This window comes from Streptomyces sp. NBC_00019 (genome assembly GCF_045041015.1).
Classification (GTDB): domain Bacteria; phylum Actinomycetota; class Actinomycetes; order Streptomycetales; family Streptomycetaceae; genus Streptomyces.
In genome coordinates this window covers 8,419,174-8,876,859 of the sequence record NZ_CP108302.1, presented here as the reverse complement: position 1 = coordinate 8,876,859, position 457,686 = coordinate 8,419,174, and the positions used below count along the sequence as shown (strand labels likewise).

Sequence of the window (457,686 nt, the reverse complement as noted above, 5' to 3'; positions counted from 1 at the left end):
CGGCTCGCTGCCGTTCCAGAAGATCGACGAGCCATCGCGCACGGGCGAGCGCGCCCGCCCGCACGTCGTCGAACGGGTCGTTCCTGCGGGCCTCGGCCACCAAGGTGTCGTAGAGCATGGCGGGATGATGGCAGGGGGCACTGACAACGCGATCAAGCGATGCAACGAGAAAGGGCCCTCACAGGCTCTCGCCTGTGAAGACCCTTCACACCGTCGGGACGACAGGATTTGAACCTGCGACCCCTTGACCCCCAGTCAAGTGCGCTACCAAGCTGCGCCACGTCCCGGTGTCCGTCTGACCTGGGCTTTCGCCCGGCCGAACGTGCAGGGAAACAATACCGCACTCAAGTCGGTGGTCGCGCACCCGTTTATTCGGGGCCGACGGTCCGGGGGCGGGCGTCGGCGCGCACGAGGTCACGTATGGCGGGGACCGAGAGCAGGGCGGCGCAGACGACGAGGCTGGTCGCACCGGCGACGAGGAGCACGTGGTCGGCGCCGAGGACCGCGGCGGAGGGGCCCGCGAGGGCCTGGCCGACGGGCATCAGGGCGAGGGAGCCCGCCACGTCGTAGGCGTGGATGCGGTTGAGGGCGTCGGCCGGGACCTGGGTCTGGACGCTGGTCGACCACATCACGCTCCAGAAGGCCATGCCCACCCCGGCGACCGCGGCGCCGGCCGCCATGGCCGGTACACCGAGGCCGGCACCGACGCTCGCCGGGAAGGCTCCGAAGCCGACCAGGGCGATCGCCCCGGCACGGAGCATCCGGCGGGGGCGCAGTCGCAGCGCGAGGAGTCCGCCGATCACCGTGCCGGCACCGAGGGCGGAGTTCACCAGGCCGTAGGCGCGGGGGCCGTGCTCCTGGACCACCTCCGTGGCGACCAGCGGGACGGTCGGGCCCGAGACGGCGATCATGTAGAGGCCCCAGATGGCGATCACGCCCCAGAGCCAGGTGCGGGATCTGAACTCCCGCCAGCCCTCGACCAGATCGGCCCCGAAGGTGCTGGTGGTGTGCGGGGGCCGGCCGTCGTCGGGGGCGCGCGGGGGCAGGCGGAGCAGGAGGAGGCACAGGGCGCTCACGGCGTAGGTGGTGGCGTGGGTCGCGAAGACGCCGCCGGGCGAGGCGAAGCCGACGAGCACACCGGCGAAGGCGGGACCGGCGAGCTGGGCGCAGGCCTCGGCGACGCGTATCGCGCCGTTCGCGCCCTGGACGTCGGTGGCGAGGCGGCGCACCGTGCTCGCGACGCCGGGCTGGAACAGGGCGCCGGCCACGCCGTTGGTGAATCCGATGGCGCAGATCTGCCAGAGCACCACATGCCCGGAGAAGAAGAGCGTGGCGGCCAGGGCCTGGGTGCCCACGCGGACCAGGTCGGCGCCGATCATCAGCCTGCGGGTGTCGAAGCGGTCCGCCATGACCCCGCCGAAGACGACGAAACCGGCGAAGGCGGCCGCCGTGGCGGCCATGGCGAGGCCGACCGCGCCCGCCCCGTACCCGTGCTGGAGCAGACCTGCGGCGAGGGCGACGGGCAGCATGGTGTCGCCGAGTCCGGCGACGGCCCGCGCGCCGAAGAACAGGGCGAAGTCCCGCGACCAGACAGTGGGACTCGCCGGCTTTCTCCCCTGGTCACCGGCGACGCGCTCGGCGTGCGACGACGTCCCGGTCACCTCTCACGCCCTCCCGGCAGGTCCGCCCCGGCTCTCACGGCTCCGGATCATGCCACGGGGGCCGACGGCGTCCGAGGGAATTTCAGTCCGCGGCCGGTCTGCCCAACTCGGGGTGGTCGTCGAGGAGTCGGGGCGGGGCGGCCTGGCGCCAGGAGTCGGCCAGGATGTCCCGCAGTTCGTCCTCGTCCTCCAGCGCGGCGAGCCGGGCCCGCACCCAGGCGAACTGTGCCTCGTGCTCGGCGATCCAGAACTTCTCCGGCTCGGCCAGCACCAGCTCGTTCCGCTCCTCCTTGGGGCAGCGCACCGCGAGGGACGTCTCCTCCTCGGGCAGCGTGGCGAACATCTTGCCCGCGACCCGGAACGTGGGCATGCTCCAGGCGATCTTCTCCGAGGTGTCCGGCAGGGACAGGGCGATACGGCGTACGTCTTCGGCATCCGGCATGGCAGGCACCGTAGCGGCTCGCACTGACAGTCACCTGGTGGGAGCGGCTGTTCCCAGTTGCTTGAAGTAGAGCGTGGTGGGCCGCAGCACCCCGGCCGGGTCGGCCGCGTAGTCCGGGATCACGCCGGCCCGAGTCCAGCCGGCCGTCGTGTAGAGGTGCTCCGCCGGGCTGTCGGTCTCGGTGTCCAGGTGGAGGAGGGTGACGCCGGCCGCGGCGGCGGCCTCCTCGGCGGTCGTCAGGAGTCTGCGGCCGAGGCCGTGGCCCCGGGCGTCCCGGTGCACCATCAGCTTCACCAGTTCGGCGCGGTGACGGCTGTTGGGTTTGTCGGGAAAGGCCAGGCTGACCGTGCCGACCACCTGCTCGCCGTCGTGGGCCGCCCAGATCGCGAGCGACCCGGCGGCCACACCGGCGGCCCGCTCCTTCCACCAGGCGGTGGCCTCGGCGTGGTCGAGGGGTCCGAGGAAGCCGATCGAGGCGCCCCCGTCCACGGTGTCGACCATCAGACCGGCCAACGCGTCCAGCCGGTCCAGGACCTCACTCTCGTCCAGGCGGGTCACGCTCACGGCAGTACCACCGCCAGGACGTAGCGCACCGCCTCGGACCCCGCGCACCGGAACCGCGTCGGCCCCCACACCCGCAGTCGCAGGCAGTCACCGGTGCCGAGGTGGTGCTCGACGTCCTGAGCGGTCACGTCGAGCGCCCCCTCCAGTACCCAGATGTGCTGTTCCAGGCCGGGGACGGGCGGCCGGTCGTAGGCGATGTCGGCACCCGCGGCGAGGCGCCCCTCTACGAGTTCGCCGCGCAGCCCGGTGTGCGGCGGGGACACGGACCGCCGCAGGAACCCGGAGGCCCTGTCCTCCCACACCGGCTGCTCGGCGGCCCGCACCAGCAGCGCGGGCTCGGCCTCGACCTCGCTGAGCAGCTGGGACATGGTCCGCCCGTACACCCCGCACAGCCGGTTCAGCAGCGAGGCGGTGGGGCTGATCTCCGCCCGCTCGGCCCGCGACAGGGTCGACCTGCTCACTCCGCTGCGTTCCGCCAACTCCCCCAGCGACCAGCCGCGTTCGGCCCGCAGCTCGGCGAGGCGGGCGCCGAGCCGCGCGTCGACGGGGTCGGGCCCGGTCGCGACGACGACATCCTGTTTCATATTCGGGATTCTATCCCGAATACGGGACGACGGTCTTCGTGACCCCTCTCACTCCCGCCCGCCGAACGCCGCCAGCGTCCGCTCCAGCGCCGGCATCGCCCGCACCACCCGCTGCGAGCGGATCAGCAGGTCCCACGCGGGCTCGAACTTCTTCCAGCCGCCCGAGTAGGCGAGGTGCCGCAGCCGCTCAGGACGGCCCGGCTGGGCCGCCGAGCCGCGCCAGATGTTGGACCAGCGATAGAAGTCGCGGTACGCGCGCCAGTAGCCGTCCTCCAGCTGACGTGGCGTCATCCCCTTGGGCCGGTAGACGACATGCCGGGTGTCGTACAGGTCCCAGTCGCGGTGGACGATCCGGTCCTCGGACTCCATCTGCTTCCACAGTCCCGTCGACGGATAGGGCGTCATGATGTGGAAGGTCGCGGTCTCGATGCCCTGCTCGACCGCCCATGCGACGGTGCGGTCGAAGACGTCCGGGCCGTCCTGGTCGAGCCCGAACACGAAACTGGCGTTGACCATCACTCCGGCGTCGTGCAGGCGCCGCACCGCGGCCGCGTAGTCGGCGCCGATGTTCTGGTTCTTGCGGCGCTCGGCGAGGTTGGCGTCGTTGACGGTCTCGAAGCCGACGAAGAGGCTGCGCAGACCCGCCTCCACGGCCTTCTCCAACAGGTCAGGCTTCAGTACGGAGTTGACCGTGCCCGCCGCCTGCCACAGCCGCCCCATGCCCTTCATGCCGTCGAACAGGGCTTCCGCGAAGCGCCGGTTGCCCAGCAGATGGTCGTCGAGGAAGTAGAGATGGCGGCCGGGCAGCCGGTCGATCTCGGCGAGGGCGTCGTCGACGGTCTGGGTGTAGAAGGACTTGCCGCCCTCGAAGAAAGCGTCCTTGTAGCAGAAGTCGCAGTGGTGGGGGCAACCGCGCGACACCACGATCGAGTTGGGGACGAGGTAGAGGTGACGCTTGATCAGGTCGCGTCGGATGGGCGGCAGTCCGGCCAGCGTGCGCTGAGCCGAGTCGTAGCGGCGGGCGGGGACTCCGTCGCGGAAGTCCTTCAGGAACAAGGGCCAGGTGTCCTCACCGGGGCCGGTGAAGATCGTGTCGGCGTGGGCCGCCGCCTCGTCGGGGAGCGAGGTGACATGCAGACCGCCCATGGCGACATGCACGCCCCGGGCCCGGAAGTGGTCGGCTATCTCGTAGCTGCGTCGGGCCGAGGTGATGTACGGCTGGACGACCAGGAGGTCGGGGGTGCCGAGTGCCTCGAGATCGATCCGCTCCACGTGTTCGTCGTGGAGGGTGACCTCGTCGTCGGGGTCCAGATAGCCGGCCAGGGTCGCCAGGCCCAGGGGCGGGAACAGCGAGTACTTGATGGGCCGGAACAGCGGGCTGGTCGCCTCGGTCAGGGCCGGGAGGATCATCGTCACACGCATGACAGCCCAGACTGCTTTCGGCCGGTGGCCGGTTCCCTACGGCTGGGACGCCTCTCCGAGCGCTTCGAGCACCGGGCGGATCAGCGGGTGCTCCTCCGCTCCACGCCGTACGGCCGCGAAGACCCGGCGGGTGGGCGCGACGCCGTCGACGGGCCGTACGACCACGCCGGTCAGATCCATGCCGATCAGCGCGGACCGCGGTACGAGCGCCACACCCGCGTCGGCCGAGGCCAGGGCGACGACGGCCCGGAAGTCGTCCGAGGAGTGCTCCAGGCGGGGCTGGAACCCGGCGCTCTCGCAGGCCAGGACCACCACGTCGTGACAGGGGTTGCCCGGGTAGGGGCCGATCCACGGGTCCTTGGCCAGCTCCGCCAGCGGCACCTCGCTCACGTCGGCCAGCCGATGGCGTACGGGGACGACCGCGTCGAAGGGCTCGGCGTACAGCGGGACATGGGACAGCCGGGGGTCGTCGGCGGGCGGCGCCCCGCGGTACTCCACCGCAACGGCGACGTCGACCTGGCGGTCCAGCACCATCGGCAGACTGGCGTCGCCCTCGGCGTCCTGGACGCGGATACGGATGCCGGGCGCGGTGTGGGCGAGACGGGCCACCGCGGGGGCGACGACCAGGGCGATCCCGGTCGCGAACGAGGCGACGGTGACCGTGCCGGCCTGCCCCGTGTCGTACGCGGCCAGCTCGGCCTCCGCCCGCTCCAGCTGGGCGAGGACGGCGTTGGCGTGCCTGAGCAGGATCTCGCCGGCCGGAGTGAGCCGTACGCCCTTCGCACCGCGCTCGACCAGGCGGCGCCCGGTCTCCTGCTCCAGCGCCGTGAGCTGCTGGGAGACCGCCGAGGGGGTGAGATACAGCGCGGCGGCAGCCGCCGTCACCGTGCGGTGGTCGGCCACCGCACGGAGGATGTGGAGCCGCCGCGCTTCGATCATGAGATCGATTGTCTCAAATGCACCCGTGTGCTCCGGCTCAGCCCTCCAGCTCCGCCCGCGCCGCGACGAAGGCGTCGACGGCCCGGTCGACGTCGTCCGTGGAGTGGGCGGCCGACAGCTGGACGCGGATACGCGCCTGGCCCTGGGGGACGACCGGGTACGAGAAGCCGATCACGTACACGCCGCGCTCCAGCAGCAGCTCCGCCAGGCGTCCCGCCTTGCCCGCGTCCCCGATCATGACGGGCGCGATGGCGTGGTCACCGGGCAGGATGTCGAAGCCTTCCTCGGTCATACGGCGGCGGAACAGCGCGGTGTTCTCGGCGAGCCGGACGCGCAGGTCGTCCGCCGCCTCCAGGAGGTCGAGCACCTTCAGCGAGGCGGCGGCGATCACCGGCGCGAGGGTGTTCGAGAAGAGGTACGGGCGGGAGCGCTGGCGCAGCAGGGCGACGATCTCCGCACGGGCCGCCACATAGCCGCCGGACGCCCCGCCGAGCGCCTTGCCCAGCGTGCCGGTGATGATGTCCACGCGGTCCATCACCCCGTGCAGCTCGGGAGTGCCGCGGCCGCCGGGACCGACGAAGCCGACGGCATGGGAGTCGTCGACCATGACCATGGCGTCGTAGCGGTCGGCGAGATCGCAGATCTCGCGCAGCGGCGCCACATAGCCGTCCATCGAGAACACGCCGTCGGTGACGATCAGCCGGCGGCGCGCGTCGGACGCGTCCTTCAACTGGGCTTCCAGGTCGGCCATGTCACGGTTGGCGTAGCGGAAACGGCGGGCCTTGGACAGGCGGATGCCGTCGATGATCGAGGCGTGGTTGAGGGCGTCGGAGATCACCGCGTCCTCGGGGCCCAGGAGCGTCTCGAAGACACCGCCGTTGGCGTCGAAGCAGGACGAGTAGAGGATCGTGTCCTCCTGGCCGAGGAACGCCGAGAGACGTGCCTCCAGCTCCTTGTGCACCTCCTGCGTCCCGCAGATGAAGCGCACCGACGCCATGCCGTAGCCCCAGCGGTCGAGGGCCTCGTGGGCGGCGGCGACCACCTCGGGGTGGTCGGCGAGACCGAGGTAGTTGTTGGCGCAGAAGTTGAGGACCTCGCCGGGGCGGCCGCCCGCGGTGACGGCGACGGTCCTGGACTGCGGGGTGCCGATGACGCGCTCGGGCTTGTGCAGACCGGCGGCGCGGATCTCGTCGAGGGTGGCGCGCAGGTCGTCGCGCACGGAGTCGAACATCTCAAAGCTCCTAGAAAAGCAGGTGACTTACGCAGTCCAGTCGAGGATGACCTTGCCGCCGCGGCCGCTCTCCGCGTCGGCGAACGCCGCCTCGAAGTCGCGGTAGCCGTACCGGCCGGTGATCACGGGGGCGAGGTCGAGACCGCCCTCCAGGAGCACCGACATCGCGTACCAGGTCTCGAACATCTCACGGCCGTAGATGCCCTTGATGGTGATCATCGAGGTGACGATCCGTGCCCAGTCGACCGGGAATTCCTGCGACGGCAGGCCGAGCATGGCGATCCGGCCGCCGTGCGTCATGTTGGCGATCATGTCACGCAGCGCCTCGGGCCGGCCGGACATCTCCAGGCCGATGTCGAAGCCCTCGCGCAGCCCCAACTCCCGCTGACCGTCGGCGATCCGACCCTGCGCCACATTGAGTGCCAGGCTCACGCCGATCTTGCGGGCCAGCTCCAGCCGTTCCTCGCTGACGTCGGTGACGACGACGTTGCGGGCACCCGCGTGCCGGGCGACCGCGGCGGCCATCAGCCCGATCGGACCGGCGCCCGTGATGATGACGTCCTCGCCGACCAGCGGGAAGGACAGCGCGGTGTGCACGGCGTTCCCGAACGGGTCGAAGATCGCGGCGACGTCGAGGTCGACGGGGACGCGGTGCACCCAGACGTTGGCGGCGGGCAGGGCGACGTACTCCGCGAACGCGCCGTCCCGTCCGACGCCGAGCCCGACCGTGGCCCGGCACAGATGACGGCGCCCGGCGAGACAGTTGCGGCACTTCCCGCACACCAGGTGGCCCTCGCCGCTGACCCGGTCGCCGACGGCGATGTCGGCGACGTCCCGCCCGGTCTCGACGACCTCACCGACGAACTCGTGCCCGAGCACCAGCGGTGTACGGATCGCCTGCTGCGCCCAGCCGTCCCAGGACCGGATGTGCAGATCGGTGCCGCAGATGCCGGTGCGCAGCACTTTGATCAGTACGTCGCCGGGTCCGACGGCGGGCTCCGGGACGTCCGCGAGCCACAGCCCGGGCTCCGCCTTCTCCTTGACCAGCGCCTTCAACGCTACGGCTCCTGTGGGTGCGATCCCCGTGCCCGGGCATACCGAAGAAGCCCGCGTCCGGGGAGAGGGGTGGGATCGCGTAGCAATCTGCCGTACGGCACCGCCCCGGGTCCATCGAGGTTTTCTTAACCCGCGCCGCAGCTCCGCTTCACGCCCTGCCACCGGTGAACCCTTCCGTGGGGAACACCGGACCCGGAATGCCCGTTGGAATCCCCGAGGACGCACTGGACCGACCGGGAGCCGCACATGAACACCGCACGTGATCTCGCTCTGCTCGCTCTGAACGCGGCGCCCGAGGCTCCGGTGGAGCAGGGCGATGTGTCGCTCGCGCTCGCGGGCTCCGAGCTGCTGGACCTCGTCGAGGCCGGTGCGCTCCAGGTGGACGATGACCGGATCGTGCCCGGTGCGCCGCACGTCTCGGGCGACCCGCTGCTGGACGAGGCCGCCGCCACGCTCATACGGGACGAGCCGTACGAGTCGGTCGGGGACTGGCTGTGGCGCCGGGGCGACGGGCTGTCCTCCGCGTACCACTCCGCCATGGAGCGGGAAGGTCTGGCGGCCCGGCCGAGTGGCCGGGTGATTCCGCCGCGGAGCGAACGGACTACGTTGGTCGACTCGCCCGAGCGGACTCGCGCCGAGACCCGCCTCGCGTCCGGCGACCCGGCCTTCACGGCCCTGGTGGCCGCTGCCGGAATCCGGGAGGAGCCGGCCGAGGCCCTCGAGGTCACCGACGACGTGGTCACGAGCGTGCTGGCCGCCGTCGGGGACGCGGTGATGGAGCTGGAGGCGGTGCGGCAGCGGCGGGCGATAGAGAACTCCGCGTTCGACAACATCTGGCGGGGTGGGGTCTGAGCCCACGGCTCGGCGAGGGCTTCAGAGCGGGAGGCCGTCCGCCTCCATCCGCTCCAGTCTCGCGACGAGTTCGGCCGCCGACGACTTGATGGTCTCCAGGCCGGGCCTCCCCCAGGGCCGCGGCTCCACGTCGACGACACACACCGTGCCGAGGACCATCCCGGTTCTGTCGATGAGGGGTGCGCCCAGATAGGAGCGGATGCCGAACTCGTCGACGACCGGGTTGCCGGCGAACCGCGGGTAGTCGCAGACGTCCTCCAGGACCAGGGCCTTGCGGCGGACGACCACATGCGGGCAGAAGCCGTGGTCGCGCTCCAGATGACGGCCGAGCTCCGGCTTGGTCTCCTCGGCGTGCACCACCACCGGCCGGGCGTCCGGGGTGTGCAGGCCGGCGAAGAACTGCCGCTTCTCGTCGATGAAGTTGACCATCGCGTACGGCGCCCCGGTCAGCTCGGCGAGCCGGTCCGCGAAGGCGTCGAGGGCCGGTTCCGGGCGCTCGCCCAGACCCAGCCCGTGCAGTCGGGCGGCCCGGGCGGGCGCCTCCTTGTCCTCGGGGGTGAGCAGCAGACGACCGGCGGGGCGCACCGGGTCGTAGCTCATGGGCGGCTTCCGTCGCTGTGGGTGTGGGTCATATGCGGCTCCGTGGCGTCGGGTGCGGGGATCACATGTGGGCGCCGTGGCTCGGCGCGGGTGCCGGAGCGTGGGCGATGAGGTGCCGTACGAGGGTCAGCAGGGTCTGGACGCCGGAGCTGGAGATCCGGGCGTCGCAGCGGACGATGGGGATCTCCGGGGCCAGGTCGATGGCGGCGCGGACCTCCTCGGGGTCGTAGCGGTAGGAGCCGTCGAACTCGTTGATCGCGACGATGAAGCCGAGACCGCGTTGTTCGAAGAAGTCGACGGCGGCGAAGCAGTCCTCCAGCCTGCGGGTGTCGGCGAGGATGACCGCGCCGAGCGCACCCTCGGAGAGTTCGTCCCACATGAACCAGAACCGCTCCTGCCCGGGCGTGCCGAAGAGGTACAGCACATGTTCCGGATCGAGGGTGATACGGCCGAAGTCCATGGCCACGGTCGTCTCGACCTTGTTCTCGACCCCTTCGAGGTTGTCGGTCGCGGCGCTGACCGTGGTGAGCAGTTCCTCGGTGCTGAGCGGCGCGATCTCGCTGACCGCGCCCACGAAGGTCGTCTTGCCTACTCCGAACCCTCCCGCCACCAGGATCTTGAGTGCGGTGGGGAAGGGGTCAGAGCTGTCGTCGTAGTCCATCGAGCACTGCCTCCAGAAGGGCCCGGTCAGTCGGGTTGTGGGTGAACTCGGGGGGCTTGGTGGTGAGCGCCCCGCAGTCGACGAGGTCCGACAGCAGCACCTTGGTGACGACCGCCGGCAGCTTCAGATGGGCGGCGACCTCGGCGACCGAGACGGGCGCACGGCACAGGTCGAGTGCCTGGGTGTGTTCGAGGCCGAGATACCCGAGGGGGGTGGCTCCGGTGACCATCACCTGTGACAGCAGGTCGAGCGCGATGGTGGGCCTGGTGCGGCCGTTGCTGACCGTGAAGGGGCGCACCAGGCGTCCGGCCGCGTCGTCGAGCCAGGGCCCGTCACCGGCCGCCGCCACGCTCAAGGCCTCATCGCCGTCGGTTCGCCTGCGTGCTGCCGGGGTGCGGTCACCAGATAGGGGCGCACGCTCTTGACCAGCATCGCCATCTCGTAGCCGAGGACGGCGGCGTCGGCGTCGCGCCCTGCGAGCACCGCGAGACAGGTGCCGGAGCCCGCGGTGGTCACGAACAGCAGGGTCGAGTCCAGTTCGACGACCACCTGGCGGACGTCTCCGCCGTCCCCGAAGCGGACTCCGGCGCTGCGGCCGAGGGAGTACAGGCCGGAGGCCAGGGCGGCCATGTGGTCGGCGCTGTCGGTGTCGAGACCGTGGACCGACTTCACGAGCCCGTCGCAGGACAGGAGCACCGCGCTGGTGGTGTGCGGCACACGCTGCACGAGGCCGCTCATCAGCCAGTCGAGATCGGATACATGGCCGGTCGGCGCTTCGCTCGCCATGGTGGATCGACTCCTTGAGGTACGAAGGTCTGCGGGAGCGCTGGGGGGTGGGGTGGAAACGGGGGTGGTCATCCGGCTGTTGCGCTCCCGTCGTGCCGGGTGGGGGTGTGGTCGGGGCGGGCCGCGGACCCGCCGTCGTGCGCGCCGCGCACCTCGGCTATCCGGCCCGGGTCCATGGCGGGGACGTCCTGGGGCGACGCGTCCCGGTGGGGGGTGTCCGGGTGCGTGAGGTCCAGGGGGGCCGGGGCGGGGTGCGGTACGCCGGGGTACATGGACCCCGTCCGGTCCGTGTCGAAGCGCACGGCCTCCATGTGCGGGGCCTCGAGGTGGCCCGCGTCCGGGTGGGGCGCCCCCGCGTGCTCGGCCTCCAGGTGCTGCTGCGCCTCGGCGAGGCCGATGCCGCGCTGGAAGGCCGCCATGAGACCCGGGTCGTGACCGGCGAGGTGGTCCGTCTCGGGACGCGGTGCCGCCGGGCCGTCGCGCAGCTGGGGTGCGATGTGTTCCTGGGCGCGGCGGCGGGGCAGTTGGGGCTTGCCCATGGTGCCGCGCACGGCGCCGGTGCGCGGGGTGGGCGGCCCGACGGTGCGGTCGGCGACGCGGTGCCGGTCGTCGGGGCGGATGCCGGGGATGGCCTCCGCCGGGGTGGGCCGCTCCCGGTGGTTGCCGCGCACGGGCAGCGGTACCGCGGCGCCGGTGTCGGGCGCCGGGGCGGCGGCTCGCGGGGCGTCCGGCTGCCGGCGGGGCGCGAAGGGTACGACGCGCTGCGGCCCGGTTTCGGCGACGGCGCCGACACCGCCGTCAACACCGGCTCCGGCTCCGGCTCCGGCTCCGGTGTACGGATACTGCTGCGGCGGTACGGAGATCCCCGTTCTGTCCGTCGCACTCTGCGGCGGCACGGGCGGAGCCGGCACGCCCGGATCCGGCGCTCCGGTCCCGCCCGGTGACCGCGGCATGGCACCCGGGGCGTCCGGGTCCCCGCCCAACAGCCCTTGCGGTACGACGAGTACGGCCTGTACTCCGCCGTAGATGTTGGTCTGGAGCCGCACGTTGATGCCGTGCCGCCGGGCGAGCTGCGAGACCACGAACAGGCCGATGCGGCCGTCCGCCAGCAGGCTGCCCACGTTGACCTGGTCGGGGTCGGCGAGCAGGGCGTTCATCTTGTTCTGCTCGCCGACGGGCATACCCAGCCCGCGGTCCTCGACCTCGATGGCGAGCCCGGAGGTGACGAGGTTGGCCCGCAGCAGGACCTGGGTGTGCGGCGCGGAGAACACCGTCGCGTTCTCGACCAGTTCGGCGAGCAGGTGGATGACGTCGGCGACGGCGTGCCCGCGCAGGGTTCCGTCGATGGGCGGCACGAGCTTGACCCGGGAGTACTGCTCGACCTCGGCGATGGCGGAGCGCAGCACCTCGGTCATGGAGACGGGGTGGCTCCACTGCCGGCGGGAGACGGCGCCGCCGAGCACGGCGAGGTTCTCGGCGTGCCGCCGGATGCGGGTGGCGAGGTGGTCGACGTGGAAGAGGCCCTTGAGCAGGTCGGGGTCCTCGATCTCGTTCTCCAGCTCGTCGAGGATGGAGATCTCGCGGTGCACCAGTGACTGGAGGCGTCGGGCGAGGTTGAGGAAGACCTCGAGTTTCTGCTCGCTGCCCGCCTGGCTGGAGAGTTGGGACGCGTGGACCACCGCGGTGACGGCGCCGTCGTGGGCGCGGGCCAGATCGGCGGCGAGCAGTTCGAAGTCGTCGGCGTCCTCGGGGGGACCGCCGCGCGGCTTGCGCTGGGGCGGTCCGTCGCCGCGGCGCAGCGCCTCGACGAGGGCCCGCAGATCGGCCTCGCCGCGCGCGCTGGTGCGGCGCAGGGCGCCGATGCGGTCGCTGACCGCCCTGGCGGCGCGGTCGGCGGCCACGGCGGCGATGAGAATGCCCGCGAGGGCGACCGAGAAGGCGCCGGCGAGTACACCCCACAGGGTGAGACCGGGTTGTGCGCCGGTGGAACGGACCGTGAAGAGGACGGCTGCCGAGCCGCTGAGGGCGACCGCGATGGGCGGCAGCACGGCGAGCCGCAGCAGCTGTGGCCGTATGTGCGTCTCGGGCAGCGCGGGTGCGGGCCGGGCGACCGGCCTTCCGTGCCGGCCTCCTTCGCGGCGGTCTGCGCGTGTCGCCGGTGCGCGGAGCTGAGCCATCGGTGTCCTCGTACTGGTGGTCCGTCGGGCCTGGTCGCCGGGCGGGCTCGGATGCCCGCGGGCGGGTTCCCGTGGCCCGGTGCGCGCTCCCGCCGGTTCCCCGGTGCGCTCGCTGCGGGCGGAGCGCACTCCGACGCGGTCGTCGGTCACCGGCTTCCCCCGGTGCCCGGTTGCGGTCGAGCTGGGGGGATCCCCATCGCGTCGACTCCCTCCTCCGGCTCGCGGCTGCACGTACCAGACCCCGCTCCCTGATCCGGTCTGATTCCCATGGCGCCCCCGGCGGGGTGCGCGCCATCGCGGCGTCGGTCGAGAGCGCCGAAAAAGCGGCCCTGCGTCGCCCGACGGACACTCACAGTAGTCGGCAAGGCATCAGGTGCGGTGGGCAGTTGACAAACTCGTACGGAGAGCGTCCCGCTCTGGTATGAGGCTTCGTACGACAGCCCGATAAGCCCCTCGGGCGTCCGTTCCTGAACGAGCGGACTTCGATCGAACCTGGTCAGAAGCGGTCACGACGAAACGGCGAGGGCCGGAGAGCATGACGCTCTCCGGCCCTCGCCGTCAGCCGTTGTTCGGCCCGGGATCAGACGGCGGGCACGGTTTCGGGCTCGCCGGTGCCCTCGGGCGCGGCACCGGGAATGTCACGGGCCGTGTCGGTCGCCGGGCCCGACTCGGTGCGCACCCCGTCCGCGGGCCATCCACCCGCCGGCTCCGACGCGACACCTCGCCACCACGGATCGCCCGGCACGGTCTCGGCGGTGGGCTCGAAGGGCTCGCCCGGCCGGGGCACGGCGACCCGGGCCCCTTCCCTGCGGGCGGCCGCGAGCGTGCCCTCCCCCGGGTCCGCCCACGCGTGCGTGGCCAGGTTGAAGGTCGCCCAGTGGATCGGCAGCATCGGTCCGGCCGACGGTCCGCCCTGGAGGTCGAGGTGGGCGCGCATGCCCTCCTCGGGTGTCATGTGGATGTCGGGCCAGAAGTCGCTGTACGCGCCGATCTGGATCATCGTGGCGTCGAACGGGCCGTGCTCGGCGCCGATGTCCTTGAAGCCCTCGAAGTAGCCGGTGTCGCCGCTGTGGAAGACCCGGTGCTCCTCGCCGGCGACGACCCAGGAGGCCCAGAGGGTGTGCTGGGTGTTGCGCAGACCGCGGCCGCAGAAGTGGCGGGCCGGGGTGGCGGTCAGGGTGAGGCCGCCGACCTTGGTCGCCTCGTGCCAGTCCAGCTCGCGCAGCCGGTCGGCGGAGACGCCCCAGTGCTCCAGGTGGGCGCCGACGCCGAGCGGCACCGCGAAGAGGGTGTCGGTGCCGGCCAGCGCCTTGATGGAGGGCATGTCCAGGTGGTCGTAGTGGTCGTGCGAGATGACGACCACGTCGACCGGGCCGAGCGCGGCCAGCGGCAGAGGGACCGGGTGCAGGCGCTTGGGCCCTGCGAAGGGGAACGGGGAGCAGCGCTCGCCCCACACCGGGTCGAAGAGCACCCGCTGCCCGTCGATCTCCGCGAGCACGCTGGAGTGCCCCATCCAGGTGAGCCGCAGTCCGGTGGCCGGCGGCCGGGCGATGTCGGCGAGGGTGGTGGGGTGCACGGGGATCCGGCCCCCGGGGGCGCGGCGGGGCCGCTCGTCCTTGTCGAAGAAGACCTTCGCGAACTCCACCGTCGAGCCGGAGGGCCGGGTGCGGGCGAAGCCGCCCGGGTTCTGGAAGACCCCGTCCTTGAAGTGCGGGGATCTACGGATGCGCGCGAGGCGCTCACCGCTCGGGTCCACGCCGAAGGCCGCGGGCTGCAGCGCGCGGAGCCCGGAGCTCAGGGAACGGAAACCGGACACGGTACCTCCAGGTGGAGTCGGTGAGGCACTCCATTATGGTCGGCCTCTCCGACAAACCAGGATCGCCCTGGTCACGCCCGCGTGAACTCCACCTCGGAAGCGCCCCACGCCGTGACGTCCACCTCGTCGCCGACCGCCATCTTGCCCTGCCGCAGCACGGAGACCTTCACGCCGAACACGGTGCCGACGGCGGCGCGGCGGTAGCCGGCCAGGGTGCGGATGGGTTCCGGGCCGCCCTTGGCGCCGCGCTCCTGGTCGACCAGGGTGACGGCACAGCGGACGGCGGGCTTCGCGTAGGCGAGCTCGGTGTCGCCGATCAGCATGCGGTGGGCGCGGTCCTCGGTGTGCGGGGTGTCCCAGCCGTCGACCACGATGTTGGGGCGGAAGCGGTTCATCGACAGGGGTTCCCCGCCACGCTCGGCGATCTTCTCGTTGAGCAGGTCGAGGCTGGAGCGCGACAGCACGTGCAGCGCGCCGCTGTCCGCCCAGCCGGCGGTGCCCGGCGTTCTGCCGTCGGTCACCCGGTCGTGCTCCGGCGGTACCCGGACGAGCCTGCTCGGGACGCCGAGCACGTCGGTGAGCCACCGCGCCACGGAGTCACCCTGGTCGATGCCCCGGAACGGCTTCCCGAACAGTTCGACGGGCCGGCGCTCTCCGGTGGTGTCGACGTCGGCGGCCACCTCGCCATGGTCCGGCGCGCGCAGCGTGAGCCGCTCGCCCGCGGCGTCGATACCGGGCAGGATCAGCGCGAGCCGCGGGTCGCGCCGCTGGGACCGGAACACCCCGTCGTCGCTCACGACCATGAAGGCGCGGTCGTGGGCGAGCCCGGCCGGCGTCACCATCGCCTCGCTCGCCGAGATCCCGGCGCATCCCTTGACCGGGTAGTACGACAACTCGACGACGTTCGCCACGTCCCCGCCCCCATCCGACCGACCAGTACGTTCCCAAAGGGAACCTAACAGCCCAGGCTCCGGACCCGTCAACCGGTTTCCCCTCGCATTGACAGCGCCCGGATCGCCTCCCAATACTGACCCACCATTCAGCAATCGACCAGGAGAAGCCCTCATGACCACCCCCCTGCTGTCGCTCACCTGGACCGACCACGTCACCGGCCGCCAGGGCTTCCTGGTCGTCGACCGGCTGGTGCGCGGCGTGTCCAGCGGCGGGCTGCGCATGCGCGAGGGCTGCACCCTGGACGAGGTCACCGGACTGGCCCGCGGCATGACCATGAAGGAAGCGCTGCACTACGACCCCGAGGGCCGCTACATCCCCCTGGGCGGCGCGAAGGGCGGCATCGCCTGCGATCCCCGGGAGCCGGATTCGTACGGGATCCTCGTGCGTTTCCTGCGCGCGATGCGACCGTACGTCGAGAGTTTCTGGACCACCGGCGAGGACCTCGGCCTCACCCAGGACCTCGTGGACCGGGCGGCGACCGAGGCGGGGCTCGTCTCCTCGATCCAGGCCGTGTACCCGCTGCTCGACGACGAGACGGCGGCCCGGCGACGGCTCGCGGAGGCGTTCGCGGTCGAGGTGGACGGCATCGGCCTCGACGAACTGGCGGGCGGCTGCGGGGTCGCGGAGTCGGTGCTCGCCGCCCTGGACCGGGCCGGGGTGCCGTACGTGGGGACGCGGGTCGCCTTGCAGGGGCTCGGCACGATGGGCGGAGCCACGGCACGGTTCCTCGCACGCGCGGGACTCGACGTCGTGGCCGTCGCCGACATCAAGGGCACGATCGCCAACCCCGCCGGCCTCGACGTCGAGGCGCTGCTCGCCGCGCGGGACACCTACGGCACCGTGGACCGGGCCGTACTGCGCCCCGGCGACCGTGAACTGCCGGGCGACGCCTGGCTGTCCGCCGACGCGGAGGTGCTGGTGCCCGCGGCGGTGTCGTACGCGATCGACGCCTCCAACCAGGGGCGGATCACCGCCCGCTGGATCGTCGAGGCCGCGAACATGCCCGTCCTGCCCGCGGCGGAGGCGCTGCTGGCCGCGCGGGGCGTCACCGTGCTGCCCGACGTGGTCGTGAACTCCGGGACGAACGCCTGGTGGTGGTGGACCCTGTTCGGCGACATCGGCGCCGACGCGGAGGAGGCGTTCGCGCACACCCGTCGCGCCATGCGGGCTCTCGTCGAGCTGATGCTGGCCCGCGCGGAGGCCGACGGGACGTCACCGCGCGCCGCCGCACACGCGATCGTCGCGGACCGGCTGCCGGTGATAGCGGAACGGTTCGGGTGGTACCGGTGACAGCGGCCCCTCGGCTGCCCGAGGGCCGCCCTGGATAGGGTGGCCGCGTGGCGAGAGTGCGGTTGAGCGTGGCCGAGCGACGCGAGGAGTTGCTGCGGGCCGCCGTCGAGCAGATCGAGGCGCGGGGCGTGGCGGCGGTCAGGATCGCCGACGTGGCCTCGGTGCTCGGGGTCAGCAACGCGCTGGTGCTGTACCACTTCTCGACGAAGGAGAAGCTCGTCGCCGCCGCGTTCCGGCACGCCGCGGAGGACGACCTCGCACAGCTGCGCAAGCTGCTCGGCCGCCGCACGACCGCGCTGCGCCGACTGCGGTCCGCCGTGCGCTGGTACGCCCCGACCGGCCAGGCCAAGGGCTGGCGGCTGTGGATCGAGGGCTGGGCGGCGGCGCTGCGCGAGCCCGCTCTGCAGGAGGTCACCCGGGACCTCGACAGACGGTGGAAGGCGGCGATCGCCGAGGTCGTCAGGGAGGGCATGACCGCGGGCGAGTTCCACTGCCCCGACCCGGACGGCACGGCCCTGCGCCTCACCGCCCTGCTCGACGGTCTCGCCGTACAGCTGACGTCCTACCCGGGAGCCGTGTCCCGGTCCCGCGCGCAGGAGTGGGTGGACGAGGCCCTGGCTCGGGAACTCGGCCTGGGAGCCGGGACGTTGAGCGCACAGGAGCGCTGAGGGGGCCGCACCGGCCCTGTGCATGGAGCGGCGCTCCGCAGAGCCGGATCCGACCTCGTCCACAGAGAGGGCCCCGCCCGTGGTCTCACCGACTGCCTCACCTCCCCTGCCCGGCACGACGAGGGTGCTGTCCGTCGGACTGCACCCGCGGGTGCTCGACTACAGCCGGATGCCCGAAGGTGTCGACGAGGTGGCCTTCACCGCCCGGATCGAGGCGGCGCACACGGCGCTGCGCGAGGCGGGGTTCGATGTGGTCGCCTGTCTGATCGACACCGATCCGGACCGCTCCGAGGCGGCCGTCCGGGAACAGCTGCGAGCGGATGCGTTCGGCTTGGCGATGATCGGAGGCGGCGTACGGATGATGCCGGAGAACACCGTGCTGTTCGAACGACTGGTCAACGTACTCACCGAGGAGGCTCCCGGGATCCGGTTGTGCTTCAACTCGTCGCCGGAGACCACGGTCGAGGCGCTGCGGCGGTGGATCCGGACGTAGCCGCCCCGGGTCCCTCGGCACACGGGCGGTTCCTCAGTCGAGTTCGTACACCGCCGTGACCGAGGCCGTCGCCCTGATCTCCCCCGGGGCGAGCGGTACCGCGCCGATGCCTGCGCCCGGCGCGTCCCCGGAGACCGGTGGCATCGGGAGGACGTACCCGGTGCCGCCCTCGCTGAGCGAGACGAGGCGGCCGAGGCGGTGGCCGCCGAGCTCGGCGTACTGCGCGGCCTTGGCGTGGGCGTCCTGGTACGCGGCTTTGCGGGCGCGGTCCTGGAGCGGGCGGCGGTCGTCGAGGTCGAAGACGACGGAGTCGATGCGGCCGGCGTCGCCCGTGGCCTCGGTGACGGCCGTGATCAGGGCGCCGGTGGCAGCCACCTTGCGCACCTTGATCGAGAAGGACTGCGCGGCCCGGTAGCCCGTCAGCGTCGACGCGCCGTCCTGGTAGTCGTGGACGGGGCTGAGGGAGACGTTCTCGGTACGGATGTCCCGGTCGGCGATCCCCTGCGTACGCACCGCCTTCAGCAGTGCGGCGGCCGCCTCGTTCTGCGCGTTCAGCGCGGCCCGGGTGGTCTTGGCGGTGGCCTCCACCCCGGCGCCGATCACCGCGATGTCGGGCTTTCCGACGGCGCTGCCCTCGCCCGTCACGGTGATGGTGGCGGGCGCCGACGTGACGTGCGCCGCGGGGACGGCACCGCCCGCGGCCGCTGCCCCGGGTGCGGCGACGGCGGGCAGGCCCAGGGCCAGGAGGATGACGGCGATCGCCGTGACGGTCGTACGGGGAACGGGCATGCGCGTCCGGTCCTTCCGGGAGTCGGGTGACGGTGTGCCGTCATCCCAACACCGGCCCCAGGACCGGACCGCGCACCACTCCCGCGCGGTCACCTCACTGGTCGAGCAGCCGCCGCGCAGCCCGTACAGCCGTCACGCCACCGAGGCGATCCGCATCTTGATGTCGTCCGGCGACAGCGCGCCCTTGGCCGTCACATGGTCGCCCGAGGACTCGCCGCGCAACCGCCGCCCGATCCACGGCACCAGGTACTCGCGCGCCCAGTGCACATCGTCGCGCCGTACGTCGAGCGTGCCGCGCGGCGGCAGCGGAGGCCACGGCTGGTCGGGGTCGGCCGGGACCTCCAGGCCGAGCACCTGACCGGCGCGCAGCGCCACGCGCGTGTGCCCGTCGGCGGAGAGGTGGAGCCGGTCGCCGTCCCAGGCCCTGCGGTCCTGGATGGTCTTCAGGGACCACAGGTCGAGGACGGGACAGCCGTAGCGGTCGGCGACCGCCCGCACATGTCCGTTGTACGTGGCGATCTTGCCGCGCAGGTGCTTGAGCACGGGCACACCACGGGTGTCGAAGCCGGTCGTCACGATCACGGTGCCGCACGTCTCGGTGAGCCGGGCGATCGCCCGCTCGAAGCGCTCGGCGACCTCGTCGGGGTCGGTTCCTGGTCGGAGGATGTCATTGCCGCCGGCGCAGAAGGAGACCAGATCCGGGCCGATGTCCACGGCCTTGGGCAGCTGGTCCTCCACGATCTGGTCGAGCAGCTTGCCGCGAACGGCGAGGTTGGCGTACGTGAAGGCGCCCTCGGGCCGCCGGTCCGCGAGAAGTACCGCGAACCGGTCGGCCCAGCCTACGAACGCCCCGTCGGGGCCGGGATCGCCGACGCCCTCGGTGAAGCTGTCCCCCACCGCAACGTACGACCCGATCACTCTTCTGCTGTCACTCTTCGAATCGTCTGCCACACCCGGCATGATTCACCTTCGAATGTGACCTACGCGACCGTAAGGAAGGGTTGACGGGCGGTGAGATAAGCCACTCCTAAAGTGTTGGCCAAGCCTGGAATACCTCTCCGATCAGCGATGTTGAGGGCTCAGCCGCCACACTCGGAAGTCGTTCAGACGGAAGTGGCTCCACGTCGTCCGGAAGGCGAAGTGCCCACTCGTGTACGGCTCGGGGTCGGTGTAGTCGAAGACGAGCCGCCCGTTGTTCCACCACCGCTGGGTGGAGCCGTCGGAGACGATCCGGACCCGGTGGGGCTCGTTCGCCACGAGCAGCGGCTCCGTGTAGTCGTAGATCAGCGGACGGACGCCGGCCTCACCGACGTACCGCCGCAGCCGGGTCGTGGTGTTGGTGTTGGCGCCGTAGCCGACGTAGTACGTCCTGAGGTAGTCGTACTCGGCCAGCGCCCCGCCCCGCTGGGTGGCGAAGAGGTCCTCGGGGGAACGGACGTCGACCGCGTTCCAGAAGTTGTTGAGGTCGGAGACCCGGTCGTTGACGCCGCCCTCGGACACGGGCGTGGCCGTGTACTCGATGACGTAGGGGCCTTCGAGCCGCTTCTTGAACCAGATCGTCGCGCCGGCCGGTACGTCGACCTCCAGGGTGCCTCGGGAGGCGGTGACGGTGCCGCCCTTCTCCAGCTCCACGGCCCATCGGCCGAGGCCGTGGCGGAAGTCGTCGTGGGCGATGAGGCGACCGCGGCGGTGCGAGGAGTGAGCACTGGCGGTCGTGGCGGGGGCGAGGACGGCCAGGGCGGCGCCCGCCGCCAGGGTTCCGAAGGCTCTACGCGTGGTCGTCACTTCGGACGGCTCCTTCCGGGAGGGTGATCGAGGGCTTCGGCACACGACGGGTCTCGGTGCCGAGGTAGTAGTCGGTGTACGTCGACTGCAGATAGCCGCGCACGGTCCAGCCGAGGCGGTACTCGGCGTTCTGTGCGAGCGTGTAGATGCGTGTCCTCGTCGGCTCGGTGGTGGTGTAGAGCCGCAGCGCGGTGTGGTCGGCGGTCTCGGCGAGGATCTCCTCGCGCCAGTCGCCCAGGATGTCGCCGTAGAACGGGGTGGCGTTGCGGGCGCCGGAGACGACACCGGACGGCTCGAAGATCTTCGAGGTGGTCTCGGTCGCCGGGTCCCACTTCTCCACGTGCGTGAAATTCGCGGCGTTCGGGCCCTGTCGCTCCCACTCGGTGAGCCAGGCCGCCGAGATGCCGCCCCAGTCGGTGCCGAAGCCGACCGAGAGCGCGTGCCGGTCGCCGGGCGTGCAACCGTCGGTGCGGACCTTGCGCTGCGGGTCGACCTCCAGGAACGTCCGCTCCACGTCGACGAGTTCGCTCAGCAGATCGCCGGTGCGCTCGTCACCGGTGAGGAAGTAGCAGAAGCGGCGGTTGGCGGCCGTGGAGATACGGACCTGCTTGGCGCTGTCCGCCCAATGCTGCACGCCGTGCCGGGTGCCGAGGCCCGCCCACTTGCCGAGGTGGTAGACATCGACCTCGCCGGTGTGCCGGGTCATGGCCTCCGCGAACCGGAAGACCTCGGCGGAGCCGGTGCGCAGGAAGTGGTACCAGAGCCACAGGTCGGTGCCCAACTCCGAGTTGTCCCAGGCGAATCCGCCGATGTCGTAACGCCAGACGTGCCGGTCGTTGTCGTAGGTGTGCTGGACGTCGCCGTAGTCCAGGAAGCCGTACCAGCGGTGCTGCTCGCGTTGGCCGACGTAGTAGGCGAACAGCTCGTCGAGGCGATCCTCGACGACCGTCCGAGCCTTGCCGGAACGGTCGACGGGCGCCCAGTCCCCGAACACCCCGGCCGCGTACAGCCGTTGAGGCGTGGCGGTGAGAAGCGGCGGCGTCGCGGTGGCGGCGGCCTGCGCGGCGAGCACACCGGCCGACGGCGTCTTCTCCACGGCCCAGAAAATCAGTTCACTGGTCCGTGCGATGCCGTACGGCGTACCGAAGCCGGGCTCGTAGTCCTCGTAGGTGATCTCCAGACCGCCGTCGGACTGCTTCTCGTACGTGTCCTGCCCCAGCCCGTCGTGGTAGAAGCGCAGGTCGAGCGGGAGCGCCTCGGGCGAGTACAGCCATACGGTGGCCTCGGCGGCGTCCCCCGCAGCCCCGCGTACGTCGAGCTGGGCCGGGTGGCGCTGCCAGAAGTCCCTGAGGCCGAAGGAGAGTCCGCCGCTCGCGCCACCGACGTAGCCGAAGCCGCCGGCGCGCCGCCCGGCGGCCGCGTGGATCCAGCCGTAACCCGCCTTGGTGCGCTTGCGGACGGTGTAGCCGTCGGCGTTGGGCTGGGTGAGTGTGTAGTCGCCCCAGGTCGGGATGTAGGCGAGGCGGCTGGAGACGCGGGTGTCCCAGGTGGCGGTGTCGGGCAGCTTCTCCCCGGCGATCTGGGCGCCGCGGACCGCCGCGCCCGGGTCGCGTCGCAGCCCCGTGATGCCCTGGACGGCCTCGCCGAACAGTCCGCCGTCGGAGTCGGCGAACCGTATGTGCCGGTCGTAGGGCTGATCGCCGAGCGGCACGGTGAAGCGGACACCGAGGCCGCGCAGGAAGTCGCCCTGGTCGGAGCCGGGCTTCTGCTCGCCGTCCCAGACGAAGGTGTGCACGAGGCGGAAGGAGTCCGCGCCGGCGAAGAAGGGGAAGCGCAGGGTGTACGGCAGCCAGTTCCGGCCGCCCTTGCGGTGCCGGCCCTCGACGCGGACGACGGCCCGGACCGGACCGTCCTGCTCGATCTCGACCTTCTCGACCCGGCCGGCGAAGCTCTCGACGTCGGCGCCCTCTCGCACGGACTCCTGTCGCAGGGCAACCAGCTTCCCGTCCCGCGCGATCTCGGCCGACCCGCGCCGCACGCTGCGGACGACGGTGTCGGAGCCCTTGGCGCCGAACACGGCTGTGATCACACCGGTCGACACCTCGACCCGGCCGCCGGACCGGGTGACGGTGACCTTCCGCTCGGGGGCCGCCGGGCTGCCCGCCGCGAGCCTGTACGCGGAGGCCTTCGGGGCGCCGGGCGCGATCGCGTGCGCGGTCCACTTCACCGAGCCGTCGGGCCAGTGGCCGGTGACCCAGCTCTGGACGGGGACGTCGTCGCCGGCGGCGGTGGTGGTCAGCCGGAACATCTGCTCCGGCCGGTACGCCCCGCGGGCCCACGGCACGCCCCAGGTGGTGCCGGCGTGGGCGTCGGGCGTCGCGCCCTCCAGCCAGCGGAGTTCGGTGTCGTCCGCGTCGGCCGCGGTGGCGGTGTGGGACAGGGCCCAGGAGAACTGGGCCGCGGCGGCCGCGGCTGCGGCGCCCTTGATGACGGCGCGTCGGTCGACGCCGGGCACGGGGACCTCCGGATGATGCGAATAGAAAGCGCTTGCATCGCTACGGAGATCACTGTGTCCCCACCTTCCCCTCACTGTCGACGCTTTGGACAGCCGTGCCACAAGAACGCAATAAAGTGATCATGAGCCCGCAAGAGCGAACACCGAAGGCCGGACCCGGGGATCGGGATCCGGCCTTCGGTGGCACAGGGGGAGGGCGTCAGCTGACGGAGACGCCCTTCGCGCGGAGGTAGGCGAGCGGGTCCACGTCCGAGCCGTAGTCCGGCGTGGTGCGGATCTCGAAGTGGAGGTGCGGGCCGGTCACGTTGCCGGTCGCGCCGGAGAGGCCGACCTGCTGACCCTCGGTGACGGTCTGGCCGGACGAGACCGAGAGCGAGGAGAGATGGGCGTACTGGGCGTAGTAGCCGTCGGCGAGCTTGATGACGACCTGGTTGCCGTACGCGCCACCCCAGCCGGCGGAGACGACCGTGCCCGCGCCCACGGCCTTGAGCGAGGTACCGGTCGGGACGACGAAGTCGACGCCCGTGTGGTAGCCGCTGGACCACATGCTGCCGGACATCCGGTACGGGGTACCGACGGTGGCGCCGGCCACGGGGAGGGTGAAGCCGCTGGAGCTGGTCGTCTCGCTGCTCTGCGTCACGGTCGTCGTGTTCGACGAGGAGGACTTGGAGGATTCGGAGGAGGCGGACGAAGAGGACTTCTGGGTCTCCGCCGACTTCTGCGTCCCCGCGGACTTCTCCGTGCTCGCCGCGGCCTTCTTGCCGAGGGTGAGCTTCAGACCCGGGTGGATCAGCGCCGGGTCGGAACCGACGGCCTCGCGGTTGTCCGAGTAGAGCTTCTGCCAGCCACCGCTGACATTCTGCTCGTCGGCGATCTTCGAGAGGTAGTCACCGGACCGCACCGAATAGGTGCGCACGGTCGCGGTGTTCGCGGCGCTCTTCTTCTCCGCGGTCTTCTTCTCGGTGGCCGTCTTCTCGGCGACCGGAAGGGACTGGACGGCCTTCTCCGAAACAGACTGCGGGGTGGCCGCGTGGGCGCCTGCGGCGCCCATCAGCGGGAGGGCGAGTGCGGCGCCACCGGTGCCGGCGACGGCGATCGAACGGGTCAGGCGCTGGGCCTTCGGACGGCGGTGCTTACCCTTCGCGGGCATGGCGAATTCCTCTCCGGCGCCTGCGAGGTGAGCTGTCGGGTTCGGGCTGGAGATGCCCGGCCGCACCGAAGTGCGACTTAACCCCTAGCCGTTCCGGAGACCGGAACAGGCGGTTGTACCTGTGGGTCCCCCGCTCCTGCCGTTCACGGGTGAGTTGTGCGGTCCCCGGGCGGCGGCAGGATTGGGCGTCCGTCCGGATTGATGGCGAACGTAAGCGAGCAAGACGCAAAGGGACAAGTGAGAGGTTCCAGGTGAATGCATTCCTCTTGATCCGCTGTGAGAATTACCGGTCACCCTGCGTGAATTGCGCACGCCTCCCGCCATGCAAAACCCCTGGAAAAGAACGGGAATTACGTGAACATGACGGGCGACGCACGGTCACGGATATGACGCTCCTCACGTGGCACTTTCACAGCTTCCCTTATTCCAGAGCGAGTTGGAATGAAGGATGAGGAAGGCGTCAATTTCGGACAGACGACTCAGATGCGACGCAGCCGGAGAACTGCCGCATCCAGGTCGCCGCGCAATCCGACGTGAAGTCCGTGATGCAGCAATACGGCACCCCTGTGAACTTCGCCCGTTTCGAGGCATTCGTACGACGCTGTCGGGTCGAGCCCACGCAGCCGCAGCGCCGGCACGGGCTCGCCGTAGCTCTGCGCCTGGAGCCAGGCGAGCACGACGGTCTCGTCCCCGAGGACGTACTGGACGGCACTGAGCCCGCCCCGCGGCGGTCGCAGCCGGTGGAGGTCACCGCGCTGCACCACGGGCCGGATCTCCTTGTAGAGCTCCACCCACTCATGGGCCTCGGCGAGCTCCTCCTCGCTCCACTGCGTGAGGTCGCCGCCGACGCCGAGCACCCCGGCCATGGCGCTGACGAACCGGAAGCGCAGCGAGCTGACCCGGCCGTTGAGCATGGCGTTCGGGCTGTCGGTCACCCAGGCGGCCATCACGCGCGCGGGGTGGATCTGGCCGAAGCCGTGCTGGATGGCGAGCCGGTCGAGCGGGTCGGTGTTGTCGGAGGTCCACACCTGGTCCGTACGGCCCATGACACCGAGGTCGATACGGCCGCCTCCGCCCGAGCAGGACTCGAACGCGACCCCCGGATGGGCGGCCCGCAGCCGGTCCAACAAGGCGTAGTAGGCGTGCACGTGGTCGACCCAGAGCCGCTGCGGGTAGGGCTCGCCGGGCCAGCCGGCGTCGGTGAAACTGCGGTTGAAGTCCCACTTCACATAGTCGATCGGGGCGCTGGTCAGGAGTGCGTCGAGGTGGCCCCAGAGGTACTCCTGGACGTCCTCGCGCGCGAGGTTCAGTACGAGCTGATTGCGGAATTCCGTCCGCTTTCGTCCCGCTTGGTGCTGAACCCAGTCCGGGTGCGCCCGGTACAGCTCGCTGTCCGGGTTGACCATCTCGGGCTCGACCCAGATGCCGAACTGCATACCGAGCGCGTGGACGTAGTCGGCGAGGGGCTTCAGGCCGCCTGGGAAGCGGTCGCGGTTGGGCGTCCAGTCGCCGAGGCCGGCGCGGTCGCTGGTGCGGGTGCCGAACCAGCCGTCGTCGACCACGAACAGCTCGACGCCGATCGCCGCGGCCCGCCGGGCGAGGGTGCCCTGCTGCTCCTCGGAGATGTCGAACTCGGTGGCCTCCCAGGAGTTGAACAGCACGGGCCGGTCCCGGTCGGCGTCCGGGATGACGTGCGCCCGCTGGTACGCGTGCCAGGCCCGGCTCGCCCCGCCGAAGCCGCCGTCGCTCCACAGTCCGGCGAAGACGGGCGTCGTGAAGGACTCCCCCGCCGCCAGCCGCAGCAGACCCGACTCGTCGTGTCCGACCCCGCCGGTGACCTGCACGCGCGCGTCGGAGAGTTGGGCCACGGCGATGCGCCAGGAGCCCGACCAGCCGAGGGCGCAGCCGTAGACCTCGCCGCGTTCCTCGGTGGCGTCCGTGTCCAGCGCCACCCATGGCAGGTACTGGTGCCCGGTGTGCCCGCGGCGGCTGCCGATGACCTTCTCGCCGTAGGTGAGCGGCGCGCTGGTCAGCCGGGACTCTGCGGCCCAGCGGCCGTGCAGATGGGACAGCCGCCAGTCCTCGCGGTCGGGCAGGGTCCAGGTGGCGGAGTCGGCGCGCAGGAGCTCCACCGTCTCGGGCCCCTGGTTGTCCAGGGTCACCCAGCGCTCCACCACATCGGCGCGCATCCGGTAGTGCAGCGTGATCGCCAGCCCGGCGTCACGGAACCGGAGCCGCAGCTCGTCGCCGTCGGTGTCGCCGGAGGTCTCATGGGACTCGAAGGTCCACTCGGTACCGCGCCGCTCGTCGGTCCGCACCGACAGCGCGGGCCGCACGAAGCGGGGGCCGCCCTCGACGGGGTACTCCTCGCGACCGTCGAGCGGGGACTCGAAGCCGCGTTCGGCGGGCAGGGGGCGGGCGGCGAGTTCCTCGGCGTCGGCGAGCTCGATTCTCGGGCCCCAGTGGAGGTACAACAGGACGTCGTCCCCGGTGAGGTGGACGGCATAACTGCTGGCAGGCCCGGAGAGAAGCCAGGTACGGCCGGTTTCGGAGATCTCCAGCATCAAATCCTCACAGATACAAACAGGTGCGCTCAAGTGCCAACATCATCAATGGCCGCGAGCCCTGGGTGCAACGCCTGTGGACAACTGATTGCCCCAGGAACCGATGTCGTATCGTCGAGGAGGTGCCCGCTGACGAGCCGTGACGGCGGGACCGGCTGGGAGGAGCCCCCGTGACGCAGCAGATCCCGTCGACCGAGCCCGAGCTGACCGGAGTCCGCAACTTCCGGGACGTCGGCGGTCTGCCGACGGTGGACGGACGGCGGGTGCGGTACGGAGTGCTGTTCCGCAGCGGTCACCTGGCGCACGCGACCGACGAGGACGCCGCGTTCCTCTCCTCCCTGGGGCTGCACACGGTCTTCGACTTCCGCAACGCCTCGGACCAGAAGCTCGAGGGCCCCGACGTCGAGCTGCCGGGCGTGCGCAATGTGAACCTCCCGCTGAGCGACCCGGCGGACGGCTCGGAGTTCTGGAAGATGGTCCGGGACGGCGAGATCGAGCAGCTGCGCGAGATCCTCGGCGACGACAAGGCGGCGAACCGGATGATCGCCTCGTACCGCAAGATCGTGAAGGAGCGCACCGCCGAGCACTCCCGCGTCCTGCACTCCCTCGCCGAGGAGAGCGTCCCCGCGCTGATGCACTGCGCGGCGGGCAAGGACCGTGCGGGCCTGTCCATCGCCGTGACGCTGCTCGCCCTCGGCGTGGAGCGGGAGGCGATCGTCGCGGACTACCTGGAGTCGAACGCCAAGCACCGCCGCTACAAGGTGCACCGCAGCAGCAAGTCCACCGCCGCCTACTCCCCCGAGGTGATGGAGCTGCTCGGCCCCCTCTTCGACGCGCGCGCCGAGTATCTCCAGGCCGCGTTCGAGACGATCGAGGAGACCTGGGCCAGCGTCGACACCTACCTGGAGCAGGGTCTCGGCCTGACCCCGCAGCTCCGGGACCGGCTGCGCGAGCGGCTCCTCGACTGAGGGCCGCCGGGTCTACTGCTTGGCCCCGAGCTCGAACAGCAGGTAGATGAAGGCCGCGAAGAGGTGCCCCACCGCGATGTAGATGATCAGCCGCACCCAGATGCCGCGCGGGAACCTCTCCTCCATGTCCTTCATGGCGTCTCTCCAGGGGTAGGGCCCAGGCACAGCGTGGCTGTGGGGCTCTGCAGCAGGGTGTGGACGAAGAGCAGCTCGACCCCGTCGGGGTCCTGGGCCGCGATGCGGTGCGGGGTCAGCGAGTCGAAGTGCGCGCTGTCGCCCGGGGCGAGCCGGTGGGTGGTGTCCCCGAGACGCAGCCGCAGCCGTCCTCTGAGGACGTACAGCCACTCCTCGCCGGGATGGACCCGCACGATGTCGCCCTGCGAGCCGTGGGGGACGTGCACGCGCAGCGCCTGCATGCCGCGTCCGGGCGCACCGGCCTGCCAGTAGGTCCAGCCGCCGGCGGCCGTCGGTTCCATGTCGGCGGCGCGCACGACGGCGTCCCGTTCGGCGACCGTCTCGCCGAGCAGCTCCGAGACGGTCGTACCGTAGATACGGGCGAGCGCGAGCAGCATCGGCAGCGAGGGCTGACGCTGCCCGGTCTCCAGCCGGGAGAGATGGGCGGGCGACAGCCCGGCGGCACGGGCCGCGGCCTCCAGGGTGAGGGAGGCGCGGTGCCGCAGCGCGCGGAGTTGCGGCGCGACGACGGGCAGGACGTCGCCGGGCTCGGGTTCCGGAGAGCTCATGCTCTCCATTCAGCCGCAGGTTTGCCTCCAGGGCAATTTTCTTGCCTCAGAGGCAAACCGCGCCGACTACCGGTTGGCCACCGCCTGCTTGACCAGCGTCTTCCCGAAGTCCCACATCAGTCCGCCCCCGCCGTGCGCGTCGTCCATGATGTCCGTGAAGGCGTCGACGAACCGGTCCACCTCCCGCTCCCCGACGGTCAGCGGCGGGATCAGCTTGATGACCTCCAGGTGGTCGCCGGAGACCTGGGTGAGGATCCGGTGGCGCTGGAGCAGCGGTACGACGACCATCTGCGCGAACAGGCCCTTGCGGGCGGCCTGCAGCATGGTCCAACGGCTGCGCAGACCGAGGGACTTGGGCCGGCCGAACTCGATGCCGACCATCAGACCCCGGCCCCGGACGTCGGCGAGCAGCTCGTACTTGTCGACCAGTGCCGCGAGCCGGTTCTTGAGCAGCTCGCCGGTGGCGCGGGCGTTCGCGGTGATCTGCTCGTTCTCCATGACGGACAGCACGGCGAGGCCGGCCGCCATGGCCTGCGCGTTGGACCCGAAGCTGGCCGAGTGGACCAGGACGCGGTCGATCGACGAGAAGACCTTCTTGAAGATCCAGTCCTTGCCGAGCGTGGCGCCGACCGGCACATAGCCGCCGGAGAGCGCCTTGGCCACACAGACGAGGTCCGGCTCGACGCCGTCCTCGTGCTGGTAGGCGTAGAAGTCGCCGGTCCGCCCGAGTCCCGTCTGCACCTCGTCCGCGATGAGCAGCGCCTTGTGCTTGTGCAGCAGCTCCTGCGCGGCGCGCAGATAGCCCGGCGGTGGCTCGAGGACGCCCTTGCCCTGGATGGGCTCGATGATCAGGGCGGCGACATCGCCCTTCTTCAACTCCCTTGCCAGGGCGTCGAGATCGCCGAGGGGTACGGCCGTGTCGGGCAGCAGCGGGGCGAAGCCGTCACGGAAGCCGTCCTCGCCGTTGACCGACAGCGAGCCCGTGGTGAGCCCGTGGAAGGCGTGGTCGCAGTACAGGATCCGCGGCTTGCCGGTGGCCCGCCGGGCGAACTTCAGCGCGGTCTCCACCGCCTCCGTACCGCTGTTCCCGAAGAACACCCGGTCCAGGTGCGGGCTGTGCGCGAGGAGCTTCTCGGCCAGCAGCCCGGGCAGCGGCTGGCAGTCGAAGCGGGTGAGATCGGCGAGCTCGGCATCGAGGACGTCGTGCAGCGCCTTGCGGACGACGGGGTGATGACGGCCCAGGCCCATCACCCCGAACCCGGCGAGCATGTCCAGGTAGTCGTTGCCGTCCGCGTCCCAGAAGTACGCGCCCTCGGCCCGCTCGTAGACCTTGTCGAAGCCGATGGTGTGCAGCATGCGCGGGAGCTGGTGGTTCAGGTACTTCGTGTGCAGCTCGTAGCGCTCGGCTCCGCGCTCGGCGAGGAGTCTGCCGAGGTCGAACTCCGTGGTCATTCAGCCTTCTCCCTGACAGGGCCGCCGGTCTGCTCGCCGACGGCCGACGTTCCCTCGGCCTCCTTGGCGGCCAACGTCTCCTCGGCCTCCTTGACCGCCAGGCTCGCGCTGATCCGTCCGGCGACCTCCACCGGGGTGAGCCCGATGTCGGCGAGCACCTCACCGCGCTTGGCGTGGGCGAGAAACTGCTCCGGAATCCCGAACCGCCGCACCGGTACGTCGACTTCGGCATCGCCCAGCGCCAGGGCCACCGCGGAGCCGACACCGGCGGCACGGCTGTTGTCCTCGACGACGGCGACCAACCGGTGCTCGGCGGCGAGGCCGGGCAGCGCCGGGTCGACGGGCTTGATCCAACGGGGGTCCACGACCGTGCAGTCGATACCGCGGGCCTCCAGCAGCTCGGCTGCCTGGAGACAGACACGCGCCATCACACCAACAGCCACCAGAAGCACCTCGGGCCGCGCTCCGCGGTGCAGCACGTCCATGCCGCCCACGCGGTCCACCGCGGGGATCTGTGGGCCCACCGACTCCTTGGGGAAGCGGACGAGCGTCGGCGCGTCGTCCACTGCCACGGCCTCCCTGAGCTGCGAGCGCAGCTGGTCGGCGTCGCGGGGCGCGGCGATCCGCAGGCCGGGCACGACCTGGAGGATCGACATGTCCCACATGCCGTTGTGCGAGGCCCCGTCCACACCCGTGACACCGGCCCGGTCCAGCACGAACGTCACCCCGCAGCGGTGCAGCGCGACGTCCATCAGGAGCTGGTCGAAGGCCCGGTTGAGGAAGGTCGCGTACACGGCGACCACGGGATGCAGCCCGCCGGTCGCGAGCCCGGCCGCGGACACCGCCGCATGCTGCTCGGCGATGCCGACGTCCCACACCCGGTCCGGGAACCGCGCGGCGAACTTCCCGAGCCCCACCGGGTGCAGCATGGCCGCCGTGATCGCCACGATGTCCTCCCGTTCCTCCCCGATCGCGGCGATCTCGTCCCCGAACACCGAGGTCCAGGAAGGCCCGTTGGAAGGCGCGAGCGGCTCGCAGGTGAGCGGGTCCATCACACCGACGGTGTGGAAGTGGTCCTCCTCGTGGGCGAGGGCGGGCTCGTAACCGCGGCCCTTCTCCGTCAGACAGTGGACGAGGACCGGCCCGTGGAACCGTTTCGCACGCCGCAGCGCCGACTCCACGGCCCCGATGTCATGCCCGTCGATCGGGCCGACGTACTTCAGCCCGAGATCCTCGAACATGCCCTGCGGAGCGAACGCGTCCTTGAAGCCCTTCTTCGCACCGTGCAGCGACTCGTAGATCGTGCTGCCCACGACCGGCGTCCGCAGCAGTACGTCCTTCCCCCAGGCCAGGACCTTCTCGTAGCCGTCGGTGGTCCGCAGGGTCGCCAGGTGGTTGGCGAGGCCCCCGATGGTCGGCGAGTACGAGCGCTCGTTGTCGTTGACGACAATGATCAGCGGCCGGTCCTTGGCGGCCGCGATGTTGTTCAGCGCCTCCCAGGCCATGCCGCCGGTGAGCGCGCCGTCGCCGATGACCGCGACCACATGCCCCTTGTCACCCTGGACCTGGCGGGCCTTGGCCAGCCCGTCGGCCCAGCCGAGCGCGGTGGAGGCATGGCTGTTCTCCACGATGTCGTGCTCGGACTCCTCACGCGACGGGTAGCCGGACAGACCACCCTTGCCGCGCAGCTTCGAGAAGTCCTGACGTCCCGTCAAAATCTTGTGTACGTAGCTCTGATGACCGGTGTCCCACACAATGCGGTCCACAGGCGACTCGAAGACCCGGTGGAGCGCGATGGAGAGTTCCACCACCCCCAGATTGGGTCCGAGGTGTCCGCCGGTCCTGGCCACGGCATGGACCAGGAACTCCCTTATCTCTTCGGACAGTTCACCGAGTTCCGCCTCGGACAGCGCCTTCAGGTCACGTGGTCCCCGGATGTTCTCCAAAATCGTCACGTCGGGCCCCCTTCGGTCCGTGCTGTTCAACTCACGGTGACGGCCGGCTCCCCCGACGCGACGCCGTCCTGCTCCATCTGTTCGGCGATCTTCATCGCCTCCTCGATGAGGGTCTCCACGATCTTCGACTCGGGGACGGTCTTGATGACCTCGCCCTTGACGAAGATCTGGCCCTTGCCGTTGCCGGAGGCGACCCCGAGATCCGCCTCCCGCGCCTCGCCGGGACCGTTGACCACACATCCCATCACCGCGACCCGCAGGGGCACTTCCATGCCCTCCAGGCCCGCCGTGACCTCGTCGGCCAGCTTGTAGACGTCGACCTGGGCGCGCCCGCAGGACGGACACGACACGATCTCCAGCCGCCGCTGCCTCAGGCCCAGCGACTCCAGGATCTGGATGCCGACCTTGACCTCCTCGGCCGGCGGCGCGGACAGCGAGACCCTGATCGTGTCGCCGATGCCCCGGCTGAGGAGCGCCCCGAAGGCCACCGCCGACTTGATCGTGCCCTGAAAGGCGGGACCGGCTTCCGTGACCCCCAGATGCAACGGGTAGTCGCACTGCTCGGCGAGCAGCTGGTAGGCGTTGACCATGACCACGGGGTCGTTGTGCTTGACCGAGATCTTGATGTCGCGGAAGCCGTGCTCCTCGAACAACGACGCTTCCCACAGCGCCGATTCGACGAGCGCCTCCGGCGTCGCCTTCCCGTACTTCTCCAGCAGCCTGCGGTCCAGCGATCCGGCGTTGACGCCGATCCGGATCGGCGTGCCATGGTCCGCGGCGGCCCGCGCGATCTCCCTGACCTTGTCGTCGAACTGCTTGATGTTGCCGGGATTGACACGTACGGCCGCGCAGCCGGCCTCGATCGCCGCGAACACGTACTTGGGCTGGAAGTGGATGTCCGCGATCACCGGGATCTGCGACTTGCGGGCGATGGTCGCGAGGGCGTCCGCGTCGTCCTGCGTGGGGCAGGCGACGCGGACGATCTGGCAGCCGGACGCGGTGAGCTCCGCGATCTGCTGCAGGGTGGCACCGATGTCGGACGTACGGGTCGTCGTCATCGACTGCACCGACACCGGCGCCCCGCCCCCGACCGCCACCGGCCCGACCTGGATCTGCCGCGACACGCGCCGCTCGGCGATCGGCCGGACCGGTACCTCGGGTACGCCCAAGGAGACGGCGGTCATGTCCTCACTCCCGGTTTCCGGAGACCGTCTCGCGCATCGCGCGCAGCGACTCCTTCAGCGAACCCATGGTCGCGAGGACGGCGGTGGGCTCGTAGCCGCAGTGCGCCATGCAGTTGGCGCAGCGCGGGTCCTTGCCACGGCCGTACTTGTCCCAGTCGGTCTCCTCGATGAGTTCGCGGTACGTCGGCACGTACCCGTCGCTCATCAGGTAGCAGGGGCGCTGCCAGCCGAAGAGGGAGTAGTTGGGGATCGCCCACGCCGTGCACGGGAAGTCGACCTTGCCCTCCAGGAAGTCCAGGAAGAGCGGCGAGTGGTTGAGCCTCCACTTCTTGCGGTTGCCGCCCGCGAAGGCCTTCTTGAAGAGCTCGCGGGTCTGCTCCACGCCCAGGAAGTGCTCCTGGTCTGGCGCCTTCTCGTAGGCGTAGGCGGGCGAGATCATCATCTCGTCGACGTGCAGGTCGTCGTTGAGGTAGTTGAGCACCTCGATGACGGTCTGCGGGGTGTCCGTGTTGAAGAAGGTCGAGTTGGTGGTGACCCTGAAGCCGCGCTTCTTGGCCTCCTTGATCGCCTCCACCGCCTCGTCGAACACACCCTCCTTCGCCACCGACTCGTCGTGCCGCTCACGCAGCCCGTCGATGTGCACGGCGAAGGCGAAGTAGGGCGAGGGCTTGAACTTGTCCATCTTCTTGCGCAGCAGCATGGCGTTGGTGCAGAGGAAGACGTACTTCTTCTTCGCCACCAACTGCCGCACGATCTCGTCGATCTGAGGGTGCATCAGCGGCTCACCGCCGGCGATGGACACCATCGGCGCACCGGACTCCAGCACCGCCCCGACGGCCTGCGCCACCGGCATGCGCTGCTTGAGCACACCCGCCGGGTGCTGGATCTTGCCGCAGCCCTCGCACGCGAGGTTGCACGCGAAGAGGGGTTCCAGCTCCACGATCAGCGGGAACTTGTCCCGCTTGCGGAGCTTCTGTTCGGCCAAGTATGTAGCGACCTTGATGGACTGACGCAGCGGCATGGCCATCTGGCTCACCTCCTGGGGAGCAGCAAGGAACGGTGCCATTCATAGAAAGCGGGAAGGACGGAACGAAGGACGCGGAAAGCTGATATTCCACCGCGCACCGTGCCGATCCGGACGAGTTCATGTTCTGGAGCGTCCACTACCACCCGGACGGCCGCAACGGGGCGTACTCCCGTCCGCACAGCGCTGTGGAGCGTGGCCGCGGACTCCATGTCGACCGCGATCGCGCCGGTCGCGAGCAGGTCGGACCGTTCGTGACCGCGTACGACGTGATCGGAGCCGGTGAGCGGTCCGGTGTGGACGGTGCGTCCGGGGGCCGCCCGTGCGAGCTCCTTGACGAGTAGGTCGGTCCCCACGCAGGGAACGGTTCCGTCCGGATCCCGGGTCTCCTCGGCGACGACGAGATCGCCGGGGTGCATGCCGGGGGCGAGCCCCGCGCAGAAGCCGGTGGCCAGTACCGCGGCGTCGGCGAGAGCGGGATCGGTGAGGGCGCGGGTGACGGCCCGCTCGGCCGCCCTGGGGCCCATGCCGGTGCGGAGCACGGTGACCGGCCCGTCGGCGCCGGCGCGGTCGCCGCTGCGCAGGGCGAGGTGCTCGATGCCGAGCGCGCAGGCGATCAGCAGCGGGGCGGAGGCCGGCCGGGTGGTCATCTCACGCCTCCCCCGCCTGGGCGAACGGCTCTCCGTGGACGTACCGGCCGAGTGCCGTGAGCGGGAAGACCTGCCGGTAGAGGTGGTAGTTGATGGAGAAGTCCCACGGGAAGCCGGTGCCGGTGAAGTAGGGCTCGTCCCAGGAGCCGTCCTCCCGCTGGGTGGCCGCGAGCCACGCGATGCCCCGCTCGACCGCCTTGGAGTCCTTCTCGCCTGCGGCCAGCAGGGCCATCAGCGCCCAGGCCGTCTGTGAGGCGGTCGAGGCCCCACGGCCGCTCCACGCCTTGGCCTCCTTGTAGGAGCGCAGATCCTCGCCCCAGCCGCCGTCGTCATTCTGGACGGACTCCAGCCAGCCCACGGCCCGCCGGATCGCCGGGTGCGCGGTGGGGATGCCGGCGGCGGTGAGCGCGGGCACCACCGACCCGGTGCCGTAGACGTAGTTGACGCCCCAGCGCCCGAACCACGAGCCGTCCTGCTCCTGTTCGGCGAGCAGCCACTCGATGCCGCGCCGGGTGCGCGGGTCGTGCGAGAGTCCCTCGACGGCCAGCATCTCCACCACATGGGCGGTGACGTCGGCGGACGGCGGGTCGATGACCTCACCGAAGTCGCAGAAAGGCAGCCGGTTGGGGAACGGGCTGGTGTTGTCGACGTCGAAGGCGCCCCAGGCACCGTTCTTCGACTGCATGCCGAGGTTCCAGCGCACCCCGCGCCCGATCGCGTTCTCCACCCGGTCCGGGTCGTGGTGCCTGACGCGGCGCAGGGCGAGGACGACCTCCGCGGTGTCGTCGATGTCGGGGTAGTTGTCGTTGTGGAACTCGAACGCCCAGCCGCCCGGGGGTAGTTGGGGCCGCTTGACGGCCCAGTCCCCGGGCCGGACGATCTCCTCGCCGAGCATCCAGTCCGCGGCCTTGACGAGTTGCGGATGGTCGGCGGGCACTCCGGCGTCGGCGAGCGCGATGGTGGCGAGGCAGGTGTCCCACACCGGCGACTGGCAGGCCTCGATCATCCGGGACCCGTCCTCGCGCCAGATGGCGAAGCGGTCCAGGGACTCCAGCCCCGCCCGCATGACCGGGTGTTCGAGGTCGTAGCCGACCAGATGGAGGGCGATGACCGAGTACACGGCCGGCGGCTGGATACCGCCCCAGCAGCCGTCGTTCTCCTGCCGCTCGATGATCCAGCGGGCGGCGGTGCTCACGGCCGCCTTGCGCAGCCGGCGCGGCACGACCTTGCGCACCTGGTGCAGCGCCTTGTCCAGACGCTGGAAGGCACCGTCCCAACTCGCCGCCGGGGCAAGGGGCTTGGCCGGGTTGGGGTCGGCCGGATCGGTGTGCAGTTCGTCGAGCGGGAAGGGGGCGGGCCGTACCGGCCGCTTCGCCGAGACGATCGTCAGCGGGACGATGGTCTGCCGGGCCCAGCAGCCGAAGTCGTAGATGTTGAGCGGCACCCACTTCGGGAAGTAGATGAGCTCGGGCGGGAGTTCGGGGAGGTCCTCCCACTTCCACCAGCCGAACAGGGCGAGCCAGATCCGGGTGAAGACGCGGGCGGAGGCGATGCCGCCCCGTGCGCGGATCCACTCCGACGCCCTCGCCATGTGCGGCTCGTCGGGTGCGTCACCTGCCAGCCGGAGAGCGACGTACGCCTCGATGGTGGTGGAGAGTTCGCCGGGTCCGCCGTAGAAGGAGGCCCAGGTGCCGTCCTCGCGCTGCTCGCCGCGGATGAACAGGCCGGCCGCGTGGGTGGTGGACTCGTCGCGGATACCCAGGAACTGACGGAGCAGCAGGTCCTCGGCGTCCATGGTGACGTTGGTCTCCAGGTCGCCCTTCCACCAGCCCTGTGAGTCCTGCCGTTTGAGCAGGTACTCCGTGGCGCGTTGCACGGCGCATACAGCGGCTTCTTGTACCCCGGCCGCCGCGGGGGTCTCGATGTCGGTTTCGCTGGCCGCGGCAGTCCGGGGCGGCAGAGCCCCGGTGCTTCCGTCGGTCGTCGCTGTCATGGCTTCCCCTTCGTGCAGTGTGCATGTGGTGCTCTGCTGTGGGTCCGCCGTCGGCCGGTGCTCGGTTTCCCGCGACACCGGCCGGCGACTACGCGAGGGCTATTCGACCGATAGTGATCATCTCTTTCGTACGACGACGAAGTCGGCGAGCGCGGTGAACCGGTCCCGCACCCGGTCGGGCATGTCGATGGCGTCGAGCGCCTCGACGGCGATGGTGTGCTGACGGCGCGCCTCGCCGGCCGTCCAGTCCCGGCCGCCCGCCTCCTCGATGAGGGCGGCGCGGGCCGCGAACTCCTCCTCGGAGAAGTTCTCGAAGTCGCTGCTCTTGGCGTCCGCGGCGAGGATCTCGCCGAGCCGGTCGGAGGCGGAGCCGCCCGCCGCGAGCGCGGCCACGACCGGCAGGGACTTCTTGCGCTGACGCAGGTCGCTCCAGGTCTGCTTGCCGGTGGAGACCGGGTCGCCCCAGATGCCGAGCAGGTCGTCGACGGCCTGGAAGGCGAGGCCGAGGTGGTAGCCGTACCTCTCCAGGGTGTCTGCGGTGCGGTCGTCCGCGCCGCCGAGCACCGCGCCGATGGAGCTGGCGCAGGCCAGCAGGGCACCGGTCTTGTTGCCCTCCATCTCCAGGCACTCCTCGACGCTGACGCGGTCGCGGTGCTCGTAGGAGATGTCCTGGGCCTGTCCGTCGATGAGGGCGCGGGTGGCGGAGGTGAGGCGCCGGGTGGCGCGGCCCGCCGCGACGGTGCCGAGTTCGAGGAGCACCTCGTTGGCCAGCGCGAACAGGGCGTCGCCGACGAGGATGGCCTGGGCCGGGCCGTGCACCTTCCAGACCGTGTCGCGGTGGCGGCGCTGCTCGTCGCCGTCCATCAGGTCGTCGTGCAGCAGCGAGAAGTTGTGGACCAGCTCCACGGCGACGGCGCCGGGGATACCGACCTCGGGTGCGGCGCCGGTGACCTCGGCGGACAGCACCGCGAGTGCGGGGCGCACGGCCTTGCCGCCGTCGCCTGCGGTCGGGTTGCCCTCGGCGTCGATCCAGCCGAAGTGGTAGGCGGAAACGGTGTCCATGGGAGCGGCCAGGCGGTCGATCGCCGCCCTCAGTACCGGAGTGGCCAGGGTTCGGCCACGCTCCAGCAGCGCGGTCACGTCCACCGCCTCGGCAGCCGTCGAGGCCGGGGGCACAGTGGGCACAGTCTCTCCTCTTGTTGCGGTACCGGGGGTGCGGGGGCCTGCCGCGTGCTGATCGAGCATCAGGCCGCCTCCTCCATGTCGAAGAGGCGGCTGGGGCGGGGCCGGCCCAGGGCGCTCAGCGCGGCGTCCGCCGCACTCACACCACTGCGGACCGCACTCTCCATGGTCGCGGGCCACCCTGTGGCGGTCCACGCACCGGCCAGGTACAGGCCGGGGGTTCTGGTGCGGGCGCCGGGCCGCAGCCGCCCGACGCCGGGTGCGGGATCGAACGTCGCCGTCCGTTCCCTGGTCACGAAGAAGTCCCTCACCTCGGCACCGCGCGCGCCGGGCAGCAGCCGCTCCAGCTCCGGCAGATAGCGCTCGCGCAGCACGGCGACCGGCTCGTCGATCTCGTCCTGCGCGGCCGACTGGGACAGGGCCAGGTACTGCCCGTCCCTGAGCCCGGAGGCGTCGGTGCGGTCGAACACCCACTGCACCGGGGTGCCGAGGGCGGTGAAGAAGGGACGGTTCAGCACCTTGCGGTCGTACACGACGTGCACGTTGAGGATCGGCGCGGTGCCGATCGCGAGCAGCTGCTCGGGGGCGTCGAGGGCGCCGTCCGGCAGCAGGTCGTACGTCTCGCGCTGGGGTACGGCGAGGACGACCGCGTCCGCGCGCAGCGTCTCGCCGGGAACCTGAACGCTCCAAGTCCCGTTCTCGTCAGTAGAGATGGAGGTGACGCGTGTACGGACCTCGGTACGCACGCCCGCGGAGTCGAGCGCCTTGCGGGCCAGCCGGTCATGCAGTTCACCCAGCGGGACGCGCGCCCATCCGATGTCGGCCGCGCCCGGGTCGGACAGCAGACCGGTCTTGAACACCATCGCGGCGAGCCCCAGCGAGGCGTCGCCCGCGACCGCGTTGAGAGTGGCGACCCCGACCAGGTCCCAGAGGGCCTCGACGGCACGCGCCGACTGACCGTGCGCAGTCAGCCAGCTGCCGAAGCTCTGTGCGTCCAGGTTCGGATCGGCGAGGTCGAGCCCCTTGAGCGCGAGCGCGGCCCGGCCCACCTTGGCCCGTTCGGCGAGCGAGAGATGCGGATACGTGGCGAGGCTGCGCCCCAGATGCAGGGGCACCGGCAGCGCGTCGCGCCGCAGCCTGCCGAGCCGCCGTCCCTCGGGCTTGTCGACGTCGACCACGGGCACGTCGAGACGGTCCTGCAGCGGCGCCAGCGCGGTTCCCTCGATCCGGTCGAGGAACCAGCGGTAGGCAGTGCAGCAGCGCAGATAGACGTGCTGTCCGTTGTCGACGGTCAGCTCGCCGCGCTGGAAGGAGAAGGCGAGCCCGCCCAGGCGCGGCCGGCCTTCGAGCAGGGTGACGCGGACCCCCGCGTCGGCGAGGGCGAGCGCTGTGGTGATGCCGGCGAGTCCGCCGCCGATCACGACCGCGTCCCGCCCCGACTGATGTCCGTCGGTCATCGTGCGCCCTCCCCTGCCCGGCCGCTGTGGTGTTTGAACGGTGCACAGCCGACCGTTGCAGTCAGGGACGCGCTCCCTGAGCGGAGGGTTGCGTGCCACTTTTCCCCGGCGGCATCACCTTGGACCGAATTGTCCATCAGGCGCGCCTCCTGACGGTCCGCCGCGTCACATGCCGGGCGTCGAGGCCGGAAAGGCCGCGCACCGCGACGTACGCCTTCTCGCGCCCGGGCAGCGAGACCCGGCCGCGCAACACCGCCTGAGGGTCGCGCTCGATGCGGTCGAGGAGCCGGCGGTAGATGCCGGCCATGGCGGCGACGCAGGCACCGCTGCGCCGGTCGAGCATGGGGAGCAGCCGGTAGCCCTCGGCGAAAAGGGCGCGGGCCCGGCGCACCTCGAAGTGCACGAGACCCGCGAAGTCGGAGCCCTCCGGTGGCGTCGGCCCGCTGAACCCGGCCGAGCAGCCGAACTTCGCGAGGTCGTCGGCCGGCAGATAGGTGCGCCCGCCCTCCGCGTCCTCACGGACGTCCCGCAGGATGTTGGTGAGCTGGAGCGCGAGACCGAGCGTGTCGGCATACTCCGGCGCGCGCTCAACGCCACGCGCCCCCTGTTCCGTACCGAACACACCGAGCGAGAGCCGCCCGATGGCGCCGGCGACACAGCGGCAGTAGACCTTCAGGTCGTCCCAGGTCTCATAGGTCTCACCGCGTACGTCCATCAGGACGCCGTCGATGAGCTCGTCCAGGCCCTCCAACGGGATCGGGAAGGCCTCGGCGGCATGGGCGAGGGCGACCGCGACCGGGTCGGTGTCGTCCTCGTCGACCGCGCCCTCGCGGACCCGGGCCAGCATCGCCCGGGTGTCCTCGAGTCTGACGCCCTTCACATCGTGGTCCAGCGCGCCGTCGCCGATGTCGTCGACGCGGCGCGAGAACGCGTAGAGCGCTGACATCGCGCGGCGCTTGGGCATCGGCAGGAGCCTGATGCCGTAAGCGAAGTTACGGGCCTGCTGTCCGGTGACGGCCTCGCAATAGCTGTAGGCGGCGAGTACCGGTGCGGACACGTGTGGTTCGGCCTCCACGGTCCGGATCACCCCTCTCCTCGCAGAGTCACGCCCACCTCGCGCAGCAACTGGAGCTTGCCGGGCTTGGGCGGGCCGGGAAGTACGTCGTATTCGGCGGCGGCAATCGCATGGATGGCCGCCCTTCCCCCCGCCACGAACCCCGCGAGCAGCAGCTTCAGCCTGCCGTGGACGCTACCCACCAGGGGGGCGCCTTCATTCAGGAGACCGCGGGCGCGTTGTGCTTCGTACGCGACCAGTGCGCGCACCGATGCGCCTGCGGTCTTCGTGGCGAGATCCGCCTCCTGGACATGGAACTGTTTCATGTCCTCGGCGGGCAGGTAGATGCGGTCGCGGCCGAGGTCCTCGGCGACGTCCTGGAGGTGTTCGACGATCTGCAGGGCCGTGCAGATCGTGTCCGAGTGCCGGATCCGCTCGGGGGTCGAGGTGCCGGTGACGCCGAGGACCAGGCGGCCCACGGGGTTGGCCGACAGCTCGCAGTAGGCGAGCAGATCGTCGTAGGTCTCGTACCGCTTGACCAGTTGGTCCTGGCGGTTGGCGGCGATCAGGCCGAGGAAGGGCTCGGGGGTGAGCGAGCAGCGGCGGACCGTCGGCCGAAGGCGGCGCAGCAGGGGGTGGCGGGGCTCTTCGGAGAAGACCCGCTCGAGGTCGGCCTCGAAGGCGTCCAGCAGGCGAAGCCGGTCCGCGGCGTCCTCGGCCGGCACGCCGAGCAGACGGGCGTCGGCACCGCCGGGGGCGAGGTCGCCGTCGCCGATGTCGTCGACAAGACGGGCGAAGCCGTACACCGCCATGAGATCGGCGCGCCAGGCCCGGGGCAGAAAGAAGGGAGCCACGGGGAAGTTCTCACCCGCGGCCTTGTCCAGCGTGCCGCGCTCCGGATCCGGGGCGCGCCCCGTGTCGGTTCCCGTCACCGCGGACCGCCCGGAGCGGGGACGGCACATGCGTTGAGCTGGGGAGTTTCCGTAGCCATAGCCGTCACATCTCCCGTTCTACACCGCCGACCCAATACACACTATTTCGGACACGCCGCCCAGCCTTCCGCGCAGCCGCTCCAACTGAAGGTGTCGGGCATTATCGCCCCACTTGCCGCGATTCGGGACCGGTACATCTTACGTTGTACAACTCAACGTGGTGAGTCGGGGTGTCCTGCACATCACAAGAACACACCGATTGGCTTCAAGATTCCTACGCCGTACCGAAGTTGACGTTTCCTTTGCAGACGCGGGGCCCCACCGGAGCAGTTCCGGCGGGGCCCCGCGAAGCGTCGTGGCCCCTACGTCCAGGCCCAGGTGGACTACTTGCCCGTGAACTTCTCGTACTCCTTGAGGACCTCTTCGGTCGGGCCGTCCATGCGCAGCTCGCCGCGCTCCAGCCACAGGACCCGGTCGCAGGTGTCACGGATCGACTTGTTGTTGTGGCTCACCAGGAACACCGTGCCGGCTTCCTTGCGCAGTTCACGGATGCGCGCCTCGGAGCGTTTCTGGAACTTGCGGTCGCCGGTCGCCAGGGCCTCGTCGATCATCAGGACGTCGTGGTCCTTGGCCGCGGCGATGGAGAAACGCAGACGGGCCGCCATGCCGGAGGAATAGGTGCGCATCGGGAGGGTGATGAAGTCGCCCTTCTCATTGATGCCGGAGAAGTCGACGATCTCCTGGTAGCGCTCCTTGATCTGCTCCCGGGACATACCCATGGCGAGCCCGCCCAATATGACGTTCCGCTCGCCAGTGAGGTCGTTCATCAGGGCCGCGTTGACGCCGAGCAACGAGGGCTGGCCGTCGGTGTAGACCTTGCCGCTCTCGGCGGGCAGCAGGCCGGCGATGGCGCGCAGCAGGGTCGACTTGCCGGAGCCGTTGGAGCCGATCAGGCCGATGGCCTCACCGCGGTAGGAGACGAAGGAGACGCCGCGCACGGCGTGCACCTTGCGGACGCCTCGCTCCTCGCCGCGCTTGACGATGCGGCTCAGGGCGGCGGTGGCGCTGCCCTTGCCGGACTTGGCGCCGTTGACGCGGTAGACGATGTGGAGGTCGTCCGCGATGACGGTGGGGCGGGGGTCCCGCTGCTGCTCAGCCACGGCCGTACCTCTCCTCGGCCTTCCAGAAGTAGACGAAGCCGAACGCACCGGCGAGCAGCGCCCAGCCGAGGGCGAAGAGCCACACGTGCGGGGGCAGGTACTCCGAGCCGTATCCGTCGATCATCGCGAAGCGGACCAGGTCCATGTAGATCGCGGCGGGGTTCCACTGCAGGACCTCGGTGACCCAGCCCGGCATGTCCTTGTCGGCGAGCATCGCCGGGATGCTGAACATGACGCCCGAGGCGTACATCCAGGTCCGCAGCACGAACGGCATCAGCTGGGCCAGGTCGGGGGTCTTGCTGCCCATGCGGGCGAAGATCAGCGCGAGGCCGGTGTTGAAGACGAAGTGCAGGACCAGCGCGGGCAGCACCAGCAGCCAGGACAGGCCGGGGTAGCTGCCGAACGCCACCATGACCACGACCAGCACGATCATCGAGTACAGCAGCTGCTGGAGCTGCTGGAGCGCGAACGAGATCGGCAGCGCGGCGCGCGGGAAGTGCAGGGCGCGGACCAGTCCGAGGTTGCCGGAGATGGCGCGCACACCGGCGAGGACCGAGCTCTGCGTGAACGTGAAGACGAAGACGCCCGTGACCAGGAACGGCACATAGATGTCGTGCGGGATGCCCTTCCGGGCGCCCAGCAGCAGGCCGAAGATGAAGAAGTACACGAGCGCGTTCAGCAGCGGCGTGGCCACCTGCCACAGCTGGCCGAGCTTGGCCTGGCTGTACTGGGCGGTCAGCTTCGCCCGCGAGAACGCGAGGATGAAGTGACGGCGGTCCCAGAGCTGGCGGACGTACTCGACGAGCGAGGGGCGGGCGCCGCTCACGGACAGCCCGTACTTGTCGGCGAGCTGTGCCGCCGTGAGGCCCTCGTCGGGCGACGGAGGCGCGGTCACCGCGACTCCGCCGTCATGCGTTGTCTCACTCACCAGTGGAAACTTTCGTCCTCGAGATGCGCAGCCTGTGCGGGCTGGGGGCATGAACCGGGGTCCTGGGTCGGGCCCGGTGGTGCTCTCAGTTTCGAGCTTGTCAGATGACCGGGGGCCGGCCCAGTCGGGTCAGCCGCCACACCGTACGCCACTTCATCGGCCTGCGGGGGCCGCAGCCGGTGCTCCACCCCTCCCGGAACCCGCCGAACCACGCCTTCAGCGCGGGCCGCGAGGGGCGGCGCAGCAGGGTGAGCAGCATCCAGACCCCGAGGTAGACCGGGACCAGGAGGGCGGGGAGGTTGCGGCGGGCGAGCCAGACGCGGTTGCGGGCGACCATGCGGTGGTAGACCGCGTGCCGCGAGGGCGCGGTCGTGGGGTGGTACAGCACCATGTCGGACCGGTAGTCGATCATCCAGCCCGCGTCGAGAGCCCGCCATGCCAGGTCGGTTTCCTCATGGGCGTAGAAGAATTCGTCCGGGAGACCGCCGACTTCGGCGAAGACCTTCGTCCGTACGGCGTTGGCGCCGCCGAGGAAGGTGGTGACCCGGGAGGAGCGCATCGGATCGGCGGCGCGCAGCCGGGGGACGTGGCGGCGCTGGGTCTCGCCGGTGTCCGGGTCGGCGATGCGGAAGCTGACGATGCCGAGCTCGGGGTCGGCCTCGAAGGCCTGGCGGCACAGCTCGGCGGTGTCGTGGTTCGCGAGCAGGCCGTCGTCGTCGAGGAAGAGCAGTATGTCGACGTCGCGGCCGCTGGGGCCGAAGGCCTCGATGCCGACGTTGCGGCCGCCGGGGATGCCGAGGTTCTCGGGCAGCTCGACGGTGCGGACGCCCTCGGGGACGTCCGGGACGGGCGAGCCGTTGCCGACAACGGCCACCTGGACGCGGTCGCCGTCCTGCTTGGCGACCGAGTCGAGCAGGGCCCGCAGTTCGTCGGGGCGGTTGCCCATCGTGATGATGACCGCGCCGACCTTCATGCCGCTCACTTCAGCCTGCTGGAGGCGAGGATGGACACGAGGTGCAGCAGGGTCTGGAGCAGCGCGATGCCCGCGAGGACCGCGACGCCGAGCCGGGTCCAGAAGAGGTCGCCGCGCATCTGGTCGACGATCGCCAGGACCAGGATCAGCAGGGACGCCTCGATGCCGAGGATCAGCCGGTGGAACTTCAGCAGGGCGGCGGCCTTGCGGGCCAGTGCCATGCCGGAGGAGCGCATCTCGGACGCCGATTCCTGGACCGGCGGCTTGCCGGTCTGGTGCCGGGCGACACCGACGAGGTCGGTCTCCGCCTTGATCAGGATGGCGCCGAGCGCGGCCAGGGTGCCGAGGAAGGCCCACAGCCAGTCGATCCGGCCGCTGCCCCACAGGTCGGCGGCGCGCAGGCCGAAGCCGACCAGCACGGCGGCGTCGGTCAGATAGGCGCCGACCCGGTCCAGGTAGACGCCGTTGAGCGAGTACTGCTTCTTCCAGCGGGCGATCTCGCCGTCGACGCAGTCCAGCAGCAGATACATCTGCACACAGACCACACCGAGCACGGCCCCCGGGATCCCCGGCACGAGAAGTGCCGGGGCCGCGAGGACACCGAAGACGGTCATCAGGTACGTGAGCTGGTTGGGCGTGACCCTGGTGTTGACCAGGTAGCGGTCGATCCGCAGGGACACCTCGCGCATGTAGAGGCGCCCCATCCAGTGCTCACCGCTGCGCCGGTCCTTGACCCCTGCGGGGTGCACGACCGGACGGAGTTCAGCTACCGATGGTCTTGACATAGTCGACGTAGAGATCCTTGATCTGGTCGGGCTTGAGGTCGAGGTGTTCGAGGATCGTGTACCGGCCGGGCCGGGTCTCCGGAGCGAACTCCACGGCGCGGACGAACTCGTCCACGGTGAAGCCGATCTCCTCCGGCAGCACCGGCAGTCCGTGCCGGCGCAGCACGGAGGCCATGTGCGCCGACTCCTCGTGGGCACCTCGCAGGAACATCGCGAAGGTGGCGCCCAGTCCGCACTGTTCGCCGTGGGCGGCGGCGCGCTTGGGGAACAGCAGGTCGAAGGCGTGGTTGATCTCGTGGCAGGCACCCGAGGAGGGGCGGGAGTCACCCGAGACCGACATGGCGATACCGCTGAGCACGAGCGCCTCGGCGAGCACCTGGAGGAAGTCCGTGTCCCCTATGCCGCCGGGGTGCCGGAGAACCGCCTCGCCGGCCTGGCGGGCGATCGCGGCGGCCAGGCCGTCGATCTTCTCGCCCTTGACGCGGTTGGCCAGCTCCCAGTCCGCGATCGCGGAGACGTTGGAGACGGCGTCGCCGATGCCCGCGCGCACGAAGCGGGCCGGGGCCTCGTGGATGACGTCGAGGTCGATGACGACCGCGATCGGGTTCGGCACACCGTACGAGCCGCGGCCCGCGTCGTTGTCGAGGGTCGCGACCGGGGAGCACAGGCCGTCGTGCGCGAGGTTCGTCGGTACGGCGACCAGCGGCAGGCCGACGCGCGCCGCGGCGAACTTGGCGCAGTCGATGATCTTGCCGCCGCCGAGGCCCACGACCGCGTCGTAGTGGCCGGCCTTTATGTCGCTGGCCAGCTGCACGGCGTCGTCGAGGGTGCCACCGCCGACCTCGTACCAGGTGGCGCCGGGGAGCGAGGGTTCGAGCCGCTGCCGCAGCCGGGCGCCGGAGCCGCCGCTGACGGCGACGGCGAGCCGGCCGGAGTGCGAGATGCGCTCGTCGGCGAGGACGCCCACCAGGTCGTCGAGGGCACCCGGGCGGATGTCGACGACGACGGGAGCGGGGATGAGCCGGGTCAGTAGAGGCACGCGATCTCCCGTCCGCGGGCGAGATCGTCGTGATTGTCGATCTCCACCCACTTGACGTCGCCGATCGGCGCCACGTCGATCCTGAAGCCGCGGTTCACGAGCTCCTGGTAGCCGTGCTCGTAGAACTGCTGCGGGTCCGTCTCCCAGACCGTCTTCAGCGCGTCGGCCAGCTCGGGGGCGGCGTCGCCCTCGATGAGGGTGACGCCGATGTACTCGCCGGTGGCCTCGGCCGGGTCCATCAGCTTGGTGATCTTCGTCATGCCCTTCGCGGGATCGACGACGACCTTCATCTCCTCGTCCGCGAGGGACTTCACGGTGTCGAGGGCAAGGATGACCTTCTTGCCGTCGCCGCGGGCGGCGAGCAGGGTCTTCTCGACCGAGACCGGGTGGACGGTGTCGCCGTTGGCGAGGATCACGCCGTCCTTGAGGGCGTCACGTCCGCACCACAGGGAGTAGGCGTTGTTCCACTCCTCGGCCTTGTCGTTGTCGATGAGGGTGAGCTTGAGGCCGTACTTCGCCTCCAGCGCCGCCTTGCGCTCGTACACGGCTTCCTTGCGGTAGCCGACGATGATCGCGACCTCGGTCAGGCCGATCTCGGCGAAGTTGCCGAGAGTGAGGTCGAGAACCGTAGGTTCGCCCTCTATGCCCGCGGGACCCACCGGCACCAGAGCCTTGGGAAGGCTGTCGGTGTAGGGGCGCAGACGCCGTCCGGCGCCGGCCGCCAGCACGAGGCCGATCATGCGGGTTCTCCTTCATCGTGTACGGCGGGCGCCCCGGAGGACACCCAGAAGCGGATGCTCTCGACGAGCACCAGCAGGGCGACGGCCACGGCGAGAGCCGTGAGCGCGACCGTGAACTGCGAGGCGGTGAGCGCGGCGGCCAGGACGGTGACGAGCAGCGTCCGCCCTTCGTGCCCCCCAATAGCGCGCACCAGCCAGGCCGGGGACGCGCCGGCGTTGCCGCGGATGCGGTACACCGTGTCGTAGTGATGGTAGGCGACCGCGGCCACCAGCCCGAAAGCCGCAGGAAGGGCTCCGTTCACATCGGCCTTGGCCGCCAGGACCAGGACGGTGCAGTACTCGGCTGCCCTGAAGAACGGGGGGATCAACCAGTCGAGGGCGCCCTTGAGGGGGTGCGAGACGGCCTCGGCCGACAGCAGGACGTAGAGCCCGGCGAGGAGGACGACCTGCCAGGCGGGGCCCCAGACCCAGGCCGCCAGGACCACGGCGACCGCGCCGGCGGCGGCGCTGAGCGGAGCGGTCCTGCGGACCGGGCCGGGCAGGAAGCGCACGATCAGTTCGGCCAGCGGCCCGCTGTCCGCGAGGTCCGCCAGGGCCTGTGCCGCGCGGTCCGTCCGCTTGGCCTTGCGGGTCAGCGAGCGCAGCACGCGGCCCGCCGTGGTGTACGTGGCCGCGAAGGCACAGCCGATGAGCAGTGCGTAGAAGGTGATCCGGGGAGTCGTGGCCGCCGTCAGAATCGCGATCATCGCCCAGCGCTCGCCGATCGGCAGCACGATCATCCGGCGGATCCACACCGTCCAGCCGACGCTGTCCAGCTTGTCGGAGAGCGCGGCGGTGGGGCTGGTGTTGGCGGTGGCGTCGTGGTTCGCCTCGTTGAAGGAGAAGTCGACGACATGCCGGCAGGTCTGCAGGATCATCGCGCCGAGCGCCAGCGCCCATACGTCGTCGCCGCCGCGGGCGGCTCCGAGGGCGAGGCCGGCGTAGTAGGCGTACTCCTTGGCCCGGTCGAAGGTGGCGTCGAGCCAGGCGCCGAGCGTGGAGTACTGCAGGGAGTAGCGGGCGATCTGGCCGTCGACGCAGTCCAGGACGAAGGACGCGATCAGCAGGACGCCGGCGGCGATGAAGCCGGCCCGGGTGCCGGTGGCCGCGCTGCCCGCCGCTATCAGGGCGGTGAGCAGGGAGGCGGTGGTGACCTGGTTCGGGGTCAGGCCCCGGCGGGCGCACCAGCGGGCGATGTAGCGGGAGTAGGGGCTGATGAAGTGGGTGGTGAAGAAGCCGTCGCGGGACTTCACGGCCGACTTCAGGCGTACGGCTTCGTCGTCGACGTCCGCGACGGCCTGCCGTGCCTCGTTGCGGGCCTGCGGGTCGGCGGGCACGGCGGCGACCAGGCTGCCGAGCTCGGGGTGGTGGACACCGGCGTTCTCGGTGTCCAGCGCGGTGACGATGCGGTCGGCGAGGCTGTCGACGGCGACCGTCGTCCCGCCGCCGGCGCTGCTCTCCCGGGCCATCGCACGGGTCAGGGCCTGCCGCCCGGCCGGCTGGGCGGTGACGGCGCCGGAGATCGCGGCGAGCGGGAAGCGGGGGTCGGTGAGGCCGAGGCGCAGGGCGTGCGGGTGGCCCACGAAGCGGGCGTCGACCACGGCGACCCGCTGGTCGCCCGGGACCTGGGCGAGGAGCGTCTCGGCGTCGGCGGCGTCCGAGGCGACCCGGACGTCGAAGCCGAGCGACCGCAGATCGCCCTCGATCGACGATCCGGGGACCGGCTGACCGGTGAGGATGGCGGTCGACAACCGAACTCACTCCCTGGGTGCCGACGCGGGGCGTCGGTCATCTGCATGGTGGGGGCGCCCCTCGGCGTGGCTCGGCGCGCCCGGGCGGCATGTCGGCAGAGGCTATCGGATGCCGGGAAGCCTGCGTTCACCGCCCGTTCATGGGCCGATCAACGCCGTCTCCCCCGGCCTTTGCCGCGATCATCATGGGTGATCACGGGCCTCGCCCACAAACCGCGGGCCATCGGACCGGGCATCTGGGACATTGCGGGGCCCACCATCGCCTCGGCATAGGGTGGGCGACCATGACATGGCTGATCACAGGTGGAGCGGGATACATAGGGGCCCACGTGGCGCGGGCCATGACGGACGCCGGGGAGCGCGTCCTCGCGCTGGACGATCTGTCGGCCGGGATCCCGGCGCGGCTGCCCGCGGACGTGACGCTGGTACGGGGTTCGTCGCTGGACGCCGGTCTGCTGAAGCGGGTGCTCGCCGAGCACGAGGTGACCGGGGTGGTGCACCTGGCCGCGCGCAAGCAGGTCGCCGAGTCCGTCGCCCAGCCGATGCGCTACTACCAGGAGAACGTCGGCGGACTGGCAACGCTCCTCGAAGCCGTCGCCGAGGCCGGGATCGAGCGCTTCCTCTTCTCCTCGTCCGCCGCCGTCTACGGCAACCCCGACGCGGAGCTGATCACCGAGGACACCCCGTGCGCCCCGGTGAACCCGTACGGCGAGACGAAGCTCACCGGTGAGTGGCTGGTGCGGGCGGCCGGGCAGGCGCACGGCATCTCGACCGTGTGCCTGCGCTACTTCAACGTGGCGGGCGCGGCCACGCCGGAGCTGGCGGACACCGGTGTCTTCAACATCGTGCCGATGGTCTTCGACCGGCTCACCCGCGACGAGGCCCCGCGGATCTTCGGCGACGACTATCCGACGCCGGACGGCACCTGTATCCGTGACTACATCCATGTCGCCGACCTGGCGGAGGCGCATCTGGCGGCCGCGCAGGGGCTCGGGGACCGCAGCGGGGACCTGACCGTCAACATCGGCCGCGGCGAGGGCGTCTCCGTGCGCGAGATGGTCACCGTCATCGGCGAGGTCACCGGGGACCGGCGGCCCGCCGTCGTGGAGCCCCGGCGCCCCGGCGACGCCCCGGTCTCGGTGGCCTCGGCCGCCCGGGCCGCCGAGGAGCTCGGCTGGACGGCCCGCCGCGGGGTGCACGAGATGATCGAGTCGGCGTGGCGGGGCTGGCAGCTGCACCACGCCAAGTGAGTCGGGAGCGTTCTGACCTGCGGATCGTTTCCGCAGGTCAGGGCACATGACAACGGTGTTCAGTGCCGCGTTGCCCCATACCCCCCACCCGTAGTTCACTGTGATCCCGGGCGGGCTGTTCCGGGTCGACACGTAGGAGGCGGCTTCCATGGGGGCTGGGCACGATCACGGGCACGCGCACTCGCATGCGCCGCCCGGCGGTACGGCGACCGCGGCGTACCGCGGCAGGCTGCGGGTCGCGCTGTCGATCACGCTCACCGTCATGGTGGTCGAGATCGTCGGCGGCATCCTGGCGGACTCGCTGGCCCTGGTCGCGGACGCGGCGCACATGGCGACGGACGCGCTGGGTCTCGGCATGGCGCTGATGGCGATCCACTTCTCGAGCCTCCCGCCGAGCGGGAAGCGCACCTTCGGTTACGCCCGCGCGGAGATCCTCGCCGCGCTCGCCAACTGTCTGCTGCTGCTCGGCGTCGGCGGGTACGTCCTGTACGAGGCGGTCCAGCGCTTCATCACGCCCGCCGGCACCGAGGGCGGGCTGACCATCGTGTTCGGCGCGATCGGCCTGGTCGCGAACATGATGTCGTTGTCGCTGCTGGTGCGCGGTCAGGCGGAGAGCCTGAACGTGCGGGGCGCCTTCCTGGAGGTCGCGGCGGACGCGCTGGGCTCGCTCGCGGTGATCATCTCCGCGGTGGTGATCCTGACCACCGGCTGGCAGGCCGCCGACCCGATCGCCTCCCTGGTCATCGGACTGATGATCGTGCCGCGTACCTGGAAGCTGCTGCGGGAGACCCTCGACGTACTGCTGGAGGCGGCCCCGAAGAACGTCGACATGGACGACGTACGGGCCCACGTGCTGGCCCTCGACGGCGTCGAGGACGTCCACGACCTGCACGCCTGGACGATCACCTCCGGGATGCCGGTGCTGTCCGCGCACGTGGTGGTGCGCTCGGACGTGCTGAGTGCGATCGGTCACGAGAAGATGCTCCACGAGCTCCAGGGCTGCCTGGGCGACCACTTCGACGTGGAGCACTGCACCTTCCAGCTGGAGCCGGTCGGGCACGCGGAGCACGAGGCGAAGCTCTGCCACTGAGAGTCCCGCAAGCATGCTCGAACGCCCCGAAAGTACGTTTCAGGCGGAATGCAGCGATCCGGTGACCGGCTGCGTCCTCCACCCCACAGCGCCACCCCGGACGGTTCCCCGTCCGCCGCGCCGGGCACGATCAACTGCCGGTAGTGCCGTATTTGTGCGGCACACTTGGTGCGCGAAAAACCGATGCGAAGGATGGGTATGCCGATCACACCTGCCACGGCGACACACAGTCCGTCGAACGGCACAGCTGACGCGATTCTGCTGGAACTCGTCGACGAGGACGGCGTCACGATCGGCACCGCGGAGAAGCTCGCCGCCCATCAGGCGCCGGGGCAACTGCACCGCGCCTTCTCCGTGTTCCTCTTCGACGAGCGGGGCCGGCTGCTGCTCCAGCAGCGCGCGCTGGGCAAGTACCACTCCCCCGGCGTGTGGTCCAACACGTGCTGCGGCCACCCCTATCCGGGTGAGGCGCCCTTCGCGGCGGCCGCCCGGCGGACGTACGAGGAGCTGGGCGCCTCCCCGTCGCTGCTCGCCGAGGCGGGCACGGTCCGCTACAACCACCCGGACCCGGACTCGGGCCTGGTGGAACAGGAGTACAACCACCTCTTCGTGGGCCTGCTGCAGTCGCCCCTGCGTCCGGATCCGGAGGAGATCGGCGAGACGGTCTTCGTGACGCCCGCCGAGCTGGCGGAGCGGCATGCCAAGGACAGCTTCTCGTCCTGGTTCATGACGGTGCTGGACGCGGCCCGTCCCGCGGTCAGGGAGCTGACGGGCCCGTCCGCCGGCTGGTGACGCCCGCTGCCTACGACACCCGCACGGGTACGAGCGGCAGGGCGGCCCAGATCACCTTGCCGCCGTTCGCCGTGTGCTCGACATCGCAGACGCCGCCCGCCTCGCGGGTGACCTCGCGCACCAGCAGCAGCCCGCGGCCGCCGGTCTGGCCGTGGTCGGCCTCCAGTGCGGTTGGGCGGTAGGGGTGGTTGTCCTCCACCGACACCCGCACCCACTCGGCGCCGACGGCGACCTCCACGGCGAGCATCGGCGACAGCAGGGCCGCGTGCCGCACCGCGTTGGTGACCAGTTCGGAGACGATCAGCAGGAGTCCCTGCACCAGGTCGTCCGAGACCGGTACGCCCTGGCGCAGCAGCAGATCCCGCACGGCGTGCCGCGCCTGCGGGACCGAGACGTCGACGGCGGGGGCGGTGAACCGCCAGACGCCCTCGTACGGCAGTGGCCCGGGCAGGCCGGGGGCCGGCTCCTCGACCTCGCCGGCTGCTGGACGTGGGCCGGACCCGCGCCCATGGTTCTCCATTGTCCGGTCGCCACCCTTGCGCTCGATTGTCACCACACGTCGAGTGTTGGCAGCGAGTCGCTCCGCGCCGAATGACTGAACAGAAGTCAGCAGATATCGAGCGTTTGTGATCGCTCTCGCTTGACACGGTCGACTATGAGACTGCCCATGTCCCACTTTTGCCGTGTTCGCGAACTATTCGGGTTGTACGGGTTTGGCGACCGCCTCGCCCTTTTCGCTCCGTGCGTCGTCCTCGGCGGCGAGCCGTTCGGAGACCATGCCGACGATACGCCGCCCGCCGAACCCGGTGGCGATCAGACCGAGTCCGTCGAACAGCAGGGCGAGCGAGAAGAAGCAGCCGATGACGTACTTGCTGCTGCTCGGCCAGGAGGCCAGCACGAGGATGCCGAGGAGCAGGCCGAAGGCGCCCTGCACCAGCGTCCAGCCGAACTGCGTACCGCGCACCACCAGACTGCCGGCCAGCCGGAACACCCCGCCGGTCAGGAAGAGCAGCGCGGCGAACATGGTCAGGGCCTCGGCGGCCGCCTCGGGTCTGCGGATGACGACCACACCTGCCGCTATGTTCAGGGCCGCGACCATGACGCCGAGCCAGAAGAAGTTGGTGCCGCGCGCCTGGATCGCGTGCAGCAGGCCGACGGCGCCGCCGATCAGCAGCAGCCAGCCGAACAGCAGCATCGAGGTGAGCGTGGCCACCCCGGTGTAGATGAGCCCGACGAGTCCGGCGAGCACCAGGATCACGCCGAGCGCGGCCAGCCAGCCGAAGCCCCGGCTCAGCTTGGCGGTCTCGTCCTTGGCCATCGGCGCCTCCTCGCACGGGACCCCTGCCCGATCGTACGAGCGTCGGGGGCGGTTAGCATCCGGCCATGGAGCCCCAGCTGCTGTACAGCGTGACCGATTCGGTCGCCACCGTCGTCATCCACCATCCGGCCAAGCGCAACGCGATGACGGCCGCGATGTGGCGGGCGCTGCCGCCGCTGCTCGACACCCTCGCCGCCGACCAGGACGTACGGGCCCTGGTGCTCACCGGGGAGGGCGGGACGTTCTGCGCGGGGGCCGACATCTCCACGCTGCGGGGGTCGCCGGACGAGGCACAGGGGCTCGCGATGGCGGCCGAGGAGGCGCTCGCCGCCTTCCCGAAGCCGACGCTGGCGGCGATCCGCGGGCACTGCGTGGGCGGCGGTTCACAGCTCGCGGCGGCCTGCGATCTGCGGTTCGCGCAGGAGGGCTCGCTGTTCGGGGTGACCCCGGCCAAGCTGGGGATCGTGTATCCGGCCTCCTCCACCCGGAGGTTGGTGGCGCTGGTGGGGCCGGCCGCCACCAAGTACCTGCTGTTCTCCGGCGAGTTGATCGACACCGATCGGGCGCTGCGCACGGGGCTGGTCGACGAGGTGCTGCCGGAGGGCGAACTGGGCAAGCGGGTCGCGGAGTTCACCCGGATCCTGGTGTCCCGTTCGCAGTTGACGCAGGCCGCGGCGAAGGAGTTCGCCAACGGGGCCGTGGACCGGGACGGTCACTGGGCCGAGCAGGCACGCGGCAACGGCGACACCGCGGAGGGCGTCGCCGCGTTCCTGGAGCGCAGGCAGCCGCGCTTCACCTGGACTACTTCAGGATGAACCGGCTCTTGGAGCGGAACTCCTCGACGAGGTGCGCGGGAGCCTTCTGGGGCGAGCCGGCGTCGTAGGGCGGCTGCGGGTCGTACTCCGTCAACAGCTGTACCGCCTGGGCGTGTTCGTCGCCGGCGATCCGGCCGAGCAGGGTGAGCCCCATGTCGATGCCGGCGGAGACGCCGGCCGCGGTGACGTACTTGCCGTCGAGGACGACCCGCTCCCCCGTGGGCTCGGCCCCGAACTGCTTCAGGTGGTCCAGGGCGAGCCAGTGGGAGGTGGCGCGGCGGCCGTCGAGGAGTCCGGCGGCGGCCAGCAGCAGCGATCCGGTGCACACGGATGTCGTCCAGGTGCTGGTGGCGTCGGCGGTGCGCAGCCAGTCCAGGAGGGTCTCGTTCTCCATCTGCGGGGTCTGTCCGGGGCCGCCGGGGACGACCACGATGTCCGGGCTCGGCACGTCGGCGAGCGTGCGGTCGGCGGTGATGGCGAGGTTGCCGGTGTCGGCGCGGACGGGGCCCGTCCGCTCGGCGACGAAGAACAGTTCCGCGTCCGGGAGGCGGCCGAGGGTCTCGTAGGGTCCCACGGCGTCGAGGGCGGTGAAACGGTCGAACAGGACGATGGCGATCTGCATCGGGATCCTTTCGGTGGGTGGATGCCGGGGGAACCGGTCGGCATCTCGGTGGGCGGATGCCGGGGGAACCGACCGGCGCATCAGCGGGCAGGTGGCGGAGGGAACCGACCGGCATCTCGGTGGGCGGATGCCGGAGAAGACTCGGCGCCCTCAGCGGGCAGGTGCCGGGCGGAACCGGCGGCGGTACTCGGCCGGTGACGTTCCCAGGGCTTTGACGAAGGCGCGGCGCATGGTCTCGGAGGTGCCGTAGCCGCTGGCGCGGGAGATCTCCTCGACGCCGTCGGCGGTCTCCTCCAGGAGGCGGCGGGCGTGTTCGAGGCGGACCCGGTCGACGTAGCGGCCGGGGGTCATGCCCGTCTCCGCCTGGAAGGCGCGGGCGAAGTGGCGGGGCGAGAGGCGGGCGCGGGCGGCGAGCGACTCGACGTCCAGGTCACCGTCCGGATGCTCGGTGATCCACTGCTGGACCTCCCGCAGGGGCTCCCGCTGCGCGGTCTGCGCGGCGAGCTGGGCGCTGAACTGGGCCTGGTTGCCCGGTCTGCGCAGGAAGACCACCAGATGGCGGGCGATGGCGAGGGCGACGTCCCGGTCCAGGTCCTCCTCGACCAGCGCGAGGGCGAGGTCGATTCCGGAGGTGACACCGGCGGAGGTGGCGACCGTTCCGTCCCGGATGTAGATCGGGTCGGGTTCGACGTCGATCGCCGGGTGGTCGCGGGCGAGCCTGTCGCAGTACGCCCAGTGGGTCGTGACGCGCCGGCCGTCGAGCAGGCCCGCCTCGGCGAGCAGGATCGCGCCGGTGCAGACGGAGACGAGGCGCTCGGCACGCGGTCCGTTCGCGCGCAGCCAGTCGGTCAGGCGCGGGTCGGGACGGCGGGTGCCCTGACCGCCCGGGACCAGGAGGGTGTGCGGGGCGGGCGCGTCCGGGAGAGCCAGATCCGGTACGAGGGTCAGGCCGCTGGAGGTGCGCACGGGGGCGCCGTCCAGGGAGGCCGTACGGATGCGGTACGTGCCCGGGGTGTGCGTCTCGGCCCCGGCGAACACCTCCAGGGGGCCGGTGACATCGAGGCTCTGCACGTCGTCGAAGAGGACGACGAGGACGGTTCGCTGCGTCATGCACTCGATTCTGGGCGGGCCGGCAGATGGCCGCAATGACGAGTACCCCACCTTTCCTGCCACGTCCTTCCCGGCTCTGGATGACATACCAAGCGGTTGGTAACCTGCCGGGCATGACTACCGCCGCCATCGAGCTCCGGGCCGTCCGCCGCTGCGCGAATGTGCTCAACTCCCTGCACGCCACCTCCTACTTCGCGCCCGAACTGGGCAAGGAGCTGGCCGGGATCGGGATCACGCACCCCAGGGCCGCCAACTTCGCGGTGCGGGCCGCCGCCATGGGGCCGGTGGGCGCCGGGACGGTGACGGCGACGTTCTACAACTACAAGCACGAGCTCGTGGCCCGGTACGTCCCCGATGTGTGGGCCATGGCCTCGCCCGAGGCCGTCCTCGCGGCACGCGTGCGTGGCGTCGACGCGGCGCTGCGGCGGCTGCTCGGCGCGCAGACGCTTCTGTCACCGGAGATGGCGGAGGCCGCGGAGCTGGCGCTGCGCGCCACCGAGGCCTGTTCGCGCGGTGCTCGTCCGCTGTACGCGGCACACGCGGACCTGCCGGTGCCCGAGGAGCCGCACCTGGCGTACTTCCATGCCGCGACCCTGCTGCGCGAGCACCGCGGCGACGGCCATCTCGCCGCGCTGACGGCCGCGGAGCTGGGCGGCCTGGAGGCCATGGTGGCCCACACGGCGACCGGCAAGGGCATGAGCCCCAAGTGGGTGCTCACCACGCGCGGCTGGAGCCAGGACGAATGGGACGCGGCCGTCGGACGGCTCCAGGACCGCGGGCTCCTGGACGAGGCCGGTGAGCTGACCGAGCGGGGTGCGGCACTGCGCGAGGAGATCGAGAACGAGACGGACCGGCTGGACCGGGCACCGTACGAACACCTCGGCGCCACGGGCGTGGCACGGCTGACGGAACTCGGGGCGGGCTTCGCACGGGCGGCGTTGGCGGCGGGGGCGTATCCGGCGGACCTGATCGGGAAGGGCTGAGTCGCCCCCGTACGCCGGACGCATGCCGGGGCGGAGACGAGGTACTCGGGCTTCCCGGTCGCGTGGCCGGGTGACGAAAGGGGAAGTTCGTGTTCCGAGCGATCGCAGACGTGCTCCGGCAGATCGGCGGCGCCATAGCCACCGTCGTGACGCTGCCCTTCCGGGCGCTGGCCCGGCTGTTCGGCGGTGCCTCGGGCTCCACGCGGAGTCGCCGGGCCTGATGTCCGCGCCCTGATCCCCGCCTGTCGGTGCCACCTGCCACAATTGCCGCGCAACCTCTGTGAGAAGGCGGTACGGCATCGTGACGACACGCGAGCCCATCGACATCGGATCCATCGAAGGAAGGATCGCCGAGGAGCTCGGCGTTCGGGAGCGGCAGGTCAAGTCCGCCGTGGAACTGCTCGACGGCGGTTCGACGGTGCCCTTCATCGCCCGCTACCGCAAGGAAGCGACCGAGATGCTCGACGACGCGCAGCTGCGCACGATCGAGGAGCGGCTGCGCTATCTGCGGGAGCTGGAGGAGCGGCGGACGGCGATCCTGGAGTCGGTGCGCGAACAGGGCAAGCTCACCGAGGAGCTGGAGGCGCGGATCCGCGGCGCGGAGACCAAGGCGCGCCTCGAGGACATCTACCTGCCGTACAAGCCGAAGCGCAGGACCAAGGCGCAGATCGCCCGGGAGGCCGGTCTGGAGCCGCTCGCCGAGGGCCTGCTCGCGGACCCGGGCGTCGAACCGCTGGCCGCTGCCGCCGCGTTCGTCGACGCCGACAAGGGCGTGGCCGATCCGCAGGCCGCGCTCGACGGCGCACGGGCCATCCTCACCGAGCGGTTCTCCGAGGACGCCGACCTGATCGGCGAGCTGCGCGAGCGCATGTGGGTGCGTGGGCGCCTCGCCGCCAAGGTGAAGGACGGCAAGGAGGAGGCGGGCGCCAAGTTCGCCGACTACTTCGACTTCGCCGAGCCCTTCAAGCAGCTGCCCTCGCACCGCGTCCTGGCGATGCTGCGCGGCGAGAAGGAGGAGGTCCTCGACCTCGTCCTGGAGCCGGAGGAGCCTTCCGAGCAGCCCGGTCCGTCCTCGTACGAGGGGATGGTCGCCCACAGGTTCCAGATCGCCGACCGCGGCCGCCCCGGCGACAAGTGGCTCACGGACACCGTCCGTTGGGCCTGGCGCACCCGCATCCTGGTGCACCTCGGCATCGATCTGCGGCTGCGACTGCGCACCGCCGCCGAGGACGAGGCGGTGAACGTCTTCGCGGCGAACCTCCGCGACCTGCTGCTCGCCGCCCCCGCCGGCACGCGCTCGACGCTGGGCCTGGACCCCGGGTTCCGGACGGGCGTGAAGGTCGCCGTCGTCGACGCCACCGGCAAGGTCGTCGCCACCGACGTCATCTACCCGCACGTTCCGGCCAACAAGTGGGACGAGGCGATCGCCAAGCTGGCCCGCCTCGCCAAGGAGCACGCGGTCGACCTGATCGCGATCGGCAACGGCACGGCGTCCCGCGAGACCGACAAGCTCGCCGGTGAACTCATCACCAAGCACCCCGAGTTGCAGCTCACCAAGGTGATGGTGTCCGAGGCGGGCGCGTCCGTGTACTCGGCGTCGGCCTTCGCCTCGCAGGAACTGCCGGACATGGACGTGTCGCTGCGCGGCGCGGTGTCGATCGCCCGTCGTCTCCAGGACCCGCTGGCCGAGCTGGTGAAGATCGACCCGAAGTCCATCGGTGTCGGCCAGTACCAGCACGACCTGTCCGAGGTGAAGCTGTCGCGTTCGCTGGACGCGGTGGTGGAGGACTGTGTGAACGGCGTGGGGGTGGACGTCAACACGGCGTCGGCCCCGCTGCTCGCCCGGGTCTCCGGCATCACCTCCGGCCTCGCCGAGAACATCGTGGCGCACCGCGACGCCAACGGTCCCTTCACTTCGCGCACCGCGCTGAAGAAGGTGGCCCGGCTGGGCCCGAAGGCCTACGAGCAGTGCGCGGGCTTCCTGCGGATTCGCGGCGGCGACGACCCGCTGGACTCGTCCAGCGTGCACCCCGAGGCGTATCCGGTGGTCCGGCGCATGGTGAAGACGGCGGGCCAGGAGGTCGCCGCGCTCATCGGCAACACGGGTGTGCTGCGGTCGCTGCGGCCGCAGGACTTCGTGGACGAGACGTTCGGTCTCCCGACGGTCAGCGACATCCTCAAGGAGCTGGAGAAGCCGGGGCGCGACCCGCGGCCCGCGTTCAAGACGGCCACCTTCAAGGAGGGCGTCGAGAAGATCTCCGACCTGACGTCCGGGATGGTACTGGAGGGCGTCGTCACCAACGTGGCGGCCTTCGGGGCGTTCATCGACGTCGGTGTCCACCAGGACGGTCTCGCGCATGTCTCGGCGCTGTCGAAGACCTTCGTGAAGGACCCGCGGGACGTGGTGAAGCCGGGTGACATCGTCAAGGTGAAGGTCCTCGACATCGACATCCCGCGCAAGCGGATCTCGCTGACGCTGCGGCTGGACGACGAAGCGGCTCCGCAGGGTCAGCAGCAGGGTGGCGGGGGCGAGCGCCGGCAGCGGGGCGGACGTCCGCCCCAGCAGCGGCAGCAGGGCCAGCAGCGGCAGGGCGGTGGCCGTGGTGGTCAGGGGGGCGGTTCGCGTCAGGCGGCGCCTCCGCCGGCCAACAGCGCGATGGCGGATGCGTTGCGCAAGGCCGGGCTGCTCGATCCGAAGAAGGGCAAGCGCTGACGGCTTCGCCGATCGGGCTGTGGGGAAACTGCGGGGCCGTCGTGGCTGGTCCCGCAGTTCGCTGCGCCCTGAGGAGGGCGCTTCGCGCCCATCCCGTTGCGCCAGGTGCAGTAGCTTGACCGGCTGCCCGGATCCGGGCGGGGCGAAGCTGGGCGGGTCAGTCCGCTCCGTCCCGTCTGCCCCGGAGAGTCCATGTCCGTCCCCTCCAGATTCCGTCGCCGCACGGCCGTCGCCCTGATCGCGGCCTCTCTGGCCGCACTGTCACCGACCGCCGCCGTCGCCGCCACGCCTCCCGGACCGCGCCCCGACACCGGGCTCCATCAGCAGCTCGAGGACCTGGTCGACGCGCCCGGCGGTCCGCCCGGCGTCATCGCCGTGCTCCGGGACGGCAGAAACAGCCGGGTCCTCAAGGCCGGGGTCGCCGATGTCGACACCGGCCGTCGGCCCGCGCCCCACGACCACATGCGTATCGCCAGTACGGCCAAGGCCTTCAGCGGCGCGGTCGCGCTCTCCCTCGTCGACTGGAACACCCTGGACCTCGACGACACCCTCGGTGAGCGGCTGCCCCACCTGCCCAAGGCCTGGCACGCCGTGACTCTGCGCCAGCTGCTGCACCACACCAGCGGCCTGCCCGACTACTCGCAGAGCGCCGGGTTCCTGAAGATCGTCCTCGCCGACCCCCGGCACCGCTTCGACTCCCGCAAGCTGCTGGACTTCGCCGCCGGCGAACCCCTGCGGTTCGAGCCGGGCTCCCGGTACCAGTACTCCAACTCGGACAACATCGCCGTGGCCCTGATGGCGGAGGCGGCCACCCGCATCCCGTACGAACAACTGCTGCACAAGCTGGTGTACCGGCCGCTGGGCCTGCGCGACACCAGCCTGCCGCAGGGGTACCGGATGCCGAAGCCGTATCTGCACGGCTACGACGTGATCCCGCCCGACCCGCCCGTGGACGTGAGTGAGGTCCTGGGCATGTCCGGTGTGTGGGCCTCGGGCGGAATCGTCTCCACGCCCTCCGACATGACGCGCTTCATCCGCGGTTACGCCGAAGGACGGCTGTACGGCCCGCAGGTCGTGGAGCAGCAGCGCGACTGGATCCCCGGCAACTCCGAGCCGAAGGGACCCGGGCGCAACGACGCGGGGCTCGGCATCTTCCGCTACACCACCCGCTGCGGCGTGATGCTGGGGCACACCGGCAACACCCTCGGCTACACCCAGCTGATCGCGGCCACGCCGGACGGGCAGCGGTCACTGACGTTCTCGGTCACCACCCAGATCAACCAGGCCCAGAAGCCCGACCTGCTGCGCCGGATGCGCGCCGTCCAGGAGAACCTCGTCTGCGCGCTGCTGCGCCACCGGTCCTAGCGTTCGGTCACCTTGCCGTCCGCGACCTCCAGACGGCGGGTGACATGGACCGCGTCCAGCATGCGGCGGTCGTGAGTCACCAGGAGCAGCGTGCCCTCGTAGGCGTCGAGCGCCGACTCCAGCTGCTCGATGGCCGGGAGGTCGAGGTGGTTGGTCGGTTCGTCGAGGACCAGGAGGTTGACGCCCCGGCCCTGGAGCAGGGCCAGGGCGGACCTCGTGCGTTCGCCCGGGGAGAGCGTGGCCGCCGGGCGCAGGACGTGGTTCGCCTTCAGGCCGAACTTGGCCAGCAGGGTGCGGACCTCGGCCGGTTCCGTGTCGGGGACCGCGGCGCAGAAGGCGTCCAGCAGTGACTCGGTGCCGTGGAACAGCTTGCGGGCCTGGTCGACCTCGCCGACCAGGACGCCGGAGCCCAGCGAGGCGGTGCCCGCGTCGACCGGGACGCGGCCCAGCAGTGCCCCGAGCAGGGTCGACTTGCCGGCGCCGTTCGCACCGGTGACCGCCACCCGGTCCGCCCAGTCGATCTGGAGGGTCACCGGGCCGAGCACGAAGTCGCCGCGGCGGACCTCCGCCTCCCGCAGGGTCGCCACCACCGACCCCGAGCGCGGCGCCGAGGCGATCTCCATGCGCAGTTCCCACTCCTTGCGCGGCTCCTCGACGACCTCCAGGCGTTCGATCATGCGCTGGGTCTGGCGGGCCTTCGCGGCCTGCTTCTCGCTGGCCTCGCTGCGGAACTTGCGGCCGATCTTGTCGTTGTCGTTGCTCGCCTTGCGGCGCGCGTTCTTGACGCCCTTGTCCATCCAGGAGCGCTGGGTCTGCGCCCGGTCCTGGAGGGCCGCCTTCTTGTCGGCGTACTCCTCGAAGTCGTCGCGGGCGTGCCGGCGGGACACGTCGCGCTCCTCCAGATAGGCCTCGTAGCCGCCGCCGTAGATGTTGATCTGTCCCTGTGCGAGGTCGAGTTCGAGGACCTTGGTGACCGTGCGGGTGAGGAACTCGCGGTCGTGGCTGACGACGACCGTGCCGGCGCGCAGGCCGCTCACGAAGCGTTCCAGGCGCTCCAGGCCGTCCAGGTCGAGGTCGTTGGTCGGCTCGTCGAGGAGGAAGACGTCGTAGCGGGAGAGCAGCAGCGACGCGAGCCCCGCCCGTGCCGCCTGGCCGCCGGACAGGGACGTCATCGGCTGGTCCAGGTCCACCGCCAGGCCCAGTGAGTCGGCGACCTCGGCGGCGCGCTCGTCGAGGTCCGCGCCGCCGAGGTCGAGCCAGCGCTCCAGGCTCGTGGCGTACGCGTCGTCCGCGCCCGGCGCCCCGTCGACCAGTGCCTGGGTCGCCTCGTCCATGACCCGCTGGGCCTCGGCGACGCCGGTGCGGCGGGCCAGGAAGTCCCGGACCGTCTCGCCGGGGCGGCGCTCCGGCTCCTGAGGAAGGTGGCCGACGGTGGCCGTCGGCGGGGAGAGCCGGAGCTCGCCCTCCTCCGGCGTGGTCAGCCCGGCGAGCAGCCTGAGCAGGGTGGACTTGCCCGCTCCGTTGGCTCCGACCAGCCCGATGACGTCACCGGGCGCGACGACGAGGTCGAGCCCGGCGAACAGGGAGCGGTCGCCGTGGCCGGCGGCGAGATTCTTGGCGACGAGTGTGGCAGTCATGAGGGGATCGATCCTAGCGAGGTGCCCGAGGAGGCTTCCCGCGGATTCCGTGCCGGGGGCCGCGCCGCCGGCACGGCGGGACGACGACGCGACGACAGCGAAGCGACGGCGACACGCGCCGACCTCCCCCGGTAGGCCGCACTTTTACGGTCAACTTCCTTGCACCGCATGGTCACCCGACCCACGTCACCCCTTCAGGAGTTCTGCGATGAGTACGAAGACGGGTCCCCAGCGCTATCCGGGCGCGAGCCGGGCGAACTGGTATCAGGACGACTTCGGCGGTGATCCGATGGAGGTCAACGTCGTCGTCCTGCACACCACCGAGGGCCGTACCCTGCCCGGCTACGGCGGCGGTGGTTCCGCTCCGAACCTGACGGCGGTGCCGGACTTCGACGCCAAGAAGCTGAAGTGGTTCCAGCACTTCGACATCGAGACCTCGTCCAGGGCGCTGGTCAATCTGCGGGGCGGCGCGGAGACCAACACCGCGAACGTGTGCCAGGTCGAGCTGGTCGGCACCTGCGACCCCAAGACGCACAAGAAGTGGAAGGCCGCGGGCCAGGCGCACATCTACTGGCCCGAGGCCCCGGACTGGGCGCTGCAGGCCGTCGCCGGCTTCCTGGCCTGGATGCACGAGCAGCACGGCGTGCCGCTGTCGGGGCCGAAGGAGTGGCCCGCGTACCCGAGCTCGTTCGGCAAGGGCAACGGGGCCCGGATGACGGTCGCGGAGTGGAACAAGTTCAAGGGGATCTGCGGGCACCTCCACGTGGTCGAGAACGAGCACGGCGACCCGGGGGCGATCGACTTCGCCGCACTCCTCAAGTACGCCAAGGCCGAGCTGGACGTGGACGACGACACCCCCGCGCCCACCACGCCCGCCAAGCCGAAGATCCCGGCGTTCCCGGGACGCAAGTACTTCGTGGCCGGCGCCTCGAACAAGTACGTCCTCCAGCTCGGCAAGCAGCTGGTGAAGCGCGGTTTCGGCGATCACTACAAGGTCGGCCCCAGCAAGACGTGGGGTGAGGCGGACCAGCTCAACGTGCGGGACTTCCAGAAGTCCCGCAAGGAGCTGCGCGGCGATGCCGACGGCACCCCCGGTCCGCTGACCTGGCGCCTGCTGTTCTCCTGAGTGCCCGGGGCCCCCGCCGAGGCGGGGGCCCTCAGTGCGCCATCGCCTCGACCAGCACGCCCCCCGACGTCCGCGCCACCACGAACGACTCCCCCTTCACCGCCCTCGCGTCCAGCGCGATGCGATGCCGGCCCGCCTCCAGAACCCCGTCGAAGACCTCCTGGGCGTGGGTGCGGAAGAGCCGGTCGAGGCGGTACGCCGTGAGGCGCACCCGGCACGGCGAGGTGACCTCGACGCCCGCCTCACCGTCGGCGGCGACCAGCCGGGTCAGGCGGCGCTGTTCCTGCGGGCTGCGGTCGAGGGCGTGCTCGATCTGGGCGACGAGGAGGGGGACTATCGGGGCGAGACCGTCGACATAGGCCACCTCGACGCCGGCGCGTTCGAAGGACCGGCGTACGGCGGCACGTTCCTGCTGAGCTACCGCACGGCCGAAAGCGACGGCACCGTAGGCGCGCAGTTCGTCGGCGGACACGCCCTCGGCGTTTTGGGTGATGTCGGCGCCGATGCCGATGGTGCGCAGGGCGGCGGCGAGCTTGGCGAGGAGGGCGACGCGGGCACCGATCAGCAGGACGCGGCGGCGCGGGCTCGCGGAATCGGGTCCCAGCAGGGAGTCCAGGGCCTGTCGGTACTCGGGGCCGTGGAAGCGGAAGGGGCCGATGCCGTAGTAGCCGTTGAGCTCCAGGTCGGCGAACTCTTCGGTCTGCCAGGCGAAGTCCCGCCAGATGAAGTCGCCGTGCTCCTTCTCGATCACGGCGGTGACGGCACCGCACCCGAGGTCCTCGCACTCGGGACAGCCGTATATGACGTAGCGCCCGCCCGGAAGCGGGGCGTCCGTCTCCAGCAGCAGGCTGCGGACCTGGGCGGTGAAGATCGAGGGCGGTACGTCGGAGGCCAGTGGGGAGACGGCGTCGAGGTCGGAGAGTTGGAAGAGCAGCGGTCGTCCGTCGACGATGAAGTCCATGAAGTCCCGGTGGACCTGGTACTCACCGTTGACAAGGACTCCACCGGCACGCATCGCCGGTGCCAGGCCGAAGGTCGCGTACTCGGCAGACATGCTGCGAGTATTCCCGCAGCAAGCGCGCTCTGCGCACGGCATACGACATTCCGCTAACGTCCCGGTGTGGACAGTGAGCCGAGCAGCGATGTCGTGGTGGTCGGCGGTGGGGTGATCGGGCTGACGACGGCCGTGGTCCTGGCCGAGCGCGGCAGGCGAGTGCGGGTATGGACCCGAGATCCTGTCGAGCGCACCACCTCGTGGGTTGCGGGGGCGCTGTGGTGGCCGCGCCGGATCGAGCCGGTCGCGTCGGCCCGCGTGTGGGCGCTGCGCTCGCTGGAGGTGTACGAGGCGCTCGCGGCGGACCCGGACCGTACCGGCGTACGCATGGTCGAAGGAGTACTCGGCGAGGCGGATCTGGACGAGGCCACGGCCTGGGCGGGCCGGCGGCTGCCGGGTCTGCGGGCCGCCACGGCCGAGGAGTACGCCGGGCCGGGGGTGTGGGCACGGCTGCCGCTCGTCGACATGGCGGTCCATCTGCCCTGGCTGCGGCAGCGGTTGCTCGACGCGGGCGGGACGGTCGAGACGCGTACGGTGTCCGACCTCGTGTCGGTCGGGGCGCCGGTGGTGGTCAACTGCACGGGGCTGGGCGCGCGGGAGCTGGTGCCGGACGCCTCCGTGCGGCCGGTGCGCGGACAGTTGGTCGTCGTGGCGAATCCCGGCATCCGCACGTGGGTCGTGTCGACCGACGCCGACGGGGAGATGGCGTACTGCTTCCCGCATCCGGACCGGCTCATGCTGGGCGGTACCGCGGATGACGGGGTCTGGTCGACGGAGCCTGATCCGGCGGTGGCGGAGGCGATCGTACGGCGGTGTGCGGCGCTGCGGCCGGAGATCGCCGGGGCGCGGGTGCTGGGGCACAGGGTGGGGCTGCGGCCGGTGCGGGACGCGGTGCGTCTGGAGCGGGAACCGCTGGCGGGCGGAAGGGCTCTGGTGCACAACTACGGGCACGGCGGGGGCGGGGTGACCGTGGCATGGGGGTGCGCGGAGGAAGCGGCGGCGCTCGCCTCCTCCTAGACCTGCCCGGCGGAGCCTAACCGTGGTCGTGGCCCAGGGGGTCGCCCTCCGTCTCCGTGCCGGCGCCCGGTCCGACCCTGATCTCGAAGTCGCCGTCGTACCTCTTGTGGCCCTCGATCACGGCGAGTTCCACGGCCTCGGATCCCATCTCGCCGCGCACGATGACCGGGTCGCGGCGCAGATCGCGCATGAGGGCGACGCACATGCCGATCATCACGAGGACGAAGGGCGCGGCGGCCAGGATCGTGAGGTTCTGCAGACCGGTGAGCGCGTCGCCCTGGCCGCTGCCGACGAGCAGCATGATGGCGGCGACGGCCCCGGTCACGATGCCCCAGAACACGACGACGAACCGGCCCGGTTCGAGGGCGCCCCGCTGGGAGAGCGTGCCCATCACGATGGAGGCGGCGTCGGCGCCCGAGACGAAGAAGATGCCGACCAGGATCATCACGAGCAGGCTGGTGGCGGTCGCGATGGGGAACTCCTGGAGGACTCCGAAGAGTTGCCCCTCGGGGGTGTCGGCACCGCGGAGCGCACCGCCCTCCTTCAGCTTCATCGCCGTACCGCCGAAGACCGCGAACCAGACCAGGCTGACGGTGCTGGGCACGAGGATGACGCCGCCGACGAACTGCCGGATGGTGCGGCCGCGGCTGATGCGGGCGATGAACATGCCGACGAACGGCGTCCAGGAGATCCACCAGGCCCAGTAGAAGACGGTCCAGCTGCCGAGCCAGTCCGCGACGCCCTCGCCGCCGCTGGCCTCGGTGCGGCCGGCGAGCTGGGGCAGGTCGCCGAGGTAGGCGAAGATCGAGGTGGGCAGCAGATCGAGGACGATGATCGTGGGGCCCGCGGTGAACACGAACACGGCGAGGATCAGCGCGAGCACCATGTTGGTGTTCGACAGCCACTGGATGCCCTTCTCCACACCGGAGACCGCCGAGGCCACGAAGGCCAGGGTCAGCACGGCGATGATGGCGACGAGCAGCCCCTCGCTGACGTCGTCCATCCAGTCCAGCTCCTGGAATCCGGAGCCGATCTGGAGGGCGCCCAGACCCAGCGAGGCCGCCGAGCCGAAGATGGTGGCGATGATCGCGAGGATGTCGATCACCCGGCCCGCGGTGCCGTTGGCGTGCTTCTCACCGATGAGCGGGGTGAAAACCGCGCTGATGGTCTGGCGGCGGCGTTTGCGGTAGGTGCTGTAGGCGATGCCGAGGCCGACCACCGCGTAGATCGCCCAGGGGTGCAGCGTCCAGTGGAAGAGGGTGGTGGCCATCGCCGTCTCCATGCGTTCCGCGGAGTCGGCGGGGGTGGTGCCCGGCGGTGGGGTCGTGTAGTGCGAGAGCGGTTCGCTCACGCCGTAGAACATCAGGCCGATGCCCATGCCGGCGCTGAACATCATCGCGACCCAGGACACCGTCTTGAACTCGGGTTCCTCGCCCTCGGCGCCGAGGTGGATACGGCCGTAGCGGCTGACCGCGAGCCACAGGGCGAAGACGACGAAGCAGGAGGCCGCCAGCATGAAGGCCCAACCGCCGTTGTGGATCAGGCCGTTGAGCATCTTCGTGGAGACGCTCTCCAGCGAGTCCGTCGCCGTCGAGCCCCAGATCACGAAGGCCACGGTGATGACGGCGGTGACGCCGAACACCACGCGGTCGGTGGTGTGGGGGCCGCGAACGTCCGAGGGACCTTCCCGGCCACCCCTCTTCTTCAAGTCTTCCGTCATGTGCGGCACCTTCTCCCGAAAATCATGGTTACGAAGTACCACAGGTGCCGCTGATCGATGCCGCTTCAGCAGTCGGTGTCGGGCTCCCCGGCCGTGAGGTGGTACGGGGCGCGTTCGTCGAGGAGCAGCGGGACGAGGGCGCGCAGGGGCTGGCGGAGGGGGACGTAGGGGCCCTTGGTCCGCACTCCGTGCAGGGCGAGTTCGTCCTTGACCTCCAAGTACTGGGCGTCGGTGAGCCGATAGCCGCAGGGCGGGTCCTGGATCACCTCGGCGGGTTCGGGCGGGTCGTTGTCGGCGCCGCCGACGTAGACGGGTCCGGTGTCGGCCCAGCCCTCGTGGCGGGCCGTGCCGGTCGCCGCCTCGATCCGGCCGCGACGCTCGTCGGCGAAGCCGAACAGGCCTTTCAGCGCGGCCAGTTGGGAGCTGACCCGGCGCCGGTTGTTCGTCGCCTCGTCGACGTCCGCGAGCGCGTCGACGCGGCTCTCGATGAGCAGGCCGACCGCGTGCTTGATGCCGGACATGTTCCGCAGGATGCGTTCCTGGCCGTCACCGGCGGTCTGTCTGATCGGATCGCCCGTGACGGGGTCGGTCCAGATGCCGTACGTGCCGGTCGTGTACCCGGCGTGCTGTGCGGCGGGGCGGACGTACGCCCGGGACAGGGTCTCGGCCTCGTCGTGGACCGCCTCGTCCGTGTTGAGGTTGCGGGGCCAGAGGTCGAAGAGGTCCTTGTCGTAGTACGGGGGCGTGGCGCCGTACTCGTGCAGGTCGTAGATGACATCGGGCTGCCGGTCGCGGATCACGGCGGCCAGGGCCCGCCCCTCGGCCGTCTGCAGGGCGAGGTGGTCGCGGTTGACGTCGATGCCGTCGCTGTTGCCGCGGGTGTCGGCGGCCCGGCCGTCGGGGTTGGCGGTGGGCACGACGAGCAGGGTGGTGCGGTCCAGGAAGCGCCGGGTGCCGGCGTCCTTCGCGTACGCCAGGTCGCGGACCTTGGAGAGACAGGCCTCGCGGCCGGACGGCTCGTCGCCGTGCTGGCTGCAGATGAGGAGCACCTTGTTCGGGGCGCCCTGTCTGCCCAGGCGGACCAGTTGCAGGGGGCGGCCCTGCTTCGTCGTACCGATGCGGGCGAGGGAGACCCGGTCGCTCCCCGCGTCGACGGCCGCCAGGAAGTCCTGTTCCTCCGTCCCGCCGGTCCAGCGGGCACCGTCGTACTGCTCGAAACCGGTCCGCGGCGGGGATTCGGTCGCGTGGGCCGGCACGGCGACCAGGGATGCGGCCAGGGCCGCCGTGCTCAGGGTGAGGGCTCGGATCATCGGCCTGCCCCCGGGACGCGCTGGAGGGTCCGCGGTGCCGTCACGCCGTCGAGCGGCGCGGTCTGCGGTACGGCGGTGGCGGCGCCCTTCGTGGCGTGCGCGAACGCCGAGGCGCCGCCGACGAACGGGACGCGCGCCGAGGTGCGGGACAGGTCGATCGTGAGCGTCGGGGTGGTCGACGGCGGGTCGATCAGATCCTTGTCCGTGCCCGCGACGATCAGGGCCAGGCGGTGACCGGCAGGGACGACATGGTCGGTGGCCGCCAGGTCGACGGTGATGGTGTACGCCTTGCCCGGGGTGAGCGGGACGCCCTTGCCGGGGTCGGCGTAGGTGCCGAGGTCGGCCCAGCCGCGGCTGACGACCGTGTAGTCGACGTCGGCGGTCTTGGCCCGGGTCTCCTTGAAGCAGGCGCTGTCACCGGCGGTGCTCGCGCCCCAGCAGGTGCGGTCGGTCAGCGTGGTGATGCCCTCGCCGGCGGTCGCGTAGTCGCGGATGGTGGCGGGGCCGAGGTCCACGAGGACGGCGGAGAGGTGGGCCGTCGAGGTGGTCGGGGTGGCGGTGACGGTCACCTTCGAGGAGCCGGCCAGACGCAGGTCCCGGGTGAGGGCGCCGGTGGTGAAGCCCGCCTTCTCGGGGGTGGACGTGTCGATCCGCGCGGACCAGTCGGTCTCGCTCAGCGCCGGGTCGTCGGTGAAGGTCTCGGTGCCGCGGTCGCGGGTCAGGCCGAGGGTGCCGACGCCGGGTCGGTCTCCCTGGGCGGGGCGCAGGGTCGCGGTGCTCGTGCCGCGCGGGGGCCAGGTCTTGGAGGTGACCCACTGGTCGGGGTGGCGTTCTATGTCGGCCATCGGCTCGCGGTCGATGCCGTTGTCGTAGCCGAGGAGTTCGTGGTCGAACCAGCGGTGCAGGGTGTCGACCCACTCGGCGCGACGGAAGTCGAAGGGGTCGACGTGGCCGGTCTGGGAGAGCCAGATCTTGCGCTCGACGCCGTTCCTGCCGAGGGCGTCCCACCACTGGCCGAGGTGCCGCATACGGACGTTGAGGTCCTGCTGGCCATGGATGGCGAAGACGCTCGCCTTCACCTTGGAGGCGTCCTTGAGGTAGTCCCGCTCGGTCCACAGGCCGGTCCAGTCGCCGGTGCGCGGGGCGCCGTCGATGAGCTTCTGCTGGACGGCGTCGCACTTGGCCTGGGCGTCGGGGCTGTTGACGTAGGTGGCCAGCCAGTCGGGGCCGGAGTCGTAGAGCGGGGCGCCCTGCTGGAAGTAGTAGTCGTACCAGGAGGAGATGGCGCTGATCGGGACGATCGTCTTGAGGCCCTTGACGCCGGTGGCGGCGACGCCGTTGGCGATGGTGCCGTCCCAGCTCTTGCCGATCATGCCGGTCCGGCCGTTGGTCCAGGTGGCCTTGGTCTTGGCGCTCCCGGTGCGGCTCGTGTAGGCGGTGGCTCGGCCATTGAGCCAGTCGACCACTGCCTTGGCCGAGAGGACGTCCGAGCGGCCGCCGACGTCGTCGCAGCCGTCGGAGCGGTTGGTGCCGGCGAGGTCGACTCCGACGAAGGCGTAGCCGCGCGGCACGAAGTAGTTGTCGTAGAACAGCGGCATCTGGACGACGTCGCCGTTCGCGTCGTACGTCTTGCGCTGGCCCTCATTGCCGCGCCCGCAGCAGGAGTAGTACGGGCTGGCGTCCATGACGACCGGCACCTTGCGGCCCTGCTGGGCGAGTTCGCGGGGGCGGACGATGTCGACGGCCACGCGGTCGCTCCTGCCGTCGCCGTCCCCGTCGAGTCCGGTGTCCACCCAGACGGCCTCACGGACCGCGTTCTCGTACGAGTAGACGGGTCGGCTCTCACGCGGGGCGGCCTGTGCGACGACGGGCGTGAGGAACGTGGCCAGCAGGGCGGCGGTGGCCGCCGTCGCGAGCGTTCTCCAGATCGTGAAGCGCGTGCGTATCGGCATGGCGCGGACGGTACAACGGTCAACTCCCGCGCAAAAGAGGGCCGATCGGGGCGGGCGGGATGTGGCTGGAAAGGTGCGTGGGGCGTGATCGCTCATGACGGCCGAATGGCGATCGTGTGACAGGGGCGGCTGTGGACACGCCTGTGCCCACAGGTGATGAATAGGCTCCGAACAGACTTCGTGCCCCTACGACTTGGAGCTTTCGTGCACCGCAGACTCATCGCGCCCGGCGCACTGGCCGCCGCGTCCGTCCTGCTGGCGATCCCGGCGTCGGCCGCGAGCCACTCCCCCGGCGCGCCGGGCATCGGCGACCCCTACTACCCGGCCTACGGCAACGGCGGATACGACGTCTCCCACTACGATCTGCGGCTGAAGTACCAGCCGGCGACGGACGAACTGGAGGGCACGGCGACCCTCCTGGCCCGCACCACCCAGGATCTGTCGCGCTTCAACCTGGACTTCCTGCTGGACGTCGACGAGGTGCGGGTCAACGGCGCGAAGGCGTCGTTCACCACGTCCGGTGAGCACGAGCTGGAGATCACGCCGAAGACACCGCTGGCCAAGGGCACGGCCGTCACCGTGGTCGTGGGCTACAGCGGGGTGCCGTCGTCGAAGCAGGCGTACGGCTTCACCAGCTGGCACCGCACCCCGGACGGCGGGGTCGGCGCCAACGAGCCCGAGGCCGCCTGGTGGTGGTTCCCCAGCAACGACCACCCGCTCGACAAGGCCACCTACGACGTGTCCGTGCTGGTTCCGGACGGCACCCAGGCCATCTCCAACGGCACGCTCCAGTCGACGAGTTCACGCCTCGGCTGGACCCGCTTCAACTGGCGGTCCAACAAGCCGCAGGCCACCTATCTGGCGACGCTGGCCGTCGGGAAGTTCGACATCACCACGGGCCGGACCGAGAGCGGGATCCCGGTCGTCAACGCCTACAGCAAGGACCTCGGCGACAACGCCGGTGCCGCGCGGGCGAGCATCGAGCGGACCGGGGAGGTCGCCGACTGGCTGAGCGAGTACTTCGGGCCGTACCCCTTCAACGCGCTCGGCGGGTATGTGCCGAACACGAACACCGGGTACGCGCTGGAGACGCAGACCCGGCCCTTCTACAGCCCGCGCCAGTTCGCGAACGGCTCCAACACCTCCGTGGTCGTGCACGAGCTGGCCCACCAGTGGTACGGCGACCTCGTCTCCGTCGCCGGATGGAAGGACATCTGGATCAACGAGGGCTTCGCCCGATACGCGCAGTGGCTGTGGTCCGAGCACGAGGACGAGGGCACGGCACAGGAGATCGCGGACTACGTGTACGCCTCGCACCCGGCCGACGACGCCTTCTGGACGGTGAAGCCCGGCGACCCGGGGCCGGAGAACCAGTTCGACATCGCCGTCTACGACCGGGGCGCGCTGGCCCTGCAGGCGCTGCGCCACGAAATCGGGGACGACGCCTTCTTCGCGGTGCTGAAGGGCTGGCCGCAGAAGTACGCGTACGGCAACGCGACGGTCGCCGACTTCCGGAAGTACGCCGAGGAGGTGTCGGGGCAGTCGCTGTCGGCGCTCTTCGACACATGGCTGTTCCAGCCGTCGAAGCCCACCGCCCCTGCGGCGGCTGACGCGTCCATCGCCAGGACAGCCGAGGCCGGGGCGCCGCCGGTGCAGCCGAAGTCGTGGAAGAAGATCGCCGCGACGAACGACGTGCACGAGCACTAGGTCCCCGAGTGCGGCGGGGCGGTCCGTTTCACCCTTCGACCCCGGTCGAGGTGTGGGCCGCCCCGACCGGCTTGGACTCCGGCGAGCCGCGCTGTCTGAGGTAGACGGACAGGACGGCCATGGACGCCACGGCGAGGAACTCGGACTGCCAGTTCTGCAGGGTCCGGCTCCAGAAGTCCGCCGAACCGACGTAGCCTCCCCAGCCGATGGGCGCCTGGAGCTGCCGAAGCTGTTCCTCGTTGTAGGCGGCGACACCGGTGATCGACTGGGACAGCCATGACAGGGCGAACAGCGTGCCCATCACCAGGCCGAGGGAGTGCGAGTAGACGTGCCGCCGGAATCCGCGCCCACGGGCCCAGCGCGGTGAATACCGGTGGGCGTATCTGCCCACCTGCTGGGCCTTGTCGGACTCCGTTCCGGCTTTGTGCATTTCCTTCGATTCGGGGGAACCCCGCTGCAGGAGCCACACGGTCGCGGTGATGTAGAGGAAGAACTGCAGATACTCGGACTGCCAGTTCTCCGTCACGTCGACGGCGAAGTCGGACGACATGAGGTATTCGCCGAATCCGACCTGGGCCAGTCCGTCGGTGGCCAGCTGGTTGTTGAACTCCGCGTGGCCCGCGATCGCCTGTCCCACGAGAGCCAGCAGGAATGCGATGCCGAAGCCGAGGCCCAGTCCGTTGTCGCGGAGGAATCCGCGCGTTCTCGTGGTCACCGGTTCATCAGCCCCACCGCACTGAAATAGACGAGGCCGCCGAGGACGAGGACCAGACAGAGCGTGAACATGATCCGCATACGCCCTCAGCCTCCCTGGAGCGTGCACTGGTAGGGCCGGCCCGAGCGAGGGACGCATCCGGCGGCGACGACTTTCCAGCCGTCCGCGAACCGCGACAGGAACAACGTGTCCGATTCGAGGACGACGCGGGCCTGTCTGCCGTAGACGTCCGTGGCGCGGATCTCGCCGCCGAGGGGTATTTCCTGAGCGGCGACGGCCTTCTCGCAATCCGCTTTCTCGGACTCCTCCAATGCGCCGCGGGTCTCCGGTGCGAGTGCCCCGCACAGACCTTCGGCGTCGTCGGAACTGAGCAGGCGCTCGAATCCGGTCGCCGCGGTGGAGGCCGCCGAGTCCCGCTGTCCGGCACTGTCACAAGCACCGAGAACCAGTCCGCAGAGGGACAGGATTACCAGCGTGCCGAGGCGGCGCACCTTTCTCACATGAGCCGGGTACCCGATTCCTCCGCGGGCAAAAAGCCGGCCACACGGGCGTGGAGTGCGTCCCGGTCGATCGCGTCCGTCTCCGTCGAGGGCACCGTGCAGGCGTGGGCGCCGGCGACCGCGCCGTACAGGGCGCACCGGTGCGGGGGCTCGCCGGACAGCCTGCCGTACAGGAACGCGGCCGCGAAGGCGTCGCCCGCTCCGTTGGAGTCCACGACCGGCGCGGGCGGTGTGACCGCGGGGATCCGGGTCAGCTCGTCGTCGGCCAGCAGATACGCGCCCTCGGCCCCCGCGGTGGCGACGACGACCTCGGCGCGGCCGCGCTCGACGATGCGGCGCATGGTGCGCTCGGGGTCGGTCAGGGCGGTGGCGGAGAGGAAGACCACGTCGGCCGTGTACGCGAACGGCTCGTGGTGCGGGTTCTCGCCGTCCCAGTCGTGCAGGTCGGTCGAGATGCTCACGCCGGAGTCGCGCAGTGCGGGCAGGGCGTGGGCGCAGGACTGGGTGATCGACACGTGGGCGTGCCGGCTGGCCGTGGCGAGTTCCCGGACGGTCGACTCCGGCAGTCGGTCTTCGGGGTGGCCGCGGCTGGTGTCGTACAGGGACAGCCGACGGCCGTCGGGGCTGACGAGGTTGACCGCGCGCTTGGTGCCGGCCGGCTGTGGGACGGCGGTGAGCGCGATGCCCTTGTCCCGGTGCAGGGCGCGGACGAGGTCGCCCTCGGGGTCGTCGCCGAGCATGTCGATGTGGTGGGTGCGCAGGCCGAGCGAGCTGAGCGCGACGGCGACGAAGTCCCCGGTCTGGCCCGCGCGGGTGCGGATCCCGGAGTCGATCATGTAGCTGTCGGCGTACGGCAACGGCAGCTCCGGCACGTACACGATGGTGTCGACGCCCGCGCCGCCCAGTACCAGAACGTCGGTGTCCCTGCTCAACTCCGGCCCTCCCCATGGTCGTAGACCGTGACCGCGATCCCCTTCCCGACCAGCCGCTCCCTGACGAGCGGCTCGACACGGGACCACTTGCCTCCGGCCAGTCCGCACCCTATCCGCGGCATGTCGCTCCCGCTGGGTGGGCGGGGATCTTTCGCCGTAGGCCATCCGGACAGTGACTTTCTGCGGGCCGTCGGTGGCTGGTCGCGCAGTTCCCCGCGCCCCTTCGGGGGCGCGACTACCCGCTGCACGACGTCAGGCGCACGACCGCGCAGACATGGGCAATCACGGGGATCAGCAGCAGGGTCCTGCGGCCGACCTTGGGGTCGTTGGCCATCATGCCGAGGCAGGCCAGGAGGAAGGCGATCGTGGTGTGGGCGGCCTGTGCCGTGTCCACGACGTCCTTGCTCACGAGTGGTACCGCTCTCTGGTGCGCCCGAGCGGATCGCGCTCGGGTATCCGGACGTACGTATGGCCCGGGACAGATCGCATGATCGACAGGGGTGCTCGCGAGGTTTCACAGCACTGGTGAGACAGCGATACTGCTGCACATGACGACCGAACCCACCGAGATCGACGCGACCGACCTCACGATCGACGAGCTGGCCGCGCGGGCGGGCGTCACGGTCCGCACGGTGCGCTTCTACGGCACCAAGGGGCTGCTGCCGCCGCCGGTGATCGGTCCGCGGCGGGTGGGGCACTACGGGCAGGAGCACCTCTCCCGGCTCGCGCTGATCGAGGAGCTCCAGCACCAGGGGATGACGCTGGCGGCGATCGAGCGGTATCTGCGTCAGCTGCCACCGGGCCTGAGCCCGCACGACCTCGCGATCCACCGTGCGGTCGTGGCCTCCTGGGCGCCGGACACCGCGCAGAGCGCCACCCGCGGGGAGCTGGAGCAGCGGGCGGGGCGGCCGCTCACAGACGCGGACGTGGAGCGGCTGGCCGCGATGAACGTCGTACGGGCGGACGGCGACGGCTACCACTTCGACTCGGGGCTGCTGCGGCTCGGCGTCCAACTGCTCGACGTACCCCTGTCCTTGGAGTCGATCCTCGCTGCGCGCGGCGTGCTCATCGAGCATGCGCGGGCCGCGGCGCACGAGTTGGCGGAGCTGTTCCGGGGCGAGGTGTCGGAGCGCGACACACAGGACGTGAGGTCGCTGTCCGCCCATATGCACCCGATCGTGGTGCAGGCGCTGCTGACCACCTTCCAGCGGTCGTTGAGGGAAGAGCTCAGCGAATGGGTTCCGTCCGCGTCCGGTCCCTCACAAGTAGGCTGATCCTCCCGACACGTTGAGGGTCTGCCCGGTCAGGAAGCCGCTGCCCTCGTCGACCACGTACAGCAGCGTCGAGACCAGGTCGGCGGGCTCCTGGGTGCGGGTGACGGCCTGGCGGTCGCGCACGAACGCGAAGCCGCCGTCCGCGCCGACCGTCCGTTCGGCGGTGGCGGTGCGGACCATGGTGGGCGCGATGGCGTTGACGGTGATCCCGTACGGGGCGAGCGCGGCGGCGAGTGCGCGAGTGAAACCGATCAGACCCATCTTCGAGGCGACGTAGGGGACCATCGTGGGCGGCGCGGTGAACACGGCCGCGGAGGCGATGTTGACGATACGACCCCACCCGGCCGCCTTCAGATAGGGCAGCGCGGCCTGCGTCACCAGGAACGGGGCCTCCAGGTTGACGCGCAGGACGTGCCGCCACTCCTCGGCGGTCGTCTCCTCGAAGGGCTTCGACGGGTAGACGCCGGCGTTGTTGACGACGACGTGCAGGGTGCCGAACTGGTCGATGACACGCTCCAGTTCGGCCCGGACGACCTCCTCGTCGGTGACGTCTCCCACCAGTTCCACGTAGTCGAGGATCCGGCCCGCGGTCTGTGGCTGCGGGACGAGATCGAACCCTGCGACCCGGTATCCGCGCCCTGCCAGCGCTACGGCGAACTCCTGCCCGAGGCCCTGTGCCGCTCCGGTCACCAGGGCGGTACGCGTCTCCATGGGCCGAGTGTGATGACCCGTCAGGCGCCCGGCAAGCGCGCATTCCACTCGCTGGAACGCCCGTGTTGCCGCCCGCGCCCCCTGGGGCCGACGCTGCGGCCAGTCGCCCGTGGGGGCGGCCTTCAGCTGCCGCCGTACGGGAGCCGTGCCCGATGACCGAGACCGAGCGTGCCGTGGACGACGCCGAGCGCGCCCGCGAACAGGACCCCGCACCCCGACGGCAGTGGCCGCTGCCGCGCCGGCTGGTGCGGGACGAGCTGGGCGTCCTGCTCGTGCTGGGGCTGCTCGTGCTGGCGATCGGCATCCCGTACCCGGACTTCTTCGACACGGACAACCTGCTGTCCACCGCCCACAACTCGGTCTACATCTCGCTGATGGCGTGCGGCATGGTCTTCGCGCTCGCCATGCGCGAGGTCGACCTGTCGGTGGGCGGCACCTAGCCAGGTCGCGGGCCAGCTGGCCCGGCAGGACCAGGGTGCGGGGGGTGAGACGGTGCAGGGTGCGGTGGGGCGGTCGGGGGTCCAGGGCGAGGAAGACCTTGCCGGTGGCGGTGCAGTGGGCGGGGAGGCGGCCGCCGGTGCGGGAGACGATCGGGGTGGCCCGTCGGCCCGTGATCTTCTCCAGGAACAGGGTGTCGGTGCCGTCCGGGACGGCGAGGTGGACGTTCTCGTGGGTGGCCTCGTGCAGGTCGCCCAGGTACGGCAGCGCCGCGTCCCGCAGTTCGCACACCGATGGCGCGGACTGGCCGAGGACGAAGAGCCCCAGGCCGATGCGGTAGCGGCCGTCCGGGGTGCGTTCGACCAGGCCGAGCCGGACCAGTTCGCCGATCAGCCGGTGCGCGGTGGGTTTCGGCAGCCCGGTGCGCAGGGCGAGTTCGGCGAGGGTGAGGGCGGTCCCGGAGTCCCCGCAGGCACGCAGCAGGGTCACTCCGCGTGCGAGTACCGACTTGGGCAGAGGACCGTCGTCCGTCATGGACCGAATGGTGATGCCTGGGTGTGCGGGTGGCAAGGTGTGCGTCGCTGTGAGTGGCGGATCACCGCCTCGGCCGCGGGCGCGGTTCCCCCCACGGTTGTGGCTCATTGCCTCAGTGGTACGTCGACCAGCAGTGGACCCTTCAACTTCCCTGCCCCGGCGACCAGTTCGCGCAGATGCTTCGCGCTCTCGGCGCGGACCGCCTCGACGCCGAAGAAGGCGGCCGCGCGGGTGAAGTCCAGGGGGCCGATTTCGGTGCCGGGGCACAGGCCCGGGCCGCCCATCGCCTCGTAGGTGTCCTGGAGGGTGCGGTAGACGCCGTTGTTCATGACCACGAACAGGACGGGGGACGACTGGCGGGCGGCGCTCCACAGTCCCTGGAGTCCGAACAGGGCGCAGCCGTCGCCGAGTACGGCGACCACGGGGCGTCCCGGCTCGGCGAGCGCGCGGCCGACGGCGGCGCCGATGCCCCAGCCCAGGCCGCCGCCGACGGTGTGGGTGTAGCTGCCGGGGCGGTCCAGGCGTACGAGACGACGGAGCAACAGCCCTACGGTGATGGCCTCTTCGACGATCGCCGCGCCGGGCGGCAGACCCCGGGCGACGGCGTGGGCGGCGGCCCAGGGGGCGAGCGGGGCCGGGGAGTACGCGGCGCGGGCGGCGGACTCGGCGCGGTCGCGGTCCGCGGCGTGCTGTTCGCCGGTGCGCAGGACGCGGCCCTTGGCGGTGTGGGCGGGCACGCGTTCGCGCAGGAGGTCGGCGAGGCGGTGCAGGGAGGGGCCGAGGGAGCCGACCAGCCCGGTTTCGGCGGGGAAGTTGCGGCCGATCTCGTCGGGGTCGGAGTCGAGTTGGACGACGGTGACGCCGGGCGGCAGTGCGGGGCCCGGGGTGTAGTGGTGCGGGGTGAAGGCGTGGGCGCCGGCGATCAGCAGGACGTCGTGCGGGGCGAGTGCGGCGCGGATGGCGTCGTGGCGGGGCGGCAGCATCCCGGCGTAGAGGGGATGGGTGGTCGGGAAGTTCAGGCAGTCGGCCATGGGCTGGTGGTGCACGGTCGCGCCGCAGGCCTCCGCCGCGCGGACCAGGGCGGCGACGGCGTCCTCGCGGCCGACGCCGTCGCCGGCGACGATCGCGGGGCGGGCGGCGCCGCCGAGCAGGACGGCGGCGCGTTCGATGCCGGGGGCCGGTCCTGGCGGGGGCGGCGGGGTGCGGGCCGGGACCTCGACCTCGATGTCCTCGGCGAACACGTCCATGGGGATGGACAGGAACACCGGTCCCGCGGGCGGGCGTACGGCGAGGGCGAAGGCCCGGCGTAACGCCAGCGGCAGGTCGCGGGCGTGCTGGACGTCGTACGCCGCCTTCACCGCGGGCGTCGCGAGGCCGACGAGGTCGCCGGTGAGCATGGGGTCCTGCTGGAGGTGGCGGCGGTCCTGCTGGCCGGCCGCCGCGACGAGGGGGGTGCGGGAGCGGCGGGCGTTGAGGAGGCCGATGAGGCCGTTGGCGAGGCCCGCGGCGACGTGCAGGCTCACGAAGGCGGGGCGGCCGGTGGCGCGTGCGTAGCCGTCGGCCATCGAGACGACGGCGCCCTCGTGCACCCCGAGGACGTACTCGGGGGCGTCCTCGGTCTCCTTGAGCGCGGCCAGGAAGGGGAGTTCGGTGGTGCCGGGGTTGCCGAAGACCCGGTCCACGCCCTCGCCGCGGAGGATGTCCAGGAAGGCGAGGGCGGGACGGGTTCCCATGGGGGGCTCCTCGGTGGGGACGGGGACGGGTTCGCAGGTCAGCGTCGGCGTTCCGTCCCCCGGGGAGCAAGCGCGTCGTGTCGCTCAGCGGTACGGGGTGTGCGGGGGCGGTGTCCCGCCCCCGCACACCCCGTCACGCGTCGCCGAACCGCTCCCCCTTCTCCGCCTTCTCCACCAGCAGCGCCGGCGGTGTGAAGCGGTCCCCGTAGCGCTCGGCGAGCTCACGCGCGCGTGCCACGAAGCCCGGGAGGCCGCCCTCGTAGCCGTTGATGTACTGGAGGACGCCACCGGTCCAGCCCGGGAAGCCGATGCCGAAGATGGAGCCGATGTTGGCGTCGGCGACGGAGGTCAGGACGCCCTCCTCCAGGAGCTTCACCGTGTCGAGGGCCTCGGAGAAGAGCATGCGTTCCTGCATGTCCGCAAAGGGGATCTCGGAGCCGGGCTTCGTGAAGTGCTCGCGCAGACCCGGCCACAGGCCCGTGCGCCTGCCGTCCTCGCCGTACTCGTAGAAGCCGGCGCCACCGCTGCGGCCCGTGCGGCCGAACTCGTCGACCATGCGGTCGATGACGGCCTCGGCGGGATGCGTGGGCCACACCCCGCCCGCCTCCTCGACGGCCCGCTTGGACTCGTTGCGGATCTTGCGCGGGAGCGTCAGCGTGAGTTCGTCCATCAGGGACAGCACCTTCGCCGGGTAGCCCGCCTGTGCCGCCGCCTGCTCGACGGACGCCGGCTCGATGCCCTCGCCGACCATCGCGACGCCCTCGTTGATGAAGTGGCCGATGACGCGGGAGGTGAAGAAGCCGCGCGAGTCGTTCACGACGATCGGCGTCTTCTTGATCTGCCGCACCAGGTCGAAGGCGCGGGCCAGGGCCTCCTCCCCCGTCCGCTCGCCCTTGATGATCTCGACGAGCGGCATCTTGTCGACCGGCGAGAAGAAGTGCAGCCCGATGAAGTCGCTCTGGCGCTCCACGCCCTCGGCGAGCACGGTGATGGGGAGGGTGGAGGTGTTGGAGCACAGCAGCGCGTCGGGCTCGACGACGTGCTGGATCTCCTGGAACACCTTGTGCTTGAGCTCGGGGTTCTCGAAGACGGCCTCGATCACCGCGTCACAGCCGGCGACGTCGGCGGGGTCGGACGTCGCTGTGATGCGGGCCAGCAGCGCGTCCGCCTTCTCCTGTGTCGTACGGCCCCGGGAGACCGCCTTCGCGCAGAGCTTCTCGGAGTAGGCCTTGCCCTTGGCGGCCGCTTCCGCCGAAACGTCCTTCAGGACCACGTCGATGCCCGCGCGGGCGCACGAGTAGGCGATGCCCGCGCCCATCATCCCGGCGCCCAGGACGGCGACCTTGCGGACCGTGCGCGGCTCGATGCCCTTGGGGCGGTTGGCACCGGAGTTGACGGCCTGGAGGTCGAAGAAGAACGCCTGGATCATGTTCTTCGAGATCTGACCGGCCGCCAGCTCCACGAAGTACCGCGCCTCGATGACCTGTGCGGTCTCGAAGTCGACCTGGGAGCCCTCGACGGCCGCGGCGAGGATGTTGCGCGGGGCCGGGTAGGGGGCGCCGCCCGTCTGCTTGCGCAGGTTGGCCGGGAAGGCGGGGAGGTTGGCCGCGAACTTGGGGTTGGCGGGGGTGCCGCCGGGGATGCGGTAGCCGGGCTTGTCCCAGGGCTGCTGCGACTCGGGGTTGGCCTCGATGAAGGCGCGGGCCTTGGCGAGCAGTTCCTCCTGGGTGGCGGCCACTTCGTGGATCAGGCCGTTCTGGAGGGCGCGCTGCGGGGTGTACTGGGTGCCCTGGAGCAGCACCTTCAGCAGGGCGTCGGCGATGCCGAGGAGGCGGACCGTGCGGGCGACGCCGCCTCCGCCCGGGAGCAGGCCGAGGGTGACCTCGGGACAGCCGATCTTCGAGCCCGGCGCGTCGAGGGCGATGCGGTGGTGGCAGGCGAGGGCGATCTCGTAACCGCCGCCGAGGGCCGCGCCGTTCATCGCGGCGACGACCGGCTTGCCGAGGGTCTCGATGCGGCGCAGGTCGCGCTTGATCGCGAGGCCGCCGTCGAAGAGCTCCTGCGCGGTCTCCGGGGTGACCCGGATGAGGTCGCGCAGGTCGCCGCCGGCGAAGAAGGTCTTCTTGGCGGAGGTGAAGATGATGCCGCGGACGGAGTCCTTCTCGGCCTCCAGGCGGTCGGTGACGACGGCGAGGGAGTCGCGGAACGCCTGGTTCATGGTGTTCGCGGACTGAGAGGGGTCGTCGAGGACGAGGGTGACGACGCCGGACCGGTCCTGTTCCCAGCGGATGGTGGTGGACTCAGTGCTCATGTGGAGGTGCTCCGTGTGATCCGTCGGGAGGGGGGTCAGATGCGCTCGACGATGGTGGCGATACCCATGCCGCCGCCCACACAGAGCGTGGCGAGGCCGTACCGCTTGTCCTGGCGCTCCAGTTCGTCGACGAGCGAGCCGAGGATCATCGCGCCGGTCGCGCCGAGGGGGTGGCCCAGCGCGATGGCGCCGCCGTTGACGTTGACCTTGTCCAGGGACAGGCCCATGTCCTTCACGAAGCGCAGGACGACCGCCGCGAAGGCCTCGTTGATCTCGACGAGGTCGATGTCGTCGATGGTCAGCCCGGCCTTGGCGAGCGCCTTGCGGGCGGCCGGGGCGGGGCCGGTGAGCATGATGGTCGGCTCGGAGCCGGAGACGGACGCGGAGACGATCCGCGCGCGCGGGGTGAGGCCGTAGCGCTCGCCGACCTCCTTGGAGCCGATCGCGACGAGCGAGGCGCCATCGACGATGCCGGAGGAGTTGCCCGCGTGGTGGACGTGGTCGATCTTCTCGACCCAGTGGTACTTCTGGAGCGCGACGGCGTCGAAGCCGCCCAGGTCGCCGATGTCCGCGAAGGACGGCTTGAGCTTGGCGAGGGAGTCGGCGGTGGTGCCGGGGCGCATGTACTCGTCGTGGTCCAGCACCACCAGGCCGCTGCGGTCCTTCACCGGCACGACGGAACGGTCGAAGCGGCCCTCCTTCCAGGCCGTCGCCGCCCGCTCCTGCGACAGCGCCGCGTACTCGTCGACGTCCCGCCGCGAGAAGCCCTCGATGGTGGCGATGAGGTCGGCGCCGATGCCCTGCGGCACGAAGTTCACGGACAGGTTGGTCATCGGGTCGTTGAACCAGGCGCCGCCGTCCGAGGCCATCGGCACCCGGGACATGGACTCCACGCCGCCCGCGAGAACCAGGTCCTCCCAGCCGGAACGGACCTTGGCTGCGGCCATGTTGACGGCCTCCAGACCCGACGCACAGAAGCGGTTCTCCTGTACGCCCGCGACCGTGTCCGGCAGTCCGGCGGCCACGGCGGCGATCCGGGCGATGTCGGAGCCCTGGTCGCCGACGGGGCCGACCACGCCGAGCACGATGTCGTCGATGGCGGCCGGGTCCAGGCCCGGGAAACGGTCGCGGATCTCGTGGATGAGTCCGACGACCAGGTCGATGGGCTTGGTGCCGTGCAGGGCGCCGTTCGCCTTGCCGCGACCGCGCGGGGTGCGGATCGCGTCGTACACGTACGCTTCGGTGCTCACTGGGAGGCCTTTCGGGGGTGAGGGTCAGCCGTGCGGAAGAGCTTTTCAGCCGAGCAGGGAACGCCCGATGATCTCCTTCATGATCTCGGTCGTCCCGCCGTAGATGGTCTGGATGCGGCCGTCGGTGAAGGCCCGGGCGACGGGATATTCGCTCATGTAGCCGTAGCCGCCGTGCAGTTGCAGACAGCGGTCGGCGACCCGCTTCTGCAGCTCGGTCGACCACCACTTGGCCATGGAGGCGTGGACGGCGTCGAGTTGCCCGTTCGAGTGATCCTCGATGCAGCGGTCGAGGAACGTGCGGGTGACGGCGCACTCGGTGGCCATCTCCGCTATCTCGAAACGGATGTGCTGCTTGGTCGCCAGCGGACGGCCGAAGGCCTCGCGCTCCTTGACGTACTCCGTGGTGATCTCCAGCAGGTGCTCCGCGGCGGCGATCGCGGAGACGGCGATGCTCAGACGCTCCTGCGCGAGGTTCGTCATCAGGTGGACGAACGCGCCGTGGAGCTCGCCCAGGAGGTTCTCCTTGGGCACGCGCACGTCGTGGAAGAACAGCTCGGCCGTGTCCTGTGCCTTCTGGCCGATCTTGTCGAGGTTGCGGCCGCGCTCGAAGCCCGCCATGCCGCGCTCGACGACGAGCAGCGACAGACCGTGCGCGCCGCCTTCGGGGGTCGTCTTCGCGACCACGATCACCAGGTCGGCGAGGATGCCGTTGGAGATGAAGGTCTTGGAGCCGTTCAGGACCCAGTGGTCGCCACGGTCCTCGGCGTGGGTGCGGATGCCCTGGAGGTCGGAGCCGGCGCCGGGTTCGGTCATGGCGATGGCGGTGATCAGGGTGCCGTCGCAGAAGCCGGGCAGCCAGCGCCGCCGCTGCTCCTCGGTGGCCAGGCCGGTCAGATACGGGCCGATGATGTCGTTGTGCAGACCGAGAGCGAGCCCGGGTGCGCCCGCGCGCGTGAACTCCTCGGCGAGGACGGCGCTGTAGCGGAAGTCGGCACTGCCTCCGCCCCCGAACTCCTCGTCCACGGCGAGCCCGAGCAGACCCTGCTTGCCGGCCGCGCGCCAGGCCTCGCGCGAGACGATGCCGTCCTTCTCCCACTGCGCGTAGTACGGCTGCACCTCCCTGGCCAGGAAGGCCCGCACGGTCTCGCGGAACGCGTCGTGCTCGGGGGCGAAGATCTGCCGCTTCATTCAGGGCCCTTCGTCTCGGGGCCGTCCGGATCGGGGCCCTTCAGGAGATCGGGTACGTCCCAGTCGCGCGCCACGTCCCCGGTGTCGGCGCCGGGTCGGGCGGGGCCGGTGCGTACGGCGGTCGGGGTCGCGGAGAAGCGCGGGGCGGGCGCGGGCTGGGTGAGGCCGCCGTGGTCGGTGAAGGTGCCGCGCGCGGCGAGGTGCGGATGGTGCGGGGCCTCGCGCAGCGACAGGACGGGGGCGACGCACGCGTCCGTGCCGTCGAAGGCGGCCGTCCATTCGTCCCGCGTGCGGGATTTGAAGCGGGCGGCGACGGCCTCGCGCAGCTCGCCCCAGCGGGTCCAGTCCTTGCGTGCCCCGGCGTGCTCCTCCAGGTCGAGCAGGCGTACGAACTCGGCGTAGAACTGCGGCTCCAGCGGTCCGACCGCCATGTATTTCCCGTCGGCGGTCTCATAGGTGCCGTAGTACGGGCAGCCGCCGTCCAGGAGGTTGGCGCCGCGCCGGTCCTGCCAGCCGCCGGCGGCGAGCATGCCGTGGATCATCGCCGAGAGGTGGGCGGTGCCGTCGACGATGGCGGCGTCGACGACCTGGCCGGCGCCGGTGGCGCGCGCGTGGTGGAGGGCGGCGAGGACGCCTACGACGAGGTAGAGGGAGCCGCCCGCGTAGTCGCCGAGGAGGTTGGCGGGGGCCGGCGGGGGCGCGTCGGGGCTGCCGATCATGCCGAGGGTGCCGGTGAGGGCGATGTACGCGATGTCGTGGCCGGCACGCTGGGCGAGGGGGCCCTCCTGCCCCCAGCCGGTCATCCGGCCGTAGACGAGCCCCGGGTTGCGGGCGTGGCAGGCCTCGGGGCCGATACCGAGGCGCTCGGCGACACCGGGGCGGTAGCCCTCGATCAGGACGTCGACGCGTTCGGCGAGGTCGAGGACGCGGGCGGCGCCGTCCGGGGCCTTGAGGTCGATGATCACCGAGCGTTTGTTGCGGTTGGTGACGTCGAACTCGGGGTCGATGGCGAGCCCGGGTCCGCCCGGCCGGTCCACGCGGACCACGTCGGCGCCCAGGTCGGCGAGGAGCATGGCGGCGAACGGGCCCGGCCCGATACCCGCCAGCTCGAGTACGCGCACGCCGGTCAGCGGGCCCTGCCCCGGCGTCGTTGCCGTTGTCATCCAGCCCCCATTGGCGTGACACAACCGATGTAACACCAGTGATGCTAAGAACCTGTTCCACCGGACACAAGACCTGAACGAGCAAGCGCTTAGACAATCAGCCTCTCACTGCTCGTCCAGCTCCGCTATCAGCCGCTTCGGCGCGATCACGCGATAGCTCTCCTCCACCCAGTCGCACAGCAGCTCCGCGGCCGGGGCGCCCTTCTCCTCCAGCGGGACGCGCACCCACCTCGCCTTGCCCAGGCCGTACCCGGCGGGTTCGGCGCCGGGGCAGGTCAGGGCATGCGCATGCGCCTCGTCGTCCTTGAGCTTGACCGTGACACCGAGCGGATAGCCGCCGTCGCCGACGCCGAGGAAGACGAACACCTTCTTGTTGACCTTGGCGACCGACTCACCCCAGGGGAACTCCTCGACGGCGCCCGGCATCCCGAGCGCGAAGTCGCGTACCTTTTCCCATTTCTTCAGGGCATTCTTGGGCGCGGCCACCGCACACCTCCGGCCTCGTCGTCGGGCTCCGCACCCCTCACGCTAGCCTCGGCCACCGACAACGGCGCGTGGTGCGGAACCGAGGGGTGTCATGAGCAGGCTGAACAGGTCAAAGCGTCCTTACGACATCGTGCTCTTCGGAGCCACCGGGTTCGTGGGGACGCTCACCGCGCAGTACCTCGCCGCACACGCGCCCGAGGGACTGCGCTGGGCGATCGCCGGTCGCAGCGAGGAGAAGCTCCAGGCGCTGCGGGAGCGGCTGCCGGGCGGCGCGGAGGTCGGGGTGCTGCGGGCGGACGTGGCCGATCCGGCCTCGCTGCGGGCGCTCGCCGAGCACGCGCGCGTGGTGGCCACGACGGTGGGCCCCTATGTGACCTACGGCGAGGAGCTGGTCGCGGCCTGCGCGGAGACCGGGGCGGACTATCTCGACCTCACCGGTGAGCCGGAGTTCGTGGACCGGATGTACGTCCGGCACGACGCACGCGCGCGTGAGACCGGTGCACGGCTGGTGCACGCATGTGGCTTCGACTCGGTGCCGCACGACCTGGGGGTGTACTTCACGGTGCGGCAGCTGCCGGAGGGGGTGCCGCTCAGGGTGGACGGGTTCGTGACGGCGGACGCGACCTTCTCGGGCGGTACGTTCGCCTCGGCGCTGGGCCAGTTCGCGCGCGGACGGCAGATGATCGCCGCCGCGCGGGACCGTGGTCGGCACGAGCCGCGGCTGGTGGGGCGGCGGGCGTCGACCCCGAGCGGTGCCCCGCGGTACGTCGGTGCGGTCGACTCGTGGGCGCTGCCGCTGCCGACGATCGACCCGCAGATCGTGGGGCGGTCGGCCCGCGCGCTGGAACGTTACGGCCCCGACTTCCGCTACCGCCACTACGCGGCCGTCCGCCGACTGCCGATCGCGGTGGGTGGAGTCGCGGCCGTGGGCGCGCTCTTCGCGGCGGCCCAACTGCCGCCCGCCCGACGCTGGTTGTCCGACCGGCTCAAGCCCGGGGACGGGCCGAGCGCCGAGAAGCGCGCCAAGAGCTGGTTCAGGATCCGCTTCGTCGGCGAGGGCGGCGGCCGCCAGGTGTTCACCGAAGTGGCGGGCGGCGACCCGGGCTACGACGAGACGGCGAAGATCTTCGCCGAGGCGGCCCTGGCCCTGGCCTTCGACGACCTCCCGCCCACCTCCGGTCAGGTCACCACGGCGGTGGCGATGGGCGACGCGCTGACCGAACGGCTGCAGCGCGCGGGGATCGTCTTCCGGGTGGCCAAAAGCCGCTGACAGCGCCGGTGACAGCGCCCTACAGCGGCCAGGTCGCCACGGTGTAGATCATCCCGCAGATCCACGCGAGCCCCGCGAGCACGGCCAGGATGAGCGCGGCCATCACGGCCCGCTCGACGGGGCGGTTCGGGTCGGCGAGCGGCTTCGGAGAGCGGTGCCGGGGCATGCGGTGCGTCGTCATGGGCCACAGCCTGCCGATCGATGCGGGGCGCTCACATCCGTACGGATACTCAGATCGGGTACTCAGTCGGCCGGTCCGAGCGCCGCCTCGATCCGCTCGCGTGCCGCGGGATCCTGCGCTGCCTCGGCGATACGGCGGGCGAGCGGGCCGATCTGCCAGCCCACGTGGTAGTCGTAGTACGGCGGCGGCCCGGCCGCGTTGTAGGCGATCTTGGCGACGATCTCGGCGATGCGGAACAGCAACTCCTGCTCCGCCGACAGCCGTTCCTCGCCGGTGGACAGGCGCCCGCGGACCACGCCGAACACCTCGCTCCCCCGGTGCCACCGCTCACGGTCCCCCGCCAGTTCCAGCGCGGCGTCGATCTCCGGCGTCCGGCCCGGCCCCTGCGCCGCCGCCTCCAGGACGCGGCCCGCCCAGGTCACCGGGTCGGCCTGCCGCTCGTACAGCGTGCGCCCCCAGCTCCGTTCGGGGTCGGCCGCCGCCCGTGCGGCCTGCGGGTTCCTGACCTGCGTCGCCTCCTTCAGCGCCCTCCGGCACAGTGAATCCGCTCGGCGGGTCGTCTCCGGGAGGCGGTACTGCGGTGTCAACGCCAGTGTGTGGGCGCAGGCGTTGTCGAGGCTCACTCGGTGGCCGACCGAGACGAAGACCGGCTTGACGCTCTCGCGGGTGCGGAGCGCGCGGCCGACTTCCTCGGTGCCCGCGAGGAGCGGGGAGGCGCTGCCGCGTGGGGTGTCCGGGTCGTCGTAGGCGAAGGTGAAGGGGTTCTTGGCGACGCCGATGGTGGGGAGGCCGGTGAGGACGCCGAGGTGGCTGGCGAGGCCGAAGCGGCGGGGGTGGGCGAGGCCGTAGCCGTCGCAGACGACGAGGCCGGGCGGGCACGGCAGGGCGTCCAACGCGGCCATGACCGTGGGGATCTCACGGAAGGCGAGCAGGCCGGGGACGTACGGGAAGGAGATCCGGCCGACCGCGGTGGCCTCGGCGACCACTTCGAGGGTCGCGGCGTCGAGCACGACCGCCGCGGCCGCCACGACGTCCCGCTCGTCGTCGTACGCCACGTCCACTCCGGTCACGTGCCCCGTGCCGGGCGGCGGGCCCGGCTCGTCGAGCACCACCTTCGTCCGCAACTCGTCCTGGACGGCGCGGGCCTGCTCCTCGGTCGCGGGCCAGCCCGCGGGAATGCTTACGGTCCTCATGGTGGGACGAGCGTACGTCGGCGTAGGCTCGCGATCATGTTCGTACTGGAGCTGACCTACACCGCCCCGCTCGACCAGGTCGACGCCGTGCTGGAGGCACATGTGGCATGGCTCGACGCACAGTACGAGCGGGGTGTCTTCCTCGCCTCCGGGCCCAAGAACCCCCGCGAGGGAGGGGTGATCCTCGCCGTGGCGGAGGATCGCGCGCGGATCGAGGAGATCGCGGCGACCGACCCGTTCGTCACGGCCGGCGTCTGCGCCTACCGCATCACCGAGTTCACGGCGACGAAGACCGCACCGGAGCTGGAGCGGTACCGCGAGTCGCCCTCCTGAAGCGTCACTTGCCGAGGGCCCGCTGCAACTGGCTCTTGTTCATGTCCGAACGCCCGCTGACGTTGCGGCGCTTGGCCTCCTCGTAGAGCTGGTCGTAGGTCGGGCCCTGGGAGCCCTTCCCGGACCGCTGGCCGCCCCTCTTCCCAGACGACATGTCCTGGGTCGAGGTGCGGCTCGCGGTCTTCGACTCCCCGGAGCGGGCGCGTTCCTTGTTGACCGTCCGCGCGGCGATCTCCTCCGCGCGCTTCTTGCTCTCACCCCGGTCCTGGGCGCTCTCCTTGATGTGTTCGTACTGGCGTTCCCTCTTCGGGCTCGAACCACGTGGCATGTGGGCTCACTCCTTCCGCGCTCGGCGACCGGGTACCCACATCCCGGTTCAGCTCTCCAGCCGGGCCACCCGCCCCTTCTCGCCGGCCGCCCAGCAGCCGAGGTCGGGGGCGCAGTCCACGGTGTCGTACGAGCCCGTGTCGACCGTGCGCCAGGTGCGGCCGCCGTCCGTCGTCAGGTCGGTGCCGGTGGGGCCGACCGCGAGGGCGGCGGTGCGGCTGTACGGGAGCCAGGCGACGCCCGAGCGGTAGGCGGGCGGCGGTGTCGCCGAGGGCTGCCAGGTGCGACCACCGTCCCGGGTCACTGCGCCGGCCTGCGGGGACGTCTGGTCGGGGCGGTAGTCGCCGCCGACCGCGAGGCCGTGGGTACGGTCGCGGAAGGCGAGCGCGAAGACGCCCTTGGCGGGGTCGCCGGCGGGGATCGGCGTGTCGGTGGCCGTCCAGGTCAGGCCGCGGTCGGAGGAGTGCAGCACGCGTGCGCGTGCCGCTCCGCCGGTGGCCAGCCAGACGTCCTTCGGGCCGGAGCCGACCAGGCACTGACCACTGGCCGCGAACCCGGCCTCGCCCTCCAGCGCGGCGGGCATGCCGTCGTTCGGCAGCACCTTCCAGGAACGGCCGCCGTCGCTCGTCGACAGGATGCGGAACTTCCCGTCCACCGGGTCGCTCATCGCCAGGCCGTGCTTGCGGTCGAGGAAGGTGAGGCAGTCGTAGAAGGCGCGGGCGTCGGTGTTGCGGAAGGACTCGGTCCAGGTCGCCCCGCCGTCGTCGGTCCGGTACACCCGGGACGCCTCGCCCTCGCCGATGGCCAGCACGACGGCCCGGCGTGCGTCGAACGCCTCGATGTCCCGGAACTGGAGCTCGCCGGCGCCGGGCGGAGAGACGTTCCGCCAGGTCGCGCCGGCGTCCGTGGTGCGCAGGACGGTCCCCTGGGTGCCGGAGACCCAGGCGGTGGTCCGGCTGACGGCCGACAGTCCGCGGAAGCGCACCTCCGGGGTCCCGCTGTCCTTGAGTTCCCAGTACGGCGCCCGGTGCTGCGGCTGTGCCTGTGCGGGTACGGCCGTCAGCGCGGCCAGCGCCGCCGCGCACGCCACCCCCGCGGCGAGCCGTCTGCCGGTACGTCCCCTGTGTCGCGTGCGTCGCGTGCTCCCCATGCGCCTCATGGCGGGCGAAGCTAGTCCACGCGCCCGTGGCCGTCCAGACCGCCGCCGGACGGGGCAGGGGTCGCCGCAAGTGCCCATCGCGGCACGGAAGGTGGTCTGCGCCACTTGTGTGCATGAAAAACGGTGACCGAGGTCACTCGACTTTCGTGTACACGGATTGGCCGATTCCGTCGTCTCTACCAGTACCCGGCCCCATCCGTCCGGAAGTCAGTCCAGCCGTCACTAGGGAGCAACGCGTTGTCAACTGTCATCGAGCAGCCCGTTGAGGCCCGTCTCGTCGCCGCCGCGCCGCGGATGCCGAGCATTCCCGCCACGCTGCACTACGACCGGCGCGATCCGTTCGCCGTCCGCATGACCTTCCCTGCTCCGGCCACGCTGGAGGGCGTGGAGGTCTGCTGGACCTTCTCCCGCGAGCTCCTCACGGCGGGTCTGGAGACCGCCGAGGGGCATGGCGACGTGCGGGTGCGGCCGTACGGGTACGACCGCACCGTTCTGGAGTTCCACGCGCCCGAGGGCACGGCGGTCGTGCATGTGCGTTCGGGGGAGGTACGGCGGTTCCTGCAGGCTACGGCCGAGTTGGTGCCGGTGGGGCTGGAGCATCTTCAGCTCGACCTGGACGAGCAGCTGGCGGAGTTGATGCGGGACGCGTAACGCTCTGCGGGGGGCGGCGCGTTCAGCGCACGGTTCCCAGCAGCCCGTTGAGCCTGCCGTAGTCGAGGCCTCCCTCCAGCGACTCGTACGTTCCCGCCCCCAGCAGCTCCCGTGCGGCGCGGTCGACCAGTGCGAGTGCGGCCTGCGCGATGCCCGAACCGGCGCTCACGCGCGCGACGCCGAGTGCGGCCAGTTCCGCGACCGGCGGGGCGCCCGGGCCGACCATGACGTTCAGCGGGCCGTCGATGCCGTCGACGAGCAGCTTGACGGTTCCCGGGTCGACGGCCCCGGGGACGAAGATCCCGTCGGCGCCCGCGGCCCGGAAGGCGGCGGCCCGTTCCAGGGTGCGGTCCACGTCCCCGGCGCCCCGCAGGAACGTGTCGATGCGGGCGTTGACGAACAGCGGCACACCCTCGGCATCGGCGGCCTCCCGGGCGGCGGCGATCCGCTCGGCCTGTTCGGCGACCGCCCGCAGCGGCCCGGCGCCTTCCCCGTACAGCGCGTCCTCGATGTTCACGCCGACCGCTCCCGCCGCGAGCACCGCGCGGACGGTGGTGGCGACGCCCTCCGGATCCTCGGCGTAGCCGCTCTCGACGTCCGCGCTGACGGGCACGCCGACGGCGGCCACCATGTCCGCGACGACACCGAGCACCCGCTCCCGCTTCACCCGGTCGCCGTCCGCCGCGCCCAGGGCCCAGGCGAGCCCCGCACTGGTGGTCGCCACGGCGGCGGCACCGGCGTCCTCGACGACACGGGCGCTCGCGGTGTCCCAGGCGTTGGGCAGGACGAGCGGCCGCCCCTGCACGTGCAGGGCGTGGAAGGCGAGGGCGCGGTCACGGAGCGAGGTCTGGTTCGTCATGACGTCCAGCCAAGCAGCGGGAGCCGGGGCGGGTCCGGCAGGAATCCGACATGGACGTTCCGACGCCTCGATACCGTCCACTGCGTGCAAGGGCGTGGGCACTGACCGACCCCGGGGGCGCGGGGAACCGCGCGACCAGTCCTCACCGGCCCGCAGCGCCCCACCGGCCCCGGCAAGACCTCACACCGCTTCCGGTCCCCCGAGCCCCGTCCCCTCGCGCCCTCAGACCCCCGTCGGCGCGGCGGTCGCCGTCAGCGCCGTACCCAGCTCGTCCATGATCTTCCGCAATCCCGGCGCGGCCGTCCCGCTGCGCTCCCACAGGTCCGCCAGCCGCTCCTTGTGCTGTCCGCGCTCCTTGCGGGCGACCAGGGCGCTCACCCCGGCCGCGGCCGCCAGCACGACGACGGCCGCGTCCCGGTCGGAGACGTCCGCGGGCCGCACGGGCCCTTCGAGGACCTGCCGTGCCTCCTCGCGCAGCGCGTCCACGGCGGCGACGCGTTCCAGGGCGTACTCGACGGTCGGGAAGAGGCCGAGGGCCCGGCGCTTGTCCGCCCGCAGATACCCCTCCGCGGCGAGCTGTTCCCGTACGGCCTCCGCCGTCACGCGCGCGTGCAGCGGCACCCAGCTGCGCCACCGGTGCGGCCGGGACTCGCGTACGAGCTCCAGGAGCCCGTCGAGGACGGCGTCGCCGGTGCCGGAGTCCATGTCGACCGGGGTGGCGATGCCGTCGTCGTCGACGAGCAGACCGCGCTGGGCCAGCTCGGTGAGGGCGCCGGCCCGCACCAGGTGGGTGGTGCCGGCGAGCTCGTTCCTCGTGGTGTCCCAAGCCAGCAGATAGAGCCGGGCCGGCAGCGACAGCGAGCCGTTGGGCACGGGGCCTCCTCAAGGTGCGATCGGGTCTCACGTTAATTCGTTGACAGCCTTCACGCCCTCTCCTACGGTGTATGACGGTCCTGTTGCCGTCGATTGGAGAAGGACGTTGCTCGTCTGAGGTCCTGAGACACCGCGTCACACACCACATGTGTGTGTGCGCTGCGTGCGACCTCGGCGTTCGAGCCGTCCTCCGGTGCAGGGCTCTTCTCATGCCCGCGGAGTCTGCCTCCCCCTTGGTCACAGGTGTCTCGATACGCGTTTGCCCCCTGCCGCATCGAGCAACCGCGAGGCCCGTATGTCTACTTCCATCACTTGCACGTCCCTCTCCTTCACCTGGCCCGACGGCACCCCCGTCTTCGAGGACCTGGACATCGCCTTCGGTCCGGGCCGGACCGGGCTGGTCGGCGTCAACGGGTCGGGCAAGTCCACCCTGTTGAAGCTGATCGCCGGTGAACTCGCCCCGGCCGACGGCGCCGTGCGCGTCGCGGGCGAGGTGGGCTACCTCCCGCAGAGCGTCACGCTCGACACCGGCCTGAAGGTCGACGAGGCGCTCGGTATCGCCGGCCGGCGCGCCGCGCTGCACGCCATCGAGGCGGGCGACGTGGCGGAGGAGCACTTCGAGACCGTCGGCGACGACTGGGACGTGGAGGAGCGCGCCCTGGCCACGCTCGGTGAACTCGGCCTCGGCGACATCGGGTTGGACCGCACGATCGGCGAGGTCTCCGGCGGCGAGTCGGTGCTCCTGCGGCTGGCAGCGCTGCTGCTGCGCCGCCCGGACGTACTGCTCCTGGACGAGCCGACGAACAACCTGGATCTGTACGCCCGCCGGCGGCTCTACGAGGCCGTCGCGTCCTGGCCCGGCGTCATGGTCGTGGTCAGCCACGACCGTGAACTCCTGGACCTGGTGGACCAGATCGCCGATCTGCGCTCCGGCGAGGTCACCTGGTACGGCGGCACCTTCTCCGCCTACGAGGAGGCCCTCGCCGTCGAACAGGAGGCTGCGGAGCGGATGATGCGGGTCGCCGAGGCGGATCTGAAGAAGCAGAAGCGCGAACTGTCGGATGCCCAGATGAAGTTGGCCCGCCGCAAGCGGTACGGGCAGAAGATGTGGGACCAGAAGCGTGAGCCGAAGATCGTCATGGGGGCACGCAAGCGCGCGGCGCAGGAGTCCGCGGGCAAGCACCGCATCATGCACGAGGAGCGGCTCGCCGAGGCCAGGGAACGGCTGGACGAGGCGGTGGAGGCCGTACGGGACGACGACGAGATCCGCGTCGAGCTGCCGTACACAGCCGTACCGCCGGGCCGGAACGTCCTGACCCTCATGGATCTGGAGCTGGCCTACGGGGCCCAGGTACGAGGCGGCTTCGACCTGCGCGGGCCCGAACGGATCGCGCTGATCGGGCGCAACGGCGCGGGCAAGACGACGCTGTTGCGGACCGTCGCCGGGGAGCTGGAGCCGGTGGCGGGCGAGGCGACGGCACATGTGCCGCTGCGTTTCCTGCCCCAGCGTCTGGACGTTCTCGACGACGAGCTCAGCGTCGCCGAGAACGTGGCCCGGTTCGCGCCGGGCGCCACCAACAACCGGGTGCGGGCCCGTCTCGCCCGCTTCCTGTTCCGGGGCGCCCGAGCCGACCAGCAGGCGGCGACCCTGTCCGGCGGCGAACGCTTCCGGGCGGCGCTGGCCGCGCTGATGCTGGCCGAGCCGGCGCCGCAGCTGCTGATGCTGGACGAGCCGACGAACAACCTCGACATGGCGAGCGTGCGGCAGCTGACGACCGCGCTGGAGTCGTACGAGGGGGCGCTGATCGTGGCCAGCCACGATCTGCCGTTCCTGGAGTCGATCGGCATCACCCGCTGGCTGCTGCTGGACGGAGAACTGCGGGAAATCACGCCAGAGGCTGTCGGGTATCCCGCCTAGCGTCGGGTGCATGCCCGATTTCATCACCCTTACCGGAGCGACCGAGAACAACCTCAAGGACGTCACCCTCCGCATCCCGAAAGGCCGGCTGACCGTGTTCACCGGCGTTTCGGGATCGGGGAAGTCGTCGATCGTCTTCGACACGATCGCGGTCGAGTCGCAGCGCCAGCTGAACGAGACGTTCACCTGGTTCATCCGCAACCGGCTGCCCAAGTACGAGCGGCCGCACGCGGAAGCGCTGGAGGACCTCTCGCCCGCGATCGTCGTCGACCAGCGGCCGATCGGGGGCCACTCCCGGTCCACCGTCGGCACCATGACGGACGTCCACCCGGTGATCCGGGTGCTGTTCTCCCGGGAGGGCACCCCGAGCGCCGGGCCGGCGACCGCGTACTCGTTCAACGACCCGTCGGGCATGTGCCCCGAGTGCGACGGCCTGGGAAGGACGGTACGTCCGGACTGGGACCGCATCCTGGACCCCGAGCTGTCCCTCGCGGACGGCGCGGTCCGCTTCCCGCCGTTCGCCGCGGGGACCTGGCAGGGACAGGCGTACACGAACACCACCGAGCTGGACCCGCACCGGCCGGTGGCCCGGTTCACCGACACCGAGCGGGAGTTCCTGATGCGCGGCCGTCCGGGCAGCAAGGTCACCGTGAACGGCACGGGCGGCACCTGGACCACCGACTACGAGGGCCTGGCGGACCGTTTCGAACGGCTCTATCTGAAGCGGGACCTGTCGGCGATGAGCCAGAAGACCCGTGATCTCGTACAGGAGTTCCTGGCGGAGGGCACCTGCCCGGTCTGCGAGGGCGCCCGCCTCAACGCGGCGGCGCTCGCCACCCGGATCGGCGGCCTGGGCATCGCCGACTGCACCCGTATGCAGATCAGCGACCTGATCAGCGCACTGCGGGGCATCGGCGGGCCGATCGCCTCGGCCGCCGTCACCGCGCTGGAACGGATCGCCTCGATCGGTCTCGGCTATCTCAGCCTCGACCGCGAGACATCCACGCTCTCCGGCGGGGAGGGCCAACGCCTCAAGACCGTGCGCCACTTGGGCTCCAGCCTGACCGGGATGACGTACATCTTCGACGAACCCAGCGTCGGCCTGCACCCGCGCGACGTCGGCCGCCTCGGCGACCTGCTGCTGCGGCTGCGCGACAAGGGCAACACCGTGCTGGTCGTGGAGCACGACCGGGACGTCATCGCGCTCGCCGACCACGTCGTCGACATGGGCCCGAGGGCCGGGGCGGACGGCGGACGGGTCGTGTTCGAGGGGACACCGGCCGAGTTGGCCGAGTCGGGCACGCTGACCGGACGGTGTCTGGGACGTCGTACGGCGGTCAAGGAGGACGTACGACGGGCCTCGGGCGGCCTGTGGGTGAAGGGCGCCGACCGGCACAACCTGAGGGAGGTGACCGTGGAGTTCCCGGCCGGGGTGCTGACCGTGGTGACGGGGGTCGCGGGGTCCGGGAAGAGCACGCTGGTACGGGAGTTCACGGCCGCGCACTCCGACACCGTGGTCGTCGACCAGTCCGCGATCGGGATCTCCGCGCGCTCCACCCCGGCGACCTATCTGGGGATCATGGACACGGTTCGGAAGATCTTCGCGCGCGAGACCGGCACCGAGCCCGGCCTGTTCAGCTTCAACTCCACCGGCGCGTGCGGGACGTGCGAGGGGCGCGGGCTCATCTGTACCGACCTCGCCTTCATGGACCCGGTGACGACGACCTGCCAGGACTGCGAGGGGCGGCGGTTCAAGGACGAGGTGCTGCGGCTGACGGTCGACGGCAACTCCATCGCCGACGTACTGGAGATGACCGCCGAGCAGTCGCTGGAGTTCTTCGAGGACCCGGGCGTACGACGGCGGTTGCGCGCCCTGCGTGACGTCGGCCTCACCTATCTCGCGCTGGGGCAGCCTCTGTCCACCCTCTCCGGCGGGGAGCGCCAGCGCATCAAGCTCGCGACGCGGCTGCATCGCAAGGGGGCCGTGTACGTGCTCGACGAGCCGACGACCGGCCTGCACATGTCGGACGTGGACGGGCTGCTCGCGCTGCTGGACCGGCTGGTCGACGCGGGCAACACGGTCGTGGTCGTCGAGCACCACCTGGACGTGGTGGCGCACGCCGACTGGATCGTCGACCTGGGGCCGGACGGGGGCCGGGACGGGGGCGAAGTGATCTTCGAGGGGACGCCCCGGAAGCTGCTCGCGGCGCCGGGCTCGGTTACCGCCGCGTATCTCAGGAGGGCCACAGCCTGACACCGGGGGTTTTGTGCGCGCGGGCCCGCCCTGCATGATGGCTGACCGGTGCCGCTTTTCCGGGGTGCCGTCCATGCCGCCGTTACGGAGTTCCTCGTGCCCAGCAAGAAGGCCCTCGTCCGCCGCCCCAGCCCGCGCCTCGCCGAAGGACTGGTGACGCACATCGAGCGCGAGAAGATCGACCTCGATCTCGCGGTCGAGCAGTGGGAGGCCTACGTCGAGACCCTGCGCGCGCACGGCTGGGACACGGTCGAGGTGGATCCGGCCGACGACTGCCCGGACTCCGTGTTCGTCGAGGACACGGTCGTCATGTACAAGAACGTCGCGCTCATCACCCGGCCCGGCGCCGAGTCCCGGCGCGCGGAGACCGCGGGCGTCGAGGAGGCGGTGGCCTCGCTCGGCTGCTCGGTGAACTGGGTGTGGGAGCCCGGCACGCTCGACGGCGGCGACGTCCTGAAGGTCGGCGACACGATCTACGTCGGGCGCGGCGGCCGGACCAACGCGGCCGGCGTGCAGCAGCTGCGGGCCGCCTTCGAGCCGCTCGGGGCGCGGGTCGTCGCGGTGCCGGTGAGCAAGGTGCTGCATCTGAAGTCGGCGGTCACGGCGCTGCCCGACGGGACGGTGATCGGGCACATCCCGAAGGTGGACCGGCCCTCGCTCTTCCCGCGCTTCCTGTCGGTGCCCGAGGAGGCCGGCGGCCACGTCGTGCTGCTCGGCGGCCACAAGCTGCTCATCTCGGCGAGCGCGCCGAAGACGACGGAGCTGCTCGGCGACCTCGGCCACGAGCCGGTCGTCGTCGACATCAGCGAGTTCGAGAAGCTCGAGGGATGTGTGACATGCCTCTCGGTCCGGATGCGGGAGCTGTACGCCTGACCCAGTGAACGGATCATCCGTTCGGCCCCGGACCTGCGGTCCTGGAGCCTTTGGGGCGGGCCCTGGAACATGTGCTGATCAGGGATCTTTACAGCGCTCTTAACCTACGGTCTCGTAACCTACGGATTCGTAGCCTACGCTTTCGTAAGTTCCGTAGGATCCGGCAACCGCTCGCCGGTTTGTTCAGCTTTGTCACACGTCCCCCTGGAGTCCCCGTGACGATCGCCACCCCTCACCTCGGCAGCCCTTCCGTCTGGACCGACGCCAAGCTGCTGTACGCCCTGGAGGAAGTGGTCGAGCAGGAACTCAACCGGCATCTCAAGGTCACCAAGGACTGGATGCCGCACGAGTACGTGCCATGGAGCGACGGCCGTAACTTCCCCGGCTTCTTCGAGGACGGCGAGGCCTGGGACAAGGAGCAGTCGAAGGTCACCGAGATCGGCCGCATCGCGCTCGTGGTGAACCTCCTGACCGAGGACAACCTCCCCAGCTACCACCACGAGATCGCCTCGCTGTTCGGCCGCGACGGCGCCTGGGGCACCTGGGTGCACCGCTGGACCGCCGAGGAGGGCCGCCACGGCATCGTGATGCGCGACTACCTCCTCGCCTCGCGCGCGGTGGACCCGGACAAGCTGGAAGCGTTCCGCATGTCCCACATGAGCGAGGGCTTCGAGTCGGACAACCGGCACTCGATGCTGCACTCGGTCGCCTACGTCGCCTTCCAGGAGCTGGCGACCCGCGTCTCGCACCGCAACACCGGCCACCAGTCGGGCGACCCGGTCTGTGACCGCATGCTGGCGCGCATCGCGACCGACGAGAACCTCCACATGGTCTTCTACCGCAACCTCCTGAAGGCCGCGTTCGAGCTGGCCCCCGACCTGACCATGCAGGCCGTGCGCGACGTCCTCGTCAACTTCCGCATGCCCGGCCACGGCATGCCCGGCTTCGAGCGGTTCGCGGCGCAGATGGCGATCGGCGAGGTGTACAACCTGCGCATCCACCACGACGACGTCATCCAGCCGGTGCTGCGGTTCCTGAAGGTCATGGACATCGACGGTCTCGGCCCCGAGGGACAGAAGGCGCAGGACGAGATCGGCCTGTACATGGGCGCTCTCGACTCGGAGGCCTCCAAGTTCGACGAGAAGCTCGCCGCGCGCAAGGCACGGATGGCGGCGCGCGCCGCCGGCTGACGTCGCCCAGGAGCACACGAACCGGCCCGCGCGGAGAAATTTTCCGCGCGGGCCGGCTTCTGCCTGCGGCATCATGCGGCCATGCGGCAGAACAGCAGGGTGGAACAGGCGGTCGGCTTTCTGCTCGGCCTGGTCGACGGGGAGACCGCCGAGCGGGTACGGGCACGGACCGGGCTGCCCTCGCCCGAGCGGCCCGAGGCCACCGCGGAGCGGTTGCGACGGGCATGGACGTGGGCGACGCACCTGCCGGCCTCGGTGGCGCTGTGGATTCTCGAGAACGACGATCCGGCGCTCAACGCTGTCGTGTGGAGGTACATCGGGACCGACTCCGGGCTGCGCAGGGCCGTCTCGCGCGGTGTGCCGTTCGGCCCCGGCCGCACCGGGACCATCCCGGTCGACCGCACGCTCCCGGGGGCGGAACACGAGATCCCCGAGAGCTACGTCCGCCATGGCCTCGTCGGCAGTCTGCGCGAGGTCGATTCCATGGCCGCGGGACGCGCCGCCGCCTCCATGGTGCTGACGCGCGCCGACTGGCAGACCGTCGGCGAGGCCGACGGCGAGCACCCACTGCCCGGTTACACGCGCTGGGCGCTCTCCGTACGCCCGGACTGCCCGCCGTCCGTGCGGGCGGGATTCGGCTCGCACGCCAAGTTCACCCATCGGCTCCGCCAGGCGGGCGTGTACGACGGTCCCGCCGAGTACGTGATGTCCGAGGGGCCGGCCGTCCGCGTCCTCGAGGTGCTCGCGATGGGGCACGTACTGTTCCCGGCCCGCGTCCAGGAGGCGGAGAACGCGCTCCGCCCGCTCGTCCGGGAGCACTTGGGCGACCGTGAGGAGGCGTGGGCGGTGCTGGCCCAGCTGATGGAGAGCTTCCACGGGAACGTGCCCGAACTCGTGGTGACCGCCGGCGCCATCGCTTAGGGGGGCGGGGCGGCTGGATTCGAACCAGCGTGTTCTGGTTTTGGAGACCGGTGCGCCTGCCTCTGCGCTACGACCCCGCCCTTGACGCCAGATCGTAATGCCTTGGCCCGATGTCAGTGGGCCCTGGTACCAATGAGGCACGGGGGCAGGTCAGTACGGGGGGCACGAGATGGCGTACGGAGAGCGGGGGCGGCGTCCTCCGGTGGTCGACCTCGCCGACCGCAGGGCACTGGAGGCGTACCGCCCGGCGGATCCGGAGGTGGTGGAGGAGGCGCGGCGGCTCAAGGAGGCCGCGCTGCTGGACTTCGGGCTGACGCAGTCGGCGGTGGCGTCCTGGCTGTACGCCAAGTGCCACCACCAGATCCCGACGACCGCCATCGACACGGCGGCCGTGGTGGCGTCCGGCGACGGCACCTGTCTGCTGCTGTTCAACCCGGACTTCTTCGTCGGACTCGGCCTGGACGGCGTGAAGTTCGTCCTGTTCCACGAGGCCCGCCACCTCGTGCACCGCCATCTGTTCGCCGACCCCGAGCTGCACGACGACCCGGTCTTCGAGCTGGCCGCCGAGGTGTCCATCAACCATGTGGCACTGGTCCGGCTCGGCAGGCGCGAACTGCCTCTGCTGGACGGCCGGCCGACGGGCATCGACCCGCGCAAGGTGTACGAGCACTACCGCGCGGACCTCACGGCCCACGGCCTGGAGCCGGTGTCGTACGAGACGTTCACCGAGACGGACCTGCGGGTCTACGGCGAGCTGAAGCGGATGCACCGCCCGCCGGTCCCGGAGCGCCGGCTGTGCGTGCATCTGGCGGACGGCGCCCCGGTCCCGGCCGACCAGGAGACCGTCGACGCGGTGGCCTCCTCCGCGCTGCTCAACTCCCTGCTGGCAGCCCGGCGCGGGCACGCGGGCGCGGAGCGGGAGCTGCTCGACCTCATGGACCGCACCCAGGACGGCAACGCCCGGGCGGCCCGGATCTGGGGGAACCTGGGCGCGGGCATGCTGCGCGGCGAGACCACGCGCACGCGTACGGTCGACTGGTGGCAGCGCTGGCTGGTCGACGTCCTCGGCTCCAGACTGCGCGACGGCGAGCGGCTGGTGTACCCGAAGAAGCGCGGTGTCCTGCTCGCGGCCCTCGGCCAGGATCCGATGCTGGCGCGGCGCGGCCCGGTGCGGGACAAGGTGCTGGTCGTCGCGTACGACACCTCGGGCTCGATGCCGCACCATGTGATCACCTGGCTGACCGAACTCGTGGGCAGGATCGACGGCGTCCAGGCGCACTGGCTGTCCTTCGACGCCGTGGTGATGCCCTTCGTGCCGGGCGAGCGGGTCTACGGCGGTGGCGGTACGAGCTTCCAGGTCGTCGCGGACTACGTGGAGGGCCGTACGGAGGTGAACGGGCGGCCTTTCGAGGAGACCCCGGACGCCGTCGTGGTGCTCACCGACGGATACGCGCCGGCGATCACGCCCGCCGAGCCGGACAAGTGGATCTGGCTGATCACGGAGGGCGGCGACGAATGGCCCGAGAGGCACACACCTGCGATGGACTGCCATCGCGTCACCACGGGATCGCGGTAAATGACCACGGAAACAAGGCAATCGACGACCGTCTCGCGGCTCGAGTCCTTCATCGACGCGATGATCGACATGGGCCAGACGGGCCAGATCTTCGGCGAGCACGGCATCGGCAAGACGGCGACGTTCTTCTCGCACCTCGCCCGTGCCCACCCGGACACCGCCCTGGTGTACGTGCCGGCGGCGAACCTGACGCCGGACGACCTGCTCGTCAACGCGCCGGTGCGCGATCCGCACACCGGTGAACTGGTGCTGCGCCAGCTGGTGATGAGCCAGCTGAAGCCCGGCACTCCGTTCGTGCTGCTCATCGACGACTCGCTGCAGGCGGGCGACACCATTCAGTCGCAGCTGATGCAGATCGCGTGCAACTGGACGCTGGGCGAGCACGATCTGCGGGCCCTGGGCTGCGTCGGGGTGTTCCTGACGGACAACGAGTCGCTCACGGAGACCTCGTCCCGGCGCGGGGACCTCGCGCTCCTGGACCGCATGGTCACGATGCGGATCACGGCCAACGACACGTCCTGGCGCAAGCACCTGGCGGCCAAGTACCGCCCGTGGGACCTGCGTCCGGTGTTCTCGCTGTGGGCGTCCCTCTCCCCCACCCTGCGCGAGCAGCTCTCCCCGCGCACCCTCGACCATGTCCTGGCCAACGCGAGGGAAGGCTTCCCGCTGCGCTGGGGCCTGCCCCTGGTCGACGGCGAGCGGCTGCGGCTGGCCGAGCCGGGCCCGGACGGCAAGCCCGGCCAGAACCGTACGCACGAGATCCTGGACCGGATCGCCGAGTCGGTGGGCGTGGCCAACCCCTCGACGATTCCCGACCCGGTACGACAGGTGGTGCGCGCCGCGCTGCGCAACCGCTGGACGGTGCTGCTCCAGGGTCCTCCCGGGTGCGGCAAGACGGAGCTGGTGCGGGAGACGGTGCGCGAGGGGCTCGGCCGGGACGCGCTGTACTTCTCGCTGCCGGTGACCAACGTCGAGGACCTGTGCGCGCCGATCCCGTCGGCGGACGGCACGCTGGACAACCTGCTCGCAGCGCACTTCACGGGTCCGCAGCCGAAGGTGATCGTGTGGGACGAGTACAACCGGCCCAAGGACAAGGCCGCGTTCGCCAAGCTCATGGAGATCACCCAGGAGTGGTCGCTGGCCGGGCGGCGGATCGAGAACCTGCGCGCCCAGATAGCCGTCCAGAACCCGCCGTACCACCTCGGCCGCAAGCTGCTGGTGTCCCGGAACAACATCGCCCAGGCGACGCGCTTCACGGCCTCGCTGACCGTCGAGCCGGAGGACATCCCGGCCAACGAGTGGCTGCTCGCCCACTACGGTTCCGACGCGGAGACGGTCCTGGAGTGGTGGAAGCACGACATCGACGACGAGGGCCGGGCCTGGATCACCAAGCGGACGCTGGAGCGGCTCATCAAGCTGCACCGGCGCGGGCTGCCGCTGGAGATGGGCACGGTGTATCTGGGCGACGGCGAGTACGCGCCGGTTCCGCTCACGGCCCTCATGGATCGCTTGAAGGGCCGCCAGGTCACGGGCCTGCGCGAGCTCGCCCGTGACGCCGACGCGTGGGAGGCCCGGCTGCGTCGCGCCGCCGCGCACTCCGGCGAGGGCGGCGACGACAGCGACGTCGTCCACCAGATCCTCGCCAACGCGGAGCTGTCCCAGCTGAAGAAGCACCGCGCGGTGGTGGCACGTCTGGTCGCGCTGCTGCCGGCGAAGCTGCGGGCGACGTATCTCGTGGGGGCCTCGGAGCGGCAACAGCGGTTCTGGACGAAGGTGTTCGTGGGGATGCGAAAGCGGTGAGTGTCAGGCGTCGGGCGGGGCTGTCCTGTGCACGCTCCGCACGGCGGCCACGTCGGAGGGGACCGCCGGCCGCGGAAGGTGTGCGCTGAGCGCCTCCAGGCGGCGTTTGACGCTGGCGGCGATGCCGTGGCCCAGGACGAAGCGCGTGGCCGTGACGGCGCGGGGTGCGGTGTCGAGGAGGCGGTGGGCCTCGCGGCTGCGCATGCCGGTGTGGGTCAGGACCAGGTGGGTCAGGCGGTGCTCGGCGGCGGCCAGGGCCTCGGCCATCGTCTCGGCGGCCGTCAGGTCGATGTGGTTGTCGGCGGCGCCCAGGACCGCCGCCGCGCGCACCCGGCCGAGGTCCAGCAGGGTGACCCCGGCCGCGGTGGCCGCCGTCACCAGCCGGGCGGCGGCCCGCGGTCCGATGCCGTTGCTGGCGACGGCGAGTCGGGTGAGCCGTCCGTGCGGCGCCCGCTCCAGGGCGTCGGCCAGGCGGAGCGCTCCCGCGTCCCCCAACCGGGCGGCGGACACATACAGTTCGTCGATCGCGCCCGCCGCCACGACCGCGCCGAGCGCTTCGGCCCCCGCCTCCCTCAGCGGGTTGCCGCCGACGAAGAGCCGCTCGATACGGCGCCCGTTGCCGGCGGCCGCCAGCAGCGCGTCGGCGAGGACGACGGCACCGGCCGCGTCGAGGCCGGTCTGCACGAGGTCGAGGGTGCGCAACGACCGTGCGGACTCGATGAGTTCGGCCGCCGCCCGCCCTCCCCCGGCGCCCAGCGGGTTGCGTTTGAGCCACACCCCGGTGACGACCTGCGGCGAGGCCCGCAGCTGGTCGGCGATCCGGCAGGCGCCGCCCGCGGTGATCCCGTTGCAGCCGAGGTAGAGCGTCTCGACGTCCTCGCTCGCCCCGGCCACGACGGCCGCCCCGGTGTCGCCCAGCCCGTCCGTGCCGAGCAGCAGATGCCGTACCGGAGAGGGCCCCTGGGCCAGCGCCTCCGCTACCAGGGCCGCTCCCTCGGCACCGAGCTCCTGCTTGCACAGGTCGAGGCGGCCGTCGGGCAGCGCCGTACCCGCCGGGAAGTCCAGCCGTTCCCCGGCGGGGCGTCCGGCGCGCAACCAGTCCAGCAGCGGGGCGAGTTCGGCGACCGGGCGCGGCACGACGGACGGCACACCGGCGAACCCGCCCGCCGCCGGCCGTTTCCCCTCGTCCGGTGTCACCACTGCGCCTCCCGATAGTCCTTGAGGAACACCCCGGAGACCGGATCCCCCGCCTCACCCCGCACGATCGGGTCGTACACCCGGGCCGCCCCGTCCACCACGTCCAGCGGTGTCCGGAACCCGGCCTCCGCCATCCGCGCCTTCTTCGGCGCCGGGTTCTCGTCGGTGATCCAGCCGGTGTCGACGGCGCACATGTGGACGCCCTGGTCGGCGAGTTCGGCGGCACTGGTGCGGGTGAGCATGTTGAGGGCGGCCTTGGCCATGTTGGTGTGGGGATGGCCTGCCATCTTGTTGCGGACGGCGAAACGGCCCTCCACCGCGGTCACGTTGACCACGTACCGGCGCGGCTGCGGCGAGGCGAGCAGCAGGGGCAGCAGCCGGTCGCACAGCAGGGCCGGGGCGAGGGCGTTGACGAGCTGGGTCTCCAGCACCTCGGCCGGGTCGAGGGCGCCGAGCCGGGCGGACCAGGAGTTCTCCGGGGACGGATCGGGCAGCAGTCCGGCCTCGTCGGCCTCGCGCAGGGCCGCCGGCAAGGATGCCGCGCCGCTCGCCAGCATCCGCATCGGCGTGAAGCCGGGCGCCTTGCGCGCTCCCTCGGGCAGCGCGTCGTACTCCCCGGAGGCGAGCAGCGCGTACGACTCGGGCGGCCGCCGTACGGTCTGCGCGGCGTTGTTGACGAGGATGTCCAGCGGTTCGCCCTCCTGCCGCAACTCCTCGCACAGTCCGAGTACTTGGCGTGGGTCGCGCAGGTCGACGGCGAGCACGCTCAGCCGGTCGAGCCATTTCCCGCTGCCCGGCTCGGCGCGGAAGCGGCGCAGGGTGTCGTGCGGGAAACGCGAGGTGACAAGGACCTCCGCGCCGTCGCGCAGCATCATCAGCGCCAGCTGGAAGCCGATCTTCACCCGGCCGCCGGTGAGCAGCACGCGGCGCCCGTCGAGGTCGGTGCTCAGCTCCCGCCGGGCCGTGTTGTCGGCGGCGCAGGCGGGGCAGAGGCGGTGGTAGAAGGCATCGACGTGTTGATAGGGCGACTTGCAGACATAGCAGGTGCGCGGCTTACGGAAGACACCTGGATCGCCGGACCCGGCCAGGGGTGCGTCCTCGCGGCGGCTCAGCGCGCCGGTCGCGGTCGCGGCCATGGCCTGCGCGTCGGCGGCGGAGGCTTCGGCACCCCGCGTCTTGCGCCGACGGAGCCGTCCGTCGCGGGCGAAGGAGGCGGCGACCTGCTCGGCGCGCAACCGCACCGGGTCGTCGACGGGCAGGGAGCGCAACTTGCCCACGACCTGGTGGAAGGCGGCCAGTTCCGCCTCGGTGACCGCCTCGTGCCCCGAAACGGACAGTCCCGACTCCATGATCGCCTCGCCCCTGTGCCGTCCCGCCCATCACCGCCGTACCGCGGTCCCGACCGGATTCGAACCGGCGTATCCGCCCTGACAAGGCGGCGAGTCTGCCTCTGCTCTACGGGACCCCGCGCACGCATCCGGACGACCGGATTCGAACCGGCGTAACCGCCTTGAGAGGGCGGCGCGTCTGCCTCTGCGCTACGCCCGGACCGCGCCCCCGGATCCTAACCGCACCCCGAACGGCCGGTCGCACGGATTTACGGGAGGCTCCGTCGGTGCAACGGTGCCCGAAGGGGGTGACACACCATGGCCCAGACCCATGAGTGGATGTTCTACGAGGTCATGTGGCGCGCCTGGGCGGGTCGGGAACAGGTCCCGTACCCCGTGCCCTGGTGGGCGCAGCAGGCCTTCCGACGCTGGAGCGACGACTTCGACTCCGGCACCTACGAGTCCAAGGAGGCGGCCTTCGCCTCCAACGCCCTGTACCGGTACTGGCACATGGTCGGCGTCAAGGACCACCGGCAGGAGTCCCTGATCGGCCAGGCGGGCGAGATCGAGCCCGTCTACGACAAGTACAGCCTTTCGTTCTTCCTGCACGATCCGGCCACGGGCGCCGTGCGGCTGCCCCAACTCCCGGACGGCGGACAGGTGGAGCAGCGGCTGGAAGCACCGCATCTGCCGGTCGTGCTGACGACGTTCCGCACCGCGGACGACGTCGAGTTCGTGCAGCGCACCTTCGCCGGCACCGTCGGCGCGAGCCAACGGGACCTGGTGGTCACACGGGTGACCGTGGGCAGTCCGACGGGCCAGGAGCGCACCGGGCTGCTGTGCGCGGCGGTACTGCCGGCCGGGCCCAGCGGCTTCCAGCGGCACGACCGCAACGGGCGGCAGATCACCGACCGGCGGCTGACGTTCCTGCGCCATCTGCCGAACGAGCAGCGGGTGGAGACCAACTCGGGCTGGGGCCCGGTCTTCGACACCGCGCCCCAGCAGTACGGGGTCTACGGCAACGCGGACTTCTCCTCGGACCCCGACACGTATCTCACCCGCAGCGCCTTCCACGACCTGGCCGTCGGCGGCAAGCTCAACGGCGCCCTGGAGGCGCAGGACCAGGTGGCGGGGCTGTGCAGCGCGGTGTTCGCGTGGCCGTTCCAGATCGCCGAGGACGAGGTCTTCGAGATCGACGTACGCCTGCCCGTGGACCAGTTCTCCGGCTCCGCCGACCTCGCCGAACTCAGGGGCACACCGACCGCTGAACTGGAGTCCGCCAACCGGGACTTCTGGACGGCGAAGCTTCTCGGGCAAGGCCTCCAGCCGGGGCTGCCGCGCCCGGTGGCGCACCTCACCGACCAGTTCCGGCAGGCGCGTTCACAGCTCCTGATCCTGTCCGACCACGGTGAGATCCATCCCGGCCCGACCGTCTACGACTCCTTCTGGATCCGCGACTCCTCCGTCGAGGCGACGGCATGCTCGCTCGTCGGCGACTCGGCACTGGCCGAAAGGCAGTTGGGCACCCACTACCCGCTCAAGTTCAACCGCGGGACGGGCCGGATCGGTCCGTGCGCCGAGTACGGCTTCTACGGCGGCCCGCACGAGAAGGACGACCGCGAGTGGGACAGCAACGGCCAAGCCCTGTGGGCGATCGGCCGGTTCGACCGCACGAGCGGCCGACAGGCGGCGTTCGGGACCAGGTTGTACGTCCCGTATGTGCGCGACGCGGCCCGCTGGCTGCGGGACAACCGCGACGAGAACGGCCTGCTGCACAGCGGCTGGAGCGCCGAGCATCTCGGCGAACGCCACCAGCCGCACTACTGGGACGACTTCTGGGGCCTGGCCGGGCTCTACGAGGCCGCACGGCTCGCCGAGCGCATCGGTGCGCCGGAGGTCGGTGAACTGTGGGGCACCTTCGACGACTTGAAGCGCGCCACCGCCGGATCGATCCGCTGGGTGCTGGGCGAGCAGCAGCGAAGCGGCGCCTGGGAGACGTACATCCCGACCGGCCCCGGCCCCGGCGACGTCGGACGGCGCGACTCGACGATGATCGGCACGGCCGCCTACTTCCACCCGCTGCGTCTGCACATGGGCAGCAAGTTGGGCGACGACATCGACCGGGCGGCCCGCTACACGCTCGACACGATGTACGCGCACTTCGTCACCGGCGGCTTCCGGCACGACGCCGCCTGGTACGCGTACGGGCCCTACCTGACCATGCAGTTGGCGCACGCCTATCTGCTCGCCGGTGATCCGGGACGGATGGACGAGCTGCTCGGCTGGACGGTCGGCGCGGGCTTCCCCCACACAGCAGGGCGCGCGGCGGCGCTGGGCGCCTGGAACGAGCAGCACGCGTACCCGGTGGCGTCCGACTTCGCCGAAGCCCCGTTCGGCCGTTGGTACATGGGCGACATCCCGCACGGCTGGGCGGCCGCCGAGTACCTGCTGCTGATCCGCGACATCCTCTTCTTCGAGGCCGACGAGGACCACGACCCGCACCTGTACATCGCTCCCGGCGTACGACCGCACTGGGTGCCGGGGGACGAACGGGTCACCGTGGACGCGGCCCCCACGCTCTTCGGCTCGCCGTTCGGTTACCGGCTCGCCCACGACCCGGCCGCGCGGACGGTGACCGTGGACATCACCCAGGCGCCGCAGGGGGTGCGGTTCGTCTATCCGTGCCAGTTCGGCGAGGTGCGCTCGGCCGAGGCCAACGGGCAGGAGCTCGCCGTGACCGGCCAGGACGTCCGGGTGCCGGCGGGGACGTGGCGGTTCAGTGTGACGTACGCCTGATCAGTGAGATGTACGCCTGATCTCCAGGCGTTCCTTCTCCGACAGACCGCCCCAGACACCGAAGCGTTCGTCGTTGTCGAGGGCGTACTCCAGACAGGCGGAGCGGATCGGGCACAGGCCGCAGATCCGCTTCGCCTCCCGTACGGAGCTGCCCGGCTCGGGGAAGAAGAAGTCTCCACCGGTCTGCGCGCACAACGCCTCGTCCTGCCAGTCCAGGCCGGGCGGGGTGATCGTTTCGATGAGCATGCTGAGGATCGTGCCGGGCGGCGAAAAACGTTCGATCAACGCGGGATCAACGCCGCGTTCGCAGGCCCCCGGCCGCCTTGATGGTCCTCCGCCGCACGGCGTGGCGCACGGCGGCGCGCGGAATCGCAGGAAAACTGGGAGCGGTCTGCCGGACACGGATGGCCACCGCCCGGGGCGATTGTCAGTGGGCGGTGCAAGACTCGGCAGTGCAGTGGACGGGACCCTTCAAAGGAGGGCAACGATGCTCACCACCCGTTATGTCACCGGCGCCCCGAACTGGCTCGATCTCGGCACCCCCGACATCGACGGCGCCGCTTCCTTCTACGGCGCGCTGTTCGGCTGGCGGTTCCAGCCGGGGCCGCCCGAGGCCGGCGGATACGGCTTCTTCCAGCTCGACGGCAGGACGGCCGCGGCCGGCATGCAGAACCCACCGGAGCAGGGCCCGCCCTCCTGGACGGTGTACTTCCAGACCCCGGACGCGGACGCCACGGCGAAGGCCGCCGAGCAGGCGCACGGCGCGGTGCTGATGCAGCCCATGGACGTCATGGACCAGGGCCGCATGGCCATCCTCGCCGACAAGGCGGGTGTCCCCTTCGGTATCTGGCAGCCCGCCCGGAACAAGGGCCTCGACGTCGTGCAGGAGCCCGGCTCGCTGTGCTGGCTGGAGCTGTACACACCGGACCAGCCCGCGGCCGCGTTCTTCTACAACGCCGCCCTCGGTCTGGAGACCTACGGCGTCGACTTCCCCGGCGGCACGTACACCACCATCAACCCCGCCGGTGCGTCCGAGGACGCCATGTTCGGCGGCATCGTGCCCCTGGCCGAGGCTCCCGGGGAGACGGATCCGTACTGGCTGCCGTACTTCGAGGTCACGGACCCGGACGCGGTGGTGTCCAGGACGCAGGAGCTCGGCGGCACGGTCCGGATGCCCGCCACGGACGTGGAGGGCGTCGGCCGCGTGGCCAAGCTGGCCGATCCGTACGGGGCGCGGTTCGCGGTGATCAAGAGCGTGCCGGGACAGGGCTGACGAGGGCCGCGAGGAGGCCGGCCGGCGCCCTTAGCCTGTCAGGATGTTCAGGACGTTCACCGAGCGCCGGGCTCGGAAAGAGCAGGAGCGGCAGCACGAGCTGTCCGTACGGCTGAGGTCGCCCGAGCCGGAGGTGCGGGCCACCGCCGCCGGCGAGATCGCCCAGGCGAGGGACATGGCCTGGGCGATACGGGAGCTGGCGCAGGCGATGGACCGGGAGCCGTCTCCCATCTGGTTCGACGCTGTCGCGGGGCCGTTCTGCGATGCCGTGTGCCGGGACCGGGCGGTGCGGGAACGCGTGGAGCGGATGTTCGCCGCCCATGCCGATGAGCCGGTTGAACTGGTGCGTGCCTGGACCGCCTTGCTGGCCGAGTTCGGGGCGGGTGCCGCGCTGGACACCGTCGACGACGAGTTGGCCGCCGAAGTGGGCGCTCGGCTGCGGCGCGTACGTGAGCAGGGCGGGATGCTCCATGAGCTGTCCGGTACGGCCCCGGACTCCCTCGACTACGTGGTCACGTTCGGCGTGACCGTCGAGCTGCTCCACGACGCCGTACGCCGCTACGTTCCGCTCCCCGCGGACGACATCGAACGCACGCGACGCGAGACCCGGGAGACCTTGGAGCGGGCCCTGGCGCACCCGGCGAGGAGCGACCACCGCCACGCGCTGCTGGTTTCCCACTGTGAACCGCCTGATGACGAGACCTGGGCGGATCGGCAGCTGGCCGCCCTGCACATCAGGGAGGCCCTCGACCTGTGCGGGAGTGCCGAACCGGATCGCGTGGCGCTGGGCGTGGAGGCCCTCTCCGTCATGCTCCGGTTCAACCACGTGTGCCTGAACAACGCCGTCCGCGAGACGCTCGACAGGCTCTGTGTACCGGACCAGGATCCGTTCACGTTCAGCGAGGTCCTGAGCTGCTATCCCTCGCTCCACGCCGGCCGGCGCCTGGACGACCCGCCGGTGGAGATGTTCCTCGCAGCGCTCGGCCACGCCGACCCGCTGGTGAGGGCGAACGCCGCCGCCGGGCTGGACACCATCGCTGCCGGACTGCCCGAGGAGTCACGGGCGGTCGCCGCCCTGATCGAGGCCATGGAGCACGACCCCGACATCGAGGTCGTGCGCTCGGCGGCGTACGCCCTCGCCACGATCCCCTGTAGGGAGGAGGCCGACGCCCGTGCTGCCTCCGCGGCGCTCGCGGGGAAGGCCGGATCGGCCGACCCGGGTCTGCGCGTGGCGAGCGTGGACGGGGCGATCCACCGGGACGAGCCCGGAGCGTTCGACCTGCTGACGGCCGAGCTCCGACGGCCCGATGTGGAGGCCCGGTTCGTCAGCTCCGTGGACCTCTTCCTGGATCTCGGAAAGCTGCCGCCGAAAGACGTGACCGCGCAGTGGGCCCGTCTGCTGGAGCGGCTGCGCCAGGACGGCTGGCCCGACCGGCCGAACGAGCACGAGGCCGGCGGCGACACGGAGCCCGACTTCCGGGTGGCCCTCCTGGAGCTGACGCTGGACAAGCTGCGCGCCCACACCTAGGCGGACGCCCGCCGCACCAGCGTCGTCCGCAGCACGACGCTGGACGCGGCGCCGTCCGTTCCCAGCAACAGCCGGGCCATCAACCGCCCCATCTCCTCGATGTCCTGACGGATCGTCGTGAGCGGCGGATCGGTCTGCTCCGCCACCGTCAGCATGTCGTCGAACCCGATCACGGCCACGTCGTCAGGCACGCGCCGCCCCTGCTCACGCAGCACCCGCAGCGCCCCGGACGCCATGAGGTCGTTCGCGGCGAACACGCCGTCGACGTCCGGGCAGCGCTCGAGCAGCTCCCGCATCGCCCGTTCCCCGCCCCCGGGAGTGAAGTCCCCCTCGGCCACCAGCTCCGGACCGGTGTCCCCCATGACGTCCCGGAACCCCTCCAGCCGGTCCACCGCCGACGTCTGGTCCAGGGCACCGGTGATGTGCGCGACGCGCGTGCGGCCGAGGCCCAGGAGATGGCGTACGGCGTCCCGCGCCCCACCCCGGTTGTCGCTGTCGACGAACACCACGTCACGGCTGCCGTCGCTCCATCCGGGCCGGCCGCCGAACACCGTCGGGATACCGGCCCGTTGGATCAGTTCGGGCAGCGGATCGTCGAGGTGCAGGGAGAAGACGAGCGCCCCGTCGACATGGCCGCCGGCGAGGTACCGGCCGACCCGGGCGTGGTCGTCGCGCCCTTCGGTCAGCAGCAGGACCAGCTGGTTGTCGTGGGCCGTCAACTCCTTGCTGATGCCCCTGAGTTGCAGCGCGAAGAAGGGGTCGGCGAAGACCCGGGTCTCCGGCTCGGCGACGACGACGGCGATCGCGTCGTGCCGGCGCGTCACCAGGCTGCGGGCGGCCTGGTTGGGCACGTACCCCAGCTCCTCCACCGCCCGCCGGACCCGCTCGACGAGAGGCTCCCGCACCCCGTCCCCACCGTTCACCACCCGGGACGCGGTGGCCCGCGACACCCCGGCCCGCTCGGCCACGGCCTCCAGCGTGGGACGCGGCGCTGTCTCGGTCACTTCGGGGCCCTCCTCGCGGTTGCGGATCAGGATAGCCCTGGCCCGGAGAGGCGTGAGAGCGCTCTCCGGGGACCGAAATCCGGTTGCTCACGAGATCGGGACGGCCAGATCATCGGCGTATGACCACGAGAAAGGCCCATGCCTGAGCGCGGTTCGGCTGCGTCACCCGATGATCGGCGCCCTGCCCGCCGGCGGCTTCGACGAAGGCGTCCTGGGTGATCGACTCAGCGCACCCGGCGTACGTCGGTGGAGCAGCACGGGAGAGCCTTTGTGGGCGTCCGGCCCGGCCCCAGGAACTCGCCACGTCGTCGACTGCTGCGCCCTCGACGTGGACCGCCACGCCACCTGGGCGTACCGCGGGTCCGCACTTCACCGGTCAGGTATGCCCATGGCGTCCTCGTCCACGGCGAGCACGTCGCCTTCTTCGGCGGCACCCGCCTCTACGTCCAGGAGCAACCCGCCACCGAATGGACCCTGTTCGACCTCTCCCGTCAGTGAGCGTGCTCGTGCGGCTCGTACCCCGGGATCGTGCCGTCCGTCTTCTTCACCAGGAACAGCCCGACCATCCCCATGTCGGAGTGGCTCTGGACATGGCAGTGGTACATCCACGCGCCCGCCCCGACGCCCTCCCCCGCGATGACCTGGAAGCCGAAGGAGTCCGCGGGGCCCACGATCTTGTTGTCGATGACCTGGCTCGGGTCGTCGGGGCCGGTGAGCATGCCCGTGCGGTTGTCGGCCCAGCGATGACCGTGCATGTGGAACGTGTGGTAGTACTCGCCGTGGGTGATCATCACGATCTCGACGCGATCGCCTACCGTGGCCTCGAAGTTCGGCCCGGAGTGCGCCGGCTTGTTGTTGATGAGCATGTCGTTGAAGACGATCGTGTACGTCTTGTCCGGGAGGACGTCGCCCTTGCGCCGCACGATCACCGGACCGTAGAGGCCCTTGCGGATACCGCCCGTCCCGTGCTCGGTCCCCACCACGTGGTCGTGGTAGTGCCAGTAGCCCGCGCTGCCCGCCCGCCAGGTGCCGTCCTTGCGACGGCCTGGGGCGTGGGTGCGCCAGGTGTAGGTGCGGGTGCCGCCGGGCTCGACGTCGCTCTTGTTCAACTTGGTGCCGTCGCTGGTGATTTCGTAGTCGAGGCCGTGAACGTGGAGGCTCGCCGTGACGTCCATGGTGTTCTCGAACTCGATGTGCAGGGTGTCGCCCTCGTTGAGTTCGATGAGCGGGCCGGGGATCGTCGCCTTGCCCTTCTCGAAGCCGTAGCCCATCTGCCCGTCGGCGAGCTTCTCGGCGTACAGCTTGATGCGTCTCACCTCGCCCCCGGCCGGTGCGGTCCTGGCCGGTCCGTCGGCGCTCGCGGCGTCCGGCGCCAGCGACAACGATGTCGCGACGGCCCCGCTGCCCACGACGGCCGCGCCACCCAGCAGTACTCGTCGATTGAACCCGCGTCTGTCCACGTGGAACTCCCCACCCTGATACGGAACTTGCGGAGACGCACCTGTGATGAACCTGTGAGACGGTACCGGCCGTTCCGCTGTTTTTCCACGCTCAGGACAAAGTTGACCCCAACTCGGTCATAGGTATTGGCGAGTTGCGCAAAGAGGTCTAGCTTCCAACGCGCTGTTGCTGTGACCGAGGAGGTGCCCATGCACTTACGAGGACTGAGCGCGAGAAGACGGGTCGGCGTGGCGGGCGTGACCGCCGGGATCGTCGTCGCCGGACTGCTGTCGGGTCCCGCCGCCAGCGCGCGTCCGGCCCCGGAGCCACCCCTGACAACGATGTCCGTGAAGTCGCCGCCAGGCGGCGCGAATGTACGTGTGCTGGTCTTCTACGGTTCCGCGGCGGCCGGGGAGGAGTCGCCGGTCGTGAACGCGGGGATCGAGACGATCGAGAAGATCGGCCTGTCCGGGCCGACGGACCAGCGGTTCAAGACTGTGGCCACCGACGACGCGTCGGTGTTCACCGACGAGACGAAGCTCGGGCGTTACAACGCGATCGTCTTCCTGACCGGCGGCGGTGACATCCTCGATCCGGAGCAGGAGGCCGGTCTGGAGGCCTATATGGAGGCCGGCGGCGGTTTCGTCGGCGTCCATGACGCGGCGCGCGCCGAGCCGTACTCGGACTGGTTCACAGGTCTGGTCGGCGCCCGTCCGGCGGCCTCCAGTCCGACGGCCGTACAACGGGCCGTCGTCGAGGTCGGCGACCGCCGGCATCCGGCGACCAAGGATCTGCCGGTGCAGTGGAAGCGGCCCGATCAGTGGTTCAACTGGGCCAAGAACCCCTCGGGCGAGGTCCACACCGTGGCCCGGGTCCGCGAGTCGACGTATCAGCCGGGAGCGGGCAAGAACGGCTGGGACCATCCGGTGAGTTGGTGCCGTGACTACGACGGCGGCCGTTCCTTCTACACCGGCATGGGCGGCACGGTGTCGTCGTACGACGAGAGCGACTTCCGTACGCATCTGCGCGGTGCCCTGTTGTGGACCTCGCGGCTGGTGCAGGCCGACTGCAAGGCGACCATCACCGGCAACTACAAGGCGGAGCGCCTCACCCAGCCCAACCAGGCCGGGCGGAACGACCAGATCGGCGAGCCGCACGGCCTGGTCACCGCGCCTGACGGCCGGGTGCTCTACATCGGCCGGGGCGGCGCGGACTCCTCTCAGCCCGTGGTCACCGACTGGAACAACCCCGACATCGGCAAGGGCAGGGGTGAGATCCATGTCTACGACCCGAAGACCAAGAAGGTCACCCTCGCGGGGGCGTTGACGGTCTTCGGCAACAAGGGCGGCGGCGACGAGCTGGTCAAGGTCGAGGAGGGGCTTCTCGGCATCGAGCTCGATCCGCGGTTCGAGGACAACGGGTGGGTGTATCTCCACTACACACCGCACGCGCAGATCAACCGCGAGACGCGCATGGCCGAGCGACGGGTCTCCCGGTTCACGCTCGACCCGGCCGCCAACAAGCTGGACCTGGGCAGCGAGAAGGTGCTGCTCAAGTGGCCGGTGCAGATCCACAGTTGCTGCCATGCGGGCGGCGGGATGACCTGGGACTCGAAGGGCAACCTGTACATCGCGACCGGTGACAACAACTCCAGTGGCTTCAGCGGTGGTTACTCGGGCAACAACCCGGAGCCGAACTACAAGGGCGTCTCCTTCGCCGACGCGCGGCGCACCGCCGGCAACACCCACAACCTCAACGGCAAGATCCTGCGCATCCACCCGGAGCCGGACGGGACGTACACCCTGCCCGCCGGGAACCTCTTCACCGGGCAGGAGACCGACGAGGGCGGCGGCAAGACCCGCGGCGAGATCTATGTGATGGGGGTCAGGAACCCCGCCCGTATCTTCGTCGACCGGCAGACCGACATCCTGTACGCCGGTTGGGTCGGCCCGGACGCCTCGGCGCCCTCGACGACCTGGGGCCCGGCCAAGTACGACACGTTCGCCGTCATCACCAAGGCGAGCAACCGGGGTTGGCCGTACTGCATGGGCAACAAGCAGCCCTACCGCGACCGCAACCTCCCCGACCCGACGAAGCCGCTGGGCTGGTACGACTGCGACCACCCGAAGAACGAGTCCCCGAACAACGACGGCCTCGTCAACCTCCCGCCGGTCACCGGCAACAACATCTGGTACTCGCCCCAGGGCGGCGCACCGGACTTCCCGCGCGACGCGAACGGCATCCCCTCCTACAAGCAGGAGGAGTCCACGTATCTGCTGCCGTGGCTGAAGGGCGGCGGACAGGCCGCGATGAACGGACCGGTCTACCGCTACGACACGGCGAGCACCAGCGAGGTCAAGTGGCCTTCGTACTGGGACGGCAAGTGGTTCGTCGGTGACTTCTACGACGCCGACCAGCCGCGCAACGCCGTCATCACCGACCCGAAGACGCACGGGGAGGGCGGACTCCCCGTGCACTCCGAGTCGTTGAAGAAGATCGTGCCCATCGGCAACGACGGCATCAAGAACCTCATGGACTGGAAGTTCGGTCCGGACGGCTCGCTGTACGTGCTCGACTACGGCCGCGGCTTCTTCACCTCGGACGCCAAGTCGGCGCTGTGGCAGGTCACTTACAAGGGCGGCGGTCCCACTCCGGCCGCCGATCAGCTGGCGAGGGGGGCTGCTCGGTGACACCGCGACGAAGAATCTGGACGGCCCTGCTGGCCGCCGTACTGATCATGCTCGGGCTGCAGACGGCACCCGTCTCCGCCCAGCAGCCCGTGGCGCAGGCGGCCGCCGCCCAGACACTCACCTGGACGGCCGGCGACGACATCACCAAGTACACGTCGGCGCCGGTGACCGCGGTGGCGGGTCAGGCGACGATCGTCTTCGAGAACAGCGTGGCGACCGGCAACACCACCGGCATGCCGCACACGTTGACGTTCGTGACGTCGGACCCCGAGTTCAACAGCGATGTGGAACTCAACATCCTCGCCAACCCGAACGACGACATGGGCGGCCGCCACACCGCCGAGGTCACCCTCACCCCGGGCCGCTACTTCTACCACTGCACGATCCCGGGCCACGGACAGATGCAGGGCATCCTCGTGGTGACCGAGGGCACCGGCGAGGACACCGTCCCGCCCACGACGGCGGCGCAGGTGACCGGGACACAGAACGCGCAGGGCGAGTACGTCGGCTCGGCGAGTGTCGCGATCAGCGCGACGGACAACGAGGGCGGGTCCGGGGTCGACGGTATACAGTACGCGGTCGGCGATTCGGGCGACTGGCTGCCGTACACCGCCCCGGTCGTCGTCGACCAGGTCGGCAGCCACAAGGTCCGCTACCGGGCGCTCGACAAGGCGGGCAATGTCTCCGCCGAGAAGAGCGTCCAGTTCACGGTGGTCCCCCCGCCCTCCGACGACACCGCTCCCCCGGACACCTCGGCGACGGTGACCGGCGAGCAGAACGCCGACGGGGCGTACCTCGACATGGCGACGGTGACCGTGTCCGCCTCGGACACCGGCTCCGGCGTCAACACCATCGAGTACGCCGTCGGCGACGGGTCCTGGCAGGCGTACACCGCGCCCGTGATGGTGCACCAGCTCGGCACCCACACCGTGCGCTACCGGGCCACCGACAAGGCGGGCAACGTCGCCGCAGAGAAAAGCGTGCGCTTCACGGTGGTCGCGACACCCACCCCGGACACCACGCCGCCGGTGACGGGTGTGACCGTCGAGGGCACGAAGAACTCGGCCGGGGCCTATGTCGGCAACGCCAAGGTGACCGTGAGCGCGACGGACGAGCACGGTTCCGGTGTCGACCGGATCGAGTACTCGATCGACGGTGGACCGTACATCGCATACACCACTGCGGTGATCGTCGACCGCGCCGGCACCCACACCCTCGCCTACCGGGCCACCGACAAGGCGGGCAACACCGCCGCCGCTCGCACGGTGACCTTCACCGTCGTGTCGAGCCAGGTCCCCGCACCTAACTGCCCCGAGTTCGACGAGCGGTTGACGGTGATCGTCGGCGAGGTCGACTCGGGGGTGCCCAACCGGCTCACCAACAGCCGGTGCCGTATCAACGAGTTGATCGAGGACGAGAAGGAGTGGACCTCCCACGCGCTGTTCGTCAAGCACGTGAAGACGGTCCTCGACAAGCTCCTCAAGGAAGGGGTCCTCGACCAGCGCGAGTACAACGCCATCCAGAAGGCCGCCCGGCAGTCCGGGATCGGCAAGCCCGGGCAGACCGAGGGCTATCGGAAGATCCTCGACGGCAGCGCCGAGTCGTTCGCCAAGTGGCAGCAGGTGGGCGGCGGTTCGTTCGGGCTGAACGCCGACGGGTCGATCACCTCCGGCACGACCAAGGACGGGCTCGGCATGCTGTGGTTCCCGGAGCGCAAGTACGGCGACTTCTCGCTGCGGCTCCAGTGGCGGGACGACGCACCGGGCACCGGCAACGCCAACTCCGGTGTGTTCGTGCGCTTCCCGTGGATCCACGACCATCCGGAGGAGCCACGGCCGGAGTGGGTCGCCATCAAGTACGGGCACGAGGTGCAGGTCCTGGACCGGCCCGACGGTGACATGTACAAGACGGGCTCGGTCTACGGCTTCGACCGCGTAGGCCTGGCCGGCGCGGGCGTGACCCAGAAGGGCACCTGGAACGACTACGAGATCCGGGTGGTCGACCAGCACTACTCGGTCTACCGCAACGGTGTGCTGATCAACGAGTTCGACAACATCGGCGGCCAGGACTTCACCCCGCCCCGCTCGGACGACCCGGGCACGGACGGGCGACGGTTCGCCTCCGGCTACCTCGGACTCCAGGTGCACGGCACCACGGACGTGGTCTCGTACCGGGACGTCAGGATCAAGGAGTTGTGAGCGCCGCTCTCCGGTGATTCCCAGGGGTGCGGCCCACCGCGGTGACGGTGGGCCGCACCCCGCAAACGGTTTGCCCGGCGGCAAGGGCACGTGCGAGCCTGCTGCCGTCCCCTCCGAACGCCCCGACAGGACAGGTCATGACACTCGGCATGGTGCTCGGCGACGTCCCCGCTCGCGCTTCGACGCGGGAGCGGTAGCCCCGGCGCTCACCCAGAGCCCACCTGCCCTTTCACCCGCGGCCACGCCATCGCGTCGGCCGCTTCTCGTGCTCCTCGTCGAAGTGCTCTTCGTGTATCCGCACGTTCGACCACGAGGAGTTCACCGTGTCCACCATCTCCTGGACCGAGCCCCGCACCGACACCGTCCGACACGCCCGCTGGCACTCCGAGAGCGCGGCCCCCGCACCGCGACGCGTCGTCGCCGCCGACGACCGCATGCGCGCCGACACCGCCCACCGTCTGGCCTGCGAGGGCACCGCGCTGCTCTGGCAGGGCGACTTCCACAACGCGCGCCGGCTCCTGGAGGCCGTCGGCCGTCGCATCGACCGCAAGCCACCACGGCCCGGCGACAGCCCGAGCGAGTCCTTCCACCTGTACCGCAGGGCGCGCGGCCACCGTGCCCGGGTCCTGGGCCGTCTCGTGGTGCTGCTGGCGGACGACCACGCTCTGACCCTGCGCAGAGCCCCGGACGTGCGCGAGGCATGCGCCGCGGCCTACGGTCCGCCCCGCGGCCCCGTGGTCGTCTCCCTCAGGGAGTTGCTGGGCGTGCTCGGAGCACACGAGTGGCGTCGCAAGGGCGTCGAGGTACCCGCCCTCGGCGGCGCCCGCGTCCACCCCCACTACGGCGTGTTCTCCCCGGTCAGGGGCGAGTACGTGGACCTCGTCGCGACGGCGCCCCTCCCCGTGCCGGCTCCCCGCACCGCGTTCGACCTGGGCACCGGGACGGGCGTGCTCGCCGCCGTGCTGGCCCGCCGGGGGGTCGGCCGCGTCACAGCCACCGACATCAGCCCGCGCGCCCTGGCCTGCGCCCGTGAGAACGCGCGCAGGCTGGGCCTTGCCGAGCGCGTCGAGGTGACGGGTCCGGGACTGTTCCCCGAGGGACGCGCCGACATCGTCGTCTGCAACCCGCCCTGGCTCCCGGCCCGGCCGTCCTCCGCGCTGGAACAGGGCGTCTACGACCAGGGCCGCACCATGCTCCACGGGTTCCTGGACGGACTGGCCGGCCATCTCGCGCCGGGCGGCGAGGGTTGGCTGGTCCTGTCGGACCTGGCCGAGCATCTGGGGCTTCGCACACGCGGCGAGCTGCTGTCGGCGATCGAGGGCGCGGGGCTGCGGGTACGCGGGAGGCTCGACACCAGGCCGCGTCACCACCGCGCGGCGGACCCCGGTGATCCCCTCCACGCGGCCCGTGGCCGGGAGACGACCTCGCTGTGGCGGCTGGCCGCCCGCGGCTGATCCACGCTCACGTGTCGTCGTGTCTGGCCCGGCTCGGCTGTACCCGCTTGGGCTCTCCCGGCATCTTCGGATACTCGGGCGGGTACGGCAGGTCTCCCAGACCGTGGTCGTGTTCGTCCTGGCGTGCCAGTTCCAGCAGCGCGTCGAGGGAGAAGGCGTGATCGTCCATGTCCGCGTGCACATCGCCGAGTTCGGCGAAGCGCGCGGGCATGGTCGCGAGGTCGAAGTCCTGCGGGTGCGCCTCGCCGACCTCGTCCCAGCGCAGGGGTGCGGAGACAGGGGCGTGCGGGCGGGGCCGGACGGAGTAGGCGGACGCGATGGTGCGATCTCTGGCGGTCTGGTTGTAGTCGATGAAGATGCGCTCGCCGCGCTCCTCCTTCCACCACTTGATCGTCACCTGGTCCGGCATCCGCCGTTCCATCTCCCGGCCCACCGCGATCGCGGCCCTGCGGACCTCCGTGAAGGTCCAGCGGGGCTCGATCGGCACGAACACATGCAGGCCCCGTCCGCCGGACGTCTTCGGCCAGCCGCGCAGTCCGCCGAACTCCTCCAGCACGGCGCGGAGTTCACCCGCCGCACGCACGGCGTCGTCGTAGTCCGTGCCGGGCTGCGGGTCGAGGTCGATACGGAGTTCGTCGGGTCGGTCGACGTCGTCGCGCCGTACCGGCCAGGGGTGGAAGGTGAGCGTGCCGTACTGGGCGGCCCACAGGACGGCGGCCTCCTCGGTGGGACACATCTCGTCGGCGCTGCGGCCGCTGGGGAAGGTGATGTGGGCGGTCGGGATCCAGTCCGGCATGTTCTTCGGTGCCCGCTTCTGGAAGAAGGACTCGCCGGTCACGCCGTCCGGGTAGCGCTCCAGGGTGGTGGGTCGGTTGCGCAGGGCACGCAGGATGCCGGGGGCGACCGCCTGGTAGTAGCGGGCCAGGTCGAGCTTGGTGAACCCGCGCTCCGGGAAGAAGATCTTGTCCGGACTGGACAGCCGGACGGCCCGGCCGCCCACCTCCAGTTCCACCGCTTCACCCATGCGAGCCACGGTAGGCGTACCGCGTAAACCTCGCACACCGGGCATATACGGCTTCGCGAGCGCAGAATCGACAGCATGGATCTGCCGGTGATGCCGCCCGTGAAGCCGATGCTCGCCAAGTCGGTGGCCAGGATCCCGCCGGACATGCAGTACGAGGCGAAGTGGGACGGGTTCCGGGCGATCGTGTTCCGCGACGGGGCCGAGGTCGAGCTGGGCAGCCGTACCGGCAAGTCGCTGACCAGGTACTTCCCCGAGCTCGTGGCCGCGCTCCAGGAGAGAGTCCCCGAGCGCTGTGTGCTGGACGGGGAGATCGTGATCGCGCGGGACGGCCGCCTGGACTTCGACGCGCTCACCGAGCGCATCCACCCGGCGGCATCCCGGGTCCGTACGCTCGCCGAGCGGACACCGGCGTCCTTCGTGGCCTTCGACCTGCTGGCCCTCCAGGACGAGTCACTCCTGGACGTCCCGCAGAGCGACCGCAGAGAGCTGCTGACCACGGCGCTGTCCGGGGCGACCGCCCCCGTGCACGTGGCCCCGGCGACCACGGACATCGAGGTCGCTCAGCAGTGGTTCGAGCAGTACGAGGGGGCGGGCCTCGACGGGGTCATCGCCAAGCCGCTCGGCCTGCGCTATCGCCCGGACGAGCGTGCCATGTTCAAGATCAAGCACGAGCGCACGGCGGACGTCGTCGTCGCCGGCTACCGCTTCCACAAGAGCGGCCCGATCGTCGGCTCGCTCCTGCTCGGCCTCCACGACGACGAAGGCACCCTCCAGCACGTGGGCGTGTCGGCCGCCTTCCCGATGAAGCGGCGCGCCGAGCTGGTGACGGAGCTGGAGCCGCTGCGCATGGAGGACGCCACCGGACACCCCTGGGCGGCCTGGTCGGAGGAGGCGGCCCACGAGAGCGCCCGGCTGCCCGGGGCGCCGAGCCGCTGGTCGGGCAAGAAGGACCTGTCGTGGGTGGCGATCCGGCCGGAACGGGTGGCCGAGGTGGCGTACGACCACATGGAGAACGGCGTACGGTTCCGGCACACGGCCCGCTTCCGCCGCTGGCGCCCGGACCGGGAGCCGGAGAGCTGCACCTACGCGCAACTGGAGGAGCCCGTCAGGTACGACCTGAACGAGATCCTGGGCTGACCCACAGGGGACCTAGGGCCGCATCAGCACCTTCACCGCGCCGTCCTGCTTCTTCTGGAACATCTCGTACGCGTGCGGTGCGTCCGACAGCGGCACGTGGTGGGTCGCGAAGTCGTCGACGCCGAGCGGGTCCTCGTCGGTCAGGTACGGGATGATCTCGTCGCTCCAGCGCCTCACATTGGCCTGCCCCATCCGGATCTGGAGCTGCTTGTCGAACATGGTGAGCATGGGCAGCGGGTCGGCCGTGCCGCCGTAGACGCCGGACAGGGAGATCGTGCCGCCACGGCGTACCAGTTCGATGGCCGTGTGCAGGGCGGCGAGCCGGTCGACGCTGAACCGTTCCGCGAACGGTCCGCTGATCCTGCGCGGCAGCAGGGCGGAAGCCTGCTGGGCCAGCCGGGCGACCGCACTGCCGTGGGCCTCGGTGCCCACCGCGTCGATCACCGCATCGGGGCCCCGGCCGTCGGTCTCGTCGCGGATGGCCTGGACGAGCTCCTTCTCACTGTCGAAGCTCCTCAGGTCGTACGTCTGCACACCACGCGCGCGTGCCCGGCGCAGTCGCTCGCTCACCAGGTCCACCCCGAACACCTGCCCAGCGCCGCGCACCTGGGCGATACGGCAGGCCATGTCGCCGATGGGTCCGAGGCCGAGCACGGCGACGCTGCCGCCCTCGGGGACGTCCGCGTAGGCGACGGCCTGCCAGGCGGTGGGCAGCACGTCGGAGAGGTAGACGAAGCGGTCGTCCGGCGGGCCCTCGGGCACCTTGATGGGGCCGTACTGGGCCTGCGGGACGCGCAGGTACTCGGCCTGGCCGCCGGGGACCGCGCCGTAGAGGCGGGTGTAGCCGAACAGGGCCGCGCCCATGCCCTCGCTGGTGACCTGTGTGGTCTCGCACTGGGTCGGCAGCGAGTTGAGGCACATCCAGCAGTTGCCGCAGGCGATCTGGAACGGCACCACGACCCGGTCACCCGCCTTCAGATCCGGTACCGCCGCGCCGACCGCCTCGACGATGCCCATCGGTTCGTGTCCGAGGATGTCGCCCGGCGTCATGAACGGGGTGAGCACCTCGTACAGATGCAGATCGGAGCCGCACAGCCCGGTGGAGGTGATGCGGATGACCGCGTCCGTGGGTTCCTGGATCCCCGGATCGGGCACGTCCTCCACCCGTACGTCCCGCTTGCCCTGCCAGGTCACTGCCTTCATCACGCCACTCCCTTCGGGCCCTGCGCAGGGGCCCCGGGTACCCGGGGCGCCTGCGCCGAACCGCGCTGTGGGCCGCTCGGCGTAGCAACGCGCTCCTCAGAGTTACTCACCTCGACCGATCAAATCCCACCGGGTATGGCCATCAATAAACACATAAGCGCACAATCAGTGAAACGAGACTTGGGTGGCGACGGTGGGCATGGGACGAAGGGCGCGCAAGAGACGCGCCATGACTACGGCGGCGCTCCTGACCGCCGCACTGACGATTTCCCTGGCGGCGGGCTGCACAGGCACCAAGCAGCCCGGCCCGGTCGACGACGGACGAGGAACGGAGCAGGACCAGGACCCGAGCCAAGAGCCCTCGCAGAGTGGGCTGACCGGTGAGTCCGCGCTCGCCGTGAAGATCGACAACGCACGGGCGGCCCGTCCGCACACGGGCACCGATTCCGCGGACATCATCTACGCCGAGCAGGTCGAGGGCGGACTGAGCCGGCTGATGGCGGTGTACGCGACCAAGCTCCCCAAGGTCATCGGGCCGGTGCGCAGCGCCCGGGAGTCCGATCTGGAGCTGCTGCGCCAGTTCGACCATCCGACGCTCGCCTTCTCCGGTGCCCAGGGGAAGCTGATGCCGCTGATCAACAAGGCGCCGCTGAACCCGCAGACACCCGAAAAGACGTCGGGCGCCTACTACCGGGGCACCGACAAGCCCTCCCCGCACAACCTCTATCTGCGTCCGGACCGCCTGATGCCCTCGGTTCCGGGCGCGGACGCCCTGACGACCGGTTTCACCTACGGCGCCGCCCCGTCGTCCGGCGGGACGAAGGACACCTCGGAGACCGTGCGCTACCCCGCGGCCGCCTTCCGGTTCACCTGGTCCTCGAGCCGGGACCGCTATCTGGTCTCGATGGACGGCACACCGACCGTGACGACCGCCGGCAAGCGGCTCGCCCCGGCGACGGTCGTCGTGCAGTACGTGAAGATCCGCAAGTCCGACTTCTATGACTTCCTCGGCAACAACACGCCGTACACCGAGACGGTGGGCTCCGGGAAGGCGAAGGTGCTGCGCGGCGGGAAGGCGTACACCGTCGACTGGAAGCGTGAGAAGGCGACGGACGGTACGACGTTCACGACGAGTGACGGCGACCCGGTGAACTTCGCCCGGGGGCAGGTCTGGGTGCTCTTCGCCAAGGCCTAGCGCTGGGCGACGAGGGGTTCCGCGGGGTTGCGGAGCCCCTCGGCCGCGTCCGAGACCCGCTGGATCAGTTCGAAGAAGACGGACTGCTCCTCGGCGGAGAGCGGGGCCAGGAAGACCTGGTTCATCCGGGCCGTGCGCACGGTCAGTTTGCGGTGGGTGCGCAGCCCGTCGTCGGTGAGGCGCAGCAGGAACCGCCGGCCGTCCTGCGGGTCGCGCACCTTGTCGACCAGCCCGCGGCGGCCGAGACGGCTGATCACCTCGGCGATGGTGGACCGGTCCAGACCCACCCGCTCCCCCACCGTGCGCTGGTCGAGGCCCGGCTCGGCGACGAGCGCGTTGAGGACCGCGAACTGCGGCGAGGTGATCTCCTCCGAGACCATCGTGTTCCAGAGCAGGTAGTGCGCCTGCTGGAGCCGCCGGGCCAGGTGCCCGGGGTGGGTGGTGAGATCCACCGCGGCCATGTGCGCTCCTGAGGTCGGATTCGTAAGTGCACTGAACGATACCCGGCGAGGCACAGACTGTCTGCAACGTCGCTCACCCTTGTGACCTCACACTTCTCTCAGGTCTTGACGTCGTCCCCGTCCGGTGACAGCGTGAAGGAAACTTCACGGAAATACTCAGTGCCCTGATTAATCAGTGGGATGGAGCTTCACGCATGGACAAGGTGGTCGCCACCGCCGCCGAGGCGGTGGCCGATGTGCCGGACGGCGCGACACTCGCCGTCGGCGGCTTCGGACTCAGCGGTGTGCCGAATGTGCTGATCCAGGCCCTGTACGAGCGTGAGGTCAGCGGCCTCGGCGTGGTCTCCAACAACTGCGGGGCCATGGAGTCCGGGCTCGCGGTCCTGCTCGCCGCGGGCCGGATCGCACGGGTGACCGGCTCCTACATCGGGGCCAACAAGGAGTTCGCGCGGCAGTACCTGTCCGGCGAGCTCGAGGTCGAGATGATCCCGCAGGGCACGCTCGCCGAGCGGCTGCGCGCCGGTGGCGCGGGCATCCCCGCCTTCTTCACCCCGGCCGGGGTGGGCACCCAGGTCGCCGAGGGCGGACTGCCGTGGCGCTACGACGGTGAGGGCGGCGTCGCACTCGCCTCGCCGCCGAAGGAGGTGCGGGAGTTCGACGGCACCGAGTACGTGCTGGAGCGCGGCATCCGCACGGACTTCGCACTGGTGCGGGCGGCCAAGGGCGACCGGCACGGGAACCTCGTCTTCAACAAGTCCACGCGCAACTTCAACCCCCTCGCGGCGATGGCCGGCCGGGTGACAATCGCCGAGGTCGAGGAACTCGTCGAGCCGGGCGAGATCGAACCGGACGCGGTGCATCTGCCGGGGATCTTCGTGCAGCGGGTGGTGGCACTGACTCCGGAGCAGGCCGCCGACAAGCGGATCGAGCAGCGGACGGTGAGCAACTGATGGCCTGGACACGCGAGCAGATGGCCGCGCGGGCGGCGCGCGAGCTGCAGGACGGGCAGTACGTCAATCTCGGCATCGGCCTGCCCACGCTGATCCCCAACTACCTCCCGTCCGGCGTCGAGGTGATCCTGGAGTCCGAGAACGGCATCCTGGGCACCGGCCCCTACCCCACCGAGGAGCAGGTCGACCCGGACCTGATCAACGCCGGCAAGGAGACCGTCACGGTCCTGCCCGGTGCCTCCTTCTTCGATTCGGCGCTGTCCTTCTCGATGATCCGCGGCGGCCACATCGACGTCGCCGTGCTGGGCGCCATGCAGGTCTCCGCCAAGGGCGACCTCGCCAACTGGGCCATCCCCGGCAAGATGATCACCGGGATCGGCGGCGCGATGGACCTCGTCCACGGCGCCCGTACCGTCATCGTGGTCATGACCCACACCGCCAAGGACGGCTCCGCGAAGATCCTCGAGGAGTGCGCGCTGCCGCTGACCGGCAAGGGGTGCGTGAACCGGATCATCACCGACCTCGGCGTGATCGACGTGACGCCGGAGGGGCTCGTGCTGATCGAGGCCGCCCCCGGAGTCCTGGTCGACGAGATCATCGCCAAGACCGACGCCAAACTGACCGTCGCGGAGGAACTGCTGTGAAGCCCGTCTACCTCGTCGACGCGGTCCGCACCCCGATCGGCCGATACAACGGCGGCCTGTCCTCGGTACGCCCGGACGACCTGGCCGCCCACGCCATCCGCGAGCTCCTCGCCCGCACACCCGACCTGGACCCCTCCCGCATCGAGGACGTCTACTTCGGCAACGCCAACGGCGCCGGCGAGGAGAACCGCAACGTCGCCCGCATGGGCGCCCTGCTCGCCGGCCTGCCGACCTCGGTCCCCGGCGTCACCGTCAACCGGCTGTGCGCCTCCGGTCTGGAGGCGGTGATCCAGGCCGCCCGCGCCATCGCGGTCGGGGACGCCTCCATCGCCGTGGCGGGTGGCGTGGAGTCGATGACCCGGGCACCGTACGTCCTGCCCAAGAACGACCGGGCCTTCCCCGCCGGGCACACCGAGCTGTACTCGACCACGCTCGGCTGGCGCATGGTCAACCCGCGGATGGACCCGCAGTGGACGATCCCGCTGGGTGAGTCGGCCGAACTCATCGCCGACAAGCACAAGATCACACGTGAGCAGCAGGACGAGTTCGCGCTGGCATCGCACCAGAAGGCGGCCAGGGCGCAGGAGGCAGGGCTCTTCGACGCCGAGCTCGCACCTGTGTCGATCCCGCAGCGCAAGGGCGACCCGGTGGTCTTCGGCGCCGACGAGTGCGTACGGGCCGACGCCTCCCTGGCCGCGATGGCGAAGCTCAAGCCGTCCTTCCGTCCCTCCGGGGGAACGGTCACCGCGGGCAACGCGTCCCCTTTGAACGACGGTGCGGCGGCGCTGCTGCTGGTGGATGAGGAGGGCCTGCGGGCCACGGGGCGGGAGCCGCTCGCCCGGATCTCCGCGACCGGCGTGAACGCCCTCGATCCGGACTACTTCGGCCTGGCCCCCGTCGAGGCGGTCACGCGTGCGCTGGCCAAGGCGGGCAAGGGGTTTGACGATCTGTCGGTCCTGGAGCTGAACGAGGCGTTCGCCGCGCAGGTGCTCGGATGTGTTGCCGAGTGGCCCGAGTTCGACCCGGCGATTCTCAATCCGCAGGGCGGGGCGATTGCGCTCGGCCATCCGCTGGGTGCGTCGGGTGCCCGCCTCGCCGGTACTGTCGCCCACCAACTTGCTCGCAAGGGCAGTGGAGTTGGTGTGGCCACGTTGTGTATCGGTGTCGGTCAAGGACTCGCTCTCGTCTTGGAGCGCTAGGCATCGATTGCGACTGCGGGCCGTCTGTGGCTGGTCGCGCAGTTCCCCGCGCCCCTTCGGGGGCGCGACACCGCCCCCGAGTTTCAGAGAATCCAGGACCTCCCCATGACACTCACCCAGCACGACATCGACCAGGAGATCGCGGCCGAGCACGCCGCCTACGAGAAGCGGATCGCCGACGGTGCGCCCGTCGAGCATCAGCCGCGCCGCGACTACGCGCCGTACCGCTCCTCGGTCCTGCGCCACCCCAAGCAGCCGCCGATCACGATCGACGTGTCCAAGGACCCGGAGCTGGTGGAGCTGCACTCCCCCGCCTTCGGTGAGCGGGACATCACCGAGATCGACAACGACCTCACCCGGCAGCACAACGGTGAGCCGATCGGTGAGCGGATCACCGTCTCCGGGCGGCTGCTCGACCGGAACGGGCGCCCGCTGCGCGGTCAGTTGGTCGAGATCTGGCAGTCCAACTCGGCCGGCCGGTACGCCCATCAGCGCGAGCAGCACGACGCCCCGCTGGACCCGAACTTCACGGGCGTCGGCCGCACCCTCACCGACGGCGACGGCCACTACCGCTTCACGACGATCCAGCCGGGTCCGTACCCGTGGCGTCAGCACCTGAACGCCTGGCGCCCGGCACACATCCACTTCTCGCTCTTCGGCACGGCGTTCACCCAGCGGCTCGTGACGCAGATGTACTTCCCGGCCGACCCGCTGTTCCCGTACGACCCGATCATCCAGTCGGTGACGGACGACGCGGCCCGGCAGCGCCTCGTGGCGACGTACGACCACAACCTGTCGGTGCCGGAGTTCTCGATGGGCTACCACTGGGACATCGTGCTCGACGGCCCGAACGCCACCTGGATCGAAGAAGGGCGCTGACCTGCCATGACGAAGATCGACACAAGCCGTCCCGAGACGGTGCTGCCCACTCCGTCGCACACGGTCGGGCCCTTCTACGGCCACGCCCTCCCCTTCCCCGGCGGCGGCGACATCGCACCCGTCGGCCACCCCGACACCATCGCGCTCCAGGGCTACGTCTACGACGGCGAGGGCAACCCGCTGCCGGACGCCTTCGTGGAGCTGTGGGGCGCCGACCCGGACGGCAACGTATCGACGGTCGACGGCTCCATGCGGCGCGACCCGTCGAGCGGCGGCTTCCTGGGCCGCAACGGCGTGGAGTTCACCGGCTGGGGGCGCATCCAGACGGATGCCAACGGCCACTGGTCCGCGCGGACGCTGCGGCCGGGCGCCCGAGGTCTGAGCGCGCCGTACCTCAGCGTGTGCGTCTTCGCGCGCGGGCTCCTCGTGCACCTCTACACCCGGATCTACCTCCCGGGCGACGACGCGGCGCTCGCCGCCGACCCGCTGCTCGCCCAGGTGGACGAGGCGCGCCGGAACACACTTGTCGCCACGGACGACGGCAAGGGGACCTACCGTTTCGACATCCGCCTTCAGGGCGAAGGCGAAACGGTCTTCCTGGAGTTCCAGTGACTTCTGCCGAACCCGACGCCGGTCTGCTCGCCCCCGGGTGGGCCGGCTCCCCCGCCGCCTCCGCGACGAGCGACGCCGCGTATCTGCGCGCGCTGCTCGACGCGGAGTCCGCGCTGACCCGCGCCCAGGCCGCACTGGGCCTGGCGCCCGAGGAGGCGGCCACGGCGGTCGCCACGGCCGCCCGGTCCGGGGCCTTCGACGCCCGGGACATCGCCGTACGGGCCCGTGCGGGCGGCAATCCGGTGATCCCGCTCGTCGCCGACCTCACGAAGGCGGTCGGCGGACAGTACGGGCCGTACGTCCATCGGGGTGCGACGAGCCAGGACATCATGGACACCGCGACGGTGCTGGTGGCCGTGCGCACCCTCGACCTGGTCCGTGCCGACCTCGGGCGGACCGAGGCCGCGCTGGCCCGGCTGGCCGCCGAGCACCGGGACACCGTGATGCCGGGACGCACGCTCACCCAGCACGCCGTGCCGACGACCTTCGGGCTGAAGGCGGCCGGGTGGCGGTCCCTGGTACTGGACGCACGGGACCGGATCACGGCCGTAAGGAACGCGCTGCCCGCCCAACTCGGCGGTGCGGCCGGGACCCTGGCCGCCTTCACCGCGTACGGCGCCACCGATCCGACCGCGCTGCCGGCGGCGTACGCCCGGGAGCTCGGCCTCCAGGCGCCCGAGCTGCCCTGGCACACTCTGCGCACCCCGATCGCCGATCTCGCCGGATGTCTGGCGTTCGCGGCCGGAGCCCTGGGGAAGCTCGCCACGGATGTGCTGACGCTGGCCCGTACCGAGATCGCCGAGGTCTCGGAGGGCAGCGGCGGCGGTTCGTCGGCGATGCCGCACAAGGCGAATCCCGTACGGTCCACGCTGATCGCGGCCGCGGCCCGGCGGGCGCCGCAGCTCGCGGCGACGCTGTACGGGTCGCTGACCTCGGAGGACGACCGGCCGGCCGGGGCCTGGCACGCGGAGTGGGAACCGCTGCGGGACCTGCTCCGGCTGGTCGGCGGCGCCGCCCGTGACGCCGCCGAACTCACCGAAGGGCTGCGGGTGCACGCGGAGGTCATGCGTGCACACCTGGACCTCACCCATGGGTTGATCGTCTCCGAGCGGCTCTCCGCCGAACTGGCGCCGGTGCTGGGCCGGGCGCGCGCCAAGGCCCTGCTGACCGAGCTGGCGAAGCGCACCTACGCCGAGGGGCGCGGTCTGGGCGAACTCCTGGCGGAGGAAGCGGAGTTGAAGGGTGTCGACCTCGACAGCCTCACCGACCCCGCCCGTTACACGGGGGCCGCCGCCACCCTCACCGATCGTGCTCTGGAGCGACGTTGACCGAGACACTCCTCAACCACCATGCCGAGGGCCCCGCTTCGGCTCCCCCGCTGATCCTCGGACCGTCGCTCGGGACGTCGTACGCCTTGTGGGACAAGGTCGCGCCCGAGCTCTCCATCACCCACCGGGTCGTCCGCTGGGACCTTCCGGGGCACGGCGGCGGCGCGGCCGACCTGATCGGTCCCGGCGCCGGCATCGGTGATCTCGCCGACCTGGTGCTCGCGCTCGCGGACTCGCTCGGCATCGAGCGGTTCGCGTACGCGGGGGTGTCGCTGGGCGGTGCGGTCGGGCTGCACCTGGCCGTGCACCACCCGGAGCGGGTGTCGTCGCTGGCCGTGATCTGCTCGTCGTCGCATTTCAACGGCTCCAAGTCCTGGGAGGAGCGGGCCGCGCAGGTCCGCGCCGAGGGCATGGAGCGGCTCGTGGAGAGTGCCGACGCCCGCTGGTTCACGCCCGGCTTCACGGTGCCCCGGCTCGTCCAGGACCATCGGGACGCCGACCCCGAGGCCTACGCCGCCTGCTGTGACGCGCTCGCCGCCTTCGACATCCGGGAGCGGCTGGCGGAGATCTCCGCGCCCACCCTGCTCGTCGCGGGCCGGGACGATCCCGCGACCCCGCCGGCGCATCTGCGGGAGATCGCGGACGCGGTGCCGGGCGCCGCGCTCGTCGAGATCCCCGGGGCCTCGCATCTGGCGGTCGCGCAGTGCCCGGAGGCCGTACTGACCGCTCTGCGCGCGCACTTCGACGGTGGCGCCAAGCGGGGCATGGAGGTGCGGCGCGAGGTGCTCGGCGACGCACACGTGGACCGGGCGCAGGCCCGGCAGTCGCCCTTCACCGCGCGTTTCCAGGACTTCATCTCGCGCTACGCGTGGGGCGAGATCTGGACCGACCCGACGCTCAGCCGCCGTGAGCGCAGCATGATCACACTGACCGCGCTGGTCGCCCACGGGCACTACGACGAGCTGGCCATGCATGTCCGGGCGGCCCGGCGCAACGGTCTGACGCCCGAGGAGATCGGCGCGGTACTGCTGCAGACGGCCGTGTACTGCGGGGTTCCGGCGGCCAACTCGGCGTTCGCCGCCGCGCAGCGCGTGCTGGCGGAAGAAGAAGGGTGACCCTGCCGGTCGTAGCCTCGACAGCACCACGCACATGCCTCCACCGCGGGCCTACGGTGGAGGCATGTCCACGATTCTGATCACCGGCGCCACCTCCGGACTCGGCCGCCACCTCGCCTTCGAGCTGGTCCGCTCCGGCCATGTCGTCCTCGCCCACGGCCGCGATCCGGGCCGTACCGAGCGGCTCGTCGAGGAACTGCGCACCGAGGGCGACGCCGAGGCGTTCGTGGCCGACCTGGCCTCGCTGGCCGAGGTGCGGGAGCTGGGCGCGCAGGTCTCCGACGCCCGTCCCGACCTGGACGTACTGATCAACAACGCGGGCGTCGGAGCGGGCGCGCCGGGCACGGGACGCGAGTTGAGCGCCGACGGCCACGAACTGCGGCTCGCCGTGAACTACTTGGCGCCGGTGACCCTGACCCGTGCCCTGCTGCCGGTGCTGCGCGCGAACGCGCCCACCCGGATCGTCAACGTGGGCTCGGTCGGCCAGGACCCCGTCGACTTCGACGACATCGAGTTCCGGCGCGGATACGACGGCTTCGCGGCGTACCGACGCGCCAAGTTCGCCCTGGCGGCCCATACGTTCACCCTGGCCGAGGAGTTGGCCGGTACGGGCGTCGCGGTGAACGTCCTGCACCCGGCGACGTTCATGGACACGGCGATGGTGCGCGAGGGCGGCGTCACCCCCTGGAACACGGTGGCGGACGGCGCCCCGGGCGTCCTGGCCCTGGCCACACAGGACTTGGGGACGGGCGGCTACTTCGACGGGACGAGCCCGGCGCGGGCACACGAGGAAACGTACGACAGGAAAGTACAGAAGCGACTGGTGTCGGTCACCGACCAACTACTCGCGCTGTAGCGCCCCGAGAGGGGCGCGGGGCTGTATCTATATGCGGCTCCGCCGCGTGGGCGCGACCAGCCCCATCCGGCCCGCAGCCGCCTACGACCAGAGCTGCCGAGCTCTCTAGCGCAATCCCCGACCCGTCTCCAACACTTCCCGCGCCTGCGCGACCAGCCCGTCCGCCCCGCACGACCGCGCAAGCGCCAAGCCCCGATTGATCTCGGCAACAGACCTCGCGGCGATCCCGTACTCCACCCGCGCGGCCGCATGCTCGTACTGACACGGCGAGGACTCCAGATACGTCACCGCCTGGGACAGCAACCGCACCGCCCGCTGCCCTGTCTCCAGCGCGGCGGCGCACCGCAGGGCCTCCCCGATCGCCGTGTCCGTGCCGAAGCGCTCGGCGCGGCGCCGGGCGTCGGAGGCGAGCTGGGCCGAGCGGACCGGATCCGTCGTGGCGAGGGCGCGGGCGAGGTCGAGCGCCCAGGGGACCATCACCGGGTTGAGGTGGCCGCGGGCGGTCGCCGCCTTCTCCGCGGCCTCCAGCTCGTTGACCGCGTCCTGGGTGCGGCCGACGGCGAGCAGCAGCCGGCCGCGTACGGATTGCGGGTCGGGCAGCACGATGGTGGACGGGTAGGGCGGGGCGAAGCCGTACTGTTCGGCGACCTCCCAGGCCTCGCCGACGTGGCCGCGGGCGAGCAGTGTGTCGACGAGGTTGCAGGTCGCCGACCAGTACAGGGGCAGTCCCCGGCCGACGCGCTCGGCGATGCGCAGGGACTCGCGCAGCGTGGACTCGGCCTCCCTGAGGCGGCCGCGGCGACGGTGCGCGAAGCCGAGGAAGGCGTGGGCCAGGGCGAGGTGGCCGCCGCTCCAGCCGGCCGACTCGTAGGTGCGCAGGGCCTCGGTGAACATGCTCTCGGCGCGGTCGAGCCGGTCGGTGTAGGTGTAGGAGCTGGCGAGCATCATGAGGATCTCGAGGCCCCACTCGGTGTCGGTCCAGCCGAGTCCGGGTGCCAGGCGGCCGTTGACGAGGGCGCGGTCGCTGAGCTCGACGACGATCTCCGCGTTCTCGCCGTGGGTCATGGCGTCGAAGCCGCGCAGGATGAGCAGGGCGCGCTCGGAGTTGTCGCGCCCGGTGCAGGTCGCGGCGAGTTCGGCGAGCCGCTCGGAGCGTCCCGGGGAGCTCGCCTCGCCCGCGTGGATGCCCTCCCACATGTACTGGACGGCCCGCAGCCGCAGCTGTGCGGGCCCGGGTCCGAGGCGGGCGGCCTCCGCCTCGACCGTGCGGACGGCGTCCTCCAGCTGGTCGTTGTGGAGCAGGGCCTGGGAGAGGCGGAAGACGGCTTCGATGCGTTCGGCGCCGTCCAGGCCGGGCATGGCGAGCGCGGACTGGAGGTGGTCGACGGTGGTGGCGGGCGCGGTCAGCAGGGTGGCGCAGCCGAGTTCGTAGAGCACGCGCGCGTGGGTCTCGGGACGGGGCGGTTCCCGCAGTGCCCGTTCCAGACAGCGGCGGGCCGCGTCGGGGGCGCCGACGGCGACGTGTTCGCGGGCGGCCTCGCGCAGCTGCTCGACGAGTTCCTCGTCGTCGTCCGGGTGCACCTGGAGGAGGTGGCGGGAGGCCATGGCGGCGCCGAGCCCGGAGTCGGCGACGACCTGGGCGGCGATGCCGTGCATGGCGGTGCGCAGGGCGTCGGGGATGGAGTTGTAGACGGCGGTGGCGATGAGCGGGTGGACGAACTCCAGGTCGCCGTCGTCGGCCGGTACGACGGCCTGGTCGGGTTCGGTGAGGATGCGGGCGTTGCGCAGGAGTTCGGCGCAGCGCACGGAGTCGTCGCGGCCCATGGTGGCGAGCTTGGCGACGAGGTCGACGGAGATGCCGGTGCCGAGGATGGCCGCCGCCCAGGCGAACCGGGTGGCCTCGATGCCGAGTCCCTCCAGGCGGGCGACGAGGCCGCCGCCGCGCGCGGAGCGGTTCAGGGCGCGCAGTTCGCAGGCCTGGGCCTCGACGGGTTCGAGTTCGCTGTCCTGGACCTTGGCGAGGAGTTCGACGGTCTCGTAGGGGTTGCCGCCGGTGACGGCCCAGACCTCGCGGCAGAACGGGGCGTCGGCGTGCGCGCCGAGGGTGGCGCGGGTGAGGCCCGCGGTGGCGTCCGGGGTGAGCGCGCTGAGCGTGGCGACCGGGCCGCCCGCGGCGGCGGAGACGGCGTCGAGGTGACGGGCGCTCTCGCCGGTGACGTCCCCGGGGCGGCGGGCCACCACGAGCAGGACGGAGAGGTCGTCGAGGCGCTCGGCGAACGCGGCGAGCCAGCGCAGGGTCTCCTGGTCGGCCCAGTGCGCGTCGTCGATCACGAGGACGAGCGGCCAGTCGCGGCGGGCGAGTCGGCGCACCGCGGCGACCAGACCGTCGCACACGCCCTGCGGGTCGGCCTGGCGCTCGCCGGGATCCGTGACACCGAGGGCGGGGCCCGCGATGTCGTACCAGTCACCGAGATACTCGCGCGCCTCCTCCGGCATCAGGGAGACCAGTGCGGGCTGGAGCAGTTGGCGCACCACATTGAAGGGGACGGACCTGAGGGTCTCGCCGCCGCGGGCGGACCAGACGGTGCAGCCGCGTGCCTCGGCGATCCGGCGCGTCTCGGCGAGCAGTGCGGTCTTGCCGAGTCCCGCCTCGCCGCGGAACACCAGGAGGCTGCCCGAGGAGGACTGGTCCGCGCGAAGGATGTCGATCGCCCGCTCCACGGCGGCGACCTCCTCGTCGCGCTCCCAGAGGGGAGCCGAGGCGGCCGACGTGGGCCCTTCCTCCGTCATCCCATTACCTCCCCAAGTCGCCCGAACGACGTACAGACCTCGAGCGTAGCCGTCCGATTGGGTGAGTGGAGGGCGGTCCGGGCAGCTGTTGCCTTGATGGGTGACGGTGGTTTCGGAGCGTCGACGCACCAGGCCGCTGACCTGCCGAGCCCTGCCGTTTGACTGATGGTCAAAAACCGGAGGAGGAGCCCACGAACGGCCGCGCGCGCTCAGAACCCACCCGCAGGGCGCAGCAGTGCGGCTGTGGCTCGCTGGAGGGGATTCGATCCGGCCTGCCCCTTGGCGGGCTTGCGGCGGGCCATCATCCGGTTGTACCTGGACAGCTTCTTCTCGGCCTTCCCGCCGTGCCTTGCGTGCGGGAGATCGTGAGTGTCAGACGTGGTGGTGGCGGTCTCCTTCACACGCCAGTTGAGGTTCCCCCGTCATACGGGAGCCGCTGATCAGCTGGTCAGCAGGGGTTGACGGGTGTTGAGGTTCGTTAGTTCGGCCGTCGCCTGCTCGGCGTAGTACTTCTCCTCGAACTCGATCGGGCTGAGGAAGCCGAGCCGTTTCTGGATGCGGCGGGAGTTATAGAAGCCGTCGATGTATTCGAAGAGCGCGAGGTTCGCCTCGGCCCTCGTGGTGAAGGTGCGGCCACGGAGGCCCTCGGTTTTGATGAGCATCCAGAGGTTCTCCGCGAGGGCGTTATCGTACGAGTCCCCGACGGAGCCCATGGATGCCTCAACTCCCGCTCGCATCAGACGGGTTGTGAGCTTGATGGATGTGTACTGACAGCCGTGGTCGGCGTGGTGGATGAGCTGCCCGGGCTCGACCTCGCGGGACGCGAGTGCGTACTCCAGGGTGGTCAGGACCAGGTCGGCGTCCGCGCGGGCGGAGGTCTCCCACGCGACCACCCGGCGGGAGAAGGCGTCCCGGATCGCAGAGAGCCACAACGGTCCCTCGCCGGTGGAGATCATCGTCAGGTCGGTGACCCACAACCGGTTCGGCGCCGGTGCGGTGAAGTCCCGGTTGACCAGGTCCGGGGCGAGGCTGGCCGTGGGATCGCGGCGCGTGAAGCCCTTCCGCCGGGGGCTGATCCCTGCGATGTCGGCCTCGCGCATCAGGCGCTCGACCCGCTTGCGGCCCACGTGGACGCCCTCGCGTTTGAGGACGGCGTGCACGCGCGGTGAGCCGTAATTGCCGCCGGACTCGGTGTGGATCTCCTTGATCCGCTCGGTCAGTTCGACGTCGCGGCGCCGCCGTTCGCACGGCTCCTTCTCCGCACGGCGCCACCGGTAGTAGGTGGAAGAGGCGATATGCAGTTCCCGCAGGACGCACTCGACTCCCAGGCGGGGATGCTCGTCAACGAGCGCCGTCACCTGGGCCGGGTCGGGTCGAGCTGCGCCGCGAAAAAAGCTGAGGCCGTCCGCAGGACGTCGTTGGCCCGCTTGAGCTGGGCGTTCTCCTTGCGCAGCGCGGCGAGCTCGGCCCGCTCGTCGGTGGTGAGACGGTCGTCGCGCTCGCCGGCATCGGCCTCGGCCTGCCGGATCCAGCCGCGCAGGGCCTCAGGATGCACACCGAGGTCGACGGCCAGCTTCTTGATCTGTGGCTTCGGCTCGGTGGTGCGATACATCTGCACCGCACGCTCACGCAACTCCAGCGAGTATTTCCTGGGGGCAGCCATGGTCATAGGTCCTCTCATGAGTCCCATCTGACCGGCTGTCAGCTTCCTCCGCATCTCGGGGGAACTTCAAGTCGATCCCGATCACCCGGCCGGTTTCCGGCAGCTGATCGACGGCGGCGGGAACGACGAAACTGGCGTACCAATGCCCGAGGCTGTCCTGATACACGCGCACCGAGGACGGGTCGGCCGGAAGACCTCGCGACCACACCACCGAAAAGACGATGCCGCCCGCCAGATGTAGCCAGCCGTCCTTGAGACGAAAGCCACGCCGGGTGTAGTTCAGTGTCGGCAGCGTCTCACGCTTCTTCTTCCACTTCGGCATTCCTGCCCGGCGGTGCTGCGGCACCACTTCCCGGATGTCCTTCTGCGCCTTGGCTCTGGACTTGCCGAAATCCCGGATCAGCTGTTGCTGCGGAACGCTGGAACCCTCACGCAGCCACGGGACGTGCGCACGGGCGTCGGTCAACATCCTGTCCAGCCGCGCAGGCCCGCACGTGAACTTGTCGGCGCCCTCGGGACGGTTCTTATTCCAGGCATGGACCTGCTTCGGCTTCGCCACACACTCGTTCCACACCCACCGACACCGGTCCCACTCCGCTACCAGCAACCTGTGAGCGGCAGACGACACACGAAGCCGGAACGTGTACCGGGCATACCCCGCCCCATCGGCCCCCGTTGCTTCCACCACGTCTCCCGCCCCGCCCACGTTCCGGGCTCCCAACCACTGCCAGACGACCATACGTGCGAGATCCGCACATCAGCACCCATCCGCGTTGCGATCACCCCCATCAGCGAACTTGAGCACAAGCGTTCGCCCGCGCTGGCTCCGCCGGGCACATCACAGCAGCGCGCCGCGCGCGGAAGGCAGGATGTGTTTCTCCCCCACCAGCTGGAGGCCCCCTCGTAAACGCCCCCGCAGACAACCAAGTGACCGGAATTCGGTCCGCCCCTCTCATCCGACTTTCACCGACGCCTCATACGGTGGGGGCATGACGCAGGTGACTCCTCCCGGGTGGTACCCCGATCCCGGGCAGACAAGTGACGGTCCCGCCACCGAGCGCTGGTGGGACGGCAAGGCATGGACGGACCAGACCCGCCCCGCGGGGTCGGCCGCCCTCTGGGGTCCCCCGGCGCAGGCGCCCGCCGACGGGGCGTATCCCACGTATCCGGCCTATCCCGGTCAGCCGCCGGCCGGCGAACGGCGCGGTCTGCGCACCGGCATAGCCGTGGCGGTGGCGGTCGCGGTCCTCGCCAGCATCGGTGTGGGCGTGTGGGCGCTGGCCGGCAACGACTCGGACGGCGGCAGCGCCGGCTCGCAGCAGGGACCGGGCGGCGGGCAGGGCGGCACCGGGGGCCAGGACGGCTCCACGGGTGGCCAGGGCGGGCCGGGCGGAAACGGCGGCCCGGGTGGCTCCGGCGGTTCCGGCGGGGCCTCGCCCTCGCCCGAGCAGTCCGAGGCGCCGAAGATCGAGAGCGGTTCGGTGACCGACGCGATCAGCGGGATCAGCATCCCGATCCCGGACGACTGGTACGGCCAGCAGATCCAGGCCGGTGCGTCGGTCACGTCGAACGACTCCTACCAGTGCCCCGGCGACACCTCCCAGAACTGCACGAAGGGCGGTGCGTACTCGGCCCCCGCGACGCTGCTCGGCACCGCCGGCTCGACGGCCGAGCAGATCGCCAAGGCGGACATCGAGGCGAACGCCGAGCAGTCCTACGGCGGCAAGACCTACGGTTCGATCACCTCGCACGACGTGCTGGCCTCCAAGGCCGTGACCGTCGCCGGGCAGAAGGGCTACCTGGTCCGCTGGAAGGCGGTCACCAGCAAGGGCGCCGACGGCTACGTCGAGTCGCTGGCCTTCCCCTCCCCCGCGAACGCGCAGCAGATCGTCGTCGTGCGCTTCGGCGTCGACGTCGGCGAGAAGCAGTCCGTCATCGACGAGATCACCAAGGGGATCAAGGTGTCCACGGGCGGCGGCAGCGGCCAGGACGTCTGACACCCCGGGGAAACCCGTCGGCCGGGTGGGGCGCCTCTCCGCTCAAGAGGAACCCCACCCGGCCGGGGGGTGCGCGCCGCCCCCGTCCCCACGGTGCGGCGCGAGCAGGTCACCGTCCAGTCATCCCGTGGACGGCGGCCTGGGTCTCAGGTGAGCCCCAGTGCGGGCAGTACCGCGGCCTCCACGAAGCAGACCAGGTAGCTCGGATCGGCGTACTCCCCGTCCACGATGGGCCGCGCCCGGATCACGCCGAACATCTGGGCCGGGATGTACTCCAGGGCCGGATGCCCGGCGGCGACCTCGCCCCGGTCGACCCCGCGCTGGAGGATCTCCTTCAGCGACGCGATCTCCGGGTCGACGAGCGCCTCCCGCAGTGCCTTCGCCAGCTCCGGGTCCTGCGTGACGGCGTGTCCGAGGGCCTGGAGCAGCTTGGTGTCACTACTCGACCAGCGGCCCGCGGCCCGCGCCACCTCGCGCAAGTCGTCCGCAAGCGATCCTGTATCGATGCCGTCGAACTTCGACTGGCGCCGGGACCGCAGCGCGGCCACCACGAACTGCGGCTTGGTCTTCCACTGCCGGTAGAGCGTGGACTTGCTGCACCGGGTGCTGGCGGCGACACCCTCCATGGTCACGGCCTCATAGCCGCATTCGCGGACCTGTTCGAGCACTGCGTCGTAGAACTCCTGCTCACGCTCGGGCGTGATTTTGGAGCGGCGCGAGGCGGCGACCGTCTCCGGTCCGTCCGCGGCCTGCGACGTCATCGGCTCTTCTCCTCGTTCGACTGGGGCTTGAGCGACTTCATACAAGGTGGTGCGGGGCTGCTTCCAGTGTGGCGTACGCCTATCGATACGTGAGTGTACCGGTACACGACCGTATCGGTACACTGGCGTATCGGTACGCACCCGTATCGATGAGCGCGATGAGTTCGCCGCACCAGTCGAGTCACAAGCTCAGCCCGCACCACCGTCAGCGAAGGGGCCGGGGGATGAATGCCCGCACCGAGCCTGCAGAAGCGGAGATCCGCGCCATAACGCGGCCGCCGCTCGTCCGTGAGCTCCTGCTCGTCGCAGGACTCTTCCTCGTCTACAAGTTCGGCCGTCAGCCGGCGACCGGCCACACCGGCGAAGCGTTCCGCAACGCCCACCGCGTATGGGACCTGGAACGAGCCGTCCACCTGCCCGGCGAGGGCGACGTACAGAATCTGCTGCTGCACGGCGACACTCTCGTGCACATCGCCAACACCTACTACGCCACGATCCATTTCCCGGCCACCGCGGCCTTCCTGGTCTGGCTCTATCTGCGTCGGCCGACGCACTACGTCTGGGCCCGCCGGGTGCTGGCCGCCGTCACCGGTGCCGCACTCGTGGTGCACCTGGTCTTCCCGCTCGCCCCGCCGCGCATGCTCGCCGCGACGGGCCTGGTGGACACCGCGCGCGAATACGGACCGTCGGTGTACGGCCCGCCGCAGACCGACCACCTGTCGAACCAGTTCGCGGCGATGCCGTCGCTGCACTTCGGCTGGGCCCTGATGGTGGCGATCGGACTGATCGTGGCGACCCGGTCGCGCTGGCGCTGGCTGTGGCTGCTGCATCCGCTGCTGACGCTGACGGTGATCGTCGGTACCGCGAACCACTACTGGCTCGACGCGATCGTGGCGGCGGCCATGCTCGGCATCGCGCTCGCCGTGATCCTCCCCCGGACTTCGTCCGGGGGGACCCCCATCTCGCTTCGCTCGCCGCGGCGCACGGCGACGCCCGCGGGGCAGCCTCCCGAAGCTCAGGAAAATCCGGCGCCGGTCGAGGAGAACGTCCTGGTCGGAGCAGGCCGATGAGCGCCACCGCCCTCGCCGTCGTCCTGTCCCTGTTCTCCGCCGTCGCCTACGCGGGCGCGGCCGTCGCCCAGGAGCGGCTGGCCTCGCGCAACCCCGGTTCGGGGATGCTGCGGCTGCTGGGCTCGGGCGCCTGGTGGTGGTCCGTCGCCCTCAACGCCTCCGCCGCGCTGCTGCACGTGGTGGCCCTGAAGTACGGCCCGCTGACCGTGGTCCAGCCGCTCGGCGCGCTCACCCTGGTCGCCGCGGTGCCCATGGGCGCGCGGGTCGCCGGGCGGCGGGTCAGTGCGACGGAGTGGCGGGGTACGGCGTACACCCTGATCGGCCTGGCCGCGATCCTCGTCACGGCGTCCGGGCCGGCGCCCGACGACGTGCTCAGCATGCCGGAGGCGGTGGCGGTCGCCGGTGTGACGGCCGCGGTGATCGGCCTGCTGGCGCGCCGGGGCAGCCGTCCCGGACTGCGCCACGCGTCCGGGTCCGGCTTCGCCTCCGGGGTCGCCTCGGCGCTCACCCAGACCGTGACGGTGGCCGCGACCGACCGCTCGGACTCCCTGCTGAGCGTGCAGGTCATCGGTGTCGCGCTGCTCGTCGCGGCGTTCGCGGCGGGCGGTCTGCTGCTGTCCCAGGTCGCCTACCGGGGCGGCCTCGGCGCTCCGCTGGCGGTGGTGACCCTGGCGAATCCGGTGGCGGCCGCGGTCATCGGACTGTCACTGCTGGGCGAACGCCTCCAGGGCGGCGCGTCGGGCATCCTCCTCGCACTGGCCGGGGCGGGACTCTCGGCGTGGGGTGTGGTGCTGCTGAGCCGGGTGGCGCCGGACGTGGTGGCGGTGGAACAGGCGCACGACGACGTGGTCGCGGCGGATCAGCCGCACGACGACGGCATCACGGTCTCCGATGCGGAGCACCCTGTCGCGGCAGTCCTGGCGCTGGAGGCCGCGAAGGTACCGCCCGAGTCGGTGCTGATGCCCCGGCAGCCCGGCCAACCGGGGCACCTCACACCGTTCTGACCTGCGCGGTTCCGGCCTACGCGGTGATGATCGCCGGGTCGCTCACCCCGGGCCGCCCGTTCTCGACGTGCCCGGCGAACCTCCGCAGGAACGCCGGGTCGGTGTCTGACGTGACGGTCAGGTCGTACCAGCGCCTGCTCCCCGCGAGGTCCACGCAGTGCCTGACGGTGGTGCCGGGCCGCACGGTGAGGGTGCGGGTGCGACCGCCGTAGCCGCTGGTGACCTTGAGCCGGGCCGTTCTGGCGCCCTTGTTGGTGAAGGTCAGCTCGACGTCGTCACCGGTGTGCCGTGCGGTGATCTCGGGTCCGGCCGCCTCGTTCGCACCCTTGAAGGAGCGCACAAAGCCGTTCGGTCCGTGCACGGTCAGGTCGTACGAGCCGCCGGAGTACGCCGAGTTCCAGGTGTCCGCGATCGTCTTGCCGGCCTCCGTGGTGTAGGTCCACGGGCCGTCCGTGCGGTTGCCGGAGGTGACGTGGAAGGCGGCACCGGCCTTGGCACCGGAGGCGAAGCTCAGCGTGACCTTGCCGGCCGCCGCGTCCACGGAACCGTCCACGTGCGGGGCGTACTTGAGCGGGCGGGACGGACGCAGACCGCGCTCCTGCTTCGGCATGTCCGGGTCTGCCGGCGGCGTCGGCCGGTAGTCGGGGTGCCGCTCACGGTCCTGCGGCTCGTACTCGTCCGTCTCCGGCAGCGCGGCGGGGCGGCTGTCCTTGCGGGAGAAGTCGAAGGCCGAGGTCAGGTCGCCGCAGATGGCCCGGCGCCAGGGCGAGATGTTCGTCTCCTTGACGCCGAAGCGGCGCTCCATGAACCGCAGGATCGAGGTGTGGTCCAGGGTCTCGGAGTTGACGTAACCGCCCTTGCTCCACGGCGAGACGACCAGCATCGGTACCCGGGGGCCGAGGCCGTAGGGGCCCGCCGGGCGGTTGCCGTCGCCGGGGTAGAGGTCGAGCGAGACGTCGACGGTCGACTTGCCCTGCGCCGCGGACTTCGGCGGCAGCGGCGGCACCACGTGGTCGAAGAAGCCGTCGTTCTCGTCGAAGGTGATGAACAGGGCCGTCTTCGACCAGACCTCCGGGTTGGAGGTGAGGGCGTCGAGGACCTGCGCTATGTACCAGGCTCCGTAGTTCGAGGGCCAGTTGGAGTGCTCGGAGAAGGCCTCCGGGGCGGCGATCCAGGAGATCTGGGGCAGCGTGCCGGCTTTGACGTCGGCCTTCAGCCGGTCGAAGTAGCCGTCGCCGTTCTTGGCGTCGGTGCCGGTGCGGGCCTTGTCGTACCAGGGGTCGCCGGGCTGGGCGTTGCGGTACTTGTTGAAGTAGAGCAGCGAGTTGTCGCCGTAGTTGCCCCGGTAGGCGTCCGCGATCCAGCCCCAGGAGCCCGCCGCGTCCAGGCCGTCGCCGATGTCCTGGTAGATCTTCCACGAGACGCCGGCCTGCTCCAGACGCTCGGGGTAGGTCGTCCAGCCGTAGCCGAGCTCGTCGTTGCCCATGACCGGGCCGCCGCCGGTGCCGTCGTTGCCGGTGTACCCCGTCCACAGGTAGTAGCGGTTCGGGTCGGTCGAGCCGATGAACGAGCAGTGGTAGGCGTCGCAGACGGTGAAGGCGTCGGCGAGGGCGTAGTGGAAGGGGATGTCCTCACGGGTCAGGTACGCCATCGTCGTGGTGCCCTTCGCCGGCACCCACTTGTCGTACTTGCCGCCGTTGTAGGCCTGCTGGCCGTCGGTCCAGCCGTGCGGCAGACCCTCCAGGAACTGCATGCCCAGGTCGTCGGCTTCCGGGTGGAAGGGCAGGACGTCCTTGGTGCCGTCGGACTGGTGCCAGATCGACCTGCCGTTCTCGTGCTTCACCGGGCGCGGGTCGCCGAAGCCGCGAACGCCCCGCAACGCGCCGAAGTAGTGATCGAAGGAGCGGTTCTCCTGCATCAGGACGACGATGTGCTCCATGTCCTCGATCGACCCCGTGCGATGGTTCGCCGGGAGCGCGGCGGCGCGCTGGATGCTGCTCGACAGCGCGGTGAACGCCGAGGTGGCGCCCGCGAGTTGAAGGAACCTGCGCCGATTGACTTCGGGCATGGGTGGGTACTGCCTCTCATCCAGGGGTGCGGATGGCCGGAACATGACGGAATGCGCGCGCTGCGAGTGTTCCAAGGGCACCAAACGTCAGGGAAGGGTCCGGTGGCGCTCGTGTGAAAGTCAGCGGTACGGGAGGTGCGCCGGGGCGGGTGCCCGGGGATGGGGCGCGGTGCCGCCGTCCGGCCGCACCCCCGCGAGGGGCCGGGGCGGCTGAGTCGCTTGCCGCCTCCTGCCTGACCTGCCTTTCCACGGAACGTCTTCCGCCTGACAGAAGCCGCCTTGCCGAGCCCCCGTACACCTCACGAACCTGGGTCCAACCACGGCACGCGGGGCGACGGCGCCTCGCCGACAGGGACGGGAACTGCCATGCCGCACATGACCGCTTTTGCCAGGAATCAGTGGTACGTCGCCGCCTACAGCCACGAGGTGGGCCGCGAGGAGCTCCTCGGCCGGACGATCCTCGGTGAGCCGCTCGTGTTCTACCGGACCGAGGAGGAGGGCACGCCCGTCGCGCTGGCCGACCGCTGTGTGCACCGCCGGTTCCCGCTGCACGAGAAGCCGAGCCGGCTCGACGGTGACCGGATCGTGTGCGGGTACCACGGGTTCACGTACGACACGACGGGCACGTGCGTGTACGTGCCGGGGCAGAAACGCGTCCCGCGTACGGCGCGCGTCGCCTCGTACCCGATCGCCGAGCTGGACTCCCTGATCTGGGTGTGGATCGGCGACCCGGCCCTCGCCGACCCCGACACCATTCCGCGCGCCAGGCACCTGGACTCCCCCGGCTGGACGACCGTGCGCGGCATGGAGCCCATCGACGCCGACTACGGGCTCCTCGTCGACAACCTCCTCGACCTCTCCCACGAGACGTATCTGCACGGCGGCTACATCGGGACCCCCGAGGTCGCCGAGACGCCGATCACGACCGAGGTCGACGAGGGCGCGGGGATCGTCCGGGTGAGCCGGCACATGGACGATGCCGAGTGCCCGCCGTTCTACGCCAAGTCCACCGGCATAGAAGGCCGGATCACCCGCTGGCAGGACATCGAGTACAGCGCGCCCTGTCTGTATCTGCTCCACAGCCGCGTCGCCCCCGTCGGTGTGGTGCCCGAGGAGGACGGCAGCGACCCGAACGGCTTCCACACCGAGGTGACGTACGCGATCACGCCGTCCTCCGACGGCAAGGTGTACGACTTCTGGATGGTCTCGCGCGACTGGGCGACCGAGGACCACGAGGTCACCGAGTTCCTGCGGAAGAACAACCACACCGTCGTCATGCAGGATGTGGACGCGCTCAACCTGCTGCAGAGGACGCTCGGCACCGAGCGGACGGGGTACCAGGAACTCAGCATCAACATCGACACCGGCGGCCTGGCCGCCCGCCGTATCCTCGCCCGGCTGGTCGAGGAGGGCGCCAAGCCCGTGGAGAAGGTCCAGTGAGCAGTCCGACGGGAGAGATCTACCGCATCGACTGGCTGCCCGGCACGGACGTGCTGCACGGCACCTGTCACTGCGGCCGCGAGCACACCTCGCAGGACCCGATCGAGATGTGGGAGTGGATGCTCGCCCACCCGCAAGGACACGAGCCGCGAGGAAACACTTCATGAGTGACGTGTACGAGGCCGAACTCGTCGTCGGCGAACGGGAGTCCGCGGCCGACGGCGTGCTCGCCCTCACCCTGCGCCACCCCCTCGGCGAGCAGCTCCCGGCCTGGGAGCCCGGCGGCCACATCGACGTCGTGCTCGGCCCCGGACTCGAACGCCAGTACTCCCTGTGCGGCGACCCGGCCGACCGCACCGCCTGGCGGATCGCCGTACTCCGCGAGCCGGACGGACGCGGCGGATCCGCCCATGTGCACGAGCAGTTGAGGCAGGGCGACAAGGTGCGGGTGCGCGGGCCCCGCAATCACTTCGCCCTCGAGCCCGCGCCCCGCTACCGGTTCATCGCGGGCGGCATCGGCATCACGCCCATCCTGCCGATGCTGGCGGAAGCGGAGTCCCGGGGCGTGGAGTGGACCCTGCTGTACGGCGGACGCACCCGCAACTCCATCGCGTTCACCGAGGAGTTGGGCCGCTACGGCGACCGGGTGACCGTAGCGCCGCAGGACGAGACCGGGTTGCTCGACCTCGCGTCGGTGCTCGACGACGTCCCCGAGGGCACGCTCGTCTACTGCTGCGGCCCGGGTCCCCTGCTGGACGCGGTGGAGGCGCGCTGCCCGGCCGGGGTGCTGCGCCTGGAACGGTTCACGCCGAAGGAGCAGGAGACCGGCGAGAACACTGAGTTCGAGGTCGAGTTGGCGCAGAGCGGCCGGACGGTGACCGTACCGGCGGACGTCTCCGTGCTGGACGCCGTGCGCGGCGCCGGTGTGGAGGTGCTCTTCTCCTGCACCGAGGGCACCTGCGGGACGTGCGAGACCGATGTCCTCGAAGGAGCCCCGGACCACCGGGACTCGGTGCTCACGGACGCGGAGCGGGAGGCCGGGGAGACGATGATGATCTGTGTGTCCCGGTGTCGGGGGAAGCGGCTCGTCCTCGACCTGTAGCCATCCGCAGGTCCCGCTCGATCGCGGCGACCGTGTCCAGCAGATGCGGCAGCAGATCACGGCGGACCGACGCCACGGTGTTGCGGCTGGCGTGCACCGGGATGTTCACCGCCGCCACCACCTCGCCGCCCCGGTCCCGCACCGGGGCGGCGACCGAGCGCAGCCCCTCCTCCAACTCCTGGTCGACGACGGCGTATCCGCGCGCCCACACCTTCTCGAGCTCGGCGCGCAGCAGGTCCGCGTCGGTGATCGTGCGCGAGGTCAGGGGATGGAGGTCGGCCCGTGCCAGTCTCGATTCCCGTTCCTCGTCCGGTAGATGGGCGAGGATCACCCGGCCCACCGACGTGACGTATGCCGGGAAGCGGGTCCCTACGGTGATCGCGGCCGTCATGATGCGGCGCGCCGGCACCCGGGCGACGTACACGATGTCGTCCCCGTCGAGTACGCACAGGGACGACGACTCCCTTGTGCGGTCGACCAGTTGCTCCAGATGCGGTTCGGCGATCTGCGCCAGCGAGAAGCCCGCGAGATAGGAGTAGCCGAGTTCCAGCACGCGTGGCGTGAGCCGGAACGCCCGGCCGTCGGCGTGCACGTATCCGAGGTCGACGAGCGTGAGCAGGAATCGTCGGGCCGCCGCGCGGGTCAGTCCGCAGGTGCGCGCGACCTCGGCGAGCGTCAGTTCGGGGTGGTCCGCGTCGAATGCGCGGATCACGGCGAGGCCCCGCTCGAAGGAGCGGACGAAGTGCGGGGCGCGGGCTGTTGCAGGCATCGTCGCCTCCACCTCAACAACTGTCAACAATATTGTCAGCCAAAGGCGTTGACCGCAGAGAACAAAAACTCTACCTTTCGCACTGTGCACTATTGTGCGCTGTGCGCACACCCTATCGGAACAATGAAGTCTGCGCAGGAGGAGCCATGCGTCGTCTGCTCACCGCTCTGGCGGCCGGAGCATTCCTGGTCACCGTGTCGGCCTGTGGCTCGTCCGGGGACAGCACGGGGTCGGACAAGTCGTCGTCCGGCGGCACCACCAAGGTCAAGGTCGGCGTGATCCCCATCGTCGACGTCGCCCCGCTCTATCTGGGGCAGGAAAAGGGCTTCTTCAAGAAGCAGGGTCTGGAGCTGGAGGTCTCGCTCGCGCAGGGCGGCGCGGCGATCGTGCCCGCCGTCGCCAGCGGCCAGTACCAGTTCGGCTTCTCCAACTCGACCTCGCTGATGGTCGCCCAGTCCAACAACGTTCCCGTGAAGGTCGTTTCCAACGGCATCGCCTCAACGGGCGTGCAGGGCAAGGACTTCGGCGCCCTCACCGTGAAGGGCGACAGCTCGGTCAAGTCGGCCGACCAGCTGGAGGGCAAGAAGGTCGCCATCAACACCCTGAAGAACATCAACGAGACCGCGGTGCGCGAGTCGGTGCGCAAGGCGGGCGGCGACCCGGACAAGGTGAAGTTCGTCGAGCTCGCCTTCGACCAGATGCCGGCCGCCCTCGACAGCGGGCAGATCGACGCGGCCATGGTGGTCGAGCCGGCCCTCGCGACCGTGAAGAGCCAGGGCGCCCGGGAGATCGCCTCGCCCCTCGTGGACGTCGCCCCCAACCTCACCGTGGCGATGTACTTCACGTCGACGTCGTACGAGCAGCAGAACGCGGCCGTCGTGAAGAAGTTCCGGACCGCCCTCGCCGAGTCGCTCGCCTACGCGGACGCCCACCCGGACGAGGCCCGCCAGATCGTCACCACGTACACGAAGATCCCGGCGGCCGTACTGGCGAAGGTCACCCTGCCCGCATGGCCGGCCGACCCGGACCGTGCCTCACTCGACGCGCTGCAGAAGCTCGGCCAGGACGACGGCCTCTTCAAGACGGCACCCGACCTGGACAAGCTGCTGCCGTGAGAGGACTCAACATCGTTCTCGGCGCCGCCGGACTCGCGGCCTTCCTCGCCCTGGGTGAGGCGGTGCCGCGGCTCGGCCTCGTCAAAGAAGCCTACTTCCCGCCGACCAGCCGTATCGCCGACGCCCTCGGCACCGAGCTCTCCGACGACACCTTCTGGACGGCACTCGGCGACACCCTCACCGGCTGGGCGCTGGGCCTGCTCATCGCCTCGACGGCGGGCATCGTCCTCGGCGTCGCCATCGCGGTGGTGCCGTACCTGCGCGAGACCACGGCCTCCACGATCGAGTTCCTGCGCCCGATCCCCTCGGTCGCCCTGATCCCGCTCGCGGTGCTGATGTACGGCACCGAACTGCGCTCGGTGCTGCTGCTCGTCGTGTACGCCTCGTTCTGGCAGGTGCTCATCCAGGTCCTGTACGGCGTCCAGGACGTCGACCCGGTCGCCGAGGAGACGGCACGGTCCTACGGTCTCGGACCCTGGGCACGGGTCCGGCACGTCCTGTGGCCGACCGCGCTGCCGTATGTCATGACCGGCATCCGGCTGGCCGCCGCCGTCGCCCTGATCCTCGCCATCACCGCCGAACTCGTCATCGGGGCACCGGGGTTGGGCGCCCGCATCGCGGTCGCGCAGAACTCCCAGGCGGTACCGGAGATGTACGCGCTGATCGTGGTGACCGGTGTGCTGGGACTCCTCATCAACGTGGGCGCGCGTACCGTGGAGCGGCGGGCCCTGGCATGGCATCAGTCGGTGCGCGGGGAGGTGGCGGTGTGAAGGGCGTTCTGCTGCGGCTGTTCTTCGTGCTCGCGCTGCCCGCGCTGCTGTTCACGATCTGGTGGTTCGCGTCCGACGGCAGTACCGACGTGTTCTGGCCGCCCCTGCGGACCATTCTGCAGACCTTCCCGGACGTGTGGACGGGCGAGCGGTTCAAGGACGACGTGCTGCCCAGCGTGCTGCGGCTCTTGGCCGGGTACGCCGTCGCCGCCGTCGTGGGGGTCGGCGTCGGCATGGTCATCGGCTCCTACCGGCGAGTGCGGGCGGTGTGCGAGCCGGTCCTGGAGTTCCTGCGGGCGGTGCCGCCGCCGGTCCTCGTCCCGGTCATCATGCTGTTCGCGGGCATCGACCACACGATGAAGATCGTCGTGATCGCCAGCGGCTGTGTCTGGCCGGTCCTGCTCAACACGGTCGAGGGGGTGCGCGCGGTGGACTCCGTGATGACGGAGACGGCCCGCTCGTACGGCATCACGGGCATCGCCCGCCTCAAGGACGTGGTGCTGCGCTCGGCCAGTCCGCAGATCTTCGCGGGGCTGCGGCAGGCCCTGTCGATCGGCATCATCCTCATGGTCATCAGCGAGATGTTCGCGGCCAGCGACGGCCTCGGCTTCACCGTCGTGCAGTTCCAGCGCAGTTTCGCGGTCCCCGAGATGTGGACCGGCATCCTCGTCCTCGGTCTGCTCGGCTTTGTGCTCTCCGTCGTCTTCCAGCTGGTCGAGCGGCGGGTCCTCGGCTGGTACCACGGTCTGCGGGCCTCGGCCAGGCGGTCCCCGTGACGCTCACGAAAGGGCGGTCCATGCTCGACATACGCGGCCTGCAGAAGGTCTACGAGGGGTCCGGGCGCCGCGTGGAGGCGGTGCGCGACCTCACCTTCACCGTCGAGGCGGGCGAACTCGTCTGCCTGGTCGGCCCGTCGGGCTGCGGCAAGACGACGCTGCTGAAGTGCATGGGCGGCCTCCTCGCGCCGACCGGCGGTGAAGTCCTGCTGGCGGGCAGGAAGGTGAACGGCCCGCCGCCCGGTATGGCGTTCGTCTTCCAGGAGTACGGGCGCAGCCTGTTCCCGTGGAAGCGGGTCGGCGAGAACGTCGAACTCCCCTTGAAGCAAAAGGCCTTGAGCAGGGAGCGGCGCCGGGAGCTGGTCGCCGACGCGCTGGAGTCAGTGGGTCTCGCGGACGCCGCCGGAGCGTATCCCTGGCAGCTGTCCGGCGGGATGCAGCAGCGGGTGGCGATCGCCCGCGCGCTGGCGTACGAGCCCGAAGTGCTGCTGATGGACGAGCCGTTCGCGGCCGTCGACGCCCAGACCCGCGCCGACCTGGAGGACCTGGTACGGCGGCTGTGGCGGGAGCGCGGCATCACCATCCTGTTCGTCACCCACGACATCGACGAGGCGGTGTACCTGGGCGAGCGGGTGATCGTGCTGTCCGCCTCCCCCACCGTCGTGCAGGAGCAGCTGAAGGTCGATCTCCCCGACGAGCGCGACCAGTTGCACACACGGGTGGCCCCGCGCTTCGCCGAGCTCCGGACCCATGTGTACGAGCAGATCCAGGCGGCGAAGCGCGGGGTCCCGCAGGACGCGCTCACGAAGTCGGATACGCCTCCACCTCACTGAACTGACCTGCGGGCCAGCCCGTGTTGGCGCTCACGGACAGGCGCAGGTAGCGAAGGCTCGTACTGCCGGGAAGGGAGATGGTGGCCGTGTTGCCGGTGGCGGGGTCGAAGCGGTAGCCCGCGGACCCCACGACCGTGGCGTAGGTCGAGCCATCGGTGCTGCCCAGCACCGTGATGGTCTGCGTACGTGCACCCCACGCGGAGGAGGGCGGCAGCTTCAGCACCAGCCGCCGTACGGTTTCCGTGGAGCCCAGGTCGACGGTCCAGGACTGCGGGAAGGCGTTGTTGGAGGACTCCCAGTAGCTGTTGGCGTCGCCGTCGACCGCCTTGCCCGGCGTGTAGACGTCCTGCGATCCGGTGGCGGTGGCCGGCCGGCCCTTGGCGAGGTTGCGGTTCGGGTCGGGGTCCGGGTTGCCCTGGCCGGGCTGCGGCCAGGTCGAGCAGTCCGACCAGGTGCTGCTCCAGCCGGAGTTGCCGCCGCCGTCGGTGAGGTTGAAGGTCCCGGAGCTCGCCGGATAGGGGCAGTTGTAGATGCCGGCGGCCCCGACGCCCGTCGCCGTGACGTTGTGGAAGGTGGCCGCGCCCTGGGCCTCCGCCTGCACCACGACCGTCCCCGTGTTGCGCACGGTGGCCCCGTCCACGGTGACATTGCGGACCGGGTACCCCTGTCCGCCGCCGGACACGAACTCGAAGGCGCTGTACGGGCTGTCGGTGATGGTCGTGTCGGTGATGGTGATGTTCGCGTTGATGGCGCTGTCGTAGGAGTCGACGCGCAACGCGCCCATCGGATGGTTCCAGTTGGGGTTCATCGCGCCGGTGCGCACCAGCGTGTTGCCGTCGACCGTGATGGTGCCGGACAGCGGGTGGAAGGGGTCGAGGAACTTCTGGTTGGAGATCGCGATGCCGCTGCCCAGGGCGTTGGTGTCGGAGATCAGGTTGTTCTTCACGGCGATGTCGGTGCCGCCGTAGATCGCGATGCCGTTGGCCAGGTTCGGCTGGCTGATGGTGTTGTTCTCGAAGCTGCTGTCGGTGTCCGGCGCGTACAGGGACCACATGGCGAGCGCGTCGTCGCCCTGGTTGCGCAGGAAGTTGTTGCGGACGCGGACGCCTCGGGCGTTGCCGTTGAGGTTGAGGCCGTCGGCCGTCATGTCGAGGAAGCGGTTGTTCTCGACGATGAGGTTGTCGTTGTTGCCCAGCAGCCAGAGGCCGACCTTGAGGTGCTGGAGCCACATGCCGGAGACGCTCGAGTTCGGGCCCAGTGATCCGTTGACGAAGTTGTCGGGGTTGGAGTCGACGCGCTCGGTGACCTCGCCGATGACCGCGAAGTTCTTGATGTGCACGCTGCCGGACGAACTGGACTGGTCGATGAAGCGGGAGGTGTGCACGACCGAGTGCCAGCTGCCCGCTCCCTGCAGGGTGACGTTCTGGACGCCGCTGAGCGCGGAGGTCAGCCTGTAGTCGCCCGGCGGGATCCAGACGACTCCTCCTTGGGCGGACGCGATGGCGTCCCGGAAGGCCGGTGTGGAGTCACCGTTGCCGCTCGGGTCGGCGCCCTTGGAGACGACGGACACGGATCCGGCGGGCTGTGCGGCGGCCGCGGCTATTTGCTCGAAGTCGGCCACGTCCACGGTCACCTGGGTGCCCGTGGACTGGAAGGCCACCTTGTCGCCGGCCTGTACGTTCTGGCCGAGCACCAGGCGTGCGTTGTCATAGAAGTGGTGGGTCCTGGCGCCCGGGATCCAGGGGGTGTCGACGTACGAGTACTTGGAGGTGACCGGGAGCGTCCGGGAGATCCGGGTGCCGTTGACGTACACGTCGAGCGTGCCCGACTGGCCGTCCGGGACGCTGTAGGCGAGGTTCACCGCGTTGGCCGCGCTCGGCACGGTGAACTCCACACGCTGCCCGGAGGTGATCCTCACGGCCTGGCGCCCCGACGCCTCCGAGGCGAGGGTGCCCTGTGTGTGGTCCGGGCCGATCTTCGAACCGGTCGTGGTCGCGGACTCCGCCTCGACCGAGGTGAACGGGAGCGTGGCACCGGCGGCCGCGTGCGCGGTGGGTGCGGTGGCGGTGAGCAGCCCGGCGGAGAGGGCCACCACCAAGGCTGCTGGCATGCCCCTGACAGTTCTGTGCATGTGCTGATCCCTTCGGAGTGGGGGTGCAAGGGGATAGCGGAGTGCGTGCGGCCGGGCTCAGATGCGGAGCCAGACCGCGGTGTCCCTCGGCAGACTGCCGTCCGTATGCAGTGGACCGCTGGCGAGGAGCAGTTCGGCGTGGGCGGGCAGCTCGGCGGGAGCGTCGGCCAGGTTCACCACGCACAGGACGGTGGCGCCCCGGGTGAAGGCGAGGACGCCCTCGGGTGCCGGGAGCCAGGCGAGCGGGCCGTCGCCGAGTGCGGGACGGAGGCGGATCGCCTCGCGGTAGAGGGCGAGCATGGAGGAGGGATCATCCTGCTGTCGGTCGACTGCATACGATGTCCAGTCGACCGGCTGCGGTAGCCACGGTGTCTCCCGTGACCCGAATCCCGCGTACGGCGCCTCGGCCGTCCACGGCAGCGGCACCCGGCATCCGTCGCGTCCCGGATCGACGCCGCCCGACCGGAAGTGCATCGGATCTTGTATGCGGTCGACGGGAACCTCCGCCTCGGAAAGGCCCAGCTCCTCCCCCTGGTACACGTAGACCGCCCCGGGCAGCGCCAGCGACAGCAGTGCGGCGGCGCGGGCGCGTCGGGTGCCGAGGGTGAGGTCGGTCGGGGTGCCGAAGGCCTTGGTGGCGAAGTCGAAGCCGGTGTCGGTACGGCCGTAGCGCGTCACCGTCCGGGTGACGTCGTGGTTGCACAGGACCCAGGTCGTGGGCGCCCCCACCGGGGCGTGCTCGGCGAGTGTCTCGTCGATGGACCGGCGCAGTCGCCGCGCGTCCCAGGGGCAGGTCATGAAGGAGAAGTTGAAGGCCGTGTGCAGTTCGTCGGGGCGCAGATAGCGGGCGAAGCGTTCGGTGTCGGGGAGCCAGACCTCGCCCACGAAGATGCCGTCGTACTCGTCGGCGATCGCGCGCCAGGAGCGGTAGACGGCGTGGAGTTCGTCCCGGTCGACGTACGGGTGCGGGTCGCGGCCCTCGACGAAGTCCGGCAGACGCGGGTCCTTGACCAGGAGGGCGGCTGAGTCGATGCGGACGCCTGCGACGCCCCGCTCGAACCAGAAGCGCAGGATGTCCTCGTGCTCCTGGCGGACCGCGGGGTGGGCCCAGTTGAGATCGGGCTGTTCGGGGGCGAAGAGATGCAGATACCAGTCGCCGTCGTCGAGGCGGCTCCAGGCCGGTCCGCCGAACTGTGACCGCCAGTCGTTGGGCGGGAGTTCGCCCTCCGCGCCGCGCCCGCGCCGGAAGTGGAACAGCTCGCGTCCGGGTCCGCCGGCCAGGGCGGCGCGGAACCAGGCGTGCTGGTCGGAGACGTGGTTGGGGACGATGTCGACGATGACGCGGATGCCCAGTTCGCGGGCCTCGGCGATCAGCTTCTCGGCCTCGGCGAGGGTGCCGAAGGCGGGGTCGATCGCGCGGTAGTCGGCGACGTCGTAGCCGCCGTCCTTCATCGGGGACAGGTACCAGGGGCTGAACCACAGGGCGTCCACGCCGAGTTCGGCGAGATACGGCAGTCTGGCGCGGACGCCGGCGAGGTCACCGGTGCCGTCGCCGTCGCCGTCCGCGAAGCTGCGGACGTAGACCTGGTAGATGACGGCGGAGCGCCACCACTCCTTCGGGGCATGGGTGGGCTGTCCCACTGAGCTTCCCTTTCTGTAGACGGGGCGTCGGCGTCAGCCCTTGGTGCTGCCCGCGCTGATCCCGGCGATGATGTGCCGCTGGAAGACCAGGAACAGGGCGACCATCGGGATGCTGGCGATCACCATCGCGGCGATGAGCACGGTCAGTTGGATGTTCTGGGACAGCTGCACGAGTGCCACGCTGATGGGTTGTTTGTCGGTGTCGGAGAAGACCATCAGCGGCCACAGGAAGTCCTGCCAGACGGCGACGAGCGCGAAGATCGACACCACCCCGAGGACCGGCCGTGACATCGGCAGCACGATCGACCACAGGATGCGCAGTTTTCCGGCGCCGTCGATCTCCGCGGCCTCCAGGACGTCGCGCGGGATCTGGTCGAAGAACCGCTTGAGCAGGTAGAGGTTGAAGGCGTTGGCAACGGCCGGGAGCCAGATGGCGAGAGGGTCGTTGAGCAGGCCCAGATCGGCCACGGTCAGGTACTTCGGCACCACCAGGGCCTGCGCCGGCACCATGAGGGTGGCCAGGATGCCGCCGAGGATCACCTTGCCGAAGACCGGGTTCAGCCTGGACAGCGCGTAGGCGGCGGCCGTGCACAGGACCAGCTGGAACGCCCAGGCACCGGCCGCCTGGACCACCGTGTTCCACAGGTGCTGGGGCAGTTGCATCAGGTCCCAGGCGTCGCGGTAGCCGTCCGGGTGCCACCGCTCCGGGACGAGGGTGGGCGGTGTCCGCGCCACCTCGTCCGGGGACTTCACCGCGCCGGTGACCATCCAGTAGACGGGGAAGAGGAAGGCGAGTGTGAAGAGCAGGACGACGCCCGTGAAGACGGTCCAGTACAGGGCCCTGCCGCGGGGGCGGGCCAGGGTCGCCGGGGAGACGAGGGTCCGGGTGCTCACGCGCCGTCCTCCTCTCCGGAGCGGGTCAGGCGCAGATACACGGCGGAGAAGGCCCCGAGCAGGATCAGGAGCATGACGCTCAGCGCGCAGGCGCCGCCGAAGTCGTTGTAGAGGAAGGCGTACTTGTAGATGAGGTAGAGGACGGTGACGGTGGCGTTCTCGGGGCCGCCGCCGGTGATGACGAACGGTTCGGTGAAGACCTGCATCGTCGCGATGATCTGAAGGAGCATCAGCATGAGGATGACGAAGCGGGTCTGGGGGATCGTCACATGGCGGATGCGCTGGAGGAGGCTCGCGCCGTCCAGCTCGGCGGCCTCGTACAGTTCGCCGGGGATGGACTGGAGCGCGGCCAGGTAGATCAGGACGGTGCCGCCCATGTTGGCCCAAGTGGCCACGATGACCAGGGAGATGAGGGCGGTGTCGGCGCCGTTGGACCAGTTCGAGGTGGGCAGGTGCAGGAACCGCAGCGCCTCGTTGGCGAGGCCGGTCCCGGGGTCGTAGAACCACTTCCACAGCAGGGCGCTGACCACCGGCGGGATCATCACGGGCAGATAGACCACGACTCGGAAGAAGGCCTTCGCGTGTCTCAGCTCGTTGAGCACCAGGGCGAGTACGAAGGGGATCGCGAAGCCGATCAGCAGGGCCAGCACGGTGAAGGTGAGGGTGTTGCGCCAGGCCGCCGTGAACTCCGGGTCGTGCCACACGCGGCTGAAGTTGTCGGTTCCGACCCACTCGGGTGACGAGCCCGGCGTGTACTTCTGGAAGGCGATCACGATGGCGCGGAGCGCCGGGTACCAGGAGAACACGGCGAAGCAGAGAAGGCCGCCGAGGAGGAAGGCGTGGGCTCGGAGTTGGTCGGTGCGGCGGCGCCGCCTCCGGTCCCCTGCCGGGGGCGGCGCCTTGACCGGTCGTACGGGGATCGTTTCGACCGGTCGTCGATGGGCCGTCCTGGTCATCGGGGTCAGCCCCGGGCCAGGATGCCGTCGATCTTCGCGGAGGCGTCCTTCAGGAGCCCGTCGATGTCGGCGTCCTTCTTGGTGAGGACGGCGGAGACGGCGCCGTCGAGGACGGAGTAGATCTGCTGGGCGTGCGGTGGCTCGATCTTCATGTCGAGGTCCTGGTTGCCGTCGAGGAAGGCCTGGTAGTTCTCCACCGGGACATTGGCGTTGGCCTTCTTGACCTGCTGGTCCTTGGTGTCGGCGGCGCCGGTGAACAGACGCGGTTCGGGGAGGCCGACCGGGGCGTCGCTCTTCTTGGCGCGGGCGTAGTCGCCGAGGAAGCCGTCTCCGGGGGTGAGGAACATGTGGTCGAGCCACTTCAGTCCGGCGCGGATCTGGGCGGGGCTCGCCTTCTTGCTGAACATGTAGCCGTCCCCGCCGATGAGCGTGCCCTGTCCGCCGGGCATGGGGGCGAGGGCGAGGTCCTGATACTCGCCGCCCTTCTCCTTCACCAGGATCGGGATGTTGTCGGGCGCGGAGAGGTACATGCCGAGCTTGCCCGAACCCATCATCTGCTGGACGTCGTTGATGACGAGGAGCTGCTTGCTGCCCATCGAGTCGTCGGTCCAGCGCATGTCGTGCAGGTTCTGGAGGACGGCCCGGCCCTCGGGGGTGTCGACGGTGGCCTTCTTGCCGTCGTCGCTCACGACGTCGCCGCCCTGGGAGTACAGCTCGGCGGTGAAGTGCCAACCGCCCTGGTTCTGGGCGCTGTAGTCGGCGTAGCCGACGGTGCCGTCGCCGAGGGCGGCGATCTTCTTGGCGGCGGCGCGGAGTTCGTCCCAGGTGGCCGGGGGCCGGTCGGGGTCGAGGCCGGCCTTCTCGAAGAGGGCGCGGTTGTAGATCAGCCCCATGGAGTAGCCGGTGCGCGGGATCCCGTAGACCTTGCCGTCGACCGTGTACACGTCCCTCAGCTGCTGCTGGATGGTGTCGTAGCTCTTCAACTCCTTGACGTACGACGTCAGATCAGCGGCCTGGTTGATGTCGACGACGTGCTTGGCGTCGGTGAAGTACGTGTAGAAGACGTCCTCCATCTGCCCGCCGGCGAGCTTGGCGTCGAAGGTCTTCGGGTCCTGGCAGGGGAAGGCGTCGTGGGTGACGACGTCGATGTCCGGGTTCTGCTTCTCGAAGGCGGCGACGTCCTCCTCGAAGAACGCCCGGTCGACCTTGGCGCTCTTGGGCGGCATGCAGTTGACCGTGATACGGGTCTTGCCGCTCCCCGAGTCGTCGTCCGACCCGCAGGCGGAGGCGGTGAGGACGAGGGAGCAGATGCTGAGCGCGACGAACGTACGGCGGAACCCGGTGCTTCTCATCGGTGGACCCCTCTGGGCATGAGCAAGGAGGGCACGGCGACGGGCGGAGCAAGCCCGCCGTGCTGGCGCCGCACACTCAAGCACCGGCGACATCTGTACGCAAGATGTCGCGCAGAATATGGAATTATTCGACAGGCGGGTGGATCTCAGCTACGAGGCGCCTGGGCCGTGGAGCCCCGGACCACCAGTTCCGGCTCGAAGAGCAACTCCTCCGGGGTCACGGACCCGCCGCCGATCTGTGTGTTCAGCAGTTCCACGGCCGCCCGGCCCATGGCCTCGATGGGCTGGCGGACCGTGGTCAGCGGGGGTTCCGTGCAGTTCATGAACGCGGAGTCGTCGTAGCCGACGACCGACACCTGCGCGGGGACCTGGAGTCCCTTGCGGCGGGCGGCCCGGACCGCGCCGAGGGCGAGCGGGTCGCTGGCGCAGATGATCCCGGTGACCCCCCGGTCGATCAGCCGGGAGGCGGCGGCATGACCGCCCTCGATGGAGAACATGGCCCGGGCGACATGCTCGTCGGGGAGCTCCCCCAGAGCGCGGGCGGCGGCGAGCTTGCGCGCCGACGGCACATGGTCGTCGGGTCCCAGCACCAGCCCGATGCGCTCATGGCCCAGCGAGGCGAGATGGCGCCAGGCCTGCTCGACGGCGACCGTGTCGTCGCAGGACACCCCGGGGAAGCCGAGGTCGGCGATGGACGCGTTGACGAGGACGACCGGGATGTTGCGGTCGGCCAGCAGCCGGTAGTGGTCGTGCGGGGCGTCGGCCTGGGCGTACAGGCCGCCGGCGAAGACGACGCCGGAGACCTGCTGCTGGAGCAGCAGCGCCACGTAGTCCGCCTCGGAGACGCCGCCCCTGGTCTGTGTGCACAGCACCGGGGTCAGGCTGAGCTGGGCCAGCGCCCCGCCGATGACCTCGGCGAACGCCGGGAAGATCGGGTTCTGCAGCTCGGGCAGCACGAGGCCCACGAGCCGCGCGCGCTCCCCGCGCAACTGTGTGGGCCTCTCGTAGCCGAGCACGTCCAGGGCGCTGAGCACCGCCTGGCGGGTGGTCTCGGAGACTCCGGGCTTGCCGTTGAGCACCCGGCTGACCGTGGCCTCGCTGACCCCGACCTTCTTCGCCACCTCGGCAAGTCGTCGCGTCATGCGCGCAAGAATAGCGCAAGAAACGCAAACGGCTTGCGTTCCTGTTGTCGGCCCTTGCGTGCTTTCCAGCGCTCCGGAGTGCCGCTACTTCGCCGCCCACAGACCGCGGACGTGCCCGAGGTGACGTGTCATCACTGCGCGCGTCGCCTGCTCGTCGCGTGCGATCAGCGCGTCGATGAGTTCGAGGTGCTCCTCGGCGGAGGCCAGCAGACGGCCGGCCTCGACCAGTGCCGTGAGCCCGTAGAGGCGGGACCGCTTGCGCAGGTCGCCGACGACCTCGACGAGATGGGCGTTGCCGGCGAGGGCGAGCAGGCCCAGGTGGAAGCGGGTGTCGGCCTCGACGTACGCCACGAGGTCGCCGGCCGCCGCGGCCCGCACGATCTCCCGGGCCGCCGGGCGCAGCGCCTCCAGCGAGACCGGGTCGGCGGTCCTGGCCAGCTCCGTCACCGTGGGGATCTCGATGAGCGCACGGATGTGGGTGTACTCGTCGAGCTGTCTGTCGGAGACGGCGGTGACCCGGAAGCCCTTGTTGGGGACGGTGTCGACCAGGCCCTCCTTGGCCAGGTCCAGCATCGCCTCGCGCACCGGCGTCGCCGAGACACCGAAGCGGGCTGCGAGGGTCGGCGCCGAGTACACCTCGCCGGGCAGCAGTTCACCGGCGACCAGTGCGGCCCGCAGGGCGTCGGCGACCCGTTCCCGGTAGCTGCTCTTCTTGCCGCCGAGAACGGGCAGGGCCGGGGCGGTGGCAGGGGTGGGGGCGCTGGTGCGCTGGGCAGCCATGAGGGCGGTCTCCTAGTGGTGCAATGTCACGCGACATCGTCATTATCGGCCTCCGGAGAACCTGCCAGGACGCCAAGGGCGGCCGGGGGAACGCCTAGAGGACGAACCCGGCCGGGAAGGGGTCGGTCGGATCGAGCAGATACTGGGCGGTGCCCGTGATCCAGGCCCGGCCGGTGAAGCTGGGCAGGACGGCGGGGATCCCGGCGACCTCGGTGGTACCGAGGAGGCGGCCGGTGAACTGTGTCCCGATGAAGGACTCGTTCACGAACTCGGTGTTCAGGGGGAGTTCGCCGCGCGCGTGGAGCTGGGCCATGCGCGCGCTGGTGCCGGTGCCGCAGGGTGAGCGGTCGAACCAGCCGGGGTGGATCGCCATCGCGTGCCGGGAGTGCCGGGCGGTGGCGCCGGGGGCGTACAGGTGGACGTGGTGACAGCCGCGGATCGAGGGGTCCTCCGGGTGGACGGGCTCCTCCTCGGCGTTGATCGCCTCCATGAGGGAGAGGCCGGCCTGGAGGATGTCGTCCTTGCGGGAGCGGTCGAAGGGCAGCCCGAACTCCTCCAGCGGCAGGATGGCGTAGAAGTTGCCACCGTATGCCAGGTCATATGTCACCGTGCGCCCGTCGGCGAGTGCGATCTTGCGGTCGAGGCTCACGGAGAAGGACGGCACGTTCTTGAGCGTGACCGTCTTCGCGGCGCCGTCCTCGACCTCGACCTCGGCGACGACGAGTCCCGCCGGGGTGTCGAGCCGGATGGTGGTGACCGGCTCGACGACCTCGACCATGCCGGTCTCCACCAGCACGGTGGCCACCCCGATGGTGCCGTGTCCGCACATCGGCAGATAGCCGGAGACCTCGATGTAGATGACGCCCCAGTCGCAGTCCGGGCGGGTGGGCGGCTGGAGGATGGCGCCGCTCATCGCCGAGTGGCCGCGGGGTTCGTTCATCAGGAGCTGCTTGATGTCGTCGCGGTGCTCACGGAAGTACAGCCGCCGCTCGTTCATGGTCGCGCCGGGGATCGTGCCGATGCCGCCGGTGATCACGCGGGTGGGCATGCCCTCGGTGTGCGAGTCGACGGCGTGCAGGACGAGTTTGCTGCGCATGACGCTCCTGATGAACCTGGGGGATCCGATGGGACGGTCAGGCGAGTCCGGCGGCGACCGCCCGCTCGGTTGCCGCGCGCACCGCGGCCTCCTGCTCGGGCAGCAGCGGGACGCGCGGCGGACGGACGGGGCCGCCGTGCCGGCCGACGATGTCCATGGACAGCTTGATGGACTGGACGAACTCGACCTTGGAGTCCCAGCGCAGCAGCGGGTGCAGCTGCTCGTACAGCTTCTTCGCGGTGGCCAGGTCGCCCGCAACGGCCGCCCGGTAGAGCTCCACGCTCGCGCGGGGCAGCGCGTTCGGGTAGCCCGCCACCCAGCCCTTGGCACCGGCGATCGCCAGCTCCAGGAGGACGTCGTCGGCGCCGATCAACAGGTCCAGCCCGGGGGCGAGTTCGGCGATCCGATAGGCGCGGCGGACATCGCCGGAGAACTCCTTGACCGCGTGGATGTGGCCCTCGGCGTGCAGCTTTGCCAGCAGCTCCGGGACCAGGTCGACCTTGGTGTCGATGGGGTTGTTGTACGCCACGACCGGGACGCCCGCCTTCGCGACCTCGGCGTAGTGGGCCAGCACGGACCGCTCGTCGGCGCGGTAGGCGTTGGGCGGCAGCAGCATCACGGAGGCGCAGCCGGCGTCCCTGGCCTGCTCGGCCCAGCGGCGGGCCTCGGCGGAGCCGTAGGCGGCGACACCCGGCATCACGCGCTCCCCTCCGATGGCCGCCACGGCCGTCTCGACGACCTTGGCCCGCTCCTCGGGGGTGAGGACCTGGTACTCGCCGAGGGATCCGTTCGGTACGACGCCGTCGCAGCCGTTCTCGACCAGCCAGACGCAGTGCTCGGCGAACTTGTCGAGGTTGACGGAGAGGTCGTCGTTCAGCGGGAGGGCGGTGGCGACGAGGACGCCGCGCCAGGGGCGGCTGCCGGTGTTCTCGGTGCTGGTCATCTGGGATCCCGTCTCATCAATAGGGTGTGACATTTTACTGGTGGCTCAGCCGTTCTCGGGCTCGGCGGCCAGGACGCCGAGGGGCACGGGTCCGGCGAACGGGCGACGCGTCGGCGTGAGCGCGCACCCGGCGAGCCCCGCGACCGCGGGTCCGCACACCCGTCCCTGACACCAGCCCATCCCGGCCCGCGTCAGCAGTTTCACGGTCCGTACGTCCCCGGCGCCGAGCTCGTCGACGGCCTCGCGGATCGCACCCCCGGTGACCTCCTCGCAGCGACAGACGACGGTGTCGTCGGTGATCCGCTCGGTCCAGTGGGCGGGCGGTGCGTGGACGGCGTCGAGCGCGGCGAAGAACGCGCGCAGCCGGGTACGGGTCCGCGCGGCCGCGGCCCAGTCGCGCGCGTCGGGCTCGATGCCGCGCAGACGCGCCGCGATCGACCGGCCGGCGATGTGCCCCTCGGCGAGGGAGAGGGCGGAGCCGCCGATGCCGGTGGTCTCGCCCGCGGCCCAGACGCCGGGGACGTCGGTGCGCTGCTCGTCGTCGACGTGCACGTCCATCCCGTCGAGCCGGCAGCCCAGCGTCTCCGCGAGGTCGGTGTGCGGGAGCATGCCGTGCCCCACGGCGAGGGTGTCGCAGGCGATGCGGCGCTCGGTGCCGGACCTGACCCGCCCGTCGGCGTCGAGCGCGGCGACGGTCACCGCCTCCAGACACTGCGCGCCGTGCGCCTCGACGACGGTGTGGCGGACGAGGGTGCGCACCCGGTGCCGGAGCAACTGGGCCGCGTACCGGGCGCCTTCGGCGACTTTGCCGGGCTGGACCGCCAGGGCGCGGGTCCGCCGTACGAAGTCCTTCGGGTCGGCGGACTCGACCAGCGCGGCCACCTCCACCCCGGCCGCGGCGAGACCCGTGGCGACGGGGAGCAGCAGCGGGCCGGTGCCGGCGACCACGGCGGTGCTTCCGGATACGGCGAGGGTGCCCTTGAGCATGGCCTGGGCGCCGCCCGCGGTGACGACGCCGGGCAGGGTCCAGCCGGGGAACGGCAGGACCTTCTCGTAGCCGCCGGTGGCAAGGAGGACGGCGTCGGCGCGGACCGCGACGGGGTGCTCCTACTCGGGGCCGAGCAGGGCGTGCACGGTGAAGCCGACGTCCTGCCGCTCGACGAACCACACGTGATGATCCGTCAAGTGCCGTACCGCGCCCTCCTGTACGTGGGCTTGCAGGCCGTCCCTCAGCCGCTCCCAGGTGCGCCATTGGTGGTGCAGGGCCTGCGGGCGGCGGGCCCGGAGGCCTGCGGCGGGCCGGCGGTAGAACTGTCCGCCGGCTTCCGCGGCCGAGTCGATCAGGGTGACCCGTACGCCCCGTGACGCGGCGGCGACGACGGCGGCGAGCCCGGCGGGGCCCGCGCCGATCACAGCGAGGTGCGGCCGGTCAGCCATCGTGGCCCGTCCCCTCCTGCGTACGGATCGCGTCGCCCGGGTGCAACGGCACCAGGCACGCCCGTCGGTTGGGGCGGTCGTTGACGGTCACCAGGCAGTCGAAGCAGACGCCGATGCCGCAGAAGACGCCGCGCGGCCGGCCCTCTCCGCGGGTGGTGCGCCAGGAGGTGACACCGGCGGCCCAGAGCGCTGCGGCGACGGTCTGTCCGGGCAGCGCCTCGATCTCGCGGCCGTCGAGGGTGACAATGAAGGCCGGGTCCGGCCGGGCGTCGGCCAGTTCGAGCGGGGATCTCACGCGGTCTCCTCCACGGGGGCCGGGAAGCGGTCGGGTCGGAACGGCGTCAGGTCCAGCTCGGGCGTCTTCGCGGTCAGCGCCTGGGCGATCAACTGCCCGGTGCCGGTGGCCAGTCCGATGCCCGCGCCCTCGTGCCCGCAGGCGTGGTGCAGGCCGGGGACGCGCGGGTCGGGGCCGATCGCGGGGAGGTGGTCGGGCATGTACGGGCGGAATCCGAGGTAGGCGCGCATCGCCCGGACGTCCGTGAGGAACGGGAACAGCCGGGTCGCGCCCGCCGCAAGGGCCCGTAGGACCGGCAGCGAGAACGACCGGTCGAAGCCGACCCGTTCCCGGCTCGCGCCGATCAACACCGGCCCCGCAGCCGTCCCTTCCACGACCGGCGAGGTCTGCAGCGCGGCCGAGTCGCTGGCCACGTCGGCCACGTAGTCGGCGGCGTACACCTTGTGCCGGACCATCCGCGGAAGGGGTTCGGTGACCAGGACGAAGCCGCGCCGCGGGAGGACGGGCAGGTGGGTTCCCGCGAGCGCGGCCAGTTCGGCGCCCCAGGTGCCGGCCGCATTGACGACCGCCGGGGCATGGATGTCGCCCCGGTCCGTGCGGACGCCGCACACCGCGCCGTCCGGGGTGAGCAGTACGTCCGTGACGGTCCGGCCGGTGAACAGCCGTGCGCCGGAGGCGCGGACGAGGTGGGCGGCGGCCAGTGCGGGCATGACCTGGCAGTCCTGCGGATAGAGCACCCCGCCGGGCAGACCGGGGGCGAGGTGCGGTTCGAGGTCGTACAGCCTGTCTCCTACGACGGTTTCGGCGGCGACCCCGGCGGCGCGCTGTGTGTCGGCGAACCGCTCGAGCGCGACGAGTCCGTCCGGCGTCGAGGCGACGACCACACCGCCCTTGGCCTCGTACTCGACGGCCTCCCCCAGCTCCTCGGCGAGGTCCGCCCACAGGCGCCCCGACAGCAGGGCCAGGTCCAGTTCCGGTCCGGGTTCCTTGTCGGAGACGAGGAGGTTGCCCTCACCGGCTCCGGTCGTGCCGCCGGCCACCGGACCACGGTCCACGGTGATGACGTCGAGGCCCGCCCGGGCCGCGTACAGGGCGCAGGCAGCGCCCACCATTCCGGCTCCGACGACCACGACATCGCAGGTCAGTCGCTTACTCACGGCAGTACTATGTCACATACCTCTCTATCTGGGAACGCCACCACGCAGAGGAAGACGCCGCGGGGTGAGTGCGGCGGGGGCACCCCCACACAGGGGTGCCCCTCGTCAGACCCGGCTCCCGGTCGCGGTGTCGGAGGCCAGTCGCTGGGCGACGTAGATCGGGACGACGGAGAGCAGGACGAGCACCGCCGCCACCACGTTGACCACCGGGGCCTGTTGAGGCCGTGTCATGTTGTTGAAGATCCAGATCGGCAGGGTCTCGACACCCGGTCCGGCGGTGAACGTGGTCACCACGACCTCGTCGAAGGAGAGCGCGAAGGCGAGCAGTGCGCCCGCGAGGAGCGCCGAGCGCACCAGCGGGAAGGTGACGTCCACGAAGGCGCGGAAGGTGTGGGCACCGAGGTCCATCGCCGCCTCCTCGTACGAGCCCGAGGTGCGTCGCAGCCGCGCGACGACGTTGTTGAACACGACGACGATGCAGAAGGTGGCGTGCCCGACGACCACGGTGAACAGCCCCAGACCGACCCCCAGCGGCTCAAGTACCGTGCCGAACGCCGAGTTGAGCGCGATGCCCGTGACGATGCCGGGCAGCGCGATCGGCAGGACGACCACGAAGGAGATGGCGTCGCGGCCGAAGAAGCGGTGCCGGGCGACGGCGAAGGCGATCAGCGTGCCCAGCACCAGTGCGATCGCGGTGGCCCCGAGGCCCGCCTTCACCGAGACCCACAGCGCCTCGCGGGCGCCCTCGTTCTTCCAGGCGACCGACCACCAGTGCCCTGTCAGCCCCTGCGGGGGCCAGCTCGCGCTCCGGTCGGGGTTGAAGGAGTTGACGAGGACGAGCACGAGCGGGACGTAGATCACCGCGAAACCGAACCCGGCGGCGACGCGCAGGGCGATACGCGCGGAACGGGAGAGCTGCATGACATACCACCCCCTTTCTTCGAAAGCCTCGTCAGAGGCTGCTCAGTGCGCCCGTGCGGCGCATCGCCAGCAGGTACAGCACGATGACGACCACCGGGACCGTGCCCAGCGCGGCGGCCATCGGCAGATTGAGTTCGATGTTGGAGTAGACGAGGTTGCCGATCAGCTGCGTCTTGCCGCCGACGATCTGCACGGTGATGTAGTCACCGAGGCTCAGCGAGAACGTGAACACGGACCCGGCCGCCACCGACGGCAGCACCATCGGCAGCACCACCGACCGGAAGGTCCGCCCGCCGTTCGCCCCCAGATCCGCCGACGCGTCGAGCAGGTTGGCGGGCAGCTGCTCCAGTGCCGTGTGGATCGGCAGGATCATGTACGGCAGCCAGAGGTACGTCAGCGTGAGCACCGCGGCGGTCAGCCCGTACCCCGGGCCACTGAGCCCGAACGGCTTCAGCATCCAGTCGGCGAGCCCTCCCTCGGAGAGGATCAGCCGCCAGGCGTACACCTTGACCAGGTAACTCGCCCACAGCGGGGTGAGGATGGCGACCACGAGCAGGGGGCGCCACCGGGGCTCGGCGACACGCGCAGTGAAGAAGGCGAGCGGGAAGGCGATCACCGCGCACAGGGCGGTGACGGCCAGGGCGACACCGATGCTCCGCAGGATCACCTGCCGGAACACCGGTGTCGTGAACAGGGCGTGGAAGTTGTCCGTCGACCAGACCTTCACGACCTCGGAGGTGAAGGAGTTCGTCGTCCAGAACGCGGAGACGAACAGCACGCTCAGCGAGCCGAGATAGAGCACGGCCAGCCACAGCAGCGGCGCCGCCAGCAGGAGGGCCAGTCGGAGACGGGGGCGGCGGTGCAGCGCCCCCGCGGTCCGGGTCGGTACGGTCACGCCTCAGCCCTTGATCTCGGTCCAGGCCTGGACCCACTTCGCGTACGGCACGCACGTGACGTCGGTGCGGCCGTCGAGACACTGCTCGATGGGCGTGTTCCAGAAGGCGATGTTCTTCCAGTAGCTCTCGTCGGTGGCGTGGTAGGTCGTGCAGAAGCTCTTGTCGCTGGTCAGGGCGCAGGCCTCGGAGTTGGCGGGCGCCTCCCCGAAGTACTCGGCGACCTGGGCGTTGGTGTCCGGCGAGACGATCCAGTCGAGCCACTTGTAGGCGCAGTTGGGGTGCTTGGCCTTGGCCGAGATCATCCAGGTGTCGGACCAGCCGGTGGAGCCCTCCTTCGGCACGAACGCCTTGACCTCGGCGCCCTCGTCGGCGGTGAGGTTGGCGATGACCTGCCAGGTGGTGCCGACGACGGAGTCACCGCTCTTGAAGGCGGAGATCTCCTTGAGGTAGTCGCTCCAGTACTCGCCGACGTTGGCGTTCTGCTGCTTCAGCAGGTCCACGGCGGCGTCGAACTGCTTCTGGTCCAGGGCGTAGGGGTCCTTGATGCCGAGGTCGGGCTCGGTCGCCTTCAGGTACAGCGCGGCGTCGGCGATGTAGATGGGCGAGTCGTACGCGGTGACGTGGCCCTTGTACTTCGACGCGTCGTCGAAGACCGCGGCCCAGGAGGTCGGCGCGGGGGTGACCTTCTCGGTGTTGTACATCAGCAGGTTGGCGCCGCGGCCGTGCGGGATGCCGTACATCTGGCCGTCGACGGAGTTCCAGTCGCCGTCCTTCAACCCGCTGAAGATGTCCTTGTAGTTGGGGACGAGGTCGGTGTTGACCGGTGCCGCGTCTCCGGAGGCTATGAGGCGCAGGGAGGCGTCGCCGGAGGCGGAGACGGCGTCGTACTGGCCGGTCTTCATCAGCTTGACCATCTCGTCGGAGCTGGCGGCGGTCTTGGCGTTGACCTGGCATCCGGTCCGCTTCTCGAAGTCGCTGACCCAGTCGACCTTCGGGTCGTTGGAACCGTCCTCGACATAGCCGGCCCAGGCGATGAGGTTGACCTCGCCCTCGGTCTTGCCGAGCTTCGACTGCGCCTTCAGATCAGGGGGGTTGAGGCCGGTGGCCGAGGAGCCGTTGCCGCCGTCGTCGGAGGATCCGCAGGCGGTGACGGCGAGGAGCAGTGCGGCGGCCGCGGCCGCCTTGAGGGTGAGGCGCACGACGTACTCCATACGTGAGGGGACGAGCGAAGCTGGGCGTCAGTCGGGGACGGGCACGGCGACGGCATGGCGACGGTGCCATTGCAGTCGCACCCGTGTGCCGCGGTAGGCGGCGACGTCCTCGGAGGAGGTCTCCAGGTTCTGCTGGAGCGCGATGAGCCGGCCGCCGTTGTCGAGGTCGACGAGGAAGCGGGTCGCGTCGCCCAGGTAGACGACCTCGGCGACCGTGCCGACGGCGGTGGAGTGCTCCGGTTCGTCGGCCTCGGCGCAGTCCTTCAGGACGCGGATCTTCTCGGGGCGGATGCTGTAGGTGCCCGGGGTGCCGACGATCCGGTGGGCGGACTCGCCTTCGAGGAGGTTGGAGGTGCCGACGAAGGACGCCACGAAGGGGGTCGCGGGGCGTTCGTAGATCTCGGCCGGGGTGCCGACCTGTTCGATGCGGCCCTGGTGGAAGACGGCGATCCGGTCGCTCATCGTCAGGGCCTCCTCCTGGTCATGGGTGACGAAGACGAAAGTGATGCCGACCTCGCGCTGGAGCGCCTTGAGTTCGACCTGCATCTGTTCGCGCAGCTTGAGGTCGAGGGCGCCGAGCGGTTCGTCGAGCAGCAGCACGCCGGGGCGGCCGATGAGGGCGCGGGCGAGGGCGACGCGCTGGCGCTGGCCGCCGGAGAGCTGGCCGGGGCGCCGCTTGCCGAACCCTTCGAGGCGGACCTCGGCGAGTGCCTTGCGGGCCCGTACCAGCCGTTCCGCCCTGGGCACCTTGCGGACCTTCAGCGGGTAGGCGACGTTCTGCTCCACGGTCATGTGCGGGAACAGGGCGTAGTCCTGGAAGACGGTGTGGACGTCCCGCTCGAAGGGTGCGAGGCCGGTGACCTCCTGCCCGGCGAGTTCGATGCGCCCCTCGGTCACGGCCTCGAACCCGGCGATCATGCGCAGGACCGTGGTCTTGCCGGAACCGGAGGGTCCGAGCATCGAGAAGAACTCCCCGTTCCGGATCTCCAGGTCGACCCCGGCCACGGCGGTCGTCTCGCCGAACGACTTCCGCAGACCCTGCAGCCGGATCGCCATTCCCTCCATGGGCGGGAACCTTTCTGGAGCTGTCCTGCGTTGAACTGTTGACCTGAAACATATGAAGTCATAGTTCAAAGCTCAAGGCCCCCTTAGGGTAAAGCTTGAGTCAATGCGCAAGGTGGTGCCCGTGAAGCAGCAGCACATGAACGGCGGCGCCCGCAGAGCCGTCTTCGCCCCGGTCGACAGCCGGGCGCGCGTGGACACGGTCGTACGACGGATCGGCGACGCCATCGAGCTCGGGCTGCTCGCCGACGGGGAGCAGCTGCCGGGCGAGAGCGAGCTCGCCGGGCAGCTCGGGGTCTCCACGGTGACCTTGCGGGAGGCACTGATGGCGCTGCGCCAGCAGGGACTGGTCACCACCCGCCGGGGCCGCGGCGGCGGTTCCTTCGTCTCCCTTCCCGAACTCCCCGGCGAGGACCGGCTCAGGGTCCGGCTGCGCGGCTGGAGCACCGAGGAGCTGCGCGACCTGGGCGACCACTGGGCGGCCCTGTCCGGTACGGCGGCCCGGCTCGCCGCCGAGCGCACGGACCCCGACGACCTCGTACAACTGCGCCGTACGTCCGAGGAGTTGGCGCAGGCCGCGGACGCGGCGGCGCGCAGCCGGGTGTACGGGCGGTTCCATGTGGAGCTCGCCGCGGCCGCGCAGTCGGCGCGGCTCACCCGGGAGCAGGTGGCGCTGCAGACGGAGGTCGGGGCGCTGCTGTGCCTTGTGCTCGGGGACGACGAATATCGTGAAGAGGTGTCCGAGCGACTCCGATTCGTCATCTCGGCCGTGCAGGATGGGGCCCACGAATCGGCCAGGGAACTCGCCGAGCGGTGCGTCCAGGAGTCGACGTCGCGGCTGATCGCCCTGCGTCTGACGCTGTAGCCGCACCGGCCGCCCGGTCCCCCGTCCGCAGGAGGGCATCCATGAGCCTGGCGACGGCAACACGCGACAAGGCGCCCGAGGAATCGGTCACGGCCCGGGTCCGCGAGGCCCTGGAGGCGGTGTTCGAAACCGTGGCGGCGACCCGTGGCGACACGACGGCCCTGCTGGAGCGAGTGGCCGCACAGGGCCGCCGCCCGGCGACCGTGGACCTCGCCGCGCTCCGCCCCGGCCTCCATCTGCGGCTCGCCCGCGAGGAGTTGGTCTCCGGGGTCGGCTTCGTCGCCGCGCCGGGGCTGCTGGGCGACGTGCCGGCGTGGCTGGAGTGGTGGCAGTCAGGGCGGGACGGGGACGTACGTCCGCTGCTCCTGGACCTCGATCCCGAGCACTCGGCGTACGCCGACTACACGCACTGGGACTGGTTCGCCCTCCCCCGCGACACCGGGGAGCGCGCGGTGGCCGGTCCCTACGTCGACTACCTCTGTTCCGACGAGTACAGCCTCACCCTGTCCGCACCGGTGCAGGTGGCGGGGCGGTTCGCCGGGGTGGCCGCCGCGGACGTGTATCTGCGGCACTTCGAGGCGGCCGTCATGCCGATGCTGCGCCGGCTGCCCGGTCCGGCGCGGCTGGTGAACGCGCGCGGCCGGGTCGCGGCCTCGACCGACCCCCGGCATCTGGTCGGTTCGCTCAGCAAGGGGCCGGACTTCGCGCGGGCGCTCGCGTCGGGCCGCCCGGGGCACACCGACGGGCTGCGGCTGGTGCCGTGCGACGGGGTGCCCCTGGTGCTGGTGACCGCCGTTCGGTGACCGGGGGCGGGGGCCGACACGATCACGCCGAAGGTGCGCGGCAGTCGGCCGGCCGGCGGCCGTCAGGGCCGGGAATGCCAGGACGTCCCCCGCACTCACTCCGCTGCGGGGACCACCGTCAGGTGGGCGGCGGAACGGCGTGCGCCGCGGGACCTGGCCGGCGTGGGGCGCGTCTCGCGGAGTACCAGGGTCAGGCGGGTGTAGCCCAGCTCCCGGAGAGTGGAGGACGTCTCGTCGACGACACGGCAGTCGGTGGCGCCCCAGCGCGGGTCGGGGTGCAGGACCGGGCGGACCCCGCCGTCGTGGGCGAAGGCCCGCTCGCCGACCGCGCGGATCCAGTGCGGCAGACCGTGCCGGTAGGCGGCCTCCATGATGGGGTCCTGGGCGATGTCCCGGCGGATCGACTGCAGCCCCTGGTCATGGCCGTGGCGCTCCACGGCGGCCGCGAAGTGGGCGAGCATCGGCAGGCACCAACTGGACTCGTGCTCACCGAGAACCGTGCCCGCGTCCGGGTGGAACAGGACGAACCTGAGGAAGTTGTCGTCGGGCATGGCGGTGGGATGCGGGCCCACACCACGGAAAAGTGTCTCGAAAGCAGTGTTCGACAGCACGACGTCCCACCGGTGGTCGAGAACGACCGAGGGAAAGGGGACCGCTTCCAGGAGGGTGGCGTAGTCCTGCAGATACGCCCGGGCCTCAAGACTCTCGGGGACGGGCCGCGGCTCCGGCCGCTGCCCTCCTGCCTGTTGTGCCATCGGGAGGTCACCCCTCTTGCCTATGCGGCCTTCACGCGGCGCCCTGATCCTGCTGCCCGGGCGCGAGGCGTGTCAACTATCGTGGCATTTCGTGCCTGTTGACGGCTGAAATTGGCCACAGTTGTGGCGAGACCTGGATGTAAGTTCGAACGAGGGGCTACTCTCCCGGGAGTTCACGGCAACCGCTTGTGATGATCTTCTTGTGAGAAGCCAGTGAGAGACGTAGGAGATCTGTCGGTGACGGATGGCTTCGCGAGTCCGGCCGCCGCGGTGACGGCTGCGCTGCCGGGCGTCGTCGCCCGGGTCACCGTGCTCGCCGACCGGCTCGGTGTGCCGCATGCGGAGGTCTTCCACACCGGCCGCCTGTCGGTGGCCTCCGGCGTCCCCGAGCCCGTGGTGAAGTCCCTGCTCAGCGGCCGCCCCGCGGGCGAACCCGACGTACAGGCCCGTTTCCTGCAGCGCCTGGACCTGCTGCGCCGCACCCGGCTCAAGCCCAACGGCCGCAAGTACACCCAGCAGGAGATCGCCGACGGCGCCTTCATGTCACGGCAGCAGGCGGGTGCCCTCATCAACGGCGACCGGCGTCCCACCATGGAGCACTGCGACGCCATCCAGCGCTTCTTCCGTGTGCACGCCGGTTTCCTCACGGCCGAGGACCCCGAGGCGCTCGCCGGGGCCCTGCAGCGCACGGAGCAGGAGCTTCTGCAGAAGCTGGCCGACCGTGAGAAGGAGGCGACGGCGACGGCAGGCGATCCGCTGGAGCGGCTGCTGCAGGACCACGGCGTCCGCGGGATCGCCTGGCGGGCGGCACAGCTGCCCACCGACCAGCACCGAGACAAGGTCGCCGAATGGCTGGACATGCTCCTGGAGAGCGTCAAACGGCCCGAGTCGTGAGCCGGGGGGTAACTGTGGGCATCGGTAGGGAAATGCGCCGCCTGTGCGGCGAGCTGGTAGCGGAACTCACCCTCCCCGCACCGGCGCGTCCGGCGGACCTGTACACCGAACTCTGCGCGGCGATGAGCCGGCGCCGCGGCCGCCCGGTCCACTTCCGTACGGCCGCGTTCCCGCCCGACACCGCGAGCGGGCTGTGGCTCGACATGGCCGACCAGGACCTCGTCGTCGTGGAGGAACGCACGGCTCCCGGCCACCAGTTGGTCATCCTCGGCCACGAGCTGTGGCACATGAAGGCCGGGCACTGCAGTCACCATGTCGAGGGCGCCGCGGTCGCGGCCCGCATGCTCAGCGACGACGCCGACCTGCGGGCCACGGTCCTGAAGGTCGCCGCCCGCAGCCGCTTCGACCAGGCCGACGAGAAGGAGGCCGAACGCTTCGGCCTGCTTCTCGCCAGCAAGTGCCTGACCTGGCTGGACGGTTCGCCGACGCGGGGGCCGGTTCAGCGCGACCGTCTCGCGGGCCGTATCGAGGCGTCGCTGGGTTACCTCGGTCCGCAGAGCTGACCGGCACCGCCGCCGGTCAGGTCGCGCTGCGTTCGCTCGCCTCGCGCAGGTCGCGTTGGGTGGCACGGCTGAGCGGGATGCCGGGCCGTCCCTCGCACAGCAGCTCGCGCCAGTGCTCACGGCTCCAGTCCGCCGGAGCCGTGGTCGCGGTGAACTCCTCGACCAGGGAGACGAAACGCCCCGGATCGGCGTGGAACGGGAAGTGCCCCGCCCCTTCGAAGATCTCCAGCCGGCTCCCCGGCATCGCCTCGTGCGCCCCGAACGCGTGCCGCACCGGCACCACACTGTCCCGGTCGCCCCACAGCAGCATCGTCGGCATGCCCTCGGTCAGATAGCACCGGTCGAGCATGGTCACCACCTGCCCCCGCCAGTCGACCACCGCGCGCAGCGTGCGGATGAAGGCGTTGCGTGAGGTCTCGTCCGGCAGCGCGTCCACGAGGTTCAGCAGGTCGGGTGCGTCCTGCCCGAGATCGGTGTCGAGCAGCTTCATCAGCCCTACGGCGAGCCCCACTTGCCACCGCATCCCCGGCAGCCGCAACGACGACAGCATCAGATGGGCCCCGGGCAGCGACACCATCCGCAGCACGGGATTCACCTCGCGCCCCACGCCGCCCGCGCTGACCAGAATGAGCCGCTCGGTGCGCTCGGGGAACTGATAGGCGAACTGCATGGCCACACCACCGCCCAGCGAGTGCCCGACGAGAGTCGCCGACTCGATGCCGAGGGTGGTCAGCAGATCGCGCACCCCGTTGGCGTACGCGGCCACCGAGTAGTCGGCGCGCGGTTTGTCCGAGGCGCCGTGGCCGAGCAGGTCGGGGGCGATGACGGTGTGGGTGCGGGCGAGGTCGGGGATCAGCTCGGCCCAGGTGGCGGAGGAGTCCCCGATGCCGTGGATGAGGACCAGCGCGGGCCCCTCGCCGGCCATTCGGAAGGCACGGCGGTAGCCGTGCACGACCCGGTACTGCAACTCGAGTTCACCGTCGCCCACCGAGCGCAGCCGTACGGTGCGCGCCGGGCGCCGGTGCGGGACGTCGACCACGCACGTGCCTCCCCGTTCCCTGGGCCGCCGAGCAGCGGCCGAAAGCCCTTGCTCCCAGCGTAGGACGGCTTTCCCACCGGGGATTTCGTGGAGGTTTCACCTCCGCTAAGCGGGCGAACCGGGGAGTGGGCGGGCCTCATTGTCAGTGGTGGGCGGCAAGCTGGAGTTGCACCCCCTTGTACGGGTGCGTGACCGATGAGCCGACTTGGGGAGAGCCGACCGATGCACACCGCCGTACTGACCGACCGCGAGCGCACCGCCGTCCAGGCCTACCTGCGGCTTCTGCACACCGTGCGCGCCGCCTTCGACGGTCCGCCGGACGCGCCGCGGCCACCGGTCGTGCCGCCCGCCGTGCTCGCGGAGGCGGAGCAGGCGCTGGCGGACGCGGGTCTCGTGGGCAACGAGGAGGAGTTCTTCCGGCTGCTGCAGAGCTGGTTCCCGCGTCCGTGAGAGCCCGGCTCAGTCGTGCGGCACCACGACGGCCGTCGCGACCAGCCCGCGCCGGACGGTCCAGCGGCCCTCGAAGCGGCCCAGCCGCCGGCCGCCCACCGTCGGTCCGGGTACGAGGAGTTCGGCGCTGAGGCCGCCGCTGAGCCGTTCGCCGGGGTGGGCGAAGAGCTCGATGTCGGCCTCGGTGAAGTCGAGCCACTTCCCGGTCAGCGGGAACCACGCCTTGTAGACGGACTCCTTGGCGCTGAACAGCAGCCGGTCCCAGTGGATGTCGGGCCGCTCCTCGGCCAGCCTGCGCAGCCGGGCCGCCTCGGCGGGCAGGGAGGTGCAGGCCAGGACCCCTTCGGGGAGCGGCTCGTGGGGCTCGGCGTCGATGCCGAGGGAGGCCAGGTCGGCGGCGCGGACCAGGGCGGCGGCACGGTAGCCGTCGCAGTGGGTCATGCTGCCGGCCAGTCCGGTAGGCCACCCCGGAGCGCCGCCGACGCCGGGCAGGACGGGCTGAGGCGGGACGCCTAGCTTCTCCATGGCCCGGCGGGCGCAGGAGCGTACCGCGGCGAACTCGCGTCGGCGTTTGTCCACCGCCCGCGCCACGACCGCCGCTTCCTCGGGGTACAGCGGCGTGGTCTCGTCGTCACCGTACGTCTCCACGGCCACCACCGTGTCCGGCAGCAGCTCCTCGATCACTGGGCCCGACCTCCTTGGGCAGGATGCGGCGCAGCCGTCCCGGCGGGTCGGGGCGCTTGCGCCACTCCCGGGGGTATCCGACCGACACCTCTTCGAAGCGGACACCGTCGTGCCAGGTGGTCCGCGGGATGTGCAGATGACCGTAGACCATGGTCTCGACGCGGAACCTGCGGTGCCAGTCCGCGGTGAGCGCCGTGCCGCACCACATGGCGAACTCGGGGTACCAGAGCACCTCGGTCGGGTGCCGGTCCAGCGGGTAGTGGTTGACGAGCACGGTGGGCAGGTCGTCGGGCAGCTCGGCGAGTCTACGGGCGGTCGCCTCGACCCGGGCCCGGCACCATGCCTCGCGGCTCGGGTAGGGGTCGGGGTGCAGCAGGTGCTCGTCGTTGCAGACGATGCCGGTGCCGTACGCGTACTCCAGCCCCTGCTCCTTGGTCGTGCAGCCGGCGGGCAGGAAGGAGTAGTCGTACAGCAGGAAGAGCGGGGCGACGGCGACCGGGCCGCCGGGGCCCTCCCAGACGGGATAGGGGTCCTCGGGGGTGGTGACGCCGAGGTCGCGGCAGAGCGCGACGAGGTGTTCGTAGCGCTCGACGCCGCGCAGGGTGACCTCGTCGTCGGGGTGGGTCCACAGTTCGTGGTTGCCGGGGGCCCAGACGACCTTGCGGAAGCGGCCGGCGAGCGTCTCGAGGGTCCAGCGGATCGCGGACACGGTCTCGGCGACGTCACCGGCCACCAGGAGCCAGTCCTCGTCCGTCCCGGGGCGCATCCCCTCGACGAGGGCGCGGTTCTCCGGGTAGCCGACATGCAGGTCACTGATGGCCAGTAGCTGTCCGGAACCACCGGCCCTCGACGTCACCTCTGTCCCCCTCCGAGCACACGAATGGGACCACGACAGCACATTCACGGCGCCCGGACAAGCGGGCCCGGCCCGGAGAGGGATCGATCAAGATCGAATAATCCGTAACACGCGCGTTGCACGCCGGGCCCTCGGGAAGCCGTATGATCGCCCCAACACCACCGCCATGAACTTCCCTTCGCGCAGGGCGGTTTGGTGACCCTCCTCACACCCTGGCCGGGTTCGGCCTGCTTCGCCGTGCCCGAAAACCCCGAAAGGCGGCCTGCATGATCTCTCGCGTACGCGTCTGGCTCAACCGCACGTACGCGGAGAACGTGTTTTTCATGGATCAGCTGCGCCGAAATCCCTGTGATCGCGCCGTCAAGATCCATGCGACGCACGGCGACGCGGACTCCCCCGTACTGGCCGCCGCCGACACCGCCGAGCTGGAGCCGGAGGGCTTGTCCCCGGCCGCGTACGTCGAGTACGCGCTCGACCAGTGCACCCGCCGCGGCATCGACGTCTTCGTGCCCCGGCTGCACCAGTCGGCGATCGTGGCGCACCGCGCGGACTTCGCGGCAGCCGGTACGGCTCTGCTCGCTCCGCCGCCGGAGGCCGTGGCCGTCTTCCACGACAAGGTGATCGCGTACGAGGCCGTCCAGGCCATCGGGGTGCCCGTGCCGCCGTGGTACCGGGTGCGGACCGCGGAGGAACTCGTCGTCGCCGTCGAGAAGTTGGAGGCGGACGGGTACAAGGCGTGCTTCAAGCCGGCGTCCGGTGCGGGCGGGGTGGGCTTCCGCGTGATCACGCGCGCCCCCTTCTCGCTCGATCACCTCAACGGCTTTCCCAGCCCGTACGTACCGCTGGACACGGTCGTGGAGGCGCTGACGCAGGCCGACGAGCCGGTGGACTGGCTGGTCATGCCGCGTCTGGAGCAGCCGGAGGTCTCGGTCGACTGCCTCACGGGGACCGACAACCGGATCCGGCTGGCGGTGGGCCGCACCAAGAACGGGCGCCGCCGTGGGTTCACGCTGCACGAGCAGTGGCTGGAGCCGGCGCGGATGATCGCGGAGGGGTTCGGGCTGCACTACCTGTCCAACATCCAGTTCCGGATGTTCGGTGACACGCCGGTGCTGATGGATGTCAACACCCGGCCTGCCGGTGGGCTGCACCAGCTGTCGCTGTGCGGGGTCAACGCGCCTTGGGCGGCTGTGCAGTTGGCGCTGGGTGAGGACCCGGGGGAGATGGCTCCGCCGTTCCTGGGTCAGGACTACACGGTGGTGTCGGGGCCGCGGCAGCTTCGGCCGGTGGCCATTCCGCATCAGAGGGCGGAGGTTTCCGAACCTCTTCCTGTGCCGGCACCTGCGGAGGCACAGGCGGTTGCCGTCGACTCCGTCTCGGCTGCGGGTCAGGTACTGCCGCTCTAGCTTGTCGGCCGGGTGCGGGTTCGTCGTGGCTTGTCGCGCCCACGCGGCGGAGCCGCACGTCGACACAGCCCCGCGCCCCTCAAGGCATCTCCACTCACCGGTATGGACCAATTCCCTCCCTCACCCTTGACAGGTGGATTGGTCCATACCAACTTGTGTTGCGCACTTCCCTGTACTCCCGAACACCCCATTTCTTCAGGGAGATCATGTGCGCACTCCACTTCTACGGCGCTCCAGACGTCTCTTCGCTCTCCTGGGTACCGCGGCTCTCGCACTGGCCGGGGCCGTCGCTCTTCCCGGTACGGCCCAAGCGGCCAATGTTCTGACCAATCCCGGATTCGAGTCGGGGGCCCTGAGCCCCTGGTCCTGCACCGGCAATCTCGGGTCGGTCGTCTCCTCCCCCGTGCGCGGCGGCTCCAGGGCGCTTGCCGGTGCGGTGAGTTCGAGTGACATCGCCAAGTGCAGCCAGACCGTCGCCGTGCGGCCGAACGCCGCGTACACGTTGAGCGGCTGGGTGCGCGGCAGCTACGTCTACCTCGGCGTGGACGGCGGTTCCTCCACATGGACCTCGTCGCCGTCGGCGTACAGCCAGCTCAGCGTGTCCTTCACGACCGGTGCCTCGCAGACGAGCGCCACCGTCTACACCCACGGGTGGTACGCGCAGGGCACCTACTACGCCGACGACATCAACCTCGACGGCCCGGGCGGCAGTTCGGACACGCAGGCGCCGACCGCGCCGGCGAGTCTACGGTCCACCGGGAAGACGTCGTCGAGCGTGTCGTTGGCGTGGAACGCCTCGACGGACAACGTCGGTGTCACGGCGTACGACATCTACAGCGGGTCGAACCAGGTGCTCAGCGTCTCCGGTACGAGCGCCACCGTCAGCGGGCTCTCCGGCAGCACCGCCTACACGTTCACCGTGCGGGCGCGGGACGCGGCCGGGAACTCCTCGGCGGCCTCCAACCCCGTGAGTGTCACGACGGACGCCGGTGGCGGGGGCGGGACCGGGTTCAAGCAGGCCGCGCCCTACCTCTACCTCGGCTGGGGTGATCCGCCGAGCGCCACCTCGGTGATGAGCTCGACCGGGATCAAGTGGTACACGATGGCGTTCATCCTGTCCTCCGGCGGCTGCAACCCGGCCTGGGACGGCAGCAGGCCGCTGACCGGCGGAAACGACCAGAGCGTCATCAACTCCATCCGTTCCGCGGGCGGCGACATCGTGCCGTCGATCGGCGGCTGGAGCGGCAACAAACTCGGGCCGAACTGCTCCACCGCCGAGGCGCTGGCGGGCGCCTACCAGAAGGTGATCGACGCCTACGGGCTCAAGGCGATCGACGTCGACATCGAGAACACGGACGAGTTCGAGAACGCGACCGTGCAGGACCGGATCCTGAACGCCCTGAAGATCGTCAAGGCGAACAACCCGGGGCTGCGGACCATCCTGACCTTCGGGACGTCGACGACCGGTCCCACGTACTGGGGCAACCGGCTCATCGAGCAGGCCAAGGCGCTGAACGCCGGTATCGACGTGTTCACGATCATGCCGTTCGACTTCGGCGGCGGCGCCGACATGTACGGCAGCACCGTGAACGCGACGGAGGGGCTGAAGACCAAGCTGAAGTCCACCTTCGGGTGGGACGACGCGACCGTCTACGCCCACATCGGCGTCTCCGGTATGAACGGGCTCTCCGACCAGCAGGAGCTCACCTCGACCGCGACCTGGACCTCGATCCGGGACTGGGCGAACTCCCACCACATCGCGCGGCTCGCGTTCTGGTCGGTCAACCGTGACCGGCCGTGCCCGGGCGGCGGCGTGGTCAGCAACTGCTCCGGCATCAGCCAGAGCAACTGGCAGTTCACCTCGATCACGGCCGGCTTCACCGGCTGAGCCGGCTGACCGCGTATCCCCACGCCTGCGCCGACTCGGCCAGGCGTGGGGTAGTTCGACGGCGGCTCGGCCTGGCGGGCCCGGGGACCGTCGTCCCGTGGCGTCGTCAGAACCGTCCCGCGCCTCGGTACAGCTCCAGTTCCCCCTCCAGTTCGACCGCGAGCACCGTGGCGTGCGGGTCGAGGTCGGCCTCGGCGGGCGGGTCGATCCACAGCACGCCGACGGCCTCGTGCAGTCCGCCGACGACACGGTGGGCGAGCTCCGTGCCGGTGCCGAGGACGGTGACCTTGCGGACCGGGGTGGCCAGGCCGCGGACGCCGATCTCGGCGCGGGGGATGTCGAACAGGGTGAGGTAGAGCGTACGGCCGTCGGCGGACAGGGTGCTGGGTCCGTAGTGGTGCCCGGCCGGCAGCCCGCGCACCGTCCCGTACACCGCCTCCGCGTGTTTCGCGATCCACTCCCCCAGCCCTTCGAGGCGCTCCACCTGCGGCTGCGGGATGGTGCCGTCCTCCATCGGGCCGACGTCGAGCAGCAGGTTGCCGCCCCCGCCGATGGTCTCGGTGAAGTAGCGGACGAGCTGGGTGAGCGACTTGTGGTTGTGGTCCTGGTGCTGGTAGCCCCACGAGTCGTTGATGGTGAGGCACAACTCCCAGGGGCCCTCAGGGGGTTCGATGGGGGCGCCCTGTTCGGGGGTGGCGTAGTCGCCTTCGCTGAGCATGCGGGCGTTGAAGACGACGTCGGGGTTGTACGAGCGTATGAGCGCGGCGAGTTCGCGAATACGCCACTGCTCCTCGCTGCGGTCCCACTCGCCGTCGAACCACATCAGGTCGGGCCGGTAACGGGAGGCCAGCTCGCGGATCTGGCCGTCCCGGTAGGCGATGAACCTCTCCCAGGCCGCCAGATCCTCGTCCTCGGCCGAGCATTCGGAGTAGCGGTTGTCCTCCTGCTCCGGTGGGCGGCCCGGCTTGCGGGTGGTGGCGTAGTCGGGGTGGTTCCAGTCGGAGTGCGAGTAGTAGAAGCCGACCTTGAGGTCCTTCTCGCGCAGGGCCTCGGCGTAGGGGCCGATGTAGTCCTTGCCGAGGTTGAGGTCGCCGAACTCCGTGTCCCACAGGGCCACTCCGTCATGGTGACGGGTCGTCAGGACGGCGTACCGGGCGCCGGCACGGGCGAACAGGTCGGCCCACTCACGAGGGTCGTACTTGGCGCCGGTGAAGCGCTCCAGCTGGGACATGTACCGGTCGTGCGGGACGATGTCGTCGTAGAACGACCAGGACTCCTGGACGCCGTCGACGGCGTAGATGCCCCAGTGGACGAAGATCCCCAACTTGGCGTCGGTGAACCAGGGTTGCATGGGCATGGGTCAGTTCACCTCGGCACGCTTCAGTCGCAGGGTGAGGATCTGGAAGGGGCGCAGCGTCACGGGGACCGTGCCGTCGACGGCCGCCTCGTCCTCGGTCAGGGGTCGCTCCAGCAGGTCGGTCACCCTGGCCCCGGCGAGCGGGAAGCCGGTGCGCAGGACACCCTGGGCGCGGCCGCCGCGGGACTCGTAGAGCCGTACCACCACATCGCCCGAGGTGTCGTCGGCGAGCTTGACCGCCTCGACGGTGATGCCCTCGCCGTCGACGGAGACGACCGGCTCCGGCTCGCCCGCCGAATCGGCCACGCGCAGGGGCAGGTTGAGGGCATATCCCTCGGCGACCGCGTCCTCGATGCTCGCGCCGGGCAGCAGGGAGTAGGTGAAGCGGTGCTTGCCCTGGTCGGCCTCCGGGTCCGGGACGCGCGGGGCGCGCACCAGGCTGAGGCTGACCTTGGTCGTCGTACCGCCGTCCTCGCGGACCGTGCGGGAGACGTCGTGGCCGTACGTCGAGTCGTTGATGACCGCGACGCCGTAGCCGGGCTCCCCGACGTGCACCCAGCGGTGGCCGGAGACCTCGAAACGGGCCGCCTCCCAGCTGGTGTTGGTGTGGGTGGGGCGCTGGATGTGGCCGAACTGGATCTCCGCGGAGGAGTGCGGGGCGCGGATGTCGACCGGGAAGCCCGCCTTGAGGATCTTCTCGGCCTCGTGCCAGTCGATCTCGGTCTCGAAGTCGATACGGGGGCTGCCGGCGCGGACGGTGATCGTCTGGGTGATCTTCGAGCCCTTGCCGAAGGAGCGGGTGACGCGGATCGCCCCGAGCAGCGGGTCCTGCTCGACGACCGTCACCGCGTCCGCCTCCAGCAGGTCGGTGAAGCGGTTCTTGTAGTGCTTGTCGATGTCCCAGGCGTCCCAGTAGTTCGGGAGGTCGGTGTGCAGGCGGAGGAGGTTGCCCTGCTCCGCGAGGACTTCACGCTTCGCCCGAAGATCGTATACAGACGACAGTGTTCCGTCTTCTGCCACCTGCACACGGACGAGACCGTTGTCGAGGACGCGGCCCTCGACCGTCACCGGGTGCGCGGGCTCGGCGGCGGCGAGGGGCGCGCTGCCGCTCGCGGGCACCGTCACATACGTCGGTACGCCCGAGCCGTCCCGGACCACGTCCGTGCGGTCGTACGGGCTCGTGTTGAAGACCCGTGCCCCACCGCCGCCCAGGGCCGCGACCGCCTCCGTCGTCAGCACCTCCAGCTCCTCGGCCACCCGCGCGTATTCGGCCTCCGCCTCGCGGTGCACCCAGGCGATGGACGATCCCGGCAGGATGTCGTGGAACTGGTGCAGCAGGACCGTCTTCCAGAGGCGGTCCAGCTTCTCGTACGGGTACGCGTAGCCCGGCGCGTGCAGGGCGGCCGTCGTCGCCCACAACTCGGCCTCGCGGAGCTTGTGTTCGCTGCGGCGGTTGCCCTGCTTGGTGCGGGCCTGGGAGGTGTACGTGGCGCGGTGGAGCTCCAGGTAGAGCTCGCCGTTCCAGACGGGGGCGTCCTCGTACTCGGCGCGGGCCTTGGCGAAGAACTCGTCGGGGTGCTCGACGACGACCTTGGGCGAGCCCTCCAGGTCCGCGAGGCGCCGGGCGCGTTCCATGATCTCGCGGGTGGGGCCACCACCGCCGTCGCCCCAGCCGAAGGGGGCCAGGGAGCGCGAACCGGCGCCCTTCTCGGCGTAGTTGCGGACGGCGCGGTCCATCTCCTCGCCGCTGAAACGGGCGTTGTAGGTGTCGATCGGCGGGAAATGCGTGAAGATGCGGGTGCCGTCGATGCCCTCCCACCAGAAGGTGTGGTGGGGGAACTTGTTGGTCTGGTTCCAGGAGATCTTCTGGGTCAGGAACCACTCGTTGCCGGCGAGCTTGGCGAGCTGCGGGTAGGCGGCGTTGTAGCCGAAGGAGTCCGGCAGCCAGACGCCCTTGGTCTCGATGCCGAAGTGCTCGATGAAGAACCGCTTGCCGTGGACGAGCTGGCGGGCGATGGCCTCGCCGCCGGGGAGGTTGCCGTCGGACTCGACCCACATGCCGCCGACCGGGGCCCACTGGCCCTTCTTCACGGACTCCTGGATGCGGGCCCACACGTGCGGGTAGTTGTCGCGCACCCACTCGTACTGCTGGGCCTGGGAGCAGGCGAAGATGAAGTCGTCGTACTCGTCGGCGAGCGAGGTGACGTTGGAGAAGGTGCGCGACGTCTTGCGCTTGGTCTCGCGGATGGGCCACAGCCAGGCCGAGTCGATGTGGGCGTGCCCGACGCCGGAGACCGTGTGCGCGCTGGCGTGGGCGGGCTTCGCCAGGACCGGGGCCAGCACCTCGCGGACCGCCGCCGCGCTGCCGGAGATGTCGTCCAGGTCGAGGGCGTCCATGGCCCGGTCCAGGGCGTGCAGGATCTCGTGGCGGCGCGGCTCGTGATCACCGAGGTGGACCATGACGCCGAGCAGCACCTGGAGGTCCAGGTCGAGGTGCCAGACCTCCTCGTCGAGGACGGCGATGTCGGCGCGCTGGAATGTATACAGTGGACGGTCGCCTGCCGTCAGTACATCGCCGAGCAGTGTCGGAGCCTCGAAGTTGTTCGCCAGGATGTCGGGGTTGGACGCCGCCTCGACCAGGTAGTCGATCTGCTCCCCGCCCGTCGCCGGGTTGGCGATCGGCACGTACTGGTTGAGCGGGTTGACCGCCTTCAGGGGACGGCCGTCGGGCAGGTGGACCAGCGCCTCGGCCTGGTTGCCCGGCCAGTCGCCCACGAAGCCGAGGTCGATGACCGCCTCGACACGCTTCCCGGCGAACTCGGCGGGCACTTCGCCCCGCATCCGGAACCAGGTGGTGCCCCAGGGCGGACCCCACGGGGTGTCCATCGCGAAGGGCGCGTACCGGGCCGCCGCGGCCTCCTCGAAGGGGACCGGCTCCCCCGGCGCCTGCCAGGCCTCGACCTCGAAGGGGACGGTGGCCGCGTAGATCGCGGGCTTGATGCGCTGGTTGTGGAGGCGCTCTACGCGTTCCTCGATCCGGCGGCGTTCGTCGTGCATGAGAGGTCTCCAGGAAGGGAGCGAGCGGGTGGAAGCGGAGGCAGGCGGGCCGGGCGGGGCACAACGAGGGAGAAAGCGCTTTCCCCTCGTGTGCTCACTTAAGGTACGCCAGGCCCGGATGGACCTCGGTGTAGCCCTCGACCAGTCGCCGGGCGACGTTCACGGAGTCGACGAGCGGGTGCAGCGCGAACGCCTTCACCGCCGTCGTACGGGAGCCGGACTCGGCGGCGGCCAGCACCTCGCGCTCGACCGCCTTGACCGAGCAGACCAGGCCGCTCGCGTGGTCGGGCAGCGGGGCGACGGCGACCGGGTGGGCGCCGTTGGCGTCGACGAGGCACGGGACCTCGATCACGGCATCGTTGTCGAGCACCGAGAGGGTGCCCTGGTTGCGGACGTTGAGGATCAGGGTGGTGCGCTCATCGCGGGCGATGGCCCGCATCAGGGCGAGGGCGACCTTCTCGTAGCCGCCGGACAGGTCGTCGGCGTCGCGCTCACCGGCTCCGGCGCTCTCGCGGTTCTCGGACATGTAGGTGGCCTCGCGCTCGGCGCGCGTGCGGTCCCAGGCGGTGAGGGCGGCCGCGTCCGGGCGGCGCATCTCCTCGTAGAAGGCGGCCTGCTGGTCGGCGAGGAAGGCGCCGCGGGTCTTCTCGGCCTGCTGGTAGGCGCGGACGGTCTCGCGGTTGAAGTAGTAGTAGTGCAGGTATTCGTTGGGGATCGCGCCGAGCGACTGCAGCCAGTCGACGCCGAAGAGCTTGCCCTCCTCGAAGGAGCCGAGCAGTCCGGGGTCGGCGAGCAGCCGCGGGAGTTCGTCGCGGCCGGCGACACGCAGGCCGCGGACCCAGCCGAGGTGGTTGAGGCCGACGTAGTCGATCCACGCCTCGTTCGGGTTCGCGCCGAGCACCCGGGCGATACGGCGGCCGAGGCCGACCGGTGAGTCGCAGATGCCGATGACGCGGTTGCCGAGGTGGCGGGACATGGCCTCGGTGACGAGACCTGCCGGGTTGGTGAAGTTGATGACCCAGGCGTCGGGGGCGAGGCGGGCAACCCGCTGGGCGATGTCGACGGCGACGGGGACCGTGCGCAGACCGTAGGCGATACCGCCGGCGCCGACCGTCTCCTGGCCGAGGACGCCTTCGGCGAGGGCCACCCGCTCGTCGTCGGCGCGGCCCTCCAGGCCGCCGACGCGGATCGCGGAGAAGATGAAGTCGGCGCCGCGGAGCGCCTCGTCGAGGTCGGTGGTGGCGGTGACCGTGGGGGCGTCGTCGACGGTCGATGCCTGTTCAGCCAGTACCCGGGCGACTGCATACAGTCGGCTGTCGTCCAGATCGTGCAGAACGACTTCCGTGACCCGCCCCTCGGCGCGGTCCGTCAGGAGCGCCCCGTACACGAGCGGCACGCGGAATCCGCCGCCGCCCAGAATCGTCAGCTTCACGCTTGAACCTTTCCTGCCACGACCACCTCGACGCCCGCCTCCTCCAGGGAGGCCCGCGTCGCCGCGTTCACCGGCGCGTTCGTCACCACCACGTCCAGGTCCTCGGGACCGCAGACCTTCGCCATCCCCGTACCCGGGAACTTCGCCGCGTCGGCGAGCAGCACGATCCTCTCGCTCGCCTTGATCATGGCGCGCTTGACCGGCACCTCGACGACCGTCGTGTCCATCACCTGCCCACCGGGGCGCACTCCACTGGTGCCGAGGAAGAGCCAGTCCGCGTGCAGCTGGCGGAGGTTGTCCTCGGTGAGGAAGCCGACCAGGGAGCGGTACTCGCGGCGGACCATGCCGCCGAGCAGGACCAGTTCGATGCCCTCGTCGTCGGCGAGTTCCTCGTAGACCACCAGGTTGCTGGTGATCACGGTGAGACGGCGGCCGTGCAGCTGGCGGGCCAGGCGGTAGGCGGTGGTGCCGATGTCGAGCAGCACCGACTGACCGTCCTCGATCAGCCCCGCCGCATGCGCGGCTATGACGTCCTTCTCGGCCACCCGCACCTCGGCGACCTCGGCGAAGGGCTGGTCGCCCTCCTCGGCGCGGGCGCCGCCGTGGACACGGGTGAGCAGCCCGTCCTCCTCGAGTTTGACCAGGTCACGTCTGATCGTGGCGGGGCTCACACCCAGCTGCTCGGAGAGGTCGGTCACGGCCGCGGGACCGCCGGAGCGCAGGGCCCGCAGGATGAGTTGATGTCGTCGTTCTGCCAGCACGACGTGAACAGTACTCGTCATTGCCAATCATTTCCATGCTCACTTCTGCTCAGGTATTGACCAATGTCGCGGAGCGGCGCACGATTCCGGTCATCGAATTTGAAGAGTTTTGACGAGCTCCGTCGTGGAGCGCCGGACGAGAGGATGTGCGCGTGGACGACGACCGGCCCGATGTACTGCTGACCGGGCTGCTCTTCTACGACCTCGTCCTCACGGGTCTGGGCAGGCCGCCGACGCCGGGCGAGGAGATCTGGACGGCCGGCATGGGCTGCGGCCCCGGCGGCATCGCCAACCTGGCGGTCGCCGCGTCCCGCTTCGGCCTGCGGACCTCCCTGGCGACGGTCTTCGGCGACGACTTCTACGGCGAGTACTGCCGGGACGTCCTCGACGACCAGGAGGGCGTCGACCTCTCGCTCTCCCGCACCGCGGACGGCTGGCCCACCCCCGTCACCGTCTCCCTCGCCCACGGCGACGACCGGGCCCTGGTCACCCACGGCCAGGAGCCCCCGTTCTCCCAGGACGCGCTGATGGGCGACCCGCCCGAGGCGCGCACGGCCCTCGTACACCTGGAGGCCGAACCGCGCGACTGGCTCACCAAGGCCGCCGCGAACGGCACGCAGATCTACGCCGACGTCGGCTGGGATCCCACCCAGCAGTGGTCCACGGACCTGCTGGACCAGCTGAAGCTGTGCCACGCCTTCCTCCCCAACGAGACCGAGGCGATGGCCTACACCCGCACCGACAGCGCGGTCGCGGCGCTCGGCACGCTCTCCGAGCTGGTGCCGGTCGCCGTGGTCACGCGGGGCGGGGACGGCGCGGTGGCCGTGGACCAGACCACGGGCGAGTACGCGGACGTCCCGGCCCTCGACATCGATGTCCTGGACGCGACGGGCGCCGGGGACGTGTTCGGCGCGAGCTTCGTCGCGGCCTCGCTCGGCGGCTGGCCGCTCGAGGAGCGGCTGCGGTTCGCGGTGCTCGCGGCCGGGCTGTCCGTCCAGCATCCGGGTGGGGCGCTGGCCGCACCCGGCTGGTACGGCGTCGACCGCTGGTGGCGGTCGCTCGCCGACCGCGAACTGAAGACTGCATACGGTTTTCTGTCCGACCGGATCCCGGCCGACCCCGGGCCTCCCGTCCAGTACGCCCCCGTCACTCCCCCCGCACGGCAGTTCTGACCCCCCGTACATATGCGAAGACCCGAAAACCCCCGAAAGGCGGTGGGAGCTGTGCGGCTCTCACGAAGAGGCCTGCTCCGCGCGGGCCTGGCCGGTACGGCCGCCACGGCGCTCGGCGGCCTGGCGTCCGGCTGTGCCGTTCCGACCGGCTCGACCGGCCGGAACATGGTCCTGTGGTACTGGAGCGGCGGCCTGAGCGACACCGTCGTCAAGAACGCCAAGGCCCGCTACGACAGTTCGGTCGACCTCCAGGCCATCCAGATCGGCGGCCAGTACCGCTCCAAGCTCATCACCACGATCACCGGCAAGGCCCACATCCCCGACATCGCGGGGCTCAAGGGCGAGGACATGGCCGCCTATCTGCCGAACGCGGACCAGTTCATCGATCTGCGGACGCTGGGCGCGGAGAAGTACAAGAGCCAGTACCTGTCCTGGAAGTGGGACCAGGGCATCGCCGACGACGGCACGATGGTCGGATTCCCGATCGACTGCGGGCCGGTCGCGCACTACTACCAGTACGAGATCTTCCGCAAGGCGGGGCTGCCGTACGAACCGGCCGACGTGTCCAAGGAGTTGAACACCTGGGAGAACTTCTTCGCCGCGGGTGAGCAGCTCAAGAAGCGGATCCCGGGGACCATGCTCCTCACGGACGTCAACTCCGTCTTCGAGAACGTCGTACAGCAGGGTTCCAAACGGTACGTCGACAAGGACCGCCACTTCATCGGCGACCAGGAGCACGTACGCAACGCCTGGGCGCTCGCCGTGGAGGCCAAGCGTCGCGGGATCGTCTCCGACCTCGTGAACGGCACCCCGGACCAGCTGTCCGCCAAGCAGGACGGCAAGCTGCCCAGCGAACTGGGCGCCTCCTGGGCGGCCTTCGACATCAAGAACGGTGTGCCGAAGACCAAGGGCAGGTATCGGGTAGCCGACATGCCGGTGCGGCCGGCCAACAACGGCGGCTCGTTCCTGTCGATCACCAAGGCGTGCCGCGAGCCCGAGCAGGCCTTCGAGATCATCACCTGGATCCTCGACGCGGCCAACCAGGCGCAGGGTTACGTCGACGCGGGCCTCTTCCCCTCCACGCCCGCCTCGTACGCCCTGAAGCAGATGCAGGAGCCGGACGACTTCTTCGGCGGCCAGGTCACGACCGACATCTTCGGGCCCGCCGCGCAGAAGATCGCCGTCGCCTACAACAGCCCGTACGACGTCGCCCTCGGGCAGCCCATCAAGGACGAGATCAAGAACGTCGGCGTCCTCGGCAAGGACCCGAAGAAGGCCTGGAGTGACGCCATGAGCAAGTGCCGTCGCATCGCGAAGCACCTGGGGGTGAGCTACTGATGGCCGTACTCGAGCAGACTCCGCCCGCTGTCGCACAGCCCTCCTCGTCACAGCCGAAGAAGGGCTTCCGCAAGTACTGGCACCTGTACGCCGCCATCTCCCCCTTCTACCTGATCTTCCTCGGCTTCGGTCTGTTCCCGGTCGGCTTCTCGCTCTATCTGTCCTTCCACCGCTGGGACGGCCTCGGCTCGATGGAGTGGGCCGGGCTCTCGCAGTACCGGTACCTGCTGAGCGACAGCGACTTCTGGAACTCGATCGGCAACACGATCACCATCTGGGCGATGGCCACCTTCCCCATGATCCTGCTGGCGATGATCACGGCCGTGATGCTCAACTCGGCGGTCCGGTTCAAGAGCCTGTACCGCGTCGCGTACTTCCTGCCGAACGTCACCTCGGTCGTCGCCATCGCGATCGTCTTCGGCTCGATCTTCTCCACCAACGCCGGCATGGTGAACGCGGTCCTGCACGCGGTCGGGATCGACCAGGTCGCCTGGCTGAACACGCCCTGGGGCATCAAGGTCACCATCGCGGCGCTGATGACCTGGCAGTGGACCGGCTACAACGCCATCATCTTCCTCGCCGGCCTCCAGACCGTCCCGAGCGACCTGTACGAGGCGGCGCGCATGGACGGCGCCGGGCCCGTCCAGACCTTCTTCCGGATCACGCTGCCCCTGCTGCGGCCCACGCTGCTCTTCGTACTCGTCGTCTCGACGGTCACCGGCCTGCAGAGCTTCTCCGAACCACAGGTCCTGCTCCAGACCTCGTCCAACGACTCGACGTTCGCGGGCGGTCCGGGCCACTCGGGCCAGACGATGGTCCTCTACTTCTTCCAACAGACCTTCGACAACAACGACTTCGGGTACGGCGCCGCCGTGGCGTGGGGCATCTTCCTCGTCGTCGTCCTCTTCTCGATCATCAACTGGCGCCTCGTGCAGCGCCGGGGCGACTAGGAAGGGCGCATCATGCCATCCATCAAGGGGTCCCACCGCAGAGGGATCGCGCTGCACCTCCCGCTGATCCTCGGCACGCTGATCTCGGCCTTCCCGTTCTACTGGGCCGTGATCATGTCGACGCACAGCTCGACGGAGATCTTCTCGTACCCGCCGAAGCTGCTGCCGGGCACGCACTTCCTGGAGAACGTCCGCAATCTCTTCGACGCCATCGACTTCTTCGGGTCGATGTGGAACTCGCTGCTGGTCGCGGCGTCGGTGACCTTCCTGGTCCTGCTCTTCGACTCCCTCGCCGCGTTCGTCTTCGCGAAGTTCGAATTCCCCGGCAAGGGGCCGCTGTTCGGGCTGCTCATGGTCATCTTCATGGTGCCGGCGCAGCTGTCGGTCATCCCGCAGTTCGTCCTCATGGCGAAGATCGGCTGGATCGGCTCGATGACCGCGCTGATCGTGCCGGCCGCGGCCAACGCCTTCGGCATCTTCTGGATGCGCCAGTACATGAAGACCGCCATCCACGACGAACTGCTCGACGCCTCCAGGCTCGACGGCGCCAACTTCCTGCGCCAGTACTGGCACGTGGCGCTCCCGGTGGTCCGCCCCGGCCTCGCCTTCCTCGGCATCTTCACCTTCATGGGGCAGTGGAACGACTTCGCCTGGCCCCTGATCGCCCTCACCAACCCGGACAACGTGACCCTCCAGGTCGCGCTGTCCCAGCTCAACGGCACCCACGGCACCACCGACTACGGCATCGTGATGACCGGTGCGCTGCTCGCCCTCGTCCCGCTGCTGATCGTGTTCGCGGTCGGCGCCAAGCAGATCATCGGTGACCTCGCGAAGGGGGCCGTGCGCGGATGACGAGCGATCCCCTGCTCGCCCTGCGTCCCTGGGAGGCACCCGAGGTGACCTCCTGGGGGCGACTGCCCATGAACGCCGTCGACCGGCGCTCCGGAGCACTCCCCCTGGACGGCGACTGGAACTTCCAGCTGCTGCCAGCTCCGGACGCGCCGGTCGGCGGTCCGTGGTCGACGGCGTACGTGCCGGGTGTCTGGACGATGCAGGACACCGACGACCTTCCCCAGTACACGAACATCCGTATGCCGTATGCGGAATTCCCGCCCCTGTCGCCTGTATACAGAAACCCGACGGGTGTGTACGAGCGCACGGTCGGCATCCCCGCCGAGTGGACCGGCCGCCGGATCGTGCTCCAGGTCGGCGCCGCCGAGAGCGTGCTGCTCGTGCAGGTGGACGGGCGGCCGGTCGGCATCTCCAAGGATTCCCACCTCGTCGCCGAGTTCGACCTCACGCCCTTCGTCCGGCCCGGCGAGCGCGCCACCGTACGCCTCACCGTCGTCAAGTGGTCCGACGCCTCGCACATCGAGGACCAGGACCAGTGGTGGCACGGCGGGATCACCCGCTCGGTGCTGCTGTACGCCACCGACCCGCTGTATCTCGCGGACGTGACCGTACGGGCCGCGTACAGCGGTGAGCTGCGGGTCGACTGCCGGGTGCGGGACGCGGCCGGCGCGCTTCCCGACGGGTGGTACGTCACCGGCGAGCTGGACGGACGGCTCCTCGCCCAGGACGCGGAGTTCGACCGCGCCAACGTCGAGGACGAGCGGGTCTCCGACTTCCTCGGCGAGGTGCGGCTGCACACCACCGTCCCCGACGTGCGCACCTGGAACGCCGAGACGCCCGAGCTGTACGGCCTGACCGTCCGCCTGCACCGCGCCGACGCGACGGTCGCCGACACCTCGTACCACCGCATCGGCTTCCGCGACGTCGAGATCGTCGGCCGCAACCTCCTCGTCAACGGCGAGCGGGTGTTCATCCGCGGTGTGAACCGGCACGACTTCCATCCGCTGACGGGCCGGACGGTGTCGTACGACGACATGCGCGCGGATCTCGTCCTGCTGAAGCGGTTCGGCTTCAACGCGATCCGCACCGCCCACTACCCGAACGACCCCGGGCTGTACGACCTCGCCGACGAACTCGGCTTCTACGTCGTCGACGAGGCGGACATCGAGTCCCACGACCATGCCCATGAGATCGCCGACGACCCGCGCTATCTGAACGCCTTCGTCGACCGGGTCTCGCGGATGGTGCTCCGCGACAAGAACCATCCGTCGGTGATCATCTGGTCGCTGGGCAACGAGTCCGACTACGGCGCCAACCACGACGCCGCGGCGGGCTGGGTGCGCCGGCACGATCCGACGCGGCCGATCCAGTACGAGGGTGCGGCCAAGCTCGACTGGGCGGCGACGGACGACGCCTCCGACATCGCCTGCCCCATGTACGCGCCGCTGGAGGACTGTGTCGCCCACGCCCTGTCCGGCGAGCAGACCAGGCCGCTCATCCAGTGCGAGTACTCCCACGCCATGGGCAACAGCAACGGCACGCTCGCGGACCATTGGGCGGCCATCGAGTCAACGCCAGGTCTTCAGGGTGGGTTCATCTGGGAGTTCTGGGACCACGGCATTCTCCAGCGTGTGAACGACGGAAGACCGGTCGGGCGTGGGGGCGCCGGGCTCTGTGACAACGGTGTCGCCGCGCCTGGCCATCGCTGGGCGTACGGCGGCGACTTCGGCGAGACCATCCACGACGGCGCCTTCATCGCCGACGGCGTCGTGTTCCCGGACCGCACTCCCAAGCCCGCGATGTACGAGCACCGGGAGATCTCGGCGCCGGTGCGTATCGAGTGCTTCAAGCACGAGGGCATCGTGCTCGGCAACCATCAGCACTTCCGCGGCCTGGACTGGCTGGCCGGCGAGTGGGAGCTGTCGCTCGCCGACGGTCACACGCTGACCGCGCCCGCCGAGCTGCCGGATCTGCGGCCCGGTGAGACGGCGGTCGTACCGCTCCCCTTCGAGGTACCGCGTGGGGGCGGCGAGGCCTGGCTGACGTTGCGGGTGACGACCGCGCGGGACGAGGCATGGGCGCCGCGGGGCACGGTGGTGTGTCTGCCTCAGGTGCGGCTGCGCGAGGCTGCCCCGGTCCCCGCTTCCCCGGAGAACCGTTCCGTCGAGGTCGACGCCGACGGGCTGCTGGTCCACCCCCTGCTCACCGCCGCCCCCACCTTGTCCCTGTGGCGGGCGCCCACCGACAACGACGAGCTGGGCGGCATGGCGCTGCGCTGGCGGACCTGGGGGCTCGACTCGCTCGTCCGCAAGGCGGTGTCGGTGCGGGAGGACGACGGCCGGACGACCGTGGTCGCGGAGTACGCCGGCACGCTCGGCGTCGTGCGGCACCGGCAGGTTCTCACGCCGGTCGAGGGCGGCGTACGGATCGACGAGGAGGCCGAGCTGCCGGCGGAGTTCGACGACGTGGCGCGGGTCGGGTCGGTGTTCGAGACGGTGGCGGGCCTGGATCTGCTGGAGTGGTTCGGGCAGGGGCCCTGGGAGTCGTACCCGGACCGGAGCGTTGGAGCGCCCGTGGGTCATCACTCCGTGCCGGTCGACGAGTTGTTCACCCCCTATCTGCGTCCGCAGGAGAGCGGCGGTCGCCACGGCGTACGGCGCTTCACGCTCTCGGCGCCCGACGCGACCGGGCTGACGGTCGCGCTCGACGAGCCGCGCCAGGTCTCCGTGACCCGCTACCGCGCGGAGGACCTCACCTCCGTCACCCATCACGACCAACTGGTGCCGCGCGCCGGGTGCGTGGTGCACCTCGACGCGGCCCACCGGGGTCTCGGCACGGCTTCGTGCGGCCCCGACACCTTCCCCTCCTACCTGGTCGCACCGGGTGTCCACCGCTGGAGCTGGACCCTGCGCACTCTCTGAACTCCACCGGATTTCACCCCTTTTACGGAGCACACGTGTGCACTTCGCATGAGCACGGGTCCGACCATGCCCAGGCGGGCGCCGGACGCCGTAGTTTCCTCCGGGCGACCGCGCTGCTCGGCGCCGCCGCCACGGCCGGCGTCGCCCTGCCGGGCGTGGCCGAGGCCGCCACGCAGAGCCGTTGGCGGCCCGACACCGACAGTCGGCGCTTCACCCTCGCGGTGATGCCCGACACGCAGTACCTCTTCGACGGGCCGAGCATCGACAAGGCGCCTGTCGAGGCGTCCCTGCGCCATCTCCTGGAGCACGGCAAGGACGAGAACCTCGTCTTCCTGTCCCACCTGGGCGACCTCACGCAGAACGGTGCGGCGGCCGAAGTCGCCGCGATCAGCGAGGCGTTCAAGCTGCTGGACCGGCGCGGTGTCGGCTACAGCGTCCTGGCCGGCAATCACGACGTGAAGTCGTCGACGGACGACCAGCGCGGCTCGACGCCGTACCTGGACGCCTTCGGGCCGGACCGGTTCAAGGGCAAGCCGACCTACGGCGGCGCCTCTTCCGACGGCTACAACACCTTCCACCTGTTCACGGCCGCGGGCCGCGAGTGGATGGTCCTGGCGCTGGACTGGCGGCTGTCGACGAAGGGGTACGCGTGGGCGAAGGACGTCCTCGCCCAGCACCCGAGGACACCCGTCGTCCTCACCACCCACGAGCTGGTCGTCGAGGACGACACCCTGTCGGACTACGGTCAGCAACTGTGGGACCAGCTGATCGAGGACCACGACCAGATCTTCCTCACCCTCAACGGCCACTACTGGCCCGCCGGCCGCGCAACCCGCAAGAACGCGGCAGGACATGACGTCCACCTCCATCTCACGAACTACCAGAACCGCTACTTCGGCGGCGCGGCGATGATCCGCCTCTACCGTTTCGACCTCGACCGGAACGTCATCGACGTCGAGACGGTCTCGCCGTGGATCCTGGGCCGGGCGGGGAAGGGCCTCAACGAGCTGGAGCGGCAGGAGAGCGAACTCAGCGGTGACGCCGACCGGTTCACGGTCGAGGTCGACTTCGCCGAGCGGTTCTCCGGATTCGATCCGGTGCCCGCGCGGGCGGAGCGTCCGGTGTCACGGCTGCTGATACCGGGCACGGTGGCCTACTGGCGCTTCGACTCGGCGGCGAAGGACACCGTCCGCGACCTGTCCGGCCGCGGCAACGACCTCTGCCTGGTCACCGTCGGCGGCGGCACGCTGGGCTGGTCCGCCGACCACCACCCCGATCAACCCGGGCACGGCAGCCTGGAGTTCCAGGGCTACAAGTCCCCGCTGAAGGGCGCGTATCTGCGCACGGTCGACGGCGCCCCGCTCAACTCGGCGACGTTCAAGGCCGGTTACACCATCGAGGCCTTCTACCGTCTGCCCGCCGACTGGGACCCCTCCCATCACGCCTGGTCCGGCATCGTCAGCCGCACCGGCACGGGCGGCGCCGCCGGCAAGACGGGCGACGACCCCGACGAGCCGCTGGCCACGCTGTCGCTGTCCAACGACCGCGAGCCGCAATGGGCGATGCGCCCCCTCAACCAGCAGGGCATCGCCACCAACTGGGGCCAGGAGACCCCGCTGGAGACCTGGTGGCACCTCGCGGTCGTCAACGACGGCAGGCACACCACGCTCTACGTCGAGGGCTGCCCCGTGGTCCGCAATCCGAGGGCCACCTCGATCGGCATCGCCTCCGTCGGACTCCCCTGGCTGCTGGGCGGTTACGAGTACGGCGGGAAGATCGACCAGATCCTGCGCGGACGCCTCGGTGACGTCCGCGTCGTCGAACGGGCGCTGCCCGTCACCTCCTTCATGACGCACTGACCCCCTTCTCGAGGATCACCATGACCGAGCAGCAACTGCCCGACTGGGCCGACCCCTCCGTCTCGCCCGCCGCACTCGATCCGCAAGGGCTGTCCAGGCGCGGACTCCTGCGCCGCGCGGGCCTGTTCGGCGCCGCCTTCACTCTCGGCTCGGCCGCCGTGCCCGCCGCCGCCTCCCCGCAGCGCCTTGGCGGCGACGACCCGAGGCTGGCGTATCTGGTGGGCGACCACCACGTCCACTCCGTCTACAGCCACGACGCCAAGTACACGTTCTCCCAGCAGGCCAAGGCGGCCGCCCAGTACGGCCTGGACTGGATGGTGTTCAACGAGCACTCCAACTTCGGACATGCCTACTACGGTGCGAAGCTGGAGCACGAGGAGATCCTCGAGGCCCGTGCGGAGAACCCGCGTCAGCTGATCTTCCAGGGTCTTGAGTGGTACATCCCGGCGGCCGAGCACTGCACGGTGTTCGCGGCACCCGGCCCCCACGAGGTGGACCTGCTCACGCAGTTCGAGCTCGCCTACGACGGCAAGCTCCTCAACTACACCGAGGGCTCCGCCGGCGCCACCGACACCGCCCGCAACGAGGCGCATGCCGTCAAGGCGATCAAGTGGCTGGCCGAGCAGCGCCGTTCGGGCTATGTCGACGACGTCCTCGTCCTCGCCAACCACCCGCTGCGGCTCGGTATCGACTCCCCGCACGAGATGCGCAACTGGCGGGACGCGGCCCCCGAGATCATGATCGGCATGGAGGGCGCACCGGGCGCGCAGGGCGCGGCCATCCCCGGCTGGCGCGGCGCGACCTCGATCCGCGGCGAGTACGAGAACAAGCCGACCGCCCAGTCCTGGTCCGGCTATCCGGCGGACGCCTACCTCACCTACGGCGGCTTCGACTGGGCGACGGCGACCGTCGGCGGGCTGTGGGACGCGCTGCTGGCCGAGGGCAGACTGTTCTCGATCACCACCAACTCCGACAACCACCGGACCGTCTTCGACACCTGGAAGAACGGCGACTGGCCGACCGGCCGGAACTTCGACAACACCGGCAGGCTCCCCGACCCGGTGAACACCGACACCCCGCAGCCCGGCAGCGACTTCTGGCCCGGCCAGTTCAGCCGCACCCACGTCGGCGTCACCCGCTACGGCTACCGCGCCGTCATGGCGGGCCTGCGCGCGGGCCGCGTCTGGCTGGACCACGGACATCTGCTCGACGGGCTCGACGTACGGGTCAAGCGGGACTGCGACGCCGGGCGGGGCATCACGCTGGGCGGCCGGCTGCGCGTCCGCAAGGGCGAGCGGATCAGCCTGTACGTCACCGTCACGACCGCATCCCGGCCCAACCCGCAAGGAATCCTGCCCGAGTTGGCGCACGTGGACGTGATCCGGGGTGCGGTGCGCGGCGCTGTCACCGACCGGGACGCGTGGAGGGCGCCGGACACCAAGGTCGTACGCGCGGTGGACGTCAGCGGCCGCAAGGGGACGTACACCCTGCGCATCCCGCTCACCGCCGGGGACGAGTCCTTCTACGTCCGGCTGCGCGGCAGCGACGGCAACCGCCATGGCGCGGGGTACCTCGGTGCCTCGGTCGACCCGAACGGGCCGATCCCGCACGAGCCCGGGAACGGTGACCCGTGGGCGGATACGTGGTTCTATTCCAACCCCGTATTCGTCGACGTGGCAGGTGCCTGATGAAGCGTCATCTTCTGTCCCTGGGGTGCTTATTGGGACCGCTCGTGCTCGGCGCGGCGGGCACGGCGGCGGCGACCGGTGAACCGCGCTGGGCCGAGACCGGCACCGCCTACACGGACACACTCGGCGGCGGCCAGGGACTGGCGAGCCGCGCGAACGGCACGCTGCTGTACCGCGGGCTCGCCTCCATCCCGCTGGACCTGCGGCTCAAGGGCTGGAACCACGTCGGCGACCCGGACATCGCGCGCGGGTACACGTTCGACGCCTACCAGGGCGCGGACACGGCCACGTCGAAGATGTTCGCGGTCACCACACCGGCCGGGAAGCGCTACGAGTACGTCCACCAACTCAACCCGGGCGAGAAGCTGAACAACTCCTTCGCGACCGTCTCGCCGGACGGGCAGTGGCTGGTGTCGGGCGAGTGGGGCGACCAGAACAGACTCCAGGTCTTCCCGGCTCCCCTGCTCAACCCGGCCACCCCGCCCACCGGCGGGGCGCTGAAGGAGGCCTGGCAGATCACCCTGGACAAGCCGGTGCGCGACATCCAGGGCTGTGACTTCGTGACGGACACACGGCTGGTGTGCGCCTCGAACGACGCCACGGGGACACTGTTCCCCGAGATCCGTCCGCTGCTCCAGGTCGACCTGCCCCGCAAACTGGACGGGCAGCCCGTCACGGGAACGGTGAGGAGTCTGTTCGCGCTGCCGCAGCGCAGTGTGTGCACGGGCGCCTTCGAGACGGAAGGCGTCGACTACGACGTGCGCGGCGGCACGCTCCGCGCGGAGGTGATTCCGCCGGGCGTGTGCGCGGTGAGCACGGCGGTGTACTCGTACCGGCAGGTCACAGGCTGATCGGGGCGAGGTACGGTGGCCGCGTGACCACGGAAGAGTCGCTGCGGCCCCAGTCCCTCATGCTCACGTTCCTGGGCGACCAGGTGCTAGGGCGTGACGTGTGCGTGTACTCGGGCAGCGTCATCGACGTGTTCGCCCGCGCCGGGATCGGCGAGCAGGCGACGCGCTCGACGCTGACGCGGATGGTGAACCGCGGCCTGCTGCGCCGCCAGCGCGAGGGCCGCCGCATGTATTTCGGGCTGACCGAACACTCGGAGGCCGTGCTGCGCGACGGTGAGCGGCGCATCTGGCAGACCGGGGCCGTCAACCGGCAGTGGGACGGCACCTGGACGCTGCTCGGCTTCTCGCTCCCCGAGTCCTGGCAGCGGCAGCGCCACGACCTGCGCTCCAAGCTCACCTGGAGCGGCTTCGGCCCGCTCTTCAGCGGTCTGTGGATCGCGCCCGGCGAGGTCGACGTCGCGGAACTCGTCGCCGACCTGGGCCTCTCCGCCCATGTGAAGGTCTTCCGCGCGCACGCCGACACCGGCATGGACATCGGCGCGATGATCGACGAGACCTGGGAACTGGCCGAACTGGCCGAGCGCTACGAGCAGTTCGTACGACGCTGGCAGCCCTGGGAGACGGCCACGGCGAGCCCCGAGGAGGCACTCGCCCGACGACTGGTCCTGCAGTCGGAGTGGCTCCAGACCATCCGCCGCGATCCTCGCCTCCCGGTGAAGCATCTGCCGGACGACTGGCCGGCCGAGCAGGCGGAGAAGACGTTCCGCGCGGTGCACGAGCGGCTCACCCCGCCGGCGCGGGACGCCTCGGAACGTCTCCTCGACCTGGTGCCCGTACGCCCTGATCAGGCGTAGAAGCGGGACAGGCTCTGCAGCACTGCCGCCGGCTTGGCCCCGCCCTCGATCTCGATCGTGCCGTCGACGGTGATCTGCACCCCGCCCGCCACGTCCTCGACCTCGGCCAGCCTGCCGACCAGACGGATGCGCGAGCCGACCTTCACCGGCGAGGGGAAGCGGACCTTGTTCAGGCCGTAGTTGACCTTCGTCGTGACGCCCTGGACGTCCAGCAGCTCGGTGAAGAGCGGGATGAAGAGGGAGAGGGTCAGATAGCCGTGCGCGATGGGGGCGCCGAACGGTCCCTCGGCGGCCTTCTCGGGGTCGACGTGAATCCACTGGTGGTCACCCGTGGCGTCGGCGAACGTGTTGATGCGCTCCTGGGTGACCTCGATCCACTCGCTGGTTCCGAGGTCGCTGCCCGCCAGCTTCTTGAGTTCGTCGATGCCGTTCACGGTGATGCTCATGAGGTTCCTTCACTGTTGCCGTACCGGGTACGGACACGGGACTTGAGGAGCTTCCCGGAGGCGGTGCGCGGCAGTTCGTCCGCGATGACCACCGACTTCGGGATCTTGTACTTGGCGAGGCGGCCGGACAGGGCGGCCAGCACCTCGTCGGCGTCGAGCGAGGCACCCTCGCGGGGCACGACGACCGCGCGCGGCACCTCGCCCCACTTGTCGTCCGGCACGCCGATGACCGCGCACTCGACGATGTCGGGGTGGGAGAGGAGCAGGTCCTCGATCTCGGCGGGGTAGACGTTCTCACCGCCGGAGATGATCATGTCCTTGATGCGGTCGACGATATACACATAACCGTCTTCGTCGACCCGGGCGGCGTCCCCGCTGCGGAACCAGCCGTCCGCGAAGGAGGCGGCCGTCTCCTCGGGCAGCCCCCAGTAGCCGGGCATGACATGCGGTCCGCGGACGTGGACCTCGCCGGTCTCGCCGACGTCGGCGGGGGTGAGGTCGGGCCTGACCACCCGTACGTCGCTGAAGAAGTGCGGTACGCCCGCCGAGCCCGCCTTGCTGAGCGCGTGCTCCGCGTCCAGGAACAGCGTGCCGGGGCTCGCCTCCGTCATGCCGTAGCCCTGGAGGAAGGTGAGACCTCGCTCCTGGTAGGCGGCGATCAGCGGTGTGGACACCGGGGAGCCGCCGCAGGTCAGGATCCGCAGGGAGGAGAGGTCGGCGTCGGCCCAGCGCGGATGCCGGGCCACCTGCTCGAACATCGTCGGCACCCCGAACATGAAGGTGATCCGGTGCCGTTCGATGAGGTCGAAGGTGGCCGCCGGGTCGAAGGCCTCGACCAGGACACAGGTGCCGCCCTTGAGCAGGACCGGCAGCGTCAGCATGTTCAGCCCGGCCGTGTGGAACAACGGGGCGGAGACCAGGGCGCGTTCGTCGGCGATCAGGTCGGTGTCGACGAGGACGTTGATCGCGTTCCAGGTCAGGTTTCCGTGGGTGAGCATGGCGCCCTTGGGGCGGCCGGTCGTCCCCGAGGTGTACATGATGATGCAGGTGTCGTCCGGGGTGACCGGCTGGTCGATGGCCTCCTCGGAGGCCGATGCCAGCGCCTCCTCGTACTCGGCGCCGACCTCGACGTACATGCGCACGTCGGTGCTGCCCGGGAGCCCGGCGACCAGCCCGGCGTGCGACGGCCCGTAGACGAGGGCCTTGGCCCCGGAGTCGGCGAGCTGGTAGGCGATCTCGGGGCCCGCCAGTCGGGTGTTGAGCGGGACGAAGACCGCGCCGAGGGTGCCTGCCGCGAACAGGGTCTCCAGGTAGGAGGGGTGGTTCGGGCCGAGGTAGGCGATGCGGTCGCCGCGGCGGATGCCCCTGGCGCGCAGGGCGTGGGCCAGGCGCGTGGTCCGTGTATGCAATGTGCGGTAGTCGGTCGACTGTTCGCCGTGGACCAGAGCCGTGCGGTGCGGGGTCTTGCGGGCCCGGCGTGCGGGCCATGACCCCAGTCCCTCGTTGCGCATGCGGGGCCCCTTACGGCTTCGTCAGCCCGAGCAGACGGGCGGCGTTCTCCTTGAGGATCTTCGGCTTGACCTCGTCCTTGATCGACAGCTTCTCGAAGTCCGCGAGCCAGCGGTCGGGGGTGAGGACGGGGAAGTCGGAGCCGAAGAGGACCTTGTCCTTGAGCAGGGTGTTCGCGTACTGCACCAGCTGCGGAGGGAAGTACTTCGGCGACCAGCCGGACAGGTCGATGTGGACGCCCGGCTTGTGGGTGGCGACGGCGAGGGCCTCGTCCTGCCAGGGGAAGGACGGGTGCGCCAGGATGATCTTGAGGTGCGGGAAATCGGCCGCCACGTCGTCGACGTGGAGGGGGTTGGAGTACTTGAGCCTGATCCCGCCGCCGCCCGGGACTCCGGCGCCGATGCCCGTCTGCCCGGTGTGGAAGAGGGCGATCGTGCCCGTCTCCTCGATGACCTCGTAGAGGTCGTACGCCACCGAGCGGTCGTTGGGGAAGAAGCCCTGGATGCTGGGGTGGAACTTGAAACCCTTCACCCCGTACTCCTCGACCAGCCGGCGGGCCTGCTTGACCCCGGCCTTGCCCCGGAAGGGGTCGATGGAGGCGAAGGGGATCAGCACGTCGGAGTTGGCGGCGGCCGCCTCGGCGACCTCCTCGTTGGGGACCGGCGCGGTGCCGGTCGCGGACTCGGCGTCCACCGTGAAGATCACGGCGGCCATCTTCCGCTCGCGGTAGTAGGCGGCCGTCTCCTCAAGCGTCGGCTTCCGCTTGCCCTCGACCTTGAAGTAGGCGGAGGAGGCGTCGTGGAGGTCGTCGTCCAGGGAGGAGTGCCCCTTGGAGGAGACCTCGGCGTGGGTGTGGACGTCGATGGCGACCAGGTCGTCGACGTTCATCGAGGGAGCGGTGTTCGTCGAGGGAGTCATCACGCCTCCGGAAGCTTCGGCGCCGGGATGCCGACGGACTGGAGTTCGGCGCCGACCGACGTCGGGAAGGCATCGGCCAGCGTGTCGGGGGTCCAGCCGCCGTCGGCGTACGCCGTCTTGATCTCCTGCGGATGCGACCAGAGTGCCACCTTGTCGCCGCCGATGCCGATGGCCTGGCCGGTGATGCCCCGGGCGGCCTCGGAGGCGAGGAAGGGGACGAGGGCCGCGCAGTCCTCGGGGGTGCCGAAGCCCTCGCCCTTGCGGAGGAAGTCGGGGAGCGCCTCACCGTTCTTCATGGCCTCGATGTACGGGGCGAAGGCGGGGATGGTCTCGGTCATCGCGGTCGCGGCGACCGGCACGATCGCGTTGACGGTGATGCCGGCGCGGCCCAGTTCCATGGACCAGGTGCGGGCGAAGGCGGCGATGCCGGCCTTGGCGGCGGCGTAGTTCGTCTGTCCGAAGTTGCCGCGCTGCCCGGCCGGGGAGCCGACCAGGATCAGGGAGCCGCCCTCGCCCTGCTCGCGCATCCGGACGGCGGCGGCGCGGGCGCAGGTGAAGGTGCCCTTGAGGTGGGTGGTGATCACCGCGTCGAAGTCGTCGTCGGTCATCTTCCAGAGCACCTTGTCGCGCAGGATGCCCGCGTTGGTGACCAGGATGTCGATCCGTCCGAACTCCTCGACGGCCCTGTTCACGAGCCGCTCGGCGGCCTCGGTGGTGCCGACGGGGACGACCTCGGCGACGGCGCTGCCGCCGGCCTCGGTGATGGACTTCACGGCCGCCTCGGCCACCGCCTCGTCGATGTCGTTGACGACCACGGACGCCCCGTGGGCGGCGAGGGCGTGCGCATAGGCGAGGCCGAGGCCCCGGCCGCTGCCGGTGACGACGGCGACCTTGCCGGAGAGATCGATGCTGGGCACGGGGGAAGTCCCTTCACGAGCTGATGCGGGTGGTGCGGAGGCCGCCGTGCGGCTCCGCTGCCGAGATCGAAGCTAAGAGCAATAATTGTTGACGTCAATAGTTGTTGATGACCTACGGGTGCGTCATGCTGGAATCTGCACGACAGACCGACCCAGGGAGCCCGCCATCACCAGCCAGCACGTCACGAACCCGAACCTGATCGACGCGGACGAGCCGTGGATGCGCGGGCTGCACGCGGACGCGGGCTATCTGCTGTATCGCCTGGGGCTGCGCTCGGGGCAGCTGTTCAACGCGTTCCTGCAGGAGTCGGGGCTGCGGCTGCGCCACTACGCCGTGCTGCGCTTCCTCGCCGGTTCCGACGGCGCGCTGCAGCGCGAGCTGAGCAATCGGCTCGGCTACGACCCGAGCGCGATCGTCGGCCTGGTCGACGACCTGGAGAAGCTGGGCTTCGCCGAGCGGCGCCCCTCCCCCGACGACCGCCGCAGCCGGATCGTCGTCCTGACCGCGGACGGCCGCGCGTTCCTGCGCGACACCGACGAGGCCGGCCGGCGGGTGACGAACGAGCTCCTGGATCCGCTGGACGCCACCGAGCGGGAGGCCCTGCACGGACTGCTGCTGCGGATCACGGAGGACGGGCTCAACTGATGTTGTGCAAGTGATTGACGGCGATACGAGAGTTGCCTAACTTCACTCGCGTCCCCCACCCCCGCCCCCGCATCGGAAGGGACCCCGAGTTGAGAACCCCCACCGCTCTCGCCGTACTGACCGCGACCCTGTGCACAGCCGTCGCCGTCCCCGCCCAGGCTGCCGCCACGGACACCCACCTCGAAGGTCAACTCCCCTCGGGCGCCAAGTACTTGATGGACGTCCCCGCCGACTGGAACGGCACCGTGCTGCTCTACAGCCACGGCTACCGCCCCGCCGCGGCCCCTATCTCCGCGCAGAACGCGCCCAGTTCGGCCACCCTCACCGAGCTCCTCGACGAGGGCTACGCGCTCATCGGTTCCTCGTACGCGACGAACGGCTGGGCGATCACGGACGCCGTGCCGGACCAACTGGCCACGCTGGACCTGTTCACGGAGAAGTTCGGCAAGGCCCGGGAGACCATCGCCTGGGGCACGTCGTACGGCGGTTTCGTCACGACGACCCTCGCCGAGCGGCACGCCGACCGGTTCGACGGCTCGCTGTCGATGTGCGGTCTGGTGCAGGGCGGTGTCGCGAACTGGAACAGCACCCTGGACCCGGTGTTCGCGCTCAAGACGCTGCTCGCGCCGGACGCCGGCATCCAGCTCACCGGGTTCGCCGACCAGTCGGCGGCCGTCGGTGCCGCGAACGCGCTCTCCGCGAAGGTCACCGCCGCTCAGCGGACGCCCGAGGGCCGGGCCCGTATCGCACTGGCCGCCGCCCTGCACAACATCCCCGGCTACAACGACACCTCCCAGACCGAGCCGGCCCCCACCGACTGGAACGCCCAGCAGGCCAACCAGTACGCGGCGGTCTCCGGCCTCCTGAGCCTGCCCGCCTTCAGCTGGCGGCAGGAGGCCGAGAGCCGGGCGGGCGGCAACATGTCCTGGAACACGGGCGTCGACTACACGGCGATGCTCACCCGGTCCCCGCTGTTCAAAGAGGTGACGGAGCTCTACAAGGAGGCGGGACTCGCCCTGCGCACCGACCTCGGGACCCTCAACCGCGCACCCCGGACATCCGCCGACACCAAGGCCGTCCGGTGGATGCGGCAGACCAGCGCGCTCTCGGGCCGGCTCACCGACCCCCAGCTGAACATCCACACCACCGGCGACGCGCTGATCCCCGTCCAGGCCGAGAGCGCCTACCGACGGGCCGCCACGGCCGCGCACTCCGGCAGGCTGCTCAGCCAGGCCTACGTCGACGGGCCCGGCCACTGCACCTTCACCACGGGTGAGATGATCGGCGCCCTGCGCACGCTGGAACACCGCCTGGACACCGGCCGCTGGGACGCCTCGCCGCAGGCCCTCAACGCCCGTGCCTCGCAAGAGGATTCCACGACGGAACCCCGCTACGTGAGCTACCGCCCCACCGCCTACCCCCGCCCGTACGACCTCGCCCACCCGGGAGACGCCCGGCCATGACCGTCCGCTCCGCGCCCGACCGACTGCTGTCCGTGCTCGCCGCGTTCGACCACGAGCATCCGGCACTGAGCCTGACGGACATCAGCCGGCGGGCCGGGCTGACCCTGACCACCGCACACCGGCTCGTGGGCGCCCTCACCGAGTGGGGCGCCCTGGAGCGGGACGAGTCCGGCGTGTACCACGTCGGACTGCGGCTGTGGGAGGTCGCGGCGCTCGCCCCGCGCGGGCTCGCGCTGCGCCAGATCGCGCTGCCGTACCTGGAGGACCTGTACGAAGCCACCCACGAGAACGTGCAGTTGGCCGTGCGGGACGGCGCCGAGGTCGTCTACATCGAGTGGCTGTCTGGCCGTTCGTCGGTCGGCGTCCACATCCGGGTCGGCGCCCGCTGGCCGCTGCACGCCACCGGCGTCGGCCTCGCCCTCCTCGCGCACGAGAGCCCGGAGTTCCAGGAGCGGTACTGCGCGGGCCCGTTGACCTCCTTCACCCCGTACACCATCACCGACCCGGCACAGTTGCGCCGGGTCCTGGCCGACGTACGGCGCACGGGGGTGGCGGTGAGCGACCGCCAGGTCACCGACGACGCCCTGTCGGTGGCCGCCCCCGTACGCGGGACGGGCGGGGCGGTGGTGTCCGCGGTGTCGATCGTGGTGCCGCAGGTCGACGCACAGGTACCGGTGCTGGTGCCGGCGGTGCGGGTGGCTGCGCGGGGGATATCTCGGGCGTTGGGGTGGAGGCCGGAGGCGGGTGCGGCGGGGTGACCCTCCTGGCCGCGGAACACCGGGCGCGGCCGTGGTGTCACCGGTGGAGCCATCTGGTGTTCCTGTTGCGGCTGTTCGCCTCTTCCAGCAGGAGGGCCTGGTCGGGCATTCCCTCCTTGCGCAGGACGTCGGCCAGGGCCGCCACGTCCGAGACATGGGATCGCCGTACCACCTTCTGGACGACCCTGGCGGCCATGTCGTCCATCCGTGCACCGCACAGTACGGCCAGAACATCAGGCAGCCACCCGTTCAGCGGACGGCGTCGCACAGCGGCGGAGACGACCCACTCCGCGTCGTAGTCCCGTTGCCGGGCAACGAGTGCGATGAGAAGCTCCCCCAGTTCGTGCGGCTCCAGAGTGCGCGCCGCATCGGTCAGGACGGAAGCCCGGAAAAGGCCCGCGGCCTGCTTGAGGACCCCGTCGACGGCCACGCCGCCGCTCCAGGCGTCCGGCTCCGCCGCCGCGCGCCGGATCCGCATCGCGTCCCCGCGTGACAGTCCCGAGGCACGCAGGGCCTCCAGCACGGCGGGCAGGTCCGGTCGGTGACGGAGCCCGGAGAGCACGGACGGATCGGCGGAACGTCCACTGCGGACCAGCACGCGGTGAACCTCCACGATCCGACTCGAATCCCCGCTCCGCATGAGTGCACACAGCTCATCGGTGATGTGCGGAGCATGTCGCGCGTCTTCGAACAGTCGGGAGAGCAACTGCGCGGCGTCCTCGCGCTTGGCCAAGGCTGTTCCGAGCACCCAGAGCAGCGGATCCTGCTCCTTCGGCCGGGGCGGGCCGGGACGGGGGTCCCTGAGCGCCACGATCAGGACCAGCAACGCGGAGACGGACACGAGGACGAGGCCCTCCGCCACGGCACCTGCCAGGTGGCTCCTGAGCACATCGGCGCGAAAGACGGGCAGATCCGGCTGGAGTACGCACGTGGTGACGCGTACCAGCACCGGTAGGTCGAGACGGGGAATGGTGGCGATGAACCACGATCTCGGCTCGGTCACCGAGTGCTCGGGCCGCCCGGCGAGCGGACGCCGCCGCAGGCGGACGTCCATCAACTCCAACAGCGTCTCCTCCAGGCGGGATGGCTCATGCCCGGCGAGCAGACCGAGGAGCCGTTCCGCGTCCGCCTGCCGCCCGCTCCCCCAGTACTCCACGAGGAGCGGCACCAGGTGCTCGGCCCGCGCCGAGGAGGCGATGTGCGCGTAGAGGGTGTCCACGTCGACCTCCCCGGTGATCAGGGGGAGTTGAGCGAGGAGGTCCTCCGCGGGGTTGCTCAGGAGGTCGTCGAGTATCCGGGCTGCCTCCCCGCGGGCGCCGTGTCTGCGCAGCGCGGCAACGAGTGCGATCCGGTCCACGACAGAGCGTTCGAGAGCCCGTTCCACGAGTCTCGACGCCTCGTCGCCCCGCCCGAGGTGCAGCGCGTGAATGAGGAACGCGGCGTTCTCGAGATCCGCGTCGGCGGCCTCGGTGAGCACGCGCAGGGCGTCCAGCGGCAGGCCGTATCTGCGCAGTGCCGTGCTGAAGGCCAGGATGTCGGCGGCGCTCCGGCCGTCGCCGATCGCCCATCGCACGACCATGAGGAGACCGGCGGGGCGGGTGCGCCGGATCTTCTCCATGATGCGCAGCACGTCGTCCGCGGAGGCTGTGCCCAGCAGGTCGCGGGCGCTCTCGTCGGCCCAGTCGAGGCTTGCGATGCGCAGGGCGAGCGCCCAGTCCACCGGACCCTCCTCACCGGAGACGCCGAGAAGGGCGCCGAGCAGTGCCATCGCCGGTTTCCGTGCCCCGCTCTCCGCCATGGAGCGCAGCAGCCAGGCCGTCTCCTCCGCGGGACGCGACGCGGCGAGTGCTCCCGGAAGGGCCGCGTACAGCTCGTATGCGGCGTGGTCGGCGCCGTCCGCCAGCAGAGCGTCGGCGACCCCGACGTACATGGACAAGGGGCGCAGCGAGATCAATTCGCGCAGGATCGTCAACGCCTCGTCGCCGAGGCCGTGTCGATACAGCGTGGTCACCAGGTCGGCCGAGCGCTCCGGCCCGCTCTCCAGGAGCGCGACGCGCACCAGGCGTTGCGTCATCCACGGCCCCTGCTCGCGCAGCTTTCCCGCCACCTGCGCGACGGTGGCAGGGCCCCTGTGGAGCAGGGCTCCGAACACCGTGTCGATGACCTGCGCGGCACCCAGCTGGTCGAGGACATGCAGGCACGCGGCGGCTTCCTGCGCGAGTCGGCCCGCCACGGCGTGGCAGGCGACGGTCGTCTCCCGGCCCATTCCCACGTGATCGAGCTCGATCAGCAGCGCCGCGGTCTGTAGGACGGCGTCCGGCGCCTCACCTGGGAATTGACCGCGCCGTACACATCCGTGGCGCTCCGGAACCGCCGCGGGGGAAGACGACGGCCATGGTCTCGACCGCGTACCCAAGGCGACGCGTGGCCACGGGCGTTGGTGGCTCGCGGCGCCGCTCGCACGGGGTCGCGGACGCTGGGCCGACCGAGCGGCGGCACATATCCCTCTCACCGGCGAGGCCGGGCCCCTCACCCGTCGCGATACTGGTACGGCCCTTGCCCCGAGGAGCCGCTCATGTCCGCCCGGTCCTGGTTCACGCCGGTCGCCGTACGGCTGCGTACGACGCATCCGTACGTCGTCGACACGGCGCTCGCCGCGCTCGTGCTGTTCGCCGCCTCGCTCCAGTGGATCTTCCCCGACGAGGGGGACGACCCGCTCAGCCGGCTCGGCTGGCTGCTCGGCGCGGCCACGGCCGTTCCGCTGGTGTGGCGCAGCCGCGCCCCCTTCGTGACGGCGTGCGCGGTGTCGGTGGCCACGCCCGCCCAGGCCGTCCACCACGCCCCGCCGCCGGACGTCATGTACGGCGGTCTCGTCGTCCTCTACACGATGGCCGCCCGGGGCACGCCCCTGCAGCGGCGCTTCATGCTGGTGGGCTGGGCGATCGGCGTCTCGGTCACCATGCTCCACAAGGAGGGCGCACAGCCCTTCGAGTACGCCTTCCAGCTGCTGAGCGTCGCCTGCGCGTACGCCCTCGGGATGCTGGCCCGCGTCCAACGCGCCTACACCGCCGAACTGGAGGACCGGGCCCGGCGGTTGGAACGGGAGCGGACCGCGGACACGGCACGGGCGACGGCGCAGGAACGCGCCCGGATCGCCCGGGACATGCACGACATCCTGGCGCACGCGGTGAGTTTGATGGTGGTGCAGGCCGAGGCCGGGCCGGTCGTGGTGCGCAGTGATCCGGCGCGTGCGGAGGCCGCGTTCGAGGCGATCGCGGCGGCCGGGCGGGACGCCATGTCGCAGCTGCGGCGGATCCTCGGCGTCCTCAAGGAGGAACAGTGCAACGGGACTTCACCGCAGCCGGGCATCAAGGGACTGCCCGCACTCGTCCGGCAGGTCCGCGAATCGACGGGCCTGCGCATCGAGTTGAGGGCCGAGGGTGAGCCACGGCCGCTGCCGCCGGACACCGACATCGCGGTCTACCGCGTGACCCAGGAGGCCCTCACCAACACGGTCAAGCACGCGTACGCTTCCTCCGCGACCGTGGAACTCGACTGGACGGAGGAGGCGTTGACGCTGACGGTGACGGACGACGGGCGGGGCCCCGCGGTCCCGGGCGGTGGACACGGGCTGATCGGCATCCGGGAACGGGCCGCGGCCTGCGGCGGTGACGCGCGCACCGGGCGGGGTCCCGACGGCGGGTTCAGGGTCGTCGTACGCCTTCCGGTGGGGGACCGGCAGGCGGCGCCGGGGTGAGCATCCGGGTGGTCGTCGCGGACGACCAGGAGCTGGTCCGCAGCGGCTTCAGCATGATCCTGGAGGCGCAGGCGGACATCGAGGTGGTCGCCGAGGCCGGCGACGGGGCGGAGGCGGTCGCCGCGGTGCAGCGGCACACGCCCGACGTGCTGCTGCTCGACATCCGCATGCCCGTGATGGACGGCCTCCAGGCGGCCCGGCGGGTGTGCGCGCAGTCCGCGTGCAAGGTCGTCATGCTGACCACGTTCGACCTGGACGAGTACGTGTACGAGGCGCTGTACGCGGGCGCCAGCGGCTTCCTGCTGAAGGACGTGCGCCGCGACGACCTGGTGCACGCGGTACGGGTGGTCGCGGCCGGCGACTCGCTGCTCGCGCCCGCGGTGACCCGGCGGCTGGTCGCGGACATCGTGAAGCGGCGCCGGGAGGAGGCCGCGGCCGACGTCACCCCGCGGCGCCTGGACGTGCTGACCGCGCGCGAGGTGGAGACCCTGCGGATGCTCGCCCGCGGCCTGTCCAACGCCGAGATCGCGACGTCCCTGTTCGTCAGCGAGCACACCGTGAAGACCCATGTCAGCAATGTGCTCGGCAAGTTGGGGCTCAGGGACCGGGTGCAGGCGGTGATCTGCGCGTACGAGACCGGGCTGGTGACGCCGGGCGCGCCCTAGGCCTGGTCGCCCAGCTCGGTGAAGAGGGTGAGCTGGAGCGCGCCCGGTGCCTCCAGGCGGGAGTTGAGGGAGTTCCAGGGGGTGCGGGTCGGTTCGGCGATCACCTCGGCGCCTGCCTGTGCCAGTCTCGCCGTGGTGGCGGTGGAGTCGTCGACCTCGAAGGCGACCCGGATGGGTCCGGCCACCCGGCGCCCGACCTCGACCTCGTCGATGAACGCGGCATGGTTCGGGTCGGTGATCTCCAGCGTGGCCCGGCCGGCCTCGAGGATGGTGACCCGGCCGTCGGGCGAGGAGAACGCGGCGCGTTCGGGCAGGCCGAGGACGTCGCGGTTGAAGCGCAGGGCCTCGTCGTAGTCGTCGGCCGTGACGACGAGACGGAGTTCGCGGACGGCGGGTGCGTCGGTCATGGCGGCCCCTCGGGATCGCGGATGGTGATGTGATCAACTCCGGTACCGGTGCGGTTCATTCCTCCCTCTGGGGAGTGAGACGGGGGGGTCGTCTCCCCCGCGCGACGGAGCCCCGGAAACCGCTCCCTCCGGCGATCCGGCACCACCCCCTCCCGCACGAGTCTGGGGGCATGTCAACCGATGCCCCGCCGGGAGGGACCGTGCTCTCCACACTCGCCCGGACGGCCACGCGCCGTCCGCTCACCGTCATCGCGCTCTGGGTGCTCTTCCTGCTGCTCGGCTTCGGGCTCGGGACGGGCGTCTTCGGGCGCCTGTCGGACAACGTGCCCGAGGTCCCCGGCACCGAGTCGGAGACGGCCGCGCAGTATCTCGACCGGGTCGACCCCGCCGGTGAGTCGATCACGGCCGTCGTCGAGGGAACCGCCGTCTCCGACCCGGGACTTCGCGCCCAGGTCGAGCGGGCCGTCGCCGAGGTCCGGGAGGTCGCCGGGGTCGCCGCCGTGCCGGATCCGTACGAGACACCCGGTCTGCTCGCCGAGGACGGGCGGGCGCTCATCATCCCCGTCGCCCTGGAGGGCGGCCTGGACGACGACGCCGAGGAACGGACGGTGAACGACGCGGCCGACCGCATCAAGGAGATCGACGCGCCCGAGGTCCACGTCAGCGGCGGCCCGTTGCTCGGTCTGCAGATCGGCGAGAAGGCCCAGGAGGACGTGAAGAACGCCGAGCTGATCTCGCTTCCTGTCGTACTCGCCCTGCTCCTCGTGGTGTTCGGCGGGCTGCGCTCGGCCGCGCTGCCCCTGGTGATCGCGGTGAGCGGCATCGCGGGCGCGTTCCTCGCCCTGTTCCTGTTCAGCGAGGTCACGGACATCTCCGTGTACGCGATCCAGGTCACCACCATGCTGGGCCTCGGACTCGCCGTGGACTACGCCCTGTTGATGCTGGTCCGCTTCCGGGAGGAGCGCAGGAACACCGATGACGTGGCCGAGGCCGTGCACCGCACGGTCGCCGCGGCCGGGCGGACGGTGCTGTTCTCCGGACTCACCGTGGCGGTCAGTCTGACCGGGCTGCTGGTCTTCCCCAGCGTGTTCCTGCGCAGCATGGGGCTGGCCGTGGCCGCCGTGGTCGTCGTCGACATGCTGGCCGCGCTCACCCTGCTGCCCGCGCTGCTCACCCGCTTCGGCGGGAAGATCCCGCCGGCGAAGGTGCGTCCGGAGGGCGAGGAGGGCCGCGTCTTCGCCCGTCTGGCCCGCTTCTCCGCCCGCAACCGGATCGCCGTCCTCGCGGTGGTCGTCCCGGCCCTGCTGGTGCTCGCCCTGCCGGTCGCCGGCATGCGGATCAACCTCGGGGACGCCCAGCAGCTGCCGTCGAGCACCGAGGCACGACAGCTGTACGACACCGTCGACACCCACTTCCCGCCCGGGACCGGGGTGTCAGCGGTGACGGTCGTCATGAAGCCGGGCACGGACCGGTCGACCGTCGACCGCATACAGTCGCTCAGCCCCCGCGCCGAGTCCCGCGACGTGCCGGGCGGCATCACCGTCGTGGAACTGCCGCCGCCCGGCAGCGTGGACGGCGACGGGGCCACCGACCTGGTGGAGCGGGTACGGGACATCCGGGGCGACGACCCGGTCGAGGTGACCGGACCCGCGGCGCGGCTCGTCGACTTCCGCGCGATGCTCGCCGACCGGGCCCCCTGGGCGGCCATCACCGTCCTGGCCGGCATCTTCCTCCTTCTGTTCGCGTTCACCGGCTCGGTGCTGATCCCGCTGCGCACGATCGCCACGACCCTGCTCAGCCTGGGTGCCGCGCTCGGCGTGGTGGTGTGGGTCTTCCAGGACGGTCACCTGGCCGGGCTGCTGGGCGCGGAGGGACTCGGTGCGCTGAGCCTGACCGCACCGCCGCTGATCATCGCGATCGCCTTCGGCCTCGCCATGGACTACGAACTGTTCATCCTGGCCAGGATGCGCGAGGCCCGGCGGCGCACCGGCGACGACCAGGAGGCCGTGGTCACCGGACTGCGCCGCTCGGGACGGGTCGTCACCTGTGCCGCGCTCCTGCTCGCCGTGGTCTTCGGGGCCTTCATGACGGGCGGCTTCTCCCCCATCCTCCAGATCGGACTCGGCCTCACCCTCGCGGTGCTGATCGACGCCACCGTCGTCCGCATGCTGCTCGTCCCGGCGACGATGGCGCTGCTCGGGCGGCGGGCGTGGTGGGCGCCGAAGCCGCTGCGGCGGGTGCACGACCGATTCGGGCTCAGCGAGCAGGAGGCCCCCGAACCGCAGGTGACGACGAACGTCTGACAGCAGTCGGCGCACAGGGGACCTGGCCCGAGGGCCGGGTCCCCCGCCCATGGGGCGGTTACAGTGCCCGCCATGGGCAACGGGGGGGGACCTCCCGGGTCGGCATGTAGTCCGTCAACTGGGAGACCTCCAGGTGCCCGTGGCTGCGCTCCACGTCCGCGCAGTGCGGGTGCTGGTGCTGGTGCTTCCACAGCCACCACACCTCGTCGTCCCACTCCGGGTAGGGGCCGCCGTACTGCACCGCCTGGTAGCCCAGCCCCCGACGGGTGGGAAGGTCGACCCCGCTGAACTCGGCCAGGTCGCAGGAGACCAGTCGTCCCAGCCCCTTGAGGAGGGACGGTGGCGGGAACTCGTCGGATTCGTCGTGCCACCCGACGGTACGCCCGTCCGTGCCCCGGCGAGGCGACCTCTCGGCACATTCGCGGCTTCATGGGGTGAACTCCCCCGCCCTCGAAGGACTTTCACGGTTACACCTCTTGACGGCCGGAGTGGCCGAGAGCACATTGGGCCCACTTTGAGAGCGCTCTCAGACAGTCCTGGGCGTGCTGTCGAATCACCCGCGCACCCCCCTCCGTACCCGAGAGGCACACCCCATGAGTGCACCCTCCGGAACATCCAGACGCCGACGCGCCCTGATCGCCGTACTCTCCACGTTCGGTCTGGCGGCCGCCCTCGCCACGGCCGCGACCCTGCCCGCGAACGCCAACGCGCCTACGCCCCCCACGGGTTGGACACAGGTCTTCGTCGACGACTTCAACGGCACCGCGGGCACCGGCGTCAACACCTCCAACTGGCAGTACGCGACCGGCACCGGCTACCCGGGCGGCCCCGCCAACTGGGGCACCGGCGAGGTCGAGACGATGACGAACAGCACGTCCAACGTCTCGCTCGACGGCAACGGCAACCTCCGCATCACCCCGATCCGCAACTCGGCCGGCAACTGGACGTCCGGCCGCATCGAGACCAACCGCACCGACTTCCAGCCCCCGTCCGGCGGGAAACTGCGCGTCGAGGCACGCATCCAGATGCCCAACGTCACCGGCACGGCGGCCGAGGGCTACTGGCCGGCGTTCTGGATGCTGGGCGCGCCCTACCGGGGCAACTACCAGAACTGGCCGAGCGTCGGCGAGCTGGACATCATGGAGAACGTCCAGGGCATGAACCGCGTGTGGGCCACGATGCACTGCGGCACCAACCCCGGCGGTCCGTGCAACGAGACGACGGGCATCGGCAACAGCACCGCCTGTCCGGGCTCGACCTGCCAGTCGGCGTTCCACACCTACACCATGGAATGGGACCGCTCGGTCACCCCGGAGACCATCCGCTTCTCCGTGGACGGCACCCAGTTCCACTCCGTCAACGCGAGCCAGGTGGACGCGACGACCTGGTCCAACGCCACCAACCACGGCTTCTTCATCATCCTCAACGTGGCGATGGGCGGCGCCTTCCCGGACGCGTTCGGAGGCGGTCTGGACAGCGGCACCCAGTCCGGCGTACCGATGACCGTCGACTACGTGCAGGTGCTGTCGGCCGCCGGGAGCGGTACCACGCCGCCGCCCACGGGCTCGCGTGACGCCTACTCGGCCATCCAGGCCGAGTCGTACAACAGCCAGAGCGGTGTGAGCACCGAGACCACCACCGACAGCGGCGGCGGCCAGAACATCGGCTACCTCGCCAACGGCGACTGGGCGCTCTACCAGAACGTCAACTTCGGCTCCACGGCTGCCACTCAGTTCGTCGCCCGGGTCGCCAGCGGTGCGGCCTCGGGCGTGAGCGGGCTGATCGAAGTCCGTCTGGACAGCCGGAGCAACGCGCCGGTCGGGAGCTTCTCCCTGGCCGGCACGGGCGGTTGGCAGACCTGGCGGACCGTGCCGGCGAACATCGGCTCGGTGACCGGCACGCACGACGTGTATCTGACCTTCACGAGCGGGCAGTCGGCGGACTTCGCGAACCTGAACTGGTTCAACTTCGGGCACTGACGCGTCACTTGGGTGAGGGGCGCCGCGGGTCGGGGCCCCTCATCGCAGTTCCGCCCGGAATCCCACCGGCGTCTGCCCCGCGTGCAGCTGGAAGAACTTCGAGAAGTTCGCCGCGTCCGGGAACCCCACCGCCGCGCCCACCCGCCCGATCGGCATGTCGGTGTGCGCGAGAAGCCGTTTCGCCTCCAGGACGACCCGCTTGTCGATGAACCCCTTGGGCGTCTCCCCGGTCGCGGCGCGCACCGCGCGGACCAGGGTGCGGCGGGAGTAGCCGAGGGTGTCGGCGTACGCGCTGACACTGTGGTTCGTCGCGAAGTCCTTCTCCACCGCGTCCCGGAACAGCGTGAACGTCGTGTCCGACTGCCCCCGTGCCGCCTCCTGCGAACTCGCCGCCAGATGGGCCAGGCGGAGCAGGAAGGCCGTCAGGGAGTGGCGGAGCACGGCCGTATGCAGGCTCAGGGGGAGGGTCGCCGTGTCCTTGTACTCGCGCCGCAGCTGCGCCAGCGCCGCCCCCAGCCCCGCCAGTTGCGCCGTGTCGGGGTGCAGCAACGGCGGCAGGTCGTAGCGGTAGAGCCCGGTCGCCTCCACCGTCGCCCGGGGCAGAAAGCCCGGTTGCATGGTGAGGACCGTTCCGCGGTACCCGCTGGCCTTGGAGAAGCGGTGGACCTGGCCCGGGCGGATCCAGAGCACGTCGCCGGCGTACGCCTCGTACTCGGCGAAGTCGATCATGTGGCGGACGGGGCCCTTGTCGAAGAGCATCACGACATGGAAGTCGATCCGGTGGACGCGGTGCAGCGGGGCGTCCGCGTGCCAGGTGCGGTGCGGACCCATCGGGCCGACCTGCATGCCGACGCCGCCGACGCTGAGCTCGATGGGAAAGGGGAACGTTCGGATCCCGTTCACACCGCCGTCGCCGTCTCCGCCTTGGATGGTTCTGTCCGCCATGTCCTACTCGTGCCGCCTCGCTCGAGCCGTCCGTGTCCCACTTTCACCACAGGCTGACACACCTCGACCTTCCCCCGTAAAAGTCAGACTTTTAGATTTGAACGCGTCAGAGCAGCTCCCCGCTCCAACCGAGGACTTCTTGAAGATGAGCACGCAGACACCGGACAGCTTCGAATGGACCGAACTCGACCGGCGTGCCGTCGACACCGCCCGCCTGCTGGCGGCCGACGCCGTGCAGAAGGTCGGGAACGGACACCCGGGCACCGCGATGAGCCTGGCCCCGGCCGCGTACACGATCTTTCAGAAGGTGATGCGTCACGACCCGGCGGACCCGGAGTGGACCGGCCGTGACCGGTTCGTCCTGTCGCCCGGCCACACCTCGCTCACCCTCTACACCCAGCTCTACCTCGCCGGGTACGAGGTCGAGCTCGACGACCTGAAGGCGTTCCGGACCCAGGGTTCCAAGACGCCCGGCCACCCCGAGTACGGGCACACCGCCGGCGTCGAGACCACCACCGGACCGCTCGGACAGGGCGCCGCCAACGCCGTGGGCATGGCCATGGCCGCCCGCTACGAGCGCGGCCTGTTCGACCCCGAGGCACCGCAGGGCGAGTCCCCCTTCGACCACACCATCTGGGCGATCGTCTCCGACGGCGACCTGGAGGAGGGCGTCTCCGCCGAGGCCTCCTCCCTCGCGGGCCACCAGAAGCTCGGCAACCTGGTCTTCCTCTACGACGACAACCACATCTCCATCGAGGGCGACACCGCGACCGCCTTCTCCGAGGACGTCCTGAAGCGGTACGAGGCCTACGGCTGGCACACCCAGCGCATCGAGCCCGCCGCCGACGGCGACATCGACGTACCCGCCCTCCACGCGGCGCTCAAGGCCGCCCAGGGCGAGACCGAGCGGCCCTCCATCATCGCGATGCGCACGATCATCGCCTGGCCCGCCCCGAACGCGCAGAACACCGAGGCCTCGCACGGCTCCGCCCTCGGCGACGACGAGATCGCGGCGACCAAGCGCGTCCTCGGCTTCGACCCGTCGCGCGCCTTCGAGGTCGGCGACGAGGTCCTCGCCCACAGCCGCCGGGCCCTGGACCGGGGTGCCGAGGCGCACGCGGCCTGGGACAAGCAGCTCGACGAGTGGCGCGGCGCCCAGCCCGAGCGGGCCGAGCTCTTCGACCGCGTGGTCGCCGGCCAGCTCCCCGAGGGCTGGGAGTCCTCGATCCCGGTCTTCGAAGAGGGCAAGGCCGTCGCCACCCGCGCCGCCTCCGGCAAGATCCTCCAGTCCCTCGGTGCGGTCCTGCCCGAACTGTGGGGCGGCTCCGCCGACCTGGCCGGCTCGAACAACACCACCATCGACAAGACCTCCTCCTTCCTCCCCGAGGGCAACCCGCTGCCCGAGGCGAACCCGTACGGCCGAACGGTCCACTTCGGCATCCGCGAGTTCTCGATGGCCGCCGAGATGAACGGCATCGCGCTGCACGGCAACACGCGGATCTACGGCGGCACCTTCCTGGTGTTCTCCGACTACATGCGCAACGCCGTCCGGATGTCCGCGCTGATGCAGCTGCCCGTCACGTACGTGTGGACGCACGACTCCATCGGTCTCGGCGAGGACGGCCCCACCCACCAGCCGGTTGAGCACCTCGCGTCGCTGCGGGCCATCCCGGGCCTGAACATCGTCCGCCCGGCGGACGCCAACGAGACGGCCGTGGCCTGGGCCGAGATCCTGAAGAGGCACGCCACGAACCCGGCCCCGCACGGCCTCGCGCTCACGCGTCAGGGCGTGCCGACGTTCCCCGTGAACCCCGACGCGGCGAAGGGCGGGTATGTGCTGAAGGACTCCTCGTCCAAGGCCGTGGACGTCGTGCTGATCGCCACCGGCTCCGAGGTGCAGCTCGCCGTGGCCGCCCGGGAGCTGCTGGAGGCCGAGGGGCTCGGCACACGCGTGGTGTCGATGCCGTCCGTGGAGTGGTTCGAGGAGCAGCCCCGCGAGTACCGCGAGAGCGTGCTGCCCCCGGCCGTGAAGGCGCGTGTCGCGGTCGAGGCCGGGATCGGACTGACCTGGTACCGGTACGTCGGCGACGCCGGACGCATCGTCTCCCTCGAGCACTTCGGCGCCTCCGCCGACGCCAAGACCCTCTTCGCCGAGTTCGGCTTCACCGCCGAGAACGTCGCCGCAGCAGCCAAGGAATCCGTGGCCGCCGCGCGCGGTTGATCCGATCGCCAGAAAGAAGATGATCACTGTGACCGAAGCAACCGCGACCGCGGGAGCACTCAAGCGCCTGTCCGACGAGGGCGTCTCCATCTGGCTGGACGACCTGTCGCGGCGGCGGATCGAGTCCGGGAACCTCGCCGGACTCGTCGAGAACAAGAACGTCGTGGGCGTCACCACCAACCCGTCCATCTTCCAGGCCGCCATCGGCTCCGGTGAGGGGTACGAGGAGCAGCTGACCGACCTCGCGCTGCGCGGCGTCACGGTCGAGGAGGCCGTACGGATGATGACGACGGCCGATGTGCGGTCCGCCGCCGATATCCTGAATTCTGTATACACGGCGTCGAACGGTCGCGACGGCCGGGTCTCCATCGAGGTCGACCCCCGCCTCGCCCACAACACGCCGGCGACCATCGCCGAGGCCAAGCAGCTCGCCTGGCTCGTCGACCGCCCCAACGCCATGATCAAGATCCCGGCGACGAAGGCCGGCCTCCCGGCGATCACCGAGGTCATCGGCCTCGGCATCAGCGTCAACGTCACGCTGATCTTCTCGCTGGAGCGCTACCGCGAGGTCATGGACGCCTACCTGGCCGGTCTGGAGAAGGCCGCCGCGAACGGCATCGACCTCTCCACCATCCACTCCGTCGCCTCCTTCTTCGTCTCCCGCGTCGACTCCGAGATCGACAAGCGGCTCACCGTGCTGGGCACGGACGAGGCCCTCGCCCTCAAGGGGAAGGCCGCGCTCGCCAACGCACGGCTCGCCTACGAGGCGTACGAGGAGGTCTTCGGCGGTGAGCGCTTCACCGCCCTCGCCGGCGCCAAGGCCAACAAGCAGCGCCCGCTGTGGGCCTCGACCGGGGTGAAGGACCCGGCGTACAAGGACACCCTGTACGTCGACGACCTGGTCGCGCCCGGCACCGTCAACACGATGCCGGAGGCGACGCTGAACGCCACCGCCGACCACGGCGACATCACCGGCGACACCGTCACCGGCGGCTACGCCCAGGCACGCGCCGACCTGGCCGCCGTGGAGGCTCTCGGGATCTCGTACGACGAGGTCGTGCAGCAGCTGGAGGACGAGGGCGTCGCCAAGTTCGAGGTGGCCTGGAACGACCTGCTGGCCACCGTCACCAAGTCGCTGGACAGCAAGGGGGTGGACGCGGAATGAGCGAGACTCCTGCCGACGAGATCATCGAGGCCGTCGCGACCCACGAGGCCTTCGACTGGGAGAACCCCCTTCGCGACGCCCGCGACCGGCGGCTGCCCCGCATCGCCGGTCCGTCCGGGCTCGTCATCTTCGGTGTCACCGGTGACCTGTCCCGCAAGAAGCTGATGCCGGCCGTGTACGACCTGGCCAACCGCGGCATGCTGCCGCCGGGCTTCTCGCTCGTCGGGTTCGCCCGGCGGGACTGGGAGGACCAGGACTTCGCGCAGGTCGTGCACGACTCGGTGCGCGAGCACGCGCGGACGGAGTTCCGCGAGGAGGTCTGGCATCAGCTCGCCGAGGGCATGCGGTTCATCCCCGGCGACTTCGACGACGACACCGCCTTCAAGCAACTGCGGTCCGCAGTCGACGAGTTGGACGCCTCCCGGGGCACCAGCGGCAACTACGCCTTCTATCTCTCCGTACCGCCGAAGTTCTTCCCGAAGGTCGTCCGGCAGCTGAAGAAGCACGGCCTTGCCAAGGCCCCGGAGGGCTCCTGGCGGCGCGCGGTGATCGAGAAGCCGTTCGGCAGCGACCTGGCCAGCGCGCGGGATCTCAACGCGCTGGTGCACGACGTGTTCGACCCGGAGCAGGTGTTCCGGATCGACCACTACCTGGGCAAGGAGACCGTCCAGAACATCCTGGCGCTCCGCTTCGCCAACCAGATGTACGAGCCCATCTGGAACCGGTCGTACGTGGACCACGTACAGATCACGATGGCCGAGGACATCGGCATCGGCGGCCGCGCCGGCTACTACGACGGCATCGGCGCCGCCCGTGACGTCATCCAGAACCACCTCCTCCAGCTCATGGCCCTCACCGCCATGGAGGAGCCGATCGCCTTCGACGCCGAGTCGCTGCTCACGGAGAAGCTCAAGGTGCTGAAGTCGGTACGGCTGCCGGAGAAGATCGGCGAGCACACCGTGCTGGCGCAGTACGCGGAGGGCTGGCAGGGCGGTGCGAAGGTGCCCGGGTACCTCCAGGAGGAGGGCATCGACCCGCAGTCGAAGACCGACACGTACGCGGCCATCAAGCTGGAGGTCGACAACCGGCGCTGGGCGGGCATCCCGTTCTATCTGCGCACCGGCAAGCGCCTGGGCCGCCGGGTCACCGAGATCGCGGTCGTCTTCAAGCGCGCCCCGCACTCCCCCTTCGACTCCACGGCCACCGAGGAGCTCGGGCAGAACGCCATCGTCATCCGCGTCCAGCCGGACGAGGGCATGACGGTGCGGTTCGGCTCCAAGGTGCCGGGCACCTCGATGGAGATCCGGGACGTCTCGATGGACTTCGCCTACGGCGAGTCGTTCACCGAGTCCAGCCCGGAGGCGTACGAGCGACTCATCCTGGATGTCCTCCTGGGCGACGCCAATCTGTTCCCCCGTCACCAGGAAGTGGAAGAGTCCTGGAAGATCCTCGACCCGATCGAGGCGTACTGGGCACGGCACGGCAAGCCCGCGCAGTACGCGTCGGGCAGCTGGGGTCCGAAGGAAGCCGACGAGATGCTCGCACGAGACGGACGGAGCTGGCGCAGGCCATGAAGATCGACCTGACCGACACCACGGCAAGCAAGATCAACAAGGCGCTGGTGCAGGGGCGGCGCGCCATCGGCACCCCTGCCGTGGGCATGGTCCTGACGATGGTCATCGTCACGGACGAGGAGAACGCCTACGACTCGATCAAGGCGGCCGAGGAGGCCTCGCACGAGCACCCCTCGCGCACCCTGGTCGTCATCAAGCGGCACGCCCGCACCCCGCGCGACCGGCAGTCGTCCAAGCTGGACGCCGAGGTCAGGGTGGGCGCCGACGCGGGCACCGGTGAGACGGTCGTGCTGCGGACGTACGGCGAGGTCTCCGACCACGCCGACTCCGTCGTGCTGCCGCTGCTGCTGCCGGACGCGCCGGTCGTGGTGTGGTGGCCGGTGGAGGCCCCGGAGAACCCGGCGAAGGACCCGCTGGGCGCCCTGGCGCAGCGCCGGATCACCGACCTGTACGCCGTGGAGAACCCCCTCGACGTGCTGAAGGCCCGGGTCCGCTCCTACGCGCCCGGCGACACCGACCTCGCCTGGACCCGGCTCACGCCGTGGCGCTCGATGCTGGCCGCCGCCCTCGACCAGGCCCGCGCGAAGATCACCTCGGCGGCCGTGGAGGCCGAGGAGGAGAACCCGGCCGCCGAGCTGCTGGCCCGCTGGCTGGAGGCCCGCCTCGGCGTCGGTGTCGACCGCGTGGTCACCGACGGTCCGGTCGTCACGGCCGTCCGGCTGGGCACCGCGAACGGCGAGATCGTCATCGACCGCCCCGAGGGCCCGCTGGCCACGCTGTCGCTGCCCGGCCAGCCCTCGCGCACCCTCGCGCTGAAGGTCCGCACCACCTCCGAGCTCATCGCCGAGGAGCTGCGGCGCCTCGACGCGGACGAGATGTACGCCGTCGCCCTGCGGGGCGAGGCCACCAAGGAGAACGGCTGATGTCCGACACCCCGAACCTCACCCGGCGACCCGAGTGGACCGCCCTGGAGGACCACCGCGCCGAGGGGCTCGCGCAGCTGCGGGAGTTGTTCGCGACGGATCCGGGGCGCGCGGAGCGGTACGTGGTACGCGTCGGCGATCTGCGGATCGACTACTCCAAGCACCTGATCACGGACGAGACGCTGGCCCTGCTCCAGGAACTGGCCACCGCCACCGGCGTGTTCGGCCTGCGTGACGCCATGTTCCGCGGCGAGAAGATCAACCTCACCGAGGACCGGGCCGTCCTGCACACCGCGCTGCGTGCCCCGGCCGACGCGGTCGTCGAGGCCGACGGCGAGAACGTCGTGCCGCAGGTGCACGCCGTGCTGGACAAGATGGGCGGCTTCGCGAACCGGGTCCGCTCCGGTGAGTGGACCGGCCACACGGGCCGTCGTATCCGCAATGTCGTCAACATCGGCATCGGCGGCTCCGACCTGGGTCCGGCGATGGCGTACGAGGCGCTGCGCGCGTTCACGGACCGCTCGCTCACCCTCCGGTTCGTCTCCAACGTCGACGGCTCCGACCTCCACGAGGCCGTGTACGACCTGGACCCGGCGGAGACGCTGTTCATCGTCGCGTCGAAGACGTTCACCACGATCGAGACGATCACCAACGCCACCTCGGCCCGCTCCTGGCTGCTGAACGGCCTCGGCGGTGAAGAGAAGGCGGTCGCCAGGCACTTCGTGGCGCTGTCGACGAACGGCGGCAAGGTCACCGAGTTCGGTATCGACCCGGACAACATGTTCGAGTTCTGGGACTGGGTCGGCGGCCGCTACTCGTACGACTCGGCGATCGGCCTCTCACTGATGATCGCCATCGGCCCGGACCGCTTCCGGGAGATGCTCGACGGCTTCCGCATCGTCGACGAGCACTTCCGCAGCGCCCCAGCCGAGGCCAACGCCCCGTTGCTCCTTGGCCTGTTGGGCGTCTGGTACGGCAACTTCCTGGGCGCCCAGTCGCACGCGGTACTGCCGTACAGCCACTACCTGTCGAAGTTCACTGCGTATCTCCAGCAGCTCGACATGGAGTCCAACGGCAAGTCGGTGCAGCGCGACGGCCGGCCCGTCGACTGGCAGACGGGGCCGGTGGTGTGGGGCACGCCCGGCACCAACGGGCAGCACGCGTACTACCAGTTGATCCACCAGGGCACCAAGCTGATCCCGGCGGACTTCATCGGCTTCGCCAGGCCCGTGGCCGAGCTGAGCGACGAACTCAAGGCGCAGCACGACCTGTTGATGGCCAACCTGTTCGCGCAGGGGCAGGCGCTGGCGTTCGGCAAGACGCCGGACGAGGTGCGCGCGGAGGGTGTCCCCGAGGAACTGGTCACCCACAAGACGTTCAAGGGCAACCACCCCACCACGACGATCCTGGCGAAGGAACTGACCCCGTCGGTCCTCGGTCAGCTGATCGCGCTGTACGAGCACAAGGTGTTCGTCCAGGGCGCCGTCTGGAACATCGACTCCTTCGACCAGTGGGGTGTCGAGCTGGGCAAGGTGCTCGCCAGGCGGGTCGAGCCCGCCCTCACCGAAGGCGCCGAGGTACCCGGCCTCGACGCATCAACCGCCGCCCTCGTGGCCGCATACCGTGAACTGAAGGAAGTGCGCTGACATGACGTCGATGCAGCTCGGCCTCATCGGCCTCGGCAAGATGGGCGGCAACATGCGCGAGCGGGTCCGCCGCGCAGGTCACACCGTCATCGGCTACGACCGCAACCCCGAGGTCTCCGACGTGGCGAGCCTCGCCGAACTCGTCGAGAAGCTCGAAGGCCCCCGCGTGGTCTGGGTGATGGTGCCGGCCGGCGCCCCGACCCAGTCCGTCGTCGACGAGCTCGGCGACCTCCTCTCCCCCGGCGACACGGTCGTCGACGGCGGCAACTCCCGCTGGACGGACGACGAGAAGCACGCCGAGGAGCTGGCGGCCAAGGGCATCGGCTTCGTCGACGCCGGTGTCTCGGGTGGCGTGTGGGGTCTGACGAACGGCTACGCCCTCATGGTCGGCGGCGACGCCGAGCACGTCGCCAAGGTGCAGCCGGTCTTCGACGCGCTCAAGCCCGAGGGCGACTTCGGGTTCGTCCACGCGGGCAAGGTGGGCGCGGGGCACTTCGCGAAGATGGTCCACAACGGCATCGAGTACGCGATGATGCAGGCCTACGCCGAGGGCTGGGAGCTCCTGGAGAAGGTCGACTCCGTCACGGACGTGCGCGAGGTCTTCCGCTCCTGGCAGGAGGGCACGGTCATCCGTTCCTGGCTGCTCGACCTGGCCGTGAACGCCCTGGGCGAGGACGAGCACCTGGACAAGCTGCGCGGCTACGCGGAGGACTCCGGCGAAGGCCGGTGGACCGTCGAGGCGGCCATCGACAACGCCGTACCGCTGCCCGCGATCACGGCCTCCCTGTTCGCACGGTTCGCGTCCCGTCAGGACGACTCGCCGCAGATGAAGATGATCGCGGCGCTGCGCAACCAGTTCGGCGGCCACGCCGTCGAGTCGAAGTAGGCGCACGGTGGGGGATCTCCTGCTGGTCCGCCACGGGGAGACGGAGTGGAGCTTGTCGGGCCAGCACACGAGCTGGACGGACCTGCCCCTCACCGCACACGGTGAGGAACAGGCCAAGTCCCTCTCTCCGCTCCTCTCCGGACGGACCTTCGCCCTCGCGCTCAGCAGTCCGCTGGATCGCGCGATACGCACCGCGGAACTCGCGGGACTGTCAGGGGTGTTGCCCTATGACGACCTCCACGAGTGGGACTACGGCGGCTACGAAGGCGTCACCACCGTCGACATCCACCGGACCCGGCCCGACTGGTACCTGTGGACCGACGGCGTGCCGCCCGGGCCCGAGGGACACCCCGGCGAGTCGCCCGCCGAGGTCGGGGCACGCGCCGACCGGGTGCTCGCCCGGGTGGACGCGGCGCTCCCGGACGGGGACGTGGTCCTCGTGGCACACGCCCACTTCCTGCGGGTGCTGACGGCTCGTCGGTTGGGTCTGGAAGCGGCGGCCGGCCGCCTGTTCCAGCTCGCGACGGCCACCCTCAGCCGGCTGTCCACGGAACACGGTCGAGCGGTCGTCGCCGAGTGGAACACCCGACCGTAGCGACCTGCCGACGGCCCGGGCCATCTGGTGGCCCGGGCCGTCGTCGTCGAGGGAGCGACTAGAGTCCCGCCCTGTGGAGATCAACGATCTGACACCGGCCGAGCGGCAGGTGTGGGAGGCGTTTGCGACGGGGACGGCAGTGGATCTGCGCGACACCCCCGAAGGGACCGTCCGTGCCACCGTGTTGCGGGCACTCATGCTCAACGGGCCTCAGTCGGAAGGGGAGATACCCGGGCTGAAGGTGGCCGGGGCTCGCATCACGGGCGTACTCGATGTGCGCTATGGGACGGTCGAGACGTATGTGCGACTGAGCCGGTGCCACTTCGAGGAGATGCCACAGCTCTATGGCTGCCGTTTCCGGCAACTCAACCTCAGTGGCTCCGAGCTGCCTGGTCTCGCGGCCTCGTCTGTGCGAGTGGAGGGCGGCGCGCTGAGGCTGACAGAGTGCCGGTTCCGGGGGCCTGTGAACCTCGCCGGATCCCAGATCTCCGGGGCGCTGTTCATGGACCGGGCCGAGTTCCGGGCGCCGGACGACAGCGAGGATCCCGCGCTGCGGCTCAACCACTCCTCTATCGGGGAGGATCTGGTGGCGACCGGGATACGCGTCCGTGGCCGGCTGGTGTTCAACAGCGCCTCCGTCGCCGCGTCGGTCAACTTCAACGATGCCCGGCTGGAGAATCCCCGCGGCACGGCGATCGACGCCCAGGCACTCTCCGCGAACACGGTGCACGCCCGGAACCTCACCGCGCTCGGCCGCGTCGAAATGCGCGGTGTGCACATCGCCGGCCAGCTCAACCTCACCCGCGCCCGACTGTCGAACCCCCGAGGCACCGCCCTGCGCGCGAGCAGCGCTGTGATCGGCGAGCTGTGGCTACGGGACGCCGAACCCGTCGAGGGCGCGGTCAACCTGCGGCGCGCACAGCTCGAACTCCTGCACGCGGCACCGCAGATCCTGCCCTCCGAAGTCCGGCTCGACGGCCTGACCTACACCACCCTCGCCCCGCACGTCACAGCCGAGCAGCGCCTGTCCGTCCTCGATCGAGACGCCGACGGCTATGTCCCCCACGCCTACGAACAGCTGACCGCCGCCTACCTCCGCATCGGCGACGACTACGCCGCCCGCCAGGTCCAACTCGCCAAACAGCGCCGCCTGCGCGCCACCCGCGCGTGGTACGGGCGTCTCTGGGGCTACCTCCAGGACGTCACCGTCGGCTACGGCTTCCGCCCCCTGCGCGCCTGCGCCTGGCTGGTCTCCCTGCTCGCCGTCGGTTCCCTCGTGTACGCCCTCCACGAGCCGCCCCCGCTGAAGGCCTCCGAACACCCGGACTTCGACCCGGTGTTCTTCACCCTGGACCTGCTCCTGCCGGTGATCTCGTTCGGGCAGGAGGGTGCGTTCGCCCCGGAGGGCGGGTACCAGGCACTCTCCTACGCCCTCGTGATCACCGGCTGGATCCTGGCCACGACGGTGGTGACCGGTGTGACCCGGGCGGTCAGCCGCCAGTGACGCCGTGCTGGGCGGCCAGTCGCACGGGGGCGTTCTGGGCGCCGTAGCCGCGGTAGCCGTCGCGCTGGACGAGTTCGAAGAAGACCCGGCCGACCGTGTGGGTGTAGCAGTGACGGAACTCGCCGTACGCGTCCCGGTCGTAGAGGATGCCGAGCTCGCGGTACGTCTCCAGCTCACCGTCGGCGAACTCGAAGCGGGCGGCGAGGTCGTCGTAGTAGTTCGCGGGGATCGGCAGGACGCGGCCGCCCGCGTCCCGGAAGCGACGTACCGCCGTGACCACGTCGTCCGTGGCGAACGCGATGTGCTGGGCGTGCACCGTGTCGTCCGTGGGTGCCGCGCCGACGCTCAGCGCGATCCGGACGCTGCCGTCCGGGTTCGTCACCACCCGGCTGCGCATCAGCCCGTACGGGTCGGCGACGTCCACGCTCTCCTGTGCGTGCAGCCCGAGCACACTGCGGTGGAACAGTGCCGCCTCGTCGAACTGGTGCCAGGGCTGGACGAGGGCCAGATGGTCGATGCGCCGCACGCCCGTCGCCCCCGCTTCGTGCGCGACGTCCTCGAAGTCGGCCCGCCAGTTGGGCAGTTCGGGACGGCCGGTCGCGCAGAAGAAGAGTTCCGTGCCGTCGGGCGCCGCGACGACGTCCAGCGGGGCGTCCTCGACGGCGCGGCGCCGCGGCAGCACCGGGGCCAGCAGGGCCTCCGCGCGGCGGGCCGCGCCCGCCGGGTCCGGTGACTCCAGGCCGATCGCGGCGAGGCCCGTGCCGTCGCGGCGGCCGGCCGGGCCGGTGTTCAGGAGCAGCCGGGCCTCGCCCTGCTGCCACAGGTCCACCGGCTTGGTGCGGTGGCGCGCGGTGCGGGCGAAGCCCAGTGCGCCGAGCACCGCGGAGACCGGCTCGGCGTCGGGGGTGACCAGTTCGGCGAAGGCGACGCCGGTGGGGACGACGGCCGCGGGCGGGGTCGTCACGCCGACCGTCTCCTGGAGGAGCAGGAGCGAGCGGTGCGCGTCCACGGCCGTCCGACCGGCGTCGGCCTGGCGGTAGACGTCGTTGAAGACTTCGAGAGAGAGCGGACCGTCGTAGCCGGTATGCAATACACGGCGTACAAGATCCGCCACATCGAATCCACCCTGCCCGGGGAAGCAGCGGTAGTGGCGGCTCCACTGGAGGACGTCCATCGCCAGCAGCGGGGCATCGGCGAGCTGGAGGAAGAAGATCTTCTCGCCGGGGATGTCCGCGATGGCTTCGAGGCTCTTGGGTTCAGACTCCCGGGAGAGGATGTGGAAGCTGTCCAGGCAGGTGCCGAGCGCGGGATGGTCGGCGGCGCGGACGATCTGCCAGGCGTGGTCGTACGTGCTCACGTGCCGGCCCCAGGCCAGTGCCTCGTAGGCGACCTTGATCCCGAACTCCTGGGCCAGGTCGGCCAGTCGGCCCAGCTGTTCGGCGGCGAGGGCGTCGTCGTCCACGGCGAGGGGGTGGACGCTGGAGCAGACGAGGACCGTGTCGGTGCCGAGCCGGCCCATCAGCTCGAACTTGTGCCGGGCCCGGCGCAGATTGCCGGCGAACTGCTCCTCGGGGACCGCCTCCATGTCCCGCATCGGCTGATAGAGGTCGATGCCGAGACCGAGGTCGGCGCAGCGGGTGCGGATCTCCTCGGGGGTGAGGGGGCTGGCGAGGAGGTCGTTCTCGAAGATCTCCACGCCGTCGAAGCCGGCCCGGGCGGCGGCCGTGAGCTTCTCGGTGAGGGATCCGCTGAGGGAGACGGTGGCGATGGACGTACGCATGGGGCAAGCTCCTTCGACCTGCGGTCCGACGGTGCCCCGTCGGGGGCGCGGGGCTGTGTACATGTGCGGCTCCGCCGCGGGGCGCGACCAGCCGTCGGCGGCCCGCAGCATGGATACGGCCTAGCCCGCCGAGCTCTCGACGGCTCCGGCCATCTCCGCGATGTCGGCCAGCATGCGAGCACTGTCGGGCTCCAGCCCGGTGAAGAGGCGGAAGGCGTCCACGGCCTGGAACACGGCCATTCCGCCCCCGTCCAGAGTGGCGCAGCCCATCGCGCGGGCGGTGCGCAGGAGTTCCGTCTCGAGGGGGCGGTAGACGACCTCGGCGACCCACAGGCCGGGGTGCAGGAGTTCGGCGGCGAAGGGGAGGCCGGGGTGGGCGGCCATGCCGGTGGGGGTGGCATGAACGATTCCGTCGGCGCTCGCGAGCAGGTCCGGGAGCCGGTCCGGGGTCGCGTGGGCGGCCCGGCCGTCGCCGAAGTGGCGGTTCAGGGAGGCGGCGAGGTCGGCGGCCCGGTCGGCCAGCGCGTCCACGACCGTGACCCGCTCCGCGCCGAGGGTGAGCGTGGCGTGCGCGACGGCCGCTCCCGCGCCGCCCGCGCCCAGCTGCACGACCTTCTCCAGCGGTACGTCGGGCAGACCACGGGCGAAGGAGGCGGCGAAGCCGGTCACGTCGGTGTTGTGGCCGATGGCCCGGCCGTCCTCGAAGACGACGGTGTTGACCGCGCCGAGCGCCTCGGCCTGCGGGGAGAGCGCGTCGAGGTGCTCGATGACGAGCTGCTTGCAGGGGTGGGTGATGTTGAGCCCGTCGAAGCCCGTGTCCCGGGCGGACCGCAGCAGATCGCCGACCGCCTCCGGACCGACGCCGAGGACGTCGATGTCGATGAGCCGGTACAGATAGCGCAGACCCTGGCGGTCGGCCTCCCGCTCGTGCAGGGCCGGGCTGAGCGAGGGGCCGATGCCCGCGCCGATCAGTCCGACGAGATACGAGTCCTTGGCCACGGCGGACCTCCTGAGCGGCTCACTAATGTACGAACTAGTGAGTTAGTCATAGCACCCGGAAACCGCACTTGGGAAGCCCTGACCCGTTCCGCGGGGCGAGTGGGCTTCTAGAATCGCGGCACTGGCCGCACACCCGAAGGAACCCGATGACCAGCGTCGAAGAACCGGCACGACCCAACGGGCGCATCCGTGACGCCGCGCGCACCAAGGCCGAGATCCTCGACGTGGCGACCCACGAGTTCGCCCGGGTCGGCTTCGCGGGGGCGCGGGTCGACGACATCGCCGCCCGCACCAGCACCACGAAGCGGATGATCTACTACTACTTCGGCGGCAAGGAGCAGCTGTTCACGGCCGTCCTGGAGCGGGCGTACGGCGTGATCCGGGAGGCCGAGCAGGAGCTGGACGTCGAGCATCTGGACCCGGTCGCGGCCATCCGCAAGCTCGCCGAGGTCACCTTCGACCACCACGAGCAGCACCCCGACTTCATCCGTCTGGTCAGCATCGAGAACATCCACGAGGCCGAGCACATCGCCGCCTCCGAGAAGCTCGGCAAGATCGGCTCGCCCGCCCTGGACGTGATCCGCCGGATCCTGGAGTCGGGCCAGAAGTCCGGCCTGTTCACGGCCGACGTGGACGCCGTCGACCTGCACGCGATGATCAGCTCCTTCTGTTTCTTCCGGGTCGCCAACCGGCACACCTTCGGCGCCCTGTTCGGCCGCGACCTCATCGACCCCGCACAGCGCGAGCACTACCGGAACATGCTGGGCGACATGGTGATCGCCTACCTGACGGCGGAGCGCATCGCCGGCTGAAGATCCTTTGGCAGGGCCTCTTGACACGCGGGAAACGCGGGCGCAACATCCCTACCCAAGCGCTACTAACTACCTAGTGGGTTAATTAACCACAGCCCCCGAGGATCTCAGCGCGGCCGACCCAGCACCCCAGGGCTCAGGCACCTTCTCCCCCGCCGCTCACTCCGCATACGTTGGAGTTCCCTCGAAGGAGCACGCTCGTGTCCGTCCCCGCCGAAGCCGTCGGGCAGCCGAAAAAGGCGGCCACTGCCGCTTGGATCGGCAGCGCGCTGGAGTACTACGACTTCTTCATCTACGGCAGCGCGGCCGCGCTGATCTTCCCGGAGATCTTCTTCGACAAGTCCGACCCGGCCACCGCCACCCTGCTGTCGCTGGCCACCTTCGGTGTGGCCTACGCCGCCCGGCCGATCGGCGCGCTCTTCCTGGGTCACTTCGGTGACAAGGTCGGCCGCAAGAAGATCATGGTCTTCACGCTGATCCTGATGGGTCTGTCGACGTTCCTCATCGGCTGTCTGCCCACCCGCGACCAGGTCGGCACGCTCGCACCGGTCCTGCTGGTGCTGTGCCGTGTCCTGCAGGGCATCTCCGCCGCCGGCGAGCAGGCGAGCGCCAACTCCATGACGCTCGAACACGCACCGCCGAACCGGCGCGGCTTCTTCACCAGCTTCACCCTCAGCGGCACCCAGGGCGGCCAGCTCCTCGCCACGCTGGCCTTCATCCCGATCGCCGCGCTCCCCGAGGACCAGCTGCTGTCCTGGGGCTGGCGGATCCCGTTCTTCCTGAGCATCGCGGTCGCCGTCGTCGGCTACGTCATCCGGCGCAAGCTGGAGGAGACCCCGGCCTTCGAGCAGCAGACCGCCTCCGAGGGCGTCGTGAAGATGCCGCTCGCGTTCCTGGCCCGCAACCACTGGGCGGACGTCCTGCGGGTCGTCGCGGGTGCGCTGATCGCCTCGGTCTCGACGATCTTCACGGTCTGGGCGCTGGCGTACGCCACCAGCGACTCGGTCGGGATGAGCCGCTCCTCGATGCTGTGGGTGGGCGCGCTGGCCAACCTGGTCGCCCTCGGCGCGATCCCGGTGTGGGCCACGCTCTCGGACCGTATCGGCCGCCGCCCGGTCTTCCTGATCGGCGCCGCGGGCAGCGCGGTCATGATGTTCGTGTACCTCTGGGCGATCTCCACGGGCAACTACCCGCTGACCCTGGTGCTGGGCATCGTCACCTTCGGTGTCGTCTACAGCGCCGCGAACGGGGTGTGGCCCTCCTTCTACGGCGAGATGTTCTCGACCCGCGTCCGGCTGTCGGGCATGGCGATCGGTACCCAGATCGGCTTCGCCGTGGCCGGGTTCGCGGTCACCTTCGCGGCGCAGATCGCGGGCCCCGACGGCAGCGACTGGTCGGCGGTCGCGTTCTTCACCGCCGCGCTGTGCGTCCCGCCGGTCATCGCCGTCCTCACGGCCCGCGAGACCCACAGCATCCCGACGGAGCAGCTCGGCGAGCGCACGCCGAAGCCGGCGGCGGAGCGGGAGACCGTGACCGCCTGATCTCCGACTCGCAGGACTCCCGGGTCCCCGGACGCCGTAACGGCTCCGGGGACTCGGGCTTTCGCGCGCCTAGGCGCGCGGATGACGCGGCTCGTACAGGCCGACCTCGGCGCCGCCCGGAAGCCGGAAGCCGGTCACCCGTCCCCAGGAGGCGTCCTGGAGCGGGCGGGTGAAGCCGACGCCCTTGTTCCCGAGCTCGGCGGTCGTGGCCTCGATGTCGTCGCACATCAGCATCAGCTCGTACGCAGCCGCACCCTCCGTGGGATGACAGGCGACCTCCGTCGGAGGTGCCTTGAAGATCAGCCAGCCGTGCCCGGCGTCGACGTGGGACCAGCCCAGCACCTCGCGCAGGAAGTCACGGTCCGCCTCGGCGTCACGGCTGTGAATCACCACATGTGCCCCATGGATCACGCGCGGAGGCTGGTGAGGCGCGGCCCGGGAGGCAAGCACCGCCGCCCCCGCCACGGCCCCGTCAGTTTTCGAGAAGCGCCCGCCCCGGGACCGCGCCTAGCGTGAAGCGCATGGACCTCACCCTTCACGCGAGCTTCCTCCCGCAGGACGACCCGGACGCCGCGCTGGCCTTCTACCGCGATCTCCTCGGTTTCGAGGTGCGCGGCGATGTCGGCAAGGGCTCGATGCGCTGGATCACGGTCGGTCCCGTCGGTCAGCCCGACACGTCGGTCGTGCTGCATCCGCCGGGCGTCGACGCCGACCTCACCGAGGACGAGCGCCGTACGGTCTTCGAGATGATGGCCAAGGGCACGTACGGGGGCATCGTGCTGGCCACCGCCGACCTCGACGCCGTGTTCGACCGGCTTCAGGCGAGCGCCGATGTGGTCCAGGAGCCGATCAAGCAGCCGTGGGGCGTGCGTGACTGTGCCTTCCGTGACCCCGCGGGCAATCTGATCCGTGTCCAGGAACGGAACTGAGCGGGCTCGAAACGACGCGGAACGCTTTGTTCCCCCAGGGAAATCAGACCTAATGCTCGGAGCCGGTGAGATCGAGCCGAACGATGGAGAACAGTCAGCATGGCCACCAAGAGGACGACCCCCCAGCCGCCCGCGTCGCACCCCGCCGACAGCCACGATCTGATCCGCGTGCACGGCGCGCGCGAGAACAATCTCAAGGACGTCAGCATCGAGATCCCCAAACGCAGGCTGACGGTGTTCACCGGTGTCTCCGGGTCGGGCAAGAGCTCGCTCGTGTTCGACACGATCGCCGCGGAGTCGCAGCGGCTGATCAACGAGACGTACAGCGCCTTCGTGCAGGGCTTCATGCCGACGCTGGCGCGGCCCGAGGTCGACGTACTGGACGGACTGACCACGGCGATCATCGTCGACCAGGAGCGGATGGGTGCCAACGCCCGCTCGACCGTCGGCACCGTGACCGACGTCAACGCGATGCTGCGCATCCTCTTCAGCCGCCTCGGCACACCGCACATCGGCCCGCCCAACGCGTACTCGTTCAACGTGCCCTCGGTGTCGGCGAGCGGTGCGATCACCGTGGAGCGCGGTGGCAAGACCAAGGCCGAGAAGGCCACCTTCCACCGCCTCGGCGGCATGTGTCCGCGCTGCGAGGGCATGGGCTCGGTCAGTGACTTCGACCTGACGGCGCTGTACGACGACAGCCTCTCGCTCAACGAGGGCGCGCTGACGATCCCCGGCTACAGCATGGACGGCTGGTACGGCCGTATCTACCGGGGTTGCGGCTTCTTCGACCCGGACAAGCCGATCCGCAGGTTCAACAAGCGGGAGATGCACGACCTGCTCCACAAAGAGCCGACCAAGATCAAGGTCGAGGGCATCAACCTGACGTACGAGGGACTGGTCCCGAAGATCCAGAAGTCCTTCCTCTCCAAGGACGTCGACGCCCTCCAGCCGCACATCCGTGCCTTCGTGGAGCGGGCGGTGACGTTCCAGACCTGTCCCGAGTGCGACGGCACCCGGCTCAGCGCGGAGGCCCGGGCCTCGAAGATCAAGCGGAAGAACATCGCCGACGTCTGCGCGATGCAGATCGACGATCTGGCCGACTGGGTCCGTGACCTGAAGGAGCCGTCGGTGGCGCCGCTGCTGGCCGCGCTGGGGCACTCGCTGGACTCGTTCGTCGAGATCGGGCTCGGCTACCTCAGCCTGGACCGCCCCTCGGGCACCCTCTCCGGCGGTGAGGCGCAGCGCACCAAGATGATCCGCCACCTCGGGTCCTCGCTCACCGATGTGACGTACGTCTTCGACGAGCCGACGATCGGGCTGCACCCGCACGACATCCGCCGGATGAACGAACTGCTGCTGCAGCTGCGCGACAAGGGCAACACCGTGCTGGTCGTGGAGCACAAGCCGGAGGCGATCGAGATCGCCGACCATGTCGTGGACCTCGGCCCGCGCGCCGGCACCGCGGGTGGCGAGGTGGTCTTCGAGGGCACCGTCGAGGGGCTGCGGTCCAGCGACACGCTCACCGGACGGCACCTGGACGACCGGGCCTCGCTCAAGCCCACGGTGCGCAAGCCGTCGGGGGCACTGGAGGTACGCGGCGCCGGTACGAACAACCTCCAGGACGTCGACGTCGACATCCCGCTGGGCGCGCTGGTCGTCGTCACCGGGGTCGCCGGTTCCGGCAAGAGCTCGCTGATCCATGGCTCGGTGTCCGGGCAGGACGGCGTGATCACGGTCGACCAGACGGGGATCCGCGGTTCGCGGCGCAGCAACCCGGCGACGTACACCGGGCTGTTGGAGCCGATCCGCAAGGCGTTCGCCAAGGCCAACGGCGTGAAGCCGGCCCTGTTCAGCGCCAACTCCGAGGGCGCCTGCCCGACGTGCAACGGCGCGGGCGTCATCTACACCGACCTGGCGATGATGGCGGGGGTGGCCTCCACGTGCGAGGAGTGCGAGGGGAAGCGGTTCCAGGCGGCGGTCCTCGAGTACCACCTCGGAGGCCGTGACATCAGCGAGGTGCTCGCGATGCCGGTGTCCGAGGCGGAGGAGTTCTTCGGCGCGGGCGAGGCGCGTACGCCGGCCGCGCACAAGATCCTGGAGCGGCTCGCGGACGTCGGGCTGGGCTATCTCACCCTCGGGCAGCCGCTGACCACACTGTCGGGCGGTGAGCGGCAGCGGCTGAAGCTGGCCACCCACATGGGCGAGAAGGGCGGGGTCTACATCCTCGACGAGCCGACGACCGGACTCCATCTCGCGGACGTGGAGCAGCTGTTGGGCCTGCTGGACCGGCTGGTGGACTCCGGGAAGTCGGTCATCGTCATCGAGCACCACCAGGCGGTCATGGCGCACGCCGACTGGATCATCGACCTCGGCCCCGGCGCCGGCCACGACGGCGGCCGGATCGTCTTCGAGGGCACCCCGACGGAGCTGATCGCGGACGGCTCCACGCTCACGGGCCGGCACCTGGCGGAGTACGTCGGGGCCTGAGCGGGCGCAGGAGTGGGGACCGGCCCGCTTGGAGCCGGGCCGGTCCTCGACGAGTCGCGCCGGCTCATCCGCCGGCCGGGGTGGTCCCGAGCCGAGTCGGGACCGCCTTCGATTCGGTCCCGTCCGGCTACGAGTCGGGGCCACCTCCGCGCCGGTCCCGGCCCGTGACGAGTCGGGCCGTCTCCGATTCGCGCCCGTCCCCTACGAGTTGGACCACGCCCGCTCGCACAGCACCAGCCGGTATCCGTCCGGGTCCTCGATCGTCACGCCCCACTCGTTCCAGTAGGGGTTGGGCGAGGGGACCCGCTTGCCGCCGTGCTGTTCGAGCCGGGCGACCAGGTCCTGCGGCACGGGACCGTCGACGTAGACGACCAGGAGGTCCTCCTCCGTGGGGCGGGGTTCGACGGGGTGGGCCGACTCGTGGACGAGTTCCAGATGCCACTCGGCGTCGGGCCAGCCGAGCATGAGCAGATCGTGGTGGCCCGGTTCGGCGCCGCCCTCGGCCCTCCATACGACGGCCAGACCGAGACCGTCGGCCCAGAAACGCTCCGCCGCGGCGAGGTCGCGGGACGGGCGGGCGATACGGATGTGACTACGGCCGTGGACCGGCATCGTGACCTCTTCCTGAGCGTGGCGTCTCCTCGGCCAGCCTAGGCAGCGCGTGATCGCGAAACCATCGGTCGTCCGCCCTGCGCCCCGGGTCCTAGGACCGCTCGAACCGCCCCACCCCGTTGACAGTTGACGTTTTCAGCAAGAACATCGGCCGCAACGAGCAGAAAAGAACAGACGCTCGTCACGCGCAGCCGGTCCGGGGGGAGGGCTCCGCGCGTACCGGCCGGGTTCAGGGGCGGCCGGTCCGCGCGGAGATGCCGGCCCGGTTGGGCCCGGCTCCAGGACCGGGCCGTCGCGGTCGCCATGGCCGGCGTGCGGGTGGGGGCGCCCACGGGGACGTATCTCGGCGGGGCGCTGGGCCGGCGGACGGCGTTCGCGGTGATGTTCGTGCCCGCGCGCACGGTGCTGTGCGCCCGAGCACGCGGCTGGTCGGGTGCGCCGACAGCCAGGCCCTCAGGTACGTCGCCACGTGAGGGAGAACGGCGTCGCCGCCAGGATCCCGGACCGGCCGCGACGCCCAAGGACTCAGCCCCGGTTGGCGCCCGCAGGGATGCCGTACGCCCGCTCCACCTTCAGTCGCAGCACCACCCGCCGGTCGCGGACCATGGCGGCTCGGAAGTCGTCCCAGTCGGGGTGTTCGCCCACGACGTCGCGGTAGAGCCGGACGAGCTCCTCGACCGTCTCGTCGTACGGGTCCTGCGCCACCGGCGTGAGCTCGGCCGTGCCCTCGGCGACCGTGTACGCCCGCCGGTCCGCCGCGGTCACGTGGTAGGACGCCCTCGGATCGCGGCGCAGATTGCGGGTCTTGGCGCGGTCGTCCGTGATCGAGATCCGGATGATCCGCTCGTCGGGGTAGTAGGCGTGGCTGACGTTCGACAGCTGGGGCCGGCCGTCGCGCTTGAGGGTGACCAGCACCCCGCCGCGGCCCTCGGAGAGCAGCCCGAGCAGTGCGTTCTGCGTCGCGTCCTGAGTCATGCCTGGGTCAACCGGTGCACGAGGTGCGCGCATTCCCGGAGAGGAAGCCGGTAGACGCTGTCTACGAACGCCTGGTAGACACTGTCTATGCATGAACCGGAGAGCGGGCTGCGGGCCCGGCTGGTCGAGGTCGGGGTGGAGTTGGTGGCCCGGGAGGGCGTGCAGGCGCTGACTCTGCGGGAGATCGCCCGTCGGGCGGGCGTCTCGCACGGTGCGCCGCGCCGCTACTTCCCGACCCATCTGGAGCTGCTGTCGGCCATCGCGCGCCGCGGCTTCGGCGAGCTCGCGGAGCGGGCGGGGACGGCCGACGACGGCACCGCGAGCCCGCGCGACCGGCTGACGGAGCTGGGGCGGGTCTATCTGCGGTTCGCGCTGGACAACCAAGGCATGTACGAGCTGATGTTCCGTCACGATCTGCTGGAGAGCGGCCATCTGGGCCTCAGGGACACCAGCCTGCCGCTCTTCGGCCGACTGGTGGAGCTGGTCGCCCTGGCCCGCCCGGACGCGGACGCCCGTCTCGTCGCCGGGGCGTTGTGGGCGAACCTGCACGGCATCGCCCAGCTGTGGGGCTGGGGCAGCCTCCAACTGGCCACAGGAGCCGATGACTTCGCACCTCTCCTGCGCAACGCCCTCGACGCGCACCTCGGCCGGGAGGACGGGTGAACCCTCGTCTCGTCCTCGCGGGCAGCGTGACCGGAGCCGTGATCGTCGCCCTCGACGGCACGGTCCTCACCATCGCCCAGCCCACCCTGCAACGGGACCTGGACGCCTCCTTCGCCCAGGTCCAGTGGACCAGCACCGGCTATCTCATCGCGGTGGCGAGTCTGCTGGTGTTCGCCGGGCGGCTCGGCGACCGGTACGGGCACCGGCGGCTCTTCGGGATCGGCATGCTCGGCTTCGGCGTGGCGTCGGCGGGCATCGGACTGGCGCCCGGTGTCGGCTGGGTGATCGGACTGCGGGTCGTCCAAGGGGTGTTCGGGGCGCTGCTGCAACCCGCGACCCTCGGCATGCTGCGCGTCGCCTACCCGCCGGACCGGCTGCGGGGGCCCATCGCCGTGCGCACCGCGGCGATCGGAGTGGCCGCCGCGGTCGGCCCGTTGGTCGGTGGAGTGCTGGTGGCCGGGTCCGGGTGGCGGGCGGTGTTCTTCGTCAACGTCGTGCCCGCGCTGGTGTTCGGCGTGCTCGCCCTGGCGGTGCGGGAGCCGGAGCGGGCCACCGAGGTCCCGCTGGACCTGCCCGGTGCCGCCCTGCTCGCGGTGACCCTGGGGTTCCTGGTCCATACGCTGGTCTCCCCGCACTGGCTCGGCCTGGCGGTGACCGCGGTGACCGGCGTCGCCTTCGTACGCCACGAGCGCCGCACAGCGAGCCCGCTGATACCGCGTACCGTCCCCGGCGCACCGCTCGGCGTCCTGGTCGCCGCCTCGGCCGCCCTGTCGGGCACGCTGTTCGTGAGCACGTACGCCCTGCAGTACACGCTCGGTCTCGACCCCTTCCAGAGTGCCCTGCGCTGCCTCCCGTTGGCGGTTCTGATGGTGGCCGCCGCCGCGCTGTGCCCCGTGCTGCTGCGCCGGGCGGGAGCCCGCCGCACGACGGCGACCGCGATGGCGGTCCTCGCCGTCGGGATCCTGGTGCTCTCCCACGCGTCGGGCGCGCTCACGCTGGGCGCCGGATTCGCCCTGCTCGGGGCCGGGTTCGGGACCGTCATGGTGGCGGCCACCCATGTCGTCGTACGGGAGAGCCCGGTCGGCTCGGCCGGGGTGGCGGGCGGGCTGCAGCAGACCGCGATGAACGTCGGGCCGACGCTCGGGGTGGCCCTCGCCGCCACGGAGGTGTCACTCGTCACGTTCGCCGCCGTCGCACTGGCGGGCGCGGTGCCGGCGGCGGGTTTCCGTGCCACGATCACCGATCGAGGTCGACCGGGCAACCGTTCGGAGATTCCTGCGCGACGATGAGGTCTGAGGTCGTCGCGGCGGGGTATGCCGGATCGCACTTCGAAGGACGCGAGCGGAGGAGAGCGATGGCACAGCTGCGGCAGGAAGTCGACCCGGGTGAGGCCGGACTGGACGCGAAGGCGCTGGACCGCCTCGACCAGCACTTCGCCCACTACGTCGACGAGGGACGCATGCCCGGCTTCCTCGTGGCCGTCGCCCGCGGCGGCCGCGTCGCCCACTTCACGGCGCACGGCCACCGCGACCTCGCCGCCGGACTCCCCGTCGAGCCGGACACCCTGTGGCGGATCTACTCGATGACCAAGCCCGTCACCGCGGTGGCCGCGCTGATCCTGGTGGAGGAGGGGAAGCTGTCGCTGGACGACCCGGTCGCCCGGCATCTGCCGGCCTTCGCCGACGCCCGGGTGCACGTCAGCGGCTCGGGCTCCGACATGGTCACCCGGCCCGCCGGACAGCCCATGCTGATACGGCACTTGATGACCCACACGGCAGGTCTGACCTTCGCCTTCTACCACTCCCACCCGGTCGACGCCCTGTACCGCGAGGCCGGTCTGGAGTCGTCGGTGGTGCCGGGCACGACCCTGGCCGAGACGGTCGACGTGTACGCGAGCCTGCCGCTCCAGTTCGAGCCGGGCACGCAGTGGAACTACTCGGTCGCCTCCAATGTGCTCGGCCGGGTCATCGAGGTGGTGTCCGGGCAGCCACTGGACGCCTTCTTCGCCGAGCGGGTCTTCGGACCGCTCGGCATGACCGACGCCGGCCTGAGCGTCACGGGCGAACAGGCGGGCAGACTCTCCGAGTTGTACGGCGAGAAGGACGACGGCGGCATCGAGCCGGTCCCCGGACTCCCGCTCCACGGCCGGCCCCGGTTCCTCTCCGGCAGCGGCGGCATGGCGGCCTCCGCGCACGACATGCACCGCTTCATGGAGGTGCTGCGCCGTCGCGGCGAACTCGACGGCACCCGTCTGCTCGCTCCCGAAACGGTGGACCTGATGGCCAGGAACCACCTTCCCGGCGGCGCCGACCTGCGCGCCTTCGGCAGCAGACCGGCCCACGACGAGCCCAACAACGACGGCGTCGGCTTCGGTCTCAGCGTCTCCGTGGTGATCGACCCCGCCCGTACGCTCGCGCCCACGAGCCCGGGCACGTTCGGCTGGAGCGGAGCCGCTTCCACGACCTTCTGGGTCGACCCCAGCCGTGATCTGACCGTGCAGTTCTACACGCAGGTACGACCGAAGACCCTGAAGCTCAACCCGGACCTCAGGCGCCTGGTGCACGAGGCCGTGATCGAGTGATCAGGCGTCCACACGCAGGGTGAACTCGACGCCCTCCAGGGCGAGTTCCCGCAGCCACTCCTCCGACCGGGCCGCCGTCTCGGCGGCTCGGCTGAGGCCGGGCGGCAGCGAGCCGTCCAGGACGTGGCCCACGCCGAGAGCGAGAGTGCGGGAGACACAGCGGGCCATCGCGCTCTCCTCCTCGTCCCCCACCAGGTCCAGCAGATAGCTGCCCGACCACGCCTGCCCCGCCGGTCCCCGCACATCCAGCGACACGGCGAGCACGACCCGGTCCCGGTCGGTGTCCGTGGTCGGGTAGGCCGCCGCCAACTCCCGTGCCAGCGCGGCGATCCGGGTGTCGTCGCCGCCCTTGAGCTCCTCGAAGACGGCGCCCCAGGCCCGCAGCCACCCCTCCAGCCGCAGGGTGCCCCGCACGAAGGACTGCGCCTTCCAGGCGGGCGGCATCCCGTACTGCTCGACGAACGGCACGCTGTCGCGGTTCGGATAGACCTCGAAGCCCTCCCCGTCGACGACATGGCGCCGGGTCGCCTCCCACGGCCGCGCGGCGGTGGTCTCGGCGCCGTCCTCGATGTAACGGGCGGGTGAGCGCAGGGCGCCCAGGACTCCGAGGGGCGCCCAGCTGAAGCGGTACCGGAAGTCGTTCGGCACCGCGGGGATGCCACCGCAGTAGGAGGTGAGGCGGTACGAGGCCGCCGTACCGTCGCCGATCGCGTCCCGGGCGCGGGCGACGAGGCTGTGCGCGAAGAGGTGGTCGATGCCCGGGTCGAGCCCGGCCTCGGTGAGGACCACGATCCCGGCCGCGAGGGCCGCGGGCACCTGTTCCAGCACGGCGTCCGACACATAGCTGGAGCAGGCGAAGTGCGCCTTCTGCGCGACGCACGCGGCCAGGATCCCCGCGTGCTCCGGTGCGGGCAGCATCGACACGACGACGTCCCCGGGCGCGAGTTCCGCCGTCAGCGCGGGAAGGGTGTAGGCGCGGGGTTCGGCGCGGCCGGTGACACCCAGCCGGTCGAGGGCCTCGGCCGCGCGCTCCTCGGTGCGGTGCCACACCCGCACCCGCTCGGCCGTTCCGCACACCCGGGCCAGACCGCTGCCCGTGGACAGTCCGGTACCGATCCAGTGGACGGTGCCGCTCGCCGGAACCAGCTCAGACATTCCGCGACTCCCCTTCTACGATGCCGAGTTCCCGGCAGGTCGCATGGAACCGGTCCAGACAGCGCCCCCACGGGCCGTCGGTCCCGAAGTCCAGGAGCAGCGGCAGCAGTTGCCCCGAGAAGCCCTCGCTGGACTCCTTCGGCAGCAGCGACGGCAGGTTGTCGATGGCGATGAGGTCGAGAGGGGGGCGCGGGGGCTCCTCCTTGCGGAGTCGGCGTACCGGGTCGTCCCACTCGGTGGTGCGGTCGTAGACCGGCAGGACGTTCAGGGGTGAGCCGACGTCGCAGGTGACGTCGGACAGCGTGCGCAGCCGGCGGGTGGGGGCGTCGAGGTCGGCTTCCTGGAGGAAGGGCGGGACCGGGGTGGTGGCGAGGACGCAGTTCACCATCACGTCGTGCTCCAGCAGGGCCGCGCGGTCCAGGTCGCGGGTCTCCTCCAGGTCCCAGCAGGTGGGGTCGAGCCCGGCGGCCTGGAGGGCGACGCGGGCGCCGCGTCCGCTGCGGCCCAGGGCGCCGATGACGAGCGCGGTGAACTCCTCGTCCCCGGCGGCGGGCAGGAGGATCTCGTCGAGTTCCTCCTTCGAGGTGGGCGTGAGCGGTGCGACGAGCCGGCCCCGGTGCTGGAGCACCGCCAGGGCCGCGCCCAGGTAGCCCGCCCAGTACCCGAAGGCGGCGAGCCGGCGTCCGTGGTCGTCGACCAGGTACTCCAGGTCGAGGAGTGCCCCTCCCCCGGCGGCGAACCGGCGGAGCAGGTCCGTAGCGCCCGGCTGCTGCTTGTAGGCGTGCCCGAAGAAGACGTGCCGGTGCGTCAACCCGGCCGGAGCGTCGGGGAGTTCCTTCAGACCGAGGACGACCGCCGCCGGCGGCGCAGCCACCCATGAGGCCGTGGGCGCGACCCGGGCGCCGACGGCCTCGTACTCCTCGATCGGGAAGATGCGCTGCGGGGACTCCTCGACTGTCAGGGTCACCCCACTCTCGACGAGCCTGCGTGCGTCGGACGGCACGACCGGTGTGCGCCGTTCGGTGGGACGGTCCTCGTGGCGCAGCCACAGATGGAGCTCGGTCATACGCAGTTGGCCTCCGGGCGCGGGGCGTCGGCCGCGAACCGGCCGGCGCTCAACGGTCTGACGTCCACGAAGGGTACGCGGCCCAGGCACAGGTCACGGACGACCTCGCCGACGGCCGGTCCCTGGAGGAAGCCATGACCGGAGAAGCCGGTCGCATACAGAAAACGGGATACCGAAGTCGCCTCGCCGATCAGGGCGTTGTGGTCCGGGGTGACCTCGTACAGGCCCGCCCAGCCGCCGGTGCGACGCAGGTCCAGGAGGGAGGGGGCGCGGTGCTCCATGGCGGCGGCGAGGCGGGGGATCCAGCGGTCGTGGGTGTCGGTGGCGAAGCCGGGGCGCTCGTCGGGGTCGGACATGCCCAGGAGGAGGCCGGGGCCCTCGCGGTGGAAGTAGAGGGTGCTGCTGAAGTCGATGGTCATCGGCAGGCCGGGCGGCAGGCCCTGGACCGGCTCGGTGACCGCGATCTGGCGGCGCAGCGGCTCCACCGGCAGATCCACGCCGACCATCTTCCCGATCGCGCGCGACCAGGCGCCGGCCGCGCAGACCACCGTGTCGGTGGAGATGGTGCCGAGCGTCGTCTCGACGGCCCTGATGGTGTCGCCCTGCACGGTGATGCCGGTGACCTCGGTGTGCCGCAGGACGCGGGCGCCCAGGGCGCGGGCGGCGGAGGCGTAGCCGTGGACGACGGCCTCGGGGGTGCAGTGGCCGTCGTCCGGCGAGAAGGCGGCGGCCAGCAGCCCGTCGGTGCTGATCAGCGGCGAGAGCTTGCGGGCCTCCTTCGGGGTGAGCATGCGGCTGGGCACGCCGAGGGAGTTCTGCAGGCGCACTCCCGCCTCGAAGGAGGCCACGTCCTCGGGCGTCGACAGCAGGAACAGATAGCCGACGCGGTGCAGGCCGATGTCGTGGCCGATCTCCTCGCGGAACCGGCCGAACGCCTCCAGGCTGCGCGCGCCGAGCTGCACGTTGAGGGCGTCGGAGAACTGGGCCCGCACCCCTCCGGCCGCCTTCGAGGTGGACCCGGAGGCCAGTTCGTCGCGTTCGACGAGGACGACGTCGCGGACGCCTGCGGCGGCGAGGTGGTAGGCGATGCTCGCGCCCATCACTCCGCCGCCGATCACCACGGCGTTTGCCTGCGTCCTCACGAGCGAGCCTCCCAGGGGTGTCGGGGCCGGTCCCCTCTTCCTGTCCGGACTCCGGTGCCCGTAATCAGGACAGGTGGGCCACCGCGTCCAGATGCGGCAGGTGGTGGTCCAGCCGTTCCCGCTTGGTGCGCAGATAGGTGATGTTGCTCTCGCACGGCGCTATCAGCAGCGGCACGGTCTCGGCGACCTCGATGCCGTGGCGCACCAACGCCTCGCGCTTGTCCGGGTTGTTGGACATCAGACGCACCGAGCGCACGCCCAGGTCGTGCAGCATCCCGGCGGCGACACCGTAGTCGCGGGCGTCCACCGGCAGGCCGAGGGCGAGGTTCGCCTCGACGGTGTCCAGGCCCTCCGCCTGCAGGGCCATGGCGCGCAGCTTGGCGAGCAGTCCGATGCCGCGGCCCTCGTGGCCCCTCAGGTAGACGACGATGCCACTGCCCTCGGCGACGACGGCCCGCAGTGCCGAGTCGAGCTGTTCGCCGCACTCGCAGTGCCGGGAGCCGAAGGCGTCGCCGGTCAGGCATTCCGAGTGCAGCCGGGTCAGGACCTCGTCCGTGCCGATCTCGCCGTAGACCAGGGCCACTTGCTCGTCGCCGCGATCGTGGTCGAGGTAACCGATGGCCCTGAATTCACCGTACACGGTGGGCAGCGGAGCATTCACGACGCGTTCCACGCCCGTACGCTGTGGAGTCTTCTTGCCGAGTACGCCAACTTTTTCTGTCATGATTCTCGAGTTCCTAAGCAGAGACGAAAGGCCGTGAAAGAATGAGTGGTTCGCAAACGCGGTCGGCGGAGCACGGTACGTTGCCGGCGGACACCACGGAAGACGTACGGGCGCGGGGCGAGGGTGTCTCACGACAGGTCGCCGTCCTTCCCGTCGGGAGCTTCGAACAGCACGGCCCGTTCCTTCCGCTGGCGACCGACACGCTCGTCGCCTGTGCCGTCGCCCGGGAGATCGCCGCGGCATACCCGGTGCACCTTCTCCCTCCCGTGACGATCTCCTGCTCGCACGAGCACGCGGCGTGGGCGGGAACCGTCAGCATCTCCTCGGTGACCCTTCACTCGGTGATACGGGACATAGCGTCTTCGCTCCGCCGGTCCGGCGTCGAGACCCTGGTCGTGGTCAACGGGCACGGCGGAAACTACGTACTGGGCAACGTCGTTCAGGAATCCTCCGCCCGCGGCGAGCGAATGGCGCTGTTCCCGGCCGCGGAGGACTGGGAGGCGGCCCGGGAGCGGGCGGGGGTGGTCACCTCGCTCCTCACCGACATGCATGCGGGGGAAATCGAGACCTCCATCCTTCTGCACGCTCATCCCGAATTCGTCCGACCCGGTTATGAGACCTCCGATTTCGTCGCCGACGACCGACGTCATCTGCTCACCCTCGGTATGTCCGCCTATACCGATTCCGGTGTCATCGGCCGTCCTTCGCTGGGTTCGGCGGAAAAGGGCAAAACGCTGCTGGCGAGCCTGGCGGATTCCTTCGGCACGTATTTCTCGCTGCTCACCTCCGACGGCGATTCGGCGCGCGGATAGCGGGCGAGCAGGACGATGACGCCGGGCAGGCTGGCCGCCAGCGAGAGCACCCCGTAGACGACGGCGACGGCCAGCCCGCTGCCGGCGCCCAGACCGGCGGCGCCGAACGCCCAGGCGGTGACGCCCTCGCGGGGGCCCCAGCCGCCGACGTTGAGCGGCAGCCCCATGGCGAGCAGGGCGAGCACGGCGATCGGCAGCAGGACCGCGACGGAGGCGGCGGAACCGGCGACGCGGGCGGCGAGCACGAACATCGCGAGGTGTCCGGCGAGGACGACGGCGGAGGACAGGACGACACCGGGCCCGTTCTGCCGCGACAGCAGTCCCTCGCGGGCCTCACGCAGGGCCTTGCCGGCCCGTGAGGGCGCCCGGTTCATCCGCAGGGCGAGCACGACGGCCAGCGCGCCCAGCGTGGCGAACAGGAGCAGCGGCGCGAGATGGCGGGCCTGGGAGAGCACCGGTGACGGCATGGTCAGCAGCACCGCGGCGCCGACGACCGCCAACGCGAGCTGCCCGGCGATCCGTTCGAGGACAACGGCCCGCACACAGCGCCCGAGCTCCTGGGTGCTGCGCCCGTGCCGTACCGCCCGGTGCACATCGCCGAGAACGCCACCGGGCAGGGCGGCGTTGAGGAACAGGGCCCGGTAGTACGAGGCCACGGCCGCACCGAGCGGCAGCCGGATCTTCAGGCCCCGGGCGACCAGCTGCCAGCGCCAGGCGCTGAAGACGGTGGTGACCACGCCGATCCCGAGCGCGGCGAGCAGGGTGGCCCCGTCGATCCGGCGCAACCCGTCGAGGAAGACGCCGGTGCCGAGCCGCCACAGCAGAACGGCGAGGATGATCACGCCGACGGCGCTGCCGACGTGGGTGCGTACGGCGGGCGACTTGAAGCGGGCGAGAACGTTTCGCCACCAGGAGGCGCCGGGGGCGGCCGGGGTGGTGTCGGGCCGGGGGGCGGAGACGATCACGCCGATGCGGTCCTCGGAGACGGCGACGGGCGGCGGCGGGACGGCCTTGGCGGGCGGAAGGGCGACGGTGGCGGGGGCGGCCTCGGGACGTGCCCCGCCGGTCGCCGTGTCGGCGTACCGTTCCGCCACCGCCGTACGCGCCGGGAAGTCGGCCACGCCCAGCACCGACGCGGTCGCGTCCACCGGCGTCACCGCGACGCGGCCGCGCCCCCGTGTCACCCCGGCCCACCGCCTGCGTCGACCCGGCCCCCGCAGGCCCGCGTGGGCCGCCCGTACCGTCTCCACGCTCATGCCGCCCCGCCCGTCGGGCGGGACAGTGCCAGCAGGTCGGTGTGGTGGACGACCACGCTCAACTCCCCCGCCTCGCAGGCCTCCAGGCGGGCGCGGAGGTAGCGGTCCGCGCGCTCGCGCAGCTCCGGGCGCTGTTCCACCGCGGCGCCGACCCAGCCGCGCAGCCACTGGGCCGTGAGCGCGGACTCGGCGGGGCCCAGCCGCCAGGGGCTCGGGTTCAGCCGTACCGTCGCGCCGAGTTCGGAGAAGGCCTCGCAGGCCACCGTGATCGCGTCCGGGCCGAGCATGCCCGAGCGCCGCTGGTGGGCGTTGAACGCCTCGGCGATCTCGGTGTCCATCGGGTCGGACGGGGTGAAGTCGACGCGGCCGGCCACGGAGAGCGTGAGCAGGGCCGGGCAGCCGGCGCCGGCGCAGGCGGCGGCCAGGGTCTCGATCTCCTCGCGGGTGAGGACGTCCAGGAGTGCGGAGGCCGTCACCAGGGAGGCACCCGCGAGGGCGTCCGGGGTCAGCCGGCCGACGTCACCGCGCCGGGTCTCGACCGTGACCCGGCTGCCGTCCGCGGCGACCCGCGGGGAGGCGACGGCCGCGAAGTGCAGGAGGTAGGGGTCGCGGTCGTGCAGCACCCAGTGCTGGGGGCCGTCGAGGCGGGGCGCGAGCCAGCGGCCCATCGACCCGGTGCCGCACCCGAGGTCGTGCACGACCACCCCGGCCTTGCCGGGCAGGTTGGCGAGCCGGATCCGCAGCGGGTCGAGCAGATCGATCGAACGCGCGCCGGCATCGGCGGGTTCCCGCAGCTCCAGCCACTCGGGCGCGTACCGGGGCTGCTCCTCGGGCCCGTCCTCGCGCAGCCGTACGGTGGGCCGCTCACCGGGGCGGGCGGCGGGGCCGGCGCCGGGGATCACGGACTCCGCGTCGGTGCCGGGGTCGGCGGACGCCGTTGACACCGAGGACGTCGGGGTTTCGCCGGCCATCTCGGACTCCACCCCTGCCACGTCCCTCGGTCCCGCCTGCGCCGGAATCCTTCCCGCGCGCTGTGTCGTCGTAGCCGTCTTCCTCATGCCGCCCTCCTGGGTTCGCTCGGCAGTCGGCCCAGTACTCCGGCCAGGCTGCGGGCCGTGGTCGCCCAGCCGTCCAGGGCGGCCCGCCGGCCCCGGGCAGCCGCCTTCAGTCGGCGTCGTACATCCGCCTCGCCGAACCAGCCGCGCAGTTCCGCGGCGAGGGCGGCGGGGTCCTCCGGCGGGACGAGGATGCCGGGCACGCCGCCGTCGGGGGCGCGGCCGACCGCCTCGGGGAGACCGCCGACGTCGGTGGCCAGTACCGGGATGCCGCGGGCGAGGGCCTCGGTGACCGCCATGCCGTAGGTCTCGGCGTAGGAGGTGAGGACCATCAGGTCGGCGGCGGCGTAGCTGGCGTCGAGTTCGGCGCCGGCCTGCGGTCCGGCCAGGTGCAGCCGGTGTTCCAGGCCGTACTTCGCGATCAGGGACCGCAGGTCGGCCACGTACTCCGGGTCCTGGCCGAGGCCGCCCACGCACACACAGCTCCACGGCAGGTCCCGGACCGCGGCCAGCGCCTCCACCAGGCGGTGCTGTCCCTTGCGGGGTGTCACCGCGGCGACGCACAGCAGCCGGGAGAGGCCGTCGGTGCCGGAGGCGAGGGGGGCGATGTCGGCGCCGGGGGCGGCGACGTGGACCCGCTCGGGGGCGAGGCCGTGGTGGGAGACGAGGCGGCGGACCGCCCAGTCGCTGGTGGCGACGACCGCGGGGACCGCGCGGAGCACCGCGCGCTCCTTCGCGTCCAACTCGGCGGCCAGGACGGGGTCGAGGCCGGTCTCGTCGCCGAGCGGAAGGTGGACGAGGACCGCGAGGCGCAGCCGTTCCGCCTCCGGTACGACGATCTCCGGGACGGCGCAGGCGACCAGTCCGTCCATCAGGACCACGGTGTCGTCCGGCAACCCCCGCAGCACAGCGGCCAGTTCCGCGCGGGCCGAGGCGCCCGGCCGGGGCCACTCGCCCGAAACCGCGTGCTTGTGGACCTGCCAGCCGAAGCCCGGCAGGTCCAGACTCACGCGCCGGTCATAGGCGTTGCCGCCGCTCGGCGCGGCCGGGTCGTCGACACCGCCGGGCATGACGAAGTGCACGGAGCGCAGGGCCATGGGGACGATGTCCGCGTTCTTGAGAGCCGAATGCTGCACGGGCACATAGCCCAGGGCCGCCTGCGGGGCCTTCTCCAGGGTCACGTCGGTCACAGCGCACGCTCGTAACTCGCCCACGCGACATGCGACTCGTGCAGGGTGACGGCGATCGCTGCGATGCCCCGGGCGCCGTCGCCCAGCGCGCCCTTCTCGATCCGCTCGGCGAGCCGGTCGGCGATGACCTTGGCCAGGAACTCCGTCGACGTGTTGATCCCGGCGAAGTCGGGCTCGTTGTCGAGGTTTTTGTAGTTGAGCTCGGTGACGACGGCTCCGAGTTCCTGCGTGGCCAGTCCGATGTCGACGACGATGTTGTCGTCGTCCAACTGCTCCCGCCGGAAGGTGGCGTCCACGAGGAACGTCGCTCCGTGCAGGCGCTGCGCGGGTCCGAAGACCTCGCCGCGGAAGCTGTGGGCGATCATGATGTGATCGCGGACGGTGACACTGAACAACGGACGACCCTCCAGGTGCGGCACGTCTGATCCCCCCGGCTGATCGCCGGCGGGGATGCCGAGTAGTACGGCTCTTCGCTTCCCCGCGTTCAGCCGTCTCTCACTCTTTTCTCAGGTCAGGCGCTCTTGCCATACCTCACGCGGTGACAAAGAGCAGGAATTTCCCCGGAAGTGAGCCTGGGCATCACCTGCGGCAGCTCCTCGAACGCGCTTTCCCCCGTGACGAGCGCGTCGAACGCCGGGTCGGCGAGCAGTTCGAGGGCGAGGGCCAGCCGGTCGGCATACGTACGGCTGGAGCGGCGGGCCGGGGAGACGGTGCCGACCTGGCTGCTGCGGATGACGAGCCGCCGCGAGTGAAAGGCCTCACCGAGCGGAAGGCTGACCTTCCGGTCGCCGTACCAGCTGAGTTCGAGGACCGTGCCCTCGGGCGTCAGCAGCTCCAGGGAGCGGGCCAGTCCCTGTTCGGTGGCGCTGGCATGGACCACGAGGTCGCACTCCCCCAGCGCGTCCCGCGGCAGCGCGAAGTCGACGCCCAGGGCCTTCGCGACGCTCGCCCGCGCCGGGTCGGCGTCGACCAGCTGGACCCGTACGCCGGGGAAGCGGGCCAGCAGGGCGGCGACCGAGCAGCCGATCATGCCGCCGCCGACCACGGCGATCCGGTCGCCGACCAACGGCGCCGCGTCCCAGGCCGCGTTGACGGCGGTCTCCACCGTGCCGGCGAGGATCGCCCGTTCGGCGGGCACGTTCTCGGGCACCCGGGTCACGGCGGTCACCGGGACGACGTAGCGCGTCTGGTGCGGGTAGAGGCAGAAGACCGTGCGGCCCACGAGGTCCGCCGGGCCCTCCTCGACCTCTCCGACGCTGAGGTAGCCGTACTTCACGGGTGCCGGGAAGTCGCCCTCCTGGAACGGCGCCCGCATGGCCGCGTACTGGCTCTCGGGGACCCCGCCGCCGAAGACGAGAGTCTCCGTGCCGCGGCTGACGCCGGAGTACAGGGCGCGGACCAGCACTTCCCCCTCGGAGGGGGCCGGGAGGGTGACCTCACGTATCTCACCCGCACCCGGGCTGTTGAGCCAGAAAGCACTCGCGGTGCGCTTCATGGGCATCCTCCTGAACGCTTGGGAAGTAGTTCACGTACCGAGGTGTGCACAGGTCGCGCACAGTACGCGGCGTTGATCGACTCTGTCACACGGCCGGAGGATGTTCGGTGGCCCTGAACAACACTTACGACGCAAGGCTGGTCCAGCAGGAGACCGCTGTGGGAGCGGGTCTGCAGATCCTGTTGCTGGCTCTGCTCGGGACGGCGATCGGTATGGGACCGGCGGGCTGGCTGACCGGCCTCGTCTTCGCCGTCGCCACCTGGGCGGTGCTCTCCCGGGCCCTGCACCGCCACCGTCCGCGCTCCTTCGGCCCCGCCAACCGCGTGACGCTCGGCCGGGCCACCCTGGTCGGTGGGGTAACGGCCCTGGTCGCCGACTCCTTCCAGAGCTCACCGCCGGTCACCCTCTTCGTCGGTCTGACGGCCGTGGCCCTGATCCTCGACGGCGTCGACGGCAAGGTCGCCCGCCGCACCGGCACCTCCACCCCGCTCGGCGCCCGCTTCGACATGGAGGTCGACGCGTTCCTGATCCTGGTGCTCAGCGTCTACGTGTCCATGGCGCACGGCCCGTGGGTCCTGCTGATCGGCGGCATGCGCTACGCCTTCGTCGCCGCCGCCCGTGTCTGGCCGTGGCTGAACGCCCCGCTCCCGCCGAGCACGGCCCGCAAGACGGTGGCCGCCCTCCAGGGGGTGTTCCTGCTGCTGGCCGCCTCGGGCCTGCTGCCGTACGCCCTGGAGTTCGGGGTCGTCGCGACGGCGCTGGGCGCGCTGGTGTGGTCGTTCGGCCGGGACATCCTGTGGCTGCTGCGCACCTCCCGGATCGAGGAGGTCCTGCTGGAGGACGTGCGCGAGCTGGTCGCCGGATGACCTACGGACGGCGCGGCAGCAGCGCGATCGCCGCGGCCGGCACGGCGGCCAGCACCAGCCATGGCACGGCCGCCGGCAGCCCGCTGTCGAGGAGTGTGCCGGTCAGCGAGCTGCCGACGAGCACGATCAGGCCGGAGACCGAGGACAGCGCGCCGGTGTAGAGGCCGAGCCGCCCCTCCTCGGCGAGATCGGGGACCCAGGCGCGGGCGACGGGGGCGACGAGCATCTGGCCGAGGGTGAGCAGCACGACGAACCCGGCCGCGGGCAGCAGCCCCGCCGTCCCGGTCCAGCCGGCCGGCCGGGCGAGCGCCACGACGGCGAACCCGGCGGCGATCAGCAGCAGCCCGGCCGTCATCGAGCGGCGCAGTGCGAGCCGGTCCCCCACCCAGCGGGTGACGGGCAGCTGGGCGGTCACCACCAGCAGCGAGGACAGGGCGAACAGCCAGGCCAGCGCGGACTGGGAGCCGGTGGCCCGCTCCACCTCGGCGGGCAGGGCGAGATAGAGCTGGTTGTAGGCGAGCAGATAGGCGCCGTACGCGCAGCACAGCGCGAGGAAGCGCCGGTTGCGCACCAGCACCCGCATCCCGCCCCTGACATGGACCCGCCGGCGTCCCGGAATGTGCTGCGGCAGCAGCCACGCGTGCCCGGCGAGGACGAGCACGAAGATCCCGGCACCGGCGAGACACACGCTCCGGAAGTCCACCGACAGCAGCAGCGCGCCGAGCAGCGGCCCGACGAACGCCCCCGCCTGTCCGGCCACGGTGAACAGCGCGAGCACCCGGGTACGGGATCCGCCGCCCTCCTCCTCGTGGACGACGGCCTGCCGGGCCACCTCGGACTCGACCGCGGGCGAGAACAGCGCGGCGGCGAACCCGATCAGCAGCACGGCCCCGATGACCGCCCAGGTCGCCTCGGCGTACCCGAGCCAGGCGAACCCGGCGATCCGCAGCGCGCAGCCCGCGAGCACGACCGGCCGGATCCCGTACCGGTCGGCGAGCGCCCCGCCCACCACGAACAGCCCCTGCTGGCTGAAGGTCCTCAGCCCCAGCACGAACCCGACCGTCCACCCCGCCATGCCCACCGCCGTACCGAGGTGCTCGGACAGGAACGGCAGCACCGCGAAGAAGCCGACGTTGAAGGCGAGTTGGGTGAGGATCAGCAGCCGCAGGAGGGGCGTGAGGCGGGTGCGGTCCGGCGTCCGGTGCAGGGCGGTCGACAGCGAGCTGCTCATCGGGCTTCCACCAATTCCCTTGTACGAGGCTGCTGTTCGGGTTCGGTCACGGGTGGGCGCGGGGTGCGGCGGGGCCTGCGCACTCCGCCCGCCGCGGTGACCGCCAGCGCGCCGAGCAGGGCGAGCACGGCGGCCGGGGCGAGGACGGCCCAGGGGGCGCGCTCGGCGTAGGGCTGGTTCTCGGCGAGCAGCAGGCCCCACTCCGGGGAGGGCGCCTGGGCGCCCAGGCCGAGGAAGGCGAGGGAGGCCAGGGCGAGGGCGATGCCGGGGAGCCGTACCAGGGCGTGGCGGGTGACGGGCGGCAGGACGGCGGGCAGGAGTTCGTGGCGCAGCAGGTGCCAGGGGCCGGCGCCCAGGCCGAGGGTGGCGGTGATGTGGAGGGCGGCGCGTTCCTGGCGGAGCAGTGCGGAGGTGTGGGCGGCGAGGGGCGCCCAGGCGACGGCGCCGACGGCGAGCGCGGGGGTGGCGGGGCCGCTGCCGGCGACGGCGGTGACGAGGAGGGCGACGGGGACCGGCGGCAGGGCGGTGACCGTGTCGACGAGCGGGCCGGACAGACGGGGCAGCAGTCCGAGCAGGACGCCGATGAGCAGTGCGGCCGTGCCGATGGCGAGGGCGAGCAGCAGGGTTTCCAGGGCGCCGTGGCCGACGCGGGCGAGGACGTCGCGGCCGAGCGCGTCAGTGCCGAAGGGGTGCGCGCGGGACGGCGCTTTGAGGCGCTGTTCCGTGTCGAGGGCGAGCGGGTCGCGGGGCAGGCCGAGCGCGATGACGACCGCCAGCAGTCCACCGTATGCAATCGGCTGTACACCGCGTACCGGCGGCTTCGGTCCGTGGAGGGACGGCAGGGCGCCGTCCCGGAGGGCGGTGCCGATGAGCAGGCGGGCGGTGAGGGCGGCGAGGCCGGCGAAGGCGGCGGCGAGGAGGACGAGGGCGAGGGTGCCGGCCTGGAGGACGGGGAGGTCCTGGGCGAGGGCGGCCTGGAGGGTGGTGCGGCCGAGGCCGGGTATGTCGAAGATCCGCTCGACGGCGACCGAGCCGCCGGTGAGGCCGACCGCGAACAGGCCTGTGTTCGGCAGGAGTCCGGGCAGACAGCGGCGCAGTGCCTGGCGGGCGATGCTGCGGCCGGGCAGTCCGCGCGCGGCGGCGGCCAGCGCCCACGGTTCGGCGAAGGCGCCGGGCAGCAGGTCGTCGAGGAGGCGGCCGAGCACGGCCCCGGCGGGCAGGCCGAGGGCGAGGGCGGGGAGGATCGTCCACTTCGATCCGTACCAGCCGAGGGCGGGCAGCCAGCCGAGCTGGACGCCGACGACGGTGGCGAGCACGGACGCGGTGAGGAACTCGGGCAGCGCGGCGAGGACCGCGGACCCGCTGCCGCCGACCCCGCGTCCGCCGAGCCGGTGGTGCGCGCCGAGCCACAGGGTGCGGGCGCAGATCAGCGCGGCGGTGACGGTGGCGAACACGAGGGTCACCGCCATCAGCAGCAGGGACGCCCCCAGTGCTTGGAGCACGGCGGGTGTGACCTCGCCGCCGGAGATCCACGACCGTCCGGCGTCCCCGCGCCACAGTCCGCCCAGCCACTGCCCGAGGAGACGGAACGGGCCGTCGTCCAGACCGAGTCGGTCCCGGATGTCGGCCAGCACCTGTGGGTCGGGGTCGCGTTCGGCCGACCGGGCCTTGAGCACGGTCAGCCCCGGGTCCGTGCGCGTGAGCCAGGGCAGCAGGCCGATGGCGCACACGAGGGCGGCGGCGATCCCGGCCCGCCACAGGAGCGTGCCCGCTTGCTGCCGCATACGTCAGCGCCGGGTGCCGACGCCGACGAGGGTGCGCTCGTACGGGTCGAGGAGGGCGCCGCCGACCTTGGAGCCGACGCCGGTGATGACGCGCTGGTGGACCAGCGGGACGACGGCGTCGGTGCCGAGGATCTTCGCCTCGGCCGCCATGACGGCGTCCTGGCGCTCGGCGGTGCCGGCGACGCCCTCGGCCTTCTTCACCGCCTTGTCGACGTCCTTGTCGCACAGCAGCGCCAGGTTGTAGCTGCCGTCGCAGGTGAAGTCGCTGGCCAGGAGCGAGACGGGGTCGCCGGTGTCGAGGAGGCTGTTGCGGGCACCGACGAAGGCGTCGAACCTGCCCTCCAGCACATCGCTCTCCAGCCGCGAGTACTCGCGCACCTCCAGCTCGACCTCGAACCCGGCCTTCTCCAGCTGCTGCTTCAACACCTGGGCGACCTCGGGGAGTTCGGGCCGGTTGCCGTACGTCGCGAGGGTGATCGTGGCCCCGTCGGGGGCAGTGGCCCTCGCCCGGCCGGCCGGCTCGGTCCGCTTGCCCTCGGCCCAGGTCACGGCGGGTCCGTAGAGGCCGGCGCCGGCGTCGGCGTACCCCTCGTAGACGCCCTCGGCGAGTGCGGCGGTGTCGACCGCCTGCCGTGCGGCGGCCCGGAGGCCGGCGTCCTTGAACACGTCCGAATCGGTGTTGAGGAGCAGGCTCGTGGTGCGGGTCGTGGCGGTGGCCTTGCGGATGCCCTTGTCGAGGGTGACGGCCTGGGCGACGGGGATCGCCTCCGCGAGGTCGACCTGGTCGGTGCGGAGCGCGCTCGCACGGGCGGTGCCGTCGGCGACGAACTTCACGTCGATGCCCGAGGCCTGGGCACGGCCGCCCCAGTAGTCGTCGTAGCGGTCGAGGGTGGCGGCGGTGGCACCCATGACCTTGGTGAGTTCGAAGGGGCCGGTGGCGTGGCCGATCGGGTCGACGCGGTCCGTCCTGCCGTAGGCCTTCGCGGAGAGAACGGCGAGGCTCGGGCTGGACAGCCGCAGCGGCAGTGCGGGGTCGGGGTCCTTCGTGGTGACCCGGACGCCGGTGGTGCCCTCGGCCTTCGCGGTGAGGGGCACGCCGGAGAGAGCGGCGGGGGCCGGGCGGGCCTCGGTGGCGTGGGTGAGGGCGGTGGCGACGGCGGCCGGGGTGACGTCGGTGCCGTCCTGGAAGGTGGCCTCGCGCAGGGTGAACAGCCAGGTGCGGTCGTTCTCGCGGGTCCAGGACGCGGCGAGCGCGGGGGCCGCGGCACCGTTGGCGTCCAGGGCGGTCAGGCCCTCGGTGACGCCGAGGCGGCTGAGGAGGGTGGCGTCGGCGCCGTACGGCGAGAGATTCTCGGCGGGCGGGAAGGCGAGGGCGACCCGCAGCCGGGAGCCGTCACCGACGTCGTCGGACGAGCCGCCCGAGCCCTCGGCGGCGAAGCAGCCGGTGAGGGCCGGGGCGAGAAGGAGGGCGAGGAGGAAACGCGGTCGGGTCATTCGGGTCATCGCCCCATCGGGATCTCGAAGTGCAGGACGCCGGACGCGCCCTCGGGGTCCTCGCGCTCGTCGTGCACGAGCTTGCCGAGCGATCGCCAGAAGGCCTCGGCGCCCGGGACGGCCGGGTCGGTGTGCAGATACGCGGAGCGGTAGCCGCCCTCGGCGACGGCGAACTCCATCAGCTCCGCGACCAGTCGCCGGGCGAGACCGCGCCTGCGGTGCCCGGGGCGGACGTAGACGCGGCGCAGTTGTGCGGTCTGCCCCGAGGGGTAGCGCTCGGCGACATGGCGCGGGTTCGGCGGGTGGACCGGGCCCCGGGAGTCCAGGGCGCCGGTGGCGACGACCTCGCCGCTGTGCGGGTCGAGCGCCACGAGGAGGGTGTGGCGCTCGGGGACCAGGTAGACGGCGGCCGGGTCGATGACGTCGCCGTGCCAGCGGGGCACATAGCCGGAACCGAAGTCGCGGTAGACGGTGTCGAGCATCACGGCTCGCGCACTCTCGAGGTCGTCCGGGCCCGCGGCCCTGATGCTGTAGTCACGCACTTGCACATCATATGCATTAAGCGCACGAGCTTGATCCACGTCTCCCGGGTGACGGTTTGACAGCGTCGCGGCGACGCCCTACAAATCTATCGACATGACATCCATTTTCAAAAAGCCCTTATCCGAAAGGGCGGAGTGCTGATGCGCATCGCTTTCGTCGGCAAAGGTGGCAGCGGCAAGACCACCCTGTCGGCACTCTTCTCCCGTCACCTCGCGCGGTCCGGCGCTCCCGTGCTCGCCGTGGACGGGGACATCAACCAGCATCTGGCCGAGGCGCTGGGTTACGACGGGGATCTGCCGGCCGCCCCTCCGCTGGGCGCACACCTGAACGCCGTCAAGGACCACCTGCGCGGCACCAACCCGCGCATCGCCTCCGCCGAGGCCATGATCAAGACCACTCCGCCGGGCCGCGGCTCCCGGCTGCTGACCCTTCTCGGCGACGACGAGCTGCACGCCCGGCACGTCCGGCGGGTGGGCGACGTGCCGCTGATGGTGACCGGCGAGTTCGAGGAGAGCGACCTCGGGGTGGCCTGCTACCACTCCAAGCTCGGCGGGGTGGAGCTCTACCTCAACCATCTCGTCGACGGTCCCGGCGAGTACGTGGTGGTGGACATGACGGCGGGCGCGGACGCGTTCGCCTCCGGTCTCTTCACCCGCTTCGACCTCACGTTCCTGGTGGCGGAACCCACCCGGAAGGGCGTCTCGGTCTACCGCCAGTACCGCGACCACGCCCGCGAGTTCGGCATCCGGATCGCCGTCGTCGGCAACAAGGTGACCGGCGAGGACGATCTGCTCTTCCTCAAGGAGGAGGTGGGGGACGACCTGCTGACCCACCTGGTCCACTCACCGTTCGTGCGGGCCGCCGAACAGGGCCGGGAACAGGGCGGGCTGGAGTCCCTGGAGTCGCACAACCGGCATGCCCTGAACGTCCTGCGGGAGACCGTGGACGCCTGTCCCCGCGACTGGGTGACGCTCCATCGCCACGCCGTCGAGTTCCATCTGCGCAACGCCCGGGCCTGGGCGGGCGAGGACCTGGCCTCCCAGGTCGACCCCGACTTCGTACCGGGTCCCGCTTCCCTCATCTGACACCCCTCTTCCTCCCCCTCACCCCCCACTCAACGCACAGACAGGACAAGCACCTTCATGTCTCTCGACGTCTCCCCGAAGCTCCTCGCCGAAGCCGAGAACGGCGCCGTCCGCGAGGAGGACTTCGTGGACACCGTCCGTACGTCCCTCCCGTACGCCTACGACCTGATCGCCTCTCTCGCCGGCGAACTCCACGACGGCAAGGCCGAGTTCACCGACAACCAGACGCCGCCGCCGTCCGAGAAGGAGCGCGGCCAGCTGCTGCGGGCCCTGGCCAGCGACGCGATCCGCGGCAGCCTGGAGCGGCACTTCGGGGTGGCCCTGGCCTTCCAGAACTGCCACCGGGTGGCGGCGTTCCGGCCGGGCGCGCAGGACGGTGAGACCTACGCGCGCTTCACCTCGACGCGCTCACAGATCCTGAACCAGTCGCCGGAGTTCAGGGACTGCTGACCCGTCCGCGCGGAACCGTCACCCCCCGACGGTTCCGCGCCCCCTCCCCCGGCGGCGGGTCAGTGGGTGCGCAGTTCGGTCAGTTCCTCCCGGCTGCGCGACGACGGTCGTCAGGGCCAGGAACCGGACGACTCCCTGGTGCGGTTGCGCCGACGTGGTCAGGCCGCCGCCGACCGAGGCCTCGTGGGCCCCACGCATCTGGCCGGGCGCTGCGGGACGAATTCGGCTGTACGGCGGCCGAGTTGAGCCGCGGGGCCCGGGGAGGACCGTAGTCGTCAGCCCGCTCTCCCGCTCCCTATCTGCCTGAGGATGGACGGGTCGGTGATCTCGGTGTCGGCGGCCAGCAGCAGGGCCTTGCTGAGGATCACGGTGAGCCGGTCGTCCTCGAACGGCAGGAAGACCTTGCCGTTGGCCTTGCCGCGCGAAGGGACGATGCACAGATAGGAGTTGTCGGGCTCCATCAGGATGTTCGCCGAGCCGAGATGGATCCGGTACGTCCGCAGGTCGCCCCGGACCACCAGGAAGCGGCCGTCGAGGGTGCACCGGTCGGCGATCTTCAGGCGCGGCAGGATCCGCGCGAGGGCGTCGCGGCGGGCCTCGGCGCTCTCGCTCAGCTCGGCGAACCCGGCCCGTTCCCAGTAGGCGCGGGCCGGTCCCTGCTCGGTCCAGTCGGGGTCGGCGGCGATCGAGGTGACGCCGACGAAGAGGTCCACGTCGCGCATCGCCTCGCTGAACACCAGCGGCGGCACCTCCGCGAGGGGCGCCTCCCGCCAGGCTCCTGCCACCCGGCGCTCGAAGCGGACCCGGTCGGTCGAGGCCACCCCGTCGCCGTCCGCCCAGTCCACGTACGTGTGGAAGAAGGCGGCCCGCCACTCCCCCGCGCCCAGGGTCCGCAGGGCCGCGTCCCCGTCCCCGGCGTCCCAGGGCCCGAGCAGCCGGCTCGTCCACCCCCGGGCCCGGAACAGCGCGAACATCCGGCGGTAGTGCACGAGATGGGCGGCGAAGCGCAGGGAGTGGACGCGGGTCTCCTCCTCCGCCGGGGTGAGCCGGTAGATCTCCCGGAACGCCTGCTTGAACGGCTGCCTCAGCTGCCCGTCGACGAGCCGGTCCCGCCAGACCCGTACGGTGTCGGCGTCGGAGCGGATCGGGTGCCACAGCCGTACGGACGCGTCGTCGGCTGCGTCGGGGAGGTCCTCGGTCGACGGCAGGACCGCCCGCCACTCCCCGGGCGCGACCTCGATCTCCCAGATCAGCCGGCGTACGGCGGACCGGGCGAGCGGATGCCCGGCCAGTTCCGCGCGCCACCAGCCGTACGGATGGACGGCGTCGACGGTGAACCCGCCCTCCAGCGCCCGGGCGAGGGTGCCGAGCTGGATGTTCACTCGCTTCACCAGGTCGCGCAGCTCCTTGACCAGGCCGGCGTGGTCGCGGCGGACGGGCGCGGGGACGCTCTTCAGGGGGCGGCCGTCCTTCTCCCAGGTCAGCTCGGCGGTCTCGGTGACCGTGACGACGGCCGTGTACCCGCTGCCCGCCTCCCTGCGCAGGACACCTTCGTCGTCGAACCCCGCCCTCGACAGCCGCAGTGCCACCTCGGTCCGCTCGGCCAGGGCCGGTTCGACCTGCTTGAGCAGCTTGTCGAGCTGCCGGGGTATTCCGGCGTGGCGGGTCACCGAGCGCGCGGTGCGGATCGCGGCGACCAGCTCCGGCGTCGGGAAGTCCCGGGCGGCGCGGACCAGTTCGTACAGCAGGGCCTGCGAGGGGACCGTCTTCGCGGACGTCGGGGCGACGGCGATGCCGGGCAGCAGCCGGTCGAGGAGGTCCGGCAGCCAGGGCTCGTCGCGCAGCAGCGCCACCCGGGCGGCCTGTCCGAGCATGTCGACCTCGCGGGGCGTGAACGCCTTGTCGGCCCGGTAGGGGATCTCGCCGCGCTGGAGGGCGTCGGCGCGGTCGGCCGCGGCTTCCAGCGCACGGCGGGCGAAGGCGACGTAGGCCGGGATGCCGGCCACCTGCCGCCAGATGTCCGGTGCGTTCGGCGGCGGGTCGTAGGTGTTGAGCCCGTCGACCTGGACGAGCAGTGTCCGCTCGGCGGGAGTGAGGGCGATGACGACATCGATCCCGTCCATGGCTATGGCTCCGTTGTCGCGTCGCAGGAGGTCGGCCGCCGTCCGCAGCGCCTCGTCGTCCCCGAGGCTCGCCACCATGAGCAGCGAGTACGGGTGGGTGGCGTCCCCCTTCTCCACCAGGAAATCGGTCAGGGCACGGGCCGGTCCGGAGAGGTCGGGCCACGGCCCCGTGCAGTGCACCAGCGCGTCCACGATCGGCCGGAGGCTCACCACGTCGTCGGGGTCCTCGCTGCAGGCGACGACCGCCTCGAACATCCGGCGGCACGCGTCGGGCGTGTAGCGCGGTTCCCTGTCCCTGACGGCCAGGTGCACCGCCGTCCTCGCGCCCTTCATCGCGTCCGTGGCCTCGGGCCGGGCCCGGTAGGCCGTGGCGAGCAGCCCGCCGACCTCCTCGTCGGAGAGGCCCACCAGGTCGGCCGCCCGGACGTCGAGTGCGAAGGCTGGGTCGGTCAACGCCCGGACCAAGTCGTCGTAGAGCATGCCTCGGATCATGACAGGCACCACTGACAACGCGATCTACGCGAAGAACCTCGCGGTCTCCGCCACGAACCGCCGCGCGTCGTCCAGCCAGGGGAAATGCGCCGCTCTCTCCTGGACCACCGACTCGGCCTCCGGGAAGAGCCCGGCGTACTCGGCCATCGCCCGCCGGGGCCCGGCCACGTCCACCTCCCCGGCAAGCACGAGCACACGCCCCGCGAACCCGGCCAGTGCCGCCCGCGTCGCCTCCGGGTCGAAGGCGCCCTCGGAGCCGTAGGCCGCCGCCGCCTCGTCGTTGCGCTGCTCGTCCTCGGCCGCGCGGACCGCCTTGGCCTCCTCGTCCCAGCGGGCGAACCAGAAGGGGGCGATGGCCTGCCAGGCGTCGGGGGCGGGACGGCCCGCGTTGAGGGATTCCAGGGCCGCGTACGCCGTGGCGAACCACTCCTCGTCCTGGCGCAGACGGGCCGTGCTCAGGCGGTCCTCGGCGGTGACGGCGATGCCGACCGCGTAGACGCTCGGCGTGATCAGGGCGAGGCGTGCGACGCGGTCGGGGTGGCGGGCCGTGTAGAGGGCGGCCAGGTTGGCGCCCGCGCTGTGGGCCAGCACGTCCAAGTGGTCCAGGCCCAGTTCCTCGCGCAGTGCCTCGACGTCGTCGACCTGACGGTCGCAGCGGTACGACGCCGGGTGCTCGGGGGTCGCCGAGTCGCCGGTGCCTCTGAGGTCCAGGCGGATCAGGGTGCGGTGGGCGCCGAGGCCGCCCAGGTCGCCGAGGTAGGCCGAGGCCTGCATCGGGCCGCCGGGGAGGCAGACCAGGGGCGGTCCTTCGCCGGTCGCGTGGTAGGCGAGGGTGGTGCCGTCGGGGGTGGTGAAGGTGGGCATGGCGTGAGGCTTTCACCCGGCCTGGCCTGCGGCAACGTATTAAGTGCGGCTCGCGCGGCGCAGGGAAGAGGGCCGGGCGATCCGCCCGGCCCTCCCCCTCTCCACGACGCTCAGCTCGGCGACTCCGCACCCTTACGGGCGTAGTACCACCAGGTGACGCCGCCCGCCTGCTCAGGCCGCGCGTCGCGCACGTCCCCGATGGTTGCGGATGATCTCCGCGTACCGGTGTCCGGAACCCTTGATGGCGCGGGTCTGGGTCCGGTAGTCGACGTGCACCAGGCCGAAACGCTTGTCGTAGCCGTAGGCCCACTCGAAGTTGTCCAGCAGCGACCAGGCGAAGTAACCGGCCAGCGGCGCGCCCCGGCGGGCGGCGGAGGCACAGGCGGCGAGGTGCCCGGCCAGGTAGTCCTGCCGCTCGGGGTCGTCGACGGTGCCGTCGGGGCGTACGACGTCCGGGTAGGCGGAGCCGTTCTCGGTGACGTACAGCTTGCGGGCGCCGTACTCGTCGGTGAGGCGGAGCAGCAGGGTCTCGATGCCGCCCGCGTCGATCTCCCAGTCCATTCCGGTGCGGGGCACGCCGAGGCGGTGTACGGAACGGGCGTGCGGGGCCGGGCCGCTGGGGTCGTCGGCGACGGTGGCCGGGAAGTAGTAGTTGAGGCCGAGCCAGTCCAGCGGGGCGGCGATCGTCTCCAAGTCTCCTTCCCGTGCGGGTAGTTCGACGCCGTACAGCTTCTGCATGTCCTCCGGGAAGCCGCGGCCGTGGATCGGGTCCAGCCACCAGCGGTTGGTGTGGCCGTCCATCCGGCGGGCGGCCTCGAGATCCTCCGGACGGTCGGTGGCCGGGTGCACGGTCGAGAGGTTGTTGACGATGCCGACCTCGGCGGCGGGGACGGCCGCCCGGATGGCCTGGGTCGCCAGTCCGTGGCCCAGCAGGAGGTGGTACGAGGCGTGCACCGCGGCGGTCAGGTCGGTGAACCCGGGGGCCATCTTGCCTTCGAGGTGGCCGATCCACGCGGAGCACAGGGGTTCGTTGAGCGTGGTCCAGTGGCTGACCCTGTCGCCCAGACGTCCGGCCACGACCGAGGCGTACGCGGCGAAGTGCTCGGCGGTCTCCCGCTCGGGCCAGCCGCCCCGGTCCTGGAGCGCCTGGGGCAGGTCCCAGTGGTAGAGGGTGACGGACGGGGTGATGCCCGCCTCCAGCAGGCCGTCGATCAGCTCGTCGTAGAAGTCGAGGCCCTTGGCGTTGACCGGTCCGTCGCCGCCCGGCAGCACGCGCGGCCAGGCGATCGACAACCGGTAGGCGTTGGTGCCCAGTTGGCGCATGAGCGCGATGTCCTCGCGCCAGCGGTGGTAGTGGTCGCAGGCGACGTCGCCGTGGTCGTTGCCGGCGATCTTCCCGGGGGTGTGCGCGAAGGTGTCCCAGATCGACGGCGAACGGCCGTCCTCCGCCACGGCTCCCTCGATCTGGTACGCCGAAGTGGCCGTGCCCCACAGGAAGTCGTGCGGGAGTGCGGCGAGGTCGATGGTCACGAAATCCCTTTCGAGGTCGGTCACTTGACGGCACCCGCCGTCAGCCCCGCGACGAGGTAGCGCTGCAGGAGCAGGAAGCCGGCCACCACCGGCACGCTGACGACCAGCGAGGCAGCCATGATCTGGTTCCAGTACACGTCGTTGAGCGTGGAGTAGCCCTGGAGTCCGACGGCGAGGGTGCGGGTGGTGTCGTTGGTCATCACCGACGCGAACAGCACCTCGCCCCAGGCGGTCATGAAGGCGTAGACGGCGACCGCGACGATGCCGGGGATCGCGGCCGGCACGACGACCCGGAACAGCGCCCGGAGCGGTCCGCAGCCGTCGACCAGCGCCGCCTCGTCCAGGTCGCGCGGCACCGAGTCGAAGTACCCGATCAGCATCCAGATCGAGAACGGCAGGGAGAAGGTCAGATACGTCAGGATCAGTCCGCCGCGCGAGCCGAACAGGGCGATGCCGGTGGCGTTGCCGATGTTGACGTAGATCAGGAACAGCGGGAGCAGGAAGAGAATGCCCGGGAACATCTGCGTCGACAGGACGGTGACCGTGAAGACCCGCTTGCCGCGGAAGTCGTAGCGGCTCACCGCGTACGCGGAGAACACCGCGATCACCACCGAGCAGACCGTCGCCGCGCCCGCCACGATCAGCGAGTTCACGAAGTACCGGGCGAGCGGGACCGTGGACCAGATGTCGATGTACGGGCGGACCGTCAACTCGCTCGGTATCCAGCGGAACTTGCCGGTGACGTCCGCGAGGGGCTTCAGCGAGCTGGAGACCATCACGTACACCGGCACCAGCACGAAGCCGCCGAGCAGGGTGAGGAAGATCCGCCGGGACCAGAGGAACGAACGCGGCGGTGCCATCGGGGAGTTACGCATGCGTGGCCCTCCGACCGCGCGAGGTGAGGGCGAGGTAGGCGCCCGTCACGAGCAGCAGGAACAGCAGCAGGAGTACGGACATGGCGGAACCGGTGCCGAAGTTCCAGGTGACGAACGAGGCTTGGTAGATGTGGACCGAGACGAGGTCCGCGGCCTCGGGGGCGGTCCTGCCGAACAGGACGTACGGCGTGTTGAAGTCGTTGAACGTCCACAGGAACAGGACCAGGACCAGCACCTGGTTGACGGCGCCCAGCGACGGCAGGGTGATGCGGCGGATCTGCTGCCACACACCGGCGCCGTCGAGGGCGGCCGCCTCGTACAGCTCCCGGGGAATGTTCTGGAGTCCGGCCATGACGATGAGGAAGGCGAACGGCCAGCCCTTCCACACCGACACGATCAGCAGGGCGTAGAAGCTGTTGTCGCCGATGAGCCAGAAGGAGGGCTTGTCGGTGAGGTGCAGCTGGTCGTGCAGGACGTGGTTCACCAGGCCGTTGTCGTGCTGGAACATGAACACCCAGGTGATGACGGCCGCGTAGACCGGCAGGGCGTACGGCACCAGGAACAGCGCCCGCAGCAGGCCGCGGCCGCGGAAGGTGTCCTGCATGAAGACCGCGGCCGCGGTGCCGATCAGCCAGCACAGGGCGACCGACAGCAGGGTGAAGGCGACCGTGACGAGGAACGAGTGCAGCAGGGCCTCGCCGACGGGGGCGTCGAAGTCCACCGACACCTTGAAGTTGTCGAGCCCGGACCAGGGCGCGGTGCCCCAGTCGCGGATGTAGAACTGCGTGAGCTCCTTGAAGCTCATCACGATGCCGACGCCCATCGGCACCAGGTGGACCAGGAGTTCGAGGAGCAGGGCGGGCAGCAGGAGCAGATACGGCAGTCCGATGCGGCGGATGCGGCCGGGGCGCGGGGTGCGCTTCTCGCCGGACGGCGCCTTGGGTTCGGCGCGTTCCAGAGTGGTGGTCATCAGGCGGCCGGCATCTGCTGCTGGGCCTTCTCCAGCGCCGCCTTCACCGAGTCGGTGGTGACGGCGCGTCCGGCGGCCGCGTCGGCGAACAGCCCCTTGACTGCCGTACCGACCGCCGTCTCGAACTGCGACTCGTCGGCGACCTGGGGCAGCGCGGCGGCGCTCTTGGCGAGGGTGTCCTTCAGGACGGCGTTGGCGGGCGTGTTGAAGGCGCTGTCCGTCTGGGCCGTCTTCACCGGCGGTATCGAGCTGTACGCGGTGTTGAGGATCTTCTGCTCCGCGTCGCCGGTCATGAACTTCACGAACTGCGTGGCGCCGTCGAGGTTGTCGGTGTTCTTGAAGACGGCCAGGTTGATGCCCGCGACCATCGAGTTGACCTGAGCGCCGGTGCCCGGGGTGCCGGACTGCACCGGCACGGGAGCGATGCCGTAGTCGTCCTCGCTCATGCCCTGGGACTTGAGGTTGGCGGAGGCGGACTGCCACAGGAGCATCGCCGTCTTGCCCTTGGCGAAGTCGCTGACGGACTGGTTCTGGGCGTACTCGGCGTTGCCGGGCGCGATGACCTTGTCCTTGGCCATCAGATCGACGTACTGCTTGACCGCGGTGACGACCCCGTCGCTGGTGAAGTCGGGCTTGCCGTCGGCGGTGAAGAAGTCGGCTCCGTGCTGCTGGGCGAAGACGAAGACGTGGTGGATGTTCTCCGACGGGTTCGAACCCTCCGCTCCCAGGCCCCACTTGCCGTCCTTGGAGAGCTTCTCGCCGTCGGCGGCCAACTCCGCCCAGGTGGCCGGAGGTTGCGCGATGCCCGCGTCGGCGAACATCTTCTTGTTGTAGTAGAGGGCGTACGCCATCGAGTACAGCGGCACCGCGGAGGGGTCCTTGCCCTCGGCGCCCGTCGAGCCGAGCGCCGAGTCGACGAAGCGGTCCCTGCCGCCGATCTTCGCGAAGTTCTTGGCGTCCCACGGCAGCAGCGCGCCGGTGGCCTGCAGCGAGGCGCTCCAGGTGTTGCCGATGTTGAGGACGTCGGGGCCCTGGCCCGAGGTGGTCGCGGTGAGGATGCGGTTGAGCAGGTCCGACCAGGGCACGACCTCCAGTTTCACCTTGATGCCGGTCTGCTTCTCGAACTTGTCGAGTTCGGGCTGGAGGACCTTCTTGTCGACCTCGATGCTCGCCCCCTGGTTGGAGGCCCAGTAGGTGAGCGTCTTCGGCGAGTCGTTGGACCCGCCGCCGTTCGACGAACCGCCTCCGCAGGCCGATGCGGCCAGGGCGAGAGACAGGGTGACGGCGCCTACGGCCGCGGCTCGGATGCTGCGCATGGCTCCTGGTGTCCCTTCAGGGAATGCACTCACGGCTTAATTTAGGACGTGAGTTAACTGCCACGGGTTCGGGACGTCAAGAGGTTGAGCGGCGGGATTTCGATGGATCGTGCGGCTCGGTGCCGGGGCGTTCACTTCCTGAACGGAGGCGGGCGGCCCCTCCCGTGCGGGAGGGGCCGCCCTGGTACCGCTACCGCTGTGCCGGTGCCACGGTCGCCGGCGCCGGCGCGTACCCGGTGGGCCGGGCCGTGAAGGTGCCGCGGCCCTGGGTCCGGCTGCGCAACCGGGTCGCGTAGCCAAAGAGTTCGGCCAGCGGCACGGTGGCGGTGACGACCGCCGAGCCGGACCGCGTCACCGAGCCGGAGACCCGGCCGCGCCGAGCCGCCAGGTCGCCCAGGACTCCCCCGACGGCGGCGTCGGGCACCGTGACCGTGACCTCGGCCACCGGCTCAAGCAGGACCATCGCGCAGGCCCGCAGAGCCTCCCGGAGTCCGAACCGGCCCGCCGTGCGGAAGGCCGTGTCGGAGGAGTCCTTCACATGCGTCGCCCCGTCGGTGAGGGTGACCCGCAGCCCCGTCACCGGGTGCCCGCCGAGGGGCCCCTCGGCCAGGGCGTCCCGGCAGCCGGCCTCGACCGCCCGGACGTACTCCTGCGGCACCCGTCCGCCGACGACAGCCGAGCGGAACTCGAACCCGGCGTCGACGTCCAGCGGCTCCACATCGAGGACGACATGCGCGAACTGCCCCGCGCCACCGTCCTGTTTGACGTGCCGGAAGACATGTCCGGTCACGCCGCGCCCGACGGTCTCGCGGTGCGCGACCCGGGGCCGGCCGGCGTTGACGTCCAGCCCGTGGTCCCGCCGCGCCTTCTCCAGCGCGACCTCGAGATGCAGTTCGCCCATGCCGGACAGCACGGTCTGCCCGGTCTCCGGGTCGGTCCGCACGACCAGCGACGGGTCCTCCTCGGCGAGCCTCGCGAGCGCCGAGGCCAGCCGGTCGGTGTCGGTGGACCTGACGGCCTCGACCGCGACGGAGACGACCGGTTCGGCGACGCTCGGCGGTTCGAGGACGAGCGGGGCGTCCGGCGTGCAGAGGGTCGACCCGGCGCGGGCTGACTTCAGCCCGACGACCGCGACGATGTCGCCGGCGACCGCACGGTCCAGCTGGGCGTGCCGGTCCGCCTGTACGCGCAGGATCCGTCCGACGCGCTCGCCGCGCCGCGCGCCCGCGTCCATCACCATGTCTCCCTTCTCGATCGTTCCGGAGTACACCCGGAGGTAGGTGAGCCGCCCGGTCGGCGTGGCGTTCACCTTGAACACCAGCGCCGCGAAGGGCGCCGCCGGGTCGGCGGGCCGTTCCTGCCGGGTGTCGCCGAGGGTGCCGCGCACGGGCGGCACGTCGAGCGGCGACGGCAGATACGCCACGACCGCGTCCAGCAGCGGCTCGATCCCACGGTTGCGGTAGGCCGAGCCGCACAGCACGACGACGGCGTCACCGGTGCGGGTGAGGTCGCGCAGGGCGTCGACGAGCGTCCCCGTGTCGAGCGTCGACCGCATACAGAATTCCTCCAGCGCGGCCGGATGCCGTTCGGCCACCGCCTCCTCCAGCAGCCGACGCCGTCGCCGCGCTTCCTCGCGCAGGTCCCCGGGAATGTCCGCTGCGACCATGTCGCCGCCGTCGGCCCAGGTCAGCGCCCGCATGTGCACCAGGTCCACGACCCCGCGGAACGCGTCCTCCCTGCCGATGGGCAGCTGCAGGACCAGCGGGGCCGGGTGCAGCCGCTCCCGGATCGACTCGACGGCGGTGTCGAGGTCGGCGCCCGCGCGGTCCAGCTTGTTGACGAAGGCGATCCTCGGTACGCCGTACCGGTCGGCCTGCCGCCAGACCGACTCGCTCTGCGGCTCGACGCCGGCGACGGCGTCGAACACCGCGACCGCCCCGTCGAGCACCCGCAGCGCACGCTCCACCTCGTCGGCGAAGTCGACGTGTCCCGGGGTGTCGATCAGATTGATCCGGTGGCCGTCCCAGGCGCAGCTGACCGCCGCCGCGAAGATCGTGATGCCGCGGTCGCGCTCCTGCGAGTCGAAGTCGGTGACGGTCGTGCCGTCATGGACCTCGCCACGCCGGTGGGTGGTTCCGGTGGTGTAGAGGATCCGCTCGGTGACGGTGGTCTTGCCGGCGTCGACGTGGGCGAGGATGCCCAGGTTGCGGACGACGGCGAGGGTGTCGAGGTTGATGCGCACGGCCCATGGCCTTTCGGATGACGTGTGACAGGGCGGCGCGATTCCCGGGACGGGCCGGACAGAGCTGACAGCACGTCAATGCAGGTGCGTGCAGGGCCAGTTGATGGTCAGGCGTGTGTCCGGGGCATCCGGTACCGGCCGCGCAGCGGGCACCGGACGGAGCAGGACACGAGGATCACGTCGTACGACGACGGGGGAACGAGAACAGCGGCGCGGTCACACACGGCCGGTCTCCCCTCACTCGTCGGTCCTCGTCATGTCACGCGCACCGGCCCGGCGTGGGCGGTGCGCGATGTGTGGCGAGTGTAGGGAGACGGGACGGGCGGGTCACCCGATTTTCCGTCGCCCCGGTGAGGGAGGCTTCACGGCAGCTCCCGGCGGTCAGGGCTGGGGCTCCGTCGTCGGTCGAGTCGTCCCCTAGCGGACCCGCAGAGACTCTAAGCGATCGCTCCAGCGGATCCGGGCGCTGCAAGGGAACCCCGCAGCAGCCGGCCTCCGGACAAGGCACCGGGATCCGCATGCCGTGAAAGCCGCGCGGCGGCGGTCGCCAGCCGCACCCCCACCCCTGTGGTGCGCCGGCCGCGTACGAGCAGCGCACGGTGCGCGCGCACCGTCCCCGGATCGCCGATCAGGCATGCCACAAGGGCTGTTCGCGCTACCCCCGGGCCGGACCGAAGCCCTCCCCGACCTCCTGGAGCACCGACCATGGCCGAAGAGGCACGCATGAAAGTCGCCGCACTGGACGGACCCGGCGTCAGCCGGATCATCGAGAAGCCGTTGCCGCGGATCGCCGAGGACTACGTCCTGGTGAAGGTGGTCGCGGCCCCGATGTGCAATGAGCATCTGGCGTACGAGCACTGGGACTTCCGCGACCGCAACCGCTGGGACTCCCTGGGGCACGAGGCGGCCGGCGAGGTCGTCGAGGCCCGTGCGGGCAGCCCGTTCCGGCCGGGTGACCGGGTGGTCGTGCTCAGCGGCTATCCGTGCGGGCGCTGTGCGCTGTGTGTCTCCGGGCGGTACGCGCACTGCGCCGACACCGAGGATCCCCTCGCGGTGTGCTCGGGCGACTCGGGTGAGTGCGGCTTCGCGCAGTACATGATCAAGCGGGAGCGTCTGCTGCTGCGGATCCCCGACGGGATGCCGTACGAGCATGCCGCGATGGCCTGTTGCGGGATGGGCGCGACGTACACGGCGATGGAGAACATGGGGGTCGCCGCCGGCCACACGGTCCTGGTCACCGGGCTCGGTCAGGTGGGGCTCGGCGCCGTGATCAACGGGCAGGCCAGGGGTGCCCGGGTGATCTGCGCCGGCCGCAGCCCCTACCGCCGGGAGCTGGCACGGCAGTTGGGCGCGGAGCTGATCGTGGACCTGGGGACACCGGACGCGGCCCTGGCCGCCGTACGGGACTTCACCGGGGGCAAGGGCGTCGACCATGTCATCGACTGCTCGGCGCAGGTCGGCCACCAGCGGTTCGGACTGGACGCCGCGGGGCGCGGCGGGCGGGTCACCTTCCTCGGGGAGTCCGGCGAACTGTCGCTCCACGTCGACCAGGACCTGATCCAGAAGGGCGTCACCCTCTTCGGCAGCCTCGATCTGTATCTGCAGCACGCCCCGGGAATGCTCGACGCCATTTCCCGTACGGGACCGCTCATCGACCGGTTCATCACGCACACCTTTCCGCTCGACGAGATCGAGCAGGCCTGGAAACTCCAGCTCACCAGGGAATGCGGAAAGATCATTCTGCATCCGTGGCGCTGAACGCCCGCACCAGAGCCGAACGGCCGTACACCCACGGAGGTTTGAGGATGTCCGAGAACAACGAGACCCACGACCCGAACACACCGCTCTATGTCGGCACCCGGACGTTCCTCGGGAAGCGTGACCTGGTCCTGTCGTTCTACACGACGAAATGCCAGTTCCAGTGCACGTATTGCGCGCTGCCCACCCGCTCGGCGTCGTTCGAGGTGACGGCCGAGCAGATCAACAACCAGATCGACCACGTCTTCGACTCCAAGGCCGGTGAACTGGGCGGTTTCCGCCAGCTGTGCTTCGGCAACGAGGGCTCCGCTCTCGATCCGAGGCGCTTCCACCGCGAGTCCGTCGACCATCTGCTGCACCGCGCCCAGGAGATGGAGAACCTCGAGGTGCTGTCCATCGAGACGCGCCCCGAGTACGTCAAGCGCGACTACCTGGAGCACATCGCCAGGACCACCCACGCTCCCCGGCTCGACGTGACGGTCGGCTTCGAGACGCAGGACGACTTCATCCGGCAGACCGTCCTGAAGAAGAAGATCTCCCGCCGGGTGATGGAGGACCGGGTCGCGCTCCTCGGCGAGCTGGGGATCCGGCTCACCTCGTACGTCCTGATCAAGCCGGCGCCGCGGATGACGGACGAGCACGGGGTGCGCGAGGCCGTGGCCACGATGGAGTACCTGAAGGAGCTCTGCGACCGTCACGGCACCGAATTGGTGATCTATCTGACCCCCACCTATGTGGCCGAGGGCTCCTATCTGCAGCAGACCACACAGCCGGGCGACTGGACCCCGCCCACCATTCAGGGAATCTTCGATGTCGTGGTGGCCGGACATTCCATGGGGCTGCCCGTCTACACGGGCCTGTGGAGCGAGGAACTCGCCGACGAGAACACCGACTTCCGCGGCCGCGAGGGCTACGATCCCGAACTGCGCAAGGCCATGGTCCGCTTCAATCGCGACCACGACTTCAGCCACCTGCAGCCTTTCGTGCCGGCACAGTTGGCGCTGGCGGGGTAGGGCCGTGCGCGCGTACCGCAATCTTCTCAAGCAACTGTCCGAGGACGCCCCGGAGAAGCTCACCCGGCTGCCCGCGGAATTCCTCGCCGCGCAGACGCGATGGCTGCTCGAAAGGGATGAGATATACGTCCTTGAGCAGGTGAACAAATACGTTCCCGTCATGGCCGAACTGTCCACGGAGGCCGTGGCCGGCGCGGCCGACCGGGCACTGGAGCGGGGCGTGGTCGACGACTTCTGCTTCCTGTACGCGCACCTGCCGCCGACGGGGCGGCCGGCTCCCACCCGCATCGACCGGGCCTGTGCCCGTCTGGCGCGACGCGGCAACGCCGGCGGCATCGAGCAGATCATCGCGGCGACCGGGGTACGCCCCGCTCTCGACGAGGAGACGGTCCTGCGGTCGTACAACGTCCTGGTGGCCGCCGGCCGCCTCGGCGCCGTGGACTACATGCGTCAACTCTCCGGTATCCCTGTGCGGTTCGACGCGGACGCCGCAGCCACCGGCATCCGCGCGCTCCTGGCCAGCGGCCGCCACGGCCCGCTGCGCAAGCTGGCCCGCCTCGCCGACGTCGAGGTCCACCTCGACGCCCGGGAGATCCACCGCGCCGTCGCCGAGGCCGTCACCGACGGCACTCTGCACGAGCTGGCCGCGGCCCTCGCCTGTCTGCGCCCCTCTCCTCGCATCGAGGGCTTCACCGCCGTGTTCCGACGCCTGGTGTCCGAGGCGCGGTTCGCCGAACTGCCCGCCCTGTTCACGGTGTTCGCGGACGCCGACTGGCAGGCCCTCGATGCCCGCATGTGGCGCCGACTGCTGACCTCGGGCAGCGCACCCGCCGTACGCTTCGCCTTCGAGCGCTGTGACGATGCCGAGCTGCTCGCCCAACAGGCGCCGGACGCCTATGCGCTGGGTGTCTCGTCCGGCGATCGCGTCCTGGTCGGGCTGGCGTGCGAGCGGGGCGGACTGCCGCTGCGCACCGAGGACGCGCGAGTGTTGCTCGCCGACGCCCTGGAGGACGGGGACGCCCGCTGGCTCGACTTCGTCGCCGCCCGGCTCACCGCACTGCCCGCAGCCGACCCCGATCGCGCCCAGCTCTACCTCGCCCGGCAGGCGGCCACCCGGCCGCAGCGCGTGCAGCGCGACGCCGAAGCACTGGGGGTGTCCTCGAACCCCGAGGTCGGCGCGTGGCTGCTCGCCCTCGCCGAGGGCCGCCACGAGGTGGCCCTGGCGGGCCTCGGGGACGCGACGGCACACCCCGTCGCTGCTCTGGTCGCCCACCTGCCGGACCCTGCCGACCCGGCAGATCTCACAGCCGACGGGGCGCGCGCCTCATGAAACTCCCGCACGACCCGGACACAGGTTCCCGCTACCGGGGGACGGCGCTCGCCCTGGTGGCCATGGCCAGCGTGCAGACCGGGGCCGGCACCTCGAGTCACCTCTTCGACAAGTTCACGCCCTCGGGTACCGCCTGGCTGCGCCTGACCTGGGCGGCAGTCGTCCTGTGGCTCATCGCCCGGCCCCGCCTGCGCGGCCGCGACCGTCGTGAGGTGGGCACCGCCCTGCTGCTCGGTGCGGTCAGCGGACTGCTCACCCTGCTCTACTTCGAGGCCGTGGTCCGCATCCCCCTCGGCACCGCCACGGCCCTGGAGTTCCTCGGCCCGCTGGGAGTGGCCGTGGCGGGTCTGCGGCGCCGGATCGACATCCTCTGGCCGCTGACCGCGGCGGCCGGCGTACTCGCCCTGACCCGGCCCTGGAGCGGTGAGGTCGATCTGGCCGGAGTCGGCTTCGCGCTCGGGGCGGCGGCGGGCTGGGCCGGCTACATCCTGCTGACCAAACGGGTCGGCGCCCAGTTCACCGGCCTGGGCGGCCTGGCCGTCTCCATGGTGGCGGCCTCCGCGGTGACCCTGCCGTTCGCCGGCGCCGGTCACATCGTGGGCCACATGGACCCGCAGGCCTTCGCCCTGTCCGCCCTGGCGGCGCTGCTGCTGCCGATCCTGCCGTACGCCGCCGAGATGGTCGCCCTGCGCAATCTGCCCACGACTGTCTTCGGCACCCTGATGAGCCTGGAACCCGCCATCGGGACCGTCGTCGGCTTCGTACTCCTTGCCGAACAGCCCTCGTGGGCCCAGAGCGCGGGCATCGTGCTGGTGACCGTCGCCGGCATGGGGGCGGTGCGCGGCGAGGCCCGGCAGGCCGTGGGCGACATCAGCCACGAGAGCTCCGGGCCAAAGCAAAAGACCCCTGATGAACAGGGGTCTCAGCTGGTGTCCGAGGGGGGACTTGAACCCCCACGCCCGATAAAGGGCACTAGCACCTCAAGCTAGCGCGTCTGCCATTCCGCCACCCGGACTAGGTGTCTGCCGCCTGGCCGGAGGTGTTCCCCGCGGCGACATGGACAACAATACCAAGCTTTCGGGATGCCTTTCACCTGCATATCCGTGCCTCGGACGGTACTCAGGGGCCCTGGTGCGGAGCGCTTCCGAGGGCTCACCACCAGCGACGGAACGATTACGCGGAGGGGATTATCCGCGGACGCGTTCCTCGGCGGCCAGCACCCGCAGGGCCCGTACGAACGATGCCGCCGTCTCCTTCCCCAACGGCGCGAGGAAACGTTCCTCGGCTACCCGGCGCGCCTGCTCGGCCCGGCTCAGACACTCCTGTCCCGCGGCCGTCAGCTCGACGAGGTTCTTGCGCCGGTCCCGCGGACTGCGACGCCGCTCGACCAGCCCCTGGTCCTCCAGGCCGTCGAGGAGCGCCACCATCGTCGTACGGTCGACACCGAGCCGCCCGGCCACCTCCACCTGCGACAGCGACGCCGCCCCCGAGAGCACCGTCAGCTCGTGACCGTCCACCCCGTGGGGCGCGAGCGCCCCGGCGGGCGCCCTGGCCAGCTTGGCCTGCGCCCGCTTCAGCAGGTGGCCGAGCCGGTCCCCGGGGGCGAGGGCCTCTGATCGTCGGACATGCGGGGACTGTACCCAGGGTCGATCGGACCCCTACTTGTCGCGCTCGTGGTACATCTTCCGCGTGTGTTCCGTGTGGGTCCGCATGACCGCCGTGGCGCGCTGCTCGTCGCGTTCCGTGATCGCCGCGATCAGCTCACGGTGCTCGATCCAGGACTGCTGTCCGCGCTGCCGGGCGACCGGCGTGTAGTACCAGCGGACCCGGCGGTCGACCTGTGCCGCCAGCTCGGCGAGGACGGCGTTGCCGGCCAGTTCCATGATCTTCGCGTGGAGCCGGGCGTTCATCGCGACCGCACGGTCCACGTCGTCGTCGGCGACCGCGCGCTCGCCCTCCACACACATCTCCTCGAGCACGCCGATGGCGGCCCTGGACGCGTTGGCCGCGGCGAGCCGGGCGGCTTCGGCCTCCAACAGTGTGCGGACGGTGAGGAGTTGGTCGGCCTCCTCTTCGGTGGGCTCGTGCACGAATGCGCCCTGGGCGGGCCGCAGATCGACCCATCCCTCGGTGCTGAGGCGCTGCAGTGCCTCGCGTACGGGCTGCCGGGAGACGCCGAGGTGGCCGGCGAGCTCGCTCTCGACCAGGTGCCGGCCGGGCTGGAGCGCTCGGGTGGTGATGAGTTCGAGCAGCGCCTCGTAGACACGGTCGCGCAGCGGGCCGGGGCGTTCGAGCTTGGGCACCGCGCCCTGCGGCAGTCCTGTCGTCGACAACATCACGGGCCCTCCTCAGCAGCGTCATCGCTGTATGCGAGAGCCAAGTATGGATTGGCTTTCGCCTACAGTCTACGGCGCACAAACCCCTGGACACCGGGGAGTTGGACCCTTACCGGTGGGCCGTACCAGCAGCTCACGAGCACGGATGAGCAAACGGCACGCGCTTCTCACGCGCCACGGGTGGCCGTCCGCCTGCCGTCCCAAACTCTTGCTGGCACCCGTTCCATCCTGTAGACAATATTTCGTCGACAGATTTCGACAGTTCCGCGGTACACCCTCGACCGAACGGAGCGCCACCCAGTGAAAGTCGCAGTTCTCGGCGCCGGAGCCATCGGCGCCTACGTCGGCGCCGCCCTGCACCGCGCAGGCGCCGACGTCCACCTCATCGCCCGTGGACCGCACCTCGCGGCCATGAGGCGCAACGGCGTACAAGTCCTCAGCCCCCGCGGTGACTTCACCGCCCACGCCCACGCCACCGACAACCCACAGGAGATCGGGCCCGTCGACTACGTCTTCCTCGGGCTCAAAGCCAACTCGTACGCGGCGTGCGGGCCGCTCATCGAGCCGCTCCTGAACGACACCACGGCCGTCATCGCCGCCCAGAACGGCATCCCCTGGTGGTACTTCCACCAACACGGCGGACCGCATGACGGCCACCGCATCGACAGCGTGGATCCGGACGGGGCGGTCAGTGCGGTGCTCGCCCCCGAACGCGCCGTCGGCTGCGTGGTCTACGCCGCCACCGAACTCGAAGGACCGGGCGTGGTCCGCCACCTGGAAGGCACCCGTTTCTCCATCGGCGAACCGGACCGGTCGACCTCCAAGCGCTGTCAGGCCTTCAGCGAGGCCATGAAGGCCGGCGGGCTCAAGTGCCCCGTCGAACCCGATCTGCGCAACGACATCTGGCTCAAGCTGCTCGGCAACATCAGCTTCAATCCGATCAGCGCATTGGCCCGCGCCACCATGCGTCAGATGTGCCACCACGGCGGCACCCGCCAAGTCATCGAAACGATGATGCAGGAGACTCTGGCCGTCGCCGAAGCACTCGGCTGCGACATCGGGATCTCCATCGAGCGACGGCTGGCCGGCGCCGAACGCGTCGGCGACCACCGCACCTCCACCCTCCAGGACCTGGAGGCAGGCAAACCTCTCGAACTCGACGTCCTCCTCGCCGCGGTCGTGGAACTGGCCGACATCACCCGCACGGACGTCCCCACCCTCCGTACCGTCCACGCCATCAGCGACCTCCTCGCCCACCGGACCGCCGCATGAGGCGGCCCGACCCGCCGCCACGGGACGGCACCTCCATGAACGTGCACGCGGAAGCGGACCGCTCCACCCTGCGGGGCGCGGCCACCCAGGGCTGACCGGCCCTCCGCTGCACGACGGCGGGACCTCTACCGGCGGGGAGCGCCCCCTGCGCCGGAGGGGTCCCGCCTCAGTCGTTTGAGCCCTGGATCCTGTATACGATCCTCTGTATACTGCCGACCTGTATTCGTTCAGCATCCAACGGCCCCGGCTCGGAGGCGACATGGAAGATCTGAATCCCGATGTGGTGCTGGGTATGGCCGCCCAGGCGCCCGACGGCATCGTGATCGTCGACGGCGAAGGACTGATCCGCTACTGGAACCGGGGTGCGGAGCGCATCTTCGGGTTCTCGGCGGCCGACGTGGACGGTCACAGCCTGGACGTCATCATTCCCGAGCGGCACCGGAAGCGGCACCAGGAGGGCTTCGAGGAAGCCATGGAGCGGGGGTACAGCAAGTACGGGGACGCGGACCTCCTGAACGTGCCCGCTCTGGCGGCGGACGGCCGCAAGCTGTCCATCGAGTTCAGCGTGGTGCTGCTTCCCGGTCCCGACGGCAGCACGTACGTCGGTGCGGTCATCCGGGACGTGACCGCACGCCGCGAGCGGGAGCGGGAGTTGATGCGGCGACGGGCCGAGGCCTCGGTCTGAGCCCCGGCGGACCGCATACGGAAGCGGCCGTGGCCCGAAGGCCACGGCCGCTTCCGCGTCGTCGGACTCGGGGTCAGACGATGACGCCGCTCTCCTTCAGCCGGCCGATGGTCTCCTCGTCGTAACCGAGTTCGACCAGGACCTCGGAGCTGTGCTCGCCCAGCAGCGGGGCGCCGGCGACATCCGGCTGGAAGGAGGAGAACTTCACCGGGCTGCCGACGGTCAGGTACGTGCCGCGGCCCTTCTGCTCGACCTCGACGACGGTGCCGCTCTTGCGCAGGTCCTCGTCGTAGGCGATCTCCTTCATGCTCATCACCGGGGCGCAGGGCACCTCCCACTCACGCAGGATGTTGACCGCCTCGTACTTGGTCTTGTCCGCGAGCCACTTCTCGATCTCCTCGAAGATCTCGAAGATGTGCGACTGACGGGCGCGCGCGGTGGCGTACTCCGCGTCCTCGGCCCACTCGGGGTGACCGATCGCCTCCGCGGTGCGCTTCCAGTTCTGCTCCTGGACGGTGAAGTAGATGTACGCGTTCGGGTCGGTCTCCCAGCCCTTGCACTTGAGGACCCAGCCGGGCTGGCCGCCGCCGCCCGCGTTGCCGCCGCGCGGGACGACGTCGGTGAACTCGCCGTTGGGGTACTGCGGGTACTCCTCCAGGTAGCCGACCCGCTCCAGACGCTGCTGGTCGCGCAGCTTGACGCGGCAGAGGTTGAGGACGGCATCCTGCATGGAGACGGAGACCTTCTGGCCCTTGCCGGTCTTGTTGCGGTCGATGATCGCGGTGAGGATGCCGATCGCCAGGTGCATACCGGTGTTGGTGTCGCCGAGGGCGGCACCGGAGATGGTCGGCGGGCCGTCCCAGAAACCGGTGGTGGAGGCGGCGCCGCCCGCGCACTGGGCGACGTTCTCGTAGACCTTGAGGTCGCTCCAGGACGACTGGTCGTTGAAGCCCTTGACCGAGCCGAAGATCAGGCGCGGGTTGAGTTCCTGGATGCGCTCCCAGGGGAAGCCCATGCGGTCCATCGCGCCCGGGCCGAAGTTCTCCACCAGGACGTCGGCGTCCTTGATGAGCTTCTCCAGGACGTCCTTGCCCTCGGGGGTCTTGGTGTTGATGGCGAGGGAGCGCTTGTTGCTGTTGAGCATCGTGAAGTACAGCGCGTCGAGGTCCTCGATGTCCCGCAGCTGCTTGCGGGTGACGTCGCCGCCGTTGGGGCGCTCCACCTTCAGGACATCGGCGCCGAACCAGGCGAGCATCTGTGTGCAGGCGGGGCCGGCCTGGACCCCGGTGAAGTCGATCACCTTGATTCCGGCGAGCGGCTTTTCACTCATGTGTGCTTCCTTTTCGTGAAGTTACGTGGTCACTTCTTGGCCGGCGTGATGTTGCCGACGGTGATGCCCTTGGGGTTGAGGTGTGAGATGTGGCCGCTCTCGGTGCCGGCCGACGGGTCGATCACGCAGTCGATGAGCGCCGGCCCGCCGGAGGCGAGGGCCTCGGTCAGGGCGGCGGTGACCTCGGCGGGGGTGGTGGCGCGGTAGCCCTTGCCGCCGAACGACTCGATGAGCAGGTCGTGGCGGGCCGCCGACATCAGGGTGGTGGGCGAGGGTGCGTCGTCGTACGGGTTGACGTCGTCGCCGCGGTAGACACCGCCGTTGTTCATGATCACGGTGACGACGGGCAGCTGGTAGCGGCAGATCGTCTCGATCTCGATGCCGCTGAACCCGAAGGCGCTGTCGCCCTCGATGGCGACGACCGGTGCGCCGCTCTCGACGGCGGCGGCGATGGCGTACCCCATGCCGATGCCCATGACGCCCCAGGTGCCGCTGTCCAGGCGGTGGCGCGGCACGTGCATGTCGATGACATTGCGCGCGATGTCCAGCGCGTTGGCGCCCTCGTTGACGATGTACGTCTCCGGGTGCCGGCGCACGACGTCGCGTACGGCCTTGAGGGCGCCCATGAACTGCATGGGGTGCGGGTCGGCCTCCAGGCGCTTGGCCATCTTGGCGACGTTCTGCGCCGAGCGCTCCCCCAGTTCGTCCCGCCAGGCCGAAGGGGCCTGGATCTGGCCGGGCTTGGTCCGTTCGGCGAGCACGTCGAGCACCGACTCGATGTCACCGACGAGCGGGGCGGAGATGGGCTGGTTGCTGTCCATCTCCTTGGGGTCGATGTCGATCTGGATGAACTTGGCGTCGGGGTTCCACCCCGTCTGCCCGTGGCCCAGCAGCCAGTTGAGGCGGGCGCCGATCAGCATCACGACGTCGGCCTTCTTCAGCGCCAGGGAACGGGCGGTGGCGGCCGACTGCGGGTGGTCGTCGGGCAGCAGGCCCTTCGCCATCGACATAGGTACGTAGGGGATGCCGGTCGACTCGATGAACTCCCGTACCTTGGCGTCCGCCTGGGCGTACGCCGCGCCCTTGCCGAGCACCACCAGCGGGCGTTCGGCGGAGGCCAGCAGCTCGATCGCGCGGTCCACGGCCTCCGGCGCGGGCAGTTGGCGCGGCGCGGGGTCGACGAGGCGGCTCAGGGTGCGGTCGCCCTCGGCCTTGGGCATGATGGCGCCGAGCACCGCGGCGGGGATGTCGAGATAGACACCGCCGGGGCGTCCGGAGATCGCGGTGCGCAGGGCGCGGGCGATACCGCGGCCGATGTCCTCCACGCGGCTGACCCGGTAGGCGGCCTTCACGAAGGGCTGGGCGGCGGCGAGTTGGTCCATCTCCTCGTAGTCGCCCTGCTTGAGGTCGACGAGGTGACGCTCGCTGGAGCCGGAGATCTGGACCATGGGGAAGCAGTTGGTGGTCGCGTTCGCCAGCGCGACCAGGCCGTTGAGGAAGCCGGGGGCCGACACCGTCAGGGCGACGCCGGGCTTCTTGTTGAGGTAGCCGGCGATGGCCGCCGCGTGTCCGGCGTTGCTCTCGTGACGGAAGCCGATGTAACGGATGCCCTGTGCCTGGGCGAGGCGGGCCAGGTCGGTGATCGGGATGCCGACCACGCCGTAGATGGTGTCGACGTCGTTCATCCTGAGCGCGTCGACGACCAGGTGGTACCCGTCGGTGAGCTCGGTCGGAACGTCGGCTGCTGCCGCGGTCTCCAGTGGCGAGGGGGCGGTCATGGTCCGAGGTCCTCCTTGGGCAGGTCCTGCCGGAGCGGCTACTGCTCTCACCATCCGCAGCGCGTCCGTCCGCGTCCAAGACCCATCGGCGACCAGCCGATAAACAACATCTATCGACGGCCGCCGAGGGCCCTCGCAACTCCCTTGATAGACGCCCGCTATCGGCCGTTCGCCAGTAGGTATTGGACGTGCACCGCAGGTCACCGCAGGCTCGCAGAGGACTGAAGCATCGGACCTGGGCGCGAGGGGGTGGGGTCATGGCCGTTCCGGCCGCGGCATCCGTGCGCGACGCGAACCGGTACCGGCCTCCGACGGTCACGGGCCTCGTCGATCTCCTCGACGCGCAGGCGCGTGAACGCCCGTACGCCCGGGCCCTGGTCGTCACCGGGGAACGGGTGCATCTGTCCTACCGGGGTCTCGCGGCCCTGGCGGACGGGGTGGCGGCACGGCTCGGCGGCACGGGGTTGCGCCGCGGTGACGCGGTCGGCCTGATCTGCGCCAACACCGCGGAGTTCGTCGTCGCGCTCCTCGGAGCGGCGCGGGCCGGTCTGGTGGCGGCTCCGCTGGACCCGGCGCTGCCCGCGTCCCAACTCTCGGCGCGCGTCGCTGCGTTGGGGGCGCGGGCGCTCCTGCTGGGCCCGGCCGCGACGAGCGCCCCGCTGCCGGTCCCGGCCTGGCCACTGCGCGTCGACGTCTCCCGCGCGGGCACAGCGGCCGTCGTGTTCGAACCCGGTGCGTGCGCGGCACCCCAAGTCAGGAACTCAGCAGGTGAGTTGACTGCCCACGACGCGCTCGTTCTCTTCACCGCCGGCACCAGCGACCGGGCGAAGATGGTTCCGCTCACCCATGCCAACGTGGCCGCGTCCGTCCACTCCCTGTGCGCCACCTACGAGCTGGGGCCCGACGACGCCACGGTCGCGGTGATGCCGTTCTTCCACGGTCACGGGCTGTTCGCGGCGCTGCTTGCCTCCCTCGCCAGCGGGGGCTGTGTGCTGCTGCCCGAGCGGGGCCGGTTCACGGCGGGCACGTTCTGGAACGACATGCGTGCCGTGGGCGCCACCTGGTTCACGGCGGCCCCGGCCATCCACGAGATCCTCCTGGACCGGTCGGAACGGGAGTACCCGGGCCCGCAGGCGCCGGCCCTGAAGTTCGTACGCAGTGGCAGTGCTCCTCTCAACCCGGCCACGCAGCGGGCGCTGGAGCGTACGTTCGGGGCGCCGTTGCTGTCCGCGTACGGGATGACGGAGTCCTCGCACCAGGCGACCAGCGAGCCGCTGCCGGGGCGGGGTGCGCTCAAGCACGGTTCGGTCGGGCGGCCGACCGGTGTCGAGGTCCGCGTGCTCGACCGCGGCGGGCGGGCCTGTCCGGTGGGTGTCGAGGGCGAGTTGTGGGTGCACGGTCCCACGGTCGCGCGCGGCTATCTCGGCGACCGGGAGGAGACGGCGTACACCTTCGTCGACGGCTGGCTGCGCACCGGCGATCTGGGCATCCTGGACGCGGACGGATACCTGTCCCTGACCGGGCGTATCAAGAACCTCATCAACCGCGGCGGCGAGAAGATCTCGCCCGAGCATGTCGAGGACATCCTCGCCGGGTGTCCGGGGGTCGCCGAGGCGGCCGTGTTCGCCGTGCCCGACACGGTGTACGGCCAGCGGGTGGGCGCCGCCGTGGTGGTGCGGGAGGGCGAGAGCGTGGGGCCCGAGGAGATCCTGCGGTACTGCCGTGACCGGCTGGCCGCGTTCGAGGTGCCGGACCGGCTCGAGCTGGTCACCGCGCTGCCGTACACCGCGAAGGGCGGACTCGATCGAAAGGCGGTACAGGCGCGCTACGCACCCTGACACAGGCTCCGGAGGGTGGGCTCAGCGCACGCGGTGCTCGCTGGGCAGCGGGCGGGCGAAGAAGTCGTCCAGGGACAGACCGGTCGCCGCGTTGACGAAGGCGCGGGCGGCGACCGAGCCGGGGGTCGCGGCGTGGATCGCCACGGACACCTGCGCGCCGGCCTCCGGGTCGACCAGGGGCAGCGCTCTGGTCCGGCCGATGACGGGCATCGCCCGCAGCCAGGTGTGCGGCACGATGCTGGCCCACTCGCCGCCGCCGACGTGCGCGTAGAGGGAGGCGATGGAGTCCGTCTCGACCTGCGGGGTGACCACGAACCCCTTCTCCGCGAACACGGTGTCCACGATCTGCCGGATCCGCATGTCCGGCGTCAGCAGCGCGAGCGGCAACTGGGCCGCGTCCGCCCATGTCACCGTCGAGGACTGCGCCACCAGATGGTCGTCCGACACCAGCAGCATGTAGCGCTCCTGGTAGAGGGGTACGACCTGGAGCCCCTCCTGGTCGCCGGGGTCGAAGTGGGCGATGGCGACGTCGAGTTCGTAGTCGCGGAGCTGGCGGTGGAGCTCCTTCGTGGACAGCCGGGAGCGCACCTGCACCTTGGCGAGAGGGTGGGCGGCGCAGAACGCGGCCACGGGGAGCGCCAGGGTCGTCGACGCCGTGGGATCCGTGCCGAGCCGCAGCGTGCCCGTGATGCCGGACTGCACGGCGGCCACCTCCGCCTTGAACGCGTCCTGTTCGGCGAGGATCCGTTTGGCCCATACGACGAGCCGCTCGCCCTCGGGGGTGAGGCCCTGGTAGTTGTGCCCGCGGTTGATGAGCGTGACGTTCAGCTCCCGCTCCAGCTTGGCTATCGCCGCCGAGAGCGCGGGCTGGGAGACGTAGCAGGCTTCCGCCGCCCGGGCGAAGTGGCGCTCCCGCGCCACCGCCACGAAGTACTCGAGCTGCCGGAACAGCATGAACGACTCCTCTCTGCCCGAGGCCGCCCCACCTAGCTCCATACTGTATGCAGTATTTGGGATATGTACAGGGGAGGGAGTCGTGCCCGGTGCACGAACTGTATGCCGGCCGGCATGAGAGCGCCTGCGCCCGCCGCACGTCCCCGCAGCGGGCGCAGGCGCGGTCTGTTCAGCGCAGGAGCTTCACCGCGGCCACCACCAGGGGGTCGACGCCTTCCGCGCCGGCGTCGACGAACTCGTACAGCCTGGTGCGCATGCGCGGGTCCCAGAACCTGCCGATGTGCCCAGCGATCTCCTCGGCGGCCCGCTCCCCCGGCAGATGGCCGAGGTTGCGGGCGATGTCGTTCGCCATCCGGAGCTCGGACGGCACGGTCGCTGTCATCTCAGTCCACCACCGTCACGAGGTCGTTCTCCGCGGCTTCACCGTCACCGGCCCGGTCCGGGCGGGCGAGCCCCACCTGGACGGCGGTCACCTTGTACTCGGGGCAGTTGGTGGCCCAGTCGGAGTTCTCCGTGGTCACCACGTTGGCCCCGGTCACGGGGTGGTGGAAGGTGGTGTAGACGACGCCGGTCGGCATCCGGTCGGAGATCTCCGCGCGCAGGGTCGTCTGCCCGACGCGGCTGGCCAGGGTGACCATGTCACCGTCCTTGATCCCGCGGACCTCGGCGTCGTGGGGGTGCAGTTCCAGGATGTCCTCGGGGTGCCAGGCGACATTGCCGGTACGCCGGGTCTGCGCGCCGACGTTGTACTGGCTGAGGATGCGTCCCGTGGTGAGGACCAGCGGGAAACGCCGGGTGCTGCGCTCGTTGGTCGGCACATAGGAGGTGACCACGAACTTGCCCTGGCCGCGCACGAATTCGTCCACGTGCATGATGGGCGTCCCCTCCGGAGCCTCCTCGTTGCACGGCCACTGGACGCTGCCGAGCTTGTCGAGGAGGTCGAAGGAGACGCCGGTGAACGTCGGTGTGACCGAGGCGATCTCGTCCATGATCCGGCTCGGATGGTCGTAGGCCATCGGATAGCCCATGGCGGTGGCGATCTCGCTGACGATCTGCCACTCGTGTTTGCCCGTCTTGGGCTTCATGACCGCGCGGACACGGTTGATTCGGCGTTCGGCGTTGGTGAAGGTGCCGTCCTTCTCCAGGAACGACGCCCCGGGCAGGAAGACATGGGCGAACTTGGCCGTCTCGTTGAGGAACAGGTCCTGTACGACGACGAGTTCCATGGCCTTCAGCGCGGCGGTGACGTGCTGGAGGTTGGGGTCGGACTGGGCGATGTCCTCGCCGTGGACGAAGAGTCCGCGGAAGGTTCCGTCGATGGCCGCGTCGAACATGTTGGGGATGCGAAGTCCCGGCTCCGCGAGGATGGTTCCACCCCAGAGGTTCTCGAAGACGGTGCGTACCGCGTCGTCGGAGACATGCCGGTAGCCGGGCAGCTCGTGCGGGAACGAGCCCATGTCGCAGGACCCCTGGACGTTGTTCTGGCCTCGCAGCGGGTTCACGCCGACGCCGTCGCGGCCGATGTTGCCGCACGCCATCGCCAGGTTGGCCATTCCCATGACCATGGTGGAGCCCTGGCTGTGCTCGGTGACGCCGAGACCGTAGTAGATGGCACCGTTGGGGGCTTCGGCGTACAGCCTTGCGGCGGCGCGGAGTTCGGCGGCCGGGACGCCGGTGACGGGTTCCACCGCTTCCGGGCTGTTCTCCGGTCGGGCGATGAACTCCGCCCAGTCGTCGAAGCCTTCGCACCTGGCGTCCACGAAGGAGCGGTCGACCAGACCCTCGGTGACGACCACGTGGGCCATCGCGTTGACCACGGCCACATTGGTGCTGGGCCTGAGCTGGAGGTGGTGCTGGGCCTCGACGTGCGGCGAGCGTACGAGGTCGATGCGGCGCGGATCGACGACGATCAGCTTGGCGCCCTCGCGCAGCCGGCGCTTCATCCGGGAGGCGAACACCGGGTGCCCGTCAGTGGGGTTGGCCCCGATCACCATGATGACATCGGCCTCTGCGACCGAACGGAAGTCCTGGGTGCCCGCCGACTCGCCGAAGGTCTGCTTGAGACCGTATCCCGTCGGGGAGTGGCAGACGCGGGCGCAGGTGTCGACGTTGTTGTTGCCGAAGGCCGCACGGACCATCTTCTGTACGACGTAGACCTCTTCGTTGGTGCAGCGCGAGGACGTGATGGCGCCGACGGAGCTCGTGCCGTACCGGTCCTGGAGCTCACGCATCCGCCGGGCGACGGTGCCGATCGCCTCGTCCCACTCGACCTCGCGCCAGGGGTCGGTGATCTTTTCGCGGACCATGGGCTTGAGTTGACGGTCGGGGTGGGTGGCGTAGCCGAAGGCGAAGCGGCCCTTCACACAGGAGTGACCCTCGTTCGCACCGCCGTCCTTGTACGGCACCATGCGCACGAGTTCGTCGCCGCGCAGCTCGGCCTTGAAGGAGCAGCCGACACCGCAGTACGCGCAGGTGGTCACAACCGACCTTGTCGGCATGCCGAGTTCGACGACCGACCGCTCCTGGAGCGTGGATGTCGGGCATGCCTGGACGCAGGCGCCGCAGGAGACGCACTCGGAGTCCATGAAGGACTCACCGGCGCCTGCCGAGACCTTGGAGTCGAAGCCGCGGCCCTCGATGGTGAGCGCGAAGGTGCCCTGGACCTCGCCGCAGGCGCGGACGCAGCGGGAGCAGGCGATGCACTTGGAGGGATCGAAGTCGAAGTAGGGGTTGGAGGTGTCCTTCTCGGCGTCGAGGTGGTTCTCGCCCTCGTAGCCGTAGCGGACCTGCCGCAGGCCCACCACGCCCGCCATGTCCTGGAGTTCACAGTCGCCGTTGGCGGGGCAGGTGAGGCAGTCCAGGGGGTGGTCGGAGATGTAGAGCTCCATGACGCCCTGGCGGAGCTTCTCCACCTTCGGTGTCTGGGTGCTCACCTTCATCCCGTCGGAGCACGGGGTGGTGCAGGACGCCGGGGTGCCGCGACGGCCGTCGATCTCCACCACGCACAGGCGGCAGGAGCCGAACGCCTCCAGGCTGTCGGTGGCACACAACTTGGGTATCTCGACGCCGGCCTGTGCCGCGGCGCGCATCACCGAGGTGCCCTCCGGGACGTTCACCGCCAGGCCGTCGATCTCCACCGACACCGTTGCCGGGCCGGGCTGTTCCGGGGTTCCGTAGTCGGGTTCCTTGAGAAGGCTCATGCCGTGCCCTCCGTCCTCACGCCAGTGGCGTTCACGGGTTGGATCTCCAGGAGCCGGCGGCCGCCGTGGAAGTCGTCGGAGAAGTGGGTGAGAGCGCTGCGCACGGGCATCGGGGTCAGTCCGCCCATCGCACACAGCGAGCCGTCGGTCATCAGGTCGCAGAGGTCTTCCAGCAGGGCCAGGTTCTCGTCCCGGTGCGTGCCGGCGACGATCTTGTCGATCACCTCGACGCCACGGACCGAACCGACCCTGCACGGAGTGCACTTGCCGCAGGACTCCTCGGCGCAGAACTCCATCGCGAAGCGGGCCTGGGCCGCCATGTCGACGGTGTCGTCGAAGACCACGATCCCGCCGTGCCCTAGCATCGCACCGGCCTCGGCGAACGCCTCGTAGTCCATCGGCAGATCGAACAGCGAATCCGGCAGATACGCCCCGAGCGGCCCGCCGACCTGCACGGTACGGACCGGGCGGCCCGTGTGGGTGCCGCCTCCGTACTCCTCGATCAGCTCGCGCAGGGTGATGCCGAAGGCCATCTCAACAATGCCGCCGCGGGCGATGTTGCCGCCGAGCTGGAAGACCTGGGTGCCGCGGGAGCGGCCGACGCCGAGGTCCTGGTACGCCTTGGCGCCGTTCGCGAGGACCGTGGGGACGGTGGTGAGGGTCAGCACGTTGTTCACCACGGTCGGCTTGCCGAACAGGCCCTCGATCGCCGGGATCGGCGGCTTCGCGCGGACCATGCCGCGCTTGCCCTCCAGGCTCTCCAGCATGGAGGTCTCCTCGCCGCAGATGTACGCGCCCGCCCCGACGCGTACGTGCAGGTCGAAGTCGAGCGCGGAGCCGAGGATTCCCTTGCCCAACCAGCCTTGCTCACGGGCGAGTTCGATCGCCTCGCGCATCGTGGCGATCGCGTCCGGATACTCGGAGCGGATGTAGACGTAACCCTCGCTCGCCCCGACCGCGTGCGCGGCGATGGTCATGCCCTCGATGAGCAGGAACGGGTCGCCCTCCATGACCATGCGGTCGGCGAAGGTCCCGCTGTCGCCCTCGTCGGCGTTGCAGCAGACGAACTTCAGCTCGTCGGCGCAGCCCAGCACGGTCTTCCACTTGATACCGGCCGGGAATCCGGCGCCGCCGCGTCCGCGCAGTCCGGACTCGGTGACCTCTGCGACCACGTCCGCGGGGACGAGTTCGAGGGCGGCGCGCAGTCCGGTGAGGCCGCCGTGCTCGACGTAGTCCTGGGGCGAGAGGGGGTCGATGACGCCGACTCTGGCGAAGGTGACCCGGTTCTGGCGGGCCAGCCAGGGCAGTTCGTCGACGAGGCCGAGCCTCAGCGGGTGGTCCGCACCGTCGAGCAGGCCGGCGGCCAGGAGTCCGTCGACGTCCTCGGGGGTCACCGGGCCGTAGCCGACGCGGCCCCGCGGCGTGGCGACCTCGACCATCGGCTCCAGCCAGAGCATGCCGCGCGATCCATTGCGTACGACGTCGATGGCGAAGTCCCCGCGCGTGGCGGCACGTTGGAGGGCGCCGGCGACCTCGTCGGCGCCGACGGACCTGGCCGCCGAGTCGCGGGGGACGTACACCGTCACCGCGCAGTGCGACGGGGCGCCGACCGCGATGTCCGCCGGGGTGTCGACCGGGATGCCGGCCGGGGAGGAGTTGTTCATGATCAGACCGTCCCGTTGAGGATCGAGCCCAGCCGGGCCGGGCCCACTCGTCCGTACAGCCGTCCGTTCGCCTCAACCGACGGCCCCAGCGCGCAGTTGCCCAGACAGAAGACCTGCTCGACGGTCACGGAGCCGTCTGGTGTCGTCTCGCCCAGGGTGAGTCCGGCCTCGCGTGTGTAGCTCACCAGGTGGTCGGCGCCCAGCGCCTGACAGGCTTCGGCGCGGCAGATGCGGACCGTGGTGCGGCCTGCGGGCTCACGGCGGAAGTCGTGGTAGAAGGTCACCACTCCGTGGACGTCCGCCCTGGAGAGGTTGAGCTCGTCGGCGAGCACCGGGACCGCTTCCTGCGGCACATGGCCCAACTCGGCCTGCAGGGCGTGCAGTACGGGCAGCAGCGCGCCGCGCTGATCCCGGTGATCGGCCACCACCCTCCGGACCACGCTCTCGACCGTCACATCGCTCCCGCTGGTCGTCATGATCGCTTCGCCTTCCGTCACACGGGTCCCCGGCGAGGGTTGCAGGAGACTGAGACAATACCCCATACAGGCTTCTGTATACAGACGACAGTCGTAAAGAAGTCTGCGCCGATTCCGGCCCAGGAGAGAGCCCGGAGCCTCGGTCGAGCCCGGCCGCACGACCAACGGCCGACACCATGTTGCATACCAAAACCTGTATGCTGAAGCCGCCGTCGGCAACCCACTCGGCGGCTACCACTCGGCAAAGCCGTCGGCCCGGCGGCAGAACGGGACAACCATGCGCGAGGCACTCACGGCCGCAGCGTCCCGGCGCGTCGCCCGCCCGGCACCACTGCGCCAGGCCGTGTACGACGCCCTGACCGAGCTGATCATCAACGGCTCCCTCAAGCCCGGCCAGCACCTGGTCGAGGCCGAGCTCGCCGAACACCTCGGTGTCAGCCGCCAGCCGGTCCGCGAGGCCCTGCAGCGACTGCAGACCGCCGGCTGGGTCGATCTGCGCCCCGCCCAGGGTGCCTTCGTGCACTCCCCCACCGAGGAGGAGGCCGCCCAACTCCTCGGCGTCCGCTCGGTGCTGGAGTCCTACTCGGCGCAGCTCGCCGCACAGAACGCGCAGCCCGAGGACATCGAGCGCCTCGGTGAGCTCCAGCAGGAGGGCGTCGACGCGCTCGCCGAGGGCGACGTCGAGCGCCTTGTCGCGGCCAACACCGCCCTGCACGCCTTCGTCACCTCCGTGGCCGCCAACGACGTCCTGGCCGAACTGCTCGCGCAGGTGGGCCAGAAGGTGCGCTGGTACTACACCCCCATCGCCAAGCCCCGCGGCAAGGAGGCCTGGAACGAGCACACCCAGCTCATCAAGGCCATCGCCAAGGGCGACGCGGACCGCGCCGGCGAGGTGATGCGCAAGCACACCGAGCGCACGAGCGACTTCTACCGCAAGCAGATCGCGTCCGGCGCGAGCCAGGACTGACCGCACGAGCCGCCGCCGAACGGGCCTCCTCCGGGCGTGAGTTCAGGACGGCGCGAGGGAGTCGGCGGGCCGGCGCACCACGTCGGCGGCCGCGGGGCGCAGCCCCTCCGCACCGGCGGCGGCCCGCAGCTCCAGCAACCAGGGCAGGACCGTACGCAGCACGATGTCGAGCCCGCCGCCGTCCTCACCGAGCATCGCGTCGGCGGGCACCAGCACCGGATCGGCGAGCACGGTGGAGGCCGCGCTGCCGGGCGGCCCCGCGGCGTCCGGCCGGGCCGGGACGAACAGGTCCGGGGCGTGCGCCGGAACCCCCCAGAGACTCAGGCCGTCCGGCGCACCGAGCGGTCGGGAGGACCAGATGTAGCTGTCGGCCTCCCCCGCCGCGACCACCTGGCGTTTGCGCGCACGCAGCGCGACCACGCCACCGGAACGGACCGCGGTGCAGCGTGGCGTGAGGAGTTGGGCCTCCTCCCCGTACCCGCCCGTGCCGTCCTCGGCGAGGGCGAGGCTGCTGAGGTGGCGTCCGGCGGCGATCTCTCCGCGCACCCAGGGACTGCCGTACGACTCGATGACGGCGACCGCCGTGTAATGGGCCTGGAGCACGGCCGCCGTGGCGGGGCAGATGCACGCGGTCCGCGCCACCACCTCGGCGGCTTCCGGCAGTCCGAGGCCTGCGCCGCCGAACTCGGTGGCGACGGTGAGTCCCAGCAGCCCGGTGGCCCCGAGGGCCGTCACGGCGCCACGGGGGAACCTGCCTTCCGCGCCGGTCAGTTCGGCGCAGGGTGCGACGGCACGGGTGAGGACTTCTGCGAGAGCGGTGCGGTACGACACGGAGTGACCCCCTCAGGAGCGTTGTCCGGTCCGCTGTCAGGCGGGGACGGTGATTGCATACAGTATTCTGCATCCCTCGACCGGTCGACACCAGAGGTGGGTCGACGCAATTTCCGGGAGTCCGCAACACAGGCCACACGGGAATGGCTATTGCATACTAAACTCAGTATCCCGTAGTCGATGTTTGCCGTCCGCAGTCGAACGAGGGAGAGGGTCCATGCCCGACACACCCACCGTGGCAGCCCGCGGCCCGATCGCCCGGCCCGCCCCGCTGCGCCAGGCGGTATACGACGCCCTGACCGAGCTGATCATCAACGGCACGCTCACACCCGGCCAGCACCTCGTCGAGGCCGACCTCGCCGAGCACCTCGGCGTCAGCCGTCAGCCCATCCGCGAAGCCCTCCAACGACTCCACACCGCCGGTTGGGTCGACCTGCGCCCTTCACAGGGCGCCTTCGTCCACTCCCCCACCGCCGAGGAGTGCGCCCAACTCCTCAGCGTCCGGGCCGTCCTGGAGACCCACTCCGCGCGCGGCGCCGCCGAGCACGCCACTCCCACCGACGTCGCCCGGCTGTGGGAACTGCAGCAGACCGGCCTCACCGCGCTCGCGGTCGGCGACGCCCGGGCCATCGTGGAGGCGAACGCCGCCCTCCACACCCACATCACCCACCTCTCGCGCAACGCGGTCCTCGCCGAGCTCATCCCCCAGGTGGACCGGCGCGTGCGCTGGTACTACATGCCCATCGCCAAGCCCCGCGGCACGGACGCCTGGAGCGAGCACGCCCTGATCATCGAGGCCATCGCCGGCGGCGACCCCGACGGCGCCGAGGAACTCATGCGTCGGCACACCGCGAACACGACCGACTTCTACTGCAGGCAGATCGCCGCGATGGCCGGTCGGGGCGCGTGACGACGGGGCAGGTGAACGCTCCCGCGCGTACCCGCCGGGTGCGTCCGGCTCCCCGTCGCCAACGAGGGGACAGGGCCGCACGACGACGAGTCCTGGGCCCTTCCGCAAGCCCGGCGGAACGGGATCAGGCCCCCGCGTCTATCTCCCGCAGCAGCCCCGACGTCACGTCGAAGACGAAACCGCGCACATCGTCGGTGTGCGGCAGGAACGGCGAGGTGCGCACTCGCCGCATGGACTGCCGTACGTCCTGGTCGACGTCCCGGAAGGCCTCCACCGCCCACGCCGGTCGCTGCCCCACCTCCATCTCCAGCTCGTGCCGGAACTCCTCGGTCAGCGTCTGCAGACCGCAGCCGGTGTGGTGGATGAGGACGACACTGCGGGTGCCCAGGGCTCGCTGACTGATCGTCAGGGAACGGATGGTGTCGTCGGTGACCACACCGCCGGCGTTGCGGACGGTGTGGCAGTCGCCGAGTTGCAGGCCGAGCGCGGCGTGCAGATCGATACGGGCGTCCATGCAGGCCACGACGGCCACGCGCAGGACCGGACGGGCACCCATGCCCGGGTCCACGAACCCTGCGGCGTAGGCACGGTTGGACTCCACGAGCCGGTCGATGACGGTGTCGCCGACGGGCGGGGCGATACGGGATGCGTGTGTCGACATGCTGGGCTACCTCACTCCGGTTCGGGTACTCACGGAAACCGTCCCGGGGAGCGGTCGCGGCTCGCCCGGGACGGAGTGGAAGCGGCGTGGGCCGCCGTCGGTCAGATCACGCCCTGTGCCTTGAGGAGCGGCAACTCCGCTTCCTCGATGCCGAGTTCGCCGATGAGGATTTCTTCGGTGTGCTGGCCCAGGAGGGGGGAGGGGGTGATGTGGGTGGGGGAGTCGGAGAGTTTGAGGGGGTTGCCGACGGTGGTGAAGGTGCCGCGTTCGGGGTGTTCGACCTCGACGACGATCTCGTTCGCGGCCAGCGAGGGGTCCTCGATGATCTCTTTGGTGGACAGGATCGGCCCGCACGGAATGTTGTGGCTGTTGAGCTGCTGGAGGACCTGCCATTTGGGGAGGGTGGCGGTCCATTCCTCGATCAGCTGGAACATTTTGGCGAGTCTGGGCAGCCGGGCCTCGGGGGTGGCCCATTCCGGGTCGGCGGCCAGTTCCGGGCGGCCGATCAGGTGGGCCAGGGGTGGCCAGCCGACGGGCTGGACGATGACGTAGACGTAGTCGTTGGGTCCGCCGGGCGCGCATTTGACGGCCCAGCCGGGCTGTCCGCCCCCCGAGGCGTTCCCCGAGCGCGGGACCTCGTCGGCGAAGTCGTCGCCGGGGTATTCGGGGAGCGGGCCGTGGGTGAGGCGTTGCTGGTCGCGGAGTTTGACCCGGCACAGGTTCAGCACGGCGTGCTGCATGGCCACGTTCACCCGCTGCCCGCGCCCGGTCGCCTCGCGCTGGAACAGGGCCGCCAGGATCCCCGCGACCGCGTGGATGCCGGTGCCGGAGTCGCCGATCTGCGCGCCGGTCGCCATCGGCGGCCCGTCGGGGAAACCGGTGGTCGCCATCGACCCGCCCATCGCCTGCGCCACCACCTCATAGGCTTTGAAGTCGGTGTAAGGCCCTTCGCCGAAGCCCTTGATCGAGGCGTACACGATCCGCGGGTTGATCTCCCGGATCCGCTCCCAGGTGAACCCCATCCGCTCCACCGCACCGGGCCCGAAGTTCTCCACCATCACATCCGAACGCCGGATCAGCTCCGTCAGCAGCTCCTTGCCCCGCTCGGACTTGGTGTTCAGCGTGACACTGCGCTTGTTGCAGTTGAGCATCGTGAAATACAGCGAGTCCACACCCGGCACATCCCGCAACTGCCGCCGTGTGATGTCCCCGCCCGGCGCCTCCACCTTCACCACATCCGCACCCAGCCACGCCAGCAACTGCGTCGCCGACGGACCCGACTGCACATGCGTCATATCCAGCACACGCACACCCTCAAGAGCCTTCGTCATGATCGCCTCCTCGCTTGTACGTCGACGTCTGCACGCGATGTCCCGAGGGCGGCGCCCTTGCCCGGGCGCCGCCCTCGGCCGCCGGTCACGGCATGAGCTGGTACTCCGGGAAGTTCCCGGGCAGCCGCTCCCCCGCCGGGCCCTGCGTCACGGCGCGCACCAGCAGCTCGCCGCCGACGAAGGCGCCGTGCCAGGACGCGCCGAACCCGCCGAACAGTTCGTCGCGGTCGCCCCGTGAGCGGGGCTTGCCGTGGCCGACCTTGAACGCCCGGATCTGCGGGGCGAGCCGGTCGAAGGTGGACCGGTCGTCCGTGGACAGGGTGGCCACCAGCGCGCCATTGGAGGCGTTCATCGCGGCCAGCAGCTCCGCCTCGGTGTCGACCAGGACGATGGTGTCGACGGGGCCGAACGGTTCCGCGTGGTGCAGCGGTGAGGACGGGGGCGGGTTGAGGAGCGTGACGGGCTGGACGTACGCCGAGGTGTCCTGGCCGGGCAGGAACCGGGCGTCGCTCTCGCCGGCGCGGTGCAGGGGGACGGCGCCGCGGGCGATGGCCTCGGCGACCTGGTCGTGCAGGTCCTTCGCCTTGGCCGCGTTGATCACCGGGCCGAAGTCCAGTGCCGGGTAGGGGTCGTCGGCCCGGGCGACGGCGAGCGGGTGGCCGACCTTGAGCGTGCGCACCGCGGGGAGGTACGCGGCCAGGAAGTCGTCGAACAGCTCCCGCTGGACGACGAAGCGCGGGTACGCCGTGCAGCGCTGCTTGCCGTAGTCGAAGAGCTTGGGGATGACGGCGGTGAGGGCGTCCCAGTCCGAGTGGTTCCAGATGCCCCAGGTGTTGAGCCCCTCCTGTTCGAGGACATGACGCTTGCCGAGGTCGGCGACGGCCGTGGCCACGGCGGCGCCGGTGTCGCGGCCGCCGACGAAGGAGACGCAGCCGATCTCGGGCGCCCGCACCAGCGCCTCGGACAGCTCGCCCCCGCTGCCGCTGACCAGGGTGACGGGGATCCCCTCGCGGGCGGCGAGCGCGCAGGCCAGGGTCAGACAGGCGACACCGCCGTCGGTCGGGGTCTTGGCGATGACCGCGTTGCCCGCCAGGGCCTGGACCAGCATGGCGTGGACGAGCACGCTCATCGGATAGTTCCAGCTGGCGATGTTGGACACCGGGCCGTCCAGCGGAGCCCGCCCGGCGACCATCGGCTCGATGCCGTCGACGTACCAGCGCACCCCGTCGATGGCCCGGTCGACGTCCGCCTGAGCGAGCCGCCACGGCTTGCCGATCTCCCAGACCAGCAGCAGGGCGAGGAGTTCGCGGTGCTGGGTGAGGGAGTCGAGGGTGGCCGCGACGCGGGCTCGGCGCTCTTCGAGCGGGATGTGCCGCCAGGCGCGGTGCTGGTCGAGGGAGGCGCGGACGGCCTGGTGGGCGGCTTCGCGGTCCAGACGCGGCGGGCCGGCGATCGGGCTGCCGTCGACGGGGCTGGTGGCGGGCAGGGCTCGGCCGTCCGCCCGCCAGGCGGCGTTCCAGAGGTTGAGGACCCGGTCGTCGCGGAACGCCTCGGGGGCGGCCGCGAGACAGCGCCGCCAGGCGTCGTCCCAGGTGGTACCGGACTTCACCACGAGGGGGGTGGAGTTGAGGGTGGTTGTCATTCGGTGTCTCCGCTCTCGGTGCACAGTCGGGGGCGGGGGGTGCCTGGCAGCCACGGAACGTTCTGCTGAACCGCGGAGGGCAGGTCCGTGCGACCAGTGGTCGCGTATATAAGGGGAGGAACTCGGTGGCGCCGGGCGATCACGCCCTGCGGGTCGCGTCGCGGTCGGCCGCCAGCAGGTCGAGCACGAGGCGGGCCGTCTCGGTCGGGGTGTTGCCGACCTTGACGCCGACCGCTTCCAGCGCTTCCTTCTTGGCCTGCGCCGTGCCCGAGGAACCGGACACGATGGCGCCGGCGTGTCCCATGGTCTTTCCCTCGGGCGCGGTGAATCCGGCGATGTAGCCGACGACGGGTTTGCCGACGTGCTGCTCGATGTACGCGGCCGCGCGTTCCTCGGCGTCGCCGCCGATCTCCCCGATGAGCACGACGAGTTCGGTGTCGGGATCGTCCTGGAACGCGGCCAGGCAGTCGATGTGGGTGGTGCCGACGACGGGGTCGCCGCCGATGCCGACACAGGTCGTGAAGCCGATGTCGCGCAGCTCGTACATGAGTTGGTAGGTGAGCGTGCCCGACTTGGAGACCAGGCCGATGCGTCCGGGTTTGGCGATGTCGGCCGGGATGATGCCCGCGTTGGACTGTCCGGGGGTGATCAGGCCCGGGCAGTTGGGGCCGATGATCCGGGTGCCCTTCTCCTTCGCGTACGCGGTGAAGGCGACGGAGTCGTGGACGGGGATGCCCTCGGTGATGACGACGGCGAGCCCGATGCCGGCGTCGGCGGCTTCGATGACGGCCGCCTTGGCGAAGGCGGGCGGTACGAAAACGACCGTGACATCGGCTCCGGTCGACTGTATACCGTCGGCAACCGACCCGAAAACAGGTACGGCACGATCGTCGAAGTCGACGGTCCGGCCGGCCTTGCGCGGGTTGACGCCGCCGACGACATTCGTGCCGGCCGCTAGCATGCGCCGGGTGTGCTTCATGCCCTCGCCGCCGGTCATGCCCTGGACGAGGACCTTGCTCTCCTTGGTGAGGTAGATCGCCATGTGCCGCCTCCTCAGGCTGTCTCGGCGAGTTGGGCGGCGCGGCGGGCGGCGCCGTCCATGGTGGTGGCCTGCTGGACCAGCGGATGGGCGTGCGCGTCGAGGACGGCGCGGCCGCGGGCGGCGTTGTTGCCGTCGAGGCGTACGACGAGCGGTTTGGTCAACTGGACGGTGTCCAGGGCCCGTACGATGCCGTCGGCTACCGCGTCGCACGCGGTGATCCCGCCGAAGACGTTGACGAACACCGACTTCACCGCCGGGTCGGAGAGGATGACGGACAGCCCGTCGGCCATCACCTGGGCGGACGCGCCGCCTCCGATGTCGAGGAAGTTGGCCGGCCGGGCGCCGCAGCCGGCGACCACGTCGAGGGTCGACATGACCAGCCCCGCGCCGTTGCCGATGATGCCGACCTCGCCGTCGAGCTTGACGTAGTTGAGGCCCTTCGCGGCCGCGGCCGCCTCCAGCGCGTCGCCGTGCTCCGCTTCCTCGACGCCCCAACGGGCTTGGCGGAAACGGGCGTTGTCGTCGAGTGTCACCTTGCCGTCGAGGGCGAGGAGCTGTCCCTGCCGGGTGCGGACCAGCGGGTTGACCTCGACGAGGACGGCGTCCTCGCGGACCAGTACCTGCCACAGCCGTACGAGGACGTCGACGGTCTGCGGCGGGAGGCCGGCGGCCTCGGCGATCTCTCCCGCCTTGGCGGAGGTGACCCCTTCGGCCGGGTCGATGTGTATACGGGCGACCGCCTCCGGTCGACCGGCGGCGACCTCCTCTATCTCCATGCCGCCCTCGGCGGAGGCGATGGCGAGGAAGCGACCCGCCGCGCGGTCGAGGACGTACGAGACGTAGAACTCGGCCTCGATGTCCACCGGTTGGGCCAGCATGACCTTGCCGACGGTGTGGCCCTTGATGTCCATACCGAGGATCCGACGTGCCGCCAGTTCCGCCGCGGCCGGGTCGGCCGCGAGCCGCACACCGCCGGCCTTGCCCCGCCCCCCGGTCTTGACCTGCGCCTTGACGACGGCGGGGCCGCCCAGCCTGCGCGCGATCTCGCGCGCCTCCTTGGGTGAGTCGGTGACCTCCGCCCTCGGCACGAGGATGCCGTGTTCCTCGAAGAGCCCGCGGGCCTGGTGCTCGTACAGGTCCATGGTTCGGCTCCCGTCTCGATCGGGTCGCGTCTGAAAAGTGGTGCACGACCCCTGGACATCACCCACGGGATGCGGGATAACAATCTTCATACAGTATTCGTCGACTGTATGCAATCTACCGAGCACGGCTCAGGATCAGCGCCAACAGCACTCTCAAGGCAACGGACAAGCGAGGTGACCTGTGACGACGAAGGCTCTTGAGGGTGTGCGTGTGCTGGATATGACGCATGTGCAGTCGGGTCCGTCGGCGACGCAGTTGCTGGCGTGGCTGGGTGCGGATGTGGTGAAGGTGGAGGCGCCGGGCGGGGACATCACACGGCGGCAGTTGCGGGATGTGCCGGGTGTGGACTCGCTGTATTTCACGATGCTCAACTGCAACAAGCGCAGTGTCACGCTGAACACCAAGTCCGAGCGGGGCAAGGAGCTGCTGACGGAGCTGATCCGGCGTTCGGATGTGATGGTGGAGAACTTCGGGCCCGGTGCGGTGGAGCGGATGGGGTTCACCTGGGAGCGGATCCGGGAGATCAACCCGCGGATCGTGTACGCCTCGATCAAGGGCTTCGGCGAAGGGCCTTACACCGACTTCAAAGCCTATGAGGTGGTGGCGCAGGCGATGGGCGGGTCGATGGCGACCACCGGTTTCCCCGACGGGCCGCCGATGGCGACCGGCGCGCAGATCGGCGACTCCGGCACCGGCATCCACGCGGTCGCGGGGATCCTGGCGGCCCTGTTCCAGCGCGAGGCGACCGGGCGCGGGCAGCGGGTGAACGTGGCCATGCAGCACGCCGTGCTGAACCTGTGCCGGGTCAAACTCCGCGACCAGCAACGCCTCACCCACGGCCCGCTCCCCGAATACCCCGGCGACGACTTCGCCGACGAGGTCCCGCGCTCGGGGAACGCCTCGGGGGGCGGACAGCCCGGCTGGGCCGTCAAATGCGCGCCCGGCGGACCCAACGACTACGTCTACGTCATCGTCCAGCCCGTCGGCTGGCCACCCCTGGCCCACCTGATCGGCCGCCCGGAACTGGCCGCCGACCCGGAATGGGCCACCCCCGAGGCCCGGCTGCCCAGACTCGCCAAAATGTTCCAGCTGATCGAGGAATGGACCGCCACCCTCCCCAAATGGCAGGTCCTCCAGCAGCTCAACAGCCACAACATTCCGTGCGGGCCGATCCTGTCCACCAAAGAGATCATCGAGGACCCCTCGCTGGCCGCGAACGAGATCGTCGTCGAGGTCGAACACCCCGAACGCGGCACCTTCACCACCGTCGGCAACCCCCTCAAACTCTCCGACTCCCCCACCCACATCACCCCCTCCCCCCTCCTGGGCCAGCACACCGAAGAAATCCTCATCGGCGAACTCGGCATCGGTGACGAGGAATTGCGCCTGCTCAAGTCGAGCGGGGTGATCTGACGTGACTTGACCGAGCAAGGGGCCGACCGACGGTGCGCGTCGCCCGGCCCCAGGACCCGTGCGCGCACGAAAGGCATTTGGACAGGGGGCGCTGGCCAGATCTTTCGACGCAAGGAGTGCTTGAGCAGATGACAACGATCGACTACTCGACGTCCGTCCCGTATCGGGAGGTGACGGACCACAACGGCCGCATGTACCGCGTCGGTGAGACCGACATCGACATCATGGGCCGTAAACGCAAGTGGATGGTCATCCTGCCGTGGGTCGGCATGATGGGCATCAGCTCGGCGGAGTACGCGTTCGCGTCTGCCGAGGACACGCTGCACATCGCACACGGCTGGAACGACGGACACATCTTCTGGATGCTCGGCGTCTGGGTGTTCTTCCAGGCGGCGGTCGCCTTCCCGGCCGGAAAGCTCAGGGAGAGCGGCAAGCTGCCCGCGCGTTGGGCGATGATCCTCGGCGCGACCGGCACACTGCTCGGATATCTGTCTCTCGCGTTCGCGCCGCATGTGGTCGTCGCGTACGTCGGGTTCGGCATGTTCAGCGGTATGGGCGCCGGAATGGTCTACGCGACCTGTGTGAACATGGTCGGCAAATGGTATCCGGAGCGAAAGGGAGGCAAGACCGGGTTCGTCAACGGAGGATTCGCCTACGGTTCCGTGCCGTTCGTGTTCCTCTTCACCAGCTACATGGATCTGACGAACTTCCGCTGGGTGCTCGTCGCGGTCGGTGTCTTCCTGGCCACGGCGGTGGCTGTGGCCGGCTCCTTCTTCAAGGACCCGCCGAAGAACTGGTGGCCGGCCGAGGTCGACCCGCTGAGCCCGCCGACCGACCCCCGTGCCCGGCGTGCCATGGCCATGAACCCGCCTGCCGTGCGGCAGTACACCCCGGGCGAGGCCTGGCGTACCGGGCGGGTCGCGCTGATGTGGTTCTGCCTGCTGTGCACCTCGGGCGTGAACATCTTCGGTATCGCCTTCCAGGTCGACATAGGCGAGGAAGCCGGATTCGCGGGCGGAATCGTCGCGACGGCCATGTCGATGAAGGCCATCGTCAACGGCACCGGGCGCGGTGTGATCGGCTGGCTGTCGGACCGTTACGGGCGAAAGCGGTGCCTGATCTTCGTCTGCATCGTCCTCGGTCTTTCGCAGTACGGCATCCTGTGGTCCGCCGACATGAAGAACCTGCCGTTGTTCCTCCTCTTCTCCAGCATCTCCGGGTTCGGCGGTGGCGCCATCTTCCCCATGTTCGCGGCGATGACGGCGGACTACTTCGGCGAGAACAACAATGCCTCCAACTACGGCCTGGTCTACAGCTCCAAACTGGTATCCGGACTTCTCGGAGCCGGAATGGGCAAGGTCGTCGTGGACAACTGGGGACACAACGGTGCATTCACGCTGGCCGGCTCGATCTCTCTGTTCGCCGCGTTCATCGCACTGTTCCTGACACCGCCGGGCCGGCCCAAGAAGAAGCACACCTCTCCCAACCCCCAGCCGCTCGGCGAGGAAATGGCCTGACCCCAAAGGCCTGACACGGAGGAATTGCCCTGCAATGACGGCAGATCCCATCGCAACGAACAGCTCGTCGTCCCACCCCGACGCCGCACACCGTCCCTACCGAGAAGTGACCGACGCGCGCGGCCGCGTCTATCGCGTGGGCGAGACCGACCGGGACATCCTCGGTCACTCGCGCAAGCTCATGGTGTATCTGCCGTGGATCGCCATGATGGCCATCAGTGTCTTCGAATACGCGTACGGCTCGGCGGAGGACACCCTGTCCCACGCCCATGGCTGGACGCAGAGCAACACCTTCTGGATCCTCAGCGTCTGGGTATTCTTCCAGGCCGGCGTCGCCTTCCCGGCGGGCTGGCTGCGGGAGAAGGGCGTCCTGACGGCCCGTAAGGCCATGTACATAGGCTCAGGTCTGTGCCTCGTCGGGTTCCTCGCCCTGTCGCACCTGAGCAACGTCTGGCTGGCGATCCTGGGCTTCGGCGTCGTCGGGGGGATCGGCGCCGGGCTCGTGTACGCGACCTGCATCAACATGGTCGGCAAGTGGTTCCCCGAACGCCGGGGCGCCAGAACGGGGTTCGTCAACGGGGGATTCGCGTACGGGTCACTGCCGTTCATCTTCATCTTCAACTACGGCTTCGACACCGCGAACTACCACCGGGTCCTGGACCTGATCGGCTGCTACATCATGATCGTGGTCTTCGGGTCCGCGTTCTTCTTCAAGGATCCGCCGAAGAACTGGTGGCCCGCGGACATCGATCCGCTGACGTACTCCGGCGACCGCAAGAACGCGACGAGCCTCGCCAAGAACCCTCCGGCGGTGAAGCAGTACACACCCAAGGAGGCCATCAGGACCGGCATGCTCCCCCTGATGTGGCTCTCCATCGTGCTGACCGCGGGGGTGTCGATCTTCGGGATCTCCTTCCAGGTCGACTACGCCAAGGAGGTGGGCTTCGGCCCACTGGTGGCGGCCTCGTCGATGGGCGTCATGGCGGTCATCAACGGCATCGGCCGGGGTGTCGTGGGCTGGCTGTCCGACAAGTGGGGCAGAAAGCCCACCCTGGTGTTCGTCATCGTCGTGCTGGGCCTGGCCCAGTTCGGCGTGATCTGGGCGGGCGACGTGAGGAGCGAGTCGCTGTTCCTGTTCTTCGCCTTCCTCTCCGGCTTCGGCGGCGGCGCGTTCTACCCGCTGTTCGCGGCTCTCACCCCGGACTACTTCGGGGAGAACTACAACGCCTCCAACTACGGGCTGGTGTACAGCGGCAAGCTGATCAGCGGTCTGTTCGGCGGCGGACTCGGCTCCATGGTGGTCGCCGCCTGGGGTTATGACGGGGCGTACGCCCTGGCCGGCGCCGTCTCCATGGCGGCCGCGGTGATCGCCCTGCTGCTGCGGCAGCCCGGACGGACTGCGGTGTCACAACCCGCCGGCTGACGGCACGCGCGCGTGAGGAGGCCCTCCCGGGATTCCGGGAGGGCCTCCTCATGTGTGCGGGATCGGTCAGCACTTCTCGCGCAGTGAGTGGAGGTGTTCGCTGGAGCGCCGCGCGAACGTGAAGGACTCGGTCGGCTGGTCGTGCTCGGCCTGCCAGTGGTGGGCGAACCGCTCACCGCGCAGCCTGGTCACGGCGGAGATGAACCGCCGGTAGTCGATGTCGCCGTCGCCGACGTCGGTCATGCGGTAGCCGTAGGTGTTCGCGGGGTCGCTGACGCCGTCCTTGACGTGGAACAGCGGATAGCGGTGGGGCTGCTTGAGGACGTAGTCCAGCGGCTCGAACGGCGCGGCTGTGCCGTCGGGGCGCTTGGAGAAGCGGAACTGGCCCGAGTACGCCCAGAAGATGTCCATCTCCAGGAACACCAGGTCGGGGTCGGTCTCGGCGAGCAGGACGTCGTAGAGACGGACCTTGGGGTTGTCGGTGGCGAAGGAGAACTCCTCGGAGTGGTTGTGCTGGTAGAACTTCATGCCGCGTGCCCTGGCGGCCGCGCCGTAGGTGTTGAACTCCTGCGCCGCGCGCTTCCAGGCGTCGACGGTGGAGCCGTAGCGGAACGGTCCCGAGGCGGTGCCGATGTGCTTGAGGCCGAGGGCCTGGGCGTCGTCGAGGACCTTGGTGAGGTTCTGGGCGAAGGTGTAGGCGTTCGGGTCGTCGGAGTAGTAGCCGACATGGCTGCCGATCGGGTTCAGGCCGTGGTTCCTGGCCAGCCGCTTGAGCTGGGCGAGGGTGATCGGGCCGGCCGAGCCCTGGGTGTAGCCGGCGAACTCGACCTCGTCGTAGCCGTACTTCGCCAGCTCGGCGAAGACGGGCGCGAAGCCGAGGGTGGAGACCTTGTCGCGCAGGCTGTAGAGCTGGATGCCGAGCCGGCCGGGCGGCAGGACGGGACGGCCCCGGCCCGCGCTGCCGGAGGCAGCCTCGGTGGCGGCGGCGGGGGTTGCGCCTGCGGGGGCGGCCGCGGCGCCAACGAGCGCGGCGGCGGTGGCGCCCGCGGCCACCCCGAGCATGCCTCGTCTGCTGAGGCGGTGGGTGAGCTCGGGGTCGGGCTGGGAGATGCGGCTCATGCCTGGACTCCTCGATGTCGGAGGGCGTTGTCAGTGGTGGGTGCTTCACTGGTGATCAGTCGGAAGAGGCCGGTCGTGCGGGGCCGGTGGGGTGGGCCGGTCAGCCGAGACCGGCCAGTCGGAGCAGGAGTGCTTTCACATCGGTGGCCGCGACGCGGTCGCCGACAGCACGGGGGGTGGAGCAGATGAGAAGCGGACCTTCGTCGTCGCTCGCCGGAAGGCGGCCGTGGCTGCCTCGAACAGGTGAGGGATCCAGGGGCACGACCGCCATGCGGTAGCGCAGGCCGAGTTTCTTGCGGGCCAGTGCGGTGGCCGCCTTGACCTTGACGTAGGGGTCGCGGGGATCCATGAAGAGTTCGACCGGGTCGTAGCCGGGTTTGCGGTGGATCTCGACGAGTTGGGCGAAGTCGGGCGCGCGGGCGTCGTCGAGCCAGTAGTAGTACGTGAACCAGGCGTCCGGCTCCGCGACGGCGACGAGTTCTCCGGAGCGCGGGTGGTCGAGGTGGTGGGTCTTCTTGCCCTCGTCGTCCAGGAGTTGCCCGATGCCGGGCAGTCCGGAGAGGGCGTCCCGGGTCGCCTCCAGGTCTTCGGGGCGGCGCACGTAGACGTGGGCGATCTGGTGGTCGGCGACCGCGAAGGCACGTGAGGCCATCGGGTCCAGGTACTCCATGCCGTCCTGGGTGTGCACCTCGAGCAGTCCTGCGCGGCGCAGGGCGCGGTTGATGTCGACGGGCCGGCTGACCCTGGTGATGCCGTACTCGGACAGCGCGACGACGGTACGGCCCTCCGCGCGGGCGTCGTCAAGGAGCGGGGCCAGGGCCCGGTCCAGGTCGGCGGCCGCCTTCAGGGAGCGTGGGTCGTCGGGGCCGAAGCGTTGGAGGTCGTAGTCGAGGTGCGGGAGGTAGCACAGCGTCAGATCGGGGTGCCGGGTGCTGATGATGTGGCGGGTCGCGTCGGTGATCCAGCGGCTGGAGACGAGGTCGGCGCCGGGTCCCCAGAAGTGGAAGAGGGGGAAGGTGCCGAATTTCGCGGTGAGTTCGTCGTGCAGGGCCGGAGGGCGGGTGTAGCAGTCGGGTTCCTTGCGGCCGTCGGAGTAGTAGATCGGACGGGGGGTGACGGTGATGTCGGTGTCGGCGCCCATCGCGTACCACCAGCAGATGTTGGCGACGGTGTAGCCGGGATGCGCGCGGCGGGCGGCGTCCCACAGCTTGTCCCCGCCGACCAGGCCGTTGTGCTGGCGCCACAGGAGTACGTCGCCGAGGTCGCGGAAGTACCAGCCGTTGCCGACGATGCCGTGCTCGGCCGGGTGGGTGCCGGTCAGGAAGGTGGACTGGGCGGCGCAGGTGACGGCCGGCAGGACGGTTTCGAGGGGGGCGTGGGAGCCCGCTCGGGCGAGGGACTTGAGGTGGGGCATGTGGTCGAGGAGACGGGGGGTGAGGCCGACGACGTCCAGGACGAGGAGCGGGGTGGGGCGCGGGCCGGTCCTGTGCCTGTCCGGGGCGGCATCGGGGTCCCCGGCGGCTTCGGCGGCCCCGGCGGCTTCCGGGTCCCTGGCGGCTTTGTGGATGCTCATGGGAGTTCCTTCAGGCCGAGGCCCGTCAACAGGTCGCGGGCGAGGGTGAGTTCGGCGGCGATGCCGTCGGCGAGCTGGGTCCGGCCGCGGGGCCGCAGCTCGGGCGGTAGGGCCTGCCAGGTGTAGGTCTCGACCTCCAGGTGACGGGTGAGCGGGTGCGGGCCGCCGATCAGCCGGGTCAGCGCGGCCCTGAGGACGGGGAGCGTGGAGGTGAGGGGCGCGGCGGGGGCCGCGTGCAGGGGGACGTGGAAGTGGGCGCGCCAGGGGCTGGCGTCGGGCAGGGTGTCGCCGCCGAGTGCCTCGCCGAGGTCGTCGGTGCCGCGCAGGCCGGCGGCGGTGGCCGTGCGGGTCTGGTGCAGGAAGCGGGGTTCGTCGAAGGCGGCGAGGGCCGTGCGGACCTCCGGCAGATGGGGGTGTTCGGCGTGCAGGGCCGCCGAGAGCTGGGACTTGACGACGGGGACGCCGGCCGCGGTGAGCGCGTCGAGGGCGGTGTGCGGATCTTCGAAGGAGGTGGCGAGGTGGCACGTGTCGACGCAGATGCCGATCCGGTGGTGGGCGATCGCGGACAGTGGGGCGAGGGCGTCGTGGGTGGTCTCGACGACGCAGCCGGGTTCCGGTTCGAGGCCGATGCGGATGGACCGTCCGGTCAGCTCCTCCAGGGCGTCGAGGCGTTCGGCGAGCGTGCGCAGGGCTTTCTCGTGGCGTCCGGTGTCGTGGGCGGCGGTGCGCCACGCCAGCGGCAGGGTCGAGATGCTGCCCTCGGTGACGTCGTCGGGGAGGAGTCCGGCCAGGACCCGGGCCAGGGCGGTGGTGTGCTCCAGGCGTTCGGGGTCGGCCCAGTCCGGTCGGTAGACGCGGTACTTGACCTCCTCGGCGCCGAACCCCTCGTAGGGGAAGCCGTTGAGGGCGACCACTTCCAGGCCGCGCCGGTCGAGTTCGGCGCGCAGCGCGCGCAGGGCGGACGGGTCGGAGTCCAGGGCGCGGGCGGCGTCGGCGGCCAGCCACAGGCCGATGCCGAGGCGGTCGCGGCCCAGGCGGCGGCGGACGGGCTCGCAGTGGTCGCGGAGTTGGGCGAGGACGCCGTCGAGGGTCTCCGCGGGGTGGACGTTGGTGCAGTAGGCGAGGTGGACGGTGGAGCCGTCGGGGTGGCGGAAGCGCATGCCCTACTCGCCCCCGCGCAGGATGGAGTTGCCCTCGTGGGTGGCCGCGGTGGCCGTGGCGTCGAGGGCGAGGCGGCCGCTGAGCCCGTAGAAGGCGACGGGGTTGCGCCACATCACCAGGTCGACGTCGTCCTCGGTGAAGCCGCTCGCCAGCATGGTGTCGGCGACCCTGCGGGTCTTGAGGGGATCGCTCCTGCCCCAGTCCGCGGCGGAGTTCACGAGCACCTTCTCCGGGCCGTACTCCTTCAGGATCACGACCATCCGCTCCTCGTCCATCTTGGTGTCGGGATAGACGGAGAAGCCCAGCCAGCAGCCGCCGGCCTTGGCCTCCTTGACGGTGGTCTCGTTGAGGTGGTCGACCAGGACGTGGTCCGGGGGCAGTGCGGACTCCCGGACCACGTCGAGGGTGCGGCGCAGGCCGGCCAGCTTGTCGCGGTGCGGGGTGTGCACGAGGGCGGGCAGTCCGTGGTCGGCGGCGAGCTGGAGCTGGGCGGCGAGGGCGGTGTCCTCGGCGGGGGTCATGGAGTCGTAGCCGATCTCGCCGACGGCGACGACCTGGTCCTTGACGAGATACCGGGGCAGTTCGTCGAGGACGGGCATACAGCGCGGGTCGTTGGCCTCCTTGGGGTTGAGGGCGAGGGTGCAGTGGTGGGCGATGCCGTACTGGGCGGCGCGGAAGGGCTCCCAGCCGAGGAGGGAGTCGAAGTAGTCGAGGAAGGAGGAGGGCGAGGTGCGGGGCTGGCCGAGCCAGAAGGAGGGTTCGACGACGGCGCGGACACCGGCCGCGTGCATGGCCTCGTAGTCGTCGGTGGTGCGGGACGTCATGTGGATGTGGGGGTCGAACAGGCGCATCAGGACTGCTCCTTGGACTCGGTCGGCGTCGCCTGGGTCAGGGCCAGCGCGCGATGGAGGTCTTCGGGCACTTCACGCCCCGCCGCGGTGCGTTCGGCGGCGTAGTCGCCGAGCATGCGGGCGAGTTCCGCGTCGGCGTGGGCCCTGCGGTCCAGGTCGGCCACCGCGTCGACGGGCACGCCGGTGAACAGGCACTTCAGGACGGCGTGCCGCCACTGGTGGGGGTCCAGGTGGCGGGCCGCGTAGGGGCCGACGGCGGCGGTGAGGAGCCGGGTGTCGTTGGTGCGCAGGGCGTCCTCGACGAGCGGGAGCGCGTCCGGGCCCGGCACGAGGTGGGGCAGGGCGTGCAGGACGGCCCGGCGTTCGGCGGCGGTGCCCTGCCGGTAGACGCGGGTGAGGGCGTCGGTGTCGGCGTGGGCCGCGTGCAGGATGAGGACGCGGGCGGCGTCGGCGTGCTCGGGTCCGCAGCGGCGGCCGGCCTCGGCCAGGCGCAGTTCCCACACGGAGATGGGGCCGTGGACGCCGGGATGGGCGGCGGCCTCGTCGAGGGCCTGGTCGAGCCAGGCGCGGGCGGCTCCGGCGAGGCGGGTGTCGAGGTGGGCGTGCAGGGTGGTCGGCAGGGTGTGGGCGAGGGCGTCGGGGTCCACCGTGGGGGTGTCCGGGGCGGAGTGGGCGCGGGTCATGCGGTGCTCCCTTCAGGGGTGGCGGAGGGATCGCCGGGAGGTGCGTGGGTGGTCGCCGCTCGGCGGAGGAACGGGAGGGACTGTTCGGCGAAGTGGGGGCCCGCGTGGGAGTGGCGGGGCAGTTCGACGACGGTGAGTCCCCGGTAGCCGGTGTCGGCCAGGGCGGCGAGGACGGGAGGGAAGTCGATCTCTCCGTCGCCGAGTGGAAGGTGTTCGTGGACGCCGGTGCGCATGTCCTCGATCTGGACGTGTCGCAGCCAGGGGGCGGCGGCACGTACGCAGGCCGCGGGCGGGAGCGGTTCGAGGCACTGGCAGTGGCCGATGTCGAGGGTGAGGCCGAGGGGTTCGGGGTCGTCGAGTTCCCGGCGCAGACGGTGGAAGTCGGTGAGGGTGGCGAGGAGGTGGCCGGGTTCGGGCTCGACGGCGAGGGGCACGCCTGCGGTGGCGGCGGCGTCGAGGACCGGGGTGAGGGTTTCGGCGAGGCGTTTCCAGGCCGTGTCCTGGTCGGTGCCCGCCGGGGTGATCCCGCTGAAGCAGTGCAGGGCGTGTGCGCCGAGGTCGGCGGCGACCCGCACGGCACGGATCAGGAGGTCGACGCGGCGGGCCCGGTCGTCGGGGTCCGGGTCGAGCAGGGAGGGGCCGTGTTTGCGGCGCGGGTCGAGGACATAGCGGGCGCCGGTCTCCACGGTGACGCTCAGGCCCAGCGCGTCCAGCCGCCGGGCGACGCGACCGGTGCGGGCGGCCAGGTCCGGGGCGAGTGGGTCGAGGTGCATGTGGTCGAGGGTCAGGCCCACGCCGTCGTAGCCGAGGTCGGCGAGCAGGCCGAGGGCGTCGTCGAGCCGGAGGTCGGTGAGGCCGTTGGTTCCGTAGCCGAAGCGGAGGGGCGTGCCGTTGCGGGACCGGGCAGGGGCAGCGGCTTCCGGGCTCGTGTGGCGCTCACCCTCCTCGCGAACAGAGTCAGCCGGGCTGGGCGCAACGGCTCCCCTCGCCCGCCTCACCGCTCCTCCCCGCGACGCTCTGTGCGGACGGCGCGGTCCCCCGGCCGGTCGCCGGATCTCGCCACGTTCCGCCCGTCGGTCCCGGCCCCGCCTCCGGTCGTGTCAGCGGTCGCCGTGTCGGCAAGCCAGACACCGACGTGTGGCGAGGAAACGGACGCGGACATGGGCAGCCTCCTTGTCGAACGCGTCGTGTGTGAACCCCTGGGGGGAAACCCCCGGACGGGGGAGTGGAAGAGACGGCGGGCGGAGGTCCGGCGTCCTCCGCCCGCCGCCGCTCAGCCGCCCTTGACGGGCAGTTCCTTGATCCGGACGTTCCGGAAGGACACCTGGTCGTCGGCTCCGTGGTTCTGGATGCCGAAGTGACCGTCGGTGAGGCTCCGGGCCGGATCGGTGTTGGTGAAATCGTTGATCTTCACGCCGTTGAGCCAGACGCGGAGCCGTTCGCCCTCCACGCGGATCTCGTACGTGTTCCACTCCCCCGCCGGGTTCAGCGCGCGGTCGCGCTTCTTCAGGTCGGCGGAGCGGAAGCCGTAGACGGACCCGGTCGTCTTCTCGGGCACGTCCGTGGCGTCGATCTGGATCTCATAACCGTTGTTCACGGCCGACCACGGGTCGTCCGAGGGCGGGAAGCCCACGAACACACCGGAGTTGTCGTCGCCGGCCAGCTTCCAGTCGAGCTTCAGCGAGTACGCGCCGAAGTCCGACGCGGCGTACCAGAGCATCCCCATGCCACCGGTCGAGGTGATGGTGCCGTCGTCGTCCAGGGTGAAGGAGCCCGGGCCGGCCTGCCGCCAGCCCTCCAGCGACTCCGCGGTGCCGTCGAACAGCGGACTGTATCCGTTCTCCGGTCGACAGTCGGCCTGCGCCTCGCCGATCGCATACAGGATGCCGCCGACCAGATGCTGCCGGAAGGCGGGATCCACGTACGATTCCTTCGTGTGGCCGCCGCCGGTGTAGAAGGCACGGCCGCCCTGGTAGTTCTGGCACCAGACGATCGGATGGTCCCCGCTCATCGTGCCGCCGGTGTACGACGACTCGTCGAGCGAGGCGAGGACATGGGCCCGTTCCCGGGGATTGGAGCGGTAGTTGTACCACTCGTCGGTCCGGTTCCAGGTTGGCCCCAGTGCCGAGGTGGCCGGGTGGGCGCGGTCCTCGACGACGACCGTCGCGGGCTGGATCGCCGGGTGCGACTGGAAGTAGGCACCGGCGAGGCCGCCGTAGAACGCCCAGTCGTACTCGGTGTCGGCGGCGGCGTGGATGCCGACGTAGCCACCGCCGTTGCGGATGTAGCCCTCGAAGGCCTTCTGCTGGGTCGCGTCCAGGACATCGCCGGTCGTGGACAGGAAGACGACCGCGTCGTAGCGCCGGAGGTTGCCCGAGGTGAAGGCGCCGGCGTCCTCCGTGGCGTCGACCGTGAAGCCGCTCGTCCCGCCGAGCTCCTTCAGGGCGGCGACGCCGTCGGGGATGGAGTCGTGCCGGAAGCCGGCCGTCTTGGAGAAGACCAGCACGCGTTCCCCGTCACGCCCGCCCTGTGAGGCGGCGGGGCCGGAGACGCAGCCCAGGAGCACAGCGGCTCCGACAACTGCCGTGGTCAGTCGACTGGTTGAGCGCATCGCGAGTACCTCCTGTCAGCCGGTGGTGAAGGTGAAGTCGTCCACGTCGAACAGGGCCCCGGATCCGGTGCCCCCCTTGAAGACCAGGTAGAGCGTGGTGGTGCCCCTCGGTGCGCGGGACAGGTCGGCGCCGACGTCCTGGAAGGTCTCCCAGCCGCCGGTCACCGGGACGGTCGCCCTGCCGAGCAGGGTGCCCGTCGAGGACCCCGCGCGGATCTCGAGGGTGCCGCCCGCGCCGCCGGAAGAGACGCGTGCCGACAGAGACTTGGCGTTGCCCAGCACGTACGGCGTGAAGGAGATCCAGTCGCCGTTGTCGATGTCACCGACCGTCCTGCCGCCGTGGGCGGTGGCCTTGTCGATGACGGTGATGCCGGAGCTGTTGCCGAAGTGCTCGGCCTGGCGGTGCCTGGGCTGGACGACGTTCTGGTCGTGCGTGGTCAGAGCGGCCTGGCCGCCGTCTCCGTTGTCGGTGTACTCGGCGTCCATCACGCCGAAGATGTTGGCGTCCTCGTCGTGGCCGCCGTCGGCGCTGGTCTGGATGGTGCCGGTGCAGCCGTTCGCGGAGGTCACCGGGTGGCCGTGGCTGTCGTGACCGAGGACGAAGGTGACCGTGACCTTCGAGCAGTCGATGGTGCCGTCCTCGGGGTCGGTGACCGCGACCTTGAAGGGGATCGCGTCGCCGAAGCTGAACAGCTGCCCGTCGCGCGGGAGTTCAAGGGTCACCTTGGGCGCGGTGTTGCCGACCACGATCTGTACGCTCGCGCTGCCCGTGCGCCCCGTGGCGTCCTTGGCGGTGAGGGTCGCGGTGTACGTCCCGTTCTTCCTGTACCTGTGCGTCGGGTTCGCCGCCGTGGACGTGCCGCCGTCGCCGAAGTCCCAGGCGTACGTGAGGGCGTCGCCGTCCTGGTCGCTGGTGCCCTCGGAGGAGAACCGCACCTGCAGCGGCGCCTGTCCGGACGTACGGTTCGCGGCGGCCTGGGCCACCGGTGAGTGGCCGTCGGTGGCGTTCTCGATGCGGTACAGGGCCGAGTGCTCGTCGCCGCCGAACCAGGAGACGCCGTAGTCGAGGACGTACAGCGCGCCGTCCGGGCCGAAGGCCATGTCCATCACCTGGGTGCCGGTCCACGGGATGTCGTTGATCGACTGGACCGCCCCGTCGGCGTCGCTGGTGATCCGCTTGATCCAGCGGCGGCCGAACTCACCGGCGAAGAAGTCACCGTCGTAGGCCTCGGGGAACTTCACGGGCGAGTCGAGCGAGGCGTCGTAGTGGTAGACCGGGCCGCCCATCGGGGACTCGGAGCCGGTGCCGAACTCCGGTACGGAGCCGCCGTCGTAGGGGATCCAGGCGGCCTGCGCCGGGGGCAGGTCGGTGAGGCCGGTGTTGTGCGGCGAGGTGTTCTTCGGGGCGGCGCAGTCGAAGGCGGCACCGGATGTCTGCGTCGCGAAGTCGTAGTCCACGTAGGCATCGTTGTCGCCCGTGCAGTAGGGCCATCCGAAGTTGCCGGGGCCGGTCACCCGCGCGAACTCGACCTGGCCGCCCGGTCCTCGGGCCGGGTCGGCGGCGCCCGCGTCGGGGCCGTAGTCGCCGACGTAGAGGATGCCGGTGGTCTTGTCGACGCTGAACCGGAACGGGTTGCGGAACCCCATGGCGTAGATCTCGGGCCGTGTCCTGTCCGTGCCGGGGGCGAAGAGGTTGCCGTCGGGGACGGTGTACGAGCCGTCGGCGTTCACCTTGATCCGCAGGATCTTGCCGCGCAGGTCGTTGGTGTTGGCCGAGGAACGCTGGGCGTCGAAGGCCGGGTTGCGGTTCGCCCGCTCGTCGATGGGGGTGAACCCGTCCGACTGGAAGGGGTTGGAGTCGTCGCCCGTCGACAGGTACAGGTTGCCCGCCGCGTCGAAGTCGATGTCGCCGCCGACATGGCAGCAGATGCCGCGCGAGGCCGGGATGTCGAGGATCTTCTTCTCGCTGGCGGAGTCGAGGGTGCCGTCGGTGTCGAGCACGAACCGGGAGAGCCGGTTGACGCCGTCGAAGGGCGCGAAGTCGGCCGCGGTGCCGGTCTCGGGGGCGTCGCCCGCCGGGGTGTCCGACGGGGGTGCGTAGTAGAGGTAGATGAAGCGGTTGGTGGTGAACTCCGGGTCGACGCCGATGCCTTGGAGGCCCTCCTCGTCATGGGAGTAGACGTCGAGCCTGCCGGCCGGCTTGGTGTTGCCCGCCGCGTCGGTGAGGCGGAGTTCGCCGTCGCGCGAGGTGTGCAGGACCGAGCGGTCCGGGAGGACGGCGAGCGACATGGGCTCGCCGACCTCCGGTTCGCCCTTGGCGAGGGTGACCTGCTGGAAGTCCTCGGCGGCGACCGCTGCCGGAGCGGCTTCCGGCTCGGCGACGGCTGCGCCGGCCTGGGGAGCGGTCAGGGTGAGGGAGGCGCCCGCCAGCAGGGCGCCGCTCACCAGCGCCACCGTCTTGCGGAAGGTCGGGCGTCGTCTGTGGGACTCGATTCTGTCGGTGTGGGTGGTGCCGTCTTTCCCGTGCACGAATGCCTCCAGAACGGGGCCGGTTGTACGGGCGGGTGCGGTACGCCGGGATGCGCCGTCATCCCGGGGAGTTGACAGACAGTCAGTTGCCGAACGCCGCGTCGAAGGAGGCCGACGGCGGCTCGAAGTCGTATGCCTTGAGGCTCTTCAGTGCCTCGGGGGCGCCCTGGAGCCGGTCCATTCCGGCGTCCTCCCACTCGACCGAGATGGGGCCCTGGTAGTCGATGGAGCGCAGCATCCGGAACACGTCCTCCCAGGGGACGTCGCCGTGTCCGGCGGACACGAAGTCCCAGCCGCGGCGCGGATCGCCCCAGGGCAGGTGGGAGCCGAGGCGGCCGTTGCGGCCGTCGAGGCGCTTGCGGGCCTCCTTGCAGTCCACGTGGTAGATGCGGTCGCGGAAGTCCCAGAGGAAGCCGACGGGGTCGAGGTCCTGCCAGACGAAGTGGCTGGGGTCGAAGTTGAGGCCGAACGCCGGCCGACGGTCGACCGCGTCCAGGGTGCGGACGGTCGTCCAGTAGTCGTAGGCGATCTCGCTGGGGTGGACCTCGTGCGCGAACCGCACGCCCTGCCCGTCGAAGACGTCGAGGATGGGGTTCCAGCGGGTCGCGAAGTCCTCGTAGCCGCGGTCGATCATCGACTCTGGGGCCGGCGGGAACATGGCGACCAGGTGCCAGATGGCGGAGCCGGTGAAGCCGATGACGGTGTCGACGCCGAAGGCGGCCGCGGCCCGCGCGGTGTCCTTCATACGGTCCGCCGCGCGCCGCCGGACCCCTTCCGGGTCGCCGTCGCCCCACACCTCGCTCGGCAGGATGGCCTGGTGGCGTTCGTCGATGATGGCGTCGCAGACGGCCTGGCCGACCAGGTGGTTGGAGATGGCCCAGCACTTCAGGCCGTACTTCTCCAGGAGTTGGTGGCGCGAGGTGATGTACGTCGGGTCGGTCAGGGCCTTGTCGACCTCGAAGTGGTCGCCCCAGCAGGCGAGTTCGAGCCCGTCGTAGCCGAAGTCGCGGGCCAGACGGCAGACCTCTTCGAGGGGAAGGTCGGCCCACTGGCCGGTGAAGAGCGTGAATGTGCGCGGCATGTCGCTCGCCTCCTCAGACGGCTATGAGCGTGTAGACGGAGTTCTTCTCGGCGCTCTCCTCGACCGCCGCGAGAACGCGCTGGACCTGGAGCCCGTCGGTGAAGGAGGGTTCGGGGCGGCGGCCCTCGGCGACGGCGTGGACGAGGTCGCGGGCCTGGTGGACGAAGCTGTGCTCGTAGCCGAGGCCGTGGCCCGGCGGCCACCAGGCGTCCAGGTAGGGGTGGTCGGGTTCGGTGACGAGGATGCGGCGGAAGCCGGCGTGCACGGCGGGCTCGGTGCCGTCGTGGTACGAGAGTTCGTTGAGGCGCTCCAGGTCGAACGCCAACGAGCCGCGCTCGCCGTTGAGTTCGATGCGCAGGGCGTTCTTGCGGCCGGTGGCGTACCGGGTCGCCTCGAAGGAGGCGAGGGCGCCGGAGGTGAAGCGGCCGGTGAACAGGGCGGCGTCGTCGACGGTGACCTGGCCGGTGCCGGCGGAGGTCACCGCGGACAGCCCGCTGGTGGCGCCGACGGGCAGGGGCCGTTCCCGGACGAAGGTCTCCGTGAGGGCGGACACCCCCGCGAGCCGCTCCCCCGCCAGGTACTGGGCGAGGTCGATGATGTGCGCCCCGAGATCGCCGAGCGAGCCCGAGCCGGCGTGTTCCTTGCGCAGCCGCCAGGTGAGGGGGAACTCCGGGTCGACCAGCCAGTCCTGAAGGTACGTCACCCGCACATGCCGCAGCTGCCCGAGGCGGCCCTCGGCGACCATGTTCCGGGCGTGCGCGGTGGCGGGCACCCGGCGGTAGTTGAATCCGACCATCGCCAACTGGCCGCGTTCATAAGCCTCTTCGGCCGCCTCCGCCATCAGCGAGGCTTCCTCGACCGTGTTGGCGAGCGGCTTCTCGCACAGCACGTGCTTGCCCGCGGCGAGCGCGGCGACGGCGATCTCGGCGTGGCTGTCGCCGGGGGTGCAGATGTCGACGAGGTCGACGTCGTCCCGGGCGATCAGCGCACGCCAGTCGGTCTCGGCCGCCGCCCAGCCGTGCCGGTCGGCGGCGGCCCGCACGGCTGCCGGGTCGCGGCCGCAGATCGCGGACAGGACCGGCTGCCTGGGCAGGTCGAAGACGCGGCCCACGGTGCGCCAGCCCTGGGAGTGGGCGGCGCCCATGAAGGCGTAGCCGACCATGCCCACCCTCAGGGGCGGCTTCTCGGCCCCTTCTGACTGCTGCGGCTGTGCCATGCGCAATGTCCTCCTCGTCGTCGTGGCGCGGTGGGGGGTGCCTCCCGCCCGACGGGCCGCTGCGGCCTGCCGGGCGGAACGCCTCACTTGAAGCCGGTGGACATGTACTGGTCGATGTTGGTCTTGTCGACGACGGCCGAGTAGAGCGTGAGCGAGGCCGGGATCTCGAACTCGGCGAGGCCGCCGATACCCTTGCTCTGGCCGAGCGCGCGGGCGAGGTCGATCGCGGACGCGGCCATGGTCGGCGGGTAGAGGACGGTCGCCTTGAGGACACCGTCGTCCTTCTTGATCGCCTGGAACGCGGAGAGCGCGCCCGCGCCGCCGACCATCAGGAAGTCGTCCCGCCCGGCCTGCTCGATGGCGCGCAGCGCGCCGACCCCCTGGTCGTCGTCGTGGTTCCACAGCGCGTCGAACTTCGACTGGGCCTGCAGGAGTTGGGCCATCTTGGCCTGCCCGGACTCCACGGTGAACTCGGCGGCCTGACGGGCCACCTTCTTGATGTTGGGGTAGTTCTTCAGCGCGTCGTCGAAGCCCTTGGTGCGCTGCTGGGTCAGCTCCAGGTTGTCCAGGCCGGCCAGTTCGATGACGCGGGCGTCCGACTTCCCCTTGAGCTTCTCGCCGATGTAGTGACCGGCGTTGAGGCCCATGCCGTAGTTGTCGCCGCCGATCCAGCAGCGGTACGCCTGCGGGGTGTTGAAGATCCGGTCGAGGTTGACGACCGGGATGCCCGCGCGCATCGCCTGCAGTCCGACCTGGGTGAGGGCCTTGCCGTCGGCGGGCAGCACCACCAGGACGTCGACCTTCTTGTTGATCAGTGTCTCGATCTGGCCGATCTGCGCGGCCGTGTCGTTGGAGCCCTCGGTGATCTCCAGGGTGACGTCCGAGTACTTCTTGGCGCGGCTCTTGGCGTTGTCGTTGATGGCGTTGAGCCAGCCGTGGTCGGCCTGCGGTCCGGCGAAGCCGATGGTGACCTGCTTGCCGGGCTTGTCGTCGGCGGCCGGCTGGTCGTTCGCGGCCGGTTCGTCGTCCGAGTCGTTACTCGTGCAACCCACGAGGAGGGCACCGGCTCCTATGGCGGCGGTACCGAAGAGCAGCCCTCTGCGGCTGGTGAGCTCTGGCATGGCGGTGAACCCTTTCCTCAGGTCGTGCTTGCGGTACGGCGCTGGACCAGCACGGCGGCGACGATGATCGCGCCCTTGGCGATCTGCTGGACGTCGCTCTGCAGGTTGTTCAGGGCGAAGATGTTGGTGATCGTGGTGAAGATCAGGACCCCGAGCACGGAGCCGGTGATGGTGCCGCGGCCGCCGCTGAGCAGCGTGCCGCCGATGATCGCGGCGGCGATCGCGTCGAGCTCGTAGAGGTTGCCGTTGGTGTTCTGGCCGGAGCCCGAGAGGATGATCAGCAGGAAGGCGGCGATGCCGCAGCACAGCCCGGACAGCAGGTAGAGGTAGAGGCGTTGGCGGCGGACGTCGATGCCGGCGAGGCGGGCGGCCTCCGCGTTGCCGCCGACCGCGACGGTGCGGCGGCCGAAGGTGGTGCGGTTGAGGACCAGCCAGCCGATGATCGTGACGACGGCGAAGACCATGACGAGCGGCGGGATGCCGAGGACGTACGCGTCGCGCAGCCCGAGGTCCAGGACGCTGTCGACGGTGACGATCTGTGTCTTGCCGTCGGTGATCTGCAGGGCGAGGCCGCGCGCCGAGGCGAGCATGGCGAGCGTCGCGATGAAGGGGACCATCCCGCCGTACGCGATGAGCAGTCCGTTGACCAGGCCGCAGCCGAGGCCCACGAGGACCGCGGTGAGGAGGATGCCGCCGAAGCCGTACTCCTGGGTGGCGACCGTGGTCGCCCACACGGAGGCCAGCGCGACGATCGCGCCGACGGACAGGTCGATGCCGCCCGACATGATCACGAAGGTCATGCCGACCGTGACGACACCGATCACCGAGCCCTGGGTGAGGACCAGTTGGAGGTTGCGGGTGTCGAGGAACTCGTCCGGCTTGGTGATCCCGCCGACCACGATCAGTGCGGCGAGGACCCCGAGCAGGGAGAGGGTGCGGAGGTCGACTCGGGCCAACAACCCTCGCCAGAGGGGTGGTCGGGTCACGGGGGCGGTCTTCCCGGTGCTGTCCCGGGGCGGGGAGACGTGCTGCGTCATGACGCCGGGCTTCCTTCCATGACGAGGTCCAGTACGCGGGATTCGTCGAGCTCGCGGGCGGGGGCCGTGTGTACGACACGGCCCTCGCGCAGCACGAGGACGCGGTCGGCGAGGCCGAGCACTTCGGGCACCTCGCTGGAGACGAGCAGAACGGCGAGGCCTTCGTCGGCCAGTCGACGGACGACTGCATACAGTTCACTGCGGGCACCGACATCGACGCCGCGGGTCGGCTCGTCGAGGAGCAGCACCCGGCAGCCGCGCAGGAGCCAGCGCGCGAGGACGGCCTTCTGCTGGTTGCCGCCGGACAGGGTGCGGACCGGGACGGACGGGTTGTCGGGCCGCAGGGACAGCTCGCGGGTGGCCGCCCGCGCCGCGCCGAGTTCGGCGCCGCGGTCGATCCAGCCGCCGCGTGAGAAGCGGGACATGGTGGAGACCGAGACGTTGCGGGTGACGGACTCCAGCATCAGCAGGGCCTGCGCCTTGCGCTCCTCGGGGGCGAGGCCGAGTCCGGCGCGGACGGCGGCGCGGACGCTGCCGGGCTTGAGCGGTCGGCCGTCGACCAGGACCTGCCCGGAGGTCGGCTTCCGTGCACCGTATACAGTCTCCAGTATTTCGGATCGGCCGGATCCGACGAGACCGGCCAGTCCGACGATCTCGCCGGGGTGCAGGGTGAGGTCGAAGGGCTCGAACTCGCCTTCCCGGCCGAGGCCTCGGACCTCCAGGACCGGTGTGCCCGTGGGAGGCGACACGGGCCGGTCGGGAAAGACGTACTCCACGTTCCGTCCCGTCATGAGCGCCACGACCTCACGGGTCGGGGTCGACTTCGCGGGCAGCCCGCCCGCGACGGCCCGTCCGTCCTTCAGCACGGTGACCCGGTCGCCGATCCGCCGGATCTCCTCCAGCCGGTGGGAGATGTAGACGACGGCGACGCCGTCCGCGGTGAGGTCGCCGACGATCCGGAAGAGGTTGTCGACCTCGTCCGGGTCGAGGGCGGCGGACGGTTCGTCCATCACGATGAGCCGTACGTCGTGGGAGAGTGCCCGCGCCATGGAGACGATCTGCTGCTGGGCCGCCGACAACTCGCCGACCAGGCGGGCCGGGTCGATCTCGGGGTGCCCGAGTCGCTTGAGCAGCAGGCCGGTCGACACGCGGGCCGCCTTGCCCCGTACGACGAATCCGGCCGCCGTCGGTTCGTGGCCGAGGTGGACGTTCTCGGCGACCGACAGGTGTTCCACCAGGTCGAGTTCCTGGTAGATGGTGGCGATGCCGAGGCGCATGGCGGCGATCGGCGAGCGCAGGGTGACCGTTTCGCCGCGCCAGGTGATGGTGCCGTCGTCGGGCTGGTGGGCGCCGGCCAGGACCTTGATGAGGGTGGACTTGCCGGCCCCGTTCTGGCCGAGCAGACAGTGCACTTCACCGGCCTGGACGTCGAGGTCGACGCCGTCGAGGGCCCTGACTCCGGGGAACGACTTGGTGATGCCGGACATGCTGAGGAGCGGTGGTTCTGGTGCCATGTGTGGTTCCCCTCGGCTGGCGTGCGGGCCGTTTCAGGGCAGGGCGAGGCAGCGGGTTGTGCTGGTGAGCTGTGCCGGACCAGTGGCTTGCGCGGACTTGCGCGGGCCTCTTCGGGCTCACGCAGGCCTGTTCGGGCTTACGCGGGTGAGAACAGGTGGTCGCTGATCAGTCGGGCCGCGCCGATGACTCCGGCGGTGGGGCCCAACTCCCCCAGAACGATGGGCAGGTTGCCGGTCGCGAGAGGCAACGACTGGCGGTAGACCTGGGTGCGGATCGCGGCGAGCAGGGTGTGGCCGAGGCCGGTCACCCCGCCGCCGATCACCACCAGGCCGGGGTTGAAGAAGCTGACCAGGCCGGCGATGACCCGGCCGGTGCGGTTGCCGCCCTCACGGATGAGGTCGAGGGCGGTGGCGTCGCCGGCGGCGGCCGCGGCCGCGACGTCTATGGCGGTCAGGGTGCCGTTGGTCTCCAGCCGGGAGGCCAGTTCGGCGGAGCGTCCCTGCTGGGCCGCGTCGACGGCGTCCCGGGCGAGGGCCGCCCCGCTGAAGTGGGCTTCCAGGCAGCCCCGGTTGCCGCAGGCACAGGGGCGGCCGTCGGGCACGGCCTGGATGTGCCCGATGTCGCCCGCGCTGCCCGTCGCACCGCGATGGACCTCACCGCCGACCACGATGCCGCACCCGATACCGGTGCCGATCTTGACGCAGAGAAAGTCGCCCACGGAACGCGCGACGCCCGCGTGCTGCTCCCCCATCGCCATCAGGTTCACGTCGTTGTCGACCATGACCGGGCAGCCCAGCTCCTGACTGAGCGCCTCCCGGACCGGGAAACCGTCCCAGCCCGGCATGATCGGCGGAGCCACCGGAACACCCTCGGGGAAACGAACCGGCCCCGGCACGCCGATACCGGCACCGTCGAAACCCTCCGCGAGCCCCGTCGCCTTCAACTTCGCCGCCATGGACAGGACTTGCTCGAAGACCGCGACCGGGCCCTCACGGACGTCCATCGGTTGATTCAGATGCCCCAGGATCTCCAGCTCGGCGTTGGTGACGGCGACATCGATCGAGGTCGCGCCAATGTCCACGCCGAGAAAACGCAGGTTGGGGGCGAGCCGGATGTTGTGGGAGCGGCGGCCGCCGCGCGAGGCGGCGAGTCCGTCGGCCACGACCAGGCCCGTCTCCAGCAGCCGGTCCACCTCCACGGCCAGTTTGGACCGCGACAGGTCGACCTGATCGCCGAGCTGTGCACGGGAGTTGGGACCCCCGTCACGCAACAGCTTGAGCAGCCGGGCCTGATGAGAATTCGCGGGTCGTGCCGTCATCCGTCTCACGAGCCCCTCCCCGCCTCACTCGGCCGCCTGCCGTCGTGCTTTCGAGGGGAACGTAGCAGCGGCTGCCCTACCTGGGAAGAAGCTGTGCACGAATTGGTGCCGACTTTCTCCACTCACAGGACAAAGGAGAGAGCCGAGCACAATGGATCGTCGAACGCGTCGGCTCAGCGGGATCGGACGCGTCGGCTCAAGGGGGCGGCAGGGCTCAGGACTTGGCCCGGGCGTGGTACGAACGCCGTGTGTGTTCCGTGTGTTCGCGCATGAGCTGCGTGGCGCGCGTCTCGTCACGGTCCATGATCGCGCCGATCAGCTCCCGGTGTTCGACCCAGGACTGCTGTCCGCGCTGCCGGGCGATCGGCGCGTAGTACCAGCGGACGCGCCGGTCGACCTGCGCGGCCAGCTCGGCGAGAACGGCGTTGCCGGCGAGTTCCATGACCTTCGCGTGGAAACGGGCGTTGAGCAGGACCGCGGCGTCCACGTCGTCCGCTGCGACGGCCCGCATGCCCTGCTCCTGGATGTCGCGCAGGGCCTCGATGCCGGCCTTGGACGCGTTGGCCGCGGCGAGCCGGGCGGCTTCGGCCTCCAACAGCGTACGGACGGTGAGGAGTTGGTCCGCCTCCTCCTCGGTGGGCTCGTGCACGAACGCGCCCTGCGCGGGCCGCAGATCGACCCAGCCCTCCGTGTTCAACCGCTGCAACGCCTCACGCACGGGCTGACGCGAGACGCCGAGATGACCGGCGAGCTCGCTCTCCACCAGGTGCTGGCCGGGCTGCAGGGCACGGGTGGTGATGAGTTCGAGCAGCGCCTCGTAGACACGGTCGCGCAGCGGGCCGGGGCGTTCCAGTTTGGGCACCGCACCCTGTGGCAGTCCTGGCGTCGACAACATCGGTCGGTCCCCCTCCTGGGCAGTGCGAGACGACTGCAGTCCGAAAGTCGGCATGAATTGTCTTTCGTCTACAGCCTACGGCGCACCGTAGCCAGTCCGTCACGGAGTCGACCGCGTCACACCCCGTCGTACCGGCAGGTCACGGGCAGCGGACGACCTGTCCCGCGTACGACAGGTTCCCGCCGAACCCGAAGAGCAGCACCGGGTCCCCGGTGGAGAGGGCGCCCTGCTCGACGAGCTTGGAGAAGGCGAGCGGGATGCTGGCCGCGGAGGTGTTACCCGATTCGGCGACATCCCGTGCGACGACGGCGTTGACGGCGCCGATCCTCTCGGCGAGCGGCTCGATGATCCGCAGATTGGCCTGGTGCAGGACGACCCCGGCGAGCTCCTCGGGCGTGAGCCCCGCCCGCTCGCAGGCCTTGCGGGCGAGGGGCGGCAGCTGGGTGGTCGCCCAGCGGTACACGCTCTGCCCCTCCTGCGCGAACCGCGCGGGCTGCCCCTCGATGCGCACCGCGTTCCCCATCTCGGGCACCGAACCCCACAGCACGGGCCCGATACCGGCCTCGTCGCCCGGACCGCCGGCCTCCACGACGGCGGCCCCCGCCCCGTCGCCGACGAGCACACAGGTCGTGCGGTCGGTCCAGTCGGCCACGTCGGACATCTTGTCGGCGCCGATGACCAGCGCCCGGGTCGCGGCGCCCGCCCGGATGGTGTGGTCGGCGGTGGCCAGGGCATGCGTGAAGCCCGCGCACACCACGTTGACGTCCATCGCGGCCGGCGAGGGGATGCCGAGCCGGGCGGCGACCCGGGCGGCCATGTTCGGGGAGCGGTCCACGGCGGTGGACGTGGCGACCAGGACCAGGTCGATGTCGCCGGGCGCGAGACCGGCGGCGGCGAGCGCCTTGGCGGCGGCGTGCGAGGCGAGCTCGTCGACGGGCTCGTCGGGCCCCGCGATGTGACGTGTGCGGATGCCCACCCGGCTCCTGATCCACTCGTCACTGGTGTCGACCAGGCCCGCCAGGTCCTCGTTGGTGAGTACCTTGGCGGGCTGGTAGTGGCCGACGGCGGCGATGCGCGAGCCGTTCATTGGGTGGTCCCCCTCGTTGCCTTGGGTAGCGGGATCCACCAGTCTGATCAGTGACTCGCGGGTACGACGGCAGCTAAGGCGACAGGAAACCGGCGCCGAGGTTGTCGGCTTCTGTCAGGCACTCGGACGCCCGAACACTTCTGAGACGCTCACTTGGTGAACAGCTGCGTCGCCTTCTGCACGAGTTCGTACAGGCCATAGGCGAGCGGCGCCCCCACCCACAGCCAGGCGAAGGCGATCAGCGGGCGCCGGTCAGGCGGACTCTGACTGCTGTCGTTCTGCGACATCGGCGGCCTCCCTCGGTGCGGGGATGTGGTGACGGACGTGGACGGGCCGGACCAGTTCGTTGGCGACGAAACCGATCGCGAGCAGCCCGATCATGATGAAGAGGGACATGGTGTAGAGGGAGGAGCCGTCCTTGCCGGCGTCCTCCTGCCGGTCGGCAATCCAGTTCACGATCAGCGGTCCGAGGACACCGGCCGTGGACCAGGCGGTGAGCAGCCGGCCGTGGATCGCGCCGACCTGGTAGGTCCCGAAGAGGTCCTTCAGATAGGCGGGGATCGTGGCGAAGCCGCCGCCGTAGAAGGAGAGGATCACCAGGGCGCACAGGATGAACACCGGCTTGGACGAGTCGCCGACCAGCGCGATGAGCAGATACATCAGCGCGCCCGCGCCCAGGTAGAGGCGGTAGATGTTCTTGCGGCCGATCAGGTCCGAGGTGGACGACCAGCCGATACGGCCCGCCATGTTGGCCGCCGACAGCAGCGCGACGAAACCGGCCGCGGCCGACACCGACACCGGCGTCGAGGTGTTCCTGAAGAAGTCCGTGATCATCGGGGCGGCCTTCTCCAGGATGCCGATGCCCGCGGTCACGTTCATGCAGAGCACGACCCACAGACACCAGAACTGCGGGGTGCGCACGGCACTGCGGGCGGAGACCTGCGGCCCCGCGAGAATGCTCGGCCCGCTGTCGCCGATGGGCTTCTCCGTGCGCGGCACCCGCACGAGCAGCACGCCCAGCGTCATGAAGACCGCATACGACAGACCGTGCACGAGGAACGCCGCCGCGATCCCGGAGCTGTCGGAGCCGAACGACTCCAGCATCTGCGCCGACCAGGGCGAGGCGATCAGGGCGCCGCCTCCGAAGCCCATGATGGCGATGCCGGTGGCCATGCCCGGCCGGTCCGGGAACCACTTGATCAGTGTGGACACGGGCGAGATGTAGCCGATGCCGAGGCCGATGCCGCCGACGAAGCCGTAGCCGAAGACGATCAGCCAGTACTGCTCGGTGTACGCGCCGAGTGCGGAGAGCAGGAACCCGGACGAGAAGCAGATCAGGGCGACGGTCATCGCCCAGCGCGGTCCGTTGCGTTCGACGAGCGTGCCGCCGAACGCGGCCGAAAGACCGAGCATGACGATGCCCAGCTGGAAGGGCAGCGCGCTCTGCGTACCGCTGAGGCCGAGCGCGGACTCCAGGGGCGGCTTGAACACGGACCAGGCATACGCCTGACCGATGGAGAGATGGACCGAGAGCGCGGCTGGGGGAACGAGCCAACGGCTCCAGCCGGCGGGGGCGACGGGGGGACTCATGATCCCGGACGGTAGGGAGAACCAAGGGAGTTGAGAAGGCGGCGCGTCGAAGGTATGCGATGAACGGTATGCAGCACGCGCCGAACGGTCGGACCGGCCGGTTTCCATATCGCACCCACCACTGTGCGTACTCTTGTCGACGCCTCGGCCATACTGTAGACAATATGGGGTCGACGACATTCGACATCGTGCATCCACTCCGCGGTACACCCTCGACCGAACGGAGAGCCACCCAGTGACAGTCGCAGCCCTCGGCGCCGGAGCCATCAGCGACCTCCTCGCCCACCGGACCGCCGCATGACGGAACACGGGCCGAAGACGTACCCGCGCCTCACCCACCCGTTCGTCAGGGACACACGCGACGAGCCGTTGCGCAGGGCGAGTTGGGAAGAGGCGCTGGACCGTGCGGCCCGGGGTCTGCGGCGCAACCGGGACGCGTTCGGCCTGCTCTCCTGCGCCCGGGCGACCAACGAGACGCACTACGTGGCGCAGAAGTTCGCCCGGGTCGTCATGGGCACCAACAACGTCGATTCCTGCGACCGCGCCTGCCACGCCTCGAGCGTCGCGGGACTGTCGGCCGTGTTCGGTTCCGGTGGCGGCACCTCCTCCTACGAGGAACTCGAGCAGACCGACGTCATCGTGCTGTGGGGCTCCGACGCCCGCCCGGCGCGCCCGGTCTTCTTCCAGCACGTCCTGAAGGGGATCCGCGGCGGTGCCCGGATGTACGCGGTCGATCCGCGGCGGACGTCCACCGCTCGGTGGGCGGACGGCTGGCTCGGCCTCAACGTGGGTACCGACATTCCGCTGGCGCACGCGATCGGCCGGGAGATCATCCACGCGGGCCTCGCCAACGAGGCCTTCATCGGGCGCGCGACAAGCGGCTTCGAGGAGTACCGGGCACTGGTCGAACCGTGGACGCTGTCTCTCGCGCAGAAGGTGACGGGCGTACCGGCCTCCGCCATACGGGAGTTGGCGCACGCCTACGCCCGCGCCGACCGGGCCCAGCTGTGCTGGAGCCTCGGCGTCACCGAGCACCACAACGGCACCGACAACGTCCGCGCCCTGATCGACCTCTCCCTGCTGACCGGCCACATCGGCCGCCGCGGCTCCGGCCTGCAGCCCCTCTCCGGCCAGGACAACGTGCAGGGCGGCATCGACATGGGCGCCGTCCCCCACCGCCTCCCCGGCTTCCAGGACATCCTCGACCGGGGCGCCCGGCTGAGGTTCGAGTCGGCCTGGGGCGCCGCCGTCCCGCCGCACTACGGGCTGAACGTGACGGAGATGTTCGAGGAGATGGAGTCCGGCACCCTGCGGGCCGTCCACTGCCTCGGCGGGGACCCGGCGCGGTCGCAGCCGGACGGTGCGCGGACCGTACGGCGGTTGAAGGCTCTCGACTTCCTCGTCGTACAGGACATCTTCCTCACCGAGACCGCGGAACTGGCCGACGTGGTGCTGCCCGCGGCCGCCGGCCGGGTGGAGAGCGAGGGCACAACCACCAGCGGGGAACGCCGAGTTCAGCGGGTGCGCAAGGCGGTCGACCCGCCCGGTGAGGCCCGTGACGACGTCGGCATCCTGTGCGAGCTGGCGCGGCGTCTCGGTCACGACTGGAAGTACGCCGACGCCGAGGCCGTCTGGAACGAGGTGCGGACGCTGTCCCCGGACCACCACGGAATGACGTACGAGCGCCTGGAGCGGCACCACGGCATCCAGTGGCCGTGCCCCGACACCGACGGGATCGAACCGCCTTTTCTGCACGGCAGGTTGTGGGAGGCGGATCCGGCCGAGCGGGGCAGGCTCGCGCCGTTCGGCATCGTGCGGCACGATCCCCCGATCGACCTCACGGACGAGCAGTACCCGGTCCGGCTGACGACAGGACGGCGGCTCGACTCCCGCAACACCGTGGTGCGGGGCGGGAGTTTCGCCTCGGCTCTCCGGCGTGGCGAGTGCGTCGAGCTGTGTCCGGAGGACGCCGAGCGCTACGGGGTCGTGGTCGGCGAGCAGGTGCGGATCTCCTCGCGGCGCGGATCGGTCCTCGCACCGGTGTGGATCGACACCGCCCTGCGGCCGGGGCTCGCCTTCATGACGCTGCGCCTCCCGGACGGGGTGGACATCGACCGGCCGACGGCCGGGGCCGCTTGCCCGATCGCGGGGACGGCTGAGTTCAGGGCGACGGCCATCCGGATCGACAAGCTGCCCGTCGTGACGTACGTGGGGTGACGCGAGTGGACCTGCACTTCGGCGACAGCGAGCCGACGGACGACGAACGCGCGGCCGCCGACGGGCTGTTGGGGCCTGCCTCCTCCTTCTGGGAGGGCGGGGAACGCTCCGAGGCGGACCTGCGGTGGTCCCGCGGCGGGCGGACGGCCCGGGCCCGCCGCGATCTGCTGCTGCCCGGGTTGCATGCGCTGAACGACCGCGTCGGCTGGATCAGCGAGGGCGGCCTCGCCTATCTGTGCCGACGGCTGACGGTACCGCCGGCTGAGGCGTACGGCGTCGCTAGCTTCTACGACCACTTCTCGGTGCGACCCCGGCCCGCGACCGTGCTCCGCGTGTGCACGGACCTGGTCTGCGCGGCGGTCGGGGCGGCGGAGCTGTGTGCCGGGATCGAGGCGCGGCTGGGCCCGGACAGCGGGGTGGGTGTCGAGCGCGGCGCCTGTCTGGGCCTGTGCGAGCGGGCTCCGGCGGCGCTCGTGGTCAGGGCGGGCGATCCGGTGCGTACGGCGGTGTCGGCGCCGGCGACCGTGCCCGCGGCCGTGCTCGCCGCGGTCTCCCCCGACTCGGCGCCCGAGGAACCACCGGCCGCGAAGGCGGTGCCGCAGGCCGGGGGCGCGTCGCTGACGCTGCTGCGACGCATCGGCGTGGTCGACCCTTCCTCGCCGGACGACTACCGCGCCCATGGCGGCTACGCCGCTCTGCGCCGGGCCTACGAGCTCGGCCCCGCCGGAGTCCTCCGTGAGCTCACCGACTGCGGCCCGGTCGGGCGCGGCGCCGCCTTCCCTGTCGGCCGCATCTGGCTGGACGTCGCGTCGCGGCCCGACCGCCCGCACCATCTGGTGTGCAACGCCGACGAGTCCGGGCCGGGCGCCTTCAGCAGCCGGGTGATCATGGAGGGAGACCCGTACGCGCTGGTGGAGGCGATGACGATCGCGGCGTATGCGATCGGCGCGCATACGGGATACCTCTACCTGCGCGACGCATACCCGCGAGCGATACACCGTATGCAATGTGCCGTCGACCGTGGACGCGCCCGTGGTCTGCTCGGCGACGACATCCTCGGCCGGGGCCACGCCTTCGACATCGAGATCCGGCGAGGTGCGGGCGCCTATGTCTGCGGCGAGGACACCGCCCTGTTCAACGCCATCGAGGGGTTCCGGGCCGAGCCGCGCTCCACACCGCCTCACCCGGCGGAGAAGGGCCTGTTCGGCGGACCGACAGTCGTGGAGGACGTCGAGACGCTGATCGACGTACTGCCCGTCCTGACCCGGGAAGCACCGGCGTACGCGGCCGTCGGCGCGGGCCGCTCCACCGGGACGAAGCTGTTCTGTGTGTCGGGCAGCGTGGACCAGCCGGGGGTGTACGAGCTGCCGTTCGACACCACGCCGGGCGAGCTCCTCGCTCTGGCGGGTGTGCGCGAGGGCCTGCGCGCGGTGCTTCTCGGCGGGGCGGCCGGTGGCTTCGTACGCCCTGACGAACTCGACGTCCCGCTCACCTTCGACGGCACACGGGAGGCCGGCACCGCACGCGGCTCGGGTGTCGTCATGGCCTTCGACGACACCGTGCCGTTGCCGCAACTGGTGTTGCGCATCGCGGAGTTCTTCCGCGCCGCGTCGTGCGGGAGCTGTGTGCCGTGCCGGATCGGGACCGTGCGGCAGGAGGAAGCGCTGCGCCGGCTCGTGGAGCGGGCCGGCGCGGCCGCGGCGGACGATCTCGCCCTGCTCAGGGATGTCGGCCGGGCGATGCGGGACGCCTCGCTGTGCGGTGTCGGGCGGTCCGCGGGGAACGCCGTGGAGTCGGCCGTCGACCGGCTGGGGGTGTACGCGTGACCGTGACAGCGCTGGGGATTCCGCGCCGGATGCTCGCGTTCACCCTCGACGGTGAGGAGACCAGGGTCCCCGAGGGCGCGACGCTCCTCGACGCCTGCCGGGCGGCGGGCACGGACGTCCCCGCCCTCTGCCACGGCGCCGCTCTCGCCCCGAGGAGCACCTGCCGCCTCTGTGTCGTCGAGATCGAGGGCGCGCCCGCGCTCGTCCCGGCCTGCTCCCGCCGGGCCGAGCCCGGTATGGAGGTGCGGACGGACACCGAGCGCGTACGGCACAGCCGTCGGACCGTCCTGGAGCTGCTCGCCTCCTCGGTCGACTTGTCGATGACACCGGGCATCGCCGGGTGGATCGAGGAGTACGGGGCCGAGTCGGACCGTTTCGGCCCGGACGCGGCCCGGCTCGCCGCGGAACCGAGGTTCGACGACGACCTGATGGCGCGCGACCCCGGCAAGTGCATTCTGTGCCGCCGGTGTGTGGACGTCTGCGGCGACCAGGGGCAGAACACTTTCGCCATCGCTGTCTCCGGCCGCGGATCCGGTACCCGTGTCACCGTGGAGCACGACGCACCGCTCACCGACTCGGCGTGCGTGTACTGCGGGAACTGTCTCGACGTGTGCCCGACGGGGGCCCTGTCGTCCAGGTCGGAGTTCGACGGACGCACGGCGGGCACTTGGGATGAATCGGCACAGACCATGACGAGCACGGTCTGTGGGCACTGCGGGGTGGGCTGCGGTCTGACCCTGCACGTGCAGGACAATGACATCGTGAGGGTCACCGCACCGCACGACGACCCGGTGACCCGGGGCAACCTCTGCATCAAGGGCCGTTTCGGCTACCAGCACGTACAGAACCGGGGCTGATCAGGACATGGGACGAGTCACGGAACGACGCAAGGTGATCCGCATCCGGGACGGGGCGATCTCGTCCCGCCCGGACACACTGGTCGCCGAGGAACCGCTGGAGATCCGGCTGAACGGCAAGCCGCTCGCGATCACCATGCGCACACCGGGCGACGACTTCGCGCTGGCGGCCGGTTTCCTGGTCAGCGAGGGTGTACTGGCGGCCGGATCCGATCTGCAGAACATCGTCTACTGCGCGGGTGCGACCGTGGACGGTTCGAACTCCTACAACGTGGTGGACGTGCGGACCGCCCCCGGTGTGGTGATCCCCGACATCACCCTCGAGCGCAACGTGTACACCACCTCGTCCTGCGGCCTGTGCGGCAAGGCGAGTCTCGACGCGGTCCGTACGACGGCCCGCTGGCCCATCTCCGACACTCCCCCGGTCCGTCTCGAACCCGAACTGCTCGCGCGCCTCCCCGACCGGCTGCGCGCGGCTCAGCGGGTCTTCGACCGGACCGGGGGTCTGCACGCCGCCGCCCTGTTCACCGAGGACGGGAAACTCCTCGACATACGCGAGGACGTCGGCCGGCACAACGCCGTCGACAAGCTCGTCGGCCGCGCTCTCCAGAACGACGACCTGCCCCTGTCCCGTGTCGTCCTGCTCGTCTCCGGCCGGGCCTCCTTCGAGCTCGCCCAGAAGGCGGTCATGGCCGGCATCCCCGTCCTGGCCGCCGTCTCCGCGCCCTCGTCCCTCGCCGTCGACCTCGCTGTCGAGACCGGTCTCACCCTCGTCGGCTTCCTGCGCGGCTCGTCCATGAACGTGTACGCGGGAGAGGACCGCATCGCCCTGGAGGCCACGGCCGCTCAGGGCTGACCGCGCCCCTCGAGGGACACCGTCGAGCCCCGAGGCTCGGCCCGAGGATCAGCCCCGGGCGAAGGTCAGCTCCGCCGCCCGCACCACCGACCCCAGGCGCGGGAAGTCCAGCCGTACGGACGCCTCGTGCTCGGCCGCCGTGAACGCGGCCATGGCGTCCTCGACGAAGACGAGGTCGTAGCCGAGGTCACCGGCGGCGCGGGCGGTGGACTCCACGCCGAGGTTGGTGGCGATGCCGCCGAACGCGAGGGTGGTGACGCCGAGTTGGCGGAGGCGGTCGTCGAGGCCGGTGCCCTGGAAGCCGCCGATCGTCCGCTTCACGATCTCGACGTCGCCCTCCTGTGCGAGGCCGGCCGCCAGCCCGCTGCCGGGGGGCTGTTCGGCGATCCCGGGGCGTTCGACGCGGATGAGGACGACAGGGGCGCCCGCCGCACGGAAGGCGGTCGCCAACTCCTCGGAGACGGAGAGGACTTCGGTGCTCTTGCGGGGCTCCAGGGGCAGCGCGACGATCCGGTCCATCAGATCGACGAGGACGAGGGCGCTGCGCGCCGGATCGAGGGTGACGGGTGCGGTCATGACGGAACGTTATCCGTCGTCAGCCCTCCGTACCGGAAATCCGGATCAACAGGCCCATGAATCGCTCGCGTTCGGCAGCGGAGAGCGGGGCGAGCAGCTCGTTGTTGGCCGCGCGGGCGGCCTTCTCGCAGCGCTTCAGCAGCCGGGCACCCTCCTCGGTCGGGGAGACCGCGTTCTTGCGGCGGTCCTTCGAATCCGGTTCGCGTACGACGAGTCCGGCGGACTGAAGGTCGTTGAGGACGCCGACCAGGTCCTTGGGGTCGAGGCCGACGCTGCGGCCGAGGTCGGCCTGGGCGACGGGGGCGAGGTCGCGGACGGCGGAGAGCACGACGTGGTGCCACATCTTCAGCCCCTCCACCGCCAGCGCCTCGGCCACGAGTGCCCGGCCACGGGCGGCCGCGCGACCGAGGAGCCAGCTGGGCAGGGAGCGGATGGCGGCGAGCGGGGCTTCGGACATGCCGCCAGCCTAGCCAGGACTCGTTGGGCGTCCCCATGACCAATCTTCGGCAAATTCATTGGGACCCCCAACGAACCTCCTATACCGTTGGGGCTCCCAACGACTTCTGGAGGTGCGATGCGCCGCGTCCGCTACGAGTCCACCGGCGGCCCTTTGTTCCTGGAGGAGGTCCCGGTCCCCGAGCCCGCCCCCGGTGAACTCCTCCTCCGCTGCGAGGCGATCGGCGTCACGCTCCCCGTCGTGCGCAAGGTCACCGAGGCCGCCGAGCCCGTCCCACTCGGCGGCGAGATCGCCGGGGAGGTCGTCGCCGTCGGCGCCGGCGTCACCCGCTTCCAGGTCGGCAACCGTGTGACGGGGCTCTGCTTCGGGCACGGCTACGCCGACTTCGCGCTCCTGGACGAGGCGATGGCCTCCCCCGTACCGGACACGGCCTCCGCCGTCGACGCGGTCGCCCTCGTCCGCAGCGGTATGGTCGCGCTCGGCGCCCTGACGGCCGCGCGGCCCGAGCGGGGCGAGGCGGCGCTGGTCACGGCGGCGGCGAGCGGCGTCGGACATCTGACAGTCCAGCTCGCGCGCGTGCGCGGCGGTGCGGACCGGGTGGTGGCCGCCGTGTCCGACCCTGCGAAGGCGGACTTCGCGCGGTCCCTGGATGCCGACGACGTCATTCTGTATACGGACGACAGCTGGGGAGATCCCGTCGACTACGTCCTCGACGCGGTCGGCGGCCACCTCCTCACCCCGGCCCTCGCCTCACTCACCCCCGGCGGACGACTCGTCGCCTACAGCTCGGGCGGCGGCACGATCCAGGCGTACGACCTCCTGGTGGGCGCCAAGTCCGTGATCGGCTTCCAGATGGCACGGATCGCCCGCGGCGAGCCGGAGGTGTACGAGCGGTGGCGTCAGGAGCTGTGGCACCTGTACGCGGAAGGTGCCCTGAAGCCCGTCGTGCACGGGGAGTTCACGCTGGCGGACGCGGCGCGGGCGCATGAGGCGATCGCGTCGCGGAGCAACCTCGGAAAGGTCGTCCTGCGCCCTTGATCACGCCTCCAGGCCCCCGCCGCCGTCCTGCCGATCCTCCCCGTACCGCCCCGGCCACGAGAACCGGCCACGGGCGCCGCCCCGTTCGGCGACACGGTCCTCCGGCTGCCCATGGACCGGACGAGCATGAGCCACTAACGTCCCGTGGGTGCCCGACGACGTACGAGCACGACAGCGGACGGGAACGGGGCTCGGCCTGTTGCTGGCCCTGGTTCTCGGGGCCGTGCTGCTCACGGCCCTGCCCGAGGACGACGATCGACAGGATGCGGGCGACTGTATACCGCACACCGTCGGCACGTGGTCGGCGGACAACCGGCTTACCGGCGAGTTCGCCCGCTACGGCGACGACGCCACCCGCGCCGACGACTGGACCGGCGGTGACGGCACCCACTCGGTGCGGCTGCCGGACGGCCGGGTGCTGTGGCTGTTCTCGGACACCTATCTCGGCCAGGTGTACGCCCCGCCCAACCCGGTCGGCGAGTCCTTCGCCTGGCGGGACACCACCGCCCCGCTGGTCCGTAACTCGGCGGTGCTGATGCGCGAGGGCCGCCTGGAGACCACCCTGCCGGCCCCGCTCTTCCCCGACCCGGCACCCAACCAGTGGCGGTGGCCGGTCGCGGCGCGGGTCGAGCCGCGTGAGCCCGGCTCGGACGAGCAGGTCGTGCGGGTGCTGCTGTGGGTGCGGACGGCGGGAGCGGCGCCGTGGATCTACGGGACGCCCACCGCCACCGAGGTGGCCACGCTCTCGCTGCCCGATCTGCGGGTCGAGTCCATCACCAAGGTGTTCGACCAGCAGTTGGTCCCGGACGCCTCCCGGCGTGTCCTGTTCGGCACCACGCTGATCGAGGAGGACGGCTGGACGTACGTCTTCGGCGGCGACGACGGCCAGGCGGCGTCCCGGCCGGTGTCGTCGGCCTATGTGGCCCGGGTCCCGGAGGGCAGACTCGGGGAGCCCGCGGCCTGGCAGTACTGGAACGGCTCCACGTGGGCGTCCGGCGCCCGCCCGGCCCCGGTGCTCGGCAATGAGCACAAGCGCACCGGGGTGGGCAGCGCCTATTCCGTGGTGCGCAAGGACGGCACGTACGTCCTGTTCACCATGGCGGCGGGCACCGCGGGGCTGACCACCGTCACCTCGTACTGGGCCTGCTCCCCCACCGGGCCGTGGCACGGGCCGACCAAGAACTTCGGTGCCGCGCTGCCGGACGGCGAGGTCGCGGCGTACAACCCGCAGGTCCATCCAGCTGTATCCGACAGCGCCTCCGGCGCGGGGAGCGGCGGCGGACGGCTGGTGCTCAGCTACGACGTGAACTGGCTGGAGCCGGCCGCCGCGGCGGCGCAGCTCAACCGGAACGTGTCCCTGTACCGACCGCGGTTCGTGACGCTGACGCTGAAGCCGCAGAAGTGACCTCGGCCCCCGGCCCCTCCCCCGTCCGCTCCTCGGGGCGCGGGTCGTGGGAGCGGCGCTTGGCGATCACCGCGCACACCATCAGCTGCATCTGGTGGAAGAGCATCAGCGGCAGCACCGCCAGCGACGCGTGCGCGCCGAACAGCACGCTCGCCATGGGCAGTCCGGAGGCGAGGGACTTCTTCGAGCCCGCGAACTGGATCGCGATCCGGTCCTCGCGGCCGAAGCGGAGCGCCTTGGCGCCGTACCAGGTCAGCGCGAGCATCACGGCGAGCAGCACGGCCTCGACCACGAGCAGTCCGGCCAGCCTCATCGGGCTCACCTGGTGCCAGATGCCCTGGACCATGCCCTCGCTGAACGCGGTGTAGACGACGAGGAGGATCGAGCCGCGGTCGACCAGACCGAGGACCTTCTTGTGCCGGGTGATGAAGCCGCCGATCCAGCGGCGCAACAGCTGCCCGGCGACGAACGGCACCAGCAGCTGGAGCACGATCTGGACGAGAGAGTCGGCGGAGAACCCGCCGGCGCTGCTGCCGAGCAGGGCGGCCGCCAGCAGCGGGGTGATGACGATGCCGACCAGCGAGGAGAACGAGCCGGCGCAGATCGCCGCGGGGACGTTGCCGCGGGCCATGGAGGTGAAGGCGATCGACGACTGGATAGTCGAGGGGACGAGGGTGAGGAAGAGCAGTCCCTGGTAGAGCGGTTGGGTCAGCAGCACCGGGACGAGGCCGCGGGTGGCCATGCCGAGCAGCGGGAAGACGAGGAAGGTGCAGGCCAGGACGGTGATGTGGAGCCGCCAGTGCTTGATCCCGTCCATCGCCTCACGGGTGGAGAGGCGGGCGCCGTAGAGGAAGAAGAGGAAGGCGATCGCGGCGGTGGAGGCCCCGGAGGCGACGTCCGCGCCCGTCCCGCGCGCCGGGAGGAGGGCGGCGAGGCCCACCGTTCCCAGGAGCAGCAGGATGTACGGGTCGATCGGCATCCAACTCGGCCAACGCAGGCGTTTCACGGTGCTCCATCTAGCTTGTGTCTGTCGGCGGTACCGGGGCCACAGGGCCCCCGTTCATCGTCCTCCTCCGGCCCGCGATCGGGAATCCGGCATACGGCACTGACTGTCATCACGTTCCGCGATAAGCTCCGGGTCATGTACGACCCGTCCCAGCTGCGTACGTTCCTGGCGGTGGCGCAGACGCTGAGCTTCACGCAGGCGGCACGGCGGCTCGGGCTGCGCCAGTCGACGGTCAGCCAGCACGTACGGCGTCTGGAGGGTGCCGCGGGGCGGCAGTTGTTCACCCGGGACACCCACTCCGTGGAGCTGACGGAGGACGGCGAGGCGATGCTCGGCTTCGCGCGCCGGATCCTGGACGTGTACGAGCAGGCGTCGGCATTTTTCACGGGTACCCGGCTCCGCGGCCGGTTGCGCTTCGGTGCGTCGGAGGATTTCGTGCTGACCCGGCTGCCGGAGATCCTGGAGGGCTTCCGCTACGACCATCCCGAGGTCGATCTGGAGCTGACCGTCGAGCTCTCGGGCACCCTGCACGAGCAGTTGGAGGCCGGGAAGCTGGATCTGGTGCTGGCGAAGCGGCGGCCGGAGGATCCGCGCGGTGAACTCGTCTGGCACGACAAGCTGGTGTGGATCGGCGCGGAACGGCTCCGCCTCGAGGCGGACCGCCCGGTGCCGCTGATCGTCTATCCCCCGCCGGGCATCACCCGTGCCCTCGCTCTGGAGGCTCTGGAGCGTCAGGGCCGCGAGAGGCGCATCGTCTGCACCAGCGGCAGCCTCAACGGTCTCATCGCCGCGGCCCGCGCCGGCCTCGGCGTGATGGCCCACTCCCGGGGTCTCATCCCGCCGGGCCTGGTCCGCATGCCGGACCGCGCGGGCCTGCCCGAACTCGGCCGGGTCGACTTCGTCCTGGTCCACGGCCGCAGGCGTACGGCGGCCCAGGGCGCGGCGGACGCGCTCGCGGCGGCGATCCTGACGGGCGGGGACCGGCTGCACCGGCGGTGAGCGCCCCCGTCGACCAGCCGCACCGGCATCAGCGGCCGGGCGCCTCGTACGTCAGCTGCTTCACCCTGCGCAGGAACGGCGTCGCCTCCACGTGCTGGACCCCCTCCAGCCGGCCCAGTGGCCCGCTGAGGTAGGCGTACAGCCCCGCCGTGTCCCTGACGACCGCGGTCACGACGAGGTTGGAGGGACCGGCGGTGGCGCTGGCGAAGGCGACCTCGTCGTGGCCGGCGAGGGCGCGGCCGACGGACGTGAGGGCGCCCGGTGCGGCGGTGATCCACAGGGACGCGGCCCGGGGGTAGCCGAGCGCCTCGGAGTGGTACTCGATGTCGATGTAGACGGCCCCGGAGGCGAGCAGCGCAGTGAGGCGGCGTTTGACGGCCGACTCGGAGCGACCGGTGGCGCGCTGGAGCTCCGGATAGGGCGCCCGCCCGTCGCGCCGCAGGACGGCGAGCAGGGGTTCGTCGTCCGGCTCGATACGCGCCGGTCCGGACCCGGGTGCCGGGTGCGGGCGCAGGGCGGCGATCTGCTCGTCGTCGAGCGCGCCGAACTTCCTCGACCAGCCGGCCGGGCCGCCGTAGAAGCGATGGAGCAGCTGGTGGGCGCGGATGTCCACGACGCTCGGGGTGCGGGGCAGCTTGCCGAGCAGCAGTTCGTCGTGGTCGCCGGGGCCGCGCGGCCGGGTCATGCAGACGATCTCGGTGCCCCCGGAGGCCAGTCCGATCCAGGCCGTGTCCGGCCGCTTGGCGAGCGCGTCGGAGATGGCCGGTGCGCTGTCGGGCGCGCAGCGGAACCGCAGGAACCACTGGTCCTCGCCGAGGACGTGGGGGTCGCGGAGTGCGAGGACCCGCAGTCCCGCCTCGGCGCACAGCTTGCGGTAGCGGCGGGCGATCGTCTGGTCGGAGGCCCCGAGCACCGCGCCGAGACGGCTGAAGGAGGCGCGGCCGTTGACCTCGAGCGCCGAGAGCAATTGGAGGTCGAGGGCGTCCAGAACGGTGGATTCCAGCGTCAACATGCCTACTCCTGTCGAGTTCCGGCGCCCTGATAGCCATCACCAGTGGGATCGTCCGCAGCGGAGCCATCGTACGAAGCGCTAAGCAGCCAACGGACGAGGAGTTGAGGACATGCGTACATGGGGGCCGCTCACCGCGGTGTGCCTGGGCACGTTCATGTTGTTGCTGGATGTGACGATCGCGATCGTCGCGCTGCCGGACATGGCGCGTGCGCTGGACGCGTCGCTGAGCGATCTGCAGTGGGTGATGGACGGGTACGCGCTGGCGCTGGCCGCGCTGCTGCTCGGGATCGGGGCGGCGGCCGATGTGCTCGGGCATCGGCGGGTGCATGTGGCGGGTGTCGTGCTGTTCGCGGTGGCGTCGCTGCTGTGCGGTCTCGCCTCCGGGCCGGGGACGCTGGTCGCGGCACGGGGGCTGCAGGGGGTGGGCGCGGCGGCGATGTTCGCGACGACGCTGCCGCTGCTGGGTTCGGTCTACCAGGGGCGGCGGCGGTCGGTGGCGCTCGGTGTGTGGGGCGCGGTGAGCGGCGGGGCGGCCGCGGTGGGGCCGGTGCTCGGCGGGCTGCTGACCGACGGGCCGGGCTGGCGGTGGATCTTCTACGTCAATCTGCCGGTGAGCGTGGCCGCGGTGTGGCTGACGCTGCGGCTCGTACCGAAGTCGCGGGCGGCGCGCGGGCGCCGGGTGGACTGGGCGGGCACGGTGACGTTCGCGGCGTTCGCGGGCGGGGTGACGTACGGGGCGGTGCGGGCCGGCTCGCACGGCTGGACCGCGCCCGGCACCCTCGCCTCCTTCGGGCTCGCGGCGCTCGCGCTGGTCTGCTTCGTCGTGGTGGAGCGGCGGGTGGCCGATCCGCTGCTCGATCTGCGGCTGTTCCTGCGGCCCGCGTTCTGCGGGGTGATGGCGGGGTCGCTCGCCTACAACGCGGCGGCGTTCGGGGTGATGGTGTACACCTCGATCTGGCTGCAGACCGTGCTGGGGATGAGTCCGGTGCGCGGCGGGCTGGTGTTCCTGTGGATGTCGCTGGCCGCGTTCGTGGTGTCCGCGGCAGGCGGCCGACTGCTGCACGGGGTGCCGGTCCGGATCACCGTCGGGGGCGGGCTGCTGCTGATCGGTTCGGGGCAGTTCTGCATGGCGGTCCTGGACGCGGGGTCGGGTGCGGGGGCTCTGGTGCCGGGGCTGCTGCTGGTGGGCTTCGGTACGGGGCTGGTGGCGCCCGGTATCGCGGGGGCCGCGCTGGCCGCCGTACCGCCGGAGCGGGCGGGGATGGCCGGTGGCGCGGTGAACACGTTCCGGCAGCTCGGGTACGCGCTCGGGATCGCCGGTTTCGGTACGGCGCTGACCTCCCGGATGCGGGACACGCTGCCGCACGAGGCGGCGCACACGCTCGCGGGCGGCGGTGCCGGGGCGCTGCGGGGCGTCTTCCCGGAGCAGGTGCTGCGGGCCGCGTTCGCCTCGGGGCTCAACACGGCGGCGGTGACCGCGGGTGCGCTGGCGACGGTCGGCGGGGTGCTGGTCCTCGCCCTGGTCCGGACGCGGGGTGCCGGTGAGGCGGGTGTGACGGATTCGGCCGCGAAGACGCTGACAGAGGAGACGGCGGCACAGCGGAACTGATCATTCCGCGAGTGGCGGTGAGCCGTAGTCGGGTCGTACAGATTCGGTGGAGATTACGGGACCGAAACTTACTCAACCGTCAGTTTTCTGTCCGACCCTTCCCCATGTGAGCGCATTTTCCGGCACTGACCAGTGCGTACCTGAACATGGCTCGGATTCGCACCCCCTCCCGTCCCGTCGCCGGGTGGGGTAGCTTTCACGGCGCTGTGCGGAGCGTCACCAGGAACGGGGACCAGGGAGCGGGGAGCGGGGTTTGCGCGAGTTCACCAACCCTCCGTTGGCGTTGCCGGCCCCCGTGGGCGGACTGGCCGACGTCGTTTTCCGGCGCGCCCAGGAGGACCCCCAGCACATCGCGCTCGGCCGCAAGGACGAGCAGGACCAGTGGCGTGACGTCTCCTCCGCGGAGTTCCGGGACGAGGTGCTCGCCCTCGCCAAGGGGCTGCTCTCCCAGGGCATCCGGTTCGGCGACCGGGTCGCCATCATGTCCCGCACCCGCTACGAGTGGACCCTCTTCGACTACGCACTGTGGACGATCGGCGCCCAGGTGGTGCCGATCTACCCCACCTCCTCGGCCGAGCAGTGTTTCTGGATGCTCTACGACGCCGAGTGCACGGCCGCGGTCGTGGAGCACGAGGACCACGCGATGACGATCGCCACCGTCATCGACCGGCTGCCGCAGCTGCGCCAGCTGTGGCAGCTGGACGCCGACGCCGTGCACGAGCTGTACGACGCGGGCGCCTCCCTCGACGACGACGTGGTGCACCGGCACCGGCAGGCGGTCACCCCGGACTCGGTCGCCACGATCATCTACACCTCGGGCACCACGGGCCGTCCCAAGGGCTGTGTCATCACCCACGGCAGCTTCATGTGGGAGGCGGATACGGTCGCCGAGCGCTGGGAGCCGGTGTTCCACTCCAAGAAGGGCGACGAGGCGGCGACCCTGCTGTTCCTGCCGCTCGCGCACGTCTTCGGGCGGATGGTGGAGGTCGCCGCGATCAGCTGCGGGGTCCGCTTCGGCCACCAGCCGCAGCTCAACGCCGCCGCTCTGCTGCCGGACCTGGCCGCGTTCAAGCCGACGTTCATCCTCGCCGTGCCGTACATCTTCGAGAAGGTCTTCAACGCCGCCCGCCGCAAGGCCGAGAAGGAGGGCAAGGCCGGGCCCTTCGAGAAGGCCGTCGAGATCGCGGTGAAGTACGCGGAGGCCGTCGAGGCCAAGGCCTGGGGCACCGGGCCCGGTCCTTCGGCGGGACTACGCGTGCAGCACCAGCTCTTCGACAAGCTCGTCTACGCCAAGGTGCGGGCCGCGATGGGCGGCCGGATCCGCAACGCGATGTCCGGCGGCTCGGCGATGGACCGCCGGCTCGGCCTGTTCTTCGCGGGCGCGGGTGTGCAGATCTACGAGGGCTACGGCCTGACCGAGTCGACGGCGGCGGCGACCGCCAACCCACCCGGGCGCACCCGCTACGGCACGGTCGGCCAGCCCATCCCGGGCGTCACCGTGCACATCGCGGACGACGGTGAGATCTGGCTGCACGGCCCCAACATGTTCCAGTGCTACCTCAACAACCAGAAGGCCACCGACGAGACCCTGCACGACGGCTGGCTCGCCACCGGCGACCTGGGCTCCCTGGACGAGGACGGCTTCCTCACGATCACCGGCCGCAAGAAGGAGATCCTGGTCACCTCGGGCGGCAAGAGCGTGGCGCCCGGGCTGCTGGAGGAACGCGTCCGGGACCATCCGCTGGTCGCCCAGTGCATCGTCGTGGGCAACGACCGCCCGTACGTCGCCGCGCTGATCACCCTCGACCAGGAGGCCGTCGAGCACTGGCTGGCGATGCGCGCCAAACCCCAGCTGACGGCGGCCGAGCTGGTGCGGGACGCGGACCTGGAGGCGGAGGTCAGACGGGCCGTGGTCGCCGCCAACACACTGGTCTCGCAGGCCGAGTCGATCCGTACGTTCCGCATACTGGCGCAGCCGTTCACCGAGGAGCACGGGCTGCTGACGCCGTCGCTGAAGCTGAAGCGCAAGGCGATCGAGACGACGTACGCCGGCGAGGTCGAGGCCCTGTACCGGGCCTGAGCTTGTTTCCGGCGGATTCTGTCGGATTCCGCGGTCAGGAATGCATCGGGGCGGTTGATCGTTGACGATGGGAGTACCACCTGTCGGCAACCGTAAGGATCAAGAGCTCGTGAGCAGCAAGGTCCCCCCGATCATCCTCAACAACGGCGTGGAGATGCCCCAGCTGGGGTTCGGAGTCTGGCAGGTGCCGGACGACGAGGCCGAGCAGGCGGTCAGCACCGCTCTGGAGGCCGGGTACCGCAGCATCGACACAGCGGCGATCTACGGCAACGAAGAGGGCACCGGCAAGGCGATCGCCGCCGCCGGTCTCCCGCGCGAGGACATTTTCGTCACCACCAAGCTCTGGAACAGCGACCAGGGGTACGACGCCACCCTGCGTGCCTTCGACACCTCGCTGGAGAAGCTCGGCCTGGAGTTCGTCGATCTGTACCTGATCCACTGGCCCACCCCTGAGCGGGACTTGTACGTCGACACGTACAAGGCGTTCGAGAAGCTGCACGCCGACGGCCGCATCCGCGCCATCGGTGTGTCCAACTTCGAGCCCGCGCACCTCGAGCGGCTGATCGCCGAGACGTCCGTCATCCCGGCCGTCGACCAGATCGAGCTGCACCCGCACCTCCAGCAGCGCGCGGCCCGCGAGTACCACGCGGAGCAGGGCATCGCCACCGAGGCCTGGTCCCCGCTCGGCTCGGGCAAGGGCCTCCTGGAGGTCCCGGCGATCGTGGCCATCGCGCAGAAGCACGGGCGCACCCCGGCGCAGGTCGTCCTGCGCTGGCACCTTCAGCTGGGCCTCGTCGTGATCCCCAAGTCCGTGACCCCGTCCCGGATCAAGGAGAACATCGAGGTCTTCGACTTCAGCCTGGACACCGAGGACCTCGCGGCGATCAGCGCGCTGAACGAGGACCGGCGGCTGGGCCCGGACCCGTCGACCTTCAACGCGGCCTGACGGTACGGCGTTTCGGGGCCCGGGCGGTGGTGCGCCGCCCGGGCCTTCGTCATGTCCCCGCCTCGGGCTCCGGGAACAGCCGCGCGACCGCGGCGGTACGGCTGGAGACGCCGAGTTTGCGGAAGGTGTTCTCCAGGTGCTTGCGGACGGTGCTGGGGGCGACGACGAACTGCCGGGCGATGGCGGCGGTGCCCAGCCCGTCCGCGACGGCCCGCATGACGTCGAGTTCCCGGACGGTGAGCCGCACCGGCGCCTGCCGCCGTAGCGCGGCCTCCCGGTAGACCGTGTACAGGTGCGGACGCAGCATCTCCAGTACGAGGCGGTCGCGTTCGCTGAAGCGGCGTGAGGTCTCCCGGGAGAAGTTGTACGTGCGGATGCGGCCGGGTGCGCTGGGCAGCATCACGAAGAGCGTGTTGACGACGGGCTTCAGATACTCGGTGTAGAAGGCCTGGTCCCGTATCTCCCGTGCGGACTGGTAGTCCAGATTCTGGGCGACCGGGAGACGGCCGCAGGCCTGGTCGGCCAGTCGGCAGTGCGGATGTTGGTGCCGCCAGCGCCAATAGGCCTCGACGTGCGGATCGTCGCCGTAGTCGCCCGCGTACAGCTCCTCCTGGAGGTGCAGATACCGGCGGGTGGGGTTGTCGACCTCGTCGAACCCGGCCACGTCGCACGGGATCAGCCGTCCCAGCCCGCGCAGCAGGCTGCGGGGCGGGAACTCCTCGCCGTCGTCGTGCCGGGCCTCGTCGAGGACGTCGAACATCGTCCGCAGGTCCCGTGTCGTGACCGAGTGACGGCTCATGTCCGCCTCCTGTCGCCTGACTCCTTCGACGGTACGCCTCTGCGGGCGAGGGCCCCGGGGATTCGTCAAATGGCGAATGGTGGCCGGGGCCGGGTGAGTTCACCGTGGAGCCCAGGTATTCGATCCACGAACGGGGTTCAGCGATGAAGGCACGAACACGAACAAGGACGTTCGCAGTGGCCAGCGCGGCTTTCGCCCTCGCGGGCGGGATGGTCGTCGCGGCGCAGACGGAGGCGGCGGCCGCGACACCGCGGTGCTACGGCTTCTACGCCACGGCGTGGGGCAGCAACGGGGCCGACGTCCTCAACACCGGCTCGGCCAGGGACGTCGTCGTCGGTCTCGGCGGGAACGACACGGTCGACAGCGGCGAGAACAACGACGTCATCTGTGGTGACGCGGGGAACGACCGGCTGAATGGAGGAAACGGCAACGACCGGATCGGGGGCGAGGAGGGCAACGACGTTCTCCGGGGGAACGGAGGCACCGACCGGCTGAGCGGTTTCGCCGGCAACGACTCCCTGCGAGGCCACGCCGGCGGCGACACCCTGGACGGTGGCGACGGAAACGACTTCGCCCGCAACTGGGGCAACGACACTCTGAGGGGCGACTCCGGCCGGGACACCCTCAGGGGCAGCGCGGGCCGCGACACGTTCTACGCCCAGGACAACGAGCGGGACGTGATCCACGCTTACAGGGGGCACGACGTCTGCTACGTCGACCGGATCGACGAGACGCACGGCTGTGAGGTCAAGGTGTTCGGCTAGGCGTCACGAGGGGCGCCCTCGCCCGGCGGGGACGCCCCTCACACACGTCAGTTGGGCTGGCCGATCGGCCGTACGACCACGGTGTTGACGTCGACACCCTCGGGCTGCCGGATGGCCCACACGACCGAGTCGGCGATCTGGTCGGCGGTGAGGAGGTGGCCGGGCGGGAGGCTGCCGTAGCTGTCCCAGAAGGGGGTCTCCACCCGGCCCGGCGCGATGTGGGTCACGCCGACGCCCCACTCGGTCACCTGGCGCCGGGTGTTCTCGGCGAGCCCGGTCACCGCCCACTTCGTCGCCCCGTAGATGTTGCCCGGACCGGGCACGAACCCGGCGACACTCCCGACCAGCACGATCCGGCCGCGCGTCTCCTTCAGGGCGTCGATGGAGGCGCGGATGAGCAGCGCCGGGCCCAGGACGTTGGTCAGCACCATCTCGGTCCAGCCGGCGGGGTCGCCCTCGGCGACGGAGTCGTGGGTGGCGAAGCCGGCGTTGGCGACGACTGTGTCCAGTCGACCGAATTCCTTGAGCGTACGGTCGACCGCCGACCGCACACTGTCGTAGTCGGCCGCGTTGCCGACGAGCGTCAGCAGTTCCTCCGGGTTGCCGAGTTCCTCGGCGAAGCCGTGCAGCCGCTCCTCGCCGCGCCCGGTGACGGCCACCCGGTGGCCCGCCGCGAGCAGTTGCCGGGCGACCGCGGCGCCGATACCGCTGCCGCCGCCGGTGATCAGTGCGACCGGAGAGTCGGTCATGGTTACCCCCTGTGGTGTCCTGCGGATGCCGGGGAGTAGATCACTTGAAGCGTTCTCGAAGTCAAGTGCCGCAGGTGGCACGGTAGTCGGCGGACGGGAAGTAGCGGCGCCACTCGGTGGCGGTCAGACCGCCCTCGGCCCGCGCGCACACCTGGTCCGCCGCCCGCCGGGGTGCCGATGCGGCGACGCGGTCGGCGAGATGGGAGGTCGTGATGTGCAACCGGCCGCCGTCCGCGGTGAATCGGAGGCCTCGTACAGGGCTGTCCCCGGCCCGCAGCGTGGCCGCGGGAACGGTGGGCGTGTGCGTCTCCCACACCTGCACCACCCCGTCGGGCCCGCTGCCCGCGAGCAGTGACCCGTCGGCGGAGAAGGCCAGGGCCGCCGGGGACACGGTGGATCCGGACCCCCGCACAACGGCGAGGCGGCGCCAACTGCGGGCGTCCCAGAGGGTGAGCCGGCCCTGCGCGTCGGCGGCGGCCAGATAGCGGCCGTCCGCGCTGAAGGCGGCCCTGGTGAGGACGTCCTCGCCCTGGACCCCCTTGACTCCCTTGCGCTGCTCGCCCGTTGACACATCGACGAGCGTTCCCTCGTAGGTGAGTGCCGTGCGGCCCGTGGGGTCGACGGCGACGGTCTCCTCACCGGCGACGGTGGCGCGCCCGCTCGTGTCGGGCGCCGCCGCGTCCCGCCGGCCGCGGCCCGTCAGCCCGTGCAGGGAGAGAGTGCGCACGACGCTCGTGCGTCCGCCCTCGCGATAGCGCAGCACGCCCTCGGCGGGATCCAGTCGGAAGTCACCGATGGCCGAGCTCTGCACGGGGTACGTCAGCAGCGGCTCGCGCGGCAGGTCGCCCGCCGGCGCCGGAAGGTCCGTACGCCACACCGCGACGGTGCCCACACCCCAGGTCAGGGCGTAGTCGCCGACGAACTCCACGATGAGCGCGCCTCCGTCGAGCGGCAGCAGGGGTCGCTCACGTCCCGCACGGAAGTCCCAGGTCACGACCCCGTCGGGGGTGCCGGCGGCCACGGCCCGCTGATCGGCGGTGAAGGTGAGTTCGCCCTGGCACACGGCCCGTTGGGTCGCCGCGGGCGTCCGTCCGGTGACGAGGCGTTCCGCGGTGACGTCGAGGACGCGCAGGCGTGCGCCGTCCTGGTCGCACCAGGCGATGTGCCGGTCGTCGCGGCTCAGCAGGGGCATCGCCCCGTCGTCGCTGCCGCGCTCGTACCGCATCACGACCCGCTGCCGCCGCAGGTCCCACAGTTCGAGCGTCGCGCGCCCGTCGTCGGCACCCGGCACCCTCCACCGGACGAGAACCGTCCGCCCGCTGCCCCCGAACGCGACCTCCATGTCGGGCCGCTCACCGACCGCCAGCCGGCGGGTGCTCCCGTCCACCAGCCCGCCGATCAGCACGTCCTTGCGGCCGGGCCCCTGGTAGGCGACGAACCTGCCGTCTGCGCTGACCTGACGCACGCTCTCCGACAGCCCGGGCCGCTCGACGGAACGGATGCGCCGATGGGTCCGTACGTCCCACTGGACGACCTTGTCGTGCACGACCGTGGTGAGGATCCGCCCGTTCCCGTCGAGCCAGGCGGGCGCGTTGAGGGCGCGGCCGCCCTCCTCGGGCTGGGTGAACACGTCCTGCTCGCTCTGTGCGGCGGCGGTGCGCAGGGCCTGCCGGGTCTCCGGGAGGTCGGCGGTGCGCCAGGCGGCGAGGGCGAGGCGCATCGCGGTGCGTGGTTCGGCGGAGCGCAGGGTGTCGGACAGCGCGGCCACCCTGCGGGCCTCGGCCTCGTCGCGCTGCCGCGCGCTGACATCGCTCTGCCGCCAGGCGGTGGCACCGGCGACCACGGTCAGACACAGCAGTACGGCGAGCCCGCCGGTGAGCGCCCGCAGCCTGCGCGCCGCCCGGGTGCCGGCCCGGCGGATCTGCTCGTGGGCGGCGACACTCACGGAGAGGAAGTCACGTTCGAGACGGCTCAACTCGCCTTGCACCGCCCCGTCGCCCCCGTCCCCGAAAACCTCCCGCGCCTCCGTCAGCCGGACCCCCCGGTACAGCGCGCCCGCGTCCCTCCCCAACTCGACCCAGGTGCGGGCCGCTTCGGTCAGTCTGCGGTGCAGCCGCAACCGGTCGCGATCCTCGTCCACCCAGCCGTGCAGCCGGGGCCAGGCGGCGATCAGTGCCTCGTGGGCGAGTTCGACCGTGTCGCCGTCGACGGTCAACAGACGGGCCCCGACGAGTCGTTCGAGGACGCGGGTGGTGGCGGCGTCGGCGTCGAGCTCCGTACGGTCGAGGGGCCGCCGGGTGTCCTCGGTGCCGTCGCCGGGGTTCACCAACCGCAGCAGCAACGCCCGGACGACCAGCGCCTCGGCCGGTGTGCAGGCGGTGTAGACGGACTCCGCGGTGTGCGCGACGGCACCCTGGACGCCGCCGACCGCCTCGTACGCGGCGAGGGTGAGTGTCTTGCCGGTGCGGCGGCGCCAGACCTCGCGCAGTGCGTGTGCCATCAGCGGCAGTCCGCCGGGTTCACCGGCGACGTCCGCGACGATCCGGGCGGTCAGAGCGCGTTCGGCCACGATCCGGCGTGCCGCGGCCGGCCGGACCACGGCCTCCCTCAGTTGGGCCGGTGTCATCGGACCGACGAGCAGGGTGGAGTCGCGCAACGCCTCGGCGAGCGGCCCGTGTTCGGCGCAGCGGCCGTAGAAGTCGGCCCGTACGGCGATCACGACCCGCAGCCGCGCCGCCGGGTCGGCCGCGGTCAGCAACTGCCCGAGGAAACGGGCGCGTTCGGCCGGGTCGGCGCAGAGCGTGAAGACCTCCTCGAACTGGTCGACGACGAGCAGAGTGTCGCCGGGACCGGAGTGCGGGGTGAAGAGGGCCTCGTGGGTACGGGCGGGGTGGGGGCCGCAGGTGAGGAGCCGGATGACGGCGGGCCGCCGCCGCGCGCGGCCCGCGGTGCCGGAACCGGTGCCGACATCGGAGCCGGTGTCGGAGCCGGTGTCGGTGTCGGTGTCGGTGTCGGTGTCGGTGTCGGTGTCGGTGTCGGTGTCGGCAGCGTCTCGCCCCCGCGCACCCGCCGCCCCGGCCATCCCCGCCGGAGCCGCACGGCCCCACGCGCCCACCGCCCCAGCCGCCCCAGCCGCCCCCGCCGAGTCCGCACTCCCCCGCAGCGCCGGTATCAACCCGGCCCGCAACAAGGACGACTTGCCGCTCCCCGACGCCCCCACCACCGCGGTGATCCTGGCCCGTCCGGTCAACCGGACCAGCCCGTCGATCAGTTCACCGCGCCCGTGGAAGTGTTCCTCGTCGCCCGTGCCGAAGCGGGCCAGCCCCGGATACGGGCCGGGATCGTCGTCCGAGCCGTCGGAGACGCGCGCGTCGCCCTCCTCGGCGATGGCCTCCCTCCACCGCTCCGCCCACTCCTCGGGGTCGCCCCCGCACGCGGCGACGTACGCCCGCACCACCGGCAGCGTCGGCAGCCGTTCCCCGGCCGCCGCGGCGGACAGCGTGGGCCCCGAGTAGCCCACCTGCCGCGCCATCGAGCGGTACGTCGGCGTGCCCGCCTCGTCGCGCAACTTGCGCAGTGCATAGGCGAATCGCTGCACCGCGCCGAGCCCCGGATCCAGTGGTTTCTCACGGCGCCCCATGCACGTCCCCCTACGTTCGCGGCCGTCCCACACGCTGACAACCGCTCCGGACGGATTGATTGGCGGTCCCGATCCGGGCTGCCCATCAATCCCTCGGCCTCTGGACTCGTGGTGCACGACCGCACGTCATCCGCCTCGGAGCCACGGAGCCGGCCATCGCCACCACACACTCACCCAGACCTCTTCTGCGGCCCGCACGGTTGCCGGACACTCCCGGCGGCCCGCGACCGCGTCCGTACCCGACGGCGCTCCCGCCCGCCGTCCTCTCCCTCGCCCTCGGTCTGTGGGGCGTCCGGCGCGGCGGCAGCATGTGGCGGGACGAGGCGGTGTCGTACGACATGGCGCACCGCTCGCTGCCCGACCTGTGGGCGACGCTCGGCCAGGCGGACGCCGTGCACGGCCTGTACTACCTGTTGCTGCACGGCCTGTTCGGGGTGTTCGGCGACGCCGATCCGCTGCTGGTGCTGCGGTTGCCGTCGGTCCTGGCGACCGCCGTGGCGAGCGGGACGCTGGCGCTGCTGGGGTGCAGGCTGGCGCGGCCGCGGGCGGGGCTGTTCGCCGGGGGCGTGTTCGCGCTGCTACCGCCGGTGCAGCGGTATGCACAAGAAGGGCGATCGTATGCACTCGTGTGCGCGCTGGTCGTCTGGGCGTCGTATCTGCTGGTGTGGGCGGTCGAGACGCGCTCGCGTCGGGTGTGGGCCGGCTACGGCGCGGTGATGGTGGCCGCGTGTCTGCTGCACGAGTTCGCCGTACTCGCCGTGGTCGCGCACCTCGTCGCCCTGCCCCGGTCCGCCCGCCGCACCGGCCTGCGGGTGGCGGCCGTGGTCTGCGGCTGCCTCGCCCCGCTGGCAGTGGTGAGCATGGGCCAGTCGGCACAGGTCGCGTGGATCGGCGGTGTGGGCGGCGACCTTGCGGGCTTCGCCGGGGTGACCGTGCTCGGGCTGGTCTGCGCGGTGCTGCTCCGGCGTGACCCGCCGGCCCGGCGCGGCCCGCTGACCGGCTTCGCGCTGGCCCTGCTGGTGCTGCCCGCGCTCCTGCTGCTGCTCTCCACCCCGTTCAAGCCGCTCTTCGTGGACCGTTACGTGCTCTACGGTCACGCCGGTGCCGCCTTGCTGATCGGCGCCGCCCTCGACCGGTTGCTGCGGGCGCGGGGCCGGATCCGGGCGGTCGCGGTACTGGCCGCCGGAGCCGCCGTCCTCGTACTGCTGCCCGCCGGCCTGAGTCTGCGGACCCCGCAGAGCCGTCCCGACGACGTCACCGCCGTGGCGGAGGCCGTGCGCGCGGCCGGGCACGACGGTGACGGCGTGCTCTACATGCCGTCGCGGCGCCGCGTGTGGTCGCTGGTGGACCCCGGGTCCGTGCGCGGGCTGCGGGACCTGGCCCTGGACCGGCGGCCGGTCGCCTCGCACACGCTGTACGGCACGGAGCTGCCCGCCGCCGAGATCCGGGCCCGGATCTCGGCGGCGGCGCGCCTCGTCGTGGTGAGAGACCCAGTGGGTCAGCCACTCGACCAGACCGCCCAGGAGCAGGCCAAGCGACGGGTGCTCGCCGAGCACTTCGTGCGGTGCGGCACCCGCCGGGTGCGGGGCGCGGAGATCAGCGTCTACGCCCGGCCGGGCCGCTGCTGAGCGTCAGACGCCGCGGGCGGCCGTGTGCACGGTGCGTGCCGCCAGGACGAAGACGTCCGGCCGGTGGTGGATGCTCGCCTTGTCGTCGGGGTCGACGAGCCGGTCGAGGGTGGCGCGGTCCTCGGCGTCGAGGCGGTCGCCGACGACCTCGCGCATCCGGGTCAGGGTGTTGACGGCGACATGGCGGGCCCGGTCCGTGGTCGGGGCGGGCAGGTCGAGCAGGAAGCTGCGGGTGCCGGTGTGCTTGAGGCCCACGGAGGCCAGCAGCGCCGGCCAGTCCTCGATCACAGCGACGGTGCCGGGCAGCCCGGCCCGCATCTCGCTGAACCAGTCCTCGTGCAGCGCGTCGAGCCGGGCCTGCAGTCCGGGGCGGCCGATGCCGATGTCGCGCGGCAGATACCGGGTGGGCAGGCTGCCCTCCAGCAGGGCCAGCGTGCCGCCGGGCGCAAGCCGGTCGGCGAAGGAGGCGAGGGCGGCCCGCTGGTCGCCGAGGTGATGCAGGCTCCAGCTGGCCCAGATCAGGTCGGCCGGATACTCCAACTCCTCCAGCGCGCCGGGCAGTTCGCCGGCGAGGGTGCCGAACCGGTCCGCGACGCCGAGCCGGCCCGCCCGGTCGCGGGCCCGCTCGAGAAGCGGCTCGGAGCCGTCGACGGCGACGATCCGGGCGCCGGGAAAGTTCTCGGCGAGCAGACAGGAGGCGACACCGGGTCCGCTGCCCGCGTCGACGACCAGCCCGGGCTCGGTCTGCCGCTTGGCGAGCCAGGCCATCGCCCGCTCGTACATCGGCATGTACAGCTCGGCCTGCTCCTCCAGCATCGGGGCCATCTCGGCCCAGTCGATGTCGGTGTGGTCGTGGTGGTGGCCGTGCTGGTCGTGCGTGTGGCCGTGGTGGTCGTGCGCCATGGGGGTCAGCCTCTCGTCCGGGTGCGGCCAGCGTGCGCCGACGCACCGTGGGGAGGCCACCACTGTTGCCGGGACGGCAAAAAATGGGGTGCGTCCGCTCCGGCTGTGGCGGGAGACGGGGTACGACCCCGAAGACCCCGGCAACCTGGCAGGACCCGGTGGTGCGGGTGGCCGACATGGCGCAGGGCGGCACGGAGGGTCCCGAGCTACGTTCCGGAGGGCGCCGGTCTCCCGTACACGAACCTGCGCTCGCGGGATCGCGCCCTGCTGATGCTGTTCCTGTTCAGCGAGGCCGGCGAGGCGGACGCCCCGACCCGCATCCGGGTCGGTTCGCATCTCGACGTACCGCGCCCCCGCTTCATGGCGCAGCCGCCGTTGATGTCGGCGGTACCCCATGAGCCGGAGCGGGCGGACGCCGACTACTCGGCGTTGGAGTTCGCGATCCGCCGGGGCCTGGCGCGGGAGGACTGAAGGACCCGGCGAATCCCCGCGCCCCCAAAGGGGCGCGGGGTACTGCGCGACCAGCCACAACGGTCCCGCAGCCGCATTCACGGTGTTACGGCAGCGGCGGGTACGCGTTGGTCATCAGCTGCTGGAACTGTGCCGAGAACCAGTGCCCGGACAGCGGCGCGTTCGGCAGAGCGCCGGACAGGTTGTTGCCGTTGCGCGGGTTGCCCGTGTAGGTCGGGTCGCACATCCGGTCGAAGCCCTTGCCCTCGTCGTTGGGGATGGCAGAGCTCGAACCGTCGGACTCACCCGGGGGCTTGATCCACACGTAGGCGTCGATCCCGGCGGCCGGGCTGGCCTGCGGACGCTCACCGAGTCCGGCTCCGGACTGGTTGCACCAGTTGCCGACGTGGATACGACGGTCGTAGCGGCCGCCGTTGACGTAGGTGTCGACGTCGGTCGTCGCTCCCGGTCCCGCGGGCCGGGCGGTGCCGCCCCAGCCGTTGCGGGAGGTGTCGATCAGCATGCCGATACCGGAGTTGAAGCCGGTGGTGACCAGCTGGTTGCGGAACGCCTGGGCGAAGGACAGCTCGTCCACGTACCGGTTCCAGTCGACCCACTTGGACTCGCGGACGGACTTGCCGGCCACGTTGTCGTTGATGGTGTAGTTGTTCTCCTTCAGGGCGCTGTAGTTGGCCGTGTTGGCGATGAAGCCGTGCACGTCGTTGACGGTGGCGCCCTCGGTGGTCGCCGCCTCCTTCATGATGGCCGCGCTGGGGGCGAAGTTGTCGTCCCAGCCGATCCAGCCGTGGTGTCCGGCGTCGATGTAGTTGTAGACGTTGGCGACGTCGCCGAGCTTGTTCAGGGCGTAGCCGACGCCCTTCTGGTAGTTGCCGTTGGCCTTCATCACGTCGCACTGCGGGGTGGCGGTGGGACGGCTGCCGGTGTTGGTGACGAGGTTGGGCAGCGAGTCGATCTCGATGGTGGTGACGATCCGCAGTCCGGCGTACTTGGAGTCGGCGAGGATCGCCTTGATCGGGTCGATGTACTGCGTCTTGTACTTGTCGATCTCCGTCGGGCCGAGCTCTCCGTTGGAGGCGAGAGCGGCGCAGTCACGGCCGGGCAGGTTGTAGATGACGAGCTGGACTACCAGTTCGCCGGAGCCCTTCTGGGTGAGCGCCGCGTCGAGGTGGTCGCGCAGGCCCATGCCGCCGTTCACGCCGTTGATGGCGGCGGTCCGGTCCAGCCACACACCGGTGGGCTGGTTGGAGATACGGCTGCCGCCCGGCTCGGCGGCGGCCTTCGCGGACCACTCCGGGTTCACGTACACCTTGGCGCCGGTGTACGGGTTGTCGACCCGGGTTCCGGTCCCGGGGTCCGGCGGGTCCGTCGGGTCCGTCGGACCGCCGCCGTCGACGTTGCAGGTCACCCCGTCGAGGGTGAAGGTGGCCGGAATCGCGTTGGTGCCGCTGTAGGTGCCCTGGAATCCGAAGCTGGCCGAACCGCCGGTGGCGAGTGTGCCGTTGTAGGACTCGTTGGCGGCGGTGACGGCCGTGCCGCTCTGGGTGACCTTGGCGTTCCAGCCGCTGGTGACCTGCTGGTTGCCGGCGTACGCCCACTTGACCGCCCAGCTGCTCTTGGCGGCACCGTTGTTGGTGATCGTCACGGCGGCGGTGAAGCCGGTGCTCCACTGGTTCTGGATCTTGTAGTCCACGGTGCAGGGGACGGCGGCCGCGCCGACGTCCGCCGGATTGACGGCGAGCGCCGTCCCGGAGGCCCCGGCGACCAGGGCCATGGCCGCGAGCAGCGCAGTTCTGGTACGACTCATGAGTGCGGGTTTCCTTCTCCGTCGCGAGGTTCTCGGATTTCGGTGGTGCGAGAGCGGTTATCCGTCGAGCGAGCGCAGGTGGTCGCGCAGCCCGATGCCGTACGCCGTAGGCGTACCGTCGTAACTGGAGATCAGAGCGGGACCCGAGGTGCAGCTCCATGTGTTCCAGGTCCAGCCCAGGTAGGACAGGCCACGGTCGTCGAACCACTTCATGACCTGGTCGACGAAGGAGTGACCGCAGGTGTTCTCGCCGATCTCCCCGGCGACCAGCGGCACTTGGGCCGCCACCGGGGCGAGCTGGGAGTTCCAGCAGCTCTCGTTCGCGCAGGTGTTGAAGTTGTAGACGTGCCAGGCGGCCGCGAGATTGTTCTTCGGATCGTCGGGCTTGTACGTCAGCCATTGGCTGAGGTCGTTCGAGTACGCGATCCCGCCGGCGAGGATCAGGTTGCCGGCGCCGGTCGCCCGTACGGCGTCGACGAGATCCTGCATACCGGCGACCTCGTAGCCGATGCCGGAGCAGGTGCCGCCGTCCCGCCAGCACTGCCACGCCTGGGTGGTCGTGGCAGTCGCGCGGTCCGGGTAGGGCTCGTTGAACAGGTCGAAGACGACGGTCGGGTCGTCCTTGAAGGTGTTGGCCACCGACGTCCAGAAGGACGGGGTGTACTGCATGTCGGGCATCGGCTTCTGGCAGCCGGCGTGCACGTCGGAGCAGCCCGCCGAGTTGCCCGTGTACTGGCCGTGGGTCCAGTGCAGTTCGAGCATCGGCGTCATGCCGTTCGCCTTCACCTTCGCCACCAGGTCCTTGACGGCGTCGATGTAGTGCGAACCGGCGTACTCCGGCTTGATGTTGGACAGGCCGAGCCAGCACTCCTCGTTCAGCGGAATGCGGACCGTGTTGGCGTTCCAGTCGGCGATCGCCCTGATGGCGGCGTCGTCGACCGGCCCGTCCCAGATGCCGCGGCCCTGCACGCACATGAACTCGCCGCCGGAACGGTTGACGCCGAGCAGACGACGGGTGGTGCCGTCGGCGTCCACGAGCTTGTTCCCCAAGGCCCTGAGGACCGGCGGTGTTCCGTCACCGATGTCCGGTGGACCGGTCGGTGTCGGTGTGGGTGTCGGCGTGGGCGAGGGGTCCGCGTCGACGTTGCAGGTCGTGCCGTTGAGCTTGAACGAGGTCGGTGACGGGTTGCTCCCCGACCAGGAGCCGAGGAAGCCGGCGCTGACGCTCGCGCCGGTGGCGAGCGCGCCGTTGTAGCTCTGATCTGCCGCCGTCACCGTGGTACCGGACTGGGACCATTCGGCGCTCCAGCCCTGGCCCAGCTTCTGTCCGCCCGCGAAGTCGAAGGTGAGACTCCAACTGTTCACGGCGGCGGTGTTGTTGGTGATCGTCACGGCACCCTGGAAGCCGGTGTCCCACTGGCTGGTGACGGAGTACTCCACCGTGCACGCGGGGGTGGCTCCCGACGCCGTGACCACCGGCACCGACACCGACCCGAGGAGGGCCACGGCGCCGGCGACGGCTAAAAGTACTGAACGCGGGGGGTGTCGCATGAGCGACTCCTTGCAGATCAGCGCGTCGTGACGGACGCGTCGACTGATGGAACCGCTCCCACTGGTGTCACCGAAGTTAGCGCCAAGTGACGGCAAAGAACAGAGGAGTCACTTGACTTTTCCTCAACCACATTCATCGAATCTTTTCGACTCTTCAAGCATCTTGACCCCTCACACCCTCATCCTCACTATGGGAGCGCTCCCACTGGTTCAAGCCTTGACTTCTCCGAGCCGCAAGGAGGAACCAGCACATGGCACCGAGAAGGAGACGCCGGACTGTCCGGCGCTTATGGACGGCTGTCACAGCCGCCCTGGCTCTGCCGTTCGCCATGCTGAGCGTGGCTTCAACTCCCGCACAGGCAGCGGCAGTTCAGTGCAGCGTCGACTACAAGACGAATGACTGGGGCTCCGGCTTCACCACGGACGTGACGATCACGAACCGCGGTACGGACGCCATCAGTGGCTGGACCCTGACGTATGCCTACTCAGGCAACCAGAAACTGTCGAACGGCTGGAACGGCACCTGGTCCCAGTCCGGTCAGACGGTCACGGTGAACAGCGCGACCCACAACGCGAACATCGCGGCCGGTGCCGCGGTCTCCACGGGCGCCCAGTTCACCTACAGCGGCACCAACGCCGCCCCGACGTCCTTCGCGATCAACGGCACCAGCTGCACCGGCGCGCACCAGCCGCCGATCACCGTGCTGACCAGCCCGGCAGCGGGCGCCGTCTACACGCAGGGCAACGCCGTCCCGCTCGCGGCGACCGCCGCGGCCGCCGACGGCGCGACGATCAGCAAGGTGGAGTTCTACGACAACACCACGCTGCTCGGCACCGACACGACCTCGCCGTTCTCGCTCTCGGCCTCAAGTTTGACCGTGGGCAGTCATTCGCTGCTGGCGAAGGCGTACGACAGCCTGGGCGCGTCGGCGGAGTCCACACCGGTCGGCATCACGGTCGTCTCGGGCCCCGCCATCGTGGCCTCGGCGACCCAACTCGCCGTGCAGCAGGGCGAGACGGGCACGTTCGGGGTGAAGCTGTCGACGCAGCCGTCCGCGAACGTGACGGTGACGACCACCCGCGCCACCGGCAACTCGGGCCTGTCCGTGACCGGCGGGGCTTCCCTGACCTTCACCCCGTCGAACTGGAACACCGCCCAGAACGTGACCATCACGGCCGACGCCTCCGGCACCGGAGCCGCGACCTTCGAGTCGACGGCGACCGGGCACGCCAAGTCGTCGGTGACGGTCACGCAGATCGAGGCGGCGGGCGAGTACGACGCCCGTTTCCTGGAGCTGTACGGCAAGATCACCAACCCGGCGAACGGCTACTTCTCACCCGAGGGCATCCCCTATCACTCGGTGGAGACGCTGATCGTCGAGGCCCCGGACCACGGTCACGAGACCACGTCGGAGGCATACAGCTATCTGCTCTGGCTGCAGGCCATGTACGGCAAGGTGACCGGCGACTGGACCAAGTTCAACGGTGCCTGGGACATCATGGAGAAGTACATGATCCCCACGCACGCCGACCAGCCCACCAACTCCTTCTACAACGCCTCCAAGCCGGCGACCTACGCGCCCGAGCTGGACACGCCCAACGAGTATCCGGCGAAGCTGGACACCGGGGTGTCGGTGGGTTCGGATCCGATCGCCGGTGAACTGAAGAGCGCGTACGGCACGGACGATGTCTACGGTATGCACTGGTTGCAGGACGTCGACAATGTCTACGGCTACGGCAACGCGCCCGGCAAGTGCGAGGCGGGTCCGACGGACACCGGCCCGTCGTACATCAACACCTTCCAGCGTGGCGCGCAGGAGTCGGTGTGGGAGACAGTGCCGCAGCCGACCTGCGACGCCTTCAAGTACGGCGGCAAGAACGGGTACTTGGACCTCTTCACCGGTGACGCCTCCTACGCCAAGCAGTGGAAGTTCACCAACGCCCCGGACGCCGACGCGCGTGCGGTGCAGGCCGCGTACTGGGCCGACAAGTGGGCCGACGCCCAGGGCAAGGGCAGCCAGATCTCCGCGACCGTCGCCAAGGCCGCGAAGATGGGCGACTACCTGCGCTACTCGATGTACGACAAGTACTTCAAGAAGATCGGCAACTGCGTCGGACCGACCACCTGTGCGGCCGGGACCGGCAAGGACGCCTCGATGTACCTGATGTCCTGGTACTACGCCTGGGGCGGCGCCACCGACACCTCGGCGGGCTGGGCCTGGCGCATCGGCTCCAGCCATGCGCACGGCGGCTACCAGAACCCGATGGCCGCGTACGCGCTGAGCGCCTACGCCGACCTGAAGCCCAAGTCGAGCACGGGTGCCGCCGACTGGGGCACCTCGCTGACCCGGCAGATCGAGTTCTACCGCTGGCTCCAGTCCAACGAGGGCGCCATCGCGGGCGGTGCGACGAACAGCTGGGCGGGCCGTTACGCGACCCCGCCGGCCGGCAAGTCCACCTTCTACGGCATGTACTACGACCAGCAGCCCGTCTACCACGACCCGCCGTCCAACCAGTGGTTCGGCTTCCAGGCGTGGTCGATGGAGCGGGTGGCCGAGTACTACCAGCAGACGGGGAACGCGGCCGCGAAGACCGTCCTCGACAAGTGGGTGGACTGGGCGCTGGACCACACCACCATCAACCCCGACGGCACCTACCAGATCCCGTCGACCCTCCAGTGGTCCGGCCAGCCCGACACCTGGAACGCGTCAAGTCCCGGCTCCAACAGCGGACTTCACGTCACCGTCGCCGACTACACCAACGACGTCGGTGTGGCCGCCGCGTACGCCAAGACCCTGACGTACTACGCGGACCGCTCCGGTGACACCGCTGCCGCCACCACGGCGAAGGCACTCCTCGACGGCATGTGGGACAACCACCAGGACGCCCTGGGCATCGCCGTTCCGGAGACCCGCTCCGACTACAACCGGTTCGACGACGGGGTGTACGTCCCGTCCGGCTGGACCGGGACGATGCCGAACGGTGACGCCATCAACTCGTCGTCGACCTTCGACTCCATCCGGTCCTTCTACGAGGACGACCCGGCCTGGTCGAAGATCGAGGCGTATCTGGCGGGCGGTGCGGCGCCGTCGTTCACGTATCACCGGTTCTGGGCCCAGGCGGACATCGCCCTGGCCATGGGTTCGTACGCGGAGCTTCTCGAATAGCCCCCGCGAAGCGTTCCGCGAGAAGGCCGGTGGTCCAAGTGCGGGCCGTCTGTGGCTGGTCGCGCAGTTCCCCGCGCCCCCAAAGGGGCGCGGGGGGCACCGCCCCTTCTCCGGAACCGCTTAAAAGGCTCCGCGTACGAGGTCTCGCCACCTGACGGTGAGGCCGACTCGCCGGGCGGCCCCCTCCCGCACTGGGGGTCGCCCGGCACCTCTCGCCTCATATAGCAAGCGCTTGCCTTTCGCACCTTCCCCTCCTCCTCCCCCCACGTCCCGGAAAGGACCCCCGTGCGAAGAACACGCATCCTCACGGCCGTGCTGGCGCTCGCGGCCGGCCTGCTCGCGGGCACCCCGCCCGCGCTGGCCGCCGACAGTACGAGAACGGCCATCGCCGCCGACACCTACACCTGGAAGAACGCCCGGATCGACGGCGGCGGATTCGTCCCCGGCATCGTCTTCAACCGCAGCGAGAAGAACCTGGCCTACGCCCGCACCGACATCGGCGGCGCCTACCGCTGGGTGGAGTCGAGCAAGACCTGGACGCCACTGCTGGACTCGGTCGGCTGGGACGACTGGGGGCACACGGGGGTGGCGAGCCTGGCCTCCGACTCCGTGAACCCGGACCGGGTGTACGCCGCGGTCGGCACGTACACCAACAGCTGGGACCCCGGGAACGGGGCGATCCTGCGCTCCTCCAACCGGGGCGCGAGCTGGCAGAAGACCGACCTGCCGTTCAAGCTGGGCGGCAACATGCCGGGGCGCGGCATGGGCGAGCGGCTGGCGATCGACCCGAACAAGAACAGCGTGCTGTACCTGGGCGCACCCAGCGGCAAGGGACTGTGGCGGTCGACGGACTCCGGCGCGACCTGGTCGCAGGTCGCGAACTTCCCCAACGTCGGCAACTACGTACAGGATCCGAGCGACACCTCCGGCTACGCCAGTGACAACCAGGGCATCGTCTGGGTCACCTTCGACGAGCGCACGGGCACCTCGGGCAACGCGACGCAGACGATCTACGTCGGGGTGGCCGACAAGGACAACGCGGTCTACCGCTCGACGGACGGGGGCGCGAGCTGGTCGCGGCTGGCCGGGCAGCCGACCGGATACCTCGCGCACAAGGGCGTACTGGATACCGTCAACGGCTATCTGTACATCACCTACAGCGACAAGGGCGGTCCCTACGACGGCGGCAAGGGCCGGCTGTTGCGGTACGCGACCTCGACCGGTACATGGACGGACATCAGCCCGGTCGCCGAGGCCGACACGTACTACGGCTTCAGCGGGCTGAGCGTCGACCGGCAGGATCCGGGCACCGTGATGGCGACGGCGTACAGCTCCTGGTGGCCCGACACCCAGATCTTCCGCTCCACCGACAGCGGCGCGACCTGGACGAAGGCCTGGGACTACACGTCGTATCCCAACCGTTCCGACCGCTACACGATGGACGTGTCGTCCTCGCCCTGGCTGACCTGGGGCGCCAACCCCTCACCGCCCGAGCAGTCGCCGAAGCTCGGCTGGATGACGGAGGCGCTGGAGATCGACCCGTTCGACTCCGACCGGATGATGTACGGGACGGGCGCGACGGTCTACGGCACGGAGAACCTGACGAACTGGGACTCCGGCAGCCAGTTCACCGTCAAGCCGATGGTGCAGGGGCTGGAGGAGACCGCGGTCAACGACCTCGCCGCTCCCCCGTCCGGCGGCGCCCAACTGTTCAGCGCCCTGGGGGACATCGGCGGTTTCCGGCACACGGACCTGACCAAGGTGCCGGCGATGATGTACACCCAGCCGAACTTCACCACGACGACCAGCCTGGACTTCGCCGAGACGAACCCGAACACGGTGGTCCGGGTGGGCAACCTCGACTCGGGTCCGCACATCGCGTTCTCGACGGACAACGGCGCCAACTGGTTCGGCGGGACGGATCCTTCGGGGGTCAGCGGGGGCGGCACCGTCGCTGCGGCCTCGGACGGCAGCCGCTTCGTGTGGAGTCCGGAGGGCACCGGTGTGCAGTACGCGACGGGCTTCGGCTCGTCCTGGGCGGCGTCGAGCGGGATCCCGGCCGGCGCGATCGTGGAGTCCGACCGGGTCGACGCGAAGACCTTCTACGGCTTCAAGTCCGGGAAGTTCTACGTCAGTACGGACGGCGGCGCGACCTTCACGGCCTCGGCGGCCACCGGGCTCCCGAGCGGCGACAGCGTCCGCTTCAAGGCGGTGTCCGGCACCAAGGGCGATGTGTGGCTGGCCGGCGGTGCGACGGACGGCGCGTACGGTCTGTGGCACTCGACGAACGGCGGTACGTCCTTCACCAAGCTGTCCAATGTCGAGCAGGCCGACGCCATCGGCTTCGGCAAGGCGGCGACGGGAGCCTCGTACCAAACCCTGTACACCAGCGCGAAGATCGGCGGGGTACGCGGCATCTTCCGGTCCACGGACCAGGGTTCGACCTGGACACGCATCAACGACGATGCTCACGAGTGGGGTTGGACGGGCGCGTCGATCACCGGTGACCCGCGGGTGTACGGGCGGGTCTATGTGTCGACGAACGGCCGTGGCGTCATCTACGGCGACTCCTCCGACGCGGGCGGCGGTGACGGCGGTGGCGGCACCGACCCCACACCGACACCCACGGGTGCCTGCGCGGTGACGTACAAGATCACGAACCAGTGGTCGGGCGGCTTCCAGGCGGACGTCCAGCTCAGCAACACCGGCTCGAGTGCCTGGAGCAACTGGTCACTGGGCTGGACCTTCCCGGGCGGCCAGACGATCGGCCAGCTGTGGAACGCCGAGTACACCCAGTCGGGTTCGGCGGTGACGGCGAAGAACATCACCTGGAACGCGAACGTGGCGGCGGGCTCCTCCGTGAGCTTCGGCTTCACGGGAAACTGGTCGGGGACGAACACGAAACCGACGGCGTTCAAGCTGGGTGACCAGTCCTGCACGGTCCTCTGAGCGAACGGCACACGAGGAGGCCCCGTCCGATCCCGGACGGGGCCTCGTCGTGTGTTGGTCAGGGGGTGTAGACGGTCGGCCGCGGTGCCGTGGGCATTCCGTTGCCGATGTAGAAGCTCGGGTGCGGGGGCTGGTTGTAGGCGGTGTTCTGCCAGGCCAGACCCGTGCGGTACATCGTGTCGTGGAGCAGGGTCGTGATCTTCGTGGTGGTCTCGTACGGCGTGGAGTAGATCCGCAGGGCCGTGTTGTCGGAGGTCGGCCAGACGACCTCCTCGCGCCAGTCGCCGAAGAGGTCGCCGGACAGGGACGGGGTGGCCTTGGTGCTGTTGTTGGAGTGGACGCTCGCGCCGGTCAGCAGACGGGTGTCGGAGGAGGTGCCGTACTTGTCGATGTGGGTGCCGTCGAGGAGTTCGCGGGTGGTGTCGCCGTCCCACCAGGAGAGGAAGTTGACCGACGACGGTTCGCGGCCCTTCGTCGCGCCGGCCTCGTCGCGGATGGAGGAGTCGGAGGCGGACCAGACCTCGGCGCCGTCGTTGCCGGCGTAGATGTCACCCGCGACGCCACGACCGTTGTCGCAGCAGGCGGCCAGCTTCCAACGGACCGCTCCTGTGGCGGGGTTGATGTAGAGCTCGGCGGGCTGGGAGGCCGACTCCGAGACCTTGAAGTACTCCAGGCCGGACGTCGAAGGGTCCAGGTCGCCCAGATGCTGCGCGTCGCCGTGGCCCGTCTTCGTCGTCCACAGACCGTTGCCGTTGTCGTCCACGGCCATCGCGCCGTACACGATCTCGTCCTTGCCGTCGTTGTCGACGTCCCCGACGGACAGACTGTGCGAGCCCTGACCGTCGTACCCCTTGCCGGAGTTGGTGGAGGAGCTGGTGTCGAAGGTCCAGCGGCGGGTGAAGGTTCCGTTGCGCCAATCCCAGGCCGCGAGCACCGAACGGGTGTAGTAGCCCCGCGCCATGATCAGCGAGGGCCGGGCGCCGTCCAGATACGCCGTGCCCGCGAGGAAGCGGTCGACGCGGTTGCCGTACGAGTCTCCCCACGAGCTCACCGTGCCGCGGGCCGGGACGTAGTCGACGCTCTGCATCGCCTTGCCGGTCTGGCCGTTGAACATGGTCAGGTACTCGGGCCCGGAGAGGACGTACCCGCTGGAGTTGCGGTAGTCGGCCGACGAGCTGCCGATCACCGCGCCCGTCCCGTCGACGGTTCCGTCCGCGGTCTTCACGGCGACCTCGGCCTTGCGGTCACCGTCGTAGTCGTACACCTGGAACTGCGTGTAGTGCGCGCCGGAACGGATGTTGCGGCCCAGGTCGATGCGCCACAGCCGGGTGCCGTCGAGCTTGACGCCGTCGAGGATCGTGTTGCCGGTGTACCCGGACTGGGAGTTGTCCTTGGCGTTGGTGGGCTGCCACTTCAGCACGAAGTCCAACGCCCCGTCACCGTCGAGATCCGCGACGGAGGCGTCGTTGGCCTCGTAGGTGTAGGCGACGCCGTCGGGGGTGGTGCCGCCCGCGGGCGGGCTGATCGGCACGTCCTTGTAGCCGGTGCGGAACTGGATCGCGTGCACCGAGTCGGCCTGCTCCACACCGCCGACGATCGCGCGGACCGTGTAGTCGGCCTGGGACGGGGCGCCGGAGTGGAAGTAGTTGGTGGAGCCGGTGACGGGCGTCGCGTTGACCTTCGTACCGGCCCGGTAGACGTTGAACGACACGTCGTTCGCGTCGGTGCCGAGCCAGCGCCAGCTGACCAGGTTGCCGGCGTCGGTGTGGACGCTGACGACACCACGGTCGAGTGCCTCCACCTGCCGGGCCGTCGCGGCCTCGGCCGTGCCGGTGGCGAGCTGGGTGAGGCCGGCGGCGACGAGTGCCGTGGCGGCGGTCAGCGCGGAGAGGACGGCCCTTCGTCTGCGGCGCGGGGGCGGATGCGGGTGCGGGTGCTGCACGAGACGTACCTCCTGGGAGGACGGACGGGGGTCCGTGAGGACGTGCGGATTCCGTTCCTCAGTGGCCGCCGCGTGCGCTGGGGTTGCCGTACATTTCGGCCAGTTCCGCCGCCGTGCGGGCGAGCCGCTCGCGCAGCTCGGGCGGCTGGAGGACCTCGATGTCCGTGCCCATGCGCAGGAATTCGCCGAGGGCGTGGTCGACGGACTCGATGGGGACCGTGGCCACAGTTCTCCCGTCCTCGTCGGTACGGACGTCGGCCGCCCTGGCGAGGGTCACGCCCGGTGCCAGCCGCACCACGGCCTCGCCCCGGTACAGCCGCTCGTGGAAGTCCCGCTGGTACGCCGCCCAGTAGGCGGCCAGGTCGAAGTCGTCGGGGCGCGTGAACTCTGAATCGGCCGCGGTGAGTTGGAGAATCTGGTCGACCCGGAAGGTGCGCGGCCCGGGACCGGCGACGACGTACCAGCGCCCCGCCTTCAGCACCAGCCCGTACGGCTCCAGCCGACGCTCCACATCGGTCGGCGCACGCCAGCGACGGTATACGATATTCAGTACACGGTTGTTCCACACCGCGTCGGCGACCGCCGGCAGATACGGCGTCTCCTCCGCCTCCGCGTACCAGCCGGGCGCGTCCAGATGGAAGCGCCCGCTGATCCGGTCGGCGTGCGCCCGCAGCTCCACCGGCAGCGCCGCCCGCACCTTGAGCTGCGCCGCCGCCAGCACCGACCCCAGACCGAGCTCGGCGGCCGGACCGGGCACACCCGCGAGGAACAGCGCCTCGGCCTCGTCGGCGGTGAGCCCGGTCAGACGGGTGCGGTAGCCGTCGAGCAGGCGGTACCCGCCGGCGTGGCCCGCGTCGGCATACAGCGGGACCCCGGCCGCACTCAGCGCCTCCACGTCCCGGTAGACCGTACGTACCGACACCTCCAGCTCCTCCGCGAGCTGGGCGGCGGTCATCCGCCCCCGGGTCTGGAGCAGAAGCAGGATCGAGACGAGCCGACTGGACTTCACCACCACAGAATCCCAGACTTCACTGACACAGGATGTCAGTGAAGCGGTCCTAACGTCCCGGCATGAGCTTCACCGAGAAACTCCTCACCGTCCCCCCACCCATCGAGGTGGGCGGCCGGCACATCAAGCGCTACCACGTCACCGCCGACCCGGCGGGCATCGCGCCCGACGTGGAGAAGGCGGCGTACGAGATCCTCCCGGAGCTGCTGCCGGAGCCGGACGGCACCCCGCCCGCGACCTTCGTCGTCCTGCACCGGGGCGGCGACGACGGCGCCTACCTCAACGCCTACAGCTGGGTGTGGGACAACGTCCTGCACTTCCGCGGCGCCTCCGCGGGCCAGCCCGTGCTCGGCTGCCCCGACCGCGACCCCACCCACTTCATCGCGCCCGACCTGCCGTGGATCGGCTGCGTCTGGGAGCTCCCGCCGATCCTGCACGAACGGGACGCCTGGGTGCGGCATCTGCTGGCCCCCGAAGTCCCGGACCTGGCCGCCTACCTGGCCGACTCCCTGCCCGAAGGAACCACGGGGGACCGCGCATGAGCAGCCCGCACGACTTCGACTTCTTCCACGGCGATTGGCAGGTCCTCAACCGCCGCCGCACCGACTTCCTCGACCCGGACAGCGCCTGGGAGGAGTTCCCGGCGACCAGCCGCTGCTGGCCGCTGTTCGACGGCTCCGCCAACGTCGACGAGATCGACATGCCGCATCTCGCCGCGAAGGGCGCGACCCTGCGGCTGTTCGACCGGGAGAGCGGGCAGTGGTCGCTGAACTGGGCCTCCAGTCGCAGCGGCACCCTCTTCCCGCCGGTCTTCGGCCGGTTCCACGGGGACCGCGGCGAGTTCCACGGCGACGACCGTCACGACGGCAAGGACGTGCGGGTCCGCTTCGTCTGGTCCGACGTCTGCGACACCGGGGCCCGCTGGGAGCAGGCCTTCTCGCTCGACGGCGGGGACACCTGGCTGACCAACTGGGTCATGGAGTTCACCCGGGCTTCCTGAAGGCCCGCAGCGCGAACACCGGGTCGGCACGCGGCCGGTCCTGGTCCGGCAGGGCCTCAAGCCGGGCGGCGAGCGCGTCGGTGCGCGGGTCGCCCGGCGGCAGCAGGGTGAACCAGCCGCGCCGCAGGTCGGCGGCCGTACGGCGAGGGCTGCGGCCCTGCCCCCGGCCCGGAAACCGGGCCCGCCCGGCATCGACCAGGCCCTGCGCGGCGGCGTACGTCTCGACGCGGGGCTCGGCGTCCGGGGCGGGCCGGCGGGGGCGCGGGGCGAGGACGGCGTCGATGTCGCTGCCGACGTCGTGCGCGGCGGCCTTGTCGACGGTGGTGACGTACACACCGCCGGGCCGCAGCACCCGGGCGCACTCGGCGACGATGCTGCGCACGTCCTCGGCGTCGTCGACGAGATGCAGCAGCCACACACTGGTCACCGCGTCGAACACCCCGTCGGGGAAGGGCAGTCGGCGGCTGTCCGCGAGGACGATCGACCCCGGCAGACGGGCCGCGGCCATCCGCGCCATGCCGTACGTCAGGTCGGCGCCCGCCACCCGCAGCGCGGGCCGTGCCCCCGCGAGCCGCCGGGTGACGATCCCGGTGCCGCAGGCCACGTCGAGCAGGTGGCGGGCGCCCTCGGGGACGAAGCCCAGGACGGCGCCGGCGGCCGCGGCGGCGCGAGGTTCGCCGCCGCGGGTGATGTCGTAGGCGTCGGCCTCCTTGTCGTAGTCCAGCACCTCACCGGGCTCCGTGGCCGGGGGCGAGCGCCTCCACCTTCTGGGCGAGTTCGAAGTCCTTCTCGGTCACCGCGCCGCCCACGCTGTGCGTGTTCACGGTCAGGGACACCGTGTTGTAGCCGAGCGTGAGGTCGGAGTGGTGGTCGAGCTCCTCCTGGACCTGGGCGATGTGGACGACCATCGCCGTGGCCGCGAAGTGCGAGGACAGACCGTAGGAACGGGCGAGGCGGTCTCCGTCGAGCGACCAGCCCGGCAGTTCCGCGAGCCGGTCCTCGATCTCCTTCTGCGACAGCGGTTCGAGGGGCATGACGCTGCTCCTTCCTGGACTGCGGGTTCTCCTTCAGCGTGCCACACGGAGCCCGCCGAAGCCCTGGTCACAAGGGTCCTCTTCCCCGACGTACCCCTTCGTCGTCTACGGTCCTCGTATGACCACCACTGCCGCCGACAAGGGCGTCGGCCCCCTGCTGCGAACCTGGCGGGAGCAGCGCCGGGTCAGTCAGCTGGAGCTGGCGCTGCGGGCCGACTCCTCCGCCCGGCACATCAGCTTCATCGAGACGGGCCGCTCCCGGCCGAGCGAGGAGATGGTGCTGCGGCTGGCCGAGCATCTGGACGTCCCCGTGCGGGAGCGCAACGCGCTGCTGCTGGCGGCGGGATACGCCCCGCGTTACTCGCAGACCCCGCTGGACGACCCGGCGCTGGACTCCGTGCGTGCGGGCATGGAGCGTCTGATCCAGGGCTACGAGCCTTATCCGGCGCTGGTGTTGGACGGGATGTACAACGTGCTCGCGGCCAACCGGGGCATCCTCATGCTGCTCGACGGCATCCCGGAGTCCCTGCTCGAGCCCCCGCTGAACGCGATGCGGCTGACGCTGCATCCCGAGGGCATGGCCCCTCGGATCCGCAACCTCGGTGAGTGGCGCGGGCATCTGCTCGCGCAGATGGAGCGGCAGATCGCGCTGCACCGCTCGCGGCCGCTGCGGGAGCTGTACGAGGAGGTGGCGGCGTATCCCGTGCCGGACACCGGTTCCGGTGAACCGCTGGAAGAGGCACCGTACTTCGCGCTCCCGATGCTGATCGAGCACGAGGGCCGGGTGCTGTCGTTCATCTCCTCCATCTCCACCTTCAACACCCCCATGGACGTGACCGTCGCCGAGCTGGCCATCGAGACGTTCCTCCCGGCCGACCCGGCGACGGTCAAGTACCTTCAGTCACTGATGTCCTGACGGGCCTTCAGGGAAACGTGCTGGAGGACGGCGAACCCGGCCACGGTCAATGCCTGCACGACGGTCCACACGGCGCCCGCCGTCGAAGGAGTCAGCCACAGGACCAGGGCGAGGCAACTGACCACGGCCCAGGCAAGGTTGACCTCGACGACGGCCCGGACCGGCAGCGCGGCCGGGCGGGCCCGGGATGCCAGCAGGCCGACGGCCGCGGCGTACACCGCCAGGAACGCCCCGAGTGCGAGCAGCAGCGTGGAGTCGACCCCCGACAGGCGGCCCAGCGGCCCGGAGAGGGCCAGGTAGGCGAGGGCGTTGGCGCCGGTCACGACCGCGTCGAGGGCGAGGAAGCGCCGCAGCGCGGTGTGCGCGTCGCCGGTGCGGACAAGAGCGGACAGCTGGGTGGCGGACATGGCGAATCACCCTCCGACGGGGTCGATTTGGGGCTCTGGGAGAAGACGGGACCCGGGTTCCGGACCGGAGTGCGCCGGCCCGGAACCCGTTGTCACCACGATCCCGCCACCGGCCGGCACCGTCGATTACCCCCGAAGTAATGCCACACGTGGCGAGCGCCTCACCCCCGACCCTGTGAGACCGGAAGCGGAACATGGCACACTGCCCTGCATACTTCGGCGCGTAGGGGAGGCGTGGCGTGAGTGAGCGGCGGCCTGCGCCCACCGTGGGTCAGGTGGTGCTCGGCAGACGGCTCCAGGAATTGCGGGAGGCGGCCGGGCTCAAGCGCGAGGAGGCCGCGAAGGTCCTCCGCGTGGCGCCCGCGACCGTGCGGCGCATGGAGATGGCCGAGGTCGCGCTGAAGATCCCCTACGTGCAGCTGCTGCTGTCCACGTACGGCGTCTCGGAGGAGGAGACGGACGCCTTCGTCGCGCTGGCCGAGGAGGCGAACCAGCCGGGCTGGTGGCAGCGGTTCCATGATGTGCTGCCGGACTGGTTCAGCCTGTACGTGAGCCTGGAGGGTGCCGCCCGCATCATCCGCTCCTACGAACCGCACTTCGTGCCCGGCCTGTTGCAGACCGAGGCGTACGCGCGCGCCGTGATGGAGGCGGGCACGATCGCGCAGCAGGGCTCCGACACCATCGAGCGGCACGTGTCCCTGCGGATGACCCGGCAGCAGCTTCTGGAGAAGCCCGATTCGCCCCACCTGTGGGTGATCATGGACGAGACGGTGCTGTGCCGGCCGGTCGGACAGGGCGGCGAGATCATGCGGGAACAGCTCGACAGGCTCCTGGAGTTCGCCGAGCGCGACCGGGTCACCCTGCAGATCGCGGAGTTCGCCGCCGGCCCGCACCCGGGGACGTACGCGCCCTTCTCGCTGTTCCGTTTCGCCGAGCCGGAACTGCCCGACATGGCGTTCACCGAGTATCTGACCGGCGCCCTGTACCTGGACTCCCGCGCGGAGGTCTCCGCGCATCTGGAGGTCCTGGACCACATGACGGCGCGCGCCGCGTCGGCCGAGCGCACCAAGAAGATCCTGCGGGAGCGCCGCGCGACCTATTGAGCCACGCACCACCCGGGCCGCGCACGGCAACCTTCCCGCCACCCCCGACGACTCCCGAGCAGACCCCCGTCAGGCACCGCGCACCGAGGAGAAGACACCGCATGACCGGATCCGGATCCGAAGCCGCGCCCACCACCGTCGACACCAGCCGGCCGCATCCGGCGCGGGTGTACGACTGGTGGCTGGGCGGCAAGGACAACTACCCGGTGGACGAGGCGCTGGCCCGAAGGATCCTCGCCACGGACGGCACCGCGGTGCGCGGGGCGCGCGCCAACCGCAGGTTCATGCACCGGTCAGTGCGGACGGCCGCCGAGGCCGGGATCCGCCAGTTCCTGGACATCGGCACCGGCATCCCCACCGAGCCGAACCTCCACCAGGTGGCCCAGGAGGTCGCCCCGGAGTCGAGGGTCGTGTACGCCGACAACGACCCGATCGTCCTCAGGCACGCCCAGGCGCTGCTGCACAGCACCTCCGAGGGCGCCACGAACTATGTGCACGCCGACGTCCGGGACCCCGACACCACCCTGCGGCTTGCCGCGGAGACCCTGGACTTCGCGCGGCCCGTCGCGCTGTCCCTGGTGGCGCTCACCCACTACCTGGACGGCGAGCCCGACGGCGACGACGTGTACGGCCTGCTCGCGCGGTACGTCGGCGAGCTCGCGCCCGGCAGCCTCGTGATCCTGTCCCAGGTCACCCCCGACCTCAGCCCGGAGGCGATCGCCAGGGCCGCGGAGCACTTCCGGGCCGGCGGCACACCGTTCCACCCGCGTTCCCTGGCCGAGTTCTCGCGCTTCTTCGACGGTCTGGAGCTGCTCGGTCCCGGCGTGATCCCGGTCTCCGGCTGGCGCCCTGGCCCCGAGGACGTGGCCGCCCAGGCGGAGGGCATCGTGCCGGTCTACGCGGGGGTCGCCCGCAAGGTGTGACCTGACCCGAACGGGTGCCGCCGACGGGTGCGCTCCCCTGCCCAGCCCTAGCTTCGAGAAGCACGGGCAAGCAAGGGAGCGCATGTGACCGACACCCAGACACCGCCCTCGGAGCCGGGTGCGGCGCTGCTGCGGGCCGGGAGGTTCTTCCGGCCCGGCACGCCCGCGTCCGACCTGCACAGCATCGGGCTGACGGGTGGACGCGAGGCGGACGCCTTCTACCGGGACCGCTGGAGCCACGACAAGGTCGTGAACTCCACGCACGGTGTCAACTGCACGGGTTCGTGCCGCTGGAAGGTGTACGTCAAGGACGGCATCATCACGTGGGAGACCCAGCAGACCGACTACCCGAGCGTCGGCCCCGACCGCCCCGAGTACGAGCCGCGCGGCTGCCCCCGGGGCGCCGCCTTCTCCTGGTACACGTACTCCCCCACCCGGGTGCGCTACCCGTATGTCCGCGGTGTCCTCCTGGAGCTGTACCGAGAGGCCCTGGGCCGCCTCGGTGACCCTGTCCTCGCCTGGGCCGACATCCAGGGCGACCCCGAGCGCCGCCGCCGCTACCAGCAGGCCCGCGGCAAGGGCGGCCTGGTGCGCGCCACCTGGGACGAGGCGGTGGAGATCGTCGCGGCCGCACAGGTCCACACGATCAAGACGTACGGCCCCGACCGCATCGCCGGCTTCTCGCCCATCCCGGCGATGTCGATGGTGTCGCACGCGGCGGGCGCCCGGTTCCACTCCCTGATCGGCGCCCCGATGCTGTCGTTCTACGACTGGTACGCCGACCTGCCCGTGGCCTCCCCGCAGGTCTTCGGCGACCAGACCGACGTCCCGGAGTCGGGCGACTGGTGGGACGCCGCGTATCTGATGATGTGGGGCTCGAACGTCCCGGTGACCCGCACCCCTGACGCGCACTGGATGGCGGAGGCCCGTTACCGGGGCCAGAAGGTGGTCGTGGTCGCGCCCGACTACGCCGACAACGCCAAGTTCGCCGACGAGTGGCTGCACCCGCACCCCGGCACGGACGGCGCGCTGGCCCTCGCCATGGGGCACGTGATCCTCAAGGAGTTCTTCGTCGACCGCGAGACACCCTTCTTCGCGGACTACGTACGGAAGTTCACCGACCTTCCCTTCCTGGTGACCCTCACCGAGAAGGACGGCGGCTACGTCCCGTCCAAGTTCCTGCGCGCCACCGACCTCGGTCAGGAGGGCGAGGGCGCGGAGTGGAAGACGGTCGTGCTGGACGCGGCCAGCGGCCGCGCGGTCGTCCCCAACGGCTCCCTGGGCTTCCGCTGGACCGAGTCCGGCAAGGGCCGCTGGAACCTCGAACTCGGCCCGATCGAGCCGACGTTGACCCTGCACGGGCAGAAGATCTCCCGGGGCGTCGAGGTGCTGCTCCCGCGCTTCGACACCGAGGGCGGCGAGCACGGTCAGGGCCGCGGCGACGTCGTACGGCGCGGTGTCCCGGCGACCCGGCTGGGCGGCCCTGACGGGCCCCTGGTGACGACTGTCCACGATCTGCTGCTGGCGCAATACGGTGTGCGGCGACCCGATCTCCCCGGCAGCTGGCCCGCCTCCTACGAGGACGCCGAGGCACCCGGCACCCCCGCCTGGCAGGAGGTGCACACCTCCGTCCCGGCCGCCAAGTGCGTCAAGATCGCCCGCGAGTTCGCGCGGACCGCCGAGCGCTCCAAAGGCCGCTGCATGATCCTGATGGGCGCCGGCACCAACCACTGGTTCCACTCCGAGACGATCTACCGCTCCTTCCTCGCCCTGCTCCAGCTGACCGGCTGCCAGGGCCGCAACGGCGGCGGCTGGGCGCACTACGTCGGCCAGGAGAAGTGCCGCCCGGTCACCGGCTGGGCGACGCTGGCCGCCGCCTCCGACTGGTCGCGGCCGCCACGGCAGATGATCGGCACGGCCTACTGGTTCCTCAACACCGACCAGTGGCGCTACGACCACTTCAGCGCCGACGTGCTCGCCTCGCCGCTCGGTGAGGGCCGGTTCACGGGCATGACGGGCGCCGACTGCCTGGCCCTGTCGGCGCGTTCGGGATGGATGCCGTCGTATCCGACCTTCGACCGCAACCCGCTGGAGCTGGGCGAGGCCTTCGGCGACCCGGTGGCGAAGACGGTGGCCGAACTCCGGGCGGGAACACTGAACTTCGCGTGCGAGGACCCGGATGCCCCCGGCAACTGGCCGCGCGTGCTGACGCTGTGGCGGGCCAACCTGCTCGGCTCGTCGGCGAAGGGCGCCGAGTACTTCACCAAGCACCTGCTGGGCACGCACTCGTCGTTGAACGCCCAGGAGGCCGGGCCCGACGAGCGGCCCCGGGACGTGACCTGGCGGGACGAGGCCCCCGAGGGAAAGCTCGACCTGCTGCTGTCGCTGGACTTCCGGCAGACCTCCTCCACGCTGCTCTCGGACGTCGTCCTGCCGGCCGCGACCTGGTACGAGAAGCACGACCTGTCCAGCACGGACATGCACCCCTACGTGCACTCCTTCACCCCGGCCGTGGACCCGCCCTGGCAGGCCCGCACCGACTTCGACACCTTCAAGGCGCTGGCCGACCGGCTGAGCGAGATGGCCGTCCTGCACCTCGGCGTCCGCAGGGACCTGGTGGCGACCCCGATGCAGCACGACACCCCGGGCGAGACGGCCCAGCCCGGCGGCGTCGTCCTGGACTGGAAGCGCGGCGAATGCGATCCGGTGCCCGGCAGGACGCTGCCGAACCTCACGGTCGTCGAGCGGGACTACACGGCGATCGGCGCGAAGTTCCGGGCGCTCGGCCCGCTGGTCGAGGAACTGGGCCTGCCCTGCAAAGGCATCGCCCTCAGACCGGACAAGGAGGTCGACCACCTCCGGGAGCTCAACGGGGTGGTCCGCGAGGGCCCCGCCGCGGGCCGCCCGTCCCTGGACACGGCCGTGAAGGCCGCCAACACGATCCTGACCCTGTCCGGCACCACCAACGGCCGTCTCGCCACCCAGGGTTTCCACACCCTGGAGGAGCGCACCGGCCAGGAGATGGCCCACCTGGCCGCCGAGCACGAGGGCAAGCGGATCACGTACGCCGACACCCAGGCGGCGCCCGTCCCGGTGATCACCTCTCCGGAGTGGTCCGGCAGCGAGGCCGGCGGTCGACGGTACACCGCCTTCACGCTGAACACCGAGCACCTCAAGCCGTGGCACACCCTCACCGGGCGCCAGCACTTCTTCCTCGACCACGACTGGATGCACGAGCTCGGCGAGGCGCTTCCGATCTACCGGCCGCCGCTCGACATGAACAAGCTGTTCAACGAACCCGAGCTCGGCCCGAACGGCCAACGGGAAGTGACGGTCCGCTACCTCACCCCGCACAACAAGTGGTCCATCCACTCCGAGTACCAGGACAACCTGTTCATGCTCGCCCTCTCCCGCGGCGGCCAGTCCATCTGGATGTCCCCGCAGGACGCGGACGCCATCGGTGTGCAGGACGACGACTGGATCGAGGCGGTCAACCGCAACGGCGTGGTCGTCGCCCGGGCGATCGTCTCGCACCGGATGCCGGCCGGCACCGTCTACATGCACCACGCGCAGGAGCGCACGGTGAACGTCCCCAGGACGGAGACCACCGGGAAGCGCGGCGGCATCCACAACTCGCTCACCCGTCTGATCCTCAAACCGTCCCATCTCGTTGGCGGCTACGCCCAGTTGAGCTGGGCGTTCAACTACCTGGGTCCGACGGGCAACCAGCGCGACGAGGTGACGGTCATCCGCCGCCGCAGCCAGGAGGTCGAGTACTGATGCGCGTGATGGCCCAAGTGGCGATGGTCATGAACCTCGACAAGTGCATCGGCTGCCACACCTGCTCGGTCACCTGCAAGCAGGCGTGGACCAACCGGCAGGGCATGGAGTACGTCTGGTTCAACAACGTCGAGACCCGGCCCGGCCAGGGCTATCCGCGCCGCTACGAGGACCAGGAGAAGTGGCGCGGCGGCTGGGAGCTGAACAGGCGCGGCGCCCTCAAGCTCAAGGCGGGCGGGCGCTTCCACAAGCTCCTCGGGATCTTCTCCAACCCGAAGCTGCCGGAGATCAAGGACTACTACGAGCCCTGGACGTACGACTACAAGAACCTCACGGACGCCCCGCTCGGCGACGACTACCCGGTGGCCCGGCCGGTGTCGCAGATCGACGGCAAGCCGATGAAGATCGAGTGGTCCTCGAACTGGGACGACAACCTCGCCGGCGCCCCCGCCTACGGCGACCTCGACCCGATGGTCGAGCGCACCCGTCAACAGGCCGCGGACAAGGTGAAGTTCGAGTTCGAGCAGACCTTCATGTTCTATCTGCCGCGCATCTGCGAGCACTGCCTCAACCCGTCCTGCGTCGCCTCGTGTCCCTCGGGCGCGATGTACAAGCGGGCGGAGGACGGCATCGTCCTGGTCGACCAGGACCAGTGCCGGGGCTGGCGGATGTGCGTGACCGGATGCCCGTACAAGAAGGTCTACTTCAACCACCGCACCGGCAAGGCCGAGAAGTGCACGATGTGCTATCCGCGCGTCGAGGTCGGCCTGCCGACGGTCTGCTCGGAGACGTGCGTGGGCCGCCTTCGCTACCTCGGCGTGATCCTCTACGACGCCGACAAGGTGACCGCCGCCGCCTCCACGCCCGATGAGAAGGGCCTGTACGAGGCCCAGTTGGACGTCTTCCTCGACCCCGACGACCGTGCCGTACAACGGGCGGCGGAGGAGGCCGGGATCCCGTACGACTGGATGGAGGCGGCCCGCCGCTCCCCCGTGCGTGCGCTGATCAGCACGTACAAGGTGGCGCTGCCCCTGCATCCGGAGTACCGCACCATGCCGATGGTCTGGTACATCCCGCCGCTGTCCCCGGTGGTGGACGCGCTGACCGAGACCGGTCACGACGGCGAGGACGCCGGGAATCTCTTCGGCGCCATCGACACGCTCCGCATCCCGCTGGAGTACCTCGCGGAGGTCTTCACCGCGGGCGACACCGCCCCGGTGCGGTCGTCCCTGGAGAAGCTGGCGGCGATGCGCGCCCACATGCGCGCGATCAACCTCGGCGAGGACCCGGACCCGTCGGTCACGCAGGCCGTCGGCATGAAGCCCGAGGAGATCGAGGAGATGTACCGGCTGCTGGCGATCGCCAAGTACGAGGACCGCTACGTCATCCCGACCGCGGCCGTCGGTGACGCGCGCCGGCTGGAGGAGTCGGCGATCCCGGACGACTGCAGCCTCGAGTACGACGACGGCCCGGGCATGGGCGGCGACGGGCCGTTCGGCCAGGACTCCGGCCGCAAGCTGCTGCCGGTGGTGTCCGTGGAGAACTTCCACGGTCTGCGCAAACGCCAGACGTCCGACGACCCGGCCGACGCCGAGGAGGTCTGATGCCCTCGTACGCCGTGCTGTACCAGGCAGCCGCGCTCTGTCTGACGTACCCCGACGACGACTTCCGCGCCCGGCTGCCCCTGCTGCGCGAAGCGGCCCCGCAGCTACGGGAGTTCGTCGACCACGCGGCTCTCACCCCGCCGCAGGAGCTGGCCGCGCACTACGTCCAGGTCTTCGACTTCAAGAACCGGCACAGCCTCTATCTGAGCTGGTGGCAGGACGGGGACACCCGCCGACGCGGTATGTCGCTGGTCCGCTTCAAGGAGGTCTACCGCGCCGCCGGACTGGAGTTCACCGGCGAGGAGCTGCCCGACTTCCTGCCCGCGGTCCTCGAGTTCGCGGCCCGCACCGGCAGCACCGACCTGCTCACCGAACACCGGGACGGCCTGGAGCAGCTGCGCTCCCGGCTCACCGGCTTCGGGACACCGTACGCGTCCGTCCTGGATGCCGTATGCGCCACACTGCCGAACGCACACACCGGGGTGCGCTCATGACCACACTCCTCTGGGGCGTCCTGCCGTACGTCGTCTTCGCCCTGCTCGTCGCCGGTCTGATCTGGCGCCACCGCTACGACAAGTTCGGCTGGACGACCCGCTCCTCGCAGATCTACGAGTCGAAGCTGCTGAACATCGCCTCGCCGGCCTTCCATTACGGCATTCTCTTCGTGCTGGCCGGGCACATCGTGGGCCTGTTCGTCCCGATGTCGTGGACGGACGACCTCGGGGTCGGCGAGCACACGTACCACCTGCTCTCGCTCTACGGCGGCACGGCGGCCGGGCTGCTCGCGGTCGGCGGGATCCTGTTGCTCGTATACCGCCGACGGACGAAGGCACCCGTCTTCCGGGCGACGACCGCCAACGACAAGCTCATGTACCTGGTGCTGCTCGGCGCGATCGCGATGGGCATGATCGCCAAACTCACCCACGCCTCCGGCGACGGCTACAACTACCGCGAGTCCATCGGCCCCTGGGCACGCAGTCTGTTCACCCTCCAGCCGGACATCGACCGGATGGAGGGTGTGCCGGTGCTGTACCGGATCCACGCGGTCATCGGAATGGCGCTGATCGCGTTCGTGCCGTACAGCCGGCTGGTGCACATGTTCAGCGCGCCGGTGCAGTACCTGTTCCGCCCGTATGTCGTGTACCGCAGCCGCGACCCCGAGCAGTTGGGGCCGCGGCCGGAGCGGCGGGGCTGGGAGAAGACGGGCTCGTAGAGCGTCAGCCGCCGTCGACGTGGCCGGCCGGGGCGGCGCCGCCGTCGTAGTGGCCGTCCGTGCTGTTGTCGTGGTGGCCGGCCGCGTCCACGGACCAGTCCCGGTTGTCCGGCGTGTCCACGCCTCCGGTCACGCCGACGGCCGCGGCCCCCGCCAGCAGCGAACCGGCCGCCAGAGCCGCTAACCGTGCGCGCCGTGTCCTGTTGTCACCCATGCTCGTGTCCCTCCGTGAAGTCCGGTACGGCCGGCCTCTCAGGCTGCCCCGCCCTTGGGGTCCTTGTCGTCGTCGACGATCTCCGCGTCGACCACGCCTTCCTCCTCGGGAGACGCGGGTTGCTGGTCGGTGGGTTCCGACTGGGCCTGGGCGTACATCGCCTGGCCCATCTTCTGGCTGACGGTGGCGAGTTTCTCGACGCCGGTGCGCAGCGCGTTCGTCTCCGCGTTCTGCTCCAGGAGCGCCTTGAGCTCCGAGATCGCCGACTCCACCTCGGACCTGGTGTCGGCGGGGACGCGTTCCTCGTTGTCACGGATGAACTTCTCGGTCTGGTAGACGAGTTGCTCGGCGTGGTTGCGGGTCTCGGCCGCCTCCCGGCGGTTGCGGTCCTCCTCGGCGTACTGCTCGGCCTCCCGCATCATGCGGTCGATGTCGTCCTTGGGGAGCGCGGAGCCGCCCGTCACCGTCATCTTCTGCTCGCGACCGGTCGCCAGGTCCTTGGCGGAGACGTGCATGATCCCGTTGGCGTCGATGTCGAACGCGACCTCGATCTGCGGGACGCCGCGTGGTGCGGGCGGCAGTCCGGTCAGGTCGAAGACGCCCAGCTTCTTGTTGTACGCGGCGATCTCCCGCTCGCCCTGATACACCTGGATGCCCACCGAGGGCTGGTTGTCGGTCGCCGTCGTGAAGATCTCCGAACGGCGGGTCGGGATCGTGGTGTTGCGCTCGATGAGCTTGGTCATGATGCCGCCCTTGGTCTCGATGCCCAGGGACAGCGGGGTGACGTCGAGCAGCAGGACGTCCTTCACATCGCCGCGGATCACGCCGGCCTGGAGGGCCGCGCCGACGGCGACGACCTCGTCCGGGTTGACGCCCTTGTGCGGGTCCTTGCCGGTGAGTTCCTTGACGAGGTCGGTGACGGCGGGCATCCGGGTCGAGCCGCCGACGAGGATGACGTGGTCGACCGCGGCGAGCTTGATGCCGGCGTCCTTGACGGCCTGGTGGAAGGGGGTCGTGCAGCGGTCGAGGAGGTCGGCGGTCAGCTCCTGGAACTGGGCGCGCGTCATCTTCTCGTCGAGGTGCAGGGGGCCCTCGGCGGAGGCGGTGATGTAGGGGAGGTTGATCGTCGTCTCCGACGAGCTCGACAGCTCGATCTTGGCTTTCTCGGCTCCCTCGCGCAGCCGTTGCAGCGCCATCTTGTCCTTGCCGAGGTCCACGCCGTACTGCCCCTGGAACTTCTTCACCAGGTGCTCCATGACCCGCTGGTCCCAGTCGTCGCCGCCGAGATGGGTGTCTCCGTTGGTCGCCTTGACCTCGATGACGCCGTCGCCGATCTCCAGCAGGGAGACGTCGAAGGTGCCGCCGCCGAGGTCGAAGACGAGGACGGTCTGCTCCTCGCCCCGGTCCAGGCCGTAGGCGAGCGCGGCGGCCGTGGGCTCGTTGATGATCCGCAGCACCTTCAGGCCCGCGATCTCCCCGGCCTCCTTGGTGGCCTGCCGCTGAGCGTCGTCGAAGTAGGCCGGGACGGTGATCACCGCGTCGGTGACGTCCTCGCCGAGATAGGACTCGGCGTCCCGCTTCAGCTTCTGCAGCACCCGCGCGGAGAGCTCCTGCGCCCGGTAGCGGGTGCCGTCGACATCCCCCTGGTCCGGGAAGCGCCAGCTCCCGTCGCCCATGTACCGCTTCACCGAGCGGGCCGTCCGCTCGACGTTCGTCACCGCCTGCCGTTTGGCGACCTCCCCGACGAGCACCTCGCCGTTCTTGGCGAAGGCCACGACCGACGGTGTGGTCCTTGCCCCCTCCGCATTGGCGACGACTGTGGGGTCGCCGCCCTCCAGGACGGCCACCACGGAGTTCGTGGTGCCCAGATCGATCCCGACCGCGCGTCCCATCGCTGTCCCCTTCCGCCAGGGCACTTCCCGGACTCCAGCACAAAACTTGAGTGGGCTGTTGTCAATGCCGCGTACCCATGCCGGGTACCCCGGAAATGGGCGATGCCGCGCCCCTCTCGAAGGGGACGCGGCATCGCGGGACGTACGGGTGTCAGGCGAGCTTCGCCGACAGGGTGATCGGTACGGCCTTGAGGGCCTGGCTGACGGGGCAGTTCACCTTGGCCTGCTCCGCCGCGGCGACGAAGCCGTCCTCGTCGAGGCCGGGCACGGTGCCCTCGACCGTGAGGTGGACGCCGGTGATGCCCTCGCCCGGCTGGAAGGTGACGTCGGCGGAGGTGACGAGCTTGGTGGGCGGGGTGCCGGCCCCCGCGAGGGCGTGCGAGAACGCCATCGAGAAGCAGCTGGAGTGGGCGGCCGCGATCAGCTCCTCGGGGCTGGTCTTGCCGTTGGCCTCCTGGGTGCGGGCAGCCCACGTCACCGGCTGCTCGTCGATGGCGCCGGAGGAGTCGAAGGTGACGACTCCGTTGCCCTCGAGCAGGTTGCCTTCCCAGACGGTGTGTGCGGAGCGCGTGGTAGCCACGGTCAGTCCTTTCGTGTGGTCCCGGTTCCGGGTGATGCACCCCATCCGATCACACTCAGGCGCGGCTCACCCTGAAGACCGGTCCGCGCGGGCTGAAGGGCAGCCGCGCGCCCTCCGGGATCAGATACGCGTGTTCGCGCCGCACCCTCAGGACGTCGCACCAGCCGTCCGTGATCACCAACACGGGCGCGCCGGGCGGGAAGTCGTCGGCGCGGTGCAGCAGGTCGATCCCGGGCTGCAGGACCGTACCGCCACGACCGCGCACCCGCACCCGGCCCGCGATCTCGGTGACCGGCAGATAACCGGCGTCGTACGGGGCCGCGTCACAGAACACGACCCGCGCTGCCGGTACGTCCCGGGCCTCGGCGTACGAGGCGATCGCGCCCAGCGCCTTGCCGAGCAGGGTCCGGTCCATGGACCCGGAGGTGTCCAGGACGACGCCGAAGGTGCAGCGGGCGATCTCCTCGGGCGGGAAGTACCGGCCCGCGCGGGGGATGTCGGGGGTGGACGACTGGCGGCGGGAGGGGCGCGCGTACGTCCGCAGCGGCTCCGGTCGGGGCACGAACTCGTCGAACCAGCGGGCCAGTCGGGCGTCCCACGGCAGCGGCGGGTGGCTGAGCGCGCGGATCTCCTCGACGAGGCCGCCGGGCAGGAACCCGCGGGCCTGCTGCTGATGCAGGTCCAGGCCGTGACCGAGGCCGCGGCGGTAGAACTCGTCGAGGTCGACGTAGTCCCGGGGCGAGCCGAGCGGGCCGCCGAGGACGTCGCCGAGGCCCTTGCCGCGCAGGGTGCCCAGGCGGCGCATCCGGCGCAGGTCGCCGGCGATACGGTCGTAGACCTCCTCCGCGGACAGGTCCCTCAGCCCGGGGTCGAGGAGCAGCCCGTCGGGCATGGTGCCGACCTGCATGTCGACCAGCCAGCCGTTGATGACGTAGTCGCAGGCGACGTTGAACAGGAACGGGTCGCGGGTGCCGCAGCGGTCGCCGTGGCGCAGGGCGGCGTGCAGCATCTCGTGGGCGAGGACGAACCGCCATTCCTCGTCGTCGAGTTCACGCAGCGGGTTGATGTAGATCTCGGCGAGTTCGGCGTTGACCGCGGCGACGGAGATGTCGTGGGCGCGGGCCAGTTCGGCGTCGGCGACCAGGGTGATGCCGGCCGCGATGCCGCCGAGCAGCGGGTAGGAGGAGACGAACCAGCTCAACGCCCGCTCCCACGGCTGGAGTCGGGTCGAGCCGCCGCGCATCGACGTACGGCGGCCGCCCGCCACGTCCATGGCGGTGGCGACGGTACGGGTGAGGGCGTGCGCGAAGTCCAGCTGCCAGTTCTTCGGGGCGCCGCCCATCCACACGTCCCAGGGCACGAGCAGTTGGTCCGGTTCGTGGCCCGCCGTGCCGCAGTGCTCGTACACGGGCGGGATGCCGTCGCGGCGCCAGCGGGCGGCGAGCTGCTCCTCGTCGCCGTCGGGGTAGGACGGCGGCAGGTCCTCGGGGGTGCGGCCGATGGAGAAGCCGAGCAGGAAGCGGTTGACGACGGCGCAGCGGGCGGCCAGTTCGAACCGGTCGGGCTGGGTGCGGCGGCCCTCCTTCGCCGGGACGTGGCCGAAGCCGAGGTGGATGATGCCGTGGGCGACCGCCCAGGCCCAGTCGACGGGGTCGGCGCGACGGGTGGGGTGGACGTGCAGGGTGCCGTCGGAGTCGACGCGGACCAGCCCCGAGGCGGGCGAGTGCGGGCAGTCCTCCTTGCGGCAGGTGCTGAACCCGATCGCGGCGAGGGCCCGGTTGGCCCGCACCAGCCGCAGTCCCTCGGCGAAGGCCTCGGCCGCGAGGTCCTTCTTCGCCGGCTTCGCGGCGCGCGTACGACTCACCGCCACGCCCCCTTCGTCCCGCTCACTGCCGCGCCTCCACGAGGCGCGGCATGTCACGGGCCGCCTCGACCAGGAACCAGGCGGGCAGCAGCGGGTTGCCGTCGGTGTCCGGGGCGATGACGCTCTGCGCGACCTCCACCGAGATCTCGGCGAGCTGCACGAGCAGCGACTTGGCGCGGTACGCCGTCTGCTGGGCGGACGCCGAGAGGTGCTCCTTGCTGGCGGGAAGCTCCTTGACCAGACGGCCGCGGAAGGACTCGGCGAGGTAGTACAGGAGGTCGCGGTCCTCCATGCGGTGCGGCCAGCGGGCGTCGCCCTTGATGATCGCCTCGATGCCGTACTGGCCGCGCACGATCTTGACGTAGCCGCAGAACGCGACGGCGTGCGCGGGGGTCAGCGTGCCGTGCGCGATCACCTTCAGCGTCTCCTCGTCGAGGCCGCGGCCGAAGGAGTGCAGGGCGTCGGAGAGCATGTGCCAGGAGCGGGGCGTGGAGAACGGCTCCTCGGTCTTGGGCGGCTTGGACCACAGGTGGTCGGGCCGGTCGACGAGGTGGTCCAGGACCCAGGGGTGGATGCCGTTGCCCGCGGCCCAGACGAGCCAGTCCTTCGCGGAGGCCTCCAGGTGGACGTGGGCGAGCCGGTTGACCAGCGCGGAGGCGATGGGGCGGGCCAGGGCGTTGTCGGTGGCGCGGTTGCCGGCGCCGATCACGATCGAGCCGGCCGGGAGGTCGTAGGTGCCGATACGGCGATCCAGGATCAGCGAGTAGAACGCCTTCTGCACATCCGGGGTGGCCGCGTTGAGCTCGTCCAGGAACAGGCAGTACGGCTCGTCGCGGGCGATCGCCTCCGGCGGGCAGAACACCGAGCGGCCGTCGCGGATCTGCGGCACGCCGATCAGGTCCTCGGGAGCGAGCTGGGTGCCCAGCAGACTCACGCACTCCAGTCCCAGGGACTCGGCGAACTCCCGTACCAGGGAGGACTTTCCGATGCCGGGGGCGCCCCAGATGAAGACCGGCCGCACGGTCGCGAGACCGAGCAGCAGCTCCGGGATCCGGGCGGGAGTGACGGTGACGGCAGCCTGCACGCAGGGGCTCCAGGGAATGTTCGAGAAGGGCGCGCTGGTGCGCGGGGTCCGATGCGAACAGTGTGTGCGCCGCCGCTGCGGGACGCACACGATTTTCCGGGCCCGCGGCGCGAGGGGCGTACCACCGGAGCCGCTCACGGGTGGGACGGGGCGGCATGGGCGGGGCGCGCGGCAGTGACCGGAATGTGCCCTGGGCAAACGCGTGCCGCGGTGACACGGTGTGCGCGGTCCTCCGTGTGAGCCGCTCCTCCGTTCATGGGGGTATGGAGGAGCGGCAGACCTCGAGAGCTAGGCCGCGCGCCGGTCCTCGTCCTGACGTGTCGTCAAGGGCACCTGGGGGCCGTCCGATTCGCGCAGCCAGCGGCGCAGGACGCGGTGGACGTGCTCGGCGCCGACGAGTTCCTCGGTGTCCGCCACGGGCGCGGACAGCACGACGGGGGACAGCAGGAACGGCCGGCCCTGGGCGCCGCCGAGACCGCCGTGCGAGCCGATCTGCTCCTCGAAGGCGAGGACTTCGCCGTCGACCGGGTCGTACCAGGAGTTGACCATGATGTCGGCGGTGTGCGCGAAGCCGTGCGTGCGGCGTACGACGTCGGCGGCGCCCGGCCCGAAGGCGGCCAACGGGCCCGGTTCCTCGTCGAGTCGGCCGACCGGGATCTCCGTACCGAACGGCCCCAGGACCACTCCCCCGTGCTCCGCGCTGCGTACGAGGAGGAAACCGATGCCCGGGTGGTTGGCGAGCGTGGTCAGCAGGGCCGGGTGGCGGGCGTCGATCTCCTCCTTGGTCATCCGGTGGTGCACGTCCGGGAAGGAGACCAGGCCGAGGTTGCCGGAGGCCAGCACGAGCGGCTCCGAGCGGCGGCGCGAGGGCCGGCGCTGCTCGTCGCGCTCCTCGACGGGGATGCGCAGCGCGGCCCGTACGGCCGCGCGTGCCTCGGCGCCGCTGTGGGTGCGCTGCGCCTTGCGGGGCACCGGCAGTCCGGAGCCCGCCCGCACCAGGTCGCCGAGGGAGAGGCCGTAGCGGGTGCGGAAGGTCTCGCCGGGGCTCTGGCCGTGGTCGGACAGGACGACGATCCGGTACGGGCGCGGGGCGTGCTCGGCGACGTTCTCGATCAACGCGAGGGAACGGTCGAGGCGTTCCAGGACCTTCTCGGCGTCGCGGCTGTGCGGCCCGGAGTGGTGGGCGACCTCGTCGTAGGCGACGAGGTCGGCGTAGACGGCGGTGCGGCCGGCGAGCATGTCGCCCATCACCGCGGCGACGACGACATCCCGTTCGACGACGGTCGCGAAGGCGCGGACGAGGGGGTAGAGGCCGCCGCGCTTGACGCGCGGGCGGGCCCGGCAGGCACGGCTTCTGGTCGACTGGGCGATCTCCCGGCCGACCTCGGCGAAGAACGACAGGGCCGTGCGGACGGCGTTGGCCGGGTCGGAGAAGTACGCGAAGTAGCCCGCACGGGAGCGGGTCTCGCGGCTGCGGCGGCGGGTGGCGATGGACAGCACGAGGGCCTGCTCGTCGGCGCCGCCGCTGAAGAGGTTGCCGCGGCTGGCGCCGTCGGCGCTGAGCAGCCCGCCGTCACCGGTGCGTGCCACCGCCCGGCGCTGGAGCTCGGCGGCGCTGGTGGGGCGGTTGCAGACCATCACCTCCTGGCTGTCCTTCTCGTACCAGCGGAAGGCCGGCACGTCCTCGTTGCTGCCGTGCAGGATCCCGAGCTGGCTGGCGCCGGTCTGGCTGGACCAGTCGGTGCGCCACGGGGTGAGTCGGTGGGTGCCGTCCAGCCACTGGGCGACGGTGGGCATGAGGCCCTTCTTCACCGCCGCTTCCAGGACGTCGTGGCCGACGCCGTCCAGCTGGAGGAAGACCGTCCCCGGCGTGACGGGGCCGGCCGGGCCCGCGCCGCGGCGGCGGTCGGCGAGCCGGTAGAGCCGGCGCCGGTAGGCGTCGTCGTCGCGCACGGCCAGGGCGGCGCCGGTGGCGGAGGCGACGGCCGACATCACGGCGGCGACGACGACCGCGGTCTCCCAGGCGGCCGCGCCGCGCTCGGCCGGGTTCAGCCGGAGTGCCAGCAGGAGCAGGAAACCGTTGAGGACGAAGACCAGCAGACCGAGCACGAGGGCCGGCACCAGCAGCAGGAGACGTACGAGAAGCGGCCAGACCAGCGCCGACAGCACGCCGAAGGCGCCGGCGCCCAGGGCCGCGGTGACCGCGATGTCGGTGGCGCTGTCACCGTCCGCGGACCGGAGCTGGAACTCCGGCAGGATTCCGGCGAGCACGAGCATGGTGACCGTGGAGACCGCCCACACCGCGACGCTCCGCCCCGCCTGACTGGCGACCCGCCGCCAACGCCCGCCTCGCACGCCCCGCACACCTCACGTCCCGGGCCCGTCGTCGGTGCGGGCCTGCACCCACCCTGTCACAACGCACGGAGGCCCCCCGGCGTCCCCGGGCAGGTGTCAGCGGCCGTCGTAGCCCGCGGTCGGCATCGACAGCCGGCGGTGGATCCGGGCCTTCATCTGGGCGTCGTACGACGGTTCGGCGCGCCCCACGGTCTCCACCCGCACCCCGCGACGTGTGCACTCGGCGACGAACTCCTCGACGGAGGACAGGGCGCTCTCCAGGACCCGGTGGCTGGGCGCGACGAACAGGTCGGTGCCGGGCCGTACTCCGTCCCACAGGACGCAGTGGTCGGCGCGCAGACCCCGCACGAGGAGTTCTCTGCTGACGATGTAGCCCCGCTCCGCCGCCCAGCGAGCGCACATCGCGTGCTGGCTGCGGGAGTCCACCAGGAAGGGATCCGCCTCCAGCTCCTCCAACGGCGTCAGACTCGCGATCGCCGTGACGCGCACCGGTCCCATGGCGTCCCCCTCACCTCCGGGTTTCGCCGCCGACCCTACTCCTGCCCGTAGGCTTCGGGGAGTCGCGCGAAGGAGGCAAAGAGGTGCCGGTGGAGATCACCTGGTGGGGTCACGCCACCTGCACGGTCGAGGACTCGGACGTCCGCGTGCTCACCGATCCTCTGTTCGCCCGCCGGCTCGCGCATCTGCGCCGCCGCCGCGGCGCGGTGCCGCCGCCCGCCGCCTGGCACGCGGACGTGGCGCTCGTCTCCCATCTGCACGCCGACCATCTGCACGTTCCCTCGCTGGCCCGGCTCGCACCGGGCACGCGCCTGCTCGTTCCCCGGGGCGCACCCCAGGCCGTGCCGGGGCTGCGCCGGCTCGCCCATCTCCAGGTCGACGAGGTGGCGCCCGGGGACGAGACGGTGATCGGGGACGTGGTCGTACGGACCGTCCCGGCTCGGCACGACGGGCGACGGCTGCCCGTGGGGCCGCACCGCTCCCCGGCGCTCGGCTATGTCGTCGAGGGCGAGGCGCGCACCTATTTCGCCGGGGACACCGGGCTGTTCGACGAGATGGCCAAGGAGGTCGGGCCGGTCGAGGTGGCGCTGCTGCCGGTCGGCGGCTGGGGGCCGTACCTGGGCGAAGGGCATCTGGACGCGGGGCGGGCGGCCGAGGCGCTGGCCCGGCTCGAACCGGTGAGCGCGGTGCCGGTGCACTACGGCACGTACTGGCCGATCGGGATGGACGCCGTGCGCCCCCATGAATTCCACGCCCCCGGCGAGGAGTTCGTGCGACTCTCGGCGGAGCATGCGCCGGGCGTGGCGGTGCATCTGCTGGAGCACGGGCAGAGCGTGCGCCCCAAGGTGGCCCGGTGAGCTGGCTGGCGGCCGCGTCGACGGCGCCGGAGTCGACGCAGCAGGCGCTCGGGTATCCGTCGTTGTTTCTGCTGGTGCTGATCGGGGCGTTGGTGCCGGTGGTGCCGACGGGGGCGCTGGTGAGTTCGGCGGCGGTGGTGGCGTTCCATCAGACGGCGCCCTTCGCTCTGGGCCTGGTGTTCGTGACGGCGTCGCTGGCGGCGTTCCTCGGGGACGCGACGCTGTACTGGCTGGGGCGGCGTGGGATGCGGTCGAAGAACGGGTCGCGGTGGCTGGAGGCGATCCGGTCGCGGGCGCCGGAGGAGCGGCTCGCGCAGGCGCAGGAGAGGCTCGCCGATCACGGGGTGTCCGTTCTGGTGCTGTCCCGGCTCGTGCCGGCCGGTCGCCTTCCGGTGATGCTGGCGTGCCTGATGGCGAAATGGCCGATGCGGAGGTTCGTCCGCGGCAACTTCCCGGCGTGCCTGGCCTGGGCGGTCACCTACCAGCTGATCGGGATCCTCGGTGGGTCGCTGTTCAAGGAGCCTTGGGAGGGGGTGGTGGCTGCGGTGGTGCTGACCGTGGTCATCAGCCTGGCACCCGGGCTGTGGCGGCGGGTTCGGTCTGCCGCTTGATGTGCGTTGCGGGGTGCGGGCTGTGTGTGGTTGATCGCGCCCCGCTGCGGAGCCGCTGATTGACACAGCCCCGCGCCCCTGGGTTGGTCCCCCTGAGCGCCTGCTAATCGAGTACCCGGGATCCTCCTACCGGCAGGTCCCACAGGTCGTCCCTGTTCAGGCCCGCCTTCTCCCACGCCGCCTGCACCCTGGTCAGTGGTTCCAGGACCGGTTCCGCCGACAGGACGAACGTGCCCCAGTGCATGGGTGCCATCCTGCGTGCGCCCAGGTCCTGGGCCGCCCGTACCGCTTCCTCCGGGTCGCAGTGGACGTCGCTGAGCCACCAGCGGGGGTTGTAGGCGCCGATGGGGAGGAGGGCGAGGTCGATGCCGGGGTAGCGCCGGCCGATGTGGGTGAACCAGTGGCCGTAGCCCGTGTCGCCGGCGAAGTAGACGCGCTGTCCGTCCCGGTCGGTGAGGACCCAGCCGCCCCACAGGCTGCGACAGGTGTCGGTGAGGCTGCGCTTGGACCAGTGGTGGGCGGGGACGAAGTCGAGGCGGACGCCGTCGAGTTCGGCCGCCTCCCACCAGTCCAGCTCGGTGATGCGGGTGAAGCGGCGGCGGCGGAACCAGGCGCCGAGTCCGGCGGGCACGAACACCGGGGTGTCGCGCGGGAGTCGGCGCAGGGTGGGGGCGTCCAGATGGTCGTAGTGGTTGTGGCTGATGACGACGGCGTCGACGGGGGGCAGCGCGTTCCAGGCGACACCGACCGGGGTGATACGGGCCGGGGTGCCGAGGATGCGGCGGGACCACACGGGGTCGGTGAGGATCGTCAGCCCGCCGATGCGCACCACCCAACTGGCGTGCCCGGCCCAGGAGACGGCGACCGTGCGCGCGTCCACGCGGGGCAGCGGGACGGGCTCGAACGGCAGGCGCGGGATGTCGGCGAGGCTCTCCCGGTCGGGCCGGACGGAGCCCTCGCGGGCGAACCGGGCCATGGCCTTGAGGCCGGGCAGCGGGGCGGTCAGTCGGTCGTGGAAGGTCCGCGGCCACACCCGGCGTTCGCCCAGCGGCCGGGGTTCGGCGAGCGGCGGGACGGGCGGCGCGAACGGTGACAGGGCCGTCGGCCCGTCGGCGTCCCGGACGGTCGTACTCGTGCTGGTCGACTCGGACTGCTGCGTCATCGAGGAGGCTCCCATCGCTGAGCGTCATCGCGGAGGTCGTCGAGGACCGACTTCAAAGTGATCAACGCGCGTTGCACGTGTGGCAGTTCCAACGGTGAGGGTGAACCGAGGCATTCCTCGAGTTCCGCGTCCGTCCCGGCGAGCAGCGAACCGGTCGACAACCGCACGCGCAGGGCGGCCAGGTCGTCGCCGAAGCGATGGCCGCCCGGGGCGGGCAGGCCGAGCCGGGCCGTGAGGAACTCCTCCAGGTCCTGTGCGTCGCCCACTCCGTGCGCGCCCAGCGCGGTGCGGAACGGGCCGAGGTCGACGTAGAGATGCCGGCCGGCCTGCGGGGGCCGGGCCAGGGCGCCGGCCGAGACGACGGTGGCGTGCGCGGCGGCGGCCACGCGCGCGTGCAGTCGTACGGTGGCCGCCGCGCGCGTGGTGACCGGTTCGGGTTCCGTGAGCGCGTACCCGGCCGCGGCGGCGACGGGGGCGGCGACGCGAGCGCCGAGGGCGGTGAGCACGTCCAGCACGCGCGCGTGGAGGTCGTCGGCGGCCTCGCCCGCGGGGAAGCGGGCGACGGCGGCGGGCCAGCCCGGCGGCACCAGGGCACCGGCCAGGTCGGTGACGACGGTGACCCGCTCCGGCAGCATCTCGGCGGGTCCGATCAGCACGGTGTCGTGCGGGGCGTGCACGGTGTCGCGCCAGGTCTCGTCGCTGACCACATGCAGTCCCTCACCGGCGGCGGCCTCCATGGCCTCGTGGACCACCTCGGGCGGGGCCACCGTGGCGGTGGGGTCGTCGGCTACGGACAGCACGAGCAGCCGGGGGTCGCCGCCCTCGTCACGGACCCGGCGCACGGTCTCCAACAGCGCGTACGGGTCCGGGACCCCGCCGCACTCCGCCGGTGTCCCCACGTGGAACACGGGTCTTCCCAACAGGCGCGCGTACGGCGCCCACCAGGCCGCGCAGGGCCGGGGCACCAGGACGTCCCCGCCGAGGGCGGCGGTCAGGGCGAGCAACAGCGAGGGGGCGCCGGGCGCCGCCACCACACGCTCGGGCCCGGCGGACAGTCCACGCCGGGCCCAGTAGCCGCACGCGGACTCCAGGAGAGCGGGCCCGCCACCGACGGGTTCGCTCCTGCCGAGGGCCGCCGCGGCGGAGAGCACGGCCGACAGTTCGGGGAGCACCGGGAGTCCGTCGGCGGGCAGCGGCGGCCCGAAGCGGACGGGGCCATGGCCTTCGGGATCCGTCCGCCGCATCCGTACCTCCGGGTGAGCTGCTGGGTCGCGGTGCCGTCGGGTGTGCTCCCCGGTTCTCCCTCCGTACGACGGGCGCGGCGCGCTCGGGGTCCGAGTACCCAGGGTGGCGTACGCCGATAGGAATCCGCTCGAGTTGCGCCGGTCACACCCCCGGCTCAGACGTCCGCGCGGGGCTCCTTGCGGCGCACCCGGTACACGGCCCCGCCGAGGGCGCCCGCGATCAGGAGGCCGCCGGAGACTAGGGCCGGTACGGAGTCGGTGAAGGCGCCTCCCTGGCCCGCCTGTACGCCGCGCTGGACGGGGGTGGCGGTGCAGGTCTCGGTGCGCGGCTCCGTGCGCGGCTCCGTGCACGCGTGGCTCTCGCCGCCGTGGGTCACCGTCAAGGTCGCGCTCCACTGCTTGCCCTGCCCGCCGGGCGCGGCCGGACAGGTGCCGTCGACGGTCCACGCGGAGTCCTCGCCGACGTCGGAGCCGACCTCGAGGTCCTGGGCGGAGGCGATCCGGGCGGTCCCGCGGTAGGCGGGCCCGGACACCGCGGCGTCGTTCCCGGCGACCAGCTGGAGCGGCACGGTCTCCTCGTCGAAGGCCTGCGAGGTGGCCTCGATGGTGGCCGGAGCCGTTCCGCCGGTGGAGTCGCAGGTGACCGACACGGTGACGCTGCCGCCCGGCTGGACGGTGCTCGGGCTGACCTCCGCGGCCGGGTCCGCGAAGGCGACCGGCACGGCGACGCCCACGGCGACTCCGGCCAGAACGGCGACGGACAGGGCACGGGCGGTGCGGCGCATGGGGTGGGCTCCTTAGGCCTGCGGCTGCGAGGGCACGCAGCCATCACAGCCCGTCGAACCCGGCCCCGCGCGCGGCCGGACCCCATTAGCGGGACGTGCACAGCCAAGTGGGTGACGTCGGACCCGCCTCCCACCCTCTACGCGACGTCCCTCATCACTTGCTCCCGCACCCGCCCGCAGCACCGGCTGATCAGCCGCGACACATGCATCTGCGAGATCCCCAGCTGCTCGGCGATCCGCGACTGCGTCATGTCGCCGAAGAACCGCATGTACAGGATCGCCCGCTCCCGCTCCGGCAACGCGGCGAGCCGAGGCTTCACGGCCTCCCGGTCCACCACCGTGTCCAGCGCCGGATCCGCCGATCCCAGCGCGTCGCTCAGCGAGTACCCGTCCTCGCTCCCCGGCAGCTCCGCGTCCAGCGACAGCGCGGTGAAGCTCTCCAGCGCCTCGAGCCCCACGAGGACGTCCTCCTCGCTCATGCTCGCGTGCACGGCGATCTCCGCGACGGTGGGCCGCCGCCCGGAGATGGTCTGCGACAGGTCCTGGGAGGCGAAGCGCACGCGGTTGCGCAGGTCCTGGACCCGCCGGGGCACATGCAGCGTCCACATGTGGTCGCGGAAGTGCCGCTTGATCTCGCCGGTGATGGTCGGCACGGCGTAGCTCTCGAAGGCGTTGCCGCGCTCGGGGTCGTACCGGTCGACGGCCTTGACCAGGCCGAGGGCCGCGACCTGGCGCAGGTCGTCGAAGCTCTCGCCGCGGCTGCGGAAGCGGCCCGCGAGCCGGTCGGCCATGGGCAGCCAGGCCTCGATGATCCGGTCACGCAGCGTGTCGTGCTGCGGGCCGGGGGGCAGCGCGGCAAGCCTGCGGAAGGCCTCCGCGGTGTCGGGGGCGTCGTCGTGCGGGTGGTGCTTCGCGCTCACTCGAGGGGACATGGTGCGTCGCATCTCCCTAGTGGGTGCTCTGGGTTGGACGGTCACCGTGGGAGCGCGGCCGTGGCCGGACAGACACAGTCGGGGCGGCCTCGGAGCCTCTCCCACGGACGTGCCTCCTGTCCGAAGCACTGAGGGTGCGCCTGCCCCCGGCCCTGGGCCGCAAACCCGGGCCCAGGTTTTCCGGGAGCCCGCACGGTCACTCGTAAGGCGCCCGTGTTCCCCCGTGTCCGAGAGGTCCGTCCATGAGCACCAAGGTCTCCGACCACGTCCTGCAGCGGCTGCGCGAGTGGGGTGTGGACCATGTCTTCGGTTATCCCGGCGACGGCATCAACGGCCTGCTCGCCGCGTGGGGCCGGGCCGAGAACCGGCCACGGTTCATCCAGTCCCGGCACGAGGAGATGTCGGCGTTCGAGGCGGTCGGCTACGCCAAGTTCAGCGGCCGCATCGGAGTGTGCGCGGCCACCTCGGGACCCGGCGCGATCCATCTCCTCAACGGCCTGTACGACGCCAAGCTGGACCATGTGCCGGTGCTGGCGATCGTCGGCCAGACGCACCGCACCGCGATGGGCGGCTCGTACCAGCAGGAGGTGGATCTGCACACCCTGTTCAAGGACGTCGCCTCGGACTTCGTGGAGACGGTGACGGTCCCCGAGCAGCTGCCGAACGTCCTGGACCGCGCGATCCGCACCGCGTACGCGCGCCGCTGCCCCACCGCGATCATCATCCCGGGCGACGTCCAGGAGCTCGAATACGCGGCCCCCACCCACGAGTTCAAGATGGTGCCGTCCAGCCTGGACCGCAGTTCCTGGACGGCCGTGCCGTCCGAGGAGTCGCTGCTGCGGGCGGCCGAGATCCTCAACTCCGGTGACAAGGTGGGCATTCTGGTCGGCCAGGGCGCCTCGGGCGCGCGGGACGAGGTGGCGCGCATCGCCGAGCTGCTCGGCGCGGGCGTCGCGAAGGCGCTGCTCGGCAAGGACGCGCTGAGCGACGAACTCCCCTACGTCACCGGTTCGATCGGCCTGCTGGGCACCCGTCCGTCGTACGAGCTGATGCGGGACTGCGACACCCTGCTGACCATCGGATCGTCCTTCCCGTACACGCAGTTCCTGCCGGACTTCGGCCAGGCGCGCGGGGTGCAGATCGACATCGACCCGCACATGGTCGGGATGCGTTATCCGTACGAGGTGAATCTCGTCGGCGACGCCAAGGCGACCCTGGAGCGGCTGATCCCGCTGCTGAACGCGGAGCGCGGACGCGAGTGGTACGACACGGTGTGCGACAACGTACGGCGCTGGCGCGACATCATGGAGCGGCGGGCGCATCTGTCGGCGGACCCGATCAACCCGGAGTACGTCGCCCATGTCCTGGACCCGCTGCTGCCCGCGGACGCGGTCATCAGCTCCGACTCCGGTTCCGCGGCCAACTGGTACGCGCGGCACCTGACGATGCGGGACGGCATGCGGTCCTCGCTGTCCGGCACGCTCGCGACGATGGGCTGCGGAGTGCCGTACGCCATCGGCGCGAAGTTCGCCCACCCGGACCGGCCGGCGATCGCGCTGGTCGGGGACGGCGCGATGCAGATGAACGGCATGGCGGAGCTGATCACGGCCGCCAAGTACCGCGACCAGTGGGAGGATCCGCGGCTGGTGGTGGCCGTGTGGAACAACCACGATCTCAACCAGGTCACCTGGGAGATGCGCGCCATGGAGGGCGCCCCGTCGTTCCTGCCCTCGCAGGAGCTCCCGGACGTGCAGTACGCCGCGTTCGCCCGTTCCCTGGGCCTGACCGGCATCCGTGTGGAGAAGCCCGAGGACGTGGAGGCGGGCTGGCGTGCGGGGCTCGAGGCCGACGGGCCCGCGGTGATCGAGTTCCTCACCGACCCCGCCGTGCCGCCGATCCCGCCGCACGCCACCTGGGACCAGATGGAGTCGACGGCCGCGTCGATCCTGAAGGGCGACGCGGACCGCGGCTCGATGATCAAACAGGGGTTCAAGGCGAAGGTGCAGGAGTTCCTGCCGGGCCGGGAGAAGAAGTAGGCGGCAGTGGGACCGCCTCCTCCCGCTCCGTGGGCAGGAGCAGCTCCTCATAGCGGCCCAGTGCCAGCACCGTGCCGAGCATGAGGAGCGGGATGAGCACAGCGAGTACCGCCATGGCGTTTCCCTCCCCGGGGATCGCGTGGGGGGCGTCCGGCCGGGTGTCCCCCGAAACGGAGGACAAACCCCCGTGTCGAGGTCCGGTGCTCGGGTACGCGGAGCCCACTCCCGAAGATCTGGAAGGAGCGCCATGCAGCGAGGCAGCGACCGGCTGAGCGTCCACCGCAACGACGAGATGAAGCACGAACTACAGGGGCTGCTGAGGTCCGGGCACCCCACCCGGAGCGAGGAGTGGCACGACCCCGAGCCGACCGCCGACGACGATCCGGAGATCGCGGGCGGGCCCGTGGCGCCGGGCGGCTCCGGGGCGTCCCTGGGAGGGGTCCGGCTGGAGCTGGCCCGGCATCTGAGCCGCAACGCGTTCCCGGCGGGCCCGCGCCACCTGGCCGGCGCGCTGCGCCGCGCGTACGCGCCGGACACCCTCGTCGACGCCGTGGAGCGGCTGCCGCACAAGGAGCACTACGCGACCGTCCAGGAACTGGCCCAGGCGCTCACCCGGCCCGGCGCATAGGGGCCCGGCCCCGGGGTACTGCGGGCGGCGTCAGCCGAGAAGACCGAGGAGGGGCCCACGGTGATGGCCGAATTCGTGAAGGACGTCATGACTCCGGGCGTGGTCGCCGTCCGCCCGGACGCCTCAATCGTCGAGGCGGCGCAGCTGATGCGCACGCAGGACATCGGCGACGTCGTGGTGGCCGACGGACAGCGGATCGTCGGGGTGCTCACCGACCGCGACATCACGGTGCGGGCGGTCGCCGAGGGCGTCGACCCGCTGTCGGCGAGCGCCGGGTCGGTGTGCACCCCGGACCCGGTGCTGGTCGCCCCGCACGACCCGGTGGCCGCCGCGGCGGCGCTGATGCGGGCGCACGCGGTGCGCCGGCTGCCGGTCGTCGAGGAGGGGCTGCCGGTCGGCATGGTCAGCCTCGGTGACCTGGCCGAGGCGGAGAACCCCGGCTCGGTGCTCGCCGAGATCGGCCGGGCCGCACCGGACCACCAGGACACCGTATGAGCCGGGACCAGGCCACCGAGGTCCGGGCCACGAGCGCCGGCGGTGTCGATGTCTGCGAGGTCACGACCCGCTATCTGCTGTACGGGCTGCTGCCGAGCTGGTTCGTGCCCGGACTCGCCGACTGGATGATGCACCGGCGCACGCGCATCGAGGACACGGCGGGCACCAAGGAGTCGGTGATCCTCCCCCACTGCTCTAAAAGCGTGGGAGGTGCCCCCACGCTGATGATGGCCGAGGTCGGCATCCCGATCGCGGCCGCACTGCGCTACGAGGTCAACCCGGCCCTTCTCGCCGTGCAGCTGGGCGGCGCGGCGGTGCACGAGGCGACCGCGCTGTGGGACGTGCGGACGGCCGTCGACAGCGGCCGCGAGGTCCGGCCGATCGAGCAGCACATCCACAGCTTCCTGGAGTCGCTGCCGTTCGGCGCACTGGCCTCGCTGATGTGTCTGCACTCCGACCAGGTGAGGTCCCTGCTGCGCGGGGGCCGCGGCGATCCGGACGCATGGCGTCCGGTGCCACGGCGGCGGCCGCTGTCCCGCGCCTATCTGGCGGGCGTCGCGGCCGCGATCGGCACCTGTGTGCTGCTGCCGTACGGGGAGGAGCTGCTGCGCTGCCGGCGGGCGGCCCGACGGAACAAGAAGCGCGCGACGAGCGACGAGGCTCGGTGGCGTGCCACGAAAGGACGTTGAGGATCCATGCGTATCGCATTCCTGACCGCACCCGAGGGCGTCGAGCAGATCGAGCTCACCGAGCCGTGGAAGGCCGCCGTGGACGCGGGCCACGAGCCCGTCCTGGTGTCCACGAAGCCCGGGACCATTCAGGCCTTCCACCACCTCGACAAGGCGGACACGTTCCCCGTCCAGGAGGTGGTGGGCGAGACGACGGCGGACTCCTTCGGCGGACTCGTGCTGCCGGGCGGGGTCGCCAACCCGGACAGCCTGCGGATGGACGAGAAGGCGGTCCGGTTCGTCAGGGACTTCTTCGAGCAGGGCCGGCCGGTCGCCGCGATCTGCCACGCCCCGTGGACCCTCGTGGAGGCGGACGTGGTCCGCGGCCGGGAGCTGACCTCCTGGCCGAGCCTGGCGACCGACATCCGCAACGCGGGCGGCACATGGGTCGACGAGCAGGTGAAGATCTGCGACCACGGCGCCGCCAAGCTGGTCACCAGCCGCAAGCCGGACGACCTGAAGGCGTTCGACGAGGCGTTCCTGGACGTGTTCGCGAAGGAGGCCGCCTGATGGACACCCCGCGCGACCGCAAGCAGGAGCAGCGTGAGGCCTACCGGGCGGACGACCCGGCGGTGGGCCCGCTCACCACCGACCAGGGCGTGGAGATCGACCACACCGACGACTCCCTCGCCGCCGGCGAGCGCGGTCCGACGCTGATGGAGGACTTCCACTTCCGGGAGAAGCTGACCCGCTTCGACCACGAACGCATCCCGGAGCGGGTGGTGCACGCACGCGGCGCGGGCGCGTACGGCTACTTCGAACCGTACGAGTCCTGCGCGGAGTTCACCCGTGCCGCCTTCCTCCAGGACCCGGCGGTGCGGACACCGGTGTTCGTGCGGTTCTCGACCGTGCAGGGGCCGAGGGGCTCGGCGGACACCGTGCGCGACGTACGCGGTTTCGCCACCAAGTTCTATACGTCGCAGGGCAATTACGACCTGGTCGGGAACAACTTCCCGGTCTTCTTCATCCAGGACGGCATCAAGTTCCCCGACTTCGTGCACGCGGTGAAGCCCGAGCCGCACAACGACATCCCCACCGGTGCCTCCGCCCACGACACCCTGTGGGACTTCGTGTCGCTGCAGCCCGAGACGCTGCACGCGATCATGTGGCTGATGTCGGACCGGGCGATCCCGCGCAGCTACCGCATGATGCAGGGCTTCGGTGTGCACACCTTCCGGTTCGTGAACGCCGAGGGGCGCGGCACGTTCGTGAAGTTCCACTGGAAGCCACGGCTGGGCGTGCACTCGCTGGTGTGGGACGAGGCGCAGGAGTGCCAGGGCCGCAACCCGGACTTCAACCGCGGTGACCTGTGGGACGCGATCGAGGCCGGTGAGTACCCGGAGTGGGAGCTGGGCGTCCAACTGGTGCCGGAGGAGGACGAGTTCGCCTTCGACTTCGACCTGTTAGACGCCACGAAGCTGATCCCGGAGGAGCAGGTGCCGGTGCGGCCGATCGGACGGATGGTCCTGAACCGCAACCCGGAGAACTTCTTCGCCGAGACCGAGCAGGTCGCCTTCCACACGGCCAACGTGGTCCCGGGCATCGACTTCACCAACGACCCGCTGCTCCAGGCCCGCAACTTCTCCTATCTGGACACCCAGTTGATCCGCCTGGGCGGCCCCAACTTCGCCCAGCTGCCGGTGAACCGGCCGGTGGCACCCGTGCGGACCAACCAGCGCGACGGGTACGGCCAGAGCACGATCCACAGCGGCACGAACTACTTCCCGAACTCGATCGGCGGCGGCTGCCCGGCCCAGGCCGGTGCCGACAGCAGCGCGTACACGCACTACGCGGAGCGCGTCGACGGCGCCAAGATCCGCCGCCGCAGCCCGAGTTTCCAGGACCACTACAGCCAGCCCGCGCTGTTCTGGAAGAGCATGACCGAGTGGGAGCGACAGCACATCGTCGCGGCCTTCCGGTTCGAGCTGGGCAAGGTCGACGCGATCACGGTCCGCACCCGTACGGTCGAGCAACTGGCCAAGGTTGACGGTGAGTTGGCGGTGCAGGTGGCCCGTGGCATCGGAGTCCCGGATCCGACCGCATCCGGCGAGGCGCCGAACAAGCTGCTCTCCCCCGCGCTGAGCCTTCAGTCCCTGCGCGGCGACGGCTCGATCCGCACCCGGCAGATCGCGGTACTGGTCACCGACGGCGTGGACGCCGAGCAGGTGACGTCGGTACGGGAGGCGCTGGCCGCCGAGGGCGCGATCGTGGAGGCGCTGGCGGCGACGGACGGAACGATCGCGGGTGCCGACGGTGAACGGTATACGGTCGACCGCGCACTGCCGACCGTCGCCTCCGTGCTGTACGACGCGGTCCTGCTGCCCGGTGGCCCCACGGGCACCCCGCCGCTCACCGCCGACCAGGACGCGATGCGGTTCGTCCGGGACGCGTACCGGCACGGCAAGCCGGTCGGCGCGCTCGGCTCCGGCGTGGGCGTGCTGTCGGCGCTGGAACCGGAGGGCATCCAGGTGTCCACGGAGTTCCAGCGCGTGGTCCGCGACCAGGGCGTCGTGACGGACACCTCGCCCGGAGCGGCGAGCGAGGAGTTCGTACGCGCCTTCGTGGAGGCGATCGCGGCGCACCGGCACTGGGACCGGCCACCGGCCCGCCGCTAGCGGGCGCCGTCAGACGTGGGGAGTCGCCGACTCCCCACGTCCGCGTTCCCTCGCACCCTCGCGGGTGCGGCCGGCGGCGACCAGGCGCCGGGGGTTGCGGCGCAGATACTCACCCTCGAGCTCGGCCATCCGGCCGTTGTGGGCGCGCAGCGCGTCGTTCGAGGCGTAGAGCAGCGTGTCGTGGCGCGTGCGGTGGATGGTCTCCAGCTCTTTCATGAGCTGCTGGTCGTCCAGCCTGCTGGGATCGACTCCGGTCATGGCGGTTTCCCACTCGTCGTGTGCGTTCATGGGCTTCGAGTACCCGCCCGGTGAGCACTACCCCCGAGCGGCATCCGGGACAGAACCGTGGATCTCGCCTTTCCGCACCCACTCTACGAACATCCGGGCCGCAGGGCCTGCGTATGCGGAACTACCGCGCCCGTTCCACCCGCCGCTCGTCCCACACCGGCTCCGGCGTCTCACGGACGCGGCCGTCGCTGCCGAAGACCAGGTAGCGGTCGAAGGAGCGGGCGAACCAGCGGTCGTGGGTGACGGCGAGGACCGTGCCGTCGAAGGCCTCCAGGCCCTCCTGGAGGGCCTCGGCGGACTCCAGGTCCAGGTTGTCCGTGGGCTCGTCCAGGAGGAGGGCCGTGACGCCCTCAAGCTCCAGCAGGAGGATCTGGAAGCGGGCCTGCTGGCCCCCGGAGAGGCGGTCGAAGGTCTGCTCGGCCTGCTGGGTGAGCTCGTAGCGGCGCAGCCTCGACATCGCCGCGCCCCGGTCCTGGGCGTGTTCCGTCCACAGGATGTCCAGGAGCGTGCGGCCCAGCAGCTCGGGGTGCGCGTGCGTCTGGGCGAAGTGCCCGGGCACGACGCGCGCGCCCAGCTTCCACTCCCCCGAGTGCGCCACGGTGTCCCCCGCCAGCAGCCGCAGGAAGTGCGACTTGCCGGAGCCGTTGGAGCCGAGCACGGCGACCCGCTCGCCGTAGAAGACCTCCAGGTCGAAGGGGTTCATCAGACCGGTCAGCTCGAGTCCCTTGCAGGTGACGGCCCGCACCCCGGTACGGCCGCCCTTGAGCCGCATCTTGATGTCCTGCTCTCGCGGCGGCTCCGGGGGCGGGCCCGCCTCCTCGAACTTGCGCAGCCGGGTCTGGGCGGCCTGGTAGCGGGAGGCCAGCTCATGGCTGATGGAGGCCGCCTGCCGGAGGTTCAGGACGAGCTTCTTCAGCTGGGCGTGCTTCTCGTCCCAGCGCCTGCGCAACTCCTCGAAGCGGGCGAAGCGTTCGCGCCGGGCGTCGTGGTACGTGGCGAAGCCGGCCCCGTGCACCCAGGCGTCCGCACCCGTCGGCGAGGGCTCCACCGACACGATCTTCTCGGCGGAGCGGGCGAGGAGTTCACGGTCGTGGGAGACGAAGAGGACCGTCTTGCGGGTCTCCTTGAGCCGCTCCTCCAGCCAGCGCTTGCCGGGCACGTCGAGGTAGTTGTCGGGCTCGTCGAGCAGCAGCACCTCGTCGTTGCCGCGCAGCAGCGCCTCCAGCACGAGCCGCTTCTGCTCGCCGCCGGAGAGGGTGCGCACCTCGCGGAACTGGGCCTTGTCGTACGGAACGCCGAGCGCCGCCATGGTGCACATGTCCCACAGCGTCTCGGCCTCGTACCCGTGCGCCTCGGCCCAGTCGGAGAGGGCCTGCGCGTACTGCATCTGCGCGGCCTCGTCGTCCACGGTCATGATCGCGTGCTCGGCCCTGTCGACGGCCTTCGCGACCGCCTGGATACGCGGCGAGGACACCGACACCAGCAGGTCCCGTACGGTCGTCTCGTCGCGTACGGAGCCCACGAACTGGCGCATCACGCCGAGGCCGCCGGTGACGGTGACGGTCCCGCCGTGCGGTTTCAGCTCTCCGGAGATCAGCCGCAGCAGGGTCGTCTTGCCTGCGCCGTTGGGTCCGACGAGGGCCACGACGGCCCCTTCGCCCACCCGGAAGGACACATCGCCGAGCAGCGCCCTCCCGTCGGGGAGGTAGTACTCGAGGTGTGCGGCTTCCAGATGTCCCATGGGGCCGCATTCTCCGGCTCGGGGGCCGGGCCGGGCAAACCCATATCCGATGCCGTGGCAGCTCGGCCGCACACACCGAGCCGTACACGGCCGACCGTATGCAGTCGGCAGTCGGCAGTCGGCCGTCCACGTTCGACCTGCGCGTGCCGCCCACTCTCGGGCCCGGGCCCGGCCCAGTCGCGTCGCGTCGTGTCGCGTCGTGTCGCGGCTATTCGACCTCGTCCAGCGGCCGGCCCGCCGGCCCGCTCTCCTGCCCGCGTCCCGCGGTCTCCACGACCGCGCCCTCCCACGACAGGACCTTCCAGCCGTCGGCCGGGGAACCTTCCAGGACCACGACGCCGGTGTTGTCGAGCGGGCGGGCTGCGGCGAAGTCGATGTCGACGTTGTCGGCGCGGGCCGAGGTCCACAGCCGGATCGCCGCGCCATGGCTGACCAGGGCGACCGTGCCGACCCCGAGGGCGGCGGCCTCGGCGACGACCGCGTCGTACCGCGCGAGCACCTCGGCGCCGCTCTCGCCGCCCGGCATCCGCAGCTCCGTGTCGCCGTCCGGCCAGGCGAAGATCGTCTCCATGTAGGTCCGGCCCGCCTCCGAGTACCCGTCCAGCATCTCCAGGTCCCCGGCGGACACCTCGCGGATGCCGTCGCGGACGACGATGTCGAGGCCGCGCGCGGCGGCCAGCGGGGCGGCGGTGAGCTGGGTGCGTATCAGCGTGGAGGCGTAGAGGGCCTCGATGTCCTCGTCGGCGAGGGCCTCGGGCAGGGCGGCGGCCTGGCGTTCACCGAGGGCGGTCAGGCCGGGTCCCGGGACTGCGGTGTCCAACAGGAAGTCGACATTGGACGGGGTCTGGCCATGGCGGACAAGCAGCAGTCGCATGCAGAAAGCCTCCGGTGTCGGGTCCGCCTCCGCACAAGAAACGGCCACTTCAGGGTACCCGCCACCACATGACCCCTGACGTGGACCTCACCCTCCTGAAGCCCGGCCGGCACGCGGTCCGCGACGCGCTGCTGGCGCTGGACTGCCGGCTGTTCGAGTTCGCCGCCGAGCGGAACTGGCCGCTCGCCGAACCCGTGCTGCCGCGGCTGAGCCGGAGCGCGAACCACGGTGTGCTGTGGTTCGCCGCGGCGGCCACCATGGCGGCGAGCCGCACCCCGCGAGCCCGCCGGGCCGCCGCCCGCGGACTCGCCTCGCTCACGCTGGCCTCGCTGGCCATCAACACCCTCGGCAAGCGGTCCGTACGCCGTACCCGGCCCGTCCTGGACCCGGTGCCGCTGGTGCGGCAGCTGAAGCGGCAGCCCATCACGACCTCGTTCCCGTCCGGTCACTCCGCGTCGGCGGCCGCGTTCGCCGCCGGGGTCGCGCTGGAGTCGCCGGCCTGGGGCGCGGCGGTGGCGCCGATCGCGTGGTCGGTGGCGTTGTCCCGGGTCTACACCGGTGTGCACTTCCCGAGCGATGTGCTGGCCGGTGCGGCGCTCGGGGTGGGGGCCGCGTACGCCGTGCGGGGCATGGTGCCGACGCGTGCCCAGATCGTGCCGCCCGCCCGGCCCCGGGCCGAGGTGCCGGCACTGCCCGACGGCGAGGGTCTGGTCATGGTGGCCAACGACGCCGCGGGCAGCGCCGACCGGGTGCACGCCCTCCAGGACGCCCTGCCGCGATGCGAGGTCGTGGAGTGCCGGCCCGCCGACGTCCCGGCCGAGTTGGAGAAGGCGGCGGCCCGTGCCCGGGTGCTCGGTGTGTGCGGCGGCGACGGCACGGTGAACGCCGCCGCCGAGGTCGCCCTGCGCCACGGCCTGCCGCTCGCCGTCCTGCCGGGCGGCACGCTGAACCACTTCGCCTACGACCTGGGCCTGGAGAGCGCCGGTGATCTGGCCAGGGCCGTCCGGGGCGGCGAGGGCGTGCGGGTGGACGCGGGCCGCTTCACCTGCGACGACACCGAGGGCATCTTCCTCAACACCTGCAGTCTGGGCGTCTATCCGGAGCTGGTGCGCGAGCGGGACCGCTGGTCGCACCGGATCGGCGGCTGGCCCGCCGGGGTGCTCGCGGCCCTGCGTGTCCTGCGCGCCGACCGGCATCCGCTGGAGGCCGAGTTCCGGGGCCGGGCACGCCCGTTGTGGCTGCTGTTCGCCGGCAACGGCACCTACCACCGGGTGGGTCTGACACCGGGCCGCCGCCATGATCTCGCGGACGGTCAGCTCGACGTACGCGTGGTGCACGGCGGACGGCGGCCCGCGGTACGGCTGCTGGCGGCCGCCCTGGCCGGGCCGCTGACCCGCTCCCCCGTGCACGCCGCGGTCCAGGTGGGCCGGCTCCGGCTGGCGGGCGTGGCACCGGGCTCGCTCCTCGCCTACGACGGTGAAGTCACCCGGGTGGAAGGGGAGGTGACGCTGGAGAAGCTGCCCGAGGCGCTCACGGTCTACCGCCCCCTGCCTGGGACCTGATGGCTCGTCAGTCCATATGGCAAAACGCGGGTCTCAACATTCGACATGCGGGCGTACCGTGTCGATCACCGACAGGATGTCGAACAGGGGAGTTCAGCCATGTCGAAACCGCAGGAGACCGCCGTCTACACGCACGGGCACCACGAGTCGGTGCTGCGCTCGCACACCTGGCGCACCGCCGCCAACTCCGCGGCCTACCTGCTCGGTTCGCTGAAGCCCCACATGAAGATCCTGGACATCGGCTGCGGCCCGGGCACGATCACCGCCGACCTGGCGGTACTGGTGCCCGACGGCCGGGTCACCGGCGTCGACCACGCGCCCGGCGTCCTGGAGCAGGCCCGGGCCACGGCGGCCGGGCGCGGCCTGACGAACGTCGACTTCGCGGTCGCGGACGTACACGCCCTGGAGTACCCGGACGACACCTTCTGTGTGGTCCACGCCCACCAGGTGCTGCAGCACGTGGGCGACCCGGTACAGGCGCTGCGCGAGATGAAGCGGGTGACCAGGCCGGGCGGGTTCATCGCCGTGCGCGACTCGGACTACGCGGCGATGACCTGGCACCCGGCGTCCCAGGGCATGGACGACTGGCTGGACCTGTACCGCCGCGTGGCCCGCGCCAACGGCGGCGAGCCCGACGCCGGGCGCCGGCTGAAGTCCTGGGCGCTGGAGGCGGGACTGACCGACATCACCGCCACCTCCGGCACCTGGACCTACTCCACCGCCGAGGAGCGGGCCTGGTGGAGCGGTCTGTGGGCCGACCGCACCGTGGCCTCGGCGTACGCCGAGCGGGCCACGGAGGGTGGGCATGCCACACCGGAAGAATTGACGGCCGTGTCAGAAGCCTGGCGGGAGTGGGGAAAGCAGCACGACGGCTGGTTCGCCGTACTGCACGGAGAAATCCTGTGCAGAAAGAGTGCCTGAATCTCCGTTTCCTGGAAACCCGGAAAGCAGGAGGTTCACATTATGGTTCCCATCCTGCTCGTACTGCTCCTGGTGTTGATTCTTTTCGGCGCCGGATTCGCAGTGAAAATTCTCTGGTGGATTGCAATCGCGGTGCTCGTGCTGTGGCTGCTGGGGTTCCTGATGCGCAGCACAACGGCGGGCGGAGGCAGGGGACGCTGGTACCGATGGTGAATCACCCCGGATAATCCGGAGGAATTCACTCCCGGGGAAGCAGCGGTCCGAGCGGCCCGAGGTCCAGATTCAGGTCCTCGGGCCGCAGCCCGTAGCGCTCGCGCAGCTCGGTCATGCGGTCGTCGAGCAGCATCAGGGTGAGCCCGATCCGCTCCTCCTGCTCCTCGGTGAGACCGCCGTCGTCGAAGCGGCGCAGCGCCTGGCGTTCCATGAGCTGGCGCAGCAGCTCCACCACGGTCAGGACGAGTTTGACGAGGTCACGCTCGACGGTGTCCGGCTCGAGGTCGAGGTGGTTTCGGTGGCGGCGGGCCTGGGTCACGACGATTCCCCCCACGGCGACGGGACGTTCGCGTTCACGGAGCTGATCAGGGCGTTGAGGTCGATGCGGACGAGGTCGACGTCGGCGATGCGCAGGGTGATGTCGCCGGTGATGACGACCCCGCCGGCGAGCAGCCGGTCCAGCAGATCCACGAGGGCGATCTCTCGGCGTTCGACGACGGTCACGGCTTCTCCCCCGCGAAGGAATAGGCGGCCCACGGGCCGGTGAGTTCGACCCGCATTCCGGAAACTTCACCTTTCGTACGGTCGACCAGTTCCACGAATTCCTCGGACACGGCCCGCGGCACGAGATAGGCGGCATTGAGCACATTGCGCCCGGCCGCTCCGGACAGCTTGGCATTCTGCGGCGGGTGCAGCCGTGAATCCTCTGCGAAGACCGACAGTGATTCGTGCAGTCGGCTCGCGAATCCCTCGGCCCGCTGCCACAGGTCCTCGTGCGCCCGCACCCGGGAGCTGCGCTGCCGGAGATAGTCCCGGCCGCTGGTGGCCTTCGCCGCCGTCTCCTCCGCCGGTGCGCCGCCCTCGCCCGGCGGCTCGGTCTCGACGTACACCTTGACGCCCCACTCGACCCGCCCGGTCAGCCGTTCGAGGGTGCGGCCGAAGTCCGCCTCGCGGGCCTCCAGCATGGTGCGTACGCCGCTGTCGTCCCGGAAGACGGTGGCGAGCCGGAGCGGCAGCGGCGTCGTGACGACGGTGAGGGCGTCGATCACGCCCTGGTGGGCGCGGGCGGTCTCGGAGAGCCAGTCCAGATCCTCCAGGTGTGCGTGGAGCGGGCCTTCGGCGAAGTCCCGCTCCGGCACGTGGCTGACCACCGCGACAAGGCCTTGGTGGACCAGCAGTCTTGGCGGATCGCCCGCCACGCCTGTCAACTGGGACTGCAGGGGCGCCTTGAAGGGCCGGCAGACGGCGTACACGTAGCGCAGTCCGGTCATCAGGTCTCCTTCTCGGCTCTGCCGGGCTCCAGCCGGGCGATCCGCTCGCGCAACTCGGCGTTCTCCCGGGTGAGTTGATCACGACGGGCCTTGGTGGACAGCGCGGGGTCGTCCTCCCACCAGTCGATACCCATCTCCTTCGCCTTGTCGACGGACGCGATGATGAGGCGCAGTTTGATGGTGAGGAGTTCGATGTCGAGCAGATTGATCCGGATGTCGCCGGCGATGACCACGCCCTTGTCGAGGACGCGCTCCAGGATGTCGGCGAGGTTCGCGCTGCCGTCACCGCGGCCATAGGGCTCGGGCAGCCGTCCGGGGGTGGTCATCGACGGCTCCCGCCCTCGGCGTACTCGTAGTCCTCCTCGTCCGCGCCTTCCTCCTCGTACTCGCCCTCAGGCTCCTCCTCGCCTTCGGCCTCCTCCAGTTCGTACTGCTCCTTCTCGCCCTCCTCCTCGTCCTCCTCGGCGTACGGGCCCTCCTCCTCAGCTTGCTCTTCCTCGCCCTCGTACGCCTCCTCTTCCTGCTCGGCCTCCTCCTCGGCGACCGCGTCGTCGTGGCTCTGGACGACCTCGCCGTCGCGGATCTCGCCGCGCCAGCCGTCCTCGACCTCGCCCTTGAGCGTGACGAAGCGGACGTAGTGCTTGAGGTCGAGACGGGCCCGGCGGCCCTGGGCGCGCCAGATGTTGCCGGTCTTCTCGAAGAGGCCCTTGGGGTAGTACTCGATCACCAGCTGGACGCGGGTGAGGTTGTCGGCGAGGCGGTGGAAGGAGACGACACCCTTGGTCGTGCCCTTCGCGCCCTCCGACGTCCAGGCGATCCGGTCGTCGGGCACCTGCTCGGTGGTGTGCGCCTTCCAGCTGCGGTTGGACCAGAAGACCTTGAGCTGCCAGTCGGAGGTCGTGTCGTCGGCGCGGTCCGCGCTCTTCACGCCCTTGGCGAAGTTGCCGAACTCTTGGAACTGGGTCCACTGGTCGTAGGCGGTGCGCAGCGGCACGCCGACGTCGGCGTACTCGATGATCACGGTCGGCTTCTTGCCCGCTCCGCCCTTGCGCTTCCCCCGGCCGCCACCGAGGTTCTTCAGAGCGCCGACCACGTTCTCCTTTGCACGGGAGGCACCCAGCTCCAGGGCGGAGCGCAGCGGCCCCTTGCCCTCGGTGAGCTTGCGCCCGCCGTCGAGGGCTAGCTTGGCGAAGCCGGGGCTCTTGCCCTCGGCGATGTCGTTGAGCTTGACCGTGGTCTCGCCGAGCTTGCGGCCGGCGCCGATCAGCAGCCGCTGGGTCTGCACGGCGAGGTACTCCTGCACCTCGGCCTTGAGCCGGTCGGCGGCCTCGCTCTGGGCGATACCGCCGAGCGGGCCTGCCTTCTTCGTCGCTCCACTCGCCGCGGAGGTCGCGGATCCGACAGTCTCGGTCATCGCTCACCGCCTCCCTTCGGCACCCTGGACCTGGCACCGCGGGCGGCGGTGCGGGCCGCGGCGGTCTTCTTGCCTGTCGTCTTCTTGGCCGCCGACGTCTTCTTGGCGGCGGCCTTCTTCGCCGAAGCCTTCTTGGCGGGCGCCTTCCCGGCGGTCTTCCTGGCCGCCTTCTTCGCCGGAGGCTTCTTCTGCGCCGCCTTGCGGCGCGGCTCGGGCTCCTCCTCCGGTTCCCGGTCCGTGTCCTCGGGCTCGTCGTCGTATTCCTCCTCGGACTCCTCGTCCTCGAAGCCGAGGTCCGACGGATCCGGTACGACGCCCGCGATCTGGTCGCGGACTTCGGCGGTACGCCCGTGCAGCCGGTCGGCGATCGCGTCGATCTGCCGCTCGACCATGGCGCCCGAGGCCGCCTTGCCGACACCGCGCAGGTCCTCGCGCAGCTGGTCGCCGATCTCCTTGAACTGCGGGTTGTCCCGCAGCTGTCCGGACACCAGGTCCGCGAGCGCCCGCGGGCTCAACTGCATCCGCTTGCCGGCCACCAACGTGCCGACGGCGAAGGCCAGTTTCATCTTCTTCGTACGCCCGAGGACGTATCCGGCCCCTACCGCGAGGCCCAGTCCGAGTCGGTTCATCCTGATGTCCAGTCGTCCGTTCCGGCCCGATTGCGCGAGCCGATCTCCAGCCGGTCCAAGAGCTCGTCCTCCAGTCGGTCGAACTCCTCCTCGCCGATCTCGCCCGCCTCCAACTGCTGTTCCAACTGGGCGAGTTCGGCGCGTATCGTGGCCGGGTCGTAGTAGATGCGTTCCGCCTCGTGCAGCACCTGCCCGATCACCCACGCGCTGCCGCGCACCGGGGCGAACGGCAACAGCAGCACCTCGCCGATCAGGCCCATGTCCTCACTCCTTCGCGCTCTCGGTGCCGGCCGCGCTGCCCGCGTGCTCGGCGGGGCCGGGGTCGACGAAGCTGTACGGCGGCAGCGGGCCGTTGACCCGCAGTTCCAGATGGGGGTGGGACTTGCGGACCTGTTCCACCGCGGCCAGGAACGCCTCGGCCGAATCGCGGTCCACCAGGAACGACACGTTGGCGAGCCAGCCGGTGGACTCGGGGCCCGCGCTCACGGCCGTGGCACCGGCCTCCAGCTCGTGCTGCACCTCGGCCGCGTCCTCGGCCTCCCGTGCCTTCACGGCGGAGACGACCATCTCGCCGAGCCTGAGCTTGTCCTCGTAGGAGCCGCCGCCCGCCTGCCGGTGGGCCTCGGTGAGGGCTCGCAGCTCGGGGTTCTCGGCCATCACGCGGTGCAGTACGGCCTCTTCGTCGTGCGTGGCCTTGACGTTGTACTCGACCTTGCCGTCCAGCGTCCGCAGCCGCTCCTGGTAGTGCTCGGCGCGTTCGCCGAGGACGTTGACGACGGTCCGCTCGTCGGGTGCGACGCTGCCGAACCGCATGGGCAGCACACAGCCGCCCGAGCCGGCCTCGGCGAGCACGTTCTGGTGGGCGAGCAGGTCCTTGCGCTTGGGCCGCAGCCCCTCGGGCGCGTCGCTCACGACGGCCGCGAGATCACCCGCCGTGAGGACGCGCACGGGCCGCGGCGGGTCGCCGACGCCCGTCAGGTCCTCGGACAGCGAGGCTCCGGAGCCGCCGATGATGCCGTACACATACGTGCTCACTCCTGCTCCTCCTTCCGGCGCGCGGCGGTCGACTTGCGGGCGCGCGGCCTGGGCTGCGACTCGCCCTCCTCGCGGGCCTGCTTGAAGGCGTCCGAGACGGTCTGCGCGGCACCGCTCAGCGCACCCTTGGACTTGCCCCGGGCGCCGGACTCGGTGACCTCACCCACCAGGTCGGGCAGACCGGGACTGCGGTGCGGACCGGCCTCGAGGTCGAGGCGGTTGCACGCCTCGGCGAAGCGCAGATAGGTGTCGACGCTGGCGACGACGACCCGGATGTCGATCTTGAGGATCTCGATGCCGACCAGGGATACCCGTACGAACGCGTCGATCACCAGGCCCCGGTCGAGGACCAGTTCCAGGACGTCGTAGAGGCCGCTGGTGCCGCCCGAGCCGCCGCTCTGTTGTGCCGGGACAACGGTCATGCCGACCGTGCCTCCTTATCTGTGAGTGTGAGGGGAACGGGAAGGCGACCTAGCGGCCGCCGGCCCTGTGTGAGTCGGCCCGCCCGCGTTCGTAACGGCGAACGCGCCGGTAGCCGGTGAGTTCTCCCTGCGGGTCCAGTTCGACCTGATAGCTCGCCATCAGGCTCATCGTGTCCGGAACCCGGGCGAGCTCGAGGACCTCGACCTCCAGTGACCAGCCGTCCTCCGTCTGCCCGAAGGACGACACCGACTCGGCGGACATGCCGGTGAGCTCCTCGAGCTGGGTGCGCCCATGACGCAGCACCTGCATGGGCCTCGGCCGGTCTTCCGCGGTGTCGCTTTCCGCTCCCTTGCGTGATTCCCGTGAGTTCTGTGTGTCTGATGTGTTTTTTGTGTTCGACATGGCCACCTCTCACTCCGGGTGGCCGTAAGTCCGTTGGCCAAACCTTCACGATGCAGGTGGGTCAGCCGCGCAAGGCGTTGAGCCTGCGCCGGGCGGGGCCGAGGGCGCGGCCCTTGGTCATCACACCGGCCCAGGGGTTGGTGCGGGCCTGCTCGACGGCGTCCTCGATGCTCCAGCGGCGGGCGTCGAGGCCCGGGTCGTCGAGCTGGGTCCAGGACATGGGGGTGGCGACGGGGGCGCCCGGTTTCGCGCGGACGGTGAACGGCACGACGGCGGTCTGGGCGTAGGCGTTGCGCTGTATGTCCAGGTAGAGCCGCTCGCCGCGGTCCTTCTTGCGGGCGGCGGTGGTGAACTTCTCGGGGTGGGCGGCGGCGAGGGTGTCGGCGACGTCCTTGGCGAATTCGCGCACCTCGTCGAAGTCGTGGTGCCCGGTCACCGGGACCACCACGTGCAGACCGCGCGAACCGGTGGTCATCAGCGCGGAGGGCAGTTCCAGCTCGTCGAGGAGCTCCGCCAGCAGCCAGGCCGCCTCGTGGACCGGCGCGAAGTCGTCGCCGAAGGGATCGAGGTCGAAGACCATCCGGTCGGGCTGTTCGACGCGTCCGACGCGGGACAGCCAGCGGTGCAGGGTGAGACAGGCCTGGTCGGCGAGGTAGACCAGGGTGGTGGTGTCGTCGCACACGGTGTGGCGGACGGTGCCGCCCTCCTTGGTCACCTCGACGCGGCTGAGCCAGTCGGGATAGCTCTCCGGGGTGTTCTTCTGCATGAACCTCGGGCCGCCGACGCCGTCCGGGAGCCGTTCCAGCATCAGGGGGCGGCGACGCAGGTGCGGCAGCATGAAGGGGGCGACGGACCGGTAGTAGTCGACCAGGTCGGACTTGGTGTACTCCTTGCCCGCCCCGTCGCCGGGGAAGAGGACCTTCTCCGGCCGGTGCACCTCGACGGTGCGGCGCCCGGCCCGCACCGTCCGGGTGGCGTCCTTGCTCACCGGACGATCGCCTCCTCCACCAGCAGCCGTGCGGCGGCCGCGATGGACTCGGCGTCGATGGCCGCGGCGTGCAGCTGCTCGTCCGGCGCTGCCGAGCCCGGCATCGTGCGGACGGCCAGGCGCACCAGCCGCGGGACGGGCCGCCCGTCGACGAAGGCGTCGAGCACGGCGTCCCCGAGGCCGCCCTCCTCGTGGTGGTCCTCCACCGTCATCAGACAGCCGGTCTCCTCGGCGGCCCTGCGCAGGGTGAGCCGGTCCACGGGCTTGACCGAGTACAGGTCGACGACCCGGACGGCGATCCCTTGCTCCTGGAGCGCGTCGGCGGCGGCCAGCGCCTCGTGCACGGTGACTCCGGCCGCGACGACGGTCAGCCGGTCCCGGTCGGAGGAGCGCAGCACCTTGCTGCCGCCGACCGGGAACTCCTCGCCGGGCGCGTAGATCACCGGCATCTTGCCGCGCGAGGTGCGCAGATAGCGGATGCCCTCCAGGCCCGCCATGGCGCCGACGAGGTGCGCGGTCTGGTTGGCGTCGCACGGATACAGCACGGTCGAGCCGTGCACCGCCCGCATCATCGCCAGGTCCTCCAGACCCATCTGCGAGGGCCCGTCCTGTCCGATGGCGACGCCCGCGTGCGAGCCGACCAGGTTGATCCCGGCGCCGCTGACCGAGGCCATGCGCACGAAGTCGTACGCGCGCGTGAGGAAGGCCGCGAAGGTGGAGGCGTACGGCACGAAGCCGCGCGCGGCGAGTCCCACGGCCGCGGCGACCATCTGCTGTTCGGCGATGTAGCACTCGAAGTAGCGGTCGGGGTGTTCCTTGGCGAAGAACTCCGCGCGCGTGGAGTCGCTCACCTCGCCGTCGAGGGCGACGACGTCGCCGCGGCCGGTGCCGAGGGCGGCGAGGGCCTGGCCGTAGGCGTCGCGGGTGGCGACGCCGTCCTCGGACCCCTTCTCCCAGCGGGGCAGCTCGAGGTGTCCGGCGCGTACGGCGTGCAGCATGCGGGCGGCGGGCGGCTCGTGCACATGGATGCGGACGTCGCGGCGGCCGCCGAGTTCGGCGATCGCCTCGTCGGCGTCGGGCAGCGGCTTGCCGTGCAGGCCCTCACGGTCCTGGACGGCCTCGACGCCCTTGCCCTTGAGGGTGCGGGCGAGGATCACGGTGGGCTGCCCGGAGGTGGAGATCGCCTCGCCGTACGCGCGGTCGACGGCGTCCACGTCGTGCCCGTCCACCTCCACGGTGTGCCAGCCGAAGGCCTGGAAGCGACGGGCGTAGGCGTCCAGGTCATGGCCGTGCCGGGTCGGGCCGCGCTGGCCGAGCCGGTTGACGTCGACGATCGCGGTGAGGTTGTCGAGATGCTCGTACGCGGCGTGCTCGGCGGCCTCCCACACCGACCCCTCGGCGAGCTCGCTGTCCCCGCACAGCACCCACACCCGGTAGCCGGTGCGCTCCAGCCGCTTGCCGGCGAGCGCGATCCCGACACCGACCGGCAGGCCCTGCCCGAGCGACCCGGTGGCCGTCTCGACCCACGGCAGCCGCCGGGGCGTGGGGTGCCCCTCCAGCCGGCTGCCGAGCCGCCGGAAGGTGGCCAGTTCGGCGTCGTCGATCGCGCCGACGGCCTTGTAGGAGGCGTAGAGGAGGGGCGAGGCATGCCCCTTGGACAGCACGAAGCGGTCGTTTCCGGGGTGGGCGGGGCGGTCGAAGTCGTAGCGGATGTGGTGGGCGAGCAGTACGGCCATCAGATCGGCGGCGGACATCGACGACGTCGGATGCCCGGACCCCGCGGCATCGGCCGCGCGCACACTGTCCACGCGCAGCTGCTGTCCCAGGTCGACGAGTTCAGCGGTGTTCATGAGTCTCCCTCTGCGGGGGTGGCGGGACGGTCGGGGCGCTTGGCGGGGCCGGGGGCGGTGTCCGGTCGGGTGCCTTGGCAGGGCCGAGGTTCCTGACGGGCTCGCCGCCGGGCTGGTTTTTGGCCGGTTCGCCTCCCGGCTGGTTCTTCGCGGGTTCGCCGCCCGGCTGATTCTTCGCGGGTTCGCCGCCGGGTCGGCCCTCGGCGGGCTCGGCGGCCCCTCCGTTCCCGGCGGGTCCCTCGCTCGCGGCGCTCTCCGCGGGCTCCTCACCGGGGCGGTCCTCCACCAGCCCCCGCGCGCTCGCATCCGGCCCCCGCTCCGGCCGTCCCGGCACCCGCGCCAGTTCCGGCGACGCCGTGTCCAACGGCACCGACCAGGACCGCACGAGCCCCAACTGCACGGCCTGGCACGGGAGTACGGACTCCAGCAGCCAGTCCGCGGCGACCCGGACGCGGTTGCCGGGCATCGCCGCGAGGTGGTAGCCGCGGGTGACGAGGCCTGCCAGCGGTCCGGGCAGCGGGACGCCCAGCGGGTTGGCCGCGGCCTTGGTGCCGCCGAGGTCGACGACGAAGCCCAGGTCACGGTGGCGGTACGCGAGACGGTCGCCGATCCCCAGCGACGCTGCGACGTTCCGTGCCGCGACCTGTCCATGCCGCCAGGCATGCTGCGCGGTCATCGGTGTGAAGGAACCGGGGTCGTTCAGATCGGGCACCGCGGCCGCGTCCCCGCACGCGAACACCTCGGGCCGGCCCGGCACCTGCAGGTACGGAGCGACGATCAGCCGCCCCCGCTCCAGGGGCTGCCCGACACCCTCGACCAACGGATCGGGCCGTACGCCGACACACCACACCAGCGTCCGCGTCTCGACGAACTCCCCGTCGGACAGCAGGACTCCCTCGTGCGTGGCCTCCTTCACGGAGGTCCCCATGCGTACGTCGACGCCCCGCTGCCGCAGCACCCGGTCGGCGGTGCGCGAGAGCCGTTCGTCCATCTCGGGCAGGACGCGCGGCGCGACGTCGAGCAGCAGCCAGCGCGGCCGCACCCCGTCCCGCGGCGGGCGCCCGCGCACCTGGGCGTCCGTGTACATCTGCCCGTGCGCGGCGACCTCGGTACCGGTGTAACCGGCGCCGACCACCACGAACGTGCGGCGGGCGGCACTGTCCTTCGCGCCGCCCGCGAGTTCCATCTGCCGGGTGACGTGATCGCGCAGATACAGCGCCTCGGGCAGCCCCCGGAACCCGTGCGCGTGCTCGGCGACACCCGGGATCGGCAAGAGCTTGTTGACGCTGCCGACGGCGATCACCAGCCGGTCGTAGGGCAGCGTGCCCACACCGCCCTCGGGGTCCGTGTAGCGCACGGTGCGCCCGTCCAGGTCGATGCCGTCGGCCTCGCCGAGCACCAGGCGCACCCCGGGCAGCGTGCCCGAGAGGGACACGGTGACCCGGCGCGGCTCCAGGATGCCGGCGGCGACCTGGGGCAGCAGGGGCAGGTACAGGAAGTAGTCGGTCGGGTTGAGCAGGGTGATCTCGGCCTTGTGCCGGGTGAGCCGGGACAGGGTGCGGGCCGTCCGGTACCCGGCGAAACCGGCGCCGACGATCACGATGCGGGGTCGACTCACAGTGTGCCTCCGGGGCTGTCACGTACCTCGGGAGACTTCCGCGTAACCCTGGTCAGGGGGCCCAAACGTGCGCCGGTTTCCGTGGATGCCACCGGGTACCCGGACCGCGTCCCGTTCGTGGAACCACCGGAGGCACCCATGCCCGAGTACGGCTACTTCCTGTCCTGCGAGGAGTTCGGCCCCGCGGACCTCGTCGAGCAGGCGAGGATGGCCGAGCAGGCCGGGTTCCGCTCGCTGTGGATCTCGGACCACTACCACCCGTGGAACGACGCCCAGGGCCAGAGCCCGTTCGTCTGGTCGGTCCTCGGCGCGCTCTCGGAGGCGGTGTCGCTGCCCGTGGAGACGGCGGTGACCTGCCCGACCGTGCGCACGCACCCGGCGGTGGTGGCGCAGGCCGCGGCGACCACGGCGGTGATGACGGAGGGCCGTTTCCGGCTGGGGGTGGGCAGCGGCGAGGCTCTCAACGAGCACATTCTGGGCCATGTCTGGCCGCCCGCGAACATCCGGCTGGAGATGCTGGAGGAGTCGATCCAGATCATGCGCCGGCTCTTCACCGGCGAGGAGGTCAGCCACCACGGCACCCACTACACGGTGGAGAACGCCCGCCTCTACACGGTCCCCGACCAGCCCGTCCCCATCGACATCTCCGGATTCGGCCCGGCGGCGACCTCGCTCGCGGCCCGGGTGGGCGACGGCTACATCACGATGACGCCGGACGAGTCGATGGTGGCCCAGTTCCGCAAGGGCGGCGGGGGCGCCAAGCCGGTCAGCGGCGGGACCAAGGTCTGCTGGGGCACGGACCGCGAGGAGGCCGTACGGACCGTGCACCGGCTGTGGGCGAATCAGTTCCTGCCCGGTGAGATGGCCCAGATCCTGCCCTCGCCGAGCCACTTCGAGCAGCTCCAGCCGCTGGTGACCGAGGAGTCGGTGAGTGAGAAGGCGGTGTGCGGGGACGACGTCGACGAACACGTGGCGGCACTGTCCGCGTTCGCCGACGCGGGTTTCGACCGGATCTACGTCAACCAGATCGGCCCCGCCCAGCGTGGCTTCTTCGACTTCTACCGCACCAAGGTGCTGCCCCAGCTGCAACAGGCCTGACGACGATGAAGCTGCATCTCCCGGCGGTGTCCGTGTACACGGTGCCGACCGATGCCCCCGAGGCCGACGACACCCTGGCCTGGGAATCCACCACCATGGTGGTCACCGAGGTGACCGCGGGCGACGCGACCGGCACCGGCTGGACGTACGGCCCGCGGGCGGTCGGCGACTTCCTGCGCGGACACCTGGCCCCGCTGGCCGTTCCACCACGCATCACGCCCGGTGGCTCGGCTGCTCGGGGTCGATGTCGTCGGGACGCGGCGGTACGCCGGGGCCGGGCATCCCGGCTGCCGGTGTGCCCGCACCGGGCGCCCCGGTCGCCCCGCCCACGCCGCCGGGCGCGACGGGCGGCACCGGCGGATACGGCATGCCGGTCCCGCCCGGCGGGGTGGCCGGTGCCTGGCCACCGATGACGTGGTCGCCCTCCGGCGTGGGCCGGGACGCGGAGGGCCGGGCGGCGCCGCGCAGCACATAGGCGGCGACCCCGAGGATCGCCGCGGTGATCAGCGCGGCGGCCCAGTCCGGCAGCCCGAGGGCGAGGGCCAGCCCCACCGCCAGGGCCAGGGCGGCGCCCGCGTAGAGGGCGACGGCGCCGGACGCGGCGTACAGCATGGCCTTGCGGCGCTGCTTGCGAGTCTGCTCGCGCAGTTCCTCGCGCACGGTCTCGCGTGTCACCTGGGCCAGCTCCTCGACCAGGTGCTTGTCCAGATGCTCAAGATGATCCAAGCGGTCCATGGCCCCCGGGTACCCGTACACCCGTACGCATAACGCGGTCCGTCACGGCCACCCGTACGGGCCCGTGCCGTGCAGGCCGCCGAGGCCCTGGCGCCGCCCCGCCCGCACCCGGGCACCGACACTGCGGTGACCAACGTGGCGGTGGGTCCGGTCGCGGCCGTCGTGGACCGCACATGGGACATCGCGCGCAAGGCCATGGGCTGACCCACTGACCCACTGAGGCATGCGTGTCCGGCGGCCAGGGTGCGGGGATCGCGTGAAACGATCTCCTGCCCCGGCCGCCCCTATTAGGCTCGTCCGCATGGACATTCTGGGAGCCACGCTGCGCGTCTGCGTCGACGACCTGGAGACCGCGGTCCCCTTCTACGAACGCCTGGCCGGCGGCCCGGCCCTCCGCTTCGAGCGCGGCGGGGTCCAGGTGGCCGCCGTCGGCTGCTTCCTCCTGATGAGCGGTCCCGAGGCGGAGTTGGAGATCCTGCGCAAGGTCGCCGCCACGATCGCCGTCAAGGACGTCGACGAAGCCCATCGGGTACTGACCGAACTGGGCGCGCGTGTCATCGCGGGACCGGTGGGGACACCGGCCGGGCGCAATCTGATCGCGATGCATCCGGACGGAGTGGTGTACGAGTACGTGGACCGGCGGGCGTAGGACCGGGGTCACCGCATACGGAAGTCGTGGCGGTCCGGCAGCGGTTCGTCGCTGACCCGCTCCCACAGCCGCCCGACGGCCTCCGCCCCTTCCCTCAGGTCGGCGACCTCGAAGCCCTCCTCGAACACGGCCCGCGCCTCCTCCCGCCTGCCCTCGGCGACCAGCAGCCCGGCCTCGATGAACCGGAATCGCCCGCGGGCCCGCGTCGCGGGACGCAGTCGCGCCCACACCGACCGCGCGTCCCCCGTACGCCCCACCGCGAGGAGCGCCTCGATCGCCTCGCGGCCGAGCGCGGCCGTGGCCGCCGTCCAGGCCTCCCCCGCGTCGCGCCGCTCCCGGCACAGGTCGTCGAAGGCCTCGGCGTACCGGTCGGCGGCCCGCTCGCGGTTGCCCACCTCCTGGTCGGAGACGGCCAGGCAGCGCAGCAACGGCCAGACGGACGGGGCGAGTTCAAGAGCTCGCTCCCAACTCCGCACGGCCTGCGCCCGGTCGCCGGCGTGCCACTGGGCGACGCCGAGGTGGTACTCGGTGTGCGGGCCTGCGGGCGCGGTCTCCAGCATGTCCCGCCAGTGCTGGGCGACGAGCGTCTCGCCGGGCGGCCGCACCCGGCCCGACTCCGGCAGCACTCCGGCCCGCAGCAGCTCCAGCCAGGGTTCCTGCGCCTCACCGAGGGTGCTGTCGTCGAAGGGCGTACCGGGCAACTTCCGGTCGATGCGCAGCACTTCGAGGGCGCCCCAGCCGGATCCGGTGGCGAGGATCTCGCCGGGTGCGGTGTCGGCGTGCGGTTTCCAGGCGGCGTACGCGGCGTCGACGTCGGCGCGCGGGAGTACGGCTTCGAGCCGCTCCTCCGCCTTCTCCGCCTGTGCCGGGGAGTTCAGTGGCCCGTACGCCTCCAGCCACGACACCTCGCTCTCCGGGTCCAGCCGGACGTGCTCCAACTGCGTGCGCGCGAGGCCCGCCTGGATCTCGCAGTAGCCCTCGGTGCCGGGTTCGGTGAGCCATTCCTGCCAGCGTCGCCCGCCCGGCCCTGATCCCCAGACGAACAGCTTGCGTCCGCGCAGTACGTCGGTGGATGTCTGTACCAGTCCGTGACCGTCCTCGTCGAGGGCGGCGATCCAGCGGCGCCGCGCGTCGGGAAGGTCGTAGAAGTAGTCGGCCGCGTGCGGGAGTTGCCGGATCTCCTCGTGCGTCGGAACGGGCACCGTCCGCAGTCGTCGCTCGTATCCGAAGTGCCATGCCTGCTGCGCGGGCGCGAGGATTCGGCGTCGCTCCGGCACGGCGATGTTGGACCACCAGTACGTCGGCACCGGCTTCTCGTGCGGATTGCGGATGCGGACGCCGACGTACAGGAAGTCGGAGCCGTCCGGCAGCCAGAGGTCGACCTGGAAAGGCAGGTCGCGCAGCCGTTCCCACTCCCACAGGCGCAGCATCTCTCCGCCGTCGGGGGCGGGGACGCGGGCGGCGTGCAGGGGTGCGCAGGCGAGGGTGGTGTGGCCGGTGGCGCCGATGTTCCATTCGATGCCGCCGGAGAACCAGGCGCCGTTGAGGGCGAACGCGGCGGGCTGGAACACCGGGTTGCGGTACAGGAGTTCGCGGCCGGACGGCTTGTGGAGGAGGGAGGCGATCCGGCCGCCGAGACCGGGGAGCACGGTGGCCCGCAGCCGGTCGTTCTCAATCACGAGGGCATCGATCCCGCGCGGCTCGCGCACCCGCTCGTAGCCGTCCCGGAGGTGCACGGGAAGCAGGCTGCGCAGGGGCTCGTAGCCGATCTGGCGGGCCATCTCCGAGGGCAGGTCGTCGCGGTCGTCGACGCGGTGGAGCTCGTCGAGCGGCCGCAGCGGGGGCAGCGGGTTGTCGGGCCCCAGCTCCGCGGCGGGCAGCGTCAGTACCTCACGTCGGATCGTCGTCACGATCGCCATGGAAGCCGCTCGCCGGGGAGCTGAACAGGGGCGCTACAGGTCAGGATTACGCAAAGGCGGACACCACGATGTCGGTGAGGAGGGCGCCCGCCGTGCCGTCCGGGTCGAGATCGGGGTCGTAGATGGTGACGTTCAGCCCGACGCAGTGCGCGGACCCGAGCAACGGCCGCAGCAGCTCGACGAGTTCGTCGGGCAGGAGTCCGTCCGGGTCGGGGCTGTCCACGGCCGGCATGACGGACGGATCGAGGACGTCCGCGTCCAGGTGGACCCAGAATCCGTCGAGTTCGGGGATCTCGAAGGCCTGGGCCGTGGCCCGGGCCAGGGCGTCCGCACCCCACTCGCGGATGTCCCCGACGGTGACGACGGGGATCTTGAGGGCGGCGAGTTCGCTGCGGTCGTCCTCGAACTCGTCGCGGTTGCCGAAGAGCCGTACGTCCTCGTCCCTCAGATACGGCTTCAGCCCCTCCAGGTTCGTCAGGTCGTCCTGCCCACGCCCCGTCGCCAGCGCCATCTCCTCACCGCCCGCCGCGCCGATCCGCTCGGAGTTGCCGGGGTGCCGGAAGTCGGAGGAGGCGTCCACGGCGGCAAGGCCGTAGCGGCCGAGGCGGCGCAGCGCGAGGGAGGCGCCGAGCTGGATGGAGCAGTCACCGCCGAGCACCACCGGGAACTCCCCGGCCCGCACATGGCGTTCGATGCGGTCGGCGAGCTTCACCGTGTAGGCGGCGAGGGCAGCCGCGTTGAAGACGCCGTCGCCCTCCTGCCAGTCCCCTCGGTCGTAGCGCGGCGGCACCACCACCCCGCCCTCCAGCGCGCCGAGCCGCTGCACGATCCGCTGCTCGCGCAGGGCACCGGCGAGCTTGTAGCAGCCCGGGACGGTTCCCGGCGCGGGCGGACGCAGCCCCAGATTGGAAGGGGCGTCCAGAACCACCCTCGTACGCATCGGCCTCACTTCCGGATCATCTCGGCGGTGACGGCCCACCGCTCGTGGTCCCGCCAGGCCCCGTCGATGTAGAGCATGTCCGGCGAGAAGCCCTCCAGACGGAAGCCGCAGCTACGGGCGAGGGCGATCGAGGCGGTGTTGGCGGGCTGCACGTTGATCTCCAGCCGGTGCAGCCGCATCCCGCCGAAGGCGTACCGCACGACCATCCCCAGCCCCTCCCGCATCAGACCGCGCCCGGCGGCGTGCGCGAAGGCCCCGTATCCGAGCGCCCCGCTCAGGAAGGCGCCCTCGACGATGTTGTTGATGTTGATGTACCCGGCGATGGCCCCCTCGCCGTGCTCCCCGTCCTTCTCGCAGACCAGGAACCCCGCCTTGGTCGGGTCCTCGATCAGCCGGCCCGCATACGCCGTGAACGCGTTGGCACTGTCCGGCGGGAACAGCCAGGGCTGATGCAGCTCCTTGCTCTCCCGGGCCCGGGCGGTGAACTCGGCGCCGTCCTCGTAGGTGATGTGACGTATGCCCACGCGGGGGCCCTCGACGAGATAGCGGGATGCGGTGTGCGGCATCCCGTCACCCTACGACGGACTAGTTGCGGCGCTTCATGAAATACGCCCCGCACAGGGCGCCGATGACCCCCGTGGCCAGCAGAGCCATCCACAGGGGCATCGTGACCTCGGGGATCAGCAGTCTGATCTTGGTGGCGCGGGTGTTCTCGAAGATGAAGATCAGGGCGAGGACGGCGAGCAGCAGGACGACCACCCGGGCGGGCGTCACGGCGCCACCCTTGCCGCTGGTGGCACCGCCGCTCTCGGAGGTCTTCGGGCTCATGCGACCAGGCTGGGCCCGAAGACCCGGCCCCGCGCGGCGGGGACCGCCCACCGGGTGAATCAGCCGCCGGCCACCGGCAGCTCCAGCACCCCGGTGTTCCCGGGCGAGCTGACCACGGTCACCGGCTTGATCCCCCGGTTGCCGAAGTAGGCGTCGTCGCTCGCCGCGACCACGAACTGCAGCCGGTGCCCCTTCTCGTACCGGTGCACGATCCCCGGCAGGGTCACGGTGAAGCTCTTGGTCACGTCGGGCACCCGGACCGGTGCGACCAGCCGGTGCACCAGCGTCTTGGTGCCGTCGGGCGCGATGTCGTACAGCTTGGCGAACAGGACGAGCTTGTCGGCGGCGTTCGAGGAGTTCTGCGTCCGCTCCGCCTTCGGCGAGACCACCCTGAGCGTGGCCTTCGGCGCGCCCACGACGTCGGTGGTGCGGGCGAGCGGCTCACTGGTCCAGCCGAGGTAGGTGCCCTCGGTGTCGTAGGGCGCCGGGTCCGGCAGGCCGATCGTCCCGGCCAGCGAGCTCTCCGAGTGGCTGGTGGGGACGAGCCGGTTCGTGTACGTCCGGCTGCCGCGGGCCACCTTGGAGCGGGTGTCGACGAGCTTGCCGTCGCCGGACAGGTACAGCTTCTGACTGAGTGCGGGCAGGCGGTCGGCGGTGGCGTAGGTGCCGGCCGGGTCGGTGATCCAGTCGCGGTAGTAGGCCAGGGCCGGTCCGGTGTCGGTGCCCTTGTTCTTCTGGAGGTAGCGGTCGAACCAGGCGAGGATCCGCTTGCCGGCGTACGTGGACTCCAGATTCCCCTGGCCGAGGTTGAGCTCGCCCGCCGCCATGCCGCCGCTGTGGCCCCAGGACTGCCAGATCATCCTGGTCGGTGTGCCCTGCGCCTTGAGGGTCTTGTACGTCGCCGTCGCCTCGTTGAGGTTGAAGAGGCTGTCGGCCTGTCCCTGGATCAGCAGCGTGGGTGCCTTCACGCGGCCGGGGTAGGTGACCGGGGAGACCCTGCGGGAGTAGGCGAGCAGTCCGGCGGTCCGGTCGGCGGGGTAGCTGCCGGAGTTCAGGGTGCGGACGGTGTCGCAGGCCTCGGTGACGAAGTGCGGACAGCCCAGGGAGTTGATCCGGGACGGGTCGAGGTTCGGCGCCGTCAGCGGCTGGCTCTCGCCGATCAGATAGAAACCGTTGGCCCACTGCCATTTGAAGGCGCCGGGCACCGCGCCGTGGGCGCCGGCGTTGTTCGGGTCGAGGGAGTACGCCAGGTCGTTCCAGGTGATCAGCGGGACGAGTGCGTCGACGCGGTGGTCGACGGCCGCCGTCGCCATCTGGATCGCGCCGCCGTAGGAGCCGCCGATCATGCCGACGCGCGGGTCGCCCTTGCCGTCGAGGGTGACGAAGTCGGCCTTGGTGCCGTCGTTGGCGGCCCGTTTCCCTGCGAGGAAGTCGACCAGCTGTGAGGCGGCCTTGCCGTCGATGTCCGGGTCGTCGAGCGAGATCAGACAGCCGGAGTTGCCGAAGCCGAGCCCGGAGTAGACGAGGGAGACATAGCCCCGCTCGGCGAAGGCCTTGCCGATGCCGTCCGTGGAGCCGTCGGACTTGCTGCCGCCGAAGCCGTTGGTGGCGAGCACGGCGGGTGCGCGGCCGGCACCGGTGGGCCGGTACAGATCGGCATCGATCGTGCAGGTACGGCCGCTGGCCTGCACGGTGAACTTCAGGGCCGTGACGGTGTACTGGCCGGTGGCGGGGGCGGGGGTGGCGAGTGTGGCACCGAGCAGGAGAGCGAGCGGAACGCTGTATCCGAGCACACGACGAGACACGAGACCTCCACACTGAGGACAACCCGGCTTACCGACCGGTAAGAACCGGCCAGCAGTCAGGGTGTGACACGTGTCAAAGGAGGTCAATCACCGTGACGGGTGTTTTCTTGACGATGATTCAGCGAAGGGCCGGTTCGTCGAGCGTCAACGTGCGTGCGTCGGCGTCGAGTTCGGCCGCCACTCCGAAGGGCATGGTCAGCGCCCCTTCGCAGTGCCCGAACCCGAACTCCTCCACGACGGGCACCCCGAGCCCGCCGAGCCGGTCGGCGAGCAGCGCCCGCACCTTCTCCTGGGGGCCGCACTCCTGCCACGACCCGAGCAGTACCCCTTGCACCCCGTCGAACCAGTCGGCGCGCAGGAGTTGGGTGAGATAGCGGTCGAGGCGGTACGTCTCCTCCCCCACGTCCTCCAGGCACAGCAGCCCGCCGCGCGCGGAGGGCCGGGCGTGCGCGGTGCCCAGTTCGGCGGCGAGCAGGCACAGGCAGCCGCCGAGGGTGACACCCCGGGCCCGCCCGGGGACCAGGGTCCTCCCACCGGAGGCGATCGTGCGGACGGTCTCCGGTGCGAAGAGCGTGGCCCTGAGGTGCTCCTGTGCCCGTGCGTTCTTGATGAAGTCGACCCCTGCGGCCATCGGCCCGTGGAGGGTGACCAGGCCCAGCCGGGTGGCGAACGCCTCGTGCAGCGCGGTGATGTCGCTGAAGCCGACGAACACCTTCGGCCCGGCCGCCCGCATCGCCTCCCAGTCGAGCAGGTCGATCATCCGCTGCACGCCGTACCCGCCCCGCGCGCACAGCACCGCGTCGACGGACGGGTCGCACCAGGCGGTCTGCAGATCGGCGGCCCGGTCCGCGTCGGTGCCCGCCAGGTAGTCGAAGTCGCCGTGCCGCTCCAGCACATGGGGCCCCACCACCGGGTCGAGGTCCCAGCCGCGCAGGATGTCCAGTCCGGCCTGCAGCCGCTCCTCGGGAACGGGTCCGCTGGGCGCGACGACGGCCACGCGGGCGCCGGGCGCGAGTCTGGACGGCCGGACGGACTTCTTCACTTGTCGAGCTCCAAGGTCGGGATGCCGGGCGGGTTCAGGACGAAGACCTGGGCGTACAGGGAGAGTTCGGACTCCAGGGCCCGGATCATCGTCTCCGCCCGCCGGAACCCGTGCCCCTCCCCCTCGAAGGCGATGTACGCGTGCGGCACCCGCCGGTCCTCCATGCGGGCCAGGAACCGCTCGCACTGGACGGGCGGGCAGATCACGTCGTCCAGTCCCTGCAACAGCAGGAAGGGCGCGGTGATCCGGTCGGCGTGCTCGGTGGGCGAGCGCTCCGCGTACCGTGCGGGCACCTCGGCGAGGGGTCCGACCAGGGTTTCCAGGTACTGCGACTCGAAGTCGTGGGTCTCGCCCTCGCCCCAGCCGGTCAGATCGAGGATGGGGTAGACGATGGTGCCGCAGGCGTAGACGTCGGTCGCGGTGAGGGAGGCGGCCGCGGTCCAGCCGCCGGCACTGCCGCCGCGGATCGCCAGCCGGTCGCGGTCGGCGGTGCCCTCGTCGGCGAGGGCCTGGGCGACGGCCGCGCAGTCCTCGACGTCGACCACGCCCCACTGCTCGCGCAGTCGGTTGCGGTACTCCCGGCCGTGCCCGGTGGAGCCGCCGTAGTTGACCTCGACGACGCCGATGCCCCGCGAGGTGAAGTAGGCGATCGCCAGGTCGAGGACGAGGGGGGCGCGGCTGGTGGGTCCGCCGTGCGCCCAGACGACGTACGGGGGCAGTTCGTCGCCGGGTGCCACGCAGATGGGATGGTGGGGCGGGTAGACGTGGGTGTGGATGTCGCGTCCTGCGGGTCCGGTGAAGGTGCGGATCTGCGGCTCGGGGTAGTAGGTGGGGTCCACGGCGTCGTCGTGCCCCGCGCCGATCACCCGGGCGCGGCCGGTCCGGGTGTCCAGCTCCACCAGTTCGTGAGCGCTGCGCGGGCTGGCGCCGACGGCGACGACCCGCTCGCCGTGCACCGCGAGGGTGGGCGCGAACTCGGTCCAGGGGCCCGCCGCGTCGACGACCTTAGCGGTCTCGGGGTCCAGTATCCCGAGCGCGGTGGCGCCACCGCCGTGCACGACGGCGATCAGGCCGCTCTCCAGCGGGGCGAACCAACGATGGCCCAGCCTCCAGAGCGGACCGCCGAACTCCTCCTCGCGCGGGCACAGCGGTGCGCCGTCGCGGTAGAGGTTCCACCAGCCGGTGCGGTCGCTCGTGTACAGCAGGGCTCCGTCGTGGGCCCAGTCCACCTGGGGGATCGACTCCTCGGGCCCGCCGGCGATCGTGCGGGGTTCGCCGAGCGTGCCGTCGGCCCGGACACCGGCGAGCACCAGTTCCGTGCCGTCCCACGGCATCCGGGGATGGTCCCAGGCGAGCCAGGCCGCGCTCCGCCCGTCGGGGGAGATCCGGGGGCCGGTCACGAACCGGTGCCGGGCGTCGGTGAGTTCGCGCACGGCGTCCCGGTCCTGGGCGGCCGCGCCGTCCAGCGGCACCGCGGCCAGGACCCGGCGGACGTCGCTGGGCCCGTCGCCGGTGAACTCCTCCAGCACACACCACACCTCACCGCGGTCCGGGAGCAGCACCGGGTCCGCCCAGCGCAGGCCGCCGCCGACCAAGGACACCGGGGTGAGGGGGCTGGGGTCGCCGTCCGGCCCGTACCGGTACAGCCGCTGGTCGGCGAAGTTCACGAAGACCACGAGCGGTTCGCCGTCCACGACCGTCCCCGCCCAGGGCTGTCCGCCGTATTCGATGACCCGGCTGCGGACGTTCCACGGTGTCGGCAGCACCGACTCCGTCGTGCCGTCGGTGCGCCGCCGCAGCAGCGTGCGCCGGCCGCCCTCGGTGGGGCGTGGTTCGGTCCACCAGGCCTCGTCGCCGACGAAGCCCACGAACTCGGGATGCCCGTCGTGCGCGGCGGCCATTGCCGCGTCGATGGGCGAGGGCCAGGACCCGTACGCCAGCGTCTCCACTTCTCCCCCAGTCGCTCAGGCCGTGCGCAGAAAGCGGTCCAGGACCCGGACGCCGAAGTGCAACGCCTCGACCGGGACCCGTTCGTCCACGCCGTGGAAGAGGGCCTGGTAGTCGAAGCCCTCCGGCAGCTTCAGCGGTGTGAATCCGTATCCGGTGATGCCGAGGCGCGAGAATTGCTTGGCGTCCGTGCCGCCGGACATGCAGTACGGCACCACGTGCCCCTCCGGCGCGAACTCCTCGACGGCGGCCCGCATCCTCGCGTACGTCGCCGAGTCCACCGGCGCCTGGAGCGCGACCTCGTGGTGCTGGAACTCCCACTCCACGTCCGGTCCGGTCAGCAGGTCGAGGGTCGCGCGGAACTCGTCCTCGCCGCCGGGCAGATACCGCCCGTCGACGTGGGCCACGGCCTCGCCCGGGATGACGTTGATCTTGTAACCGGCGTCCACCATGGTCGGGTTGGCGCTGTTGCGGACCGTCGCCTCGACGAGGTTCGCCGCCGGGCCGAGCTTCTCCAGGAGCCGGTCGACGTTGTCCAGGTCGGGCTCGATGCCGTACACGAGGGCGAGTTCGGTGAGGGCGGCGCGGACGGTCGGGGTGAGCCGCAGCGGCCACTCGTGCGCGCCTATGCGGGCGATCGCGGCGCACAGGCGGGTGACCGCGTTCTCCTTGTTCACCTTGGAGCCGTGCCCGGCCCGTCCGCGCGCGGTGAGCTTCAGCCAGCCCGTGCCCCGCTCGCCGGCCGCGATCGGATAGATCTGGCGTCCGGCGCCGTCGTGGAAGGTGAACGCCCCGGACTCGCTGACGCCCTCGGTGCAGCCCTCGAAGAGCCCGGGATACTCATCCGCGAGGAACCCGGAGCCGTCCACGGCGCTGGCCTCCTCGTCGGCGGTGAACGCGACGACGATGTCGCGCCGGGGTCGTACCCCTTCGCGCGCCCAGGCTCGGACGATCGCCAGGATCATCGCGTCCATGTTCTTCATGTCGACCGCGCCCCGGCCCCAGACGACCCCGTCACGGATCTCCCCGGAGAAGGGATGCACGCTCCAGTCCCGGGCCTCGGCGGGCACCACGTCCAGGTGACCGTGGACGAGCAGCGCGTCCGCGGAGGGGTCGGTGCCCTCGATGCGCGCCACGACATTGGTGCGGCCCCTGGTCCGCTCCAGCAGCACCGGCTCCAGGCCCGCCTCGGCCAGCCGCGCGGCCGCGTACTCGGCGGCCGGCCGCTCCTGGCAGTCGCCGCCGCCCCGGTTGGTGGTGTCGATGCGGATGAGGTCGGAGGTGAACGTCACGACCTCGTCCATAGCCTGTCCGTCAGCCATACTGCTCCTCCACCGCGGCCGAGACGATCGTGGTGACCGTCTTGAAGGTGCGAATTCCCTCGTACATGGTGGCGCTCGTGTACCCCACCTTCCGCTCACCGATCCGGTCGACACCCGGCACGACGGTCGCGGCCAGGGCAAGGTGCTCGGCGTCGAACTCCACAGCGACGGTGAACGGCCCCGCCTGCACGGGTTCGTGACGCACCGCCAGCGCCGCCGCCTCCTTGGCCGCCGCGCGGATGTCGGCGGCGGTCCTGGCCGGTGTCCGGCACACCGCCGCGTACCGCGACACATGGTCCTTGACCGCGACCTTCAGCGCCTCGGGCGCGTAGCCGAGGGCGTCCTCGCAGGCCACGTCGTCGCCGGTGACGAGGACGACCGGCACGCCGTACTCGGCGACCACGTGCGCGTTGAGCAGGCCCTCGCTCGCGCGTACGTCGTTCAGCCACACCCCGGTGATGGAGTTGGCGAGGTAGGTGTGGGCGAGGACGCCCTCCGCGCCGGCGCCTGCGTGGTAGCCGACGAAGGCGATGCCGTCCACGTCGCCGTGCTGCACGCCCTCCACCATGGACAGTGACTTGTGCCGTCCGGTGAGCATCTCCGCCCGGTCGTCGAGCCGCTCCAGGAGCAGGTTGCGCATGGTCCAGTGCGCCTCGTTGATCAGCACGTCGTCGGCACCGCCGTCGAAGAAGCCCTGCACCGCCGCGTTCACGTCCGAGGTGAACATCGCGCGGCACCGCTCCCACTGCGGCGTCCCCGGCAGCACGTCGGCCGGCCAGGTGACGCCCGTGGCGCCCTCCATGTCGGCGCTGATGAGGATCTTCATGCCGACTCACGCTACGCGTTCGTGCCGCGTCCCGTCAGGCCTGTGGACAACCGTCACCGGCTCAGACCAATTCGGGGATCCCTCACGCCGTGCGCCCCACCACCAGCCACTTCGACGGCAGCTCGATCCGGGTGCCGTCGGGGGTGTACTCCGTGGTCACGAGTGGCAGTTCGCCGCTCGCCAGGACGGTGAGCCCGGCCGTGGCCAGGTACTGGGGCACCGCGTCGTCGGAGACCTCGCCGGGCGCGATGCCGTGCCGGAAGATCGGCGCCAGTTTGGGCGGCGGGCCGGAGGGGTGCTGGGCCAGGCCCATCAGGATCGGTTTGGCGGCCTCGGACAGCTCGACGAGGAAGCCCCGGCCGTGCTCGCCGAGCAGCGCGGCGAGCCCGTCGACCAGTGGTTGCCGGTCGGCGGCCTCGCACTGGTGGAGCACGCCCCGCATATAGACGTTGGCGTCGCCCAGCTCCGCGTGCAGCGACTCCGCCCCACCCTTCTCCACGGCGTCCAGCACCCGGTAGGTGGCCTGGCCGGCCGGATCGGCGTCCCGGGCGCGGTCGACGGCGGCCTCGGACAGGTCGACGCCGAGGACGTGCCGGAAGCGGTCGGCGAGGAAACGTGTCTGGGTGCCGTTGCCACAGCCCAGGTCGACCATGGGCAGGGCGGGGGCGGTCACATGCGGTTCGAACAGGGCGAGGTGGAGGCCGGCCGTCAGCGCGGGCTCCGCGTCCCAGAACACCGCCCCCTGTCCGTCGGGAGCCTCGCTCCAGAAGCTCTCCCAGGCGTCCCGGTACCGACTCGTCACGCTCATGCCCAACTCCCCAGGATGCGGCAATGGCCCGCCGCAAGTGACGGGCCAGTACGGTTTATCGCGCCCCGGTCACGGCTACAAGCGCACGGCGCAATCCTTCACGCCGTGCGCGACATGCGTACGCCCTTACGCCCCGTGCGCCCCTGGGGCGTCTCAGCGTCGCGGCAACGTCAGTTCGAACCAGACGGTCTTGCCGGCCTTCGTCCGGCTCGTGCCCCACTCCCGGGCCAGGGTGGAGACGATGCGCAGGCCACGCCCGAACTCGTCCTCGGGGCCGGCGCTGAGCAGGGTCGGCAGGTCGTGGTCGTCGTCGTCCACCTCGCACAGCAGCGTGTCACCGCGGACGAGGCGCAGCTGGAGGGGACGGCTGTGGGAGTGCCGTACGGCGTTGGTGACGAGCTCGCTGACCATCAGTTCGGCCGGGTCGGCGAGCCTGGCCAGCCCCCAGTCGTGGAGCTGTTCGCGCACCACGGAGCGCGCCCTGGCGACCTCGACCGGGTCCGGGGAGAGCCGCCACTCGGCGACGTCGTCCGGCTCGATGCCGTTGAGGCGGCTCATCAGGAGGGCGACGTCGTCCTTGCGGCCACCGCGGGTGTTGAGGACGCGGATGATGGTGTCGCAGGCGTCGTCCATGGACGCGGCCGGGTGGGCGGCGGACTCGCACAGGGCCGCGAGGCCCACGCCGATGTCCTCGCCGCGCACCTCGACGAGGCCGTCGGTGCACATCACGAGCCGGTCGCCGGGTTGCACGCGTACGCGTACCGACTCGAACGCCACCCCGCCGACGCCGATGGGCGCCCCCGTGGGCAGGTCGAGGAGTTCGCTGCGGCCGTCCTCGGCGTGCACGATCACCGGCGGGATGTGGCCGGCGTTGGCGATGTGCAGCTCGCTCGCGATCGGGTCGTACACGGCGTACAGACAGGTCGCCAGGTAGGTGTCGCCGAGACGCTGGGCGAGGTCGTCGAGGTTGCGCAGCAGCTGGGCGGGCGGCAGGTCGAGGGCGGCCATGGTCTGTACGGCCGTACGCAACTGGCCCATCATGGCGGCCGAGTTGAGGCCGTGGCCCATGACGTCGCCGACGACGAGGGCGGTGCGGGCGCCGGGGAGTTTCACCGAGTCGAACCAGTCGCCGCCGACCCGGCCGAGCAGGGTGCCCGGCAGATAGCGGGTGGCGATGTCGCAGCCCGCCATGCGCGGCGGGATGTGCGGCAGCATGCTGTCCTGGAGCGTCTCGGCGACGGACTCCTGGTAGGTGTACATGCGCGCGTTGTCGAGCACGAGGCCCGCGCGGGCGGCGAGTTCGGCGCCGGTGACCCGGTCCATGTCGTTGAACTCGACGCGCTCCGGGTGCCGCAGCAGGATCATGAAGCCGAGGACCACATTGCGGGCCTTGAGCGGTACGACCAGCATCGAACGGCCCGTGATCAGGGGCCGGATGTCACGCTTTTCGAACTGCGAGGCGATGGCGTGGCCCATCTGCTCGCTGATGCGCGGCACGAGGACGGGCTGGCCGCTGGTCATGCACTGGAAGAACGGGGTGTGCGCCGGGAACGGCATGGCCTCGCCGACGGGCACGACGTCGTCCCAGCGGCCGGGTTCGTCGGTGTGCTCGAGGGCGACCCGGTGCCACATGGTGGTGGCGTCGGGCACGCCCTCGGGGAACCCCTCGCCCGCGACGACCTGTTCCCGCAGATAGGTGCCGGCGACGTCGGTGAAGCGGGGCACGACGGCCCGGCTGACCTCGATGATGGTCTTGGACAGGTCCAGGGAGGTGCCGATACGGCCGCTGACCTCGGTGAGGAACTCCAGGCGCTCGCGTACCGCGGTGTACTCGAGGTCCTCGCCCTCGTCGGCGAGTTCCTGCGGGACGGCCAGCCCTTCGGCCACGGCCCGCGCGGCCCGCTCACGGCGCACCCTGCGTTCGATACGGCGGGGCACGCCCCAGTCGGGGGTGACGGGCACCCGGTCGTTCTGACTGAACTCCAGGACGGGATAGCCCAGTTCGAGGATCTGGGCGACGATCCGCGCGCCTTCCTCGACACTCATGCTGGGCAGGATCTCGGGCAGCCGGCGGGCCAGCTCCTCGGCGCCCGGGAAGTCGGTGTGCAGCGCGAAGGCGGGGGCGATGCGCTCACCGGCGATCTCGTCGTCCGGATCGTCCGCGTGCAGGGCGCCCGCGTCGGCGGCGAGCACCAGCAGCCGCTCCCGTCCGGGGCCCACCAGGGGGTAGGCCCACCACAGGACGTCGAGGCGGTCGGGTTCGAAGACCGTGAGGCGGGCGCGGCCCGCGGCCGGGTAGGAGAGCCGGCCGTCGAGGGAGGACTCGAGGTCGGGTCCCAACCCGTCGTAGGCCGCGTACACGCCGTACGGCGTCGGGTCGTCCTCGTCGGGCAGGGCGCCGGAGACGGGCAGCAGGTCGGCCGCCGGGCGGCCGAGCGCCTCTTCCTTGGCGGCGCCGAACAGCCGTCGCGCACCCCTGCTCCAGTGGGACACCAGGCCGTCGCGGTCCACCACGACCACGGCCAGCGGGATACGGCCGGCGTCGGCGTGCTCCACTGCGCCGTCCTCAGCTCCGTGGCCGGGAGCTGTGTCCCTCTCGGTGCCATGGTCCATGGCCCAGGCCCTCTCTCCCCACGGCTCCGCAAGATCTGTGCCGCCTAATCCACCGTAGGCCGTGGGCGGTTGTGATGTGCGGCAATGCGGGAATTGGCCGGGGTGGATCGCCCCGGCGTGCGCCCCTGCGCCCCCGGGCCGGGCAGAACCTGCCGGTTGGAGGCGTGTCGGGGTTACTGACGGGTTTTCAGTCCTCGTGTCCGAGTTGGAGATCCCGTTCCGTACGGCCGCCGCCGGCGACCTGGAGGACGGTGGCGACGGGCGGGTAGCCCGCGGCGATGACGGTGTACTCGCCCGTGGACAGGTCGACGAACCGGAAGGTGCCGTCGGCGCCGGTGGTGAGGGTGTCCACGACGTTGCCCGCGGCGTCGAGGAGCGTCACGCGCGCGTCCTCGACGGGCCTCCCCCACCCTCCGGGCGGGGGGACCCCCATCTCGCTTCGCTCGCCGCCGGCCCGCACGGTGCCGCGCAGCACGGCGCCGCCCGCGAGTTCGACGTCCTGGCGGGTCTCCCGGGAGGCCTGCACGGTGACGGGCAGGGCGGCGGGGCGGAACGCGTGGGCACTGGCGGCGAGGGTGTACTCGCCGGCGACGAGTTCGGTGATGACGTAGCCGCCCTCACGGCCGCTGCGGGTGGTGGCGACGACCTCTCCGTGGACGTTGGTGAGTGTGACGGCGGCGTCGCGCACGGGGGTGCCGTCGGCGGTCAGCACGTTTCCGGCGAGGCGTCCGGCGCCGCCGAGGACGACATCGAGCTCGACGGGCCGCTCGCCGACGGTCACGGAGACCGCCTGCGGCTGGTGTCCCCCGGCCGCGGCGATCAGGACGTACGCCCCCGAGCCGGGCGTCGACAGCGCGTACCGCCCGTCCTCGCCGCTCGCCCCGCGCCCGATCTGCTGCCCCACGGCGTCGATCAGCGTGAGCGCCGCGCGCGGTACGACGGTCCCGTCGGGGTGCTGCACCGTGCCGCAGACGGGGATTCCGGCGGTGTACGGCGAACGAGCCTGCGGGATCGGGGCGTTCACGGGCGCGGGCTCGATTTCGGCGGCGTTGTGGGACACCAGGGGTTTCTCCTTGAGGCAGAAGGCGATGAGCAGGCCGAGAACGAGGACCGGCACGAGGTGGAGGAAGATCCGCGGCATGGCGTCGGCGTACGCGCGGATGTACGCGTCCCGCAGCTCGGGCGGCAGCGCGTGGACTAGCTGCGGGGTGATGGCCTCGGCGTCGGGAAGCCCTGTCGTCTCGGGCAGGCGCTTCGCCAGGGCGTCGGTGAGCCGGTCGGCGAAGAGGGTGCCGAAGATCGCTGCGCCGACGCTTCCGCCGATCTGCCGGAAGTAGTTGTTCGCGCTGGTGGCGGTGCCGAGGTCGGCGGGGCGCACCGAGTTCTGGACGGCGAGGATGAGGACCGGCATCACCATGCCGATGCCGGCGCCGAGGACGGCCATCCAGAGGCTGTAGTGCAGCCGGGGCGTGTCGACCTCGAGCCGGGACAGCAGCCACATGCCGAAGACGGACAGGGCGCTGCCCAGGACCGGGTAGATCCGGTATCGCCCGGTGTGGCTGATGAGCTGTCCGGCGATCACGGAGGCGCCGACGATGCCGCCCATCATGGGCAGCATCAGCAGCCCGGACTCGGTGGCGCTCGCGCCGTCCACCATCTGCAGGAAGGTGGGCAGATAGCTCGCGGCGCCGAAGAGCGCCACGCCCACCACGAGGCCCACCAGACCGGTGATGTTGAAGACCGCGTCCCGGAACAGCCGCAGCGGGATGAGGGGTTCGGCCGCGAAGTGCTCGGCGACGAGGAACAGCAGGGCCGACGCCACCGCGCCCGCGCCGAGTCCCAGGATGACGCGCGAGTCCCACGCGTACTCGGTGCCGCCCCAACTGGTCAGCAGCACCAGGCAGGTGGAGGCGGCGGCGAGCAGCAGCGCGCCGGGGATGTCGAGCCGGGGCTTCGCCGTCGGCTTGGGCAGCTTGAGGACGACGGTGACGACGGCCAGGGTGAGAACGCCGAAGGGGACGTTGAAGTAGAAGCACCAGCGCCAGGAGTGGTGGTCGGTGAAGTAGCCGCCCAGCAGGGGTCCGGCGACGGAGGCGAGGCCGAACGCGGCGCCGATGAGGCCCATGAAGCGGCCGCGCTCCCGGACGGGCACGATGTCGGCGATGATCGCCTGCACACCGATCATGAGGCCGCCCGCCCCGACGCCCTGCACCGCGCGGAAGGCGATCAGCTGGTCCATCGTCTCGGCACGTCCCGCGAGGGCGGAGCCGATGACGAACACGACGATCGCGAACTGGAAGACGCCCTTGCGGCCGAGGAGGTCGCCGAGCTTGCCGTAGATCGGCAGACCGATCGTGGAGGTCAGCAGGTAGGCGGTGATCGCCCAGGACATCTTGTCCAGGCCGTGCAGTTCACCGACGATCTTCGGCAGTGCGGTGGCGACGATCATCTGCTCCAGGGCGGCCAGGAGCAGCGCGAGCATGAGCGCGAAGAAGATCAACCGCACCCGGCGCGGGCTGAGTTCGACGGGCTGGGCGGGTGCCGGGGCGGGGATCGGCGGGGGTTTCTCGGCCGGTTCGTCCCGCAGTCCGTCCTGCACCAAAGTGGTCCCGCGCACCTTGCCGCTCCCCTCGTCGCACCCTCACAATTCCCGCGTAAAGCGACAACTGCGAGCAAGCGCGACGAGTTACGGCAGACCGGTGCGGCGCACGGAGATCCACTCGATCCGGTGAGGGGCTCAACACCCCTCGAACACCGGGGACTTGTTTCTACTTCTCGACCTCGGCGGCGAGCTTGTCGAGCACCTCGTCGTAGATCCGGCCGAGCCCCTTGGGGGCGAAGGTCTTCTCGAAGAAGCCGCCGATGCCGCCGGCGCCGTTCCAGACGGTGCTCACGACGACGCGGGACTTGCCCTCGCCGGCCGGGGTGACCCGCCAGGTGGTGACCATGGAGGAGTTGCGGTCCTTCTCGACGAGCTCGCCGTCGGTGGGCTCGCTGACCTCGAGCAGGCAGTCACGGATCCGCTTGCTGGTGGCCTGGAGCTTCCAGTGGACGAGGGTGCCCTCGCCGTCGCCGCCCTCACGCACCTCGTACTCGCTGAAGTGCTGAGGCAGCACCTTCGCGCGCGTGCCGCTGTAGTCGGCGAGGGCGTCGAACACCTTCTCCGCGTCCGCCGCGACGACCCGCTCCGTAGTGGCCTCGACCTGCGCCATTTTTCCTCCAGCACCTGATTTATCGGGGGTTGGGGCAAGCCAACCACCCCGGTCCCCGCCCGCCCAAATCGGGGCCCCGCAATCCCTTCACATACGCATGCGCACGATCAAGGGAACATGTGTTCTATTCTGTGGGCAGTGCTACCGAGGAGGCGTCATGCGCTGGGAGAACCTCACAGCGGACTCCGGCCACAGCCGGGCCGACGACACCGCGCTGTTCGGCGCGGAAGCGGTCGTCACCCGCACCTTCGACACACCGGAGTTCAGCGGGATCACCTTCCACGAGATACGGGCCCGGTCGATCATCAACCGGGTACCCGCGGTCTCCCGGATGTCCTTCCAGTGGACGGTCAACCCGTATCGGGGCTGCTCGCACGCGTGCGTGTACTGCTTCGCGCGCAAGACGCACAGCTATCTGGACCTCGACACGGGCCTCGGCTTCGACTCGCAGATCGTCGTCAAGACCAACGCTGCCGAGCTGCTGCGCCGCCAGCTCGGCTCGCATCGCTGGCAGGGCGATCACATCGCGATGGGCACGAACGTCGACTGCTACCAGCGCGCCGAGGGCCGCTACCGCCTGATGCCGGGCATCATCGGCGCCCTGCGCGACCACGCGAACCCCTTCTCGATCCTGACCAAGGGCACCCTGATCCTGCGCGACCTCGACCTGCTCAAGCAGGCGCACGCGGTGACGGACGTCGGAATCTCCGTCTCGGTCGGCTTCATCGATCCGGAACTGTGGCGCACCGTGGAGCCGGGCACGCCCGCCCCTGAGCGCCGCCTCGAGGTCGTACGGACCCTGGCCGAGCACGGCATCGGATGCGGCGTCCTGATGGCGCCGGTGATCCCGTTCCTCAGCGACGCACCGGACCAGCTCCGGGCCACCGTGAGGGCGATCGCCGCCGCCGGGGCCACATCCGTGACCCCGCTGGTGCTGCATCTGCGGCCCGGGGCGCGGGAGTGGTTCATGGCCTGGCTGGGCCGTCACCATCCACACCTGGTGCGCCGCTACGAGCGGCTGTACGCGGACGGCTCCTACGCGCCGAAGTGGTACCAGCGCCGGATCACCCGTCAGGTCCACGAGTTGGCCCGGGAGTACGGCATCGGACCCGCGGACGCGCCCATGCCCCGACGGATGCCCGAGCCCGAGCCACCCACGCCCGATCTGCCCGAAGGAACCCAACTCACGCTGATCTGAGAGCATTCGAGGGCATCCGGCGACCCAGTAGGGTCAAGTCTTGCCAGAACGCGTTCTTCCGGACGCGCTTTCCGGGACGATGCGGCGTGGACCGTGACACTCGCGGTCCGAAACCCTCCGTCCTGGGAGGACTCCATGAGAAAACGCGCAGCCGTGCTGTGCGGCGTTTCCGTCGTCGTCGCCGGTTCGTTCACGGCCCTGCCCGCCGACGCGAGCACTCCGCGCACCGCGGACGCCACTCAGGCCGCGAAGCTCACCTGGAAGAGCTGCGGCACCACGAACTACCCGACGCTCCAGTGCGCGTCCCTCAAGGTCCCACTCGACCACCACGACCCGCACGGGCGGCAGATCACCCTCGCGCTGTCCCGTGTCCCGCACACCGCGAAGAAGTCCCAGGGCCCGCTGCTGGTCAACCCCGGCGGTCCCGGCGGCAGCGGTCTGACCCTCGCGGGATTCGTCGCCGGCTCGCTGCCCAAGGCGGTCGCGGCGCAGTACGACGTCATCGGCTTCGACCCGCGCGGTGTGGGCAAGAGCAAGCCGGCGCTCGACTGCAAGCCCGGTTACTTCAACCCGGTCCGCCCCGACTCGGTGCCGAGCACTCCGGCCATCGAGAAAGCCAACCTCCAGCGGGCCAAGTCCTTCGCGCAGGCCTGCGGCAAGAAGTACGCCGATGTGCTGCCGTACATCAACACGGTCCAGGCCGTACGGGACATGGACTCGATCCGTGCCGCCCTGGGCGCGAAGAAGATCAATTACTTCGGCTACTCCTACGGCACCTATCTCGGCGCGGTCTACGCCAAGCTCTTCCCCGACCGGGTGCGGCGCCTCGTCCTCGACTCGATCGTCGACCCCACCGGTGTCTGGTACGACGACAACCTCGCGCAGGACCACGCCTTCAACGACCGCCACCGCGCGTTCCTCGCCTGGGTCGCCAAGTACGACTCCACGTACAAGCTCGGCACCGATCCGGCGAAGATCGAGGCCAAGTGGTACGCGATGCGGGCGGCCCTCGCCAAGACACCGGCCGGCGGGAAGGTGGGCGCCTCCGAGCTGGAGGACACCTTCATCCCGGGCGGCTACTACAACGGTTACTGGCCGTATCTGGCGGAGGCGTTCTCGGCGTACGTGAACGACAAGAACGCCGACCCGCTGGTCGAGGCGTACGAGAACTTCGCCGCCGTCGACGCCTCCGGTGACAACGGCTACAGCATCTACACCTCGGTGCAGTGCCGTGACGCCGACTGGCCGCGCGACTGGAGCCAGTGGCGCAACGACAACTGGGCGGTGTACCAGAAGGCGCCGTTCATGACCTGGAACAACGCCTGGTACAACGCGCCGTGCGCGTTCTGGCCGACGAACTCGCTGCGGCCGGTGAACGTGGCCAACGCCCATCTGCCTCCGGCACTGCTGTTCCAGGCGACGGACGACGCGGCCACCCCGTACGAGGGCGGCGTGACGGTCCACCGTCTGCTGCGCGGCTCCAGCCTGGTGGTCGAGCAGGGCGGCGGCAACCACGGCATCACGCTGAGCGGGAACGCCTGCCTGGACAAGTACCTGGCGGCGTATCTGACCGACGGCACGGTGCCGCGCAGCGGCGGCGAGGTCGACGCGGTGTGCGACACGCTGCCCGACCCGAAGCCGCTGAGCTCGGCGTCGGCCTCCGCACGGGGCTCGACGCTGCACGGCATGCTCGGCTTCCGCGGCTGAGCACTCCGCCGAGCAGGGTCCCACGGCCCGTCGGGGGCGTTGTCAGTGTCATGGTCCACCATGGACGCATGAGTGAGCTGACCAGGATTCCCGCCCCCGACGGGCTCGCCCCCGCCGCCCAGTACTCCCATGTCGTGCTGGGCACCGGCACGTTCGTCGCGATCTCCGGCCAGCTCGCCCTGGACGCCGACGGCGAACTCGTCGGCGAGGGCGATCCCACCGCCCAGGCCCGCCAGGTCTTCGCGAACCTGCGCCGCTGCCTGGCCGCCGCGGGCGCGACCTTCGACGACGTCGTCAAACTCACCTACTTCGTCACGGACATGGCACACCTGCCCGCGCTCCGCACGGCCCGCGCCGAGCACATACCCGAGGACCGCCTGCCGGCCGCGTCCGCGGTCCAGGTGGCCGCGCTGGTCCGGCCCGAGTTCCTGATGGAGGTCGAGGCGTTCGCGGTGGTCGGTTCGTGAGCGGTCCGCGGGTACGCGAGATGACACTCGCGGACTGCGACCGTGTGGCCGAGATCCGTGTCCGGGGCTGGCAGAGCGCGTACCGGGGCCTCATGCCGCAGTCGTATCTGGACGCGCTGAGCGTGACCGAGGACGCCGAGCGCCGTCGCGAACGTTTTCGGCAGTCGGACGGCAGCGTGGTGAACCTCGTCGCGGAACAGGACGGGGAGCTCCTCGGCTGGGCGGCGCACGGCCCCTACCGGGAGGATGAAGTGCGCACCGCGGACGCCGAGTTGTACGCGCTCTACGTCGACCCCGGCCGGTACGGCGCGAGCATCGGCCACGCCCTCCTCCAGGAGTCGGTACGCCGTTGCACCGCCGCCGGGCACGACCGCATGTACCTCTGGGTCCTCAAGGGCAACACCCGCGCCCGCGCCTTCTACGAACGGGCGGGGTTCCGACCGGACGGCACCGAGGAGCCCTTCGAGGTGGACGGGGTCCCGGTGCCGGAGGTGCGGTACACGCGGAGCCTCTAAGGCCGCCCTGGGATCCGCGCCAGCGCATGCACCGCCGCCTCCGCCAGCGTCGGGTGGGCGAGCGCCTCGTTCAGTACGGGTCTGGCGCGGGCGTCGCCCAGGGACCCGAGGCCGTCGACGCAGGCGAGGGCCACCCGTCGGTAGGGGTCGTGCGGGCGCAGCCGGCGTTCCAGGGTGATGATGAGGGCCGGTACCGACTCGGGCGCGCGCAGTTCGGTCAGGAGCCTGACCGGGTGCAGGGCGTAGGCGACGCGCAGTTCGTTGGTGGCGAGGGCCGCGGCCGCGCGGGCGGTGCGCGGGTCGCCGAGGCGGGCCAGGGCGTACGCGGCGGAGGCGCAGCGCTGCGGTTCACGGTGGTTGAGCAGCAGGACGAGGGACTCGAAGGCACGGGCGTCCCCCGCGACCCCCAGCCGGAACGCGGCCAGCTCCCGCGCCCACAGCGGCTGTCCGGTCTCGATCAGCACTCCGGCCAGCTCGTCGAGGTCCTTCGTCTCCGCCAGCCGCCCGTACGCCGCCGACGCCCTCGACTCCTGCCGTAAGCGCTCCGTGAGCGATCGCAACTCTTCGTCCATGACACGCAGCCTAGGTGGGTCGCGAGCGCCTCGGGACGTACATCACAAACACGAGGACTAGCGCGCTCGTTACCCGCCGGTTAAGCTCAGACGAGCGAGTTACCCACTCGTGGAACTCCTTGCGGCGGCCTGGTGACGCAGCTGCCGTGAGAGCAGTCGGTTCGGTACCTCAGGTATCGCAGTACGACGTGGCCCCGGGACAGGGCCGGTCGGTTCCACCGTTCTCCGGGCGTGTGCACGCCTGTGACGACGGCACCGCACCACCGGGCGTGTGCGCTTGCAGCCCGGCAACACCCGCATCCTCCACGCACCCGGTGCGCCTTCAGGCGTACCGGGTCGCGCTCCCAGTCGTCACCTCATTCCTGGAGTCCCGCGATGGCCGCTCCCCTGTCCGACACCCCTCTGTCCCCGCTGCAGACCATTGCCGTCATCGGCCTCGGCACGATGGGCACCGGCATCGCCGAGGTCCTCGCCAAGGCCGGTCGCGAGGTCGTCGGCATCGACATCAGCGAGGCCGCGGCCGCCCAGGCCGTCACCGCCCTGGAGACCTCGACCGCCCGTGCCGTGGAGCGCGGCCGGCTGACCGAGCAGGAGCGCGCCGGCATCCTCGCCCGGGTCCGCACCTCCACCGACCTGCGCACCGCGGCCGACGCCGACCTGGTCATCGAGGTGGCGCCGGAGTCGTACGAGATCAAGCACCAGATCTTCCGTGAACTCGACGGGATCGTGCGCCCCGAGACGATCCTGGCGACCGGCACCAACGCCCTGTCCGTCACCCGGCTCGCCGCCGACTCGGCCCGTCCCGAACGCGTGCTCGGACTGCACTTCTTCAACCCGGCGCCGGCGATGAAGCTGGTCGAGGTCGTCTCCTCGGTGCTGACCGCGCCGGCCGCCGTCAGCGCCGTCACCGACCTCGCGCTCGCCCTCGGCAAGGAGCCCGTCGCGGTCGGCGACCGGCCCGGATTCGTCGCCGACGGGCTGCTGTTCGGCTACCTCAACCAGGCCGCCGCGATGTACGAGGCGAAGTACGCCTCCCGCGAGGACATCGACGCCGCGATGCGGCTCGGCTGCGGACTGCCCATGGGTCCGCTCGCCCTGCTCGACCTGATCGGCATCGACACCGCGCGCACCGTCCTTGAGGCCATGTACTCCGAGTCCCGGGACCGGCTGCACGCCCCCGCGCCGATCCTCAAGCAGCTCAGCGAGGCGGGTCTGACGGGCCGTAAGTCGGGACGCGGCTTCTACTCGTACGAGGCCCCGGGCAGCGCGACGGTCGTGGCGGACACCCTGACGCCGGCCACCGGGGATTCCGGGACCCCCGGCCGTCCGATCCGTTCCGTCGGTGTCGCGGGTTCCGGCACCATGGCGTCCGGCATCGCCGAGGTCTTCGCCAAGGCCGGCTACGAGGTCGTCCTCGCCGCCCGCAGCGAGGAGAAGGCCGAGATCGCCAAGGCCCGTATCGGCAAGTCCCTCTCGCGCTCCGTCGACAAGGGGCGGATGACCGCCGAGGCCGCCGCTCAGACCCTGGACCGGATCACGCCGGCGGGCTCCTACGACGCCTTCGCCGACGTCGATCTGGCCGTCGAGGCCGTCGCCGAGGACCTGGAGGTCAAGCAGCAGCTCTTCGCGGCGCTGGACAAGGTCTGCAAGCCGGGTGCGGTCCTGGCCACGACCACCTCGTCGCTGCCGGTCGTCGCCTGTGCCCGTGCCACCTCACGCCCCCAGGACGTGATCGGCATGCACTTCTTCAACCCGGCGCCGGCGATGAAGCTGGTCGAGGTCGTGCGCACGGTGCTCACCGCCGACGACGTCCACGCCACGGTCCGCGAGGTCTGCGTGAAGATCAGGAAGCACGCGGTCGACTGCGGCGACCGGGCCGGCTTCATCGTGAACGCACTGCTTTTCCCGTACCTCAACAACGCCATCAAGATGGTCCAGGAGCACTACGCGTCGCTCGACGACATCGACGCCGCGATGAAGCTGGGCGGCGGCTACCCGATGGGTCCCTTCGAGCTCCTGGACGTCGTCGGGCTCGATGTCTCGCTCGCCATCGAGAAGGTCCTGCACCGCGAGTTCCGGGACCCGGGCCTCGCTCCGGCCCCGCTCCTGGAGCACCTGGTGGCCGCGGGCTGCCTCGGCCGCAAGACCGGCCGAGGCTTCCGCGAATATGCCCGCCGCTGAGCCGTCCGGCGACTGGTTCAGAGACGCCGAGGACTGGGGCGGACTGCTCGACCCCCACGGAACCCCCCTGCCCGCACCGGGCGGGGGGCACCCGGGACATGAGCGCCAACCTGCGCACATGCAGTACGTTCGGGTCATGCCCCAGCCCGCCAAGTCCTCACGTACACCAGCTACGCCCGACGCGCCGGAAAGTGCCGCAGGCAGCCGCGCTGCCGCCCAGCGGCTCAAGATGCGCCGAGAACTGGCGGCCGCGGCGATGGAGCTGTTCTCGACCAAGGGGTACGAGGCGACCACCGTCGACGAGATCGCGGCGGCGGCCGGGGTCGCCCGCCGCACCTTCTTCCGCCACTTCCGCTCCAAGGAAGAGGCGATCTTCCCCGACCACGACGACACGTTGATCCGCGCCGAGGCCGTCCTCAACGCCGCTCCCCCGCACGAGCACCCGCTCGACACGGTGTGCAACGGCATCAAGGAAGTCATGCGGATGTACGCGGCCCGGCCGGAGATCTCGGTCGCCCGCTACAAGCTCACGCGCGAGGTGCCCACCCTGCGCGAGGCGGAGATCGCGTCGGTGGCCCGCTACGAGCGTCTGTTCACCCGCTACCTCCTCGGCCACTTCGACGAGCACGCGCACGACGACGACGCCAACGACGATCCGCTGCTGGCGGAGGTCGCCGCGTCCGCGGTCGTCACGGCCCACAACCACGTGCTGCGGCGCTGGCTCAGGGCCGGCGGACAGGGCGACGTGGAGTCGCAGCTGGACCACGCCTTCGCGATCGTGCGCAAGACGTTCGGATCCGGGATCGGGGCCGGGCGCACCACCACCCCGAAGCCGGCCGCCGCGACGGTCTCGACCCACGGCGAGGTCCTGGTCACGGTCGCCCGCACCGACGCCCCGCTCGACCAGGTCATGAGGACCATCGAGGAGGCGCTCAAGGAGCGCTGAGCACTACTGCATCGCTGTGATGACGGCCACCCCTCGGGGTGGCCGTTTTCGTGTGCCTCCACCCGATTTCCAGTGGATTCCAGGCCGCGTTCGATCGATCATCGCTCATTTGTTACGTAAAGATTTCACCTGAGAGCAGTTCCTGGCACTCAGTGCCTTGCGGCGTGACACGCGGTGTCATACGTTGATGTTGTCCGGGCGGCCGGCGTGCAGAGACCTTTCGTACGCCGGCTGTCCCAACAAGTCATCGGCTTGCCCGCCCGGACGCCTGCGTCACAGGCAACCTCCCGCGCCACAAAGCGCTGCCGAAGCACCACCTCGCCGAACCGACGGCACTTCAAAAAAACCCTCAGCAGCACCGACGTAACCCTCAGCGTCCCTCCCTCAGGACGCGTATCGCCGGAGGCAACACCGTGACCGTGAAGGACATCCTGGACGCGATCCAGTCGCCGGACTCGACTCCGGCCGACTTCGCCGCTCTGCCGCTCCCCGAGTCGTACCGCGCGATCACCGTGCACAAGGACGAGACGGAGATGTTCGCGGGTCTTCAGACGCGCGACAAGGACCCGCGCAAGTCGATCCACCTGGACGACGTCCCGGTGCCGGAGCTCGGCCCGGGCGAGGCCCTGGTCGCCGTGATGGCGTCGAGCGTCAACTACAACTCCGTGTGGACCTCGATCTTCGAGCCGCTGTCCACCTTCGGGTTCCTGGAGCGCTACGGCCGCACCAACGACCTGGCCAAGCGGCACGACCTGCCGTACCACATCATCGGCTCCGACCTCGCGGGCGTCGTCCTGCGCACCGGCCCCGGCGTGAACGCGTGGAAGCCCGGTGACGAGGTCGTCGCGCACTGTCTGTCGGTCGAGATGGAATCCTCCGACGGCCACAACGACACCATGCTCGACCCCGAGCAGCGCATCTGGGGCTTCGAGACCAACTTCGGCGGCCTCGCCGAGATCGCCCTGGTCAAGTCGAACCAGCTGATGCCCAAGCCGGACCACCTCAGCTGGGAGGAGGCCGCCGCACCGGGCCTGGTGAACTCCACCGCCTACCGCCAGCTGGTCTCCCGCAACGGCGCCGGCATGAAGCAGGGCGACAACGTCCTGATCTGGGGCGCCAGCGGCGGACTCGGCTCCTACGCCACCCAGTTCGCCCTGGCCGGCGGCGCCAACCCGATCTGTGTCGTCTCCAGCGACCAGAAGGCGGACATCTGCCGCTCGATGGGTGCCGAGGCGATCATCGACCGCAACGCCGAGGGCTACAAGTTCTGGAAGGACGAGCAGACCCAGGACCCGAAGGAGTGGAAGCGCTTCGGCAAGCGCATCCGCGAGCTGACCGGCGGCGAGGACATCGACATCGTCTTCGAGCACCCGGGCCGCGAGACCTTCGGCGCGAGCGTCTTCGTCACCCGCAAGGGCGGCACCATCACCACCTGCGCCTCGACCTCGGGCTACATGCACGAGTACGACAACCGCTACCTGTGGATGTCGCTGAAGCGGATCATCGGCTCGCACTTCGCCAACTACCGCGAGGCCTGGGAGGCCAACCGGCTCATCGCGAAGGGCAAGATCCACCCGACCCTCTCCAGGGTGTACTCCCTCGAGGAGACCGGCCAGGCCGCCTACGACGTGCACCGCAACCTCCACCAGGGCAAGGTCGGCGTGCTGTGCCTGTCGCCCGAGGAGGGTCTGGGCGTGCGCGACGAGGAGATGCGCGCCAAGCACCTCGACGCCATCAACCGCTTCCGCAACATCTGAGACACCCGGGGTCATAGATGACTGAGCGTCAGCCCGCCGAAGGCAAGCGGGAGAAGGACCGGCCGTGGCTCATGCGCACGTACGCCGGCCACTCCACGGCCGAGGCGTCCAACGAGTTGTACCGGCGCAACCTCGCCAAGGGCCAGACCGGCCTGTCGGTGGCATTCGACCTGCCGACGCAGACCGGCTACGACTCCGACCACATCCTCGCCCGCGGCGAGGTCGGCCGGGTCGGCGTTCCGATCGCGCACCTCGGTGACATGCGACGGCTGTTCCAGGACATCCCCCTGGAGCAGATGAACACCTCGATGACGATCAACGCCACCGCCATGTGGCTGCTGGCGCTCTACCAGGTCGTCGCCGAGGAGCAGGGTGCGGACATCACCAAGCTCCAGGGCACGACCCAGAACGACATCGTCAAGGAGTACCTGTCCCGGGGCACCCACGTGTTCCCGCCGGTGCCCTCGCTCCGCCTGACGACGGACATGATCTGCTACACGGTCAACCACATCCCCAAGTGGAACCCGATCAACATCTGCAGCTACCACCTCCAGGAGGCGGGAGCCACCCCCGTCCAGGAGATCGCGTACGCGATGTCGACGGCGATCGCGGTCCTGGACGCCGTCCGGGACTCCGGTCAGGTGCCGGCCGAGAAGTTCGGTGACGTGGTCGCCCGTATCTCCTTCTTCGTGAACGCGGGCGTCCGCTTCATCGAGGAGATGTGCAAGATGCGCGCCTTCGGCCGCATCTGGGACAAGGTCACCCGTGAGCGCTACGGCATCGAGAACGCCAAGCAGCGCCGCTTCCGCTACGGCGTCCAGGTCAACTCCCTCGGTCTGACCGAGGCGCAGCCGGAGAACAACGTCCAGCGGATCGTGCTGGAGATGCTGGCCGTGACCCTCTCCAAGGACGCACGCGCGCGTGCCGTACAGCTGCCCGCCTGGAACGAGGCCCTCGGTCTCCCCCGGCCGTGGGACCAGCAGTGGTCGCTGCGCATCCAGCAGGTCCTCGCCCATGAGAGCGACCTGCTGGAGTACGAGGACATCTTCGAGGGCTCGCATGTCATCGAGGCGAAGGTCGAGAAGCTCGTCGAGGCGTCCCTCGCGGAGATCGACCGGATCCAGGAGATGGGCGGCGCGATGGCCGCCGTCGAGTCCGGCTACCTCAAGTCGCAGCTCGTCTCCTCGCACGCCGAGCGCCGGGCGCGGATCGAGTCCGGCCAGGAGAAGATCATCGGCGTCAACATCTTCGAGACGACCGAGCCCAACCCGCTCACGGCCGACCTGGACACCGCGATCCAGACGGTCGACCCGGCGGTCGAGGCCCGCGTGATCGCCGGCCTGCAGCACTGGCGCGACACCCGCTACCAGCCGCCCTTCAACCACCCGCGCCCGTGCAAGGCGCTGGAGAAGCTGAAGGAGGCCGCCAAGGGTACCGGCAACCTCATGGAGGCCACCCTGGAGTGCGCCCGCGCCGGAGTCACGACCGGCGAGTGGTCCGGGGCGCTGCGCGAGGTGTTCGGTGAGTTCCGCGCGCCGACCGGGGTCTCGTCGGCGCCGGTCGCGCTGCCGGCGGAGGAGGGCTCTGCCATGGCGGACGTGCGCCGCAAGGTCGACCTGACGGCCAAGGACATGGGCGTCGGCAAGCTCCGCTTCCTCGTCGGCAAGCCGGGCCTGGACGGGCACTCCAACGGTGCCGAGCAGATCGCCGTGCGGGCCCGTGACGCCGGGTTCGAGGTGGTCTACCAGGGCATCCGTCTGACGCCGGAGCAGATCGTGGACGCGGCCCTCGCCGAGGACGTGCACGCGGTCGGCCTGTCCATCCTGTCCGGCTCGCACGCCCAGCTGGTGCCGGACGTGCTGGAGCGGCTCCATGTGGCCGGTGCCACAGATATACCGGTGATCGCCGGTGGCATCATCCCGAATGGGGACGCCGAACAGCTCAGGGCAGCCGGAGTGGCCGCGGTGTTCACCCCGAAGGACTTCGACATCACCGGGATCATCGGCCGCATCGTCGACGAGATCCGCAAAGCGAACAAGCTCGACCCCCTGGAGGTCCCCGCATGACCGTCAACCGTCTGCGTCCCCGCCGCTCGTGTCTCGCGGTGCCGGGAAGCAACCCCCGCTTCCTGGAGAAGGCGCAGGGCCTCCCGGCGGACCAGGTCTTCCTCGACCTGGAGGACGCGTGCGCCCCGCTCGCCAAGCCCGAGGCGCGGCACACCATCGTCAAGTTCCTCAACGAGGGTGACTGGACCGGCAAGACGCGCGTGGTCCGTGTCAACGACTGGACGACCGAGTGGACGTACCGCGACGTCGTGACCGTCGTCGAGGGTGCGGGGCAGAACCTCGACTGCATCATGCTGCCGAAGGTGCAGACCGCCCAGCAGGTCGTCGCCCTCGACCTGCTGCTGACGCAGATCGAGAAGACGATGGGCTTCGAGGTCGGCAAGATCGGCATCGAGGCGCAGATCGAGAACGCCCAGGGTCTGAACAACGTCAACGAGATCGCGACGGCCTCCCAGCGCGTCGAGACGATCATCTTCGGCCCGGCCGACTTCATGGCGTCGATCAACATGAAGTCGCTGGTCGTGGGCGAGCAGCCGCCCGGCTACCCGGCGGACGCCTACCACTACATCCTGATGAAGATCCTGATGGCGGCCCGCGCCAACAACCTCCAGGCGATCGACGGCCCCTACCTGCAGATCCGCAACGTCGACGGCTACCGCGAGGTCGCCCAGCGAGCCGCGGCCCTCGGTTTCGACGGCAAGTGGGTGTTGCACCCGGGCCAGGTCGAGGCGTCCAACGAGATCTTCTCGCCCTCCCAGGAGGACTTCGACCACGCCGAGCTGATCCTGGACGCGTACGACTACTACACGTCCGAGGCGGGCGGCAAGAAGGGCTCCGCGATGATCGGCGACGAGATGATCGACGAGGCCAGCCGCAAGATGGCCCTGGTCATCTCCGGCAAGGGACGCGCCGCCGGCATGCAGCGCACCAGCAAGTTCGAGATTCCGGAGGCCTGAGGCCATGCAGTTCGGGCGCACCTACGAGGAGTTCGAGGTCGGGGCGACGTACAAGCACTGGCCGGGAAAGACGGTCACGGAGTACGACGACCACCTCTTCTGTCTCCTCACCATGAACCACCACCCGCTCCACATGGACACCAACTACGCCGAGAAGACGACGGACTTCGGCAAGAACGTCGTGGTCGGGAACTACATCTACTCCCTGCTGCTCGGCATGTCCGTCCCGGACGTCTCCGGCAAGGCGATCGCCAACCTGGAGATCGAGTCGCTGAAGCACGTGGCGCCGACCTTCCACGGCGACACGATCTACGGCGAGACGGCCGTGCTCGACAAGTGGCCGTCGAAGTCGAAGAACGACCGCGGCATCGTCTACGTCGAGACCAAGGGCTACAAGCAGGACGGCACGCTGGTCTGCGTGTTCCGCCGCAAGGTCATGGTGCCGACCGAGACCTACATCAAGGAGCGCGGCGGCGAGCAGCCCGGCCGCCCGGAGCTCAAGCAGCAGGAGAAGTAAGCCATGGCCCGTCTCGCCCAGACCGCCGGTCTGACCGACATCCAGCAGGAAATCCTCTCCACCGTCCGCGACTTCGTGGACAAGGAGATCATCCCGGTCGCCACCGAGCTGGAGCACCGCGACGAGTACCCGCAGCAGATCGTCGACGGCCTCAAGGAGTTGGGCCTGTTCGGTCTGATGATCCCGGAGGAGTACGGCGGTCTGGGCGAGTCGCTCCTGACGTACGCGCTGTGCGTCGAGGAGATCGCCCGCGGCTGGATGTCGGTGTCCGGCATCATCAACACCCACTTCATCGTGGCGTACATGCTCAAGCAGCACGGCACGCAGGAGCAGAAGGACCACTTCCTGCCGCGCATGGCGGCCGGCGACATCCGCGGCGCGTTCTCGATGTCGGAGCCGGGTCTGGGCTCGGACGTGTCGGCGATCACGTCGAAGGCGGTGAAGGACGGCGAGGAGTACGTCCTGAACGGCCAGAAAATGTGGCTGACGAACGGTGGCACGTCAAGTCTGGTCGCCGTTCTCGTCCGAAGTGACGAAGGACACCCTGAGGGCACCGCGCCCCACAAGTCGATGACGACCTTCCTCGTCGAGAAGGAGCCCGGCTTCGGAGAGGTCCGCCCCGGCCTCACCATCCCCGGGAAGATCGACAAGATGGGCTACAAGGGTGTCGACACCACCGAGCTGATCATGGATGGCCTGCGCATTCCGGCCGATCGTGTGCTCGGCGGGGTCACCGGCCGAGGTTTTTACCAAATGATGGACGGCGTCGAAGTCGGCCGCGTCAACGTGGCGGCGCGTGGTTGCGGCGTCGCTCAGCGTGCTTTCGAACTGGGCGTCTCGTATGCCCAGCAGCGTCACACTTTCGGCAAGCCGATCGCCCAGCACCAGGCGATCCAGTTCAAGCTCGCCGAGATGGCTACCAAGGTCGAGGCCGCGCATGCGATGATGGTCAACGCGGCACGCAAAAAGGACTCCGGGGAGCGAAACGACCTTGAGGCTGGGATGGCGAAGTACCTCGCCTCCGAGTACTGCAAGGAGGTCGTGGAAGACGCCTTCCGGATCCACGGCGGCTACGGCTTCTCCAAGGAGTACGAGATCGAGCGCCTCTACCGTGAGGCTCCGATGCTGCTGATCGGTGAAGGTACCGCCGAGATCCAGAAAATGATCATCGGTCGCAGGCTGCTCGAAGAGTATCGATTCCAGGGCTGATTGTCCGGATACGGGGTGTTTTCTTGGAGAAGAAGATCACACCCCGTCAACACTCTTCAGCCGCCGACTCGGCTTCCTGGCTTGCCCAGTTGTGGCCCACGACCGGTACGATCCCGGGAAAGCCGCCGTCCCCCGTTACAGCGCGGCGCCATCCGCTACGAAGGTCATCCATGCCCCACAGCCAAACCTCTGCACCACGCGACAGCCAGGCCGGCGGCGTACGCCTCGCGCGCGGAGCATCGCCGTGGCTTCTCCCGACCGTCGCCACCGCAGCCCTCAGCCTGGTGCGCGCGCGCAAGTCCGGCGCCGCCAAGGCCGTCGCCGTGCCCGCCACCGCGCTCGCGGCGGGCATGCTGTGGTTCTTCCGCGACCCCGAGCGCGAGATCACCCAGGGCCGGGTCATCTCGCCCGCCGACGGTGTGGTGCAGAGCATCATGCCGTGGAAGGACGGGCGCACCCGCGTCGCGATCTTCATGAGCCCGCTCAACGTCCACGTCAACCGCGCGCCTCTCTCCGGCACGGTGACGTCGGTCGAGCACATCCCGGGCGGGTTCGTTCCGGCGTTCAACAAGGAGAGCGAGAACAACGAGCGCGTAGTCTGGCACTTCGACACCGAACTCGGTGACATCGAGATGATCCAGATCGCCGGCGCGGTGGCCCGCCGCATCGTTCCCTACGTTCCGCAGGGCACGAAGGTCGAGCAGGGCGACCGCATCGGTCTGATCCGCTTCGGCTCGCGCGTCGACATCTACCTGCCGGAGGGCGTGGACGTCGCGGTGGAGGTCGGTCAGAAGACCGTGGCTGGGGTGACTCGCATTGACCGTGATTGATCCTGAGACACAGGCGGGCTGGGTGCCCGAGGCCGAAGAGGACGAGGAGGAGATGCCTCTTTCTCTCCGCCTCTCAATAGCGGACACCCTCACGCTCGGCAACGCCACGTGCGGCTTCATGGCGGTGTACTTCACCACCACCGGCATCCTGATCCCGCACCTCACGGACAGCCAGGAGTCCGGCATGGCCCGCAACAGCGCGGCCACCGCTGTCATCCTGATGCTCTGTGCGGCGGTGTTCGACCTGTTCGACGGCCTGGTGGCGCGCAAGCTGCGCTCCTCGCCGATGGGCGCGGAGCTGGACAACCTCTCCGACCTGGTCAGCTTCGGCCTGGCACCGGCGTACTTCGTCCTCGTCTACGGCATGGTCGCCGCCGACGCCTCCCAGCGGGTGGCGGCGGTGGGGGCGATCGTGGTGCTCCTGGCGGTGGTGCTCAGACTTGCGCGGTTCTCCTGTGTGACGGTGAAGGACGGCACCTTCCAGGGCATGCCATCACCGTTCGGGGCACTGACCGTGGTCTCGATCGTGCTCCTCGAGCTGCCCTTCGAGGCGACGCTGATGGCGATCCTGGGGACGGCGTGGCTGATGGTGAGCCGGGTGGAGTACCCCAAGCCGCGGGGCATCCTCGCGGTGGCGATGCTCGGCTGGATCGTGTCGGCCATGGGCCTGCTGGCGGCCTGGGCGTTCGACGCGCCGGGCGGACAGCTGCTCCTTCAGACAGGCTGTGCCCTCCAGCTGGTCATGGGCGCGGTGATCCCGCTGTTCGCCACGGCCCGCCGGGTGCACAACTTCCGTGACAACCGGCGTGAGGCACGAGCGACACAGCTGCCGTAGGCACCTGGTGGAAGACCTTCGAGAGGGCCCGAACCGATATCCGGTTCGGGCCCTCTTCGCTGTGCCGGCTCAGGCTCCCGGTGTGTACGCCTCCGCGACCTCGGACGCCTCCGCCTCCCGTACGACCTTCATGCCGCCCGTCACGCTCTTGTCCGGCTGCAGGATCACGCTCTGCCGGGAGGACGGGGACTTGGGGTCGGTGAAGTTCTGGGTGGGGCCGAAGCCGAGGTCGAAGGAGTCGATGGCCAGCAGGGCCTTGTCGACGCCCTCCCTGGTGAGGTCCTTGCTCTCACAGGCCTTCTTCAGGGCCTCGCCGAAGGCCGACACCGCGGTCCAGCCGGCGACGATGCCGTTGTCGAGGGCGTCCTTCGGATAGGCCGCCTGATAGTCGGCGACGAGCTTCTTCGCCTCCGGGGTGTCCGCGCCGATCGGGAGCGAGGGCGAGGCCACGAAGTAGTTCTTCATCAGGGCCGGCCCCGCCTGGGTGGCCAGGAGCTGGGGTGCGAAGGCGGAGTTGTTGCCGATGATCGGCACGTCGAAGCCGCCGGCCGCCGCGACGCCGACGAGCGAGGCCGCCTGGCGCGGGCCCGCGCTGATGACGATCGCCTTGACGCCGGCCTGCTTGAGAGCGGCGACCTGGGCGGTCATGTCGTTGTCGGTGGGCTTGATCTTCTGTTCGACGACGGTCAGCCCCTTTTCCTGCGCGATGTGCTTGGAGCCGACCAGGGCGCTCTCGCCGTAGTCGCCCTCGAAGTACACGTGGCCGATCTTGTCGCCCTTCTTGACGCCCTTCTCCTGGAGCAGGAAGTCGACGGCGTTGATCGTCTCGATGTCGTAGGTGGAGCCGATGACCCGGATGTACGGGCTGCCGAGCAGCGCCGACGACCACGCCTGCGGCAGCACGAGCCCCTTGTCCTGGCCGTCGATGCGCTGCTTGACCGCGGCGACGAACGGGGAGCCGATGAACTGCGCGAAGCCCAGCACCTTCGGCTCCAGCTCGGTGTAGCCGGAGACGGCCTTCTGCGGGTCGTAGCCGTGATCGCGGACCGTCAGCTGGACCTTGAAGCCGCAGACACCGCCGTCGGCGTTCAGCTGCTTCACATACAGCTGCTGGGCCTGGGTGACGCTCTTGCCGAGGGTGGCGTAGACGCCGGTCATGTCGGTGAGGGCACCGAGTGCGATCGTCTTGCCGGAGATACCGTCGCCGGTCTTCACCCCGCCCGCCGACTGTTTGTCACCGTCGTCGTCCTTGGCCTTGGAGCTGCATCCCGCCAGTACGAGCAGTGCGGCGAGCGCGCCCGCGGCGGCCCTGGCCGCGTACGTCCTGTTCATCGTTCCTCCCCTGGATGAGTTGTGACGCGACGCCGGGCGGCCACCCTGACCAGGCCGCCGGGCAGGAACAGCACCACCAGCACGACGGCGGCGCCGTAGAGGTACCGGGATGCCTCGCCCGGTGCGATCCCGCCCGTGCCGGGGGCGGAGACCAGGGGCAGCGCATCGCTGTAGCGGGTCAGCAGCTGCGGGAGCAGGGAGACGAAGACGGCCCCCGCGACCGCGCCGGAGACCGAGCCGAGCCCGCCGATGACGATCATGGCGAGGTATTCGAGGGACAGCGTGATGCCGAAGTAGTCGGGCACGGTCCGCTGGAAGACCAGGGCGAGGAGCACGCCCGCCAGACCGGCGTACATCGACGACAGCACGAAGACGGCGGCCCGGTGCCGGGCCACGGGTACGCCGATCACTCCGGCGGCGATGCGATGGTCGCGGATGGCGTTCATCGCCCGGCCCGGACGGCCGCGCAGGACGCCGCGGGCGAACAGCGCACCGGCCAGGAGGACTGCCAGACCGGCGTACCAGAGTTTCTCCGCCGACCCGAACGGCACGGCGGCCACCAGGAGTTCGCGGTCGTCGAAGGTGAGGCCGAAGAGGTTCAGCGGCGGTACGTCACGACCGTTCGCCCCGCCGGTCAGATCGTGGGCGTTGAACATCACGTGCTGCCCGATGAAGACGAGCGCGAGCGTGGCGATACCGAGGTAGGCGCCGCTGAGCCGCCCGGAGATGGGACTGAACAGCCCGCCCGCCACCCCCGCGACCACCACCGCGAGCACGGCCGCCAGCCACGTCGGCAGGCCGAGCCCGGTCAGGCCGTCCCCGCCGTCCGCCGCGAACACGCAGTAGCCGTAGGCGCCGACGGCGAGGAAGAAGGCGTGGCCCATGGAGAGCTGCCCGGTGGCGCCGGTGAGGAGGTTGATGCCGATCGCACCGATGGCCGCGGCCATGGCGAAGAGCCCGGCCTGGAGCCAGAAGCGGTCGAGGTAGAAGGGCAGGGCGAGGAGGAGGACCGCCGCGGCGGCCCGGACGTAGGAGCGAGGGCTCGTGAGCCGGGCGGAGCGGCGGCGGGTGCCGGGCGGTGCCTCGCGGGCCTCGTCGCGGCCGAGAACCTCAGACACGGGCCAGCTCCTTCGTCCCGAACAGCCCGGCCGGGCGGATGAGCAGGATCGCGACCATCACGAGGTAGGGCGCCAGGTCTCCGAGCCCACGCCCCAGGAACGTCAGGTCGCTCTGGTAGCCGGTCGCCAGCGACTCCGTGATGCCGACCAGCAGTCCGCCCACCAGTGCGCCCGTCGTGGAGTCCAGCCCGCCGAGGATCGCGGCCGGGAAGGCCTTGAGCGCGGCCAGCGAGGTGGCCCGTTCCAGCCCCGGCGTCGGGAAGACGGTGAGGAACAGCGCGGCCACCGCGGCAAGTCCCCCCGCCACCGCCCACGCCCCCAGCGACACCCGCCCCAGCCGTACGCCCATCAGGGCCGCCGTCTCCGCGCTCTCCGCGGCCGCCCGCATCGCCACGCCCCACGAGGTGTACCGGAAGACCAGCAGGAACGTGGTGATGAGCAGTGCCGCCGCCACGAACGCGGCGATCCGGGTGTGGGCGAGGGAGATCGGCCCGAGCTTGAGCACGGCGTCGCCCCACGGGTCGCCGAGCGGCAGCACGTCGGTGCCCATACGGCGGGTCAGTTCGGTGGTGAGCAGGATGTCGACCCCGATGGTGACGATGGCGAGGACGCTGTGGTCGGAGCCCCGGTAGCGCCGCATCACCAGGAACTCCACCGCCGCGCCGACCACGGCCGCGCCCGCGATCCCGACGAGCAACGCGGGCCAGAAGCCGATGTCGTCGTGGAGGGTCGCGGTGACATAGCCGCCCGCGAGCAGCAGCGAGGCGTGGGCGAAGTTGACGACCTCGGTGGCCCGGAAGATCACCACGAAGCCGAGCGCGATGAGCGCGTACACGGAGCCCAACGAGACGCCGTTGAGGAGGATCTCGGCGAAGGTGCTCATGACGCGTCCCCCAGGTACGCCCGTACGACGGCCGGATCGTTCTGTACGTCGGCGGGGGCGCCGTCGGCGATCCGGCGCCCGAAGTCGAGTACGGTCACGGCGTCCGCGAGCCGCATCACCACCCCCATGTCGTGTTCCACCAGCACGATCGAGATGCCGAGCCCGTCGCGGACTCCGGCGATCACGGCGGCTGTCCGGCGCCGCTCAGCGGCGGTCATCCCGGCGACGGGCTCGTCGAGCAGCAGCAGGCGCGGCTCCATGCAGAGCGCGCGGGCGAGTTCGGCGAGTTTCTGCTGCCCGTACGGCAGGGAGCCCGCCGGGCGGTCCAGACAGTCCGCGATGCCGACGAACTCGGCGATCTCGCGGACGCGTTCACGGTGCATCCGTTCCTCTCGGGCGGCTGAGGGCAGCCGGAGTCCCGCCGCCAGGAAGCCGGTTCGGGTCAGCCGGTGTCTGCCGAGGAGCAGGCTGTCCTCGACCGAGGCGAGCGGCGGCAGGGCGAGGTTCTGGAAGATGCGGGCGACGCCGAGGCCGGCGATGCGGTGCGCGGGCATGCCGGTGAGCTCGTGGTCGCCGAAGCGGACGCTGCCCGCGGTGGCCCGGTAGACGCCGGACAGGACGTTGAAGCAGGTGGACTTTCCGGCGCCGTTGGGGCCGATGAGGGCGTGCACGGTGCCGGGGCGGACGGTGAAGCTCACCCCGTCGAGGGCGGTGAGCCCGGCGAACCGGACGGTGAGGTCGCGCACTTCGAGCGCGTCCACGGCGGTCACCCCTTCCACCGGCCGAGGGTGCGCCCGCCCGCCGTCTCGCCGTCCGCCGCCGCGTCCTCGTCGACGACACCCAGGTAGCGCCGGCGGACCTCGTCGGAGGCGGCCAGTTCGGCGGCCGGGCCGGACAGGGTCACCTCGCCGACCTCGAGGACGTACGCGCGCGTGGCGAGCCGCAGGGCGAGGGCGGCGTTCTGTTCGACGAGGAGGACCGAGGTGCCCTGTTCGTTGATCTCGCGGACGGTGTCGGCGATCCGCCGGGCCATGAGCGGGGCGAGTCCGAGGGAGGGCTCGTCGAGGAGGAGGACCTTCGGGCCGGCCATCAGGGCCCGGGCGACGGCGAGCATCTGCTGTTCGCCGCCGGAGAGCAGGCCCGCGCGTTGCTGTGCGCGCTCCGCGAGGACGGGGAACAGTTCGTGGACGCGGGCGAGGGCTTTCGGCCGGCCAGCGCGGCTGCCGCCGAGGGCGCCCGCGCGCAGGTTGTCGGCGACCGTCATCCGGGCGAACACCCGCCGCCCTTCCGGAACTTGGGAGACGCCTGCGGCCACCACGCGGTCCGGGGAGAGCTGGTCGAGTCGTCGGTCGCCCAGGGTCACACCGCCCTCGGTGACCGCGCCGCCGTGGAAGGACAGCGTGCGGCTGATCGCCCGCAGCAGCGTGGACTTGCCGGCGCCGTTGGAGCCGAGGACGGTCGCCACGGTTCCCTCGGGCACCTCCAGGGACACCCGGCGCAGGGCGCGCACGGGCCCGTACCCGACCGACAGATCCCGTACCACGAGACCGGAACCCCCCATGGACTTCCCCCCTGTCCTCACTCGGTGTGGCGCTCACCCCAGCACCGGCGAGGGCGTCCGTCCACGGCCCGCGGCGGAATCGCTGCGGGTGCCCAGCGGGCCGGGCGGGGCGTTGTGCGCGTGCACAACACCGCGTGTCAGGGGCCTGTGCGCGGCCGCGTCCCGGTGTCATCCTGCGGTCATGGGAGGGCGACGGCCGCGCACCGGTCATGACTGGAAGCTGCTCGCGGAGTCCTGCACGGCTCTGCTGGAACGGGTGCCCGAGCTCGTCGACGAGCACCTACGGCAACTCACCGAGCACTCCCCCGTGTACGGGCTGGTGCTCCCGCACGACGCGCAGTGGAGGGAGGCGGAGGAGGCGTTCCGGGTCGGCATCGAGACGATCTCCGCGCCCCGGGACTCGCCACGCCGGGACCTGGAGTACGCGGAGGACGCGGGCCGGCGCCGGGCCCAGCAGGGGCTGCCGCTGGATCTGCTGGTGCACGCCTATCGCAACGCCGGCTATCTGGTGTGGGACGCGCTGGTGGAGGGCGCGGCCGGGCGGGAGCCGGAGCGGCTGGCCGCGCTGATGCGGTCGACGACGATGGTGTGGTCGGCGGTGGACGCGCAGGCCCAGGCGGCGTCGGAGGCGTACCGGGCGACGGAGGCGGAGCTGCGGCGGCGGACCGACGAACAGTTGCAGGCGTTGCTCGACGCGCTCCTGGAGGGTCAGGCCTCTGCGGGGCTCGCGGCGCGGGCGGCGGCGGGGCTGGATCTGCCGGAGCACGGGCCGTACGCGGTGGTGGTACTGCGGACCGAGCGGCGGGACGGCGGTGTGCGGCCGTTGCAGGGGGCCGGATTCCGGTTCATCTGGCGGATGCGGGCGGACTGCGAGGTCGGGGTCGTCGCGCTCACCCCGGGCCAGGGCCTGGACGGGGTGGCCCGGGCGCTCGACGGGCGCTGCTCGGGGCCCGGCGGGATCAGTCCGGTGGTGCCGGGGCTGGCCGAGCTGGGGCGGGCCCGGCGGCTCGCGGAACTGGCGCTGCGGACGTGTCCGCCGGACGCGACCGAGGTCGTACGGCTTGATCAGCGGATGCCGACGGCGCTGGTGGTGAGCCAGCCGGAGCTGGCCGACCGGCTGGTGTCGGACGTGTTCGGCGAGCTGCTGGCGCTGGAGCCCGCCGACCGGGCCGTGCTGCTTGAGACCCTCGATGTGTGGCTGACGTGCGAGGGCTCCGCGGGGCGGGCCGCGGGACGGCTGTACTGCCATCGCAACACGGTCTTCAACCGGCTACGACGACTCGAACAGCTGACGTCCCGGTCGCTGGCCCGGCCCCGGGATCTGATCGAGATGACGTTGGCGCTGGACGCGTACCGGCTCTCGGGTGCCCGGAGGTGATCAGGTCAGGAAGTCCCGGCCGATCTGCTCCGCCACCCGCTCCAGGATCGGCCCGGCGTCCGCGATGCACTTCGCCACGTCGGGCTCGATCTCGGTGAGCGGGTACGCCCGCCGGATGCCCGCCCTGCCGAGCGCCTCCGGGGGCAGGGCCAGGCGGCCGCAGACCGCGACGACCTCCTTGTCCGCGGCGCGGGCCGCGGCGGCGACGCCCGCGGGGGCCTTGCCGTGGAGGGTCTGCTCGTCGAGGGAGCCCTCGCCGGTGATGACCAGGGTGGCCTTCTCCAGCGCGGGGGCGAAGCCGAGGACGTCGAGCATGACCTCGATGCCGGGGCGGAACCGGGCGCCGACCAGCAGCGCGCCGTAGCCGATGCCGCCCGCGGCGCCCGCGCCCGGGGAGGCCGCGTGCGCGGCGGCCTTGGCGCCGAGGGCGTTCTCCAGGACGCGCGCGTAGTGGGCGAGGGCCTCGTCGAGGGCGTCCACGTCGTCCGGGGAGGCGCCCTTCTGCGGGCCGTAGACCGCGGGCGCGCCCTTCGGGCCGGTCAGCGGGTTGTCGACGTCGCTGGCGAGGACCAGCTCGACGTCGGCCAGGCGCGGGTCCAGGCCCGACAGGTCGGCCGTGGCGAGGTCGGCGAGACCGCCGCCGCCCGGAGCGACCGGTTCGCCGTCCTTGTCGAGGAACCGGGCGCCGAGCGCGGTCAGCATGCCGGCGCCGCCGTCGGTGGTGGCGCTGCCGCCGACACCGAAGACGATCGTGCGGGCGCCCGCGTCGAGCGCGGCCCGCAGCAGCTCGCCGGAGCCGTACGTGGAGGACGTGAGCGGCGCGAAGACGCCCTTGGGGAGGCGCTGGAGGCCGCTGGCCTCCGCCATCTCCACCACGGCCGTGTCGCCGCGCAGCGCGAAGGCGGCCGTGACCTCCTGGCCGAGGGGCCCGGCGGCCTTGATCTCGTGCCGTTCGAAGCCGGCCGCGACCGCCGCGTCCACGGTTCCGTCACCGCCGTCGGCCACGGGCAGCGCCTCGACCTCGACGCTCGGCACGACCCGGCGCAGCCCGGCCGTCACCCGCTCCGCGACCTGGACGGCCGTCAGCGACCCCTTGAACTTGTCCGCGGCGATGAGCACCCTCTGGGCACTGTTGCCTGCAGCGTTCGCCACCTTGCATTCCCCTTGCTCTCCGGGCCTCACGCATGTCAGGCCAGTCGCGCCGCTGCGACCTTAACCGGAGGTGCCCCTCGCCGTCATGCACCGCCCGGACCTTGAGAAGCCGCTACGACCCCACTGTGCGGTGGCCCGTAATCGGGTAAACCGGTCCTATGACCCCTGTGGGTACCGCACCAGAGCTCGCCGACCGCGTCCTCGGGGGCTGGCTGGGCCGGATCGCCGGCAACATGCTCGGCAAGCCGGTCGAGCAGGGCGACCTGTGGACGCGGGACCGGATCGACCGCTATCTGAGGCAGGCCGCCGCCCTGCCGCTGACCGACTATCTGCCCGAGCCGCCCAGCGAGAGCGACGGCTTCGAGCTGCGCCCGGAGTGGCGCCAGTGCGTGCGCGGCCGGATCCACGGCAGCTGCCGTGACGACGACGTGGACTACGCCATCCTCGGCCTGGACCTGCTGGAGACGCACGGCTTCGCCTTCAGTACCGAGCAGGTCGGGGACCTGTGGCTGCTCAGGCTGCCGTATCTGCAGACGTTCACGGCGGAACGGGCCGCCTACCGCAACCTCGCCAACGGACTGAAACCGCCGCTGACGGCGACGTACGACAACCCCTACCAGGAGTGGATCGGCGCCCTGATCCGTGCCGACATCTACGGCTGGACCTGCCCCGGCGTCCCGCGCCGCGCGGCCTCGCTGGCCCGCCGGGACGCGGTGCTGTCGCACACCGGCAACGGTGTGTACGGCGCGATGTGGGCGGCCGCGCTGGTCTCGGCGGCGTTCACCGCGTCGACGGTGCGCCAGGCCCTGGACCAGGCGCTGACCGTGATCCCGGGGAGCAGCCGGCTGGCCCGGACCGTGCGCCGGGTGATCTCCCTCCACGACACCCGGATGACCTGGGAGGACACCCTCAGCACGGTGGCCGAGGAGACCTCCGGGATGGGCTGGATCCACACCGTCCCGAACGCCGCGGTGCTCACCGCCGGGCTCCTGTACGGCGACGGCGACTTCACCCGCACCGTCACGCTGACGGTCCGCGGCGGCCTGGACACCGACTCCAACGGGGCGACCGCCGGTTCGGTGGCCGGGGTGCTGAGCGGCGCCGAGGCGATTCCGCCGCAGTGGAAGGAGCCGCTGGAGGACACGGTGCGCAGCGCGGTGTTCGGGTTCGACGGGGTACGGATCAGTGAACTGGCGGAGCGGACACTGCGGTTGGTGGACGCCGAGTGACACCGCCTCCGCGGCGCGCGGGAGGCGCGCGGCCGTCCTCGCCGGCCTGCGGGAGCCGCTCGGCGCGCTCTCCCCGCTCCGGGACGGCCTGGTTACCCTTCGTGGATGACCGCTGCTGACTTCGCCACGTACATCGCGGGTCTCCCCCGTGTCCTCGCCGGTGCCGCCGCCCTCTTCCGGGACGCGGCGGGCCGGGTGCTGCTCGTCGAGCCCAACTACCGTGACGGATGGGCGCTTCCGGGCGGCACCGTCGAGTCCGACGACGGCGAGACCCCGCGCCAGGGTGCGCGCCGGGAGACCGCGGAGGAGATAGGCCTCGACCGGGAGCTCGGCCGGCTGCTCGCGGTGGACTGGGTGCCCGGGACGGCGGCACGGCCGCCGCTGGTGGCGTACCTCTACGACGGCGGGGTGCTCGGCGAGGACGACTTCAAGGCGATCCGGCTGCAGGAGGAGGAGCTGCTGTCCTGGCGGCTCGTACCGCGCGAGGAGCTGGCCGAGTATCTGCCGGGTGCCTTGGGCCGCCGGGTGCTGGCCGCGATGGATGTGCTCGCGGGCGGCGCGGGGACGGCCGAGCTGGAGGACGGGCACCGGGTCGTCTGACGCCGCTTGGGAGCGCGGCCCGTCAGTGCCGCAGACGGGTGTTGAGGCGGGCGGCCTGTCGGGTCAGGTGGTCGCGTTCGGCGAGGTCGGTGGCCTTGCGGGCGGCCTCGGCGTACCGCCGTGCCGCCGTCGTCAGGTCTCCGTCGCGCTCGTGGAGGTACGCCGCCACCGCGGTGTGGCGGGGCAGGGAGTCCTCCAGCGCCGCGAGTGCCGCGAGGCCCGCGCGCGGTCCGTCGGCCTCGCCGACGGCGACCGCGCGGTTGAGCCGGACGACGGGGCTGTCGGTCAGTCGGGCGAGTTCGTCGTACCACTCGACGATCTGCACCCAGTCGGTCTCCCCGGCGGTGGGCGCGTCCGCGTGGAGGGCCGCGATGGCGGCCTGGGCCTGGTACTCGCCCAGCCGGTCGCGGGCCAGGGCGGTCTGGAGGATCTCGACGCCCTCGGCGATCGCCCCGGTGTCCCAGCGGCCGCGGTCCTGCTCGGCGAGGGTCACCAGGCTGCCGTCGGGCGCGGTCCGGGCGGCACGGCGGGCGTGGTGGAGCAGCATGAGGGCGAGCAGCCCCGCCACCTCGGGGTGGTCGATGACGGCCGCGAGCTGCCGGGTGAGCCGGATGGCCTCGGCGGCGAGGTCGACGTCGCCGGAGTAGCCCTCGTTGAAGACCAGGTAGAGGACGCGCAGCACGGTGGCGACGTCACCGGGCCGTTCGAACCGTACGCCGGAGACGGTGCGCTTGGCACGGCTGATGCGCTGCGCCATGGTCGCCTCGGGCACCAGGTACGCCTGGGCGATCTGCCGGGTGGTGAGGCCGCCGACGGCGCGCAGGGTGAGGGCGACCGCGGACGACGGTGTCAGCGAGGGGTGGGCGCACAGGAAGTAGAGCTGAAGCGTGTCGTCCACCGCGGGCGCGGGTCCGGGCGCCGGCTCCTCGTCGAGACGGTCCTCACGCCGGCGCCGGGCGGTGTCCGCGCGGGTGGCGTCGAGGAACTTGCGCCAGGCCACCGTGACCAGCCAGCCCTTCGCGTCCCGCGGAGGGTCGGCCTGCCAGACGCGGACCGCCTCCACGAGCGCGTCCTGCACGGCGTCCTCGGCCGCCGCGAAGTCGGCTCCGCGGCGGACGAGGACGGTGAGCACGCTCGGCGTGAGGCTCCTCAGCAGGGCCTCGTTCATCAATGGCACTCCGCGATGGTGGGGGGTACGGACAGGAACGGGCGCAGTTCGAGCCACTCGTGGATCGGCTTGCCGCCCGCCCCGGGAGCGGCGGACAGTTCCCCGGCCAGCTCGACGGCGCGCTCGCAGGTGTCGACGTCGATCACCATCCAGCCGGCGATGACGTCCTTGGTCTCGGCGAAGGGACCGTCGGTGACCGGCGGGCGGCCCTCACCGTCGTAGCGGACCCACGCGCCCCCGGGGGCGAGCGCCTGCCCGTCGACGAACTCGCCGCTCTTCTCCAGCCGGTCCGCGAAGTCCCGCATGTACTGCACGTGCGCCGAGATCTCCTCCGGCGTCCACTGGTCCATGGGGACGTCGTTCACCGCGGCCGGGGCTCCCCGGTAGTGCTTCAGCAGCAGGTACTTGGCCATGGTGGTTCTCCTCGGTACTGGTGTGGCCCATTGTGGCCGCGTTCACCCCTGGGACGGAGCGGGTCACGGGTTCTCGACATCACCGTCCAAGATTTTTTCGGAGCCGGGTGCGGCCGTACGTCGACGAGGGACGACGGCCGACATAACCGCTCGCTCCCGACAACCCCGCCGATCTACCCTCGGCCCCATGGACAAGCCTCTCGTCGCCCTGCTCAGTGGCGCAGGTATTTCGACCGATTCCGGGATTCCGGACTATCGCGGCCCCAATGGCCTGTGGCGGCGGGACCCGGAGGCCGAGAAGCTCGTGACGTACGGGTACTACATGGACGATCCGGAGATCCGGCGCCGCTCGTGGCGGATGCGGCGTGAGAACCGGACGCTCAAGGCCGAGCCGAACGCCGCGCACATCGCCGTGGCCGAGCTGGAGCGCTCCGGGGTGCCGGTGCGGGTCATCACGCAGAACGTGGACGGGCTGCACCAGCTCGCCGGGATGCCGGCCCGCAAGGTGCTCGAACTGCACGGCTCCGCACGGAGTTTCGTGTGCACGAAGTGTCATGTGCGCGGACCTATGGAGGACGCCCTCGCCCGGGTCGAGGCCTGCGAGGACGATCCGGCGTGCCGGGAATGCGGCGGGATCCTCAAGTCCGCGACCGTGATGTTCGGTGAACGGCTCGACCCGGTGGTGCTCGGCGAGGCGGTCTCGATCACCAAGGCGTGCCAGGTGTTCATCGCCGTCGGCAGCACCCTCCAGGTCCAGCCCGCCGGCGGGCTCGCCGGTGTCGCCGCCGACCACGGGGCGCGGCTGATCATCGTCAACGCCGAGCCGACGCCGTACGACGAACGCGCCGACGAGGTGGTGCGGGAGCCGATCGGGACGGCACTGCCGAGGCTGCTGCGGCGGCTTCGCGCGGAGGGTTCTCCGCGTCCGATGTGACGCGGTGCCGTCCTGAGCGCGTGACGGGCCGACGGCCTCAGAACAGTGCTGTTCCCCGCTCGAAGTCCAGCAGTCGCTGCTTGCGTTCCAGGCCGCCGCCGTAGCCCGTCAGGCTGCCGTCGGCGCCGACGACGCGGTGGCAGGGGACGATGATGCCGATCGGGTTCTTGCCGTTGGCGAGGCCGACCGCGCGGGAGGCGCCGGGGTTGCCGAGGGCGTCGGCGAGGTCGCCGTAGGTGCGGGTCTCGCCGTGGGGGATGCGGAGCAGCTGCTGCCAGACGCTGCGCTGGAACGAGGTGCCGTCCAGGTGGAGTTCGAGGGTGAACTCCTTCAACTCCCCGGCGAAGTAGGCCGCCAGCTGGTCGGCCGGCTCACCGAAGGGGCGGTCGTCGCGCTCGCCGAAGTTCTCCTGGGGCGGGCGGTGGCGTTGGTCGGTCATGTAGAGGCCGCTGAGGGTGCCGTCCGTCGCGACGAGGGTCAGCGGGCCGTACGGACTGTCGATGGTGGTGTGCTGTTTCGCTGAACTCACGGAACGTCCTTACACCGGGAGGAAGTTGATCGGGTGGCTGTCGGTCGCCCACAGGTACTGGACCGCGTACGCCCGCCAGGGCCGCCAGGCCGCCGCACGCGCGGTCAGCGCGGCCGGGGTCGACGGGAGGCCCAGCTCCTGGGCGGCCTTGCGGATGCCGAGGTCGGTGGGGAGGAAGGCGTCGGGGTCGCCGAGGGCGCGCATCGCGATGACGTCGACCGTCCAGGGGCCGAAGCCGGGCAGGGCGAGGAGGCGGGCGCGGGTCTCCGCCCAGTCGCCCTCCACGCCCAAGTTGAGTGAGCCGTCCGCCAGTTGGGCGACCAGGGTGGTGAAGGTGGCGCGGCGGGTGCGGGGCATCGCCAGCGAGTCCGGGTCGAGCGCGGCGAGCGCCTCCGGGGACGGGAAGAGGTGGGTCAGACCGCCCTCGGTGTCGTCCAGCGGCTCGCCGTGCGCGGTCACCAGACGGGCCGCGTGGGTGCGGGCCGCCGCCGTGGACACCTGCTGCCCGAGGACCGCCCGTACGGCGAACTCCGCCTCGTCCACCGTCCGCGGCACCCGTCGCCCCGGAGCCTTGTCGACCAGCGGCGCCAGCACCGGGTCCGTGCGCAGCTGGTCGTCGATCGCGACCGGATCGGCGTCCAGGTCGAGCATGCGCCGGCAGCGGCTGATGGCGACGGTCAGGTCGCGCAGGTCGCTGAGGGTGAGGCGGCAGGCGATGTGGTCGGGGTTGGGGGTGAGCGTCACGATGCCGTGGCCGTACGGCAGTCGGAGCGTGCGCCGGTACGCGCCGTCCCGCCATTCCTCCACCCCCGGTACGGCGGTCGCCGCGAGGTGGCCGAAGAGGTTGTCGGGGTTGAGGGGGGCGCGGAACGGCAGACGCAGGGTGAGGGCGCCCGGGGTGCTCGCGGCGTTGCCCTTCTTCGGTGCCCGGGTGCGCAGTTCGCTCGGCGAGAGGGCGAACACCTCGCGCACGGTGTCGTTGAAGGTGCGGATGGAGGAGAAGCCGGCGGCGAAGGCGATCTCCGCCATCGGCAGCGGGGTCGTCTCGATCAACAGCCGTGCCGTCTGGGCGCGTTGGGCCCTCGCGAGAGCGAGCGGGCCCGCGCCGAGCTCGGCGAGGAGCTGGCGTTCGATCTGCCGGGTGCTGTAGCCGAGCCGGGAGGCGAGTCCGGGCACGCCCTCGCGGTCGACGATGCCGTCGGCGATCAGCCGCATCGTCCGGGCGACCAGGTCCGCGCGCTGGTTCCACTCGGGAGAGCCGGGGCTGGTGTCCGGGCGGCAGCGCTTGCACGCCCGGAAGCCGGCCTGCTGACAGGCGGCCGCGCTCGGATAGAACGTCATGTTCTCCGGCTTGGGCGGCACCACCGGACAACTGGGCCGGCAGTAGATCCGGGTCGTCAGGACCGCCGTGAAGAACCACCCGTCGAACCGGGCGTCCTTGGACTGGACCGCGCGCACGCAGCCCTCGGTGTCGGTGTGCATCCCCTTCTGCATACGTCCAGCATGGGGCAGTCACCGGGCATGGGCTGGCGGGAATCCGACATCAACCTCACGCTTCCTGCGCCGTCCCGGATCACCACGCGGATTCGCGCAGCTGCCGCAGCCCGACCAGCAAGGGCGCGGCCGAACTGGGGCGTGAACTGGGCGACGCGGGCGGGCCGTTGCCGGTCGCGGGGTGGGGGTACGGCGACGGGCGGGCGCCGGACGCGGCTGACGGCCCCGAGCCGACACGGGCACCCTGTGAGCGGCCCGCTCACACCCCTCGCGTCCGAGCCGCCAGCAAGGCGATGTCGTCGCGCGCCGATCCTGTCGCGGCGTGCGCCAGGATCCCGTCGAGGATCTCGTCCAGGCCTCCGCCGGGCAGCAGGCGCAGTTCCGTCAGTCGGTGCAGGGAGACGTCGATGTCCTCGGCCCAGCGTTCCACGAGGCCGTCGGTGTAGAGGAGCAGCACCCCGCCCGGGACGCCCGGACGGGTGACCGTCTCGTAGACGCCCATGCCGGTGCCCAGAGGTGGGCCGGCCGGCCGCGGAACCAGTTCCACGCGGCCGTCGGGCAGGATCCGCAGCGGTGGCAGGTGGCCGGCGTTCGCGTAGCTGACCGTGTCCGTGGCCGGGTCGCCCAACGCCAGCAGGCAGGTGGCGACGCGTTCGAAGCCGGACCCGGCGACCATGCGCTCGGCGGCGGCGAGCATCTCGTGCAGGGACATTCCGGAGGAGGCGAGGGCACGCAGCATGGAGCGGTAGTGGCTCATCGCGACGGCGGCCTCGACGCCGTGGCCCATGACATCGCCGATGACCAGCAGGTTGCGGCCGTGCGGAAGCGCCAGCGACGGTATTCACGCCCCAGTTCCGCCGTCGCGCCCGCCAGCAGCGTCTCGACGTCCTCGGACAGCAGGGTCCGTGGGAGGGGGAAGTCCGACCGCACAGGAACCTCCCGTTCTCCAGGGCAGTGGGTTCCATGATCGGGCGGCCGCAGCGGAGGTGCACCCGGACACGCTCCGGTCACGGCGCTGGGTGCTGTCGCGGCTGCCGCTCGCGGTGCTCGTGCCGGTGTACGGCTGAGCCGCACCCCCTGACGGCGGAACGTGGTGCTGACACCCGTAAGGAGCCGCGTTCCGCGGCAAAGACGCTGGTCAGCGTCGCCGTGGGGCGGCGCTGAGGCCGGTGCGGGCGGTGTGATCGGTTGCGGGGTGTCGGGGCGGTTCCCACCGTGGGCGCAAGAGCAGCAGCTTCAGCGCTTCGAAAGAAACTCCATGCGCGCCCTAGTCTCCCGCGGCCTTCTCGTGCCGCCCCTGGTCTGTGCCGCACTGGTCTTCGGACCGGTCGGCACTGCCGCCGCCGTCGGCGACGCGGGCCGAGCGGTGCCGGGCCTGAGCATCAGCGAGGCCGCCCTGCGCTCCGACGCCGAGACGGACACGGTTCTCGACCACGACGGCGCGCTGGCGCCCCTCCTCGACACGGTCGCTGACCTCGGCGAGGCGGACGGCTCCCGGCTCGCCCCGGAGGCGGCGGCCGCGTACGCGGAGGAGTTGCGGGCCTGGAACCTGACCGTCCAGGAGCGCCTGAAGAGCCTGGACCGCCCGGCCGACCGGTCCGTGGCCGCGGCGGCCGATCCCGTGGGTGACCTGCTGTCCTCGCTCACGTCCGCGGTCCAGGGTCTGATCAGTGCGTTGACCTCGCTCGACCTCGGCGGAGTGCTGAGCGCGGTCACCGGCCTGCTGTCCCCGGTGCTGGGACTGGTCACCGGGCTCCTCGGCGGCGGCCTGCCGGAGGTGCCGGCGCTGCCCGTGGCGTAGTGCCGGCTCGCCTGCCGGGCCGCTCGGAATCCCACCCGGGCGGCCCGGTCGCGTACGGTCGCCCGCGTCAGCCGACCTCTGCGGCGAACACCCCGTACGCGCCCTCGTCGAACAGGACGAACCTGACCTCCTCGACCTCGGTCTTCGCGGCCCTTACCGTCGCCACGGCGATGCGGGCGGCGTCCTGCATCGGCCAGC

401 protein-coding genes, 5 tRNA genes, 10 pseudogenes and 1 riboswitch (2 of these 417 cut by a window edge) are annotated in these 457,686 nt (G+C 70.8%); of the genes and pseudogenes, 166 read left to right on the top strand and 250 right to left on the bottom strand.

Going from position 1 to position 457,686, the window contains the following annotated elements; translation table 11 throughout:
- From OHU89_RS41060 to tdh, 10 genes are all read right to left on the bottom strand, one after another.
- Positions 1-118: the start of a DUF4132 domain-containing protein gene (locus tag OHU89_RS41060; RefSeq protein ID WP_405650196.1), read on the bottom strand. Its footprint begins 2,375 nt before the window's first position; the window shows 118 of its 2,493 coding nt (coding positions 1-118); its start codon is at positions 116-118; its stop codon lies beyond the left edge, outside the window.
- A 95-nt stretch (positions 119-213) separates the two neighbouring features.
- Positions 214-287 (bottom strand) — tRNA-Pro (locus OHU89_RS41055).
- Positions 288-368: 81 nt separating this feature from the next.
- Complete coding sequence (locus OHU89_RS41050; RefSeq protein WP_405650195.1) at positions 369-1,661, bottom strand: MFS transporter; 1,293 nt, start codon at positions 1,659-1,661, stop codon at positions 369-371.
- An 82-nt stretch (positions 1,662-1,743) separates the two neighbouring features.
- Entirely contained in the window at positions 1,744-2,103 is a 360-nt protein-coding gene (locus OHU89_RS41045; protein ID WP_361543131.1) for an MmcQ/YjbR family DNA-binding protein, read from the bottom strand.
- Positions 2,104-2,133: 30 nt separating this feature from the next.
- The gene (locus OHU89_RS41040) at positions 2,134-2,667 is read right to left on the bottom strand and encodes a GNAT family N-acetyltransferase (protein WP_405650194.1); all 534 of its coding nucleotides are present in this window, start codon (positions 2,665-2,667) and stop codon (positions 2,134-2,136) included.
- Positions 2,664-3,251, bottom strand: coding sequence for a helix-turn-helix domain-containing protein (locus tag OHU89_RS41035; protein ID WP_405650192.1), 588 nt, complete (start codon positions 3,249-3,251; stop codon positions 2,664-2,666). The genes OHU89_RS41040 and OHU89_RS41035 overlap by 4 nt, the downstream gene beginning before the upstream one ends.
- A 48-nt stretch (positions 3,252-3,299) precedes the next feature.
- Positions 3,300-4,673, bottom strand: coding sequence for a B12-binding domain-containing radical SAM protein (locus OHU89_RS41030; RefSeq protein ID WP_405650190.1), 1,374 nt, complete (start codon positions 4,671-4,673; stop codon positions 3,300-3,302).
- Between the two features lie 36 nt (positions 4,674-4,709).
- Positions 4,710-5,612, bottom strand: a complete 903-nt coding sequence (locus OHU89_RS41025; RefSeq protein ID WP_405650189.1) for a LysR family transcriptional regulator — start codon at positions 5,610-5,612, stop codon at positions 4,710-4,712.
- A 37-nt stretch (positions 5,613-5,649) separates the two neighbouring features.
- Positions 5,650-6,843, bottom strand: coding sequence for a glycine C-acetyltransferase (locus OHU89_RS41020; protein ID WP_405650188.1), 1,194 nt, complete (start codon positions 6,841-6,843; stop codon positions 5,650-5,652).
- Between the two features lie 27 nt (positions 6,844-6,870).
- Positions 6,871-7,899, bottom strand: coding sequence for an L-threonine 3-dehydrogenase (tdh, locus tag OHU89_RS41015; protein ID WP_405650187.1), 1,029 nt, complete (start codon positions 7,897-7,899; stop codon positions 6,871-6,873).
- A gap of 246 nt (positions 7,900-8,145) precedes the next feature.
- Here tdh and OHU89_RS41010 point away from each other — a divergent pair, with 246 nt between their 5' ends.
- The gene (locus OHU89_RS41010; protein ID WP_405650186.1) at positions 8,146-8,751 is read left to right on the top strand and encodes a GPP34 family phosphoprotein; all 606 of its coding nucleotides are present in this window, start codon (positions 8,146-8,148) and stop codon (positions 8,749-8,751) included.
- Between the two features lie 21 nt (positions 8,752-8,772).
- Here the strand turns inward: OHU89_RS41010 and OHU89_RS41005 are convergent, their stop codons facing one another.
- From OHU89_RS41005 to OHU89_RS40975, 7 genes are all read right to left on the bottom strand, one after another.
- Entirely contained in the window at positions 8,773-9,351 is a 579-nt protein-coding gene (locus tag OHU89_RS41005) for a GAF domain-containing protein (protein WP_405650184.1), read from the bottom strand.
- Between the two features lie 61 nt (positions 9,352-9,412).
- Positions 9,413-10,012, bottom strand: coding sequence for an ATP/GTP-binding protein (locus tag OHU89_RS41000; protein WP_266885475.1), 600 nt, complete (start codon positions 10,010-10,012; stop codon positions 9,413-9,415).
- Complete coding sequence (locus OHU89_RS40995; protein WP_046257444.1) at positions 9,990-10,361, bottom strand: DUF742 domain-containing protein; 372 nt, start codon at positions 10,359-10,361, stop codon at positions 9,990-9,992. Before OHU89_RS40995 ends, OHU89_RS41000 begins: the two co-directional genes overlap by 23 nt.
- A gap of 2 nt (positions 10,362-10,363) precedes the next feature.
- Positions 10,364-10,798: a roadblock/LC7 domain-containing protein gene (locus OHU89_RS40990; RefSeq protein ID WP_405650182.1), complete on the bottom strand. Its 435-nt coding sequence runs from the start codon at positions 10,796-10,798 to the stop codon at positions 10,364-10,366.
- Positions 10,799-10,866: 68 nt separating this feature from the next.
- Positions 10,867-12,975, bottom strand: coding sequence for a sensor histidine kinase (locus OHU89_RS40985; RefSeq protein WP_405654871.1), 2,109 nt, complete (start codon positions 12,973-12,975; stop codon positions 10,867-10,869).
- A gap of 580 nt (positions 12,976-13,555) precedes the next feature.
- Positions 13,556-14,791 (bottom strand): MBL fold metallo-hydrolase, encoded by a 1,236-nt coding sequence (locus OHU89_RS40980; RefSeq protein WP_405650181.1) that lies wholly within the window; start codon positions 14,789-14,791, stop codon positions 13,556-13,558.
- Positions 14,792-14,862: 71 nt separating this feature from the next.
- A complete protein-coding gene (locus OHU89_RS40975; protein WP_405650179.1) occupies positions 14,863-15,702 on the bottom strand; it encodes an MOSC domain-containing protein in 840 nt (279 codons plus the stop codon).
- A 154-nt stretch (positions 15,703-15,856) separates the two neighbouring features.
- Between OHU89_RS40975 and OHU89_RS40970 the strand changes: the two genes are divergently transcribed.
- From OHU89_RS40970 to OHU89_RS40960, 3 genes are all read left to right on the top strand, one after another.
- Positions 15,857-17,035 (top strand): Glu/Leu/Phe/Val dehydrogenase dimerization domain-containing protein, encoded by a 1,179-nt coding sequence (locus OHU89_RS40970; protein WP_405650177.1) that lies wholly within the window; start codon positions 15,857-15,859, stop codon positions 17,033-17,035.
- Positions 17,036-17,082: 47 nt separating this feature from the next.
- Entirely contained in the window at positions 17,083-17,703 is a 621-nt protein-coding gene (locus tag OHU89_RS40965; protein WP_266885485.1) for a TetR/AcrR family transcriptional regulator, read from the top strand.
- A 79-nt stretch (positions 17,704-17,782) separates the two neighbouring features.
- A complete protein-coding gene (locus tag OHU89_RS40960; protein ID WP_405650175.1) occupies positions 17,783-18,196 on the top strand; it encodes a hypothetical protein in 414 nt (137 codons plus the stop codon).
- Positions 18,197-18,229: 33 nt separating this feature from the next.
- Here the strand turns inward: OHU89_RS40960 and OHU89_RS40955 are convergent, their stop codons facing one another.
- From OHU89_RS40955 to OHU89_RS40930, 6 genes are all read right to left on the bottom strand, one after another.
- Positions 18,230-18,985 carry an SIMPL domain-containing protein gene (locus OHU89_RS40955; protein WP_405650173.1) on the bottom strand — a complete coding sequence of 252 codons (756 nt, stop codon included), beginning with the start codon at positions 18,983-18,985 and terminating at the stop codon, positions 18,230-18,232.
- A 132-nt stretch (positions 18,986-19,117) separates the two neighbouring features.
- Positions 19,118-19,903 carry an SGNH/GDSL hydrolase family protein gene (locus OHU89_RS40950; protein ID WP_405654869.1) on the bottom strand — a complete coding sequence of 262 codons (786 nt, stop codon included), beginning with the start codon at positions 19,901-19,903 and terminating at the stop codon, positions 19,118-19,120.
- Between the two features lie 144 nt (positions 19,904-20,047).
- Entirely contained in the window at positions 20,048-20,770 is a 723-nt protein-coding gene (locus OHU89_RS40945; RefSeq protein ID WP_405650172.1) for a DUF6250 domain-containing protein, read from the bottom strand.
- A complete protein-coding gene (locus tag OHU89_RS40940; protein WP_405650171.1) occupies positions 20,754-23,285 on the bottom strand; it encodes a Tat pathway signal sequence domain protein in 2,532 nt (843 codons plus the stop codon). The genes OHU89_RS40945 and OHU89_RS40940 overlap by 17 nt, the downstream gene beginning before the upstream one ends.
- 199 nt (positions 23,286-23,484) lie before the next feature.
- On the bottom strand, positions 23,485-24,435 hold the full coding sequence (locus OHU89_RS40935) for a peptidoglycan DD-metalloendopeptidase family protein (protein WP_405650170.1): 951 nt from the start codon (positions 24,433-24,435) through the stop codon (positions 23,485-23,487).
- Positions 24,436-24,439: 4 nt separating this feature from the next.
- Positions 24,440-24,597: riboswitch (cyclic di-AMP (ydaO/yuaA leader) on the bottom strand.
- Positions 24,598-24,914: 317 nt separating this feature from the next.
- Positions 24,915-26,999, bottom strand: a complete 2,085-nt coding sequence (locus tag OHU89_RS40930) for an alpha-galactosidase (protein ID WP_405650168.1) — start codon at positions 26,997-26,999, stop codon at positions 24,915-24,917.
- Between the two features lie 170 nt (positions 27,000-27,169).
- Between OHU89_RS40930 and OHU89_RS40925 the strand changes: the two genes are divergently transcribed.
- A complete protein-coding gene (locus OHU89_RS40925; RefSeq protein ID WP_405650167.1) occupies positions 27,170-27,967 on the top strand; it encodes a tyrosine-protein phosphatase in 798 nt (265 codons plus the stop codon).
- A gap of 12 nt (positions 27,968-27,979) precedes the next feature.
- Here OHU89_RS40925 and OHU89_RS40920 read toward each other — a convergent pair whose 3' ends face one another.
- From OHU89_RS40920 to OHU89_RS40825, 20 genes are all read right to left on the bottom strand, one after another.
- On the bottom strand, positions 27,980-28,102 hold the full coding sequence (locus tag OHU89_RS40920; RefSeq protein WP_046256361.1) for a DUF6126 family protein: 123 nt from the start codon (positions 28,100-28,102) through the stop codon (positions 27,980-27,982).
- Positions 28,099-28,710, bottom strand: coding sequence for a helix-turn-helix domain-containing protein (locus OHU89_RS40915; protein WP_405650165.1), 612 nt, complete (start codon positions 28,708-28,710; stop codon positions 28,099-28,101). The genes OHU89_RS40920 and OHU89_RS40915 overlap by 4 nt, the downstream gene beginning before the upstream one ends.
- 66 nt (positions 28,711-28,776) lie before the next feature.
- Positions 28,777-30,162, bottom strand: coding sequence for an aspartate aminotransferase family protein (locus OHU89_RS40910; RefSeq protein ID WP_405650163.1), 1,386 nt, complete (start codon positions 30,160-30,162; stop codon positions 28,777-28,779).
- Entirely contained in the window at positions 30,159-32,117 is a 1,959-nt protein-coding gene (gene dxs, locus OHU89_RS40905; protein ID WP_405650162.1) for a 1-deoxy-D-xylulose-5-phosphate synthase, read from the bottom strand. Before dxs ends, OHU89_RS40910 begins: the two co-directional genes overlap by 4 nt.
- Positions 32,118-32,143: 26 nt before the next feature.
- Positions 32,144-33,301, bottom strand: coding sequence for a flavodoxin-dependent (E)-4-hydroxy-3-methylbut-2-enyl-diphosphate synthase (gene ispG, locus OHU89_RS40900; RefSeq protein ID WP_405650161.1), 1,158 nt, complete (start codon positions 33,299-33,301; stop codon positions 32,144-32,146).
- Between the two features lie 4 nt (positions 33,302-33,305).
- On the bottom strand, positions 33,306-34,328 hold the full coding sequence (gene hpnH / locus OHU89_RS40895; protein ID WP_365406036.1) for an adenosyl-hopene transferase HpnH: 1,023 nt from the start codon (positions 34,326-34,328) through the stop codon (positions 33,306-33,308).
- Between the two features lie 5 nt (positions 34,329-34,333).
- Complete coding sequence (locus OHU89_RS40890) at positions 34,334-34,975, bottom strand: 1-hydroxy-2-methyl-2-butenyl 4-diphosphate reductase (protein WP_405650160.1); 642 nt, start codon at positions 34,973-34,975, stop codon at positions 34,334-34,336.
- A gap of 1 nt (position 34,976) precedes the next feature.
- The gene (gene shc / locus OHU89_RS40885; RefSeq protein WP_405650158.1) at positions 34,977-36,968 is read right to left on the bottom strand and encodes a squalene--hopene cyclase; all 1,992 of its coding nucleotides are present in this window, start codon (positions 36,966-36,968) and stop codon (positions 34,977-34,979) included.
- Between the two features lie 117 nt (positions 36,969-37,085).
- Entirely contained in the window at positions 37,086-38,213 is a 1,128-nt protein-coding gene (locus tag OHU89_RS40880; protein WP_327720750.1) for a polyprenyl synthetase family protein, read from the bottom strand.
- Positions 38,213-39,607 (bottom strand): hydroxysqualene dehydroxylase HpnE, encoded by a 1,395-nt coding sequence (gene hpnE, locus OHU89_RS40875; protein WP_405650156.1) that lies wholly within the window; start codon positions 39,605-39,607, stop codon positions 38,213-38,215. Before hpnE ends, OHU89_RS40880 begins: the two co-directional genes overlap by 1 nt.
- Positions 39,604-39,744, bottom strand: a complete 141-nt coding sequence (locus OHU89_RS40870) for a DUF6380 family protein (RefSeq protein ID WP_266885522.1) — start codon at positions 39,742-39,744, stop codon at positions 39,604-39,606. The genes hpnE and OHU89_RS40870 overlap by 4 nt, the downstream gene beginning before the upstream one ends.
- The gene (hpnD, locus tag OHU89_RS40865) at positions 39,744-40,694 is read right to left on the bottom strand and encodes a presqualene diphosphate synthase HpnD (protein WP_405650154.1); all 951 of its coding nucleotides are present in this window, start codon (positions 40,692-40,694) and stop codon (positions 39,744-39,746) included. The genes OHU89_RS40870 and hpnD overlap by 1 nt, the downstream gene beginning before the upstream one ends.
- Complete coding sequence (hpnC, locus tag OHU89_RS40860) at positions 40,691-41,593, bottom strand: squalene synthase HpnC (protein ID WP_405650153.1); 903 nt, start codon at positions 41,591-41,593, stop codon at positions 40,691-40,693. Before hpnC ends, hpnD begins: the two co-directional genes overlap by 4 nt.
- A gap of 383 nt (positions 41,594-41,976) precedes the next feature.
- Positions 41,977-42,753, bottom strand: a complete 777-nt coding sequence (locus tag OHU89_RS40855; RefSeq protein ID WP_046256351.1) for an ABC transporter ATP-binding protein — start codon at positions 42,751-42,753, stop codon at positions 41,977-41,979.
- Positions 42,746-43,681 (bottom strand): ABC transporter permease, encoded by a 936-nt coding sequence (locus OHU89_RS40850; RefSeq protein ID WP_266885530.1) that lies wholly within the window; start codon positions 43,679-43,681, stop codon positions 42,746-42,748. The genes OHU89_RS40855 and OHU89_RS40850 overlap by 8 nt, the downstream gene beginning before the upstream one ends.
- A gap of 100 nt (positions 43,682-43,781) precedes the next feature.
- Positions 43,782-44,654 (bottom strand): glycosyltransferase family 2 protein, encoded by an 873-nt coding sequence (locus OHU89_RS40845; protein WP_405654867.1) that lies wholly within the window; start codon positions 44,652-44,654, stop codon positions 43,782-43,784.
- Between the two features lie 5 nt (positions 44,655-44,659).
- Positions 44,660-45,439, bottom strand: a complete 780-nt coding sequence (locus OHU89_RS40840; RefSeq protein WP_266885532.1) for a CDP-alcohol phosphatidyltransferase family protein — start codon at positions 45,437-45,439, stop codon at positions 44,660-44,662.
- The gene (locus OHU89_RS40835) at positions 45,417-46,478 is read right to left on the bottom strand and encodes an iron-containing alcohol dehydrogenase family protein (protein WP_046256347.1); all 1,062 of its coding nucleotides are present in this window, start codon (positions 46,476-46,478) and stop codon (positions 45,417-45,419) included. The genes OHU89_RS40840 and OHU89_RS40835 overlap by 23 nt, the downstream gene beginning before the upstream one ends.
- Complete coding sequence (locus OHU89_RS40830; RefSeq protein ID WP_405650152.1) at positions 46,466-47,218, bottom strand: sugar phosphate nucleotidyltransferase; 753 nt, start codon at positions 47,216-47,218, stop codon at positions 46,466-46,468. Before OHU89_RS40830 ends, OHU89_RS40835 begins: the two co-directional genes overlap by 13 nt.
- Positions 47,215-49,008 carry a DUF5941 domain-containing protein gene (locus tag OHU89_RS40825; RefSeq protein ID WP_266885538.1) on the bottom strand — a complete coding sequence of 598 codons (1,794 nt, stop codon included), beginning with the start codon at positions 49,006-49,008 and terminating at the stop codon, positions 47,215-47,217. Before OHU89_RS40825 ends, OHU89_RS40830 begins: the two co-directional genes overlap by 4 nt.
- 284 nt (positions 49,009-49,292) lie before the next feature.
- Between OHU89_RS40825 and galE the strand changes: the two genes are divergently transcribed.
- From galE to idi, 3 genes are all read left to right on the top strand, one after another.
- Positions 49,293-50,258, top strand: coding sequence for a UDP-glucose 4-epimerase GalE (gene galE / locus OHU89_RS40820; protein ID WP_267014309.1), 966 nt, complete (start codon positions 49,293-49,295; stop codon positions 50,256-50,258).
- A gap of 148 nt (positions 50,259-50,406) precedes the next feature.
- Entirely contained in the window at positions 50,407-51,348 is a 942-nt protein-coding gene (locus OHU89_RS40815) for a cation diffusion facilitator family transporter (protein ID WP_405650151.1), read from the top strand.
- Between the two features lie 198 nt (positions 51,349-51,546).
- Complete coding sequence (gene idi, locus OHU89_RS40810) at positions 51,547-52,140, top strand: isopentenyl-diphosphate Delta-isomerase (RefSeq protein ID WP_405650149.1); 594 nt, start codon at positions 51,547-51,549, stop codon at positions 52,138-52,140.
- A 10-nt stretch (positions 52,141-52,150) separates the two neighbouring features.
- Here the strand turns inward: idi and OHU89_RS40805 are convergent, their stop codons facing one another.
- Both OHU89_RS40805 and OHU89_RS40800 read right to left on the bottom strand, forming a co-directional pair.
- On the bottom strand, positions 52,151-52,660 hold the full coding sequence (locus OHU89_RS40805) for an ATP-binding protein (RefSeq protein ID WP_405654866.1): 510 nt from the start codon (positions 52,658-52,660) through the stop codon (positions 52,151-52,153).
- A 174-nt stretch (positions 52,661-52,834) separates the two neighbouring features.
- A complete protein-coding gene (locus tag OHU89_RS40800; protein ID WP_405650148.1) occupies positions 52,835-53,458 on the bottom strand; it encodes an HdeD family acid-resistance protein in 624 nt (207 codons plus the stop codon).
- Between the two features lie 65 nt (positions 53,459-53,523).
- Here OHU89_RS40800 and OHU89_RS40795 point away from each other — a divergent pair, with 65 nt between their 5' ends.
- The gene (locus OHU89_RS40795) at positions 53,524-54,273 is read left to right on the top strand and encodes an enoyl-CoA hydratase/isomerase family protein (RefSeq protein ID WP_405650147.1); all 750 of its coding nucleotides are present in this window, start codon (positions 53,524-53,526) and stop codon (positions 54,271-54,273) included.
- Here the strand turns inward: OHU89_RS40795 and OHU89_RS40790 are convergent.
- Together OHU89_RS40790 and OHU89_RS40785 are read right to left on the bottom strand one after the other, a co-directional pair.
- Positions 54,260-54,895: a DJ-1/PfpI family protein gene (locus tag OHU89_RS40790; protein WP_405650146.1), complete on the bottom strand. Its 636-nt coding sequence runs from the start codon at positions 54,893-54,895 to the stop codon at positions 54,260-54,262. The two genes, OHU89_RS40795 and OHU89_RS40790, sit on opposite strands and share 14 nt — an antisense overlap.
- A gap of 150 nt (positions 54,896-55,045) precedes the next feature.
- Complete coding sequence (locus OHU89_RS40785; protein WP_405650144.1) at positions 55,046-56,005, bottom strand: GlxA family transcriptional regulator; 960 nt, start codon at positions 56,003-56,005, stop codon at positions 55,046-55,048.
- A 113-nt stretch (positions 56,006-56,118) separates the two neighbouring features.
- Here OHU89_RS40785 and OHU89_RS40780 point away from each other — a divergent pair, with 113 nt between their 5' ends.
- From OHU89_RS40780 to OHU89_RS40765, 4 genes are all read left to right on the top strand, one after another.
- The gene (locus OHU89_RS40780) at positions 56,119-56,988 is read left to right on the top strand and encodes an SCO6745 family protein (RefSeq protein WP_405650142.1); all 870 of its coding nucleotides are present in this window, start codon (positions 56,119-56,121) and stop codon (positions 56,986-56,988) included.
- Between the two features lie 89 nt (positions 56,989-57,077).
- Positions 57,078-57,209 (top strand): LPFR motif small protein, encoded by a 132-nt coding sequence (locus OHU89_RS40775; RefSeq protein WP_252100555.1) that lies wholly within the window; start codon positions 57,078-57,080, stop codon positions 57,207-57,209.
- Positions 57,210-57,289: 80 nt separating this feature from the next.
- Positions 57,290-59,701 carry a Tex family protein gene (locus OHU89_RS40770; RefSeq protein WP_405650140.1) on the top strand — a complete coding sequence of 804 codons (2,412 nt, stop codon included), beginning with the start codon at positions 57,290-57,292 and terminating at the stop codon, positions 59,699-59,701.
- A 192-nt stretch (positions 59,702-59,893) separates the two neighbouring features.
- Positions 59,894-61,066 (top strand): serine hydrolase domain-containing protein, encoded by a 1,173-nt coding sequence (locus tag OHU89_RS40765; protein WP_405650138.1) that lies wholly within the window; start codon positions 59,894-59,896, stop codon positions 61,064-61,066.
- Here the strand turns inward: OHU89_RS40765 and OHU89_RS40760 are convergent.
- Positions 61,063-62,703 (bottom strand): ABC-F family ATP-binding cassette domain-containing protein, encoded by a 1,641-nt coding sequence (locus OHU89_RS40760; RefSeq protein WP_405650137.1) that lies wholly within the window; start codon positions 62,701-62,703, stop codon positions 61,063-61,065. The genes OHU89_RS40765 and OHU89_RS40760 overlap by 4 nt on opposite strands.
- Before the next feature lie 208 nt (positions 62,704-62,911).
- Here OHU89_RS40760 and OHU89_RS40755 point away from each other — a divergent pair, with 208 nt between their 5' ends.
- Positions 62,912-63,829 (top strand): peptidoglycan-binding protein, encoded by a 918-nt coding sequence (locus tag OHU89_RS40755; RefSeq protein ID WP_405650136.1) that lies wholly within the window; start codon positions 62,912-62,914, stop codon positions 63,827-63,829.
- Between the two features lie 31 nt (positions 63,830-63,860).
- Here the strand turns inward: OHU89_RS40755 and OHU89_RS40750 are convergent, their stop codons facing one another.
- A complete protein-coding gene (locus OHU89_RS40750; protein ID WP_405650135.1) occupies positions 63,861-64,883 on the bottom strand; it encodes an oxidoreductase in 1,023 nt (340 codons plus the stop codon).
- Positions 64,884-64,949: 66 nt separating this feature from the next.
- On the opposite strand from OHU89_RS40750, the gene OHU89_RS40745 reads away from it, so the two are divergent.
- Positions 64,950-65,900: an FAD-dependent oxidoreductase gene (locus OHU89_RS40745; RefSeq protein ID WP_405650133.1), complete on the top strand. Its 951-nt coding sequence runs from the start codon at positions 64,950-64,952 to the stop codon at positions 65,898-65,900.
- A gap of 16 nt (positions 65,901-65,916) precedes the next feature.
- On the opposite strand, the gene OHU89_RS40740 is transcribed toward OHU89_RS40745, so the two are convergent.
- The 3 genes from OHU89_RS40740 to OHU89_RS40730 all read right to left on the bottom strand — a co-directional run bounded on the left by OHU89_RS40740 (position 65,917) and on the right by OHU89_RS40730 (position 70,882).
- A complete protein-coding gene (locus tag OHU89_RS40740) occupies positions 65,917-67,620 on the bottom strand; it encodes a BCCT family transporter (RefSeq protein ID WP_405650132.1) in 1,704 nt (567 codons plus the stop codon).
- A gap of 65 nt (positions 67,621-67,685) precedes the next feature.
- Positions 67,686-68,930: a M14 family metallocarboxypeptidase gene (locus OHU89_RS40735; RefSeq protein WP_405650130.1), complete on the bottom strand. Its 1,245-nt coding sequence runs from the start codon at positions 68,928-68,930 to the stop codon at positions 67,686-67,688.
- Entirely contained in the window at positions 68,927-70,882 is a 1,956-nt protein-coding gene (locus OHU89_RS40730; RefSeq protein ID WP_405650128.1) for a Xaa-Pro dipeptidyl-peptidase, read from the bottom strand. Before OHU89_RS40730 ends, OHU89_RS40735 begins: the two co-directional genes overlap by 4 nt.
- Before the next feature lie 204 nt (positions 70,883-71,086).
- On the opposite strand from OHU89_RS40730, the gene OHU89_RS40725 reads away from it, so the two are divergent.
- The gene (locus tag OHU89_RS40725) at positions 71,087-72,589 is read left to right on the top strand and encodes a M1 family metallopeptidase (protein WP_405650126.1); all 1,503 of its coding nucleotides are present in this window, start codon (positions 71,087-71,089) and stop codon (positions 72,587-72,589) included.
- 28 nt (positions 72,590-72,617) lie between these two features.
- On the opposite strand, the gene OHU89_RS40720 is transcribed toward OHU89_RS40725, so the two are convergent.
- The 5 genes and pseudogenes from OHU89_RS40720 to OHU89_RS40700 all read right to left on the bottom strand — a co-directional run bounded on the left by OHU89_RS40720 (position 72,618) and on the right by OHU89_RS40700 (position 75,145).
- Positions 72,618-73,304, bottom strand: a complete 687-nt coding sequence (locus tag OHU89_RS40720) for a DUF6766 family protein (protein WP_405650124.1) — start codon at positions 73,302-73,304, stop codon at positions 72,618-72,620.
- A gap of 86 nt (positions 73,305-73,390) precedes the next feature.
- Positions 73,391-73,804 (bottom strand): hypothetical protein, encoded by a 414-nt coding sequence (locus tag OHU89_RS40715; RefSeq protein WP_405650122.1) that lies wholly within the window; start codon positions 73,802-73,804, stop codon positions 73,391-73,393.
- Positions 73,801-74,736: an adenosine kinase gene (locus tag OHU89_RS40710; RefSeq protein ID WP_405650121.1), complete on the bottom strand. Its 936-nt coding sequence runs from the start codon at positions 74,734-74,736 to the stop codon at positions 73,801-73,803. The genes OHU89_RS40715 and OHU89_RS40710 overlap by 4 nt, the downstream gene beginning before the upstream one ends.
- A pseudogene (locus OHU89_RS40705) lies at positions 74,733-74,858 on the bottom strand (Appr-1-p processing protein); the annotation flags it as partial. The pseudogene OHU89_RS40705 and the gene OHU89_RS40710, both read right to left, overlap by 4 nt.
- Positions 74,859-74,971: 113 nt before the next feature.
- Complete coding sequence (locus OHU89_RS40700; RefSeq protein ID WP_405650119.1) at positions 74,972-75,145, bottom strand: hypothetical protein; 174 nt, start codon at positions 75,143-75,145, stop codon at positions 74,972-74,974.
- Between the two features lie 139 nt (positions 75,146-75,284).
- On the opposite strand from OHU89_RS40700, the gene OHU89_RS40695 reads away from it, so the two are divergent.
- A complete protein-coding gene (locus OHU89_RS40695; RefSeq protein ID WP_405650118.1) occupies positions 75,285-76,010 on the top strand; it encodes a MerR family transcriptional regulator in 726 nt (241 codons plus the stop codon).
- Here the strand turns inward: OHU89_RS40695 and OHU89_RS40690 are convergent.
- A complete protein-coding gene (locus OHU89_RS40690) occupies positions 75,996-76,721 on the bottom strand; it encodes an SDR family NAD(P)-dependent oxidoreductase (protein WP_405654864.1) in 726 nt (241 codons plus the stop codon). The two genes, OHU89_RS40695 and OHU89_RS40690, sit on opposite strands and share 15 nt — an antisense overlap.
- Before the next feature lie 152 nt (positions 76,722-76,873).
- Between OHU89_RS40690 and OHU89_RS40685 the strand changes: the two genes are divergently transcribed.
- Positions 76,874-77,161, top strand: a complete 288-nt coding sequence (locus tag OHU89_RS40685) for a hypothetical protein (RefSeq protein ID WP_405655118.1) — start codon at positions 76,874-76,876, stop codon at positions 77,159-77,161.
- 49 nt (positions 77,162-77,210) lie between these two features.
- On the opposite strand, the pseudogene OHU89_RS40680 reads toward OHU89_RS40685, so the two are convergent.
- From OHU89_RS40680 to OHU89_RS40650, 7 genes and pseudogenes are all read right to left on the bottom strand, one after another.
- Positions 77,211-77,693, bottom strand: a pseudogene (locus OHU89_RS40680) (IclR family transcriptional regulator); the annotation flags it as partial.
- A gap of 104 nt (positions 77,694-77,797) precedes the next feature.
- Positions 77,798-79,426 carry a thiamine pyrophosphate-binding protein gene (locus tag OHU89_RS40675; protein WP_405650117.1) on the bottom strand — a complete coding sequence of 543 codons (1,629 nt, stop codon included), beginning with the start codon at positions 79,424-79,426 and terminating at the stop codon, positions 77,798-77,800.
- 133 nt (positions 79,427-79,559) lie between these two features.
- Complete coding sequence (locus tag OHU89_RS40670) at positions 79,560-81,737, bottom strand: 3-hydroxyacyl-CoA dehydrogenase NAD-binding domain-containing protein (RefSeq protein ID WP_405650116.1); 2,178 nt, start codon at positions 81,735-81,737, stop codon at positions 79,560-79,562.
- Positions 81,738-81,772: 35 nt separating this feature from the next.
- Positions 81,773-82,987: an acetyl-CoA C-acetyltransferase gene (locus OHU89_RS40665; protein ID WP_266885596.1), complete on the bottom strand. Its 1,215-nt coding sequence runs from the start codon at positions 82,985-82,987 to the stop codon at positions 81,773-81,775.
- Positions 82,988-83,032: 45 nt separating this feature from the next.
- The gene (locus OHU89_RS40660; protein ID WP_405650114.1) at positions 83,033-84,175 is read right to left on the bottom strand and encodes an acyl-CoA dehydrogenase family protein; all 1,143 of its coding nucleotides are present in this window, start codon (positions 84,173-84,175) and stop codon (positions 83,033-83,035) included.
- Positions 84,172-85,338: a CaiB/BaiF CoA transferase family protein gene (locus OHU89_RS40655; protein WP_405650113.1), complete on the bottom strand. Its 1,167-nt coding sequence runs from the start codon at positions 85,336-85,338 to the stop codon at positions 84,172-84,174. Before OHU89_RS40655 ends, OHU89_RS40660 begins: the two co-directional genes overlap by 4 nt.
- 105 nt (positions 85,339-85,443) lie before the next feature.
- Positions 85,444-85,824: an MmcQ/YjbR family DNA-binding protein gene (locus tag OHU89_RS40650; protein ID WP_405650111.1), complete on the bottom strand. Its 381-nt coding sequence runs from the start codon at positions 85,822-85,824 to the stop codon at positions 85,444-85,446.
- A gap of 91 nt (positions 85,825-85,915) precedes the next feature.
- Here OHU89_RS40650 and OHU89_RS40645 point away from each other — a divergent pair, with 91 nt between their 5' ends.
- Positions 85,916-87,094, top strand: a complete 1,179-nt coding sequence (locus OHU89_RS40645) for a saccharopine dehydrogenase family protein (protein WP_405650110.1) — start codon at positions 85,916-85,918, stop codon at positions 87,092-87,094.
- Positions 87,095-87,113: 19 nt separating this feature from the next.
- On the opposite strand, the gene mmpA is transcribed toward OHU89_RS40645, so the two are convergent.
- On the bottom strand, positions 87,114-87,260 hold the full coding sequence (gene mmpA / locus OHU89_RS40640) for a morphogenic membrane protein MmpA (protein WP_368082973.1): 147 nt from the start codon (positions 87,258-87,260) through the stop codon (positions 87,114-87,116).
- 524 nt (positions 87,261-87,784) lie between these two features.
- A pseudogene (locus tag OHU89_RS40635) lies at positions 87,785-88,468 on the bottom strand (endonuclease V); the annotation flags it as partial.
- A 36-nt stretch (positions 88,469-88,504) separates the two neighbouring features.
- On the opposite strand from OHU89_RS40635, the gene OHU89_RS40630 reads away from it, so the two are divergent.
- A complete protein-coding gene (locus OHU89_RS40630; protein ID WP_266885611.1) occupies positions 88,505-88,801 on the top strand; it encodes a YciI family protein in 297 nt (98 codons plus the stop codon).
- Positions 88,802-88,805: 4 nt separating this feature from the next.
- Here the strand turns inward: OHU89_RS40630 and OHU89_RS40625 are convergent, their stop codons facing one another.
- Both OHU89_RS40625 and OHU89_RS40620 read right to left on the bottom strand, forming a co-directional pair.
- Positions 88,806-89,129 carry a plasmid stabilization protein gene (locus OHU89_RS40625; protein WP_267014333.1) on the bottom strand — a complete coding sequence of 108 codons (324 nt, stop codon included), beginning with the start codon at positions 89,127-89,129 and terminating at the stop codon, positions 88,806-88,808.
- Positions 89,130-89,177: 48 nt separating this feature from the next.
- Positions 89,178-90,278 carry a WD40/YVTN/BNR-like repeat-containing protein gene (locus OHU89_RS40620; RefSeq protein WP_405650109.1) on the bottom strand — a complete coding sequence of 367 codons (1,101 nt, stop codon included), beginning with the start codon at positions 90,276-90,278 and terminating at the stop codon, positions 89,178-89,180.
- Positions 90,279-90,524: 246 nt separating this feature from the next.
- Between OHU89_RS40620 and OHU89_RS40615 the strand changes: the two genes are divergently transcribed.
- Positions 90,525-90,938 carry an SsgA family sporulation/cell division regulator gene (locus OHU89_RS40615; protein WP_046256307.1) on the top strand — a complete coding sequence of 138 codons (414 nt, stop codon included), beginning with the start codon at positions 90,525-90,527 and terminating at the stop codon, positions 90,936-90,938.
- 22 nt (positions 90,939-90,960) lie between these two features.
- On the opposite strand, the gene OHU89_RS40610 is transcribed toward OHU89_RS40615, so the two are convergent.
- On the bottom strand, positions 90,961-91,797 hold the full coding sequence (locus OHU89_RS40610) for an isocitrate lyase/phosphoenolpyruvate mutase family protein (protein ID WP_405650108.1): 837 nt from the start codon (positions 91,795-91,797) through the stop codon (positions 90,961-90,963).
- Between the two features lie 222 nt (positions 91,798-92,019).
- The gene (locus OHU89_RS40605; protein ID WP_405650107.1) at positions 92,020-92,670 is read right to left on the bottom strand and encodes a GPP34 family phosphoprotein; all 651 of its coding nucleotides are present in this window, start codon (positions 92,668-92,670) and stop codon (positions 92,020-92,022) included.
- A 295-nt stretch (positions 92,671-92,965) separates the two neighbouring features.
- Between OHU89_RS40605 and OHU89_RS40600 the strand changes: the two genes are divergently transcribed.
- From OHU89_RS40600 to OHU89_RS40580, 5 genes are all read left to right on the top strand, one after another.
- Positions 92,966-94,588, top strand: coding sequence for an ABC-F family ATP-binding cassette domain-containing protein (locus OHU89_RS40600; protein WP_405650106.1), 1,623 nt, complete (start codon positions 92,966-92,968; stop codon positions 94,586-94,588).
- A 10-nt stretch (positions 94,589-94,598) separates the two neighbouring features.
- Complete coding sequence (locus tag OHU89_RS40595) at positions 94,599-96,842, top strand: ATP-binding cassette domain-containing protein (protein WP_405650104.1); 2,244 nt, start codon at positions 94,599-94,601, stop codon at positions 96,840-96,842.
- 96 nt (positions 96,843-96,938) lie between these two features.
- Entirely contained in the window at positions 96,939-97,715 is a 777-nt protein-coding gene (ddaH, locus tag OHU89_RS40590; protein WP_405650102.1) for a dimethylargininase, read from the top strand.
- A 215-nt stretch (positions 97,716-97,930) separates the two neighbouring features.
- Complete coding sequence (locus OHU89_RS40585; protein WP_266885630.1) at positions 97,931-98,905, top strand: acyl-ACP desaturase; 975 nt, start codon at positions 97,931-97,933, stop codon at positions 98,903-98,905.
- Between the two features lie 81 nt (positions 98,906-98,986).
- Positions 98,987-99,826 carry a hypothetical protein gene (locus tag OHU89_RS40580; RefSeq protein ID WP_405650101.1) on the top strand — a complete coding sequence of 280 codons (840 nt, stop codon included), beginning with the start codon at positions 98,987-98,989 and terminating at the stop codon, positions 99,824-99,826.
- Positions 99,827-99,829: 3 nt separating this feature from the next.
- Here the strand turns inward: OHU89_RS40580 and OHU89_RS40575 are convergent.
- Positions 99,830-99,905 (bottom strand) — tRNA-Trp (locus OHU89_RS40575).
- Between the two features lie 90 nt (positions 99,906-99,995).
- Here OHU89_RS40575 and OHU89_RS40570 point away from each other — a divergent pair.
- Positions 99,996-101,402, top strand: coding sequence for a DUF2201 family putative metallopeptidase (locus OHU89_RS40570; RefSeq protein WP_405650100.1), 1,407 nt, complete (start codon positions 99,996-99,998; stop codon positions 101,400-101,402).
- Entirely contained in the window at positions 101,403-103,202 is a 1,800-nt protein-coding gene (locus OHU89_RS40565; protein ID WP_405650098.1) for an AAA family ATPase, read from the top strand. It abuts the gene before it with no gap.
- 3 nt (positions 103,203-103,205) lie between these two features.
- Here the strand turns inward: OHU89_RS40565 and OHU89_RS40560 are convergent, their stop codons facing one another.
- The 4 genes from OHU89_RS40560 to OHU89_RS40545 all read right to left on the bottom strand — a co-directional run bounded on the left by OHU89_RS40560 (position 103,206) and on the right by OHU89_RS40545 (position 105,947).
- Positions 103,206-104,399 (bottom strand): ribonuclease inhibitor, encoded by a 1,194-nt coding sequence (locus OHU89_RS40560; protein WP_405650096.1) that lies wholly within the window; start codon positions 104,397-104,399, stop codon positions 103,206-103,208.
- Entirely contained in the window at positions 104,396-105,748 is a 1,353-nt protein-coding gene (locus OHU89_RS40555; RefSeq protein ID WP_405650095.1) for an SDR family NAD(P)-dependent oxidoreductase, read from the bottom strand. The genes OHU89_RS40560 and OHU89_RS40555 overlap by 4 nt, the downstream gene beginning before the upstream one ends.
- A 44-nt stretch (positions 105,749-105,792) precedes the next feature.
- Positions 105,793-105,864 (bottom strand) — tRNA-Asp (locus OHU89_RS40550).
- Between the two features lie 11 nt (positions 105,865-105,875).
- A tRNA-Glu gene (locus OHU89_RS40545) sits at positions 105,876-105,947 on the bottom strand.
- A 98-nt stretch (positions 105,948-106,045) separates the two neighbouring features.
- On the opposite strand from OHU89_RS40545, the gene OHU89_RS40540 reads away from it, so the two are divergent.
- A complete protein-coding gene (locus tag OHU89_RS40540) occupies positions 106,046-108,523 on the top strand; it encodes a prenyltransferase/squalene oxidase repeat-containing protein (RefSeq protein WP_405650093.1) in 2,478 nt (825 codons plus the stop codon).
- Here the strand turns inward: OHU89_RS40540 and OHU89_RS40535 are convergent, their stop codons facing one another.
- Positions 108,524-108,769 carry a WhiB family transcriptional regulator gene (locus OHU89_RS40535; RefSeq protein WP_199924482.1) on the bottom strand — a complete coding sequence of 82 codons (246 nt, stop codon included), beginning with the start codon at positions 108,767-108,769 and terminating at the stop codon, positions 108,524-108,526.
- A 241-nt stretch (positions 108,770-109,010) separates the two neighbouring features.
- On the opposite strand from OHU89_RS40535, the gene OHU89_RS40530 reads away from it, so the two are divergent.
- Together OHU89_RS40530 and OHU89_RS40525 are read left to right on the top strand one after the other, a co-directional pair.
- The gene (locus OHU89_RS40530; RefSeq protein WP_266885648.1) at positions 109,011-109,796 is read left to right on the top strand and encodes a VOC family protein; all 786 of its coding nucleotides are present in this window, start codon (positions 109,011-109,013) and stop codon (positions 109,794-109,796) included.
- 43 nt (positions 109,797-109,839) lie between these two features.
- A complete protein-coding gene (locus OHU89_RS40525; protein WP_405650091.1) occupies positions 109,840-111,324 on the top strand; it encodes a HEAT repeat domain-containing protein in 1,485 nt (494 codons plus the stop codon).
- On the opposite strand, the gene OHU89_RS40520 is transcribed toward OHU89_RS40525, so the two are convergent.
- Positions 111,321-112,328: a LacI family DNA-binding transcriptional regulator gene (locus OHU89_RS40520; RefSeq protein ID WP_405650090.1), complete on the bottom strand. Its 1,008-nt coding sequence runs from the start codon at positions 112,326-112,328 to the stop codon at positions 111,321-111,323. The genes OHU89_RS40525 and OHU89_RS40520 overlap by 4 nt on opposite strands.
- A 270-nt stretch (positions 112,329-112,598) precedes the next feature.
- On the opposite strand from OHU89_RS40520, the gene OHU89_RS40515 reads away from it, so the two are divergent.
- Positions 112,599-112,826, top strand: coding sequence for a hypothetical protein (locus tag OHU89_RS40515; protein WP_405650088.1), 228 nt, complete (start codon positions 112,599-112,601; stop codon positions 112,824-112,826).
- On the opposite strand, the gene OHU89_RS40510 is transcribed toward OHU89_RS40515, so the two are convergent.
- The gene (locus tag OHU89_RS40510) at positions 112,820-113,788 is read right to left on the bottom strand and encodes a multicopper oxidase domain-containing protein (RefSeq protein WP_405650086.1); all 969 of its coding nucleotides are present in this window, start codon (positions 113,786-113,788) and stop codon (positions 112,820-112,822) included. The genes OHU89_RS40515 and OHU89_RS40510 overlap by 7 nt on opposite strands.
- Positions 113,789-113,977: 189 nt before the next feature.
- Here OHU89_RS40510 and OHU89_RS40505 point away from each other — a divergent pair, with 189 nt between their 5' ends.
- The 3 genes from OHU89_RS40505 (at position 113,978) to OHU89_RS40495 (ending at position 120,110) form a co-directional block, all read left to right on the top strand.
- Positions 113,978-116,458: a ThuA domain-containing protein gene (locus tag OHU89_RS40505; protein ID WP_405650084.1), complete on the top strand. Its 2,481-nt coding sequence runs from the start codon at positions 113,978-113,980 to the stop codon at positions 116,456-116,458.
- Entirely contained in the window at positions 116,455-118,656 is a 2,202-nt protein-coding gene (locus OHU89_RS40500; RefSeq protein WP_405650082.1) for an OmpL47-type beta-barrel domain-containing protein, read from the top strand. The genes OHU89_RS40505 and OHU89_RS40500 overlap by 4 nt, the downstream gene beginning before the upstream one ends.
- A gap of 323 nt (positions 118,657-118,979) precedes the next feature.
- Positions 118,980-120,110 (top strand): methyltransferase, encoded by a 1,131-nt coding sequence (locus OHU89_RS40495; RefSeq protein ID WP_405650080.1) that lies wholly within the window; start codon positions 118,980-118,982, stop codon positions 120,108-120,110.
- Positions 120,111-120,117: 7 nt separating this feature from the next.
- Here OHU89_RS40495 and ligD (OHU89_RS40490) read toward each other — a convergent pair whose 3' ends face one another.
- The gene (ligD, locus tag OHU89_RS40490; RefSeq protein ID WP_405650078.1) at positions 120,118-121,134 is read right to left on the bottom strand and encodes a non-homologous end-joining DNA ligase; all 1,017 of its coding nucleotides are present in this window, start codon (positions 121,132-121,134) and stop codon (positions 120,118-120,120) included.
- A 75-nt stretch (positions 121,135-121,209) separates the two neighbouring features.
- Here ligD (OHU89_RS40490) and OHU89_RS40485 point away from each other — a divergent pair, with 75 nt between their 5' ends.
- The gene (locus OHU89_RS40485) at positions 121,210-122,271 is read left to right on the top strand and encodes an ATP-dependent DNA ligase (RefSeq protein ID WP_405650076.1); all 1,062 of its coding nucleotides are present in this window, start codon (positions 121,210-121,212) and stop codon (positions 122,269-122,271) included.
- A gap of 12 nt (positions 122,272-122,283) precedes the next feature.
- Here the strand turns inward: OHU89_RS40485 and OHU89_RS40480 are convergent, their stop codons facing one another.
- Complete coding sequence (locus tag OHU89_RS40480) at positions 122,284-123,474, bottom strand: zinc-dependent alcohol dehydrogenase (RefSeq protein ID WP_405650074.1); 1,191 nt, start codon at positions 123,472-123,474, stop codon at positions 122,284-122,286.
- Positions 123,475-123,703: 229 nt separating this feature from the next.
- Between OHU89_RS40480 and OHU89_RS40475 the strand changes: the two genes are divergently transcribed.
- On the top strand, positions 123,704-124,669 hold the full coding sequence (locus OHU89_RS40475; RefSeq protein ID WP_405650073.1) for a DUF3048 domain-containing protein: 966 nt from the start codon (positions 123,704-123,706) through the stop codon (positions 124,667-124,669).
- On the opposite strand, the gene OHU89_RS40470 is transcribed toward OHU89_RS40475, so the two are convergent.
- Positions 124,666-125,130 (bottom strand): MarR family winged helix-turn-helix transcriptional regulator, encoded by a 465-nt coding sequence (locus OHU89_RS40470; RefSeq protein WP_266885666.1) that lies wholly within the window; start codon positions 125,128-125,130, stop codon positions 124,666-124,668. The two genes, OHU89_RS40475 and OHU89_RS40470, sit on opposite strands and share 4 nt — an antisense overlap.
- 194 nt (positions 125,131-125,324) lie before the next feature.
- Here OHU89_RS40470 and OHU89_RS40465 point away from each other — a divergent pair, with 194 nt between their 5' ends.
- From OHU89_RS40465 to OHU89_RS40430, 8 genes are all read left to right on the top strand, one after another.
- Positions 125,325-126,080: a CoA transferase subunit A gene (locus tag OHU89_RS40465; protein WP_405650071.1), complete on the top strand. Its 756-nt coding sequence runs from the start codon at positions 125,325-125,327 to the stop codon at positions 126,078-126,080.
- Positions 126,080-126,724 (top strand): CoA transferase subunit B, encoded by a 645-nt coding sequence (locus OHU89_RS40460; RefSeq protein ID WP_266885668.1) that lies wholly within the window; start codon positions 126,080-126,082, stop codon positions 126,722-126,724. Before OHU89_RS40465 ends, OHU89_RS40460 begins: the two co-directional genes overlap by 1 nt.
- Positions 126,721-127,923 carry a thiolase family protein gene (locus OHU89_RS40455; protein ID WP_405650069.1) on the top strand — a complete coding sequence of 401 codons (1,203 nt, stop codon included), beginning with the start codon at positions 126,721-126,723 and terminating at the stop codon, positions 127,921-127,923. Before OHU89_RS40460 ends, OHU89_RS40455 begins: the two co-directional genes overlap by 4 nt.
- Positions 127,924-128,028: 105 nt before the next feature.
- Positions 128,029-128,802: a protocatechuate 3,4-dioxygenase subunit beta gene (gene pcaH, locus OHU89_RS40450; RefSeq protein WP_405650067.1), complete on the top strand. Its 774-nt coding sequence runs from the start codon at positions 128,029-128,031 to the stop codon at positions 128,800-128,802.
- Positions 128,803-128,808: 6 nt separating this feature from the next.
- The gene (pcaG, locus tag OHU89_RS40445; RefSeq protein ID WP_405650065.1) at positions 128,809-129,414 is read left to right on the top strand and encodes a protocatechuate 3,4-dioxygenase subunit alpha; all 606 of its coding nucleotides are present in this window, start codon (positions 128,809-128,811) and stop codon (positions 129,412-129,414) included.
- Complete coding sequence (gene pcaB / locus OHU89_RS40440; RefSeq protein WP_405650063.1) at positions 129,411-130,742, top strand: 3-carboxy-cis,cis-muconate cycloisomerase; 1,332 nt, start codon at positions 129,411-129,413, stop codon at positions 130,740-130,742. Before pcaG ends, pcaB begins: the two co-directional genes overlap by 4 nt.
- Positions 130,739-131,857: a 3-oxoadipate enol-lactonase gene (gene pcaD, locus OHU89_RS40435; protein WP_405650061.1), complete on the top strand. Its 1,119-nt coding sequence runs from the start codon at positions 130,739-130,741 to the stop codon at positions 131,855-131,857. The genes pcaB and pcaD overlap by 4 nt, the downstream gene beginning before the upstream one ends.
- Before the next feature lie 64 nt (positions 131,858-131,921).
- Positions 131,922-132,713: an SDR family NAD(P)-dependent oxidoreductase gene (locus OHU89_RS40430; RefSeq protein WP_405650059.1), complete on the top strand. Its 792-nt coding sequence runs from the start codon at positions 131,922-131,924 to the stop codon at positions 132,711-132,713.
- 105 nt (positions 132,714-132,818) lie between these two features.
- Here the strand turns inward: OHU89_RS40430 and OHU89_RS40425 are convergent, their stop codons facing one another.
- From OHU89_RS40425 to OHU89_RS40405, 5 genes and pseudogenes are all read right to left on the bottom strand, one after another.
- Positions 132,819-135,503, bottom strand: a complete 2,685-nt coding sequence (locus tag OHU89_RS40425; protein ID WP_405650057.1) for an ATP-binding protein — start codon at positions 135,501-135,503, stop codon at positions 132,819-132,821.
- 259 nt (positions 135,504-135,762) lie between these two features.
- Positions 135,763-135,916, bottom strand: a pseudogene (locus OHU89_RS40420) (RNA-guided endonuclease TnpB family protein); the annotation flags it as partial.
- A gap of 27 nt (positions 135,917-135,943) precedes the next feature.
- Entirely contained in the window at positions 135,944-136,861 is a 918-nt protein-coding gene (locus OHU89_RS40415) for an IS3 family transposase (protein WP_405638656.1), read from the bottom strand.
- On the bottom strand, positions 136,858-137,166 hold the full coding sequence (locus tag OHU89_RS40410; protein ID WP_405638658.1) for a transposase: 309 nt from the start codon (positions 137,164-137,166) through the stop codon (positions 136,858-136,860). Before OHU89_RS40410 ends, OHU89_RS40415 begins: the two co-directional genes overlap by 4 nt.
- Positions 137,167-137,182: 16 nt before the next feature.
- Positions 137,183-137,854 (bottom strand): annotated as a pseudogene (locus OHU89_RS40405) (RNA-guided endonuclease InsQ/TnpB family protein); the annotation flags it as partial.
- Positions 137,855-138,155: 301 nt separating this feature from the next.
- On the opposite strand from OHU89_RS40405, the gene OHU89_RS40400 reads away from it, so the two are divergent.
- Positions 138,156-139,163, top strand: a complete 1,008-nt coding sequence (locus tag OHU89_RS40400) for a DUF2510 domain-containing protein (protein ID WP_405650055.1) — start codon at positions 138,156-138,158, stop codon at positions 139,161-139,163.
- A gap of 146 nt (positions 139,164-139,309) precedes the next feature.
- Here OHU89_RS40400 and OHU89_RS40395 read toward each other — a convergent pair whose 3' ends face one another.
- Positions 139,310-139,924 carry a TetR/AcrR family transcriptional regulator C-terminal ligand-binding domain-containing protein gene (locus OHU89_RS40395; RefSeq protein WP_405650053.1) on the bottom strand — a complete coding sequence of 205 codons (615 nt, stop codon included), beginning with the start codon at positions 139,922-139,924 and terminating at the stop codon, positions 139,310-139,312.
- A 224-nt stretch (positions 139,925-140,148) separates the two neighbouring features.
- On the opposite strand from OHU89_RS40395, the gene OHU89_RS40390 reads away from it, so the two are divergent.
- Positions 140,149-140,994 (top strand): phosphatase PAP2 family protein, encoded by an 846-nt coding sequence (locus tag OHU89_RS40390; protein ID WP_405650051.1) that lies wholly within the window; start codon positions 140,149-140,151, stop codon positions 140,992-140,994.
- Positions 140,991-141,998, top strand: a complete 1,008-nt coding sequence (locus tag OHU89_RS40385) for a hypothetical protein (RefSeq protein ID WP_405650049.1) — start codon at positions 140,991-140,993, stop codon at positions 141,996-141,998. The genes OHU89_RS40390 and OHU89_RS40385 overlap by 4 nt, the downstream gene beginning before the upstream one ends.
- 16 nt (positions 141,999-142,014) lie before the next feature.
- On the opposite strand, the gene OHU89_RS40380 is transcribed toward OHU89_RS40385, so the two are convergent.
- Complete coding sequence (locus OHU89_RS40380) at positions 142,015-144,066, bottom strand: phosphocholine-specific phospholipase C (protein WP_405650047.1); 2,052 nt, start codon at positions 144,064-144,066, stop codon at positions 142,015-142,017.
- Positions 144,067-144,432: 366 nt separating this feature from the next.
- Between OHU89_RS40380 and OHU89_RS40375 the strand changes: the two genes are divergently transcribed.
- From OHU89_RS40375 to OHU89_RS40365, 3 genes are read left to right on the top strand one after another with little or no spacing between them, the layout of a single operon-like run.
- A complete protein-coding gene (locus tag OHU89_RS40375) occupies positions 144,433-145,506 on the top strand; it encodes a Rieske 2Fe-2S domain-containing protein (protein WP_405650045.1) in 1,074 nt (357 codons plus the stop codon).
- Entirely contained in the window at positions 145,503-145,673 is a 171-nt protein-coding gene (locus OHU89_RS40370) for a hypothetical protein (protein WP_266885683.1), read from the top strand. The genes OHU89_RS40375 and OHU89_RS40370 overlap by 4 nt, the downstream gene beginning before the upstream one ends.
- Positions 145,670-146,608: a PDR/VanB family oxidoreductase gene (locus tag OHU89_RS40365; RefSeq protein WP_405650043.1), complete on the top strand. Its 939-nt coding sequence runs from the start codon at positions 145,670-145,672 to the stop codon at positions 146,606-146,608. Before OHU89_RS40370 ends, OHU89_RS40365 begins: the two co-directional genes overlap by 4 nt.
- On the opposite strand, the gene OHU89_RS40360 is transcribed toward OHU89_RS40365, so the two are convergent.
- The gene (locus OHU89_RS40360; RefSeq protein ID WP_405650041.1) at positions 146,523-147,377 is read right to left on the bottom strand and encodes an IclR family transcriptional regulator C-terminal domain-containing protein; all 855 of its coding nucleotides are present in this window, start codon (positions 147,375-147,377) and stop codon (positions 146,523-146,525) included. The genes OHU89_RS40365 and OHU89_RS40360 overlap by 86 nt on opposite strands.
- 146 nt (positions 147,378-147,523) lie before the next feature.
- Between OHU89_RS40360 and OHU89_RS40355 the strand changes: the two genes are divergently transcribed.
- From OHU89_RS40355 to OHU89_RS40340, 4 genes are read left to right on the top strand one after another with little or no spacing between them, the layout of a single operon-like run.
- Positions 147,524-148,492, top strand: coding sequence for an ABC transporter substrate-binding protein (locus OHU89_RS40355; RefSeq protein ID WP_405650039.1), 969 nt, complete (start codon positions 147,524-147,526; stop codon positions 148,490-148,492).
- Positions 148,489-149,262 carry an ABC transporter permease gene (locus OHU89_RS40350; protein WP_405650037.1) on the top strand — a complete coding sequence of 258 codons (774 nt, stop codon included), beginning with the start codon at positions 148,489-148,491 and terminating at the stop codon, positions 149,260-149,262. The genes OHU89_RS40355 and OHU89_RS40350 overlap by 4 nt, the downstream gene beginning before the upstream one ends.
- The gene (locus tag OHU89_RS40345) at positions 149,226-150,038 is read left to right on the top strand and encodes an ABC transporter permease (RefSeq protein WP_405650035.1); all 813 of its coding nucleotides are present in this window, start codon (positions 149,226-149,228) and stop codon (positions 150,036-150,038) included. Before OHU89_RS40350 ends, OHU89_RS40345 begins: the two co-directional genes overlap by 37 nt.
- 20 nt (positions 150,039-150,058) lie before the next feature.
- Positions 150,059-150,871: an ABC transporter ATP-binding protein gene (locus tag OHU89_RS40340; RefSeq protein WP_405650033.1), complete on the top strand. Its 813-nt coding sequence runs from the start codon at positions 150,059-150,061 to the stop codon at positions 150,869-150,871.
- On the opposite strand, the gene OHU89_RS40335 is transcribed toward OHU89_RS40340, so the two are convergent.
- From OHU89_RS40335 to OHU89_RS40260, 16 genes and pseudogenes are all read right to left on the bottom strand, one after another.
- Positions 150,840-152,981 carry a discoidin domain-containing protein gene (locus OHU89_RS40335; protein ID WP_405650032.1) on the bottom strand — a complete coding sequence of 714 codons (2,142 nt, stop codon included), beginning with the start codon at positions 152,979-152,981 and terminating at the stop codon, positions 150,840-150,842. The genes OHU89_RS40340 and OHU89_RS40335 overlap by 32 nt on opposite strands.
- Positions 152,982-153,059: 78 nt before the next feature.
- Positions 153,060-154,643, bottom strand: a complete 1,584-nt coding sequence (locus tag OHU89_RS40330) for a glycoside hydrolase family 13 protein (protein WP_405650030.1) — start codon at positions 154,641-154,643, stop codon at positions 153,060-153,062.
- A 33-nt stretch (positions 154,644-154,676) separates the two neighbouring features.
- On the bottom strand, positions 154,677-155,537 hold the full coding sequence (locus tag OHU89_RS40325) for a carbohydrate ABC transporter permease (protein WP_405650028.1): 861 nt from the start codon (positions 155,535-155,537) through the stop codon (positions 154,677-154,679).
- Complete coding sequence (locus OHU89_RS40320) at positions 155,534-156,493, bottom strand: carbohydrate ABC transporter permease (protein WP_405650026.1); 960 nt, start codon at positions 156,491-156,493, stop codon at positions 155,534-155,536. Before OHU89_RS40320 ends, OHU89_RS40325 begins: the two co-directional genes overlap by 4 nt.
- Positions 156,494-156,498: 5 nt before the next feature.
- Positions 156,499-157,845, bottom strand: a complete 1,347-nt coding sequence (locus OHU89_RS40315) for an ABC transporter substrate-binding protein (RefSeq protein WP_405650025.1) — start codon at positions 157,843-157,845, stop codon at positions 156,499-156,501.
- A gap of 146 nt (positions 157,846-157,991) precedes the next feature.
- Positions 157,992-158,987 (bottom strand): LacI family DNA-binding transcriptional regulator, encoded by a 996-nt coding sequence (locus OHU89_RS40310; protein WP_405650023.1) that lies wholly within the window; start codon positions 158,985-158,987, stop codon positions 157,992-157,994.
- An 84-nt stretch (positions 158,988-159,071) separates the two neighbouring features.
- Positions 159,072-159,767, bottom strand: a complete 696-nt coding sequence (locus OHU89_RS40305; protein WP_266885698.1) for a GntR family transcriptional regulator — start codon at positions 159,765-159,767, stop codon at positions 159,072-159,074.
- Positions 159,768-159,861: 94 nt separating this feature from the next.
- The gene (locus OHU89_RS40300) at positions 159,862-160,863 is read right to left on the bottom strand and encodes a proline racemase family protein (protein ID WP_405650022.1); all 1,002 of its coding nucleotides are present in this window, start codon (positions 160,861-160,863) and stop codon (positions 159,862-159,864) included.
- 37 nt (positions 160,864-160,900) lie between these two features.
- Positions 160,901-161,806 carry a dihydrodipicolinate synthase family protein gene (locus tag OHU89_RS40295; RefSeq protein WP_405650021.1) on the bottom strand — a complete coding sequence of 302 codons (906 nt, stop codon included), beginning with the start codon at positions 161,804-161,806 and terminating at the stop codon, positions 160,901-160,903.
- Between the two features lie 45 nt (positions 161,807-161,851).
- Positions 161,852-163,243: pseudogene (locus OHU89_RS40290) on the bottom strand (FAD-dependent oxidoreductase).
- Positions 163,236-163,538 carry a (2Fe-2S)-binding protein gene (locus OHU89_RS40285; RefSeq protein ID WP_405650019.1) on the bottom strand — a complete coding sequence of 101 codons (303 nt, stop codon included), beginning with the start codon at positions 163,536-163,538 and terminating at the stop codon, positions 163,236-163,238. The pseudogene OHU89_RS40290 and the gene OHU89_RS40285 overlap by 8 nt, the downstream one beginning before the upstream one ends.
- Complete coding sequence (locus OHU89_RS40280; RefSeq protein WP_405650017.1) at positions 163,535-164,695, bottom strand: NAD(P)/FAD-dependent oxidoreductase; 1,161 nt, start codon at positions 164,693-164,695, stop codon at positions 163,535-163,537. Before OHU89_RS40280 ends, OHU89_RS40285 begins: the two co-directional genes overlap by 4 nt.
- A gap of 105 nt (positions 164,696-164,800) precedes the next feature.
- A complete protein-coding gene (locus tag OHU89_RS40275) occupies positions 164,801-165,616 on the bottom strand; it encodes an ABC transporter permease (RefSeq protein ID WP_405650015.1) in 816 nt (271 codons plus the stop codon).
- A gap of 31 nt (positions 165,617-165,647) precedes the next feature.
- Complete coding sequence (locus tag OHU89_RS40270) at positions 165,648-166,511, bottom strand: ABC transporter permease (RefSeq protein ID WP_405650013.1); 864 nt, start codon at positions 166,509-166,511, stop codon at positions 165,648-165,650.
- A gap of 3 nt (positions 166,512-166,514) precedes the next feature.
- Positions 166,515-167,723, bottom strand: a complete 1,209-nt coding sequence (locus tag OHU89_RS40265) for an ABC transporter substrate-binding protein (RefSeq protein WP_405650011.1) — start codon at positions 167,721-167,723, stop codon at positions 166,515-166,517.
- 27 nt (positions 167,724-167,750) lie between these two features.
- Positions 167,751-168,788: an ABC transporter ATP-binding protein gene (locus OHU89_RS40260; RefSeq protein ID WP_405650009.1), complete on the bottom strand. Its 1,038-nt coding sequence runs from the start codon at positions 168,786-168,788 to the stop codon at positions 167,751-167,753.
- 103 nt (positions 168,789-168,891) lie between these two features.
- On the opposite strand from OHU89_RS40260, the gene OHU89_RS40255 reads away from it, so the two are divergent.
- Both OHU89_RS40255 and OHU89_RS40250 read left to right on the top strand, forming a co-directional pair.
- The gene (locus OHU89_RS40255; RefSeq protein WP_405650007.1) at positions 168,892-169,650 is read left to right on the top strand and encodes a FadR/GntR family transcriptional regulator; all 759 of its coding nucleotides are present in this window, start codon (positions 168,892-168,894) and stop codon (positions 169,648-169,650) included.
- 41 nt (positions 169,651-169,691) lie between these two features.
- On the top strand, positions 169,692-170,453 hold the full coding sequence (locus OHU89_RS40250) for a cache domain-containing protein (RefSeq protein ID WP_405650005.1): 762 nt from the start codon (positions 169,692-169,694) through the stop codon (positions 170,451-170,453).
- A gap of 95 nt (positions 170,454-170,548) precedes the next feature.
- Here OHU89_RS40250 and OHU89_RS40245 read toward each other — a convergent pair whose 3' ends face one another.
- Positions 170,549-171,208: a hypothetical protein gene (locus OHU89_RS40245; protein WP_405650003.1), complete on the bottom strand. Its 660-nt coding sequence runs from the start codon at positions 171,206-171,208 to the stop codon at positions 170,549-170,551.
- Between the two features lie 237 nt (positions 171,209-171,445).
- Here OHU89_RS40245 and OHU89_RS40240 point away from each other — a divergent pair, with 237 nt between their 5' ends.
- Positions 171,446-172,102 (top strand): helix-turn-helix domain-containing protein, encoded by a 657-nt coding sequence (locus OHU89_RS40240; protein ID WP_405650001.1) that lies wholly within the window; start codon positions 171,446-171,448, stop codon positions 172,100-172,102.
- A 32-nt stretch (positions 172,103-172,134) separates the two neighbouring features.
- Entirely contained in the window at positions 172,135-172,665 is a 531-nt protein-coding gene (locus OHU89_RS40235) for a toxin-antitoxin system, toxin component (protein WP_405649999.1), read from the top strand.
- 16 nt (positions 172,666-172,681) lie between these two features.
- Here OHU89_RS40235 and OHU89_RS40230 read toward each other — a convergent pair whose 3' ends face one another.
- Positions 172,682-173,704: an alpha/beta fold hydrolase gene (locus OHU89_RS40230; RefSeq protein WP_405649997.1), complete on the bottom strand. Its 1,023-nt coding sequence runs from the start codon at positions 173,702-173,704 to the stop codon at positions 172,682-172,684.
- 222 nt (positions 173,705-173,926) lie between these two features.
- Here OHU89_RS40230 and OHU89_RS40225 point away from each other — a divergent pair, with 222 nt between their 5' ends.
- Positions 173,927-174,154 (top strand): hypothetical protein, encoded by a 228-nt coding sequence (locus OHU89_RS40225; protein WP_266885729.1) that lies wholly within the window; start codon positions 173,927-173,929, stop codon positions 174,152-174,154.
- A gap of 9 nt (positions 174,155-174,163) precedes the next feature.
- On the opposite strand, the gene OHU89_RS40220 is transcribed toward OHU89_RS40225, so the two are convergent.
- Complete coding sequence (locus tag OHU89_RS40220) at positions 174,164-174,838, bottom strand: 4'-phosphopantetheinyl transferase (RefSeq protein WP_405649995.1); 675 nt, start codon at positions 174,836-174,838, stop codon at positions 174,164-174,166.
- On the bottom strand, positions 174,786-175,694 hold the full coding sequence (locus tag OHU89_RS40215) for a metallophosphoesterase family protein (protein ID WP_405649993.1): 909 nt from the start codon (positions 175,692-175,694) through the stop codon (positions 174,786-174,788). The genes OHU89_RS40220 and OHU89_RS40215 overlap by 53 nt, the downstream gene beginning before the upstream one ends.
- 266 nt (positions 175,695-175,960) lie before the next feature.
- Here OHU89_RS40215 and OHU89_RS40210 point away from each other — a divergent pair, with 266 nt between their 5' ends.
- The gene (locus OHU89_RS40210) at positions 175,961-177,100 is read left to right on the top strand and encodes an ATP-grasp domain-containing protein (RefSeq protein WP_405649991.1); all 1,140 of its coding nucleotides are present in this window, start codon (positions 175,961-175,963) and stop codon (positions 177,098-177,100) included.
- 208 nt (positions 177,101-177,308) lie between these two features.
- On the top strand, positions 177,309-178,988 hold the full coding sequence (locus OHU89_RS40205) for a carbohydrate binding domain-containing protein (RefSeq protein ID WP_405649989.1): 1,680 nt from the start codon (positions 177,309-177,311) through the stop codon (positions 178,986-178,988).
- 106 nt (positions 178,989-179,094) lie between these two features.
- On the opposite strand, the gene OHU89_RS40200 is transcribed toward OHU89_RS40205, so the two are convergent.
- The 4 genes from OHU89_RS40200 to OHU89_RS40185 all read right to left on the bottom strand — a co-directional run bounded on the left by OHU89_RS40200 (position 179,095) and on the right by OHU89_RS40185 (position 185,595).
- The gene (locus OHU89_RS40200) at positions 179,095-180,345 is read right to left on the bottom strand and encodes an alpha-L-fucosidase (protein ID WP_405649988.1); all 1,251 of its coding nucleotides are present in this window, start codon (positions 180,343-180,345) and stop codon (positions 179,095-179,097) included.
- Between the two features lie 3 nt (positions 180,346-180,348).
- On the bottom strand, positions 180,349-183,402 hold the full coding sequence (locus OHU89_RS40195) for an alpha-mannosidase (RefSeq protein ID WP_405649986.1): 3,054 nt from the start codon (positions 183,400-183,402) through the stop codon (positions 180,349-180,351).
- A 94-nt stretch (positions 183,403-183,496) separates the two neighbouring features.
- The gene (locus OHU89_RS40190; protein WP_046256246.1) at positions 183,497-184,834 is read right to left on the bottom strand and encodes a 6-phospho-beta-glucosidase; all 1,338 of its coding nucleotides are present in this window, start codon (positions 184,832-184,834) and stop codon (positions 183,497-183,499) included.
- Positions 184,831-185,595: a DeoR/GlpR family DNA-binding transcription regulator gene (locus OHU89_RS40185; protein WP_405649984.1), complete on the bottom strand. Its 765-nt coding sequence runs from the start codon at positions 185,593-185,595 to the stop codon at positions 184,831-184,833. Before OHU89_RS40185 ends, OHU89_RS40190 begins: the two co-directional genes overlap by 4 nt.
- Positions 185,596-185,747: 152 nt before the next feature.
- Between OHU89_RS40185 and OHU89_RS40180 the strand changes: the two genes are divergently transcribed.
- Genes OHU89_RS40180 through OHU89_RS40140 form a run of 9 tightly spaced genes read left to right on the top strand, consistent with a single transcriptional unit; the run spans position 185,748 to position 198,080 of the window.
- Positions 185,748-186,767 carry a carbohydrate kinase family protein gene (locus OHU89_RS40180; protein WP_405649982.1) on the top strand — a complete coding sequence of 340 codons (1,020 nt, stop codon included), beginning with the start codon at positions 185,748-185,750 and terminating at the stop codon, positions 186,765-186,767.
- Between the two features lie 51 nt (positions 186,768-186,818).
- Positions 186,819-188,105, top strand: a complete 1,287-nt coding sequence (locus OHU89_RS40175; RefSeq protein WP_405649980.1) for an ABC transporter substrate-binding protein — start codon at positions 186,819-186,821, stop codon at positions 188,103-188,105.
- Positions 188,105-189,055, top strand: a complete 951-nt coding sequence (locus tag OHU89_RS40170) for a carbohydrate ABC transporter permease (RefSeq protein WP_405649978.1) — start codon at positions 188,105-188,107, stop codon at positions 189,053-189,055. Before OHU89_RS40175 ends, OHU89_RS40170 begins: the two co-directional genes overlap by 1 nt.
- A 12-nt stretch (positions 189,056-189,067) precedes the next feature.
- A complete protein-coding gene (locus OHU89_RS40165; protein ID WP_405649976.1) occupies positions 189,068-189,907 on the top strand; it encodes a carbohydrate ABC transporter permease in 840 nt (279 codons plus the stop codon).
- Positions 189,904-192,828, top strand: coding sequence for a glycoside hydrolase family 2 TIM barrel-domain containing protein (locus tag OHU89_RS40160; protein ID WP_405649974.1), 2,925 nt, complete (start codon positions 189,904-189,906; stop codon positions 192,826-192,828). Before OHU89_RS40165 ends, OHU89_RS40160 begins: the two co-directional genes overlap by 4 nt.
- Before the next feature lie 35 nt (positions 192,829-192,863).
- Entirely contained in the window at positions 192,864-194,687 is a 1,824-nt protein-coding gene (locus OHU89_RS40155) for a LamG-like jellyroll fold domain-containing protein (RefSeq protein WP_405649972.1), read from the top strand.
- A 20-nt stretch (positions 194,688-194,707) separates the two neighbouring features.
- Positions 194,708-196,375 carry a PHP domain-containing protein gene (locus OHU89_RS40150; protein ID WP_405649971.1) on the top strand — a complete coding sequence of 556 codons (1,668 nt, stop codon included), beginning with the start codon at positions 194,708-194,710 and terminating at the stop codon, positions 196,373-196,375.
- Entirely contained in the window at positions 196,375-197,226 is an 852-nt protein-coding gene (locus OHU89_RS40145) for a hypothetical protein (protein ID WP_405649969.1), read from the top strand. The genes OHU89_RS40150 and OHU89_RS40145 overlap by 1 nt, the downstream gene beginning before the upstream one ends.
- Before the next feature lie 23 nt (positions 197,227-197,249).
- Positions 197,250-198,080, top strand: a complete 831-nt coding sequence (locus tag OHU89_RS40140; protein WP_405649967.1) for a PaaX family transcriptional regulator C-terminal domain-containing protein — start codon at positions 197,250-197,252, stop codon at positions 198,078-198,080.
- Here OHU89_RS40140 and OHU89_RS40135 read toward each other — a convergent pair.
- The 4 genes from OHU89_RS40135 to OHU89_RS40120 are packed head-to-tail and all read right to left on the bottom strand — an operon-like array spanning position 198,071 to position 201,870.
- Positions 198,071-198,526, bottom strand: coding sequence for a MaoC family dehydratase (locus OHU89_RS40135; RefSeq protein ID WP_046256236.1), 456 nt, complete (start codon positions 198,524-198,526; stop codon positions 198,071-198,073). The two genes, OHU89_RS40140 and OHU89_RS40135, sit on opposite strands and share 10 nt — an antisense overlap.
- Positions 198,523-200,037: an acyl-CoA synthetase gene (locus OHU89_RS40130; protein WP_405649964.1), complete on the bottom strand. Its 1,515-nt coding sequence runs from the start codon at positions 200,035-200,037 to the stop codon at positions 198,523-198,525. Before OHU89_RS40130 ends, OHU89_RS40135 begins: the two co-directional genes overlap by 4 nt.
- Before the next feature lie 10 nt (positions 200,038-200,047).
- Complete coding sequence (locus tag OHU89_RS40125) at positions 200,048-200,923, bottom strand: amidohydrolase family protein (RefSeq protein ID WP_266592593.1); 876 nt, start codon at positions 200,921-200,923, stop codon at positions 200,048-200,050.
- A gap of 29 nt (positions 200,924-200,952) precedes the next feature.
- The gene (locus tag OHU89_RS40120) at positions 200,953-201,870 is read right to left on the bottom strand and encodes an SDR family NAD(P)-dependent oxidoreductase (protein ID WP_405649962.1); all 918 of its coding nucleotides are present in this window, start codon (positions 201,868-201,870) and stop codon (positions 200,953-200,955) included.
- A 220-nt stretch (positions 201,871-202,090) separates the two neighbouring features.
- Here OHU89_RS40120 and OHU89_RS40115 point away from each other — a divergent pair, with 220 nt between their 5' ends.
- The 3 genes from OHU89_RS40115 to OHU89_RS40105 all read left to right on the top strand — a co-directional run bounded on the left by OHU89_RS40115 (position 202,091) and on the right by OHU89_RS40105 (position 204,737).
- Positions 202,091-202,516 carry a MarR family winged helix-turn-helix transcriptional regulator gene (locus OHU89_RS40115; RefSeq protein ID WP_405654861.1) on the top strand — a complete coding sequence of 142 codons (426 nt, stop codon included), beginning with the start codon at positions 202,091-202,093 and terminating at the stop codon, positions 202,514-202,516.
- 89 nt (positions 202,517-202,605) lie between these two features.
- Positions 202,606-203,979, top strand: a complete 1,374-nt coding sequence (locus OHU89_RS40110) for an alpha/beta hydrolase family protein (RefSeq protein ID WP_405649960.1) — start codon at positions 202,606-202,608, stop codon at positions 203,977-203,979.
- A complete protein-coding gene (locus OHU89_RS40105) occupies positions 203,976-204,737 on the top strand; it encodes an IclR family transcriptional regulator (protein WP_405649958.1) in 762 nt (253 codons plus the stop codon). Before OHU89_RS40110 ends, OHU89_RS40105 begins: the two co-directional genes overlap by 4 nt.
- A gap of 37 nt (positions 204,738-204,774) precedes the next feature.
- On the opposite strand, the gene OHU89_RS40100 is transcribed toward OHU89_RS40105, so the two are convergent.
- Positions 204,775-207,003, bottom strand: coding sequence for a hypothetical protein (locus OHU89_RS40100; protein ID WP_405649956.1), 2,229 nt, complete (start codon positions 207,001-207,003; stop codon positions 204,775-204,777).
- A 309-nt stretch (positions 207,004-207,312) separates the two neighbouring features.
- Between OHU89_RS40100 and OHU89_RS40095 the strand changes: the two genes are divergently transcribed.
- On the top strand, positions 207,313-208,494 hold the full coding sequence (locus OHU89_RS40095; RefSeq protein WP_405649954.1) for a sensor histidine kinase: 1,182 nt from the start codon (positions 207,313-207,315) through the stop codon (positions 208,492-208,494).
- Positions 208,491-209,159, top strand: a complete 669-nt coding sequence (locus OHU89_RS40090; protein WP_405649952.1) for a response regulator — start codon at positions 208,491-208,493, stop codon at positions 209,157-209,159. The genes OHU89_RS40095 and OHU89_RS40090 overlap by 4 nt, the downstream gene beginning before the upstream one ends.
- Here OHU89_RS40090 and OHU89_RS40085 read toward each other — a convergent pair.
- Positions 209,156-209,566 (bottom strand): VOC family protein, encoded by a 411-nt coding sequence (locus OHU89_RS40085; RefSeq protein ID WP_405649950.1) that lies wholly within the window; start codon positions 209,564-209,566, stop codon positions 209,156-209,158. The two genes, OHU89_RS40090 and OHU89_RS40085, sit on opposite strands and share 4 nt — an antisense overlap.
- A gap of 200 nt (positions 209,567-209,766) precedes the next feature.
- Here OHU89_RS40085 and OHU89_RS40080 point away from each other — a divergent pair, with 200 nt between their 5' ends.
- A complete protein-coding gene (locus tag OHU89_RS40080; RefSeq protein ID WP_405649948.1) occupies positions 209,767-211,869 on the top strand; it encodes an MMPL family transporter in 2,103 nt (700 codons plus the stop codon).
- 58 nt (positions 211,870-211,927) lie between these two features.
- On the opposite strand, the gene OHU89_RS40075 is transcribed toward OHU89_RS40080, so the two are convergent.
- A complete protein-coding gene (locus tag OHU89_RS40075; protein WP_405649946.1) occupies positions 211,928-212,110 on the bottom strand; it encodes a hypothetical protein in 183 nt (60 codons plus the stop codon).
- 352 nt (positions 212,111-212,462) lie between these two features.
- On the opposite strand from OHU89_RS40075, the gene OHU89_RS40070 reads away from it, so the two are divergent.
- On the top strand, positions 212,463-213,848 hold the full coding sequence (locus OHU89_RS40070) for a glycoside hydrolase family 16 protein (protein WP_405649944.1): 1,386 nt from the start codon (positions 212,463-212,465) through the stop codon (positions 213,846-213,848).
- A 39-nt stretch (positions 213,849-213,887) separates the two neighbouring features.
- On the opposite strand, the gene OHU89_RS40065 is transcribed toward OHU89_RS40070, so the two are convergent.
- The gene (locus OHU89_RS40065) at positions 213,888-214,793 is read right to left on the bottom strand and encodes a helix-turn-helix domain-containing protein (protein ID WP_405649942.1); all 906 of its coding nucleotides are present in this window, start codon (positions 214,791-214,793) and stop codon (positions 213,888-213,890) included.
- Positions 214,794-214,938: 145 nt separating this feature from the next.
- On the opposite strand from OHU89_RS40065, the gene tkt reads away from it, so the two are divergent.
- The 8 genes from tkt (at position 214,939) to OHU89_RS40025 (ending at position 225,307) form a co-directional block, all read left to right on the top strand.
- A complete protein-coding gene (gene tkt, locus OHU89_RS40060; RefSeq protein ID WP_405649940.1) occupies positions 214,939-217,014 on the top strand; it encodes a transketolase in 2,076 nt (691 codons plus the stop codon).
- A 19-nt stretch (positions 217,015-217,033) separates the two neighbouring features.
- The gene (tal, locus tag OHU89_RS40055; protein ID WP_405649938.1) at positions 217,034-218,179 is read left to right on the top strand and encodes a transaldolase; all 1,146 of its coding nucleotides are present in this window, start codon (positions 217,034-217,036) and stop codon (positions 218,177-218,179) included.
- Positions 218,176-219,753 carry a glucose-6-phosphate dehydrogenase gene (gene zwf / locus OHU89_RS40050; protein ID WP_405649936.1) on the top strand — a complete coding sequence of 526 codons (1,578 nt, stop codon included), beginning with the start codon at positions 218,176-218,178 and terminating at the stop codon, positions 219,751-219,753. The genes tal and zwf overlap by 4 nt, the downstream gene beginning before the upstream one ends.
- The gene (gene opcA, locus OHU89_RS40045) at positions 219,750-220,676 is read left to right on the top strand and encodes a glucose-6-phosphate dehydrogenase assembly protein OpcA (protein ID WP_405649934.1); all 927 of its coding nucleotides are present in this window, start codon (positions 219,750-219,752) and stop codon (positions 220,674-220,676) included. Before zwf ends, opcA begins: the two co-directional genes overlap by 4 nt.
- Positions 220,676-222,322 carry a glucose-6-phosphate isomerase gene (gene pgi, locus OHU89_RS40040; protein ID WP_405649932.1) on the top strand — a complete coding sequence of 549 codons (1,647 nt, stop codon included), beginning with the start codon at positions 220,676-220,678 and terminating at the stop codon, positions 222,320-222,322. The genes opcA and pgi overlap by 1 nt, the downstream gene beginning before the upstream one ends.
- A gap of 10 nt (positions 222,323-222,332) precedes the next feature.
- Entirely contained in the window at positions 222,333-223,208 is an 876-nt protein-coding gene (gene gnd / locus OHU89_RS40035; protein WP_267016426.1) for a phosphogluconate dehydrogenase (NAD(+)-dependent, decarboxylating), read from the top strand.
- Between the two features lie 7 nt (positions 223,209-223,215).
- Entirely contained in the window at positions 223,216-223,803 is a 588-nt protein-coding gene (locus tag OHU89_RS40030; protein WP_405649930.1) for a histidine phosphatase family protein, read from the top strand.
- Positions 223,804-223,876: 73 nt separating this feature from the next.
- Positions 223,877-225,307, top strand: coding sequence for a membrane-associated oxidoreductase (locus tag OHU89_RS40025; protein ID WP_405649928.1), 1,431 nt, complete (start codon positions 223,877-223,879; stop codon positions 225,305-225,307).
- Here the strand turns inward: OHU89_RS40025 and OHU89_RS40020 are convergent.
- Both OHU89_RS40020 and OHU89_RS40015 read right to left on the bottom strand, forming a co-directional pair.
- Complete coding sequence (locus OHU89_RS40020; RefSeq protein WP_405649926.1) at positions 225,294-227,087, bottom strand: bifunctional sugar phosphate isomerase/epimerase/4-hydroxyphenylpyruvate dioxygenase family protein; 1,794 nt, start codon at positions 227,085-227,087, stop codon at positions 225,294-225,296. The genes OHU89_RS40025 and OHU89_RS40020 overlap by 14 nt on opposite strands.
- Positions 227,088-227,207: 120 nt before the next feature.
- The gene (locus OHU89_RS40015; protein ID WP_405649924.1) at positions 227,208-228,086 is read right to left on the bottom strand and encodes a shikimate dehydrogenase; all 879 of its coding nucleotides are present in this window, start codon (positions 228,084-228,086) and stop codon (positions 227,208-227,210) included.
- Between the two features lie 146 nt (positions 228,087-228,232).
- Here OHU89_RS40015 and OHU89_RS40010 point away from each other — a divergent pair, with 146 nt between their 5' ends.
- Both OHU89_RS40010 and OHU89_RS40005 read left to right on the top strand, forming a co-directional pair.
- A complete protein-coding gene (locus OHU89_RS40010; RefSeq protein ID WP_267014393.1) occupies positions 228,233-228,898 on the top strand; it encodes a TetR/AcrR family transcriptional regulator in 666 nt (221 codons plus the stop codon).
- A 200-nt stretch (positions 228,899-229,098) separates the two neighbouring features.
- Complete coding sequence (locus OHU89_RS40005; RefSeq protein ID WP_405649922.1) at positions 229,099-230,439, top strand: MFS transporter; 1,341 nt, start codon at positions 229,099-229,101, stop codon at positions 230,437-230,439.
- A gap of 69 nt (positions 230,440-230,508) precedes the next feature.
- Here OHU89_RS40005 and OHU89_RS40000 read toward each other — a convergent pair whose 3' ends face one another.
- Positions 230,509-230,850 carry a VOC family protein gene (locus tag OHU89_RS40000; RefSeq protein ID WP_405649920.1) on the bottom strand — a complete coding sequence of 114 codons (342 nt, stop codon included), beginning with the start codon at positions 230,848-230,850 and terminating at the stop codon, positions 230,509-230,511.
- A 110-nt stretch (positions 230,851-230,960) separates the two neighbouring features.
- Between OHU89_RS40000 and OHU89_RS39995 the strand changes: the two genes are divergently transcribed.
- Positions 230,961-231,368: a VOC family protein gene (locus tag OHU89_RS39995; protein ID WP_405649918.1), complete on the top strand. Its 408-nt coding sequence runs from the start codon at positions 230,961-230,963 to the stop codon at positions 231,366-231,368.
- A 99-nt stretch (positions 231,369-231,467) separates the two neighbouring features.
- A complete protein-coding gene (locus tag OHU89_RS39990; RefSeq protein ID WP_405649916.1) occupies positions 231,468-233,855 on the top strand; it encodes an ATP-binding cassette domain-containing protein in 2,388 nt (795 codons plus the stop codon).
- Positions 233,856-234,056: 201 nt separating this feature from the next.
- Here the strand turns inward: OHU89_RS39990 and OHU89_RS39985 are convergent, their stop codons facing one another.
- Both OHU89_RS39985 and OHU89_RS39980 read right to left on the bottom strand, forming a co-directional pair.
- Positions 234,057-234,467, bottom strand: coding sequence for a VOC family protein (locus tag OHU89_RS39985; RefSeq protein WP_405649914.1), 411 nt, complete (start codon positions 234,465-234,467; stop codon positions 234,057-234,059).
- Between the two features lie 525 nt (positions 234,468-234,992).
- Complete coding sequence (locus OHU89_RS39980; RefSeq protein ID WP_405649912.1) at positions 234,993-235,442, bottom strand: PPOX class F420-dependent oxidoreductase; 450 nt, start codon at positions 235,440-235,442, stop codon at positions 234,993-234,995.
- 87 nt (positions 235,443-235,529) lie between these two features.
- On the opposite strand from OHU89_RS39980, the gene OHU89_RS39975 reads away from it, so the two are divergent.
- The 3 genes from OHU89_RS39975 (at position 235,530) to OHU89_RS39965 (ending at position 238,686) form a co-directional block, all read left to right on the top strand.
- Complete coding sequence (locus tag OHU89_RS39975; RefSeq protein ID WP_405649910.1) at positions 235,530-236,105, top strand: TetR/AcrR family transcriptional regulator; 576 nt, start codon at positions 235,530-235,532, stop codon at positions 236,103-236,105.
- Positions 236,102-237,394, top strand: coding sequence for an MFS transporter (locus OHU89_RS39970; protein WP_405649908.1), 1,293 nt, complete (start codon positions 236,102-236,104; stop codon positions 237,392-237,394). The genes OHU89_RS39975 and OHU89_RS39970 overlap by 4 nt, the downstream gene beginning before the upstream one ends.
- 65 nt (positions 237,395-237,459) lie before the next feature.
- Positions 237,460-238,686, top strand: coding sequence for a serine hydrolase domain-containing protein (locus OHU89_RS39965; protein ID WP_405649906.1), 1,227 nt, complete (start codon positions 237,460-237,462; stop codon positions 238,684-238,686).
- Here the strand turns inward: OHU89_RS39965 and OHU89_RS39960 are convergent, their stop codons facing one another.
- The 4 genes from OHU89_RS39960 to ribA all read right to left on the bottom strand — a co-directional run bounded on the left by OHU89_RS39960 (position 238,687) and on the right by ribA (position 242,773).
- Positions 238,687-239,841 (bottom strand): saccharopine dehydrogenase family protein, encoded by a 1,155-nt coding sequence (locus OHU89_RS39960; protein WP_405649904.1) that lies wholly within the window; start codon positions 239,839-239,841, stop codon positions 238,687-238,689.
- Positions 239,834-240,907 carry a saccharopine dehydrogenase gene (locus OHU89_RS39955; protein ID WP_405649902.1) on the bottom strand — a complete coding sequence of 358 codons (1,074 nt, stop codon included), beginning with the start codon at positions 240,905-240,907 and terminating at the stop codon, positions 239,834-239,836. Before OHU89_RS39955 ends, OHU89_RS39960 begins: the two co-directional genes overlap by 8 nt.
- Positions 240,904-242,049, bottom strand: coding sequence for an FAD-binding oxidoreductase (locus OHU89_RS39950; protein WP_267014400.1), 1,146 nt, complete (start codon positions 242,047-242,049; stop codon positions 240,904-240,906). Before OHU89_RS39950 ends, OHU89_RS39955 begins: the two co-directional genes overlap by 4 nt.
- 64 nt (positions 242,050-242,113) lie before the next feature.
- Positions 242,114-242,773, bottom strand: a complete 660-nt coding sequence (ribA, locus tag OHU89_RS39945) for a GTP cyclohydrolase II (protein ID WP_405649900.1) — start codon at positions 242,771-242,773, stop codon at positions 242,114-242,116.
- 41 nt (positions 242,774-242,814) lie between these two features.
- Here ribA and OHU89_RS39940 point away from each other — a divergent pair, with 41 nt between their 5' ends.
- Positions 242,815-243,585 carry a creatininase family protein gene (locus tag OHU89_RS39940; protein WP_405649898.1) on the top strand — a complete coding sequence of 257 codons (771 nt, stop codon included), beginning with the start codon at positions 242,815-242,817 and terminating at the stop codon, positions 243,583-243,585.
- A gap of 86 nt (positions 243,586-243,671) precedes the next feature.
- Here the strand turns inward: OHU89_RS39940 and OHU89_RS39935 are convergent.
- The 5 genes and pseudogenes from OHU89_RS39935 to OHU89_RS39915 all read right to left on the bottom strand — a co-directional run.
- Positions 243,672-244,841: pseudogene (locus OHU89_RS39935) on the bottom strand (lysylphosphatidylglycerol synthase transmembrane domain-containing protein); the annotation flags it as partial.
- Positions 244,838-245,812: a class I SAM-dependent methyltransferase gene (locus OHU89_RS39930; RefSeq protein ID WP_405654859.1), complete on the bottom strand. Its 975-nt coding sequence runs from the start codon at positions 245,810-245,812 to the stop codon at positions 244,838-244,840. The gene OHU89_RS39930 and the pseudogene OHU89_RS39935, both read right to left, overlap by 4 nt.
- An 83-nt stretch (positions 245,813-245,895) precedes the next feature.
- Positions 245,896-247,086: a glycosyltransferase family 4 protein gene (locus OHU89_RS39925; RefSeq protein ID WP_405649897.1), complete on the bottom strand. Its 1,191-nt coding sequence runs from the start codon at positions 247,084-247,086 to the stop codon at positions 245,896-245,898.
- The gene (locus OHU89_RS39920; protein ID WP_405649895.1) at positions 247,083-247,481 is read right to left on the bottom strand and encodes a 6-pyruvoyl trahydropterin synthase family protein; all 399 of its coding nucleotides are present in this window, start codon (positions 247,479-247,481) and stop codon (positions 247,083-247,085) included. The genes OHU89_RS39925 and OHU89_RS39920 overlap by 4 nt, the downstream gene beginning before the upstream one ends.
- A gap of 116 nt (positions 247,482-247,597) precedes the next feature.
- Complete coding sequence (locus OHU89_RS39915; protein ID WP_405649893.1) at positions 247,598-248,581, bottom strand: FAD-dependent oxidoreductase; 984 nt, start codon at positions 248,579-248,581, stop codon at positions 247,598-247,600.
- A gap of 107 nt (positions 248,582-248,688) precedes the next feature.
- Here OHU89_RS39915 and OHU89_RS39910 point away from each other — a divergent pair, with 107 nt between their 5' ends.
- Positions 248,689-249,447: a CDP-alcohol phosphatidyltransferase family protein gene (locus OHU89_RS39910; RefSeq protein WP_266885840.1), complete on the top strand. Its 759-nt coding sequence runs from the start codon at positions 248,689-248,691 to the stop codon at positions 249,445-249,447.
- Position 249,448: 1 nt separating this feature from the next.
- Here OHU89_RS39910 and OHU89_RS39905 read toward each other — a convergent pair whose 3' ends face one another.
- From OHU89_RS39905 to OHU89_RS39890, 4 genes are read right to left on the bottom strand one after another with little or no spacing between them, the layout of a single operon-like run.
- Positions 249,449-250,678 (bottom strand): MDR family MFS transporter, encoded by a 1,230-nt coding sequence (locus OHU89_RS39905; protein WP_405649892.1) that lies wholly within the window; start codon positions 250,676-250,678, stop codon positions 249,449-249,451.
- Complete coding sequence (locus OHU89_RS39900; RefSeq protein ID WP_405649891.1) at positions 250,675-252,462, bottom strand: ABC transporter permease subunit; 1,788 nt, start codon at positions 252,460-252,462, stop codon at positions 250,675-250,677. Before OHU89_RS39900 ends, OHU89_RS39905 begins: the two co-directional genes overlap by 4 nt.
- 3 nt (positions 252,463-252,465) lie before the next feature.
- Positions 252,466-253,956: an ABC transporter substrate-binding protein gene (locus OHU89_RS39895; protein WP_405649890.1), complete on the bottom strand. Its 1,491-nt coding sequence runs from the start codon at positions 253,954-253,956 to the stop codon at positions 252,466-252,468.
- A gap of 5 nt (positions 253,957-253,961) precedes the next feature.
- Positions 253,962-254,498, bottom strand: coding sequence for a GNAT family N-acetyltransferase (locus tag OHU89_RS39890; RefSeq protein ID WP_405649889.1), 537 nt, complete (start codon positions 254,496-254,498; stop codon positions 253,962-253,964).
- A gap of 141 nt (positions 254,499-254,639) precedes the next feature.
- Here OHU89_RS39890 and OHU89_RS39885 point away from each other — a divergent pair, with 141 nt between their 5' ends.
- Entirely contained in the window at positions 254,640-255,584 is a 945-nt protein-coding gene (locus tag OHU89_RS39885) for an ATP-binding protein (RefSeq protein WP_405649888.1), read from the top strand.
- A gap of 57 nt (positions 255,585-255,641) precedes the next feature.
- Positions 255,642-256,034, top strand: a complete 393-nt coding sequence (locus OHU89_RS39880) for an SCO5389 family protein (protein ID WP_361494212.1) — start codon at positions 255,642-255,644, stop codon at positions 256,032-256,034.
- Between the two features lie 275 nt (positions 256,035-256,309).
- Here OHU89_RS39880 and OHU89_RS39875 read toward each other — a convergent pair whose 3' ends face one another.
- From OHU89_RS39875 to fusA, 7 genes are all read right to left on the bottom strand, one after another.
- On the bottom strand, positions 256,310-258,649 hold the full coding sequence (locus OHU89_RS39875; protein ID WP_405649887.1) for a DUF4132 domain-containing protein: 2,340 nt from the start codon (positions 258,647-258,649) through the stop codon (positions 256,310-256,312).
- A gap of 24 nt (positions 258,650-258,673) precedes the next feature.
- Positions 258,674-259,513: an alpha/beta fold hydrolase gene (locus tag OHU89_RS39870; protein WP_405649886.1), complete on the bottom strand. Its 840-nt coding sequence runs from the start codon at positions 259,511-259,513 to the stop codon at positions 258,674-258,676.
- Positions 259,514-259,684: 171 nt separating this feature from the next.
- The gene (locus tag OHU89_RS39865) at positions 259,685-261,043 is read right to left on the bottom strand and encodes a GH1 family beta-glucosidase (RefSeq protein WP_405654857.1); all 1,359 of its coding nucleotides are present in this window, start codon (positions 261,041-261,043) and stop codon (positions 259,685-259,687) included.
- Positions 261,044-261,063: 20 nt separating this feature from the next.
- Complete coding sequence (locus OHU89_RS39860) at positions 261,064-261,903, bottom strand: carbohydrate ABC transporter permease (protein ID WP_266899206.1); 840 nt, start codon at positions 261,901-261,903, stop codon at positions 261,064-261,066.
- A 7-nt stretch (positions 261,904-261,910) separates the two neighbouring features.
- Positions 261,911-262,888 (bottom strand): carbohydrate ABC transporter permease, encoded by a 978-nt coding sequence (locus OHU89_RS39855; protein WP_405649884.1) that lies wholly within the window; start codon positions 262,886-262,888, stop codon positions 261,911-261,913.
- Positions 262,888-264,204, bottom strand: a complete 1,317-nt coding sequence (locus OHU89_RS39850) for an ABC transporter substrate-binding protein (RefSeq protein ID WP_405649883.1) — start codon at positions 264,202-264,204, stop codon at positions 262,888-262,890. Before OHU89_RS39850 ends, OHU89_RS39855 begins: the two co-directional genes overlap by 1 nt.
- Positions 264,205-264,394: 190 nt before the next feature.
- Complete coding sequence (gene fusA, locus OHU89_RS39845; RefSeq protein ID WP_405649881.1) at positions 264,395-266,446, bottom strand: elongation factor G; 2,052 nt, start codon at positions 266,444-266,446, stop codon at positions 264,395-264,397.
- A gap of 705 nt (positions 266,447-267,151) precedes the next feature.
- Here fusA and OHU89_RS39840 point away from each other — a divergent pair.
- The 4 genes and pseudogenes from OHU89_RS39840 to OHU89_RS39825 form a co-directional block, all read left to right on the top strand.
- Positions 267,152-268,204: a zinc-binding dehydrogenase gene (locus tag OHU89_RS39840; RefSeq protein WP_405649879.1), complete on the top strand. Its 1,053-nt coding sequence runs from the start codon at positions 267,152-267,154 to the stop codon at positions 268,202-268,204.
- Positions 268,205-268,251: 47 nt separating this feature from the next.
- Positions 268,252-269,217 (top strand): hypothetical protein, encoded by a 966-nt coding sequence (locus OHU89_RS39835; protein ID WP_405649877.1) that lies wholly within the window; start codon positions 268,252-268,254, stop codon positions 269,215-269,217.
- Between the two features lie 4 nt (positions 269,218-269,221).
- Positions 269,222-270,547, top strand: coding sequence for a hypothetical protein (locus tag OHU89_RS39830; protein ID WP_405649876.1), 1,326 nt, complete (start codon positions 269,222-269,224; stop codon positions 270,545-270,547).
- Positions 270,544-271,359 (top strand): annotated as a pseudogene (locus tag OHU89_RS39825) (EamA family transporter); the annotation flags it as partial. The gene OHU89_RS39830 and the pseudogene OHU89_RS39825, both read left to right, overlap by 4 nt.
- Before the next feature lie 115 nt (positions 271,360-271,474).
- On the opposite strand, the gene OHU89_RS39820 reads toward OHU89_RS39825, so the two are convergent.
- The 3 genes from OHU89_RS39820 to OHU89_RS39810 form a co-directional block, all read right to left on the bottom strand.
- Positions 271,475-271,562, bottom strand: a tRNA-Leu gene (locus OHU89_RS39820).
- A 172-nt stretch (positions 271,563-271,734) separates the two neighbouring features.
- The gene (locus tag OHU89_RS39815) at positions 271,735-272,064 is read right to left on the bottom strand and encodes a MarR family winged helix-turn-helix transcriptional regulator (RefSeq protein WP_405649875.1); all 330 of its coding nucleotides are present in this window, start codon (positions 272,062-272,064) and stop codon (positions 271,735-271,737) included.
- 141 nt (positions 272,065-272,205) lie between these two features.
- On the bottom strand, positions 272,206-272,880 hold the full coding sequence (locus OHU89_RS39810; protein ID WP_405654855.1) for a GntR family transcriptional regulator: 675 nt from the start codon (positions 272,878-272,880) through the stop codon (positions 272,206-272,208).
- 303 nt (positions 272,881-273,183) lie between these two features.
- Here OHU89_RS39810 and OHU89_RS39805 point away from each other — a divergent pair, with 303 nt between their 5' ends.
- Both OHU89_RS39805 and OHU89_RS39800 read left to right on the top strand, forming a co-directional pair.
- Entirely contained in the window at positions 273,184-274,155 is a 972-nt protein-coding gene (locus OHU89_RS39805; protein ID WP_405649873.1) for a 2-dehydropantoate 2-reductase, read from the top strand.
- A 259-nt stretch (positions 274,156-274,414) separates the two neighbouring features.
- Positions 274,415-274,840, top strand: coding sequence for a PAS domain S-box protein (locus OHU89_RS39800; protein ID WP_266885880.1), 426 nt, complete (start codon positions 274,415-274,417; stop codon positions 274,838-274,840).
- A 73-nt stretch (positions 274,841-274,913) separates the two neighbouring features.
- Here the strand turns inward: OHU89_RS39800 and frc (OHU89_RS39795) are convergent, their stop codons facing one another.
- Together frc (OHU89_RS39795) and oxc are read right to left on the bottom strand one after the other, a co-directional pair.
- Positions 274,914-276,170, bottom strand: coding sequence for a formyl-CoA transferase (frc, locus tag OHU89_RS39795; protein WP_405649872.1), 1,257 nt, complete (start codon positions 276,168-276,170; stop codon positions 274,914-274,916).
- 29 nt (positions 276,171-276,199) lie between these two features.
- A complete protein-coding gene (oxc, locus tag OHU89_RS39790; protein ID WP_405649870.1) occupies positions 276,200-277,948 on the bottom strand; it encodes an oxalyl-CoA decarboxylase in 1,749 nt (582 codons plus the stop codon).
- A gap of 257 nt (positions 277,949-278,205) precedes the next feature.
- Between oxc and OHU89_RS39785 the strand changes: the two genes are divergently transcribed.
- A complete protein-coding gene (locus OHU89_RS39785) occupies positions 278,206-279,786 on the top strand; it encodes a FadD7 family fatty acid--CoA ligase (protein ID WP_405649869.1) in 1,581 nt (526 codons plus the stop codon).
- Between the two features lie 21 nt (positions 279,787-279,807).
- Here OHU89_RS39785 and OHU89_RS39780 read toward each other — a convergent pair whose 3' ends face one another.
- From OHU89_RS39780 to OHU89_RS39760, 5 genes are all read right to left on the bottom strand, one after another.
- Entirely contained in the window at positions 279,808-280,740 is a 933-nt protein-coding gene (locus OHU89_RS39780; protein ID WP_046256165.1) for a LysR family transcriptional regulator, read from the bottom strand.
- A gap of 169 nt (positions 280,741-280,909) precedes the next feature.
- Positions 280,910-281,122: a formate dehydrogenase subunit delta gene (locus OHU89_RS39775; RefSeq protein ID WP_405649867.1), complete on the bottom strand. Its 213-nt coding sequence runs from the start codon at positions 281,120-281,122 to the stop codon at positions 280,910-280,912.
- Position 281,123: 1 nt separating this feature from the next.
- Positions 281,124-283,940, bottom strand: a complete 2,817-nt coding sequence (gene fdhF, locus OHU89_RS39770) for a formate dehydrogenase subunit alpha (RefSeq protein ID WP_405649865.1) — start codon at positions 283,938-283,940, stop codon at positions 281,124-281,126.
- A complete protein-coding gene (locus OHU89_RS39765) occupies positions 283,937-285,604 on the bottom strand; it encodes a formate dehydrogenase beta subunit (protein ID WP_405649864.1) in 1,668 nt (555 codons plus the stop codon). Before OHU89_RS39765 ends, fdhF begins: the two co-directional genes overlap by 4 nt.
- Positions 285,605-285,606: 2 nt before the next feature.
- Positions 285,607-286,080 (bottom strand): NAD(P)H-dependent oxidoreductase subunit E, encoded by a 474-nt coding sequence (locus OHU89_RS39760; protein WP_405649862.1) that lies wholly within the window; start codon positions 286,078-286,080, stop codon positions 285,607-285,609.
- 277 nt (positions 286,081-286,357) lie between these two features.
- On the opposite strand from OHU89_RS39760, the gene OHU89_RS39755 reads away from it, so the two are divergent.
- Positions 286,358-287,047, top strand: a complete 690-nt coding sequence (locus tag OHU89_RS39755) for a GntR family transcriptional regulator (protein WP_405649860.1) — start codon at positions 286,358-286,360, stop codon at positions 287,045-287,047.
- 42 nt (positions 287,048-287,089) lie between these two features.
- Here the strand turns inward: OHU89_RS39755 and OHU89_RS39750 are convergent, their stop codons facing one another.
- The gene (locus tag OHU89_RS39750; RefSeq protein ID WP_405649859.1) at positions 287,090-287,878 is read right to left on the bottom strand and encodes an acyl-CoA dehydrogenase family protein; all 789 of its coding nucleotides are present in this window, start codon (positions 287,876-287,878) and stop codon (positions 287,090-287,092) included.
- Positions 287,879-288,095: 217 nt separating this feature from the next.
- Here OHU89_RS39750 and OHU89_RS39745 point away from each other — a divergent pair, with 217 nt between their 5' ends.
- Positions 288,096-288,788 carry a GntR family transcriptional regulator gene (locus tag OHU89_RS39745; RefSeq protein ID WP_405649857.1) on the top strand — a complete coding sequence of 231 codons (693 nt, stop codon included), beginning with the start codon at positions 288,096-288,098 and terminating at the stop codon, positions 288,786-288,788.
- Positions 288,789-288,912: 124 nt separating this feature from the next.
- Here OHU89_RS39745 and OHU89_RS39740 read toward each other — a convergent pair whose 3' ends face one another.
- The 5 genes from OHU89_RS39740 to sucC form a co-directional block, all read right to left on the bottom strand.
- A complete protein-coding gene (locus tag OHU89_RS39740; protein ID WP_405649855.1) occupies positions 288,913-289,449 on the bottom strand; it encodes a beta-class carbonic anhydrase in 537 nt (178 codons plus the stop codon).
- A 101-nt stretch (positions 289,450-289,550) separates the two neighbouring features.
- Positions 289,551-290,780, bottom strand: a complete 1,230-nt coding sequence (gene frc, locus OHU89_RS39735; RefSeq protein WP_405649854.1) for a formyl-CoA transferase — start codon at positions 290,778-290,780, stop codon at positions 289,551-289,553.
- Positions 290,781-290,865: 85 nt separating this feature from the next.
- Positions 290,866-292,422: an aldehyde dehydrogenase family protein gene (locus tag OHU89_RS39730; RefSeq protein WP_405649853.1), complete on the bottom strand. Its 1,557-nt coding sequence runs from the start codon at positions 292,420-292,422 to the stop codon at positions 290,866-290,868.
- A gap of 139 nt (positions 292,423-292,561) precedes the next feature.
- On the bottom strand, positions 292,562-293,464 hold the full coding sequence (sucD, locus tag OHU89_RS39725; RefSeq protein ID WP_405649852.1) for a succinate--CoA ligase subunit alpha: 903 nt from the start codon (positions 293,462-293,464) through the stop codon (positions 292,562-292,564).
- An 11-nt stretch (positions 293,465-293,475) separates the two neighbouring features.
- A complete protein-coding gene (gene sucC, locus OHU89_RS39720; RefSeq protein ID WP_405649851.1) occupies positions 293,476-294,606 on the bottom strand; it encodes an ADP-forming succinate--CoA ligase subunit beta in 1,131 nt (376 codons plus the stop codon).
- Positions 294,607-294,787: 181 nt separating this feature from the next.
- Between sucC and frc (OHU89_RS39715) the strand changes: the two genes are divergently transcribed.
- The 3 genes from frc (OHU89_RS39715) to OHU89_RS39705 all read left to right on the top strand — a co-directional run bounded on the left by frc (OHU89_RS39715) (position 294,788) and on the right by OHU89_RS39705 (position 298,960).
- Entirely contained in the window at positions 294,788-296,020 is a 1,233-nt protein-coding gene (gene frc, locus OHU89_RS39715; protein WP_405649849.1) for a formyl-CoA transferase, read from the top strand.
- Positions 296,021-296,148: 128 nt separating this feature from the next.
- Entirely contained in the window at positions 296,149-297,537 is a 1,389-nt protein-coding gene (locus tag OHU89_RS39710) for an OFA family MFS transporter (RefSeq protein ID WP_405649847.1), read from the top strand.
- A 34-nt stretch (positions 297,538-297,571) separates the two neighbouring features.
- Complete coding sequence (locus OHU89_RS39705) at positions 297,572-298,960, top strand: OFA family MFS transporter (RefSeq protein ID WP_405649845.1); 1,389 nt, start codon at positions 297,572-297,574, stop codon at positions 298,958-298,960.
- 66 nt (positions 298,961-299,026) lie between these two features.
- Here OHU89_RS39705 and OHU89_RS39700 read toward each other — a convergent pair whose 3' ends face one another.
- The 18 genes from OHU89_RS39700 to OHU89_RS39615 form a co-directional block, all read right to left on the bottom strand.
- A complete protein-coding gene (locus tag OHU89_RS39700) occupies positions 299,027-300,079 on the bottom strand; it encodes a sugar phosphate isomerase/epimerase family protein (RefSeq protein ID WP_405649843.1) in 1,053 nt (350 codons plus the stop codon).
- Positions 300,080-300,179: 100 nt separating this feature from the next.
- Positions 300,180-301,652 (bottom strand): nucleotide pyrophosphatase/phosphodiesterase family protein, encoded by a 1,473-nt coding sequence (locus OHU89_RS39695; protein ID WP_405649841.1) that lies wholly within the window; start codon positions 301,650-301,652, stop codon positions 300,180-300,182.
- Positions 301,649-302,812 carry a metabolite traffic protein EboE gene (gene eboE / locus OHU89_RS39690; protein WP_405649839.1) on the bottom strand — a complete coding sequence of 388 codons (1,164 nt, stop codon included), beginning with the start codon at positions 302,810-302,812 and terminating at the stop codon, positions 301,649-301,651. Before eboE ends, OHU89_RS39695 begins: the two co-directional genes overlap by 4 nt.
- Positions 302,813-302,815: 3 nt before the next feature.
- A complete protein-coding gene (locus OHU89_RS39685; RefSeq protein ID WP_405649838.1) occupies positions 302,816-303,664 on the bottom strand; it encodes a TatD family hydrolase in 849 nt (282 codons plus the stop codon).
- Entirely contained in the window at positions 303,664-304,347 is a 684-nt protein-coding gene (locus tag OHU89_RS39680) for an EboA domain-containing protein (protein ID WP_405649837.1), read from the bottom strand. Before OHU89_RS39680 ends, OHU89_RS39685 begins: the two co-directional genes overlap by 1 nt.
- Complete coding sequence (locus OHU89_RS39675) at positions 304,344-305,345, bottom strand: sugar phosphate isomerase/epimerase family protein (protein ID WP_405649836.1); 1,002 nt, start codon at positions 305,343-305,345, stop codon at positions 304,344-304,346. Before OHU89_RS39675 ends, OHU89_RS39680 begins: the two co-directional genes overlap by 4 nt.
- Positions 305,346-305,620: 275 nt before the next feature.
- A complete protein-coding gene (locus OHU89_RS39670; protein WP_405649835.1) occupies positions 305,621-306,958 on the bottom strand; it encodes a ThuA domain-containing protein in 1,338 nt (445 codons plus the stop codon).
- Positions 306,959-306,973: 15 nt separating this feature from the next.
- On the bottom strand, positions 306,974-309,487 hold the full coding sequence (locus OHU89_RS39665) for a PQQ-dependent sugar dehydrogenase (RefSeq protein WP_405649834.1): 2,514 nt from the start codon (positions 309,485-309,487) through the stop codon (positions 306,974-306,976).
- Between the two features lie 82 nt (positions 309,488-309,569).
- On the bottom strand, positions 309,570-310,568 hold the full coding sequence (locus tag OHU89_RS39660) for a sugar phosphate isomerase/epimerase family protein (RefSeq protein WP_405649832.1): 999 nt from the start codon (positions 310,566-310,568) through the stop codon (positions 309,570-309,572).
- Positions 310,569-310,581: 13 nt separating this feature from the next.
- Entirely contained in the window at positions 310,582-311,784 is a 1,203-nt protein-coding gene (locus tag OHU89_RS39655; protein WP_405649831.1) for a Gfo/Idh/MocA family protein, read from the bottom strand.
- An 83-nt stretch (positions 311,785-311,867) separates the two neighbouring features.
- Positions 311,868-312,905 (bottom strand): substrate-binding domain-containing protein, encoded by a 1,038-nt coding sequence (locus tag OHU89_RS39650; RefSeq protein WP_266885940.1) that lies wholly within the window; start codon positions 312,903-312,905, stop codon positions 311,868-311,870.
- 17 nt (positions 312,906-312,922) lie between these two features.
- Entirely contained in the window at positions 312,923-313,942 is a 1,020-nt protein-coding gene (locus tag OHU89_RS39645; RefSeq protein WP_405649830.1) for an ABC transporter permease, read from the bottom strand.
- Positions 313,939-315,456: a sugar ABC transporter ATP-binding protein gene (locus OHU89_RS39640; RefSeq protein WP_405649829.1), complete on the bottom strand. Its 1,518-nt coding sequence runs from the start codon at positions 315,454-315,456 to the stop codon at positions 313,939-313,941. Before OHU89_RS39640 ends, OHU89_RS39645 begins: the two co-directional genes overlap by 4 nt.
- Before the next feature lie 137 nt (positions 315,457-315,593).
- The gene (locus OHU89_RS39635; protein ID WP_405654853.1) at positions 315,594-316,775 is read right to left on the bottom strand and encodes an ROK family protein; all 1,182 of its coding nucleotides are present in this window, start codon (positions 316,773-316,775) and stop codon (positions 315,594-315,596) included.
- 214 nt (positions 316,776-316,989) lie between these two features.
- Positions 316,990-317,670 (bottom strand): GntR family transcriptional regulator, encoded by a 681-nt coding sequence (locus OHU89_RS39630; RefSeq protein WP_046258035.1) that lies wholly within the window; start codon positions 317,668-317,670, stop codon positions 316,990-316,992.
- 139 nt (positions 317,671-317,809) lie between these two features.
- The gene (locus OHU89_RS39625) at positions 317,810-318,757 is read right to left on the bottom strand and encodes a beta-ketoacyl-ACP synthase III (protein ID WP_405649828.1); all 948 of its coding nucleotides are present in this window, start codon (positions 318,755-318,757) and stop codon (positions 317,810-317,812) included.
- 149 nt (positions 318,758-318,906) lie between these two features.
- On the bottom strand, positions 318,907-319,044 hold the full coding sequence (locus OHU89_RS39620; protein ID WP_199924543.1) for a hypothetical protein: 138 nt from the start codon (positions 319,042-319,044) through the stop codon (positions 318,907-318,909).
- Positions 319,010-320,347, bottom strand: coding sequence for an OFA family MFS transporter (locus OHU89_RS39615; protein WP_267014432.1), 1,338 nt, complete (start codon positions 320,345-320,347; stop codon positions 319,010-319,012). Before OHU89_RS39615 ends, OHU89_RS39620 begins: the two co-directional genes overlap by 35 nt.
- A gap of 297 nt (positions 320,348-320,644) precedes the next feature.
- Between OHU89_RS39615 and OHU89_RS39610 the strand changes: the two genes are divergently transcribed.
- Genes OHU89_RS39610 through fdhD form a run of 4 tightly spaced genes read left to right on the top strand, consistent with a single transcriptional unit; the run spans position 320,645 to position 326,103 of the window.
- A complete protein-coding gene (locus OHU89_RS39610) occupies positions 320,645-322,564 on the top strand; it encodes a molybdopterin oxidoreductase family protein (RefSeq protein ID WP_405649826.1) in 1,920 nt (639 codons plus the stop codon).
- Between the two features lie 5 nt (positions 322,565-322,569).
- A complete protein-coding gene (locus OHU89_RS39605; RefSeq protein ID WP_405654851.1) occupies positions 322,570-324,390 on the top strand; it encodes an NAD(P)H-dependent oxidoreductase subunit E in 1,821 nt (606 codons plus the stop codon).
- Complete coding sequence (locus OHU89_RS39600; RefSeq protein ID WP_405649825.1) at positions 324,387-325,247, top strand: 2Fe-2S iron-sulfur cluster-binding protein; 861 nt, start codon at positions 324,387-324,389, stop codon at positions 325,245-325,247. The genes OHU89_RS39605 and OHU89_RS39600 overlap by 4 nt, the downstream gene beginning before the upstream one ends.
- Positions 325,248-325,254: 7 nt before the next feature.
- On the top strand, positions 325,255-326,103 hold the full coding sequence (fdhD, locus tag OHU89_RS39595) for a formate dehydrogenase accessory sulfurtransferase FdhD (RefSeq protein WP_405649824.1): 849 nt from the start codon (positions 325,255-325,257) through the stop codon (positions 326,101-326,103).
- Between the two features lie 48 nt (positions 326,104-326,151).
- Here the strand turns inward: fdhD and OHU89_RS39590 are convergent, their stop codons facing one another.
- Both OHU89_RS39590 and OHU89_RS39585 read right to left on the bottom strand, forming a co-directional pair.
- Positions 326,152-326,679, bottom strand: coding sequence for an isochorismatase family protein (locus tag OHU89_RS39590; RefSeq protein WP_405649822.1), 528 nt, complete (start codon positions 326,677-326,679; stop codon positions 326,152-326,154).
- Positions 326,680-326,698: 19 nt separating this feature from the next.
- The gene (locus OHU89_RS39585; protein WP_405649820.1) at positions 326,699-327,136 is read right to left on the bottom strand and encodes a MarR family winged helix-turn-helix transcriptional regulator; all 438 of its coding nucleotides are present in this window, start codon (positions 327,134-327,136) and stop codon (positions 326,699-326,701) included.
- A 117-nt stretch (positions 327,137-327,253) separates the two neighbouring features.
- Here OHU89_RS39585 and OHU89_RS39580 point away from each other — a divergent pair, with 117 nt between their 5' ends.
- Together OHU89_RS39580 and OHU89_RS39575 are read left to right on the top strand one after the other, a co-directional pair.
- Positions 327,254-328,174, top strand: a complete 921-nt coding sequence (locus tag OHU89_RS39580) for a zinc-binding alcohol dehydrogenase family protein (protein ID WP_405649819.1) — start codon at positions 327,254-327,256, stop codon at positions 328,172-328,174.
- Positions 328,175-328,322: 148 nt separating this feature from the next.
- Positions 328,323-329,579, top strand: a complete 1,257-nt coding sequence (locus OHU89_RS39575; RefSeq protein WP_266885962.1) for a DUF4185 domain-containing protein — start codon at positions 328,323-328,325, stop codon at positions 329,577-329,579.
- On the opposite strand, the gene OHU89_RS39570 is transcribed toward OHU89_RS39575, so the two are convergent.
- A complete protein-coding gene (locus tag OHU89_RS39570) occupies positions 329,515-330,558 on the bottom strand; it encodes a bile acid:sodium symporter family protein (protein WP_405654849.1) in 1,044 nt (347 codons plus the stop codon). The two genes, OHU89_RS39575 and OHU89_RS39570, sit on opposite strands and share 65 nt — an antisense overlap.
- A 162-nt stretch (positions 330,559-330,720) precedes the next feature.
- On the opposite strand from OHU89_RS39570, the gene OHU89_RS39565 reads away from it, so the two are divergent.
- The gene (locus OHU89_RS39565; protein WP_405649817.1) at positions 330,721-331,584 is read left to right on the top strand and encodes a LysR substrate-binding domain-containing protein; all 864 of its coding nucleotides are present in this window, start codon (positions 330,721-330,723) and stop codon (positions 331,582-331,584) included.
- Between the two features lie 28 nt (positions 331,585-331,612).
- On the opposite strand, the gene OHU89_RS39560 is transcribed toward OHU89_RS39565, so the two are convergent.
- Entirely contained in the window at positions 331,613-332,596 is a 984-nt protein-coding gene (locus OHU89_RS39560) for an Lrp/AsnC family transcriptional regulator (protein ID WP_405649815.1), read from the bottom strand.
- Between the two features lie 109 nt (positions 332,597-332,705).
- On the opposite strand from OHU89_RS39560, the gene OHU89_RS39555 reads away from it, so the two are divergent.
- From OHU89_RS39555 to OHU89_RS39545, 3 genes are all read left to right on the top strand, one after another.
- On the top strand, positions 332,706-334,205 hold the full coding sequence (locus OHU89_RS39555; protein WP_405649814.1) for an MFS transporter: 1,500 nt from the start codon (positions 332,706-332,708) through the stop codon (positions 334,203-334,205).
- A 253-nt stretch (positions 334,206-334,458) separates the two neighbouring features.
- Positions 334,459-336,285, top strand: a complete 1,827-nt coding sequence (locus tag OHU89_RS39550) for an AMP-dependent synthetase/ligase (protein ID WP_405649813.1) — start codon at positions 334,459-334,461, stop codon at positions 336,283-336,285.
- Between the two features lie 109 nt (positions 336,286-336,394).
- Complete coding sequence (locus tag OHU89_RS39545) at positions 336,395-337,231, top strand: aldo/keto reductase (protein ID WP_323185120.1); 837 nt, start codon at positions 336,395-336,397, stop codon at positions 337,229-337,231.
- Between the two features lie 49 nt (positions 337,232-337,280).
- Here the strand turns inward: OHU89_RS39545 and OHU89_RS39540 are convergent, their stop codons facing one another.
- Positions 337,281-338,030 carry a LuxR C-terminal-related transcriptional regulator gene (locus OHU89_RS39540; protein ID WP_405649812.1) on the bottom strand — a complete coding sequence of 250 codons (750 nt, stop codon included), beginning with the start codon at positions 338,028-338,030 and terminating at the stop codon, positions 337,281-337,283.
- Positions 338,031-338,206: 176 nt separating this feature from the next.
- Between OHU89_RS39540 and OHU89_RS39535 the strand changes: the two genes are divergently transcribed.
- Positions 338,207-338,794, top strand: a complete 588-nt coding sequence (locus OHU89_RS39535; RefSeq protein ID WP_405649810.1) for a calcium-binding protein — start codon at positions 338,207-338,209, stop codon at positions 338,792-338,794.
- Between the two features lie 47 nt (positions 338,795-338,841).
- Here OHU89_RS39535 and OHU89_RS39530 read toward each other — a convergent pair whose 3' ends face one another.
- Complete coding sequence (locus OHU89_RS39530; protein WP_046258022.1) at positions 338,842-339,543, bottom strand: SDR family oxidoreductase; 702 nt, start codon at positions 339,541-339,543, stop codon at positions 338,842-338,844.
- Positions 339,544-339,604: 61 nt separating this feature from the next.
- Positions 339,605-343,183 carry a hypothetical protein gene (locus OHU89_RS39525; protein ID WP_405649808.1) on the bottom strand — a complete coding sequence of 1,193 codons (3,579 nt, stop codon included), beginning with the start codon at positions 343,181-343,183 and terminating at the stop codon, positions 339,605-339,607.
- Positions 343,184-343,383: 200 nt separating this feature from the next.
- Between OHU89_RS39525 and OHU89_RS39520 the strand changes: the two genes are divergently transcribed.
- Complete coding sequence (locus OHU89_RS39520) at positions 343,384-344,811, top strand: glycosyltransferase family 39 protein (protein ID WP_405649806.1); 1,428 nt, start codon at positions 343,384-343,386, stop codon at positions 344,809-344,811.
- A gap of 3 nt (positions 344,812-344,814) precedes the next feature.
- Here OHU89_RS39520 and OHU89_RS39515 read toward each other — a convergent pair whose 3' ends face one another.
- Entirely contained in the window at positions 344,815-345,714 is a 900-nt protein-coding gene (locus OHU89_RS39515) for a class I SAM-dependent methyltransferase (protein WP_405649804.1), read from the bottom strand.
- 103 nt (positions 345,715-345,817) lie between these two features.
- On the opposite strand from OHU89_RS39515, the pseudogene OHU89_RS39510 reads away from it, so the two are divergent.
- Positions 345,818-346,185, top strand: a pseudogene (locus OHU89_RS39510) (phytanoyl-CoA dioxygenase); the annotation flags it as partial.
- Between the two features lie 85 nt (positions 346,186-346,270).
- Here the strand turns inward: OHU89_RS39510 and OHU89_RS39505 are convergent.
- Both OHU89_RS39505 and OHU89_RS39500 read right to left on the bottom strand, forming a co-directional pair.
- Positions 346,271-347,989 carry a glycoside hydrolase family 6 protein gene (locus tag OHU89_RS39505; RefSeq protein ID WP_405649803.1) on the bottom strand — a complete coding sequence of 573 codons (1,719 nt, stop codon included), beginning with the start codon at positions 347,987-347,989 and terminating at the stop codon, positions 346,271-346,273.
- Between the two features lie 57 nt (positions 347,990-348,046).
- On the bottom strand, positions 348,047-349,540 hold the full coding sequence (locus tag OHU89_RS39500; RefSeq protein WP_405649801.1) for a cellulase family glycosylhydrolase: 1,494 nt from the start codon (positions 349,538-349,540) through the stop codon (positions 348,047-348,049).
- 251 nt (positions 349,541-349,791) lie between these two features.
- Between OHU89_RS39500 and OHU89_RS39495 the strand changes: the two genes are divergently transcribed.
- Positions 349,792-352,707 (top strand): glycoside hydrolase family 48 protein, encoded by a 2,916-nt coding sequence (locus OHU89_RS39495; protein WP_405649799.1) that lies wholly within the window; start codon positions 349,792-349,794, stop codon positions 352,705-352,707.
- A 285-nt stretch (positions 352,708-352,992) separates the two neighbouring features.
- Positions 352,993-355,656 carry a cellulose binding domain-containing protein gene (locus tag OHU89_RS39490; protein WP_405649798.1) on the top strand — a complete coding sequence of 888 codons (2,664 nt, stop codon included), beginning with the start codon at positions 352,993-352,995 and terminating at the stop codon, positions 355,654-355,656.
- Between the two features lie 58 nt (positions 355,657-355,714).
- On the opposite strand, the gene OHU89_RS39485 is transcribed toward OHU89_RS39490, so the two are convergent.
- Complete coding sequence (locus OHU89_RS39485; protein ID WP_405649797.1) at positions 355,715-357,598, bottom strand: rhamnogalacturonan lyase; 1,884 nt, start codon at positions 357,596-357,598, stop codon at positions 355,715-355,717.
- 58 nt (positions 357,599-357,656) lie between these two features.
- Complete coding sequence (locus OHU89_RS39480) at positions 357,657-358,607, bottom strand: helix-turn-helix transcriptional regulator (protein ID WP_405649795.1); 951 nt, start codon at positions 358,605-358,607, stop codon at positions 357,657-357,659.
- Positions 358,608-358,669: 62 nt separating this feature from the next.
- Here OHU89_RS39480 and OHU89_RS39475 point away from each other — a divergent pair, with 62 nt between their 5' ends.
- Both OHU89_RS39475 and OHU89_RS39470 read left to right on the top strand, forming a co-directional pair.
- Entirely contained in the window at positions 358,670-359,149 is a 480-nt protein-coding gene (locus OHU89_RS39475) for a hypothetical protein (RefSeq protein ID WP_405649793.1), read from the top strand.
- Positions 359,146-359,607, top strand: coding sequence for a hypothetical protein (locus OHU89_RS39470; RefSeq protein WP_405649791.1), 462 nt, complete (start codon positions 359,146-359,148; stop codon positions 359,605-359,607). Before OHU89_RS39475 ends, OHU89_RS39470 begins: the two co-directional genes overlap by 4 nt.
- Here the strand turns inward: OHU89_RS39470 and OHU89_RS39465 are convergent.
- Both OHU89_RS39465 and OHU89_RS39460 read right to left on the bottom strand, forming a co-directional pair.
- Complete coding sequence (locus tag OHU89_RS39465) at positions 359,591-360,334, bottom strand: class I SAM-dependent methyltransferase (protein WP_405649789.1); 744 nt, start codon at positions 360,332-360,334, stop codon at positions 359,591-359,593. The genes OHU89_RS39470 and OHU89_RS39465 overlap by 17 nt on opposite strands.
- Position 360,335: 1 nt before the next feature.
- Positions 360,336-360,641 carry a 4a-hydroxytetrahydrobiopterin dehydratase gene (locus OHU89_RS39460; protein ID WP_266886000.1) on the bottom strand — a complete coding sequence of 102 codons (306 nt, stop codon included), beginning with the start codon at positions 360,639-360,641 and terminating at the stop codon, positions 360,336-360,338.
- A gap of 118 nt (positions 360,642-360,759) precedes the next feature.
- On the opposite strand from OHU89_RS39460, the gene OHU89_RS39455 reads away from it, so the two are divergent.
- The gene (locus OHU89_RS39455) at positions 360,760-361,557 is read left to right on the top strand and encodes a helix-turn-helix domain-containing protein (RefSeq protein WP_405649787.1); all 798 of its coding nucleotides are present in this window, start codon (positions 360,760-360,762) and stop codon (positions 361,555-361,557) included.
- Here OHU89_RS39455 and OHU89_RS39450 read toward each other — a convergent pair.
- Positions 361,539-361,964, bottom strand: a complete 426-nt coding sequence (locus OHU89_RS39450; RefSeq protein ID WP_405649785.1) for a hypothetical protein — start codon at positions 361,962-361,964, stop codon at positions 361,539-361,541. The genes OHU89_RS39455 and OHU89_RS39450 overlap by 19 nt on opposite strands.
- Before the next feature lie 239 nt (positions 361,965-362,203).
- On the opposite strand from OHU89_RS39450, the gene OHU89_RS39445 reads away from it, so the two are divergent.
- The 6 genes from OHU89_RS39445 (at position 362,204) to narI (ending at position 370,587) form a co-directional block, all read left to right on the top strand.
- A complete protein-coding gene (locus tag OHU89_RS39445) occupies positions 362,204-363,067 on the top strand; it encodes a helix-turn-helix transcriptional regulator (RefSeq protein ID WP_266886006.1) in 864 nt (287 codons plus the stop codon).
- A 101-nt stretch (positions 363,068-363,168) separates the two neighbouring features.
- Positions 363,169-363,990 carry an SAM-dependent methyltransferase gene (locus tag OHU89_RS39440; protein WP_405649783.1) on the top strand — a complete coding sequence of 274 codons (822 nt, stop codon included), beginning with the start codon at positions 363,169-363,171 and terminating at the stop codon, positions 363,988-363,990.
- An 84-nt stretch (positions 363,991-364,074) separates the two neighbouring features.
- Positions 364,075-367,770, top strand: coding sequence for a nitrate reductase subunit alpha (locus tag OHU89_RS39435; RefSeq protein ID WP_405649782.1), 3,696 nt, complete (start codon positions 364,075-364,077; stop codon positions 367,768-367,770).
- Positions 367,770-369,374 (top strand): nitrate reductase subunit beta, encoded by a 1,605-nt coding sequence (gene narH, locus OHU89_RS39430; RefSeq protein ID WP_405649780.1) that lies wholly within the window; start codon positions 367,770-367,772, stop codon positions 369,372-369,374. Before OHU89_RS39435 ends, narH begins: the two co-directional genes overlap by 1 nt.
- On the top strand, positions 369,374-369,868 hold the full coding sequence (narJ, locus tag OHU89_RS39425; protein WP_266886015.1) for a nitrate reductase molybdenum cofactor assembly chaperone: 495 nt from the start codon (positions 369,374-369,376) through the stop codon (positions 369,866-369,868). The genes narH and narJ overlap by 1 nt, the downstream gene beginning before the upstream one ends.
- Positions 369,865-370,587: a respiratory nitrate reductase subunit gamma gene (gene narI, locus OHU89_RS39420; protein ID WP_405649778.1), complete on the top strand. Its 723-nt coding sequence runs from the start codon at positions 369,865-369,867 to the stop codon at positions 370,585-370,587. Before narJ ends, narI begins: the two co-directional genes overlap by 4 nt.
- Positions 370,588-370,591: 4 nt before the next feature.
- Here the strand turns inward: narI and OHU89_RS39415 are convergent, their stop codons facing one another.
- The 7 genes from OHU89_RS39415 to OHU89_RS39385 all read right to left on the bottom strand — a co-directional run bounded on the left by OHU89_RS39415 (position 370,592) and on the right by OHU89_RS39385 (position 379,074).
- The gene (locus OHU89_RS39415; protein WP_405649777.1) at positions 370,592-370,801 is read right to left on the bottom strand and encodes a hypothetical protein; all 210 of its coding nucleotides are present in this window, start codon (positions 370,799-370,801) and stop codon (positions 370,592-370,594) included.
- Between the two features lie 38 nt (positions 370,802-370,839).
- Complete coding sequence (gene dnaK / locus OHU89_RS39410; RefSeq protein ID WP_405649776.1) at positions 370,840-372,693, bottom strand: molecular chaperone DnaK; 1,854 nt, start codon at positions 372,691-372,693, stop codon at positions 370,840-370,842.
- 151 nt (positions 372,694-372,844) lie between these two features.
- Positions 372,845-373,273 carry an OsmC family protein gene (locus OHU89_RS39405; protein ID WP_053747438.1) on the bottom strand — a complete coding sequence of 143 codons (429 nt, stop codon included), beginning with the start codon at positions 373,271-373,273 and terminating at the stop codon, positions 372,845-372,847.
- Between the two features lie 55 nt (positions 373,274-373,328).
- On the bottom strand, positions 373,329-375,137 hold the full coding sequence (locus tag OHU89_RS39400) for a DUF2201 family putative metallopeptidase (protein ID WP_405649774.1): 1,809 nt from the start codon (positions 375,135-375,137) through the stop codon (positions 373,329-373,331).
- A 22-nt stretch (positions 375,138-375,159) separates the two neighbouring features.
- Entirely contained in the window at positions 375,160-376,221 is a 1,062-nt protein-coding gene (locus tag OHU89_RS39395; protein ID WP_405649773.1) for an ATP-binding protein, read from the bottom strand.
- A 288-nt stretch (positions 376,222-376,509) separates the two neighbouring features.
- Positions 376,510-378,585, bottom strand: coding sequence for a phage holin family protein (locus OHU89_RS39390; RefSeq protein ID WP_405649771.1), 2,076 nt, complete (start codon positions 378,583-378,585; stop codon positions 376,510-376,512).
- An 87-nt stretch (positions 378,586-378,672) separates the two neighbouring features.
- Positions 378,673-379,074 (bottom strand): hypothetical protein, encoded by a 402-nt coding sequence (locus OHU89_RS39385; protein ID WP_266886031.1) that lies wholly within the window; start codon positions 379,072-379,074, stop codon positions 378,673-378,675.
- An 83-nt stretch (positions 379,075-379,157) separates the two neighbouring features.
- Here OHU89_RS39385 and OHU89_RS39380 point away from each other — a divergent pair, with 83 nt between their 5' ends.
- Entirely contained in the window at positions 379,158-379,931 is a 774-nt protein-coding gene (locus tag OHU89_RS39380; protein ID WP_405649770.1) for an MBL fold metallo-hydrolase, read from the top strand.
- On the top strand, positions 379,928-380,542 hold the full coding sequence (locus OHU89_RS39375; RefSeq protein ID WP_405649769.1) for a DedA family protein: 615 nt from the start codon (positions 379,928-379,930) through the stop codon (positions 380,540-380,542). Before OHU89_RS39380 ends, OHU89_RS39375 begins: the two co-directional genes overlap by 4 nt.
- Positions 380,543-380,645: 103 nt before the next feature.
- On the opposite strand, the gene OHU89_RS39370 is transcribed toward OHU89_RS39375, so the two are convergent.
- The 4 genes from OHU89_RS39370 to OHU89_RS39355 form a co-directional block, all read right to left on the bottom strand.
- On the bottom strand, positions 380,646-381,704 hold the full coding sequence (locus tag OHU89_RS39370; RefSeq protein ID WP_405649768.1) for an MBL fold metallo-hydrolase: 1,059 nt from the start codon (positions 381,702-381,704) through the stop codon (positions 380,646-380,648).
- Positions 381,701-382,948 (bottom strand): aminotransferase class I/II-fold pyridoxal phosphate-dependent enzyme, encoded by a 1,248-nt coding sequence (locus OHU89_RS39365; protein WP_405649767.1) that lies wholly within the window; start codon positions 382,946-382,948, stop codon positions 381,701-381,703. The genes OHU89_RS39370 and OHU89_RS39365 overlap by 4 nt, the downstream gene beginning before the upstream one ends.
- A 155-nt stretch (positions 382,949-383,103) precedes the next feature.
- Positions 383,104-383,733: a hypothetical protein gene (locus tag OHU89_RS39360; RefSeq protein WP_405649765.1), complete on the bottom strand. Its 630-nt coding sequence runs from the start codon at positions 383,731-383,733 to the stop codon at positions 383,104-383,106.
- A gap of 137 nt (positions 383,734-383,870) precedes the next feature.
- Complete coding sequence (locus OHU89_RS39355; RefSeq protein WP_405649763.1) at positions 383,871-384,665, bottom strand: RNA polymerase sigma factor SigF; 795 nt, start codon at positions 384,663-384,665, stop codon at positions 383,871-383,873.
- Between the two features lie 242 nt (positions 384,666-384,907).
- On the opposite strand from OHU89_RS39355, the gene OHU89_RS39350 reads away from it, so the two are divergent.
- The 6 genes from OHU89_RS39350 (at position 384,908) to OHU89_RS39325 (ending at position 391,167) form a co-directional block, all read left to right on the top strand.
- Positions 384,908-386,701: a thiamine pyrophosphate-requiring protein gene (locus OHU89_RS39350; RefSeq protein WP_266886046.1), complete on the top strand. Its 1,794-nt coding sequence runs from the start codon at positions 384,908-384,910 to the stop codon at positions 386,699-386,701.
- Between the two features lie 247 nt (positions 386,702-386,948).
- On the top strand, positions 386,949-387,329 hold the full coding sequence (locus tag OHU89_RS39345; RefSeq protein ID WP_405649762.1) for a DUF2795 domain-containing protein: 381 nt from the start codon (positions 386,949-386,951) through the stop codon (positions 387,327-387,329).
- A 63-nt stretch (positions 387,330-387,392) separates the two neighbouring features.
- Positions 387,393-387,824 carry a CBS domain-containing protein gene (locus tag OHU89_RS39340; RefSeq protein WP_405649760.1) on the top strand — a complete coding sequence of 144 codons (432 nt, stop codon included), beginning with the start codon at positions 387,393-387,395 and terminating at the stop codon, positions 387,822-387,824.
- Positions 387,821-388,513 (top strand): diguanylate cyclase, encoded by a 693-nt coding sequence (locus OHU89_RS39335; protein WP_405649758.1) that lies wholly within the window; start codon positions 387,821-387,823, stop codon positions 388,511-388,513. Before OHU89_RS39340 ends, OHU89_RS39335 begins: the two co-directional genes overlap by 4 nt.
- Positions 388,514-388,519: 6 nt before the next feature.
- On the top strand, positions 388,520-389,062 hold the full coding sequence (locus OHU89_RS39330; RefSeq protein WP_405649756.1) for a type 1 glutamine amidotransferase domain-containing protein: 543 nt from the start codon (positions 388,520-388,522) through the stop codon (positions 389,060-389,062).
- Positions 389,062-391,167 carry a catalase gene (locus tag OHU89_RS39325; RefSeq protein WP_405649755.1) on the top strand — a complete coding sequence of 702 codons (2,106 nt, stop codon included), beginning with the start codon at positions 389,062-389,064 and terminating at the stop codon, positions 391,165-391,167. The genes OHU89_RS39330 and OHU89_RS39325 overlap by 1 nt, the downstream gene beginning before the upstream one ends.
- 9 nt (positions 391,168-391,176) lie before the next feature.
- On the opposite strand, the gene OHU89_RS39320 is transcribed toward OHU89_RS39325, so the two are convergent.
- From OHU89_RS39320 to OHU89_RS39310, 3 genes are all read right to left on the bottom strand, one after another.
- Positions 391,177-391,455, bottom strand: coding sequence for a DUF6158 family protein (locus tag OHU89_RS39320; protein WP_405649753.1), 279 nt, complete (start codon positions 391,453-391,455; stop codon positions 391,177-391,179).
- A 121-nt stretch (positions 391,456-391,576) separates the two neighbouring features.
- Positions 391,577-393,196, bottom strand: coding sequence for an ABC-F family ATP-binding cassette domain-containing protein (locus OHU89_RS39315; protein WP_405649752.1), 1,620 nt, complete (start codon positions 393,194-393,196; stop codon positions 391,577-391,579).
- A 208-nt stretch (positions 393,197-393,404) separates the two neighbouring features.
- Positions 393,405-394,070, bottom strand: a complete 666-nt coding sequence (locus tag OHU89_RS39310; protein WP_405649751.1) for a histidine phosphatase family protein — start codon at positions 394,068-394,070, stop codon at positions 393,405-393,407.
- 68 nt (positions 394,071-394,138) lie between these two features.
- On the opposite strand from OHU89_RS39310, the gene OHU89_RS39305 reads away from it, so the two are divergent.
- The 3 genes from OHU89_RS39305 to OHU89_RS39295 all read left to right on the top strand — a co-directional run bounded on the left by OHU89_RS39305 (position 394,139) and on the right by OHU89_RS39295 (position 396,766).
- On the top strand, positions 394,139-395,632 hold the full coding sequence (locus OHU89_RS39305; RefSeq protein WP_405649749.1) for a bifunctional phosphatase PAP2/diacylglycerol kinase family protein: 1,494 nt from the start codon (positions 394,139-394,141) through the stop codon (positions 395,630-395,632).
- A gap of 99 nt (positions 395,633-395,731) precedes the next feature.
- On the top strand, positions 395,732-396,553 hold the full coding sequence (locus OHU89_RS39300; RefSeq protein WP_405649747.1) for a methyltransferase domain-containing protein: 822 nt from the start codon (positions 395,732-395,734) through the stop codon (positions 396,551-396,553).
- 42 nt (positions 396,554-396,595) lie between these two features.
- Complete coding sequence (locus tag OHU89_RS39295; RefSeq protein ID WP_046257982.1) at positions 396,596-396,766, top strand: hypothetical protein; 171 nt, start codon at positions 396,596-396,598, stop codon at positions 396,764-396,766.
- A 25-nt stretch (positions 396,767-396,791) separates the two neighbouring features.
- Here OHU89_RS39295 and OHU89_RS39290 read toward each other — a convergent pair whose 3' ends face one another.
- From OHU89_RS39290 to OHU89_RS39230, 13 genes are all read right to left on the bottom strand, one after another.
- Positions 396,792-397,085, bottom strand: coding sequence for a gas vesicle protein K (locus OHU89_RS39290; protein ID WP_405649745.1), 294 nt, complete (start codon positions 397,083-397,085; stop codon positions 396,792-396,794).
- Positions 397,082-397,270, bottom strand: a complete 189-nt coding sequence (locus tag OHU89_RS39285) for a gas vesicle protein (RefSeq protein WP_046257980.1) — start codon at positions 397,268-397,270, stop codon at positions 397,082-397,084. Before OHU89_RS39285 ends, OHU89_RS39290 begins: the two co-directional genes overlap by 4 nt.
- On the bottom strand, positions 397,267-398,037 hold the full coding sequence (locus OHU89_RS39280; RefSeq protein ID WP_405649742.1) for a GvpL/GvpF family gas vesicle protein: 771 nt from the start codon (positions 398,035-398,037) through the stop codon (positions 397,267-397,269). The genes OHU89_RS39285 and OHU89_RS39280 overlap by 4 nt, the downstream gene beginning before the upstream one ends.
- Entirely contained in the window at positions 398,037-398,363 is a 327-nt protein-coding gene (locus OHU89_RS39275; protein WP_266820796.1) for a gas vesicle protein, read from the bottom strand. Before OHU89_RS39275 ends, OHU89_RS39280 begins: the two co-directional genes overlap by 1 nt.
- On the bottom strand, positions 398,360-399,451 hold the full coding sequence (locus tag OHU89_RS39270) for an SRPBCC family protein (protein ID WP_405649740.1): 1,092 nt from the start codon (positions 399,449-399,451) through the stop codon (positions 398,360-398,362). The genes OHU89_RS39275 and OHU89_RS39270 overlap by 4 nt, the downstream gene beginning before the upstream one ends.
- The gene (locus OHU89_RS39265; RefSeq protein WP_405649738.1) at positions 399,448-400,080 is read right to left on the bottom strand and encodes a DNA primase; all 633 of its coding nucleotides are present in this window, start codon (positions 400,078-400,080) and stop codon (positions 399,448-399,450) included. The genes OHU89_RS39270 and OHU89_RS39265 overlap by 4 nt, the downstream gene beginning before the upstream one ends.
- Positions 400,077-400,340, bottom strand: coding sequence for a gas vesicle protein GvpG (locus OHU89_RS39260; protein ID WP_405649737.1), 264 nt, complete (start codon positions 400,338-400,340; stop codon positions 400,077-400,079). Before OHU89_RS39260 ends, OHU89_RS39265 begins: the two co-directional genes overlap by 4 nt.
- Positions 400,341-400,344: 4 nt before the next feature.
- A complete protein-coding gene (locus OHU89_RS39255; RefSeq protein ID WP_405649735.1) occupies positions 400,345-401,115 on the bottom strand; it encodes a GvpL/GvpF family gas vesicle protein in 771 nt (256 codons plus the stop codon).
- Positions 401,112-401,537: a gas vesicle structural protein GvpA gene (locus OHU89_RS39250; protein WP_266886081.1), complete on the bottom strand. Its 426-nt coding sequence runs from the start codon at positions 401,535-401,537 to the stop codon at positions 401,112-401,114. The genes OHU89_RS39255 and OHU89_RS39250 overlap by 4 nt, the downstream gene beginning before the upstream one ends.
- 49 nt (positions 401,538-401,586) lie before the next feature.
- Positions 401,587-401,940 carry a gas vesicle protein gene (locus tag OHU89_RS39245; protein ID WP_405654847.1) on the bottom strand — a complete coding sequence of 118 codons (354 nt, stop codon included), beginning with the start codon at positions 401,938-401,940 and terminating at the stop codon, positions 401,587-401,589.
- 61 nt (positions 401,941-402,001) lie between these two features.
- Positions 402,002-402,928, bottom strand: a complete 927-nt coding sequence (gene ligD, locus OHU89_RS39240) for a non-homologous end-joining DNA ligase (RefSeq protein ID WP_405649733.1) — start codon at positions 402,926-402,928, stop codon at positions 402,002-402,004.
- Complete coding sequence (locus tag OHU89_RS39235; protein WP_405649731.1) at positions 402,925-404,778, bottom strand: transketolase; 1,854 nt, start codon at positions 404,776-404,778, stop codon at positions 402,925-402,927. Before OHU89_RS39235 ends, ligD (OHU89_RS39240) begins: the two co-directional genes overlap by 4 nt.
- Positions 404,765-406,396, bottom strand: coding sequence for an NAD(P)/FAD-dependent oxidoreductase (locus tag OHU89_RS39230; RefSeq protein WP_405649729.1), 1,632 nt, complete (start codon positions 406,394-406,396; stop codon positions 404,765-404,767). Before OHU89_RS39230 ends, OHU89_RS39235 begins: the two co-directional genes overlap by 14 nt.
- Before the next feature lie 138 nt (positions 406,397-406,534).
- On the opposite strand from OHU89_RS39230, the gene OHU89_RS39225 reads away from it, so the two are divergent.
- Together OHU89_RS39225 and OHU89_RS39220 are read left to right on the top strand one after the other, a co-directional pair.
- Complete coding sequence (locus OHU89_RS39225) at positions 406,535-407,494, top strand: TIGR03557 family F420-dependent LLM class oxidoreductase (protein ID WP_405654844.1); 960 nt, start codon at positions 406,535-406,537, stop codon at positions 407,492-407,494.
- A gap of 5 nt (positions 407,495-407,499) precedes the next feature.
- Positions 407,500-407,691, top strand: a pseudogene (locus OHU89_RS39220) (mandelate racemase); the annotation flags it as partial.
- A 16-nt stretch (positions 407,692-407,707) separates the two neighbouring features.
- On the opposite strand, the gene OHU89_RS39215 reads toward OHU89_RS39220, so the two are convergent.
- A complete protein-coding gene (locus tag OHU89_RS39215; RefSeq protein ID WP_405649727.1) occupies positions 407,708-408,229 on the bottom strand; it encodes a phage holin family protein in 522 nt (173 codons plus the stop codon).
- Positions 408,230-408,298: 69 nt separating this feature from the next.
- Between OHU89_RS39215 and OHU89_RS39210 the strand changes: the two genes are divergently transcribed.
- Together OHU89_RS39210 and OHU89_RS39205 are read left to right on the top strand one after the other, a co-directional pair.
- Positions 408,299-408,433: a hypothetical protein gene (locus OHU89_RS39210; RefSeq protein WP_405649726.1), complete on the top strand. Its 135-nt coding sequence runs from the start codon at positions 408,299-408,301 to the stop codon at positions 408,431-408,433.
- A gap of 97 nt (positions 408,434-408,530) precedes the next feature.
- Positions 408,531-408,878, top strand: coding sequence for a VOC family protein (locus tag OHU89_RS39205; RefSeq protein WP_266886099.1), 348 nt, complete (start codon positions 408,531-408,533; stop codon positions 408,876-408,878).
- Between the two features lie 8 nt (positions 408,879-408,886).
- Here OHU89_RS39205 and OHU89_RS39200 read toward each other — a convergent pair whose 3' ends face one another.
- The 13 genes from OHU89_RS39200 to OHU89_RS39140 all read right to left on the bottom strand — a co-directional run bounded on the left by OHU89_RS39200 (position 408,887) and on the right by OHU89_RS39140 (position 426,140).
- Positions 408,887-410,797: a DUF5107 domain-containing protein gene (locus OHU89_RS39200; RefSeq protein ID WP_405649724.1), complete on the bottom strand. Its 1,911-nt coding sequence runs from the start codon at positions 410,795-410,797 to the stop codon at positions 408,887-408,889.
- Positions 410,798-410,843: 46 nt separating this feature from the next.
- Positions 410,844-411,737, bottom strand: coding sequence for an arginase family protein (locus OHU89_RS39195; RefSeq protein WP_405649722.1), 894 nt, complete (start codon positions 411,735-411,737; stop codon positions 410,844-410,846).
- A 5-nt stretch (positions 411,738-411,742) separates the two neighbouring features.
- Positions 411,743-412,303: a GNAT family N-acetyltransferase gene (locus OHU89_RS39190; protein ID WP_405649720.1), complete on the bottom strand. Its 561-nt coding sequence runs from the start codon at positions 412,301-412,303 to the stop codon at positions 411,743-411,745.
- A 19-nt stretch (positions 412,304-412,322) separates the two neighbouring features.
- The gene (locus tag OHU89_RS39185) at positions 412,323-412,565 is read right to left on the bottom strand and encodes a LapA family protein (protein WP_266886102.1); all 243 of its coding nucleotides are present in this window, start codon (positions 412,563-412,565) and stop codon (positions 412,323-412,325) included.
- A 59-nt stretch (positions 412,566-412,624) separates the two neighbouring features.
- Positions 412,625-414,370: a CocE/NonD family hydrolase gene (locus tag OHU89_RS39180; RefSeq protein WP_405649718.1), complete on the bottom strand. Its 1,746-nt coding sequence runs from the start codon at positions 414,368-414,370 to the stop codon at positions 412,625-412,627.
- 118 nt (positions 414,371-414,488) lie between these two features.
- On the bottom strand, positions 414,489-415,412 hold the full coding sequence (locus OHU89_RS39175) for an LD-carboxypeptidase (RefSeq protein WP_405649716.1): 924 nt from the start codon (positions 415,410-415,412) through the stop codon (positions 414,489-414,491).
- Positions 415,409-417,361 (bottom strand): prolyl oligopeptidase family serine peptidase, encoded by a 1,953-nt coding sequence (locus OHU89_RS39170; RefSeq protein WP_405649714.1) that lies wholly within the window; start codon positions 417,359-417,361, stop codon positions 415,409-415,411. Before OHU89_RS39170 ends, OHU89_RS39175 begins: the two co-directional genes overlap by 4 nt.
- Positions 417,362-417,376: 15 nt before the next feature.
- Entirely contained in the window at positions 417,377-418,681 is a 1,305-nt protein-coding gene (locus OHU89_RS39165; RefSeq protein ID WP_405649712.1) for a M20/M25/M40 family metallo-hydrolase, read from the bottom strand.
- The gene (locus OHU89_RS39160; RefSeq protein ID WP_405649710.1) at positions 418,674-419,507 is read right to left on the bottom strand and encodes a M55 family metallopeptidase; all 834 of its coding nucleotides are present in this window, start codon (positions 419,505-419,507) and stop codon (positions 418,674-418,676) included. The genes OHU89_RS39165 and OHU89_RS39160 overlap by 8 nt, the downstream gene beginning before the upstream one ends.
- Positions 419,508-419,589: 82 nt before the next feature.
- Positions 419,590-420,315: a class I SAM-dependent methyltransferase gene (locus tag OHU89_RS39155; protein WP_266886107.1), complete on the bottom strand. Its 726-nt coding sequence runs from the start codon at positions 420,313-420,315 to the stop codon at positions 419,590-419,592.
- A 153-nt stretch (positions 420,316-420,468) separates the two neighbouring features.
- Complete coding sequence (locus OHU89_RS39150) at positions 420,469-422,928, bottom strand: SpoIIE family protein phosphatase (protein ID WP_405649708.1); 2,460 nt, start codon at positions 422,926-422,928, stop codon at positions 420,469-420,471.
- Between the two features lie 187 nt (positions 422,929-423,115).
- The gene (locus OHU89_RS39145) at positions 423,116-425,545 is read right to left on the bottom strand and encodes an MFS transporter (RefSeq protein ID WP_405649706.1); all 2,430 of its coding nucleotides are present in this window, start codon (positions 425,543-425,545) and stop codon (positions 423,116-423,118) included.
- 151 nt (positions 425,546-425,696) lie between these two features.
- Positions 425,697-426,140: an SRPBCC family protein gene (locus OHU89_RS39140; protein WP_046257957.1), complete on the bottom strand. Its 444-nt coding sequence runs from the start codon at positions 426,138-426,140 to the stop codon at positions 425,697-425,699.
- 157 nt (positions 426,141-426,297) lie between these two features.
- Here OHU89_RS39140 and OHU89_RS39135 point away from each other — a divergent pair, with 157 nt between their 5' ends.
- The 4 genes from OHU89_RS39135 to OHU89_RS39120 all read left to right on the top strand — a co-directional run bounded on the left by OHU89_RS39135 (position 426,298) and on the right by OHU89_RS39120 (position 430,027).
- Positions 426,298-427,338, top strand: coding sequence for an Rv2578c family radical SAM protein (locus OHU89_RS39135; RefSeq protein WP_405649704.1), 1,041 nt, complete (start codon positions 426,298-426,300; stop codon positions 427,336-427,338).
- Between the two features lie 135 nt (positions 427,339-427,473).
- Positions 427,474-429,045: an alpha/beta hydrolase gene (locus tag OHU89_RS39130; RefSeq protein WP_405649702.1), complete on the top strand. Its 1,572-nt coding sequence runs from the start codon at positions 427,474-427,476 to the stop codon at positions 429,043-429,045.
- 68 nt (positions 429,046-429,113) lie between these two features.
- Positions 429,114-429,512 (top strand): RidA family protein, encoded by a 399-nt coding sequence (locus tag OHU89_RS39125; RefSeq protein WP_405649700.1) that lies wholly within the window; start codon positions 429,114-429,116, stop codon positions 429,510-429,512.
- Positions 429,509-430,027: a GNAT family N-acetyltransferase gene (locus OHU89_RS39120; RefSeq protein WP_405649698.1), complete on the top strand. Its 519-nt coding sequence runs from the start codon at positions 429,509-429,511 to the stop codon at positions 430,025-430,027. Before OHU89_RS39125 ends, OHU89_RS39120 begins: the two co-directional genes overlap by 4 nt.
- On the opposite strand, the gene OHU89_RS39115 is transcribed toward OHU89_RS39120, so the two are convergent.
- Complete coding sequence (locus tag OHU89_RS39115; protein ID WP_405649696.1) at positions 430,024-430,599, bottom strand: adenylosuccinate lyase; 576 nt, start codon at positions 430,597-430,599, stop codon at positions 430,024-430,026. The two genes, OHU89_RS39120 and OHU89_RS39115, sit on opposite strands and share 4 nt — an antisense overlap.
- 375 nt (positions 430,600-430,974) lie before the next feature.
- On the opposite strand from OHU89_RS39115, the gene OHU89_RS39110 reads away from it, so the two are divergent.
- The 9 genes from OHU89_RS39110 (at position 430,975) to pssA (ending at position 441,896) form a co-directional block, all read left to right on the top strand.
- Positions 430,975-432,780, top strand: a complete 1,806-nt coding sequence (locus OHU89_RS39110) for a 3-hydroxyacyl-CoA dehydrogenase family protein (protein WP_405649694.1) — start codon at positions 430,975-430,977, stop codon at positions 432,778-432,780.
- A 136-nt stretch (positions 432,781-432,916) separates the two neighbouring features.
- Entirely contained in the window at positions 432,917-433,726 is an 810-nt protein-coding gene (locus OHU89_RS39105; protein ID WP_266886117.1) for a TetR family transcriptional regulator, read from the top strand.
- A gap of 419 nt (positions 433,727-434,145) precedes the next feature.
- Positions 434,146-435,483: a crotonyl-CoA carboxylase/reductase gene (gene ccrA / locus OHU89_RS39100; RefSeq protein WP_384160345.1), complete on the top strand. Its 1,338-nt coding sequence runs from the start codon at positions 434,146-434,148 to the stop codon at positions 435,481-435,483.
- A gap of 17 nt (positions 435,484-435,500) precedes the next feature.
- The gene (locus OHU89_RS39095; protein ID WP_405649692.1) at positions 435,501-437,549 is read left to right on the top strand and encodes a protein meaA; all 2,049 of its coding nucleotides are present in this window, start codon (positions 435,501-435,503) and stop codon (positions 437,547-437,549) included.
- Positions 437,546-438,505, top strand: a complete 960-nt coding sequence (locus tag OHU89_RS39090; protein WP_266886119.1) for a CoA ester lyase — start codon at positions 437,546-437,548, stop codon at positions 438,503-438,505. The genes OHU89_RS39095 and OHU89_RS39090 overlap by 4 nt, the downstream gene beginning before the upstream one ends.
- A 4-nt stretch (positions 438,506-438,509) precedes the next feature.
- Positions 438,510-439,022: a MaoC family dehydratase gene (locus OHU89_RS39085; protein WP_405649689.1), complete on the top strand. Its 513-nt coding sequence runs from the start codon at positions 438,510-438,512 to the stop codon at positions 439,020-439,022.
- Positions 439,023-439,025: 3 nt separating this feature from the next.
- On the top strand, positions 439,026-440,231 hold the full coding sequence (locus OHU89_RS39080) for an acyl-CoA dehydrogenase family protein (RefSeq protein WP_266886121.1): 1,206 nt from the start codon (positions 439,026-439,028) through the stop codon (positions 440,229-440,231).
- Between the two features lie 170 nt (positions 440,232-440,401).
- A complete protein-coding gene (locus OHU89_RS39075) occupies positions 440,402-441,061 on the top strand; it encodes a phosphatidylserine decarboxylase (protein ID WP_266899218.1) in 660 nt (219 codons plus the stop codon).
- Positions 441,048-441,896 (top strand): CDP-diacylglycerol--serine O-phosphatidyltransferase, encoded by an 849-nt coding sequence (gene pssA, locus OHU89_RS39070; RefSeq protein WP_405649687.1) that lies wholly within the window; start codon positions 441,048-441,050, stop codon positions 441,894-441,896. The genes OHU89_RS39075 and pssA overlap by 14 nt, the downstream gene beginning before the upstream one ends.
- Before the next feature lie 69 nt (positions 441,897-441,965).
- Here the strand turns inward: pssA and OHU89_RS39065 are convergent, their stop codons facing one another.
- From OHU89_RS39065 to OHU89_RS39045, 5 genes are read right to left on the bottom strand one after another with little or no spacing between them, the layout of a single operon-like run.
- Entirely contained in the window at positions 441,966-443,228 is a 1,263-nt protein-coding gene (locus OHU89_RS39065) for an ABC transporter substrate-binding protein (RefSeq protein ID WP_405649685.1), read from the bottom strand.
- Entirely contained in the window at positions 443,225-444,346 is a 1,122-nt protein-coding gene (locus tag OHU89_RS39060; RefSeq protein ID WP_405649683.1) for a branched-chain amino acid ABC transporter permease, read from the bottom strand. The genes OHU89_RS39065 and OHU89_RS39060 overlap by 4 nt, the downstream gene beginning before the upstream one ends.
- Positions 444,339-445,229: a branched-chain amino acid ABC transporter permease gene (locus OHU89_RS39055; protein WP_266886124.1), complete on the bottom strand. Its 891-nt coding sequence runs from the start codon at positions 445,227-445,229 to the stop codon at positions 444,339-444,341. The genes OHU89_RS39060 and OHU89_RS39055 overlap by 8 nt, the downstream gene beginning before the upstream one ends.
- Positions 445,226-445,990 (bottom strand): ABC transporter ATP-binding protein, encoded by a 765-nt coding sequence (locus tag OHU89_RS39050; protein WP_405654841.1) that lies wholly within the window; start codon positions 445,988-445,990, stop codon positions 445,226-445,228. The genes OHU89_RS39055 and OHU89_RS39050 overlap by 4 nt, the downstream gene beginning before the upstream one ends.
- Positions 445,991-445,995: 5 nt before the next feature.
- The gene (locus tag OHU89_RS39045) at positions 445,996-446,790 is read right to left on the bottom strand and encodes an ABC transporter ATP-binding protein (protein WP_405649681.1); all 795 of its coding nucleotides are present in this window, start codon (positions 446,788-446,790) and stop codon (positions 445,996-445,998) included.
- Positions 446,791-446,971: 181 nt separating this feature from the next.
- On the opposite strand from OHU89_RS39045, the gene OHU89_RS39040 reads away from it, so the two are divergent.
- Positions 446,972-448,168 (top strand): CdaR family transcriptional regulator, encoded by a 1,197-nt coding sequence (locus tag OHU89_RS39040; protein ID WP_266886129.1) that lies wholly within the window; start codon positions 446,972-446,974, stop codon positions 448,166-448,168.
- Here the strand turns inward: OHU89_RS39040 and OHU89_RS39035 are convergent, their stop codons facing one another.
- Entirely contained in the window at positions 448,169-449,287 is a 1,119-nt protein-coding gene (locus OHU89_RS39035; RefSeq protein ID WP_405654839.1) for a glycerate kinase, read from the bottom strand. It abuts the gene before it with no gap.
- Positions 449,288-449,478: 191 nt separating this feature from the next.
- Between OHU89_RS39035 and OHU89_RS39030 the strand changes: the two genes are divergently transcribed.
- On the top strand, positions 449,479-450,549 hold the full coding sequence (locus OHU89_RS39030; RefSeq protein ID WP_266886131.1) for an ADP-ribosylglycohydrolase family protein: 1,071 nt from the start codon (positions 449,479-449,481) through the stop codon (positions 450,547-450,549).
- A gap of 105 nt (positions 450,550-450,654) precedes the next feature.
- Positions 450,655-451,149 carry an NUDIX domain-containing protein gene (locus tag OHU89_RS39025; protein ID WP_405649678.1) on the top strand — a complete coding sequence of 165 codons (495 nt, stop codon included), beginning with the start codon at positions 450,655-450,657 and terminating at the stop codon, positions 451,147-451,149.
- A gap of 22 nt (positions 451,150-451,171) precedes the next feature.
- On the opposite strand, the gene OHU89_RS39020 is transcribed toward OHU89_RS39025, so the two are convergent.
- On the bottom strand, positions 451,172-452,317 hold the full coding sequence (locus tag OHU89_RS39020; RefSeq protein ID WP_405649676.1) for an RNA polymerase sigma factor: 1,146 nt from the start codon (positions 452,315-452,317) through the stop codon (positions 451,172-451,174).
- Positions 452,317-452,730, bottom strand: coding sequence for a YciI family protein (locus OHU89_RS39015; RefSeq protein WP_405649674.1), 414 nt, complete (start codon positions 452,728-452,730; stop codon positions 452,317-452,319). Before OHU89_RS39015 ends, OHU89_RS39020 begins: the two co-directional genes overlap by 1 nt.
- A gap of 187 nt (positions 452,731-452,917) precedes the next feature.
- On the opposite strand from OHU89_RS39015, the gene OHU89_RS39010 reads away from it, so the two are divergent.
- Complete coding sequence (locus tag OHU89_RS39010; protein ID WP_405649672.1) at positions 452,918-453,664, top strand: SIR2 family NAD-dependent protein deacylase; 747 nt, start codon at positions 452,918-452,920, stop codon at positions 453,662-453,664.
- A gap of 37 nt (positions 453,665-453,701) precedes the next feature.
- Here OHU89_RS39010 and OHU89_RS39005 read toward each other — a convergent pair whose 3' ends face one another.
- The 3 genes from OHU89_RS39005 to OHU89_RS38995 all read right to left on the bottom strand — a co-directional run bounded on the left by OHU89_RS39005 (position 453,702) and on the right by OHU89_RS38995 (position 456,495).
- Positions 453,702-454,193 carry a methylated-DNA--[protein]-cysteine S-methyltransferase gene (locus OHU89_RS39005; RefSeq protein WP_405649670.1) on the bottom strand — a complete coding sequence of 164 codons (492 nt, stop codon included), beginning with the start codon at positions 454,191-454,193 and terminating at the stop codon, positions 453,702-453,704.
- Between the two features lie 9 nt (positions 454,194-454,202).
- Positions 454,203-455,687, bottom strand: a complete 1,485-nt coding sequence (locus OHU89_RS39000) for an AlkA N-terminal domain-containing protein (RefSeq protein ID WP_405649668.1) — start codon at positions 455,685-455,687, stop codon at positions 454,203-454,205.
- A gap of 259 nt (positions 455,688-455,946) precedes the next feature.
- A complete protein-coding gene (locus OHU89_RS38995; RefSeq protein ID WP_405654837.1) occupies positions 455,947-456,495 on the bottom strand; it encodes a PP2C family protein-serine/threonine phosphatase in 549 nt (182 codons plus the stop codon).
- Positions 456,496-456,945: 450 nt separating this feature from the next.
- Between OHU89_RS38995 and OHU89_RS38990 the strand changes: the two genes are divergently transcribed.
- Positions 456,946-457,488 carry a hypothetical protein gene (locus tag OHU89_RS38990; protein ID WP_405649666.1) on the top strand — a complete coding sequence of 181 codons (543 nt, stop codon included), beginning with the start codon at positions 456,946-456,948 and terminating at the stop codon, positions 457,486-457,488.
- A gap of 67 nt (positions 457,489-457,555) precedes the next feature.
- On the opposite strand, the gene OHU89_RS38985 is transcribed toward OHU89_RS38990, so the two are convergent.
- Positions 457,556-457,686 carry the end of an O-acetyl-ADP-ribose deacetylase gene (locus OHU89_RS38985; protein ID WP_405649664.1) on the bottom strand. It continues 379 nt past the right edge of the window, so the window shows 131 of its 510 coding nt (coding positions 380-510); its start codon lies beyond the right edge, outside the window — the gene reads right to left on this strand; the stop codon is at positions 457,556-457,558.

Excerpts from the sequence above, each read along its gene's own strand:
- OHU89_RS41045 (WP_361543131.1), bottom strand. The coding sequence starts at position 2,103 with ATGCCGGATGCCGAAGACGTACGCCGTATCGCCCTGTCCCTGCCGGAC.
- OHU89_RS41035 (WP_405650192.1), bottom strand. The coding sequence starts at position 3,251 with ATGAAACAGGATGTCGTCGTCGCGACCGGGCCCGACCCCGTCGACGCG.
- OHU89_RS41030 (WP_405650190.1), bottom strand. The coding sequence starts at position 4,673 with ATGCGTGTGACGATGATCCTCCCGGCCCTGACCGAGGCGACCAGCCCG.
- OHU89_RS41025 (WP_405650189.1), bottom strand. The coding sequence starts at position 5,612 with ATGATCGAAGCGCGGCGGCTCCACATCCTCCGTGCGGTGGCCGACCAC.
- OHU89_RS41020 (WP_405650188.1), bottom strand. The coding sequence starts at position 6,843 with ATGTTCGACTCCGTGCGCGACGACCTGCGCGCCACCCTCGACGAGATC.
- OHU89_RS41010 (WP_405650186.1), top strand. The coding sequence starts at position 8,146 with ATGAACACCGCACGTGATCTCGCTCTGCTCGCTCTGAACGCGGCGCCC.
- OHU89_RS41005 (WP_405650184.1), bottom strand. The coding sequence starts at position 9,351 with ATGAGCTACGACCCGGTGCGCCCCGCCGGTCGTCTGCTGCTCACCCCC.
- OHU89_RS41000 (WP_266885475.1), bottom strand. The coding sequence starts at position 10,012 with ATGGACTACGACGACAGCTCTGACCCCTTCCCCACCGCACTCAAGATC.
- OHU89_RS40990 (WP_405650182.1), bottom strand. The coding sequence starts at position 10,798 with ATGGCGAGCGAAGCGCCGACCGGCCATGTATCCGATCTCGACTGGCTG.
- OHU89_RS40985 (WP_405654871.1), bottom strand. The coding sequence starts at position 12,975 with ATGGCTCAGCTCCGCGCACCGGCGACACGCGCAGACCGCCGCGAAGGA.
- OHU89_RS40970 (WP_405650177.1), top strand. The coding sequence starts at position 15,857 with ATGACCACCCCCCTGCTGTCGCTCACCTGGACCGACCACGTCACCGGC.
- OHU89_RS40955 (WP_405650173.1), bottom strand. The coding sequence starts at position 18,985 with ATGCCCGTTCCCCGTACGACCGTCACGGCGATCGCCGTCATCCTCCTG.
- OHU89_RS40935 (WP_405650170.1), bottom strand. The coding sequence starts at position 24,435 with ATGCCCGCGAAGGGTAAGCACCGCCGTCCGAAGGCCCAGCGCCTGACC.
- OHU89_RS40930 (WP_405650168.1), bottom strand. The coding sequence starts at position 26,999 with ATGCTGGAGATCTCCGAAACCGGCCGTACCTGGCTTCTCTCCGGGCCT.
- OHU89_RS40920 (WP_046256361.1), bottom strand. The coding sequence starts at position 28,102 with ATGAAGGACATGGAGGAGAGGTTCCCGCGCGGCATCTGGGTGCGGCTG.
- OHU89_RS40915 (WP_405650165.1), bottom strand. The coding sequence starts at position 28,710 with ATGAGCTCTCCGGAACCCGAGCCCGGCGACGTCCTGCCCGTCGTCGCG.
- OHU89_RS40910 (WP_405650163.1), bottom strand. The coding sequence starts at position 30,162 with ATGACCACGGAGTTCGACCTCGGCAGACTCCTCGCCGAGCGCGGAGCC.
- ispG (WP_405650161.1), bottom strand. The coding sequence starts at position 33,301 with ATGACCGCCGTCTCCTTGGGCGTACCCGAGGTACCGGTCCGGCCGATC.
- hpnH (WP_365406036.1), bottom strand. The coding sequence starts at position 34,328 with ATGGCCATGCCGCTGCGTCAGTCCATCAAGGTCGCTACATACTTGGCC.
- OHU89_RS40890 (WP_405650160.1), bottom strand. The coding sequence starts at position 34,975 with ATGACCACCCGGCCGGCCTCCGCCCCGCTGCTGATCGCCTGCGCGCTC.
- shc (WP_405650158.1), bottom strand. The coding sequence starts at position 36,968 with ATGACAGCGACGACCGACGGAAGCACCGGGGCTCTGCCGCCCCGGACT.
- OHU89_RS40880 (WP_327720750.1), bottom strand. The coding sequence starts at position 38,213 with ATGCTCGATCAGCACGCGGCAGGCCCCCGCACCCCCGGTACCGCAACA.
- hpnE (WP_405650156.1), bottom strand. The coding sequence starts at position 39,607 with ATGACCGACGGACATCAGTCGGGGCGGGACGCGGTCGTGATCGGCGGC.
- OHU89_RS40870 (WP_266885522.1), bottom strand. The coding sequence starts at position 39,744 with ATGGACAATTCGGTCCAAGGTGATGCCGCCGGGGAAAAGTGGCACGCA.
- OHU89_RS40845 (WP_405654867.1), bottom strand. The coding sequence starts at position 44,654 with ATGAAGGTCGGCGCGGTCATCATCACGATGGGCAACCGCCCCGACGAA.
- OHU89_RS40840 (WP_266885532.1), bottom strand. The coding sequence starts at position 45,439 with ATGTCAAGACCATCGGTAGCTGAACTCCGTCCGGTCGTGCACCCCGCA.
- OHU89_RS40830 (WP_405650152.1), bottom strand. The coding sequence starts at position 47,218 with ATGATCGGCCTCGTGCTGGCGGCCGGCGCCGGACGGCGTCTGCGCCCC.
- galE (WP_267014309.1), top strand. The coding sequence starts at position 49,293 with ATGACATGGCTGATCACAGGTGGAGCGGGATACATAGGGGCCCACGTG.
- OHU89_RS40815 (WP_405650151.1), top strand. The coding sequence starts at position 50,407 with ATGGGGGCTGGGCACGATCACGGGCACGCGCACTCGCATGCGCCGCCC.
- idi (WP_405650149.1), top strand. The coding sequence starts at position 51,547 with ATGCCGATCACACCTGCCACGGCGACACACAGTCCGTCGAACGGCACA.
- OHU89_RS40805 (WP_405654866.1), bottom strand. The coding sequence starts at position 52,660 with ATGGAGAACCATGGGCGCGGGTCCGGCCCACGTCCAGCAGCCGGCGAG.
- OHU89_RS40800 (WP_405650148.1), bottom strand. The coding sequence starts at position 53,458 with ATGGCCAAGGACGAGACCGCCAAGCTGAGCCGGGGCTTCGGCTGGCTG.
- OHU89_RS40795 (WP_405650147.1), top strand. The coding sequence starts at position 53,524 with ATGGAGCCCCAGCTGCTGTACAGCGTGACCGATTCGGTCGCCACCGTC.
- OHU89_RS40790 (WP_405650146.1), bottom strand. The coding sequence starts at position 54,895 with ATGCAGATCGCCATCGTCCTGTTCGACCGTTTCACCGCCCTCGACGCC.
- OHU89_RS40785 (WP_405650144.1), bottom strand. The coding sequence starts at position 56,005 with ATGACGCAGCGAACCGTCCTCGTCGTCCTCTTCGACGACGTGCAGAGC.
- OHU89_RS40780 (WP_405650142.1), top strand. The coding sequence starts at position 56,119 with ATGACTACCGCCGCCATCGAGCTCCGGGCCGTCCGCCGCTGCGCGAAT.
- OHU89_RS40765 (WP_405650138.1), top strand. The coding sequence starts at position 59,894 with ATGTCCGTCCCCTCCAGATTCCGTCGCCGCACGGCCGTCGCCCTGATC.
- OHU89_RS40760 (WP_405650137.1), bottom strand. The coding sequence starts at position 62,703 with ATGACTGCCACACTCGTCGCCAAGAATCTCGCCGCCGGCCACGGCGAC.
- OHU89_RS40755 (WP_405650136.1), top strand. The coding sequence starts at position 62,912 with ATGAGTACGAAGACGGGTCCCCAGCGCTATCCGGGCGCGAGCCGGGCG.
- OHU89_RS40750 (WP_405650135.1), bottom strand. The coding sequence starts at position 64,883 with ATGTCTGCCGAGTACGCGACCTTCGGCCTGGCACCGGCGATGCGTGCC.
- OHU89_RS40740 (WP_405650132.1), bottom strand. The coding sequence starts at position 67,620 with ATGACGGAAGACTTGAAGAAGAGGGGTGGCCGGGAAGGTCCCTCGGAC.
- OHU89_RS40735 (WP_405650130.1), bottom strand. The coding sequence starts at position 68,930 with ATGATCCGAGCCCTCACCCTGAGCACGGCGGCCCTGGCCGCATCCCTG.
- OHU89_RS40730 (WP_405650128.1), bottom strand. The coding sequence starts at position 70,882 with ATGCCGATACGCACGCGCTTCACGATCTGGAGAACGCTCGCGACGGCG.
- OHU89_RS40695 (WP_405650118.1), top strand. The coding sequence starts at position 75,285 with ATGACGACCGAACCCACCGAGATCGACGCGACCGACCTCACGATCGAC.
- OHU89_RS40690 (WP_405654864.1), bottom strand. The coding sequence starts at position 76,721 with ATGGAGACGCGTACCGCCCTGGTGACCGGAGCGGCACAGGGCCTCGGG.
- OHU89_RS40685 (WP_405655118.1), top strand. The coding sequence starts at position 76,874 with ATGACCGAGACCGAGCGTGCCGTGGACGACGCCGAGCGCGCCCGCGAA.
- OHU89_RS40675 (WP_405650117.1), bottom strand. The coding sequence starts at position 79,426 with ATGGGAACCCGTCCCGCCCTCGCCTTCCTGGACATCCTCCGCGGCGAG.
- OHU89_RS40670 (WP_405650116.1), bottom strand. The coding sequence starts at position 81,737 with ATGAGCACTGAGTCCACCACCATCCGCTGGGAACAGGACCGGTCCGGC.
- OHU89_RS40660 (WP_405650114.1), bottom strand. The coding sequence starts at position 84,175 with ATGAAGCGGCAGATCTTCGCCCCCGAGCACGACGCGTTCCGCGAGACC.
- OHU89_RS40655 (WP_405650113.1), bottom strand. The coding sequence starts at position 85,338 with ATGACAACGGCAACGACGCCGGGGCAGGGCCCGCTGACCGGCGTGCGC.
- OHU89_RS40645 (WP_405650110.1), top strand. The coding sequence starts at position 85,916 with ATGAGCAGGCTGAACAGGTCAAAGCGTCCTTACGACATCGTGCTCTTC.
- mmpA (WP_368082973.1), bottom strand. The coding sequence starts at position 87,260 with ATGCCCCGGCACCGCTCTCCGAAGCCGCTCGCCGACCCGAACCGCCCC.
- OHU89_RS40630 (WP_266885611.1), top strand. The coding sequence starts at position 88,505 with ATGTTCGTACTGGAGCTGACCTACACCGCCCCGCTCGACCAGGTCGAC.
- OHU89_RS40625 (WP_267014333.1), bottom strand. The coding sequence starts at position 89,129 with ATGCCACGTGGTTCGAGCCCGAAGAGGGAACGCCAGTACGAACACATC.
- OHU89_RS40620 (WP_405650109.1), bottom strand. The coding sequence starts at position 90,278 with ATGGGGAGCACGCGACGCACGCGACACAGGGGACGTACCGGCAGACGG.
- OHU89_RS40610 (WP_405650108.1), bottom strand. The coding sequence starts at position 91,797 with ATGACGAACCAGACCTCGCTCCGTGACCGCGCCCTCGCCTTCCACGCC.
- OHU89_RS40600 (WP_405650106.1), top strand. The coding sequence starts at position 92,966 with ATGTCTACTTCCATCACTTGCACGTCCCTCTCCTTCACCTGGCCCGAC.
- OHU89_RS40595 (WP_405650104.1), top strand. The coding sequence starts at position 94,599 with ATGCCCGATTTCATCACCCTTACCGGAGCGACCGAGAACAACCTCAAG.
- OHU89_RS40580 (WP_405650101.1), top strand. The coding sequence starts at position 98,987 with ATGCGGCAGAACAGCAGGGTGGAACAGGCGGTCGGCTTTCTGCTCGGC.
- OHU89_RS40570 (WP_405650100.1), top strand. The coding sequence starts at position 99,996 with ATGGCGTACGGAGAGCGGGGGCGGCGTCCTCCGGTGGTCGACCTCGCC.
- OHU89_RS40565 (WP_405650098.1), top strand. The coding sequence starts at position 101,403 with ATGACCACGGAAACAAGGCAATCGACGACCGTCTCGCGGCTCGAGTCC.
- OHU89_RS40555 (WP_405650095.1), bottom strand. The coding sequence starts at position 105,748 with ATGGAGTCGGGACTGTCCGTTTCGGGGCACGAGGCGGTCACCGAGGCG.
- OHU89_RS40540 (WP_405650093.1), top strand. The coding sequence starts at position 106,046 with ATGGCCCAGACCCATGAGTGGATGTTCTACGAGGTCATGTGGCGCGCC.
- OHU89_RS40535 (WP_199924482.1), bottom strand. The coding sequence starts at position 108,769 with ATGCTCATCGAAACGATCACCCCGCCCGGCCTGGACTGGCAGGACGAG.
- OHU89_RS40530 (WP_266885648.1), top strand. The coding sequence starts at position 109,011 with ATGCTCACCACCCGTTATGTCACCGGCGCCCCGAACTGGCTCGATCTC.
- OHU89_RS40525 (WP_405650091.1), top strand. The coding sequence starts at position 109,840 with ATGTTCAGGACGTTCACCGAGCGCCGGGCTCGGAAAGAGCAGGAGCGG.
- OHU89_RS40505 (WP_405650084.1), top strand. The coding sequence starts at position 113,978 with ATGCACTTACGAGGACTGAGCGCGAGAAGACGGGTCGGCGTGGCGGGC.
- ligD (WP_405650078.1), bottom strand. The coding sequence starts at position 121,134 with ATGGGTGAAGCGGTGGAACTGGAGGTGGGCGGCCGGGCCGTCCGGCTG.
- OHU89_RS40485 (WP_405650076.1), top strand. The coding sequence starts at position 121,210 with ATGGATCTGCCGGTGATGCCGCCCGTGAAGCCGATGCTCGCCAAGTCG.
- OHU89_RS40480 (WP_405650074.1), bottom strand. The coding sequence starts at position 123,474 with ATGAAGGCAGTGACCTGGCAGGGCAAGCGGGACGTACGGGTGGAGGAC.
- OHU89_RS40475 (WP_405650073.1), top strand. The coding sequence starts at position 123,704 with ATGACTACGGCGGCGCTCCTGACCGCCGCACTGACGATTTCCCTGGCG.
- OHU89_RS40470 (WP_266885666.1), bottom strand. The coding sequence starts at position 125,130 with ATGGCCGCGGTGGATCTCACCACCCACCCCGGGCACCTGGCCCGGCGG.
- OHU89_RS40465 (WP_405650071.1), top strand. The coding sequence starts at position 125,325 with ATGGACAAGGTGGTCGCCACCGCCGCCGAGGCGGTGGCCGATGTGCCG.
- OHU89_RS40460 (WP_266885668.1), top strand. The coding sequence starts at position 126,080 with ATGGCCTGGACACGCGAGCAGATGGCCGCGCGGGCGGCGCGCGAGCTG.
- pcaH (WP_405650067.1), top strand. The coding sequence starts at position 128,029 with ATGACACTCACCCAGCACGACATCGACCAGGAGATCGCGGCCGAGCAC.
- pcaG (WP_405650065.1), top strand. The coding sequence starts at position 128,809 with ATGACGAAGATCGACACAAGCCGTCCCGAGACGGTGCTGCCCACTCCG.
- OHU89_RS40430 (WP_405650059.1), top strand. The coding sequence starts at position 131,922 with ATGTCCACGATTCTGATCACCGGCGCCACCTCCGGACTCGGCCGCCAC.
- OHU89_RS40425 (WP_405650057.1), bottom strand. The coding sequence starts at position 135,503 with ATGACGGAGGAAGGGCCCACGTCGGCCGCCTCGGCTCCCCTCTGGGAG.
- OHU89_RS40410 (WP_405638658.1), bottom strand. The coding sequence starts at position 137,166 with ATGGCTGCCCCCAGGAAATACTCGCTGGAGTTGCGTGAGCGTGCGGTG.
- OHU89_RS40400 (WP_405650055.1), top strand. The coding sequence starts at position 138,156 with ATGACGCAGGTGACTCCTCCCGGGTGGTACCCCGATCCCGGGCAGACA.
- OHU89_RS40395 (WP_405650053.1), bottom strand. The coding sequence starts at position 139,924 with ATGACGTCGCAGGCCGCGGACGGACCGGAGACGGTCGCCGCCTCGCGC.
- OHU89_RS40390 (WP_405650051.1), top strand. The coding sequence starts at position 140,149 with ATGAATGCCCGCACCGAGCCTGCAGAAGCGGAGATCCGCGCCATAACG.
- OHU89_RS40385 (WP_405650049.1), top strand. The coding sequence starts at position 140,991 with ATGAGCGCCACCGCCCTCGCCGTCGTCCTGTCCCTGTTCTCCGCCGTC.
- OHU89_RS40380 (WP_405650047.1), bottom strand. The coding sequence starts at position 144,066 with ATGCCCGAAGTCAATCGGCGCAGGTTCCTTCAACTCGCGGGCGCCACC.
- OHU89_RS40375 (WP_405650045.1), top strand. The coding sequence starts at position 144,433 with ATGCCGCACATGACCGCTTTTGCCAGGAATCAGTGGTACGTCGCCGCC.
- OHU89_RS40365 (WP_405650043.1), top strand. The coding sequence starts at position 145,670 with ATGAGTGACGTGTACGAGGCCGAACTCGTCGTCGGCGAACGGGAGTCC.
- OHU89_RS40360 (WP_405650041.1), bottom strand. The coding sequence starts at position 147,377 with ATGCCTGCAACAGCCCGCGCCCCGCACTTCGTCCGCTCCTTCGAGCGG.
- OHU89_RS40355 (WP_405650039.1), top strand. The coding sequence starts at position 147,524 with ATGCGTCGTCTGCTCACCGCTCTGGCGGCCGGAGCATTCCTGGTCACC.
- OHU89_RS40345 (WP_405650035.1), top strand. The coding sequence starts at position 149,226 with ATGGCATCAGTCGGTGCGCGGGGAGGTGGCGGTGTGAAGGGCGTTCTG.
- OHU89_RS40340 (WP_405650033.1), top strand. The coding sequence starts at position 150,059 with ATGCTCGACATACGCGGCCTGCAGAAGGTCTACGAGGGGTCCGGGCGC.
- OHU89_RS40335 (WP_405650032.1), bottom strand. The coding sequence starts at position 152,981 with ATGCCAGCAGCCTTGGTGGTGGCCCTCTCCGCCGGGCTGCTCACCGCC.
- OHU89_RS40320 (WP_405650026.1), bottom strand. The coding sequence starts at position 156,493 with ATGACCAGGACGGCCCATCGACGACCGGTCGAAACGATCCCCGTACGA.
- OHU89_RS40315 (WP_405650025.1), bottom strand. The coding sequence starts at position 157,845 with ATGAGAAGCACCGGGTTCCGCCGTACGTTCGTCGCGCTCAGCATCTGC.
- OHU89_RS40310 (WP_405650023.1), bottom strand. The coding sequence starts at position 158,987 with ATGACGCGACGACTTGCCGAGGTGGCGAAGAAGGTCGGGGTCAGCGAG.
- OHU89_RS40305 (WP_266885698.1), bottom strand. The coding sequence starts at position 159,767 with ATGGCTGCCCAGCGCACCAGCGCCCCCACCCCTGCCACCGCCCCGGCC.
- OHU89_RS40300 (WP_405650022.1), bottom strand. The coding sequence starts at position 160,863 with ATGCGCAGCAAACTCGTCCTGCACGCCGTCGACTCGCACACCGAGGGC.
- OHU89_RS40295 (WP_405650021.1), bottom strand. The coding sequence starts at position 161,806 with ATGACCAGCACCGAGAACACCGGCAGCCGCCCCTGGCGCGGCGTCCTC.
- OHU89_RS40275 (WP_405650015.1), bottom strand. The coding sequence starts at position 165,616 with ATGCAGCTCTCCCGTTCCGCGCGTATCGCCCTGCGCGTCGCCGCCGGG.
- OHU89_RS40265 (WP_405650011.1), bottom strand. The coding sequence starts at position 167,723 with ATGGAGTACGTCGTGCGCCTCACCCTCAAGGCGGCCGCGGCCGCCGCA.
- OHU89_RS40260 (WP_405650009.1), bottom strand. The coding sequence starts at position 168,788 with ATGGAGGGAATGGCGATCCGGCTGCAGGGTCTGCGGAAGTCGTTCGGC.
- OHU89_RS40255 (WP_405650007.1), top strand. The coding sequence starts at position 168,892 with ATGCGCAAGGTGGTGCCCGTGAAGCAGCAGCACATGAACGGCGGCGCC.
- OHU89_RS40250 (WP_405650005.1), top strand. The coding sequence starts at position 169,692 with ATGAGCCTGGCGACGGCAACACGCGACAAGGCGCCCGAGGAATCGGTC.
- OHU89_RS40245 (WP_405650003.1), bottom strand. The coding sequence starts at position 171,208 with ATGGCACAACAGGCAGGAGGGCAGCGGCCGGAGCCGCGGCCCGTCCCC.
- OHU89_RS40235 (WP_405649999.1), top strand. The coding sequence starts at position 172,135 with ATGCGCCGCCTGTGCGGCGAGCTGGTAGCGGAACTCACCCTCCCCGCA.
- OHU89_RS40225 (WP_266885729.1), top strand. The coding sequence starts at position 173,927 with ATGCACACCGCCGTACTGACCGACCGCGAGCGCACCGCCGTCCAGGCC.
- OHU89_RS40210 (WP_405649991.1), top strand. The coding sequence starts at position 175,961 with ATGATCTCTCGCGTACGCGTCTGGCTCAACCGCACGTACGCGGAGAAC.
- OHU89_RS40200 (WP_405649988.1), bottom strand. The coding sequence starts at position 180,345 with ATGCCCATGCAACCCTGGTTCACCGACGCCAAGTTGGGGATCTTCGTC.
- OHU89_RS40195 (WP_405649986.1), bottom strand. The coding sequence starts at position 183,402 with ATGCACGACGAACGCCGCCGGATCGAGGAACGCGTAGAGCGCCTCCAC.
- OHU89_RS40170 (WP_405649978.1), top strand. The coding sequence starts at position 188,105 with ATGGCCGTACTCGAGCAGACTCCGCCCGCTGTCGCACAGCCCTCCTCG.
- OHU89_RS40165 (WP_405649976.1), top strand. The coding sequence starts at position 189,068 with ATGCCATCCATCAAGGGGTCCCACCGCAGAGGGATCGCGCTGCACCTC.
- OHU89_RS40160 (WP_405649974.1), top strand. The coding sequence starts at position 189,904 with ATGACGAGCGATCCCCTGCTCGCCCTGCGTCCCTGGGAGGCACCCGAG.
- OHU89_RS40150 (WP_405649971.1), top strand. The coding sequence starts at position 194,708 with ATGACCGAGCAGCAACTGCCCGACTGGGCCGACCCCTCCGTCTCGCCC.
- OHU89_RS40145 (WP_405649969.1), top strand. The coding sequence starts at position 196,375 with ATGAAGCGTCATCTTCTGTCCCTGGGGTGCTTATTGGGACCGCTCGTG.
- OHU89_RS40135 (WP_046256236.1), bottom strand. The coding sequence starts at position 198,526 with ATGAGCATCACCGTGAACGGCATCGACGAACTCAAGAAGCTGGCGGGC.
- OHU89_RS40130 (WP_405649964.1), bottom strand. The coding sequence starts at position 200,037 with ATGCGCAACGAGGGACTGGGGTCATGGCCCGCACGCCGGGCCCGCAAG.
- OHU89_RS40125 (WP_266592593.1), bottom strand. The coding sequence starts at position 200,923 with ATGAACGTCGACGACCTGGTCGCCATCGACGTCCACACCCACGCCGAG.
- OHU89_RS40115 (WP_405654861.1), top strand. The coding sequence starts at position 202,091 with ATGCGCGGGCTGCACGCGGACGCGGGCTATCTGCTGTATCGCCTGGGG.
- OHU89_RS40105 (WP_405649958.1), top strand. The coding sequence starts at position 203,976 with ATGACCGTCCGCTCCGCGCCCGACCGACTGCTGTCCGTGCTCGCCGCG.
- OHU89_RS40100 (WP_405649956.1), bottom strand. The coding sequence starts at position 207,003 with ATGGGCCGGGAGACGACCGTCGCCTGCCACGCCGTGGCGGGCCGACTC.
- OHU89_RS40095 (WP_405649954.1), top strand. The coding sequence starts at position 207,313 with ATGTCCGCCCGGTCCTGGTTCACGCCGGTCGCCGTACGGCTGCGTACG.
- OHU89_RS40085 (WP_405649950.1), bottom strand. The coding sequence starts at position 209,566 with ATGACCGACGCACCCGCCGTCCGCGAACTCCGTCTCGTCGTCACGGCC.
- OHU89_RS40070 (WP_405649944.1), top strand. The coding sequence starts at position 212,463 with ATGAGTGCACCCTCCGGAACATCCAGACGCCGACGCGCCCTGATCGCC.
- OHU89_RS40065 (WP_405649942.1), bottom strand. The coding sequence starts at position 214,793 with ATGGCGGACAGAACCATCCAAGGCGGAGACGGCGACGGCGGTGTGAAC.
- tkt (WP_405649940.1), top strand. The coding sequence starts at position 214,939 with ATGAGCACGCAGACACCGGACAGCTTCGAATGGACCGAACTCGACCGG.
- tal (WP_405649938.1), top strand. The coding sequence starts at position 217,034 with ATGATCACTGTGACCGAAGCAACCGCGACCGCGGGAGCACTCAAGCGC.
- zwf (WP_405649936.1), top strand. The coding sequence starts at position 218,176 with ATGAGCGAGACTCCTGCCGACGAGATCATCGAGGCCGTCGCGACCCAC.
- opcA (WP_405649934.1), top strand. The coding sequence starts at position 219,750 with ATGAAGATCGACCTGACCGACACCACGGCAAGCAAGATCAACAAGGCG.
- pgi (WP_405649932.1), top strand. The coding sequence starts at position 220,676 with ATGTCCGACACCCCGAACCTCACCCGGCGACCCGAGTGGACCGCCCTG.
- gnd (WP_267016426.1), top strand. The coding sequence starts at position 222,333 with ATGCAGCTCGGCCTCATCGGCCTCGGCAAGATGGGCGGCAACATGCGC.
- OHU89_RS40020 (WP_405649926.1), bottom strand. The coding sequence starts at position 227,087 with ATGCGTACGTCCATCGCCACCGTCTCCCTCAGCGGATCCCTCACCGAG.
- OHU89_RS40010 (WP_267014393.1), top strand. The coding sequence starts at position 228,233 with ATGACCAGCGTCGAAGAACCGGCACGACCCAACGGGCGCATCCGTGAC.
- OHU89_RS39995 (WP_405649918.1), top strand. The coding sequence starts at position 230,961 with ATGGACCTCACCCTTCACGCGAGCTTCCTCCCGCAGGACGACCCGGAC.
- OHU89_RS39990 (WP_405649916.1), top strand. The coding sequence starts at position 231,468 with ATGGCCACCAAGAGGACGACCCCCCAGCCGCCCGCGTCGCACCCCGCC.
- OHU89_RS39985 (WP_405649914.1), bottom strand. The coding sequence starts at position 234,467 with ATGCCGGTCCACGGCCGTAGTCACATCCGTATCGCCCGCCCGTCCCGC.
- OHU89_RS39980 (WP_405649912.1), bottom strand. The coding sequence starts at position 235,442 with ATGACTCAGGACGCGACGCAGAACGCACTGCTCGGGCTGCTCTCCGAG.
- OHU89_RS39975 (WP_405649910.1), top strand. The coding sequence starts at position 235,530 with ATGCATGAACCGGAGAGCGGGCTGCGGGCCCGGCTGGTCGAGGTCGGG.
- OHU89_RS39965 (WP_405649906.1), top strand. The coding sequence starts at position 237,460 with ATGGCACAGCTGCGGCAGGAAGTCGACCCGGGTGAGGCCGGACTGGAC.
- OHU89_RS39960 (WP_405649904.1), bottom strand. The coding sequence starts at position 239,841 with ATGTCTGAGCTGGTTCCGGCGAGCGGCACCGTCCACTGGATCGGTACC.
- OHU89_RS39955 (WP_405649902.1), bottom strand. The coding sequence starts at position 240,907 with ATGACCGAGCTCCATCTGTGGCTGCGCCACGAGGACCGTCCCACCGAA.
- ribA (WP_405649900.1), bottom strand. The coding sequence starts at position 242,773 with ATGACAGAAAAAGTTGGCGTACTCGGCAAGAAGACTCCACAGCGTACG.
- OHU89_RS39940 (WP_405649898.1), top strand. The coding sequence starts at position 242,815 with ATGAGTGGTTCGCAAACGCGGTCGGCGGAGCACGGTACGTTGCCGGCG.
- OHU89_RS39930 (WP_405654859.1), bottom strand. The coding sequence starts at position 245,812 with ATGGCCGGCGAAACCCCGACGTCCTCGGTGTCAACGGCGTCCGCCGAC.
- OHU89_RS39915 (WP_405649893.1), bottom strand. The coding sequence starts at position 248,581 with ATGAAGCGCACCGCGAGTGCTTTCTGGCTCAACAGCCCGGGTGCGGGT.
- OHU89_RS39905 (WP_405649892.1), bottom strand. The coding sequence starts at position 250,678 with ATGAGCAGCTCGCTGTCGACCGCCCTGCACCGGACGCCGGACCGCACC.
- OHU89_RS39900 (WP_405649891.1), bottom strand. The coding sequence starts at position 252,462 with ATGCGGCAGCAAGCGGGCACGCTCCTGTGGCGGGCCGGGATCGCCGCC.
- OHU89_RS39895 (WP_405649890.1), bottom strand. The coding sequence starts at position 253,956 with ATGACCCGACCGCGTTTCCTCCTCGCCCTCCTTCTCGCCCCGGCCCTC.
- OHU89_RS39885 (WP_405649888.1), top strand. The coding sequence starts at position 254,640 with ATGCGCATCGCTTTCGTCGGCAAAGGTGGCAGCGGCAAGACCACCCTG.
- OHU89_RS39880 (WP_361494212.1), top strand. The coding sequence starts at position 255,642 with ATGTCTCTCGACGTCTCCCCGAAGCTCCTCGCCGAAGCCGAGAACGGC.
- OHU89_RS39875 (WP_405649887.1), bottom strand. The coding sequence starts at position 258,649 with ATGATCCGAGGCATGCTCTACGACGACTTGGTCCGGGCGTTGACCGAC.
- OHU89_RS39870 (WP_405649886.1), bottom strand. The coding sequence starts at position 259,513 with ATGCCCACCTTCACCACCCCCGACGGCACCACCCTCGCCTACCACGCG.
- OHU89_RS39860 (WP_266899206.1), bottom strand. The coding sequence starts at position 261,903 with ATGGCACCGCCGCGTTCGTTCCTCTGGTCCCGGCGGATCTTCCTCACC.
- OHU89_RS39855 (WP_405649884.1), bottom strand. The coding sequence starts at position 262,888 with ATGACCACCACTCTGGAACGCGCCGAACCCAAGGCGCCGTCCGGCGAG.
- OHU89_RS39850 (WP_405649883.1), bottom strand. The coding sequence starts at position 264,204 with ATGCGCAGCATCCGAGCCGCGGCCGTAGGCGCCGTCACCCTGTCTCTC.
- OHU89_RS39840 (WP_405649879.1), top strand. The coding sequence starts at position 267,152 with ATGGCCGAAGAGGCACGCATGAAAGTCGCCGCACTGGACGGACCCGGC.
- OHU89_RS39835 (WP_405649877.1), top strand. The coding sequence starts at position 268,252 with ATGTCCGAGAACAACGAGACCCACGACCCGAACACACCGCTCTATGTC.
- OHU89_RS39800 (WP_266885880.1), top strand. The coding sequence starts at position 274,415 with ATGGAAGATCTGAATCCCGATGTGGTGCTGGGTATGGCCGCCCAGGCG.
- frc (WP_405649872.1), bottom strand. The coding sequence starts at position 276,170 with ATGAGTGAAAAGCCGCTCGCCGGAATCAAGGTGATCGACTTCACCGGG.
- oxc (WP_405649870.1), bottom strand. The coding sequence starts at position 277,948 with ATGACCGCCCCCTCGCCACTGGAGACCGCGGCAGCAGCCGACGTTCCG.
- OHU89_RS39785 (WP_405649869.1), top strand. The coding sequence starts at position 278,206 with ATGGCCGTTCCGGCCGCGGCATCCGTGCGCGACGCGAACCGGTACCGG.
- OHU89_RS39780 (WP_046256165.1), bottom strand. The coding sequence starts at position 280,740 with ATGCTGTTCCGGCAGCTCGAGTACTTCGTGGCGGTGGCGCGGGAGCGC.
- OHU89_RS39775 (WP_405649867.1), bottom strand. The coding sequence starts at position 281,122 with ATGACAGCGACCGTGCCGTCCGAGCTCCGGATGGCGAACGACATCGCC.
- fdhF (WP_405649865.1), bottom strand. The coding sequence starts at position 283,940 with ATGAGCCTTCTCAAGGAACCCGACTACGGAACCCCGGAACAGCCCGGC.
- OHU89_RS39765 (WP_405649864.1), bottom strand. The coding sequence starts at position 285,604 with ATGAACAACTCCTCCCCGGCCGGCATCCCGGTCGACACCCCGGCGGAC.
- OHU89_RS39760 (WP_405649862.1), bottom strand. The coding sequence starts at position 286,080 with ATGACGACCAGCGGGAGCGATGTGACGGTCGAGAGCGTGGTCCGGAGG.
- OHU89_RS39755 (WP_405649860.1), top strand. The coding sequence starts at position 286,358 with ATGCGCGAGGCACTCACGGCCGCAGCGTCCCGGCGCGTCGCCCGCCCG.
- OHU89_RS39745 (WP_405649857.1), top strand. The coding sequence starts at position 288,096 with ATGCCCGACACACCCACCGTGGCAGCCCGCGGCCCGATCGCCCGGCCC.
- OHU89_RS39740 (WP_405649855.1), bottom strand. The coding sequence starts at position 289,449 with ATGTCGACACACGCATCCCGTATCGCCCCGCCCGTCGGCGACACCGTC.
- frc (WP_405649854.1), bottom strand. The coding sequence starts at position 290,780 with ATGACGAAGGCTCTTGAGGGTGTGCGTGTGCTGGATATGACGCATGTG.
- OHU89_RS39730 (WP_405649853.1), bottom strand. The coding sequence starts at position 292,422 with ATGACAACCACCCTCAACTCCACCCCCCTCGTGGTGAAGTCCGGTACC.
- sucD (WP_405649852.1), bottom strand. The coding sequence starts at position 293,464 with ATGGCGATCTACCTCACCAAGGAGAGCAAGGTCCTCGTCCAGGGCATG.
- sucC (WP_405649851.1), bottom strand. The coding sequence starts at position 294,606 with ATGGACCTGTACGAGCACCAGGCCCGCGGGCTCTTCGAGGAACACGGC.
- OHU89_RS39710 (WP_405649847.1), top strand. The coding sequence starts at position 296,149 with ATGACAACGATCGACTACTCGACGTCCGTCCCGTATCGGGAGGTGACG.
- OHU89_RS39705 (WP_405649845.1), top strand. The coding sequence starts at position 297,572 with ATGACGGCAGATCCCATCGCAACGAACAGCTCGTCGTCCCACCCCGAC.
- OHU89_RS39700 (WP_405649843.1), bottom strand. The coding sequence starts at position 300,079 with ATGAGCCGCATCTCCCAGCCCGACCCCGAGCTCACCCACCGCCTCAGC.
- OHU89_RS39695 (WP_405649841.1), bottom strand. The coding sequence starts at position 301,652 with ATGAGCATCCACAAAGCCGCCAGGGACCCGGAAGCCGCCGGGGCCGCC.
- eboE (WP_405649839.1), bottom strand. The coding sequence starts at position 302,812 with ATGCGCTTCCGCCACCCCGACGGCTCCACCGTCCACCTCGCCTACTGC.
- OHU89_RS39685 (WP_405649838.1), bottom strand. The coding sequence starts at position 303,664 with ATGCGCCTGTTCGACCCCCACATCCACATGACGTCCCGCACCACCGAC.
- OHU89_RS39680 (WP_405649837.1), bottom strand. The coding sequence starts at position 304,347 with ATGACCCGCGCCCACTCCGCCCCGGACACCCCCACGGTGGACCCCGAC.
- OHU89_RS39670 (WP_405649835.1), bottom strand. The coding sequence starts at position 306,958 with ATGCGCTCAACCAGTCGACTGACCACGGCAGTTGTCGGAGCCGCTGTG.
- OHU89_RS39660 (WP_405649832.1), bottom strand. The coding sequence starts at position 310,568 with ATGCCGCGCACATTCACGCTCTTCACCGGCCAGTGGGCCGACCTTCCC.
- OHU89_RS39655 (WP_405649831.1), bottom strand. The coding sequence starts at position 311,784 with ATGGCACAGCCGCAGCAGTCAGAAGGGGCCGAGAAGCCGCCCCTGAGG.
- OHU89_RS39650 (WP_266885940.1), bottom strand. The coding sequence starts at position 312,905 with ATGCCAGAGCTCACCAGCCGCAGAGGGCTGCTCTTCGGTACCGCCGCC.
- OHU89_RS39645 (WP_405649830.1), bottom strand. The coding sequence starts at position 313,942 with ATGACGCAGCACGTCTCCCCGCCCCGGGACAGCACCGGGAAGACCGCC.
- OHU89_RS39640 (WP_405649829.1), bottom strand. The coding sequence starts at position 315,456 with ATGGCACCAGAACCACCGCTCCTCAGCATGTCCGGCATCACCAAGTCG.
- OHU89_RS39635 (WP_405654853.1), bottom strand. The coding sequence starts at position 316,775 with ATGACGGCACGACCCGCGAATTCTCATCAGGCCCGGCTGCTCAAGCTG.
- OHU89_RS39630 (WP_046258035.1), bottom strand. The coding sequence starts at position 317,670 with ATGTTGTCGACGCCAGGACTGCCACAGGGTGCGGTGCCCAAACTGGAA.
- OHU89_RS39625 (WP_405649828.1), bottom strand. The coding sequence starts at position 318,757 with ATGAACGGCTCGCGCATCGCCGCCGTCGGCCACTACCAGCCCGCCAAG.
- OHU89_RS39620 (WP_199924543.1), bottom strand. The coding sequence starts at position 319,044 with ATGTCGCAGAACGACAGCAGTCAGAGTCCGCCTGACCGGCGCCCGCTG.
- OHU89_RS39615 (WP_267014432.1), bottom strand. The coding sequence starts at position 320,347 with ATGAGTCCCCCCGTCGCCCCCGCCGGCTGGAGCCGTTGGCTCGTTCCC.
- OHU89_RS39610 (WP_405649826.1), top strand. The coding sequence starts at position 320,645 with ATGACGGAACACGGGCCGAAGACGTACCCGCGCCTCACCCACCCGTTC.
- fdhD (WP_405649824.1), top strand. The coding sequence starts at position 325,255 with ATGGGACGAGTCACGGAACGACGCAAGGTGATCCGCATCCGGGACGGG.
- OHU89_RS39590 (WP_405649822.1), bottom strand. The coding sequence starts at position 326,679 with ATGACCGCACCCGTCACCCTCGATCCGGCGCGCAGCGCCCTCGTCCTC.
- OHU89_RS39585 (WP_405649820.1), bottom strand. The coding sequence starts at position 327,136 with ATGTCCGAAGCCCCGCTCGCCGCCATCCGCTCCCTGCCCAGCTGGCTC.
- OHU89_RS39580 (WP_405649819.1), top strand. The coding sequence starts at position 327,254 with ATGCGCCGCGTCCGCTACGAGTCCACCGGCGGCCCTTTGTTCCTGGAG.
- OHU89_RS39570 (WP_405654849.1), bottom strand. The coding sequence starts at position 330,558 with ATGCCGATCGACCCGTACATCCTGCTGCTCCTGGGAACGGTGGGCCTC.
- OHU89_RS39565 (WP_405649817.1), top strand. The coding sequence starts at position 330,721 with ATGTACGACCCGTCCCAGCTGCGTACGTTCCTGGCGGTGGCGCAGACG.
- OHU89_RS39560 (WP_405649815.1), bottom strand. The coding sequence starts at position 332,596 with ATGTTGACGCTGGAATCCACCGTTCTGGACGCCCTCGACCTCCAATTG.
- OHU89_RS39555 (WP_405649814.1), top strand. The coding sequence starts at position 332,706 with ATGCGTACATGGGGGCCGCTCACCGCGGTGTGCCTGGGCACGTTCATG.
- OHU89_RS39540 (WP_405649812.1), bottom strand. The coding sequence starts at position 338,030 with ATGAGCCGTCACTCGGTCACGACACGGGACCTGCGGACGATGTTCGAC.
- OHU89_RS39530 (WP_046258022.1), bottom strand. The coding sequence starts at position 339,543 with ATGACCGACTCTCCGGTCGCACTGATCACCGGCGGCGGCAGCGGTATC.
- OHU89_RS39525 (WP_405649808.1), bottom strand. The coding sequence starts at position 343,183 with ATGGGGCGCCGTGAGAAACCACTGGATCCGGGGCTCGGCGCGGTGCAG.
- OHU89_RS39515 (WP_405649804.1), bottom strand. The coding sequence starts at position 345,714 with ATGGCGCACGACCACCACGGCCACACGCACGACCAGCACGGCCACCAC.
- OHU89_RS39505 (WP_405649803.1), bottom strand. The coding sequence starts at position 347,989 with ATGAGTCGTACCAGAACTGCGCTGCTCGCGGCCATGGCCCTGGTCGCC.
- OHU89_RS39500 (WP_405649801.1), bottom strand. The coding sequence starts at position 349,540 with ATGCGACACCCCCCGCGTTCAGTACTTTTAGCCGTCGCCGGCGCCGTG.
- OHU89_RS39495 (WP_405649799.1), top strand. The coding sequence starts at position 349,792 with ATGGCACCGAGAAGGAGACGCCGGACTGTCCGGCGCTTATGGACGGCT.
- OHU89_RS39475 (WP_405649793.1), top strand. The coding sequence starts at position 358,670 with ATGAGCTTCACCGAGAAACTCCTCACCGTCCCCCCACCCATCGAGGTG.
- OHU89_RS39470 (WP_405649791.1), top strand. The coding sequence starts at position 359,146 with ATGAGCAGCCCGCACGACTTCGACTTCTTCCACGGCGATTGGCAGGTC.
- OHU89_RS39460 (WP_266886000.1), bottom strand. The coding sequence starts at position 360,641 with ATGCCCCTCGAACCGCTGTCGCAGAAGGAGATCGAGGACCGGCTCGCG.
- OHU89_RS39455 (WP_405649787.1), top strand. The coding sequence starts at position 360,760 with ATGACCACCACTGCCGCCGACAAGGGCGTCGGCCCCCTGCTGCGAACC.
- OHU89_RS39450 (WP_405649785.1), bottom strand. The coding sequence starts at position 361,964 with ATGTCCGCCACCCAGCTGTCCGCTCTTGTCCGCACCGGCGACGCGCAC.
- OHU89_RS39440 (WP_405649783.1), top strand. The coding sequence starts at position 363,169 with ATGACCGGATCCGGATCCGAAGCCGCGCCCACCACCGTCGACACCAGC.
- narH (WP_405649780.1), top strand. The coding sequence starts at position 367,770 with ATGCGCGTGATGGCCCAAGTGGCGATGGTCATGAACCTCGACAAGTGC.
- narJ (WP_266886015.1), top strand. The coding sequence starts at position 369,374 with ATGCCCTCGTACGCCGTGCTGTACCAGGCAGCCGCGCTCTGTCTGACG.
- narI (WP_405649778.1), top strand. The coding sequence starts at position 369,865 with ATGACCACACTCCTCTGGGGCGTCCTGCCGTACGTCGTCTTCGCCCTG.
- OHU89_RS39415 (WP_405649777.1), bottom strand. The coding sequence starts at position 370,801 with ATGGGTGACAACAGGACACGGCGCGCACGGTTAGCGGCTCTGGCGGCC.
- dnaK (WP_405649776.1), bottom strand. The coding sequence starts at position 372,693 with ATGGGACGCGCGGTCGGGATCGATCTGGGCACCACGAACTCCGTGGTG.
- OHU89_RS39385 (WP_266886031.1), bottom strand. The coding sequence starts at position 379,074 with ATGGGACCGGTGCGCGTCACGGCGATCGCGAGTCTGACGCCGTTGGAG.
- OHU89_RS39370 (WP_405649768.1), bottom strand. The coding sequence starts at position 381,704 with ATGACGCAGCAGTCCGAGTCGACCAGCACGAGTACGACCGTCCGGGAC.
- OHU89_RS39365 (WP_405649767.1), bottom strand. The coding sequence starts at position 382,948 with ATGCGGCGGACGGATCCCGAAGGCCATGGCCCCGTCCGCTTCGGGCCG.
- OHU89_RS39360 (WP_405649765.1), bottom strand. The coding sequence starts at position 383,733 with ATGCGCCGCACCGCCCGTGCCCTGTCCGTCGCCGTTCTGGCCGGAGTC.
- OHU89_RS39355 (WP_405649763.1), bottom strand. The coding sequence starts at position 384,665 with ATGTCCCCTCGAGTGAGCGCGAAGCACCACCCGCACGACGACGCCCCC.
- OHU89_RS39350 (WP_266886046.1), top strand. The coding sequence starts at position 384,908 with ATGAGCACCAAGGTCTCCGACCACGTCCTGCAGCGGCTGCGCGAGTGG.
- OHU89_RS39345 (WP_405649762.1), top strand. The coding sequence starts at position 386,949 with ATGCAGCGAGGCAGCGACCGGCTGAGCGTCCACCGCAACGACGAGATG.
- OHU89_RS39340 (WP_405649760.1), top strand. The coding sequence starts at position 387,393 with ATGGCCGAATTCGTGAAGGACGTCATGACTCCGGGCGTGGTCGCCGTC.
- OHU89_RS39335 (WP_405649758.1), top strand. The coding sequence starts at position 387,821 with ATGAGCCGGGACCAGGCCACCGAGGTCCGGGCCACGAGCGCCGGCGGT.
- OHU89_RS39330 (WP_405649756.1), top strand. The coding sequence starts at position 388,520 with ATGCGTATCGCATTCCTGACCGCACCCGAGGGCGTCGAGCAGATCGAG.
- OHU89_RS39325 (WP_405649755.1), top strand. The coding sequence starts at position 389,062 with ATGGACACCCCGCGCGACCGCAAGCAGGAGCAGCGTGAGGCCTACCGG.
- OHU89_RS39320 (WP_405649753.1), bottom strand. The coding sequence starts at position 391,455 with ATGAACGCACACGACGAGTGGGAAACCGCCATGACCGGAGTCGATCCC.
- OHU89_RS39315 (WP_405649752.1), bottom strand. The coding sequence starts at position 393,196 with ATGGGACATCTGGAAGCCGCACACCTCGAGTACTACCTCCCCGACGGG.
- OHU89_RS39310 (WP_405649751.1), bottom strand. The coding sequence starts at position 394,070 with ATGCGACTGCTGCTTGTCCGCCATGGCCAGACCCCGTCCAATGTCGAC.
- OHU89_RS39305 (WP_405649749.1), top strand. The coding sequence starts at position 394,139 with ATGACCCCTGACGTGGACCTCACCCTCCTGAAGCCCGGCCGGCACGCG.
- OHU89_RS39300 (WP_405649747.1), top strand. The coding sequence starts at position 395,732 with ATGTCGAAACCGCAGGAGACCGCCGTCTACACGCACGGGCACCACGAG.
- OHU89_RS39295 (WP_046257982.1), top strand. The coding sequence starts at position 396,596 with ATGGTTCCCATCCTGCTCGTACTGCTCCTGGTGTTGATTCTTTTCGGC.
- OHU89_RS39280 (WP_405649742.1), bottom strand. The coding sequence starts at position 398,037 with ATGACCGGACTGCGCTACGTGTACGCCGTCTGCCGGCCCTTCAAGGCG.
- OHU89_RS39275 (WP_266820796.1), bottom strand. The coding sequence starts at position 398,363 with ATGACCACCCCCGGACGGCTGCCCGAGCCCTATGGCCGCGGTGACGGC.
- OHU89_RS39270 (WP_405649740.1), bottom strand. The coding sequence starts at position 399,451 with ATGACCGAGACTGTCGGATCCGCGACCTCCGCGGCGAGTGGAGCGACG.
- OHU89_RS39265 (WP_405649738.1), bottom strand. The coding sequence starts at position 400,080 with ATGAACCGACTCGGACTGGGCCTCGCGGTAGGGGCCGGATACGTCCTC.
- OHU89_RS39260 (WP_405649737.1), bottom strand. The coding sequence starts at position 400,340 with ATGGGCCTGATCGGCGAGGTGCTGCTGTTGCCGTTCGCCCCGGTGCGC.
- OHU89_RS39250 (WP_266886081.1), bottom strand. The coding sequence starts at position 401,537 with ATGACCGTTGTCCCGGCACAACAGAGCGGCGGCTCGGGCGGCACCAGC.
- OHU89_RS39245 (WP_405654847.1), bottom strand. The coding sequence starts at position 401,940 with ATGTCGAACACAAAAAACACATCAGACACACAGAACTCACGGGAATCA.
- OHU89_RS39235 (WP_405649731.1), bottom strand. The coding sequence starts at position 404,778 with ATGAACACCGCTGAACTCGTCGACCTGGGACAGCAGCTGCGCGTGGAC.
- OHU89_RS39225 (WP_405654844.1), top strand. The coding sequence starts at position 406,535 with ATGCCCGAGTACGGCTACTTCCTGTCCTGCGAGGAGTTCGGCCCCGCG.
- OHU89_RS39215 (WP_405649727.1), bottom strand. The coding sequence starts at position 408,229 with ATGGACCGCTTGGATCATCTTGAGCATCTGGACAAGCACCTGGTCGAG.
- OHU89_RS39205 (WP_266886099.1), top strand. The coding sequence starts at position 408,531 with ATGGACATTCTGGGAGCCACGCTGCGCGTCTGCGTCGACGACCTGGAG.
- OHU89_RS39200 (WP_405649724.1), bottom strand. The coding sequence starts at position 410,797 with ATGGCGATCGTGACGACGATCCGACGTGAGGTACTGACGCTGCCCGCC.
- OHU89_RS39195 (WP_405649722.1), bottom strand. The coding sequence starts at position 411,737 with ATGCGTACGAGGGTGGTTCTGGACGCCCCTTCCAATCTGGGGCTGCGT.
- OHU89_RS39190 (WP_405649720.1), bottom strand. The coding sequence starts at position 412,303 with ATGCCGCACACCGCATCCCGCTATCTCGTCGAGGGCCCCCGCGTGGGC.
- OHU89_RS39185 (WP_266886102.1), bottom strand. The coding sequence starts at position 412,565 with ATGAGCCCGAAGACCTCCGAGAGCGGCGGTGCCACCAGCGGCAAGGGT.
- OHU89_RS39165 (WP_405649712.1), bottom strand. The coding sequence starts at position 418,681 with ATGGCTGACGGACAGGCTATGGACGAGGTCGTGACGTTCACCTCCGAC.
- OHU89_RS39160 (WP_405649710.1), bottom strand. The coding sequence starts at position 419,507 with ATGAAGATCCTCATCAGCGCCGACATGGAGGGCGCCACGGGCGTCACC.
- OHU89_RS39155 (WP_266886107.1), bottom strand. The coding sequence starts at position 420,315 with ATGAGCGTGACGAGTCGGTACCGGGACGCCTGGGAGAGCTTCTGGAGC.
- OHU89_RS39150 (WP_405649708.1), bottom strand. The coding sequence starts at position 422,928 with ATGGACCATGGCACCGAGAGGGACACAGCTCCCGGCCACGGAGCTGAG.
- OHU89_RS39140 (WP_046257957.1), bottom strand. The coding sequence starts at position 426,140 with ATGGCGCAGGTCGAGGCCACTACGGAGCGGGTCGTCGCGGCGGACGCG.
- OHU89_RS39135 (WP_405649704.1), top strand. The coding sequence starts at position 426,298 with ATGCGCTGGGAGAACCTCACAGCGGACTCCGGCCACAGCCGGGCCGAC.
- OHU89_RS39130 (WP_405649702.1), top strand. The coding sequence starts at position 427,474 with ATGAGAAAACGCGCAGCCGTGCTGTGCGGCGTTTCCGTCGTCGTCGCC.
- OHU89_RS39125 (WP_405649700.1), top strand. The coding sequence starts at position 429,114 with ATGAGTGAGCTGACCAGGATTCCCGCCCCCGACGGGCTCGCCCCCGCC.
- OHU89_RS39115 (WP_405649696.1), bottom strand. The coding sequence starts at position 430,599 with ATGGACGAAGAGTTGCGATCGCTCACGGAGCGCTTACGGCAGGAGTCG.
- OHU89_RS39110 (WP_405649694.1), top strand. The coding sequence starts at position 430,975 with ATGGCCGCTCCCCTGTCCGACACCCCTCTGTCCCCGCTGCAGACCATT.
- OHU89_RS39105 (WP_266886117.1), top strand. The coding sequence starts at position 432,917 with ATGCCCCAGCCCGCCAAGTCCTCACGTACACCAGCTACGCCCGACGCG.
- OHU89_RS39095 (WP_405649692.1), top strand. The coding sequence starts at position 435,501 with ATGACTGAGCGTCAGCCCGCCGAAGGCAAGCGGGAGAAGGACCGGCCG.
- OHU89_RS39090 (WP_266886119.1), top strand. The coding sequence starts at position 437,546 with ATGACCGTCAACCGTCTGCGTCCCCGCCGCTCGTGTCTCGCGGTGCCG.
- OHU89_RS39085 (WP_405649689.1), top strand. The coding sequence starts at position 438,510 with ATGCAGTTCGGGCGCACCTACGAGGAGTTCGAGGTCGGGGCGACGTAC.
- OHU89_RS39080 (WP_266886121.1), top strand. The coding sequence starts at position 439,026 with ATGGCCCGTCTCGCCCAGACCGCCGGTCTGACCGACATCCAGCAGGAA.
- OHU89_RS39075 (WP_266899218.1), top strand. The coding sequence starts at position 440,402 with ATGCCCCACAGCCAAACCTCTGCACCACGCGACAGCCAGGCCGGCGGC.
- OHU89_RS39065 (WP_405649685.1), bottom strand. The coding sequence starts at position 443,228 with ATGAACAGGACGTACGCGGCCAGGGCCGCCGCGGGCGCGCTCGCCGCA.
- OHU89_RS39055 (WP_266886124.1), bottom strand. The coding sequence starts at position 445,229 with ATGAGCACCTTCGCCGAGATCCTCCTCAACGGCGTCTCGTTGGGCTCC.
- OHU89_RS39045 (WP_405649681.1), bottom strand. The coding sequence starts at position 446,790 with ATGGGGGGTTCCGGTCTCGTGGTACGGGATCTGTCGGTCGGGTACGGG.
- OHU89_RS39040 (WP_266886129.1), top strand. The coding sequence starts at position 446,972 with ATGGGAGGGCGACGGCCGCGCACCGGTCATGACTGGAAGCTGCTCGCG.
- OHU89_RS39030 (WP_266886131.1), top strand. The coding sequence starts at position 449,479 with ATGACCCCTGTGGGTACCGCACCAGAGCTCGCCGACCGCGTCCTCGGG.
- OHU89_RS39025 (WP_405649678.1), top strand. The coding sequence starts at position 450,655 with ATGACCGCTGCTGACTTCGCCACGTACATCGCGGGTCTCCCCCGTGTC.
- OHU89_RS39020 (WP_405649676.1), bottom strand. The coding sequence starts at position 452,317 with ATGAACGAGGCCCTGCTGAGGAGCCTCACGCCGAGCGTGCTCACCGTC.
- OHU89_RS39015 (WP_405649674.1), bottom strand. The coding sequence starts at position 452,730 with ATGGCCAAGTACCTGCTGCTGAAGCACTACCGGGGAGCCCCGGCCGCG.
- OHU89_RS39010 (WP_405649672.1), top strand. The coding sequence starts at position 452,918 with ATGGACAAGCCTCTCGTCGCCCTGCTCAGTGGCGCAGGTATTTCGACC.
- OHU89_RS39000 (WP_405649668.1), bottom strand. The coding sequence starts at position 455,687 with ATGCAGAAGGGGATGCACACCGACACCGAGGGCTGCGTGCGCGCGGTC.
- OHU89_RS38990 (WP_405649666.1), top strand. The coding sequence starts at position 456,946 with ATGCGCGCCCTAGTCTCCCGCGGCCTTCTCGTGCCGCCCCTGGTCTGT.